This is a genomic window from Bacillus sp. FSL K6-1218, assembly GCF_038006445.1.
Taxonomy (GTDB): domain Bacteria; phylum Bacillota; class Bacilli; order Bacillales; family Bacillaceae_G; genus Bacillus_A; species Bacillus_A thuringiensis_S.
This window is the reverse complement of sequence record NZ_JBBOVE010000002.1, coordinates 115,344-451,256: the sequence shown is the minus strand read 5'-3', so window position 1 is coordinate 451,256 and position 335,913 is coordinate 115,344. Positions and strand designations below refer to the sequence as shown.

Sequence of the window (335,913 nt, the reverse complement as noted above, 5' to 3'; positions counted from 1 at the left end):
AATAAAGGGGAACGTCTTCATACATATTCCCTGAATTTCATCAATGATGAAAAAGACTTTGAGCAAGACTTCCTTCGTTTTGATCGTGATGAACCTTGGGTGAAACGTGTGGCTGAATATGTAGGAACAAAGCATCATTCTATAGAGTTAGGATCAGATAGTTTAATAGAGTATTTATTAACTCCAATGCGAGCGCGTGATCTACCTGGAGTTGGAGAACTAGAAACGTCTCTTTATTTGCTATTTAAGGAAATGAAAAAAGACGCAACAGTTGCACTTTCAGGCGAATCCGCAGATGAAGTATTCTCAGGATATCCATGGTTCCATCAAGAGAAGTTTCTAGATGCAGAGATATTCCCTTGGAGTGTTAATTTATGGTATAGTACAGAAATTTTATCAGAGGATTTTAAAGCGAAGATTAGCCCTGAAAAATATCAAAAACAAAAATTTGAAGATGCAGTTGCTGAGGTTCCCTTTTTAGAAGGTGAAAGTGATCTGCAGATGAAGCAACGTCAAATGTCTTACATGTTTATTACACGTTTCTTGCCATTTATGCTAGAACGAAAAGATCGCACAAGTATGATGAATGGCTTTGAAGTACGAGTTCCATTTTGCGATTACCGGCTTGTAGAATACTTATGGAATGTCCCATTTGAAATGAAAAGCATAGACAATATTGAAAAAGGTATTTTACGTCGAGCTTTTGAAAATGTACTTCCAGAAGATGTACGTTATCGCAAAAAAAGTGCATATCCAAGCACAAAGGATGCCTCTTATCTACAAGGTATTAGTGATTGGATGTTACATGTGTTGAACAATCCTGAATCACCTATATTGCCATTAATTAATGTAGAAAGAGTTCGTGCTATTGCAGAAGGAAAAGACGAAGTAATTTCAGGTAATGATGCCCGAGGTATAATAGATTATTTACTTCAAGTTAATGGTTGGCTTCAGGAATATAATATTAAATTAGTATGGTAGATGTAATTTTCAAATAAAGAAGATAGCTGAAACATTAATGACCTAAGTGAACCGCATTCCCAATGGATTAGATAGTTATCTAATCCATTGGGAATGCGGTTTTATACAAAATAATAATATGTTTATAAATGTAAAGCCTACGGGAACTTTTCCTGTGGGCTTTTTAAGTAGCTTTTACGAAATTATGAGTGTTTTTTATTTTGTATTTCAATAAGTTGATCTGGTATCATTTTTGTATAATATTCTTTTTCTGTTAGTTCAAATATAAATAATGCTTTTTTCCAGTTATAAACAACATCTTCTACATTGTGTTGTTTAATCTTTAATAAAAACCGACCTTTTAAATAGAATAGTTCACCTAATAGGTATAAAGTATTTAGATTAATTGCTAATTTGATGCCCTTATCAATGTATTTTATTGCCTCTTCATGTTGATATGTGAAGGCCAAAGATTTTGCTAAATTTAAAATGATTTTTAGTTTAATTTCTTTATCTCTAGGAAAATTTAACTTATTAAAATTAGTTAAACATCTTCTTAATATAGTAATACTTTTTTCATATTCTTTATTTTCTCCATGAAATATAGCCATTGTCTGCATAATATCTATTTCTCTTTCTGATAAAAAATCAGAATTGGTTAAAGTTAGTTTTAATGCATGATTTAAAAGAGTTAAAGCAGTTTTGGTTGATCTATTTACCTCAAATATAGCAATTGCTTCATGCCATATTAGAAATTGTTGCTCTTCTTTTGTTTGAAAATTATTTAAGTTTTTCTCTTTTTTTACTATTTCATAAAGTTCTTTATATTGTTTTTGTTTTAAGCAATCTTTTATTACATATTTTACATTTTCTACATATTTAATTTTTTTGTTTTGAGTTAGTGCAAATATATTATTTGGATCAATCCCAAGTCTTTCAGATAATTGATATAACAATATGCTAGATGGATAAATCACACCTTTTTCGATCTTGCTAATTTGGCTTTGTGAACATATTCCATGACATAATTCGGATTGTGATATATTTTTTTTAATTCTAAGTTCTTTAATGGTAATACCCAAATCGTAAAATTCCATTTTTCCACCTACTATTAAGCACTGTATTAGTATAAGAGTTTTCTCTAACTTTTAATGTAATGTAAAATTAATATAGTTGCAATTGTTATTTGTTTTAAAGGACTTACCGTTTCCAGAGGATGGTGAGGCTTTTATTATGTACAAAAAAAGACACCCTAAGATGCCTTCTTCCGACTTGAACCACGTTCATTTAGTATAAACTTATCATATTATCCCTTTGTTATACGTGTAAACACATCCTATAAAACAGAATCATCTATACACCAGATTGTTAGTTCACAAAGTACAAGAGATTTGAGATCAGTATTAGAGTGACGCCACACCTTCTATAATGATTGATATGTTACGCCTTTCAAAAGAATCTGCTTTATAGAATGTATCCACGTTTATTATTTTACTATATGTAATATTTATTTGGTGTAATTTTTTGCAGATATGTATAATTGCATAAAGTTTATAAAAAAATCAGAGTATAATTTGGATTGTGTAATAAAGATAAGGCCCACCTACGGAAATAGGTGGGTTTTTTGTTGGGTAATACTATCTCATTGCACACAAGGGAATTACTATTAAAACCATATCATATTTTTATAGCTCTTATATTGAGAAATAAAGAAAAGACACTCTAAGGTGCCTTTTCTAATAGTTTTTTAGCAGAAGCAACTGCATCCGATAATGATTAATAGTATAAAGAGTACAACGAGTAAAGCAAAGCCTCCAGCAAAACCGCAGCCTTCGCCGCAACTACCACCATATCCCATAATAATAGTTCCTCCTTTAGATAAGAGAAAAAGACTAGGGGCCATTCCATGTGTTTTAATAGGTTCACTTTACCTTATGTTTTTACGTATGAATTGAGCAGGCCCTTTTGAAAATAAAGGAAAGATAATTTAATGTGCTTCCCCTGAATGTTGTACACATTTTCTGAAAAATAAACTATTTAATTATATCGATAACGGGGTTATTTAATATAATGTATTAATCCTAACATAAGGGAGGATTAGCCATACAATTAGTTTGTTTTAAAGTAGTAAATGGACAATACTTTTTAGTTGTAGAAGGTATCGGAGATTCCTGCGCCAATTCCAGCGTTTGCTGCAGCTTTATTAATTGGTTTAGGAGTAATCCCGCTTTGTTCTTAATTTAAGGAATTCCAAACAGCTCTACCTTTCAATTGATAAACCCTTAAGCATATGAATGCTTGGGGGTTTTTATATTAAAAAAGAAAAGACGCCATAAGGCGTCCCCACAAATAGGTAGATAAGACTTTAGTTTTCCAATCTAAAGAAATTTTGTATCAGTTCTTTGAAAGTATATCATAATATCCAGTTGATTTATTATGCATTATTACATACTTCTCTCAAACCTTCTAGTTTTTATTTGATAAAATAGAATCCTAATATTACCAAAAAATAAATAAATATTTCTAAAAACCCTAAATATTTATAGGGATAACAAAAGTGATACATTTAAGGTGCAAATTATAAAAAATATAAAAGGAGGGTGAATAAAGCGGTATTTAAAAAAGACTATTATAAACGGTGAGCAGTTATACAGGTTATATGAACCTGAATCTTGTTAAAAAATGATACTCATTTGAGTGTACTTTCTGATTTGAACCACCTTGATTAAAATAATGAAGAATCATCATTCGTTTATTCTGATTTCTGGAAAAGTTTTAATAGATTCATGTTGAACAAACATACTTTTTAGAAAGAGGAGAGATTATTGATGGATAGTCAATTACTATATCAACAGCAAAAAAGAGAAAAGGCACTTGTGATTGGAGCTGGTATTGCAGGCTTACTTACTGCACGCGTGCTTTCCAGTTATTTTGAGACAGTGATAGTTGTTGAAAAAGATGAGTTACCTCAAAAACCATCTGAACGTCCAGGTACACCCCAAGACTTTCATCCTCATCGTGTATTACCACGTGGAGAAATAATTATGAACCGTTTCTTTCCTGGATATGTTGATGATTTATTAAATTTAGGGGCCCATAATGTCAAGAATGATAAAATGATTCGATTTTCTCCGTATGGGGCACTGGAACTAGTTATAGAACGAAAAGGTGCAGCAAGCAGTCGGGCATTGTTAGAATGGACAATCCGCCAACGTGTGCAAGAAATTCCTAATGTACATTTTTATTCAAAGCAAGTAGTCACAGGCCTTTTAGTTTCGTCTGATCACAAGCGTGTTATTGGAATTAATATTCAAGAACGGGACGAATTAAAAACAAAGCGAACTGTGTTAACCGATTTGGTAGTTGACACATGTGGTCGTCAATCTAAACTCAATAAATGGCTTACATCTATGGGCTATGATGTTCCAGAACCAGAACGTTTAAAGGTGAATTTCGGATATAGCACGAGATATTATAAAGTACCTTCACATATCAAAGAGAAATTGAGTGCAATTTCTGAAGGAGATCCTGCTAAAAACGTTGGTGCTGTAGGTTTATTATATATTGAAGATAACATAGCTCAAGCGCTACTATTTGTTGCTGGAGGTACGCATTATCCACCAACAAATTCAAAAGAATATGAAAATGAACTGGATTCTTTAGTTACCCCTATGATGAGGGAGTTAATTAAAGAGTTAGAACCAATTAGTGTCCCAAGGGGATTTAGAGCGCAGGAGTCCACTCGTCAACATTTTGAACAAATGGAAAATTGGCCATCTGGATTATTAGTGTTAGGTGATGCTTTTTGTAACTTTGATCCCATTTATGGACAGGGGATGACCGTAGCCGCCATTGAAGCTGAAATGTTAGATACTTGTTTAAAAGAACATTCTACTCATAAACCTGGATTCGAACGCAAGGTACTGCAATGTATGCAACAAGCTATTGAGCCGGCATGGTGGCTGAGTTCAATTGCAGATTTACGTTGGAAAGGTGTTGAACATGTAGGAGCCGTTCCACTAAAAGGTGTGGAATTTGCACAGAAATATTTTGATTTATATCTTAAACAAGCTGTAAAGCAAGCAAGGGAGGGTAAGTCTACCATGCTCCAAAAATATATAATGATGAATGGGCTAGTTCATTCGCCTCATGAAATCATTAACTCAGATATGTTAAGGGTGTTAATCAATAGAGATGAGTCTTCAGAAGAGAATGAACTTTTGAACGAACTTGGAGAAGTAGATAAGAAACCAATGCAAGAAAGAATATATGAATTAATCCCTTCCTGTACATTAGCTTTTGAGAATAGCATTCCAAATTTGTTCTCATCCATTTCAATTTCTAATGTCAAATGAGGAAAAGAAACATTGCTCTAATTAGGGCAATGTTTCTTTTATTAGATAAGCAGTATTTAATCAACTACTTTTTCAATTGTTGGCATTATAGCGATTGGTGGTAAAGAGTAAGTCCAAGCAGCAGCGTATACGTTTAATTTTTCACCTAATTTGTAGTTTTCACCATTGGATACAGGTACTCTTAAAATTTTATTTTGGGAAACTAGCTCCCACCAATTATTCTGATAATAAAGTGCTTCTTCTTTCGTAAAAGTATCAGCAACAATTAAGTAATTATCGTCTGCTGAAATAACATAGCCCGTGAAAGGTATTTGTATTCGTACCTGTTCCTCCTTAATTGGAGAAGTGTTATTGGCAGTATCCGCAGAAGCAGGTGTTATGCCAAAAGTAAATCCGCACCCTAATGTTAATGTTGTAATTACTGTTAATAATTTTTGTTTTTTTGAAAACATAATAGAAAGCCTCCTTAAATTTTATTACCACACCAACACCTTTCTATTCATTTAGATATAAAGCCTTTCTGCATTCAAATATTTAACAATTTTGTCATAAATGAAACAAAATTGTATGTGATATGTATTTTTTAGAGTGATTTATGATATAATTCACTAGGTAAAGTATTTTCGTGGTTCATCTCTATATAGTTTTTTACCCTACTTACTCTGTAAAATATTATTGGTGAAGAGAGAATGTTTTCTCTCTTCTTTTTTTATTTGACATTAATAATATCGTTAATAAAGGATGTTTAATATTTTTTAGGCTATTTTGTTGTTGGTAATTAGTTTTGGTACGTATAATAAAATATGGTTTGATTAAGAGATTTAGTCTTGACGTACAGAATTTGCAAAATGTTGGTGTTCCGTCTTTATTTACATCAAATGTTAAATGTATTCCAATTTTAAATGAATTCAACATAATATTTTGTATCTATAATCCCAAAGGAAACTTTACATGGAAATGAAATTTTTCCTGCAGAAGCAGCCTGCATACAAGAAATTACCCAAGATTCCAATTCTAAAGGCAAGCGGTATACTTGAATATTACCATCACTGTTTTTTACAGTTACAATCGGTGCATTTACTCTGGTTGTAGCAAAATCGTCCGTTGTTATCATTCTTACTGCATTATTAGTGTGAAAACCAGTGTTTATAACTTCATAAATCTGTCCATCTTTCTCTTTAATAACCATAGGTATATTTAAATAGGGATAGTTTTTAATATCATTATGAATAATTGCTCCTACTGCATTCTTTCTTATTTGAGCCTCTTGCATTCTTTTATGCTCCTTTATAATGATTTAAACATGTTTACGTAAATTTATTCTATTTAACATCTATTATATTAGAAAATTGTAGTTTCATCTTATTATAAAAAGCATCCGTACATATAACAGCGCTATTTGAAGGGTCAATATCAACAACGGTAATATAACTAGTGAGTAAATAACCATCCTCATAATATGTAATCATTATTTCTTCTTCAGATACTAAGGAACATAATAGCATGTTTTCAATTCGTTCTTTTTCCTCAGTTGTTAAGATCGGACGGGTTACTTTGTTTTGTTCCTTAATCATTTCACGTATCCCATCAAATTGAGATGTTAATGCAGCGAACGGAGTCCACTTGACCATTTTTCTTCCTTTTGGCATATTAGCGTTATTCATGATTTGTGTCCCCCTATTAGTGTATTTCTGTATCTAGCTGTGGCGCTATGCGTGTAGGAAATTCCCCGCAATATACTGTTCTTCCCAAACCTTGTGCGTATTTCATCCATTACTTTTGTTAATTTTACTTCTTGTTCTCGCTGCGTTATGTTATCAAAAAGAGAAATTTGTTCTTCTCCTTCTTGAAGGAGGTTTGTTAAGGATATGTTTATGCTGCGAATGGGCTCTCCGGTATATTGTTGATGTAAAAAGTATGTACAGATCTTATAAATATCCATTGTTAGGTTAGTTGGACGACTTAAAGTATGTGTTTTTCTAAAACCACCGTTATAACTCTTGCTATAACCAACAGAAAATTGAACAGTTTGAGCAAGTTTATTTTGTCTTCTAAGCCGATAACAAACTTCTTCAATATGTTCCAGTAGAATAATCGGAAATTCTTCTATTGTGTAATCGCGCATGAGTATTTGGCTTTTTCCAACAGAAGTTGTGGCAGGAACATATTTTTCTGAAATGCGACTAAAGTCAATTCCATGGCTATGTAAATGTAATTCTTCTCCAATTTTTCCGAAGTTCTGTTTTAAGTATTTAAGAGGATAATTTGCTAAATCTCCAATAGAGTGTATTCCCTTTCTATTTAATTTCTCTTCTGTTTTATAGGATATGCCCCAAAATTTATTTAGTGGACGTATGCTCCATAATTTTGTTGGGACATCTTCATATTTCCAATAAGCAATGCCATTTTTATTCTTCTTGGCTTCAATATCTAAAGCTATTTTGCTCATTAAAGGGTTAGGGCCAATTCCTATTGTGCATTCGATCCGTGTTTTTGCATATATTTCACGTTTAAATGTCAACGCAAATTCATAGGGATTGTTAGCAAACAAATGAATACTATCCGTAATATCCATGAAGAACTCGTCGATGGAATATTGGTGAAAATCCTCAATAGGAACGTACTGCAAAGCTAACTTTGTTATGTAATTAGAGCATTTAATGTATGTACCCATAATCGGATTTACAACAAGAATGTCTTTTCTGCGAGGAATCTCGTATAATCTTGCCATCTTCTTTACACCCAATGCTTGTAATGGTGGAGTGGCAGCTAGAACGATTGAACCATTTCTATTTACATCACCGACTACTGCCAATTTTGTATACATAGGATCTAACCCCATTTTGATGCAACTTACAGAAGCGTAAAAGCTACGTAAATCAACACATAAGATGATTCTATTCGGTAAGATAGAATAGTCATACACTTTTATTCCTCCCTAAATCAAAAGAACGTTTGTTCTCATTATATACGAACTTGTGTTCTTTTATAAAGAGGTTTTGTTTAAAAATAATTTTTTTCAGATAATCTCCTTGTGGGAGCAGCAGTTCTAACAACAATCAGTAATAGGGGGCGTGACATATGTCCATCAAGCTAAAATTTTAACATACCCAAAAAAAGAAAATTTTTATTTCTTTACACCAATTTATGAGAAATCATTTTTTCGTTTTTAGGATAATGAATTCCTTAACTTGATGGCAATGACCTCACATTAAAGTGTATGGGATATTTCTAATTATTAATATATTAAATTTAATAAATATAAAATTAAAGCATAGGTGTATGATAAACGTATGTAATATCCTTCATCCTGTCCATAAATGTGCCCTGGATTTATTAGTATTTTTTTGCTAAAACTATACTAAATAAAGGCTGCAATAAAATTAAAGGTAAAACAAACAGAATATTCGAAATTATATATATCAACTTATTTAAAGGTTAATCTAATGTAATACCATGATACCATGGTTTTATATTAGATATAGATAATTTTGGAAAAGGGGAAGATTCTATGAATGTTCAACTAGAAAATGAACAAATAACAAAATTATTAAACGACTGGTATCAATCCATGTTAAAACAACAATTAGTTAAAGCAAAACAATTAAAAGAGTATATAGACAATGAAATTAACAATGTCAAAGAAAATCAAAGCGTACTCTTATATTATTCTTTATTAGATTTTAGATACAAAGCATTAACAGATTGGATAAGTATTAACGAAAGCAGTTTTGATGAAATGGATAATTTCATAACTCCAGCAGATGACTTTCTAGCTTATTATTATCACTTCTTTAAAGCATTCCATTCTACTTTAACATCCAATTACACTGAAGCAAGTGAACACTATTAAAAAGCTAAAGAACTATTAATACACATTCCTGATCCAATAGAACATGCTGAATTTAATTATCGAATGGGATATTTTTATTATCAAATCTATAAACAAGTAATAGCTCTTGATTATATAAAATTAGCTAAAGAAGAATTTTTAAAACATGAAGGTTATGAAATAAATGTAGCACTATGTGACAATTTTATAGGTCTGTGTTGTATTGATTTAAAACATTTCGAATTAGCTGAGGAGTCATTTAATAAGGCACTAGACACATTCCAAAAAAATAACCATAAAAATTCTATCCTTATGGTAAGACATAATTTAGCTTGGTTATATTCAAAACAAAATTTATCTAAACTCGCGATTCGTCATGTATCTGAAGTAACAAAGAACAATCCAAACCATTTCAAAGCATTTTTCGTAGAAGCATATGAATACTATAAGATAAATGACCATAATTACAGCGATCAACTAATTCAAAAAGGATTAAAACTTAGTAACGATTTTAACAATCAAGAATTCCAACATCGTTTTAAAATTTTAAAAGCCCTCAACAATAATGTCCCTACATTAACTTTAGAAATATTTATTTCAGAAGGTATTACTTATTTCAAACAAGAAAAACTATGGGAATGCGTAAAAGAATATGCTGATATCTTAGCTCTAAAGTTTTATGAAGAAAATAACCATAACAAAGCAAGTCAATATTTTTACATGAGCAATACAGCTCAAAAAAATGAATTAGAAAAAGGAGCGTTAAAATAATGAAAAAAATCTATCTAACTATACTTGGAATATCTTTAATTAGTATCCTATCGTTAGGGCTAAACGACTCTTTTAAAAATCAAGCTGTAAATATAGGAGACGGTGGAGGTGCACCAGCAAGACCAGATTATTTATTACAAACACACGCTGACTTATAAGAAAAAAACACCTTCATTCTTGAAGGTGTTTTTTTATAATCTGATTTTTAAATAAATGAAAAACGGAATATATCAAAGTTCTCTAAACTAACAGCATATTACGATTATTAGAAAAACATTAAAAATTTTCATTTTTTGTTCTGTTATGGAGGTGAGGAGAAATTATACTTATAAGGGAGCTGTATTAGTTTGAAAAAAAATTTTAGGATTAGTTTTTGTCATAGTTATATTAGCTTTTGGAGTTTTTCAACCATACTCACTAAATTTAGAAAAAGTTTTTGCACAAGATAATACTAGTAACAATATTAATAATAATACCAAAGAAAAAAAGAACGATTGTGTACCTTGTAAAAAACCAGAAAATCTTTCGAAAAATGAAACAAATAAATTTGCTGACGAACAAATTTTGGACAAAGTAAAAAAACAATTAACTGATCTTAAACAAAACAAATTAAGTATTTATTCCACAGCAGATTTTGAATGGAAAGAAGCTGTTAAAGTCGATTATAAAGAGAATAAAACATCGGCTATCATAATTCCTTCAAAAGAAAACCCTAAATCTAATGATACAAAACAATATCTAACTGTAGGATTTAACGAATCTGAAAGTAAGTTTGCAGACCCTACATTTTTAGACCTAAATTCAAAAGATGGAAAACTTAATCAGATGAAATGATTCACTGATGGAAAAAGTGAATCAATCTTAAAAGAAAACAATGCAAAAGCAGGTTACTGGGAAGATGTTCAACGTTGTATTAAAAACAACTGGAAAACTATGCCTCAATGGGCTAAATGGGCTTGAGAAGGTGCATGTGGAGGATGTTTATTTGCTAGTCCATATGCATGTGGTGATTGTCTTGGATGTCTAGCTGGTTACGCAATTGGTTGCGCTGCTAGTCAAATATAAAAAGAAGGGTGTGATTCCTCAAATGGAAATGTCTAAAGGAATACTGTTTTATAGACTAACATTGATTATTGCTTGTTTCGCAGTAGTTGCCTTCACATATCCATCTGAATTCTCTAAATTCGCATTAATCGCAGGTATTGTTGGTATTTTTATTACACTAGATAAAATAATAGCAAAAGATAACAAAAAAAGAGTTTATCTCCTCGTATCATTACTCTTTATAATCGGATTTGCTATAACCTTCTACTACACATTCTTATAAAAATACTTCACAATAGGCGATACTTCAAAAAAAAGAATCCTGGTCTTTAAAGGATTCTTTTTTTTGCCCTCCTTCTCTTTTCCCCCCTTAACAAACCAGATTAGCTAGCCAAAACAGGATATGCGAAGGGTAGGGGGCAAAGCTGGGGCGTGGAAAGCCTTTTGACTATGTGTAATTATTTCACTGCCTCTTTTAATTCTTTTCCTGCTTTAAAAGCAGGTGCCTTTGAAGCCGCGATTTGCATTTCTTCACCTGTTTGTGGGTTACGTCCTGTACGTGCAGATCTTTCACGTACTTCAAATGTACCAAAACCAAGAATCTGTACTTTCTCTCCAGTTGCTAACGCATTTGTTATTGTATCTAATAATGCTTGTGTTGCTGCTGCAGCATCTTTTTGTGTAAGTTCAGCTTTTTCTGCTACTACTTTTGTTAATTCAGTTTTATTCATTTTCTGCACCTCTTAATATGTAATTAGGTGACTATTATAACGTGTGTGTATTCATGACGCAATTATACTGTACTTAGAAAAAGCCATAGCAAGAGCAAGAGGACAATGTCTGTGTAAAAGGCATAAGGAGGATATTAATTATCGCTTTAAACTCTGTTCATATTTCTTTACATCTTCCATGGTTTTAAATATTAACACATCAAAAACTCCTTTTTCATCCCCACATACGACAACAAAACCATCTGTTGCTTCCAGAACTCTACCGACGCCGCCATCTGTAAGTGAAATATTGGTGAGATGTTTTACGTTCAGTTTTTCTTCTTTTTGAATGTAAGTAGTTATGGGTGTTCCTACAGGAAATGCGTCTGTGATCTCTTTTGTTGTATATGTGCCATCATCTATTGATTGAGTTTTAGCTGTAATAGAATCAGTTTGAGTGGCACATCCTGTTGAACATATTAAAAGAATTCCAGTAATAATACTTACACAAGCTGTTTTTACCATTCACAAAATCCTCCTATAACTGTTCGTATTTTCAACCCATTTAGGGTAACAAATTATATATACGAAGTTTGTTGGTTTATGTGAGTCGTAAATTAACAAAGATACAGGTATTTTGCCAGAATATGTTTCAAACAAAAGAAAAGACACCCAAAGGTGCCTTACTGCGACTGGAACCATCGTAATATGGTATTGGGTGCCAACCCGAGTATTATTTTGCCACATTAAGTAATTTTGGTTGTTGAGAAATATAATTAAAATCTATATGTTGTTTACTTTTGCTTCGGTAGCTTTTTTGTAGTGGATTCTTCAATCTGTTCAGATTTAATTTTAATTTCAGGGGTTATTGCTATCTTGCTATCCGGTTGCACATAATAACGGTATTTGTTGCACCAGAACTAAAAAAGTAATTAAATGTAAAAAAGTTAAAAATTGAAACGTATATTATATTGAGAATTATAAATTAAAGGTGGCATCTGAAAGGGAATAGTTAAAAATGAAAACAATAAAGGGGAAGTTATCTTTTAGCATTGATATTATAGGTTGTATCCTTTGCATTATAATGTTTATTATAAGTCTTGTTAATTTTAGAACATGGGTACACCCATTTTTATTCCTTATCTTCGGACTAATTTTCTTCATTAATATAGTAAATACCCGTAAGAGAAAAGGGCGTAATTCAAATTAAAATAAAATTGTATCTGTATAACCAAAAAACGCTATTCTTTTTGTAGAGATATACAGAGAGGATGGCATTTTTTATAAATTTTTTGTTTCAAGATGAACTTCAATGATTTGCTAAGGGATTATATCAATATTTTCCTCCTTCACTTTTAGAACAGCTTGCTAGAGGGGGAGATTTTGTTTAAAGAAAGGGAGTTTTTGCGATGTTACCTAATTATATAAAAATAGCTCATGAGATAGCCAAAAAAGCCCATGCTGGACAAGTAGATAAAGCGGGTGGGGATTATATCAAACACCCTGAGGCAGTTGCTAGTTTTGTAAATACGGCTGAAGAGAAGGCTATTGCTTATTTGCATGATGTTCTGGAAGATACTGAGATAACAGCTGCTGATTTATTAAATGCTGGTATACCTCATAACGTAGTTGAGGCAGTGCAGGTACTGACAAAAGAGAAATACACACCTTATTTTGAGTATCTGAGCAGAGTGAAAGAAAATTCTCTTGCCCGTACAGTTAAACTGGCAGACTTAAAACATAATTCTGATCGCTCAAGACTTGCTAGGATAACAGATAAAGACCTAAAACGATTGGAGAAGTACCGTAAAGCGATTCAGTTTTTAGGGGAATAAAAGAAACAGTAACTTCTTTAGTTGCCATTTCCTAGAATACTAGTCGTTGGAAGAGACAACTTCTTGCAAATATTCAATGTTCCTCATATGATATTTTTAATAAAATGTAAAAAATAGTACGCAATATGTTAAAGATTATATGCGAAATGTTAAAAATAGGATAAAATGTTTATAGGAGGTGGAGGTAGTTGTTAAACAACCGGATAGTTGTTTGTCGTGCCGAAAAAGGTTGGACACAGCAAGATTTAGGAGAGAGAGTAGGTGCTAGTCGACAGACTATCGCTTCTATGGAAAGGAATAAATATAATCCCTCTTTAATTCTTGCATTTAAAATAGCTCAAGCTTTTGGAAAACCATTAGAGGAAGTTTTTGAATTTAAGGAGGAATAAACAAATGGAATCTATAAAGTATGCTGTAATTATTATTATAGTTTTATCATGCTTAAGTGAATTATATATGTTTAAATTTCAAAAAAGCCAAGAAGCAAGAGATGAGAGAGGTTTAGAAATTCAGTATAAAACTACTAATTTTTTATATAATACTCTTTATCTGGGAATAGTTATATTATTTCTCCTTAACATACTTCAATATATTACAGCAGAACAATTTGTGAATATCCTCTTATATTTCTTTATTTCTTTAGGGATAATAAAAGTTGCTTATTCATATTGGAGAAGGAGCTATTAAATATAAAAAGAAATACTAAAAATAAGGTTCATATTTTTAATATACTTGTTCCTGAATTAATAATAGATTAATTTCTGTGGAGGTATTAGTACTTGATATTAAGAGAAATTGGCCGAAGCTTACTAATATAATTATAGATACGCCTATGTACTTAAAGAATAAATACAGAGTTTTTATAGGCATGGAAAAATTGCAGTTTCAATTGAAACTGCAATTTTTAATTCATCCTTTCCATTATAGGGGAGGGGATTTGAAGTGTGCTAAGATAAAGTCATTTTAGTAAACTCGCTTCATTTTAAAATAAGTTTGAATGAAGGGGATAATTTGCTAAATTCACTATGTTGTTCATTTCCTTCTTGGTTCATAATTGCTTGATAAGATGAAAATCCTTTATACGTTTTTCTTTTCCATTGCCATAAGCCATTACTTTGATCGAATTCACCATAGTAATGATTGTAATCCAGCTTGTTCCCAGTGTTTTTATTAAAACTATTGCTAATAAAAATACGGCTATTACTTGCATAGATTTGGTTATTGGTAATTACATTGTTCCGAGTATCGTAATTTAATTCGATTTGGCCACTCTCTTGATCTTTTGTATCATTTTTATAAATTACATTCTTCGTAATTGTGTTATTTTCTGCATATCCTTGCTGACTATCATATCCACCAATTGCAATGCCACTCATGATATTATTGGATATTGTATTGTCTCTAACAGTAATTTGGCTTGCGCTTTTTCCTGCATGTTCGCTGGCTACTTCAATACCGAGATCATTTTCATAGCTTTGATTTTGCTCAATGATAATTTCCTTCCCACCATCCACGTAAATACCATCAGCTGAATATTCATTATAACTAGTATTATTGATGGATGAATTGTGATGGACAATGTTATTACGAACAACTCCATTCCGTGCTTGATCTAAAGCAGCTACTGGAGATACGCCTTCATGTCCAATAAGAACAATTCCAATGTTGTTGTTATCATGTACTTTGTTATTGGTAACTTCAAAGGAATCTACATTTCCATTCACAGCAATGGCTTCACTCAATCCTAATTTCAAATTTGTTACTTCGTTATTATCGATGACAATATGATTTAAATTATTTTGAGCACTAGATGAAGTACCGTATACAGCAATACCGTGTGCATTTCCATCCTTAACATTTGCTTCAATGTGGTGAATATAATTATTTCTAATATCAATGTAACTTCCTGTTCCAGTGATATAAATACCAATAGGGGTTTCGTTAACTTTCGTTGACTTTAAGTTACGAAATTCTAATCCTTTTACTTGAATATAGTTTTTGTCTTCTATTGTAAATAACCCATCATCTTCTAACTTGACTTTAGAACCATCAAGAATGACTTTTTCATCTTGGTAATTTTGAAAAGTAATGGGTGCTCCTAAGGTACCAGAATGAGCGACACGAACTTTTTGGTTATAAACTCCGCCTCTTATGTAGATTGTACTTCCTTCTTTTGCGACATTAGCAGCTTTTTGAATGGTAGCGAAAGGTTGATCTAATGTGCCGGGATTGAGGTCATTTCCTGTTGGAGATACATAGTAATTTGTAACAGAAATTACATTGCTATTGGATTGTGCAAAGGTAGAGGTAGGGAGTGTGAAAATTAACATACTGAAAGAAAGGATAAAGATAAAAAGCGATTTTTTTAATGAGAGAAATATTGTTTGATATTTCATCATGATCCTCCTTCTTTATTAAGCATTCCTTCTCAACTATATAATTCAAACTGACGATTTATATCTTGTACTAATAAAAAAAGACCCAGTAATGTATTCTGGATTAAGAAAAACCAACTCCTATGGTCTACGTATTCTATCTGAAACTAAATTTTTAATAATTCATGGTTTTTCGTATAAAATCAAATCAAATATACGTGCACTTAAAGAAATATGGATATTAAAATCGGTAGACGAGGGAATGAGGGATACTGATACTAATTTTAACGAATTTCCCGAAAGAATTCTCCTTTCTCAAGCGTGTGAAGGGCGTAGCCCAACGGTAGGTGGGAGATGAATTTCGGTTTGGCGTAGCCAAAAGGTTTTCCTTTTTATTTTGCCTCTGATATAATCAGTCTTATAAATGATAAAGGCTGGTATATAAATGAAATTAGATAGTAATAACCATTCAGTATTCTTGTTGTATTATCACCTTGTGTTAGTCGTGAAATACAGAAGAAATGTGTTTGATGATGATATGTCAGACTATGCAAAAGATATGTTTGTTCGACTATCTGAAAACTATAACATCACATTAGTTGAATGGAATTATGATGTAGACCATGTTCATATTTTGTTCAAGGCACACCCTAATACAGAAATGACAAAATTCATCAATGCTTATAAAAGTGCAAGTTCTCGACTTATTAAAAGAGACTTTCCACAAGTGAAAAAGAAACTTTGGAAAGAGATGTTTTGGTCAAGAAGTTTTTGCTTGCTAACTACTGGTGGTTCGCCAATAGACGTAGTAAAAACATATATTGAAAATCAAAGTGAAAAGTGAGGTGAAATGATATGACAAAGCAGAATAAAGCATATAAATTTCGTTTGTACCCAACAGAAGACCAAGCACATCTTATGCGTAAAACCTTTGGTTGTGTACGTTTCGTGTATAACAGAATGTTAGTTGAACGGAAAGAAGCGTATGAAAAACATAAAGATGATAAGGATCAACTAAAGAAACAAAAGCTTCCCACTCCTGCGAAATACAAAGCAGAATTTGAGTGGTTAAAAGAAGTTGATTCATTAGCTTTGGCAAATGCTCAACTAAACTTGCAAACTGCCTATAAAAATTTCTTTCGTGGTCAAAATGACTTCCCAACATTCAAAAGCAAAAAAGACAGAAAGTCTTATACAACGAATGTAGTGAACGGAAATATTATGTTACTTAACGGTCATATCAAATTGCCAAAACTGAAAATGGTACGTATTAAACAGCATAGAGAAATACCACAAGGCCATATAATCAAGTCATGTACGATTTCTATGACACCTACTGGTAAATACTATGTGTCCATTTTGACTGAATACGAAAAAGAGATTGTACAAAAAGAAGTAGAAACAGTTGTTGGATTAGACTTTGCGTTGGATCAATTATACGTCAGTTCTGAGGATGAGAGAGCCAATTATCCTAAGTTCTATCGTGAAATGTTAGACCGATTAGCAAATGCTCAACGAGTATTATCAAGACGTACAAAAGGTTCAGGGCGTTGGAATAAACAACGTATACGTGTAGCTAAGCTGCATGAAAAAGTAGCAAACCAACGTAAGAACTTCCTTCACCATAAGTCTAAAGAGTTAGCTACTCATTTTGATGTTGTAGCTATTGAAGATCTAAATATGAAAGGAATATCGCAAGCACTTCATTTTGGAAAAGGCGTCGCTGATAATGCTTGGGGTATGTTCACTTCTTTTTTAGCTTATAAACTAAATGAACAAGGCAAACAGCTTGTGAAAATAGACAAATGGTTTCCTTCCACAAAAACATGTAGCAGTTGTGGAAATGTGAAAAATATGTCATTGTCTGAGCGAGTCTATTCTTGTATATGCGGTGTAAATCTCGATAGAGATTATAACGCAGCTATCAATATCAAAAATGAAGCAATACGCCTATTAGCGTTAGCATAGATAGCAATAAAATAACCCTTGGAACAAGGGAGTTAGCTCGGCTGTCTTAGGACGAATTCGTTAGCTACCAAAAGTAACGACTAACCGAGAAGCCCCCACTTCAAACAGTCCGTTAGGACGTTAAGTGGCGGGTAGTTCACGTTAGGTCACAATCATAATTCTAATGAATATATTGAGAATGGCTATAAGATTAGTGATTTATGTTATCGTCATCATTTTCAAATTTTAAAAGCAGTACATAACTATGCACCACAAGAAGAATTAGAAAAGGTGGTCATGGAAGGTATTTCGTATTTTGAAAGAGAAGAATTATATGATTGGGTAAAAGAATATGCGTATCTTTTAGGTAATATATTCTATGGTTCAGAAAATCACGAAAAAGCCAGCAAGTATTTACACATCGCTTTAGATGCAGACAAAAAGAGTATAGAAAGAAGGGCGCTAAAATGAAAAAAGCAATCTTATTAATGATGATGTTATCTGCTGTTTTTACTTTTGGTCTTACTAATGTAAAAGACGTATCACAAAATGAAACTATTGAAGTGTTTATGGATCATGGAGAGCATATTTAATTATCTAAAAAAAGAGGGAGCTGTGAGCACCCTCTTTTTTAATTATGACCATATTAATTTAGAAATAACATAAGTAGCAGTAAGAATGAAAAATATAAGGGATAATGTTCCAAAGTACAAAATACGGTCTGATTTACATTCATAAATACCAAACCATACATTCTTCTTTACACCCAATGCTTTTAAGGGGGGAGTTGCGGCTAGAACGATTGAACCGCTTCTATTTACATCACCGACTACTGCTAATTTTGTATGCATAGGGTCTAATCCCATTTTGATGCAACTTACTGAAGCGTAAAAACTTCATAGAACTACACATGAGATGATTTTATTAGTTAGGATTGAATAGTCATACACTGTGATTGTCCCTCATAAAAGAGCGTATGTTCTTTTATGAAGGGGGATTTTAAATATATAGAAATTAACCTGGAGAATAAATTATACTTTAAGTTGAATAAGGAATATTTATTAAATAAAATAGTATAATTTATAATTTCAGGGGCAGGTAATAAGGAAGAGAAATTGGTATATCTAGTAGAGGAGGGTGTTATATGTATAACTGTAATCAATGTGGAACAGAAATGATTATGCAATTACAAGACAGATATAGAGAATTTTGCCCAAGATGTGAAGGTCTTAAACCAAGTAGCTTAGTATACTATAATTTATATGAATTGCTAGATTATATGGAAGCAAATAATTATATGAATAAAGAAAATATGCTACATAACTTTTTAAAATGGGAGTTTGAGTTAACGAATGGAAATCTGTTTAAGTTATATTTAAACTTAGATAGATATGATCAACCTGATGATGAGGACCTTATAAAACAATTAGAGGTTTATATGAAGGGGATTCGATTAAAATTAAATGTTAAATATGAGGATGACTATATCTGGATTCGGGTTAATTAGAAGAGATTCTATATGTGTTCAGTTTTATATAAAAAAATAGTAAGGGATAGAGAGGAGATTAATAGTAATGCAAGATTTACAAGAGGCAGTAATAAAATTTCGAGATGAGAGAAATTGGGGTCAGTTTCATAATGCTAAAGATTTAGCCATTTCATTAAACTTAGAAGCATCAGAATTGCTTGAGGTTTTTCAATGGAAGTCAAGTGAAGAAGCAACAGAAACGAAAATGCAAGAAATGAAGGAAGAAATAGCTGATGTAATGATTTATTTGCTTATGTTAAGTGATAAATTAAATATTGATTTAGAAGAGGCAGTTCATGCTAAATTACGCAAGAATGCAGAGAAATATCCAGTAGAAAAGGCGTTTGGAAAAAATAAAAAATATAACGAACTGTAAAACGATAATCGTTTTACAGTTTTTTTAATCATTATTATTAAGAGAGATTGTAATTGAGCGGTATACAAAATTCAACAAGCTCAAATATTTTTAACTTAAAAAGTGATATAGTTCAAATATTGGTAAGTCCGAACTTATATAGGCGTTTCACTGTGCATTTAAATAATAAAAATAAAAAAATTATGAGTAAACAGTTTAGCTTACGCCAACTAATATTCATTTCCTACCTATGTGCCGGTGCCGTCAAACCTTGAAGTTAAATAAGGAGGGAGTCTTCTCTCGGAAAAATATATAACAAAAATTAGTATAGAATTAAAAGTAAATGTATTAAGAGGATAAGAATGTAATTCTTTACTTTACAAAAAAACTGCCTTCAAATTCTTAGGTAAGTCTAGGAATTTGGAGGCAGTTTTTTTGTGCTCATTACAGTAGAGCTACACCAATTATAATCACCATTCTTTTAATTTATATCATTACGAAGGTGAATGGGTAAGAACTTCGCTAAATATGTCCCTGTTCTTTTAATTTGTATAATTACGGAGGTGAAACAGAAAAGAACTCCGCTGAATTTTTATCTCTATCGGCATTTTATTTAGCCGAGCGTACCCGAAAAATAACACCAATTTTTACTGATTTTACTAGTTGCTTTTTATTATAAATCTTTAAGAAAGCAATAATAATATTACTTAATTTAACAACTATTATATCGAAACATATGGTATGAAAATATACAAATAAATTAATGTTAAATTTTAGATTTTCAAAGTTTATATTCTATATAGGTGTTGGTGCTACCATGTCCCTGTTTTTAGATTATGCAGGAAATAAAAATGGATAAATTAAGTGGCGAGTAGTTCACCCTTACTTCTCTGCTATATAATTCAAACTGACAACTTATATAATGACTAATAAAAAAAGACCCAAGAATGTACTGTGGGTTAAGAGGCATGAACTTAAGGTTTTACTCTATCCATAAAGAAAAAAAGACTCTTGAGAGAAAAGAGGGAGAAATGAAAACTTTAAATCTTAAAAAATAATAGCGGGAATCATTTCAATTCCCGCTATTACGTTTATCGTTACACCGAAGCAATTAGGATTTGAAATAGATAACCATGAATACGTTCAGTCTTGGTATTTACATGCTGATAAAAAGAAAAAATTGAGAGTATATGATGTATCACTAGAAAGTAAGGTTATGACAATTAAGGAACTCAATAAAATTCTTCAAATAAATTGAGAGTGAAAATAAAAAAGTATCGATACATTCTTTTAATATTTGTTTAAGATGCATTGATAAACATTGAGGATGTTACTATAACTTAGTATAGAAATGAAGGTCTATACTAAGTTATAGAATTAATAAAGTATTAAAACTTAATAATTTAAAAAGAACACTGAAAGAAAGTTGTATTCACTCAGTGTTTTTTCTCTTTGTTATTTTTCTTAAGAGGTATATTAAAAGGATATAAAATGGTGTTATATAAATTAGGATATTGCAACGTTAAAGTGGAGCAAAAATATAGTATATCTTAGAAGGGAGTATTATTTTGGATTTTAATAATTATAAAAAGCCTACTGTAGTTTCTTTACTTTGCGGAGCTGGGGGAATGGATTATGGTTTTCAGCAAGCTGGTTTTGAAATTCTTTTAGGAATCGATATTGATAAAGATAGCTGTGAAACTCATAGGAATTGGTCAGGGGCAAAAGTAGCAAATATAGATATAACAAGAGTAGAAGTCGATCAAATTCCTGATTCTGATGTAATAATAGGCGGGTTTCCTGTACAGGGTACGTGTTTAGTGAAAAATTGGTTTAAGGATATGAATAATAGTGTTAATTTATTAAATATATTATTTAATATTATTGGAAAAAAAGACCAAAGGCTTTTTTACTTGAAAGTATTCCGACGCAATTAACTGTTAATAAAGGTGAAAGTTTTAAGGACATATTAAATATGTTTCAAGATATTGGATATGATGTGACTTATGAGATAATGAATTCAAAGAATTATGGAATTGCTCAAAATAAGATAAGGTTAATTATGGTAGGTATTAGAAAAGATTTGTGTATAAAATATGAATTTCCATTAAAAAATGAATGCACATATACTGTTAAAGAAGTTTTGGAAGATATAGTAATTGAGGATAAGGAAGAAAGAAAATTAATTGAACATGAAAAATTAAATAAGCACAAGAAGCATTATACAATTATTGATTTAGATAAAGTATCGCCTTCACTTATTAGCTCCTCAAATATATTAATAAGCAATGGTAACGGAGGTCATGTCTCCATATTATGGGAAGAAGCTGCCGTAATACAATCGTTTTCTAAAGAAATAATATTTATGGGCTCAAGAAGATCAAAAATGAGACAAATATTGAATGCTTTCCCACCTAAATTAGCATTTGTACTTGCAGAGAGGTTAAGGGATGCTCTTAATAATAAGGAAATTACGGAGTATAGTGAGAAGAAAAGTATAGTCAGTAATAGCAGCTCCATGTCATTTGTTCATAGTAATATAGTGGTTAATACTCAAGTTTCTAAAAATATCAAGCAACTAAGTTTAAATTTATCTGAGGAGAAAAACATAGTTAATAAAAACATTCGCATATCATCTGCTAATAGTAATGCAGGGGCTACTAGTAGAGTTCCTAAAAGTACAAAAGAATTATGCTTAACACCATCTGTTAAGAAAATGGTAGTTAATGAGAATGAATTAATTATTAAAATTGAACAAATCACTCCAGGAAAAGAACACGCAAATGATTACCATAATTGGGTTTATGAATCTTTAAAATATATCTTTGATAAAGAACTAAGAAGAGGACGTCAAGAAGAATCAATTAATGAGGGGAGAAAAAGTATTGATATTGTTTTTGATAATAAGGAAAGTGAAGGTTTTTTTTGGGAATTAAATTCATTGCATCATATAAGATGTGCAAAAATTCTTGTTGAATGTAAAAACTATACGAGTGATCTAAAGAACCCAGAATTTGATCAATTAATTGGCCGATTTCATAAAAACTATAGTGAATTTGGCATTTTAACATGCAGATCAATTAAGGATGAGAAACAAAACCTAGCAAGGTGTAAAGATGTAATAAACAGTGGTAAAGGTTATGTTTTAACCCTTTGTGATGCTGATATATTAGCTCTTTTAAGGTTGAGAGACGAAAAAAGATATGAAGATATAAGTGATTATATGAGAGCATTATATGATAAAATTTTTCGCTAAAATACTATGGTGACTTTTAATTAATGGTGTTCTTTCCTAAAAGAAGGAATATATGCTACCTCTTGAATGTAAAATGGTTTTATATATTCCTTTTAATTATCGGTATTCTACGAGTTAAAGTATTTCTTTTAGGTGTTTATACTACATAATTACTGTGGTAAATGTAGATGATTCACATAGAGACTTCATTAAATATCATATGAAGAAAAAATATAACCAATTAGATATTGAGGAAGCAATTGCTAGTATTGAGCAGGCGTATGATTCTTTAAAGCATTATAATGATTTTTTAAATAAAGAGAACGGGAAAAATTTTATGAATGCTTATAAAGTTAGTAATGAACATTTTGTAGAACATTTAGAGACAATGTAAAATATTATATATGAGTACACAGTATCTATCCTGGAATTGATTGATAGAAATGTGAAAAAGATGAAATTAACACAAAATGAGAAGGATTTGTTGATTGGCTAAAATATACCATAGATAATTCTGATGAAATTAATTTATTTACACTAAATTTTGATTTGTTACTGGAGACTGTTTTATTAATTTATTATAGATTAGAGCAATTTGCAGATTTTCATTACAAGGGAAAAAATGGGGTTTGATAGTGAACGAATATAAATTTTATTATGGCCCTGATCGTAGTAGAGAATTTCATCCTGAAAACTACCTTAACAATATTCGTTTACATCATTTGCATGGTTCATTATCTTCTTTTAAAGACCTGAATGACGGTCGATTGTTCAAGATTACCACTGAAAGTTTGAGAGAAAACGATGTTTATAAGCAAATTTTTGATATGAATATAATCCCTTCAATTGTCACTGGGGGTGGCAAGATTTTAAAAGTGCAACAAGAACCTTTCAGTTTTTATTATAATGAATTTAAAAAGAAAATGGTAATAGAAGAGGAAATGGGTGATGAACTTTATATAACAGAGAGGTATAAAAATTCAAGAAAAAGAGATTGAAAGCAACTAAGAATATGTATTATAGATTTTGCGAATAATCAGCAAGCCAAAAAAGAATTTGTAGATAGAGTTAATAAAGCGTTAGGTATTACTGCTAGGTTTGAATTTAAATATAATGATGAAAGAATTCTTTTTGGCGGGGCTAATGCCGCAGCAGATTTAATAGTATCTCATTCATAAGAGGCCTTAATTGGATTTTTTTACTTTTTAAAAAATTAAAAAATTAATAGAAAGAAAAAATCTAAGGATTACATTGGAATAAAAAAGATGAATTTATTATTGTGATTTAGAAGTGGAGAGTGAAGGAATAATGCAATTAGCGTTTATATGGACTGAAGATTTTGGTTATATTTCAAAACAAGGATTTAATTTTGATGGGAATTTTGAGTTTTTGTATAATCCAGATTTAAAAATTTTACATATAAAAGAAAATGAAAATTACATAGATGATTTTTTTGACGATACAAAAAAGATTAGTGATGTAACAGGTATTGTAGGTGAAAATGGAGCAGGAAAAACAACAGTTTTAAATCTAATTAAAAACATTTTTTCTCAAGGAGGTATTTTTACTAATCAGAAGTATATTATAGCATTCACAAAAAAACAAAATAATACTAAAAAAATCTATGTTTTTTATCATGATTCATTATTGAAAAAAATAGAGGATTTATGTTTTAAGGATTCAGTAGAAATCATAAAAGACAGTTATAATCTTGAAAAAGATAACTTTGGACATATTAAAAGATTAGAATTGCCTACAGTACCATGCATTTTTTTTAGTAACGTATTTGACACAGGTCTTGAACAAAGTGTTTTATTACAATTTGAAAAACAACTATTTAATGTATCAACAAATTATTTAATGAAAACAGATAAACATAATTGGAACTTTGATGAAGATCTTGATATGGTTGACGCAATCGATTTACATAGGGCATCCAATGTATTTAGACAGGCAAAATTTATATCAGAATCAAAATTTAATAAATTAGGTTTTAGATACCCTGATGCTTTAGTCTTTGGTTATCCATTAATAGAAATATTTGAAAATAAATCGGGAATTCCGGAAGAATTTAGAAATATCTTAAATCAGCTTATAGGAAAAAATGAAAAACATGAAAATGAGAAAAAAAGGAATTTAAGTAAGTTTTTATATAATATGATAAATAGTTATTTTAACCAATTTCCTGATGATTTAGATTTTGAAGGGGAATTTATAGAGCCAATGAGTCTGAAACAAAAAAAGGGTTATTTTCAAAAGGATAGTATAGATGGAATAATTAAAGTACTAAAAGATTGGAAACATGTTTTGAAGGAATATCGTTATAGACCCTTCGATTCAGAATATATGGATGGAGGATTAAGTGAAGAATGGCTTTTAGAAGTCCAATCATTAGTTAATCTTATTAATTTACTAGTTAATGAAGAAAATATATACATATATCATAACCAACTTTGTTTGAAATTAGGAGAAGGGTATGATGTGTTAAAAAAATTTATGAAAGATTATATTATTTCCTCTGGTATGCATCCCTATATAACATTAAATTGGAATTTACAATTAAGTTCAGGACAAAAGGCTATGTTAGACACGTTTTCTAGATTTTATAGTGTTGCTATTGAAATAAATAATTTAGCAGACAAGAACATCTTAATCTTGATAGATGAAGGCGAATTATATTTTCACCCTCAATGGCAGAAAAGCCTTTTAAAAGATTTACTAGATTTCTTTAAAACGATTTACCATAAGGATATTCAAGTTATCTTGACATCTAACTCCCCCTTTATAGTATCAGATTTGCCTAAACATAATATTGTTTTTATAGGGAAAAAGGCTGGAGGAAATAGCATGATTGATGCCTTAGTTAATAAAAAGCAGACTTTTGCAGCAAATATACATACATTACTATCAGATTCCTTTTTTTTAGAAGGTGAATTGATTGGAGATTTTGCAAAAGAAAAGATAAATTGGCTTATAAATATATTAAGTGGCGATATTGAAAATATAAGGAGAAATGAAAAGAAAATCCGTAAACTAATTAATCTTATAGGAGAACCTATTATCAAAAACAAACTAATGAGCATGTTAGAAGACCAGCTAAAAATAAATTTAATACATGTAGATAATGAGATAGATAATTTGAAAAAAAGAATAATGCAGCTAGAAAATATACTGTTGTTAGGTGATCTAGATGATTAAAATAAAATCAGAATCCTTAAATATGCTTGTAAAAAGGCACTATGAATATGTTTGTAGTAAATTTTTGTATAAACTATGCAATATAGTAACTGGTGGACCTCTCACAAAGGAACAGAAAATTTTTTTTGAATATCTGTATAATAATAGAAAAGATATTGTAACAGCAAAACCTAAAAAACTTTATGATATTACTATTGCTTGTGAAGACACATTATTAAGAATGAATACTAATGAGAGGGAAGATACTTACACTAGATTAAATGAAATTTTTGATTATGAATCATTTTCAAAAGAAGAGCTGAGAGAATTTGGTTATACTTTTGTTAAAATGTTAAAAGAAGTAAAATATCTTATTAATAATACTACATTAAGAAATATTGAGAGGGAAATAGGGTCAAGTACCTCATTGGAGCAATTGTCATTTTTAAAAAATAAGATAATAAATTTATTAAAGCAATTTAGGAATGAGAATAAACTTTTGGATGCCTTATTGATAAATAAAGCAAGTGAGATTATGGGAGAGGTTATTCATTATGAAATTTCAACGTTAACTGATTTGAAAAGTAAAATGAAAGAAATAATCGAAAATTCTGATCGTTGGATTTTGGAAAAAAAGAAGGAAAAATTGTTTGATATTCGAGAAGGATGGGGACCATATCAATTGGTAATGGAATTAGATTTAAATGTTTGCCCATACTGTAATAGACAATATATTTCAGCATACTATTCTAAAAATGGAAAGACGCGAGGCGATTTAGATCATTTTTTCCCTAAAAAGAAATATCCTTACTTAGCATTATCTTTTTATAATCTTATCCCAAGCTGTAAAGTTTGTAATTCGAGTTTGAAAAATGATAAAGATTTTACTTATGTAAAAAATATTCACCCATATGAAGAGGGATTTGAAGATAGATATTTGTTTACAATAAGAGCAAGAGAAAAAGAAATGGGTAAACTTAAAAGCAAGACGAATATAACACGAATGCAGTCCCTTGGAAAAGAGTATGATTTAGATTTTTTATATGGTAATTCTAAAAAATTTGATATTGCTTTTAAAGAAGGGCCTACAGCTAGTGAAGAATTTATTAGGAAAGCGGAGTGTAATGCTGAAATATTTAAACTTAGAGAATTATATTCTCTTCACAAAGATTGCATTCAAGACATTATAAAAAAGTCAATAATATATAATGAATCAAGAATAAGTAGTTTAATGGATGAATTTGGGGGTAAATTATTTGATTCTGAAGAAGAAATTTTGAATTTAATATTGGGAGCTTATGTTCAAGTTGATAATATGGATAAGAGGCCATTTTCTAAATTTATAAGAGATATTTCTCGTGAATTAGGTCTAAATATTTTAGATTAGTATAATTAAGTGGGAAGTTCATTTAGAAATCATATCGCGAGAAAGTGAAGTTATCAATTGAGTAAAATAAATTATACAAGTAATAGTTATATTTTAGAACTTAGTTGAAGTTTATTTTTTAATAGATGTGCATCTACATAAATAAGCATAAACGGCTACTTTTAAGCACTGATTGTGTTGTTATATGGACAGATTAAACTATTAAATGTCGGTAATATTAGAGACATAGCATATAAACCACATTTTTAAAGCTGTTCTTTTATGCTATTGACTCAGTCTATTATGGCTTGGAACTTAAACTTCACCATTCCAAAATAAGAAAATATATACCTTATTAATATCTCTCAGGAGTTACATATCAGGTATTATATCGTCTTTCATATGACTCTTGTAACTGAAATGCGAGCTAGGCTTGCGCTGGAAAGCTGTTGATTTAGAAAGAGCCATTTAAATATTAGCTAAACGTTAAATCATGATGGGAAGACGTTCTTGCTTGGAAGAAAAACAAAAGCAAGTTTACGGCAGCTACTTTTACCTGCATCATTAGTAGCAAGGCTAATGATGCGTAGTGCAGTTGTACTAAAAGAGAAGCTGAGTCAAGGTTAGGATTACCAATACGATGTACAATCCATGATGAAAAATTAAATACAAGTAAACGAATCACGCTCGTCACTGTGCGTGGTTTTGTTATGTGTAATAGTAAAGGGCTAGAAAATATATAACTCGTGAAGTTGATGTATCTATTGTAATGTAGTAATAGAATATAAAGGGGAACTAAATGAAGATTTTATTAAAAAAATTTTAATTGACCCTTTTTCTCAAAAATCTAAGAAATTATATCCTCAATTAGAGTTTTATTATAAAACGGCTGTATTAGCATTTTATGATGAAAAGTATTTAAATGGAAGGTAAGGAAGCAGGGGCTTTCACGGGAACATTTAGCACAGGTACGTAAAGAGAATATAATGAATTTAAGAAATCCATGGATTGAATTGGATATTATAGATTAAATTTATGTACATTATAATCAATCATGGGAAAAGTATAAAATGCTAATTACCCATATTAAATGTAAACTAGATCAACTTAATAAATCACTTGAAATGATGATAGACTATAATTATTTAACTGAAAGTGTGAGGCACTTTATTTTGTGTTCATTAGAAATTAGAGTTTGTCCATACTGTAATAGGCAATATATTACTACCTATAATAAAGATAACAATCTTCGTTCTACTAGTGATCTGGATCATTTCTATCCAAAAGCTGTATTTCAATTATATTCTTTAACATTATTTAACTATATCCCAGCTTGCTCCATATGTAATAGTAGATTTAAGAAGGCTAGAAAACTTAAAATTTTATACTTATATGAAAAAGTTATTGAAGATCCAGTTACTTTTAAAGTTAAACCAACTACTACATATAATATTAATTCGTTAATTGGTAATACTGATGATTTTGATTTAGTGTTAGAGGTAAATGATAACTGTGCAAACAATGATGAGATACAAGGGCATATTGAGATGTTTAGTTTAGAAGAAGTATATCAATCACATAAAGATTTCGTACAGGAACTCTTATATAAAAGAATAGCATATTCTTCAGCTTATAAAGGGATGACTGAAAAGTTAGTGAAAACAGAGCTTTCAGAAGAAGAATTTAATCTATTTTTATTTGGTATTACGGGAGATGACAAAGATTTGTTGAACAAGCCTTTGTCTACGTAAATAATTGAAGGGAATTTATAAATTATTCGTGTTTAAATAGAATAATATGAAAATAAGTTAAGGTTCTGGAAAAGAAGTGTGATTGCAGATGCTCCATCCAATTGTATATTTAAATCATAAGCTATAGTATTTAATGAAGAAAATTTGTAACTTTATTATTTTTACTATCATCACTTACAGCAATACCATGTAGTTATTAAAAAGATTTGAACAAACTGTAAATCCTAAATGAACTAGTGGATAGCTATTAATATTCTAATGTATTGTTAGAAAATAATAGAAGCAAGATAAATGTTATCATTTGACGAAAAGTATAGGGATAGAGGCAATATTTTAATAGTTTTGTATGTAAAAAAAGAATGCAGTATATCTGCATTCTTTTTTTACATATTAATAAACACTTAGTGATAAATTAATGGTAGGCTAACGTATACAATAAAAGCTTTTTTGCATCTCATACTGTCTAAAAATAAAGTTTTGGCTACAATTAAAAGTTAAATATTAATCAGTACCTTTTTTTATTTCTAATAACCTAGTTCTTAGTTTTTCATCATGTGCATATAAATGAAGATCGTTTGTACCTCGTTTTAGCAAGATATTAAGCGAATTTAAAATGATTTCTTCTTTATTTTGAAGCAGTTGGATTACTTCCTAATTCTTTAAATGCTTTAGTGTCTTTATATTTATCGCTTAATATTAATAATTTATTATTATTCTCATCAAAAGAGATAGATGGATCCAAGATAGCATCCACATAGTTTAAATCAAATCCTTGTACTGTATAAATTGTACCTACCTCATTAATTGAAGTTCCATAAGGAGAAGCTTTCTCTCGCTGCGCCCATGCTATGGAAGAGCTCGTGGGAGCGAGATTCCATGGTAGATCCAATTCACCAGTTGTAACATGATACTTTTTACCATCTTTTTTATGTTCAAAATCAAATGTGGAAACAACTTTGGAAAGTCTCCATTTAGTATTTTTTTGTTTTATTTTTGTATGCATATCAGAAGCATTTTCAACGATATCAAAATCATAAGAATTGAAGACACTTGGTATAGACATAATTGTCTTTTGAACTAAATTATCTAACCATGATACCAAATCTTCACTTGTTTTGTTAACTATCTTTTGTATACGACTTTATGTACCTTTATTATACATATTATTAGTCACTTACTAAATTTAAAGTATATCATTGGTTTTATATAGGATTATAGTATAATAAAGGTTAATTGGTAGTATTTATCAAAATTTAGTTTAAAAAAGGAAAGAAGTGGCTAAATGGTGAATAGACAAACCTCAGTATTAGATAAGGCTATTGAATTTGATGCTACACACAGCTGGAATGGATTTAGTTACCAAGGGAAGGTAGGGGTAATTGCAGTACTTGACTTTATTATTGATATTTTGGAAGTAAAGGGATCGATAGAAGGCTATAGCTTGGAATTTGAGTATATGGAGGATTTTTCTATAAAATATAATGATAATTATATTCAAATACATCAGGTTAAAACTTATGGAATAGAGCCATTATCAAAATATAAAGATGCAATTTGGATTTTGCTAGGCAAATCAATATATGAAGAGAATGACTTACATATAAAAAAAGCTTTCCTACATATAGCTCAACCTATAATTAATCATCGAGTCAATATTACGAAAACAGAAGAAATAAAAACAAGGTTAATGGCTGCCGGTAATCCATCATCTTCTAAGTCTGAAAAATATGCCAGCCCTTTAGAGTTATACCAATATGTAGAAAAAAAAGGAAAGTTCGAGGATGCATTTAAAAAACTTGAAATATATAACTATACAAAAGATAAAAAGCACTGTTCCTTAGAAGAAGTTGAAGAAGTTGTTAGACAACGTATTTGTAAATATTACTCTACGGTAGGAAAAAAGGAAGAGTTGGTAGAAAAAGGATTATTAGATAGGTATATTGAATGTGCATATTTGGCTTTAATAGGTCTAATAGATAATCATGTTAATCAGAGACATCAAGATAGACAGGCAAATAGTGATGAAAAAAAGAAGATTTTATTTTCAGATATATTATCAATTTTAGATGGGGAATACAGTACTTTACCTGAAAAATACCATATATATTATTTGAGGAATAAATTAATTACAGATTTCAATAATTACTACATAGAAATAAAGAATTTCATTTTGGAACAGAGAAAGAGTATAACAGAAGCTAGCATGTTGGATGAAATGGATCGGAATGAAGAAATATTAGAGAACATATTATCCTTTTTTCAGAATGTACATACGAACGTAGATGATGACTCTTTATTACAGATGTGTTATAAAATAAATCCACATATAACAAAAGAAATAGGAGAAGAGCTATTTTCTATGGATGAATATGTGAATACTGAGTTTTTAAGGTACCCATTTTTTGAGTCATTACTACATCTGTATATGCATATGGATGAAGACAGGCTGAATGTTAAAATAGATGGAGACTTTTATCTCGTTTCAACTATAAATAATACCATGCCTGAACCAAAATCCACAGATTCACCATTTGTAAAAAGTAGAATGAATGCACAGAGAGAAGCTACTATTAGCCGATTTGCCGTAGGTATACTTGAAAATAAGAAAGTGTATAATGAACTATTTAATATAGATAGTATAATTACTGCAAATATAAATGGAAAAGCTTTGAATGAATATATAAATGAAGTAAAAATTTATAAAGGTGATTTAGAGAAAGAAGAGGTTGAAAAAAATAAACATCATATCATGAGGATAAAGGATATTAAATTTGTAGATATAACAGCCTGTAATGAAAGGATAGATAAGCAAAATGGAAGATAAGCAAACAATGGATACTATATTAAAGCAAATTTTTAATGAATTAGGTTTTACATGTAGTAATTTTTCAAAAGTAGTATTAAACGAAGAGGATCCTACATCGGAACAATTTGATAAAGATATGTTATTAAAGAATAGTGTTTTTGCAAAAAATAATTTTCACAAAAGTTATTATTTAATATTATTTATTGAAAGTAACGAGGATCTAGAGAGGGTTTTTGAATTAGAGAATCATTATTTTTATTTAGTTAAAGAATTTTTCAATGAACCCGAGGTGGATCGAAATACTTCTATGGTAATTTGTTTAGAGGGCGAATCTATTCGAAAGGATTTGAATTTGAAAATAGAAGAAAGCCCTTACTATTTTAAGAAATATATATTTACATACCAAAAAGATCAGCTGACAAACTTATTGTCAATTTACTTAGAGAAAATGAAGGAAATAGGATATAAAAAAACTTTAGATAACATTATAAGTGATAAGGAGCTTTTTAGAGAATTTAAAGAATATCCAAATAAATCTTGTATTTATGGATTTGTATCCCAACTATTTATTAAGTTTCCAGTTTTGAATATAGAAATATCTGAAGGAAACAGCTCCCTTCAGAGCTTAAGTCACCATATTGATGAATGCTTACAATCACAAGATTTATACAGGTTAAAGGAAATATTATTAGAAGGGAGTCTAGATAGCGAAAATATAGAGGAACTTAGTAAGTTCATAGATGACTTTTTAGATGGGAAGAGTGATATTTAATGGGAACTTTTAAAATAAGTAAAATATATATTAATAATTTTAAGTTGTTTAATGCTTTTCCACAGCCAATTAACCTTAGTCATATAGATTTGCTTATATTAGATGGTCCAAACGGCTTTGGAAAAACAAGCATATTTGATGTGATTGAGTTGGTGTTAACCAATCAAATAAGAAGAATAGGAAAAGCAGACTCTAGGGTTAGATTTAAGGATATTCTTTTTAGGAATGATAGCTCTAAAGATTGTATAATAAAAGTGGAATTTGAGAATAGCGAGGACAATATCAAATTCACAATAGCCAAGATTATTAAGGCAAATAAGCTTACTAATAAAAATTCACCACGAGATTTTAGTGTGTTTGATACACATATACTAGAAAATTTTGACGATGAAATGGATAAATCTAATATAGTTGAGGATACTGAAGAACTTCAGTTGGTTTTACAAAAAAAGTTTCAAAATGTTGATATTCAAAATATATTCAATCTTGTTTATTATGTTGAACAAGAAGATAATAAATTTTTCCTTAAAATGTCAGAGATGCAAAGGTTATCGACTATATCTCAGTTGTTTAATACCGATAAAGAAAGTGCTGAATTAGATCGGTTTTTGAAGTCTAGAGACAACTTAAAAAAACATGTGGATTCATTAAAGAAACAAATTAATATTTATAAGTTGAAAATTGGAGAATTAAAGAAAATAAACGTAGGTGAGTATACAGCAAGTGGAGAGCAATCAAAGATTGAATATAAGCCATTATTAAAACATATGGGGAAGTTGGAAGAGTGGGATAAGAAAAACCCTATGATGAATGAAAATAGTATAAAAGAACGTTATTTATATGAATTAGAGGAACTAAGAAAATTTATTGTTTTTTATGATGAATTCAAAATTCAAAAAGAAAATCTCAAAGCAGAGATTTTTGTGAAAAATAAGGTTCTAATGAGAGATGTCATTATTCTAGATGGTTTAATAGAACGCTATGATGAAATTAATGAATATTATAATCAGCAAGTTAAAGTGTATAAAGAATTAAAAGAAATAAACAAGGATACATTTCAAGATAAATGGGATTCAATTGACTTTGCTAGAATTCACCATTTATTAGATGATTTTGAATTAGATATACTTGATATTGATAAATTAAATACTATTACAGAAAGGTTAAAGGAATTGGAGCAGCTAAAACAAAATACAAATTCTGTTTCAGAAACTCTGAGGAATTTAATGACGTTAAGAGAACGCATAATACAAAAATTTGATCAGGTTACTCATGAGGACGATATAATTGATGATTCGGACTGTCCTTTATGTGGAAGTCCTTGGGAAGATAGAGCGGATATTTTAGCGGCATTTAAGAAACAAAAAGAAAGTTTAGAAGGTTGTCTTGATGAATCGTCTAAGATAATAAAAGAAGCAATAGATAGTCTTTATGACAATTATGTTAGAAAAATCATTGAAGCAACAATTGCCTTTTTCGAAAGTGGTGATAAAAGAATAATAAGTTCAAGGTTCTTCAATCAATATTTATCTAGTTACGAGAGAAATAGTAGTGAAGCAGAACAATATAGTAAATGGCTTTTAAGCCATAATATTAATGTTAGTTCAATTGTGGGTCGAACATTAACTGAATTAAATGAAGAACAGCTATCTAGATACGAAAGTGCCTTAGAAAGTAAAGTAAAAGAGTTATTTATAAAAGTAAATGATGAAGTAATACAAAAAGTAGAAACTTTTGAAATGATGTTTCAACGGATTTTTAAATCCGAAGAAGTTTTAGTAAAAGAAATTAAAGAAGATGATATTAAAAATAAAATGCAATATATCTCATTGATTTTTTATGCAAAAAACTTTGAAGAAGTAACACGAACTGAAATGAAATTACAAGGCATAGAGGATAAATATAAAAAAATATGTCTTGTGTATAAGCAGGTAAATGATATTATCAATATTTATCGTAGAAAAATACCTGAATATTGGAAGGAAATAATGAAAGAGACGGAAATGGTATTTTATATATATACAGGTAAAATACTCCAAAGCCATCAAAGAGGATTAGGGTTATTTATGAAAGAAAGTGAAGCGAAAATTATTCGCTTTATAACACATCCAGATTATGATCATGACATAGTAAACTTTATGAGTTCAGGACAATTAGTAGCTGTAATTCTTTCATTTACATTAGCTCTTAATAAAGTTTATGGAAATCAAGGATTATCTATGTTGTTAATTGATGATCCACTTCAAACTATGGATGATTTAAATATATCCTCATTTGTAGAATTGTTAAGAAACGACTTTAAAGACAAGCAAATTGTATTATCTACTCATGAAGAGCATGCAGTAAGGTATATTAATTATAAATTTGATAATTATAAATTAAAAGTTAAATCGTTAAATATGAAAGATGGAATTCTTTAAATTAATTGTAGAAAGGATAGTATTTATTGAAATTAATTCTTGTTACAAAAAGTAGATAAATGATTTAGTTAACAAACCATTTGGTACAATTGTTATTTCAAATGGTTTTTTATTTTAGAGTGGTTTGATTGCTAGAAATATTATTATTGTTTCTAAAGTTATAAGTACATTTAAATTTACGTAAATCAACAATATCTAAATGTATTTCTCGTTATAAAACTTAAAATTTTATATAAATAAATCTTATAAATCTAATATAATGTTAATATGTAAGATTATATTGATTTTATAGAAAGGAAATATCGGAAAATGAGTGACAATCAAAATAATTTAAAACTAGAAAATTCTTAATTGAACAAAATGAAGTCATAAAAAACTTAAAGCAAGATGAATTTAGTAAAATGGAGGATGAATTATGGTAATCTCAATTCCAGCACTAAAAGGATTTTTATTAGAAGAAGCGTTAGCTAAATTATTAGAAAATTGCGGTTATACCTTGATTACTAAAGATGTATTAAAAACACCAAACTTATATCCTGAATTCGTTTTAAAAGGAAACGGTTTAAATATTAAAGGGCGAGGTGGAACACATCAGGCAGATGTTTTAGGGCAATTTGATGTTTCTATTCCATTTAATTATCCAATTAGATTATTTTTAGAAGCTAAATTTAGAGAAAGTAGAACGGGTATTGATGTTGTAAGGGCCGGAATAGGAATATTAACAGATTTGAATGCCAATTATCAAACTATCGATTTAAATGGAGACGAATTATTAGTTCAACGTTTTAATTACCAGTATACAATTTTTTCAACAAGTGGATTTTCGGAAAATGCTATTAAATTAGCGATTGCTTATAAGCTTACTTTAGTTGATTTAAGTGGAGAGGAATATCGGGATTTATTAATGGTAATAGATCGAGTAGCACATGACTTAAGAAATTTACTATTATATGAAGGATATTCATTATCAGAAATAAGAGAATTTATCCGCTCCAAACTGTTTGGTTTAGACTTAGAAAATTTTAATAATAATATTCCGCATTTAGATTTAGTCTTAAGACCGTTTTTTACTGAGATGAATAATTATGGGGATTTATACTTAGCGTCTATTAATTCTCCATTCTCAATATTATTGAAGCCTGTTAATCCACGAAGATTTAGAAGCTTGTTAGAACGATATCAAAAGTCGACATTTAATGTATATATTTTTTGGCGTGAAGATGAACCTAATTTATGGCATGTTTCATTAGAACGATGGGATAATTTAACATTTACATTTTATTTACCAAAATTGTTAAGGGATTATATATTTGAAAATCCTAATAGACCTGATATTTTAACGAATGCATTACATGCTAAGGAACGCTTCTTGGGAAATATTGTTTTTTATATGAGAAGTGTAGAGAGATTTATAATGTTTAAATATAGAATTCGACAATATTAATTAACGAGTTAGTTTATAAAAAGGGATTAAGAATATAAAATTGAAGATCCTATTTAAATAAAAACTTCTTAGTAAAAAGAGTAAAACTACTTTTAAAAATGCATATGCTTTATCGGAAAGATGTTATATGTAGACTGTTATTACGGTAATGAAATATGATGGTTGATAGATTTATAACGAGTATTAGTGGACTGTTATATTTGAAAATCTATGTGAAAGATGATGAATTAATTAAGTTTCACATAACAACTCTACAGGAATTCGTATTTATATACTATCGAAAATTAACCATAATGTATAAATGTTATATTGCAAGTATCAAGAAAAGTATCTTTTATATCCAATAATGATATGAATTTAAAATATTAGTATTAAAAAGTACAATGGATAATTTTGTGATGAATTTAAGTGTTAATTTGTATTCAAAGATAAAAAAATTTGAGGATATTTAAATAATCCTCACTCGAAGATAATAAATGGTGTTTTAATAAGGTATTACTTAAATATCTAATCACAAAAATTTTTCTTTTATCTATAAAAAGCATTTTGGATTTATTTATAGAAGTTTTATATCTTTAAAAGAAAAATATTTGCCCGTATCTTAAATATATCTACTACTATCACCGAATATTATTAATATGTTCTAGTGAGACAGTCTAACAAAAGTAAATAATATATATTATTTAACAATACTGTTTACTAATTTTATAGTAAAAGGCATTATGTTTAATTATAAGATTTACTCATAGAAGCTAACAAGTTACATCAAAAATAATACGATATTTATTGTGATGTGTGTTCAAGTTAAATAAAAATAATTTCCAGGAAATATTTTACTGTTAGATTGAAGATTATTAAAATTGAGAGTAAGATAATGATAAGATTTGTTATATTATGTAATTAAATTAATAGTTTCTGGAGGATATTATGAACGGGCATGAACCAGTTGATTTTTACGAAGAAATTAGACTATACAAAGATAGAATAAGAATTTTCCTTATTCTATATCTCTTTTCAGAAGAAATCTCTGATCAAAATGAAACCTGTAAGAGGGTATTTAAAAGTGAAGTTAGGATTCAAAAAATTGATTTTTTACTACGTAATCCAGATTATTTTGCATATGAGCTTATTCTATTTGCTAAGGACGGTAAAATTGATAAAGATGAATGTCAAAACATTGTTAAAAATATTTTTTATTCAAGAGAACCAAGTATACGGCGACTTGAAATGGAAAGATTTTTCTTTGGTGCGTATGAGGATATTGATGATGTAATTAGTTTTTTGAAGAGCATAGATTTTATTGATTTTAAAAGCCGGAGAAGTATGGATTTAAAAACAATTGATAAACACTACTATATCACAAATTTTGCCTGTGATAAATTTGAAAATACCATTAAGGAGTTATCTTCTTTACAATGGTACATAGTTAGGTGTGAATTAATAAAAAAGTACTTTGGAGACCTATCAGGTACTCAACTTAAAGTAATGCAGTATCAAATTGATGAATATAGAAATACATCTTATAAAGAGCATATTACCGATATTCAAAATGATGTAAAAGAACTCTATTTAGATATGTTTGGAGAGGAATTGTGATGTTTGATTATAAACAATTTTCGGATAGTTTGTATATGGAATTTAAGGAAACCTTCACCTTAGATGAAGTTGATGAATTGTTGAAGGATTTAGAAGAGCATAAAAAAGATACTCCTATTTCTACAGGAAAGAGATTGACTTTAATTAAAATACGTATTAATGGACAAAAGAGTAATGGTGAAAAAATTGATTTTAATCTTCCATTGTACAACGGTGTAAATATTTTAGTTGCAGATAATTTTAAGGGGAAATCCAGTTTATTTAAAATGATACAACTTGCACTTACTGGAAACAATAAATTGAAACCCGATATAAAAAAATGGATTAATTCAATTATCTTAGCTTTTAAAATCAACGATAAAGCTTATACGACAATTATAACTTTTAAAAATTCTCGTATGAAGGGTGCACTATATAGTGGAATAATCGACGAGGTTGAAGATATTAATTTAAAAAAGTTAGATTCTATATTTGAAGCAGTGGGAGCAGATGACTACGAAGAATTTATTCAAGGATTTTTCTTTAATCAGTTTTCATACTATTCTTTGAAATGGACTCAAAAAAATTCCAAAAAAGACAAAAATGAATTGATAGAAGCAAAAACTAGTTGGAAAACATATTTTAAGTCTATATATCTTGAATCGAAAGATAGTACAAGTCTTGTATATGGTAATCAGGGGAAAAAGGTATTTCAGATGTTATTAGGACTTGAGTTGACGTATGCAATTAATCAACTTTCAGTTAAAAGAGATTTTTTGCAATTTAATATTGCTAAACAGGATTATATAAATCAAATAAATACTAATCAAAGTGAAAAGGATTATTTAAAAAGAAGAAAAAGTGAAATTGAAGAGGAATTAGCAACTCTTAATGTCTCTGTAACAAGAATAGGAACTATAAATAAACTATATGAAGAGTATGATGAAAAAATAAAAGAAATTAATGATGTAAATGCTTGGAATATTAAAAATCGCACATATTTTAATGAAAAGTTTAAGGAAAAAATTATGATTGAATCTGAAATTAGTTCATATATTAATGAAATGAATAGATTGAGAAAAGAGACTAATAAGACCGATAGAGCTATTAGTGACATGGAAGAGTATATTGAAGTTGGTATGTTATTTTCAAATCTCGATATTAAACATTGTCCTAACTGTAATCATAGAGTTTCTAAATCTCCTAATTATAATGAAAAAACTTGTTTACTATGTCGTACATCAGTTAGAGATTCTAACAGCACGATAGATAAAGAAATGTACTATCAAAAGCTCAGTGCCTTAAAAGTAGCAAAACAAAAGCTCACCGAAGAAAAAGAGCTTATTCAACATAAAATGAACCAACTTAAGGAAAATGGTGAGAAGGTTAGCTTAATATTAACAGAATTAAAGGGTAAATTAGCAAATCCAAAAGATACTTTAAATTTAAAAGAAAGAATATTAGAAATTGAATCCAGCATTAATAAAGAAAAAGAAAAGATAAATCCAAAGAATGACAAAAAAGCTGATTTAATTTCTGCAAAAGCTATAATTGAGTATCGTCTATCGAAATTAGACAAAAATCCACTTACTGATGTACTTGATAAGGAAAAAAAGAAAATTGATTTACTTAATCAAGCTATTGTTAACCTTAACTTGTTACGATATGAAAATAGTAAAAAAATACTTAATCACCTTTCAGAAATAATGATAGATGAACTTCATCATTTTGGTTTAACATCTATTACAAAAATTAAAATTAATAAGAACTTTGATATTCATTATAAGCAAAATGGGGAATATATTACATTTGATGGTATAGCAGAGGGGGAACAATTAAGGGCGAAAATAGCACTTTATCTTAGTATTATTCAATTGGATATTGTATACAACTTTGGAAGGCATACATGCTTTCTCATTATAGATAGCCCTAATAAAGAAGAAGGAGATTCAAAGTATCTCAACGGATTAACTGAAGTACTTAAGGATATTGATAATAGATATGGAGAGAAATTGCAAATAATTATTGGAACAGCAGAAAGAGGTCTGGAGCATATTGTAAAGAATGAAAAAGTAGTTAATAAAGGAGGCTATGTGTTTTAATGGTGAAACCAATAGGAATAGAAAACTTTGAAGATTGGAAAATAGGAGAGAAGTTCTATTTCTTTGATGTGAAGTGTAATGAAATTTTAATGAATATTGATAGTAAAAAAGCACAAGTTTTTTTAAAAGGTATTATTTTAAATAACGAAGAAAACTCGAATATTAGAAAAAAAGCCCTTGAAAATTTTATTAATCTAGTGTTACTTCAAAAAATCAAGAAACGATTTGCATTAAACTTATTATTAGATGAATGGATAAAAATAGAAGATGAGTTTTTGGAGGTAATTAGACTAAAAAAATTATTATTATTCTATGAGGATGAATCAGAAGAAATAGAAGAATTATATCTTAGCCTAATCAATCATAAGGATATTGAAATTAAGTGTGAGAGCCTATTTCAGCTAGGCATAGCTAATTTTCTTAAAGCAAATGTTCATCAAGATAAAGATGAATATTTGAAGAATTTAAAAATGAGTCTGTACTACTTGGAGGAGGCAAGTCACTGTGGAGAAAATAGAGTAGATGCAAAATTTTTTAGCAATATCGTAACAATGCTAATTGATATCATTCAAGATAGCTATGGAGGTTTCCAACAAAACATAAATAAAATTGCTAAATTACTATGGGAACAACGAATTTTTTCCTTCAAAGAAAGTGTTTCTTCATTACAAATAGGTTTTTATCGTACATTAAATTCGTTTGGGAAAATTAGAATTATGGATCCAACTGGTTGGTTAGACTTTCGAAGAGAATTTAATAACCTATGTTATTATTTTTATCAAATCAAAAATCAAGAAGTGTACAACGAAATATTTGAAAGCTCGATGTTAAAAAATGTATCAGACAACTTAATTAGAAGGTCTATTGAACCTCTTTTTTCAATAAACTTTAGAGCTGAAATTTGCAAAATTGAGAAACTATTAACTGAGGTTGATGGTTTTTCAGAAGAGTATGAGTTACTTGTCTATTTGAAAAAACTTGCAAATGACTCCCACGTTAAAGAACAGGCAGAAAGGAATATGATTTATAATAAAGTTATTAATGCCTTTCCTAACATTGAGAAATCAAGAATCGATAATGAATTTAAAAAGATAAAGGATGTAAATAATACTCAAGACATTATATCTCTTTTTGAGTTGTTTTCTGAGTACTCATACGATAATCTTTTGGATACCATTATAAGTGCTTGTATTAATTTACAAGGTAATCGGATATATAGAGATAAAACAGAAAATGAAAGAAATACTTTTTTAGTTTCATGTTTAGATATGGCAGGATTCTTTAATAAGGATCAGACATTGTGGGGTAAATCCAAGGAAGGAAAATCATCTGGGGAAATAGATATTTTTATTAAACAGAAGAAAGGGCAACCTTTCTCAATTATTGAAGCTTTAAATTTAGATTCACTGAAAAAGGATTATTTAGAACTTCATCTAAAGAAGATATTTGGATATGATACTATTGGATTGAAGTACAACTTTATTGTAGTATATTCTACCTCTAAAAATTTCTCTGAATTTTGGAATAGGTATATTGCTCATATAAAAAAATATAAATATCCACATTCGTTGAAAGAATATCAAGAAGTAAGTGGTTATGATTATACAAATATAAGAATCGGGAAAACAATACATATTAGGAATAATAAGGAAGTTAATCTGTACCATATAGTGATAGACTTAAGCTTATAACAAAAATTTAATAGATTAGATAAAGCTTTACTATAGATAGTGGTTAATTAATAGTGCATCCATTGTATTTTAAAATTGGAACTTTGTATTAAATTCCTAATGCATGTATTCAATAAGAAATAATTTCCAAAGTATATATGAATATAGGGTAGTTTACAGTAAATGGATATCCATTATTTTAGCAGTGATAACTTTATCGCTGTTTTTTTATTATAGATTTAAAAAAGGGGAAAAATGGTAGGTAGAATAGTAAAGAAATATCGTAATACAAAAACAAGATTAGGCTCGTTAACAATTGATTTACCATAAGAAATGGTTATAGTCTAAAAAAATCGGTTATTTATAAAGAAAGAGAAAAAGTCGTTATTATAAGAATTTAAATCTAATGGCATATGCGAAATTTAGTACACTTACTTATAAAAGTAATGTTCAGAGTGTCTTTAAATTTATCTTTAAAAAGCAGAAAGTCCTAAAATCCTTTTTCGCGATATGAAACGGATATATGCTACATTATATAAACCTTAAAGATGAGAAGTTTAAACTTATAGAACTTGTGAAATAATCATGGTATGTGGTGTATTTCATTTTGGTTGGAATGGAAAGCAAGTCAAAAGACTTAAAGATAGTTATTGAAGATATTATTCAAGTAGAATCTCCTACAACCTAATAAAGCTATGGGTTTAATATTAATAGTCTTATGGGTATAGATAGAACAAAAAATATTGGAGCAGTTAACAGAAGGTATTTCAAAAGACAGTATTGCTGTGATAAATAATCGGAAGAAAAAGAGTGTTAAATTGGATAGACAAGGGTTATCAGTTATAGAAAAAAGATTGATTGACTTGAAAGAAATTAATAAGAATATTTTATTTTGGACGAAGATGAATTTATAGAGAGAAGATCTTATTACGCTTAGCTAAAGGAATCTATTAAAAGGATAAGAAAAGTTTTAATTCGTAAACTGGAAATCATGTATTAGTTGGATAATGACCCGAAAAGGTCCTTTCATATAAACATCCAAGATAACAGCAAGAAACTATTAAAGTGCTAGGAAACAGTATTTTGTCAGCTGAAGGGAATCTATAAATTAAATTAGCATTGGATAAATTAATGATTTTTAATAAATAGATTTTATTAATTGTAATAGCATGGCCTTCTGATTCTTAAAATATAATCATTTATAGTTTATAATAGGCGTGAGGGATTTATATATATCCATATAGATAAAAATCATGAGTTGTTTATTATTTTTTGTATTTACTGTTAAAGATATGCCTAATTGATAATTTATAAATGGACGTGTCATCATAAATATATCAAAACCGATGGCTGGAGCATAATAATGATTTTTTTGAACAAATCGTAACTTTTTTATCATTTTTTTATTTTGTTTAGATATTCCACCATACAGTTTTCTTCTTGTTATTTATTATATGATATTTAAGATGGGAAGTAATCCAAGTTGGGTATGTAACGTAGATGTTAAATTTTAAAATTATTATTACGTGATGACTAAAGTTAAATATTAATTGTTTAATTGAGGAGGGTTTGCCGATGGAATCAACCGATTTTTTGGATGATGAATTAAAACATGCACTTAGACCATTTCAGCTGCAGGGACTAAACTGTATTAATGATTACATTAATAGTAATTCTGATAAGCAAGCATTAATAAAGATGCCCATGGGAACAGGAAAAACAGCAATAATCGCTGTAGCTGCAGCTTATTATCCTAAAATTCAAAGTTGTTTAGTAGTGACTGCTTCAGCAGCGGTAAGAGATCAGTTATTGGAAGATATAAGAACTAGGGTATGGGAAAATTTAAAACTTACATTTTCGCCAATAAAGTCTGTATTTAAATTGTTACCTTCTACCATAGATCAAATCGATAGTCATAATTATCCTGTCATTTATGTATGTACTGTTCAATCACTACTAAAAATAAAGGGGAAGCAAGATGGTAAATATGATTTATTAAAAGAAAAAGTTAATCTAATAATGTTTGATGAAGGGCATAAGGAGCCTGCCGAGAAATGGCAATCTGCAATTAGAGGTTTAGAAAAGAAGGTAGTTTTATTTACAGCAACTCCAGTGCGCAATGATAATAACCAATTTTCTATTGATAATCGTTTTGTATACGTGTATCCATATCCAGTTGCGGTTCAGCAAGGGTATGTAAGAAGGGTTAATTTTACCCAAATAAAAAATGAAGATATAAGAGAATATCAAAAAATTGATTTATTTGCATATAAGATAAAAAATGTATATGAGGATTATATTCAACAATACAAATGTTCATCTCAAGAGGTGAAGATGATTATTAGGTGTGATAATGAAGAGGATATAAAATCATTGGTAGTAAAATTAAATAGCCGTGGGATTTTAACGAAAGGGGTCCACGATAATTTTTCAAATTTTAGTTGTGAAACACTTCTTAATAATGTACCTCAAGATTTAAGAGACAATGTAACTCAATGTTGGGTACATCAAAATAAGTTTATTGAGGGGATAGATAGTTATAAATTCTGTTTATTAGGTATATATGAGTCTTTTTATGATCATCGTTCACTGGTTCAGCAAATAGGTAGAATTATTCGTAAGAAAAATTTAGAAGACACTCGAGAAGCAAATGTGATTATCTGGGAGAAACAAAATTATCAATTAGACTGGTGGAATTCATATTTAGAGTATGAGAAAGCAATAGGAAAAGATAATACAAAAATAGAGTTTGAATATCCTGATTTTTTGTCGGAAATACTTAAAATTAATCCACCAGCTTTATACTTAGAGAGGCAGTATTTTAAACAATATTCATTTGAAAAAGATCTCGAGAAGTTATTAAAATTACAGAAATATCAACTTCCTAGAAAAACAAATATATATGAAAATAAGTCAGGGATATATGATATTAAGGTTAATTATTCTAAAACTGTGGATATAATAAATTCAGAGTTACGAGATAAAGGTAACTATGTCATAGATAAAATTAACTTAGATGAAATACATACAACTTGCTTCATTTACTCATATTATAATAATAGTCCTTATTTGGTTAAAGAAAGTTTTATCGAGCCTAAAATAGGGATATTATTGTTTAAAATTATAGATAATATATTATTCTTTTATGATACTAGTGATTTTGTTCCGCAAATAGTAAAAAAAGAATGGAGAAGAATATCTGGTCAAAAACTAAAAAATCTATTTGATAATGATACATCCTTTTCGTCAGCTACTATCCAAAATGGAAGTATAAAATTTAATTATTTTAATAGGATGGTATTGCATTCTGAGGATCTTTCACGTATGGTTCCTAATATTTCAGATCAATATAATTTTTTAACTACAGTTCAAGGAAAAAGAAAAAACAAAAAAGGGGAGCCTTCTTTAAGGAGGTATGTTGGATTCTCGAATGCTAGAATTAGTCAGGACTCTGCGATGATTCGTTTAAATCAATATATTAAGTGGTTAGATGAATTATATAATCTAATAGAAAAAGAAACAGCAGAGAGTGACTTTTTTGCAAGATATGCCCCAGTTACTGATATTCCGATTGAAACTAAACCTGTAAGTATATTATTACACATCGATGAGGCTAATTTATTACGAGGTTTAAGTGGTTCAAATGTAGAACTACCTAGCAATTTTTATGAAATTTCTAATGACGGGATATTTTATTTGAAATACAAACAAAATAGTTACGAGATAAAAATAAATTTTGATAAATTAGCTGGGGAATACTATTTAAAGTTAATTAATCCAGAGGTTGAGTTGGATTTGTATTATGGGAAGCATGAATTGCTTGAGTGGTTGAATCTTAATCAATCATTTCAACTTTTGCTAAATCAGAATGAATATCGTTATTATAAAGGTAATTTTTATAAAATTGGTATACCTGATAATTATATGGGTTTATCAGAACTTCTTGATGAGAATATTGTTCAACTCCCTGCTAAAGAAAAGATAAAAGAGAAAGGAAAGTACTATAGAGATGGTGCCCCACAAATAAAAAAAAATATTTGGGATGAAGATTCATTATTTTATTTAGTGGCAAAGCAGGGGGAGAATGTAAAAAATGACTCGCAATTTAAAAAAATACTTAGAAACTCTGAATATATAATTTGTACAGATTTACAAAGTGAAATAGCTGATTTTATCACTTTAAGTGAGTCAACTAATACAGTTTGTTTTATTCACTGTAAAGCAGGAGATAGTCAACTTTCAGCTTCTGCATTTCAAGAAGTCTGCGGTCAAATTACTAAAAATCTTGATTATGTACATATGGCAAGTAATAGGTTACCAGCGGATGTTGAGCGATGGAATGGTGAATGGCGTCATAAATCTTACCAAGCCGTGGTTAATCGGCGAATAATAAACAGTGATAATCTTTCTGCCAAAGAAATATGGGATAAATTAAAACAAGTGCAAACAAATCCAAATGCAAGTACATATGTAGTTGCATTGGTAGGAGATGCTTTTACAAAAGAAAATTATGATCGTGAGAGTAAAAAAAATTGGGGAAAGCAAAAGCCTGAAAAAATTCAAATTGATTATCTTTTATTGGAAACTGCTGTCGCAGTCCAACATGCTCAAGCTAAATTTATGGTGGCGTATACAAAAAAGAAAAGATAGAGAATAAAGTTTTAGTTAATTATAGTATATTTAGGTGTTTTATAGTTAGTAAATTTATTTATAAATATACGGTGGTTTTCCTTAAGTATCATTTTATTAATTATTCAATCTTGAATAAATATATAACAATTGTTATATATTTTCTAGTAGATTAGTTATATTTAATAAGCTGGAGAATAAAATAGATTTAAATTTAGATTGGGTAAGAACTTTGAAAAGAAGTGTTACTTAAATTCTATAATTTTGACAATCTCGGTTTAACCTTTTGTGCAGTAGTTAAAAAAGAGGAGTTTTCCGTGAAAGTGAAAAGAAGTCAAGTTTGAAACGATTAAATTTTAACGACGGATTCTCCTTTGCTAAGGGTTCGTCGTTTTTTATTTATGAAAGAAGTTAAGTGTAATAAAAAATTGGGGCAGATTTATAGTTTTGTGTTAGGACTCAGTAGTCATACTAGAAGGAATATTTATCTACGAAAAAATCTATACATTAGGTTAGAAGAATTAGACATTAGTAAAAAAAGATAGTAAAAAGAATACCGTCGTTTTTAATGGTTAGCTTTTTTATTATTTATTGATTAATAGAATTTAAAACACTTATATTAAAAATTAAACTGTTATTCGCTGAAGAGAACGTGCTAGGACGATAGCTCACAAGTAGTTTAATAGTATTTTCATATTCTTGATAATAATTTTGAAAAACCTTATTCGTTTACTTATTTGAAAAATTTAATAGGATTTTATTATACTTTTATCTGTTGGTATTAAAATCAAAAGTTTTTTAATACTAATATTTTATTTGGCGGGACAATCATAATGAGCTTGAAGAGTTTGAATATCAGCATACAGTAGTACTTTATCTGAAAGTCACTCGTTTTCATTAATTTATGCGAAAGATTACACATACAAATAATCACTCATGTAAGGAAACTCAAAATATAGGTATAGTAATTATAAGTAATGATATTGAGGTAATTTTAAGTCCTCCTTATTTAAGAAGGGCTTAAAATTAACAGGTAAAATAATTATTTGTTATTCGGATACACATATTTTGAAAAGTATATTTTAATAATTAAAAATGTTTACTTATGCCTTGTAACCATTTTAATTGTTTTTTTTTATTCCATGGAGGAAAAGGTAAAGGATGTCTAAAATGATAAAATGTTTCTCCTTGTAATCCCAAATGGGGCTGGTTATTAGGTAAGGATTCTAAACAGTTTTTTACAAGTTGTTTGAAAACTGAGCATTGGTTAACAGCACTAATTCCCCATGCCTTTAATATAATTGATTTATCATCTAGGTTAGTAAATATCCTTAATAATTCAGTCTCTCTATCCTTATAGAAAAGGCTATGGATAGGGTGTAATTGATTTATCTCTTTTATCTCTCTTAAAAAGTTATTACTTAACGGATTTCTTAGATCTGAAATATTAATCACCTTCACGTAATTATAACCCATATTATACATTATCCTCATAATTTGATATTGAGTAGCATCAGGAACTGTTTCGACATTTGGTGTTTTGGGAATTTCATTGATAGCCTCACCTTGTGTATAGCAGGGAATCTCATATTGTTTGTCCAAAGGTAATGAATTACCTGGATTCATCATGATTACTAATAACTGAGGATTTTCATTAATACTATGTTCTTCAAAGTATGATTTATCATAAATACGCAGGTCATTTCTGCATTGAATTATTTTATTTTCATTCAATTTAATGTTATAAAAGCTACCAAAGACTTTATATTTATTCCATAATTCATCTTTTTCTAACCATTTGAAATCCATAATACGCTCCTATTTAATTATGTTTTTTTATAAATGTATTTACTTAAATTAATAGAATTTGCCGAAAGTATTATATTTGTATTATTTATAGAAAATGAAAATAAACAAGTGAGAATTAAATCCTAAGCAAAATTGATTTGAATTTTAAAGCCATACCCGTGGTCTGAATCGGAACTCCCCATCTTGCTAAGATAGAGAGATGGGGAGTTATCAATCACCTTTATTTAGTATAAATTCCCAAAAAGATTTTAATTCCTTACGTTTTGGATAAGGGGCATTTTTAATGTCTTCAAACCATTTCTCTAATTCCTGATTATTGGACTCACTATTATTTTTTTCAATAAATCCTATTTCTTCTAATAAAGATTTAGTACTTATATTCATGGCTTTTGAAATCTTTTCTATTACTAAGAGTGTTGGTTCTACAGGTTTTCCAGTTCTGGAATCTACGCCTTTTTCAAGTTTGTCTATATAAGTATGACTAACATCACATTTTTGAGCAAACTCGCGTAAGGATAGTTTATTTGTTAAACGATAATTTTTTATAATTTCACCAAGAGTTTTCTTCATATATAATCCTCCTAGTACAATTGTAAACAATAATTTACAAAAAGAAACTAAAATAGAGAAAAAACATGTAAAACATTGTTGACGATAAAGTAAACTATGGTTTACAATAGTTGTGTAATCATATGAATACATAAGTGGAGAGGAGTAGAGCAATGAATAAGATAGCTGAATTAAGGAAAGAAAAACTAATATCCCAAGAAAAGTTAGCGGCACAAGTTGGTTTATCGCGTACTTATATTTCTGAGATAGAGAATAATAAAAAACAACCTAACGTTAAGTTAGCTATAAAAATAGCAAAGGTTTTAGGAACAAGCGTGGAATCTATTTTTGCCCCTTATTGTAAACTATAGTTTACAATAAGGGGGATAGAGAATTTGATTACCATATATAGCAGTTCCATCATAATTCAGATAGTCCAATTAATAGCAAAAAATAGAATAGAGGAAGTGTTCAATATGAATATGAAAACATTTGAAATGCGTGAAAAACGATTAGCAGAACTATTGGGTGCAAAAGTATTATGGGAATTTATAAGTGCAGTAACAGAGGAGATAGAAAAACAGGAATTAGAGTCTACACCAGGTTTACTAGAAGATCTATTCATACATGTGAAAGAAACCATTCAAATTCAAAATATGAATCAACGTATAACAAAATCCCCTGTAAAAACAGAGGCTGATCGTATAAATAAAGATACATTATTTATGGAAGCATATGTAGAATTAATTAATCATAAGTTTATTATTTCTGAATTAGCTGTAGAGCTTTCATCTGTTCTAAAAGAATTAAATTGTTTTGTTCAATCATCTTTGCCATAGCTTCAAAATAAGCTTGACTCTCAAGAACCTCAACCTGCTTCTCTTTAGGGAGTGATTGAAGTATTCTTTACACTCATATATATTATTGCCGGAGTCTTGGATTAATTTATTATATAGTATGGGTAGGAAATGGATTCGATAGTTTACAATGAATTATATTTTGCCATTTGCTGGCGTCTGATACAAATAAGACAGTAATTTTCGGAAGTAGTGTGATGTCGTTGTATATAGTGTGGGAAAATTTAAACAATCGATTTCGTCAATAATGATGAGATCAATCCTAAATTCATCTGCTTTTTTAAATGAATTTGTCCAACTATTTTCATAATTATCTCTTATTGCTAGATAACCATCTTTAGACATTTGAAGGCTGAAGCATGTATGAATAATCATGTCATATAACATTATTTGTTTAGCGATTTAATTTTAAAATTTAAAAGAAAGCTAAAATTTGTTGAAGGGAAGCCATTAACTAATTATAAGTTATAAATTTGAATAGTTGCTACAGTGATATAATCCCATATGGTATAATTTTCTATAAAAATATTGGAAAGGGTTTAAGCGATGGGACAATTTCAAAGTAATTTTCAAACGGCAGAACAAATCGCAACGCAAATGAGGAATGCTTCTGATATTATCCAAAGTGCGATAAATCGTTCTATAACGAAGGCGAATCGTACTACGCTAACTGTTAATTCCAAAGCACAAGAAGCAAATCAGCAAGCTTTAGATTTAACGAAACAATTTTGTGCCGCCTTTCAACAGGCAGTCGATAATATTCATTCGGTAGCTAACGAATTTGAGAGAATGGATAACGAACTTCAAAATACTTTTCGCTAATGTGACCACCTTCGTAAAGGTAAAACGATAGGAGGAAAAAGATGAGTCAAGATATTGAAAACCAAATCAAACAATTAAATCAAAAGTTACGAAGTGTATTTGAAGAACAGGACCGAAATCAATCCGCGATTCAAACTCAAGAGCAAGCAGAAGAGGACTTTTATGAATGGAAAAATCGGAATCGTCGTTTGTTTAACCGAATTTTAGAAAATTGGCATGGAGATAGAGAATTATCTCATTTTTTTACAAATATCTGTCAAGAAGCACAACACATTGAGCGGAAACTTACATTTGAATTCGAAAACAAAAAAGAAGTGTTACTTAAAGAAAGACGAGATCTTAGTGATTTAGAAAATGATATTTCCTATCAGCAACAACAATTAGCAAGGGGGGGCAATGCATGAGTTTAAATATGTATTTGGGAGAAGTACAGAACCAGACTCAAAGCATGAATGCTGTATGTATGGCTACCATTCAAGGGATGGAACAAGCCATTCAGTCGATTGACGCTTTTGCAGGTGATACTGTTTTACAAGGTCAAACTTACGAAAGTGCAAGAACATTCTTTGTCCAAACCTTTCGCCCCTTGGCTCAAGGAATTATTTTTTTATGTGAAGAGTTAATTCGTCAGAATAATGCTTTTCCCAATGATTTCGAATCACAGGTAGCTTCAACTGATGTTATTGAACAAGAGTTGCTAGAACAAATTCGAGAAATTGACCGAATGAAAGCAAGTATGGAAGCCATCAGTCAAGCTATGCCACTCCCTGGTATGGAAGCTATGGCGAATCTTTTTACTGTCATGAGGCAAAAACTGCAAAAAAAGCTAGATCATCTACATGAATTTAATCAAATATCTAGTAATAACTATAGTACAGCAATTCAATTAGCTGCTAGCATTGCTACAGGCCTTGCAGAAGTACAGAGTGGAAAAGGATTTAGTTCTGCAAGCGGCACATTTAGTACGAGAGAATTAAACATGGAATGGCTAACACCTATTCAAGAAATTATGTATGAACAAGCTATTCAAGATCAAATCAAAGAAATGGATTTAATAGAAAAACAAGTGGCTTTAAAGGCTCAGGAAGATAATAGATCATGGTATGAAAAAACAGCTATTGGTGCTTGGGAGTATTTGAATGGTGTTATCGAATTTTTTCAAGGTGCTGGCAGTGCAGCAGCGGAAAACTTTATTGGACTTAAAACGCCTGATAATGATAAATTAGAAAGCAAGATAACTTATCAAGCTGGAAGGCTTACTGGAAATGCTTTATCGATGGTAGGATCTGTTATAGAAATTTTTGAAGGTATTTCACTTATAGGTGGCTCTAATTTCTTAACCATCGTGGCGGAAATAGGAACCGGTGGATTGGCATCACCAATTGTTCTTCCATTAAATGGAGTTGCTACAGTAGCTGGTGTTGGTGTGGTTGGACATGGTGGATTTGTTTTACATAAATCAATTCAAAATGCTAAGGATACTCTTCAAAAATTCCAGTCTTCTTCAAATGGATCTGCTAGTACTATAAAAAAATCGTCACCTAAAAAAGTTAAAAGTTTAAGAGAACAATATTTAGGAAAGACACCTGGAAAGAAATCAAGAACGGGCCGTGAAGTAATAGAAAAAATGAAAAATGAAAATCCACCAAGAATTAGGACAACACGTGCCGGTAAAATGCAATTTAAGGCAAGTGATGGAGTGTGGTATGATCTTAATAAATCAGATATGGCTCATCTAACCGATGCTGTCTCGTGGTGGAATCGTATTGGTAGGCATTATGGAGCAAAGTCTAAGGAAGTTAGAAAATGGATGCTAGATTCTGTTAATTATGAATTGGATCATTTTAGTTTAAATAGATCAGCAGGCGCTAAATTAGGTGAGAGATATTTGCCACCAACTAAAAAATAATTGGAGGTAAAGGGAATTGGAACTAGAACTAGATGACAAAATATACAATCAAATTGTACAACTATGTGAAGAGGGAGATATTCTATTTGAAGTAGAACAATTTGATCAAGCACTGGAGAAATATTTAGTGGCTTTAGATATGGTGCCAGCACCAAAGACGAATTGGGAAGCAAGTACTTGGTTATATACAGTAATAGGCGACACTTATCTTATTAAAGATGACTATGAAATGGCTAAAAGTAATTTTTATAATGCTTTAAACTGTCCAGACGGTATTTCGAATCCATTGATTTTATTGAGACTTGGAGAGAGCTTGTTCGAATGTGGAGAACTTGAAAAAGCTAAGGAATATTTATTAAAAGCATACATGCTAGAAGGTTACAAGATATTTTTTGAAGAAGATGATAAATATTTTGACTTGATTAAAGACATTATTTAAGGAGGAGCAATATGGCTATATTACAATCACCTTTAAAAGAGAAATTCGAAAGTCTCGTTAATCAGAGTAATGATGAATTTGATAAAGGTAATCATAATGAGTCTATTACATTATTAGAAGAGGCTTGGAGTGTATTGCCTAATCCGAAAGGTATTTATAATGAAAGTTATGATTTAGTGAATGATATTATTGATACTTGTTTTATTGTAAAGGATTTTAAGACAGCAAAAAAATGGTCAGATAAAATGTTTTTAACCGGATTTATGCGTATTGATACAGGGGAAAAAGAATTTATTTCAGGAAAAGTTGCGTATGAATTGGGTGATTTAGAAATCGCAAAAGAGTTTTTCAACTTTGCTAACAAAAAATCAGAAGGAAGATGTTTTGAAGATGAGGATGTTAAGTATCTTAAATTCTTCAAAAGTTAAGAGTGTAGGCTAGGTGGTAGATAGCTAAATATTTTCTGTATGACGAAGATGAAGAATAATTGAAATATAGGCGTGAACCTCGGTTCACGTCTTTTTTGCGTTTTTTTTCAGTTTCTCCGTTACAAAATCGACTTAGGGTCGGATTTATACATTGGAAAAAGAATTCAATAACAATCGGAGGTAGTTACTATTGAAAAATCAATATCGTTAACTGTAAGTGACAGCGCTTCGTTGATACGCAAGAATGTGTCTATAAGAGATTCATAATAACGTAATCTTGAAAATCGCTATAGCCTCGTTTATTTTGAGTATCAAGTAAACGTCGTAATTCATCAACTGTAAGTACTGCAATTTCCTCTTGTGGTTCGTTTACGTTTTTTATTTGCTTCATAGGATTACGCTCAATCAATTTAGGAGCGAGAGGGTCGCCTGGCGGAAGTAAGGGTCACCCGGAAGAGTCACTCGAACTACATACGTAGGGTCTTGCGGTATATGCGGGTCTCCAGGCCGAAACACCCTTACGCTAAACAATTGCCGAGGTGGAATCGTAAATGTTACCGGACCAACAAACGGGGCTACTTCTTCGGGCTCGCAATAGATGCAACCATCGTCGCCGTTGCGCGTAGTAGCGTCTGACCCGTTACCGTTATTGTCAGCGTTAATTAGTTCACCAAAAAGATATCCATATGAAGGGTATATGTCGCCATCGCAAGTATCTTGGTAATTTTGTACCGCTATAGTTACGGTTTGTGGTTCGTCGGTTTGATTAAGCGCGGACAATTGGATGAAATAGGTGTCTGCATTACGGAATAAAGGGCCGGATGTGAACGTATGATAGCGTGAATGGCAGTTACATTCGCAGTTGCATTTCTGGTGGTGGTTATGTTTCGTTCGATAGCAATTTTTAGACCGATCGTAAAAGTAGTTTGACATATTATTACGTACCTCCTTTTAGTACATGCTATGCGGAGGGGGGAGGATTGGGTCATGCGGCAGTGGATTTAAGAGGAAAGATCAATAGAGGTGAATAAGAAAACCGCCTATTACGGGCGGTCGCATTTTTAAATAGCTCGATTTCTTTTTATTTTTGCCTTTATGTATTTTATATCTTTAATAGTCTTATGAATCATCATAGGTATTAGAATGATCATTATAATACAATAGAATACATTCCAAGCGGTACCAATATATGTATCGTTTAGTCCTTTTATATTTAGCCAGTAATCCACTACCATCCCACCGAATAAAAGTGATAAACATAACGTGCTGGCATCTTTTTCTTTATTCCCAAGAAACATAATGAAAAACATGAAAAAGAGAGCAATAGGTGTATTGATATCATCAAAAATCATCATAGCACTCGCCACCTTTTATTGATACTAATTACATTCTATTATACGCAGGAGATTCCCAGTATTCTGTAACGACTTTAGGTATATTTTTATAATCAAAGTGATCGAATGTAATTTTATTAAAGTCATCACGAGTTATTTTTATTTTCATAAACGGATCACTAGATTTATTGTCATCTGTATCAGTCAGTTCATTCACTTTAATTAATATATTAGAATATAATTATAACAAATGAAAGGATATTATGGGAGTGTGAATTGTTTTTTTATGGACAAATTTGTAAGGGATAATGCGAGATAACAAAATTTTATACTTCGAATAGCTTGAATTTAGACCTCCTATCTGTCCACATGGTTCCCGACGTCAGAAAAATTCCATCAAAAAGCTGGCCTTATTCAGCATTCTCCTTATCTTCTATTATAGTCACGAATAATTCCCTAATATCGTTTTTTTAAAATAACCCGAGACTTTAGCTAGTGTTTCAATATTGACTCTTTTAATATTTTCTTTGCACATTTCATTTACTGTAGAAGGATTTATTACCTTTAGTAATTCAACCAGATTGTTTTGAGTGGATCGTATTCTCTGTTAATACATTTTGTAATTTAAATTTTATTTTTCTCAATAACTTTGGTGACCAAATTACTGCATAAAAATAACGCTCTATTCGTTGATAGAACGCCATTTCATTGTATCCGTATGACCCCAGAGAGGATCAAATTCATGCCCTTCACCCATATGAAGGTTTAGTTTATTACTTTTCTTCCTGCATTATAAAATTCCAAAAACGTTTTAATTCTTCACGCTTTTGGGATGGAGCAAGCTTTATATCATTTAACCATTGATCTAGTTCTGTATCATTTCTTTTCCCCTCGTCATAAAAATCTCTCCCTAGAAGAAAATCAGTAGATACTTTAAAGTAATCTGCTATTCGTATCAAGGTATTGTAATCAGGTTGACGTTCGTTACGTTCATACATACCAATTGTACTCTCACTTAGTTGAAGCGATTGAGCAAGTTCTTTTTGCGTAATTCCTTTTTGTTTTCTTAAATCACGAATTATATTTCCAAACGTTTTCATTCTATCACCTGATAATATATTAACACAATGTGTGTTAATATATTAAAATTTTTAAAAATTGATAATTAATATCTATTGACAACACATTTCGTGCGGTTTATATTTTAAATAACAACACGAAATGTGGTTTTAGGGGGAGAATGTATGAATTATGAAAGAGTAGCTGAAAATTTAATTAATCTAAGAAATGGAAGATCTAGAGAAGAGGTGGCAAAAGCAGTGGGAATCAGTATTAGTACATTGCAGATGTATGAAAATGGCCAGAGAATCCCACGAGATAATATAAAAATAAAATTAGCGAAATTCTATGGTGTTACAGTCCAAACAATTTTTTTTGATTCCGAACAACACGAAGTGTGTTGAACAATATTAGATTTTTAAGATTATGTAGTTATTTTGTAGAAATGTAAGTTTAGAAAGTGTTTTAGGCAATTTTACATAAGAACATAATATTTTTATCATTATATATAAATTATAGGAGTGTATTTGCATGAACATGAAAACATTTGAAATGCGTGAAAAAAGATTAGCAGAACTATTAGGTGCAAAAGTACTATGGGAATTTATTAGTGCTGTAACAGAAGAAATTGAAAAGCAAGAACTAGAATCTACACCAGGATTATTAGAAGATCTATTCATACATGTAAAAGAAACTATCCAAATTCAAAATATGAATCAACGCAGAACAAAAGCCCCTGTACAAACAGAGGCTGATGGTATAAATAAAGATACATTATTTATGGAAGCGTATGTAGAATTAATTAATCATAAGTTTGTTATTTCTGAATTAGCTGTAGAGCTTTCATCTGTTCTAAAAGAATTAAATTGTTTTGTTCAATCATCTTTGCCACAGCTTCAAAGTAAGCTTGATTCTCCAGAAGCTCAATCTGCTTCTCTAATTAGGGAGTGACTGAAGTATTTCTTTTATATCTTTACACTCGTATATATTATTCCTTGAGCCTTCATTATATAGTAAAAGAACAATTTAAAAATATGTTGAGATTATAAAATGGTGCCCAGAAAGGATTGCTCATTTTATGCTTCTACAGTTCATACAATAAATTGATGAATTTCTAAAAGCGGAACCATATTTGGAAATTTAGGCTGATGGTGAGTGAAGTAAAGGTGCTTGGTGTTGTGAAAAATTAGGTAGTTTAAAAGGGGATTTTTTATGAAGAATGAACGAGTAGTAACTTGTAATAAAAAAGGAAGTATTGCAGTCGTTACAATTCAAAATCCACCAGTCAACACTTTAAGTTTAGAAGTAGTTCAACAATTAGTAGATGTATTAGAGAAAATAGAAATTGATAATGATATTTCAGTTGTAATTATAACTGGAAGTGGAGAAAAGGCCTTTGTAGCAGGAGGGAATATAAAAGAATTTCCAGATTGGATGGGCAAAGGTGAAAAATATGCCGAGATGAAATCATTAGAATTGCAACAACCACTTAATCAACTAGAGAATCTGTCTAAACCGACTATAGCTGCTGTTAATGGGTTAGCACTAGGTGGTGGATGCGAATTAGCACTTGCTTGTGACTTAAGGATAATAGAGGAACAGTCTTTAATTGGATTACCGGAAATTACGTTAGGTTTATTTCCTGGGGCTGGAGGAACCCAACGCTTACCTAGATTAATTGGAGAAGGGAAAGCAAAAGAGATGATGTTCACAGGGAAATCGATTACAGCTAAAGAAGCAAAAGAAATAGGCTTGGTTAACTACATTACCCCTCGAGGAGAGGCGTTAAATAAAGCAAAAGAGATTGCAAGGGAAATAAGTAAATTTTCTCTTCCAGCTCTCGCCTATATGAAGTTGGCAATTCGCGAAGGGGCAGCGGTACCTTTACAAGAAGGGCTTGAGATTGAAGCGCGTTACTTTGGAAAAGTATTTCAAACAGAGGATGTGAAGGAGGGGGTAAAGGCATTTATTGAAAAAAGAATGCCGCATTTTACAAATAAATAGAATGGGACGAAAAAAGTTATCCAGGTTTATTCTACACTATGTCAACATAGATGCTGTTTTTAAAGCTATTTGTTTTTCGCAATACCTTTCAGATCTAGTTCGTCTAATAAATAGATTTGTAGTAGCATGTCTATTTCAAAAGTGAAAATAAATAAAAAGGCGGAGGAATAGAATGGAAAATGGTACAAATGAAAAGGAAATAAATCAAACGCCTTTAGTAAGTGTATTAATTCCTACGTATAATCGTCCACACTATTTTGAAAAAGCTTTATGTAGTGTATTAGAACAAACGTATCCTAATATAGAAATTATAATAGGGGATGATAGTACAAACGACGAAACAGAGAAAGTGTTACAAAAGTACTTGTATGATTATTCAAATATTATTTATATAAAAAATAAGTCAACTCTTGGACAATTTGAGAACTCACGTATGTTATTTCATAAAGCGAAAGGTCAGTATATAAACTTCTTAATGGATGATGATTTATTTCATGTAAATAAAATTGAAAAAATGATGAAATACTTTTTAAATGACCTAGATAATGAAATTAAGCTTGTAACATCCCATCGCCAAGTAATGGATGCAGAAGGAAACCTATTGCCAGATGTTTATTCAACGATGCGTTTATTTTATACAGATACGATTATAGATGGGTCACAATTAGGAAAAATGGTGATTATGAATCAAAAGAATTATATAGGAGAACCGACAACGGTTTTATTTCGTAAAAGTGATTTAACAGAACCGTATGGTGTATTTGATAAAAGGCGGTATCTTTGCAACGTAGATGTAGCTTCATGGTTATCCTTACTGAGTAAAGGGAAAGCAGTATATATAGCGGAGACACTCAGTTACTTTCGATTACATTCAAATCAGCAGTTAAATGAATCTAATAAAATGATGGATGGTTTAGAGGATTTTTCTCATAGTATTATTATAGCTGGAGAAAAATATGGTTTCTTATCCTCCGAAGAGGAGTTAGACAGAGCTATTACAAATTTTCTAGACTATGCAAGAAGAATTGTTCCATCATCCATATTATATTCATTGGACTACTATCAACAAATCAAGCTAAAGAAAATAAATATTGAAAAGAAAAAACAGCGTATGAATATCAACTCGCACCTCCCAAAAGTCAGTATACTAATTCCTGCCTACAATAGACCTCATTATTTAGAATTAGCCCTCAAAAGTGCTTTGAATCAAACCTATGAAAATATTGAAATTATAATTTCTGACGATAGTACAAATGATGAAGTAAAAACAATGATCCAGCCATACTTAAAAGAACATGAATGTATAACATATGTTAAAAATGAAAATCCATTGGTGGCTGAAAATTTTAATCAATGTATAGAGCTTGCTACTGGTGAATATATAAATTTTTTATTAGATGATGATTTATTTCATCTTGAAAAGATTGAGAGAATGATGAAATACTTTTTTGAATTAGAAAACATTGCATTTGTGACGTCGTACCGTGAACTGATTGATGAGAATGGAGAGGTATTACCCCCCTCAACATTGAATATGAAAATTGCCATAGAAACTACAATTTTTGAAGGGGAAACACTAGGGAATTATATGTTGAAAAACTTGAAAAACGTAGTTGGAGAACCGACAACGGTTTTGTTTAATCGCAATTTTTTTGGAGGGAAATTTGGTTATTTTAAGGGGAAAGCGTATTCTTCTATTAATGACATTGCAACTTGGTTAGATATGATGAGGAAAGGAAAAGTAGTTTATATAGAGGAACCTCTTAGCTACTTTAGACAACATAGTGGACAAAATCAAAAACAAATGTACTTTATATTAATGACAATTGAAGAATGGATTGAATTAATTACAGATGCACATAATAGTGGATTTTTAAATACTGAACAAGATTATAAAGAGAGCTTATCTTATTGTTTGGAGAATGCGGGATTTATACTTAAGGATGCAGTAAGAAGTGGAGAACTAGATCAAATTTATAATGAAAAAATAAAAAGCGGGTTAATTAAACTAGTTACTCATATATTTGAGAAAAATATTTGTTATTGCCAATATTGCAATCAAGAATTTAAAAGTTTTTCTCCTTGGCCAGCACATTATGATTTTCTAAAATATGAATTTGAGATGTGGAATAAAGATACAGGTATCTGTCCAGTTTGCTATTCGATGGATCGTGACAGGTTGTATCGTGCGTACATTGAAACAGAAACGGATTTGTTAAGTAGGAATTATACTATGCTTCATATTGCACCTGAAGTGAAGGTAAGAGGATGGCTTAACCAGTTTAAAAACATTACTTATATATGTGGGGATTTAGAACCAAAGGATTCTTTAATGGAGGAAATTGATATTACGAGAATTGCATACGAAAATAATACCTTTGATGTTATTTTATGTAGTCATGTATTAGAACACGTGCCTGACGATGAAAAAGCAATGCGAGAATTATATAGGGTACTAAAGCCAAATGGGTGGGGAATTATTCAAGTGCCAATCGTAATGAATGTAGATTTTATTATAGAGGATAAATCTATTGTAACGCCATTATTGAGAAAAATAGCCTTTGGTCAAGAAGATCATGTTAGGATTTATAATCGATCGGGATTTATTCAACGATTAACAGATGCGGGCTTTAAGGTGGAATTGTATAACATAGCTCAGAAACAAGGAATAGAAATTGCTAGGAAATTCGGATTATCTGAAACGGATATGCTCTATATTGTCCGAAAATGATAGAAAGGAATAGATGCATATGGAGAATATTCCTTTTTTACGTGCGTCAATTGTACCTGCAAAAGAGTACCTAGATGAATTAGAGCGAATTGATATATCCCACATATACACAAATTATGGGCCTATAAATCAACGTTTTGAAGAAACAATTATGTCGGAATTTTTTCAGAACAGGGGAGCAGTTACAACAGTAGCAAACGCAACGCTAGGGTTAATGGCGGCAATTCAATTTAAGAAAAGAAAAAAAGGAAAGTATGCTCTTATGCCTAGTTTTACATTCCCTGCTACTCCATTGGCAGCTATTTGGTGTGGCTTGGAGCCTTATTTTATTGATATTTCATTAGATGATTGGTGTATGGATAAAACGGTACTTTTGGATAAGATTGATGAATTAAAAGAAGAGGTTGCAGTTGTTGTTCCATATGCAACATTCGGATCATGGATGGACTTGAAAGACTATGAAGAATTAGAGAAAAAGGGCGTTCCGGTTGTTGTAGATGCGGCACCAGGGTTTGGATTAATGCATGAGGGTATACATTACGGTCAGAATTTTAATGGTATGATTGTATATAGCTTTCATGCAACAAAGCCTTTCGGAATTGGTGAAGGTGGTATGATATATAGCCATAATGAGGAAGAGATAAATCAAATTAAAAGAATAGGGAATTTTGGATTTGATCATAATCGTGAATGTACGATGATGGGGTTTAACTGTAAAATGACTGAATATGCAGCAGCTATTGGGATTACAACGATAAATAAATGGAATCAAAAAATGCAAGAACGAACTCGTATCTCTGAATGGTATAAACAGTTATTACAAAGTACGGGATTAATAAAAAAAGGCTGGCAAGTTCAAAAGACAAAAGCAGTTATTCATCAATTTATGCCTATTCTCTGTTCAGAAAAAATTAACAATATGCAGATAATAGAAGAGTTGAAAAAGCAAAAGATAGAAGCTAGATCATATTTTTCACCATCTTGTCATCAACAAGATTTTTTTAAAAAATATAAGTCTACAGATTTAACAAATACAAATAAAATAGAAAAACGAATAATTAGTCTACCTTTATGGGAAGGAATGACAAAAGAAATCGTAGAGAAAATTATACTGTGTTTAATACAGAAGGTGGTGTCCACAGATGAATAGTTTTTATAGTCAAGAAGAGTTGAGCGGAATTGGCTTTCTATCTGTCGGGGAAAATGTATTAATAAGTAAAAAAACCAGCATATATAATCCAGGTACTATATCTGTTGGAAATAATGTAAGAATCGATGACTTTTGCATTTTAAGTGGCAAAATTACAATTGGAAGTTATTCGCATATAGCGGCATATACAGCGTTATTTGGAGGAGAAATGGGGATTGAAATGCATGATTTTGCAAATATTTCATCAAAAACAATTGTATATGCAGCAATTGATGATTTTAGCGGAAATACATTAATGGGACCGACTGTTCCACAACAATATAAAAATGTGAAAGCTGGAAAAGTTATTTTAAAAAAGCATGCCATTGTTGGTGCGCATTCTATTATCTTTCCAAATGTAGTAATAGGAGAAGGAGCGGCAGTTGGTGCGATGAGTATGGTAAAAGAAAGTTTAGATGATTGGTATATGTATGTTGGGGTGCCTGTAAGAAAAATAAAAGCTCGTAAAAGAAAGATAGTAGAATTAGAAAATGAATTTTTAAAAAACATCAATTCATGAGTCTTTAAAAGATTTCGCTGCAAATTATCTCAAAGAAATAAACAAAGACATGTGTGTATGAGTGGATATTATGCGATTACTAGTAGGTGGCAAAAAGTTATAGAACTTTGCGGATAAAATTGTGATTTAAACCATAAATTTGCCGTTTCGGTAAGGTTATGGTTCTTTTTGTTTGTGGAAGAAAACTTATTATAGAGAGCACTACATGTTCATCACCACTAAGAAAGCCTTAAAATAGACATGAATTCTAAAAAAATGATACTACATAATAGTTACAAAATACCTTTGGATCGCTCCTGCTTTATATAAAAATAGCAACATACAATTGTTTATAATCTCCATTGCAAAGCAATAGGATAAGCTATAGAATTTAAAAGTATTTAAATGCCGGATATTGTTTAAATCATTTTAACTAATATTTAAGAGGAGAATACAATGAATAAAATAAAAAAGTTACTTAAACGTAAAACGACTTGGATAATTTTTATTCTTTTCGTACTTGTTTATGTAAATAACAGTTCTTTTTTTGCAAAGAGGGACGAGGGAAAACCTCTTCTTCTTGCTCATCGAGGACTTTCGCAAACATTTAGCATGGAGGGAATTGAGGGGGATACGTGTACAGCAGAACGTATACATGAACCTGAACATTCTTATTTAGAAAATACAATTCCATCTATGGAAGCGGCATTTAAAGCTGGAGCTGACCTAGTAGAGTTTGATGTTCAACCAACTAAAGATAATAATTTTGTCATTTTTCATGATTGGACTCTGGATTGCCGTACTAATGGTAAAGGTGTTACAAGAGATTTTACAACAAAAGAATTACAAGCACTTGATATTGGTTACGGGTATACAGCTGACGGAGGAAAAACATTCCCGTTTCGTGGAAAAGGGATTAATCTTATGCCAACACTTGATGAAGTGCTTAACCATTTTCCAGATCGTTCTTTTCTTATTCATATTAAAAGTGATGATGAAAATGAAGGAATCCAATTGGCTACTTACCTCAAGAAACTACCAGCGAAACGCCTTGCTCAACTAACAGTATATGGTGGTGATAAGCCGATTGCTGCGATAAGAGAGCACATTCCTATTTTACGAACGATGTCAAAAGCAACCATGAAAAAGGATCTTCTTACTTATATGGCGTTAGGGTGGACTGGTTACATACCTTCAAGCATGAAGCATGGAGAGTTACATATACCAGATAAAGTAGCTCCTTTGCTTTGGGGGTGGCCTAATCGTTTTCTTAATCGAATGGAAAAAGCAGATACTCGAATTATCGTTGTAGGAGGAAATGGGCTTGGATTTTCAAGTGGATTTGACTCATCTGAAGATATAAAACGCCTTCCAGATGATTATACAGGTGGAATTTGGACAAATCGCATTGATAAAATAGCACCTCTATTTAGAAAATAAGGGATGACATTAAAAGCGGATTTTTTTCATGTATTTGGCCATTTATATTCTAAAACAAGATCTATTGAAAGTATTGAAGTTTGATCTACTGAAAAAACCTCTGATTTCATATATATTATGGAAATCAGAGGTTTTTTAATGAATGTAACTTATTTAATTTATATCATTATTTATGGAAGCATATGTAGAGTTAATCAATCATAAGTTTGTTATTTCTGAATTAGCTGTAGAGCTTTCATCTGTTCTAAAAGAATTAAATTGTTTTGTTCAATCATCTTTGCCACAGCTTCAAAGTGAGCTTGATTCTCAAGAACCTCAATCTGCTTCTCTTTAGGGAGTGATTGAAGTATTTCTTTTATTTCTTTACACTCGTATATGTTATTCTTCGAGTCTTCGATTAATTTATTACGACGATTGGTGTATTCAAGTGCACCTAAAGTCGCTAATGCGCGAGGATCTAATCCTAGAATTTCCATGTATTCCTCTCCTTTCCTCTACAATAATTCGATAGGGGGAAGGAGATTCCTTTAATGAATTGCTAGAGTTGTTATATAGTATATAACATGCTATTTATTAGTGAGAATGTTATTTAGCAGGAATACAATAGAATTAGACTTAAAAGAGCTTCTTAAAAGGATGAGAAGAAAAGGGAACCCAGTAAGTCTCACTCTTTTTCTTTAAATACTCTACATATGGAATGGTTATTTACTTGTATAATGAATTTTAAATTGGGTTTCTTGAGGAAGATTAGGTAGACATAAGGAATAGGGTATGATTTGATGGATAAACAAAATTAAAGAGAGTTGTAATGGAAGAATTATAGAAAATATTCAGGAGTTATTAGGTAATATGCTTCAAAGTGTTCAAGAGATGGAAACCGTATATAAATCATTACTTAAAAAGTAAAAACTTAGTCTTTGAATACAGAGAAAGGACTAAGTTATTTGTATTGATGAAATATTGAGTGTATAAGGTTAAATTAAGTAGGGTACTGAAACCTGAGTATCCCTTAAATGTTAATAAGCATTAAATTTTATATTGCAATACTCCCTGGCGATGCTCCAACCGTTACTACTGTATTTACTGTATAATCAACGGAATTAAGGATCGTAACTGTGTTTTGTTCTGGCTGGGCAATATAGATGAATTCCCCATTAGGTGTAAAGGCAGCGTCTGCTGGTCCATTGATAGAAATTGTTCCTGTAGATAGTCTTTGTGCTGTATCAATAATATTGATTTCATTGTTTGTTTTGTCTCCTAACAATGCTACAGGTTGATTAGGTGAGAGAGAAAGAAACGAGTTGTAATAGGCCCCAGTAAGAATATCTCCAATCTTTTGGAAAGTAGACAAGTCAATCACTGTAAGAGTGGTCCCAGACGCTACCATTTCTTCTGTAACATAGGCGAATCCATCAAATAAACTGATCTCAATAATGTTTGGATAATCGTTTGAAGTAGGACGTTCTTCTACGATATCTCCTGTATTTAAATCAACTTTTATAATACTCCAAGCGTTAGCATTTACGATGTAAGCGTATTGTCCATTTGGATCAATGGCTATACTTGAAAACCCACTTACTCCGATTGAGATCGTATTAGAGATCGTTTGAGTTAGAATGTTAATTGTAGTAATATCCGTTGATTCAGTTGAAATATTTAGTATATATGCAAACTGATCGTCTGGAGAAAATGCAATATCAATCGGTTTATTTATTGAGAGAGTAGAGGTAATGGCAAGGGTTTCATTTGTAATTATAGAAACACGGTTATCATAAAAGTGCGAAACTAACGTATACGTTTTATTGGGGTTAACAGCAACCTTAATTGGCTGATAAGGGAGGTTAATTATTTGCTGAACAGTCTGTGTTGCTGTATTAATTACTGAAAGAGTATTATCATCTTGATTTGCTGTAAAAGCATAAATAGAAGGATTTGGTGGCACTGGTAAAAGGGAAAGGGTGCCACTTAAGATAAATGTATTATCATCTTGTGGCGTGATTGTTAAACTTTTAAGTTTAAAGCCCCTAAAATCAAAGCAGCAATTAGAATCCGTTGTATAATAAACAATCTGATTGATGGAGAATTTGTGCCATTTAGAAAAAGCTGCAGCTCCTTGTCCATATTGATTTTGAACAGGGGAAATACTAACAAGCATAGAAAGTACGCCATATATGCGAACACTGTGTACAGGATAGGAACCATCTGGTAAATCAGTTTGAAGTAGACAAGGGTTTGGTGTTTGTAGCGTACATGGTTCAAATGCGCATTTTAAGCGGTTTGTATTCCAGGTGACGGCACCAGTATAATTGGTATCATTAATTATATATCCTTCAGGTGCTGTAATTGAAACCTCAAAATCTACATATTGATTGCACGTACCTTGGCAAGATAACATGGATTTCACTTCCTTCATTAAAAATTATGTGTTATTTCTTTTGGTATATAAAGTTGAGTACATACCGTATTAAAAAAATATTTTTAGAGCTGATGCCTTTTTATGAAATAAATTTGTTTAAAAGGAATCTACTTGTTGATACTACATACAAATAGGTAGCAATGCTCTATATTATGTTTTCTATTTCTTAATGCTTGTACAAATTGTGGTTATTTTAATCGTTAGAAAGTCTGATTCAATAAAATAATGGTAAAACCTATTGAAGTAAATAGAAGGCTAATCTAGATATGTTAGGTCTAATGATAGGACATACGATAAAGTACTATTAAATTCGAGGAAGTTAAAGTATGAAAGGTGACACTTATGTTAACTTGAATATCTATTACTAATATACTCTATATAAAAAAGCAGCTGCACAAAAGTACAGCTAGTTTTCTTCACAAATTTATATAGCTTTAATGACAAATTGAGATTGAGGTATATATAGTAATTGAGCTGTTAAGGAAGTTGTTGTATTAGCAAATGGGTATGCTTCCTTATAAAGAAAATTACTATACACTATTTCATTCATTTCATAGGTCGTACACAGTTTTTTTAGGATTTTTTGAGAAATTTTATTGGTACAAGCAGCAATAAAATCAAAATCTCTTTTACTTATTTCTTGAATGGCATGTGAAAGCAGGGTAGTGACTATACCACTTCCCATCCAATCTGGATGACAAGCGCCCATATCTAGATAGACCAATTTTTCTTTATCTAAATGAGAAAACTCAATAGATTCTGTCTCTAATGTATCTAAAAGGTGAAAAATAGGTTCCATTTGCGGGCATAGTTCAATCGCTTTCTCTGTATCTATTAGTGGCTGGGTTAATTTTTTTGTTAAAAGAACTCCAACAATTTGAAAATTTTCTATTGCTACAAATGACATAGCTTGAGATACAGCTTGTTTCATCATTTCTTCGCACATTTTGTGAAAAGGAGCAAAAGGAATTTGTAAACTGCTTACAAGAGGTTCATTATTCACAAAAGAATGTGCAAGTAAATGTGCCGCATCTTTCACGTGATGTGTATCAAGTAGCTCTATATTCATATGTTTTTCCTCTTTCCTGATATAGTGAATAGTAATTAAAAGGATTAATAATTTTATTTAATTAAGTTTAACTATTAAAGCGCTAACAAAAATGGTTATTAAACATATGAATAAATCTGTTTAGTAGCAATCGAAATATGTTCATAAAGAAATTCTACGATCTCATCTATACATTCAACAGTTGTATATGGAGAGATAGAAAAGAATTTTAATGTAGAAATCGAATTTCTATCACAACTGTTTATTACATCTACTTCACAAGAACGAGTTGTATCACCAAAAAATACTTGATCGCGATTTTTTCCTAGGTAATTAAATAGTTCTATATTTAATCGGTTTGTATCCTCAATCTCTTCTTTTGTTGCAAGGCCTATTCGTTCTTTTTCCCAATTTTCTTGGCCATCTCCATTCATATAGAAACGGAAAGTTGTAATTGGTCCATATGTAAAATCATTTGTGATTGCGACTTGAGGCAGGGCCTTGCGCAACTTCTCTCTAAATAATAGATTTACACGAATATAATTTGCTAGTAATTTTTGATATCCTTCAACACCAAAGGCTAAAAGATTGATATACATCGGAATAGCGCTACCAGCTCGTGAACATTCTAAGGTATAGCCTGTATGATAACTCCCATATGATCTATTACCAAGATAAGGTGTATCATCTTGTTCAATGTCCATCAGTTGTAAATCAGTATGATTTTTTACGATTAAAATACTTGAAGCATAAGGTGTTTGTCCTAATTTATGAAAATCAAAACATACACTGTCTGCAAGGGACATATATTGCATTTTATCTTGTACGTATTGTAAGGCATTTTTCACATTAGGTTCAAATGAGAGTGAATTTTCTTCAAAACTATAATTATTAAAGAAACTATAGAATCCGCCCATTGCAGAATCAGCATGGATATAAATAGGTTTTAATTTATATTTTTTCTGTATTGCTTCAGCGCTCTCTTTAATTTTTCTTATATCATCAATAGTAAATGTGTCTGTTGATCCCATAGTAGCTAGAATATAAAGGGGGATACCGCCATTGTTAATAACCTGTATCATTTTAGCCTCTAAGTCTTCTATATCCATAGAACTTGTATAAGGATCAGTTTTCACTTTTATTAAGTGATTTGACCCAATGCCAGTTGCTTCAGCTGACTTTAATAAACTATAATGTGCATTTTCAGAAGCAAAGCAATATACATTTTGTGGAGCACCATGTTCTTTTGCTGATGGGAATTGTTTAGAAATTGCTAAACGCAAGCTAGAAAACACGCATCCTTGTCCACCCCATGTTGTATAGCCGCCGCTATTATGTGGATTATAACCTATCAGTTTTGAAAGCATGGATACAACTTTTACTTCTGCTTCTGCTGCCCCTGGACCATATACATCCCAAACACCATTACCATTTAAAAGGGCCATGGTTAATACACCTAATATTGAAGGTATACTTGGTAGTGGTACAGCGTTAGACAAGTAATATTTATTTGGATACGGATGTCCATTCATAAATTGGTTTAGCTCTTCTATAACCTCAGACATAGTGATTCCAGCTAGTGGAATATGACTTTGGTGAATTAAGCCATTGTAGTATCCTTCTGATTTTTCCTCACATTTACCTAAAGTAGCTCGCTCTTCATTTTTTAATTGGTCAAGATTTTTAATCATTTTCTGCATAGATTCTAATAAAAGTTGTTGTTTTTCTTCATTTCCGTCAACGCTCGGAAATAGTTTTAAAATATCTTGCATGCAGTCACTTCTCCTTGTGAAAAACTGGATTTTTATTTTACTTGGTTAAACATAAGGGTATAATAATTTGTAATTGCCCTTTTGAATACTTAGAAATGAGGAGCTATTTAGAAAAAAATGTAATTCCATAGAAGATTATATGAATTATGGAATTTAAAGTAAAGAAAAATTTTTTGATTTATTTTAAAAAAAGTAATTGTGAGATAATGAAGTTTCTAAAAATATTTCTGAATTAATTGTTTATTCGGTTTGCATGTTGCCTTAGCATGTATTCAACTAGTGTAGTAGATATTTTAATATAATGTAGAACGTATTATAAGGTAGTTGAATAAAAGGGTTCAACTACCTTATAAACTGTAGATATTGTTGGGAAAAGATAAAAAAATAGGGCGAAAGTGCTAAAGATATGTTCTAGTGGAGAAGAAATAGTAGTATGGATTTGGTAGAAAAATCAGCATAATTTTTTATGGAAGAATAATTATTTGATCAAAGTTGTTTAATGAATTCAATTTCATTATCTAATAATAATGGGCGAATTAAATGTGAAGAGTTTTCTTCAACCTGAGTAGAATTTTTTGCACCAGGAATAGCAACTGAAACGGCAGGGTGACTTAAAACATAACGTAAAGCAACTTGCGCTAAACTTCGATTTAATCGTACAAGTGAACGTAATTTCTCTACTTTGTTTATGCTATCTTTAAACCACTTTTCTTTTGGCCAATCTTTTCTTAAATCATCGTCTGGAAATTGAGTTTCATGATTAAATTTCCCAGTTAAAATTCCCATCTTAAGTGGACCTCTTATCACAGCACCTAAATTATGTTTTTCAATATAAGGAAGGATGTCTTTTTCAGGTTCTTTATTCAGAATACTATAATCTAATTGTACAACATCTAAATCATCATTCTGATTAAAATGTTTAATATAATCTAAATCATTAGTAGAAACGCCAACAGCTCTTACTTTGCCAGATTTTTTTAAGGTGTGGAAAGCTTGGAGAAAGGCTTCTGTTTCTTCAGGTTTATCCCACCAAATATGACAAAAGTACACATCTATATAGTCCGTTTTAAGCCGCAGTAAACTAGCCTCAAACGCATCAATGATCTTTTGAGGATCTCCATAAACGGCTGGTTGATTTTGGTCATAATGATGACCAATTAATCCACCTTTTGTAGAAAGAATTATATCCTGTCTGCGATTATTTATAGCTTTTGCAACGAGTGTTTCACTATGACCTAATCCATAAACATCAGCAGTGTCAATAAAATTGACCCCTAGGTCAATTGCTTTCTCAATTGCATCAATGGATTCATTATCTTTTACTGCACCCCATTCATCTCCACCAATTGCCCAAGAACCGAATCCTATCTCTGAAACTATTAACCCCGTGTTACCTAATAATCTATATTCCATTATGTACGGACTCCTCCTTTACAGTTTATATTATTAGAAATATATATAGTGACCACTTGGAATATTCTTGAATTTATTTTCGCAGAATAAATTAGGCAATATACTTTAATAAATATATGTAAGAATACTGTATAAAAAGAAATTAGAATTATTAGTGAAATGGTTTTTTATGCTTAAATTGAATAAAAGTATGAACTATTACAGTATAAATATGAATTTTATTCATAATTTTAATAACTATGCAATAAGTGAAATAAATGTTGAATTTAGTCGGAAAATATATATTTACAAATCGTAGAATCTGTACATATAGTTATAAATGTAAATATTATCCGTTTTGAAATATTTATAAAAGGAGAAATTCATATGAAAGAAATACAAAAGCAATATGAAATTGTAGAAGAATTGGATGCAACAGTAGGGCAAGAAGCATTATGGATAGCGCATCAAATGGAATTAGAAAAAGGAATGAACAATGAACCTACTATTATAAAGCTAAAAGGAAATCTTCAAATAGAGACCTTGAAGAAAGCGCTTACTTTAATGGTGCAATCTTATCCGGCGCTGCGTACACTATTTATGAAAAAGGACGAAAAAATTAAACAATTAATTCGAAAGAGTATAGATTTTGATATACCAATTAAGGATTTAACTGCTTTTAAAAATAAAGAACAAAAATCTATTTTAAAAAAATTCTTAGAATCTAGAGTGAATGAGAAGTTTAATTTAGAAGAAGGCCCTTTGTTTAAATTCCACATCATTAAATTAAGTGAAGATGAATTTATTTTGCATATGATTTTTCATCACATTATTTATGATGGATGTAGTTTAGGAATTTTTGTCCGACAATTATCTAATACGTATTGTGAATTACTTCAAGAAAATACGGGTTTAGTATTAGAATCTCCTTATAAGAGCCTTGTAGAATTTGAGGAAGGTTTTATTGACAGCGCAATATATAGAGAAGGATCATCCTATTGGCAAGATTATTTACAAGGTGAATTACCTCCTACGGAGTTTCCTACTACTGTAAATAAAAGGAATGAACAGAGATATACGAACAAAAATATAAGCAAGAGTATAGATTCCGCACTCTTTTATCAAATACAATGTTTTGCTAAAAGTAATAACATAAGTGTCTATCGGGTTATGTTAAGTACGTATTGTATCTTGCTTCATCAAATGACAAATGCTGAAGAAATTATTGTAGGTATTCCGATTAATACTAGACCACATACGGAAGAAAGGAATGCTTTTGGCTATTTTGTTAATACATTACCTATACGTATAACAATAGAAAAAGGGGATACATTTAGGCGGATACTTAACAAGGTGAACAAATTTGTTCATTTAGCTATTAAATATAAACATAATCCGTATACACATATCGTAAAAGATTTAAATCTAAATAAAAATACACACCATAATATGATATATGCAACGGCATTTAATACGGTAAGGGTGCCTCAATTGAAAATTCCTGATATTGAGTCCGTAGTTTTAACAGATTGTAAAAGAGTAAATCCTTTTAACATGACCTGGAGAATAATGAGATATGAAGGGGATACAGGGAATAAAATTGAGGTTGACTATAACTCCGCCTTATATAAGCCAGAGAGTATTAATGATTTAGTTGAAAGATATATATTTTTGTTACAAAAACTAATGAAGCAGGTGAACGAACCTATCCATTCATTGGATTTACTTTTAAAAAAGGATCATCGTTTATACAAAGATTTAAACTCGAATACTCTTGCATATCCTAATTCAAAAACACTAGATCAATTAATCGATCTACAAGCATTAAAATCACCAAATCAAATAGCGATTTCTATGGGAGATAGATCGATTACCTATTATGACTTGCAGCAAAGGTCAAATCAAATAGCGAATTATTTACGTGAAAATGATATAAAAAAGGGACAGCGTGTAAGCGTTACTATGGTGAGAGAAATCGATACAATTGTGTGGATTCTAGGCATCCTAAAATCAGGTGGAGTTTATGTACCAATCGATCCAAAGTTTCCTGAAAAAAGAATAGAATACATCTTAAAAGATAGCGAAAGTCAAATGATTATTACAAAGAAAGAATACAAGGGATTGATTGAAAGTTTTGCGATTCATACAATTTATCTAGAGGATTTTCATTACGCTAATTCTATAGATAATATTGCACCTACACATACCATAGAAGATGCAGCTTATATTATCTACACTTCAGGTTCAACAGGTTTACCAAAAGGAGTAGTTGTGCCACATAAAGGAGTAATTAATTTATCATATTCATTAATGAATCAATTTAATTTAGACAAAAATGATGTGTTTTTACAATTTGCAACGATGATTTTTGATGCCTCTATTATGGAAATGTTTCCGATTTTGTTATGCGGAGGGAGAATACATTTAATCTCTGAAATCGAAAAACGTTCAGCAGAGGAATTTATAAATGTAATTCAAAAGAATGGTATTACATATGTTCTTTTACCAACAGCATTTTTTAAATTAATAGCTGATATGCCAAAAGAAATGTTGCTTAAATTAAATTCTATAAAATGTGTATTTGTGGGAGGGGAAACCTTACCTGCTGAATCAGTTCATAAATGGCAAAGTAAATTAGGGTTAAAGATTCCGGTTCTTAACGCATATGGTCCTACTGAAACTACTGTTTGTGCAACCATTTATAAAGTAAATCATGAGATACAAAAAGAAACTTCTAATATTCCAATAGGTAAACCAATCGCTAATAGTGAAGTTTTCGTGGTTAGTCCGTTTAATACGTTATGTCCGTCAGGTGTAGTAGGTGAGTTATTCATTGGCGGTGATGGAGTTGCCAACGGATATTTAAATCAAAAGGAAAAAACAGAAGAGGCTTTTATTTCTTTCAATAAATCCTATAATCATGATAAGAAGATGTATTGTACTGGGGATTTAGTTCGTCTTTTACCAAATGGAAATTTAGAATTTATCGGAAGGAAAGATAATCAAGTAAAAATACGTGGATATCGCATTGAGCTTGATGAAATCGAAGGAACATTATTTAAACACCCAGAGGTAAAAGATGCAGTAGTAGTAACTTATCAAAATGACAAAATTGCTAGCTTTTATGTATCAAAAGACAATACAGAGATAAAACAAGAGAACTTAAAAACATTCTTAAGTGAAAGATTACCAGATTTTATGATGTCAAATTATATATTTCATCTTAAAACATTTCCATTATCACCAAGTGGTAAGGTTGATAGAAAAAAATTAGAATTACAAATCCCATCTTTACTTGAAAATATGCAAAATCAATATATACCACCAATAAGTGGCACAGAAAAAAGGTTGGCAAAAACATGGTCAGAGATTTTAAATTTAGGGAAATATAGAATCAGTAGAGATGACGACTTTTTTAAACTTGGGGGACATTCATTAATTGCTGTGCAAGTGTTAAATCAAGTTCAAAAAGAGTTTCATCTAAAAATTGAAATTAGAGATATTTTTGAGCATACAACTATTGCTAGTCTATCTGCTTACATCGATAAATTAATGGATGTAAATCATGATAGGGAAGAACAGAAGATACAAATATTAAAAGTTACAGATAAGGAAAGTTATCAGTTATCAAGTGCTCAAAAAAGAATCTGGTTTTTAAATAAATATAACGCCATTAATAGAGTATATGATACACCGCTACACATATATATTGAGCCGAGTTTGAAAAAAGATATCTTACAAGACACCATAAGATTTTTAGTTGAACGACACGAGATGCTGCGAACAGTGTTTATTGAAAGAAATGGGGAGCCTAGACAAGTCATCTTAAACTCAATAGCGATTGACCTGATTCACGATGAGATTGAACACATGTCTAAAAAAGAACAACAAGAATATATACGTACAACAATAAATCAAACGGATCGTACTCCATTTGATTTAGAAAAGGGCCCTCTTTTTAGGATTAGGATTTTTAATCTGAATAAGAGAAAGTCTTATTTATATATCAATTTACATCACATTATTACAGATGAGTGGAGTGTAAGAAATTTATTAGATGAATTAATGAAGGTATATAGTGCCTTTGCTAAACGTAGAAATCCTGAGTTGCCAACTATCTCTAATCGATATGTAGATTATGCTGAGTGGGAACAGGAGCAGTTAAAATTAGGGCGGTGGGATACCGAAAAATCTTATTGGATGGCCGAACTTGCAGCGCCTCTTCCTATACTAAATCTTCCTTTAGATTTTAGTAAGAATCGTCAAAGTACAAATAGAGGTACAGTATTTGAAATGAAGTTAGATAATAAAATGAAAGAGTCTTTGAAACAAGTATGTGAACAAGAGAATGTTTCGATGTATATGCTATTTTTGGCAGCATATATTCAATTGTTACATTATCTAACGAATCAAAAAGATATTATTGTAGGTACACCGGTTGTTGGAAGGAATTATCAAGAATTTGAACAAATACAAGGATTTTTTGTAAATACTTTAGCGATTAGAACACAATTAAATGATGTGAAAAATTTAAAACAGCTATTACAAGTAGTGAGAGAAAAATGTTTGAATTCTTTCCAAAACCAATCATACCCATTTGATAAAGTAATTGAGCAAATAAATCCGGATAGAAGCTTTGGAAATAACCCAATCTTTTCTACTATGTTTAGTTACCAGAAAGATATTTTGCAACAACATGATGCGTACAAGCTTCAATTGTTACCTAATAAACAAGATGTTAGTAAGTTTGACATTTCTTTAGCTGTTGAAGAAGGATTGGATTATCTAGGGATTTCATTTGAGTATGATCTTACCCTTTTCAAGGAAAAGTCAATTAATAGATTTACTCAAAATTTACTTAATATACTGGACGCATTTATTCATCAACGAACAGTAGCATATGAAAATCTTTCATTCCTATCACAGGAAGAAGAATCTCTATATAAAAAGGTAAATCAGACAGAAAGACCATATCTTTATTTTCAAAATATACAGGAGCAATTCTATAAGCAAGTAGAAAGACAATCAAATCGGATTGCTATAGCGACTGAAACGGAATCTTTAACATATAGACAATTAAATATCAGCTCTAATCAAGTAGCTCAACATTTACTCGAAAAAGGTATAAAAAGAGGTGATAAGGTAGCCATATTTTTAGATAGAAGCATGAATAGTATCGTTTCTATGCTTGGAATATTAAAAGCCGGTGCTGCCTATATACCAATCGATGTAAAATACCCTGAGGATAGAATAAATTATATAGTTTGTGACAGTGAGGCATGTAGAATTATAACGAGTAACAAATACAAAAGTCATTTGAATTTAAGTGATTATAAGGTTTCAATAATAGAGGATATATATCGTACGACTATAAATGGTGATGTGAAAATTTTAAATAAACCAGATGACTTGGCATATGTAATTTATACTTCAGGATCAACAGGAAAACCAAAAGGTACATTATTAACGCATAAAGGAGTATTAAATTTAGTTGAATGGAGAAATGAAGTATTTGAGATTTCTCCAAATGATAAAGTAACACAGTTTTATTCCCATAGTTTTGATTCTTCTGTATCGGAAATTTTTTCTACCTTGTTAAATGGGGCGGAACTATATTTATTAAGTAATGAACAGCGCTATTCAACTGTCGCATATGCTCAAGCCATTCAAGAAACACAAGCAACTATTTCTGACATACCAACAGTATTTTTCAATGAATTATCGTCTTCATTAACTAAACTGGATAGCGAAAAGATACGTTCTTTAAGATTTATAATAATGGGAGGGGAAGCTGCATCAACAAATGCCATTAAAAGTTGGCAAAATACTTTTAAAAACCAAGTACAGCTGGTAAATGAGTATGGCCCTACTGAAGCAACAGTCTCAGCAATGTATTATTTCATACCAGTATTAGAAGGCGAAAATAATCTTTTAGGAAGCATACCGATTGGTATTCCAATTTCTAATACAAAGGTTCATATATTGAATTCATATATGCAACATTGTCCGGTAGGGAGCATGGGTGAATTATATATTGAAAGTTTAGGATTGGCCCAAGGGTATTGGAAGCAGGAAGAGAAAACAAAACAGGCATTTATTTCAAACCCATTTTCAGAAGACAATAGTAAAAGATTATATCGAACAGGTGATTTAGCAAGATGGTTACCAAATGGAAATATAGAATTTATGGGAAGAAAAGATAAGCAGGTAAAAATTAGAGGGCACAGAATTGAATTAGGAGAAATAGAAGATGCAATGTTACAACTTGAGGGGATGAGTCAGGCTGTGGTAACACAAACGAAAGATGGAATGTTACTGCAAGCTTATTATAAAACAGTGGACGGTATAGGGATAGAGAAAAATAAACTAGCTTTACATTTATCAAATGTATTGCCAGAATATATGATTCCTAAATATTACTCTCATGTGTTAGAAATACCTATAACGGCGAATGGGAAAATTGATTTTGAAAGACTACCAGAAATAGAGTTTGATTATGAGCAAAATGATGAGTGTAAACTTAAACCTCAAACTAAAGTGCAAAAAAACATTGCAAAGGTATGGTCTGAAGTTCTAAACGTAAAATCTATAGGGTTAAAAGATGATTTCTTTAATTTGGGTGGACATTCTTTAAAAGTTATGCCGGCATTAGTCAAATTAAAACCGTTATATCCTAACTTGAAAATTCAAGATTTCTTTAAGTATAGAACAATAAAAAAATTAGCCTCTCATATTGAAGAGATGGAAGATATGTCGTCCAAGAAAGAGAAAAATATGAATGTAGCATGTATGGAAAATGAAACGAAAACGACTTCTGTTTATGAAAGAACTAATTTAGAAGAATGTGAGTTAGATATGGTGAATTATCCAAAAACAGTTTTCCTTACAGGGGCAACAGGATATTTAGGAGCACATATTTTAGAAAGATTATTACAGTTGCCAACTACGACTATTTACTGTTTAGTAAGAAAAAATGAGGATCAAGTAATTGGTGCAAAGTTAAAAGAAAGAATGGAGTTTTATTTTGGTAAAGAAATCCTCCAAAAGTTGAAGGAGAGAGTAGAATTAATTGAAGGAGATTTATCCTTGATGAATCTAGGTCTAGATTCAAAGCAATTGGACCATTTAAAGAATAGGGTAGAGTCAATCATACATTGTGGTGGAGAAGTTAGACACTATGGAGAACGTGAGCATTTTCAAAAGGTAAATGTTCAGTCTACAAAATACTTGTTGGAATTAGCTAAGAACACAAATGCACGTTTTCATTATATATCGACTTTAAGTGTAGTAGGTCAGGCTGAAAGCGATCCAAAAGAATTTGAATTCTTTGAGTCTAATTTTGATAGGGGGCAAAATTTAGATAATCTGTACCTAGAAAGTAAGTTTCAAGGCGAGAAAATGGTCAGAGAAGCAATGGAAAAAGGAGTTCGTGCCACAATATACCGTGTGGGGAATTTAGTGGGTAACTCTAAAACAGGTAAATTTCAATACAATATTAATGAAAACGCATTTTATAGATTATTAAAAGGGATATGCCTATCTAGCATAGCTCCTGACGTCAATACGTATGTAGATTTAACGCCTGTAGACTATGGAAGTTTAGCTATTACTGAATTATCTTATAAGGCCAATACAGTAAATAAAACCATGCATATCTGTAATCCAAATCAGCTTAAATGGAATCAATTTATTAATAGTTTACAAGCTTTTGGATACGATATCCTGTTAATGAAACAAGAGAAGTATATAGAGAAGTTTTTTAATACAAATTTAACTACTGATGAACAGAAAGCTTTAGAGCTCATAATGCCTTTATTAGAATCTGTAGAAGAGCTATCAGTAGCTATACCATCTTGTTTATACACGCAAAGATATTTGAAGAATATACATTGTTTAGAGCCAAATCAAGAATATATCAATTTGTTATTAAATTATGCTATGAGTATCGAGTTTTTACCAATCATTAAAGAACCAATATTGCTATAGAATATACAATCGATTTTGAACAGATTGGTTTATAAATATGAAGTTTTGAATATTTGTTTACTTTCGCTTGTTTTTTGGAAAAGTAAAAAGAACTTGTAGTTTTATCTACAAGTTCTTTTCGATTAAAAGGTTTATACATTTAGTTGGTTGGATAATATTTCAATTCTTCATATTACTAACAGAAGAAATTAACCAAGACAAATAATTCTTTTCAATAAGAGAAAAAATACAATTTTATATTAAGACCAAATCCATCTATCATCAGTTAATGCTTGAGAATCATTAACTTTTTCAATCTCATCTGTTATCGACCACTCATTACTTCTTTCAGCGTTCGCCATATGAACTTTAACCTTTTCACCTACATTAAATTTCTGCCCGTGTGTCAAATAAACTGTAACATTACGTTTACTTCCGTCATTTCCAGTATATTGAACAATTACATAATCATATTCTTCTATTCCAGATTTAAACTTATCTACTTTTGTAACATGTCCTATTTCATATTCATATGCAAAAACATGTTTTAAATAACTTCCCTGGTGTAATGTATCAGTACCTTGAACCTTTTCAATTGACTCTGCAACCATATAGTCCGTAAAATTACGCATCATTGCACCAGTAGCTTTTACTTGATCACCAACTTTTACATTTGGTGTAGAGTTTAAATAGATACTAATAGGTTCTGAATACTTTGTTGACTCAACAGAGATAACATTATCAGTAACCTCAACTACACGCCCTTCAATTGTTGATAAATTTGACTCGATAGAAGCTGCACTTGCTTTTGTTACTTCTAATCCTGGTAGATTTGTGCCTGCAAGAGCTGCAATTCCTAATGCACCAGCTAAAATGATTTTTTTCATACCTTATAACATCTCCATTCCGGTTGTAGTTAAATGCGCAGTTAGGTTTAATTCGTAAATAACTTTCGTATATCACCTAACATGTAATCATTATAGTTACAATAAGAATGATTATCAACTACAATTGAAATGTAATTTTGCATAATAATAAATCTTGATTTAATAATTTATCATTCAAATGGAAAGTAAGATGTGTATGTGTGAAATTGTTACCGTAGAGCAAAAAGGAACTGTCGTGCGAAATGGGGAAAGAAAAATGCTAGGCGTAAATGGTCAACATATAAAATTCCTAATTAAACAGTGGAAAATTATAACCGTGAAAAAATTATACACGGTTATATTATCTTTTCGAGAGGATATTAAGGAGAAGGGTAAGAAAATTGAAGGATTAAGAGCTAAATAAAAGCCACTTAATACATCTAAAAAGACGAGATAGGCCATCACGACTGTCTATTTCTATTTTTTATTACAAATTAATCCGCTGAATCCACCTATTTTTTTGAGCTCTAAAAGCTGGGGAAACAAATTTTAACATACCGACTCGAAAACTTCGACTCTTAGAAAACGTCTATAAAATGATTGTAAAATAAATAAAGAAGGATAAATAGATTTTCTCAATAGTAAAAACATTTACAAAATAGTAAAATATAGGTATGTAATTTCATAATAAACACAAAAATAAAGAGGGGATGAGGAAAATGAATTTAAAACAATTAGGGATTATATTATTAGGAACCGTAACACTTGTGTTTAGTAGTACAAATTTTGTGGACGCTGCTAGAAAACAGAAAGAATTTAGAGATACGGAGCCAAATAATACTCTTGAAACAGCCAATAGACTAGATTTGGGGTATGATTGTGTGGTTTATGGCAATTTAAATTTAAACGATAAAGACGGTATAGATATCTTTAGATTTTCCCCAAGTGATACTATGAAAGTTGAAGTTACTTTGCAAGGAATGCATGATGATAATGATTTTGATCTATTTGTACGAAATTCGAAAGGTAAAATAATAAAAAAATCTTTGAACCTTTCTAATGATATGGAAAAAATTGTTTTTGAAGCGGAAGAATGGGAAGACTATTATATTGAAGTAAGTTCATCGGTAAGAGGGAATGAAGATAATAACTTTGATTATATTTTAGTAGCAGAAAAATATTAAAACTAGTAAATTTAGAGGCCATCCAAATGGGTGGTTTCTTGTTTTTTCAAGAGATATATGCGTAAAGCCAGTTGGGGTTATTTTTTCGGAGTATTATTTTTACTTAGTGGCTTATCAAACGAAGTATGACTTTGAATTGTAATAGTAAATGAATTAATTGATTAACCTATAAAAACGTAGGAATTAAATATTTCTACGTTTTTTTGTACATAACATTTAAATAAACAGCTTGTTTTTTGAAAAAGTTGAAAGATGTTATTTATATTGGCGTGGATATTTATTACAATGTACTCTATAGAAAAAAGTAGCTGCAAGTGCAACTACTTTTTCACAAAAACATTATTATTCAAATAAAACCTTTAGCGTAAACTTGCGCTTAATGGTACTTGAGAATAAACTGTGAAATTGTTACCATAAGTACCGTGTCTTGAAAATGAGGAAGAAATTGAACTGTTCCAACTTTTGTAGCTAGCCCCAGATGTATCTGCTCTTAGAAGTACATTTGAAAAGCTAGCTTGGCTAAAGGAGTTACGTCCAGTATCTTCAACCCCCTGAACCATTTTTACTGGTTCATATTGAGAAAATGAGCCATATACAGGCTGATTAGCATATCTAGGGTTTCCATTTACATACATAGTAACCGTACCATTTCCGTTATTAACTATTTTAAGATTTACTCGATCACCATCTTTAATTGACGCATCAAACTGTGTGTTCCAATACTTACTGTTTTGACCTGATTCATTATATCCTGAATTTAGAAATACTTTATATCCACTTGGTGTTTTGGAAATACCACCCTCAACTTTAGATGCCCCAATACCTAAATACCAATTCACATACCCATCTTTAACAACAACTGATTTTGGTAGATTTATATCAGCTGCAATTCCGGTATAGGTACTATTTGTAACACTTTTTACAGCGCCTTCTGTAGCTGCAAAACTAGTATTTGAAAACATTGATAGAGAAATTAGAAGTGAACCAACTAGATACATCATTTTTTTCTTACTTTTTCTTAATATTGGATTCATTTTAGACTCCCCTTATTTTATATTCTTAAATTGTATGGAAAGTTGGCCAACTAACTACAACTTACAAACTAAAGATATATCAGGTTTCATTTGATGTATATATTTTCCTGTTATAAGTCATCGAAATGTCAAATGAATTTGATTTTTCATATTTATCAATATAGGTGGAGTTGACAGATTAAAGTGGTATGTCTATTTAAATGTAAGCAGATTTTGTTAAAAATACTATTAAAACCTATAAATATGTTGTGGATAATATGTACTACGGTTCATTTAGGAGAGAAAAATATGGAATGAATATAGTGGGATTTTTTAAAGAGTATATCTGAAATGTTTAGAAATAGATTAAAAACAAAGGAAATAAAAGAATCGTTTTTCTTAAGGAATTCATTGAAACAGTCCGTAGATGAAGGGGAATATATGATTTATAAGACATGGATTTCCTATATAAAAGAAGAAAGGGGATCCAGCTATGGGAATTACAAATACAAGATCAAAGTTAGATAATGCAGCTATTGAAGGGGCTATAGAGGCATTAAAAGGTCAAAATGAATGTTTACGTATGGAAATAGATTATTTAAAAAAGTTAAAGGTTTTAGTTGAAAAAGAGAAGGAATTCCAGAACAAGACAAAGCAAAAGTAATTTATCTTATGAAATTTGAAAGTATGAAACATATTAAGATAGTATTAGATAATTATCTAGGTCATTACAATCGCAAAAGAATCAAAGTACAGTTAAAAGGAATGAGTCCAGTACAATACCGGACTCACATTCAGATGGTCGCTTAATTTTTGTTTAACTCTTTGGGGCCAGTTCATCATAGGTGATTGAATAATGTTGGCTTGCTAAGCTTAGTGATTGTTATTCTTTAACTGATCTTAAATTACGTTAGTTTAAGTATTGAGAGTAAAAGAATAGGAATAGAAAAATTAATGTTTTGCTAAATAATCTATTAAAGAAACTTAAAGGAATAACAAGTTCTCCTATTGTAAGGATTTTAAGTTTATCCTTATTTAGTCCTTTTATTAATTCTTTTAATGTTTGGAAATTTATTTTATTAACGAAAGACCAACTTGGCACAGCTTTTGTATCTGAACCTATTTTGAAAATGATATGAATACTATGTGCATGAAAACCGCTTATTATTAAAATAAGCATAAATCCTAAAATAATGAACCAAGTCATTTTTCAACACCTCCTTTGAGTATCTAATATTAAGATATTAAAACCGTTGAGAAAGTGTGCTGTTGTCCATGAAAAATATTGAGAATTTGTTGAGGGAATATTGAAAATGTTGCAATGCGATTGATTGTAGGGGAGTTAGAGTTAATAATGCTTGTCAGATTATATGCGTGAAAAAAGGAAATAGGAAAGAGAACAGTTGCGTAGACTGTTCTCTTAAGGAGCGGAAGTGCTGAACATTTTCAATGACAATGATTCAAGCCTTCCGTTAATAGTATGTGCATATATTTATCATTTTAGCCAAGAAGATTTCTTCCTCAAGGAGTGTGTGAAGGGCAACAGCCCAGGAGTAGGTGGGAGCTGAATTGGCTTCGAACAAGGGATGGCAGGAAGCCATCTTAATTGTTCGACATATAGAAAGTGTTACTTTACTATCTATCGAATGTACGTTTGGTTTATAATAGTTATATACCGAAATGGAGGTGAATGAAATGATGATTAATAAAGCCTATAAGTTTCGTATCTATCCAAATCAAGCACAAGCAATTCTAATCAACAAAACGATTGGTTGTTCCCGCTTTGTATTCAATCATTTCCTATCCTTATGGGATCACGCATACAAAGAGACAGGACAAGGCTTGACCTATGGTACATGCTCTGCCAAACTCCCTGCCATGAAGAAAGATTTTGTTTGGCTCAAAGAAGTGGATAGTATTGCGATTCAGTCGTCTGTTCGCAACCTTGCGGATGCTTATACGCGCTTTTTCAAAAAATAAAACAGCGCCCCGCGCTTTAAATCTAAGAAGAACAACGTACAATCTTATACCACAAAACAAACAAATGAAAATATTGCCGTTGTAGGGAACAAAATAAAGTTGCCGAAACTAGGCCTTGTTCGATGTGCCAAAAGTCGTGAAGTAGAGGGACGTATTGTAAGTGCCACTGTTAGACGAAACCCTTCTGGCAGATATTTTGTGTCACTATTAGTTGAAACAGAAGTACAAGAACTTCCGAAAACACATTCTTACATTGGAATAGATGTAGGACTAAAAGATTTCGCTATTTTGTCAGATGGAACACCCTATAAAAATCCGAAGTTTTTCCGATCATTAGAAGATAAGTTGGCGAAAGCACAGCGTGTTCTTTCTAGAAGAATGAAAGGATCTTCTCGTTGGAATAAACAACGAGTCAAGGTAGCTAGAATTCATGAATACATATCAAATGCTAGAAAAGATTACTTGGACAAAATCTCAACCGAAATCATCAAAAACCACGATGTTATCGGTATAGAGGATTTGCAAGTATCGAATATGTTAAAGAATCATAAGTTAGCAAAAGCAATTAGTGAGGTATCATGGTCACAATTTCGAACTATGTTGGAATATAAAGCAAAATGGTATGGCAAACAAGTCATTGTCGTATCGAAAACATTTGCTTCCAGCCAATTATGTTCTTGTTGTGGATATCAAAATAAAGACGTTAAAAATTTAAACCTACGTGAATGGGACTGTCCTTCTTGTCGTATACACCATGATAGGGATATTAACGCAAGTATCAATATAAAGAATGAAGCGATAAGGCTTCTAACCGCAAGGACTGCGGGGTTAGCCTAATCAATTAGAGTTCGATAGATCTCTTTACTTAGGAATCCCTCACTTCTAAACAAAGTGAAAGTGGGGGTAGTTCAAAATTCATACAAGAAAGGCAGCTATAAAAAATAGCCGCCTTGCCTCAGGGAGAATTCAAGAAAATTAGAGATTCATTAAGGATACAGATTGGCTATTACCAATTTATTTATATTATTAGCAGGGGTTCAATAAATTATTCATAAGTTAAGATCTTACTTCATTGTAGGATGAGTGACATGCAAAGTAAAAAGAGCACTTTTTAAGGTGTGTATTAGGACTTGAAAGAGGCATCAATGAAATGTAGAAGGAGATATCTCTATACAACATATGGAGGTACTATGGAAGGGTGACGATAAAAAATAAAGGAGATAATTCTTTTTAGCGACTTAAGATGTAGTCAATTGTATTACATAATTTCATGAGTAATATTGTAGTGTCTTGCATGTGGATATTAAATGTCTAATAATCAAATTAGTCAAATACTTTTTTACCGGTGCTTTATCAAGGTTGATTAGCTCGTAAGTATGAAGCGTTACGCTATAAGATAGAAATACTTACAAATTTTAAAAGAATTCCATTTGTGTACCAAGAAGCAAAATATATTTATGATAAAATATAGAAAAAGATGATTAAGAAGGGACAATCAAAGTGAAACCAACAATTTATGATGTTGCGGAAAAAGCAGGTGTATCAATAGCAACTGTATCCAAGGTAATTAATCAAACTGGTCGTATTAGTGAAAAAACAATAAACAAAGTAAATCAGGTAATGGATGAATTAGATTACCAGCCTAGTAGTGTAGCAGCAGCGTTAACAGGTAAAAAAACATATACAATTGGGGTACTTGTCCCAGATATCTCAAACCCATTTTTTGCAGAAGTAGCAAGAGCTTTTGAAAATAGTGCACGAGAATCAGGGTATACACTCATTTTATGTAGTACAGACCATCAAACAAAACGTGAGCATGAATACATTGATTTATTATTTAAAAAGCAAGTAGATGGCATTATTATTGCGACGGAGCTAAATGATTATAAACTTGTTAAAAAAATTGTGAATCGAGATTTGCCACTTGTATTATTCACTGTAGATCATCCTTCCATCACGACTCATGTTGTGACAACTGATGATATGAGGGGAGGCTATCTAGCTGGAAGTTATCTAACGCAGAAAGGCCATACATCTTTAACGATTATGATGGAGAAGGATAGAAAAAGTAGCTTAGGGAGATTGACCGGTTTCAAACAAGCTCTTATGGATTCAGGGATTTCGTTAGATGATGATGCTATTATTAGTTGCTATTCGACAGTGGAAGATAGTAAACGTGCAAGTAAGGAATTACTTCATTTGCCTAACAGGCCTACAGCTGTTTTTGCTTGTACAGATTTGATTGCTATATGCCTTATGAATGAAGCAAGAAAACAAGGGCTTTCAATTCCAGAGGATTTATCAATTATCGGATTTGATAATACAATCTATGCTGAGATTGCAGATCCAGGGTTAACAACAATTGAACAGCCAATTAAACAAATGGCAGCCTGTACGTTTGAACAACTGTTAAAAACAATGGAAATGAAGGAGCATGCTAAGCAAAAAATTACAATTATTCCTCAGTTAGTAGAGCGATCTTCAGTAAAGGATATTACATGATATCTTTTTTAATAGCCTATTTGAATGTAACAAAAAGAAGGTCATCTTAACCATATACAGCTATGATGACCTTCTTTTATATTTAGGAGTTATACAGAGAATTGCTCACCGCTTTTCGTATTTAAATCCTGCTTCATTTCATTTTCCTTTGGAATAGTAAGGAAATGAGTTAAAAATGCACCAAAGAAATACAAACCAGCAAAGATCCACATCACGCCGCCAACACCTAATGGACCGATGAAGGCAGTTACTACTAATGGCCCAACGAATGCTGATAATCCTGAACCTAAATTTAAGACAGACATTGCAGCTCCTTTATTTTCAGGAGATAAAGATGGTACTAATGCTGTAAGAGGTACATAACCGGCAAGTGTCGCTCCATAGCAACAGGCAACAAATAATATAGCCCAATAATTATGTCCTACCATTTGTGGTACATAATAGAGTGCAAGGGTTACAATTCCGCAACCGACTCCTCCGAACCATTTAATTGTATTTACCCAACCAAACTTGTCTCCAACAATACCAAAAATAATATTAAACACCATATTTACAAAGAATAGAGTACCCCAAATTTGAAGCCATTCAGTCATCGTAAAATTATATTTCATCATATAGGTAGGTAGGAAAACAACAAATCCAAACTGAGCGGCCGAGTTTATAATTTTTACAATACCGCCTATACCAACTTTAGGATTTTCAAATGCGATAGTAATGCCTTTTAGTAATTCGCTTGATTTGTTAGCGCTTACGGTTTGTGCTTTAAATCTGTCCTTATTTACAACAATTGAGAACAATCCCCCGACGACAACAAAAATTAAAGCGCTCCATAGAGTAGCAATTTCTCCGATTTTCGGAACCATATAGCTAGAATAAAAGGCTCCTATCACACTAAGCCCTAGCTGGAATACGAACCAGAACCAGCCAACTGCTCTTGAAAGCATTTGCTGAGGAGTGCTGTAAGATACCCAAACTAGGAAAGAATAAGCAAATAAGGGGTAACCAAATCCTCGTAGTGCGTAGCAAATTAAAATTACTGGATAATTCATATGTTGAATTCCTATACCTATGAACCCGATTGAACCTAAAATGAATGATACTAAACCAAACGTCATGACTTTTCTTGGTCCCCACATTTGTACAAATACCCCCGAAAACCAAGAAGAAGCAGATACAGTAATTCCGTAAATAGTAAACAAGAAAGCAGCGTGTTCTAGCGTTAATCCTTTTTCAACGAGATAAGGGGATAACCATCCCTGTTCTAACCCGTCCCCAATCATAAAAACGATAATTCCTATGTATCCCCAAGTTAAATTAGAAGGGATGCCAATCTTGTCCATAAATGTTTTGTTTGAACTAATAGCGTTCATTCTCCCACCACCGATAAGTTTTTTTGGTTAAGCGCTTAATTCTTTTTGATAAAAAAAGTATACGCTTACATTATGGGGTCGTCAATTAAATTTTTTGACAATTTACAACTTTCTTTTATAGAAGCATTCTATTTACTTATTGGAGATTCAAATAATGGTGAGTATGAAAAGAAAGAAATACCTTATAGATGGGGGATCACTATTTAAAGGGCTTGATTTTCTTTGTTATATCAGTATTTTAAAAGAATATATTTGTAGCTTTTTAGAGTATTTATATCTAATTATTAATTTTATTTTTATGTAATACGTAAATTGAGGGAATTTAAAATTCGGATGAAAAGATAAGTGTTCAAAAAAATAAAAATGTTTTCAATTTAAAATCAAGTGTGTATAATGAAGAAAAATAGGGGAAGCGCTTAACTAATTTGATACGCTAAACCCTATAGACTTTCATTTCGTTTCTTAAATTTTAATATAGAGGGAGAAATCATATGAACGTTTTAAAAATTGGGATTATTGGTGCTGGACGAATTGGGAAACTACATGTTGATAATTTGCAGCTTATGCCACAAGTGAAAATTAAAGCGGTTTCAGATGTAGTAATTAGTCATCTAGAAAAGTGGGCTCAAGATAAAGGGATTTCTACTCTGACTACAAATTATCAGGATTTATTAGCAGATCCAGAAATTGATGCTGTCTGTATTTGTTCACCAACAAATACACATGCGCAAATTATTAAAGAAGCAGCTCTTGCGAAAAAACATATTTTCTGTGAAAAACCTGTTAGTTTCTCAGTAGAAGAGACATTAGAAGCATTAGAAGTGGTAAAAGAACAGGGAGTATCTCTTCAAGTAGGATTTAATCGTCGTTTTGATCCGAACTTCAGGAAAGTTTATGATCTGATTCAACAAGGTGAAGTGGGGCAGCCGCATATCTTAAAAATTACGTCACGCGATCCACAACCGCCAAGTATAGAATATGTTCGCTCTTCAGGCGGATTGTTTATGGATATGATGATTCATGATTTTGATATGGCTCGCTATGTGATGAATAGTGAAGTCGTTGAAGTATTTGCATATGGAACAACATTAATTGATCCATCCATTCAGGAAGTAAATGATGTGGATACAGCAATTGTCACATTAAAATTTGCAAATGGAGCTTTAGGAGTAATTGATAATAGCCGCCAAGCTGTTTATGGATATGACCAGCGTGTTGAAGTGTTTGGTGAAAAGGGCGCGGTTGCTGCGGATAATTGCTGCCCGACAACAGTTCAAGTGTCAAAAACAGAAGGTATTGTAAAAGATAAGCCGCTTTATTTCTTCTTAGAGCGCTACACGCAAGCTTACATTGAGGAAGTAACACAATTTACAAAGTCAATTATAGAAGGACAAGCTGTTATTTGCAGTGGTAATGATGGATTACAAGCAGAGCGAATTGCGAATGCTGCGAAGGAATCCTTACTAACAGGAAAACCTGTACAAATTGAACATAAACAGCCTGCATTAAATCAATAAAGAGAGCGCTTACTTCTAGATAGATAAAGAGTAATGAATAGTAGGTTTTTGAACTACTCACCACTTAACGTCCTTACGGACTGTTTGAAGTGGGAGATTCCTGCGAACACCGATGTATCCAACAGTTATCTTAGCAGGCGCCGCCCGTAGTCCCTACGGTGAAAACATAAGCATCTTGTACGTTGACTCACCACGTTTCCTACTTTAGCTTGGTTTTCGCAACTTCAGCAAACGTGGGGCGAAAGAACGTTGAAGATTTTACGGTTGCAACGTTTTTCTGCAACCAACCTCATATCTTCAGTTTTCAAAGAGCAATCTGTACAAGTATATAGTAGCAAACATGTTGGCTTATGCCAACCGACATTCATCTCCCACCTAAAATTGGTGTTTTGCACCTTCACATTTTTGAGGGAGGAGTCTTTTGTCGGAAAACGATAAAGCATGGGAGGTAGTAATAATGAATCCACTTATTTTTAAAGAAGATTGTCCATTAGACCTAATTGCAGTTGGACGTTTATGCGTTGATTTAAATGCCAATGAAACACAACGTCCTATGGAAGAAACAAGAACGTTTACTAAATATGTGGGAGGATCTCCTGCGAATATTGCGATTGGTGCGGCTCGTCTAGGCTTACAAACGGGATTTATCGGTAAAGTGTCCGATGATCAAATGGGCCGCTTTATTACTGGGTACCTAAAGGATAATCATATTAATACAGATCAGATACGTATCGATTGTACAGGTGCAGTGACAGGTCTAGCATTTACAGAAATTAAAAGCCCTGAAGATTGCAGTATTTTAATGTACCGCGACAATGTCGCAGATTTAAACCTTGATCCAACAGAGGTATCAGAGGACTATATTAAACAATCAAAAGCACTCTTAATTTCAGGAACAGCTTTAGCGAAAAGTCCTTCTCGCGAGGCGGTATTTTTAGCATTAGAATATGCGCGTAAGTATGATGTAGTTGTATTTTTTGATGTAGATTACCGCCCTTATACATGGCAGTCAGAAGCTGAAACGGCTGTGTATTACAACCTAGCGGCTGAAAAATCTGATGTCATTATTGGAACGCGTGAAGAATTCGATATGATGGAAAAACTATTAAACTACGAACAATCTAATGACCAAGTTACGGCTGAAAGATGGTTTTCTCATCATGCCAAAATCGTCGTAATTAAGCACGGCGGGGATGGTTCAATCGCTTATACGAGAGACGGTCAATCTCACCGCGGCGGTATCTTTAAAACAAAGGTGTTAAAGACGTTTGGCGCTGGCGACTCGTATGCTGCTGCGTTTATTTATGGCCTAATGCAAGGGCTTGAGATTCCTCAAGCGATGCGATTAGGTGGCGCTTCTGCTTCAATCGTTATTTCGAAACATAGCTGTTCTGATGCAATGCCAACAAGGGCAGAGATTTCTGCATTCATGGAAACGGCTGAGGAATTGGTATAGAAACATCATTAATCAATAATCAAGTAAAGGCGTATCCTATTGGACGCTTCTACATTACATAAAAGGGAGAGAATAAATATGACAGTACAAACAGCACAAATTGTAAAAAACTACATTGGTGGCGAATGGGTAGAATCCATTTCAACTAAGATGGAAGCTGTTTATAATCCTGCAACAGGAGAAGTAATCGCTCAAGTACCACTTTCAACAAAAGTAGATGTTGAACAAGCTGTATTAGCAGCAAATGAAGCTTTCAAATCTTGGTCTAAAACTGCAGTACCAAAGCGCGCTCGTATTCTATTTAAATATCAACAATTACTAGTAGATAACTGGGAAGAGTTAGCGAAACTTATTACGATTGAAAACGGAAAAAGCTATAACGAGGCTTACGGTGAAGTTCTTCGTGGTATTGAGTGTGTGGAGTTTGCAGCGGGTGCTCCGACATTAATGATGGGAAAACAGCTACCGGATATTGCAACAGGTATTGAGTCTGGTATGTATCGTTATCCAATTGGTGTTATAGGTGGCATTACACCTTTTAACTTCCCAATGATGGTTCCATGCTGGATGTTCCCACTTGCAATTGCTTGTGGCAATACATTTGTATTAAAACCTTCAGAGCGTACACCACTTCTAGCAGCAAGATTAGCAGTATTAGCTGAAGAAGCGGGCTTACCAAAAGGTGTATTAAATATCGTAAATGGCGCTCACGATGTAGTAAACGGTCTATTGGAACATAAATTAGTGAAGGCAATTTCGTTTGTAGGTTCTCAACCTGTAGCAGAATATGTATACAAAAAAGGAACAGAAAACTTAAAACGCGTACAAGCATTAGCAGGTGCGAAGAACCATTCCATTGTATTAAATGATGCGAATCTTGAACTAGCAACAAAGCAAATTATTAGTGCTGCATTCGGTTCAGCTGGTGAGCGTTGTATGGCTGCTTCTGTTGTAACAGTAGAAGAAGAAATTGCAGATCAATTAGTTAATAGATTAGTAGAAGAAGCAAACAAAATTGTCATCGGTAATGGTCTTGATGAAGATGTGTTTTTAGGACCAGTTATTCGTGATAACCATAAAGAGCGCACAATTGGTTACATCGATTCAGGGGTAGAACAGGGCGCTACGTTAGTTCGTGATGGACGCGAAGATGCAGCTGTAAAAGGAGCTGGTTACTTCGTTGGTCCAACAATTTTTGACCATGTTACAAAAGAAATGAAAATCTGGCAAGATGAGATTTTTGCTCCTGTTTTATCTATTGTTCGTGTGAAATCATTGGATGAAGCAATTGAAATTGCCAATGAGTCTCGTTTTGCAAATGGAGCTTGCATTTATACAGATAGCGGGGCAAGTGTACGCCAATTCCGTGAAACAATTGAATCAGGCATGTTAGGTGTGAATGTTGGGGTTCCGGCGCCGATGGCATTCTTCCCGTTCTCTGGTTGGAAAGACTCTTTCTATGGTGATCTTCATGCGAACGGTACTGATGGCGTTGAGTTTTATACAAGAAAGAAAATGCTTACATCTCGTTGGGAAAAGTAATTATTAAGAGAGAAGTAGACTCTTTCTAGTTGTTTGTGAGCGAAAGTAAAGCAAGTAGTAAAACATAAGAAGGAAGTATTAGGAGTCTATCAAATTCCTAATACTCCTTTTTCATATGCAGAATGACTGTTAGAGATAGAAAGGAGCAAATAACATGCAAACTGTTAGAATGACGACGGCGCAAGCGTTGGTGAAATTTTTGAACGAGCAGTATGTAGAATTTGATGGAAAGCAACAAAAGTTCATTAAGGGAATCTTTACAATTTTTGGTCATGGAAATGTAGTAGGCCTAGGTCAAGCTTTAGAAGAAGACGCAGGGGAGTTAGAAGTATACCAAGGGAGAAATGAACAAGGAATGGCAAATGCTGCGATGGCTTTTGCAAAACAAAAACATAGAAAACAAATTATTGCATGTACTTCTTCTGTTGGTCCTGGATCAGCAAATATGATTACCTCTGCAGCAACAGCATCAGCAAATAATATTCCCGTTTTACTACTTCCAGGTGATGTATTTGCAACGAGGCAACCTGATCCTGTTCTTCAACAAATTGAACAAACGCATGACTTATCTATTTCTACAAATGATGCTTTCCGTGCAGTAAGTAAGTACTGGGACAGAATAAATCGTCCTGAACAATTGATGACAGCTATGATTCAAGCCATGCGTGTTTTAACGAATCCAGCAGATACAGGGGCTGTAACGATTTGTTTACCACAAGATGTCCAAGGGGAAGCATGGGATTTTCCAAGTTACTTCTTCCAAAAGCGTGTTCACCGTATTGAACGTCGTCTACCTATAAAAGCCAGCTTAGCGGATGCAGTGAAAATGATTAAGAGAAAGAAAAAGCCAGTTATGATTTGCGGTGGTGGTGTAAGATACGCAGAAGCGGCAGAAGAGTTAAAACAGTTTGCTGAAACATTCCACATTCCATTTGGAGAAACACAAGCTGGAAAAAGTGCAATTGAAAGTAATCATCCATATAATCTAGGCGGCATTGGGGTAACAGGAAATATAGCAGCTAATACAATTGCAAAGGAAGCGGATCTTGTTATTGGAATCGGGACGAGATTTACGGATTTTACAACGGCATCTAAACAATTATTTCAAAATGAGGAAGTTGAGTTTTTAAACATCAATATTTCAGAATTCCATGCGAATAAGCTGGATGCATTAAAGATTATAGCAGATGCGAAAGAAGCGCTTCTTGCTCTAATAGATGAACTGCAAGTAATTGATTATCGATCTAGTTATACAGTAGAAATTGAAGAGGCAAAAGAGTCTTGGGAAACAGAATTATCACGTCTACATAATATTCGCTTTACAGGTCAAGATTTCACACCAGAAGTAGAAGGCCATTTTGATGGAAAGTTAAATGAGTATGTAGACGCACTTGGTACACAATTAACACAGACTGCAGTCATTGGACAAATCAATACATTACTTGATGAAGATGCAATTATTGTTGGTGCGGCAGGAAGTCTTCCGGGTGATTTACAAAAAATGTGGGCAGCAAGTAAACCTAATACATATCACATGGAGTATGGATACTCTTGCATGGGCTATGAAGTTGCAGGTGCACTTGGTGCAAAGTTAGCTGAACCATTGAAGGAAGTATATGCAATGGTAGGGGATGGCAGTTACCAAATGCTTCATTCTGAGCTTGTCACAAGTCTTCAAGAAAACAAAAAAATTAACGTCTTATTGTTTGATAACTCCGGATTTGGTTGTATTAATAACTTACAAATGGGCAATGGAATGGGGAGCTTTGGAACAGAGTTTCGCTACCGAAACCAGCAAACTCGTAAATTAGACGGGGCAATTATGAAAATTGATTTTGCAGCTAGCGCAGCTGGATATGGTGTGAAAACATATCATGTTACATCACTAGAACAATTACAGGAAGCGCTTATAGATGCGAAAAAACAAACAGTTTCTACATTAATTGATATTAAAGTATTACCAAAAACAATGACAAATGGATACGAGTCATGGTGGCATGTGGGTGTTGCAGAAGTATCTAAAAGTCAAAGTGTACAAGCTGCGTACGAGAGTAAAGTAAGTAACTTGCAACAGGCAAGGTCTTATTAGATTAGGACACAAAGAGAGCTTTTTATCTACATGCATATTGATTAGGAAGCTCTCTATTTAATGACCAGTTAAGAGAATTTGGCGAAATTCTATTACATTTTGTAAAGAGGAGAGACAAGGGGATGTTCAAAGAAAATACAATTAAGCTTGGAATTGCACCAATTGCTTGGACAAATGATGATATGCCGGAGCTAGGGGCAGAAAATACATTTGAACAATGTATTAGTGAGATGGCACTAGCTGGATTTAATGGAAGTGAAGTGGGGAATAAATATCCGAGAAATACTGTTGTATTAAAAAAATCTTTGGAATTACGAAACTTGGAGATTGCTAGTGCATGGTTTAGTACATTCTTGACAACGAAGCCGCTTGAAGAGACGGTACAAGAATTTATTAAGCATAGGGATTTTTTGCATGACATGGGTGCAAAGGTTATCGTTGTTTCAGAGCAAGGGCATAGTATTCAAGGTTTAATGGACGTACCGTTATTTCAAAATAAGCCAGTTTTTACAGACGAAGAGTGGGATAAGCTTGTAGATGGGTTACATCACCTCGGTAAATTAGCTCAGGAAAAGGGGCTACATATTGTTTACCATCATCATATGGGCACGGGGGTTCAAACAACGGCAGAAATTGAAAAGTTAATGGATATAACAGATCCAAATCTGGTATCTCTGCTTTTTGATACAGGTCATCTTGTCTTTTCAGGAGAAGAGCCGCTTTATATTTTGAAAAAATATTTACCTCGTATTAAACATGTACATTTAAAAGATATTCGTGAGGAAGTAGTAGATGCTGTAAAGGAAAACGAATTAAGCTTCTTACAGGCAGTGAAGAATGGTGCATTTACAGTTCCCGGGGATGGCGTAATTGTATTTGATGAAGTGTTTAATATTCTTGCAAACTCTGATTATAAAGGGTGGTTTGTGGTAGAAGCAGAGCAAGACCCAGCTTTAGCGAATCCTTTTGAATACGCATTAAAAGCCCGGAAATTTATACAAGAAAAAGCAGGTCTTTAGTTTCAGCATTTTGAGACTATATCTAAGTTAATGATTCGGCAATCAACATGTCCTCTTACAAATGGAGTAAAAAGACGAGACGTTTGTTTTCTATTTATAAATAATATTGAAACAGGTGAATGTGTAATGCCATTAGTGCAAATGAAGGATATTTTAATTAAGGCAAATCAAGAGAATTATGGGGTCGGAGCTTTCAGTGTTGCTAATATGGAAATGGTAATGGGAGCTATCAAAGCTGCAGAAGAGTTAAGTTCACCGCTTATTCTACAAATTGCGGAAGTTCGTTTGAATCATTCGCCAATTCATCTGATTGGTCCTTTGATGGTAGCTGCGGCGAAAAAAGCGACTGTCCCAGTAGCAGTTCACTTTGATCACGGTATAACATTTGAAACAATTAAAGAGACGTTAGAAATTGGTTTTAGTTCGGTTATGTTTGATGGCTCTCACTTCCCATTAGAGGAGAATATCCAAAGGACAAAAGAAATTGTAGCGCTTGCGGAACAGTATGGAGCGACAGTAGAAGCTGAGATTGGCAGAGTAGGTGGTAGTGAGGACGGGTCAGAAGATATTGAAATGTTGCTGACAAGCACTACAGAAGCAAAACGATTTGCAGAAGAAACAGACGTAGATGCGTTAGCTGTTGCGATTGGAAATGCGCATGGTATGTACAATGGAAATCCTGATTTACGATTAGACCGCCTACAAGAAATTAATGAGGTAGTCCATATTCCACTCGTATTACATGGTGGATCTGGCATTAGTCCAGAGGATTTCAAGCAATGTATTCAACATGGTGTTCGTAAAATTAATGTAGCAACAGCCACATTTCAGAATGTAATTACCGTGGTAAATACTGCTGCCCTAAATACTCCTTATTCAGACTACTTTACGCATCATCAAGATGTAATTGAGGCTGCATACGAAAACGTTAAAAGTCATATGCAAATATTCGGAAGTGAAAACAGAGCATAATCAGAAAAGCTTTCTTCATTAATAATTAAAAGAAATGCGGAATTTAGTTAGCTGACAAAAGTAGAAAATGATAGAGTAACCATTAAATAAAAGGAGGAGAAAGCCATGTTAGGAAAATTAGGTGAATTAAATGAGGGGTATAATGTATTAACAGAAATGAACGGTCAAGGTAGTGATATGTTAATGGATATAGGCATATATAAGATGTCTAATGGGAAAGAAGAGTTGCTATTTGATAATAAGAATGAAACGGCAGTTCTTTTACTAGAAGGGGCAATACGTTTAGAATGGGAAGGGATGGAACAAGTTCTTCAAAGACAATCTGTATTTGAAGAAAACCCTTGGTGCTTACATGTGGCTAAAAATGTGAAGGTTACAATTACTGCTCTTTTAGATAGTGAAGTGCTCGTTCAAAAAACCGATAATAATCAAGAATTTGCGTCCAAGTTATATACTCCAAATGAGTGTCAAAGTGTTGTAGCCGGAGATGGAGTATGGGAGGGAACAGCGCAGCGTGTTATTCGTACAATTTTTGACTATAACAATGCAGCGTATTCTAATATGGTAGTAGGAGAGGTTATTTCTTATCCAGGGCGATGGTCCAGTTATCCACCACACCACCATGATCAGCCAGAGGTATATTATTATCGCTTTAACAAACCCCAGGGATTTGGATGTGCAATGGTTGGTGAGGATGCTTATCGCGTTGTACATAATAGCTTTATTACAATTCCTGGTGGGTTAGACCATCCACAAGCAACGGCGCCTGGATATGCAATGTATTTTTGCTGGATGATTCGACACCTTGAGAATAACCCATGGGATGATCGTATCATGGAGGAAGAACATAAGTGGTTATTAGAACCAAATGCGAAAATTTGGCCGGAAAAAGAATAAATGAAAATAAAGGTTCTGGGCAAAAACGATGTTACTTGCAATTGTTTTTGCTAAGAACCACTAATTTTTTGTAAATGTAGGCAGGCTCTTATGTGAGGTAACGTAAGAGCCTGTTTGCATGTTCTACCTTTTTTTATGTACAATAGTAATAAGAGATGATATAGACAGGGAGAGGAAATCCATGTCCACTAAATTAGTAAATTTACGCATTGATTTTGCTTTTAAACAGCTATTTGGAACAAAAGGAAATGAGGAAATTTTAATGGGTTTCCTAAATGCAATTTTAGAAGAATCTTTAGATGCACCTATTACTTCGCTACAATTAGATGATCCACATCTCCATAAATCTTATGAAGATGATAAGTTATCGATTTTAGACCTATTAGCAACACTGGATAATGGGGCGCAAGTAAATATCGAAATCCAGCTTCGAAATACACATGATATGGTGAAGCGCTCCTTATATTACTGGAGTAAACTTTATACTTCCCAAATGCAAGAAGGAATGCCATATCGTTCACTTCGGAAAACAATTACCATTAACTTACTAGACTTTATTTTATTTTCTCAGGATGATGAATTTCATACCATCGGACAATTATGGAATACAAAATTACAGCAACTCTTAAGTGACGACATTGAAATCCATTTTGTAGAGATACCGAAATTAGTAAAACAATGGCGTGAAGAAAAAGTAAACCCATGGGAAAATACATTTGTTCGTTGGATGTTATTATTACCAGCACATGAAGATGAACATTTAACTCAAACATTGGAGGAGATTGCGATGAATCAAGATCCAATTTTACAAAAGGCAATAAATAAATGGGAAAATATGAGCCATGATTCTTCTTTCCGAACAGCATATGAAGCTCGAGAGAAATTACTTCTAGATGAACAAGCTAAGTTAGCTCATGCAGAACAAGAGGGCATGGAAAAAGGCATTGAGCAAGGTAAGATGCAGATGATTCGAGGAATGCATGAAATTGGTGTACCACTTGAAACTATTGCAAAAGCAAGTAAGTTGAGTGTGGAAGAAATAGAACGTATCTTAAAGCTAAAATAAATGTATATGAGTATACAGAACTCATGAGTAGAAAAAATAGACTTTCATTATCATAGCACGTTTAATGGGAAAGCATTGCTGAAGATTTCAGCAGTGCTTTTTCTATATCATTTAAGGAAATTATTCTTTTGTTACAAAGTCAATTTCTTTTTTACGATTTAAAAATATTTTAACTTTGTAATAAAGGACCCTAAATCATAACCTGTTTTTATTATAGCTATAGCTGAAATCACAGTTAATGGATATTTAATATATGGATTGTTGAGGAATTCCATTATGTTTTTCATATTCTAAACCTCCATGGCATTATTTATATCATTAAATTTATTATCTCTAATATAATGGTTAGTAGTCAATATAATGTAAAGAAAGATACTAAATCAGCGGAGAACTAAACAAAATAATGGATAACAAAACAATTATTTGAAATTTTCAAATAGTTAATCTTTTTATTTTAAACAAGGTCAAAATATGGTTGAGAATTGGTAGTGTTATTCTGATTTTATATTGAATTTCATAAAGAAATAAAGTAGTAATTATTTTGACTATTTTATAATGTTTTAAATATGAAATGTATCCGATATATTATCTTTTTCTTCCTCAACGATTCCAATATATCCTAATTAAATTTGTGGTGTACTATGATTAAGTATCTCTTGTAACATAGCTACATCTTTTGTTTATAGAACCAATAGCCGAAGGTTTTGCGCATGGTGTGGGTACTAATGGATTCTACGTTGGCAAAATCTCCAGATTTTTGCAATTGTTTTTGCTCAGAACCACTAATTTTTTGTCAATTTAGGCAGGCTCTTATGTGAGATAACATAAGGGCCTATTTGCATGCTTTACCTTTTATATCAATGATTTCGGTGTGAGACATTTTTATATACTCCTTTTTGGTCAAACTTGCGTAACTCATTAATTTATAATAAAGAAAAATCCTCACAATGGGGCTTTTTTCTTTGTTACTTGTATTTTTTATCCTTAATCATTCTGGTAAGAACTAGCACCTATATTACCTTGTTATATAACAAATGATAGGTATGGTTAGATTTCACTCCCCTTAATAAAGTCGTGTTTTCTAAAATCTCTTATAAATGAAAAAGTGAGGATGAAAACAGAAGAGTGAATATTTAAAATATGAACTCGAAGCTTGAAAAAATTTTAAAAGTTTTAGCACACTACGAAAAAAGGAGGAGTTCTTTACATGAAACATGTTAAGGCTTTTGCAGTAAAATTTGTATCAAATCTTATCCTTTTGTCCGTCATTCTCGGTTTCTTTTTTAACATGCAATTTAGAAACATCTTTTTAATAACACTTGTTTTGTGTGCTGCAGCGTATTTAATTGGTGATTTACTGAAATTACCGAGAACAAATAATACCGTGGCAACAATTATTGATTTTGGTTTGGCATTTGTCGTCATCTGGTTGATGAGTGAGAACCTAACATACGGGGATGATGAGCTGATTATGTCTCTCATCGCTGCTATTGGTGTTGCATTATTTGAATACATGTTCCATCGTTACTTGTCCAAAAATATTCTGCCTGACAGATTAACAAGACAACGATCAGCAAACACACTACAATACCAAACAGAAGCTTCAAAAGAACTGACGCCAGTCCTTTCAGACGTAATGACAGATACTACAAACGAAATAATGAGTGATGAGGAACTTATCAAGCGAGGACTTCTGAAAGATACTGGTAATGGACTATCTGAGGCAGACCCAGAAAATCAACCTGAACAAACTCCGAAATATCTAGGAGACGATGACTATTCAGAAGAACTGACGCCAGTCCTTTCAGACGTAATGACAGATACTACAAACGAAATAATGAGTGATGAGGACCTTATCAAGCAAGGTTTGCTAGAAGATACTGGTAATAGACTATCTGAGGCAGACCCAGAAAATCAACCTGAACAAACTCCGAAATATCTAGGAGACGATGACTATTCAGAAGAACTGACGTCAGTCCTTTCAGACGTAATGACAGATACTACAAATCAAATAATGAGTGATGAGGACCTTATCAAGCAAGGTTTGCTGGAAGATACTGATAATAGACTATCTGAGGCAGACCCAGAAAATCAACCTGAACAAACCCCGAAATATCTAGGAGGCGATCACTAATGGCATGTAAAATTTCAGAGCTCGGCGCTGTTATAGCAGCAGAAATTGGCAGTACCGAAACGCCAGCTGATTCAAATAAAACAAAATACGGAAAGTGGTACGGACAAGACGGTCAACCGTGGTGTGATATGTTTCAAGCATGGTGTGCAAATCAAGTAGGGGCTACGGATATATGCGGTAAGTTTGCTTACACTCCGTATCATGCTAGTTTTTTTAAGAACAAAGGCGCGTGGTACACAAACCCGCAAAAAGGTGATTATGCATTCTTCCATAATGGCAAGCGCATTTGCCATATCGGATGGGTAGAGAAAGTTATTGATAGTGACACCGTACAAACTATCGAGGGTAACACAGGAAGTGGTTCGAACGCTGATGGTGGACAAGTACAACGTCGTAAGCGTTCCATTAGCGGAACTCCAAAGTGGAAAATCGTTGGCTTTGGACGTCCTGAATATTTAGATGAGGTTAGTACGGGGGATTCTGGTAATGCCGCACCTAAAGTACGAAAGCATATAGTTCAAGAAGGTGAGACCCTGTTTTTAATAGGAAAGCAATATGGTGTCAATGAGGAGGAGATGAAAAAAGCAAACCCTGGTATTGACGCAAAGAATCTAGAAATTGGGTCTACGGTCAATATCCCCATTGATGCAAGAGAACCTAGTAACGATTCTGCTAGCGCGTTCTTGTATAGGGTTCATCACTACGGTAACCGTAATGACACCATCGAGGCAATAGCAAGAAAATTTAAAATAAAACAAGCTACGATTAAAGATGCGAATCCAGGAATAAATAATAAACCTAGCGAAGGAACTATAATCGTTATACCTACCGCAAGCATACCAATATCATCTGAACATGTTGTAATAACTTCAATCCATCATAAAGTTTGGAATTTCTTTATAAATGAAGGTTTTTCAGCTACAGCAACTGCTGGTATTATGGGTAACTTACAACAAGAGTCTAGAATGAAACCAACAACGTATCAAGACCGTGGTGGACCTGGACGAGGTATTGGTCAGTGGGAAACTCCAGGACGTTGGGATAAATTAAAGAGTAGTGCCCATGGTCGGGAATGGGATTTACAGTTTCAACTTGAATACATTTTGAAAGATTTAAAAGGAGAGACAGGTTGGGTAGGTGCGACATTTTTGAATGCCTTTGGTGGTTACGAAAGCTTAAAGAAAATGAGCATTTATCAAGCAGTAATTGCTTTTGAGTGTTCATTTGAACTTGCAGGTGACCCTGGATTTCTTGATCGCTTTGCTTTTGCTAATTCTATTTACCGGAGTTTGGCAAGTAATGTAGGGGAATAAGAGCATGAAGGAAATCAGCATTGGTAGTCTTGTTCTTAAATTAGATTAAAAGTTATATCTGTAAAATAATTTTTAATTAGATAACAGCGAACATTACAAATATTATGTCCTGTACTTGGTTGGCAAATTTAGCCGCATGAAACCGAATACGAAAACGAAAATAATCTTCTGAAAAAACTAAACTTTCTGTTTGTTTATGGATTGAATTGAACTACTTAACGCTTAACACCTTGCTGGACTGTTTAAAGTGTTAGTAGTTCAATTCTCTATCAATATCATACAACAGTGATTTATTTTATATTAGACCCAAACCTAATCTTGGGAGATATCCGACTTTTCCACTGTTCAAAATTTGTACTTGATTATATAATAAAGCACCACCCCATGGTCCCTCTTCATCGATTGCACTAGGGATATTCCATCGTAACGAGATTACTTCCGTACCCTTATACACAGGAACAGAAGCCGATTCAAATTTAGGTTCCGTAACAAGCTATAAGTTTTCGGTAATAATATGGAGTCTTTTCGTAAATTGTTTCACCAATTTTGTTCGGTACAAGGCCAAATGAGCTAATTCTATTACCTTAGAATCTTCATCTTTTAAAGATTTTTCTAACGCTAGACGCGTACTGTCTCCTGTTGTGATTCTTCCAAGACTTACTACGGCAAAATACCGTATAGTCGCGCATTTATGTTTTAATAATCGAATTAGATAGGGTACTGCATTTTCACCAAGAGATTCCCATAGATAGGATCAACCTAATTGATAATTAAACGCAACATGATTATCGGTATATTCGTAATTATCTGGATTCCAACGAGAAAAAAGTACATCAGTACCCCTTCTAATTGATAATATTAGACTACATAACCTAACTGTATAACTATTTCTTCAAAATTATTTAAGTGGAAAAACATAATGATGTACATACTATTTTCTCAATAAGTGTTTGCATGTCTATTTATATAATTCATTGTACAATTCGTCATGGCAGCGGGGAAGCTGATAAAGTCGTATCATTTATTGCTATTAAAGTTGGGAATTGAAAGAGAACTTTCAACGTAATGAAGTTCATATTGATAAAAAAATTAATATTGCATACAAGTAAATTTGTAAAAATGATAAGATTATAGATTAAACAGTATACTATAGGAAAATAAGAGAATTATAAAAAATATACAATAATAACAGTGAGAAAGGAGACATAATTATGGCGTATGGTGACATACCAGATGTAGTCCGTCAGCGTTTGGCATCAAATCGTGTAAGAATGTATCATGGTCTTTGGCACTTCGTTAGAAACGAAAATGAATGGAATAATATGGACCCTGCTGTTCGTGAGATGCTTATTGAACAAGGTTGGAAAGCTCCACGTTTTGAGAATCAACCCGGTTCAGGTATCGATTTCTTGTATATGCATAGACAAATGATTGCGATGGTTAATGCCTGGGGAGCTGAAGGTAACACTCCAGATGGAGGACATGGAGGACATGGGCATCATAGCAATAAAAAAGATGTTGTAATTCCATGGCTAGATATACCTTGGGATCACAATGATTTAGTTTGGCCTATGCCCCTGGTAACTAATCCTAATCCCGATATTTTTGGAACCACAAAGGAGCAAGAAACTACTAATAAGGCTCTACAACGCGTAAATGAGAGATATGCTAACCGTACTTGGCTAAGAACGGTATCACTAGATAGTTTTGGTACTGAATTAGAAGGTGGAATTCATGGTTGGATGCATATGCACTGGAGTACTGAACCACCTGAAAATCCTAACAATCTTGACGTATCTAATGATTGGCTTGGTTCTCCTTTTTCTAGCCACATTAATAAACATTTCTGGAAGCTCCACGGCTGGATTGATAATCAAATTACAGCATGAGAAGACGCGAACGGGGTAGAGGCCGATTTAACGCAAGGATGGGACGGCCCTCCCGATTATGTTAATGGGGAGCCACACAGTGCGTCTCCAGAATTATTCTCTCTTCTTAATTTTGCGGAACGGAAACCCTTGTTAATGCCTTGGAAGGGCCTTTTGATTGAGAATTAAGATTTATTTTAATAAATAACATCTTAACTACTTGCTGGGAGTACTACACCAACAATAACTGTAGAATTAAAATAAAGTCGGGTGTATCTAAAGAAAGAAATAAATACACAGAGTATAATTATGAATTACAAGAGTTTGACGAAAAAGGTAATGAAAAAGCAGTGAAATTTAATGGATTTAAAGAACTTCGTAAAGAAGCATTCTTACGCGTTTTCCATTCTGATAAAAAAGGTGTAACAGATTGGGAAGAGGGAAGAATGACGAGCTTCTGCGAAAGTAAAAGAAAAGTTACACGTGAAATAATCTATTTATAACGGTAGAGTTTCCTATATGAAGGGTTCTCCTCTTTTTTGCTTATTTACGCCAAGAAACCTAGAAGAAATAGTATGTAGTCAAGTTCTGAATAGTGGCGTTTTAGTACCTATTTTATATAATTTAACTTCTCTAATGTTCTATAGGTTGTACGTCTTTAGTTTCTTTTAAGTTATCCGCAATTGCCTCAATCTCTTTGAAATCAATGTTTTGAATGTAACATATTTTTTAGTTACCCCTAGCATAACAAGCTTTTTATACAATCCTAGTAAAATAAGCGAAACGAATGTAACTTTTCATGTAGTTTGTTGCATTGGATAAAATAAGAAAACCCACCTTAGATTGAAGTGAACCCCGAAAACGGGACACCAATCAAAACACCTAAACCACTTGTTCCCTAAATTCTTTAGGGGATAGGTGGTTTAATTTTTCTTGAATTCGCACACAATTGTAGTAATGAATGTATTCTAGCACAATCTTTCGCACAGTTGTGTTGGATACTTTTGTTATCTTTTGTGAATAGAAAGCTTCACTTTTTAAATGACCAAAGAAGCTTTCCATGACGGCATTATCATGGCAATTTCCTCTCCGGGACATGCTGGTGATCATGCCGTTTTCTTTGGCATACGCTTGAAATTCTTTTGCTGTATAAATACTTCCTTGATCCGAGTGAAGAAGGACATCTTTTACTTTTCGCCCTCTCATTGCTTGTTTCAATGTTTTCATCGCTAATGTCAGTGTTTGTGATTCGCTGATGACACAACTAATAATTTCACGATTAAAGGCATCCATGATCGTTGATAAATACAAGGTACGCTCTCCAAATAAGAGATACGTCACATCCGTAAACCACTTTTCATTTGGTTTGGATGCATCGAATTGGCGCTCCAATCGATGAGGGGCTACCATTGGTTCCGCACCATTGATATATTTCTTTTTCTTTCGACGCACTTTTGAAAGAATATGATTTTGTCTCATGATTCGTAATACTTTTTTATGATTGACACACAGTCCCATTTTTCGAAGAGTAGCGGTCACTCTTCGATATCCATACCGGAATTTATGCCTAAGACAGACGTCCTTTACTCTTTCTTCTATATCATCTTTCAGATCTTCCGTTCGTTGTAACCAACGATAAAATGTAGAACGGGGTAATTCTAATACGTTACACAAGTCTTTTACCGTTATTTTTGTTTGTACATTTCTCCATAAAGTAACTACAGTTTCTGGTTTCAGCCCCTTTCGATTTCCAGATACTTTCCCCATACAAGTAATTTTGTTTTTAGATGTTTATTTTCTAAACGTAGCTGTTCTAATTCACTGAGCTCTTTTGGTCCTTTTCCATAAGAATATTGTTTTCCTACAGGTTGTTGAAAACGATACGTTTGATCTGTACGATACCATTTCATCCATGTCTTAATTTGGGAAACATTTTTAATTCCGAGTTTCTCCATAATTGCACGATTTGAATAACCGTCTTTCTTCATTTCAATGACTTTCCACTTTGTTTCTTCTGGGTAATGAACTCTTGTCTTCAAACGAAAAACACCTCCAATGAATTTGCATACTTAGTATGCGAATTCAGGAGGTGTTTTTTCATGTACCACTATTCGGGTTCACTCCAGATAAGATGGGTTTTTTAATTTTTGTTCTAAGTTTGTTTGTTACAACCACTCGCATCTAATTCGACAGTGATAATCATCCACTCCCAATCTTCTACATTCTATATAACAAGAATCATTTTCCCAGGGAGGCCGAGTTACTAGTATTGAGTAAGGGTTATATTCATAGAGTGCTGTAGGTGTTTGTGAGGTCTGCATTGAGTATGGAATGGACAAGTAGCTAGGTCTTGGTGGGTATTTAGGGGCACAATGCATGTCACATTCATAAGAAGGGTATGAATAAGGTGGATTTTCGCATTTTTTCATACATTCATAATATTCAGGTGGATATTCATGTTGATATTGACGATAATACAAAGACAATCACTCCTTATCTTAAACTTAGTTTTTATAATACTATATTTGATTGTATACCTTTTAGCTGATTGTCTATTTATAATTGGGTGAGTGCCAGAGTAAGCGACCTCAAACCTTTCTTACATAGCCATATACTTACGAGATATTGAAGCAAATGAAACCATACCAATACATGATCTATTATGAAAAATGCAAAAGAAACGTATTCCATTTGCTGTATTATATGATAAATATGGCGGTACAGCTGGTTAGGTAACAATTGAAGAAATTTTAGGTGATATCCGTGATGAATATTATGGAGATGAGCTTTCACCGATTCAGCAAATGATTAAAGAACATGTTGTTGTAGAAGGTAAAGTACTTATTAGTGAATTAAATGATTTACTAGGATTACATATGAATGATAGTGATGTTGATACAATTGATTTGAGCATGATGTGGAAAAATTAAAGCAGCTCTACACTCTTCTGCTAAGTTTTAGGGGGGGCTAAATAAGTTTGCTTAACCAACATATCACTTGTGTAAAAAGGAACACGTACAATAAAACCCCGATTAAGTCCGGTAACGGAGGATCGGGGTTTTGAATTAATATTTATCATCAATGGACTGCATCTATGTTTAAGCCTGGCTCCCTATGACTGTTTTCAACGCATCGACCGAGGGCTGGAAATAATATTCTCCACCTGTAGGAATAACAAACTCCTTCATGATATCCATCGATTTGTTCGTCGTATACGTGAAAGTGCGGCCCCTATTTCCATCACCATTTTGTCCAATAATTGGGTCCTCTCCGGGTGGCGGGCAAATATCGACTGAGTTAGTACATTTAGAGCCAACAGGCAATTCTGGTGAATTGGCCCATCCCTTGGTCAGAAACTCAAATTGAAAATCGATTCTGGTCTGATAACACAAAAACATCAATCCCCGGTTACCATTTTCCATATCGTTATATGGAGGCATTGAAAGGTTCACGTTTAGTGGGCTGCCAAAAGGAATCCCGCGTCTGAGTATTCGTCGGGTCAGGCTGGAAAATTCACTTACTATATCTGTAATCGAGTCCCTTGGGTTAACCTTTCGGATATGTGCCGATATAGGGCACCGTCTGCCAAAAGAATCTTCTTTCGCTTGTGGGAAAGGGTCAGCGTAATTCAAGTTGGGGCTCAATTTTATATTGGGAGTATCAGATTCATATAAGAAATGGTTGTTTGCGTGATTATCTTCAGCTAACTCCTGGTTATCTGTTTCAGGAGAACGCATAAGCGGTGCCCCGCTTGGCCAACGCCCTACCATTTTCGTTCCCATAAGTGTCGGGCACATATTTAACTCTTGGGCCTTCTCTAATACAAATTCCCAAAAGCCTGCTACATCCTGGCGAAGTCTACGCACAACCAGAAAGGAACCGTTTTTTGCCCAAACAGGCACACCATATTTTATAGGCAAGTCTTCGTTCTCTACGGGAACTGGATCTAGAGATTGATCGTTTTGGCTGGGATATCCGAAAACGAACTCCCCTGGCCATACTAATTTTTCACCCGGCTCTGCATTAGTGAGAAATGCTTTATCTGATGGGTCAATCCAACGTTTGGTGAGCATATCTCCTGATGCAGTGGAGAAACGTCCCCTTACGGCTGGTTGTGAAATCCCGTCCCGAAAACCGAAATGTTCATGCCCTGGCAGGTCGTTACGATTTCTCCCAGCTTCTTCATAAACTAATTTCAAGCCGCTTTCGATGGTTGAATTCTTCTTTATCTCCTGCACCTTTTTATCGAGCTCCAACTCCGAGTCACTGGCAATAATGAGAAGAATCTCTGGGGAATTAGCGTCGCCTCCAATCACCCAGTTTTTAGGGTTCCCTTCCGAAGTTTGGTCCCTAGGGTCTCCAAGCTTTCCCGAACGCTTTTTCATTCCAAGTGCAAAAGGTCCATTTTTTGAAAAGTCCTTAAGTGATTCTTCCGAAACCAGTTTTTTTAGTCCAGCATATGAAAAGGCAATATTCATCCAAGTAGCAATTAAGCCAGTTGGTTCCGATCCTCTCCTGGCCCACATCATTTGATACAAACGATTGAACGTCACAACCTCTTGTGTGGTGGAAATCTGTGAACTGATGGACTGAATCCATTGTTTCGCCAAATTAGGGTCAACAATTTCGAAAAAGAGAAATTGCTGAAAGTCTTTGTTGAATCCACCCAAGATATTACCTTGAATCTGATTTACATGCAATAAAGGTTCTTGCTCTAGAGGGGCTACATTATTTTTATTGAGCTCTTCGTTTTCAAAGGGTGCCATAGCAACTTTCCTCCTTTTTACCTGATGACGCGCGTTGGTAATATTTCATTGTCTCCAGCGACAAGACCTGCGGGTCTAACCGCATCATCCGATGAACCAGGACATGTAAGCAACGGGTTTTGTATAGAATGATGCTTACTGGCTACTCCAGTCAATTTCATGGTAATACTTTCAGCAATTTGTCCACCAAATTCGATAGGGCGGCCATCGATTGTCATATCACCTACTTTGAAATTTGCAGATGCAGGAACTTCATATACGGCTCGTAAAACCTGTCCTTTCTGACCGCGCAAAATGGTCCAGTACTGAGCGGGATCACTACCATCAGGCGCTTCAAAACCGCTTGTATCTAAGTCGGAAATATAGAGACCTACGGGATCTTGCAGTGTAATCATCAATCCTTGCTGAGCCAATTTATTTACCTGAAATCCGATAGTCGGATCGCTGAATCGTTGAGCTTCACCGAAACGGGAGCAATTGATTAGAGCAGTTGGCTCATTAATCATTTCCCCATGAGCGTCCTTACGCAAAATTGTTGCGCGAGCTGCAATGTTAATTTCAGCAGATAAAGTGTTGTTTGGTTGGATTAGATGCATCGCGCCATGCGTGGTATTCCACTTGTTGTTAGGGTTATAGGTTCCATCTGGATTCAGGAGATCCGTCAAGCTTACGTCCTTGCTAATGTATTTTTGATACATTGCCAAGAGTACGTCTTTACTACCCTGAGCGCCTGCCGTTCTAGGACCACTATATCTTGTAGGATACCCATCCGCTAATGATTGCCAATACTCAGGTCCCTCACAAGTAAAGGTGACTCGTAACACTTTATTTTCTTGGTCTCTTTCTGTATGCCACTCGCAATACTCATCATGTTGCCGAATTCCATTAGGATTCAATTTTTCTGCCGCTGGCAGATATAAATCTGGATTGTTGTGATTACGGATTTGAATCACTCGTGGAAAGGCGTTCCAAGTAATGTCAAGCGTTTGCATGTCCGATGAAGTTTCAGTGATAGACGGATTATAGAATTGGGGTATACCTCCTAATGCCGCCAATTCCTGTTGAACGTCCTGGATGTTACTATTGAAAAAATCGGAGATGATTTCATGCCAAGCCTCAACCTGATTAGGGATAGAGTCAAAGTCCTTTAAGTTACCTGGAGAATGAAAACGTCTTACAATTGTCATTATGATTATTCCTCTCTTAATTGATTTTTATTGGTAAATAGTAGACGGATTTAAACATCTGATTCTGCTCAGATTCAGACGAAACTATTACATTAACAATTAGGATCCAGATTTTCACTACACCAGCATCCTCGAATGAGAAAGTTATTTTTCAGCTTTATGAATTTGATAAAGTCTTTCTGTTCCTGCAATAATATCTAGTGACAGGACATTCTTAATAAGGTTTGGAGAATTTGAAGGAAACATAATCGCTCATGGAACATTGGAATGAGCTAAACCTAATATATGTCCCATTTCGCGCAATGCAACAGTTCTACATCAAATGCGTTCGGAGAAGTCCCAATACTTCAAGTGTGCTCACTATTATCAAAACCTCCCAAAATATTATTGGAGTAGTGTCTTCTCACGACTTGAAGGCAATTCGTATCGCGTTCCCCATTTTTTAGAAATATCTTTCGTTTCAATATCAAATGCATAGGCTATCCGTTTCTCGTTCCAGGGACATAGTGCTGAAAAGTCTATTGCTGTAACCGCTAGTATATCGGGTACTCCGCATGTGGACTTTGTCATTAGCTCACGAGTCCGCTCAGTAAACGTCTTAGTTTCTGCTAATCCATAAAACCTTTGAAACTCGAAAATATTCTCAGATATTTAAAATTCTAATGCCTGAGAATCGTAGAGGTTTTTCCAAAGATAGCCCAAATAGCAGGGGAAGTCCTGAACATTTTTAAGATTCTTGCCACTCCTCCTCTATTTGTGGGTATCACTCTACCGTTTTGAGAAAAGGGCTTTTTAATTGGCGCATTTTCATTAGTCAAATTGAGAGGGTTTGAATGGTTTATCATTTTAAAAAATCTCCAACCCAAAGTGTAGTATTAACTATTATTTAGGTTTTTATTACAGAAAGAATTAAATCTATGTGACCACTAAAAGATTAAAAACCCATCCATTTAAATTGGATAATAATCGATATAATCGTTAGAGTATAGTTTTTACTTTGATATGCATAAATATCGTAAATAATAGGAGAATCTAAACGGTTTGGCAAATTTGCTTTAACTAAAAAAATCGATGGGGTAATCAACATGTTTACAGATTATAAATGCTACATAGAGATTTATTCCTAGGCTTTTTGCAGCAGGAAGAAAAAATAATCTACATAAAATTTGTAGAGAGGGAGGCTTTTCTATAATGGGTTCAAATGAAGGATTTGATCCTATTTTGTAAGGAGAAGAGTTTCCTATTTCATTTCCGTGTTTACGTGAAGATATAAGTCAAATTGCATTAGAAGGAGCCGAAATTTATGCATTTACACATTTTTTATTTGTTATGAATAAAGAACGGAAATTTGCGTTTTATGGAGTAAATAATACCGGTGTGAAAAAAATATACAGTTGGATAGATGTGATAACGAGCACCTAGATGAGAGGCTTAAGAATAAAAATCAGGTAGGAGACTGGTTATATGCAGGAGGCCAGGCGGACTTGTGGGATAGGGGTTACCTTGTTAGAAGAGAGGATGTAGACTGTGGAAACCTAGATGAAGCAGAGAAAACAAATTGTAATTCATTTTGCTTTGCAAATATTACTCCTCATCATAAGGAATTTCAGCATACAAAATGGGGCGATATAGAAAATTGTATTATTTAGTAAAAGCAAGAGTAGAAACAAGAAATTTTTAATTTTTATACTCCCTATCTTTTCAGTAAATGATAGGGAGTACTGTGGATACCAAAAACCTTTAGGTTGTGGAATTAAGATACCAGCTGGTTTTTGGAAAGTAGGTTTTTATATTAATCTTCATTCAGTAGCATTCAAAATAATGCAGGATGATTACTGGATAGATAACCTGGAGGAGGAAAGTCGGTCTTCTACAAAATATCACTAGTTAGAAAGAATGGATGTAGTAACAATATACCAAGTTCCTTTAACAACTATAAATGCAGTTACAGGAATAATATTTGATGAACATTTTTATGAGACGAATCCTCCACGTTATCATGCTAACATTAATACTAAAAGAGCCAACATTGTTACTCCTAAAGCACACATAATTCGAAAGAAAACAGATTTAATATTAGAGTAGTTTGAAAATAACAATCATTAATTTTTCTAATCTATAGTTGATATTTTTTCCATTAATCACTGTTGTAAAAAGGGGAAAAGACTTTTGATAAATATAAAAACGTAGAAATAATTAATTTCTACGTTTTTATTTGTACGTAAATTATTTGTTTGTTTGTTGTTCGTATGTTTCACGTCGATTTTTAATTTTTTGTAATACACTATCTAGAACATTACGCTCAGCCAATGTTTGATAAAGGTCATTCTGTACTTCTGCAGCTTCTTTGTTTTCGTCTTGACTACTTAGGAATTCACTGAATGTTACCATATATTCATTATAATCCTTATGAGAAAGTGTTTTAGCTGCTATCTGTTTGTGCTCAGTTAAAGCAGAAGTAAACTGTTTACGTGCCTCGTCTGGTTGGGCAGGTATTATTTTGATTGCACCTCTTTTATTTGAGTCTTCTGTAAAGTTAAGGAATTTATAATCAAATGCCAATGGTTTAGCAAGAGCTATATGAGCGTGAAGGGCAACTGAATGATCACGAAGTTTTTCGGTTACCTCACGAAGGATGTTGTTCCCTTTTTCAAGAAAATGACTACCGTCAAATGTAAGTATACGGCCAACTTCTTCAGAGAAAAAGTCTTGAGCAAGAAATTCCTGATCGTATCCAGAAGGTGGAAAAACACGAAGTCTTAAGTTGTTTGATACGATATTATTGCCGTTTATTTGCAAGGATACTTGAATATTATAGTATCCTGGTTCGTCAATTAGCCAGCCATTTTTTCCTACAGAAGCGAAAACGGTTTCGTAAAATGATTCTCCAGGCATAATTACTTTATTCTCTAGCTTCCAACAATATTGAGCATAAGGTAGTAACTGACGTCCTTGTTTTCCTTGTTTTTTTACAATTACAGACATTCCACTTAAATCGGATAAAATATGTTTTTTTGTTAACTGAGGTTCACCAGAGGTATTGGTTAATTTAATTTCAAAAACTACAGGCTCTAAGAATTGAAACACAGGTGTTTTACGGTTAACTCTCAACTCAAGATTAAAAGATGGGTTAATAGAATCGTTAGATTGCTCAAAACCATGATTTATTCCAAAGTTAACATTACCCATTTGTACGAAATGCTCAGGTGCATGGCGCATAAACAATAGTTCTTGATCACTAAAACGATACTCAAATTCTTTAAAGAACTTCTGTATGTTACCATCGTGGTTACCATCAAAATCGTCAGGATAATTCATAAAACTTAAAGCTTTTGGTTCTGGAATAAGAGGACGCCCCAATGGTTCCCAAGGATTACCTAGGTGTTTTTGCCAAGAATGCATAAGGTTAAAAGCGTGCCCCATTTCATGACAAGCAGTCCAAAAACGATTTCGTTGTATCCAAGCTTCAGGGTTTGGATCACCTTGAGGTGGATTAGAGATAAAAGAATTATTAAAGATTGCCGTCCCTTGACGATGATTTGGACCTATACTATCAAACATAATACCGCCAAGACCATGGCCTCTTTCAGCTTCCGAATTTGCAAAGAATGTCCACATGGACCACTGTGGCTTATTATCAAAGTGTGACCAATAAACTTGCATGGCATCATGTAATTCTTGATTACTCCATTTTCTGTTTGTTCCTGCATGGTCTCGCGTAACGATATTATTACCTTCAGATAACTTTACATCAAATCCAGTTCGTTTAAAAACTTCCGTAATTGACAAAGTTTCATCCGGCAAAAATGCTGGCTTGTCTGGATGGGAGTGTGTTCGATAAGTTGTGACAGGAGTTGTACCTTCTTCTGCATCAAATTCAAATTCCACAGAGTGGAAGTAAGGAGATTGAAATCGGAAAGTTCTAGTTCTGTCCGTTTCCCCCCCAATTAGAAACGTGACTTCTGCGGTATGCTGCACAGAAAATGAACCGCGTGTTACCTGTATTTTTACATTTGTGTAAGGAAATGATTGTACTCCGTCAAGGAATTTATTTCGAATATTGCCTGTCCAAGTATTTGGTCCATTATTTGTTAATTTGGCAATCCAGTGAATTGGAGATGAAAGATTTGAAATAATAGTGCCACTAGCTACCATCTGAGGATAGCGTCCATCTACATCGAGGCGAAGTTCCTCGCGAATTTGCTGTGCATTCCATGCATATAAACCGCTGATTGGTGGAGCAATAGCGGTATTTGAGGCTTCTTCTCCTAAATTAGAAGGGTTAACTTTTGATAACAATTGCTCTGGTTCAATAGAGTTGTTAGATTCCATGTTCATTACCTCCATAACTATTAATATTTGTACTTTTTCCTAAATCTCAAGAGTGATAAAACATGAGAAGAATCAGCTGAAATAAATAAACTATTTATACTGCCTTTCCAAACATAATGCTTATGTTATAGAAAATGATATTTTTTATAACAGTAAATTTATTCCTATCTTGATAAAGAGGCCTGCTATGCTTATTAGGTTTAAAACATAACAATATAATTACATTGTTGTTAAATGTAATAACGATTAACATCGTAATCTCACATTTTAAATGAAGTTTTATATATGTATATATTAATTATTTAGATGGGTATAAACATTAAAAGTAGGTGATTATATATGTTGATAGTTCTTATCAACCAGTATTGGAGGAAAAATGATGCCGGATACAAAACTGTATATTATTCGCCATGGTAGGGCGGAAGGAAATAAAATAAATTCACCATTACATTCTGATGGGGAAATTCAAGCAAAAAGATTATCGGATTTTTTATTACAAAGAAACATCACAAACGTTAACCAGTTAATTTCCAGTCCTTTTTTGCGTGCTAAACAAACAGCAAAAGTTATTTCCGAAAAATTACATTTAGAGTGTTCAATTGAAGATAGGTTAAGAGAAATAGATTTAGATGAGATAAATGATAATGAACATTTAGCAGAAAAGATAAAAGAACAATTTGAAGATTTTAGCTTAAAACTCATAGGAAAAGAGTCTAACCAGGATGTTATGGATCGATTAGGTACGTTGAAAGACGATTTATTACTAAGAGGGGGAACCTTTCTTTTAGTTACACATAGTGTTGCAATGACACTGTTACTTCGTCATTTTGACAGTAGCAGATTTGGATTTGAGCAATGGGGAAAATTAACACATCCAGATGTTTATTTGGTAACTTTAACAAATAATAATATTAATATAGAAGATATTTGGAATTGAACATGCGTATAAAAACAAATCTACTTTTAACCACAATATTATGTCGCGAAATAGATGAAGAATTCTCGGCAATTATAGAACAGTGCGTACAGCTGAGTGGTTATAATTTAGATATTCGTTATCCTTATTTTTAAGCAAAAAGTATATATTAATAAATTATAGTGGAGGGGTTTTATGTCTCGACAATTAATTGTAATAGCTAAAAAAGATGTTAGTTTAGATCGATTAAAAGAAGAATCTATTTCTTCTAGTGATAGCAGAAATGATTCTTTGATGAGCATGTTAGCATCAGAAGAAGTTCAAATACAACCGCTTTTTAATGTAGAACAGATACAACCAGCGAGTACATTTTCATTAGGGAGTGACGAGGAAACGCCTGATTTGTCCAAATATTACAGAGTTAGTGCACCTGATGAGAAATTAGAAGAGATTGTTGAGCAATTACGGAATTCTAATATGGTAGAGGATGCTTATATTAAACCTGCTCCGGAACTTGCAAGAATAGCTGCAGAACCAATGCCAGATGTTGCTCCCCCAGCTACGCCAGATTTTAGTATTAGACAAGGATATCTAGATGCAGCTCCTGTTGGAGTTGATGCGCGACACGCTTGGAGGTTTCCTGGTGGAAAAGGTAATGGAGTAAAGATAGTAGACATTGAAGGTGCATGGAAATTTTCGCATGAGGATTTGAGAGAAAATCAAGGTGGGGTTATCGGAGGAACTCCTAGTTCGGAAATAGCCTGGAGAAATCATGGAACAGCAGTAATTGGTGAAATTAGTGGTGATGAAAATGCGTTGGGTATTACAGGAATTAGTCCAAATGCAAAAATACATGCAATTTCTATTTTTGGACAAGGACAAACTTCATCTACTGCAATTGTACAAGCTACAAATGCTTTAAATCCTGGAGATATTATTCTTATTGAACTACATGGACCTGGTCCACGATTTAATTTCCAGGATAGACTTGATCAAAAAGGATATATTGCTATTGAATGGTGGCAGGATGATTTTGATGCGATTCGTTTAGCAACAGCTAAAGGAATTATTGTGGTAGAAGCTGCAGGAAATGGAGCAGAGAATTTAGATGATACCATATACGAAAATCGATTTAATCGTACCCATAGAGATTCAGGTGCTATCTTAGTAGGAGCTGGAGCACCACCCCCAGGTACACATGGTAGAAATCATGGTGCTGACCGTTCTAGGCTTGATTTTTCAAATTATGGATCTATAGTTGATACGCAAGGTTGGGGAAGAGAAGTAACTACAACTGGTGGTTTTCGAAAATCTGAAGGAGATTTACAAGGTGGAGGGAATGAAGACGTTTGGTATACAGATCAATTCAGTGGAACGTCTAGTGCTTCACCGATTATAGTAGGAACAGTTGCTTGTCTTCAAGGAATTGTAAAAGCTCGCGGACAAGCTGCACTTAAACCTTCACGCATAAGAGAGTTACTTAGAAACTCTGGTTCTCCACAACAAGATGAATCAACAAGACCTAGAACACAGCGTATTGGGAAACGACCAGACTTAAAACAATTGATTGATATGTTGTAATCGGAATATTTCAACGATAAAGAACTAATATCTCTATTTTAATTAAATAAGATATCAGTTCTTTATTATTACTTTAACAAGTAATTACGTAGGTGGGAGATGAATTGGCATCAGGCAAGGAATGGCAGGAAGCCCTCTTAATCGTTCGAATTGAAGTGAATGGTTTGGAATATATTTTTGTGGGAGGGACATAATACTTGTGATAAATCTTGTTTGGAGGTCAAATAATGAAAAATCTAGATGGTACAAAGAAAAATTTAGTCACAGGTAAACCAGATATAAGTAATCTTAAAAATTGTATTGAAGATGTTAGAAAAGCAGCATTAACCAATGTTAATGGACCAGAGGATCCAACTAATTACCATGAACTACGTGGGAGATTAGAAACTTTACGAGATAAGTTGCCTCCTTTGTACCGTGATACAATGTATAAACCTTTTATCAAAACACTCGATGAATTGGGACAAGAAGGGTTTACTAGGATATTATTGAGGGACCCAAAAAGAGAAAAAAAAGCAGGTTTAATGCTAGACATTGCTCAGGCCATTCTTCAGCATGGCGAAGGGTATAAACCTAATGCTACAGGGGCTTTTCAAGAATTAGTAAGTGATCTTTATGATGGTTTTTTGAGCTTAGAAGATAGAGCAGGAGTTAAACCACCAGATTTGAGTATTATTCCGCCACTTGTTAAATGGGGAAATCCAAAGGCTGGCCCATATACTTGGCCAGTAGATGCAACTTCTATTTTTGGGGTGGAGGTAGCTGTTGTTAATCTCCCGCCAGTTAATGCGACACAAGGTCTTTTGGCTTGGTCAAGTATAGGACATGAAACAGGCGGTCATGACATATTACATGCTGATACTGGATTACTGGCTGAGTTAGCTGAAAGTGTAAGAACAGAGTTGGAGGAACAAAATTTTGGACATGATTTATCTGAATATTGGGCTTCCCGTATTGATGAAACTGCGTCTGATGTTTTAGGTATATTGAATTTAGGTCCTGCGGCAGCGATAGGTTTAGTCGGTTATTTTCGTGGTTTAAATGCGGCCTTTACAAGACAAGCTATCCTTAGAAATGAGGGACCTGATCAAGATCCTCATCCAGCTGATATATTAAGAGGGTATTTAGGAGCGTATGCTGTAGGGTTGCTTGAATTTGATCAAGCGAAAGAATGGGAGAAGATAATTGAAACTGAAGTAGATAAAGATCTCTCAGAGATTCAACTAGAGGGAATAGCAATAAGTAATGATGAGGCTAAGAAATCAGCTCAAATTGTTGCTTCTACTATAGTGAAGAGAAAATTAATTAGTCTGGAAAATCATAGTTTAAATCAGATTCAAAACTGGAAAAATAAAGATGAGTTAATTGTTGCTCAGTTACGCTCTTCATTAAATACATTGGGTTCGTTGCCTGAAGAATACAAATCAGGAATTTATGCGGCTCATATAGTTGCTGCTGCTGTTACAGCCGCTATTGCTAAAGATGGAGATGTTGCTGTGATTTTTGATAGGATGATTACGTCGTTAAAAGCAATGCATGATTCTAATCCTTCTTGGGGACCTTTATTTGTGTTACACCCTGGAGATATTGTACGACACTTACTTTATCGTAATTAACGTCAATACGTAATATATTGGTGAATCATACCCCAGATAGTGCAAACATCAAATAAATTGCCTATCTGGGGTTTTTATATGGATTTGTATCTTATCCTTCGCTAAAACAATGTAAAAGATAAATAGAAAATAAGTTATCTTTTTTATAATGAAAGTCACTAGAAACAACTAGTAAAGAATCTACACAGATTTCTTTTCAGAATAACTTTTGCATATAATTGGAAAGGGCAAATTAAAATTATGCCTAATTCGTTGGTAGAAAGTCTATGAACAGTCTGAAAAAGAACACCTCTTCGAAGAACTGCATGGGAAAGGACGTACAAGTCGTCCTCATTCTAATTTAATTGTTATTTGGAAAAAACTAAAGAAAGCGGAAATTCATATTGTATTTAGGGAAAAGGATCTCCAATTTTAAAAAGTTAGAGGAAATCGAAAAGGAGGTATTGAAAAAGAAACGCTAATCACATTATGAAAATATATACCGGTAATACAAAAAATATCGATTTAATTCTCAATAAAAAGCTATTATTTCTGTATACGAAATTGTGGATGAAATAGGTATTTATAGTAGTTTCATAAAAGTGAGGCTCGTTAAAATGAATGCATTAAGTGATAAAAAAGAATGTAAATGAACTTGAAAAATCATTTGAAGAAACAATAAAAATGTGATACGCAATTCATTAAACTGGCATTAAATTATTTGGAAACAAGAAGGGAGTCAAAATAAATTAAATATCAAGCGTACTAATCATGCACGAATATAACTTAATGACGGAGGAATTCTTTAGGAATCAACATGAATGTATGGAAAAAGTCATATAAGAATATACGATATGTAAAAATCTAGGGGGAAACGATGGCGGAAATTGCAAGAGTGATTAGGGGACATACTTTATATGTAGTTAAGTTGTTAGATTCAAACAATCGATGTCATAAAGAGGACACTGTTTAGATAAGCTTGAATAAAGTCTTTTTCAGCTATATGAGAGATAAATTCGCATATAAAATCGTTAAGCATTCCTGTACATTCAAATTAGAATTGAATTTATAAAGGTACATATAGTCACTATTGTTATTAAAAGATATAAAAAGAGAGGACTCCGGTATAATATTGGAGCCATCTCTTCCATATTTAATTTTTAAAAAGCTCTTATTATGTTGTCAATTTTATTGAGATAGTTCAAATGTATAAGGTGAATATTTGTCTTTGCGATTAAAAAAATTTATAGTTTGAAGTTTTATACATAATAAAAATGCTATATGGCAGAATAACCATACAAGGTTTTTTGAGTTAGAAAACTTTTTTGTTTTACATAGTATTTTATTTGGAACGAATCCCTTATAAATAAAGCTAAATGATTCTTATTTATAAATAGGGAAAAAAGTTCGCATAGATCTTTTACCAAAAGAATATAGTGCCAAATCGTATTCTTGATTATTTATCTCAATAGTATTATGTTCACTAAGAGTATCGGCAAAACGTGCAACTCCTAAAGCTAATAATCCTTCTGGGCTAAGGCCTATAAAAAAACCACCCTTTTTCTTAAAGAGTAAAACGTTATTAATATGATCATCTGAAGCTTCTAATGTATAACCAAAAGTAATAACATCAGGAACGGTATTCTTATCTTTTGGTCCTAAATAGACTATTTTATCATTTGACCCAGTTTGATCTTCAAGATAATATTTATACCAGAAGTGATATCCATTTAGGCTACTACCTTCTTTCTTTTCTTCTCCAATAAACACATGTTCAAATCCACTTAGGCTAATACCAGAACCACTATCGAACTGTAGAAACCAAATGTTATGCAAATAAGTATACCACTGCTCGTCAGATAAATTTGTACCCTTCCTAGACTCAACAAAAGTCCTACAAATCTTCATAGGTTCAGATTGTATAGCATGTTTTAATAATGCATCTACTTCTTGTTGTTCTTCAACCGTATTGTCTTCTCTTAAATGTGGATCTAAGTAGAAATTATTAAATAATTTTTCGACCAAATCATATGAATTTTTCTTATTTTCAGGGATAACTACCTCTTTTAATAACATATGATTTTGTTTTTCTTCTTTCCCCCTAACCTTAGTAGGTTCAACTAGAACGAATCCTTTTTGAATATCTACATCTTCTTTATTGAAAGTGGCTTTGATGCCATTTCCACGCATATCTGCATCCCATATTTCTTGATAAATGTTTGACATTCATTCATCTCTCCTTATAATTATTGAATTGTTCATTCAAGATATATAGTTTGTTAATTCCTTTTTTTTATACTAAGTATAAAAAAAGGAATTAATTCTAAACGTATTAATAGTAACTACAGAAGGAATAGGATGGATTTGAGTTAATATTTGGATGAGAAAAGTTGAATCTAAGCTACTTCTTTACCCTGATTTTCAATTACTTGTGGGGCATCTATATCCTACAATATATTGAAATAGTGCTAAAGTTGCTTGTCTAATATGGCATATTGTGTGAAAGATTCTGTTAAAAAGTTTTTTTAAAGATAGAGAGTTAGGATGGGGGATAGATGAATTCTATACAATTGTAAGCAATCTCTGTAATTTATTGTAAGTTTAAAAAGAAGTTTGGCCGCAAGAGTTACGGGGCAAGGATGAGGTATAAAATGTACCGGTTAAGGGGTGATTCTTAAATAACTCTTAGATTTAAACGACTTTATATTTATATTTTTGAGTACACTGAAATAATGCTTATTGAACTGAATGGCAGGGTAATAAAATCCTTTTAGAGAAATATGGTTTAATAAATTATTACTAAAAAGGAAGGATGATCTTATATGATAAGAATTAATAGTAAAAAACAGGGGATTGATAATGGTATGTTTAGTTTGTATAAATGCCTAATACAATAAAGTGTTAAGTATTTAATACACGTTAAATAAGGACTGGATGAGGGTTATAATGAAAAGAAAAAGAACCCTATAGGGTTCTTTTTCAAGGCATATTAACAGTAAGGAGAATCATGAAATGCTACTTCAAATCTTTATTAGGGGAAAGATTTTGAATAAGCTTAACATACATCTATTTTTACATATATGTAATATATAGTAAATTGATAATGTTTAGACTTTCTATTACCAATATTCAATTAAGATAGTTAACACTATGTGTATAGTGTTAACTGGCATTTAGTATAGTATACATTTAGAAAACTGATATTAGATTTCATTTGTTAAAAAAGCTAATAGCTATATTATTTCAAATTCTAACTAACATTTAAACGATTTATTTGAAATTGGTTGTGTATTAACTCTTAAAAGCCAATAAAAGTAAATAAAATAAACAAAGACCCTGTAAAAATACAGGGTTAAGGGAACGCATAGTTTCTTAGAATCATAATAGCATATATTTTTTGTATAACTGCATGAGGATTTTGACAAAATTAAGAACAAGACAGAAAATCTGTAAGAAAGCAAATATAGTGCTGGAAATGTGATTTGAAATTAAGCTATTGGTATATTGAAGTAGATGAAAACTCTTGAGTACCATGATTAAATTTCCTTTAAATATGAGGTTTATATTAGAGGGATAATTGGATCTTACTGAAAAGGAAAAATGTTTTTTAGATTAAAAGAAGAAAAGAAACCTTCTTGGTGTCTTTTCTTTAGGTAAACAGTTCATATATTGCTGAATTAGATACGAAATCATAATTCGACTATGAAGTAAATCTTAACATAATCTGAACTGATAAAATATGTTATATTACATTTTTAGTTTTTAATTATTTTATTGAATACATATTAGCTACGGAAATAAAAAGGGCATGCAGTCGTATCTGCAGCCCTTTTTAGGAGGAATTCAAGACACCAGAAGGACACGTATTGGTAAACAGGTTCAAAAATAGTATATGTGAAAAGAAAATGTCCTATACCAAAAGTAGACAGGACCTTATCTTTTTTACATTTTCAAAAATGAAATTCCGTCCTTTTTGAAATCATTACAGCACACATTTGGTTTGTAATGAAATTAGAAGAAGGATACATGAAAATGGCAGACAACTATTTTGTTGCCTGCCGGTGCCAGTGGGTTGAATGAGTTAGTCAATGCAATAAATTACTATCCCATTACCAGAAGAGTGAAGCCGCTAGTCTAAATGGCTTATACATAGTTTTCCGAATAAAGAAAAAAATTATGAGTGAAAATTTTGTTTGCTCTATATGAAAAGATAAATAGATATTCATCAGACAAGGATAATTTAGCATACCTTGAATAGGGTGTAGGAACGAATTAAAGAAAAGGATATTTGTTTAGGAGGGGACTGACTCAGGAGTGGGACTTTCGGACAGGATTTGGAGAGCGGTGGTTGCCTTTGGTATTGCGACTAATAGCGTTGCTTGTATAATGGCAGTATACATTCAAAAATATGAGCTAATGATAGATCATCTTACAAATATTTTATTTTTAATAATTATCTCTTTAACGTTTATAAAGATGAAAATTAACAAATGGGTGGCTTTAGGGTTTACATTGGTTGTGATAGAGAAAGGTGTTAAGGCGGGATATGATTTCTACACACATGATTATTATGGTGTCAGTTGGAGTTTAGCTATCATTGTCTATTGCATATACGAGATGAATAAGTATCATATTGAAATAAATGAATAGCCGCAACCATAACGTGTTAGTAGGCGGAATTTTTTTAAAAATACTATAAAAAAGACACTACAAGAGTGTCTTTTTTTTGAAAATACTCTATAATTAACTTTGGGGAAGGTAATGTTAGAGTATTTGTTTAGCATTATTTTTATATTTGATAAACCATGAAATCGAAAGATTTTGTGGTTTATTTTATGAACAATAGATATTACAGTATTGGCAGTAAGCTACTGATCATTATAAGCATTAAGAGAGAAGGGATTAAAAGTCTAACATCGAATAACGGTTCCGGAATATAGTGTTGCGAAATGATCTCCCATATCCCAAACGGTACTTGCCTGTATATAGCCCTTAAAGCCTTCTGAAGAATAATAAATCTCTTTTGGTATACTTTCTTTAGTTTGGAAATGTGCTTTAGAGTACTTTACATAATGGTTTTTAATAACTTTTGATTCGGGAACAATAGTGTTTTTTTGTTCCAATGTTGGCCTAGCACTAGAAGGTGGTATGAATTTTACAGTGTCTTGGTAATTAGAATCTAAGGTGTCAGCTTGTACACTGTGCGACGAAACAAAGGTACTTAAGCTACTTCCCGCGATTAAAGTTGTAAATGCTAACTTTGAGAATTTTGTTAATCTACTCATTCTATATTCTCCTTTTTATTATTTTGTAAGGTATCTCCTTACACCTCACAGTCTATATCCACTACAAAAGGGTGTACATACATATTGATAGACAAAATTCTACAAAATACGTCATGTTTTTGGGGTTGTGTATAATAATCCAATGTTTAAGAATTTATCAGAAGTAAAAAAGTAGGTCTTATATAAAAGAGAATGAATAATTTATACAGGGAATGTATATAAAATTATTGTTTAAATATTCTAAAACGAGTTGATAAAGATGTGGAATTGTTTTTTAGAAAATAAATGATTCAAAATTTAAAATTTGGAAGTTTAATTAAGGAAATACAAGCAGAAGTACATGAGACTGTAAAAGCTATGAATGAAGTAGGAGTAGAAGTACAGTCGGGAATTAAGGTTGCGAATGATATAAAACAATGTTTTTATGAGATTTCAAAATCTGCAAATGATATTGTATCAAAAGTGCATGGTATGGTAGAACTATCAAATAAAATGACAACTGATGCAATGAAAGTCGATACATCGATTGATCAAATAGCTATGGCTGTAAAAGAGAATTCTTCAAGTATGCAAACGATAGCTGGTTCATCTCAGGAACAACATGCTTCTATGGAAGAGATAAATTCTTCAGCAATACAATTAGCACAGATTGCGGAAGAACTTCAAGAGTTAATTGGTGGATTTAAGATTTAAGTTGAGATTCTAGAAGAGGATGCTAGAACTTTGTTACAGAGTGGAAATGAAAAATCTTATAACATAGTAAATAAGTATAATATGTACTCTCTATATGTATTGAACAGGCAGATAAGCCATTTTAAAAACCCTCCATTTGGAGGGTTTTTAAATACATTTACATTAAATTTGTTGTGGTGCACCATCATAATCGTTAACACTATATGAAGGAGCAGGATAATGTCCATGAGTAGCAAGCTGATCTGTATTAGAAAGCTGAGAAATACCCAACGTTAACACCCCAATGAAAGCAATGCCAGATAATAATAAGCTAATTTTTTTCATTATTTTAACACTCCTTTTTCAATTAATTTTCGTCTTGCTTGATAACAAATATGGAAATAGTCACTTACCTTTTGGTGGTTCTCTAATTGTCTACATTTTGTGGCAAATAATTCAGCGTATTCGACAACATATTCCCATAGCTCTTCTTTCTCAAAGTATAAGATTCCTTCTTGTATGATTTTTTCTAATTCTTCCAATGGAATGTTTTCATTTAATCTTTTTAAAATAAAGAAGTGATATATATACTCTTTGTTATGGATTTCTCTGCAGATTTTTAATCCCTTAACAATCAGTTTGCTAGCCGTCGATTGTTCTCCTAATTTATAATGTTCCTTAGCTTGTAGGAAGATAGCCTTGAAGTGTGTAGGGATTTTCTCTGTTACTTCTGAAAGGTGACGAATCGCTAAAGTAGACATACTTTGATCAGAATACAGCCACCCCATAGTACTTTTTACGTATAACAAGGAATCTTCTTCCTTATTTTTTTGTAGTAAATCAATTGCACATTGTAGATATTCTTCAGCTTGTTCGTACTGTTTTAAATAGATGCAGCAACCACCTAACAAACTATTACAAAAGGCTGATTTTACTTCATAACCATCATACTTTGAAAATATTGCTCTCGATTTATTTGCGTATTCGATAGAAGCGAGCATGTTATAGGTATGGTGATAAAAAGTAGCAATTCTATAGTAGAATTCAGCGTGTTCAATTTCATCTGGTATGTCTACTAATATCTTTTCAGCCAGTTTATAATGTTCCTCTGCCTCAGTATAATTTGATATAAAAGTGGAGTGAATGGATTTAAAAAAATGATAATAGAAGCGTAGGAAATGGTCTGTAGGCATATCATAGTCGCTGATGGCATCAAAGCTATTTTGTTGAATACCAAGGCTATCTGTTAAGACAGTGTAACGAAATTCAAGTAGTGAGTAATATAGTAATAAATTTTGATCTTGATGCTCTTGATTCGGTTCAATGCTTAACTGATTAATTTTTTCATCAATTTTCTTTTTTAGATTAGTAGCTTTTATAACTTGTTGAGATAGCATAGATCGATACCAGTCGTTCAATAGAGAGGTTAACTGCTCATTTCCTTTTACTGAGACACTCATAATATACGCCCCCATCTTATAGAAATATCCTAATCCAATTTAATTGTAACTATCATAGCAAAATAGAAGAAAAAATGGTATGATTTTACAACTTTTTCAAGAAAATTCAGAAAATAATCAATTATTGTCGAATGTACTTATAATTTAAATTATCTGCTCGGTATAAGTCATCAATCCAATGTGAAATAATACACAAAAATGTTGATATGTATTTATTGTAGCTAGGTACATAGAACTAAAACTAAGATATTCTTATGAACTTAAAAAGCCGAAATTCCTTAACTTGGGAATTCTTCACTTCTAAACGGTGTAGTTCAATTGTGACGTACCTCACACCATCAATTCATTAATAAATTTACAATTAGAATATCAATTGTTGGGAGGGTTAATCTTGATTAAGCGTGATTTTCATAAAAATTCTCTTATTTTAATATAGGAGTTAACAAGAGCGTGTCGATTAAAGTGTCTGCATTGTCGTGCAGAAGCACAGTATCATTGTCATCTTATTGAGCTAACATTTGAAGAAGGAAAAAAATTAATTGATGATATATATGAAATGGACAATCCAATGCTTTATTTACGGGGGAGGGAGATTCATAAATGTGTCCAGATGTATATGATTTTTCAGAATATGCAGTAAAAAAGAATAGGAGGAAGGACACCTTCATGATGCAATACATATTACGCTAGGTAATCTATTTGAGAAGATAGATTCTATACCGAAAGATTGTCCAATAGTTTTACAATGTCGAACTGGTTTGCGTTCCGCTATAGCAGCTAGCATCTTACAAAAAGCTGGTATAAAGGAAGTAGTTAATTTAAAAGGCGGATTTCTTGAGTGGAAAAAGTTTGGATTACCATACGAGAATGAATTTTTATCTAGTAATTCATTAAATTAGATATTTATCTTATTAATAAATTATTTATGTTATTACAATTATAATAAACATTGGGTAATAAAACCAGTCTTGTAGTATATTGTATATCTTATTAATATTTATATATTCTTGTTAAATATTATAGGATTGGGTGATGATATTGATGAAAACAATTAAATCTATAACATGTATGTCAGTTTTATTATTCATTTTTACATTATTTTTACCAAAAAATTTAGCATTCGCAGAAGAGATGGATAAGGTTTGGGATCCAGAGAAAGGGACTATTTCTGGTTATATCTGGTTTGATGAAAATGAGGATGGTTGGATTGATCCTGAGGAACAAACAATTGCACCAGAAATAGGTGAAATAAAGTTATATTTAGTTAATGAAAATGAAGAAATAGTTGAGGAAAAAATAGTTTCTAGATTACAAAATGGGCAAGCTCATTACTATTTTGAGGTAGAAGAAGGCAAATATAAAATACGAGCTGAGTTTACTGAAAAGGGAAAATATCAGCTTACTAGGGATGGAGGAGATTCATTTTTCAATTCTACAACAAACGAAACAAGATATTATCAAATTATGAAGTCATATAATATAGATAGTATACAGTTGGGATATAAAAAAGCATCTTAAGCCTATCTAAAGTAAGGAAAAAAGCTAAAGATGATAGTAATGAGATTGGATTTCAATTTTAAGTGGGGCAAGCGCCCCTCTTTTTTTATGTAGCGAATTTGTTGATTTTGGACGTTTAGATCGTGAACAGAGCTTTAATGTTTTATCTTCGATCGACCATTGTAATAGAATCTTGTACGATTACAGCATCAGAACTTTGTGTTCTCCAGTTCTTTAAATTAGAGACTTGTACTTTATTTCATCATTAGATTAATCTCACAGAACGAGAAAATGTAATGTGCTCTTATTTGAGATTATTATTAATAATTTCATGTACCGTAATTAATATTAATAATCTCAAAAACTACAACTAGGAGAATAAGTTAAAGAATCTCTTTATTAGATAAAAGAAGAGAAAGACGATACCGAAAAAAGTTTAAAAAGGTGCATTTTTGCTGGATAACAAGTGTTCAGATTTTCAAAAACCTGTTTAGTATAGTAGAGCCTTTACTATAAATGAAGAAGCCCTAGAGCTTCTTGTGTTCGTAAATCTCACACGGTTTTATAAATAGAAAAGAACGTATTCAAGATAACACATGAATGTTTCATAAATGTATCAAAAAAGTGAACAAAATATTTGAGGTAGTCAGCGCAATTAACTAACGGCTTGTTGAAAAAAGAAATCCTGCAGAAAATATTACAGGGCTGGATAAGATTGAGTTATGTCGTACTCAAAAGGGATTTTAACGTGAATTTAAAGATGAATAAATTGGTAAATTTGTCTAGGTTTTTCAAGAGCTATTATTTTAGCAAAAACGCTATTTAGAATGTAATTTTAAGAGCATTTCGGGAAGTGTTCTTCTAAAACAACTATTTACTCTAAAAAGAAAGGATGCAATATATCATTTGAACTACGGCTTTTTCTAAACGATGTGAAAGCGAGGGTAGTTCATTGGATTAGTATTTCTCAATAACAACAGCTATACATTCCATTTACATTTATTGTATGTAAGGCGTATGCTAGATTTAGTTGTAATAAATGGAAGGGAGCTGTATTTTTGAACAGAAAAGTTTTTACTTCAGTTTTACTATCGTCACTTTTGTTTTTAGGAGTAACTGGTTCAGGGGGAGTAGAGGCTTCTATGATTACACAAATAAAGTATAAACAAGGAGGGGCGAAGTACATATATACAAATGCACCTGAAGATGTATACGATAATCCAAATATGGGATCAAACTTTGAGGCTGGTAAGTATGCTTACTACACAAATGAAAGAATATTAGAAGCAAATCAAGCGTATAGTGCTGAATTTTTTAATCGAAATTATACTGGAGGTAAATTGAAATTTGGATATGCTATACACAATGAAGGTCACCAACCGCAAACTATAAGAATTAAAAATAGTGCTGTAAATGCAGCATATCCGGTTAGTTCTGATGGTTCATGGGATATAATGGGCATTACATCTAGTACTATAGTTCAATATGGAAATAGTAACAATGATCAAGTTATTACTATCCCAGCAGATGGACATGTATTTATATTAGAAAAAGATGTAGAAGATACTTTTGCAGTTAATGGAAAAATTAAGTTTATTCCGAACGTAAAATTAACCCTACGTCAATTTGTTTCAAAGAAAAAACCAGATGGACAGTTCTCTAGCCCATCAGAAATTTTTGATCCTATAAAAACAACACAGGTTAAAAATTATAATAAAACTACTTCAACTGCTAATTATAATTACGATGAAAGGTATGCTGTTATTGATAATGTAACAACAAGTACCTTTTATGTAGGTTCAAAGACAAGTAAAGCCTATCCTCAACCTCGTGTTGGTATTAATGAATACGAAGCACCTATATGGTATCTAGAAAATTCTAACCCGACGCTTGAAGGAAACTATGGAATTGTTTATGATTTTCAATTTAAAAATGCGGCAGGAAAGAAAATTAGAATTAAGCCTGAAATTATATCAGAAAATGATAAGTCAACCGATCCAGAGAAATTCCCGCCACTAGCATTTTTTTCACAAGTAACGTACTGGACTTCAGGAACTTGGAAAAGTACAACCAAATTAACTAAACCTGATCAATATCATTATATAACTATTCCAGCAGATCAACATGTGAAATTTATATTACCAGGTGGTAATAATGGCAATAACCTTTTTGAAATTATAGAATAATGTTTTGGAAGTTAGAATTAAATAAATAGACAGAGTCATATTGTTGATGCCAATTCAAATGAAAATGTAAGAGAATAAAGAATCGTCAGTTGCTTTTTAAAAGCGCTGACGATTTTTTGTATAGCCTCATAGCTAGACTTAATTATTAAAAGCTAAATAAATTTCTATATAGTGTAAAATTAAAGAAATTAAATAGGAATTTGGGACTATATTTGTTTTAAAGGGATTGAGGTGGATCTAATTTCATTGAATCTATCATAACTTTAATATGTTTCGAATTACCTTTAACAGATAGTTTCACTTTTTCAATTTCAAATGTTTTTGAAAAATCTTCATTTCCTATTGAACCAATTAACTGATCTAATTCATTAGTCCATGTAATGTTAGTAGCTTGAATCATTGCCTTAATCGTAGGTATATCTGCGTAGCCAGTATACATAATTCCATCAATTACTTTTCCGTTTTCTCCTAACATGACACTTACCCATTTCATATCTTGATCTGATTTATCTACTTCTTTAGGGTAATAAAACCTATATGTATTGGATTTCTTTTCTAGTTCAAGATTAAATGGAAGAATTTCAATACCTTGTTTAGATACAGTACTCTTAATGTTATTATAGTTTTTTAAATATTCTTCTGCTGTCATATGTTTAAGTGCAACTTTTTCTTTTACATCCACTGGTTCTTTTTCGGGTGCTTCTATTTTGTTGAGAGTATCTTTGTGTTCTATATCTGTGCAACCTAAAAGGCTAGCCGCTATCAGGAAGGTTCCGAGTATAAGTATTTTCTTTGGCATAAAAATCTCTCCTTAAGTGATATAGGAAAAATGCCGAAAGAGTTGATATCCTTAACAATTTCGGCATTTTTCAAGTTTGGATACTTAAATTTTTTTATAACGAAATAGAATCATTTATATGATCTAATTGATTTAAGAAAGAACATTACAATTAGTCCTGAAATAAATAATAAGACCCCATTTATTAATAAGATTAATGGTGAACCATAAATGTCAGCGAAAAATGAGGAAATTGCTAAAGCGACTGGTGATGCAATACTCGTAAGAGAACCGAGTGTTCCAAAAGTCCTTCCCTGTAACTCAGGATCTACCTCAACTTTAATAATCACATTGACAAGCAATGTACAAAATGAAAAAAGTATTCCTAAGAGGAGAATTAATGGTACTGCATAAAGAACAGATGGAGCAAAAGATAGCCCTACAAAGATTGGAGCTAGTAAAACCATACTAAGAATTATCCACCAACCCCGTCGATGTAACTTATTATCAAAAAAGATAATAATGCCTGCGCCTATCATATAACCTATTGGAATGCTAGATTCAATTATCCCAAATTCAATCGGATTTGCCTTCCACACTTTTACAGACATTACTTGAATAAGCATTAATGAAGCAGTGAAAAATGTGATTAAAGTAGGCGAGAGTATAATAACAGATTTAGCAAAAGGGTTCTGCCATATATACTTGAAGCCTGCAACAAGGTCCTCCTGAAATGAATTTTTGATTCCTGTTTTTTTTGTAGAATTAGGAAACTTTCCACTTAATAACACTAAAATAGCGGATAACATAAAAGTAACTGCGTCAACTGAGATAGCAATGCTACCACCAAATGCTGCAACTACAACTCCTCCTATTGCTAGCCCCGAAATACGAGATACGTTATCTGCTACATTTAATACTCCAGTAGCTTGTTGAACTTTGTCTTTTCCTACAATATCAACTAAGGAAGCATGGAAGGCAGGAGACTGAAATAATCCTGCACAAGAAGTAAGAGCGGTTAAGATAATAATAAGAATAAAGGGGGTACCGGGTATTGCAATACAAAATGCGATACTTAGTATTAAAAGACTTCTTATTATATCTGTTATCCACATTAGTTTTCTACGATCTACCCTATCTGCAACAGTACCTGCAATGGAAGAAAACAACATGCTCATGACCATATGAGTTATGGCAATTGTAGACATTAATTTGGCACTTCCTGTTGCTTGCAGTACCCAAAGGTTTAAAGCAATACTGTGAAATGAATTTCCAAACATTGATAAGGTATAACCTGTAAATACAAAAGTAAATGTACGATTTTTCCATAATGTCTTTTTTGAAGAAACAGCAAGAGCGGAATCTAATTCGACCTGTTGTTGCATAGTATTGTCACCTCACAAATTTAAGTATCTCATTTATAAAAATTTGTTTGCAAACTAATAATGGTGAACTTTAGTAATCAAGTTAATTAGATGATTAATGAAATGGAATCTAATTGCAAAAGAGTTATATTAATATAAAAAATTGTTATTTTGAGGTAAAAACGATAGATATGAAATGGATTTAAGTACATAAATATTTGAAAAATAAAACGTAATATAAATTAAACATAGAAATCTTAGAATGTAAGTCGATTTAAATTTTTATGAAATTAAATTACTAGAAAATATCTACTAATGGCATTATCAAATTTGTAGAAGTAAATCTTTAATTTATAGAGAAAATTTTAATTAGCATTTAGAGAGGAACATTTTAACTGTACAATATTGTTTTAATTTTTATATAAGATTTTTAAAAATAAAATATTTCTCCAGATTATTTTGAAATTTCTTTACAGCTTTTCCCTAGGTTTTTAATATTTGTAAGATTGGAAGCTATATTTATATTTTATAGTTTATTTTGGAATATAAGATTGGTATTAGTAGTATAAATAGTATTTTTATTAATAATCTAGTATTTACTTTTAATACTCCTCTCTGCATAAAGTTTTACCAAATATTTTCAGGTGAATATTACCAAATAAAAAATGTTTTGTCTATGTATTTTATTGGGGCTATATTTTGCAAGCATAATTCTATGTAAGAATTTTCTATATTTACCCTCCCTATATAATGACATTTTTTCCCTTACTTCGACATAAATCAAATGGTACAGTTTATAGGACAAATATAGAACCCACTTGTAGACATTATTTTGTATGAAAAATTGAATCGAAACATGAGTTACTAGTTAGGAGGCGAAATATATTTTAACTATTTTTCAAATAGTACTTAAGGTAGAGTGCTAAACGTTTGAAAATAGCTTGTAAATGCTTCTATGGAATGGAGGTTGTCATTTGAAAGAAAAAGATAAGCTTCAGGTGAATAGGAACAACGTTAATTTTTCTAAAGATATAATATATCAAATTGTAACGGACAGATTTCATAACGGATGCCCATCATATAATCCCAAAGGGGAATTATATGATGAATCTAGGAAAAATAAAAAGAAATACTTTGGTGGAGATTGGATAGGGATTATTGAAAAATTAAATACAAATTATTTTACTAAACTAGGTGTGACGTCATTATGGATATCTCAACCGGTAGAAAATATCTTTACTCCAATAAATGATTTGGTAGGAAGTACTTCATATCATGGCTATTGGGCTCGTGATTTTAAAAGAACAAATCCTTTTTTTGGGACATTTGAAGACTTTCAAACCTTAATAACAACCGCTCATGCAAAAGATATAAAAATTATTATGGATTTTGCACCTAATCACACTTCGCCTGCATTACATGATGATGCGACCTATGCTGAAAATGGTAGATTATATGATAATGGATTGTTACTTGGTGGATATGATAATGATTACAATCATTATTTTCATCATAATGGTGGGACGGATTTTGAAGAATATGAAGACGGAGTTTATCGTAATTTATTTGATCTTGCAGATCTAAATCACCAAAATATAGCTATTGATTTGTATTTTAAAGAAGCTATTAAATTATGGCTAGACCAAGGGATAGATGGTATACGAGTTGACGCAGTAAAACACATGTCATATGGCTGGCAAAAAAGTTGGCTAAATTCAATCTATAATTATAGACCAGTATTTATTTTTGGTGAATGGTATATCAATCCGAATGAGTATGACCATAGAAATATTCATTTTGCAAATAATAGTGGTATGAGTTTATTAGATTTTAGTTTTGCTCATAAAGTACGTGAAGTTTTTCGAGATGGAATGGATTCCATGCGTGGGTTACACAAAATGATTGAAGAAACATATCAAATTTATAATGATGTAAATAATCTTGTTACTTTTATTGATAATCATGATATGGACCGTTTTCACATTAATGGACAAAGTAAACGTAGAATAGAACAATCATTAGCATTCTTGTTAACTTCAAGGGGAATACCTTCTGTATACTATGGGACAGAGCAGTATATGGTTGGAAATGGAGATCCGAACAATCGTGGTCAAATGGAATCTTTTGATGTGAATACAGATAACTTTAAGATAATACAATCTTTATCTTCGCTTCGTAGTTTAAATTATGCACTTCCATATGGAAATACCAAAGAAAGATATATAACGGATGATATTTATGTATATGAAAGGTACTTTGGAAGTGATGTGGTATTAATAGCGTTGAATCGAAATTTAACAGAAGGATATGAAATAAAAGATGTTAAAACAATTCTTCCTTCTAGAAAGTATAAGGACATACTAGATGGCCTTTTAGATGGTGAAGCAATTAGAGTTGAAAATAATAATATAGATTCATTATGGCTTGGACCTGGGTCAGTACATGTTTGGCACCATAAAGGAGTAAATAGTATACCTTTAATAGGGACTGTGGGACATAAAATGACAACAGTTGGTCAAATAATTTGTATTGAAGGATGTGGTTTTACTTCTAAAAAAGGATTAGTATTATTTGAGGAAAAAGAGGCGGAAGTTGTTTCATGGTCACATACTAGTATAAAAGTAAAAGTTCCAGCAGTGAACGATGGTAAATATGAAATTACTGTTGTAACAGATACAGGAACTAGGAGTAATATCTATAAACATGTAGAGGTCTTAAATACAAAGCAAGTTTGTATTCGATTTGTTATTGAAAATGGATACGAAATACCAGATTGTGATGTTTTTATAATGGGTAACACATATTCATTAGGAAATATGAATCCTTGCAAAGCGGTAGGGCCATTTTTCAATCAAATAATGTTTCAATTTCCTACGGGTTATTTTGATATAAGTGTTCCGGCTGATACCTTGCTAGAATTTAAATTTATTAGAAAGATCAATAACACACTATTGATTGAAGGCGGAGAGAATCATAAGTATCTGACCCCGAGTTTTGGAACTGGAGAAGTGGTTGTAAAGTGGCAAACTGCAGAAAAAACTATCTTGGTGGAGTCTTAACTATTTAGGTCTACTTTTTTTTACAATTGTAATTAAAATCGGGGGAATTTCATTCTGGTAGCTAAAACAAAAGCTTTTACTGAAAAATTCTCTTAAAAGTTAATAAAGGGTACGTTTTTAAGCTAAGAAATTTGAAGAGAACTGTAATAATGAAAGTGAAAAATAGAAAATTGGAGGTTACTATGGAACGAGCTTCTAAAGTGATTACGACTGAAAATTTTTATTCTGAAATACTTGAGAATAGTAGAAAACTATTTATATATTTACCACCTGGTTATGAAAGCAATTCGTACCAAAAGTATCCTGTATTATATATGCATGCTGGGCAGCGCTTGTTTGAACCAGTAATAAAAAATGATGAATCATGGAATGTCCACAAGACGACTGATATGCTAATTTATGAAGGGAAAATTCAAGAGATAATAATAGTAGGTATAGCACATAAAAGAATCATCGAAAATAATGAGTTTTGTCATTTCATTTCACCAGATAAACATATAGAATGCTCTGGGTTATTATATGAAAAATTTATAATCAATGAGGTGAAACCTTACATTGATGAAAATTTTAGAACATTGACTAGTGCTGAAAATACAGCTCTAATAGGGTCATCAGCAGGTGGTTTATCAACTTATAATATTGGTTTCCGCAATCCTGAAGTGTTTGGGAAAATTGGGATGTTATCCCCATTCTTTGTGAAAGTTGAAGATGATCATTCGGAATTAAAATTATATGAAATGTATGAAGGGAAAAAAGACTTAAAAATATGGATGGATATAGGTAGTGCGGAAGGTTTTTTCTTGGTAAAACATGTGAGAGATATTGCAGAAACTTTATTGGAAAATGGTTACAAATATAGAGATGATTTAATTTTTTATCAGGATCCAAATGGTGCACATTTTGAAAAAGACTGGGGAGAACGTATGCATCTACCATTAATATATTTTTTTGGAGATATTGGCAATATAGTTAATGTTACATTAGATGGGCGAGATGTAGTTGGATTAACTGGAATGAAAGTGAAAATTAATCCAATTGTTACGTACGATAGTGGTTTTGAAATGAGTGTTTTAGATGGTGTGTTTGTAGTCGATAAACCAGACGTGCTAGAGGTTATGGGGGATGGAACAATTATACCTAAGAAAATAGGAGAAGCCGAAGTTACCTTTGTAACACAAGGTGTAAAAGGGATACCTAAAAAATATAAGGTAATAGAAACATTATCAGAATTTGTAGATGTTTCTGTAACAGTCGAAGTACCTGAAAATACACCAGTTGGTGAACGAATTTATATGAGTGTAGGCATGATACTAGATAGAATAGAAAAAAATCGTTTTGCAGGTAATTTTAAAGTACCAAGGGACCTTGCATGCAGGTTTAAGTTTTCAAGAGGCTTTAGGCTCTTTGAAGTGGATAAATTAGGACAACCTATTCCACATAGAAAATTTAAAGCTACTAAGGACTTACAGTTGAATTATACTGTTGAGAACTGGATAGGGCTGTAAAAAAATAAATATGGGGTGAGTGCTGTAGTGAAAATGAAAGAATTAATTCCAACTTTTGATGTCCCTTATTATTATTCATGCTATATACCAATTCTTCACGATAAATTAAAAAGTATGGGTAGCATTAGTTACATGAGTTTAATAGCCAATGAAGAGTTATATAGTATACCAGCATATCGTATGGATACTATCACATCGGTACCTTCTGTAGCTAGATATACACAGTTGTTAGAATATAATCAAACATTTCGTATGGAGAAACATGTATATTCTAATTTTGAAAAGGGGCTTCAATATATAAAAGAATGTTTGAATCGTCAAGAAGTATTTATTACCTTAGGAAGCACCTTTTTTCTACCATATAGTAATGATTATTTGAACCCCAAATTTATAAAAAGTCATATAGATGTCCATACGGATAAATATGTTACAGACCATTACCTCGCAATTAACAAACTTACAGAAGATAGAGTATTTGTTCAAGATCCAGTTCCTAATAAATTTATGGGTGAGATATCAATGGAGGAGTTTCATTCTTTTTGGAAAGGAGGAAAAGCTATACCTGAATTGGCTCAAGCAAAAGGTATAGAAAGAATTTCATCTTACTCATCAATTGATGTGATTATACAGGAAAAAATAAGCATGGAAAACCTTAAAGATATTTTTTTGAGAACACTAAAAAAAATATCAAGTGAGTATGTTCGAGGTTTAGTTATGCAAAAAAACAATAAGATATATTATTTTGGTAAGATTGCAGCCCTTGAACTTAAAGAAAATATAAATGAAGATTTTCATAAACAAAGAAATATGTTTCCTTTGTATTTGAAATGTTTATTTGATATGAGATGGAGTAGATATTTTTTATATGACTTACTTATAGACATGAACGTGTTATTTAAAGATAAATTTATTCATATTACTAGTGAGTTAATGGATATAAAACAATCATGGGAAAGACTGTATAAGATTGCACATATTAAATTATTAAAAAAAGATAGTAACTTAAGTGATCTCGAATCTTTTAATTTGATAATGATGAATATTATTAATAGAGAGTGTGTCTTACATGAGAATATTTTATTTCTTCTGCAACATAATTATAGTCTTCAGTCTTAATAGGGAAAAGATAATTGAGAGAAGTAGAGTAAGGCTACAACGTATACTTACAAACTTTATCAGTAGAAGAATAAGTGTATTTAGTGTTCATGTTATATACTACTACAATTGCCGGAAGGAAATCTTCATAGTAAAAAGATGATTTATAAAAAGGAGTGTATTTACTTGGAAGATACAAATAAAGAAAAGATTATTCAAATTGTATTTTGCTGTGTTGAAGAAGTGAATGAAAATCTTGAAAATAAAATTAATCTTGAAAAAGGCTTGAAAGCACATCTTTATGATTGGGAGGGGTATTTAGATTCGTTAGGGCTAGTATCTCTATTGGTAAGTATTGAACAAGGCTTAGAAGATGAATTGGGTTTATCAGTTGATTTGGTGAATTTAGATACAATGTCACAACATAATAGCCCATTTAAAACAATAGAAGCATTAGTTGCGTATATTTTAGAATGCCAGGAACAATTAAAATCACTAACATAACAAAATATTAAAGGAGAAAATTTAAAAGGAGGTTAGGTATGCATATTGACTTTTTATTTGAAAGATTTGAAATGAATAAAGAATGCGAAGCTATTGTTTGGGAGGATAAAACTTACACATATGAGTGGTTTCTAAATCAAATAAAGATTTATACAAGGGAGTTAAATGAACATAGAAAGATGGATTATACAATAGTCTCTTTGGAAGCGGATTATTCTCCATACTCTATAGCAATGTTTTTAGCGCTTATTGAATTAGGGTGTACTGTAGTACCGATCCTAAATTCATTGGTTGACAGTAAGAAGAAAGAATACTATGAAATAGTTGAATTAGAAAAGGTGATTAAAGTTGAAAGCGCAAGCTTTGAAATAATCAATATACAAAGAGATTACATTCAAAATGAATTATTATTACAACTGAAAAAGTTAAAACATCCAGGATTAGTATTGTTTTCATCTGGTACAACCGGACGTAGTAAAGCAATTGTACATGATTTTACATTACTTCAAAAGAAGTACAGTGTCGCAAGGAGTGCAAAACGTGTTATACCATTTATGTTATTTGATCATATTGGAGGGGTTAATACTCTCTTCCAAATTATTTCTAGCTTAGGATGTTTGGTAATTATTGATGATCGTACCCCTAATCGAGTATGTAACATGATTGAGAAACATCAGGTACAAGCTTTACCTGCATCACCAACTTTTATAAATTTACTTATACTGAGCGAGGTTTATAAAAAGTATAATTTAAATAGTTTGCAGACTATTTCTTATGGATCAGAAGTTATGCCTGAGGCTACACTAAGTAAAATAAACGAAATATTCCCTCATGTTAAAATTACACAAATGTATGGGTTATCAGAATATGGGGTTTTATATTCGAAATCTAAATCGAATGACTCTTTGTGGATCAAACTAAGTGATGAGAATATTGAGTCAAGAATTGTGGATGGAATGTTGCAGATCAAATCAATGTCTACAATGATTGGTTATATTAATGCTCCAAGTCCATTTACCAAGGATGGCTGGCTTATGACAGGAGATATGGTGGAAGTAGATGGAGATTATATTAAAATTTTAGGAAGAAAATCAGAGATTATAAATATTGGCGGAGAAAAAGTATTTCCAGCTGAAGTTGAAAACGTAATACAGCTAATGGATGGAGTAGAAGAGGTTGCTGTTGTTGGTGAAAAAAATGCAATCACAGGACAAATGGTTAAGGCTGTGGTTAAATTAAATACAAATGAAAGTGTAAGTGAATTTAGAAAGCGATTAAGAGAGTTCTGTAAAGATAAACTACCATTATATAAGATTCCACAGAAAGTGGTATTAACAACTGAGAAAATGCATACAGAGCGTTTTAAAAAAGACAAGAAGGTATTTATGTAACTAAAAGTTGAAGTCCTTTTTATACAATAATTTAAAAGTAAATTATAAATCCCTTATATTTTGAAAAAACTTTTTCAAAATATAAGGGATTCTTTTTATTTTTTTCGGATCTAAATTGAGGAATTCATATAAATAAGCTTCTTCGCAAAATAAGAATTTACGTGTTGAGGAGAAACTTTATGTTTATAGAGTTTGTTGTTGTTTATTATTACGATTCGATAGGAATTTATCTAATGAAATAGATTGGCTGTTATTTACTACAAAAAATAAAGAAACAGCCAATAATAATAAATCAAATTCATACCCTCCTATAAATCCTTGATCAAATTTCACAGTAATAATGGCTCCGGCCATAAGTAAAGAAAATAAGGTTGAAATAATTCGTGTACCAAGCCCCAGAATAACTAAAATTCCACCCACTAGTTCAAGAATTGCTACTGGATATGCAAGCCAATCAAATATTCCTAGGCTGTTGAAGAAATTTTCTGTATTATAGATGCCATCTTGAAATTTTATGAGTCCATGAGCAAAAAAAGTAAACCCTAATACTAATCTAATAATGAAAAAACTTAACTCATTTTTGTTTGACAATTGATTTTCCTCCATTCAATGATTTTGAAGTACTATTAGCCATAGATTTTTTCCTTTCTTTATTCTAATGATCTATATATGATACAGAATCAAAAAACAGTATATTTTTTTGTTTTATAACTTTACTACTTGATCACTTTTTGTTTATAGGAATAAGGTTCTATCCCTTTAATATGTATTTCAATATCCTGAAGTACAGTATTGTTAATGGATCCTTCAATCATTCCAAATGTTTTATTTAGGATGTGACCGGCACTTTTAAACCCAACATAATGTCCACGAACCATACGTGGAAAACATGCACCAAACATACCTTGTACTGTTATAATTGATTGGAAATGGAGAACCTCAGTAATTAATGTTCCTATCATCGCTATTTTCATTTTAGTATTTGGAGGTACTTTAATAGAATGTTCAATTGAAGGAGAGGTATGAATTGATTTTGAAGTGCTTTCGCCTACAAAAGTTGAAATATTAAATTCATTACCCGATTGAAATTTACCTGCGATAATAAGATCTGATTTTAAAGTTAAACCTGTAATAGATTTCGAAGTCCAAGATTGTATATTGGCCCATTGTTCTTTTATTGTCACTACAATCTCTTTTTCTTCATTATTAGGATTACATACAAATTGTTCCTTTAGGGTTATTTCATCTATTGAAGGTTTTTCAAGATCTCGAAATATAAAGGGGCCCAGCATTTTATAACAAGCGTGATTATAACGTTCAGTAATAGCAGGCTTATTATGAATTGGAAACGTCTCATTATTTACTGCAATTTCATCAGGAAGTATTCCATAAAGATCTTTAAACGCATCCATTATGGAATCTGTAGTTGAATCTAATGATTCTAGATCTGAAAAAGATAATTTTTCTTGTATAATCATACTAATGCTCCTTACCTATTTGTGTATTTTATTTATTTGTTTGATCGTGGTTAAAAGACAATTAAAATATGAAGAAGAGGTAAACTAATAGTTTGACAGATAGAATAATTAATAACTTTTGAGAATAAATTCCATTTTATGCTGTGGGATTCCTTTCAATTAATACTCGTTAGAAATTTATAAATATTTGATTGAATTTTAGGAAAATAGAGGTTTTTATTGAAAATCAAACTAAGGATAAAGTTATGGAACGGATCAATAAACAGATTATTAAGGATGGAAAATAACGGATGAATAGTAGAGAGATGAATACGAACGAAAGAAAATCTTGTGAATCATAAAGAATTTAAGAGCTAGAGGTATAGAGATAACATCACAGATAAGGTTGAAGAAACGTACAAAAGGTTATATCAACTCTAACTAAATGATAAAAGCCCTGCAGGGGATGCAGGGCAAGACTAAGGGTATTGAAGAATTGTCGATTCTAAAAGTAAAGGACTTCTTGGAATGTTATAAGTTTAACACGAGATATATTAAAACGATATATAAAGATGTTACAGAAATGTGAATATGAAAATCATGAAAAAGTTGATAATCCATAGAAGCTATAAGGGATTATGTTTGTAAAGGTGTCTTTATATAGTTAATAGGACCGGATTTTGTTTGTTTTAAGATCTGGGAATCCAGTAGAATGCACTGCCTAATAGACAGGTTCCTGGGTATTACGAGGCGTGAAAGCATCAAAAAATCCCGTACAGAAGCACAGGCCGGTTGATACACATATCAGTAACTGATTTAAAAAGTCTATCAATAAGACTATTCAATATTAATATATAGTATATATTAATCACCCAACAGAAGTGCTTTTTTACTTCTTTTATAGAATTTACATATTAAACATATATTTATACGCATTGCATTGTTACTACACGCTAAGAAATAGTAATAAAAAGACAGTACTGATGAAACTGTATAAAAATAAAAAGAATCCTAATAGGGGGAATTCTTTATGGAAGTTGAGCATGACAAAGCTCCTTGGATATATAGGACATTTTAATATATTGTTGGTCTATTTAAAAAGAAAAACATAACTTGGTACATTGGATTAAAGGATATCTATATAATAGGTAGAATCTAATTATTTGGTTCACATTTTAATTCAAGGGGTACAAATTCGATGCGGCGTGAGAAGGATTTGTTGAAACAATGGAAGGCGGATTTGCAAGCTATTCAAGAAGAGAAAAGGCTGAAGAAGAAGGCAAAGAAAAAGAATAAGAATAAGAGATATAGCATTCCGGGTAATACAGCTGACTTCATGGATGGTAAGAATACTTATCGTAAAGATAATGGAGTATGGAAGCAAAGAAATAAATAATGTGCAGATAAATAAGTTTGATCAAGTTTATAGCAATTATCGGGGGCGCTTCCTTGATCTGGGAGGCGTCCTGTTTGTTGTTAATATTACAAAACAAACGAACACAAAATTAAGATGCGCTAACGAGAAGGGATAGATCTTGCTAAACAACATGGCGTATAATGGAACACGCTTTAGAGCTGCTTGCTAATAAGATTTTAATAATAGAAACATACTATATGTACTTAGAATTAAAGGTAAAAAGGAAATAAAAACATACTACAAAAACTACATAATGATGAATATCCGTATGACTGGAAACTGGATTATAGAGAATTGGGATGAGTTTCGTAGAGAAGGTGAAGCGAAAATAGGAACTAGTTTAATAGAGTAAATGCACGAGTAGGAGTTGCTGGTACATTACGCCGGTAGTCTTCATATAGCATGGAATTTCATGTACTGATTACTATAGGAAAGTATTCTGTATGCAAATTAAATCATGCTTTTACAGATGCAAAAAAAGGAGCTGTTAGTAAGGCTAACTGCTCCAGATCAAGGAATCTCCAAGGGGAAAGACTAAGGACTTTAAATGAGTTTTGGCTAATGCCTATCCCTATTATTGACGGAATAATAAGTTTTATTCAATTATAACGAAAGTAATGTGTAAGTATGTTACAAGAATAGTCCAATACCTATCCATGTAACTCCTAATATAGACAATGATTCGATAATAATTAAACGTTTAGCCTCATTTTGTTTTGGCGTAGTTAGCTTCCTAATTAGGGAGAATAGCCCACTTATTCCGCACAAAGTAAGAGCTAATAGTAGTAAAGTACTTGTCATTCTAATCACTCCTAGTATTTGGATATTCTTATTGTATACGAAGCTAGAGACGATAAAAATAGTAATGTTATCGTCTCTTTTCTATGAAGTATGTAAAGTGTGACGTGAATCTTCAATGGATAGAGGTCGTGTAAGATAACTTTCAGTATTAGAAGTATGAATATTGGGTGAAAGGAATGCAGACTGTTGAAAATATAAAAAACGTATAGTACAATAAGGGTGTAAGCCAGATTATAACGAACAAGAAGTCGGGTGGTTCTGATTCTCGTTCTATTGATAGGTCGTAAGCTTTTTGAAAAGTCTTGGTTTGGTCACCAAGGCTTTTTTCGTACGCAGACAGGAATAAAAGCACTGCATGTCGCAATACTATATAGAGTAGTAAGCTGGGTTTCAACGTCTTTGCACTTCAAAATGATGTTGCATTGGTCGTGTGCAATAAAAGTATGGTCAGTACTTCACCTTGAAACCCAATCATAACTACAAATGGGCTTTGTGTCGCTATTTATAGCGGCACTTTTTTATTTAAGAAGATGTCTTACATATTCAGTTATACCCTTACCTACTTCACTTTTTATGAAAAAGTAATGCACATTTCGAAGGAAACTGAATGCTGTAACGATTGTACCAAAAGAAAAAAGACGTTTACGTTTCTTCTCTCTCTCTGAACGTTTTCGGGCGGTTCTAGTATTCTCCACGTTCTATTGTCACCTCCTCTTAAAAAGAGAAGGGCAAAGACGGCACGTATTTAGTGTACAGTGTTTGACAAATCTCTACAAGAACTTATTTTCTGGTATGGAACATTCGAATATGTAAGATCAATTTCGAGTAAGATGTTTGAAGAAACGTACAAAGGTTATATCTACCGATTCTCTTTTAGGGGTACGGAAACGATTCAGGGAATGAGGGGCCACTATGGGATTAAATTACAATTTAAAAATTTATACAAAAACTGAAAGTAAACTTTTACCCATTAGTTTACATTAAGTTCTTCACAAACATTGAATTCAAGCTGAACCCTCTAATATCCTCAAAATACGTAACGAAAGTATACATTCAAAACGCTATACATAAATAGGTGTAGAACCCAATGAACAAAAACAAATCTAATTGATACTCACCCCATCCTAACATCCTAAGTGGAAAATTGGAGAAATAAGTGAAGTCAAGTTTTCGAAATGGTAGAACTGAAGAGGAATATACTTTATAAGGTAATAAAAGAATATGAAAGTACATTAAAAAGAATCAGTCGTAATCTGATTCTTTTTTTAGTGGAATTCTATATTAGCTCCGCATTAGCTGTTCACTTCACATATCTCTCAAATATAAAAATAATACTGATTCTTAAACGTATAATTTTCTATCCTTAAAATGGTAATTTCTAACAGTATCTATATGAGGTACGTAAAGTTCAATGGAACACTCCAGGAATTAAACCGACAAATATATTTCTCAATTCTAGATTAGGAGTTAGTAAATTATACTTAATGGGTATTAAAATAACGAAATTAAGAGGTGATGAGTTACTTATTGCTCTTGCATTGTATTTTACTATATAAAGTTTGAAGTTCGAAATATTAATTGTTTTGCTACGTATAGCAGACGTATTACCAATAATGCGAATTAATTTTATATAATTGAGAGGGTGTATTGTAATGGTAAAACGAGATATCTCTCCAAGAGATCTTGGAGGTAAAGAAGATTCCCCATTTTTACTTTCTAAAGAGGAATGGATTACGATTCAAAAATATACAGGAGATGGCGCATATGTACCTGTGAATGAAGCCGAAATGCGTAAAGTTTTAGCACTTTCATCTTCAGACGAGATGCCCGATTTTAATGAATTATATTCGGTTTATACAAATGTTAAAAATCACTGTCAAAACTGGACAGATAACACATATAGAGAAGTTCTTGGAGTTGCTAATGAAATTGTAAATTATGCGAGGAGAGCAAAAGTTTACTACAAACCATTACTCGATTATTTACCAGCTATTATAGATGGCGATACTGAGGCTTTAGAAATGTTTAAGAAAATTTGTGAGAGGCTAGCAAGGGAAGCAGCCGAATTTCGTGATCATGCCGGTGCATTGGCAACGATGATTGGAACATTTGCAACTGATACGGCAAATGATTATCAGAGTTTAATAGTGGTTAAGGACAAATATGATAAAAAATATGGTGAACATAGTGAAGAAGTAAAACAACTTAGAGCTTCGGTAGAGCGATTACGGGAAGACTTAGAGGAGTATATGGATGAGTATGAGGACTATCAATCTCAATCATGGTTATCTCTGTTACTTGGTCCTATTTTTGGATTTGTATTAAAAGGGATTCTCGACAGTACAAAAGGTAAAGCATTAAAAGCTCGAATTGATGCTACAAAACAACAAATTGAAGAATCTGATAAAATAATTCAAAGAAATGTTTATCTGATGTCTTTACTTGATAAAACTGATACAGGCACGGATAAAATCCAAGAGCAAATGGCTGCTGCGCTACCTATAATACAGAAAATTCACGGTATTTGGAATTCTCTTCATAGTGATCTTGATGAACTTTCCAAAATTGTGATGGAAGATATTCATGATGATCCAGAATTTGCTGATCTTGGAGTTGAATTGGCTATTATGCAGTGGGAAGCTGTTGGAAAACAAGCGGATGACTTCCGAGTTAATGCAGATGTTGGGTTTGTTGTTGAACAATACACAGCTTAAGTATGAAATCATAATGTCACCTATAATATAAACTGCTCTAATATAGGAATAAATGAAATAAATACAGTTCGGTCTATAAATCTAGAGACAAAAGAAGAATAAGAAGGATAAATTTTCATTTATTCCATACATTCTTTTTTTTGTCTCTCATTTTATAAATGGAGGAATTCATGATGGCTCGTAGTATTGATTATAAAGCTTTGTATGAGGAATTATTAACAAATCAACAAATTCCAGGAACATCTTACTTAAATGCAACAAGAACAAAATACGAAATTCGAGATTTATTCGTAGACTTAGGTGAAGTATATAAGTCTATTGAGGACGGTGAATTAGCACCAAGAATGATTTCAATCTTTGCGGATGTTGTTCGAATTCCTGACAAATTTAGTTGTACTTTACAAGATATACAACTAGTTATTAGAGCAAGAAGAGTGGAAATACAATCAGAAGGGACCGCAGAGATTTTACTAGATTATAAAAATGGAAGCAAGTTAGCTCAGTTTACAATATATGGTGTTGAACTTTCTGGAGTGTTACATGCAACTCCAATCTATAATCAAAGTTCTCCACCTCCGTATTCTATAGAACTGAAAAATAAAGGCGTAAGATTATCCGATAAGGATGGGGTATTTACTGCAGAAGAAATTACATACGTAGTACCTACGCCTCAACTTCCAAAGCTTTTTACTTCTGTTTTCCAAATAGCATGTCTATTTTTTGAATCCAGACCGGATATAGCAGCCAATCAGTTAAATTGGTTAAAGATATTTACTACCCAATATGACGGACTAACTTCATTGTGTGTACAAAGCACTTCATTGTTGGCTATTTTAACTGCTAATCGTGGTGATAATACGTTTGTTCCCCTTTTAGATAAAGAACTCTACAGAGATGAAATTAATGCTTTTTTGGGAGCTGCACAGCAATTTGAGGCACAATATTATCGTTACTTAGATAAAAATTTATCAATTGATGATCGTAAAAATGCAGCCTTGCTCATGCTAAAGCATGAACAAGATACCTTATTATTTAAAGAAACATTAATTAATCAAGCAAAAAATAATTTAAAAAATTCTCGAGATGCAATTGAGACATCTTTACGCCAATTTGAGAAACAGCAACATGTCTTAACATTATCTAGAATTGAGTTTGAGTATGGACTTAAGAAATATGAATATGAACAACAGCTGAGATTAGCTTTCAAAATGGTAAGTACTGTACTAAATTTCGCACAATCTATGGGTTCTATAATTGCTTCAGGAGGAGCTTCTTTCCCCGGAGAAATAATAGGGATAATTAATGCTTTAAAGGAAATTATAGAAGCTGGTGGTGAACTATCAGCATTAGCTCAAGCGTTAAAAGAAAGTATGGAGAAACTAAATGAACTTGTAGAATTAATTAATAAGGTATATGCATTAGCAGAAGATATATCAGAGGCATCAGGAGATATGCAATTCCCAGATGATCTATTTGAAAAAATTAAAAATACTGAGTGGGATATTCCCCAAGAAGATTTAACTGGTAAAGCAACTTGGGACATATTTAAGCTAAAGACAGCTGCAGCTTTAGACGATGCAATTAAGAAAGAAATTGAAGGTGCTAGGGCATATCTACTAGAATTAGATATTTTAGCTGTATATGGACAAACACTTGCTTCAAATCAAGTAGCTGTCATTCGTTGCGGTCAAGAACTATTCCGTCTATTAATTGAAAAACATATCCATCAAGCTGACCTTACAAGATTAGAAGAGTATATTAGAAATCTAGAGGGACAAGAATCTGAAAATGAAGAAATGGAACAAAAGTTGTATCAACGTTATATAGACATGAAGCAAATTTTATTTGTGGCATTAGCAAATTACAAACACGCTTATAAATATTGGGCTCTCCGAGACTCAGACGTAAACCCAAATATCCTAAAAGATGTATCCGAACTAAAAGTGGATGTGGCAACAATACAAACAGATTGTATGCAGGCCTTAAAACAATTTAATCCACCTCCTCAACTCTTTCAAAATAGAATAGTGGAAATTACAGATTCAAAAATTCTAGAGTCATTGAAGGAACAAAGAGAAGCTTCGTGGGAAATCAACTTAAACAATTCCCTTTTTGAAAATGAGTATCGTGTTCGCCTCAAATTAATGCGAATTTGGTTAGATGGAATTGCCGCTACTTCTAAAGTACAAATACGGATTACGAATTCAGGACACTATTATGATAATTATATGGAGAAAAAATTTCAATTTAATTCGGAATCCTTTAATCGAGGATTTAGTTATCAAGGAGCTACAATTATTACTGATGGAATCATTGCGGACGAATTTGCTTACGATTACTTTATTCCAAACCCTTACACAACTTGGACAATTAAAGTTCAGGATGGTCCAGATCTCTCCAATGTGACAAAAATTAGAATGGAGTTAGCAGGTTCTCTTGTTACTAATTATAAGAAAAATAATCCAGTTTAAATGATTTAATAAAATCTGTTTTAAAAAAAATGAGTGAATACAACTAACAATTATCTAGAGAGGTGTTCATATGAACCAGTTAGCCTTTTCTCCACGAGAATTAGGAGGGAAAAATTCTCCTTTTCTCCTTACAATAGAAGAATGGCGTTCATTCGCTAATTATTTAAACAAATGGATCTCAGCACCGACTAGTATCGATCAAGTGAAGGAAAGAATATATCTCATACTCGACGGAAAAGTAAAAAGTAATTGGGATAGACTCATCACAACTTCTACTTTTCGTAGATTAGTTGAAGAAGCCATTGCAACTAAGTTAAACGTTATAGAAAAATGTAGGTTCTGGGACAATGGAGGGCATAAAGATATACTTATCATTGCTCAAAATATTGTTGCCTTTGCGGATTTAATTTCTATTAAATATCATAATGATCTTAATCAAGTAATATCGGAAGCACAAACTGGTAAATTATCCCCCAATACAAAATCTAAATTCATAAATATATGTAAAGATCTATCTAGTCACGCACAAACATATTATCAACAGTCTCAATCTATGGAAACATCCCTTTCCGAATTTTATTCAGAGATTCAAAAATACGAAGAAACAGTACAAACTTGGTCATACCTTATGTCACAGTTACCACTGCAAAACTCAAATGATTTTGTTGTCGCACAAAACACGGTTGTCTATTTAGTAGCTCCAGTCATGAGTTTGGTTCAGTATAAAGAGTCCGTGTGCACTGTTATTCGAAAAGTCCATAGAATATGGAGTGCTATATCTTATGATTTAAAAGAACTAGCTGATAATATTGAGGATATCGAAAATTTGGAGGAGTTCATTGCTGCTTTAGAGCTAGAATTGGCCTTTGAAGATTGGAATGCAATTCGGGATGAAGCGGAAAATTTTTATAAAAATGCAGAGAAATTTTCTTAAAGAAAATTAGCTATACAAAACAGGAACCCGTCATGGATTCCTGTTTTTCAATTTACAAAATAGAAAAACGCGGATTCACCAATTCTAATTATAAAAAAACATGAACTTAGTTTTACTTTTTAGGTCGGCTGGGTACGGAAACAATTAGAGGGATAAACTTCCAGAGTGGCCCCTCATTCCCTGAATCGTTTCCTTACCCCTTTTACTAGATAAATAGTATCAGTAGATATACGATTTTTTTCATGTTGTAATTAAGATAAGTTAATGAAATATTATGATGAAATTTAGTGTGATAAAGGGATTAAGTGAGCGGAGGGAATTGGATGGTTCATAATATAATACATACTAGATTCAAACTACGAGAAATCGAAGAAAATGATTAGAAGGATATATATACACATCACAGTCCATTGTGTGCCGATACAAAGTATGAGGCCCTAATTCGGAAACGGGAAGAATTTGTAAACCAAGTTCTTCAAGATGCAAGTAAGGTCCCGAGAAGTCGATTTTTTTTTGCATTGGTTGAATTTGTTTCACATTAAAATGTTATATATAGGATAAGTTCTATAAGCAACCATTTAATAAATATTAATATGTATAGCTGAATCTACCCGAAACTAAAAGATATTAATACTGATGAAAGGTAAGGGATATGATACCTTTATAAAAGGGTGGGAAAATAAACACTTATATCTTCGCACGAAATACCAATTTTACGAATAATAAGGTTTGTAGATAAAAATCTAATACAGTATTTAGGGATTTCAGCTCATTAGCATGAATGTTCGTATATAGGTGCGTGTCCATATGATTCATATTTTATATAGAAATGATCAAATACTAAATTACTCATTACAAATTTTCATAGTAAATTACATTTAAATTTATAAAAGTTTTTCTTATGTTGATCTATTTAACTCTTTATAATCATGATTAAATTAAGCAATTCGTATTTTATAACCACTGTTAAAAATTTTTCGTGTATTCATTTTGTATGAATTTATACATGAAAATTGTTTTATTTTGCACACCTGTGAATGTGATTTTTGTACTAATTTTTATAGCTTAATACAAATTTATCACGTGCTTATCTATAATTTTATTAGAATGACTACACTATCCTTATTTAATTTCGAGTATATTTTAGCATCCCATAATTTAATTATGTAAATAAGTCTGTGTAAAAATTGAATTTAACGCGAACTTGTGTTCGCTTAACTTTTCTGTTATAGTATATATGAGGTGATTTTTATGGATTACAGCAAGCAACGTCAAAAATCCGTACATCGTAAAAAATTATACGAGAATCTTAATGAAATGCCCTTTTACATAGAAGAATTTGTGGAATACAAAGAATTGCATGATGCCTCTCCCTCTACCCTGCTGAATTATGTATATGATTTTAGAGTCTTCTTTAATTGGTTATTATCTGAACAAATTATTGAATTAAAACCTATTAAAGACATATCCTTCTCTGATTTGGAGAATTTAAAGAAAAAAGATGTTGAGAACTTCATGAGGTTTCTAAAACTACAACAAAATATGCAAAATTCCTCTGTTAACAGAAAAATTTCGGCCTTAAAATCTTTATTTAAGTACCTTACTTCCCTATCAGAGAATGAAGATGGAGAATGTTATTTTTATAGAAATGTAATGGCTAAAATTGAAATACATAAAGATAAAGAAACATTAAATGCCCGTGCAAAGCGTATGAGATCTAAAATATTTCATAATGATGATGATCAAGAGTTTTTAAATTACGTTAAGTATAAACATGAAAAATCTTTAACAAAACATCAATTATTCTATTTCCTAAGGGATAAGGATCGTGATGTAGCTATCCTTTCCCTTTTTCTTGGTAGCGGTATTCGTGTAAGTGAATTGGCCGATCTTCGTATGGAAGATATAAACTTAAAAGAAAGATTAATTGATGTAATTCGAAAAGGAAACAAAGAAGATTCTGTATGGATTACACCAATAGCACTGAATGATTTAGAAAAGTATATGGAAATTAGAGATAACAAATACGCTCCAGGAAAAGAATTAAAAAGTGTATTTTTATCAAAGTATAAACATACTGCACAGCCTCTTTCGGTTAGGGCTATCCAAGATATTGTAGAAAAATATACTAAAGCATACGGAAAAAGAATGTCTCCTCATAAATTAAGACATACATTAGCAAATAAATTATATATGGAAGAAAAAGACTCATTACAAGTGATGCAGCAACTTGGGCATACAAGTCAAGATACAGCTTTGCTATATACACAACTTGGGGAAACAACTATTAAAGATAGTTTAGGCAGAATAGGAAAGAATAAATAATAAAAGTTCAGCAATTTTGCATTGCTGAACTTTTATTATTTTCCAGACACACATACTTAAACGACGTTTATTATTCGCTTTAAATTTTATTTTATTATGTAAAAATTATATAATTTGAATTCTACTATAAAATGAAAAATGACTCCACTTCCTGTGTCCTGAGAGGCCAAGGCAGTGGAGTCCTCTGACATCGTGCTATTAAGAGAGCGGGCAAACTCCAGGTTGTAACCATTCCAACAGCTAAGATGGTTAATAACGTGCGAAAGCAACAAGAACTGACCGAATGAGTTATGCATGTCCCTATCTAACGAATTTTTGAATTCCATTTCATTTTTTCCAATAAATTGAAATTCACTCGTCTACCGGATTATGCACCAAGTCATAATAGAGAGAAACTACACGCTTAATGCCGTCACATATTTGTTCAGCTGCACTTCGTGCTGCTTTGTCGTCAGAGGGATAGCATGTATAACCACCACCGAAGTAAGGTTAGTTATTACCTAATCGTGTGCAAACAACGTTGAAGTTTACTTCAGGATTTCTGCTTCACCCTATTAAATCAGAGTTTTCATTACTTTCTAAATCTAGAATCTTGGAGCCGTTTTGACTCAATGAAACTATTTTAATTAATCTTTGTTCAAAATGTTTTCTAGTTATTAGTCATTTCTTGTGGATTTACAAAACATCTTTAATCAAACCTTACTTCGAAGCCGCTAAATCCTAAGTACTTCCACCTACCAGTACATAACCGATATTTCGCCTTGCCTTTCACTATAATAAACACGAACACGTAATATATAAGATTTTCCCCTATTTAATTCGACATTTATATTTGCATTATGATCTTCACCACTATCATCATCACCTGCAACATAAAATACTTCATCAATACCTTCTTCAAATAAAACGATGACAGAATCGGATGCACCAAAAGTAGCTATATTATATTTTCTTATTTCGTTTGGCTTAATAATGAAATCCTTCTGTTCTCCATGATTTAATGAAAGTTTATTGCTTACTAATAGTGGGAGTTCTTCTAAGTCAGCATTATCCATTGGTGGATAAAACGTTCTGACCCACAACTTATCTCTCTCTGAAAAACCACCTGCCGGTGTTATCCCATTTTGATATTGCACTGGTTTTTTAATTAATCCAGCCTTAAACGGATAGTGCATAATAGAATTGGGATCCCATTTAGAGCCTTGTACGGTATCTGGATCTATTTTTCTGATTATATTATGATAAGTTTTTTCTCTATTCCACTTATTAGGAGGTTTAGCTAAGGCAGCATATACAGCTTCTTCATCCCATTCAATACCCGCTTTTGGGTTCTGATGTTCATGAGGAAACCCTAGAGTATGTCCAATTTCATGAATGGCTGTATCTATTTCCGAAGGATTGCGTGTTAAATCCCATCCAAAATTCATTGTTCTTTCATCTTTGCTTAATTCCAGATCAATAATATCTCTTCCAATGTACGACCAAGCACCATCACCTCTCATAAAACCTATTCTTATTTCGGCCTCCTCTCTTGTTGCTACTTCTTTAAATTTCATACCTATCCCCAAAGATATCCATTGCTTAAAAGCATTTCTGACAACGTTCTTTTCCTCTTCATTTGTAGTCCATGTTTTCCATTCTCTTTGTCCATTGTTTAGGATTACATATTTACCATCTGTTTCTTTGTCAAAGAAATAATAATGTAACACAGTACCATTTACCCATTTTTTTTCATTTGTTATTAAAAGTTCTCTTCGATCGTTATTTACATCTGCTTTAAATTCCCTTTCAGGAACTATCGGCAGTGCACAATAGTTTTTATCTTTATTTACTTCATCCATTTAATAACCTCCATGTGTAGTTATAAATTGTTATTTTAATTTTTATTGTTTCGCTTTTTTATAATAATATACTTGATTTTTGTTAGATTTGTAGGTATTCTTCATATCTTACCAAGCTAACAAGAATCCATGGACGACGATGTGCAGACTATAATTATTTCGATAAGAACTCTAAACAATTGACAGCTTATTTTCATACCAATTAATTTTCTCTTCAGGTTCTAATTAGTGTAGTTCTAAAAAAACATAGACTTTCTTGTAGAATATACAAGATGAATTCCTCCTTCAAAGCTTTTCGTTGTATAGTCACTTCAAAAAATCTAAATTTAGGGGTGAATTTTTTATGCTTTTAGAGTTCTTATAGCTTTTGGAGCGGAAAACATGTAAAAAGCTCAAATAGATATAGAAAAACCGGTATCAATTATTAAAGCCGGTTTTTCTACGCCCTCTATTCAACATTTTTATTTTTCATTTTATTCTTTCTTTTTCTAACACTTTAAAACTACCTAAGTATAGAAACAGTCGATCAAAGGTGATTAGATAAAGTCCAATAAATATAAATCCTGTTAAAGATATAAGAAGAAATGGTAACAGATTTATTAAGAACCATATAGAAAGAATTCTATGCGAAAAAAATTTTAATCCTTTATATACAATAAGCAAGATTATTAAAAGGAGAATTATTAATAATATTTGACCTTTTGATATTGATTCATTTGCCCAATAAATAAACCTTGAGCTGAAAGTACTTATGATAGTTCCACATATAAGTACAACCAATAAAATAGTTATAAGTTTTACCAGCAAATTCATTCTAATAGCCTTAAAAGATCGTTTGCTTGCAGTTTCAAGGAGACTTTTATAATAAGAATCAATAACAGGTGATGAAATCCATGAATCAACCTTAAAGAATTGATATCTTTCCTCTTTTAATGCAGTATTTGTAACAAAACTTTTTATGTTTACTTTATCCAATTCATATTGACTTATTCTATAGCCGTTAAGCATTAGAGAAAAAGCTTCTACTTCTGAAAAAGAGTCCAAATCTGTTCTAATACCAGAAAGGAGGTTTTGAACATCTGTATTGACCCCGAAAGTCTCGCAAGGTTCTTCCGTGTTATAAAGTTTCGATTCTTCTTTAAGATCGTGTGTTTCATCAAAGTAGGAAACTTCCTTTACGGGTAATCCTTTCTTTAAATGTAATAGGGCAACATTATCTGAATGTTCCTTAATTATATTGGACAATTGCTGCTCTCGTAGGTTGTCCGATAGTATACTATTTGAACGTTTGATTACATTGGATATCTGTACATTAGGCTCCCTTTCATCTTTTAATTGTGCTGATGCATCACTTAATATAAAATGTGTGCAATTTAAGCGTTTATCTACTAATCCTCTAATTCCTTGATTATCGTGGACACCGCCATCAACTAATTGTAATCGTACCTTCTCATCATAAAGATCACTAATAGCAAGAGGAGCAAAAATTCCAGGTACACAAGCTGAAGCGGCAACGGCTAAACCCAATTCAAAATCTTCGTGTTTGTATATGTCTTCATATGATGTTATTTTTTTTAATCGAAAGTTTTTATCAAATTTTTTTCTAAATTGGTCAATCTGTGTTTCGCCCATATCCGAAGCACTAAAACACCAGTTATGACCATTATTTAAGAGGGTTGCATTAATAAGAAGTATTGGTACTTTTGCACTTCTATTTTTATTATCCCTAAGTGGGTGAAAAGAATTACTCTCACAGCAGGGTTTGATAATTAGCTCCTTCATTTTTATAGGATGGGTGTTATTTATATCAAGAACTTTTCTGTATAAAAATTTATCATAAAGCTCTCCAATATGATCACTTCGTGAGTAATTAGGAAGAATCATTTTTATATTTTTTACTGGATTAAGAAAGGTTCTTAAACGCAAATTCTTTTGGACTGCTTTTAGAAAATCAACTTCAATTTTTGCAACAATCTTCTGATAGTCTTCATCTTTAATTTCAACATCTCTCTTTTCCTCCAGTAGTTTTTTTAAATGAAGATAATAAAGCGCGCCAATAATAGAGCCACCTGAAACCGTAGAAATTAATTCAACCGAACGAAGCAATCCCAAATCAGCCAACCTTGCCAGTACTCCGATATGATAGAAAGATGCTCTAAATCCTCCACCAGAAAGGGCAAGTCCTAATTTTTTATTATTTTCCTCTTTCATAACCAAAGTCTCCTTTTTTGTTTTATAAAACTTCGAAATTAATAACTAAAATTTATGTTTTCTTTTTTTTATAATTTTTATGCTATGAACAATGAATGACTCCAGACTTGCCCGTATCATCCCTTCAGATCACAGTTTGTTATTTTTATACAAATAATAAAACTCTCTAAGTTTTTCTTACATATTCTACATAACTCTTTTTTGAAGTAAATATTTTTAAATCATATAGATTTATTTGAGTCCCTTTAAAAGCTTAGAAAATGTCGTATTTGTTTCGTTGTTAATAAATACAAAACACTAGGCGGGATTTTATAAAACCTTAAGGAGAATACAATGATAGAAAATCAATATTTGAGAGATCAAAAAAATCGTTAATTTCAAATTAGGAAAAAAGAACCAATGAAGTAAAATCAAAAAAGTTTACCTGAATTCCCATGCAAGCTGCACGATCTCCAGGGGTCTGTTGCAAAGTATCGTTGCATCTAATTAGACGAGGGATTTATGACTTACATTCTTAAATTATATAAACCTGAATTAAATAGATTGTTATTGGGAATAATTTCTATTTGTAATGAATTGACCCTATAGGTCCTAGTCTGACCAATTTCTTTTGTCAATACATTTAAAGAATTATTACTGCTGTAAAAGCCGTCTCCAATAGAAGGTAATTTAATTAGGGAGGTTGAATCAAATGGCTCTAAATGAACCTATTATTGAAATCGACGACATTCAAGGTAATAGTTTGGCTGATTTTAGCAAAGATTTTCAGAACTTGCTTTTTTTAAAATTACCCAGCCTGATACTGCAAAAAAGTGGATAAGGGACCTAGCACCACAAATTTCTTCTCTAAATGAAGTACTGCAGTTCAACAATTTATTCAAGTCGCTACGTGTTCGATTGAATGGTGACGACCCACATGGGCTAGCCGCAACATGGGTTAATAGAGCCTTTACCTTCGAGGGATTGAAGAAATTGATTCCAGAGGAAGCAGAGAAATTTAATAAAGACTCCGCATTCGTGAATGGTATGGCTGCAAGTTCGAAAATGTTTGGCGATAGATTAGATCATCAAAACTGGGTGATTGGCGGTCCGACAAATCTACCAGATTTCTTATTAATCGTGGCTAGTGATACAGAAGATTTCCTTATTCAACGTATATATAGTATAAAAGAGAGCTCGAAAGTAAACGGTGGTCTGGAATTGATACACGAAGAGAATGGAAGAACACTTATGGACACGAACAAGCCAGGTCATGAGCACTTTGGCTATAAGGACGGCATATCTAGAGATACGCGGGCTTAAATCAGACAAGCCGGAGGACTTCCTCACTGCACGTTTGATTGATCCAAATGATGAGCGTGCGCAGAAGTTTTCCAAGCTGGGAGCACCGCTTATATGGCCTGGCCAGTTCTTATTGGGCACGCACAACGGCTCTTTTTTGGTATTTCGACGTTTGCAGCAAGATGTAGCGGCCTTTAATCAATTCGTAGAGAATATAGCGGCAGAAGCTCTGACCTGCTAGCTACTAAACTAATCGGCCGTTGGAAAAGCGGTGCGCCTTTGATTAGAGCAAAGGAAGAAGATAATCCGTCTATCAGCAATGATGAGTTTACAAGCAACCACCTTTCCTATGTAAATCCCGAACCTGCAATTAAATTGACATAGGCCGTAGGTAATCAAGAAATTCCGGGTGTGGAAGGAGATTCCGAAGGGAAAATATGCCCATTTGCAGCGCATATACGTAAGCTCCATCCACGTGATGTTCATTCTACCGAGTTTAATCTAACAAAGATGCTTCTTCGTAGAGGCATTCCTTATGGGAAATCCTTTGAGCTGGCACCAGACGAGGAAAGAGGGTTATTATTAATGACCTACCAAGCAAGTATTAAAGATCAGTTTGAATTCATGCAGCAGGCTTGGGCTAATAATATCAAATTTCCATCAGAAGGGGCTGGCGAAGATTCTATTTTGGGGCAAAAAGACAATGATGGTGAAAAACATACATTCAAATTACCAGAAAAGGATAAGAGCATAAACTTCATGCAGGAATGGGTAACGACGACAGGAGGCGCGTACTTTTTTCAGCCATCTACCAAAGCCCTTATGGATAATTTGACAAAATAAATCCATATTATGAAAACAAATAAAAATCAAGAAAGGGTGGGAAATAATGTCTTTAATTGAACAAGTGAGACAAATATGTAATAGACTTGCAGAACATGGCTGGAGAGATTTATTTCTTCAACATGGATTGGATATTGCAGCTGATGATTTAAAAACAGAACTTCTTAAAGAGCTTCCTAATATAAATCGACAGCTAAAGGGATTTGAGGATTTTGCATTAGAGGGCAAGCGAGGAATCGAGCCAGGGCAACCAGCAAGAAGTCTTTTTTATCATGCCTTAGCTTCTCCAAATGTCATTGTTGGCGCAAACAACTTAGAATTAACTACGTTCCCTACTTTAGCAGAAATTGAAACTGTTGAAAATTATGTCTACGGTATTAATCCTCCATCCATTTCCGAATTGTATTCTCGTATAAGCGATAATTCAGGTAATCTAGAATTAGGAATCGTAGTTTTTGCATCTGAATATCGTCCTGCTCCAGATACTGTTCATCGAAAGCATGCTGATATGTGTTTTTCAAGAAGTGGCATAGCAAGAATTGGTACGATGCAACCGTTTTTCGATCCGCAACAAAGAGGATTCTTACCTATTACTGAAGAGGATTCAGATTTTACTTTTCGAGTTCTCCCAGCTCGTTATTCGGCTTATTTATCTGTTAAACGTATGGGAAATGAAAATGAATTTGGTCCGTTACGTTTCAGAAACGAGAATACAGTCTTTCCCTTCGAAGACGTTGAAAAAAACAAAAGTGATAAAGAGAGAACATTTTGGGTGCCTTTACATAAACTTTTTAGCGGTTCAGAATGTCTTTGTCATGATAATGGAGAGCCAATTGATATTCAACTGAGTCTTAAAGCACATCACGTTAATGAAAAGGCAAAACGAATTTATCAAACTTTGAGTAAGCTTCCAAATGATATTGGAAAGTCCTACTTAAAAGATCATCTCGATAAGCCTCCTTTTAGCTTTCAGGATGGAATAGCGGAATTCTCAGATGACAGGTCAGTTGGAAGTAATATACTTGTACCTATTCCTCACTCTAGATTGGTTGAGGAAGCTCAATATGATGATGGAAAGCCTCTTACCTTAAATGTGCCAAAAAGTAATACGCAAGATGTTGAGAATGGTATATATATTAATACTTTTTCTTCTAGTTTATTAATACACATGAAGAAAAATGATGATATATTTGGTCGCCCTGCTCCTGAATATGTTTATGTACGGCACAGATTGGAGGGGAAACCAAATCTTAATGATGAAAAGGATATGATGAGTATCATTAAAGAAGGTGGATATGATGCAGTACTGTATAAAGATTACACTGGTGATGGGTGGATAGAAGCTAAAGGTGCAGAACTCATTGATCCGAAATCGGGAAAGCAAATTGCTCATTATGCAGCATACTCTATGGTAACTGCCCCAGATTTCTTCTTAAATAGTGACCAACGTGAACTTATGGATTGGTACGACCAACAATCTGAAAGACTTAGAGAACTTACTTGGGAAATACCTCCTTTTACATTGTCTGATAATCGAATAGCTGTTAATCTTGAATTAAAAAGTGATAATAACACAAATTCAGCTATCTTTAATGAGAATGACGATACGATGACGGCTATTATTTCCTTGCCTTATCAGAAGGCTCCTGAAATAACAAAACTTGACGTTCCAGTGGGAACACGGCACTCTTATCTACCTGATGCAGCTTCTGGAACATATGCACCCGGTTGGGATGTAAGTTTCGATCGAACGGAAAATGGAAAACAATTTCTTGCGGCTTATGGTCTTGGAAGCCCGTTTCCAGAAGATGCTAAACTATGTGCTGCTTTGAGTACTTTCTGGCCTGCAGTTGCTCCAGATGCTGCCCGAACGTTTGAAAGTACAGAATTAGAATTTAAAACCTGGTGGCCAACAGTTAGTCCACTTACAGATGAAGAAGTAGGTATAAAGGGAAATATACCTTGGGATGGTGTTAAGGGACCTCAAACTAAAGAGGATAATGTGGTTGAATATCCTGCAATGGAGTATGTAGACTATGTTCAGAATGCTCTAGATAATAAATTCTCCTTGTCACTTACTGGTCGAACTGATTTACAAGAGTATAAGGAAAGATTACTTAGCATGGCGTTTGTTTACTATACATTAGGTGGAAATAAAACAGACTGGAGTGTCTTATCATTTCAAAAAATCTCTTCCCCTATCGATAATGAAGAATTAAAGACTGCTTATAGAGAAGCTGAAAATAAACTTTTGGGTAGTGTATATAGATTTGAAATGATAAAAAAAGGAAATAAAGAAAAGGTAGCAACAGATCACAGGAAAGTTTCAGTTAAAATAGAAGAACGAACAATTATTTTTGTTGGTATAACTGATGTAACAATAGTTCCAAATAAAAAGAACAAAGCTAATATTTTATTTAAAAAAATGAATGATGAACCAGATGGAAATTGGGAATATAGAAATGTCGAACTCTAATTTAGATGTAATCATTATTGGTAGTGGACCTGCTGGCACAGCTACAGCCATTACTTGTGCTCAGAGGGGCTTGAAGGTAATTATGATTGAAGGAGAGCAGTTTCCTCGCGATCGTCCTGGGGAAACACTTCACCCTGGAATTGAACCTCTTTTACAGCAATTGGGTGTCACAAAAGAGTTTGATAAAGCAGGATTCCTAAGACATGAGGGAAATTGGGTGCAATGGGAGGGAAAGCGCCACTTTGTCACATTCGGTTCGGACGAGTCTGGGAAATGGCTGGGTTTTCAAGCTTGGCGCGCCGATTTTGACGCAATTCTACTGCATCAAGCTATTTCGCTAGGTGTTGACGTACGTCAACCTTGTCGTGCTTTACGCCCGATTGTTACTCATAACCGTGTTTCAGGAGTAGTAACTTCTGATGGGGAGCTTCAATCTTCATTTCTAATAGATGCGACAGGTAGGCGACAATGGCTAGCGCAGAAATTGAATTTGAAAATCAATACCTACTCTCCTCGCCTTATTGCCCGATTCGGTTATGTTACAGGGACATGTCCCGCGCGAGATGCATCGCCAGCTATTGTAGCACACGACAATGGATGGTATTGGACTGCCAGAGTGCGTCCAAATGTGTACCAATGGACGGAATTATCTTTTGACAATGTAGCATTGAAAAGGAATTGGATTCCTGAAGAATTCCAAGGGCTGAAACCTATGGGTAAACCGAATGGCGCTGATGTTACATGGCGAGCAATTAGTCAACCTGGAGGAGCTGGATACTTTTTAGTTGGAGACGCTGCAGCTGTACTAGACCCCGCTTCTTCCCACGGTGTCCTCAAAGCAATCATGTCAGGGATGATGGCGGCACATTCAATTGCGCAAGTCATGAATGCGGGGCAAAAAGAGGACACTATAATTCTTGGATACTGCAAATGGATCCGTAATTGGTTTGAGCATGATGTGGAAAAATTAAAGCAGCTTTATGCCCTTCTTCCAAGTTTTAAGGGATTCTGAATGAGTTTGCTTATCGAACAGATTACTTGCGTAAAAAAGACCATGTAAAATAAAACCCCGTTCAAGTCCGGTAACGGAGGATCGGGGTTTTGATTTAATTCTTATCGCCATCGGACTGCATTTATTTTGTTAGACCGAACAGTTGATGAATGAAATCCACTTGATTTTTGATAGACTTGTTGGTCTTCCCGCATCAAATAGACAACTGTAAAAAAGACTATATAATTTGAAAAAGTTAAAGTTGATGATGGAATCATTAGAGATACATTCCGATTATTGGTAAGTGACTATGATAGTTCCATGGTGAAGCGATTATAAAGATGAAGAAACTCTTCTTAGATTGGAAGAGTTTCTTCATCTTTATGACATCTTAATAGCTTCATCAACTGCTCTAGAAGCATCAACTAGACCAAACCCTGTTGCAAGATCGGGACCTTGATGAGCAGGATTCTTTTGTTGCGATTGACCTTTTGTTACATCTCTTGCAGTCTTTTTTAATATATCCCGTATTTGGAAATGACTAAGTCGGCTATTCGCTTGTTTTAATAATGCACATACACCAGCTATTTGTGGTGCAGCAGCTGATGTACCACTAAAAGCTGCCCATCCATCAATTGGTGAAGTCTCATCACCATTAGGATGTTTTTGTCCGGAGGCATAAGCGAATTTATCATACCAATCTCCTGGTTCTACTGGAAGCATTATATAATCTGCCATAGGAGGAAGGCCAGACAGACCACATATATCAGGAACTAGACGGTTCTTATATGGTGTAAATGTACTTTTATAACCACTCACAAATTCAGTTGCCTCCATAGATCCATTTCTATCAACAAAAACTCCTCCTACAGAAATAACATCTGGATGCATGCCAGGAAAAGGTTCACCTCCATTACCGCTTGCAAATACAACAGTAATACCTTTATGGACTGCATTGGCTATTGCTGCTGCTAATGTTAATTGGGAAGCTGTCAATTGATTTGGTGGAGTAGGTAGCCCCCAGCTACAGGTAATAATGTCAGGATTTTGTGCTACTGCTAATTCAAAAGCACCTTTTGTATTAAATTTGTTCATTTTTACCATTGTAAAATCTATATCCGGTGCTAATGAAAATACATTAGCAGCTTCGCCCGTTCCATGACCTCTTTCATCATGAATTGGATCTGTCGTCTCAGGTCCAAGAATAACTGGATTTATATGATATTGTCTTTTATTGAAAAAGGGATGTCTAAAGAAACCAGTATCAACCATTACAATCTTTATGCCTTTTCCTGTTATTCCTTTTTGGTGTGCTCGCTCTGCTAAAAGAAGCTTAGCTAAATCTTCGGGTGGCTTTAAATGATAATAATCTTTTTGTGGTGGATTAGGAGTTAATCCACCCGGTGTATTTACTGAAGTATCTTCTAAGGCTGCACTAGCAGGAGAATGTAAAAAAGCTTTTTCGCTAATTGCGATTCCTTCTAAAACATCTGCGAACTCACTATTACTTGTATCAATTAACCCCTGTATGTTTGAGTTTGTTGAATCAAGAATTGTTGTTGATGTTTTCCCTGGTATACCCTGTACTTCAAGTTCCTTCATAACAATTTTAGTATGAAAAACATTTTCGAAAACTTTAGGAGAAGCTGCGATTGAAATAGATGTTTGTCCCACATACAGTACTTGGAATCCATTCGCTCTTAATTTTTCTACAGATTTATGAATCATGTTGTCTTTAGAGTAAAACTGCTCAACTGTTTTACTTGTAATACTTTTAGTTGTAGTAAATATTGATTCACCACCAATGGAATGCACAGAAGCTTCTGCATACAAAATAGTTGGTAAATCTGAGTTAGCATTAATTTTCATGATAAACTACCTCTTTCTATTTTTAGAGATGAATTAATTTGGTGCTTTTAAACATCGCATTGTATAAGAGCGATTTGTTTCTCAAAGAGTTCAAACCAATTTCCTGTATACCATTTAAATTTCATTGGAAAATTCTTAACCGGATAATCTTCTGTAAATTCATTCATTAGATGATTGCCCTCTTATTGATATTTGAAGCTACTGTTCTTTTCTAAGTAACGACTTCGCCTATTTAATAATCTCCATGTGTAGATATCAATTATTGTTTTCATTTTATTGTTTCGCTGTTTTATAATAATATACTGGATTCTTGTTAGCTTGGTAGGTACTCCTCATACCCTACTAAGCTAACAAGAATTCATGGACAACGATATGAATCCTCAAACTGGATATGGTTTTATAGAATTTGGATAAGGATATTAAACAAACAATAAAATATATTTTAAATTTTTTATCTTAAATAGAATTGAAGTTAATATTTTTAAGTTATGACATTAGTTACACTATAATTTTTTCTACTTCTATTTTCTCAAAAGAAAATAAGAGTAAGGAAAATCCTTACTCTTATTTTTACTCTACTGGATTTTCAAAATCTGCAACAATACCACTTAGAGTTGCTCCGTTACTTCGTGCATTAGGTCCCATACCAAATTTGCTGAATGTTTGCCAAAAGCAATTAGTTGTTATTTTAAAGTCGTTTTCACTAAGTTGATTAGTTGTCTGTAAATGACGTAGCGCTTTTAACATATTATCTCTTGCATTTAGGAAACTAGGATTGGATTGAGAAAGTTTCAAACTATCCATTACTATTCTCCATGTTAAGTTATACCCTTTATCTTTACCAAATTTTTCAACAATTCTTCGATTTAGATACATTAATGTGGCACACCAAATTTCACCAATGTTGTGTACCTCATCATAGCGGCCTGTTCCAAGTTTACCAAAATGATCCGGAAAATGATCATCATACTTGAATTCCCTAATTCCTTCATCGTTATTTAATACCCAAGATCCAGTAACTACTTTCTCTGTATCGCTACTGAAATTTTGAATTGTAAGAGCAAAATAATCACTCCAGGCTTCACCCATTCCTTTACTTTGTGGCAAATCCAATGAACTACGATCCAATGGCCCCCCAACTAATCTATTGGTTACACCGTGAGTATACTCATGGAACACTACATCAGCATCAAAGGCAGTATGACGATTACTTGAAGCAACCAAACCCATCCTCATTATTGGACTTTGGCCATCTACAGGAGTACTCATATTTGCTGTACCAAACACAGGCCCGCTATATGCACGTGCCTTTACACGATCTCCTTCCAATCCTAAACCTGAAAAATTAACTTTTTGAAAATTCCCTTCACTCTCCGTAAAGCCAAGTAGATAGAAAAAATCATGCAAATAGCTACAATAATAGAAGATATTTAGCAACTTCTGATCATTGCCAGTAGCATTTGGAGGGTTAAATGTAAGCATACCATTAACAAGCACACCATTCAGTTCAGTTCCTGGAGAACATGATTGGGAAGTGGAAGAATTTGAGTCACAAAATACTGCTTCCGTACTATTACCTATAGTTTTCCCAGTTTCTTCTACCCAATCATTTGGGAAATCATTCGGTAATTCTACGACTGATTTAACAGGATAATCCGTAAGTGGTCTAGGAAAAGAAATCATTTTTCTATCTTCACCACCATTAAATTCAAAAACACTGCCTTGTGCTTTCATATGAGAACTTTTGCTCTTACAAAGTAATATTTCACCGGATTGCTTTTCGTTTGCAGCTATAATAATTTCATACTGTTCGAGTGTTTCTTTTAAGGTAATGACAATTTTCCATGCTAAATGTAGTTCCACCTGATTTTGAGGGAAAATTACGAGATGTGCAGGAATATTTTCTTCAAATACTCCTTTGTCTAGCACTGTATATTGTGCAGGAGTCGGAAATGCTACTAATATTTTCGGTGTATAATTAGTAGTATCAATGCTTGTTTTTGGAATTGGTTGTCCCCATTCGTCAACTTCATTATCGTTCGAGAAGTGATTTTTATTAATATAATTATTAACTGCAATCATCGCTGATTCAACACCTACTGCAGGAATAATATTAATCTCCTCGTTGATATTTAAATTATCTCCAACAATATCTTCAAGTGTGCCATCGGCTGTAAAATGACAAGTCCTAGACATTTGATATACTGGTATACCTCGATATACTTGGTGTAAGTGAACGATGGAGGTGTTAGCGCTTGTTTTTATTACATTTGGATCTGGAACAAACTCTATCCCCTGCGACATTGACTCTCCAGAAAATCCTAAAGCTGAATAGTTACTTGTTATGGCTTCCAGCGCCCGATTAATTAATGATGATTCATTTTGGCTCCATGTATTAGTATTCAATACTATCAAAGAAGGGCTACCAGTTACCGGATTTATTGTTTCCTCCCTCTCACTAAATGAATCATGACTACTACTATAATCGTAATTCCTTGTATCAATTTCTCGTAACATGTTCTTATCTCTCCTTTGTGTGAATTCCAGTTATTAGTTTACCTATACAAAAGAATAATATTTAGTTTTATCACAGATTTCTTATTGTTAATTTATGTATATAAAAATCGCGAATTCTCTCTAATATATCTATAAAAATACAATGAGTATAAAATTAAAATGTTAGGATACTTTATAATTAATAATGTTTAAAGAAAGAGTGGGATAATTTTGTCAGCAAATATACAATCGATTATTATGTGGCTGGATTAATCATGTGGAACGCTTCGGATAACTAAAGAAAATAAGCTAGTTGGTATAGAATTTTTCCAGAAACCGTTTGAAAAATTAAAATTTTCAAAGGTTATGGAGTTAAAACTATCTTGTTTTTACCTAATTTAATTTCTGAATCTACAGATACAATTATGGAATGTATTCCAGAATTTGATGAGATTGTAATTTGTAAAAATGATAAATGGTGCTTACTTACAATTTTGACTAATGAAATCATAGAGAAGATAATTTTGCAAAGGCTGAGGGTTCAAAGATTGACTATTGATTTAATGCGAGAAAATCCTATATTTTTAGAAATAGATGAATGGGTTGAAGAAGAAATAGGAGCTTTAAAAAAGAAGTATAACGTATTATCAATTGAAGATAGAACAATATATTGAGATTTTTATTTTAAAATGGGAGCTGAATACAATGCAAAATGATAGAGCGTTATTTTCAATATGGCATATAATACCTGGTCGTTTAGAATTTCCAATTGATCGATATCATATGACATTTTCTGATGTTTGGAGTTATGTGAATTTTTTAGAAAAATACGGAATGAGCCTTGGAAATAAACAAATATATTTTTTGTACAGTGTAGATTTTAAGTTTCATTCAGTTCCAACAGATTAAAGAGATTCTGACCCTATTTATAATGAACAAATTTTTCTTACATTGAAAAAAAAAGAAGATGATTGAGAAAGAGTTGGACAATACCCCACTCTTTCTTTAATTGATAACTTTATTGACAGTATGAGAATCCTATCCAAAGATATACCATCACAACAGATTCTATTAAAAGTTAAAAGTAGAGTATATCTCTTTTTGACTATTATACTAACTAACCACATGATTTTTGGCTATCCCCTCAACTAGGAAGTACTACAAGCAGATTTGAATACTTTATATTAATAACTTCATCCTGCAGATTTAATGGAACAAATCTTTTTATCAGAAGTGAATTATCATGTATCACATTTGCTTTCAGGTTGGTAATCATCTTTTAAAAGTATCCATAATACTGTATGCGTATGTGTAGCTGATACTATAAAAAATAAATTCATCTAATTATTGTTTTGATTTTTAGAGAGAAAACATTGATATAAGTAATCCTTTTAACTATTATAGTCTTGGTTATATTTATACTATAGATGTTTACAAATAAGTATAAAATTTCTATTTTGACAAGTTTTAATTACTTCATTTCTACCTATTATTACTACTTTGGTTTAATTTATAAACTTTCTGGTAAATTTGCACTACATATATGATTCAAACTATTATGTATGGTTTAGCTTATATCACTCATTTACTAATAAACACGTTTTAACCTCACTAAAAAGTCACTTAATAGTGACTTTTTAGTAGCATGTTTTTTTGCATTGGATAAGAAGTAATTGCTTTTATTCAAAACTATTTTCACTTGACATTTTCTTTAATTGTTCAAAATTTATTATTCCGATGAATTCATACCCTTGTCCTTGACCTTTTGGTTTTAAAATTACAATATCTAAAAAACCAAGCCCCTGATTCGGCCTTGATTGATCAAAAGAATAGTCATGGCCAACAAAAACTCTATTCAAATTGGAATCAGGTATCGTCTCAAACTTTTCAATCAATTTTTCTTTTATTCTTTTTGTTTCTCCTACCGGATTCTCAATACGTAACGAACTAATTTTCACAAGTTCTTCCAATACTTCGCATTGTTCTCCAAAAGCGAGTTTCCCAGTATCTTTAGTACGGCAATAAGAACTTGTAAATACAGGGTATTGAATAAGTAATTTCTGTTTTCTGAAAATTTCTCCAATTTCTGTTGATTGGTTAATTCCATTTTCAGTTAAATTTTGCTGCTCTATGCACTCTGGACGCCCCTGTTTATCCCCCAGTCCTTCATCTTTTTCTCCATGTCTTAAGTAAAGGTTATATCCACCCGCTTGAATATCCTTGTACAACGAGTCTAATGTACGAATATTATCATTCTCTTTACTAAACATTTTTCAGTCCTCTTTTCAGTTTTTTGATTTCATATTTACTATTTCCAGCTAAATTGTATTTATACAGAAAAAATAATATATCAATAGATGTTCTTATTGTTAAATATCTTTAAAATATAAGCCACTTACCAAAAATATTTTAATAATCGTTTAAATCTTTCACTCTAAATTTTGTCTATACTCAGGATATATTTGATTTTTCTCTTAAATATATTTTGATATTATGTGCATTTATTCATTATCCAATCTGTTTTAGAAATATTTCTTTCATCAATAGCTTTTATATCGATACTAAACTCGTCTATTATTTCCTGTTTCAATTTATATTTTTCATTTAATACTCGATGAATATTGAGAATAAATTTGATTTGCACTTTTTTCATTAACATAGTATCAGTCACCTTATCTAATCATTATGAAATAGTATCATTTTAAAAAATTCTAATACAAAAGATGCTATTAAACATTACCTTTTAAATCTAATAATCCATGACCTTCCCCATATTTACTATAACCAATTGATTTAGTGTGTTTTATTAACTCCGTAAATAACTCAGGCTCAGTAAGCTTTTTATTAAATTTCTTCTCATGATGTTTTAAGAGTAGTGCTGCTGCTCCTGCAACATGAGGTGTTGCCATAGAAGTTCCTCTTAATACAGCGTATCCTTTATCATTTGTATAAGTAGATAAAATTTCTTCTCCTGGTGCTACTAAATCAACTTCATCATTAGTGTTAGTAAATTGAGATAGTTTTTTGTACATATTCACTGCCCCTACGCATACTACCTCAGGATAATATGCTGGATACCCAACTTCTTTTGTATGTTCATTACCATCCCCTTTATTACCGGCTGCACATATAACTAAAATATCATTTAGAACGGCTTTTTTTATACATTTGTGTAGTTCTAAATCCTCTTCTTTACCACTTAAAGACATCGAGATAATTCGGACACGCTCTTGATTTGGGCCTCTCCATTTAATACACTCATTAATCGCCTTAATAATATTTGGATAATCCGCTCTAAATTTTGAATCTCCTGGCCCCACCTCTTCTACACGCTTCAATACTTTACATATTAATAGCTTTGCCTCTGGTGCTACTCCAACCACACCACTCCCGTTAATAGTAGCTGCAATTGTCCCAGCTACATGAGTACCATGTCCTAAAATATCAGCTACGTTTTTCAAATTTTTTATATCTGTTAATTCTTGGTGAGTATCACTTGTAAAATCTGCTCCTCCTATAATTCTTTCTTTTAAGTCAGGATGGTTTATATCACAACCACTATCAAGAACTGCTATAACAATACCTCTTCCCCTATCACTCTCTTCCCAAAATTCTGGTGCTCCTATCATCTTCACACCAAATGGTATTTCGTAAGTATTTTTAACCATTGACTGAACTTCAAATGGAATTAAGCTCATTTGCTTCATAATTAACCTCCTTTTAAAATTAATAACCTTTATGCTATTTAGAAAAACTCATAAAAAATTTCTATTTTTATTATAAAAAGACCTTATATAACAATGATTAGATAATAAGCAAACAGGTTTCATTCTTTTATAGATTCTCTAACTTCAAGAAATTTTATACGAGAAGGGTCTAGTTGAATCAATTAAACATATACAAATCCCTTAAAATTTATTGTATAAAATAAGGGTTCCCTTTAACTTAAATTTTAAAGATACAAGTTATACTATGTGTTAAAATTCTATGATTGGAGTTAGTATTCAAGGATTACACTTACTGGCCTGTGATCGCTTGGTCGATTTTCTCGGAAAATACCATGATTTACGGTATGGTTATCATACTCGACATGGTGAATAGCGCCAGAATTAGGCACCCTTCTAAGTCCACTAGTAACTGAAAGACCAGGGGAAAGTAAGATATGATCTAGAAGTATATGCTTATTATCTTCACCTGTAACGAAATCATCAAAAACAGCACTATAGCGGTTTGAATTTTTCACATCGTGTTGAGCATGGTGAAACATCATCTCAGGTTCAAATGCAGATCCTACTAATACATCAACAGTATTATGTGATAAATAGTTCTTTTCAAAATAATCCATACCTGGTCCATCATTTAGGTCTCCAAGAATAATTATTTTTTCTGCTAAATTAGATAGCAAAACTTTATCAATATAATCTCTAACTCTCATTGACTCTGCGGAATTTCGCCTCCGGTTTTTAAGAGCTGCTTTAACATATTCTTGTCGAGTTGCTAGATTACTCCACAAATCTTTTCCTTGATTTACAAAATTGGACTTTGTGTGAAGTACTATAATTTGTAAATAATCCCCACCAATTTGAGCATCTATAACGAGTGGTAAACGAGTAAACTGGTATGGTTCCAAATGTTCATCACCATCAACATCTGCCATCCATTCTTCAATTAAGTTTGAAATATTAGTACTAGGTGTTAGTTTTAAAGAATCAACGGCATTTGGCTTATAAAGTACTGCCGTTTTTTGTTGCTGTCCTGAATCGTTAAGGATAAACTTGTAAATTGGCGTTCCATGCTCAGAGAGGTATTCTTGTATAAAGAGGGCCAATTCTTCAGGACGACTAGGCCCTTCCTGTATAGCTAGAATATCTGGATTAATTTCCTTTATAGTATCTGCTGCACGCCTAGCGGTTTCTTTGGTATTACTTGTATGTCCTTCTCTAGTAAAGTTTTCTCTAAAGGCAACAATATCTCCATCATTTGTGAACCAATCATTCATCCATTCAATATTAAAACTAACAACTTTAATTATGGGCATTTTTAAGTCTCCTTTTTAATTTGAATATCAATTATTGTTTAACTTTTTATTCATACTTTATACCTTTCCCTTTCATATACGTATAATTTCAAGGTATGAAAGAGCTTTGGGTATGAAATTAAGAATTGATGATATACAAAACTCAGCAAAAGGTGAATATTATTAAAGCCTTGTTCCAAAACCTACTACAAAAACTCTAACAATTATTTTTTAAAGCCTACTTAACTTAGAGTGATTAATATACATAAATTTTTATATTAAACATAACTAATATTAAATAAAAAATTTATTCACAATCAGTTAGATAATTACAACCTTTAACATGTTCAGTAAAATGACCTGTTTTAATATCTGTACACCATAATCGAGATTAAAATACTAAAAATACAGCTTCCCTTTTAAACTCCATACTTTTCTAATGGCATATATTAAGCAAGTCTTTTTTAGAATTATTCACTCGCTATTATTAGTCATTGCTATTTAAAATACACTAGAAATAACTTGCTAAACAAACAAAGTAATACTCCCAATATTTTAAATTCTTTCTTAAAAAGATAATGTATAAAGAGATTGTACAAACACAAATAATAAGTTTGTTTTTAAGAAAAAATAAAAAGGAGAATTGTTAGATGCAAAAGTTTAATACAATATTAAGCAAGTCCAATTTAATATTTATGATTTTACTTATAGCCCTATCTGGGTGCGGTGCGAATGAAACAAAGCAATCTGAACTTAAAAAAGAAAATATGAGTAATAATAATTATAAAGTAAGAAATGTCCCATTATCTTATGAAAATGAGGGGAACACAAATAATAATTCCCGTCTCAATGCAACAGCACATGACTACTATGAAAGCATAACGACTCAATCAGGGAAAGAACTAAAAGCTTCTTTACATGAAATAATAAAGAAACAGAATGTTTTAACATATGATGATACTCGAAGCGCTTTAAAAGAAATCGATCAAGACCCGAACAATCCAGATAATGTTTTACTGTTTTATAAAGGTGGTTCCATGAACAAAAATAGTTTTTGTGGTAATGAACCTTGTTGGAATCGCGAACATGTTTGGGCCCAATCCCATTTTGACGATAATAGAACAATTAGAACAGACTTACACAATATAAGACCAGAAGATAAATGGGTAAATGCTAGAAGAGGTAATTTAGATTTTGATTGGGATGATGGTCATGTGAATAATCCAAATGCATCTTGTAAGGGCACAGATTTAGGAGCAGCGCAAAAAGCACCTGATACTTGCGTTGACGGGGATTCGTGGGAACCACGAGATGAGATTAAGGGAGATATTGCAAGAACGCTGTTTTATATGGATGTTCGTTATGAAGGGGAAGGTGGACCAGATTTAGAATTAGTAAATGATGTAGACACAGATAATCCAAATCACGGGAAACTATCAACTCTACTACAATGGCACCAACAAGATCCAGTTGATGATATGGAAAGAAAAAGAAATAATGTGGTTTTTGAAAAATTCCAACACAATCGTAATCCTTTTATCGATCATCCAGAATATGTAGAAAGAATTTGGGACTAATTAAATGTGATTCCAATCAAATAACGTAAAAGCAAGGGAAAAGTTTTATTCCCTTGCTTTTGTATTTGACTTAAACCCGATGTAATTGTGGAATTAATAAAAATTAGCTTATACCCTAATTAAGCATACAAAAAATGGATCACTAATGGATGTTCCTTGTCATTATACATTTGAAATATTCGTATCAAATTTATCTAATGTTTTAGGATTTACTTTTTCCCCATCTATTGACATCTTTATTTTTTGTTTTGGATTTGCTGTTACTACCCAAGCATTCGGTAAATAACGATCTTCATGTGATAATGTAGAAGGTGAATTTATAACCTTTCCTCCTAAATATAGAGTAGCAGAAGAACCACCATCCATAGCCATTGCATTTACTGCTCCTTTTTCATATAGAATATCTTGACACTCTTTTAGCGTGGCCCCTATGCTATGTGTTTGCCTACCGTCTATTACCAGAAACATTATTGTGCCATCTTCTTTTTGAGCCATAATACTTCGTGGAGCAGAACCCCAACCACCGTCTCCTTCTGTAATCATTTTTTCTCCATTCACAATTAGCTGTGGCATAAATCCAGCTGCAGAAACGATTTTTTTATCCAGGAGTTGTTGTGTAGAATAATTTCCTGTTATCATTTGTCCAAACTGTGTTAAACCTGTAATAATTGTAGGGGTATGTCTATCCATATTTGTATCAATAGCTTTCCCGTTTTCTATCACAATTCCAGTAGCAACATTTCCTCCACCCCTTCCTGTTTCATCAGCAAATCCACTTGCATTCACAGCAACAAATGCATCATTACGTTTTGCCATTACACTAATTTTTTCTCCCCTGTTAGCGCCCTGTGTTCCTTGGTGGCTAACAAGTTTAACATTGAAAGGATTACTAATAGTGACTAACTTTCCTTCGAATAGAAAGCGACTATCTTTATTACTTTTAATTGTTTCTACATCAATTTCTAATGGCTGACTTTTTAATTCTTCTAATCTTTTTCCTACTATTTTTTTATAAATATGCTCATCACTGTTTGACCATTTCGGATGATTAATTCTATCTTGCAGTTTATCTAGTTCCTTTTGGGATAGGAGTGTATATTTCGCATATTGTGGATGCTGAGAAGTTAGTATACTCCCAGCGATTGTTATACGAAGCTCTCGGCCATAGCTAGTACCAAATAATATTCCTATGCCAATAATCATTAAAATAGAAAATAGAAGCAAGATTCTTTTGAAGATTTTTCTTTGATGTTTCATAGTTTTATCCTCCAGCATTCATTACATTCAATAAATCCATTAAAATATTATTTATCTAAAAACAAAAGTGTTTGATTTTCTCATTACTAAATTTCCCACTATATTTTAGTAATCAAGGCAAAATACTTATTCCACATTTGTTTTTTTCAGTGTATATTTACAAATTTAATAACGCTTTTGCAACCATGAAATAAATTACTAATCCTGTTCCGTCAACAAATGTTGTAATAAATGGACCTGAAACAACTGCAGGATCCAGTTTTAATTTTCTTAGAATTAAAGGTAAAACAGCTGCAACAAGAGAGGCCCAAATAACAATAAATAATAAAGTGATTGCTACAACTTGTGCAACTTCTGTTCCAACACCTAACATATAAGCACGAGTGAGTCCAGCTACCGCAAGTGCAAGTCCAAGAAGCATACCAATTGCAAGTTCCTTTTTCATTACACGGAAAATGTCTTTAAATTTCACCTCTCCAATACCAATTGCACGAGTAATTGTTGCTACAACCTGTGTTCCTGTATTCCCTCCAGTACCTACTAATAATGGAACAAAGAAAGCAAGGGCAACTACAGTTTCAATTTCGTCTTCAAAATACTTTAATACTGTACCTGTATATGCCTCAGCAACAAAAAGAAGTAATAACCATGGTAGACGTTTTAAGAAAATACTCCAAATGCTAGCTTCAAAGTAAGATTGATTTAATGGTTCACTTCCGCCTAACTTTTGAATATCTTCTGTAGCTTCTGCTTCCATAACATTCATTACGTCATCAAATGTTATAATACCAATCATTTTATTATTTGCTGTTGTGACAGGTATTGCTGCTAAATTATAATTCAGTAGCTTTTTTACAACTTCTTGCTGATCAATTTCAGCTTGTACTGAAATTACCTCTTGAATCATGATAGTAGATAATATCTCTTCATCTGGTGCTAGTAATAACTCATGTATGGAAACGATTCCCTTAAGATAACCGTGATTATCAAGAACATAACTATAAGATATTGATTCTACATTTTTAGAATGTTCCCTAATGTACCTCAATGTCATTTTTACTGACCAATTTCCTCTAACTGCAACAAAATCACTTGTTACAAGACTTCCCGCCGTTTCAGGTTTGAAAGTCATCAATTTTTTCACGTTATGTTTTGTAATTTTATCTAGATACGCCATTAATTTAGCCTGTTTTTCCGGATGAACCGCTAGAAGTAAATCTACTAATTCATCAATCGGTTGTAAATTTAGCAACTTTTTGGCTTTATTTTCAGATAAGTGAATTAAGATATTATATTTTTCTTCTGCACTCATATATTGAAGAATTTTAGAGCTTTTTAATACAGGTATTGTATTTAGCAATATGACTTGATCTTCAATTGAAAACTGTTTTACTTCTTGTGCAATATCATACGATGGATGACGTAAAACTTTCTCTGTATCCAAGTTATTTTTGGTTATAAGTAATTCCTTTAATAATTTCTTCATGTTAACTCCTCCTCATATTGCTAAGGGAGACTCTAGAGTTTCATGAGTGGTTTTGTTTTATTTTATCTGTCTTAAATTTTTTATTAAAGCAATAATAGTTACATTGCAATCAATTCATTAGTTAGAATTACCTCCTTTTTGAATATAGACAAGATAAAAATAAATAAAATTAAACAGAAAAACCTTTACTCAAAAAGGAGTAAAGGTTTTTTCACAATACAAATAAATGATTATTAAGACCGCCCTGCCAAAATCACAGAGGTGTCTTTCTATCAAATCGTATACCACTCCCTCGTTGAGTTTTAGCACTGTATAGCATAGGTTTTTATAACCAGCTACATTAAGAAGGGCCTTAATCCGACCGTTCCTGTTGACCCATTGGCGTCTCTCGACATTTTTGGGCAGCAGCGTTTCTCTATACAGGAGCCTCACCTAACAAAGTTTATTGAATTACTTCAAAATTTAAACCAGAATTTAATATTTGTCAACTGACTTTCAATTCCATTCATAAAAAAATCTACTATAGAAAATGAAATTATATTTTATTATAAATTTAAAATTCCCCTTAAAAAACATCGAATTCAAATAGATTTAATTCGAAGAAACGTTATAAAATATATGAAACTAATTGTTTTTAATCAAATTCCAACTTTATAACAAAAGATGACTAATTAGTCATTCTGTATATCAAAAGAACATTCTTAAAAAAATCTTCTTTTATAATTAAAATCTTCTTTACTGTTTATCAAATTTATGTGGTTAAACTACTTAATCAAACGATAAACTACAAGTCAAAAATATGTACTTATACGAAATGATTACATACATTTTCTCATATCATTTCTCAAAGGACTATAAAGCAATAAAACAAATAAAATTAACAATACGGTTGCTTGACAAGCAAAAAAAATATATTTATGCTTGCTACACGAAACAAACACATAAAATTTATATTGCTTAACCTGTTAGGTGAGGCTCCTATGCAAACACAGGCTATTGCCCAAAAATGTCGAAAGACGCCAATGGGTAGAACAGGAATTGTCGGATTAAGGCTCTTCTTAAGATAGCTAAGTAATGAATTTTCATTACTTTACGTTGTATAGTGCCAAAGCTCTACTAGGGGGAAAAAAGCCTTATTTAGTCATGCCATTTTGAATCCCTCTAGTTACATACTAGGGGGATTTTTGCGTAAAAAAACAGGGAGTAAGCGATAGAATCTTCCTAAACAAAAGGCATATTTAGTAATTGACGAGAACAAGATTCTATTCATTAGCAAATGCAATATTATGTTTTGTTTTAAATCAGGAGGATATTAAAATGAAAAAAATATTAAAACTGGATTATCTATTGCTCCTCCCTCTATTCATAACATGTACTTTAGGTATTATCATGATGTATAGTGCGAGTTCCATTATCGCTGTCCAGCATTACGGTTATAACAGTAGACACTTTATTGATTCGCAATTAACAAAGCTAATTTTAGGAACAATAGGCTTAATAGTTTGTGCCATACTCCCATATGAAATATGGAAAAAACGAATAGTCTCAATCTTTATTATGGTTGGAGGGATTTTTTTATTAATTATGGTTTTATGGAAAGGAAAAGTGGTAAATAATGCTCAATCATGGATCTTTGGAATACAGCCAGCTGAATTTCTTAAATTAGGAACAATACTCGTAACAGCCCGTTTTTTTGCATTACGACAAGAACAAGTTAAAAATAGCTGGAGTGGTAGCGGAAAACTTTTATTTTTTTTAGCTACAATTTTTTTTCTTATCTTTAAACAACCAAATTTAGGATCAGCACTTTTAATATTAGGTATAGGTTTTAGCATATTTCTTTGCTCAGGAATAAATATAAATCTACTAATCAAAAGAACTGCCATCGGTTCTATTTTGTGGTTACCTATTTTATATTTTTTAATTCAATATAGTTTGTCAGAAGTTCAAAAGACACGTATTACTACGATTTTCAATCCCTTTGTTGATGCACAAGGAAATGGATACCAGCTTGTAAATTCTTTTATTGCCATTGGCTCTGGAGGAATCACTGGTCGTGGATTTGGAAATAGCATACAAAAAACAGGTTATCTTCCGGAACCACATACTGATTTTATAATGGCAATAGTTTCTGAAGAACTAGGATTTATTGGTGTATTTATTATATTGGCTGGAGTCTTGACTATAGTACTTCGCTCCTTAAAAATTGCACAATTATGTGTAGATCCATTCGGCAGTTTTATAGCAATTGGTATAGGATGTATGATCGGTATGCAATCTGTAGTAAATTTAGGTGGTATTACAGGACTATTTCCTCTCACAGGTACCCCATTTCCATTTGTAAGTTTTGGTGGAAGTTCTTTAATGGTCAATTTAATAGCAATGGGAATATTAATTAATATTTCAATTTTAAATAAAATCAAGTTCTATAATCATAATATATAATTTTTGTATTTTAATTTAAAAATTTTTAAAATTTGACCTCATTAATTAATCTATATTTAAAGAATTTCTAATTATTTTTTAACTGTATAAATATTAATATTTATGTTCATTTTAATACGAAAAAAGGCAGGCATAAATATATGCTTGCCTTCCGTTTTCAAAATCAATTAAACCAAAAACAAAGTGAGGTTAACCAAATCTAGATACTGTCTTCTACGCCCTATTTTTTACTTTTCTAAAAAAATTTCTGCTATTTCATTAGCATATTTTTTAGATTCAAATCCATCATAGTTACTTAGTACTACAACAGACAAATATTCTTTTAGAAACCGCATGAAGTGTGAACGATAACCTGCCCAGCTACCTGAATGTTCGAAGTATCGATAGTTAAAACCTTCTGCAAGCCTTAGCCCAAAAGCATAATCTACATTATCAATAATCGTCTCCCCAGTTGGAGAAATTTCCGGACCTATTTCGCTCATTTTTTAACAAATTCTTTTCCACCAACGGTACCTATATTTAAATTCTCTCCCCACTTTACTAAGTCTTCAACTGTTGAATGAACTGCCCCATCTCCTGTATGTTCCCAAGGGCTTTCATAGATTTTATATGCTTCTTTTTCATTCTTCGAATATGCACTAGTAATTGGTATAGTAGTTGGGTGGTAATCTAAAATTGTTGTGTCTCTCATATTTAAAGGGGCAAACATACGATCCTTTGTAAACTGACGTAGAGACTTGCCGCTTACCTTCTCTACCACTTGTGACAATAAAAAATATCCTGTATTAATGCCGTACCGATTAATAAATTAAATTATAAAAATAATTTGTTATACCTCCATGTACCCTAGCTGATATTATGTATAAGGAAATTATTAGTTAATTAAAGATACATATATTAGGAGGTACATAAGCCATGTTAGAGGTAATTACGGCATTTTTCTTACTAATTCTCCATTCCATTGTTTATCTCTTTTCAAGTGGAGAAACGAAGCAAATAGCAAAAAAACATATAAAAGAAATTCTTAATAGTCCGGATGGAGTAATAATATTAATCGTTGCTGCGGCACTTTTAATCGGGGGATATATTTATATTTTTATGGTTTCAGTTTATGACTATAAACTAAAATTATATCCAAGTATATGAAACAATGATTCACCTAGGTAGTATGCATATTATGGTGGAGAATGGGACACAGGTGGTCTTTTTGGAGAAGCCAAATATGTTTATAATAAAACTGATGAATTGGATAATAAATAGTATATAAAGGCCTTATCTTTTCTATAGGAAGATAAGGCTTTTTTATGCATAAAGAAAAGACAACCAAAGGTGCCTTCCTCCGACTTGAACCACTTTAATTTTAATAATATGTATTGGACGCCAATCCAAATAGTATTTTACTACGTTAAGTTGTTTTGTTACTTGCTACACATATTTACTTTTTCTTGATACTTAATAACATGCTCTTTTGTTGCTGGATTCTGTTCGCCATTCTTTAATTGTTCAAGAACATTTTTCGCTTCATCACAACTCATTTTTTCTCGTTCTTTATCCTCAAATGATTGAGCTCTCCTTTTTGCATAATCTAAACTTTCTTCTTCCTCACGTGCTTCTTTCTCTGTTTTCTTTTGATTTACTTCTCTTTGTTTTTTCACTTGTACTTCTTGCTGTTTCTCGGCTTGTTTCTGCTTTTGACGTTGTTGTTCTTTGTTCGCTTTTTCTTCAGCTTGACGTTGTGCTTCGGCCTCTTGACGTTGCTGCTCTTCTTGCTTTGCTTTTTCTTCTTCAGCCTGTCGTTGCGCCTCAGCTTCTTGACGTTGCTGCTCTTCTTGTTTAGCCTTTTCTTCAGCTTTCTGATCCTTAACAGCTTCTTTTTTTGCTTTTTCTTCAACTTTAGAGTCATTAGAGGTACTTGCTGCTTTGTTAGTTGAGCATGCTGCTAATCCCATAATTAAAACGCAACTTGTGAGTGCAGTTAATAGTTTATTGTTCATAATATGTGTCCCCCAGTATCTAAAATATAAGATTGCCTGAATTATAATAAAAACTAATAATCTTTATATTTTTATATTATGTCGAAAGGAAATAAAAAAGAGAGTACAGTCTCTCCTTTTTATCTATTAGTAAAAAATAATCACTGAGTACGTCTGTTAGCTTTCATGAGATTGTTTAAATGATACGGAGTCTTTCGGTACTATCCAATTTTTGTGATAACCTAATTTAACCCCGTATATCCAGAAAATTTTTAAAATCTTAGTTTCTAAGTTATGTAATAAAAACCGTAAAGATTAGAAATCCTTACGGTTTTTGCTTGAATTATTTACATGCTTATTCAAATCTATATAGTTATTTTAAACCACTTTATTTTTTTAAATTTAACTTCATTAGATTTATTTAATTGTTGCTTCCACTTTTATTTGCTCTTTTTGAGTTTTGTTATCTATAGCAATATATATCTTTTCAATTTTATAAACTGTATTTCTTGGCAATAATAATTCGTATTGACCTGGATACGCAGTCAAGTCATCTGAATTCATATAAGCACCATGAGCCCCAGAGCCTACCTTAAATTCTGTCATAACTGGTCTTGTTTTCGCATATCCAGCATCAATAAGTATAGAAGTGCTTATATATCCAAATTCTGTTGTTGTTTTTCCTTGGAATTTTTTTGTATTTCCTTGAACTTCTCTCTGTCAACCTTGCCGTTTTTTATTATGGAATTATCATACTCCTTTCCAAAAATCCATGCATCATCCCCTCGATACACTTTTATATTGTCAATCACTTTTGCCTCTTTTCTATTCAATGCTTTATCTAAGGATTCAATTTTTTTCTTCATTGTAGGATCAGAATCCAATTTACCTGCATGTGTTCTCAAAAATTCATTATACGGTCTTGCATTTTTTGTATAATCTCTTATGGCAGATTTCTCTTCTTTACTCCACTTACTAAATTTTTTTTTCCCCCAAGCATCAGCTTCTTCTTTGTTTGTACATAGCTTATATTTGTCTACAGTATTACAGTCCTTGGTCTTTGACGGTATATTTCCTATATGTTTTGATGTAGATCGAAACATCACATTATCGTTTGGCTCAGTCATCGCAAATGTAGATGTAGTACCACTAAATACAGTTAAACCTAATGATAGAATAGTAGCTATAGCTAGACTTTGTTTTTTCATGTTAAAACTCCTTTTTTGAATATTGGAAGTTAACATACTAATGAAACAAACTTATTTATTGAACATTAATTTTTAATTTGTTTGTACTAAATCTAAGAGTCCTTAATTATTGCCTATTTAATTTTTCATTTTAAATTCTGCTAAAATATAAAAAACTCCATAATAGGAAATTTTCCTTTCCTAAAACTATGTTTATATAGATTCGTAGTGTTATTATAATTATGAATTTTTACAGATGAGTAACATAGTTATAAAAGACAAAATATCAATATAAATTGGATTCAAAGAATTAACAATCTCATAAGAACTCGTGTCTTAATTGTTATTCCTGCGATTTTGCCGGACTATTTATTGTATATAAAGTGAAGTACGCATTGTATTAAACGGGAAATTAATAGAGGTTTTTTGATATTCAAATGTACCCTGTTGATGTCCAGATGCATCCCACTTGTAATACCAACCAACAATTGGGTTGCCGCCAATCACACTTGATCCAATACTCTTTACTGCTGAACCGTTCATTTTTGCAATTGGATTTTGTCCATATCCAATTTCTTTTGTGTAAATATATAGGTAACTTCCCCCATGATTTCTTGTCGTACTAAAGCTATTAGGATTGATTGCCTCTACCCCGCCCTGCTCAGACTCTACTTGTACAACGTTTAATGAAGATAATGGTGCTGCAGGACCAGCAAATGCCTCTGTTGCCATTCCTAAACTTACAAATGTAGTGATTGCTAACGATGAAATCCCTAATGCTACTCTTTTAAACATAATAACATCCCTTCCATCCATTTTTTGTATATCATTACAAACATACCCCGACTTCCTATATATGTAAATCATTTAGAACTTTAGAAATATAAGATAGAATATTCTAGCGTATATTTCTAAAGCCTTATCAACACAAGAAATAGATTTCTCGCCTCTTTACGTAGGCTTTATAACAAGCCTGTCAATTTGTTCATTTTTTGCTACTCTATGTATTAGATTATCAAATTAATAATTTTTTATTTAAAAAGTACCCTTAAGCCTATTTATATACATATAAATAGGTTTAAGGAATGGAATTTGGTTTAAATGTACATAGGATAAATCAATCTACAATGTATTCAACTGGGGGTACAGTAAAAAATACTCAAAGCTCCCCTTCTACTCAAGGGAAAGAAGCTACTAACGAAAGAAGTGAAACAACTTAGTGTCAAATTTACTGAAATGGATCTACGAAAAATGCTAAAAGATAAAGGTTTCCCCTTATGGATTATTATGGAGACGCTAAACAAGTTCCGTGCTGATAAGGAGAAGAAATCAAGCCAAACTAACAGCAACTCTCCTTTTAAAATTTTAAATACAGTATGTCAAATACTATATGGAAAATAAAAATTATCAAAGAGATTAATAATCTACTTTACGATTCCCCCCCAAACAAGTTAAAAAGCTATTATAAACAAACTTCAATAAAAAATACCGCTCCACTCTTTTTTATAACTCGTTTTTTTGAGTTAATCATGATGATTGAAGATGATTCCTTTTGTACATACCAGCTGCTGCCAAATAAATGAATATCGCTTGTCTAAAACCACCTCTGACTAATCATTCATATAATAAGTCTAGAAACTTTTGAAACGCTTCTTTGTAACAGCTCATCTTATTAAATTCTGACCTAATATTCATGTTACTTTCATTAATAAAAACAATTAACATCAAAATCCTATTAAAGTTATACTAATGATAGAGGTGAGTTTATGAAAAATGATCCAAATAATAAAAAAACTGTCCCATTATGCCCGAAAAATAAATTACCAAAAATTACAAACGAGCAGTGGCATGCTATTATATATAATGATTCTTCTTATGACAATAAATTTTATTATGGTGTAAAAACGACAGGTATTTTTTGTCGTCCCTCATGCAAATCTAAAATTCCTAAAAGAGATAATGTGAATATTTTTAAAAATGCACAAGAAGCATTATCTCAAAATTTTCGTCCTTGTAAACGTTGTAAACCAACTGCATTAAATTTACCTAATGAAGAATGGATAAAACATATTACAGATTACATTGATAAAAACTTTGATGAACTTTTGACATTAGAAAGGTTGGCCACTATATGTCATGGAAGTCCATTCCATTTACAACGTACCTTTAAAAAAATTAAAGGATTAACTCCTATGGAATATATTCAACAAATCAGAACTTCAAAGGCAAAATATTATCTTGAGCAAACCAATTATTCAATAATAGAAATTGGACTTACAGTAGGTATACAAAATACAGCATATTTTTCTACATTATTCAAAAAGAAAACTGGATACACACCTAATGAATATAGAAAATTACACCAAAAATGAAAATCATTAATTTTGACTTTAAATACAGTTCACTAAAAAATTCGATAAGAACATTCATTTTATGTCAAAAAAATTTCTTGAATTTTTATTTGCAACTACAGAATCTTTACTCACTTTTCAAAAATCGACTTTCACTCGTAATTCCATAATTACAAAGCTTTGTCGATAAATATTTTGTAGAATTTTCTAAAAAATGAACAAATTTTGGATATAAATGATAGAATTTTTAAAAAAAGGTATTTTTCACTCGTATTATCTCTGGTATCTTAGCAAGTTTCATTAACAGATATATTAGTATGCAGACGATGATAACTAAATATATTGAAGATGGAGGTCGTTGATTATGATTAATAACAATGCACTTTTAACTCTTGATGTTAACTTACAATTAGATATTCAGAAAGAGACTATTATTAAGAACGGTTTACAATTATCCCTCTCAAGGATTCAATTTAAGTTGTTATTTTATTTGGTATGTAATAAGAAAGTTCCTATATCCAGTGAAGAATTAATACAATATGCTTGGGGCACAAATGATTATATTACTAAAGACGAATTGTATGTATATATATGTAGGCTCAGGAAAAGGATCGAAGATGATTTTAAAAATCCTAAATTACTTTTATCTATTCGCAGAGTTGGCTACATGTACTACCCGCCCCAGTTTGTAGAATTGAATAGCAAAATTTAAAAAGAATTTTTTATATTAATCATGTTACCCTTTTATAAAAGGAGTGATTTTATGGGAAATAAATCAATTACACTGTATCAAGCAATTGCTCTGTACATCGCTGCAATTTTGGGTTCAGGGGTATTATTTTTATCAGCAAGTACTGCTAATATAGCTGGACCTGCATCAATCATTTCGTGGATATTTATAATTATTTTAAGCTTCCCTCTTGCATATACCTTTGCTTGCTTATCACGATCTTATCCTGATGCAGGTGGTGCAGCTACTTTTGTAAGAATGGCTTATGGAAATCATATGGGTAATTTAATAGGTTGGTTTTATTTCTTCTGTGCTGCAGTAGGACAAATCATAGTCTCTCTAACTGGTGCTTTTTATGTAGGAATCGCTTTTAACTTATCCAATGGGATAATTACTTGTTTAGCATTATTTATCTTATTAATGGGTTCAATTTCTAACTATTTCGGTGTACAAACAAGTGGTAAATTATCTTTGATTTTGAGCTCATTATTAATTGTTTTATTGTTAGTAACAATATACTCTTCTTTCGATAAGTTTGAGTATTCTAACTTTAAACCATTTGCACCTAATGGGATAATTTCAATTGGTACAGCTATGACAATGTGTTTATGGTCTTTCTTTGGCTGGGAAGCAATATGTAACCTTGCAGATAAGTTTGTAAAGCCAGAAAAAGATATTATTAAAGGGACGATTATTAGTGCAGGGATTATAGGCATATTATTTATTTTATTAAGCTTAATCACTATTGGCACTAAGACATATGGTAACCTTGAAAGCAACCTCTCTCCCTTAGCACTATTAATGCAAGATTCAATAGGAATCGGTGCGAAATATTTAACTGCTATATTAGCTTTTATTATTTGCTTAGGTACCGTCAACGCATTTATTGCTAGCATAACACAACTAGGTTTTGCTTTAAGCCGTGATAAAGCATTTCCAAATTATTTTTCTGAAATAAATCAACGTACTCAAACGCCCACTCGTGTAGTAGTATTTATTTTCGTCTTTGCATCTATAGGTGTGATAACAATAAGTACATTAAAAATATCTTATGTGGATCTGTTATTTATCCCAAATTCATTAGGCTTAATGGTATATATTTTTTCATCAGCAGCTGGCATTAAACTTTTTAAAAAAGGTACACTACAAAAAAAAGCTGCTTTAATATCTTTAATTTTATGTCTGTCATTAATCCCTTTCTTTGGTATATACTTCTTTGTACCATTAATAGTGGTAATTCTTTATTTTATGTATATAAATTACATGCGAAAATTGACTAGTATAAATCAAAATTATTAGTTCTATTACACCATTTACTTTTTATACACTTTACACAATAAAGAACTCTTTTACTTCTTATAAAAGTAAAAGAGTTCTTTATTTGGATAAAATAAGTTTATCTATAAAAGTATAGTTTGTTTTTATTTCTATTTACTACGGAAGCGGTTTGAAGCTTATCTATAGTTTGTTGTTGTTTCACATTTTTTTCTGCAAGCATGCATTTCTGCTCATATAAAGGTAATAAATAAGTTTGAATAATTTTCTCTGCTGCAACTAATGAAGAATTGGATACATCTATAACACTTTTTATTTCTTTAACTATCTGCTTATTAATCATTTAACACCTCACTACATCCATATTGAACTTTTTACAAAAGTATTCATACATATATATTCTTCGTACCTTCAGCCGTATAATTGTGCTCAATAAGTTCGCGATGCAGTAATTGTAGAGTCTTAAATAGAAAGCTTGTTGAAATTTTTATTGATATTACATTTTCTTTTGGAATCACTTGTAATATGGGTATTAGATCTGATTCCAATGTCTTCTTAATTGCCTCCACTATATGATAATGATTACCATCAAAAATACCTAATATATTTACATTCACTGTTTTTCTACTTTTATTATTGTATTGAATAGCAAAGACATTGTTTTTCCTCATATTATCTTGTGTACAAGTTGAAATTTTTGTACCTATATGCTTATTTAAAGTCATCCGGACATTGATAGGTATCCCTTTCCTCTCTGCCCATTTTATTGATTCTGCATTTATAATTTTAGCCCCAAACCTAGCCATTAGATAAGCATTTTTATATGAAATCTGTGGTATAACCATAGCTTCATTTATAATAGCTGGATCTGTAGTCATAATTCCTTCTACATCAGTAAAAATGTCTATTTCATGTGCATCTAATGTATATCCTAAAGCTGTTGCGGTTGTATCACTTCCACCACGAGACAGTATTGTTACTTCCTTTTCTGGTGTGTGTCCCTGAAACCCTGCAATTACTGGAATATAACCTTTTTTTACATTTTCTAAAAGACAAGATGTATGGATTTTTGTTATAGAGCTATTAATGTATTTTTTAGAGGATGTTTGAATTCCTGCTCGTGTGCCTGTTAAAGCTATAGATTTTATACCTGCACTATTCAACATACTACTAATTACGACACTTGAAATTATTTCTCCACAAGATAACAATAAAGCTTGATCATGTTCATTTATATTCACGCTATTGCTTCTTAAAAATTCTAACAATGTATCAGTTGAATAAGGATCTCCTATTCTTCCTATTGCGGAGACAATGATGACTGGGTTAAAGCCTTGTTCAATGGTTTCTTTAATTAGAGAAACTATATATTCCCTTTTTCTAAAGGTATTTATGGAGGTTCCTCCAAATTTCATGATTCGTATGTTCATTATCCCACCCACTTAAAAGTAATATTAATTTGTTTATTGCATTACTTTTTTTGTTTCACAGAACCAATTTTTTACGACGTTTATATTAGTGTTATCAAATTTTATTTTTTCGATATTTTCCCAATTAAGATTTTGATTGGAAGCTACATCTACTCCTAGCGCTTCCTTAAGGGTCATCGAAAAACTTGGAAGTATAGGTTGGGCAAAATAAATTAATGCTTGAATCATATACCCTAAAGAGGTTAATCTTTGTAAATAAATTTTCATATTTATATCTTTTACAGGAATTACTTGCGTATCTAAATAATCCTTACATATTTGTAAATATTCGTGTAATACTTGGCTAGCCTGCCGTAGGCTAAAGTGATTAATATCATAAAAAGATTCTAGAGATTTTTTTGCCCAACTCACAGTTGCTTTTGCTTTGAGGTCAATGTAATCATTAAATAGGCTTAAATCCATGGAAGTTTCCTTTATAATTTCAATAAAGGTACTAATTGTATTAAACCAAGTATCTTCCAATTCATCTTTTCTAATTTGATTGAAATCTTTTAATGAGAAGTTTGTTTGGGTGTGTTCTGGATTTGTACGACAAACATAATAGCGTAAAGAGTCTGCTGGTACTTCCTTTAATAAATCACTGCCCCATATTGCATGATCTCTACTTGTCGAGAATTTTGCGTGCTCTAATAAATAAAACTCATTGGTAATGATGTGCTCAGGTAATAAATATCCTTCGTCTATTGCAAAACATGTTGCTACATGCAAAACTGCATTAAAGAAACTATTGTCATAACCAAGAAATTGTACAAGTGTTACATTATTTTCACACAAGTTCTCCACTGAAAAATTACTACCATTTAATTGTAACCATTTATTTGTAGTTACTATATGTCCTGGATACATTTCAAACCAGACATTAATACACTGGTTTGTATATCCCTTAATTGGTACTGGTATACCCCATTTAGTGGGATAAGTTACAGGATAATCACGAATAGGTCTTGAAACAATCCAATTGCATAATTCCTTGAGATGAGGCCTCCAACTAACTCTTGAATTATAATATTCTACCAGCTGATCTCGGTAATTTTCTAATGGAAAAAACAGCCCTTTGTAACTGCTAATTGTTGGTGTTTCCCCACACAGACCACAAACCGGATTAATAAGCTCAATTGGATCATTAATTCTACCACAGGCTTCACAGAGGTTTCCTGACGCATTTTCATTACAATATGGACATTCACCCTTTATAAAAGATTCAAATAAATACTGATCGCAATTATTACAAAAGTGTATTTCTTTTTGCTTTTCGACAAAAACCCCTTTATTGTATAATTTCTTAAAAAAGCTTTGAACGAAATTAATATGCTCTTGATTGTTTAAAGAATTGGAAAAAATGTTGAGATTTATAGATGCGGCACCTAAAGTATCTTGTACTTTTTTCGTATAATATTCTACTAATTTTTCAGGAGTCCACCCTTTTCTTTTAGCTGTTGTTGCTATATAAGTTTGATGATCATCTCCACTCGTTGAGTAAATTACATTATTTCCTTTCATTTTTTGAAATCTACTAAACACATCTGCTGCTAAATATGGTCCAGATAAATGTCCAATGTGTAAATCCCCATTAGTCGTAGGGGGAGTTGCTGTTACAATAAAAGTTTTCATTTATAATCCCTCACTTTTTTTTGTTAAAAACTAAAAAGCCATATAAATTATTGACAAAAATGAAAATAAGCATCTTATTCTATTAATTATCGCGCCTCTAGTAGTGCCCCCCACCAAATACATAAAAACTCTAAAGATGTGTCACCTATATTTTTTATTGTATGAGTTGAAAATGGCTCAAAATATATAATATCTCCTTTTTCGACTACCTTTTCTTGTCCATCAACATTAATTATTCCTTTACCGCTAAGAACTATAAAGGTTTCCTCTTCATCATGATGATGTGGGTTAGTTTGCTCCCCTGGTTCTACTATTGCCCAAGCTGAACCAAAAGGTTGTTGTTTTGTAACATTCCATGGAAATAATCTGCGAAATTGTGAATTATATTCATTTGTAAAACTATCCTTAGACACAGGTTGGTAGTCAATCAATCTCTCGTTCTGCACACGCTTTAATGCTCTGCCCAAATATAAATCAACAAAGTCTTCCTTATAATTTTTCAATAGTCCATTTTTAACTATTTCTAGATATTCTTTAGATGGAAGTGCAGGGGAGGCATGATTTTCAAGTTGTAGTGTATAGACTGAAATAGAACCATTATCTATTTTTGCTATATTTTCTTTTAAGATATACCCATATCCATTTTTTATAAGGTCATCTATTTGTTCCATTTCTATTTGATACGCTACACCATAGACTCCTCCACCTTGTTGTGGGATAATTGTGGATGTTCCCCCTTTAAAATCCTCATGGTAACCTGTAAAAGTATAGATGTAATTTTCTAAAACAGCTTTTTTGTAATTTTTATATCCACCAATATCTTTAACCATTTGTTCAGGATTCGTACTAATACCATATGCAAAAAACCAAGGCATTTTAAAAACTCCCTTCTTTTAATGTAACAGGAATAAATTCAGATGATTTTATTTGATAAACATCCCATGGAAAATTTTCCAAATCTCCTCTATCATCTAATTGTATATTACCTAACAAAGTACAATTTGTTCTCAATAAAGAACGGATTGTACTAATACATTCTTTTATTCCATTTCTTTGTAAAATTGGTAATGTACTCAATAATAGACTTGTTGCTACATAACTAGTTATGGAATAAGCTCCTACTTGAGTGCCACTTATATTCTTATAATTTTCAGAAAAATTGTCGTAATAACTATCATTCATATTTCTTCCTGTTGAAACTACATATAAATTTTCATTATTATTTTTTAGTTCTTTAGCAAATTCATCTATAAAACAGTCATCTCCCAAAATTATTATCCCTCTATAGTCTACCTCTTTTAGTTTCCGTAGAAATTCTAGAGCACTCTGATAGATACCAGCAAAAAATATGATGTTAGATCTTTTTATATTTAATTCATTAAAATTTATTTGTACATCCCATTTTTGCTTTAGTATTGTGCAACCCTTTTTCTTAGCTAAATACTTCTCAACTTGATTCGATAAAGAGCGCCCATGAATAATATCTTCCCAAATTATTGAAACATACTTATTTGTACCATTAAAATCTAAAATAAAATCCGCAATTTTTTCTGCTAAATAATTATCTTTTCCACAAATCCGTAGAACATTATTGTATTCTTTCTCAGTTAGGGAAGGTTCTGTAGAAGCTGGCGCTAAATATAAAATATCATTTACATCATATATAGGTGCTGCTCTTAGAGCTTCTGTACTACTTAAATGGCCAATTACAGCTTGTACCCCCTTATTGACTAAGCGCTCAGCTGCTGGTATATCATTAATCCCTAAAATACTATCATCTTCCCAGAACAATTCTATCTTGTGTGATGGATTATCTTTTATCCAGTCATGTATAGACAAGAGACTACCAAAACATAATTCATAAGTATGGAAACCTTTATTTCCACTTAATCCGAGTCGGAAAGACGGTAGGTTTTTATCCTGTTCAGGTAAAATTAACAATTCATAGAAATTAGATTCATTATTATGAATTACCATTTATTCATAGACTCTCCTTGCTTCCATGTATTTAGATTGATCTCGACGTATTAAATCAGGATTATACCCATTTGTAACTGATACATAGTAAGCCATTAATTGAAGGGGAATTATTCCAACCAAAGCGCTAGTCAACTCATCACAATATGGCAATTTTATTACTCTAGTTTTATCTGTTTCTATAAAATCTTGTGAAGTAAAGATTACTATTTTACTATTAACCTTTTCTGCTGCTCTTATTAAATCATTAATTCTATTAATAACACGTAAAGGTGGTGATATAATAGTGAGTACGGTATTTGAATTACACATAGGTAAATACCCATGTAGTACTTGTTCTATATCTATGCCAATTGCAGGTGAATAGCTAGTTTCTACAAATTTTAATGCGGCCTCTCTTGCTAAAGATTCGCCTACTCCAGTTCCTGCAAAAATCCAATTGTTAGCAGGCTGTAGTTCCCTCGATAAGATTGAAACTTTTTTATCAATTGACAAAATTGTTTCCTCAACCAACTGAGAGATTTTTTCGAATTCCTGTTTAATGTTAGATGATATATTTTTTACTCCATAGTATTTAGATAACTCATAAAACAAACTTAATATCGCCCCTATACTTACTGTATAACTAATTGTATGAGCTAACGACTTTTCAAAAGGATATCCATTACTTATTACATAATCCGCCTTTTGTGCAGCACTGCTTTCTGGGAATCCTGTAATTAAAATAGTTTTTGCTTTTACGGCCCGAACATTTTCTAATGCTTTTAAAACCATTGTTGTTTCACCAGAATGTGATACCGCTATGACCACATCTTCTGAACTTATATTCCATGGATGATGAATTAATTCAAACGCAGGAACAGAACGAATCAGATTTACATCTTTAAAAATCATTCGGGAAATATATTCACTTGTCAAGGCTACGTGATACGAAGTTCCACAACCTGTAATAAATACTCTCCTACAATATTTTATTTGATTGACTATTTCTATGATTTGCTCATTATCAATAAAACAGTTATTAAGATTGTTCAAATAACTTACCTGTTCACAAATTTCTTCGTACATATAATAAGGATGCGCTTGTCGAATATTTTGCATTACATACCTCCTCATACTAAAGAACATAATTACATATAATCATACCTATATTTTCCTTTTATTAGTTTACTCTCAAAAAAACGTTCCAATTGATAAGGTTGTATTTCTGGTTGTTTTTCTTTTGTTAGTATTTCCTTCGCAACAGCCTCACCAACTGCAGGAGCAATTTTAAAACCACCTCCACTAAAACCTACAGCTAAGTATACATTCTCTATCTGGGGACACTTCCCTATAATAGGGTGCTTATCAGGTGTATAACCATCAAAACTTACTCGCCCTCCTATAGGAAAGAAATTTTCTAAAAAAGGTAGACGTTTCTTTATTTTATTTTGTGTATAAACTATATTTTTTAAAGTTGGAACACTATTTTTATTATTTGGATCTACATCCCATTGATTATGAAACATTCCAATTAATATTTCTTTCTCTGAAATCGGTCGAAAATAAGTACCAATAGTATCGTCAATATGAGTTAATAATTTTGTTGGAACTTTGGAATCTACTCTTGATAAAAAACAAATGCCAATTTGTTTTGATCGTAACGGTAGGTTTATGTTGTATTTCTCTAATATTTCAGTTGCCCACACATTATTGGCGATTATTATATTATCTGCATATAAGCTTCCAATGTTAGTTTCTACACCAATCGCTTTTTCTTTTTGGATAATCAATTTGTTTATACGGACTCCTTCTCTCAATAACACTCCATTTTCCGATGCTTTGCTTATAAAACACTGAGTAGTTTTTATTGGATCTGCGTAACCACTATGTGGTTCAAATGCTACTAATCCTATTCCTTCAATAGAAGATTCAGGTTGTATTTCCTTATATTCTTCTGGAGACAACAGTTTAATAGGTACGCCTATTTCACTTATCATACTTACATTGTGTGTAATTTCGTTTTTAAATTCAGGGCTAACAATCATTGCAAAACCAGTTTTATTAAAACCGCAATCTCCACCTATATTTTCATTCCATTTAGAATAAATTTGTAAACTTTTCCAAGCTAGTTTAGTTTGAAATGAGTTTGTATGATGCATTCTCAGAAGGCCACCGGATTTACTGGTAGCCCCTATTCCTGGTGGTCGTGATTGTTCACATAGAGTTATTTTCCCACCATGATTTTGAGATAAATAATATGCAATACTTGCTCCAATTATGCCTCCACCTACTATCAAGATATCACTATGACTATTCATTTTTTTCTTCCTTATATTGTAATAATGCGGAAGAAAATATTGATACAGCATCTTGTACGTGTAACTTATTTATGATTAATGGAGGAATCCAACGAATAACATGATCCTGTGTTCCGCATGTCAAGAGTATTAATCCCCTCTCAACACATAACTCACGAATCCTTTTAGCTGTTTTTGAATCTGGAAGACCTTCTTGATCTAGAAACTCACATGCTATCATAAGACCAAGTCCTCGTACATCCGAAATAAACGGATAAATGTCCTGAAGACCTTTTAAATAATTAAGTAAAATCTCACCTGTTTTTTCTGAATTTTCAACTAACTCTTCTTCTTTTAAGACATTGATAGTCTCTATTGCAGCTGCAGCTGCTAATATATTTCCACCATATGTCCCACCATGTGAACCTGCTATCCATCTACTCATTAACTGTTTTGAAGCAGCAATTCCACTTAGAGGTAAACCTGATGCCAAACCTTTTGCAATCACTAAAATATCTGGTGTAACTTCAAAGTGCTCCATTGCAAATAACTTCCCTGTTCTTCCAAATCCAGTTTGAATTTCATCAAAAATTAATAGAATTTCATATTTGTCACAAATTTCTCGTAAACCTTGAATAAAAGACTTTGGCGGAATAACATATCCACCTTCTCCTAATATTGGTTCTATAATCATTGCAGCAGTTTCCTCTGGAGAAGTTTGAGTTAATAAAATATGTTCTAATTCCTTTAAACATCGTTTTGTTAATTCATCTGAGTCATAATTATTTCCAATTTCATAAGGAAATGGACTAACAATAACCCCAGACATTAATGGTTGATAAAATTTCCTATAAATGCTTTTTGCTGTAGTAACAGCCATTGCTCCTACAGTCCGCCCATGATATCCGCCTTGGAAACAAATAATATTAGTTTTTTTTGTCGCATGACGAGCTAACTTTATTGCACTTTCTACCGCTTCACTACCACTATTACTAAAGAAAAAGCAGTTTAACTCACTAGGAAGTAAATCGCAAAGTTTATGAGATAATTTTGTGATAGGTGTATTATATAAAATAGTAGCTTGTGCATGTAGCATTTTTTCAGCTTGATGTTTTATAGCATTTACAATTCTTGGATGACAATGTCCAGTATTGGTAACACCTATACCTGAAGTAAAGTCTAAAAATTCTTTTCCATTTATATCATATATATATGGACCTTTTGCATAATCAACATGTATTTGAGTAAAATGTGGCCATACTGGTGATAGATGTTCAAAATTATTTAGTAAAGAGGCTTCCATCACTTATTCTACCTCCTGTAATATTCGAGTATTTTTTAATTGTGATTGTATACTTTCTTGGATTTTCCCAGCTTTTACAGCCATCATACTAAAGGAGGCTGCATCACTTATTCCATGCGTTCTTTCGGTTAAACCATTTACATAAATCTTAGGTATAAATTTCTCGGAAGTCTTAACTTCATAATTTTGACTAATAATTAAATCCTCATCTTCATCCAATTCAATATAGTTACTTAATGGTTGTAATCCACTTGGGAATTTTTCTTCATAAAATCCAGTACATAAGATTATATAATCCACATCAAGTTTTAACTTTTCTTGTGTGTACATATCAGTTACATCCAGTTTAAATGATTTATCTTTTTCAGCTATAGTAGTTAACTCCGAATTATTAATAACTTGAATTCTATTTATTCCCTGAATACCTTCTTCGTAAATTTTCCAATATAAAGATCGACTTACATCAGCATCCACCGCAGAATAGTTTGTGTGTTTTATTTTTTCAAACAAATGTTTTTTCTTTTGTTTCGGTACAGAATAGAAATAATCAGCAAAATAAGGGAAATATACTTCATTACTAAAGTGACCTAAATCATAAAGTCGAAATCCCATACCACGATGAATAGAGGTTATTTTTGATTGTGGGAATCGATGTGCAAGATCTAATACAATTTCAATAGCATTTTGTCCTGACCCAATTACAGCGAATGTAGGTTGTTTTTCTCGAACTGTTTTAATATGACTTTTATAGCCACTTGAGTGAAATACTCTCGGGCCAATAAATTCTTTACAAATTTCAGGAATGTTTTTTCTTCTACCTGTACTTAAAACTATATTTCGAGCTTTAAATTTTTTTATAGCCCCAGTATTTAAATCCTGTGTGGAAACTTGGACCATTTCTACCGCTTTAGTTTCTGATGATACAATTGGCTCAACATTTAAAAATTTATGTCTATAAAGGGTATTTTCTGATACTTGATCTGCAACCCACTTTACGTAATCCGACCATTCAATTCTTCCAGGATTACTTGAAAATTGGCCAAACGTAAATAATCTATCTTTTTCCTTTAAATACATTGGAAAAGTATACCTACTCCTTGGATTACGAGGTGTAGCCAAGTCTCTGAGGTAGTGATGTTGAATATCTGTTCCCGGTAGTAACATTTCCGGCATCCAAGTAGAATCCTTGGCTTGCTCTACAAATAAACATTTTAAATTTAAATAATCAGAAGGATTTCCCTCTTCAAAATCCTTCATGGCAACAGATAGCGCAATACCTGCCGGCCCAAATCCTATTCCAATAACATCGTAAATTTCTTCATTTAGAAAATTCATTTAAATATACCTCCTATTAATTTAATAAAGAATTTTATATTTTGTTTATTCCCTCCTCTCATCCTTATACTATCAAATAGCTATCGAAATAAACCTTTCACTCTATTAAGGTTTATTTCGTATACAAAGCTAATAAATTCTCATTAAAAACTTATAGAAATTCAAATTTATTAATTTAATTTAACATTTAAACACTTTTTCATATTCCACAAATAGTTTTTTTTGGTATATTATAGTTGTGTAGTGCAGATAATTAATTAGGAGGGTGAATGATATGTTTTATAATCGAGTGATTACCATGGCTTTACCTTCTCTGAATGCTATTTCATATTTAGAGGTGTACCAATTAGACCAAAAATATTTAGATAAGGTTTTAACTTTATCACAGGAATTTCAAAAATCTCTAAATATTGAGGATTTTAGCTTTGATTTTCAAAAAGCTATCGAGATTACAGATTATTACGACAATACTTTTGTAACAAATAGTATAAATCATACTATAAAAAAAGAAGGGGTTAGTGTTGGCAAAATGATTGACACTATCTATTTCACTATTAACAACCTCCTTGAATTATCAGAACATAATAATATTTTTCGTTCTAGGGTGTTAAATACTATAACTAACGCTTTTTTAAACCTTTCACATCAAGAAAAAGAATCTTACTTTTTCTATTATCAAAAAGATAACAATCAAACTAGTTATCGTTACCATATTTTTTTAGCAATTCAGGAAAATAACGAAAATCTTTTCTTGAAAATAGTTCCAATTTCAATTGATGTAACAATAAATTCCAATATTGAGGAAATAAGAATTTTAAACACCCATGACATTAGAGATTTTACTGTTAATATAAAAGCAATAAACTTAGTGTTTTATGATATAGATAATCCAAATTTATTAAAAGATTTTAATAGAAGTTAAACTTAAAATTTATAAACTGAGCGTACTAGACTCTTTTTATTTCAGAACTACTGACATTTTTATCCTCATTTAAAAAGTACCTAGATTTATATCTAGGTACTTTTTAATTTTATGGAATTAATTAGTCTGTATCTTTTTATAGAGAAACAAAAACAAGACGGTTCTTTTGAAACCGTCTTCTTAAAATAATAATACCATCTAACATATAGCTAGTTATTTAATGTTTTCTTTTATTAGATAATTTGATTAAACAATTTATATTTCTATCATTCCTCTCTTCTTTCTTATTCATCTGAAATAATATTTTTATCCCACCATATTTATAAATAAACAATACTTTTTATATTTAATTCTTTATTTTATCTAGTTACTCAAAAAAAAGATCTCAGGTTTGTTTGTATCGGATTTTAAACGCATCCCCAATACAAAATCATACCCAACAACTTTAAAGTCTATTTTAAGTTGTTAAGGTATTTAAAGAGAAATCGAATATTTTAAACCGATTTTGTTAAATAATTTCTATATACTATATGCTAATCTCTTAATTTTTCACCTTTGATTTCTTCTAAGCTCTTTTTATACACCTTTTCTTTTGTAATATGCTTCATTTTTAATTATATTACAACAATTACTTTTACAGGTTGTCCATTTCATATAGCTGTAGCAATTAGAATATTTAGTTTTAAAATGTAACATTAATTAATCTATATTCAAATAATTTCTAATTAATTTTTTAACTGTATGAATATTAACATCTATATTCATTTTAATACCTAAAAAGGCAGGCATAAATTTATGCTTGCCTTCCGTTCTCAAAATTAATTACACCTAAAACAACGTGGGATAAAGCAAATCTAAATACTGACTTCTACCCTCTATTTTTTACTTTTCTAAAACAATTTCTGCTATTTCATTAGCATGTTTTTTAGAATCAAATCCATCATAGTTACTTAGAACTACAACGGTCAAATATTCTTGTGGAAACCGCATGAAGTGTGAACGATAACCCGCCCAACTTCCTGAATGTTCCAAGTACCGACAGTTAAAACCTTCAGCAAGCCTTAGTCCAAAAGCATAATCTTCATTGTCAATAATCGTCTTCCCAGTTGGGGAAATTTTCGGACCTATTTCGCTCATTCTTTTAACAAGTTCTTTTCCACCAACGGTACCTGTAGTTAAATTCTCCCCCCACTTTACCAGGTCTTCAACTGTTGCATGAACTGCCCCATCCCCTGTGTGTTCCCAAGGGCTTTCATAGATTTTATATGTTCCTTGCTCATTCTTCGAATACCCACTAGTAATTGGTATAGTAGTTGGGTAGTAATCTATAATTGTTGTGTCTCTCATATTTAAAGGGTCAAAAATACGATCCTTTGTAAACTGACGTAGAGACTTGCCGCTTACCTTCTCTACCACTTGTGATAATAAAAAATATCCTGTATTGCTATACTCAAATTTTGTACCAGCTGCGAACCTTGCAATTTGATGACTATTAAGGTGGTTTAGCGATTCTTCCACAGTTAATGAATCAGTAAATTTAATATTTGCTGATTCAGCTAATGCCATATAATCAACTAGTCCACCAGTATGATGAATTAGATGTTTCAATGTTACAGGTTCAGCATATGTTCCTATAAAAGGGACGAACCTTACAATTGAATCATCTAAACTCAATCTTCCCTCTTGTTCTAAGAGTAATATAGAAAATGCAGTGAATTGTTTAGAAACTGAGGCAATATTAAAAATATTTTTTGTGGTTATAGGTAAATTTTTCTCTATAGAAGCTAAGCCAACCGTACCTTTATAAGTTACCCCGCTATCAAAACTAGCAATATATGCAAAGCCAGGAGCTTTTGGTGAAAACTTGTTAAATAATTGTTTAATCAATGTATGTGTCTTTTCATTATATGAATTATTCATCTCAATCTCATACCCCTTCCATTAAATAATTCAAAATAGATTACCCTATTATCTTTCTCATATTGAATTCAATTAACCTTCATATCGAATGTTTGATATGGGGAAAATCTCAAGTTATCTCATTTTAGTTTCTAAGGAAACTAAAATAGAGTATAATTATATTTGCACAATAGATATCATTTACAAATCCATTGTGCAAATTCTTGTATTAGCTCTTAATTAAATAAAAAAATGGAGGGCATGACATGGAAAATTATTATGATGTAGCGGTAGTTGGCGGTGGTCCGGTTGGACTTATGACAGCATGTGAATTAGCTATTCAAGGTGTAAAAGTTGTCGTTGTAGAGAGAAGATTAAATCGGATAAGAAATTCTAGAGCACTCACACTTCACCCCCGCTCCTTAGAATTAATGGCTATGAGAGGTATTGAAAATCGATTTTTATCTAGAGGGAAGAAATCAGATACAAGCCATTTTGCTGCCCTAGATACAAGATTAAACTTTAAAAATTTAGATACTGATTTTCCATATACGCTTTTTATTCCCCAATCTATTACAGAAGAAATATTAGAAGAGCGTGCGTTAGAATTAGGTGTAGATATTAAACGTGGTCATACATTAAAAGATATAAAACAGTATGAAACATTCGTACAACTAGAAATAGAACAAGCAGAAACGATAAATAAAATAGAAGTTCCATATGTAGTAGGCGCTGATGGCGCAAGAAGTGTAGTTCGTGAGTCATCACATATACCTTTTAATGGAACAGATACAACAACTACTGCTATATTAGGCGATGTCATTTTAGAAGATGTACCAGATAACCCATTTTTTTCTACATCTAATATAAATGGGATAATAATAATGGTACCTATTGCACCTAATGTATTTCGTTTTGCAATTGTAGATCCTAAGAATCAGACAATACCTGTTCATGTTGCTGTCACAGAAAAAGAGCTTATAGATAGTATTTATAGTATTACAGGTGAACATATTCAAATTAAAAGCTCAATATGGCTTTCTCGTTTTGGAAATGCAACCAAACTAGCAAATACTTATCAACATAAGCGTGTATTCTTGGCAGGTGATGCAGCGCATATTCATTTCCCTGCAGGAGGACAAGGTTTGAATATAGGTTTACAAGACGCTTTTAATTTAGGATGGAAATTGGGACTCGCTATAAAACAAAAAAAATATGAAAGCCTATTAGAAAGTTATCATTTTGAACGACATGCTGTGGGAAAACAATTTTTCAAGGAAGTACAAGCACAAGAACAATTAATGATAAACTTTTCAAATGCAGGTATAGAATTAAGAGAGTTATTCTCGCATTTACTCACATACCCAGAGGTGAATAAAGATTTAGCTGAAAGAGTAAGTGGCTTAGGGGTTATATATTCCTCTATGCATATGAAAGAAAAGCATCCATTGATAGGGAAAAGATGTACAAATCTTACTATTTCTTCGCAAAATAAGAAAACTTATAAACTCTTTGAATTGATGCAAGATGGTAAATATATTTTATTAATACATCCTTCTTATAAAGAAGAAATAGATAAAATGAACATTGATTCGCACACAAAGGTGGTTGTAGGAGAAATACAGGATTATCAATTTAAAAATATTGATGTCATTTTAATTCGCCCCGATGGTCACATAGCTTACATTGAGTATGATGAAAGAAAAGACTGTACAGATTTGAAAATAAAATTGAATAATTTTTAAAAACTACTATTTATGTAATGTTCTTATAGCAGTTAGCTTTTTATTATTAAGTATGTTCTCATCAAAATGATGAATCCCTAACTATTAGCTCAGCTCTTTCTATCTAGAAGGGTATTTTGTACTTTTACTTAAAATTCCTTGAAAACAATTTGAGCATAGATTTTCCCCATTAAAAAAGGAGAGATTATAATCTCTCCTTCTAATCCATACAATATATAATTAGCGAGTGAATCGACCGACAAGTTGTTCCTCAGCCATTGCTATTAGACGTTTTGTAATTTCACCACCAACAGTCCGTTTGGACGAGTGGTTGCGTCTGCACCAAGTTGTACATCAAACTCTTATGCGATTTTATATTTCATTTGATCAATTACACTTTCAGTACCACGAACTAATAATTCGTTACGGCTTCCACTATTCTTACGTATACTCGTCAAATTTTATGTCCATACTGTTTAGAGACAGTAGTCCACGCCATTCGGATTGACCTCCAGCACATGATAAATTTATAACCGTTCCTATAATTAGGAGCGGTCTTATTTCATTTCCTATAATTCTAATGATAAGAAATCATTATTTGTTCCCTTTCGATAGCTATCTATAGTCACCTTTAGAGGGAAACATATCAATTTATTAGGAGAATACCTTTTTAATATGGATAATATAGTATCATTAGATTCTTTAAAGCCACTAAAACTCTCTTAACGTTTTTAAAAATGAGGGAAGCGTCTTAAAAATGGGCATAGCGTTGTAAACCCGCATTATTCTGATGGTACCCCATCGCTTTCAAACAAAAATTTATAGTTGCGAACGAATTAGCAATTATACAAATTTCATCACCTATTACAAATCTAATTAGTTTTGATAATATATCTTTTGTTTACGCTGAAATGGATAAGTTTTAATTTCATATGTATCTAAATTTTCATTAAATAGATGTATGGCTATAATTTGTCTACAATCATAGGTATGATAATAATATATACCAGACTCCATACACATTGCACTTGTATAAATGGTATTATCTATTGTACCTTCTTCCGTTATCACTCCACCTTTTGGAAGCTCACAATTTGATAAGATATGAAAAACGGCCGATACCCCTTCCTCTTCGTTATCTACCCCTTGAATATTTTGTTTGCTATACGCCGCCCGAACAAACCTTGATGGTGGAGTGAAATCCCCAGGGAGTCCCATCGAACCTGAACCTTGTCCAAAAGCACTTAAGGGTACATCACCCCATTGGGTTGGGGCATATGGCTGCGATTTAAGACCAACATATTGTCTTAAATTTTGTAAATGCCAGTTAAACTCAGGACTATTGGTCATTACCCCTAGCGGATTATCATACATTTTTAGCCCCTCAATTGTCGGCTCTAATACAATGCATTCTCCCCATTTATCCGCTAAAATCCAATGTAGAGGTGGGATAACTCCTAAAACAGATAGTGGTACATCTAAAAAGGAAATACTATCTACAGATTTCTTTAATTCTTCGACAGAATTGAATTGTGTGAGACTCCATGCCACAAAATCAAATGGAGCCAGATTTGTTTTATTGTCATCTATGCTGTTACTATAAGTAGCGAATCCTGGAAAATAAAGTGTTGCACATGTCATACCTGATTCATTTACTCCATCTGCCAGAATGATCCTTCCTTGATCGTTAATCCCCATTCCTACAACAGCTTGTTTCGCCTTGATAGTTTCACCAGTTATATTGTTCCATTGATAACGTCGAGGAACAATTATTACTTCTTGATTGAAATCTAATGCAAAATCCATTGTTCTTGCAAAAAGGTGCTGACCGCTTTTTGTCTGTAATGTCAAACTAGTACACATATAGAACACCCCATTTTATGGTTTTATATTCACCCTATAAAATTTCTATAAATCTGTAAATTTAAAACTTATTTACTTTTTAAAAGTATAATTTTCAATCTATGCTCGGGAATAGAATTTACATTACAATCTAGAAAATAATCCTAAGCTAAAATATCCCCCTTGAGTAAACAGCATTCTTTTCATAATTTCACTCTGCAACTTATTTACCTATAATTCTACTTGTTCTTCTGGCTTCTTTCTATGAAAATCAAAAATGAAATTATAATTATCACTATCTTTGCAATAATTTTTTGATAGTCTGATGTCAATAGTTCTAATTGATAAATAAAGTTAGTTCTGATACAACCTGTATCAAAACTAAACCATTTACTTTATATGAATAACTTCACTTTTCACAGGGAGAGATTTCAATCCATATACAGAACTAACACTTGAGATAGGAACGGGAAGATTATGGTCAATAAACGAAAATGATTTATATTTTTTCATTATTTCCGTCAATACAATTTTAGCTTCTAATCTAGCTAGGGGAGCACCTAAGCAAAAGTGGATTCCATGACCAAATGCAAGATGAGGATTTCGACTACGATGTATGTTAAAACTATCGGCATCTTTAAAATGAAGAGAGTCTCGATTAGCTGATCCAATCCAACCTGAGATAATTTGATCTACTTGTAGAGTTTGGCCTCTTATTTGAATCTCTTTTTTTACTTTGCGTACAATTCTTTGAGCTGGTGAACGATACCGCAATACTTCTTCAATTGCTTTTGGAACAAGGGATACATCCTGTTGTATTTGCTTGTAAACATCTGGATTTTCTATCAAACAATATAATAAGTTTCCAAGCAAGTTAGTTGTTGTTTCATTTCCTGCTACCAATAGTAATTTACAAAATGATACTACTTCCTTGCCCGAAATGTTTTTGTCTGCTTCACTTTGAACTAATAAAGAAATAATGTCATTTGAATCCTTTTTGGATTTTCCTCGATTGATTTGTATGATTTCTTCAAAAAATTCCTCTAATTCATTTTCTGCTTGTAAACGTATATGAAAAAATTCTTTCAAATAATCCGGATCATCATGATTGGGTGAACTTACTATAATATCCGACCACTTCTTGAATCTGTCCATATCATTAACAGAAACACCTAACATTTCAGCAATTACTATGACCGGTAAAGGATAAAATAACTCTTGGACAATATCAAAATTATCACGATTAGATAATTGAATAAGAATATCATTTGTGATTTGCTGAATTCTCGACTCCCATACCTTTAATGATTTAGGAGTGAACGAACGATTTACAATAGACCGGATTTGCGTATGTTTTGGCGGATCCATCCCAAGGATACTTTGTGGAAAGGGAGACTTTTTCTTCTCCGGCATAATGTTAGAAAAAAATTCTTTATCCTCTAGGACTCTTTTTACATCTTCGTACAAAAAAACATTCCACATGTCAGCCTGAGAATTAAAATAAATGGGTTCTTTTTCTCGCATCTCTTTATACCATTCAAATGGTTCATATGGGTCTCCTAAAGCCTGTTTTCCTAACAGCTTATTTGTAGGAATCATAAAGATTGATTGATAAGGTGTTTTCATATATAACAATCTCCCCTCAAAAAAATTTTCATTACACCTAATTACATTCACCGAATATTATTCAATATAATGAAAATTATACAACAATAACCGAATTTTCAAAATTCTTTTTCGATTTCGAGATATCAGTTAATATATAGTTAAGGGGGAATAAGGATTGCATAACAAAAATTTAACCAAAAGAAAACAACAAGCTCTACAAACACAAAACAATATATTTCTTGTATTTTTAAATTTAACGAAAAAAAAAGAAATTAAAAATATAACTATTGAAGATATTTGTAAAAAGGCAAATATATCTGTTGGCACTTTTTATCATCATTTTTCTTCCAAAGAAGATATTTATCAAAAGTTATTTCAACAAATTGAAGAAAACCTAAATGTAGAATTGAAAAGTATAACTCAACATACGACAATACAAAAAACTATTTTGACTTTCTTCCAATGTATAGCTAAATATACTACTAAATTAGAGTTACATATAAATCTCCTTAACGATTTCAACAAAAAAATATTTGCATATGAACCTTCATTAATTTACAAAACTCTAAATGATCTTGTTAATAAAGGAAAATTGGAAAAAGAATTAACAAATGATATAAGTGTAGAAGACATAACAACGTATCTTTTTACAGTTGCTAGAGGGATTATATTAGACTGGTGTCTTTTAGGTGGCAAGTACTCATTAGAGCAGCGAATGGATACTTATATGAAATTAACCTTGAAATCCTTAAAACCCTAAATTTTAATCAAACGCTACGCTTTCTTTTCCAAATTTGTGCGTCTAGTTAAATTTTATCATTTGGAGTTATTTGAACATCGGAATCAAAAGAAAAAGTATAATAGAATATATTAAGCCAAAATCATTTTCTTATTTTCCCCTCTCCGTTTAAATCGTGACATATTTTAGATATTGATGTCATTGGATTAAAGTAATAATTACTTAAAAAATTAATAAATATAAACCCTCCACAACAAGGAGGGCTTAGTATTCTATATAAATAATCTTTAAATGGTAGACTTAATATTTTATTGTATTGGTCCTAATAATCCCATAATTTCTTCAGCTTTTTGGTTTTCGATGCTATAGTAAATTTCTAACCCCTGACGATTTCCTCTTAGAACCTTCCCTCTCATTTTAGATAAGTGTTGGGAAACTGTTGATTGTGGAATGTTTAAAATTTCGGTCATTTGGGTTACATTTAGTGTTTTATGTTTAGAAAGCTCATTGATCAGTTTTAAACGCATTGGGTGTGCCATAAGTTTTAAAAGCTCTACATCCTCTTCTAAAATCGTGTTCTCTACATGCTGATTCGCAAATCTTGTCATAGTATCCGCTCTCCCTTATTTGTTTTCTTCTAATGTAGTGTAACTTCCGTATTACATAATATTAGTATGTTTGAATGTTTATTATTAAAAAACGATACTTAAAGTATACAACTGTAGTTTGTGCTAGTAGTGGAGTTAATGTGTGGTTTGTATGAAGTTTTCGTTTGCTATTCTAGTCTGCTTAAGCTAGTATAAAAGTTATGCATACAATTAAAAAGACAAACTCTCCAAGATGAGGAGTTTGTCCAAAACCATGATCTCTTTAGTTCAACAATATAGAATTCAGTTCCGATAAGAATTTTTATTTTTTCCATATCCCACGTTTTTTGCATCAGTACTAACAATAGTGGATTAGAATAATGACTTAATACTTGCTAGGACAGTAAGGATACCTATAATAATGACAAATACATTGCTCGCTTTCCCTTTGTATTTAGCAAGTACTGGTACTTTATGGATCGCATACATTGGTAATATACATAAGATAGCAGCGACTAACGGACCGCTAAGGGCATCAATGATTCCAAGAATACTTGGATTTGTATAAGCAACATACCAACATGTTAGTACAACAAAAATAAGAATCATTGTCTTAACTGTTTTTTCTCCTATATCTTTCCCATGTTTTTTACCGGACTTGATAATCATGTCTCGCATTACCTCATACGCTCCTATATAATGGCCAAGGAAAGACTTTGTAATAGCCACAAACGCAATGATAGGAGCTGCAATAGTGATTACTGGCGAATTAAGCTCATTAGCAAGGTATGATAGGATTGACAAGTTCTGTTCTTTTGCCACCTTAAGATCATCTGGTGTCAAACTTAAAGTACTGCTCCAAACAAAGAACATAACAACAGCGAATGTCATGATATAACAAACTTTTTGTATTTGAGCACACTTGGCATCAGTAGCGTCTATTCCATAACTAGCTCTCTGCTTCACAACAAATGATGAAATCATAGGTGAATGATTAAATGAGAATACGACGATTGGAAGTATCATCCATATCGTTCCTGAATATCCTGTTCCTGTTGAGGCAGTAGAAACACTTGAAAAACTAAGCATTGACGTATTCCACTGTGGAATCAAAGATACTGCGATAAAAAGTAGAGAAGCTATAAAAGGATACACTAGCATGCTCATGATCTTTACAGTTATATCTTGACCAAAATTTAGTATAGCGATAAGACCGAGTACTAAGACAAGCGATAAAATGGCCCTTGGAGGCTCCGGCATGTGCAATTGATGCACGATAAAACTACTAGCGGTATTTGTAAGTGCGACCGAGTACATCAGCACGATTGTATAAATGGAGACGAAATATACAATGTTAAAAATGATACTTGCCTTATTTCCAAAATACTCTCTTATAGTACCTGTAATCCCCTCATCGGCAGAGTTCGAAGCATAAATCATTTTAGCAAGCGCCCTATGTGAATAATACATAACAGGATAGGCAAGTATGGTAATTAACAGCAATGATAATAAACCACCTGAACCTGCATTAATCGGTAAAAAGAGTACCCCTGCTCCAATTGCTGTTCCAAAAAGGCTCAATGCCCAAGTAGTATCCTGTTTATGCCACTTTGTAGGATCTAGATATTTCTCATTTTTTACTGCAGTATTATCAGCTTGAAATTCTATGTTTTTTGCAGTATTCCCATTCATATAATAATTCCTCCTCGTGTCCTATTCATAATTCTCTATTTAAGGTATAGGAATATAGACCTTTCTTGAAAAATGAATTGCTTATATAGTGCACCACAACTAATATCCCTCTTCTAAATTAATCAAAATCAAAAAATTAGCGAAGCATCAACCTGAAGGGTTTGTTACCATTTACAAAATATTTTAATTAAATAGTAATATATTTTATTGATAATTCCCCCAACATACAGACATCCTTAGGCGAACAATAGAGTACATATTGTTAAATATTTCACAATGCATTCGATAGCTGTTTATTGATTTAATTGTTTCTCCCCAAAGATTTTATTTTTAATGGCAATCCCTGTAGGTGTAGCCGCAATTCCGCCCAACCCTGTCTCTCTTAACTCACGAGGCATCTGTCTTCCAACCCTATACATTGCTTCAATAACTTCGTCAGCATTGATGATATTGTTTACGCCGGCTAATGCGATGTCTGCTGCTGCTAAAGCATTTGTCGCTCCAATAGCGTTTCGCTTTACACAAGGAATTTCTACCAAACCAGCGACCGGATCACAAACTAAACCGAGTAAATTTTGTAACGCGATTGAAAAAGATTCAGAAGATTGCTGTGGCGTTCCACCGGCTGCTTCTACCGCTGCTGCAGCCGCCATCGCTGAGGCACTGCCTATTTCAGCTTGACATCCTCCATACGCTCCTGAAATACAAGCGTTGTTTGCGACTATTGTTCCAAATAATGCTGAAGTGAATAGAAAATGAATCATCTCTTCATGACTTAACTGCAACGAATCTCTAATACTAAATAGGACCCCTGGGATTGTCCCACTCGCACCAGCTGTTGGAGTTGCACAAATTGCCCCTAATGCAGCATTTACTTCATTAACACCGATAGCATTTTGTATTCCTAACACCATCAAATCTCCAGAAAGAGTTTTCCTATTTTTCCTATAGTTTTTAATTTTAACAGCATCACCTCCAGTTAAACCGGTCGGAGAAAATACCCCTTCGCCCTCGATACTTTTATTTATAGCATTTTCCATAGTCGCTAAATTTCTTTCCATTTTACTCCAAACTTCTTCATAAGAAGTTTTAGTTTGTTCGATTTCCTGTTCAATTGCTAATTCATAAATTGGCTTTTGGTTTTTATTAGCTGCATCTACAATTTCTTTTATGGCCAAATACATATTTTTTCACTCCTTAATATAACTAAAGCATAATGAGATTAGCTTTATTTCTTAATTTTCCTAATTCCTTCTGAACATTACCAGGTAATAACGAATCCAAAGCGAATGCATATAAATATTTTTCGTTTTTTTCTAAACTATGAAAGTTGTTAATTTCCACATCATATTCTTTAAAGATCCTGCGTAAGACAAATTCAAAATCAGCTCTTTCAGAAATCGCAATAATAACTGGCAATGGCCCCTGTAGATCGAAACTAAAACCGTCAATTTCAACATGCTTCACTTCAATTAATCCACCGCCGACCGAAATACCCATCGTTCTAATACTCCGACTTTCATCCTCTAAATATACATCTGCCGTATTTGGGTGACCAGCAGGACTATCGCCCGCTTTTTCAATAAAAATAATGTCAATTCCTTTACATTCTGCTATTTTAATAGCATCTGGCACTTTGCTGTCATCAGCAGCAAATCCTAATATTCCAGCAATAATTGCAAAGTCAGTTCCATGTCCTTTATGGGTTTCAGCAAATGATTCATAATATCTTACCACGACTTTTTTTGGAAGACCTTGAAATAATTTATTGGCAATTGTTCCAATAGCCAAAGCACCTGCAGTATGTGAACTTGAAGGACCTATCATTACCGGTCCAATCACATCAAAACAACTTTTGTATTTAATAACCTTTTTTTCTGTAATAGATGCTACATTCATATTTATAAAGCACCTCCATAATTTTTAATTGCAGTTAAATCTAGGTTATTACAATGATTAATTGAAAATAAGATCATTTGATAGCGCTTTCTTTTTTGTCGAATAAATTTCCTCTCGGATCACAAAAATTTCGTAGTATAATCATATCAGTGTCTAATTTTAGAAGGTTACTTGCAAGGTCTTTAGAATTTTTTCACAAAACTAGCTTTAATATTTTCTCTAGAGAGCAATAAATTATCTTTCGACGCCCTCATTATAACTTGTATATTTATGAGTTTAATCTTTTTTTATTTTTAGAATAATTGAACAAACAGAATATTGAATAGGTAATAGATTACACTTATAATGTATCAATTGTGTCCTTTGTTTGAAGCTGTATTAGTTAGTATAAAAGCAAAAATAATACAGAATTCCTTTCATTAACACATTGAGTATATTGGAAAGCCATTATAAAGATACTTATATCGTCCATTGTCGAAACATCTTATTTTAGGTATATAATCTGTTGTAATAAATAATTATTGTAAATGGAAATTAATAAGTTTATGATATATAAAATCATATCAGCATAAAAATTATAAATAACGTATAAACATTCATTTTTTAGAAAAAAACAACTTTTCTTCATAAGCCTTTAAGTACTAATTTTGCACTATTCACTAGTATAAAAAAGGATGTTATCTCTTCTCTATAGATTATATATATTTTATTCAAAAATCCTAATGCATTAGATATTTAGAATTGCTTTCAAAATAAATTGCAATATTACATACTGTTTTAATAGTTAAAAGTATCGTTACAATTTAACCACTTTATATATTAATCCCTGATTCATTGAATTCTCTCCTAGCCCATCTATTCTAGGTAAACTAAGGGGATTATACAAAGCGAAATATCATCAACATAAATTTATATAAGTAATGCAAGAAAAGATACATGCAAAAACACCTTTCATTAATAGTGAATGAAAGGTGTTTTTGCATCTTAAAATATCGTATATCATTTCAATTATTTTAAAATTATTATATAAAGATCTCCCTGATTTATTGTTCCAAATTGTCTTTTGATTTACTATTTAATTTTTTGTTCTGTAATAATAAATCTTGAGAGTAATTCTGTTAATGCTTCTACCTTTTCTTTCATATTGTTCGACTGTATTGAAATTTCTTTGATCGAATCTGATTGTGATTGAATTGATTGTACTGTTTGAGTTGTTTCTCTTTCTACTTTTGCTGCAGTATCAGATACTAGTGAAAGAGACGCATTTACTTCTTCTGTGCCAGCAGACATCTCTTCTGTTGCTGCAGAGACTTCTTGAATTTGACTTGTAATTTTATCAATATCTCTCATAATAGATGAGAATGTTTGATCCGCTTTGTAGGCCGCTTCTTTTCCTTCTGCTGCTTTTTGTTCTCCTTTTTGCATGACATGAACTGTATCTTGAGTATCTTGTTGAATAGATTTGATTAAATGATTAATTTCATTCGCGGACTCTTTAGACTTTTCGGCCAAATCCCTCACTTCTGCTGCAACCACTGCAAACCCTTTCCCATTCTCTCCAGCACGTGCCGCTTCAATAGCAGCATTTAGAGCAAGAAGATTAGTTTGCTCGGCAATATTAGTAATTGCATCCAAAGCTGTATCAATCTGTTGTGTACGTGTAACAAGTCTATCTATTACTTTTGATGTTTCCTCGACAACATCATGAACACTATTCATTTGAAGAATAGAATGTTTTATCACTTCACTACCTTTATGTATTTGTTCCGTGGTTGTTACTGCTACCTCAGCAACTACTGCTGAAGATTCAGCTACTGTTTGCACACCAATTGTTATTTCTTCCATTGACGATGAACTCTCTTGAATACTAGTTACCTGTCCTGCTATTTTTTCTTTTACTTCAGTAATAGTCTGAACAACCTCATTTGAAATATTAGATGCTCGCTTTGTATCTTGTAAAACCCCCTCCGTAGAAGAAATCACCTCTTGTGTTGTCGTCTTAACATTCGCAATTAATTGTTGTAGGTTATCTAACATACTATTAAAAGACTGTACAATGATTCCTAACTCATTATTTGCTTTATAAGAAGTACGTATTGTTAAATCACCTGCGGCTACTTTTTCCATATCATTTTGTAATAAAATAAGTGGTTTTCGTATAGTAAGTTTAATAATATATCCAATAAATATAACTATGACAATTGCTAAAATTGAAATAACCACAAACATTATCATTGTATTTTGAGCACTGCTATTGTTAACTTTTTGTAACTGGTCTGCATTATTACTATTATATATAATTAGTTCACGAGTTGACTGAATTGTTTTTTGCATATTAGGTTCAATTTCTTTTAGATAATAGGCATAAGCTTCCTCATTATTAGATTTCCCTAATTCTTGTGCTTTTTCCATCTGAGTTCTTAATTCATTAAATGCTTCATGAAATGTGTTATATAGTTCTTTTTCTTTATTAGAGATAATTTTAGCTTCATACTGCTTTAATAACTGATCGTTTTCCTTACGCATCCCATCCATTTCTTTTATCAAATCGTTCATTCTTTTCTCATCTTTGGATAGCATTATTTCCATAAAGTTCATATTAACATGGTAAAAGTTAGATTCTATGGTTCCTATCCACTCGATTGATTTTAAGTCATCTTCATACATATTAGAAGAAGCACTTTTTCCTCTTTCTAGACCCCATCCGCCTATTAGGGATAATACTATACAGGAGATACAAGATATAAGTATTAATATGTTTAGTTTTGTACCAACCTTACTGTTTGCTAAAAATTCCAATTAAAACTCTCCATTCTTATATATAGTTCAGGTAATATATTGTATACTAAGAATCTAAAATATACGATATTAATTTTTAAAATATAAAAAAATGTATAATTCTGAAAAGTATTATACATCAAAATGTTTAAATTTGTAAAATTTTATCATTAACATAATACTCTTTTGTATATGTATAATGATTTTCTATGTGTCTTTTTAAGGGTACTGCCACATCACTAGTACCTAACAAAAATAAACTACCCTACAATAATAAAATTAAGCAACTTGTACGAAATTTTATTGTTCTGGAGTAATTCTAAATTCTTAAGTTGATCGCCATGTGGTGCTACCCTTATTAGAAATTAAACATCTTTATTACGGCTATACGGAAGACAGTTTCAGGTCTTTTCATCTGATAATTATTCCTTTCTAATTCAAAATAAATATCTCGTAATTTCTCCACCTACAGAACTACTTACATGTGAGAATTCCTCTAACCCAAATGTCTCCTAATTCACTAGCTGTCTCTATACTTATATACCAACTAACAGGTGAAATTATAATTTTATATACTTACCAATAATTATCCATTTATATTTCCACATGAATAAAACCCTATTTAATTATATAAAAAATACATAATTAAATAGGGTTTTGATTGTTTCAAATTCACACTAACAGATCTACAATGAGGTACCTACATTATTTTCTCGTTTCATGTGCTTTTCTAAATAAATCTTTGTTGTTTGAATGTTTTCATGCCCCAATGTTTGCATTAAATGATATAAATCTGCATTTCCTTGTTCAACTGCCATGATTGCGAATGCATGACGGAATGTATGTGCCGTTACAGGATTTTCACGATACTGTAGAAACTCTAAGTTTGTCTTTTTTATCATATCTGTTACTTGATTCGATAGTGTTTTAGAGTTATAAGTACTTCCTCTTTGATTTTTAAATAACGGACTCTCATCCCCTTTTTCCAATACCGTTTGACATCCCCTTCTCCGCCTCATTTCACAAATACACTGGTATAAGTGTTCCGAAATGAAAAGTTCACTTACTTTATCTCCTTTTCCAGTGACTTTTAACCAGTACTTTCCGTCATAATGTAAATCTTTCACTCTCGCGGTGCACAATTCTTGAATTCTTGCACCAGTACTTGCCAGAGCAAGTAAAATTGTATAGTTTACTACATGTCCTCTTTCTTTATAAAACCCTAAAATTTTCATAACCTCATCATAGGATAAGTCCCGATTTGGCCGATCCTGCTCATTTACATTTGCGCGCTGCAGTTCTTCATGAAGAGGCTTTTCAATGTAAGAAAATACATGAAGATGTTTTAGAAAAGAACGAATGAGCACTGTTTTCTTTGCAAGTGTTGCGACTGCATATGTGTCACCATTCCTACCGTTCTCTACCCGTTTCAGCCAAGAATTGTATTTACGAATATGCCAAGGTTGCAATGTTTTCAATAAAGAGTCATTTTTCTGTACCTCTTCCCCATTCAATTCAAATTCTTCTGCATGCTGCACCATGCACTGACAAAATGACAAGATTTCAGACACATAACTCTTTTTCGTATCCTCTTTTCTATTCTTCTTCTCATCCATATCTTTTTGTAAATGTACGAAATGATAAATAACTTCCAGGTCACTTAAATACGTATATTTACTCTTTCCCTCTTTTTCTGCAACCTCCATCTTCTCTTCCAATTTATCCACATGACCATCGTTATACAGAAATGGAACGACATTTCTTATATTCTCTACATATGTATCTATATATTCACTTTGTTTATTTATAATAGATAAATTTTCTTTTTAATTTTTATTATCCATATTTCAAATTTACCTCTCCTATTGAAGATTATAATAATAATTCTCTATATTACCTATAATTATTATTTTATTTTACTTCTATTAATTATACAAATGATAATTCATTTTTCTTCTGTAAGAACTCTACATTCTTCTCTATTTACTTATACTTATATTTTTTTATAATTTATTAGTAAATATATATTATTTACTAGTTAACTTCTTAACTTTGATAGTGATTTTATAATAAAAACAGCTATAAAAATTTATTAATATATAAAATAGATTAAAAAGATTTTCAAACTATAAAAATGAATAAGATGTTTAATAAAATCTATTTCTTATTTTAAATATAAATCAGATTCTGATATGATATATACATACCTAAAATATTAGTAAACGATAGTTATGGAGGTGTCCTTTCATGACACAAGATTTATTATTCATTACAAAACCTACTGTAACGACAAAAGAAGCAGCCGACTTATTAGGAGTGACGGTACAAACAATTTTAAAAAAAGAAAAAGATGGATTAATAGAATGTGTATATAAAGATAACTGGAAGCAATTCGGTAGTAAGATTTTCTATTTAGAGGATATTGAACGTTTAAAAAATAAAAATGAGGTTAAAGGCCTTAGCACGAAAGAAGTAGCTGAAATTCTTAATGTTGCACCATCTACTATCTTTACATATATCAAATCTGGAAAATTACCCGCAACAATGGTGAAAAAAAGAGGAAAACAAGTATATCTTATCGATGAGGAAGAGCTAGAGATTTTTATACTTGATTATGAAAAAAACAAAACAAAAGAGCGAAAAACATTCATTACGAAAATTCAAAATGCAGATATATACTTATATCAATTATTAACGCATCAACATAACGGAAAAGCAGCTAGGGTAATAGAGATCAATGGAGCAGACGGGAAAATTCTTACTGAGGACGAAGAAATTTTTTCTCTATCCACTTATAAGGAACATGATTACACCTTTGAACCCTTCATTAAAAAAGCGGTAATTACAAAACGAGGGTATTTATCTTTTTCATTTAAAAAACCTCAATTATTTAATTCCATTACTTATAATTTAATAAACTTATTTTATAAGGAGCTAGGTGTCACAAATATGCGATTGAGTATTTTATCAGATACTATCAGATTAGAAATTAAACCTTTCGTATTACAAGTAGATCCATTGCAGTTTCAAGAGGAAATTAGGTACTTACATTCTCATATGAAATCTGGCACGATCCTTCCACATGTAGAAGGTATTTACTTTAAAAGTAATGTAGAGCCATTAACTTTTCATGCAGATCATGAATTCAAGCAAAAAGTAGTTGAAATGGCAGCGGAAGCTGGTATGAGACAGGAAGAATTCTTATTACAAGCTGTAAAATCTTATATGACAAATTTTAAAAAACACTAAATCTACTACTTATTAAAAGAAGCGTAGAAATAAAATCTATCTACGCTTTTAAAATTGTTAAATTTAATTATCCTATATAAGTATCTTCAAACACTTTTTGTTTTTAAGGTACTAAATCGTTGGTCTGTACAAAATGATAGTAAAATTCAAATTTTAAAAAGTATCTCCCGTTACTCCTATTGGCATTTAAATTAGAGAACAGTTGATAAAGTAGGGGCAATTAAACTTGAATTTACTGTAGAGCCTTATAAAAATCCACTCACTTTTGACGTTTGTTACCTTCCAAAATATTTGTTATTCCCAATAAATACAACAGCGTGAAAATATCATAAATATAAAGTTGCACCTATCCAAGTTTGTAAATTTAAGAAATTAAACCGAGAAATTTGTAAAATCTTTTTTATTTCCAGAATTGACTTATTGAAATTATAAGAACATAAAACGATTAATACTTTTTAGAACACTCAAATAGTCACTTAACTTAAACTATTGTACAAAGACATGAAAATGGATACTTTTTAGACAAGAAAGTGGGTACTTCTAATTCTATCATTGTTTTAGGACAAGAAAGTGGATACTTTTTTATAAAGGAATTACTTTAGTTATATATATCTACGTACATCTTTACTATAATTTTTAATAGCAAATCTGTTAATCAAAAGGTACAGTTGCGTATAACGATTCTTTCTAACATAAAAACACATCACCATTTAATAGTGATGTGTTTTTATTAATGATAAAAGGCTATTGTGTTGTAATCTACTTTTGCTGGTAAATATTAGTTCAAAGCTTGCTCCTTTTAATTTTTTAGAAGCAGATTAGTCTATTATCTATTTCCTTTATAAGGTTCTCCATGTAATTAAAACGACCATTTGGAAAATAGAATTCAATTTTACCATGCCTCTCTAGAGGGATTTTAGCAAGGTACATTGGTATATCTGGATTTGGATAAAGAAGCTTAAACTCCTTCGGGTGGTGCATTATTTCCAACCATTTGATATAACGTTCAAGTAATAAATAAGATGTAATTCTATTTACGACATAACTTATAGCACTAATATTATACCTTAATAAATTAAACTCCCATTCTTCAGTACTGGGATTTCGTTGGAAAGTATTTAATATTTCTTTTAAATGCAGGATAAAAGGTCCCTTGGGGAAAACACTAAATTTATTATTTAAACATCTAAAATCATACACGTTTGAGATTTGAGCTTGATTTATAATCCCTGGATATAGTCTTCTCCCTTCACATTCAGATTTCCATAACATGAATGCATAGGCATGTAGACAAGTAGGACCATCTTCATATGCATCATCAAATTTTTTCACACATTTTCTATGCATATTGATCACTTTATTTAGGATATATCTACTAATCGCTTTGTATATTACTCTAGTTTGTTTGTAAATCTCTAAGAAAATACTATCGATGTGGTACATTTCCTTTGATTTAAAGTTACTAGTACGATGAGGGGAAATTTCGTTGTAATTTTTTCTTAAATGATACTGATTATCTCTAATTTTAAAAATATTATCATTAGAGTAGATATTTATGACTTTAGAGTTGTCTATATTTTTTTCTGTAAAAGCAGCTATTAATAGTTCGGGAATTTTTACTAAATGTTGACTCATGTTTTTCTTATCAAATTTGGAATAGTTGTTATAGTTATAAAACGGATAACTTAATTGATATGTACTAATTAAATCTTTAGGCAACATCTTCCATGTGTTAACTGTTTTACTTTGAACGCTTAAATCATTTTTCCATGTAGAAAAAATGACTCTTATATTTTTAGAGCCTAAAAAATGTTGCCCGCAAATACAATTATATGCATCTATATTCCCTTTATTTATGCAGTATTCTGGCATAGTTTTTTTACATTTTGGACATATGCCAATTAATTTCTTATTGGGATGGAATAAACAATGGTCGAAAAACTTAATTTGATGAAAAATACTGTGGTAACCTGTATTTAGACAAACCGAACAATAATTTATATGTTGGTGAAAATTGTTATCTATTTTATTTTTGTTAATAGATAGCGGATGCAGTGCTTGTTCTAATATATAATCATTATAGCGTTTTAAATTAATTCCTAGGATTTTTTCACTTACTTCATAGTCAATACCGCGCAAATGAATTAATTCACGATGGCGCCTCCCCGTATTTGAAATACCTTTTAATTTCCGTACATCATCGTTTGCTATTAAATTTAATACGGTATTACCATCAACAGCATTAGCATATTTAAACTTTTCTATTATTCCCCATGGGGATTCATATTTTTGAATCCAATCAGCAGACCAAGTAAATTTAAAGTCCATATTGTTTCCTCCATGTTAAGTTGATACTACTTTGTATCTTAATAAGATGTTTGATATAACTCTGATTGAATATATCCCGAGTTCTTAATAGCCTCTTCCCATTGAACTTTTTCTATTCTCGCTAAATCTAAGCCGTTACTTCCAAACTTTTTTAACGCATATTCTATCGTTAAAGTTATATACTGCATTGGAATTTCTACTTTTTGCGATAATCCATGCTCCCTTCTTAAATCAATAAAGACTTGATATAATTCTTCAGCAGAATGATGCAATCTATACCCCCTTATGAAAGAGTCAGTAAAAAAGTACCTTGTAAACGACCATTTGCTATTAATAGGATATTCACAATAGTCATCGTATCCTGTTAAACAAATCTTCAAATCTGTAAGGGTTTTCATTCCTTTAAATTGATATTCTTGACTCATAAAACGACCAACTATTTGAAATTTCTCTCCACTTATAAATGCAGATCTTTGATAGACTAATTCCTTTTGACCTACTAGAATCGTTGTTAAAGTTATGCCATATTGTTCTAATTCATTGAATAAATCCATTAACCAATCATAGTGCATTTCCACTAACCTTTGTGCATCATCTATAAAAAAAACAACCTTATTTATACTAGATGAGTCGGCTCGTTCAACAAGAAATCTTAAAAGTCTCATTCTCTTTACATTTGCCTTACCTTGTATAGCACTTGAATGACCAACAGCGAGTAACAAATCTTCGAAGAAAGAATTCTCATTAGGTTGTTTATATCTACGACAACGAACATGATAAATTGGCATGTTTTTTCCAAAGTCTTGTGGTAAACAATTCATTAAGTAAGTAATAGCCCTTGTTTTACCCAACCTTGGGCGACCATAGATTATAGCGCCAGGCATGCGGTTTTCTATCCACTGAAGCACTGTTTGATACATTCTATCTATCTCATTTGTTGAAATTAAATATTTACCTGTTTCAACTGGATGTGTACCTTTAGGAATAAAAGGCCTTAGGGTGTCACTATTAACTTGCCCGTACTCTGATTTTTCCATCCTATTGATACCTCCAATTTAGAGAATGATAGTCTTTTTTAGGATTCGTTTATCTACTTGTTGTTCGTCATTATTCTGTTTCTTATGTTGTTCTAGTTTGTTTTGCTGTAAGTTGTCGATATTTTTGGTGTCATTCTCTATGGTCTTTGTAGGGTATCGTTTATCTCTGCTCTTTTGGTCTTTGTTGAGGCTGGCTAGTTTATTTCTACTAGTTTTATTTTTTAAGGACTCTCTTTCAAGATATTTTTGATAAACACTAATGGGGTCTTCATATTGGTTAAAATGTATCATTTTATTATTTTTAAGTTTATTTATTGCTTTTCTAGTTCTCAGATTATGAGGACTAACTCCCCATTTGCCAATAGCAGTTAAATTTCCTAACTCACTTCCGTCTGCCAAAAATGCTTTTATTACTCGTAAATCATCTGTATTGATAAGTAACTCAAGTAATTTATTAATTAATTGGGGTGAACGAAGTAATACTTCATTGGAATATTTTACTCCTTCGTAATAAACAAATGGCCTTCTACCCTCTTTGTCATGCCCCTTCACTTTCCTAGTTACTATTAAAGAAAAAAAGTTCATTTCATTTCTCCTTTCTTTAGATAATTGGGTTATAGTCATACCTCTATCTATCCTTTGTTGGAAAACTTCTAATGGACTTAGATTATTATTTCCTTCATGAGGTGTGCCGTTATATTCTGCGATTAATACATCTGTTAATTCCTCTAGATGTTCAGCAGAAATGCGATATTTAACAGCACTCTCTTCTGGGTTCTTCCTCTTTGGATCTTTTGAATGACTTCCAGTTGTCGAAGGTAGTCGGTGAAATCCGTTTTGTTCCAAACTTCTAAAAAAACGTTCAATTATTGGTCTACGAATAGGGACTGCAACAGGTCCAGCGTTAATGGAACAACCTATTAAATCTACAAGCTTATTTTGTACATTTTTTGCTAGATTTGCTTTTGCATTGTCATAACAAAATTCATCCCATATACCATAGCTTGCTTCTGGGATAGCATTAGAAACAAAGTTTGCTATTGGAGAATATTTTAAGCCATCAATGGTTAATTTTTTGGGGTTCCAAGGGATAATTGCATTTCGAATACACATTAGAACATCATCTGAGGAATATTCTTTATTTAAACAAAGGTGATATCCCAACACAGTTCTCGTAGCAACATCAATAATGGCGAGAAGCCAAATACGATTCATCACTTCTACTATCTCATCACCTTCTGGTGTTTTGAAAATTATGGCTATAGATGCATCAATTCTATGACCATCAAATTCAACACGTTCAAGGGGCCTTATAGTCATAGGATTATTTTTGTTTCCAATTCCGGTATTTTTTTCAATCATGAATGCTTGATCTCCATTCCTTTTTGCAACGTCAATAAAATGAGATTTAGACAAGGATTTTACAAATCGCTCCAGTGACTTTTTTGCTAAGGTTTTTGTGTTAAGTGGATACTCATTTGTTTTTATTCCCAAATGTCGACACTCATTAACAAATTTCTTATGCAAATGTTTGATATTAATAATTGGATCATTTACTTTATATTTGCTATTTCTATTAAAATACGAATTTATTATCATTTCTCTTAGCGACGGATACGTATCGAGCAATAAACTAAAAGCACCAGAGAAATTTTCCTTTGCCGTATCAGCCATCGGAAATGAGTTCCTATGGTAATTTTTTAATCTTTTATAAGGAATTAGGGCTCTATAACCCATTATCATTTCGAATTCGTCCTTTTCTAAACATCTTTTTACAAATCTATAGATGTGTCTCCTGCCAAATCCAAATTGTAGTTCTATATCTGATATTTTTGTTTCTGTTGTCATGAATAAGTCGACTGCCTGTTTTCTATTTAAAAAAATAGTTTTCTCTTCTTCGTCTAGGTTTTCGCATAATACTTGGGGCCAATTAGAAATATCTAAAAATTGTGCTTCTACATTTAAATTTTCTAAAAACCTTTTAGACATTAAGCCACACCTCCGTATTTAACCCATAATATTGTTGCGATATGTTTGAATACACTTCACCATTTAAAATCATTTGTCCAATTGAAAGGAATAATCTGTTTTGAGGGAGTTTTGTTTCTTGAATTAAAAAAGTTAGTGGTATTTTTGCTGTAGCACCTTTGAGGATTTTCATTATTAGATACCTATCGGTATCTAATTGTTGTTTTTGCTGCTTTTGTCCTTTTACAAGTATTTTTAAGTTTGAAAGTAGCATTCTATTTGTTCGGATATGTTCTTCTGTTTTTAAACGGTGCTGGAATCTATGTTCATTACACCAGTGTTTTTGAATAGCAATTTGATTAATTACTGTTTGTTTTGTTAAATCTGATGCATATTTAATTTCTATGAATTCCTCTTGGCCAGTATTATATTTCACCCACATATCAACAATAGAGGTCATTAATTTTCCATTTATATGTGCATTCATTAGTAAAGGTTGTTCACAAAAATCTATAATTGTTGGGTTTGATTCGATAATTAACCAATGTTCGTATTCTAAATCACTAAATAAAAAAACTTCTCGTTGCAGCTTAGAACTATACGAGATCCATCTATTATTTCCAAATTTCTTATTAGCGCTTGTAAATATTGGTTTATACATAAAAGCCTTCCCCCACTAAAATTCCAAATTTCAAAAATGTAAATTGGTTAGAAAGCTCCTTTCGCTCCTGATTTAGATAGAAGATATAAAAAATCCATTTTGAACAAGCTTTTTCAAAATGGATTTACTCTTGTTGTGTAATAAAATTGTTTAGATGGACAAAGTATATTGGTATTTGGGACTCATTCTATTATTGTATTGATATAAACATACTTCACCCCAAATATTAGGGTTAATTCCTCTTCCTATTTCTATAGCAAGACCAGTTGGACCTGCATAGAATAAATGGATTTTTTTATAGTCATTTTGTTGTAATAGTTTCTCTATGTCATCTTTTATTTTTGCTTGGATATTTACAACATCTTCTTTATACAGTACCTTTTTTAATCCAGGTTCATCTATTTCAAAAGAGATAACATCAAATTCTTTATTTAATACTTCTTCAACTGTCTTATTTTTAACTATACCACTTATTGATACGAGTACAGCTAGTTCATCGGACTCTTTAATATCTTTGTTAGTTCTAGAATTATCAGAACAAGAACCTGTATTAAGAATGGACTTCAAAACAAAACTATACTTAAAGCGATATTATCAATATATATAAGAAAAACGCCTACTATTGATGTTTTTCTTATCTCATGTATTTAGAGAACTAAGGTTTAGTTATGTATTTTTTGTATAATGTTTTATTGTTAGAAGGAGATGATATAAGAGGAAAAGTATCGTTTTCCACAATCATTTAGACCAACTTGATAATATTTATTAATTCCGCGTTCTTTAAAGTTACATTCATAGATTAGTTCGAAGATGAATTCATCTTCACTCTCTTTTAAACATACATTGATAGCATCCTCTTTAGTTCCATCAAATCTCATTGTCCGGGGTATTCCCCCCTGAATTAAAATCCATATATTTTCATACTAGTTTAGGATAATTGAAGCTTAATTCCGATTCATTTAATTTGATACTATCTCCTTTAGTTTACTATTTTTTCGAAATATCCACAGCTATATTTCGCGCAATTATCACGAAGAAGATATTCTATAGTTTGTCTAGGATGCTTAAATGAATATCTACCTCCCGCTTTTTTACTACAAAGAAAACAATGTCGTAGTTTAAATGAATTACCTAAAGTTAGTTAAATTAAATTCTTAGAGATGGTTTGATTCAATAATTAATAAAATAATCGAAAAATATTGAATTTATCATCCTGCAATTATAGAATGTTTATAAAGGAGTGAAAAATATGAGTAAAATATTAACTATCAGTGGAGAAAGAGAAACGTATGAAGTAATGCTTTCATTCTCTATTTTATGGGAAAATGCCTTAGGAATAGCTGCTTACACTTATCCCGAAATTCATCCTAGGTTGTCTAAATCTTCATCGTATTGGAGTGAATTAGAAAAAAGTTTACCAGATAATCTAAAAAAAGAACTTGATTTAGTACAAAAATACAACACGTGGTATGCACAACTCCAATTACTTCATAAATTTGATTTTAAAAAAATTGATGAGGTTGTTTTTGAAGTAACAAATTTAAAAATGGATGAATTGCTCTTTATATGTCTTCCATATTTAGGTGTCGAAAATGAGGAAAAAAGATATAAAGCTGCATTTGAAAAGGATAGTAACTCAATATCAGACCTATACCAAGCCACTCAAGGGCACAAGTTTTTTTCTTCTTATTTACAATACCTTTTTAATGTAAAAGACGAGGATTTAAAAAAACACTTAGTTACGACTATAACTGGATGGTACGAGAATGTACTAAAATTGCATGAAGAACATATAGAATCAATACTTGCTCAAGAGCATAATGAAAAAACTCGTTATCAATCGAAATATGAATCCGAGGAATTTGTAAAATATGTTACCGGTGAAGAATATCATCCTGAACCAAACATTCAAAAAGTATTGTTGATTCCTCAACTTATGTACAAACCTTTGAATATTGGTATGACACTCCGAGGTACAAAGGTCATTTATTATGCAGTTTCGGATGGAAATAAATTTCTAAAAGACGATAGAGATGCTCCGCCCTCTTTCTTAGTTCATACTTATAAAGCGTTAGGGGATGAATCGCGTCTTCGTATTGTTAAACACCTTACTAAAAAAGATTGCACATTGCAGGAACTTACAGAAAAACTCTCTATTCCAAAATCTACTCTTCATCATCATTTGTCCATACTTAAATTATCAAGTTTAGTTTCAATTCAATCATCAAAATATTGTCTCAACAAAAATGAAATTGATTCTATAAATGAAAGTCTAATGACTTATATTGAGGAGGTATGATTGATGAAAGAACAATCAAATAAAATTCATAAAAATTTTTCTTATATATCTCTTTTGGTTGGACAAACTGTATCAGAATTTGGCGGTGCCATTGGAGCACTTTGTAACTCTTTGTTCTTATATGAGATTACAGGATCAAAAGCAGCTATGGGGATACTTTGGTTAACATATTTTATCCCTTCATTAATACTTCAATTCTTTATTGGCCCATTTATAGATCGTATAAGTAGAAAACAGATCATGTTTGTTTCCCAATTTCTAAGAGGAATCGTCTTTATGCTTCCCTTTTCTTTAATGCTCTTTGATCAAGCGCACCCATGGAGTTTATTTATTATTCAATTGACACTAGGAATGATACAGCCACTGTATGTACCTGCTAGCTTAGCGATACTCCCTACTCTAATATCTAAACAACAATTAACCCAAGCGAATGCTTTCTTAGATGGTGTACTAAGATTAATGGGATTTTTAGCTCCACCTCTTGGAGGTCTTTTAATTTCTATTATTGGAATAAAATGGACATACCTTTTAGTTGGCTGTTTGTTCTTTTTAAGCGCAGTGAGTTTAATGAAACTTAATGAAAAGCCAGTAAAGAACTTTACTTCCAAAGAACCTTGGTTAAAACTTATTGCTAAAGGTTACATTTACTTTTTTTCTAATAAACAATTATTATGGTTAGGTATTCTAACCGCATTTGTCCAATTTGCAGTAGGTGCCACTATAGTTATTAATGTTCCATATATAATAGATGAATTAAACGGAAATTCATTTATTTACGGACTATTTATGGCTGGATATCCGTTAGGTTATTTCTTTGGCTCAATGTTAGTTTCTAAATTCCAAAAATTCGCACAAAAAAATTATGTTATGCTTCTCGGTTTGCTTATGGGAGGTGCTTCCTTTGTATTATTAGGGGTTATACATTTCTATCCCTTGGCTATTGTTGTAGAAATCTTATCAGGTTTATTTTTCCCATTCTTTGGCGCACAAAGTGTAGCATTATACCAAAAAACAGTCCCAAATGAATTAGTAGGACAAGTATTTTCCGTTCGACTGCTTATCATTCGATCAACTATGCCATTAGGAATCTTATTTGCTGGACAATTAGGAGACATCATTGGTGTAAGATATATATATATCATTGTCGGAGGTCTAATTTGCTTGGTAGCTAGCATAACATTAGTTTTTCCATACTTCAGATTTTTGGGTAATCAAACTCTTATTAACTCAAACAACACATTAGAAAAATAAACATAAGTTATAAGTTTTCTAGGATGTATACAAAATAATCTAGCTAAGTTTTTATTATTAGAGGAAACATACAATAAGACCAAAAAGAAATTTCTTTTTGGTCTTATTCCTCTGATTTTCATCAAAATTTTATCAAATATCCCTTTAGAGTATTCTTAAAATCAACGAATTAATTCCTCATTTCTATTATAACTAAAAGATATCCTGAATTATCTATTTAAAAGGCTTTTTTCTGGGCTTTCTTCATTAAATTTCAATACAGCGCGAAACCTAATATGTCCATTCTCTAATCGGTTCAGTGCTTTTTGAAAATCCCTATAAGAGAATTCTTCTATGATTGGTTTAATGTTGTGTAGCGCAGCAAATTCTAGACTTTCGCTCAACAGGTGCCTCGGACCATGAACTGATCCCATAATTCTTTTTCGACCAGCAATTAATTCCTCTGTTGAAATATTGAAATCCCCTGCTTCTCCCTGTACAACTAGAGTACCCTCGGGTGCTAATGCACTAATTGCCTGACTCATATGTACTGACGATATGGTAGGTGCCAAGATAATATCTGCGCCTCCTAAGTTCAATACTTTGCCTACCCAGTCGGTACTTTCAACATTAATTACATAATGAGCACCTAATTTTTTCGAAAATTCAACCTTGTCATCTCCACGTGTTAAAGCAATTACACGGCAGCCAAAAGCTTTTGCAAATTGTATACCTAAATGACCAAGACCTCCAATACCTAAAACAGCTACTGTTTTCCCTGCGGAAGCCCCGGCATGAACTAAACCACCATAAACAGTATACCCAGCACAAAATAAAGGCGCTGCTTGTGTAAAATTTATCTCTTTAGGAATTCGAACAACATAACGAGCAGGGGCTTTTAAATATTCAGCGCAACCTCCTGAAACAGTAACCCCTGTTGCTTTCCTATCCGTACAAAATTCAACTTTCCCCTGTATACAGTGTGAACATTCTCCACACCCGCTCTGATCCCAAGGAAGTCCAACTCTATCCCCTATTTTTAACCCAATTACGCGTTTGCCAACTGCTACTATGACTCCTGCTGGTTCATGACCTGGAATAATTGGAAATTCGTTCCCCCATTCCCCTCTTGACATATGAATGTCACTATAACACAAACCACTTGCCTTAATCTTAATTAGTACTTCTTCATCGAGTATATTCGGTGTTGGAACGTCTCTTATTTCCCAATTTGAATTTGCTTCAGGAATTACAAGTGCTTTCATATTAAACTCCTTTTTATATCATAGATATATTTATATTTGTTTTAAAAATCACTTTTTCTAAAATTCATTCAACTTGTGTATCTTATAAAGTAGAATCAGCATTTTTCAGTAGCTTTGACTTCTTTGATACTAGTTGAAAATATTTGCATACATAAATTATGCAACTCATTGTCATCCATTGAAAATCCGTAACTATTTATATACTTAGTACGAATTTTTGCAACCCTTTGCTGTAACAGTTTAACTGACACTCGTTCACGTATTGTATCATCTATAATAGTAGCAAGCTCGAGCACATCTTCTAACTGTGCACCGTGACGCGTTATCTCATTAACTCCAAGTCGTAAAGCTTGTTTCCCCTGGAATCCTGGCAAAGTATTATTTACGTTAACTCGTATCCCCACTTTGTAAAGTCTTTCACTAGCTTCATAAGAGGAAACTCCTGTAATATCCGTACTCATCCATACTTGATGTCCAACAGTGTAACCGTGTTCTTTTCCCTTAACATCGTATCCAAGACGATGTAATTCACTAGCCAGGATCTTTGCATTTCCAACGATTCTCTGTGCATAATCAAAACCACCGCAATCCCTAAATTCTAGCAAAGAGATAGCTAAACTTGCCACTGTTCCAAAATGATGACTGCTTACCATATAAGATTGCACTTCTTTAACCTTTTGTTCTATTTCTATATTATTTGTAAAAAATATAGCCTTTTGAGGGCCCGGAAAGGTTTTATGGGTAGATCCTCCAAAGGAATCAGCTCCAAGTGCTAGAGGATTTTTCATTACATTTCCAAAAATTAAGCCCAGCCAATGACTTACATCCACATGAACGATTGTTTTTGGAGATACCTGCTTTACTGTTTCAACCAATCTCTCTATATCAATTGGAAAGAGACAGTTAGATTGATCCACATATACAAGGTGAATATTTTTTTCCTTTAATTCACTTTCTAAACAATTAAAGTCAATATTATGTTCATCCAACGCAGGTATAAATTCAACGTTCAGGCCTATACTTTCTCCAAGATCTTTAGTTGCAAAATGCCCACCCTGTTCTGGTGAAACAGCTAAAATGTTTGCTCCAATGCCACCACCCAGTGCCTTTAATACAATTAAGCTACAATTTAAGCCTGATAATGGACGAAGATTCACATACTTTGCTTGGCCTAGTTCTTGTAGTAATGGGATTGCCACTTCTGTTTCAATCTCATGGACTTCTTGGGCCCCTCGAAAAAACCATTCATCGGATTTTTGTTTGACATTAAAAAAATATCGATTATAGATGTCTAACATTAGTGGTAACCTAGAAAGGGGTGTTGCTTCATTTTCACTAGGTATTAAATTAATTGTTTTATATTTATTACTCTCTTGTTCTAGTAACATGTCAAGAATTTCATAGATATTCATGGATGTCCCCCATCTGCCAATTTAATAAATGATCTGAAGATTTAAAGATACATTTTAATTAAAATTGACATTGATAATTTCTCTATTTTATTTAGCCAATATCTAAAGAAATAATTCTTTATGACAGTTTGGTTTTGAGTTTCTATTCACATAATATTCTTTTATCCTGAACAATTGATATTTTTGATTTTTCTAAATATAAACTTTACATTTAGATTGCATTTGCATTAATGAACGTTAAATTATCTCCTATTGATGATTTGTTTAACAATTTAAAACATAGCAATTTCTCAATTTCCAGATATATTTGAAAAACTAAAATGTTTTTAATAAGCGCTTTACATAAATTTATAATCTGCTACTTATTTTTAATCTGACTTAAATTCACCTCCATTTTGTATTCTCAACAAACCAACGCTGTGCTTTAAGTATATTATCTTGTAACTCAATTTCTGAATTTGCTACTATCATCATATTTGCAATGGAATCAACACAATGTTTGGATCCATCGTAAAGCATTCCAGGCTTCCCGGTAACTTGATAATTAACCACAAAATCAAAAGGTATTTCTGATGGCACGGATACCAATTCACCAACTTGAGTTTTACATAGAATCCACCCACCTAGTTGAGACAAAGATGGATTTATCTCAACAGGAAGATCACATTGCAGACGTAAAACAGAACGATTTAAATTCACTCCTAGACTACGTTCAATGGTATTATTTACAAGTGCTCTTCCAGTTCGACTTGCTATTTCACAGATAAGTAATTCACCAGTAGGCTTTTCAAATACTTCAAGGTGAAAAGTAAAGAGTTTAGGGGATGGCAATAATTCAATTACCTTATGGGTAAGACTTATTAATCGCTCAAAAACTGGATTATCTCTTCCTAACATATAACTCGAATGAAAATCTGTATTCAACCATTTCCTATTAAGTGTGTGGTAAGTAGATGGCCAACAAAATTTAATTTCCCCATCACTTACTAAACCATCAATATGATATAGTTTTCCCTCTATATATTTTTCAGCCAACATATTAGGTTGAAATTGATTTGTTAACCATTCTTCTAATTCAGTAGAATCACGAATCATTGAAATCCCAATTGTAGCAACAGAGTCGCGAGGTTTTACAATAACTGGAAATCCGTACTCTTCTATAAATAGTAATAGGTCTAAAGGCGAGTTTACTAATGTAAACTCTGGAACAGGAATTCCTTCTTCTTGTATGTATTTTTTCATAATTAACTTATCTCGATAAGGAACTGTATTTTCTATACTTTGACCGTCAATTCCAAACAGTTCACGCAGTTGGGCTGCTCGGATTAAATCTAATTCATCAATAGCAATTACTTGTTTGAAAGGTTGTTTCTCGTTTAATAACATAGCTATTCTTTCAATATTCCCATTTTGGCTATAATTCCCAAAAGGGAGAACTGCTGAATAGTGTTTGTGATTGAATGTATCTATGTAATCTTCATTTGTAAATAATACGATATGATCTTTTATTTCTGGAAGCCATTCATGGTATGGCTCTTCTTCTGGTGAATAACTTAAAATAAGATGTTTCATAATTAGGTACTCCTTTTAAATTATTTTTGATTTTTAAACTCATTAGAGTTCGAGAAGGATATTAATTAAGTTACTATCTAATTTTAATATTTTTAATATTAAAAAGGTTTCACCAATTATGTTTTTATAGTATCATATTATTTGTAAAATTAATACATATTTTTACTTATTTAGATAATATATTCACTTTATATAATGTGTTGTCTGAAAATATCGTTTTTAAACAAATATGAAGATTTAAGTTTCTTTAGACGGGATATGCTTAAAAATTAAAAGTGGAGATTTTATGATTCATAACTAATGAATCTATCAAATAAATTATTGACTCTCAGAAAAACTATAGACAACATTGAAACAGTTAGAACTAGTTAAGATTTGTGCAATATATTTAGAAATTTCATTTTCTGAAAGGAGGAAATTGAATGCAAAAGAATTCCAGAAATATTATTTTATCAGAAATGCAAAAAGGTGCAGTTCAAGAAGCAAAAAAATGGTTTAAAAGCAGTAGTAATCAATATTGGAAGCTTACAGGTTATGCTGGAACAGGAAAAACAACTGTGGTTGAATACTTAATCAATGATTTGAAAATTAACTTAAACGAAGTTGCATTCGTAGCTCCAACCGGAAAAGCAGCACTTGTAATTACTCAAAAAGCAAACGGAAAATATGAAGCCTTTACCATTCATAAACTTATCTACACTATAGATCCTATAGCGGGGTTTATATTAAAAAGACAAAGTGATTTAAATCATATAAAACTTATTATTGTTGATGAATCTAGTATGATTGCTAAAGATTTAATAGAAGATCTTCTAAGTTTTGGAATTAAAACCTTATTTTTAGGTGATAAAGGACAATTAGATCCAATTGGCGAAAAAACAGATTTATTAGATAATCCTGATTATGAGTTAACTGAGATTCATAGACAAGCAAAGGATAATGCAATTATTTACTTATCCTTTTTAGCGAGGGAAGGAAAAAAAATTCAATTTGGTCCATATGGTAAAGATGTTTATGTTTTTAAAAAAAGTGATTTAGATTCATCTAAATTAATTGAATTATCAATGAGAGCAGATCAAGTTATATGTGGCTATAATTCAACAAGAAAGAATATTAATAAACTATTACGAAATCGATTAGGTAGAACATCTCCATTTCCAGAAATCGGAGATAAAATGATTTGTTTGAGGAATAATTGGAGTGAAAAAATAAAGGACATTTCCCTAGTTAATGGGATGACGGGATTCATTACCGAGAAAGAGGATAATATTCCTAGATCCTCTAAGATAACGAAAGATTGTATGAGGGTTAGCTTTCAACCTGATTTTACAGAAGAAAAATTTGAGAATTTACTGTTACTTAACGATGAATTTTTGTCTAAAAAAGTATTTTTAGATAGGGATGAAGCGAATTTGTATAATTCATTTGACTATGGATACGCAATTACTTGTCATAAGAGTCAAGGATCACAATATAATCGTGTATTATTAAAAAGTGAAATATTACCTTCCAGTAATTATTCAAGGTGGTTATATACAGGTATAACACGTGCAGTTGAAAAACTAATTTTGATATTATAAGTTCAAAATATTAGTGTTTAAATTTATAAAAATAGTTCCTGAAATTTCAGGAGATAATTAACGAAAATATAGGGGGCCATCACTTTACAATATTATAGATTGATGAAAAGCCCCCTATACCTGTCAACAAGTCAATCTTATAAAGAAATTGATAGTCAACCAAAAATCATTATGTCTATGTGAAGTATTTAAATTTAAAATATATTTATAGAAAAATCTAATGGTATCAATGAATTAAAATCAATATGAAAACTCTACGGTTCTCATATTTCTATTATCCAATTAAAAGCATCTTTTTCTTTGCCTATTTGAATTCCAGTAATTGTATTGTAAATTTTTAACGATAATTCACCAATTTCTCCATTATTAATAATTATTTGTTTTCCTTCCCATTTTAGCTCACCAATTGGTGTAATAATTGCAGCTGTCCCTGTACCAAAAACTTCTTCAACTTCCCCAGCAAGGTATGCAGCATATATTTCCTGAATAGTAATCCGTCTTTCATGCACTGATATACCCCAATGTTTTAATAAATGTATTATAGAATCACGTGTAACACCATCTAAAATACTGTCATTTAAAAGGGGGGTTATAATCTCACCATTAATTTTAAAAAATATATTCATGCTGCCTACTTCTTCTACATATTTCTTTTCAATTGCATCTAGCCAAAGTACTTGATCGTAACCTAACAAATTGGCCTTTGATTGTGCTTTCAAACTAGCAGCATAGTTACCAGCCGTTTTTGCAAACCCTATTCCCCCATGAGCAGCACGTACATATTGATTTTCAACATAAATTTTTATTGGTTTCATTTGATTCCCAAAATAAGATTCCACTGGTGATAAAATAATTATCAATTTATAGGTGTTGGATGACCTTACACCTAAACCAATATCTGTTGCTATAATAAACGGTCTAATATATAAAGATGATCCTTCTTTCTTTGGTATCCAATCTTTTTCAATATTTACTAGTTTAATTATTGATTGAAGTAGTAAATGTTCATCAACTGTTGGAATGTTTAATCGCTCATTAGAAATATTAAACCTTGTTATGTTTCTTTCAGGTCTAAATAGATTAAGTTTACCCGTTTTTGTTTGAAACGCCTTCAAACCTTCAAAAACTGATTGAGCATAGTGAAATACTACAGTTCCTGGATCGAGCATTAAAGGAGTATATTTGGTAATTTGTGCATCATACCAACCTTTTTCGTTACTGTAATTCATTATAAACATATAATCCGTAAAGTATTTCCCAAATTTCAATGTATCCGGATTTGGCTTTTCTTTTTTAATATTCGTTTCATAAAATTCAATTTTATATTGCATAAAGGTTACCTCACCTGAGATTAATTTTAGTATAAGAAAGGATTCTTCATATGAAAGGTTACGATCATCCGGCTATTTAACACATGTGTTAAATAGCCGGATGAATAAACTGTCAATAAAACTATGGATAAACTGCAACAAAAATCTACATACAAACTCACTAAGAAATCTAATTATATACTTAAAGGATATGTGCAATACGTAAGCACCATTTAATGTGAACCACAATCTAATAAAATTCATAATTAAGAGTAGGGTATTTCCAAAAATAGAAATACCCTACTCTCTTATTGATTACGTTCGGCACAATTCTATAGCCTAGTTAATTTTTATTTCAAACACTCTGAGTACTATATTTGTTGATATTCTCTATAATCATGTTTACATAATATTTAACTGATCCTTCAGAATCGATAGTGATCCCCATCGTTTCATGACCCGGCCAAATAGAAATCGCTGAGTTAACTTCAATTACAACTGGTCCATCTTCGCCTTCTACTAAATCAATTGGTGCATAATCAAGTCCAAGAACTTCCACAGCTTTTAATGCTATACTCTCTAATTCTTTTGTTAATTCATATTTTCTTAAAAGCTTACCTTCATTTATATCTTTTTTACGCCAAGTATTAGGAAGAGCATCATTAGCACTGATGGAAACCACTTTTCCTGCAACTACATTAATTCGAATATCATGACCTGGATTTTGAACGTATTGTTGAGCACAGATTACTGGATGTTTTTGTAACATATTCCATATAGGTGTTTCTTGGAATATACTTAATACCTCGGTTTCCTCATCACCATAACGTCGCTCATCAAGTATTAAGCGGGTAAGATCTACTGAAGCATTCCCAGCTAATGGTTTAAGAATAATATCTTTCCACTCTTTTAATGCAGTTTCAATTTGATTCATAGAGGTAACCAAACGTGTTTCTGGTACACGTATCCCAGCAGACTTCAGAATATTAGCTGCATATACCTTATTACTAGAACTTCTGACGGCTTTTGGTCTATTTAAAATGCGGACACCTTTAGTTTCCAAAAGTTCTAACCAGTCAAATAGATAAAGTCTATCTCCTTGGATATGACGGGTGCGGACTCGCGAGATAAACATCGCTACAGTAGGTAACTTCATTTCTTTTCCTTGATACATAAAAGAAGAATCTGTAATCTCTACTTCATCCCAATCATACACATCTGCTGTATATCCCAATTCCCTTATTTTTTCTACCAACATTTGTTCAGCCCAACCAAACGGCTTTTTACTAAAATAAATGAAATCCATGATAATACTCCTCCATTCCGATTTTAACTACTATTAATTTAACGAATATTTTCGAGGGGACTATTATTAACGTACCCTATAAACAAAAAATAAAAATAAATAATATTTTTCAAAATGATTAAGGATAACCATTTATTAGTTTTCTATTTTAGCGATTATTTATATTTTCAGGGTCTAGATCATGATTGAACAACCTATTTTTAGCCATTTTGTTCCATTCGGTATCCTTCATCCCATAATTAACATATGGATCTATACTAATTCCGCCCCTTGGAAGAAATTTGCCCCAAACTTCAATATATTTTGGATCTAAAATTTTTCTAAGATCTTTCATTATGATATTTATACAATCTTCATGGAAATCCCCATGGTTTCGGAAACTGAAAAGATAAAGTTTCAGCGATTTACTTTCGACTAACTTTTCATTTGGAATATAACTGATATAAAGTGTTGCAAAATCTGGTTGCCCAGTTTTAGGACATAAGCTAGTAAATTCTGGACAATTAAATTTCACAACATAATCCTGATCTGGATGAAGATTTTCAAAAGTTTCTAAGACTGAAGGATCATATTCATAATTATACTGAGTGTTATTAGATCCAAGAAGAGTAACATTATTGTCACTATCAATATTTCTCATTAGAGAACCTCCTATAATTAATTATTTTGAAGTAATTTTAAAACCTTTAAATATTCTTTTTCACTATCCTCAAAGACGCCTCGCATAGCAGTTGTTAATGTTGTTGTTCCTGGTTTCTGAACGCCTCTCATGGTCATACACATATGTTCCGCTTTAATTACAACCATTACTCCAGAAGGATTCAAGCTATTTTGAATTGTATCCGCTAATTGTCTCGTCAATCTCTCCTGTACTTGTAATCTTTTAGAAAATCCATCTACAAGTCTTGCTAATTTGCTTAAGCCAACTACATAGTTATTTGGATAATAAGCAATATGTGCTACACCAAAAAAAGGGACCATATGATGTTCACAGTGAGAATAGAATGGAATATCTTTAACTAAAACCAATTCATGATGATTTTCTCGAAAAACCTTATTAAGATGTATAGCGGGGTCTTCTTTATATCCCTGAAATACTTCATCATACATTTTTAATACTCGCATAGGAGTTTCTTTTAATCCTTCTCTGTTACAATCTTCTCCTATATACTTGAGCAAGTCTTTTATATTACTTTCTAAATCCAATTTTAATAAATCCGTCATGTTAGCTTCTCCTCATATCTCACATACGCTTCATTAGTTTCTTGAACTTCTAACCATTTAATTTTAGGTTTGTTCGTTTTGGTAACACATAAGTCTTTAATGCTCTTAAAAAAAACTTCGGCAACCATTTCTGTAGAAGGGGCAAAGCCTCCGGCATTGGGATTAAATTCATTAAATTCATTTAAAAATTGATGGTCATATTTTTTCTCAATTAAATGTTTGACATCCCTAAAATCAATTAACATTTGATTATCATCTAATTGATTTCCTTCAATGCAAAAAGTAATTTTATAGTTATGTCCATGTATTCTCTCGCACTTTCCGGCATTAGGAATGCTGTGTGCACAAGATATCCAGAAATGTTTTACTAAGGTATATAATTTCCCCATTTATATCACTTCCTAAGAAAAATATTTTTATAACAGTAGAATGATTAAGAATGAGTCCTTTCTTTATATTTTATTGGATCATTGATATTATTTTCACTAAACCCTTTCAATCTAAGACGACAACTATCACACTCTCCGCAAGCATATTGCTCACCTAAGTAACATGAAGTTGTTATTTCATATGGAACTGCTAAATTCGTACCTATTTCTACAATCTGGCCTTTTGTTAAGTTAATCAGAGGCGTTTTAATTTGAATTTTTTTATCCGTCATACCTACTTTCGTGGCTAAATTAGCTGTTGTATTCATAGAATCAATAAATTCTGGACGACAATCTGGATATCCACTGTAATCCATAGCATTAACTCCAGTATAGATAACTTCAGCTCCTATCACTTCTGCATACGCCACAGCCAGTGATAAAAAAATTAGATTTCTAGCAGGAACATAGGTTACAGGAATCTCTTCAGTTAGACCTTCCACAGGTACTTGAATATTATCATCAGTTAGAGCACTGCCTCCTATTTGATTTAGAAAATCCATATTTACTATTTTATGAACTTTTGAATTATAATGCTTTGCAATTAAAGTAGAATATTTCACTTCTATATAATGCCGTTGTCCATAGTTAAAAGTAAGAGGATGTAGTTCGTACCCCTCATTATGAGCTATGCCCATACAAGTGGCACTATCTAAACCACCACTCAAAATAATAACTGCTTTTTTATTCATTATTTTCCCTCCTAATTTAGACACCTCTTTGATCTGGATGCCAAATAATTTTGTGTAGCTGTAAATTTAATTTCACATTAGTTAATTCATTTTCTAGTATTAATCCAACTAGCTTTTGAGGTGGCATGGATTCCCATACTGGACTAAATAAAGGTGTACCATTTTTATACCATTTATCTAATACATTTTTTGCAAAATGAAAATCTTCATTGCTAGCAATTACAAATTTAATTTCATCCCTATCTTCAAGTAGTAGAAAATTATCATGAATCATTTTATTATTCTCACCACTATCAGGGAGTTTGTAATCTATAACAAAGCGAACTTTTTTATTAACAAGCATATTATTGTTACGGAGTTGGTGAAATGGTTCCAAGTCGATAGCACCATTTGTTTCAATATGAATATCTTCTAAATAATCAATTTTTGATAGCTCCTCAATTAACTGTAATGATTTGTTTTTATGTATTAAAGGTTCGCCACCAGTCAAACAAAGATGTTTATTTGAAAATTTAACTACAGACTGAACGATTTCTGGTATTGTAGCTAAATATTGTGGTTTCATCGGGGCATAACTATATGTCGTGTCACACCACTTACATCTTAAATTACAATTAAATACCCTTACAAAAGTAGTTGGATATCCGGCTTTTAGTCCCTCTCCCTCAACTGTAGAAAATACTTCAACCATAGGTATTTTCTCTTCTAAAACATTTTTGCGATGAAGATCTGTAATCAATTTATATGCCCCTTTTCAAAATTATTGGCTTTATGATTTGTTAAATCTTCTAATACACTTTTTAATGTATCTATACAAAAATCAATCTCTTCGTACTTAATTATTAATGGTGGAGTTAAACATAATACATTAACTTGATGACCACCGTTTAATAAAATCATTCCTTTTTGAAGACTTCTTCGCATAACTTCCCAGCATAATTCTGCATCAGGTTCTTTTGTTTTTTTATTTTTCACAAATTCAATTCCTATCATTAAACCTTTTCCTCTAATCTCACCAACATTTTGATGGTTACCAATTAACTCTATTAATCTATTTTTAAAATACTGGCCTTTTTCATTACTTTGTTCAATAAGAGAATTTTTTTGAATATAATTAATTGAAGAAGTAGCAAGTACTGACCCAACGGGGTTTCCTTGAAATGTACTTGTATGTACAGATTCTCCCTCGAATTTTTTCCATACATCCATAACGCTTGCTTTTCCAACACATGCAGAAATAGGATATCCTGATGACAAACCTTTCCCGATAGTCACAATATCTGGCTCTATTCCCGCGTGTTCAAACCCAAACCATTTACCAGTTCTACCAAAACCACTAAGAATTTCATCAACTATTAAAAGAATGCCATTTCTATCGCATATCTCTCTTAATCCTTTTAAGAATGCTGGAGGAGCCTGTACTACCCCACCTCTTCCTTGGAAAGATTCAATTATAATCGCTCCTATATCATCCGAACCAGAAGCAGTGTTTTCTATAGTTTGTTCAACGTTTTTAAGACAATCCATTACACAGTCATTGTTATTTTTACTAAATGGACAACGATAACAATAAGGATATGGAAGAAAAGTAGTTGAACGAGGGATTTCATTAGAAAAAGGAGCTCTAAAGTGATGCCTTGCAGTAACTTCTAAGCTTTTTGCTCCCATTCCATGATAAGCACCGTAAAAAGACAAAAAACCACGTTTTCCCGTATATAAAGTAGCAGTTTTTAATGCGGCATCAACCGCATCAGAACCATTAACAGAAACTATAGCTTTTGAGTTTTTAATTGGAACAATTTCTAAAACCTTTTCTAAAAACTCAATCTTACGTTTATTAGCATGAAAATCTCCCATCCCCTGAAGCATTACATTTAACTGCTCCTTTGCCGCGTCTACAACTTCCTGATTTGTATGACCAACGTTCGCAACATTTAATCCAGATGCGTAATCAAGATATTTATTTCCATCTACATCAAACACATTCATACCAGAAGTTTTTTCCCATATAATAGATAGACTTGAGTCGTTAAGCGTCAAAGAAGGTGCTTCCATATCTAGGAGCCTATTTAGATATAGTTTTGAATTAGGCCCAGGGATAGGTGTTGTAATTTTTGGTAAACTATTAATTCTATTCATATAAATTCCTCCACTTTTAAAATTCGATTATCCAGATTATAAACAGAACAACTAGGTGTATTTCACCTCCTTAAATACCGAAATATTTAATTCTTTTCTCTTTAAGATGCTAATTAAATCAATATAACAATTCCAAATAATTATATAAAATATATTTTTTGGAAAATAAAATTGCAAAAATAACTCTAGAATATTATAATTATTTAGAACATTGAGCATATTACATATGTAAATTATAGTAATAATGTAAATAAATAGTCAATGTTTTTTTGTTTTCACTTAATCTTGTAATAAAGTTACATTAATCATCAGCAGGTTCATTATTTGTTATTCATAATTTGGTATCTAGGAGGATTTTATGACTAATTTAGACATTAAGGACACTACATTTATAAGCGAATTAGAAATATTGAAAGAAAAATTCACAGATTTATACAGTTGTATTGATCTCGAAAAAATTCCTGTTTCTATGCAATTAATTAAAGAAATAGAATCTGAATTTACTGATTTCGAATCAGCCGATACAGGGGGAAGAGGTGAGGTATATAGAATAGCCCAAAAAAATATAACTGTTCGTTCAGAAGGAATAAAAAATATATTTTCTTTACTGAGCCCGAATGAAAAAATTGAAAATCTATCATCTGATATGAAATTACTTGACGCATTGGGTGGAGATGGATTATTAACAAAAGTTGTTTCAAATATTATAGATTCTAAGAACCTTCCCCAAATATTAACTACTGATATTTCTGCAGATATGATAAATGCTGCAAAAAAACATAATATCCCAGCTTTACGTCTGGCTGCCCAATACTTAGCGATAAAAGATTATAGTTTGGACGGAGTAATATTTGCTTATGGTACACACCACATACCAGTTCTTCAAAGATTAGAAGCATGTAAAGAAGCGTATAGGGTTTTGAAAAAGGGAGGGAAATTTATCTTACATGATTTCGAATCATGTTCACCAGCTGCTAATTGGTTTCAAGAAGTCGTTCACAAATATTCCTTAACTGGACATGATTTTTCGCATTTTGATTACAATGAAATTAAATCCTATCTGTATAAAAGTGGATTTGAAAGTTTTAAGATTGAATATATGTATGATCCGTTTATATTTACAGGAAATTCAATGGCGGATGTAAAATTTCAGTTTACAGATTATCTACATAATATGTACGGATTATATAAGTTAGACTCACAGTTTGGGGAACAAGAAGTACATGATGTTATTTACCAATTAGCTAACAAATACTTTGTTTACGATTATCAACAATTAGGGGTATCTCAATCTTTCGGAAAGAAAACAGTAAAAATAAATCAAATAGGCCAAAGATGGCAATTAGAAATGCCTCGCGTAGCTATTGTTGGTAGTGGTATAAAATAATATTATTATGCTAAATATAATCAAAAAAGTCCCAAGATTGTATTGATAGATACTTTTATATAGTTCACTGTTATAATTTCAAAAAAATTAAAGAATATGTTAAGAGAGGTTGAGCTATGGATACTATTATAGTTGCAGCACCAGTAAATTATTATAATTACATTTTTGAATTATCTAAATTGTGTAGTGAAGTCATTTGGATAGGACCTAACGTGAATTCTGTAAATACTAATGCTAATATTATTTGTATTGAAGAAGATCCTAGAAACTTTAAGGCATTAAAAAATGCTATACATGAGCTTTTGGAAAATATAGACGTTAATCAAATTGAAACCCCTTATGAATTCTATATAGAAAACGTAGCTCGAATTAGGGAGGAGTTTGAATTTCCTGGATTGAAAACTGCAGATATTATTCCTTTAAGAAATAAGCATGAAATGAAAAAAAAATTTATGGAAAATAATGTCCCGTGTGCTAAACATATGCTAATTAACAATCCAGAAAAAATAAATGAAATTATAAATAATGGAAATTATCCGTATATATTTAAACCTTTAAATAACGCTGGATGTCGAGGGATAATCAAAGTTAATAACGAACATGAAGCAAGAATAGCATACAATGATTTTTTTAATAACCAACAACTGTTTCAGGCGGAAGAGTATATAGAAATTATTGTTGAAGGTAGCTATGATGTTATCGTGGAAGATGGAAAGGTGATTTTTGGTACTATAACCGAATATGAACCAACAATTATAGATACAGTCCTAAATCCACATGGACATAGAGTATATTTAAAAAATGATTTGCCTGAAAATATAGATTGTGAAATTAGGAATTTAGGAGCAAAGGCTATTGCAGCTCTTAACATTCAACATTCTTTTGCACATATTGAGTATTTTATTGATGAAAATAACAGAGTACTCATCAACGAAGTGGGTGCAAGGATACCAGGTGCTAATATCCCGTTATTAATAAATTATTCTCAAGATTTTTCAACGGAAAAAATATGGGCTCATCATTTATTAAAAATGCCTATCAGTGTGTCATATAATAGATTTTGGCAAGCTGGCATTATATTTTTAACTGCTGAAAATGTTGATTTTATCAACAAAATTAATGGATGGGATTCTTTATATAATAAATATAAAGATGAGATAATGGAATATAGCTTTCCGCAAGTTGGAGATTCAGTGAAAAAAAGCAGAGTAAATGTTAATGATACAGAGGGCTATGTCATTGTAAAAAGCGAGGATTCAGAAAAAATGAAGAGTATTTTAGATGATATTGTTTGTAATTTAAGTTTTACATAAAAATACAATTAAAAAAGCGATACGAACTCTATATTATTTTCTAAATTCGAACAAAAGTTGATACACTTCAATAAAAAGATATTAACATAATAGGAGTCCCTCACTTATTTAATAAAAGTATATGGGGGACTTAAAAGTATTAATTTCCTGGTATATTTCTAACATCATATATTTGTAAATTCTTAATCAAAGTGAGTCTGAGAAAACTATTTTCGTAGACATTTCAATTAATTGAAGTATGGAGTGGCCGCTGTCAAGTAGACAAGATTTAAAAAGCACAGATAAGAAACTTGAGTTCTCTATTTATATGGACTCAGGTTATTTAATTTCTTTTGAAACCTTTGATGATTATAAAAGGGTATATATTTGCGCACGACAAACATAACCTCATCAGCTGTACGGAAAGAGCATAAATGAAAACACTCTGACTTAAGGTGACTGAAAAAACTCTCTATATAAGCATTGTCCCAACAGTTTCCCTTTCTAGACATACTCACCTTCATCTGACATTTATTAAGTAGTTAGTTGATTGTATTGACGGGATGTATACTGGAACCCACTAATCACTATGCAGGAGAACTCCTTTCACATTCCGTTTTTTCCTTACCCTTTTCAATGTGTCTAACACTAATTTCAGATCATTTCTATGGCTGATATTATAAGGAACAATTTCATTATTGTACAGATCTTTAATAGCGGATAGATACAATCTCTACCCAATAAAAATCAAATAGGTAATATCTGTTACCCATTTTTTGTTCGGTTTTGAAACCTGGAACTTCCTGTTCAAATGATTATTTGAAATCATATAAGCTTCTTTATTCCCGTAATACAGTCTTTTCCTTCTACTCGCTTTATCTTGTTGGCTTCCGTATCTTCGATTTGATTCTCGTCTTTCTACATTTTCCCTCTAGTCCTTTAATACCTTCAGCTTCAAAGCGTCTCACCCAACGTCTTACGACAGAGTGTTCAATTCCTAATATTTTAGCGCTCGTTTTGTATGAAACTCCTTCGTTAAGATATAAATTTACGGCACTTTTTTAATGCCTATATTGTAAGTTACCCTAAAGTTGCCCATAAAAAATCCCCTCCATAGTAAACAAATCAATGTGATTTCTTTTTACTGTCTACTATGAGGAGATCATATCAGATAATACGGTAATAAATAGATTAATATTAAATGTAAAGTTCTGAAATTAGGTTTAAATCCCTCCTCTTTGTACATGTACAAGGGCAAGAAAGTCTTATTTTCAATTTTTTTAGATGAAATATCATCCTTATTGTTAATTGTTAAACGTATTTTGATCTGGTGCTTAGTATATCGATATTGTATTTCTATTCAGAAAGTAACCACTTTGGTATCTCTATTTTAAAAGGTATCCACTTTCATGTCTCAATATGAGGACAAGAAAGTGGATACTACATGAACTCCTTTTGTTGGCAGTTCAATATTTCACGCTATAAAATTAGTTCCCACTTTCATGTCTTTCTACAATAAGATAAGTAGTTTAAGGTTTCTTGTCCCTAGTTCAAAAAGCTTAGACTTTCATGTCACATTATTGAGACCTGAAAGTACCTACAAAATTTATGATAATGGCTATTTATCAACGAATATTTATGAGATTTTAGTATAGAGATTTATGTCTTTCTACACCGTAATAATAATAAAAGTAAAAGAACCACCCAGACGTCTGCCAAACGTAAGAAAGGTGGTTCAAAGAAAAAATAATTAAAATTTTCAATATACCACCTAAAGGCAGCGGTTACAAATTAGACGGGATTTTGCCAGCATCTCTTCTTTTATTATTATGCACATAGTTAGTGAGTTAAAACCTTTAATAAAAAGTTTATCTCCTTGGAGAACAAGATCGTCTTGTTTGGTATTTTTTATAGATTGATATAGCATAAGACTTTCTTATTTTGGTGTACTTTTTTCAATTACTTCTTTCTTCTTTACAATACATTTAATCTATTAAGATTTAAAAATTATACAACAAAAGAGTGAAACAGTTTAGAATCAATCTTTTCACCTACCTCTTAACTTCATACCATTTATAATTGAGTTCTTCACCAAAATTACTTGTGACAATCCCTTTAACAGATGAATGTTACAAGTAAGAACGGCCCATTCAATATTTTCCATTCAAATATGATAGAATGAAAATATATCCAAAACGGAGGGGAAACAAATGAACTCAAACACAAAACAGTTTATTTATGATATCCGGAAAAGAAAGAACAATTATATAGAAAATGCTTTAATAGCAATACAACACCCTAAAAAAGAGCAATCTGAACAAGTCATTCAAAATATAGTAGAGAAGATGGATATGATGATTAGTCTAGTTACTACGTACATGAGGATTGAATCTGGATCTACGGAAGAATTAAAAGAACTCCAAAAAGAAATTATCCATGCTCAAGCATATATTCAAAAACGGAAATTTGAAGAAACACAGAGATAAAACCCTGTGTTTTTACTTAGTGGACTATGACATTAATTTTTTATAAATTTGATTATTGTTTTGGCATAATCCATACAATTTGTTGAATGCGTACAATATATGGCGCCGTATCTTCAATAAGCAAATGATCTGGTTTCACATCTTTTAACTTTCCTCTTACATTACCTCTTACGGTTTCAATAACCACATGTTTACCAATTACTGATTGTAATGTCTGATATACGTAGGGATTAGGTGTACTTACCATATGTTGTTCACTCAAGTCATTTCCTTTTGAATAACTCATTCTATAAGACTCCTTTCTAATTTACATTCTTTCTCCTAATATATGATATAAATCTTATAAATATGCTAGAAGGATAATTCATTATAGGAACGGAAATAACATTTTAATAGGGTACGTTTTCTATTTCTACATTGCTCAAAAAATGATTTATATAAAGTTACTTTTGCCAGTTAACAGGAGATGATAAAGGGATATTTTGAATGTAAATCTAGTTTGTTCCTTTTAGGATATGTATGATTTTAAATACGCCCTTTATTAGAATAATACTCATACTTTTTTTGAGATTCCTTCGTAATACGTGCATTAAGTAAAATTGCTAACAATAAAAACACTCCATATTTTCCTCCTGTAGCTCCTATGATAATTACACTACTACAAACAAGTATAATTAATAGGATAAACGAAACTGAATAAATACGGTCATAATTCTTTGACATCTTTTCGTATTTTATGCGTTCTTTCCTTGCATCCATCTAAATTCCTCCTTTAAATTATCCATTTCACTATCAAATAAATTTCGTCCTAAAAAAGGAAACAATATATCGTTATATAAATTAGTTTGTTTTTTTATCAACTAATTTATATAACGTAAAAAGAAACCCTACCAATATTAAGCTTTCTACCATGATAATCCCAACCCTCTCCTTCCTTTTAACCCCAACACCTTAAATAAAAGTAGCAGCAAACAAAAAGGATCCTCCCTTCTCTTAAAGGCTGATCCTTTTCTTCTTGCATGAAACTATTTTTAGCTATTCTTGATTAATTAGAATAACAGCTGGTCCATCTACACGAATTCCACCAACTTCGATTTTTTCATACGGCTCAACTGTAATAGAGATGATCCCTTCTCGCTCCTTTAATTCATTACTTAATTCTTTTGTTAACATTTTTTTCATGTGTGCACTCCTTCTTATTGCTTAATTTTCTATTTGTATGTAAATAAAATTTAAAATGGTTTCCTGGTCTGGAAACCATTTTTTGTAGTTGACCATATAGTGTTACCAGTTCGTTTATCAATTTTACGTAAAGAGGATAAACAATTACTATACACTGGCTCATTAGATGTAAGAAACTCTTAAAGATAGCGGTTAAATTAATTGTTTTTTCTTCTAAAAATAATGACTTAGATAGTATATTACCTAAAACAATGAAAGCCCTACCTCTCTTTCATCCTTACGGCTCCTTGTCCGTGCCAGTGTGAATCAGGATTGCAAAAATCAAGTGACTATTTAATCGAGTTATTTGATGAAACTTCGAACGTTCGTAAAAGAAATTTTAAAATAAAAATGGATTAGATTGAAGTAATAACAAAAGAGGTTCCTACTCTAAAAGTGAGTTGAAGAAATTGAATATCTTTGAAATGATTTGCTTTTAATACTCATCATATTCCCGAAAAATTCAGGATGTTTTCGGAGATATAATTCATTATTTATAATGAACCTTAACAGAAACTTTTTATTTGATTTTCAGTGATTCCTTTAATTAATTCTAGTTCACTGACCAAAAATCTATATGCATCATCCAACAATTTTTTTTCGCTTGTATTCAGTGCTTTTTCTTTCTTCATACGCATTAAATCCCGTACAACTTCAGCACCTTTTTGTATTTCACCCGTTTTTATTTTGTCCGTGTTCACTTTATGCCTTTGTTTCCACGGCAGTAATTTACAGGATTCTTCATGCTGAAAAATGTGTATAATGTGCTTTAATGCAAGTATATCAGTAACTGGGCGTATATTCGAATTCAATATTTTACCCGTAGGAATCATGACTTGCATCTTACTGATCGACATTTTTATGACAAAATACTGTTGTTTTTTTCCTGAGAATTCTTTTTCTACTATGGCTTCAATTATACCTGCTCCGTGCATTGGATAAACAATGTTATCGCCAATTTGAAACATATAATCCACCTCCATATGTGGTAACCTTCTCAAGCTTAACACATATGTTGTTTTTTATCAAATATTTTATAATATCATGAAATTATTTTTGTTGTCAATTGTTTTTTCTTTAAAAATTAAATTAAGTAAAACTAGCACAAAAACCATAGGGATTGTGTAAGATTTCTAATAAAAGGAAGGGGAATTTCCCCTCGCCTATTCTGAAACCTCTACTCATTAACGTAGATCCGTTTTCCCTTGAAAACGACCAAATCGATCCCTTATTTTTTTCAACCTTGTGTGGTACTCCAAAATCTCAATTCTTGCTTTTTCTGCTAGAGGGGCAATTGGTCGTAAGTCTTTTAACCCCCAATACTCAACCACTACATCAAGTACTTGATCAAAATATTGTAGTGGTCCATAGTTTGCTTCTTTTGCAATCACAGCCATTCTATTTTCAAAATCAGGCATGACGGCACCTGGCATTTGAAAATTCCTAATCACATTGGCAATATGGTAGCAATAATTTGGTTCCAGTTCTAAATGAATTCGAATAACGTCTCGATAAAACGCATAATGAAGTGTTTCATCTTTTGCAAGACGGCGTAATAATGTAGCAAGATCTGAATCATGCTTACTTGCAACCTTAGCAACATTATTGTAAAACACCATCGTTGCAAGTTCTTGTAGCGTCGTATACGTCATGGCTTCGATTGGTGTATGAAAATCAGGCTCAAATCCACCCTCAACGACTGACTTTCTTAATTCATGTATTCGCTTAGGATTCACACTTCGAGTGAGTAGTAAATATGTCTCCAATAAATTCGAATGTTGATCCTCTTCTGAGGTCCAAGTATGAATGAAGTCTGTAATAACAGAAAGGGATCCTTTAAAAGTCGAAGATAAATACGTTGTAAACCATGGCAAATTCACTTCTGTTAATAAAGCTGTTTCAATGGCCGTAATTACACCAGAAGGAAGAGTAACTTGACTTTCATCCCAAGGAACTCTTTTAAAGTCCATTCCCTTATCCCATGGTAAAAACTCATGATAACCCCAGTCTATCTTCTGCGCTCTTATTTTATGTTGTTCATACAGTTCTTTTAAACTTGGTTCTAATCGAAAATCTAAATCATTCGTTAGCATATGAGTGCCCCCTTTTCTTACCATGGATATTCATCCTATTTTTATCCTTAAAAATTTTCTACAAATAAATATTACTTTCCTTTTTTTAAGTTAAACATAATAAATTTGTAACAAAATTTTTTAAGAGCACTATGTTTTCATATGATTTCTTCATATAAAAAGGGATCCTGAGGGTAACATTCATGGATGATGATACTCGTCATGTTGTAAATCTTGTTGATTGTAAAAAGATGCATGCCTATAAAGAATCGTTTTATAATAAGTATTGATAGTATTTTATACAAACCATCAACCTATTTAGATGTAAAATCCAATATATTAGATTAAGCATTTGAAAAACAAATACAGTTGATGAGATAGCCTTAAACTACAATTCCCAACAACATCAATGTACATTGGCTATGATGAGTTAGACCAAATTTTGTGAAATAGCATACAACACAAAAGGAAGAGGCGATAAACATGCAGTCAACGGAAGCGCATATGAGGGAAAAACAACGTAGAGAAAAAATAGAAATTATATTTAGTCACAGGGTAAAAGGAGAGAGTTATTTTCATGGCTCTTCCTATCAATGGAAAAACATTGTATATCAAAATTATAATAGAATACAACAAAAAGAGTTGGAAGTTGAACAACTCATTTCGAAAATGGAAAAAGCAGGGGTTCGTTTTACGCAACACCGTTCACTCATACACTATCCCGTCATTGATTTTGTAAAATATATAGCTAAGATTTATAATGAACCTCTCGAAATACAATAATCATATTTAAAGGAAACCTTTATAAAGAAATAGTGAGCTTAATGTTTTTTCTTCACCTTGACATTTATTACAAAAAATGTTATTATTAAAATGAATTATTTTTGTTCGGTGTAAAGGATTTGTAACTTTTCACCTTTATAATCACTGAGAGCAAGGATAGTATTACATTATGTGTGTTTACACACTAGAAGGCAATACAAATGGAAAAAGGTAATGTAAAATGGTTTAATGGCGAAAAAGGCTTCGGATTCATCGAACGTGAAGGTGGAGACGATGTATTCGTTCATTTCTCAGCGATTCAAGGCGAAGGTTATAAAACTTTAGAAGAAGGTCAAGCAGTGACTTTTGATTTGGAGCAAGGTCAACGTGGACCTCAAGCTTCAAACGTACGTAAAGCTTCTTAGTTTTACAAAGCAGGGAAGGCAGGCTCTTTTATGGGAGTCTGCTTTTCTTTTTTTCTGTGAAACTATTTTGAGAAGTCAGCTCATTTTTTGTTTTTGGGGTGTTTACATTCCTTAAATTGATGGCCATGGGGTACCACCACGTCGTTATCAAGCCAAAAAATAGATCACCCCCAAAAACAAAAAATATAATTTTATAGTTATTTATGAGGAATTGACCTTTTATAAACTGTGGCAACAGAAGGATGTCATAAAACTAGGATTTGATATTGTAGCATTTCACTTGTGAAAAGTATAACATGATTAACTAAGAATAGATGTGTCAATCCTTGGAAGATTAGCTATAACTTGATTTTTTGAGTATATATAATAGTTAGTGGGCTATAGAATTCATCCTATATCACTATTAATAATTAGCGTTTTTTAATAATAAAAAAGGATGTCTAAAAAAATTCTATTTTTTAGACATCCTTTTTATCTATTTTATTAATAATCCTGTAGGAGTAACTTGATATGTTTTTTTCTTGCCTACAAATTCTTGTTTACTATTCTCAAGATTAGTAAGTGTGGCACGGGTCTTTTCCTTTTGTGCTTCTCCCTCTATATGAGTAAACTCGATATAATCCCCTACCTTAACTGGAACGGTTTGGCTTTCAGCATTTTGTTGTCTATTTCCTACAATTTCTTTATTGTACAATATATTGCCCGATGAGTTTTGAACTTTAATGCTTGCATACGTACTAGTAAAATAGGAATGGGGGATACCCGCTTCTAATTTAATCTGCATTTTTTCTGTTGCTCTGTTATATTCTATTTTCGCGATTTCCCGATCATTATATCCCTTTAATGACCAAGCGAATTGATTTCCATCTAAAACCGTTGTTTCTGGCATTTTCTCTACTTTCTTCAAGCCTTCTTTTGTAACTTGATACCTCGCTGTCTTTCCAATGGTTTCATTTTTGTTATTTTCAAGGTTAGTTAAAGTTGCTCGCGTTTTTTCCTTTGTTGCTTCTCCTTCTATATGGGTAAATTCAATGTAATCCCCTACCTTGACGGGCACAGTTTGGCTTTCAGCATTTTGTTGTTTATTTCCCACGATTTCCTTATTGTACAGAACGTTGCCAGAAGAATTCTGGACCTTAATACTCGCATACGTACTAGCAAAATAGGAATGTGGTACACCTGCTTCTAGTTTTACCTTCATCTCTTCTACCGTTTTATCATAATCTACTTTTGCAATTTCTCTATCACTATATCCTTTTAATGACCACGCAAACTTGTTTCCTTCTAAAATTGTTGCTTCTGGCATTTTTTCTACTTTCTTCAGGCCTTCCTTTGTAACTTCGTATATGGCTTTTTTTCCAAAGCTCTCTTGTTTACTATTATCTACATTTGTAAGAGTAGCCCTATGTACACCTTCTAGATGTGTTAACTCTATATAATCGCCTACTTTGACTGGAACTTTTTGCGATTCAGCATTTTGCTGTTTGTTTCCATAAATCTCTTTGTTATAGACCACTTTACCTGATGTGTTTTGCACTTTAATACTTGCATATGTACTATCAAAGTAGTTATGTGGTACACCTGCTTTTAGATCTATTTGCATTTCTTCTGTTGATTTATTTAAATTTACTTTTGCGAATTCAAAATCTCCAATCCCTTTCAGCGACCATGCAAACTGGTTTCCTTCTAAAATATTATTTTCATTAGGCATATCTGGTTTAATTGGATTAGAATCCGTCCCCTTCCAAATCTCTGCTGTTAAAATTGGATATCCTAATGCAGCTACTTTTTGAATGGTATCATTATTTGGACGTAATCCCCACTTCTCAAAGAAAGGAATCAAATTTTGTTTGGCTACTTTTGATGCTGAAATCATAAATAATTGTTTTTTATTTTCATCAGTTTGTGGAAGTTCACTTGAAGGCATATCTCTATACAATTGATGCAATTTAGGATAGAAATCCTCTCCATACGCTAACTGTAGTTGCCAAAGCATAACAAGCTTTACAAAAACATCGCTAATTTCATCATAATTTTTATTCACTTGTTCTAGATATTGAAATGCTTTTGGATAAATTCCACTTTTCTCTAAGTTGGATGGTTGATTAAATGCTTTTTCTACAGAAAGGCTGTATATATTATTTTGTACTTCTGTCATATTATAAAACTTCCAGGGTGATTGTTGTCTCAAATGTCCTGCCTCATGCCAAGGGCCCCAGCCATCTGTTATAAATTTATTAATATCTAACACGTATTGGATTGCATCTCCTACATATGCGGTTCGATAAGAAGTTGCATACATATAATAATCAGGAGAATGATTTTCTTCTACGTAATGAACATAATGTTTATCTACTTGTTCTTCAGATAATCCAGCTACTTTGTCTTGAATTCGAGTAGCTTCATCCATCTTTTTTAAGAGTTGTACAGGATCTGTATTAGAACCCAACAAATATTTCTTAACACGTGCAGGGCTGGCCGTAATTAATACACGTTCGCCTTTTAACTCCACTGCATGTGCATTAGGATATTGGTCCAGCATGTTTATTAAATCTTGTTTCGTATGCTTTCCTAGTTCAAAGAAAGGCGTAGTCGTTCCACCTGTTGTGATTGTTGTTCGAATGGTACCACCTTGTTGTTTATTATAAAAATAAATCATCCCCCCATTTGGAGATTGGATTGTGTTTATACCAGGTTTTAATGTAAATAATTTTATCTTAGAATCTTCTCTCCAAGAAGCATCATACGAATACGTTCCAATATATACCTGAATATCTTGATTACCTTCTACATTAATCGTTATTTGTTCATTTGGCTTTGCATATAAACCAGTTGGTTCATATGGACTAAATGCCATATTTTTTCTTTCCTGTTGTTTTAGTACCTCAACATCCCCTTTTCCTGGGACTGTAAATGTTCTATTTTCTGATTTAACTGACTTTTCACTTTGCAGTGATGGCGATAAATTTTTTTGCTGCTGCATTTCCTCTGCAAAGACATCTGATGAAGAAGCCATTCCAGAAGCAATTATAGTTAATGTTGCAGTAGCTACTAGTATTCTTTTGGTTTTATAATTTGATTTATTCCCCATAGTATCTCCCTCTCATTTCCTTGATCAATTTAATAGTTTTGGTTTCTTTAGCATGTACTTACGTGCAAAAACAGTTTATGACCTTGTATTTATTACTTTTTTACATAGTCCTCCCTTATTCTATTTATAATTATATTTTGATATTATTTTATGACACATATTAATACAACTTTATAAAGTATCAATCAATAATGAGCTTTTATGTTTTGATTTGGTATTCCTAACTACCTTATAAATCAAATAAATTACATAAAGGTATTCATTTTGTGTGAATAATACCTTAAATCAAATTATTTTCAGATTAATAATTCACAAAAAATTAATATTATGTAAAATCCTATCAAGGAAATAAATACAAACTGATTCGTCATGTATACATTGAAATCACTCAGGCATTTACTATCATCCGAATACTTCATTCATTTTTTCTATTTTAAGTTTAAGTTTTTAAGTTATTAGGAGATGAAAAAGCGAATCTATTTTGAAAATAGATTCGCTTTTTTTACGTATAACATAAACTTTCAAGTTTTTTTGATTGAATTTTTTATAAAAAGAAAAGGTACATCCCAAAAGAGAAGAATCCTACTTGTTCAAACATGTAGATTGTGATAACCTTTGTCTCTGATATATCTCATTTATAGTTTGTTTAATTGACTATGTCTTTTAGAATACTTGAACTACCCCCACTTTCACTTCGTTTAGAAGTGAGGGATTCCTAAGTAAAGAGTTCTATTGAACTCTAATTGATTAGGCTAACCCCGCAGTCCTTGCGGTTAGAAGCCTTATCGCTTCATTCTTTAGATTGATACTTGCGTTAATATCCCTATCATGGTGTGTACGACAAGAAGGACAGTCCCATTCACGTAGGTTTAGATTTTTAACGTCTTTATTTTGATATCCACAACAAGAACATAATTGGCTGGAAGCAAATGTTTTCGATACGACAATGACTTGTTTGCCATACCATTTTGCTTTGTATTCTAACATTGATCGAAATTGCAACCAAGATACCTCACTAATTGCTTTTGCTAACTTATAATTCTTTAACATATTCGATACTTGCAAATCCTCTATACCGATAACATCGTGGTTTTTGATGATTTCAGTTGAAATTTTGTCCAAGTAATCTTTTCTAGTATTTGATATGTATTCATGAATTCTAGCTACCTTTACTCGTTGTTTATTCCAGCGAGAAGATCCTTTCATTCTTCTAGGAAGAACACGCTGTGCTTTCGCCAACTTATCTTCTAATGATCGGAAAAATTTCGAATTTTCATAGTGTGTTCCATCTGACAAAATAGCGAAATCTTTTAGTCCTACATCTATTCCAATGTAAGAATGTGTTTTCGGAAGTTCTTGTACTTCTGTTTCAACTAATAGTGACACAAAATATCTACCAGAAGGGTTCTGTCTAACTGTAGCATTTACAATACGCCCCTCTACTTCGCGACTTTTGGCAAATCGAACAAGGCCTAGTTTCGGCAACTTTATTTTGTTCCCTACAACGGCAATATTTTCATTTGTTTGTTTTGTGGTATAAGATTGTACGTTGTTCTTCTTAGATTTAAAGCGCGTATAAGCATCCGCAAGGTTGCGAACAGACGACTGAATCGCAATACTATCCACTTCTTTTAGCCAAACAAGCTCTTTCTTCATGGCAGGTAGTTTGGCAGAGCATATACCATAGGTCAAGCCTTTTCCTGTCTCTTTGTATGCGTGATCCCATAAGGATAGGAAATGATTGAATACAAAGCGAGAACACCCAATCGTTTTGTTGATTAGAATTGCTTGTGCTTGATTTGGATAGATACGAAACTTATAGGCTTTATTAATCATTATTTGATTCACCTCCATTTCGGTATATGACTATTATATACCAAACGTACATTCGATAGGTAGTGGAGTAATACTTTCTATATGTCGAACAATTAAGATGGCTTCCTGCCATCCCTTGTTCGAAGCCAATTCATCTCCCACCTACTCACTGGACTGTGACCCTTCACGCTCCTTGAGGAAGGAGTCTTCTTGGCTAAAATGATAAAAACGCAATCCTTTCTGTATATTTCTACAAAAAGGATTGCGTTTTTTAATTATATGATTACATATTATCCATTATTAGCTGGAGCCTCTCCTGTATTCCCATCATTACTTGGTGACGGTAGCGTTCCATGGTCATCCTCATTGTTTGGTGGTGTTGTATTCCCTTGGTCACTGCCACTTTTTGGCGGCGTTGTATTTCCTTGGCTATTACCATTGTTTGGTGGTGTTGTATTCCCTTGGTCACTACCACTTTTTGGCTCACTTTGCTTTTGCTCTTCTTGTTTCTTTTGCTTTTCTTTTTGCTTATTTTCACTCGGCTGTTCAGTCGTATTTTCTATTTTCGTATTTGGAGAAGAATCACGCTTCTCACCTTTAATACGTAATTCGCTACCTTCTTGAACTACACTGTTCGGCATTTTAAATTGTGACTTATCTGTAGCAAACTTACTCATCATTTCTTTAAAAATCAATTGAGCTATTTTCGTATTTTTACTACTAATATAATCATCTTTACTATCCTTTGTATATCCGGTCCATACTGCCATCGTATATTGTGGTGTATAACCAGCAAACCAACTATCACGAGTTGCACTTTCTGGTAGATTATATTGTGCTATTTGTTCTAAAGAATAGTTTGTTGTACCTGTTTTACCCGCTATATCTAAAGAACCTATATTAGCTGTTGTACCTAATCCAGATGAAACAAAAGTACGAAGCATATCAGTAATCATATATGCTGTAGAATCCTTCATAACTCGTTTTGGCTTTTGCTCAAAACTTTTTGATTTACCATCTGAATAAATGACTTTCTTAACAAAATGTGGCCTCGTATACTTACCATCATTACCAAATGCCGCATAAGCACCTGCAATTTCAGTCGGTGACGCTTCATTTGTACCAATCGCTGTTGATTCGGTCGGTGCTACATTAAATGTAATACCTAGCTTTTCAGAGAAAACTTTTGATTTATTAATCCCTACTTCTTTTGCAGTTTTTATTGCCGGGATATTTCGGGACGTTTTCAATGCATCACGCATTGTAATTGGTCCTAAATGCTTTCTATCAGCATTTCTAACTTCTTGTCCCGTTGAGTACTTAAATGGAGAGTCATCAATTTGATGGTAAGTAGCCCATTTTAAATATTCAATTGCAGGAGCGTAATCAAAAATTGGTTTCATCGTTGAACCTGCTGAGCGATTTAATTCAATTGCAATATTATGTCCTTTAAAAACAGCTTTATTTTCACCACGTCCACTACCAATTGCACGTACTTCTCCTGTTTTCGTATCCATAAATGTGAAAGCCCCTTGGAATTTCTCATTTGGATAATTAATAATATCTTTATTTAAAAGTTTGTCCGCAAAATCCTGTGCCTTTGGATCTAATGTTGTATAAATTTCTAAACCGTCAGATCCTATATTAACATCTGGCAACTCTTTTTCAACTTCTTTCACAACCGCATCCATAAAAGCTGGATAGGGCATTTCTTTTTGTTCAGTTGCTTTCTTAAGTCCTTCTGTTACTGGAACTTTTGATGCTTCTTCCATTTCTTTTTTTGTAATATAACCATGTCGATTCATTAATTTAAGTACAACATTTCTTCTTTCTGTTGCTTTTTTGATATTTTGTTCTTTCGTTGGATCATAGTTATTAGGAGCTTTCATTAAACCAGCAAGCATTGCAACTTCTGGTAGTGTTAAATCTTTTAATTCCTTACCATAGTAATTTTGTACTGCTGTTGCGATTCCGTATGAACGGTTACCTAAGTAAACTTTATTTAAATACATTTCTAAAATTTCATGTTTTGAATACTGTTGTTCTAGCTTATATGCTAAGTATATTTCTTGCGCCTTTCTCTTTGACGTTTTTTCCATCGATAAGAAGTAATTTTTAATAACTTGCTGTGTAATCGTACTTCCACCTTGAGAACCGTAATCCCCCTTTAGGCTGACTAAGGCTGCACGTGCAGTACCTTTATAGTCTACGCCACTGTGCTCGTAAAAACGTGCATCTTCCGTTGCTAAAAACGCATTTTCTACTAACTTAGGAATCTGATCATACATAATATTCGTTCGTTTTTCTTTTCCATATTCATATATCAATTTCCCATCTTTATCATAAATTTTTGAGGATAACGGATTAACAAGTTTTGCTTTCTCAAGTTTTGGAGCATCTTTGATCATAACGAAAAAGGTAGCAACCCCTGCGACTAACCCCACAATACCAAGTAATAAACAACTAACTAAAAACTTACGAAAAAAAGATGTTTTACCTTTTGCATTTTGTTTCTTAGCAGAAGGCTGTTTTTTCTTTTTAACTTGTCGTCTCTCCTCTCGAGAACGATAATTTTCTGACATGCTACTTTCTCCTGCCTTTCAATTCTCCTGTTGATTTACTTAAAATTATTGAAGTTACTTTAAGAAATATATTCATATTTAAAAAGTGTACTAAATAGACAATTTAAGTAATAAATTTGTTCCACTTTAAGACGAAGAAGAAATTTGAGCTTATCTGATAACGAAACAGAAACGGTAATAGTGGCACAACAAAAAAATGGAATTTCATAGAAAATCTATTTTTAGCTTAATGGGCATGTGGCGATAACCCACATCCATCAACTTAAGGATTTAGACTATTCTTGAAGTTAAAAGCACGTTACTATTCTCTTATGTTAATGAGTAAGGGTGACGTGCTTTTTATAAATATTCATCAAAAACAAGAGTTGTCTTTATTTGCTGAAGAGTTATATCGATATATGTCTCCTACTACACTTAATCAATTAGCCATAGAAGCAGGCGGAATGAAACGAAAACGCAAGTGCCATGGGCACCATTTTTTATCTTTGTGTGTATGGTTAAATCAACAAATCGCTACTACCTCTCTTACTCAACTTTGTAGTCAATTAGAAACTTCAATAGAAGTTTTATTAAGTTCCTCAGAGCTAAGTAAAGTGCCTGTCGCTGCATGAAGCCTACTACATAATCGAACCAAGGAATCACTTGCCACCCGTTGACTAATCCAAATGCAAATAGCAGCTAATTCTGATCCAGAAAACTTAAGTTTTCGCTTAATAAATCCTATTTCTCTTGCAAGTTCTTCTAAGAATACAGGTGTAACATATCGTTGTAATTCTTCTGCAAATGGTAATAATTTATCTTAAATCGAGAGATTCATAAGAAAACATTATCCTTTCTAATTTAGCTTGTTTAGAAAGGATAATGTTTTTTGATATTGGAGGGTATTAAAATCTCCTGAGTTGATGGTTATGTATGGTGACCCCATAGCCAAAGAAGTAAGAAGATATTTAGAAGTGCATTAAATTTTGAGGAAGTACTTGTGAACCGTATCATAAATAAATCAGGTTTTGTATGTTCGATCTTTAAATAATACCCGAGAAGGAGTGGCTTGCAGTTATAGTAATACTCTATTTTTTGTATTTCTATAATAGATAATTTTTTTAAAAAACAGAATTATCTTGACAGTTATTAAATGGATTGATAAGGTTATAAAAAAATATTTCTTATCCAGAGAGGTGGAGGGACTGGCCTTATGAAACCTCAGCAACAGGTCTGCTTAAGTAGACACTGTGCTAATTCCAGCGGGTGATAATCCTGATAGATGAGAGCTTCCGTTTTTATTTGTCAGTAGCGCCCTCTTTTTTAGAGTGCGTTTTTGTTTTTTCTGGATAGTAACTAAAGGAGAGTAGAAATGGAGAACAGAAATGGGCGAGAATTTCAAAGGAAAATGCAAGCACGTCATTTAGTCATGCTATCACTTGGTGGGGTGATTGGAACTGGCTTATTCTTAAGCTCGGGTTACACTATTCAACAAGCTGGACCGTTTGGAACAATTCTATCCTATCTGATTGGTGCGCTAGTGGTTTATCTAGTTATGCTATGTTTAGGCGAGCTTTCCGTACATATGCCTGAAACGGGCGCATTTCATAGTTATGCAGTTAAATACATTGGACCGGGTACAGGGTATACAGTAGCCTGGTTGTATTGGTTAACTTGGACTGTGGCTTTAGGTTCTGAATTTACAGCCGCAGGATTACTTATGAAGCGATGGTTTCCATCGGTTAATATTTGGGTATGGAGTGCTCTTTTTGCCATTTTGATCTTTGTATTAAATATCCTGACTGTTAAATTTTTCGCCGAATCCGAATTTTGGTTTTCATCGATAAAGGTTATAGCTATTGCGATTTTTATTGTTTTAGGAGTAGCGGCAATGCTAGGGTTTCTTCCAATGACTCATTCAAAAGCAGCACCATTCTTTTCTAATTTTACAAGTGGAGGTTTATTTCCTCATGGTGCTACGGCCATTATGATGACCATGCTTGCGGTTAATTTTTCTTTTTCGGGAACAGAATTAATAGGCATTGCAGCTGGAGAAACAGCGAACCCGGAAAAAATGATACCGATGGCCATTCGAACTACTCTGTGGAGATTGATCATCTTTTTTGTAGGCACGATTGTTGTTTTATCTGCGTTATTGCCTATTTCCGATGCAGGGGTATTAGAGAGCCCTTTTGTTGCAGTTCTAGAACGAATTGGGGTGCCATATTCAGCTGACATAATGAATTTCGTTATCTTAACAGCCATTTTATCTGCGGCAAACTCAGGCCTTTATGCCTCTTCTAGAATGCTTTGGTCGCTTGCTAATAAGAATACGATATCCCCGATTTTTGGGAAAATGACGAAGCAAGGTGTTCCAATCAACGCCGTCATTTTCAGCATGGTGGGTGGAGCTTTGGCTTTGCTCTCAAGTATTGTGGCACCAGATACTGTCTATATCGTACTTGTTTCCATTTCCGGTCTAGCAGTAGTTATAGTTTGGATGAGTATTAGTGCTTCCCAGTTCCTATTTCGCAGACAATTTTTGAAAGAAGGAAATTCTGAAAAGGACTTGATTTATCGCACACCACTATATCCATTAGTACCAATTGCTTCTTTTAGCCTTTGTCTGGCATCGTGTATTGGAATTGCATTCGATCCAACACAGAGAATTGCCTTATATTGCGGCATACTGTTTATTTTGTTTTGCTATGGAAGTTATTATCTAACAAAAAATCTAAAAAAGAGGAGTGTAGATTATGTCGAACAAAATCAACCCAATTGATGCTATTTTATCCCAACATTCCATTATGCTTCTTGACGGAGCATTAGCTACTGAATTGGAGGGGCATGGATGTAATTTGGACGATCCCCTTTGGTCGGCACGTGTGTTATTAGAAAAACCGGAACTAATTTATCAGGTTCATTCGGACTATTTTCGTGCTGGAGCGGACTGTGCCATAACAGCAAGCTATCAAGCTACTATTAGTGGTTTTTCCGCGCGTGGAATACAAGAACAGGAAGCTTTGGAATTAATTAAGAAAACGGTGTTACTTGCAAGAAGGGCAAGAGATGATTTTTGGAAGGAAAATATTCAATCGAATAGGCCTAAACCATTGGTTGTTGCATCAGTTGGGCCGTACGGGGCTTACCTTGCAGATGGTTCAGAGTATGTAGGTAACTATGGTGTGACAGATAAAACATTAGCAGACTTTCACCGTTCGAGAATGTCTGCGTTAATCGAAGCAGGTGCAGATTTATTGGCATTTGAAACGATCCCTTGCCTGCAAGAAGCAAGAGTATTAGATACATTATTGCGTGAGTTTCCAGAAACATATGCTTGGCTTTCCTTTTCGCTAAAAAATGAGAAAGAGATTAGTGAAGGTATGAAACTAGTGGAGTGTGCACGAGTTTTTGAGAAAAGTGAACAAATTGTAGCGATAGGCATCAATTGTGCGCCAGTAACCGTTGTGACTGGTGCAATCCAAGATTTGAGGGCAAACACCAAAAAACCGATTATTGTTTATCCAAACTCTGGTGAAACTTATAATCCAGAAACAAAAGCATGGCATGGTCATGAACAATGTAACGCGTTGGATATTCAAGCTGAAGAGTGGTACCAAGCAGGTGCACGTTTAATAGGTGGATGCTGCAGAACGACACCTTATCACATTGAGGAGATATCGAACAAGTGGCGTTCTTCCGAGTTTTTCTATTCGAACGAAGCAAAACAGTAATGTAATGGATGATAATCTAACTTTGTGTGTATTTTCATGATTTTACTTGTTCAGGAATCTACAGTTACATCTAGTGGCACAAAAAGTCTTTTCAGAGACACAAATGTGGATAGTAGCCTCGGGAATCCAGTGGACTTTTGGGTACCTTAGGTATGGAAAGGAATCAGGGAAAATAAGAACCGCTAGTTTAATAGATATGGTAGACAACATGCTGAATCTTTTAATGAAGATGTAGTTAATCCATTTGAAGGTGAAGGGGACCATTTATTCGTAATTAAAGTTAACGAAGAGGTTAATTTAGTTATTCAAAAAATAGTTCAATAACTATATGAAAATTTGTTGTGGTAAAAATCTTTGTTGTAGTAGTAAATGTGGTCATATTGTTTTAAAAAAGGATAGATGTAAACAGGTATACTCTCCTGTTCATCTATCCTTTCCTTTTTACCTTATACAATGTGTGACATTATATTCAATCGCATAAATATAGGATTTCATTACTATTCCCTTGACTTTTAATAAAACGGTAGGGTTTATTTGGTATGCGTAATATTAAGAGTATGCTTCTATTTTAGGAATGCTTTACCCCACAAAATGAAAGTACACTTTGTTTCCATTCTTAAGTTAATGGGCATCACCACATGTCTATCAAGCTAATATTTTAAAGTGTCTACGAAATAAAAAATTTCTTCGTTTTGAGGAACTACCAAATTCTTAAGTTGATAGATGTGGGGTCTCACCACATCTATCAATCTAAGAAATCAATTACCCCCAAAACGAATTGAATTCACATAAATAACTGTAGAAAAGTAAAAATTCCGTTTAGAGGGTACTTCAAGACCTTAGCATGATGGGCATGTATAGTGCCCCCTAATAAATCACCATGTTCTGCTTCCGTCACATTTTCATACCAATCCTCATGCCCTTCATAATATTTCTTCATACATTCAGGTCTCTGTTTATTTCTTAAAAAGCTTTGCAACAAAACCCAATTTACGTTATTTCTTTGCGGAAATAGGTTGAAACCAACTATCCCTATCATTTAAGTGAACTTCAAAAACATATATAGGCTGTGAGAAACCTTTTGTATCAGTATAGTAATCTATATTATATTTTGTGATGAATAATGTATCACCTTCTTTGAAAGATCCTATAGAATCAAATTCTCCTTGTTTTAGTTTTTGAAATGCTTCCTTTGGAGAAAGAATTTCAACATCTCGAACATGTGATTTTTTTGTACCGTAATATTTGTAAACAGGCATTTTTTTCCCTTCGTCTTTTAACACTATTGATGTTTTTATAGTAACTTGAGACATATCATTTTTTGTAATGGGATCAATAGGCATATTTCCAAATTCCTTCATTTGATACGAAATCATTATTCCGATTGCGACGAAACTTACTGTAATGGGAAGGTATAAATATTTGAGTATTTTTGTATCTGTTTCATTTTTTTTCAAAAATATAAGAACTATGTTTAACACAGAATATCCTAACATCATGCCTAAAGTATTATGAAGTAAATCTGCTAGTTCCATGCTTCCTCGTTGCAGTGTAAATTCAAGAATTTCAATCAATAAACTTGCTATAATTGAGATGATTAACATCCATTTTGTTTTTTGAAAAACCTTACTAAATAAAGGGAATAAAATTCCTAAAGGAAAAAGCATACCTATATTCACAATGATATGGAAAAAGGAAGTAAATGAAAATGTATTCCATGCTTTTTTATAAACACTAAGTACATCAAAATCAATGGTTCTTGCAAAGGCCATATCATCTGAACGACCAAATGAAGTAGCTGATAATGCAAGGGAATAGTATCCTGTTATTAAAACAAACAATATAATTTGTTTTACAGTTAGTTTTTTTTCTCTTTTATATATCTTTTTGTATACTACAAAATAACTAAAAATAAATACAAATAGTAACAAGAGTGTGAGTAGTATCGTAGGAATCGCATAACTAGCGATTATATTGAAAATAATGTTCATTTTACACCTCTGTTTTTATGAATATAATTTTGTACATATGCATTTTATATATTGATTACTAATACAACAATCGAGCTTTGGATCTTCAAAGGCTCGCAAAAGATGTAGGATATACTCGTTAGGGAAGTAACTTTAAACAAGGCTGAATAAGATAAAATCGTCATGTCGTTCAAAAATACGAGCTGAATTTACATAAATAAATGTCAAGAGATAGAATTTTTGTTTTTGGGGTTCCTGAAAATATTAGCTTGATGGGCATAGGGTACAGCCCAGTAATTGATAAATCGCCTTTCTTGTTTTTCTCTCTATTTTTTTGTTGCTTACATTAGAAATGCTAAACTGCATAATGACTCATATTAAACTTATAAATAGACTTGTTAGTAACTTTTCATACTAATTATTCCTTTCTTCATGCTGTAATACTTAATAGACAACCTAAACAATAAAGTTGTTCCACATTTACAAAAAAAATAATTAAATATAAGATAAAATAGGCTACATAAGGGAGGGTTATATGTTACATACAAAAAGATGGAGAATTTTTGCGGTTCTTTCTATTCTAGGTTTGATTTTACTAATTTTATTAAAAATCAACTTCATCTCAATTACTATCGCAACTTCTTCAGCTGAAAGAGGAAAGATTTTTGATCAAAATGGTGTAATACTAGCTATAAATAAGAAAATTAAGTCTCTATATTGCACTTCTAATGATGAAAAGCTATCGAAACAAGACACATCAAACACATTAGCTTTTTTTAATCAATTTTCAAGCGAGTTTCAACATGATATTTCTACAAAGAACATAAACTCTCAATTACAACAATCTTGTAAAAAGCAGACTATGAATGATATACCGTTATACTCTGATATAACTGAGAATGAACTTACATTCATAAACAAAAACAAACCCAATAATGTAATAATTAAAGAGGAATGGATTCGATATTATCCTAAACACCAAATTGGTTCGCAGGTAATTGGGTATGTAGAAAATGACCTTAATTCAAAGCATATGGCTGTTGGAAAAAGTGGGATTGAGCTGCAATATGAAAATGATTTAAAAGGAAAACCAGGAAAAACTCTTATTTTTAAGATTGGTAATAAAAAGTTCTTATGGAACATTCAAAACGTACAAAAAGGAAAAGATGTCCAGCTAGCCTTAGACTCTAAATTGCAACAAAAAACAGAGGAAGCATTAAGATCTCAAATTAAGAAAATACCTGATGCTAAAGCTGGTTATGCTGTAGTGAGCGATGTAAAAACTGGCGCAATTTTAACTATGGCCACCTCCACAGTATTTAATCCAAATACACATATATCATCTAAAAATGAAAACTTTAAATCACTTTCGCAAAATAAAACAATTCAAAAATTAAAGTATGGTGAATCTTATGTAAATATGTCCTCTACTATAAAGCCGCTTACTATTTTAATTGGATTAAACGAAAAGCTTTTTCAACCTGAAGATACTTATTTAGATAAGGGTACTTTTCAGTATGATAATCAAAATAACATTTCGAATGCACCTGGAACACCAACAGGTGAGATTACACCAAGGCAAGCTATCATTAATTCATCTAACACATTTATGACAGCAAAAGTAGCTCTGCCCTTATTCAACCAAAATAATGGGAATATAGAAAAAGTGGCACATATATGGACAGATTATTTAATGCAATTCGGCCTACGTTCTAAAACCGGGATTGATTTACCCTTTGAAGAAGACGGACAATATGAATTCCATCCATCTAATACGTTTGAAAAGGGAATCTCCGCTTTATTAAATGCCTCTTGGGGAGAAAATGAAGTGCATACACCTCTTCAACTCGCTCAATATGCAGCAACTTTGGCAAGCAAAGGTGATAAATATAAACCTAAAATTGTAAGTGCTATTATTGGTCAGGACGGTAAGGACACAAAAAAGTTTAAACCAATTTTAGAAAGTTCAAACCGTTATCCTATGGAATTTTGGAGTGTCGTGCAAGGTGGAATGAGTCAGAATATAGAGGAGATTAAAAATTTACCCTTTCATGTCGCAGGTAAAACGGGTAGTACAGGTTCTCCGAATGAGCAAGAAAGAATGATAAATCATTCTCTTTTCATTTCATGTGCTCCTACCGAAGATCCACAAATCGCCATTTCTGTCGTTATTCCTGGTAGTAATTCAGAAAAAAACATCGCTGCTCTCGTTACAGCAGAAGTTTTAGATTTCTGGCATACACTTCAATAAGAAAATAAAAACAAAGAGGAAGGTTCATTAAAGTGAACCTTCCTCTTTTACCATATAGAATCTATATTTGTTATTTTCCATATACCTTCATTATTCTTTTCAAACATAAATGAATATTTAATATCAGTTAAAACATACTCTTTTTGTACATACCCAGTATTACCGTTAAATGTCGATATTTTTATATATTCATCATTCTGCACTTTTTCTGGAATCCAAGCTTTTACAATTTCATTAGATACTTCATGTAAAATTTGTGATTCTCGTTTTGGTTCAGCTAAAATTTTCGTTTTATTTCCAGTAACAGTTACATATATATAATGGTCTCGCTTTGCTTGGTTACTTTCTGTCATTCCACTTGGTACTTTATATACTTGCTTTGTATCATTTGCAAACTCTCCCCCCATTGTAAGAGCGACTTGCAACTCATGAAACATATCTTCATCAAACTTCAATTCATCCTTCTTATAACTCTTCCCTTTAAATAGAACTTCATCATTTAATGCTCTATACAAATCATTTTCATTTTTTGAATTTGTACTTTGATATAAATCATTTATAAATTGTTTCAATGATGGATCTTGAGCAGATTCATCTTTTGTTTTCGGCTCAATTTGAGTACTACTTTGTACCGGTGATTTATTATCATCAAGCCAAGGTTGTTGAACAATGAAAAATAACATTGTACAAACCAAAACAACTACAATAGGCAATGCTTTTTTTCGAAATGGTCTCTTATATGTTACAGAATCTACTTCACTATTTTGATATACCGATTGCTTTATTTTATCAATATATTCTTCTTCATCTTTCCGATGCTCCATTGGTCCTTTTTTCAATTTACTATACCAGTCAGGATTTTTTTTACTGTTCATCACTTCTACCCTCCCCTATTAGTTTTGAAACTTTACTTCTCGCTCTACTTAATCTAGATTTGACTGTTCCAATTGACACACCTAATGTTTCAGCCATTTCTTCATAAGATAATTCATATTTTGCGTCTAATATTAGTATTTCACGGTGTTTTTTAGGTAGTTTTAATACAACATCCCACACTTCATTTAGTTCCTCTTGTTTAAAAAACTGTTGTTCTGCCGAAGAAGACTGCTTGTCGTCACTAAAAAATCCCACTAAAGATATCCTTTTAAAATAAGCGGATTTTAAATAGTTTATTGCTGTATTTCTTGTGATTTTTAATATCCACGTTTTAATAGATGAATCCTTTCGAAACGAATGCCAATGTTTAAAAACCTTTATAAAGACATCTTGTGTGATATCATCTGATAAGTGTGGATCTTTCGTAATAATAAATGAATAATTCCATACATCTTGCCAATAGTTTTTAATAACATAGTCGAACTCGTCATGATTACATTTTCCAATAAACTTCTGTTCCATTTCCACACCTCAAACTTATTTGAATAAACATAAAACTGCCCTCACTTTTAATATGGTTTCAATATATAGACATGATACAAGTTTCATTTGTTCCATAGCGCTTTTTTCTATATAGCTACGCTTTCTGTATTTGAATATATTGTCGTTCTTCTGTCTCTTTCTTTATTTTCTCTTGACGTTACGTAGCTCTTCTTGCTCCCTTTGTATTTTGGTTCTGGTGCAAAAGCAAAGTAAAAGAGAATAAAACATATATATTCCTAACGGAATCGTATTCTATGTTACAAGTCCATCTACTATATTATTCAAGTAATTTTGTTGTCTAAGTTGCTTACTATCAGGTATGCCTTTTTCTTTTTTCAACTACTCAATTGCTATAGAATAAGCCGGATTCTTATCGACTGTTATTACAAGTGGCTTTGAAACATGAAAAGGCCGCAGCGCTTTCCTAAAAAAGCGCTTTGCAGCCTTTTGATCTCTTGTTTTGTTTAGACAAAAATCGATTGTGTTTCCTTTCGAATCAACAGTACGTTACAGGTACATCCATTGCCCTTTAACTTTAAGAAAATTCCGGATTCAAACTTTCTATTTTGAGTACGTTTAATTTATAGAAAACAGATAACAACATAATTTTCTCAATAAGTAATATTCTTATTTCAATACAAAATTCTTACAATTGATGCTATACCTGTATTAAGGGGAGCGTTTTAGTTAATTAGGGAGAAAAATTGTAAAAATGATATGGGAGGAACAAAAAATGTCATTGAAAAAGAAATTAGGTGTTGGAGTGGTTTCAGCCGCTCTTGGTATGTCTTTAATTGGTGGGGGAACATATGCATATTTTAGCGATCAAGTTGTGACAAATAATACATTTGCTGCAGGTACATTGGATTTAGCTATGCAACCAACTACTTCACTTAACTTAGAAAATTTAAAACCTGGGGACAAAATATTAAAAAAATTCAATTTAAAAAATAGTGGTTCATTAGATATTAAAGATATCATGATGAAAATAGACTATACTGTAAACGACTTAAAACAAAATAATACTACAGAAGATTTCGGTAAACATATTAAAGTACAATTTCTTTGGGATTGGGATCCTGCAAAAAGCCCTGCATACGAGACAACCCTTGCAGAACTAAAATCACAAAGTTCAGAGATTGTCTCCCAAAAAGTATTTCATTCTAAGTGGACTGAAACAGGGGGGTTAAAACCTGGGAAAATGGATTGGTTTTGGATAAAGTTTATATTTGAGGATAACGGAACAGATCAAAACGTTTTCCAAGGGGATAGTATTGCGCTAAAAATGGAGTTCCAAGCCAATCAAACAGAGGGAAAAGAAAGATAATATTACAAAATTATTGTTGTAAAAATGTAAAACTGAGCTTGTAATTTTTTATAATTTGTAAAATTGACCATCAAATATCCATATAAAAAACCAGTGATATCAGTACATGTATATAATATCGCTGGTTTTTTTGAGTATAACATTTTATATGTTTTGTAAAACTATTTTTCTTTCGGAAGTACAATTCTTTTATACAATTGAACTGTAATCAAGTAGTAAATTAAGTAAATCACTACGAAAATGACAAGTGGCAACCAAATTCGAAAATACGGATCAATCAAAAGTGGACCGAACATGTTCATACCAACTAATATATGAGCAATACCCACAATTGCCGGTACTAAGAATATGAACAATAACTCTTTATAAATCGATTGTGTTAATAACTCCTGGCGGACACCAATTTTACGAAGCATTTGATAACGTTTGCTATCTTTCGATGCGCCAGATAGAATTTTAAACATTAGGCAACTTGCCATCATTGCTAAGAACGCAATTCCAACGAAGAAGCCCATAAACATGAATCCACTGGCCATACCATGACTCTGATTATACATTTGATACGTACTACCTAATTCTTCCGCTTTCACATTTTTATATTTCGCTACCTGTAATTCATCAAGTTTTTTCCATTCTTTTAAGTGTGCTCCAAAATCATCTGTTTTCCCAATAAACACAGTATTTTCTTTATTCTTCATACTATCGTATAAGTTTTGGCCTATAATTTTTATTTCATGATCAGGATACATATAAGTTGGCTGGATTATGAAGAAAGCTTCTTTCCATTGTTTTGTTTTCGTATCATCGTTATACAGTTTATACAGTTGTTTTGGCAATGTAAATGCATCCTTAGGAAATTCCTCTGAAACTTTCATCTTCTTCCTATTTTCACTATCTTGTGCTAAAGGACGATTTTTCTCTACATCTTCTTTTATATAATACACATATTGATCATCTACTTTGTAGCGATATTCAAACTTCTCTTGAAATAAGATGCCACTCAAAATTTTCTTCTCTTCCGCTGTTGGATTATGAATGACTGAATCGTAAATTTTTTCTTTATCAATCGTCTTTAGAACGTTATTTTTAAATGCCATACCACACGCAATTCCACCAGCGCCAAGAGCCACTAGGATTGCTACCGTTGCAAGCACCCGTGTTAGACTATTAATTCGGAAATTCAATTGTGCAAAAGTAAAAGCATTCAGCCCTTTTTCACGACGTTTTTTATTACTCTTTATCTTGTTAAGCATAACTGGGAGAAGTGATCCAAATAACATGTAAGTACCGACTGTTGCTGTGATTAATCCAATACCCATGAATCTAGGTACGGTTAATAGCTCTTTTTCCTGTAAATGTGCTATATGGATCAGTGATGCATACCCAATACCTAGCAAAATCAGACCAAGGAATGTAACTACACCTGTCATTTTTCTTTTTACAGCGATACGCTCTGTTTTTGTATCTGCATGTACAAGTTGTAATACAGAAATACGAGATAATTTCATACTATTCATGATTGCTGATACTATAAATAGTGTAAAGAAAAAGAGGCAAGTAACAATCATAGATGGAATATATAATGCTTTATAATCTTCACCAGAGAATTCCAACTGCTTCATTAATAACTGACCAATACCTTCTGCAAGCCCTACACCAACTGCGATTCCGATTGCAAGAGATGCGGCACCTATTACGATTGTTTCGATAAACATAAGTAAGGTAACTTTATACTTTTTTGCCCCTAACATCATGTACATACCAAATTCTTTTTGGCGAAGAGATAATAAGAAGGAATTTGCATATAAAATATAGAAAAACGTTACAATCGCTAATAAAAAGGAACCGATTTGGAATGCAATTGCAACCGTATCAGCATGTGGATTGGATTCAAGGAACGCTTTATTTAGTGATAACGTTTGAAACATATAAAAAGTTGAAATAGAGACAATCAGACCAATAAGTAAAACAATGTAATCTTGCAACTTACTTTTTAGACCTGACATAGAAAGCTTAAATAACATGATTGAACTTCCTTCCTTACGCTTTTTGTGTGCCTAAGTTTGCAAGCACGTCTAAAATTTCTTTATAGAATTCTTCACGGGTACCACCACGATGAATTTCTTTATATAACTCACCATCTTGAATGAATAAAATACGCTGACAGTAACTTGCGCTGTAAGGATCATGTGTAACCATCATAATGGATACACCTTGCTTTTTATTTAAGCTTGTCATGGCCTCAAGTAAACTCGTTGCATTTTTAGAATCTAGAGCTCCAGTCGGCTCGTCCCCCAAAATAATTGCTGGTTCATGAACTAACGCACGTGCTGCTGCGGAACGTTGCTTTTGTCCACCAGATACTTCAGAAGGATACTTTTGAAGTATCGCTGTAATACCTAACATATCAGCTACTTTTTCTACTTTCTGTCCAATATTTCGTGATGAAACACCTTGAAGGGAAAGTGGAAGAGTGATGTTTTCGTAAATAGATAAGTTCTCCAATAAGTTAAAGTCTTGGAAAATGAATCCTAACTTTTGTGAACGGAAATCAGAAAGCTCACCTTGTTTCATTTTCGTAATATCTGTTCCTGCAATTTCAACAACGCCGTCCGTTGCTTTATCTAACGTTGAAATTACATTTAATAATGTCGTTTTACCAGAACCAGATGGTCCCATAATTCCGACAAACTCACCCTCTTGGATTGAGAATGAAACACCTTTTAACGCATGTGATTGGTTCTCACCTTTTTTACCGTACACTTTTTGGACGTTTTTCACGTCTACAACTGGTTGTATCATATATATCCTCCTACGTTTTTTTCATTTCTTTAAAATAAGTTTCTATTCATATTTGCCACTAACAAAATAGTCATGTTGCATCTACTTTTTTCATAAGGCTGTTACGATGTATCCAATTGAAAGCCGTAAAGAAAATTTTATTTTTAATTTCTCCACTTACCTCATTGCTTTGAATACATACATGATAAACTATGAAAATTAGGAAACACCCTGTAAAATCCTTAAGAATTCTTAAGTTTTATAAAAAAAGACTTATGGAACCTGTAATTCCATAAGCCAATCTATTTGATCGGATGTTCAACAATAAAGGATATCCAACCTTCTTTATATTCTGCATGTATATTACCATGATGAAGTTCAACAATTCTTTTTGAGATAGCAAGCCCCAGACCATTTCCCTGGTCATCTTTTCTTGCCTTGTCCCCCCTGAAAAACCTTTCAAACAATTTATTTGGATCGCTAACAGGCGGTCTCTCGACTTTATTTGACACTTTCAAAATTGCTTTGTTACCTACTAATTCAAGACATACGGATAATTCGGAAGGTTTTATGCTGTACTTTATCGCATTCATAAACAGATTTTCATATACACGTACCATTTTTTCTACATCCATGAAAATAGGTATTGTTTCTTCCGTTATTGATTTTTGAACGATTAAACTCTTCTTTTCAAATATAGGAATGTATTCTCCAACTATTTGCTCCAACAAACCTGATAAATCAACTTCATTAAAGTTTAACTTAGCATCGATGCCTGATAAACGAGTATATTCAAACAGTTCATCAATTAAATATTTCAATCTCTTTGATTTTAAATAAGTGGTTTCAAGGTATTCCTGTAATTGTGTTTCACTATCGTATTGTCCTCTTTTTAATAAATCTATATAACCAATAATAGATGTCAACGGTGTGCGTAAGTCATGAGATACGTTAGTTATGAGTTCATTTTTCGTACGTTCTAATCGTCTTTCTTGTTCAAATGTATTTTCCAATTCCTTAGACATATAGTTGATATTTTGGGCAAGTTGGGTCAATTCGTCCTTCCCCTTAATCCCAATTGTCAAACCCAGTTTTTCATTGGCAATATCATTTACATTATCCGAAATGAGCTTCAAATATACTATTTTCTTTCGAACCAATATCAAAAAAAGTATGATAAAGGTAAAGATTGCGAACGCGAATAAGAAAAACAATGCCAAATTGGCTTCAAACATACCAAATTCTTCGTGTTTAACAAATAATGGATCTATGACGTATACCAAAATGAGGATTGTTAAACCAAATGAAATAAAAAAACTAACTGCAACAGCACAAAGAAGTTTTATAATGATCTTATTTCTAAACCTAACATTCTTCATATTTTATATCCAATTCCCCACACAGTTTTAATATAAATGGGATGTTTAGAATCCTCTTCTATTTTGTCTCTTATTTTTGTAATATGCACCATGACGGTATTGTCTGATTTATAAAAAACCTCTTCCCAAACTGCTTCATATATTTTTGCTACACTCAGGACAATCCCTTTATTGCGGGCAAGTAGTTCGAGAATAGCAAACTCTTTTGGAGTTAACCTTGTTTCTTTTCCTCTTATCCATACTTGACGTGTATCTGTATTCACGGTTAAGTCACCAATTTCTAGAATGCTTTTATTATGTTCTATTGATGAATTGTATTTTTTAAACCTTCTTAATTGGGATTTTACCCTAGCGATTAATTCCAATGGGTTAAACGGTTTTGATAAATAATCGTCTGCACCAGAGGCTAGACCCTGAATTTTGTCTATATCCTCAGATTTTGCAGATAGCATGATGATAGGTATATTGCGGTCTTCCCTAATCTTCATACACGCTTCAATACCATCCATATTTGGCATCATAATATCTAAAATAATCAAATCAAACTCCTTTTCTTCTAACAGTTGTAAAGCTTCCATAGCATCTTCTACCTTTTGAGTTTTCAGACCTTCATTTTCCAAATAAACAGAGATAAGATTTCTAATTTCTTTATCATCATCGACAATAAGAATTTTTGACTCCATAGGATTCCTCCATATTTTTTCTCGTATTAAACAGCTAAAGACATAAGCAGGTGAGACATTTTTATCTTCTCTTTATTGTAAACTTGCAAACGGAAGATAAGAAATAACATAATAGATATAAGTAATATCGTTCCCCTAATATATTGTTCAATATTTACTGCTGAACCATATATAATTAATACGTTCTCTTTTTCTTTAAATTTTGCTTTTAGTAAAAAAATAAAATTTCTTATTATTTTTCACTAATAAAATAATTGTCTTGTGATTTCTTCTTTTAATTAATTTTTCTGTGAATACACCTGTACTCAGTCCATATTTGACAATATAATTTACTTTCTTCAAATCAATTCCTTCAATTATTTTGTCTCTAAGAAACCTTGAACTTGGACTGGCTGCACCAATTGATTTTTAGTGAATTATATACAGAAATAAGAAAGCGAATTGTTTTCATACCTAATCATCCCACAGGTTTGAACTCATAATCATACTCTAGAGTCCAAACCTTAAGAAAAAGGGGCAAAAGTTCTTAAGAATTCTTAAGCTTTCTACAGCATTTTGTCATAAGAATATTTGACGACTCTTGAAATGTTAGCGGGATCCCCAATAAAACTTACTATTCGTCAATCCGAAGAACAAAAAGAACTTGTAGGAATCTCTACAAGTTCTTTTTTAGATAATGTAAAAAGTTAAAACAAACTATCTCATAATTTGAATCGGAGCAAACACTATAACCATGGGTTAATTTTATTATATACCGAATCCTAATATATTCCCTTTTTATATTTGAAAATTATGCGAATTAGGAAAATGAGTTTTACGTTATAACTAACTATAATTCTTGAATATATGTAAATGGAATTGTCTTATCTTTTTTTTATTTATGTGATAAAGAAATTAGGTATAGAAAGATTATACAAACGTTTATTTATAATATTTTAGCGATGAAACAATGTTTGAGATATGGAATGAGTTACGGAGGCCAATGGTCCGCTTTGTTAAATTCCACGTTAATTATATGAATTTTATATAACAAAGAAAAAGTACCGCTCAATTATATTTTCTATTATCGGTACAGCTTTAGGTAAACTATTTTGCTTTCATGTGTGTATGTATATTTAGTTTTGGTCTTGTCCGAGAGAAAACTCACAGCTTTACTGTGTCACGGAAGTATAAAAGCCTGGGAGAAACTGTTTAACAGTTTTCTCTTAGGCTTTTTTTGTTTTTTTTGGTAAGAATAAAATTGGAGGTGTCTTTTAGATGAGTAAAGACTGGATTAAAGTATTTATTGCTGCTTTCTTTGAAATTTTTTGGGTTATTGGTTTAAAAAATGCTGATGACTTTTGGACTTGGACGGGGACTATCATTGCTATATTTTTAAGCTTTTATTTAATGATCATGGCAGGAAGAAAACTTCCCGTGGGAACTGTTTATGCTGTTTTTGTTGGGTTAGGTACAGCTGGAACTGTCTTTTCTGAAATCCTGTTCTTTGGTGAACCATTTAAAGTGGGAAAAGTACTCTTGATTTTATTTTTATTAGCTGGAGTAATTGGCTTGAAATTAGTTACAGATGACAGAGTTCAGAAAGGTGATGATTCCTAATGGCATGGATTTCTTTAATCTTAGCAGGGCTTTTTGAAATGTTTGGTGTTGCTATGATAAATAAACTGCATAAAGATCGAAATTGGCAATCATTAGCTTTGTTAATTCTCGGATTTGGATTAAGTTTTATATTTCTTGCTTACGCAATGGAAACACTACCTATGGGAACAGCTTATGCAATTTGGACTGGAATTGGTGCGTCTGGAGGTGCAATTTTAGGCATGATTTTTTATGGAGAATCAAAAGACTGGAGAAGACTTGTCTTTATAGGTATGGTTTTAGGTGCTGCAATAGGTCTAAAACTCGTTTCATAAATGCTTTTTTAGATTGTACTATGAGGGGGCACCATATCATTGCGGGAAAATTGTACGTTTAGACACATTTTAGACACAGAAAAACAAGGGTGTAAATTTAGATGATGGTTATAATTTCAAAAGTGGAACTGATTTTTTTATTATGACTAAAAAATCAGTTCCACTTATTTGTGTCTTTAAGAATAATGATTTTTTCAAAGATGATTAATATGTTCTATACTTTTATTCTATATAAAATTAATTATTTACTTTTCAATGATATTTACAAAATTGACGGCGCTCTTTTCCTCAGTACCCAAAGCCGCATTCACTTTATTTATTTCCTTTGTTAATTCTGGTGCTTTCCCCTGAGAGGATAAATTAAGATTCCCAAAAGATTTATTAAAAGATAGAAATTGTCTTGTTTTTTCTTTCCCATTTATTTCTTTAAATACTGTATCATCTACAATTAATAGAATTTCATTGGATTCACCACGATATGGAGATAGCCATACATCCCCTTTGTATTGAACATTCATTTTTTTCTCATCAAATGTTAGTTCCTTCAAGTCTTTATATTCTTTATTTGCAAATAAGATAGTTTCATCTTTTTTTATTTTTGGTAACGAATCAATAGGGACTGAAGAGGTGAGCCCCTTATTATTATCTCTTTCACGTATAAGTCCTTTTTTGTCCATTTTTTCAGCAGTTGTTCTGCTTATAAATAATAAATTACTAGGAGCATCCTTAAACTCTGTCGGAAGCTTTACGTTGAGCTTGTTATTATCTATGGTCCCTTCTTTTATTTGATATAGGTCTTGTGATGTTGTTATATCTTTGTACAAGTCTATTATAGAGTTTCTTGTTTGTTCGTTTATCTCCCCTACTTCTATTGAAATTCCATTTGCTGGGGAGTTTTTTGTACCAAATAATGAACATGCTCCTAACATGGTACTCAAAATACCAGCTACTATTAATAATCCAAGTCTTTTTTTCATCCTATATTCTCCTTTCTTAAATTAAAAGATTGTTTTATACATTTTTTTCAAATATTGAGCACGAACAAAGTAAAAGTATATAATTTGCATAACTAAGAAACAAATCAATACCATAACGGAACTACCTAAGACTGAAAAATTGGCTAACTTTTGTAAGGCCATAAAAGCAACCGCACTATGTGTAATTGCTATTGCAATTGGTAAAAAGAATAACAATGCAAGTTGACGTGTCACAATTTTCTTTAATTCCGGTTTGCTTAAACCAACTTTTGCTATCATTTTATATTGCTGCTGATTTCGTTCTAAGTCTGTGTATAATCGGAAATATAAAAAGCTTGCAGCAAACGTAAAGAAAACAATGCCTATTAATACACTCATGATAGATGCAAGTCCAAAACTTTGCTTCATCACTATCCATGTAAGAATTAAAGTCGAAAATGTATATTTTTCGTTGTCTACTATATCCTCAATTTTACTTGTATTATCTTTCTGAAAAGCAGCTACAATATTTTCCGCAACTTTTTTTGTTTTCTCCCAATCTTTCACAATAAAACCATTAATAGTGGTTTCAAAATAGTAATTCTCTGGATCCGCTATCATTTGATTATATACAGCGTCTGGTACAATAATTATCGTTTTGATTGTATCTTGTAGTTCTTTCGGAGTAACTATTTTATTTACATGCATATCTTTTTTTATATCCCTATACAACAATTGAAAGTTATTTTGATTAGATTTTGTATTAGCAACTTTTTTTGAAGGTATGACAAGACTATCATTTTCATCTTTTAAGCTTTCTTTTTCAAAACCAAATGCCTTAGCTAACTTATTATAATCACTTAATTTTATAACGGTTGATAATATATTATTATTATAGAGAGTATCTCGAATTTGTTTTGTTGAATAAGTCACCTGTTTGAAATTAAACTCACCATCATGGAGTTCGCTTTCTATTTTTTTTAAATGTTCTTTTTCTAAATGGTTATTATTATTAGACTGATAAATAAATGCAAAAGGGCTTTCCGATTCAGCCATGGATGAGTTGCCTAATCCCATACAAGTCCCCACTGCAGTGAAGGCAACTGTAGAAATAATAGTGACCATAAAAAACATTTTTGCATTATCTTTTAATTGATACACTAAATCTGAGATGGTGAGTATGTTTGTTTTCTTAAAGAAAATATTTTCCCTTTTCTTTAATGCACGTAACACATACACACTGAGCTGGGTAAATAAGAAGTACGTTCCAAGTACAACAAAGCTCACCCCTGCCGCCATCATGAAAAATACATAATTCGCACCCTTGTACTGAATTGCGTTAACACTATGGAAAACAGTCGTATATCCTAGTCCAATGCAAATAAGTGCAAATAAAGATAGCCCAAATGATGCTTTTGGTTCGGGCTTTGGCTTTTCTTCTGCTTTTATTAATTCTACTAGTATCTCTACATTTACTAGTCGAGAAGTGAAAAGTGAAATAAATAAAAATAGTAAGAAGAAAGCTCCAAATGTTATTCCAATTGCTTTAAGAGGTAGGTAAAATGGGAGTCCTTTATCAATCATTAACAGATTGTTACTCATAATTAAGATAAACTTAGAGAACGCCATTCCAATTGTAATTCCTGTTAAAATAGAAGTGATACCAATTATTATATTTTCAATAAATACTAATTTGTTCAATTGTGAACGTGACATCCCATGTAGCATTAGAATTCCAAAATCTTTTTTTCTTGTTTTTAAAAATGCACTTACAGAATATAGGATAAAAAAGAATGAGAAGAAAAATATTAACCCTTGCGATATCTGTAATCCTGACTTTGCAAATGTATTGATTGTTACACTGGCAGCAAGATCGCCTTGTAAATTAGGATGAAACGCAAGTAATGCATAAGTAAAGAAAATCATAATAGCAAAGGTACTACTTAAAAAATGAGCCAAATATGTTCGTTTACTTCGAATGACGTTATTAAATGCGAATTGTCGAAAAGTCATGTGCATTTCCTCCTAATAATGCTAAAACCTCTAGAATTTTTTCATAGAATACTTTGCGATTATCTCCACAATAAATCTCATTGTATAACTGTCCATCTTTAATAAACACAATTCGATCACAATAACTTGCAGCCATTGCATCATGTGTCACTAGCATCATCGTTGTGCTATTTTCTTTATTAAGCCTTGTCAATAATTCCATCACATCACTAGCAGATTTTGAATCCAGATTTCCTGTAGGCTCATCCGCAAGTAATAATTTCGGATTATGAATAGTAGCTCGTGCGATTGCTGTTCTTTGTGCCTGTCCACCTGAAATTTCATACGTACGTTTATCTAATATTTCAGTTATCCCTAGTTTTTTAGCAATAGTTTCAATTTTCCCTTCCATTTCTCTAGGGCTTACACCATCAAGTGTAAGTGGAAGAACAATATTTTCTTTCACTGTCAATGTATTAAGGAGATTAAATGATTGAAAAACAAACCCTAATTCACGTCTTCGAAATAAAGACAACTGATCTGAAGATAACAGATATGGGTTTTCTCCATGAATTAATACTTCTCCTGATGTTGGAGCATCTATAGTAGATACCATATTTAATAGCGTTGTTTTACCACTCCCAGATGGTCCCATAATTCCTACAAATTCACCTTTGTTTATTTTTAAATCAATATGGGATAATGCTGTATAAGAAATTTCCCCAGGATAAACCTTCCCTAAATCTGAAACATGTAGTATCTCCACAAGTATTTCACCTTCCATTTCTCTTTTCGATACATGAAGTGTAACTTATATATAGTATGTCTCATATCGATTTCCCTAACATTTATCTAACAAGTTTGTAAGATTTAAAAGAAAAACCGATGAAAGGTATACCTTTCATCGGTTAACGAGATGCATACGGGAATATGATTCTAACTTTTGTCCCCTTACCTACCTCAGATTCTAGCTCAATCTTATGATCTAATTTTTCACATACTTCTTTAACAAGATATAATCCCATTCCCGTAGACTCTTTAAATTTCCTACCATTTTCTCCAGTATAAAATGGATTGAAAACACGTGGTAAATCAGTAGTAGGAATACCAACTCCATAATCTTTTACTTCCAAAATAATTGCTCGTCCTTTTGAATACGCCGATACAATTACTTTTTCTTTCTTACTTGATGAATATTTAATTGCATTTTCCAGTAATTGATTGAGTATAAATCGAAACCATTTCTTATCTGTTTCTACAATAAGATTCGGATCTATTTTTACCTCTGGATACACATAACTACGTATAAATAAGCGTCTGTTTTCATGAATAACAGAATCAATCATTCCTAATAACTGCAAACTGTCTACATGAAAATCCTGTTCAAATGTTTCTAAACGAGCAACATATAAGACCATTTCCAGTCCTTTTTTGATTCTTTCCGTTTCTTCATTAATACTGTCAAATAATGAGTCTTCTTCATCTTGTGTAATTAACTCAATAACAGAAATAGGTGTTTTCATTTGATGAACCCATTGATTCATAAAAGTCATTTGTTCTTGTTGTTTTCGTTCCCATTTTTTTAATTGGTTTTGATAATATTGGTATTGAGTTTGTAGTAATGTTTCTAAGGCCATTGATAAAGGAGCCAAATCGCTATCTTTTATTGAATCATTTAAAGTTTCCATTGGTGTTGATAAACGTTTGTAGAATGAACGATGACTATAATAACGATATATTAAATAACCCATTAATAAAAAAACACCCAAAAATACAGAATATAATGCTGTCAAAATATGCGGATAACCATCAAACCAATATATAAAAAGAATGATAAGCAATTGGGCAAATGTATAACAAATGAGTGGGATATGTTCTTGTAAAAATAATTTCATTATTCCTTTCCTTCCTTCTCCCAAGTAGCATGTAAACGATATCCAGCACCACGAACTGTCTCCAGTGCATTTTCAATACCTAAATCTTGCAGTTTCCTTCTAATTCTACCTATATTTACACTCAATGTATTTTCATCTATATATGAACTATCCCATAGTTGTTCTAAAATCACTTCACGTTTTACAAGGAGCGGAGACTTTGTTATTAATATTTCTAATAAAGTTGTTTCTTTTCTAGTAAGTAAAATTGTCTTATCATTTAGTTGAAGTTCCATTCTTTCTGGGAACAGGATTAACCCTGATTGCTCAACTATTCGTTCTTTTACTTTAGGAGCATATTCACCATATGCCCTTCTGAGCTGGCTACGGATTTTAGACATAACAACTTCATAATAAAAAGGTTTCGTAATGTAATCGTCACCACCATTTTCTAAAGCCATAACTTGATCCATCTCTCCACTCCTTGCCGATAAAAATACAATTGGACAAGTAGAAATAGCTCGTATTTTGCGACACCAATAATAACCGTCAAAATTAGGTAAATTTACATCTAATAGCACTATATCTGGTTTTATCTCTTGAAATATATCTAAGACATTTTCGAAGTCCTCTATAATAACACTTTGATATCCATATTTTTTAATATGCGTTCCTAGTAATTCAGCAATTTTCATATCATCTTCTACAATCATGATTGTATTCATAACGTACTCTCCTTTAATTTAAGCGCAATTTCTAAAGTTCATTTGTTATTTAATATTTTACTTATGTAAAAAAGATGATATCTTACCTCTCCCCTTAAATGCAATAAGTATCCAATAAACCTTATATTTATTGTTACTTAATTAATAATTTCAATAGGGATTGTTTCTATCTTTTTTCTTTACTTAAGTAGACTCTTTTTAAAATACACAAAAAGACCGTCACAGTATTGTGACGGATAAACGGGAAAATATTAATAACTAATTACAATTTTATTTATTAATTTATAATAGTGATACCGCCACTTGATCATTTTCATGATTAGTTCGTTTTACTTTTAATACTCTCAGTTGCTTTTTTAAATAGTTTCATTACCTGTTCTGCTTTGTTATTTGCCTGTTCCAACTTACTATCATTTTGTTCTTCTAATGCTTCTGAAAGTAATTGCAGAGCATCCCAGTAATTATCCATTGCCTGTTTTATCTTTTCTTGTTCAACTTCTAACCCTTTAGGTGCCTCAAGGTATTTCATATCTCTTACGTGTGTTTTTGCCATATCCAAACTCAGTTGGATTTCACTTTTCTTTGACTCATCATCCTTTACATCTGAATGTCCTATATCTTGTATCAGTCTGATAACTTCATCCATCTTATTTGTATTTCCTACGATGTCTGCTTTGTATTTATCAACGTCTGAACCACTAACTTTGTCATTTAAATCATCCTTACGATGCCCCTCTTTCGCGTGTTTCTGATTCTCTTCCTTTACCTTTTGCTCTACATCAGGGTATTTTTCGTTTATCTCATTAAATACTGTCTCCCATTTAGAAGCACCATCATCTATCCCAAACATACCGTTTTGTATGATTTCTTTTGCTTTATCCTTATCATATTTACCATCATACTGTCTAACTGCATCTTCTACTTTTATTAGGTGTTTTCTAATCTCTTCTACCCCTTCTTGTATTAAGAATTGGTAATCTTCATACTTTTTAGGTGGCTTGATTTTTTCAAAACGGTTTATATCCAAACTGATGTGACTAATTAAGGAATCTATCTCACCTATGTAGACACCCTCTTCTGTAAATAATTTATCAGTTTTCTTTTCTAGTTTTTTTAAATGATACTGGAATTCTAAGTGTAGTTCAGTCAAACGATAAGGGTAATCTTTTTCAGATACCTTTACCTTCTTTTCACCTTCTGTGTCTGATACATTTGATTTACTTTCTTTACTACGTGATTCGTCTTCCTTACCTCCCTTTTCATACTCAATTCTAGACAATGCGTTTCTTAGTTGGTTTTCAATGTGTTCATCACTATAGTGCAATTTCTTTAGGTCAGATACCATTTTATCTGCATCATAATACTTATCTACTTTTCTATACTCTGACTGTGTAAGTCCATATGTATTTAATGTACAACCTACTAGCATGAAACTAACAATTAACCCTGCTAATGCAATACCTTTGAAGGATCTATTCATATTCATTTACCCCTTTATATTTTCGTATTCTTTCTCCATCGATAGACAGTCCATTATGAAAGTTTTCATTATAAATATTGTTTGCTATTATTGTTTTACTTTCCTTACTATCTGTTTCGGCCCTAACCCTACTCATTTACCGTTTCAGTATTAGGCTTCAATTCGGATTAGCATTGCAAAAAAGGACATACCTATTCTTATAATCGTTGGCCATATATCCTTTTATTATTTTATAGTGAAATAAATAATGAATCAAAGTGATTTTGTGAAAATTATACAAAAATCCCTTAAATTATCGTTTGCCCAACAGTAGATAATCTAGGTAAAGAAAAAATACTAGAGAATATAGTAATCTAGTAGTCTCTAGTATCTTTTCATAGTATTTTAACGACTATGCAATATGGAGGGATAAAAAAAGGACCTCTTACGGAAAGATAAGAGGCCATCAAGAAGATAAAAATGTTGTATTTGAAACACGCGAGTTTCTACTTTACACTATAACATAATATATATATATAAAATATATAGATTACCATACTTATTCAAACTAATAAGGTTACGATAAATACATTATGTAAATTATCAATTTTTGACCCTTTTGGATAAAAATGAACTTTCAAATTCATGTAATCATTCCAGATTCCACACAAGATCCTGAGGTAATGGGACTGCTTGTGGAAAGTAAAACAATGCTAAGAGAAATGCAGTAAACGAACAAGCAATATGTGTATTCGAATACAAGATGTGATATAGAAAGAAGGGGTTCTTCGCTACATTGAAGGAGTTTTTTAAGTTTCTGAATATTATTATTGTTAAAAATTATTATATATATTATTATAAATAATGGTATATCAGTAAATTTTAGTATTACATCTTTTCAACTTATGAACTATGATACTTGGAGGCGTTGTTATGCATAAAAAATGGAAAATCGGGCTAATGAGTACCCTTCTTGCCTGTACAACCTTTACATCTGTTGCATTTGCAGCAGAAAAACCAGTTGATCAACCCAAATGGGAGGAATGGTTAAACGGACATGCAAAATTATTAAATGAACCAACTTCCCAAACAACGGAGGATTTATCATTTCTTAAAGAGGCCGTACAGGACAAGCGCATTGTTGTACTTGGTGAAAGTACGCATGGTGCAAAGGAAATGAATCAATCCAAAATACGTATGATTAAGTACTTACATGAGGAAATGGGATATGATGTGATTGCATTTGAAACAGGGCTTGGGGAAGCAGCAGCTGTTCAACAAAATTTTGATAACTTAACCGCTACGGAAGCGATGAAACAATCTTTATACCCTGTATGGCAAACTAAGGAACTTGAACAATTATTTACCTATATGAAAGAACAAAAAGAAAAAGGAAAGCCACTCACATTAGCTGGTTTTGATATGAATTTATTTTATAAATCTTCATTCCGCTCCTATGCAAAAGAATGGTTGCAAAAAGTAAGTCCTGAATTGGCGAGTGAATTTGATTCAGCAGTATCAGAGTTAATTGAACTAAATAAGTATTACGATAAAAAGAAAACATATCCCTATGATCAATTTAAAATGGAAATACAGCCCGTAATTAACAAATTGGAAAAGGTTAGAACATTTATTCAGAATCATAAATCTGAATTGACTCAAGTTGCCCCCCATGCTACGTATGATGTAAACTTTCTAGAGAAATCAGTTAATATACGGATTGATGCGATTAAAACACATTTAGATGCAGATATGAAAGTCAGAGGTGGTATCTCCTCACCTAACCTGACAGACTATTCTTTTTATATCCGAGATCAAAAAATGGCACAAAACTTAGCGTGGCTCACTGAAATGCAATATAAAAACAAAAAAATTATTGTGTGGGGGCATAATTATCATATTCGAAAACAAAATTCAAAAATGATATTAGACTTTACGAAGGTGCAGCAATACAATTATGTTGGCCCAAATATAATGGATTATCTTCCGCAGCGTATTAAAGACCAAATGTACACGATTGGCATATTTGCGTATAGTGGAAGCAGTTGGGATGATGGAAATAAAGAAGTTATTCCTGTACATAACGAACATGACGAACAAAGCGTTGAAAAAATCATTAGCACGGTGGGAAGTCCCCATGTTTTTGTTAACTTAAGAGGAGAAAGTAACCGACCAGAAACTTCATGGATGTTTACTCCTACTGCAGCAAGTTATTGGGGAGATAAAGAAAATGAAGAAATCATGATTCCGACAGAACAATATGATGGCATTCTATGGTTAGAAAAGACGACGCCTTCTGTACTGAAGTAAAAAATAAGAGCCTCCGATAAATTAATGAAGTGCACCCCAATTGTTAGACACAGCCTAACAATTGGAGGTGCATTTTTTATGGCTAAATTTTCTTCAAAAGAAAAAATCCAAGCGGTGAAACGATATTTAGATGGTACAGAAAGTGGAAAAACAATTGCTAAATCTATAGGAGTTAACCCTAGCGTACTTCGTGAGTGGATTAGACGATATGAGTCTTCAGGTGAAAAGGCCTTTGAAAAGTGCTATACATTCTACCCAGCCCAGTATAAACTAGATGTACTTTATTATATGAATGAACACGGGACATCTATCAGAGAAACAGCGGCACTTTTCAATATACCGTCTTATGAAACACTTCGGAAATGGAAAATAGCTTATGAAACAGGAGGATTGGATGCCCTACAATCAAAGAAAAAGGGGCGTCCAACCATGAAAGATAAAAAAATAAAACCAGTAGATGAAGGATCAATCGAAGCCTTACAAGCGGAAAATGAGCGTTTACGTATGGAAAATGCATATTTAAAAAAGTTGAATGCCTTAGTTCAAAACAAAGAAAAATCACCAAACAAGACAAAGCGCAAGTAATCTACGAGTTAAGGCATGAATTTCCTATCAAGGAGTTACTTCAACTCGCAAACATTCCACGTAGTACGTACTATTACTGGATGAAACGTTTTAATCGTCCTGATCCAAATGCGGAGGTAAAAGAACGGATTCAAGCTATTTATAATGAACACGATGGGTGTTATGGTTATCGTCGTATTCGTGATGAACTTATGAATCGTGGACACAAAGTAAATCATAAAAAAGTGTATCGCCTTATGAAAGAATTAGGGTTAAAATGTCTGGTTCGTATGAAAAAATATCGCTCTTACAAAGGGACAGTTGGGAAAATTGCGCCAAATATTTTAAATCGCAACTTCCAAGCTGAAAAACCAAATGAAAAGTGGGTTACAGATATTACGGAGTTTAAGTTATTTGGGGAGAAGTTATACCTATCACCAATGTTGGATTTATTTAATGGTGAAATTATCACGTATACAATTGGTTCAAGACCGACCTATTCCCTTGTTTCAACGATGTTGGAACAAGCTCTTTATTGTGTAACCGATCCGGATAAACTCCTCATTCACTCTGATCAAGGTTGGCACTATCAAATGAAACAATACCGTCATTCTCTTAAGAATTGTGGCATAACTCAAAGTATGTCTCGCAAAGGAAACTGTTATGACAATGCCGTTATTGAAAATTTCTTCGGTATCATGAAATCGGAATTTCTGTATCGAAAAGAATTTGAAAGTATAACACATTTCAAACAAGAATTAGCAAAGTATATAGAATACTATAATCATAAAAGAATTAAGGCAAAATTAAAGGGTATGAGCCCAGTACAATACCGGGCTCATACCCTAGAGGCTGCCTAATGAAACGACCTGTCTAACTTTCGGGGTTCACTTCATTAATGGGGGGCTCTTTTCTATTCATATTCCTTTATTCAATTACCGGATAATTTGTTAAACAACATCGACTCCTCACATCTCCCATTGTTCAAATTCAGGTTCCTTCTTATCTTAACAGTCATTATGTATACTGAAACCATATATTATACCAGTGCCGTACGTCTCACATGATTCGGATTTAGGCTCATTTGTCATTGACTTCACTTCCTATTTCATCTTATTATTCCTACCTTCTCTTTCCTCATCATTGTATATAGATTCTTCTGTACAAGAGAAAAAAGAGGCATTCTACACAAGTATGATACCTGCTATAGAATGCCTCTTTTTTCACAAATTTTTATTACGATTAAACTTTCACAATGTTACTTACTGCTAGGAGTTTACGCTTCTTTTAATCTTTCAAATGTAGACATATTAGTTCCCATCTTTGGCACAAATACTTAATGTCGTTACCTTTAGCGCCTGCTTCTCTTGGTGAGACATAAATAAGTAATCCTGTAATGTTCCTTTAAAGACCTGAACCCCGTTCGAGTATGCGATAACAGTTTTATCAAAATTTAACGATGTAAGTGTAGACATTAAGTTTTTCACTTTATTTGTTCACTCCTATTTTCCATTCAGATTTTGTAATGGTTCCGTCAAAGTTGTATGTAATCTCTAATTGGTCATAACCACTCTTATAGATATGCCTCGTACTCGTTCCATTCGGCTCAGTAGCATCTGTCCAAGGTAGGTTACTATCATCTATCTCACGAAATTTTACACCCTCCTTAGCTACTTGTAACATGTCCTTACTAGCCCATCTCGAAAGCTTCGGTTTAATTAGTTCTTTGTATGTCTCCTGCGCTTCTGAACTTCCAAGAGAATTGAGATTCGCATATGCTTTCTTTTCTCGGGTTGCATATTGCTCCTCTTTGAGTGTTTCCTCTTCAGATTTCTCTGGCTCCGTATCTTGAATTGGCGTCTCTTCCACTTTCTCAACAGGTTTTTCTTCAGCGATATCAACTTCTGCAGGTTTTTCCTTAGGTGGATTCTCAATCGCATCTAGTTTAGTCGTCAACTTAATGTAATTAGTTTCTAGTTCATCATACTCTTTGGCTAATTTCTCTGACTTTTCTCGATAAAGTTCTACTTGTGACGATAATCTATCGTTTTTTTGGTTATAACAAGATGTCAGCCCGAAGAATAGGAAAACTACTGTCCCATACTTTGCAACTGTCTTTCCTTTAATAGATTGTACTTTCTCAGCAAATGTAGATTTCTCTGATTTCATAATAGATAGTCTCCCTCACAAGTTACTCATCTATCTATTTATAATGATTTAGTTACATATAATTTCACCTGACTAGACATCAGATGTCCAGTTGACTCCCCTAGATTATTAGTCATTTTTATTTAAGAATTTAATTTATTGATATATGCATATTTTGCAACTGTTTAATCACTACAACGTATTTCTACTTAATAAGGTCTCACCACACAAAAATCAACTTAAGGTTTTAAATTATCCCCATAATGAAAATTTTCTACATCGCTAGCTTTATTTAAACCATGTTAGTTAATTTAAAGAAAACTAGAAAAGAACTTATACGCTTCTATTCTAGATATACTACTTAATAAGATAATTCTTTTGGATCCTCTGGCGGCTGATACCTGTTCTACATGTTTTAGCAATTTTTCACCTATTCCATTACCTTTAAAATCTTCATTTACAATCACATACTTTAGAACGGTATATGGTCTAAATTGATATCGAGGATCAAGACAAAAAGTCATAAATATGAAAAATAACAAAATTATAAATATCATTACTTATGTACCCTACTATATACATACTATTAATTAACCAATAATTGTCTTATAGATAATATCAGCTAAAGCACATGAAAGTATAACAAAACATTAATATAAAATATTTTATTAATTGTTATCCCATCACTATAGGATAGCTCAATTCAGATCAAATCAACTTTGATTGCTTTTTCTTTTATGGATTTTCTAGAAAAAATTTGAAATATAATACATTAAATTATATTATTATGTGTGTACATTTTTTAATTCTGAAAATTAAGAAATCAATAAGGGGGAAACAACAATGAAATTAGGAAAAATAGCATTAATTGGAGCGTTAACATTTAGTTGGTTTACTGCAGTAGAAATGAGTAAGCCTACCTCACAAGCAGCTGCAGCTTACTCAGATCCACTTAATGATGATTGGGGATTTAAAACCATTATGGATTTACAGAATTCAGAGGAAAGTACCTATCAACCTGATTGGAAGATTGGGAATTTAATAACTGGTGATACATTTTACTTAACACAGCACTTTGGTAGGGAACATTTTGGTGCACAAATGAAAATTTTTAAAGTCCACACAAATGATACCCTTGAACGGTTCCAAACAATAGAACCAGAGTTTATTCCTGGAACAGAAATTTGGCAAACCCCTATCACAGATAGCTATACAAGCGGTACTTATGTCGCTGCAATTAAATATCGTGGTGAATTCACGTATTCAAATCAATTTACAATCAATTAAGAATGTAAACACATTAGAAACAGGCACTTGAAAGAGGTTTTTTATAATTTCTCAATAACTGAAACTGCTTAACGTGGTAAAATAATAATTGGATTGGCATCCAATACCATATTACGAGGGTTCAAATCGCAAGAAGGCACCTTTAGGTGCCTTTTTTCTACCTAATAGTTGTTATCATTGCTTCCTTATCTATTTTTAGGGATCCAAACCAGAAGATATGAAACCTAAGTATTCTCAAAAAGATATTGCTAAAGTTACTGATAAATACTTTAATGTAGCTATTTCACCGAGATTGCAAATTCCGATTTCGGTGCCCCAGCGAATACAATCGTTCCGTTCTTCGGCAGTTTCACCTTGTTACTGCCACTCACGATGGTAAAGTTGACGCAAACTCCCTTCTCATCATACACCGCAAACGAACCTTTTGACGGCAACTTCACGGTAATCATTTTCTCTGCTGCCGCTTGCGGGATTGTAAACCATTTCGCATGCCCATTTTCTCCCAACGTAACTTTGGATGATTGGCCTATATCAATCGGTTTTACATTAGATTCACTTACGTATAACAACCCAGCCATCTCCATATATTCATTTCCACCTTCTGTATAGAAGTTCGTTTCCGTCGTATCACGGCCATTCATCACGGGAATTTGGAGTTGATGCATTGCGGTATTCGGACCTGTAATTTTTCTACCACCCCAATAGCCTGCTGGGCCTTCCTTGCGAGTAATTTGTGTAGTAAGCAGTTTCGGTTGAACGAGATATTGAATAGAGCTAAATTTCTCGTTTACAAGATAGAATTTAACGCCTTCCCTCTTTGCCCATGCAGCAGCGGTTTTCTTCGAGAGCACGTTGTCTTCTAGTTTCTCAGCTAAATAGTGGGTCATCACATTTTGCCCTAAACCTGGATGCGATTTATATGCGCTCTCCTTCAAATAAGTTCTTCCATTCCTCTCGGTTACGAAATTGAGCTTAGAAGTACCCTTCTCATTAATAAAGCTTCCATCAGCTGTATATACATATTTTTCTTCTCCACTAGATGGTAAGGATAGTTCTCCGTTCTTCGTAATTTCAATTTTAAAATGTGTTTCGCTATTGCCATAAAATCCTGCTTTCTTTGCTACACCTTGAGGCATTCTGACTTTGACCGGCTTGCCAAAGGATTTATTCGGCTTGATGTCCTTAATAGTACCTTTTTCTTTAAGCGTGGCGAGCAGCAATTCAGTTGCCATTAATTGATTTGTAGAGCTGCGGCCACCAGATGACAATACAGCCGCTGCTATTTTCTGTTCCGGAAGCACCACGAGTATAGCATGTTGCAGCGCCGTATCGCCGCCCTTAGCCAAAGCTTTGATCCCATATTCACTGAATGGGTATAGTTTCACACTATCCCAGCCAAGACCATAGTTAAAAATATTCTCTCCAGTCCCCGGCCACATTCCTTTTTTATATTCCTCTTGCTCCATCGCCTTAACTACCTTATCAGAGAGAATTCCTTTTCCCTGTCTCATAAATAGTTGTGAGAATCGTACCATATCTTCTGCCGTAGAAGATATGCCTCCCGTACCAATTACATTCACAGATTCAATTGGAAGTTGTCCTTGATATGCCGGAAAATATAGTCCAGCCCGATTTTCGTCTCTCCATTTGTCCTGCGGCGTTTTCGTATGATTCATCTTTAAAGGTCCTGTAAAGCTTTGATGTAGAAATTCGGTAAAGCCCATACCACTAACTCTTTCCACCAAAATTTCGGCTAACGTAAAGCCATCGTTACAGTATACCGAGAAAGCACCAGGGTCCGCCTTCAAGTTCTGATTGGATAATTGCTGCAACAAGACATCATGGGCATAGGTATCATTATCGTTAAATAAAAATGCAGTACCTAACGTAGAACCTTGTAAGCCAGAAGAGTGATTCAATAACATTCGGGGTGTAATGCGCTTGTACCGACTGTCTTTCATCTTAAAATCAGGAATATAACGAGCAACAGGAGCATCCAAATCAACTTTTCCTTGGTCGACCAATTTCATTACAGCCGCTGTTGCATACATTTTACTGACTGAACCAATCCCATATAGAGTATCTTTGGTTAGCTGCTGTCTCACTTCCATATCGTTCTTTCCAGTCTGACCCGACAAAATAAGTTTTCCATTATCAATTAGCGCATACTGCACGCTATTTGCTCCATGGGAATTTGTAAGTAGCTCCGCCTTTTCTGCTGCAATCTTCTTCAGTTCCTGACTAGCTAATTCTTCGCCAGTTACAACTGTAGTCTTACTTTCAGAAAATGCTTTTGCTCCTGTTGGTAGAATCATAGTTACCGCTAATGCAGTGGCTAACACACCAGTTAGCTTATTTTTCACCATGTAATTACCTCCTTAAATTAGTGATCGTTTTCATCATTTATCGTTTTCCAACAGAAGACTCCTTCCTCAAAAATATGAGGGTGTGAAACACCAATTTTAGGTGGGAGATGAATGTCGGTTGGCATAAGCCAACATGTTTGCTATCATTTACTTGTACAGATTGCTCTTCGAAAACTGAAGATATGATAAAACTTATCCGTTTTCCCTTTTGTCCTACTTGCTAAATTCAGCGAGTAAAATATTTTTAAAAGGATCAGGGGTATCCGCTTTAAGGCTGTTCAAATTGACGGCCAATGTATGCTTGCCTCCAAGTGTGCCCCCAGCAAAAGTTAAAAACCCCGGAATAGTTCCTCCATGTCCCCATATCGATACACCATTTGGAAGCTTCATTTTGAAAATTCCAAGCCCGGAATCGCCAAGTTCATCTGTTTCTGTAGGAACTGTTGTAAGCATTTGCTTTAGTTGCTGTTCTTTCAGTAATTTGCCCCCAAGTAAATAAGAAAAGAATTTGTTTAAATCATCAGCTGTAGAAATCATATCTCCGGCCGAGCTCCCCATACTTGGATTATAATAAGTAACATCTTTTGGCTCACTTGCTCCGTCTAATTGGATATATCCACGGGCATGTTTGGTTCCTGGAATCACGCTTGAATTTCCGGGTAAGAATGTATTCGATAATTCAAGTGGTTCAATAATTCGATTTTCAATCTCTTCCGCATAGCTGTTCCCAGTTATTTTTTCAATAAGAATCCCTAGTAATACGTACCCTGTATTTGAATACGACCAACTCTTTCCTGGAGCAAAATCTGGAGGCATGGATATTCCCATCTTTACTAATCCTTCAGCAGTATAAGATTTTTTTGTATCCATCATATTAAAATCCTTTGACCTTGTGTAATTAGCGATACCACTTGTGTGGTTCAATAATTGCCGGATAGTAATCTGTTTATCATCATATCCATTTCCTTGAATGACACCAGGCAACCATTTTTCAATAGAATCGTCTAGATTTAGGCGGTTTTCTCCTGCTAATTGAAGTACAACTGTTGCAGTGAACGTCTTTGTGACGCTGCCAATTCGAAAACGAAAATCTGTTTTCATTGGTTTCTTGTTACTCAGATCAGCTACACCAGCCGCATAACTCCATGTTTTTCCACCCTCAGAAGTTTTAGCAAGTATCCCTGGATATCCAAGTTTCAATGTATTCCGCATTGCCTCTTTGACGGAATTTCGATCTCTTTGGTGGCTTGTTTGTAACGAACTAGATACATTTTGAATGGACTCCGCTTTTACACTTGAGATTGGATTTGTATAAAACAGGGAACCCCCAGTTGTTAAAATGGCTAAACCTGTACATGTAATTTGACAGTGCTTTTTCATCAAAATATTCCTCTCCCCTATTCATATTGTATAAATGGTTTTTTACTGTTTTCAAACTAATCACATAGCTTTCATCTTAACTAATGACAAAAGGGCGATATTGAATTTGTAATCATTCTTATACCCACTATTTCACAAACGACTTTCTGACCTAAAAAATAGCCTATCTTTTTTTTCAGATGTATGTTAACTTTTGTAATCTTTCTTTCATACAAGTCTTATTAATTGATTTGTTTTCTTATATAAATATACGGTATTTATTCCTCCTCTCACTCTTCTTTACATTTTAATCATACACAATGAAAATCTCTTTTTTCTTACCTCTTCCTTACAAATTCCTTACGTTCAAAATCGCTTCTATTCCTCATGAATAATTAACTTTTAAACTCTTTCTAATATTCGAAACCACTATTTGTAATCCAATCCATATTTTATTGATACCAATGCAGTTACAGGTATGATAAAATTCATTTGAAACATTGCTTTTGGGAATGCAATTGCTATTATAATCGCAATTTATTTTCTACAAACTGGATTGGGTCTCAATCCAACTTGCGGTTTTATTCCGCAGTCCTTAACAAATTGTTAAGGACCTTTTTTGTTTATCCTTTGGTTTCGTAAAAATTCACAAGCAAGTTATTAAAATGGACATCCATACTAGTCTAATTACTATTGTTAACTGCATTTTATCAGTCTGAGCAGCAAAGTGAGTTGCTTCCGCTCTCGTTATAACTGCTTGGAGATTGTATTTTTCTGTTGCATCACCTATAACAATATCTGTTTTTTTATTACATCGATATTAGGGATAGTTCAGTGATTTTGTGAATTATAAAATATTAATTTTCTGATGAATACATTTTCTTTTTTAATACTATCACGCAGGAATTGTCCCCCTAGCTTTTGCTAGGACTTTTCTATACATATTATTAATTGCATCAAGATTATAAGCACGTTATAATTTTCACCTAATTACATATAAAAAGGTGCAGAAAATGAATAAGATAGAATTAACAAAATTAGTATTAGAAAAATCAGAACTTACATAAAAAGATGCAGCTGCAGCGACACAAGCTGTGTTAGATGCGATAACAAATGCACTAGCTACTCAAGAGAGAGTACAGATCCTTGGATTTTGTACATTTGAAGTGCGTGAATGATCTGCACGTACAGGACGTAACCCACAAACTGGTGAAGAGATGCAAATCGCTCCTTCAAAGGCACCTGCTTTTAAAGCTGGAAAAGAACTAAAGGAAGCAGTGAGATAATTATATATAGTGAAACAGGATCTGATATATGGATATCAGATCCTGTTTATTATGTAATCAATTCTAATTTATACGTTTAATTATTATTTATCTATTAATCATTTCACGGTGAGAATTAATAATAAATTCTGCTGCATATCCTCTGCACACGTGGTCTAGAGCATACATTTTTATATTTTGGTGCAAAATGAAAAGTTTCCTCTAATTCAATATTCTCTTTTTTACTTTCAAATTAAAATATTCCAAAGTAATTCTCATTAAACTGCAATTATAAATATAGGGTTCTACTTATATTTGTGATTTATATAAATAATCTGATTTATTAACTTATCTATATCTTGACTTAAACTTAGCACCTGCTGATGTCTAAATCCATATTTATCTACAAGTTTAATTAATTCTACTTTCTTGTCTTCAATTAGTTTTTGTAAGTTTCTCATCTCCATATCTATTAGAACTCCTTTTTTACGATTTAGCAGTTAAATTATAGTATAGATATAAAAATAAAGAAACTGGAACTTTTGGAAATTGAAAGAAATTTAGACGTGTCTATAATATAATAAAATTATATATATGCATAAATGCATTTAAATTCTTCCATGGTAATGTTATAATAGAATTAACCAAGAAGCATCCAACAAATTATGATTAATCACTACATTTTCTTTCAGAACTAGTCAACATATAAAAAGACACTATGTATAGTATAGTGTCTTTTTATATACTCTATAATATTAATTAAACATAAATATGTTTATGCAAATTAAATTACTAAAAAACTTTAACAAAGGGTTGTACCACATCCCTATGTAGCTAAGAAAAGAAAAATACACAAAAGGATATATCTTACTATATATGATGGAAACGACATATCCTTTTGTTAAAATCCTACTCTTATCGATTTCTGTTATCATTAAGTTTTAATTAAACTTAATACCACACTCTAATCGATCACTGTTATCCTTAGGATTTAATGTAATTGGCTTTACAATGTACTCCATTATATTCACCTCCTTTCACTGAAAGTATATTTCAACTCTCTTATTAACTAGATTGTTTAATAACCTCAGTTTCCGGTACTTTTTGTTTATCAATAGGATTTTTTATGTAATATCTATATAATCTATCTTTGATATTATATTTTAATTGATCACATTCAAAATCTTGTTTTTCTAAACTCAGTTCAGGGCACCTTCCTTTACATAGAGGCATAATATTGCATGTTTTGCATTTGTTTGGCAATTCCCAATTCATCCATTTTGTTAAGGTTTGTAACGAAGTAATGCCTTCTGCTAAATTCCCTACTCTTAATTTTTTATTTCCAACTTCATGCCAGCACTTAAATAAATCGCCGTAGGCATCCACAACAAAAGAGTTATTATCTACAGCCTGACAAACCCAACCACCACGATTTTTAGGATAAAGATTTCCCATATTGAAGCCAATCTTATCCGCGTATTCAATCAAATCTGTCTCCCATTTTGCAAACTCCCTTGTTACTAGACAGGATTCACTAATCGATTGACAAACGTCATTGTATGCCCCTACTGGAGCAAAATACACGGAAACTTTGTTGTTTAATCCTTGATTCATTAGAATAGGAAAAAGCTTATAAACATCTGCAACGTTTTCTTTTGAAACATTTACACGAATTCCGACTTGTATAATATCTTGTATTTCTTTAATATTATTTAAAATTTTATTGAAAGAACCTTGCTTATTTCTTAAGATTCTAGTCACATCATGCGTCTCTGGGCCACCATCCAATGTGATTTGTACATATTTAACGTTATTTTCTTGAACCAAATGTTCTGCAATTTTGCTATTAAGTAAATATCCATTTGAAACCATTTTAGCTCTAAATTGAATATTTTTTTCTTTGCATATTGCTAATATATACTTTGACATTCTATCTATAAGATCTTTTTTTAATAATGGTTCGCCACCATACCACGTAACAGAAAATTCAGTCTTATTCCTTAAGTTATTTTGAATGAAATTTTTCAAATCTTCTTCTTTTTGTCCCTCAATATATTCATCTACATGATTCTCATAACAATATGGACATCGAAAATTGCATTGTAATGTAGTTGCTATAGTTAAACCTAAATATTCACTTCCAAAACGACTTTTATTAGTTAAATAATGATAAACCCCGTATTCATCTAAAGAATTTTCTACTATAAAACCAGCCCTAGTCAATTCTTCTAAATGTAAATTAGGAATCTCATTATATTTTTTTCGGCTAATTTTTTTTATAGTATCCGTATACTCATCAGAAATTTTAACAAACGCCCCTGTATGGCTATTATATAGAAAATTAATATTATCTCTTTTGAAAGGTACATTAAATTGTGATACCTTATACAAAATTATTCCTCCATTCTATTCGTATCCATATTACTAAAATGATGCAATTACTTATGTCTTGTAATATTAATTTATTGTTAAAATCTATTTTTCACTAATAACTTAACACAGGTGTAGTAGCAAATGAATTGAGAATATATATACTGAATGTTTAGTATAGATATATAAACCTATTATGATAGTGTAAATATTGCATTTCTATTGGATTATGTTGCAAAATTTTTAAAAACTGCAATTGAAGAAGTTGATCCGAAAAAGAAAGAAATTTGTAACTCGAACTACAAGTGAACTCTTTTGAACAAACCAATAGTATAGTAACAGAAGTTATTCAAAAGATAGGAGATAAAAAATTAAATAGATCAATTACTTAACTACAATGACCCAACTGGACATCCATGGTATACCTCTAATGTCCTACTGTTCTAATCCTACTACAATTATGATTACAGATTTTCGTAAGAAAGCATTAGCAGTGATAATTCGAAAGCATCCTTTAATTTTGATTGAAGATAATATACATGCATTTTTGACCACGGGTATTATTTTTGATTATCAACAACCTATGTCCAATATACTTCTAGAACAAATTGTTTAGGTTTGTGAAACTTCAAATTGCATTTGTTCCGGCTTAAGAGTTGCTTATACGGTCTTCGGAGAGTCACTACGCAAGGATATTTTACAAGATATTTTTGATATCAATGTTAAAACGTCTTCAGTCGATACGGAGGTTATAACAAAGATAATCCTTTCGGGGAAGGCTGATGATATAGTTGAACAAAAGAAGCACCTAGCCCAATCTGCAAATGAAGTCTATTCAAAATATTTTCTTGGTATGATGCCTGTTGGACACCCTCTGAGCTTTTATCGTTGGCTCCCTATTCTGACTCAATTTGATGCGTTAAGATTAAAAACTGATTTAAAAAAGCTTGGTTGTTTGAATTTTTCATTCTAACCGCTTTATTAGTGGACAGACTACCCCAAATAAGTATTTACGGATTGCTCTTTCTTCTACAAACTCATTAGATGCATAAAAAATGGGATTAAAAATATTAAAACAATATCTCTATTAACAAGATACTGTACAATTATTTGAGATATGTAATGTAAACAACGTATGTATCCATCTACGTATTTCCAACTAGCGCAGATGGTATTTTTGTTAGTTCGGATACTCGACTGCCTTACTTTACACCTACTTTTTTCATTTGTATTGTAGCAGCTAAAACACCAGAACCCAACCTTATCGTATCACTAACTACCGTTAGCTTTGTTTATCATAGCCTAATTTGCGCAAGAAACAGACATGAAAATATTTTCGTTTTTTAGAAAGGCATTATGTATGTTTCTCTAAGTAGAATTTAAATATATAGAAAAATAGATTTAAATTCACTAAAATGAAGGAGATATGAAAGATTGCTGATATATTTCCAATTGTAAAAGTAGTGTTAGTAAAATTATATTGGTTCAAATCAAAGAAAAAGACACCTATACAATATAGATGTCTTTTTCTTTGATTTTATGTATTAAGAGGAATGGTCTTACTTAACTAATTGCTGTTGGATTTCCTTAATTAACAGTTTAGCCCCTTCAGGACTAAGAACGATTTGAGCATTTGCTAATGATATATTTTTTTCTGAAATATCACCAGTTATTGCACAAGCATCATTAGATTTGTATTTTTGTAAAATGATTTTTTCATCTTCTACAAATATTTCTATAGGATCTTTTTCTACAATTCCTAATGTTCTTCTTAACTCTTTCGGAAGAACAATTCGCCCTAATTCATCTACTCTTCGTGTAACACCTGTTGCTTTCATCTCATCCACCCTTTTTATTTTTTATAAATTTTCATATTTCTAGCTATTAATCTCCTATGAACAAGCAGATTACATTATGTTTGCTTGGTATCATCTGCATTTAATAGTACAATTATATATCTAAAAAGGGTTTACTAGTAGTAATTTGACTGATTGTATTGAAAATAGCCTTTATGTAGAAATAAGTAGACTATCTAGATTAGGTAATTTTTGTTGTATAAAATTAAACTGTAAAAATATAAATTGTGTGATGAACACATTTTTCTTTCTTACTACCATACAGAAATTGTCCCCCTAGCTCTTGCTAGGGATTTTTCTATGTATATATTATTAATTGCATCATAAAAATACACACGTTGTAATAGTTACTTAATTACATATGAAGATGTGCTAAAAATGAATTAGACAGAATTAACAAAAGTAGTAGCCGAAAAAATAGAACTTACACAAAAAGAGGTAGTTGCAGCAACACAGGCTGTATTAGATACGATAATAAATGTGTTAGCTAATAAAGAAAAAGTACAGATACTAGGATTCGGTACATTTGAAGTGTGTGAAAGATTTGCACGTGCAGGACGTAACCCATAAACAGGTGAAGAAATGCAAATCGCTGCTTCAAAAGAACCTACATTTGAATCTGGAAAAGAATTAAATGAGACAGTGAAATAAATGCACATAGTGAAAAGGATTTGATATTTTTATCACCCTTTTTTAATAGCCTTTTTGTTCATAAAACAAAAAAGTATCAACCAAAACATATATTAGATGATACCCCTTCGTTTATAGACATATTATTTCTTAGTACACATTATGCAAAATTTATAGAAATAATTTAGATTTTCAAATAATGTAACCAACTTGTGTCACGATAAACATTTTCTATCAAAAAAAAACTGCATAAATGCAAGTCAAATATAAATTATGGACTTTCTCTATATAAAGTCACAGAAAAAATTTCATATCAATTATGCGTCTATGCGTCTGGTGACGGAAATCTTGCAGCTTCAAAATGCGTACTATTTTCTACATTAGAAATAACTCCAGCTACACTACTTTGTGCAAAAATCTCAACTATATCCCCTGCATTTAACTGAATGATTGATGAAACAGCAACAACATTAGCAAAGTTTATTGGACCAAAAAAATCATTATCTATTGCAATTGCCGGATTGCCATTAACTCGAATTTCTACCCGCGCTCTATAGTTTGTGTTTAGATTATTGGGAATGAACGCAATAGTCCCCATAACAGAATAAACACCTCTTGTCTTTGGAATAAAAATTGATGTAGCTGGATTATACTCATTCGCTAAATCAAATTGTTCATTTTGGAATAAGACCTTAACAAATGTATTTGCTGGTAAATTTTGATTAACTGTGCTCACAGCTCTAAAAGCAGATGCTCTTACAAGATTATATTGGTTATCATCAGAACAACACTTTACTTTTACATTAACCCAAGGTTTCTCCTCATGCTTTTTATTACATTTTTCATAACCCTTACTGCTTCTATGACAATCGTGATATTTCTTTTTATAATCCTTACAATGATTACAGTAGTAATAAGACATACTAAATTCCTCCTTTTAATTTATTACTACATGCTATGTAAGATAGATTAGTAAAGTTTGGACAATCTATTACTATTTTTAATGAGATTAAAAATAGTAATATCAAAAAGTAGGTCAGTGAAACAATATAACATGTAAAGCAGAAAAACTTCATTTGAACCTATCTATATCAACACTACAAAATGCTAGAATTCCATTTCTGTTACTTTAAAACCAAGTTCATGTTATTCCCAAATCCATAGTTATCAGCTCAATTTCATATTTTCCTCTGATAAAATGGATCACGTTTCATCATTAGCCATTGTATACAAATGAATCTTTTACCGTATCATTCTTCCAATGCTTCACCTTAATAATTTTCAGCTAATCTTCTGTTTAGAATGTATCTCATAATTTTTATTGTCACCTTACATAAAAAAAGAACAATGCCCCCAAATTAAGCTTGTTCTTCTTGATTTTTCATCCGAATGCACAATACTTTATAGTTTTTCAGCTCCTTCACCACAAGTCTACGCATCTTCTTTTCAACGATGTTCTCAAAAATAACAACTGATCCATATACGGTTCTCCACCATTCGATATCCTTACTTAAATAGTTCTCCCTTTTCTAGGTCATATTATATTTATACATCTAGATTGTCATCTTTAGAATAAGTAGTTAGCTTTTGTTAGCTGTCCTTTTATAAGACTCTTGTTATACTTAAGATTCTTATAATGCAGAAATTCCTTTCTTATAAATTAAGCTCGTCACTTAAATTATAAGGCTGAGATTATATCCTATCAATTTTTTTCAGACTATTTCATATTCCATTTCTGAAAAAAGTGCTCGGCTTTACTGAAAGTGTGTGTAAAAAGAACCACCTTTTTATTTATGGCAAAATAAACTTGCTCAAACCGTACACTTTTCTGTTGGTTATAGCAAGAGTTATAACGGTGGTATTAGAAAAACACATACTTTAAGTCGTCCAACTAACTTAACAATGGATATTTATAAGATTTGTACATACTTTTTACATCAACAATTCACTGGCGAACCGATCCGCAGCGAGAACAAGAAGTAAAACTAACAAAAGTAATGGATGAAATACGCACACGGTTTGGGAAGAACAGCATATTGCGGGGGATTTCCTACACGCATAGCGCCCACAGCACGATACAGAAACACACTAATAGGGGGACACAAATCATGAACAACGCTAATATGCCAAAAGGAAGAAAAATGATCAAATGGACTCCGTTCGCAGCAATGCCTGAACAGTTTGCTGGTATTCGTGAAATCATCAAGGAGAAAAACAAAGTAACTCGGCCGATCTTAACAGATGACGAAAAAGAATTGATTGAGAACATGTTATTATGTTCCTTATTATCTGAAGAAGAAATACTAATTACATACTACGAAGACGGTTATTTACTCTCTAGTTATATGACTGTTGTTGATATTGATCCATCAAATAGTGCTGTTATATGTACTGATGCTTTTTACAACAAGATAAAACTGCAATTTTCTAATATAATAGGTGTAAAATAGAACAAATTAACGTTATCAAGTTAGGTTCATTTAAGGGAGTGTAAAAATGCAAGAGAATCAATTAACAAAGAACACAGCAGGAGTAGTTATTCATAATGATGTTAAAAAATACCCCTTTCTAAATATACCTATGATCATTAATGAGGAAGACGGAATGGTTTATGAGGTATTAAACGCTGGTTTTCACACTAATGATGCAGTAGCGATGATAACAACGGATGATTTTGCTACAACCAGAGTAAATGCACCGATTATAACCGTAAAAAACAATGATGGTAGTATTCAAGTATACCGCTTACCTTTAGAACTAGAACATTGGGTACTTTCTTGTATGCGTGCTGCTTCAGTAGAAAAAAATCCCTTTCCATGTAAAGTTGCTTTCGGTATCATTGACACTAAATTTTATGTAGAATTGGTTATTTTCCTTCTACCACTTATGTATTTTATTTTATTTTATATAGATCCGAATGAATAATCTCTGCATTCACATTGAATTTTCCAAGCACCACTCTTACTACTTCTACAAACCAAGGGGCTGCATCAGGTGAAACATATACTTTTTCAATTAATTCATCGAGATTGATCCTTATATTTTTACCTATTATACTTTCATCCTGAAATTGCTCATCATAGGCATCAATCACTGGCGCATAAACTAATCTCACTTCTTTTTCATGACTAAAAGACATCCTCTTGGTGAAAAAAGGCTCAATAAAGCTATTATTTAAGTTTTTATATTTGGCAGGATCTATATAATTCACCTTTCCAATGAAAATTTCTTCTTCACATGCATCCAAACTTTTTTTAAGTCTATTAAAAGTAGTTTGGATTGCTATTCCCTCTTCATTCTTTAAATATAAATCCCACATTGCTGCGGATTCATACTCATTCAAGTGCCAACAATTCACAAAAACATTCTTTTTATCTCTCTCAGAACGATCATATACACTTTTCAATACTTGTTCCACTATACTTCTTGAATGTTTTTTGAAGTTCTCACTATTATGATTGTCTATAAGTTCCTCTATTGTATTATAGGCATCCTCCTCACTATATCCATATATCTTCCCTTCATATACATCTTTGAATTGATCAGAGCTAGGGAAATATAATGTACTAGTGGATAGCAAACTAACTAATTTTGTGAAATCCATATAACGCCATAATTTAGCATCATCATTTATATCTGAATTAATATCTTCATCTTTTACAAACAAAAAAGCACTCCCTCTCTTTTCTCTCTATAAAATAACATAAAAAAATTAAATCTATTATACTCTAGAAACATAGCGCTATGCCCATCAAAATCATTTCAACATATTTCTTCTATTATATAAGACATCAATCTTCTGTAATATTTTTAGGGAACAGTACACTCATTGCTTCAACTGTTAAAATCCAATCTCCCCTTTGTTTATCTTCAGGTTTATAGTATTTCATTTTCCCCTCTTCAATTAATCTACCCACTAAACCCTCCTTTTTAGCTCTTCTTAATTTCATCCGCAGCGCATCTTGTGTTATTCCCCACCGGTCACATGCTTCTCTTGATGTCATAATTTCATTTAGCATAAATAACATCCCTACCACCTCCAGTTACTTATAAGTAACACTTAATCTAAGTATACGTTACTTGTAAGTAACATACAAACTAAAATAAAGAACCCTTTTAATAAGAGAGTTTATGTGATAAGAACCATAATCTTGCCATTTCGGCAAGGTTATGGTTCTTTTGGTTTGTGGCAAACTTATGGTTCAAAAATAGGGCATATCTAATTCTTTGTATGAAATTCACTTGAAATTTTTAATGACCATTTTTATCTTGATAAATCTTGATATTCCATGTAGGATAAAAAGCTATAGTATATTTTATTATAAAAATAGAGGTGAATCAGTATGTATTTGGCTCCATTATTTGAAAACGATGTACCAGTATCACTTTTCCGCTCTTAATAGAGAGAAAGTGATTACATCTCTCCGTTAGGGGCTTTATAGACCTAAACAAAAAGCGGAGGGTACAAAAAATGAAAAATACCTTATTAGGTTCGTTATATTTAATTTTAGCTTCCAGTATTTGGGGTGGCATGTATGTTGTTGTTAAAGTTTTGGTATCGGTCATTCCACCATTGGAACTTGTATGGCTACGTTATTTATTAGCTATTGTTGCACTTCTTATTATTGGATTTGTAACAAAACAAAAATGGCGCATTGAAAAGCGTTATTTTTTAATAATCATAGCAATTGGAGTTATTGGTTATGCTATTTCGATTGTTACTCAAGAAACGGGTACAATGCTATCTTCAGCACAGATGGGAGCCGTTATAACTTCTTCAACACCAGCGTTTATGGTGTTGTTTGCGTGGTTACTCCTAAAAGAACGATTGACTTTTAAAAAGGGTATATCTGTTTGTTTAGCGACAATTGGAGTAATTATTATCGTCGGAATTGGTGACTTGAATACGTCAAGTATGCTTGGTGGTATTTCTCTTCTTATTGCAGCTTTAACATGGGCACTTATGTCTGTTCTTGTAAAACGTTTGCCAAGTGATTATTCACAAATTGTGGTAACCACTTATTCCACCTTGGTAGCTCTTATTGTGTTAACTCCTTTTGTTTTACCAAGGTTACATGCAATTGATGTCTCTCAACTAACTCGTCCAACTATTTGGGGAGGACTCTTATATTTAGGTATTATCTCAACAGCCGTTGCGTTTTTACTTTGGAATCGAGGATTACAAATGCTTAATGCTTCAAGTGGGGGATTATTTTTCTTCTTTCAACCTGTTGTTGGAACATTACTTGGATGGCTTATTCTTGGAGAAAAGATCGGTGTAACGTTTTGGGTAGGTTCTATCTTAATTCTGATAGGAGTTCTATTAGTTATTAGAGAGAAACAAGATTAATTAAAGATTACTTCGTTAATAAATCATTGTGTGTAAAATGATAATTTTTTAGGAGGAATAAATATGGCAACTTTTGATCATTTCCAAAAATTAGACATGCGTGTGGGAGAGATTATCCGTGCAGAAGAATTTCCTAAGGCGAGAAAACCAGCATATAAGCTTTGGGTTGATTTTGGTGATGAAATAGGAATTAAACAAAGCAGTGCGCAAATAACTGATTGTTATGAGCTATCCGATCTTATTGGTAAACAAGTATTAGGTGTAGTGAATTTCCCACCAATAAGGGTTGCTGGTTTTAGTTCGGAAGTATTAGTGATGGGTGTTTATTCAGAACAAGGTGTTGTACTGATAGAACCTCAACAAAAAGTAAAAAAAGGAGACCAATTGGGATAAATAACTGTCACATTTATGTGTGGTTAACATGACGTCTCGGTAAATAACAAATAAAATGGACAAACTCGTACCTACTTGAGTTTGTCCATTTTGTTCTTTTAATTTGCTTATAAATGGAGATTGATTTAAACTCCTTTAGATTCCTTAATTAAAAGAGAAAAATATCATTCCTTTATTTTAAAGTCGAAGTTACTATTATTTTTTAGGCAAGCTTATGGGTTAATAATTAATCCTCGGCAAAGTTATGCTTCTTTTAGCGGCAACTTTATGGGGAAAGTCACACCTAGAGATAAATTTACTGTTATTACTGCAAATTCTTATGGCTCTATTTTGTTTGCGGCAAACTTATAGGTAAAGTCACACATATGAAAATCAAGTAATCAAACGCCTAGTCGCTTTTATAAAATCAGAATATTCAGTTTTTTATTTTTCAACAACAACAACGCCTTGAAAATCCGTTAACATGGTAAGATTATGGAAATATATACTAATAGAATGAGGGGATTAAATATGAATGTGCAAACTGTCTCCAAAGGAGAAATAACAAATCTACTAAACAATTGGTATCAATCCATCATTTCACAACATGTACTAAAATCTACAAATTACAAGAAAGAAATTGATAGTAAGATCCATCAAATCGAAGAAGATCAAAATATACTTATCTATTATTCATTACTAGATTTCAGATATAAGTTACTTACCCATGACGTTAATAACTATAAAGATAGTTTAGAAAAGATAAATCGTATACCTGATCAAGCAGATGTCTTCCTGAAATACTATCATTGTTTTTTTAAAGCAATTTATTCAATCAACATGGGAGATTATACTTCTGCTAAAGAACAATACGAAGAAGCTGAAACATTATTAAAAGATATTCCAGATGAACTCGAAATAGCTGAATTTAATTATATGTTTGGTTCTTTCCACTATCATATTTATCAGCCACTACCAGCAATCAAATATGCTACAAAGGCAAAGGAATTATTTTCAAAGCATGCAGGTTATGAAATCAAAGTTGCAGCTTGTAATAACACACTAGGACTTGCTTGCACTTCCCTCGGCCAGTATGAAAGTGCAGAAGAACATTTCCTTGCAGCTTTAAGTACATTCAACAAACACGACGAGGATAAACTATCAGCAAAAGTGAAACATAATTTAGGGTTATTGTATGCAGATCAAAACCTTTCCGAACTAGCAATTAAATACCTAAATAGCTCACTTGTAAATAACCAAAAAACATTGTTCTTATTAGCGCAGGAATATTTCAAATTAAATAATCAAAATGCTGTCAGATTACATATTGAAAACGGGTTAAAAATCGCAAATGAAGAGTATACTCATCATTTCAATATTCTAAAAGGATTAAATGACAATATAAGTACAAATGAATTGGAAGACATCATTTTGGCAGGAATTTGTTATTTTAAGAAAGAAGAGTTATGGAAATACGTAAAAGATTATTCCGCTATTTTAGGCAATAAGTTTTACGAATTAAAATCATATGAAAAAGCTAGTACGTATCTACATATGACGAACGAAGCTGATAAAAAGGCTTCAGAGAAAGGAGCTTTAAAATAATGAAAAAATCTCTATTGATTTTTGCTATTGTCACAGGTTTTTTATCTTTCAGCTTCAGTAACACTACAAATTTACAATCTGTATCAAAAGAAAAAGTAGATTTTGTTCAATATGCACATGGTGAAACTATTTAAGAAAATGAAGTACTAAAAAGTTATGTCATTACCCCTTTACAATGCATAACACAAATAATTATTAACAAAATAAAAAGAACCCTACTATCAAGGGTTCTTTTTATTTTCGCTTATTAGAAAACAAGTTTCCCAACCGCCTTTATTGATTAATTTTAGTAAGTAGCAATCCTATATGTTCCGTATTATCCAGTTCTAATCACCTATTTTCTCAATATGTATGTTTAATAAATGTGTTAAAATTATACAATAATCCAGTTTTAACATCTGAGAGGAAAGGTGATGGATATGAATAAAAATTATTTATGGATAGCAATAATTCTAAGCTTTCTAATTGTCGCTCCATTTAGTTGGTATTTCGGTACTCCCTCCTTATTTGTAGCATTAATAAGAATGATTACTGAATTCGCCCTTTACTTTATAGGAATATTATCAGTACTGTATTTTATACAATATTTAAGACAAAGATCCGAACACGAAAAGCAAATCATTGAACTCTTACAGAAAATCACCGAGAAGCAAACAAAGAATAACTTATAGTTAGAAAGTAACAAAAAGAGAACCCTTTCAGAGTTCTCTTTTCTTTTATACTAAATCTCTTATATATTTGAATCCTCCCAGGCACTACCACCTGCTACTCGAATATATAGCCATTGGTGTGTATCCCCACCTCTTGAATCAGTGTATTTAAATGAAATTCCGCCGTAAGCTTCATAACCTGGCTTTTGCCATTGTCTAAATACTCCCCAATCCTCTTTCGTATATCCTCCACCAGGAGCTTTTATATCCCAACCATAAACTCTATCGAGTTTATCGTATGCTCCTTGATGATGGCAATAATCAGCATAGTAGTAAACAGTGAAAGCAGAATATGCGTTTCGATATACTTTAGCTCCTTGCACACAAGCATACCCTGAACCCCTTTGCCAGCTACCGCCTGTGATGCTACCTTGTGGTCCGGTTATTCCTTTTAACTGTTCAGCTTTAATAGGATGAACTTCATTTCCCTTTTCATCAAAAAATTTCGCTTGACTATAATCGATTCCAGTTTCTTCTTTTGATCCGTCAGGATAAGTCGTTAAGGTAGTTGACTCATTTATTATCTCTTTTTTCCTAATGCTTTCTTTTCAGGATTAATATTATCTAACTTCTCTCCGACATTCACCTTTTCTATTAAATTTTTTTGAACTTTTGGATCGCTGTAATTTTCTTTAATACTTTGGATTTGCCCCTCTTTTTGAGCCAATTCAATTTTTTCACTATCTTTCTTAACCTCTGTTGTACTTGCAAATGACGAAGGTGCAAATGTACCAATAGTTAAAGATAACGTGAATATTCCTGCTGCAATTTCACTCCCTAATTTCATATTTCTTCCTCCCCATCCCTATTTTTATTAAAAAACCAAATACTACCATAAACATATACCTTTTTACTTTATTTGGGAACTCGCGTGGATTTGATAAATAATATTCAAAATTTTAAGTTAATTATAAGAGTTTATTTTTTGGTAGTTTACTATTATTTAACTAAAGAAAACTTTCCCGAAAGGTACAACTTTTAAAACATGTTTAATGTTCATTTAGTGAAAACGAGTTTTACAAATGTATGAAAATAGCAAACACCCTTCTAGCCACTTTATATTTTTCTACATATACCAAAGCACCTAAACATAAAAAAAATCTCTCAGGCAATCCGAGAGATTTTTTAAAATCATCATTTTTATATTTTATCAAAACTACAAGAACAACCAATCTTGTTAATTCACATTACTTCTAATTACCCATTCTATTTCTGCTAATTCTTGTTTTAGAGTATTTTGAGTGTGTGGTTTGGTGAAATGAACATTAAGAGCTTCTTCATTTTCCCAAATCTCCCACAGCATTAATTTTCGTTCTGAGGGTTCAAGAGGGTACACATGAAATTGAATACATCCTTCTTCTTTAATAGTTTCTTTTTCAAGTTTTTTGAACTCCTCTATTATTTCATTAAGGTCTTTATCACTAATAATTTTCAAGCATGCAGTTATGTAATGCATCAGATTGACCTCTTTCCATTCCTAAATTTTAGTCGGTATCAAAAAATATATTCAATTAATATTTTATAATTCCTTGTTTTTAGATGTGAGGTGATGGCTGGGTGAAGCAAGCCGAGGAGCTAGCCCTTCTAATTTCCCTTTCCTTAGACCTAAAACATGAAAGTAAACTTTTTAATATTAGTTTACATTCAGTTCCTTTTAAATATTTACTTCTCGCCGAAATCCTTGATATCCTCAAAATCAACAAGAAAATTATACATTTAAAACACTATAAATAAAAAGGTCAAAAATCCATGAACAAAAAATTACATTGGAATCAACAAAGAAGAAAAAGATAACGCTCTAGATATATTTTGTATTTAATTATGGACAAATGCATTCTGTCCAGCAGCGACCTGCCACGTTCCGAGTTCTTTGACCATCACATAAATAGCAAGACTGCCTTGCCCGTTTTCTATTATTGTCCCTTCAGAGGTTGTCGGGTATTGCCTAATATGTGTAATTGCTACATCCGAACGCACAAAGTTAATGCTTTCAACTGTATAGGAAGCATATGAGTTGCGAAGTGGTCCTGCCAAGATAATCTTGTGCACTTCATTGATTTGCTTCCAACCTGATAGCCGTTCACCAAGTACATTTACCCATGTAGCGTCTGAAGTGAAGTGACGATCTAATTCATCCGCATCATGTTGATTAAATGCAACCTCAATCTCAGTGATCGTTTGTTGAATGGCGTCAATTTCTTCCTGCTGATTCTCTTTTAAACCGTGAACTTTAGACTTGTTAGACATATTCTTTTCTCCTCCTATGTTAGTTTGATATCTATAGTTTATTCAAGTAAAGTTATCATAACATCCAACAATAGTAGTATCTTTCTAAAGAGGAATTCATACCACGGTAAGATGGTAAGACATATTTTGTATACCCTTACTTATATTTATCTGCAAATTCCCCTTGTATATTATATACATGTCATATTTACATAACTTCACTTATCGGTAGTCCATGTATTTAAAAATGAAGCGCCTCAAAAAGAACATGTAGTAATTTCTACATGTTCTTTTTTTCTTATTAACCGACCAAGGTTATATTGTACATGTTCATAGCATTGTATGTTGAATTTCAATTGTAAGTTCTAATCTAAACTTTTTATCATTAGTTTACATTCAAAATATGAAAAATAAAGAGATTAGAACATCTAAAAACCTAGATCTATGCTAGCTTTTTTACATAGTTTTCTTTAGAAGAAATCACTATATCTAAAAACCTATAAAAATTCCCTCAAAAGATTTAAAGGGACTTTTATAACCTTTCCCTTAACTTCATAGTTATAGCCTACAACCTATGCAATTCTATTTTTCGCTTTTATCTAAGTCGCGTAATAACAAGATGTGCTGAAACAGACTCTGTTCCTCCAGCCAGAGGAGTAATGGTTAATGCTGTGGATTCGCTAGCAGGATTTCGTACAGTAAGTATTGAATTGATGACGGATGTTTGCACAAGAGCCATTCCTACTATCTGAGAAGTACCCGTTGCTCGACCAACTACCGTATAAGCTAATTCAACAGCTCCTGCTCCCGAATTAAGAGTTAAAACTAGTTGACCCGCTTCGGTCACACTCACCTGAAACAAGACCTGATAACTACCGATTGCAGACAAATTAAATGTATCAGCACCAGTACGCGCAATCCCCGCCCCACTAAAAGGTCCGTCTCTTGGAAAATCTACGTCTCCACCGACTGCAACTGTTGCAGCATTATCAGGGGGCATCAACGCGTAAAAATCCGCAAAATCTAATACCGCTCCTGTTGCTCCCGTTGGACCTATGTCTCCTGATGGTCCCGTTACTCCTGTCGAACCTGTTGCTCCCGTTGGGCCTATGTCTCCTGATGGTCCCGTTACTCCTGTCGAACCTGTTGCTCCTGTTGGGCCTATGTCTCCTGATGGTCCCGTCGCTCCCGTCGAACCTGTTGCTCCCGTTGGACCTATGTCTCCTGGTGGTCCCGTTACTCCTGTCGAACCTGTTGCTCCCGTTGGGCCTATGTCTCCTGATGGTCCCGTCGCTCCCGTCGCTCCTGTCAAACCTGTTGCTCCCGTTGCTCCTGTCGAACCTGTTGCTCCCGTTGGACCTATGTCTCCTGATGGTCCCGTCGCTCCTGTCGAACCTGTTGCTCCCGTTGGGCCTATGTCTCCTGATGGTCCCGTCGCTCCTGTCGAACCTGTTGCTCCCGTTGGACCTATGTCTCCTGATGGTCCCGTTGCTCCTGTCGAACCTGTTGCTCCCGTTGGACCTATGTCTCCTGATGGTCCCGTCGCTCCTGTCGAACCTGTTGCTCCCGTTGGACCTATGTCTCCTGATGGTCCCGTTGCTCCTGTCGAACCTGTTGCTCCCGTTGGACCTATGTCTCCTGATGGTCCCGTTGCTCCTGTCGAACCTGTTGCTCCCGTTGGACCTATGTCTCCTGATGGTCCCGTTGCTCCTGTCGAACCTGTTGCTCCCGTCGCTCCTGTCGAACCTGTTGCTCCCGTTGGACCTATGTCTCCTGATGGTCCCGTTACTCCTGTCGAACCTGTTGCTCCCGTTGGACCTATGTCTCCTGATGGTCCCGTTGCTCCTGTCGAACCTGTTGCTCCCGTTGGACCTATGTCTCCTGATGGTCCCGTTGCTCCTGTCGAACCTGTTGCTCCCGTTGGACCTATGTCTCCTGATGGTCCCGTCGCTCCTGTCGAACCTGTTGCTCCCGTTGGACCTATGTCTCCTGATGGTCCCGTCGCTCCTGTCGAACCTGTTGCTCCCGTTGGACCTATGTCTCCTGATGGTCCCGTTACTCCTGTCGAACCTGTTGCTCCCGTTGGACCTATGTCTCCTGATGGTCCCGTTGCTCCTGTCGAACCTGTTGCTCCCGTTGGGCCTATGTCTCCTGATGGTCCCGTCGCTCCTGTCGAACCTGTTGCTCCCGTTGGACCTATGTCTCCTGATGGTCCCGTTGCTCCTGTCGAACCTGTTGCTCCCGTTGGGCCTATGTCTCCTGATGGTCCCGTCGCTCCTGTCGAACCTGTTGCTCCCGTTGGACCCGTTGGACCTCGTGGACCACCTGATGGTCCTGTTGCTCCTGTTGGTCCTGTTATTCCTGTTGGACCAATTTCAGGTAAAGGGAAACAACATTGAAACGGTATACATCTATTCTTTTTAAATTTGCTCATAGTTCTCACCTACCTTATAGAAAAAACAAATTTTCTAAATACCTACACCACAACATATGAACCTTCCAAATGTAAGTATAAGGAAAACACCTATGAAACCCACAATAGAATCATATAGTTAAGCCCAATTTCACATTTTCAAATATAAACGGTACTTTTAAAAAAATATATTCACTCCAAAACATTTTTCATATGTTCTTTTTTAATAAAAATGAAAGTAAACTTTTACCCAGAAGTTTACTTTCAATCTCAGGGTTACCGTTAACAAAGCTCGAATATCCTACGCTAAAAAATCATCATAAATTAAGCCTCCTTAGAGATGACATTTTAGTAGCAGTCAAAAACAAAAGTCTTGAAATAAGCCATGTAGGACAATCTATTGTAAACTTTCTCAATATTATATTTTAAATCTTCTAATTATAATTATATTAGTTCTCTTTTTAGAGGCTATATATTTGTACAACTCTTACTAATTACTTAATCACTATAAGGAGGAATAATAATATGTTGAAAAAACATACAATATGTTTGAAATTTTGCCATCACGATACAGTAGTCGAATTTGAAATGGGTGATAATGATTCTCGATGGGGTTCTTTTGAACTTTATATTGATACATATGCAGAGGATGCGCAGGAGGCTAGAAGAAACATACTTGAGCATATAGAACATTATATTGATAAAAACAAATTTAGTAAGTGGTTAGATACCCATTTGCATTTTGGTAAGAGCAATATATTTCTAACGATGACAACAAATCGATTTGATGAAGAGCAGTCTTTATGGGATGTAGAGTTGAAAATTGATGGTTCTATTGTAACTAAGCAAGTATCAGCATATTCAGAGTATGACGCAATAACAAGTTTTGGAATAGCAAGACTAGCTAACTCAGTTGAAATCATCCTTATTAAACCAAGTACTCAATACATAATTAAGACTGAAGATAATACTAAGGGAGATTACAACTTTGCGGTGACTTTTAATATTAATAATCAAGATAATGAAACGTGTCAGGTTAATTACTTTTCAAGTGTAGTTCCAACAGAAGAAGAATTACAATCTATTCAGGGAAACGCACTATCGGCAATAATAGAACCAAGTTGGCAGAACGTAAAAGTAGTTGAAACAAAGATCCATGAGTCTTCTTATGATGTTGTACTTAAATCGAATGAAACTGAGAAGACTTATCAAATTCGAACTCCAAAGACAAAAGAATTTGCCTGTATGTTGGGTATTAGCGAGTTAGCAAAAGAAAACAATCCAAATATGGATTATACAAAGTTAGAATTTTTGGATGTAAATAAGATGGATGATAGCCAATAAAAATGTGAAATATGGTCAAGAATCCTTATTGTTTAAAGGGTTCTTTTTTTGATCTTAAATAAACGTTTTTTTATATAAAAGGGATATTTTCTTTGTTCATTTTTCATAAGTTAATTTATTTATCAATTACATTTCCTACCATTTAAATATAAAATAAACTAGCAAAGCTGAATTTTTTATATTCTCAAATTGAATGGGAGGCATTTGATATGGTATCGAAAGGAAAACAATCTAATATCGTCAATCCGAAAGTAGATTCTATTGCTGTTGAAGGAGAATCTATTACGATTGGACGACTGATGGGATATTATTACAACGATGAAAACTTTACAAAAGAGGCATTAATCGATTCATCCACATATGGTCATTTTCGATTAGCATCAGAGCACTATGAAGAGTTATTAACGGAAGAAGAACAGGTATTTAAATCGATTCGATGGATTGGGTACATACGTCCAGACCAAACAGAGGACTATACGTTTTCTACTTCTAATGACAAAAATAGTGTGATTTGGGTTGATGGAGAGATCGTCAACAATTTAGCCAATCATATGGTAAAAGATCAGTTCTACCGAATCCGAATTGATTACCGTCCAGAAAACGTAAAGGAAACAGAGTTTCATTTATACTGGTCTCATCCCGATACAAAAGAAACAATTCAGGTCCCTGTAGAAAATCTATATCTTCCTAACTTATCGGTCGCTTCTTTAGAGAAGGATGAGCACCGTTGTAACGCTATTCCCAATTTATTTGACCCAAATCAAAGCAAAGATATACAGAAAGATCAAGATGGAGATAATATCACTGATAGTATGGAAAAAAACGGATACACCGTAAAGGGCGGACTTGCTGTAGCATGGAAGGATGAGTATAAGGACAAAGGATATACAAGATATGTATCGAATCCTCATAAGCTCAGTACAGCAGGAGATATATATTCAGATTTCCAAAAAGCATCTGGGTTGCTAGATGGTGCCCTTCTTAGGAAAGGCATCAGGAACCCATTAGTTGCAGCCTGGCCCGTGGTAGGGGTTCGCATGGAAAAACTGATTTTATCCGAAAGTAAACAAATGTCAAATTCAGAAGATCATACGATGACGCATGATCATACGTATTCGAATACAGAAGGTGTTACCATAAACGCCGGGTTTGCTGATGGGGGATTTACCGGTGGAACTTCCGTTAACTATTCTCATACAGATTCTGTATCGAATGGAACCTCTGATACAACAGGGGATACTGTGAGCTGGGATACGGCGCATGCGGCGTATGTGGATTTGAATATTCGTTATTTTAATACAGGTACCACAACGTGCTTTAATATTGCACCTACAACAAATTTTGTCTTAGTTGATGATACATTAGCTACCATTAAAGCGCAGACCAATAACATGTGTGATCAGTTACAAGCAGGTGGTTATTATCCTACACTGGATAGCCATCCCATCGCTTTAACGACATGGGATCAGTTTAATGGGAATCCCATTAGTATCAACAAAGGTCAATTAGTGAGTATTCAAGCGGGCAACGCAGTCCAACTAGAAACACCTCAAGTATCTGGCGTATTCGCTACAATCAATGATGCTGGAATCATTGTACCAAGTGATGTGAACTTCTCAGCCTATAAAGGGTCAATAGAGAGCCATACAGCTTCTGTGATTATATCAACCGGAACATACGCGGCTGAAAGCAGGATTGCCACAAAAGATGCGGACGATCCTGAAGATTTAACACCAGAGAGCACATTGGGAGAGGCGCTTCATTTTGCGTTTGGGAGCCTTGTACAAAACAAAGATGGCAAGCCCATAGCTGATGATGACAATGAGATGTATTTCGTAGACGATACTGACAAGGTATGGCCATTGTGGGAAGAGGCTGTCGGGCTGTTTTATGATGACAAGACACAAAAGGCAATCCAAGACCAATTTGATGCGGGTATAACATCTATTTATAACGTTACCTTAAGGCAAGGCATGAATATTACCATCAAAATTGCCGATAGGTATCATGATGGAACCACCTATGGTAATGATTCAATATCTTGGAACGGGGCAGATCTAGTGAGTCATGGATTAAGCACGAGGGGGACTGTAACAGGGATTGTAGAAAAACCATTGGATGCCTACACCAGCTATATACTTAAATTAAATATGAAGAATCAGGCGAAGATAAGTATAGGAGACCAATCCATTGACGTTAACATCTCTGAAGAAGATGCCTGGGGCTGGGTGCAAATTCCTTTTAAAGTTCTTGGCGAACCAGAAGATTTCAACACCATTACTATCCAAGCTTTAGATGGTTGTAGAACTCACTTCGCAGACATCAGCATTATAAAATTAGATTTAGAATACGAGCCAATTTCTAAACAAATCTTAGAGGCTCATTCCTTCCATGATTGGATTATGGGTCCTCCAATTGCCGGTACAAAGACTTATCTTGGACTTCATTTTAGTATAAGTGATCCAAGGGTATTGAATGCTTTCACGAAATATCATTTTTCATATGTGAATACTCAACAAGAATGGGATTGTGGAGTGAAACCTAGACATAATTTAGATAATGATGGGCTATTAAAATGGAACCTTGCGGACTATACGGATATGTCATTGGATGCAGGTTTTACTTATATTATAAAAGCAGTATTAGATACTGGAGAAGAAATAGAAGTTCTCAACAAAGTCTTGCCTGCATGATAGAAAAATAGAATGATTGGAAGCGAAATATACTTTCAAATGAAATGGATTTAAGTCACAAGTCAAATGAATCTAGAAAAAATGCTATCTGTATTGAGATGTAAAAGAAAATGATGTGATACGCACTCTTTTCTGTATGCAAATTACATGTATCTATATGTATAAATGATGTTTGTAAGCATCCCCTACCTGTACGTTTCTTTTATATGGAAAACTACTTTCCACAAGTGGGTCATCGATACAGGAGTCGGGATGCTTATTTTATAGAATTCCAATTGGTAGGAGGAATACCATGAACAAAGATGCTGAGATAATGAATTTAAAAACTGAAGATTTCGAAGGGAACACAGACGAGGCAAAGAAATGGGCTGAGGAACAGTTTAAAGACTGGAAAAATTCTTTAACAGAGGAACAGAAAGCAATCCTTGCGGATTCGGATAGAGTTCATGATTTAAATGTAAACCTTCAAAAATATCATAACACCCCAGACAAACTAAGCAAGGCAGATCAACGAGCGATAGAAGAACTCGATACATCTTTAAGAGAAGCAAGTGCGAGAATACCAGAACCTATGTATGTCTATAAAAATATGAGTGCTGAAGAGGTTGGATTTCCTGAAGGGTATTTTTATACAGATAATCCAAAGACAATTGACGAAAAGAAAGCGGAAAACTTTTCTGTCTTGTTTAAGTATGGTGCCATTAATGATTTTATGAAGATAGATCTTAGTACACACGTTGATAACTCATCCCCTATCCTATTTCATTTCGTATGTCCAAATGGGACGTCTATGGGTTATCTAAATGAGGATCAAATAATCTTAAATCGAAACCAAGGCCTTGAAGTAACAGGTATGTCTATCATTACTATGGACGGCCGAGAATTGATTCGTATAGATGGAAAACTAATTTCAAAAGATGAAATATTAAAAGAAGTAAAACAAGTGCAAAATGATGTGAATAATAAGTTTAAAGAATTAGTAAAAACTGATGCACAATTAGTAGATTTACAAGTAGATGGCTTGTATGCATCTATTGTTGTAACGAGAGTAGAAAATTTGATTAAACAAGTTAGCAGTAGAATACCAAATGATCAGTTAATTCTTTGTTTCAGAAAAATGACTGCAGATGGTGCGTTGCTGTTAACTGATAGTAGTCTTATGAATTTTGGTGCACCGAATGACCGTGTCCTGGGATTTTATAATCCGAATAAAGGATATGTAGCTATAGACATTAGTCATTTTGGGCACACGGACGAGATCGTTCCTTTAATAGATACAGTCATGCATGAACTTGGGCATGCATTTGATGACCTTCTTTTTGCAAAAGATGGAACTTTGGCATCTGAAAGTGTAGCATTTAAAGCAATCTATGAAGCTGAAAAAAATAACATTACAGATGATATCTATATTCCGGTCTATATAAAATATATTACAAGTACTTCTAAAGAATTCTTCGCGGCAATTTTTGCTTGCCTGTATTCGCCAGATCCTAGAATCGTGGAATTAATTGAAAAAGAAGCGCCCGAAGCATGCGCATTTATCCGAAATTTAATGGAGATGTCGCTACAAGCTAGTAATCATGTAAGATTTAGAAACGCTAAGTCCTTATATGACTAGACATATAAAACGTTTTGGGGGTTATGTAATTGATTTACAGAAAACCCCTCAGCCAATAGAATAAACGATCCCTATATAAGCTCAATAGGTCATAGGTGGGAATAAAAGTAAGCCTATGACCTATTTTTACACGTATCTCGGCTGTACCCCATTATTGTTATTTCCTGTTGCAGAATCCTTATTATAAGGATTCCTTTTTTGTATCAAAAATTTACAAATAAAAAAAGATAAGATCGGCGAATACGATCTTATCTTAAGCATAAGGGAAAAACAAGTGACACAAACCATCTTAATTTTTATGATATTATATTTTTTGTTAATTTTCGATATAAAATCCATATTTAACATCTATATCAATATTGAGAAATTTATTACAAAATTATCTATAAACGATTCAAAATCCGAAAGTAAACTTTTATCCAAAAGTTTACTTTCGATTCATTGCAAATACTGAATTTCTTCTATTTCTTTATATTTCTAAGAAAACGCCAACAAAAGTATACATTCAAAACACCTATTTTATTAGATTTATAAAGTTGTACAGAGATAATAAAGTTGTTTAAAAAACGCCGGTCATGTTATTCAACAATTCGGCCAGATTGTTGAATAACAGTTATATAGAAAACTGTTATTATATGTTAAAGTTTATAATAAATTGTGGAGATTGCTACTTAAAGTTAATATGCAGGTTAATTAAAAAACATTCTCTTAAAAGGGGGAGTGTTTATTACTTTCGAACATAAAGAAGTGAATATTGAACATGAAAAAATAAATGACAAACTTGCTCTGAATAAGTAGAGTATTGCACAAGTTTCCCATAGGCAACAGTCTGGTTTTTCACTACAAAAAATCAGTAAAATAAGAGAAGGAAGTGAAAGATTTGAACAAACAAAAAGCGGTAGAAATAGCAAGAAAGTATGGTTTGGAAGTTAAAGAGGAGTCCATCATATTCAACGAGTCTGGTTTAGATTTTCTGGTTGCTTATGCAGAAGACGATAAAGGCGAAGAATGGGTGCTAAGGCTTCCGAGACGGGACGATGTGATGCCGAGGACGATAGTGGAGAAGAAAGCACTGGATCTTGTAAACAAATATGCCATTTTTCAGGTTCCAGTCTGGTCGGTTTATAAAGACGATCTAATAGCTTATAAAAAGTTAACCGGAGTGCCAGCAGGTACGATTGATCCGGAGATTCAAAACTATTTGTGGGAGATGGATTATGAAAATGTACCTGAACAATTTCACCAGACATTAGCCAAAGCGTTGGCTTCGCTACACACAGTTCCGAAAGCAGAGGCTCTTAAAGTAGGCCTGTTTGTCCAGACAGCAGAAGAGGCAAGAAAATCGATGATTGAGCGTATGGAAAAGGTTAAAGCGAAGTTTGGCGTAGGCGAATCCTTATGGAACCGCTGGCAGGCCTGGGTAAAAAATGAGGAATTGTGGCCTCAGAGAACAGGTCTGATTCATGGGGATGTTCATGCTGGCCACATGATGATTGATAAAGATACTAACGTAACCGGTTTTATCGACTGGACCGAAGCAAAAGTAACGGATGTATCAAATGACTTTGTTTTCCAGTACCGGGCATTCGGGGAGGCAGCCCTGGAGAAACTGATCAACTATTACCGGCAAGCAGGCGGGATTTACTGGCCTGCCATGAAAGAGCACGTCATTGAACTTAATGCGGCATACCCTGTTGCGATAGCTGAGTTTGCGATTATCTCAGGCTTGGAAGAATATGAGCAGATGGCGAAAGAAACATTGGAAGTGAATGACCGCTAGCATTAAGAAAAAAATAAAAAAAGTTCTTCTTAGCGTACAATTTTCTCGAAATGATATGGAATGTAATTTCAGTGAAAATTGATATAAATAGAAAAGAAGCTAACGAAAACATTAAGGAATTAACTACCGTAGCTAATGAGTGTGTTGATGCGTTAGAACGATTAGAAAAGGAACTAGGAAGATTCTTTGTTTCTCCCACCCTCTTTAGAGCCGTCACTTCGGCGATGGCTTTTTGTTCATTTGAATAAAAGGTTAATTATGTTTTCTGCTGAATGGATAGATTGGGAAGGTGGAGAAATTATGCAATATGAAGAGATGTTGAAAGAATTAGCGGTAGGGGAAATATATACCGAAAAACAAATTTCTAATTTGTTATGCAATAATAGAAAAGATTTAACTATTTTATGCGACTCTGTAACAAAGTTCGGTGAATCTGAAACTGAAAGATTTAAAGTGATGGGTAAATACGAAATATATGTTCATAATAATCAAGGTTACTCTTATCATGCACCATCAAAAAAGACATTAGTTTATATTATAGAAAAGATTTAAAAGCATCCAAAACGGGTGTTTTTTCTTTGTTATATAGAAATTACACATTAATTGACAAAATGGACATTTGATGAGGTTATAACATGTATATAGGAATTACTGTATTAGGCGCTGTTGTGATCGGTTTAGCGTATTATTTGTTATAAAGGGTAACAAAATAAACAAAAATAGAAATAGTTAACAAATGTCTGTTTTTATAGTTTATAGGTGAACATAACTATACGTTTATATTGCATTTGTAAATTATTATCGAATATAAGTATATGACTTTCTGTAAGAATCCTACATTCTTCTCTATATACCTATGTTTATATTTTTTTATAATTTATTATGATATAGATATTGATTTAAAGCGTTTTATTCAAAGTATTCAATTGAGATTTTTTAGGTGTTTAAGATGGTTATTTATTATCCTTTTCTAAATTCACAAAATTTTCAAATATAAAAGGCGCATATTTTAATATTCATTGTATAATAAAATCAACCCGTGGTTATAGTGTTTGCTCCGATACAAATTATGAGATAGTTTGTTTTAACTTTTTTACATTATCTAAAAAAGAACTTGTAGTGATTTCTACAAGTTCTTTTTACTTTATTCTTATAGTGCCCTACTCAAATCTGAAATCGGACATGGATTTTAAATAATTTTAACACTTTTATAAAAAACTAAAATATTATAATGACAAATCATAAATAATATTTGATAGGTATGTTTCTACACATCAATTACTTGACCTGTTTACGTTTATTATGATTCATCATTTTCTTTAAATTCATTTTTTCCTTCATTAATAAAACCCTTTTTCCCTTTTAGAAATACGTATTTTATGTATTTGTTAAACTTTTCAGGCGGTGTATTTTCTATGAGAATAATTTGATGATGCGCACTTAGTTCAATCAAAATTTTATAAAATTCTTCGTATACTTCTGGGTCATTTATCAAGTTTTTTTCTTCGATTTCAACTGGACCTTCCACAGGCTCTTGAATATGTTGAGGACCTGAAATCCCATTAGACCCTTTGTTTTTCTGTTCATCCTTTTTTAGTGTACCTACATACTTACTAATTGAATCTAATAACAAAAGTCCTGGGTGCCCAGAAGCATATCCTTCAGTTTTACTTTTTAAGATTGCTCCTAAATACGATAACTGCATACACTCCAAGAGGCCACCGCTTTCATGAGCGTAAACACTTGCACCTTCATAGTATGGAATATACTGGTCAGGATGAATAAAGGTCTCATCATTTGTATCATACTTCAATCTTGTCATAAAATCTTTGTATTCATTGTTTAAAAAGTCAAAAATCTTTTTTTGATCCTGATCACTTATTTGTAGTGCTGCGATTTCGCCTTCTAAACGTGTTACAGTAGCTTCAAAGCCGGTAATATCATTTTGTTTTTCTTCAATTTTTCGATGGATTCTTATTCCTTCTTTAACTATTTCATGATCTTTAACCAGTCGATTTATCAAGCTATTTATACTATCAATTTGGGACAAGAAAGGAACATCTGTCTCCTTCGCAAATTCTGCAATGGCTTCGTTGAAAATAGCTTGCTTTCTCGATAATCTTGCTATTTTTAATTCTATTTCCTCAACATTCTTCAGCTCATCATTAATTAGATTAGTAACCAATTTTATTTTGTTGGTAATTTCCTTTTTTACCTTTCTTAACATTTTCTCTGTATTCGTATTTTGAGGTAACTCCTCATACGAATGAGTTGAAACAGTTGAATTACAAAGAGGACATTCAATATTTTGGTCTGGAATTACTAACTTGTAGTTTATTTCTAGTGTTGCATCTATTTCCTCTTCTTCAACCTTATATTCTTCCACTAATAATTGTTTGGATTTTATAGATATCTGTAGTTGTCTTTTTTGCCGTTGGTATTCAACTATTTGATTGGTGATTTCCTCTAAATCATTTTTTAGTTTTATATACGTTTCATTTTCATTATTGCTATTCAATTTGCTATTTTCTATAATTGTTTTCTTTGTTTGTTTCTGTATATCGATATTCTTCTTAATTTTCTCTGATTTAGCAGATAAAACATTAAAATCTTCAGCATCCTTGTCTTTTAAATATGAATTTAATCCTGATATTACTTTATGTGCATCTTCAATTTTATTTTGTGCTTCTACCAATTCTAATTTTAGCGCATCTTTATCAGATTCTACCAAGTTAAACATTAATTTAAAAGCATGAGGATTTTTACTACTTTTAGAAAAAGTTTTATTATCTAAAAAATCGTTCGTTCCAAGAGCATGTTGATTTATGTACACAAATCTGAAAATATCACGAAAAGATATGGATTCTAGTATCTTTTGAGTACTATGTTTTTGGTGTTTAATTATTTTATATTCATTGATATTTAATTTTGTCATAAGGAAGTGCATTGCTTCACTTCTATTGACCGTTTTTGGCGTATATCCATCTATATCCTCAAAGATACAGAAATATATGCTAATATTACTGTGTTTCTTTTTTAACAATCGACTGAATGTAAAGGTTTCATTACCAATTTCTAATTCAAGAAAAACCTGATCACAATTTGTATTTAACTCTTTTTGAACTTTTAAATCGATTTTTTCACTCTTACCTAAACAGTAGTCAATTAAGCTAAGAATTAAAGACTTACCCGAAGTCTTTTCTCCACTTATAATGGTAAAATCCTTATTAAAACAGACAGTTCTCCTATATGAGACCCCTTGAACAATTAATTTATTAATAAGTATACTACTCACTGTCATAACCCCTTTATTACTTGCATATTACTAGCTGAAAATTTGACCGTTTTAAAAGCGTCTGTGTACTCTTTCTTTAAATTAGAGAAAAATATTGAATCCATTTCTTCGAAGATTAACTTTCCTAGTGGATTCAGTTGAACAGTTATGTCGTCTAACTTTTTAGTCAGGTCGCCTTGCAGATTTATAAGCTGTAAATATGACATATTCAGAAGAAGTCCATTAATTTTAGTCTCGAAGCGAAAATATAAATTGGGAGATGGCCTGAAATTTTTATTATTCTCTTCATCATTCTCAAATAACTTGATTAAATCAAAATTGACTAGGCTGTAATAAAACATGATTTCCGATACCTTTCTGCGCTTTTTACTCTCCAACATAAAAGCATACATTAGGGAAAGTATCTTCATCAAATCTAACTTTTCGTTATTAAATAACAGTTCAATTGAGGGAGGAACCGATATATTTTGATTAGTTATGTTGCTCATCTAACCGCTCCTTTCCCCACCAAACATCTATAGTTTCATCCTCAGCCAAAAGATGAATTAAACCTTTGTTTTCATTTTCATCTGACTCATTCTCTTTAAAAAATATAGCGAATCTTCCAAAATCAAATTCTTCTAAACTTTCATGGACAACTGTTAAAAATTGATCGCTGTTACCATGCTTTTTGTATGTATCAACATACCTTTTTTTATATTTCAGGAACACTTTCCCTAATACAGCATCAATAACTTCTAAAGAAATACCGGTTTGTTTTAGTGCTCGTATGTATTGTTCTGATGCTACATAAAATATTGAACTTAATTCAATAAGATCCTCATCAATATCCTCTATTCTTAGCTTTTTGTAGAATAAGTTCCCTTTTACATTCTTTTTAAAATCTGCTAATTTTGCTCCCAACACAACAGAATCAGTAGTTGTGCCATTTTGACCATCAGAGTCTGCAGTTTTATTTTTCGACTGTGGTTCAGATATTTGATTCAGTATCTTTCTTATCTCAACTACATGTGTAGAACCTTGAGTTTCATATGGAATAGTAATTAAACCATATTCCTCTCGTAATTCTTTCATTCTGTCTTGAGTAGGATTTGCTAGAAGAATATAATGTGTTCCATTAAGATATTTTTTGTAATCTTTAATTAAATCACTTACAAACTTATCATCAAAAGAAAAGCCCATAAATAAAAATTTTTTACTACTTGTAATTGCTTTCAATAAATCTCCATACTTTTCATTACTGTAAAGTGATTCATAGCTACTTCTACTAATAACAATCGAGCCCATATTAGATGTAAATCCATGAAGGTGACAAATTCGCTTTTCATCATACAAATCTTGAGAGCTAAAATCTAAATCTTTAAGTAGAATTGGAAGATTCTCTCCTTTTATATGTTCATATAAAAGGTTGTCATAGTTCGTTGTTAAATGTAGTTTAAAGTTCAGCTTAGCTAAATCAAGGTAATTATGTAGCTTGGCATCTTCTACATTTTTTTTATTCTCTCTGATTAATTTTGTAATTTTCTTTTGAATATCTTGATCTACTAAAGTTGCGTATTTCTTTATCTCATCAATTGCCCCCCAATAATCATTACTGTCCAAATGCCAATCAACAACACTTCGGAGCATTGTCTCAATTTTCCCCTTAGCATATTCATCAGTGATATCCTTTATTAAATCTCCCCATGTAGGTATATTGAAAGGTACTGATAATCCTGCTCCGATAAAAGGAACTATTTTATTTTCATGATACGCTTCTTTAAGTTGCTCTAAGCTACCACTCATTTGATCTCCTCTTTCTATACTTAAATCAGACTTTTATCCTGGAAATATTTTTTCTACATATATTTACATTAATTTTACCAAATATTATCATTGTCATCTATAGAATCTGTTGTTTCACATCAACAATGTCCGAAATATTATCCTTATTCAAAAGTATTATTAGTAACCTACAAAAAATGATTTATTTAGAAATAGAACAGCCTTAGGCTGATGGTGTCATATTTTCAGGGAATTTTCATATAAAAGTTGTCATGTTACAAAACCATAGACTAGGGCTATAACAAAAATTCATTTCAAACTCGAATAAGAAGAGACAAGTGTCAATTATTCCAAAAGGTACACCTTTTGGAACTGTATGAAACTATATAAAAACAGTATTCCAAAACATCATATTTACACTTTTGGAACATTCCATAATTAATATATACCTTTTGGTTCATTTTTGATATAATCGTAGACAAATAGATTGGAAAAAGATTGTTTTTTAGGAAGGTTGTAATTATTATGACTAGCAAGAAGTTTGGATATGTTCGTGTTTCAAGTAAAGATCAAAATGAGGAACGCCAAATTGTTAACATGAAAAACATTGGAATTGACGAACGGGATATTTTTATCGATAAAAAAACAGGAAGTAATATGGATAGAGAAAAATATCAAATAATGAAACACATGGTTCGCACCGGTGACACAATTGTCTTTGATTCATTAACAAGGCTTGGGAGAAGCATGAATGATATTTTAGAAGAGTTTAGATATTACGAGGAAAATAAGATAAATTTAGAATTTCTAAAAGAACCATTTATCAACGTAACTTATAACGGAAACGCCACAAATGATATTATTCAAAGCGCTGTACGAAAAGCAACTGCAACAATCTTATCAGCTTTTGCTGAAAAAGAACGTCTAGATATCAAACAACGACAAGCTGAAGGGATCGCTTTAGCACAAGCTCAAGGAAAACATTTAGGTAGACCGCAGACGGAAATTACACAAGAATTTAAGGAGGCTTATAAAGAATGGAAAGAGGGGAAAATTACAGCTAGAAGTGCCATGAAAAAAGCCAGCATCCCATCGACCACATTTTATCGACTCGTTAAGAGGTATGAGAGCGAAAAATAAGGTAGATAACGTTTATAATAGAAAAAACTAAGTTGAAATTCACTCGAAATAAGGATTTTAAATAACATTAAAAGTAGAGGAGACTGTACTCATGCAAGAAATCCAAAACACAATACAAGGCTTCTCCTCTTATTTATTAAGTAAAGGAAGAAAACCCTCTACGATTAAGCGATATATTTACGATATCGAGAGCTACATTCAATGGCTGCATCAATCCGAACGATTCTCTAAAGAAATTAGCTGGGAATCTCTATGTAAAAAAGATTTTGAAGCATTCTTTACTTACTTAATAGAAGAACGTCAATACTCTGACAAGACGGTCCATCGTATTTACATCGTTCTTAATAAGCTATACGAATATTTAGATTTATCTAGTCCCATTGAAAGTGTCATTCACATATCTCCACCTAATCGTGCATTACGTACTGAAGATTTTATTTCTCTACAGGAAGAGAAACGTCTAAAGCAAGTATCTGCATCATTTGAAGGATTGACAGAAAAACAAAGAACTACCCGTCCTATGATTTTAGAGCGAAATCTTTCTATTATAATCTTGCTCCTAGACTACGGATTATCTCTACATGAGCTTGTCGCTTTACGAATGAAACATGTGCATTTTGAAAACAATACATTATCTATTCCTGAAGATACAAAAATCAATCGTACAATCAAGTTAAAAGAAGAGGATAAACTACACTTATATCATTACTATAAAACTATTCCCGAACCAGTACGCCCTAGATATCACAGCGATGACCCACTCTTTGTTGCTTTTCATTTTAGACTCGGTACTTACCTTTGGAGTTATGGCGATGATGCACCAAAATTTCTAACGGAAATCTCCGTTCAAAAAATGATTCGTTTAGAAGTAAGGCGGGCAAATTTGAGGAAAGGGATTTCTGCACAACATTTTCGAAATACCTTTATTTTAAAGATGATCCAGCAACAATACACAGCTGAACATATTGTAAAGCAAGTAGGATTTAAAACTCACGTATCCTTAAAAAGATACAATACATACTACTACAGACACTAACCAGAACAAGGGTTAAAAAACTACACTTGTTATATAAATTTTATATACCTACAGGTTTTTGAGGTAAGTTGGAGTTGTTAAGATGAAGAAAAACAAGGAGTCATATTTCATACACGAATATACCTTACGAGACAAGACTACTAAATCAATAAAAATTGAATCGTGGCGTTCATTGAAGGAAGAAATGAAGGTTTATCAAGACCTAAATTGTAAAAAGTCATAAAGAATAAAGTGCGATACATATTAGACATGACCAATATGTATCGCACTTTTACTTCATATTGGGGTCCCGCCACATCGCTATCAAGCTAAAATTTTATAGTACCCCCAGAACAAAATTTTGAGTTAACCCTTAACAAGAGCTCATTTTTTCATTTTTTGGGGTGATTTGTTGTCTTTATGCCTATCGAGCTAAGATAAATTTGTATCTACCTATCAATGACCTTGAGATAACGTTCAAAATACGTTTTTTAAAATTCAATTTAAGATTGTTTGTATAGTATATTCACTTTTTTATCACAAACCGTCTTTTTAAAAATCATCTATCTCTTTCACAATGTTTAAATTAAAATTGCGAGTTAATTTGCTATAAATTTATACAAAGATTCTCATATTTATTTTTTTGTAACGGGTTTGTATATATAATACAAACTTAAAAAAGATAGAAAAATAAAATTCTATGATAGAATAAAAATAAATTTTGACTATTTTGTTATATAATGTGAAAAAATCCCTTGAGGAAACGATGTAATCAATATTATGATAAGTTGAAGTGGTAGTTGTAGATGATAGGAATAAATGTCAATCTCCTATTATTGCAAAAGAACTAGAAGTATTCAATTAAACAAAAGTAGGAATTTATCATAAACTTTAAGACTTAATACAACTAGTTACTCAAATACTTATCCAAATCGTTGAGACATCTTTATTTCTAGGTACAGTTGACTCTAAAGAATAGAAAGGTATTTTCAATGAAAACAAACAAAATCCTAAAAAATGCATCTTATTTATTTGTAGGTAACATTATCGTCCGCTTTGTACTTGCTGTTGCTACCATTTTGTTCGCCAGATATTTTTCAAAAGACGACTATAGTATGTTAATCGTTGCATTAGCTGTTTCAGCAGTTGTTTGTTATTTTACAGATGCCGGTTTAACACATACCTTTATGCGTGAAGGGACAAGGCAAGAGGCTAATATTAGCATACTCATAAGTAGTTATTTACGAGTGAGATTAGTATTAGCCGTTGTAATTTCTATTTCCTTCATCATTTTTGCACAATTTTTCTATACGGATCCTTATTTACGTTCTACAGTGTATTTAGTCGTACTGCCGACAATGTTTGGTGCAACCTTACAAGGAGTTGGAATGGCTTATTTCCAAGTAACGGAACGTATGCAATTTACAGCTGTTATTTCTGTTCTGCAAGGATTGACAGCTGCAGCCGCTCTTCTATTAGGAATAGCCTTTAAGTGGAATATAATGCTAGTTGCAGCTATGTATGGAGCATCTAGTCTTATTACAGGACTTATAGCATTTATAATGGTTATTCGTTATACAACCATCCATAAAGGGTGGGACAATAAAATTTTAAATCAGCTGCTTGTTTTCACAATAAACGGTATTATCATTATGTTGCTACCTCAATTAGGACCGATTATATTGGAAAAAGTCGCTTCACGAAGCGATATTGCCGATTTTGGAGTGGCTTCACGAATACCGTCAGTACTTTATCAAATACCAGGTGTTGTGGCAGCAGCATTTTATCCAAAGCTATTTGCATTTGGAAATGAAAAAAAACTTGATGAGCATAGGAAACTATCACATTTTGAATTAAAACTTATGTCTTTCTTAGGAATGGGAATTGCTATTCCATTTATTGCTGATCCAAGATTTTGGATTGTAACCTTATTAGGTGAAAAATATGCATCAGCAGGTGGTGCTCTGGCTATTTTAGCCTTTATGGTCATTTTACAATCCATCAACTATCCACTTGCTGATAATTTAACAACAATTGGACAACAATGGAAACGAACAACAACAATGGCAATTGGCCTAATTGTTGCTATTATTAGTTATATAGTATTAGGAAGCAAATTCGGAATGATAGGTACTGCGGTAGCATCTATATTAACAGAAGGAACCTTATTACTAGGATTTACTTTATTTGTTCATAAAGGTTTCCAATTACTGTTTAAAGGAATCATATTCAATGTCTTAGCATTTGCAATTAGTTACGGTATCTATGGTACCGTATTAATCAATTTACCATCGCTAGTAGCTTTAATACTTACTGGCTTAATATTTGGGATTATTGGTCTTACAATCGATCCGCAAATACGCCAATTAATTGTAAGGTTTTTAAATAAAAAATTACTTCGTAACAAGATTTTTCAAACACATCAATAAAATCCTTAAGAGGTAGCACCACGCGCCTATCTACCTAAGATAAATTTGTTATATGAATTTATCGATTTCTGATGAACTAGAATTGTTTTCTAAAGAATTACAACGACATATGTCACCACATGCTTTAGAGAAATTAGCTAGGGAAATAGGTTTTGTTCAACGAAGAAGTAAATATCGTGCACAAGATTTAGTAGCTCTGTGTGTTTGCATAAGCTTAGCTTGACAGCGATGTGGTGCTACCCCATATAACAGATTTAAGCCATCTAATTTTACTGCGTGTATATAAGTAATGTTTTCTTTAACATAAATCCTTGGTTCCCTAACCCATGTCCATATATCACTCTGTAATACAGATAAAACTGCCTTACCAAAAGGCGAAACTTGTCCTTTATCAGTATAAGAGGGGAACTCCCTAAAGAAATAGATATCTTTCATCCCTTTTAAATCAATATCGAAATAATACTTATTAATAAATTCTTGATTCGGTGCTTCTTGCTTTGCCAGAACAGTAGAAGTAGTGATACAAAATAAAACGCTGAAAATAATACATAAAAATTTTTTCAAATAAGGTCACCTACCTTTTCTTGGTAGGTATTTTTCCCCACAAAACTAAATACAACACTATAATTTATTTGAGCTTGTTATTAAACGGTTCTTCTTCGTTAACCGAAGAAAGAAAGGAACATGGTTCCCTCAAATCTTTCTATAAACTTCTGCATAAGCAACCTTCAATTGCTCACGCAGTTGTTTTTTCTCTTCTTCTAACCTCTTAATCTTACGTTTCAAAGAGGCGATAACTGCATCTGCATCTTTATTGTTTTCATCTATTTCACGCTTGATTTGTTTTGGTGTAGGAGCTTCCGCTTGTTGCTGGCGCAGGCTCTCAATCCGTTCACGCAGCTCACGGTTGTTGTATAGCGTCGCTTTTGCTACGCCAGCCTCGCTTGCCACACTATTAAAATTGATAGGACCATTGGCTCGCACGAGCCTTTGGATGGCTTTATCCACCTTTTGCGAAGTAGTCGCTTTTCTTGATGCATGAATTGCTTTTAAATGTTCTTTACGATCGTAGTTAGCCATTTTCTACACCCTGCTTTCGCTTTATTCGTTCCATTCTGCCGAAGATAACATTCCCTTCCTGGAGCTTGCTTAAAATCTCTTCATAACGCTTCAAATTTCTAGAACCTTTCTCCACAATGTCTTCACGTCCATGCTGTTTTGCTAATTCCATATTTCTAGAGGTTCTTTTGATATGATCCTCATATTTTCCGATATCGAAATCGGAAAAGCCAATGGCTAGGTCCTTACAAGGGGTACCTCCCTTACCACACGTTAAACAAGGCGCCTCCTCCATATAAGGACAATCGCCACTTAAACGAGCGTGACACGTTCCATAGTTATTTTCCATCGCGTTTAATTTATGATTTTGCCAAAGAGCTTGCAGGATGTCCTCTGGGATATCTTCGCCTGCCTTAATTTCTTGCACCTTACCATTTGAATTGAAACGGTGTAGACTTTTATTTCTAAAGGCTGCTTCAAATGACTTTCTCTTTGTGTCATCCAACAGTTTGGCATACCGCAAGGTCATTTCAGGTGAGGCATGCGCCATTAGTTCCTGTACAGTTAGTATATCTGCGCCGCCATTTAACATTTTGACAGCATAGGTGTGGCGAAATTGATGAGTTTTGAAGTGAAAGAGTTTTCCATTCTCATCTACAATATTCTTTTGTTTTGCTAGTGTATTTAATTGTTCTCGAATCCATCGTTGATAATAAGGCCTACCTTTCCGTACACCTCGGTAACGAACAAAAATAAACCCTTCGGGGTTATTCTCTTGGTTGCTATTCTCTTGGGATTGTTGAATAAGAACCGCGAGGATATTTGCTAAATCGTCGTCAATTGGGATTCTATGTCCTTGCACATATGTCTTCTCAATATCCGTGACAATAGAGTAGTTACTGTTAATTCGCTCCAAACAATTCGAGGTTAAACCTAATACATCCGAAATGCGAAGCCCTGTTTTAAAAGCCACCCATACCACTGGAATGACCTCTTTGTGTAAGTCATCGATGTGCGCGAAAAGTTGCTCCAATACAAATTCAGGAATGTAATCAATTTGATCAATCGATTTCTTTTTTAACTTTGGCTTGTCCTCTGGAAAGAGTAACAATCGTACAGGAGTTTCAGGAGCGATATCGTATTCATATCGCTGGATGTCTTCCAAGCACTTTCCCGTGTAGGTCAGTGCATGTGATATATAGCGTTCAGGGTTCGCATTTTTTTGGGTCAAATTATTTCTTGCGTATTCATGTAACCATTGAATATACAGTCCCATATGCGATCGCTTCAATCCTTTTAAACTTGTCCATGTAGGTTCTAAGGAAAATATAAATGACAAGAACCTTGGTAAATATATTAAATATATTGAAGCTGTATCCCATGAAAAATGATTCTTACTAAGTAAGCGTTGTTTGAAATACTTTTTAAAATACTGGCGCATTTCCACTTGTTCAATTTTGGTGAAATCAAGATAATAATTAGTCTGGGTCTTGTTATAGTTAATTCCATATTTGCCATGTAACACCCGCACATCCCATCGATCTTTCTCCCATTCTTCACGCGTATCAGTCAGCGTGAGAAATTTCGAGGAAAGAAAAAATTCTTTCTTTCTGATAGACCTATTCTAGTCAACAAAGTTGAAGAAGCTGATTATGTACTCCCTATTTCGCCTAATATCTGTATAGGTGCAACCCCTTTTGAAGGTGAGCCTTCTCCATACAACCAAATTATATATTTGTCGGATGATGATGTTAACAGAATTAACAAGAATATTATAGAAAATACAGAAAAAATGTTGATTATTCAAAGTGATACAGATCTAGAGTTTGTGAAAGAGTGTAAATTTATTCAATCGGCTATGAAAAAGTAACATAGCGCTATGTTGTCACTTTACCCAAAAGAATTGTGTTATAATATTTACTGAACATATGAATAGGATAACGACTACCTGCTGTTGGCAAGTAGAAATTTATCTAATAAAAAGATCACCTGTTTCCAAGACAAGTGATCTTTTTATATACCATTAGGCTTTATAAAAAGTGTTCTCCAGCTACTAAAAACATGATGTAGCTTTAGAATAAAGTTTGATTAAAAGTCACTGTTGTAGCTTTGAAATAAAGTTTGTTCAAAAATACCTCGCAATCCAAAGTTTTACGATAAATAAAAAGAATCCATTTTGAAAAAGATTGATCAAAATGGATTCTTCCCCAGCAGATTTAAGTTTGGTTTTTATAAAAAAGTTTGATCATTTCTACCTATGTTGTTCAAAAATCGCGCCCGTTTGTGAAATTGGCAAAGGCAGTCTAATTATCGAATAGCCCTCTTCCTCTCAGATTTGCGGAAACAGGCTCCTTTCCTATTTCACGTGCCCATATAGATAACTGGCCAATATGGTGGATTTCGTGGACAATGACATGACGTATAATCTCTCCGTGTGTACATTCAATGACTCGGCGCCTGATTGGTGCGTCTCTAGAGCTAATCGGTTCTTCATTGAAATCAGTTTCTGAAAGTTTCCGAGAATCCATTTCATTTGTCCAAGATGTCACAAATGGCTTCACTTTCTCATGGTATTGAGCTGAAAGATTTTTCACTTTTTGTAAGCTAGCATAATCCTCAAACACTGGCTCCTCAGGCACTGGTTCACCTCGCAAACCTAAGATCCACATATATTCCACATCTACAATGTGAAATAGGGTATGTAGTATACTGCCGAACCCACCGACCCGTTTCTTTAATAGTTCTTCATCTGGTATGTCTTCGCACAATGTAAACCAATCATCACGAACTTGCCAGTTATATTGAAACAGTTTCAACATCACAACAACCTCTATCTTTTATAGATTTAAGATTTAAGATTTAATTTTCACCAAAAGACTTCAAAATCCTTTTTTAAATAATAACTCTAAAAAACCTGTTAAAATCCTCCACAAACTGGCCTTTTAGTTGAGTAACTTTATTGCTACTCAACGGTTCCTTAATCCGCCTTTCAGCTCAGATCTTCTTTTCACTTTTCACTATAAAAACACCCCTTTAGATAAACAGATCCAAAGGGGCAAAACATCGCGTCTTTTTTATAAACAGTTAATCTTTATTTCAAATCAATAACTGTAAACTCTTAATTTCACTGCGTATAAAAAGCTATCGTTTTGAATAAAGATTGATCAAAACGATAGCTTTCTTTTATTTTTAAGAATTGTTTTTATAAAAAATTTTGATTAATTTAATGCTTTTTATATCACTAATGCACCTGTTTGTTTAAATATTATTTAAAAATTTCTTTATTTATAGTGCTATATTCCGATTAAATAAATCATTAATAACATGTTTTATGTTGTCTCCTGGTATGCCTAAATCGTTTAATACCATAGTGTAATTAAGCCACTCTAAAGCTAATAAATCAAGAATTACCAATGAATTCAGTTCTTTATCCATATTACCATGTGCATAGTTGTTCCTTTGTTTTGCAATTCGTTCAGCCATATCTTCATAGGTAGGTTTTTCTAGGTTATGTATACTGTATAAGCCTTTAATAAATAATTCTAGAACATTATCGAATTTATTAAAAGCCCAATTGATTTTTTCCTCTAGAGTCATATCACTATTTAATACAAATTTTTTATAGTTTTTAAAGAACTTTTTCTGTTTCCCAGTGTTTATTTCTACCTTTTCATCTAAGAAGGTTAAAAGCTCTTCTTTTTGAACTCTGTATTTATCTTCACTATTTTTACTTTCATCTTTAAAGGATAATTTAAATTGCCATTCAAACCCTGCTGTGATCATTATAAAACGTGACGCTGTAATTCTCCTTCTATCAATTGAGTTTTCAGGTATATGGGTGAGATAGATTTTATTTTGTACAAGCATGTTAAATAAATTCCCGATATTCTCTTCTATTAGTGGAAATTGAATGATTCTATTACGGATGATTTTTTCTGATTCTTCAAAAATTTCATCTTTATTTATAAAGACTTGTCCTATCTTATCGTATAGACCTGTTTCGTCAGCTCTTTTTTTAAGATAAAGTGAATCAACGGATATATTTCTTCTATACGAGATAAAAGCTAGGAAATCATTTAAAATACTTATTAAATGATATAATTTTTCGTAATCATCGGTCTCTTCAAACTCCAAGTTTAAAGAAGTAAACAAGTGAATAGGTGAAGTATCCATATTTTTAATATTGCGTGTAATGTTTAAATTTCCATTTACTGTTGTACTGTTAAATGTAAAGCTGAACTTTTTTTCTAATGATTCAAACGGTTTAATATCGACAGTCGTTTGACCTGTTTTTTCATTATAGTTGTAGTCATATGCATTTCGAACATTATAAAACCAATTCAGTTCTTCTGCGTTTATTTGAAGTGCATCGAATGGTGATTCATCTTTATTAAAAATAATATACCAAAAAACCTTGCACCCATAGGATTTCAATCCTCTTTTTCTCACGTTACTTACATGGAAGATTATTTCCTTGCCATTAAAATCTTTCCCACGTAAAACATTGGTTTCATCCTTTTTAGGATTAATACCAAATAATTCTTTAAAATCTTCCTCAAACACTTTATCTCGATTTTCAATTTCCTCGATTTCAAGTGTAAAATCTTTCAGTTTAAATAAACATTTTTTGTTATTATGATTTATAAATCCTGATATCATTTGTTTCACCCCCCCTTGTATTATTAAGCCTACCAAAATAATTTCCGTTAAAGCAATAATATCGCAACATTATTCAAAACATCGCGACTTTATTTCAAATCAACAACTAAAAGATGAAATGAGTGACCTGATCATAAAAGACAGTGCCATCTTTCAAATTCAAATGCTAAAAGTAGATTCAAAAAAGAGTAACATAGCACTATGCCATGCTACTCTTTTTTATTTTAATAATATAGCGTGATTTTTCTACACTTAAATGCAACTAGTTCCGCAAACAAAAAATAATTTACTATTTCAAAAAACAAGAAACCTTAAGGATTAAACTGACGAAAGATGCTCTTTTTTGATAAGGAAAATCCTTATCTAAGGCTATAATAATAAGGTTTTTAAAGCATCCATCATAGCATAGCGTTGTTTCTTTCAGAACTATAGCCCAAATTCCAAAACAAAATAAAATAGTTGCATCATATCATAGCGATTTTCCTTATGGAACTATAGCTGTGTAGACAATGATAATGCAGGTAGAGCCATCATAGCATAGCGGTTTTCCTTTTGGAACTATAGCCTCTTCAAACGCCCAAATTACTTTTTTGGAATCATAGCATAGCAATGTTTCTTAGTGAATTATAGTTATCCATATGCCATAACTTGATAGGGTTCAATCATAGCATAGCGATGTTTCTCATGGAACTTTAGCTTGTATTTACTTATTGAATCAATAATGTTTACCATAGCATATTAATATTTCTTTTGGAACTATAGCCCCAACGATCGTCCCCATTCTTCCCTGAACACCATAGCATAGCGATTTCTCTTATGGAACTATAGCCACTTCTTCAGGCGTCTGATTCGTCGCCTCGATCATAGCATTGCGTTGTTTCTCTTAGAACTATAGCTTGAGAAAATTCGTTAGGACGTGGTTTATAATCATAGCATAGTGATATTCTCTACGGAATGATAGCATTAATATTAACAAGTTAAGATATGTTCCTCTTAATTAATTCATATCACTATTATTCCCAATCTCATTATTTTTATAATTATTCGTTTATCTAGGTATAAAGTTTATTTTACGGGTCAATAATGAAACCATAAGGATCATATCATAGCGATGTTTCTTAAGTTACTATAGTAAGGGCAATGACCCGTGGCGTTTGGGGATCGCCTTATCCTGGTATGGATATTCTCCCCATGTGAAAAGCACCTAAGCATAGCGCTATGGTGCTTTTATTTTGTAAAACATGAAGGAGGTTATGAAATTGAAATATGTATTAGGGTTGGATATTGGAATCGCATCATGTGGTTGGGCAGTAATAAATCAAGAAAAACATAGAATTGAAGATTTAGGGGTTCGTATTTTTGATAAAGCTGAGAATCCCAAAGATGGAAAATCTTTAGCTACACCTAGACGTGACGCACGCTCTACCAGAAGAACCCTACGCCGTAAAAAACATAGAATGCAACGGATAAAGATACTTTTAGTAAAGCACGGCTTACTATCCAAGACCGAAATCGACCATCTATATGAAAGTGCTACTGAGATCGATGTTTGGTACTTACGTTTAAATGCTCTAGAGCGCAGATTAAATCCAAAAGAGTTTGCTAGAGTTCTTATTCACCTTGCTAAAAGAAGAGGATTTAAATCTAATAGAAAAGAAACAACTCTCTCGGAAAACGGACAAATCTTAGAAAATATTTCAGAGAACCTGCAGATTATGGAGCAAAAAAATTATAGAACTGTTGGAGAAATGATTCTAAAAGATAAAAGATTTGAAAATCATAAAAGAAACAAAGATGGTACTTATATCGGGACTGTTACTCGGCAACAACTTCAAGAAGAAATACAAATGATATTCAATGCACAACGTTTGTACAAAAACAATCATGCAACAGAGAAATTTGAAAGTAGCTACTTAGAAATCTGGGCATCTCAACGTCCCTATGCTTCTAAAGATCAAATTGAAAAAATGATTGGTTACTGTACCTTAGAGCCAAAAGAAAAAAGAGTGCCTAAAGCTTCTTGGTCATTTCAATATTTTGTAGCGCTACAAACCATAAACAACCTCCGACTGATCAGTAAAGACAGGATAGAAGAACTCTCTTTTGAAGAAAAGAAACGAATTATGAATCTAGCACTCGAAAAATCAATTGTTAAATACATTGATATCCGAAAATTACTATCTGTTCCTAATGAATTTCAATTTAATAGCCTTTCATATTCAGCTGATATAGTAGATACAACGGTGGAAAATAAAAAATGTATAGAACTCAAAGAATATCACTCTATTAACAAGGTATATAAACAAATTTACGGACAGAACGCTCTAAATTTATTACCTAAAGATTACGATACAATTGCATACGGACTTACTATCTTTAAAGATGATAAAGATATCCTAGAATATTTACAAAATAAATACGTAAATGCAAAAGGAAAACCTATAAGTAATTTAGCTAACAAGACCTACGATGATACATTTATTCAGGTATTATTGACTCTGAATTTCTCAAAAATGGGACATTTATCATTTAAAGCTTTAAAAAATATTATTCCTTTTTTAGAAGAAGGTCTATCCTACGATAAAGCATGTGAGAAGGCAGGATACAACTTTAAGGGAACATCCTACACAAAAAAAACAAAGTACCTACCTGTTATCCCTCAGAATACAAATCCTGTTGTACATCGTGCTCTTTCACAAACAAGAAAAGTTATAAATGCCATTATAAAAAAATATGGTTCTCCAAACGCAATCCATATTGAAACTGCAAGAGAATTATCGAAAACATTCCAAGAAAGAAAAGAAATAGATAGTATGTACCAGGATAACTCTAAAAAGAATGAACACGCCATTTGTAAGTTAAAAGAATTGGGGAATATTAAACCCTCAGGAATAAATATTGTGAAATTTAAGCTTTGGAACGAGCAAGATGGTAGATGTATGTATTCTGGAAAATATATTGAACCACATCGCTTATTTGAAGAAGGTTATACGGAAGTAGATCATATACTCCCTTACAGCCGTAGCTTAGATGACAGCTATAACAATAAAGTATTAACGCTAGGAACAGAAAATCAGCGTAAAGGAAACAAAACTCCTTATGAATACATGAGGAATAATTCAATTTGGGATGAATTTGAAACAAGAGTACAGTCAAATAAAAAAATCAACAAAAAGAAACAACAAAAATTACTTTTACAAAACTTTTCACATGCGAGAGAACAAGAATTTATCGAACGCAATCTCAATGATACCCGTTATGCCACAATATATCTATCATCCCTTATTCAACAACACCTCATATTCTCTGAAAGCTCTCGTGAGAAAAAAGTTCATACAGTTAGTGGAATTATAACATCTCATTTGCGTAGTAGATGGGGATTTAACAAAGATCGGAAAGAGGGGCATATCCATCATGCTTTAGATGCGGTAATCGTTGCTGTCACATCCGATCACATGATTCAAAGAGTAACAAAATATTATAAGTTAAAAGAGTTAAATAGAAATATTCAAGCCAAACGGATGCAGTTTCCTGAACCTTGGGAAGGATTTCGTTTAGAGTTAGAAGCAAGAGTTTCTCCAAATACCCAGCAATATTTAAAGGGTATTCGTTTTAAAAATTACGCCGATGTCGATCTATCCGAAATCAAACCTATCTTTGTTTCAAGAATGCCTAAGCGCTCTATTACTGGTGAATTACATCAAGAAACAATCCGGAAATTCCTTGGTTATAACGAAAAGGGGAAAGTGCTAACCGCGACAAAAACAAAATTAGAAGATATTCCTTTTGATGCTAATGGTGATTTTCCCATGTTTGGAAAAGAAACTGATTTATATACGTATAATGCCATAAAAGAACGTTATTTAAGTCATAAAAAAGATAAACGCAAATCATTCCAAGAACCTTTATACAAACCCACAAAATCAGGAGGAATTGGACCACTTATAAAATCTATTAAAATAATGGATACAAGAACCATTGTTAATCCTGTTAATCAAGGTAAAGGTGTCGTGTATAATAGTAAAATTGCTCGTACTGATGTATTCAAAAAGGGTGAGAAGTACTATTTAATTCCCATTTACACAATTGATCTTATGAAAAATATCTTACCTCAAAAAGCAATTACAGCAGGAAAAGGATATGAGGATTGGACAACTATTGATCCTAGCTTTACTTTTTTGTTTAGTCTTTTTCCCAATGATCTAATCCAAATTGTCCCCTCAAAAAACAAAACAATTAAAGCTAGAACAACTGTATCGAAAAAAGAGGTATTACTACCCTCACTCACAGGATATTTTAAAGGTGTTCATAGTGGAACTGCTGGGATTACTGTTGAAACGCATGATGGCAGTATTATAGCAAATGTAGGCTCCAAGCAGTTACTATCATTTGAGAAATACCAGGTAGATGTACTTGGACATTACACAAAAATTAAGAAGGAAAAACGTATTGGAATGGCAATATAGAATGGTAACAAAAAACGCAGCTTGCTAATATAGAATTTTGAATAGGGAAACATATGCAAACAAAGAAGATATTATCTCTGCTTAACTTACTTTATTTTAAAAAGAAAAAAATCGCATTCTAAACAAATGAAACCTCTCCTTTTTCAAATTAAAAAACCTTGTCTAATCCTCTAGTGACAAGGTTTTTCAGCATCTACCAGAAAATAACGATTTTTCTTATGGAACTATAGCGGTGGTGATTATGGCCAAAGGTAAGGTACAACCATAGCATAGCGATTTTTCTCATGGAACTTTAGCTTGGAAAACTCCATACTGGCAAAAACATTACCATAGCATGGCGATGTTTCTTATGGAACTATAGCAGGAGACTCGGTTTTCTGACTAGGAGTCAGACCATAGCATAGCGATGTTTCTTACGGAACTATAGCCTCGGTGTATATCGAAGGACAAAGGAATAGACCATACCATAGCGATGTTTCTTATGGAACTATAGCAACACGTTTTGAAACACAATCTTGATCATATCATAGCAATGTTTTTTATGGAGCTACAGCTGGCTTTTGTGGTCTGTGGTCTCTTTTTCACCATAGCATAGCGATGTTTCTTATGAAACTATAGCGTTAAATTACCATTTGGTCCAATGGATTTAATCATACCATAGCGACATTTCTTATGGAACTATAGCCGGTTTCAACTCCTTTTAAGGCATTTCTCAACCATAGCATAGCGATATTTCTTATGGAACTATAGCCTCTTAACGAATCCAGTAGCAGCAGAACATACCATAGCATAGCGATATTTCTCATGGAACTATAGCCCAATCCATCATGCATGGGTGGTAGTTGAACCATAGCATAGCGATGTTTCTTATGGAACTATAGCGTTAATACATACTCTTAATCCTTATAATTCACCATAGCATAGCGATGCTTCTTATGGAACTACAGCTCGTCGCCCATAAACAAACTTATTTTCATATCACCTTATACTAATATTATATATTACAATGGCCTTATATATATTTTTAACAAAAATATATATCCCAAACCTAAAAGACTAAATATAACTTATAAATTTACTTATCAAATAGCCTCCAGCAAGGAAATTGTACACTTACTCTTACTTTAAAATCAGTAAGTTTTATTAGTACATTTACATAAATAATCCCTTCGCCTATACACAAAAGAATTATGTTATAATAACTACTGAACATATGAATAGGATAACAACTACCTGCTGTTGGCAAGTAGAAATTTATCTAATAAAAAGATCACCTGTTTCCAAGACAAGTGATCTTTTTGTATACATTTCCTGTACTTTTTTGAGATTCCATTTGCCAATACTACCCATAAAACTTTATAAAAAGTGTTCTCCTGCCACTAAAAACATGATTAACCAAAAACACACTATCATAAGACATACAGTCCTACATTTCCCTACAAAGGACTCAACTTTTTCTACTATATATTTCATGTTAGTTCATTTCCTTTTCCTCTTAATTAGCATATTCAACCCAACATTTTTCTTTATTAAAACGTACTTCTTTGCTATATGGATTTCCTGAATTAGCACTTTTTAATTTAACTTTAATTACCTGGCCAGATAAGAGCTTTGCCGCTTCATTTTTTGTTATATTTTTTTTACCCAATTTCTCTAGTCCATTTTTCCATAAAGCTACTTTGCATCCATCTTTATACCCACTACATGAGAATGACTTAGTATTTTCATAGATTGGCTTTCTACATTTCGGACATTTTGCAATAACCTCTCTAGCTGTAGCTGCTTTTACTGCACCTTGTACATTCTTGATGTTTGCCCTAATTTCAGCGGCTATACGACCAATTAAGCTCTCTAAATCATCATAAAACTCCTGCTCTGTTTTCTCATTTCGTTCTATTTGAGCTAAAGAAGTTTCAAATTCTGCTGTTAATTCCGCACTATATAAGCAGAATGACGGTGGCATCATCATAATAACTGTTCTACCTAATCTTGTTGAGATCAAGTGCTTTCCTTTTTCTTCAATAAAATTCCGTTTTTTTAATGTCTCAAGAATTTGTGCCCTGGTTGCTGGAGTACCTACACCTTCTGCTGCTTTTAATATCGCTTTACTTTCTTTACTTTCAACATACTTCCCAGCCTTCTCCATGTCTTCAAGTATTGTACCTTCACTATACCTAGCTGGTGGCTTAGTTTCTTTCTCTTTTAAAGAGTAATCTCCAATAATATCTAATGTAGTTTTTTGTAATACACTTTCTTGGACTTCTTTATTTTCTAAAACTAACCAACCTTGTTCTCTCAACACTTTCTCGGTTGATTTAAATGTTTCTGGGCCATCTTGAAAAGATGCTGTTACTTTCTCAAAAACTGCTGGAGGGTAAAATGCACTTACAAAACGCAAGAAAATTTCATCATATAACTTTCTTTCATCTGCAACTAGACTACTAGGTTTTTCAGTGGTAATAATAACGGCTTCATGATCCGATACTTTGCTTGGATCTACAAACGTTTGTTCAATTTTCCATCCATTGTCGATAATAGATTTAACCCATTCATTTGATGAATGACACGCTAATAGTCCCGGTAACTCTTCGTCATTTGCCAGATATTCGCTGCTAGTACGTGGATACGATACAAATTTTTGATCATATAGTTTTTGTAATACTTCTAATGTTTTTGATGCACTCCATCCTACTTTTTTGTTCATATATACCTGTAGAGACGTTAAACTAAAGAGCTTACGAGGTTTTTCCTTTACCCGTTCCGATTTAACAGAGTATCCTGTACGATTTCCCAACATATCTAATCTAGCTTGTGCATCCTCTTGTGTCAGCTGCTCGTCCTTTTCTAATACCATTTCAAATAGCTTTGTTGAATCCTTTTCTGAATTCATTACTGGAGCAACAATGGTAAAGTGTTTTACCTTTTTAAAGTTTTCAATTATATAGTCCCTTTTTACAATCATAGCCAATGTAGGTGTTTGTACACGTCCAAGAGATAAGACAGAAGGGCTTTTACTTAATTTCGTAAGCAATTGCGTTGCATTTAAACCAATTAACATGTCACTCTCTTCACGAAGCTTACCAGCAAGAACTAGACCAGCATATTCACTATTATCTTTTGCTTCTTGAAAAGCTTTTTTAATACCACTCTCCG

The 335,913-nt window shown here is 32.4% G+C and carries 266 protein-coding genes, 23 pseudogenes and 3 riboswitches (1 of these 292 cut by a window edge); of the genes and pseudogenes, 145 read left to right on the top strand and 144 right to left on the bottom strand.

The features are described 5' to 3' along the window. Positions 1 to 981: asparagine synthetase B family protein (locus MHI26_RS30260; protein WP_340994809.1), on the top strand; the 981-nt coding region annotated here is incomplete at its 5' end. A 182-nt stretch (positions 982 to 1,163) separates the two neighbouring features. Here the strand turns inward: MHI26_RS30260 and MHI26_RS30255 are convergent. Next, positions 1,164 to 2,057, bottom strand: coding sequence for a helix-turn-helix domain-containing protein (locus MHI26_RS30255; protein WP_097888979.1), 894 nt, complete (start codon positions 2,055 to 2,057; stop codon positions 1,164 to 1,166). Positions 2,058 to 2,707: 650 nt separating this feature from the next. Next, complete coding sequence (locus MHI26_RS30250; protein WP_000540371.1) at positions 2,708 to 2,818, bottom strand: YjcZ family sporulation protein; 111 nt, start codon at positions 2,816 to 2,818, stop codon at positions 2,708 to 2,710. Positions 2,819 to 3,788: 970 nt separating this feature from the next. Between MHI26_RS30250 and MHI26_RS30245 the strand changes: the two genes are divergently transcribed. Beyond that, entirely contained in the window at positions 3,789 to 5,315 is a 1,527-nt protein-coding gene (locus tag MHI26_RS30245) for an NAD(P)/FAD-dependent oxidoreductase (protein ID WP_061667261.1), read from the top strand. A 56-nt stretch (positions 5,316 to 5,371) separates the two neighbouring features. Here the strand turns inward: MHI26_RS30245 and MHI26_RS30240 are convergent, their stop codons facing one another. The 4 genes from MHI26_RS30240 to MHI26_RS30225 form a co-directional block, all read right to left on the bottom strand. Next, the gene (locus MHI26_RS30240; RefSeq protein WP_061667260.1) at positions 5,372 to 5,767 is read right to left on the bottom strand and encodes a DUF3221 domain-containing protein; all 396 of its coding nucleotides are present in this window, start codon (positions 5,765 to 5,767) and stop codon (positions 5,372 to 5,374) included. Between the two features lie 446 nt (positions 5,768 to 6,213). Further along, positions 6,214 to 6,588 (bottom strand): hypothetical protein, encoded by a 375-nt coding sequence (locus MHI26_RS30235; RefSeq protein ID WP_001154606.1) that lies wholly within the window; start codon positions 6,586 to 6,588, stop codon positions 6,214 to 6,216. Between the two features lie 49 nt (positions 6,589 to 6,637). Next, positions 6,638 to 6,979 (bottom strand): YolD-like family protein, encoded by a 342-nt coding sequence (locus tag MHI26_RS30230; RefSeq protein WP_001057820.1) that lies wholly within the window; start codon positions 6,977 to 6,979, stop codon positions 6,638 to 6,640. Then, positions 6,976 to 8,241: a Y-family DNA polymerase gene (locus MHI26_RS30225; protein WP_000272584.1), complete on the bottom strand. Its 1,266-nt coding sequence runs from the start codon at positions 8,239 to 8,241 to the stop codon at positions 6,976 to 6,978. Before MHI26_RS30225 ends, MHI26_RS30230 begins: the two co-directional genes overlap by 4 nt. Before the next feature lie 585 nt (positions 8,242 to 8,826). Between MHI26_RS30225 and MHI26_RS30220 the strand changes: the two are divergent. From MHI26_RS30220 to MHI26_RS30205, 4 genes and pseudogenes are all read left to right on the top strand, one after another. Next, positions 8,827 to 9,918: pseudogene (locus MHI26_RS30220) on the top strand (response regulator aspartate phosphatase). After that, positions 9,918 to 10,076, top strand: coding sequence for a Phr family secreted Rap phosphatase inhibitor (locus MHI26_RS30215; protein WP_000725639.1), 159 nt, complete (start codon positions 9,918 to 9,920; stop codon positions 10,074 to 10,076). The pseudogene MHI26_RS30220 and the gene MHI26_RS30215 overlap by 1 nt, the downstream one beginning before the upstream one ends. Before the next feature lie 406 nt (positions 10,077 to 10,482). After that, entirely contained in the window at positions 10,483 to 10,752 is a 270-nt protein-coding gene (locus MHI26_RS30210; RefSeq protein WP_225988089.1) for a hypothetical protein, read from the top strand. Between the two features lie 253 nt (positions 10,753 to 11,005). Beyond that, the gene (locus MHI26_RS30205; protein ID WP_002182105.1) at positions 11,006 to 11,245 is read left to right on the top strand and encodes a hypothetical protein; all 240 of its coding nucleotides are present in this window, start codon (positions 11,006 to 11,008) and stop codon (positions 11,243 to 11,245) included. A gap of 175 nt (positions 11,246 to 11,420) precedes the next feature. On the opposite strand, the gene MHI26_RS30200 is transcribed toward MHI26_RS30205, so the two are convergent. Together MHI26_RS30200 and MHI26_RS30195 are read right to left on the bottom strand one after the other, a co-directional pair. After that, positions 11,421 to 11,693 carry an HU family DNA-binding protein gene (locus tag MHI26_RS30200; protein WP_001043943.1) on the bottom strand — a complete coding sequence of 91 codons (273 nt, stop codon included), beginning with the start codon at positions 11,691 to 11,693 and terminating at the stop codon, positions 11,421 to 11,423. Positions 11,694 to 11,831: 138 nt separating this feature from the next. Continuing rightward, positions 11,832 to 12,197 carry a hypothetical protein gene (locus MHI26_RS30195; protein ID WP_061667259.1) on the bottom strand — a complete coding sequence of 122 codons (366 nt, stop codon included), beginning with the start codon at positions 12,195 to 12,197 and terminating at the stop codon, positions 11,832 to 11,834. An 884-nt stretch (positions 12,198 to 13,081) separates the two neighbouring features. On the opposite strand from MHI26_RS30195, the gene MHI26_RS30190 reads away from it, so the two are divergent. The 3 genes from MHI26_RS30190 to MHI26_RS30180 all read left to right on the top strand — a co-directional run bounded on the left by MHI26_RS30190 (position 13,082) and on the right by MHI26_RS30180 (position 14,194). Next, complete coding sequence (locus tag MHI26_RS30190) at positions 13,082 to 13,507, top strand: HD domain-containing protein (protein ID WP_061667258.1); 426 nt, start codon at positions 13,082 to 13,084, stop codon at positions 13,505 to 13,507. Positions 13,508 to 13,695: 188 nt separating this feature from the next. After that, positions 13,696 to 13,896 carry a helix-turn-helix transcriptional regulator gene (locus MHI26_RS30185; protein ID WP_000933886.1) on the top strand — a complete coding sequence of 67 codons (201 nt, stop codon included), beginning with the start codon at positions 13,696 to 13,698 and terminating at the stop codon, positions 13,894 to 13,896. Between the two features lie 4 nt (positions 13,897 to 13,900). Beyond that, the gene (locus MHI26_RS30180; protein ID WP_061663387.1) at positions 13,901 to 14,194 is read left to right on the top strand and encodes a hypothetical protein; all 294 of its coding nucleotides are present in this window, start codon (positions 13,901 to 13,903) and stop codon (positions 14,192 to 14,194) included. 290 nt (positions 14,195 to 14,484) lie between these two features. On the opposite strand, the gene MHI26_RS30175 is transcribed toward MHI26_RS30180, so the two are convergent. Further along, positions 14,485 to 15,903 (bottom strand): right-handed parallel beta-helix repeat-containing protein, encoded by a 1,419-nt coding sequence (locus MHI26_RS30175; RefSeq protein WP_061667257.1) that lies wholly within the window; start codon positions 15,901 to 15,903, stop codon positions 14,485 to 14,487. A 424-nt stretch (positions 15,904 to 16,327) separates the two neighbouring features. Here MHI26_RS30175 and tnpA point away from each other — a divergent pair, with 424 nt between their 5' ends. The 4 genes and pseudogenes from tnpA (at position 16,328) to MHI26_RS30155 (ending at position 18,422) form a co-directional block, all read left to right on the top strand. Continuing rightward, positions 16,328 to 16,726, top strand: coding sequence for an IS200/IS605 family transposase (gene tnpA, locus MHI26_RS30170; protein ID WP_061667255.1), 399 nt, complete (start codon positions 16,328 to 16,330; stop codon positions 16,724 to 16,726). A gap of 11 nt (positions 16,727 to 16,737) precedes the next feature. Continuing rightward, positions 16,738 to 17,850, top strand: coding sequence for an RNA-guided endonuclease TnpB family protein (locus tag MHI26_RS30165; protein ID WP_061667254.1), 1,113 nt, complete (start codon positions 16,738 to 16,740; stop codon positions 17,848 to 17,850). 135 nt (positions 17,851 to 17,985) lie between these two features. After that, positions 17,986 to 18,300: pseudogene (locus tag MHI26_RS30160) on the top strand (hypothetical protein); the annotation flags it as partial. Then, complete coding sequence (locus tag MHI26_RS30155; protein WP_000709205.1) at positions 18,297 to 18,422, top strand: hypothetical protein; 126 nt, start codon at positions 18,297 to 18,299, stop codon at positions 18,420 to 18,422. The pseudogene MHI26_RS30160 and the gene MHI26_RS30155, both read left to right, overlap by 4 nt. Before the next feature lie 162 nt (positions 18,423 to 18,584). Here MHI26_RS30155 and MHI26_RS30150 read toward each other — a convergent pair. Beyond that, positions 18,585 to 18,779, bottom strand: a pseudogene (locus MHI26_RS30150) (DNA repair protein); the annotation flags it as partial. A 194-nt stretch (positions 18,780 to 18,973) separates the two neighbouring features. On the opposite strand from MHI26_RS30150, the gene MHI26_RS30145 reads away from it, so the two are divergent. The 9 genes from MHI26_RS30145 (at position 18,974) to MHI26_RS30105 (ending at position 29,241) form a co-directional block, all read left to right on the top strand. Next, positions 18,974 to 19,336 carry a hypothetical protein gene (locus MHI26_RS30145; protein WP_061667253.1) on the top strand — a complete coding sequence of 121 codons (363 nt, stop codon included), beginning with the start codon at positions 18,974 to 18,976 and terminating at the stop codon, positions 19,334 to 19,336. A 67-nt stretch (positions 19,337 to 19,403) separates the two neighbouring features. Next, the gene (locus tag MHI26_RS30140) at positions 19,404 to 19,733 is read left to right on the top strand and encodes a nucleotide pyrophosphohydrolase (protein ID WP_048565551.1); all 330 of its coding nucleotides are present in this window, start codon (positions 19,404 to 19,406) and stop codon (positions 19,731 to 19,733) included. A gap of 1,547 nt (positions 19,734 to 21,280) precedes the next feature. After that, positions 21,281 to 21,649 carry a DNA cytosine methyltransferase gene (locus MHI26_RS30135; RefSeq protein ID WP_061667252.1) on the top strand — a complete coding sequence of 123 codons (369 nt, stop codon included), beginning with the start codon at positions 21,281 to 21,283 and terminating at the stop codon, positions 21,647 to 21,649. Then, the gene (locus tag MHI26_RS30130; RefSeq protein WP_340809281.1) at positions 21,634 to 22,968 is read left to right on the top strand and encodes a DNA cytosine methyltransferase; all 1,335 of its coding nucleotides are present in this window, start codon (positions 21,634 to 21,636) and stop codon (positions 22,966 to 22,968) included. Before MHI26_RS30135 ends, MHI26_RS30130 begins: the two co-directional genes overlap by 16 nt. Positions 22,969 to 23,167: 199 nt before the next feature. After that, on the top strand, positions 23,168 to 23,341 hold the full coding sequence (locus tag MHI26_RS30125) for a hypothetical protein (protein ID WP_176521564.1): 174 nt from the start codon (positions 23,168 to 23,170) through the stop codon (positions 23,339 to 23,341). A 241-nt stretch (positions 23,342 to 23,582) separates the two neighbouring features. Next, positions 23,583 to 23,945: a hypothetical protein gene (locus MHI26_RS30120; RefSeq protein WP_061667249.1), complete on the top strand. Its 363-nt coding sequence runs from the start codon at positions 23,583 to 23,585 to the stop codon at positions 23,943 to 23,945. A gap of 292 nt (positions 23,946 to 24,237) precedes the next feature. Next, positions 24,238 to 26,145, top strand: a complete 1,908-nt coding sequence (locus tag MHI26_RS30115) for an AAA family ATPase (RefSeq protein WP_340994803.1) — start codon at positions 24,238 to 24,240, stop codon at positions 26,143 to 26,145. After that, entirely contained in the window at positions 26,138 to 27,511 is a 1,374-nt protein-coding gene (locus MHI26_RS30110; protein WP_061667248.1) for an HNH endonuclease, read from the top strand. Before MHI26_RS30115 ends, MHI26_RS30110 begins: the two co-directional genes overlap by 8 nt. 1,151 nt (positions 27,512 to 28,662) lie before the next feature. Then, on the top strand, positions 28,663 to 29,241 hold the full coding sequence (locus tag MHI26_RS30105) for a hypothetical protein (RefSeq protein ID WP_340809232.1): 579 nt from the start codon (positions 28,663 to 28,665) through the stop codon (positions 29,239 to 29,241). Between the two features lie 625 nt (positions 29,242 to 29,866). On the opposite strand, the gene MHI26_RS30100 is transcribed toward MHI26_RS30105, so the two are convergent. Then, a complete protein-coding gene (locus MHI26_RS30100; RefSeq protein WP_340994801.1) occupies positions 29,867 to 30,343 on the bottom strand; it encodes a DNA/RNA helicase domain-containing protein in 477 nt (158 codons plus the stop codon). A gap of 180 nt (positions 30,344 to 30,523) precedes the next feature. Between MHI26_RS30100 and MHI26_RS30095 the strand changes: the two genes are divergently transcribed. The 9 genes from MHI26_RS30095 to MHI26_RS30055 all read left to right on the top strand — a co-directional run bounded on the left by MHI26_RS30095 (position 30,524) and on the right by MHI26_RS30055 (position 46,680). Beyond that, positions 30,524 to 32,065 carry an ABC-three component system protein gene (locus MHI26_RS30095; RefSeq protein ID WP_061667247.1) on the top strand — a complete coding sequence of 514 codons (1,542 nt, stop codon included), beginning with the start codon at positions 30,524 to 30,526 and terminating at the stop codon, positions 32,063 to 32,065. Continuing rightward, positions 32,055 to 32,819: an ABC-three component system middle component 1 gene (locus tag MHI26_RS30090; protein ID WP_061667246.1), complete on the top strand. Its 765-nt coding sequence runs from the start codon at positions 32,055 to 32,057 to the stop codon at positions 32,817 to 32,819. The genes MHI26_RS30095 and MHI26_RS30090 overlap by 11 nt, the downstream gene beginning before the upstream one ends. Continuing rightward, complete coding sequence (locus MHI26_RS30085; protein ID WP_061667245.1) at positions 32,819 to 35,239, top strand: AAA family ATPase; 2,421 nt, start codon at positions 32,819 to 32,821, stop codon at positions 35,237 to 35,239. The genes MHI26_RS30090 and MHI26_RS30085 overlap by 1 nt, the downstream gene beginning before the upstream one ends. Positions 35,240 to 35,654: 415 nt before the next feature. Next, a complete protein-coding gene (locus MHI26_RS30080; RefSeq protein WP_061667244.1) occupies positions 35,655 to 36,683 on the top strand; it encodes a hypothetical protein in 1,029 nt (342 codons plus the stop codon). A gap of 927 nt (positions 36,684 to 37,610) precedes the next feature. Next, complete coding sequence (locus tag MHI26_RS30075; RefSeq protein WP_061667263.1) at positions 37,611 to 38,279, top strand: hypothetical protein; 669 nt, start codon at positions 37,611 to 37,613, stop codon at positions 38,277 to 38,279. Next, positions 38,279 to 40,360, top strand: coding sequence for a hypothetical protein (locus tag MHI26_RS30070; protein ID WP_061667264.1), 2,082 nt, complete (start codon positions 38,279 to 38,281; stop codon positions 40,358 to 40,360). The genes MHI26_RS30075 and MHI26_RS30070 overlap by 1 nt, the downstream gene beginning before the upstream one ends. Then, a complete protein-coding gene (locus MHI26_RS30065; RefSeq protein ID WP_061667265.1) occupies positions 40,360 to 42,051 on the top strand; it encodes a hypothetical protein in 1,692 nt (563 codons plus the stop codon). Before MHI26_RS30070 ends, MHI26_RS30065 begins: the two co-directional genes overlap by 1 nt. A gap of 722 nt (positions 42,052 to 42,773) precedes the next feature. Further along, positions 42,774 to 42,944 (top strand): hypothetical protein, encoded by a 171-nt coding sequence (locus tag MHI26_RS30060; protein ID WP_340809231.1) that lies wholly within the window; start codon positions 42,774 to 42,776, stop codon positions 42,942 to 42,944. Between the two features lie 661 nt (positions 42,945 to 43,605). After that, positions 43,606 to 46,680 (top strand): DEAD/DEAH box helicase, encoded by a 3,075-nt coding sequence (locus tag MHI26_RS30055; RefSeq protein WP_061667267.1) that lies wholly within the window; start codon positions 43,606 to 43,608, stop codon positions 46,678 to 46,680. Between the two features lie 1,068 nt (positions 46,681 to 47,748). Here MHI26_RS30055 and MHI26_RS30050 read toward each other — a convergent pair. Both MHI26_RS30050 and MHI26_RS30045 read right to left on the bottom strand, forming a co-directional pair. Next, positions 47,749 to 48,468 carry a hypothetical protein gene (locus tag MHI26_RS30050; RefSeq protein WP_061667268.1) on the bottom strand — a complete coding sequence of 240 codons (720 nt, stop codon included), beginning with the start codon at positions 48,466 to 48,468 and terminating at the stop codon, positions 47,749 to 47,751. Positions 48,469 to 48,678: 210 nt separating this feature from the next. Beyond that, the gene (locus MHI26_RS30045; RefSeq protein ID WP_061667269.1) at positions 48,679 to 49,038 is read right to left on the bottom strand and encodes a helix-turn-helix domain-containing protein; all 360 of its coding nucleotides are present in this window, start codon (positions 49,036 to 49,038) and stop codon (positions 48,679 to 48,681) included. 152 nt (positions 49,039 to 49,190) lie between these two features. On the opposite strand from MHI26_RS30045, the gene MHI26_RS30040 reads away from it, so the two are divergent. Continuing rightward, entirely contained in the window at positions 49,191 to 49,388 is a 198-nt protein-coding gene (locus MHI26_RS30040) for a helix-turn-helix transcriptional regulator (protein ID WP_061667270.1), read from the top strand. 105 nt (positions 49,389 to 49,493) lie between these two features. Next, the gene (locus MHI26_RS30035; protein ID WP_061667271.1) at positions 49,494 to 49,856 is read left to right on the top strand and encodes a hypothetical protein; all 363 of its coding nucleotides are present in this window, start codon (positions 49,494 to 49,496) and stop codon (positions 49,854 to 49,856) included. On the opposite strand, the pseudogene MHI26_RS30030 reads toward MHI26_RS30035, so the two are convergent. Continuing rightward, a pseudogene (locus MHI26_RS30030) lies at positions 49,780 to 49,967 on the bottom strand (hypothetical protein); the annotation flags it as partial. The gene MHI26_RS30035 and the pseudogene MHI26_RS30030 overlap by 77 nt on opposite strands. A 453-nt stretch (positions 49,968 to 50,420) precedes the next feature. Between MHI26_RS30030 and MHI26_RS30025 the strand changes: the two are divergent. From MHI26_RS30025 to MHI26_RS30005, 5 genes are read left to right on the top strand one after another with little or no spacing between them, the layout of a single operon-like run. After that, entirely contained in the window at positions 50,421 to 50,696 is a 276-nt protein-coding gene (locus MHI26_RS30025) for a TIGR04197 family type VII secretion effector (RefSeq protein WP_061667272.1), read from the top strand. A 41-nt stretch (positions 50,697 to 50,737) separates the two neighbouring features. Further along, positions 50,738 to 51,100, top strand: a complete 363-nt coding sequence (locus tag MHI26_RS30020; RefSeq protein WP_061667273.1) for a DUF3958 family protein — start codon at positions 50,738 to 50,740, stop codon at positions 51,098 to 51,100. After that, the gene (locus tag MHI26_RS30015; RefSeq protein WP_061667274.1) at positions 51,097 to 52,605 is read left to right on the top strand and encodes a T7SS effector LXG polymorphic toxin; all 1,509 of its coding nucleotides are present in this window, start codon (positions 51,097 to 51,099) and stop codon (positions 52,603 to 52,605) included. Before MHI26_RS30020 ends, MHI26_RS30015 begins: the two co-directional genes overlap by 4 nt. A 16-nt stretch (positions 52,606 to 52,621) precedes the next feature. Further along, positions 52,622 to 53,044 carry a tetratricopeptide repeat protein gene (locus tag MHI26_RS30010; protein WP_061667276.1) on the top strand — a complete coding sequence of 141 codons (423 nt, stop codon included), beginning with the start codon at positions 52,622 to 52,624 and terminating at the stop codon, positions 53,042 to 53,044. An 11-nt stretch (positions 53,045 to 53,055) separates the two neighbouring features. Next, the gene (locus tag MHI26_RS30005) at positions 53,056 to 53,472 is read left to right on the top strand and encodes a hypothetical protein (RefSeq protein WP_000996351.1); all 417 of its coding nucleotides are present in this window, start codon (positions 53,056 to 53,058) and stop codon (positions 53,470 to 53,472) included. 250 nt (positions 53,473 to 53,722) lie between these two features. Here MHI26_RS30005 and MHI26_RS30000 read toward each other — a convergent pair whose 3' ends face one another. After that, on the bottom strand, positions 53,723 to 53,863 hold the full coding sequence (locus MHI26_RS30000; RefSeq protein WP_179879755.1) for a hypothetical protein: 141 nt from the start codon (positions 53,861 to 53,863) through the stop codon (positions 53,723 to 53,725). Between the two features lie 207 nt (positions 53,864 to 54,070). On the opposite strand from MHI26_RS30000, the gene MHI26_RS29995 reads away from it, so the two are divergent. Then, positions 54,071 to 54,196: a hypothetical protein gene (locus MHI26_RS29995; RefSeq protein WP_340994795.1), complete on the top strand. Its 126-nt coding sequence runs from the start codon at positions 54,071 to 54,073 to the stop codon at positions 54,194 to 54,196. 337 nt (positions 54,197 to 54,533) lie between these two features. On the opposite strand, the gene MHI26_RS29990 is transcribed toward MHI26_RS29995, so the two are convergent. The 4 genes from MHI26_RS29990 to MHI26_RS29975 all read right to left on the bottom strand — a co-directional run bounded on the left by MHI26_RS29990 (position 54,534) and on the right by MHI26_RS29975 (position 55,906). Then, entirely contained in the window at positions 54,534 to 54,827 is a 294-nt protein-coding gene (locus MHI26_RS29990; protein WP_098601196.1) for a hypothetical protein, read from the bottom strand. A gap of 28 nt (positions 54,828 to 54,855) precedes the next feature. Further along, a complete protein-coding gene (locus MHI26_RS29985; protein WP_340994793.1) occupies positions 54,856 to 55,023 on the bottom strand; it encodes a hypothetical protein in 168 nt (55 codons plus the stop codon). Positions 55,024 to 55,378: 355 nt separating this feature from the next. Further along, positions 55,379 to 55,510 (bottom strand): hypothetical protein, encoded by a 132-nt coding sequence (locus tag MHI26_RS29980; RefSeq protein WP_340994791.1) that lies wholly within the window; start codon positions 55,508 to 55,510, stop codon positions 55,379 to 55,381. A gap of 69 nt (positions 55,511 to 55,579) precedes the next feature. Next, a complete protein-coding gene (locus MHI26_RS29975) occupies positions 55,580 to 55,906 on the bottom strand; it encodes a helix-turn-helix domain-containing protein (protein WP_061667278.1) in 327 nt (108 codons plus the stop codon). A gap of 144 nt (positions 55,907 to 56,050) precedes the next feature. Between MHI26_RS29975 and MHI26_RS29970 the strand changes: the two genes are divergently transcribed. The 7 genes from MHI26_RS29970 (at position 56,051) to MHI26_RS29940 (ending at position 63,728) form a co-directional block, all read left to right on the top strand. Next, entirely contained in the window at positions 56,051 to 56,269 is a 219-nt protein-coding gene (locus MHI26_RS29970) for a helix-turn-helix transcriptional regulator (RefSeq protein WP_061667279.1), read from the top strand. Positions 56,270 to 56,396: 127 nt separating this feature from the next. Beyond that, the gene (locus MHI26_RS29965) at positions 56,397 to 56,816 is read left to right on the top strand and encodes a hypothetical protein (protein WP_061667280.1); all 420 of its coding nucleotides are present in this window, start codon (positions 56,397 to 56,399) and stop codon (positions 56,814 to 56,816) included. A 261-nt stretch (positions 56,817 to 57,077) separates the two neighbouring features. After that, entirely contained in the window at positions 57,078 to 57,869 is a 792-nt protein-coding gene (locus MHI26_RS29960; RefSeq protein ID WP_061667281.1) for an enoyl-CoA hydratase, read from the top strand. 172 nt (positions 57,870 to 58,041) lie between these two features. Continuing rightward, a complete protein-coding gene (locus tag MHI26_RS29955; RefSeq protein ID WP_061667282.1) occupies positions 58,042 to 60,600 on the top strand; it encodes a glycosyltransferase in 2,559 nt (852 codons plus the stop codon). Between the two features lie 19 nt (positions 60,601 to 60,619). Next, positions 60,620 to 61,750 carry an aminotransferase class I/II-fold pyridoxal phosphate-dependent enzyme gene (locus MHI26_RS29950; protein ID WP_061667284.1) on the top strand — a complete coding sequence of 377 codons (1,131 nt, stop codon included), beginning with the start codon at positions 60,620 to 60,622 and terminating at the stop codon, positions 61,748 to 61,750. After that, the gene (locus tag MHI26_RS29945; protein WP_061667285.1) at positions 61,743 to 62,309 is read left to right on the top strand and encodes an acyltransferase; all 567 of its coding nucleotides are present in this window, start codon (positions 61,743 to 61,745) and stop codon (positions 62,307 to 62,309) included. Before MHI26_RS29950 ends, MHI26_RS29945 begins: the two co-directional genes overlap by 8 nt. A gap of 435 nt (positions 62,310 to 62,744) precedes the next feature. After that, entirely contained in the window at positions 62,745 to 63,728 is a 984-nt protein-coding gene (locus tag MHI26_RS29940; protein WP_061667287.1) for a glycerophosphodiester phosphodiesterase family protein, read from the top strand. A gap of 209 nt (positions 63,729 to 63,937) precedes the next feature. On the opposite strand, the gene MHI26_RS29935 is transcribed toward MHI26_RS29940, so the two are convergent. The 5 genes from MHI26_RS29935 to MHI26_RS29915 form a co-directional block, all read right to left on the bottom strand. After that, entirely contained in the window at positions 63,938 to 64,204 is a 267-nt protein-coding gene (locus tag MHI26_RS29935; protein ID WP_061667289.1) for a hypothetical protein, read from the bottom strand. Between the two features lie 557 nt (positions 64,205 to 64,761). Beyond that, positions 64,762 to 66,123, bottom strand: coding sequence for a YncE family protein (locus MHI26_RS29930; RefSeq protein WP_061667291.1), 1,362 nt, complete (start codon positions 66,121 to 66,123; stop codon positions 64,762 to 64,764). 445 nt (positions 66,124 to 66,568) lie between these two features. Continuing rightward, the gene (locus MHI26_RS29925; protein WP_061667292.1) at positions 66,569 to 67,213 is read right to left on the bottom strand and encodes a hypothetical protein; all 645 of its coding nucleotides are present in this window, start codon (positions 67,211 to 67,213) and stop codon (positions 66,569 to 66,571) included. A 98-nt stretch (positions 67,214 to 67,311) separates the two neighbouring features. Continuing rightward, positions 67,312 to 68,964 (bottom strand): pyridoxal phosphate-dependent decarboxylase family protein, encoded by a 1,653-nt coding sequence (locus MHI26_RS29920; protein WP_061667294.1) that lies wholly within the window; start codon positions 68,962 to 68,964, stop codon positions 67,312 to 67,314. Between the two features lie 486 nt (positions 68,965 to 69,450). After that, on the bottom strand, positions 69,451 to 70,377 hold the full coding sequence (locus tag MHI26_RS29915) for an aldo/keto reductase (RefSeq protein ID WP_061667295.1): 927 nt from the start codon (positions 70,375 to 70,377) through the stop codon (positions 69,451 to 69,453). A gap of 366 nt (positions 70,378 to 70,743) precedes the next feature. Between MHI26_RS29915 and MHI26_RS29910 the strand changes: the two genes are divergently transcribed. Further along, positions 70,744 to 78,342 carry a non-ribosomal peptide synthetase gene (locus MHI26_RS29910; RefSeq protein ID WP_061667948.1) on the top strand — a complete coding sequence of 2,533 codons (7,599 nt, stop codon included), beginning with the start codon at positions 70,744 to 70,746 and terminating at the stop codon, positions 78,340 to 78,342. A gap of 239 nt (positions 78,343 to 78,581) precedes the next feature. On the opposite strand, the gene MHI26_RS29905 is transcribed toward MHI26_RS29910, so the two are convergent. Further along, the gene (locus MHI26_RS29905) at positions 78,582 to 79,208 is read right to left on the bottom strand and encodes an ATP F0F1 synthase subunit alpha (RefSeq protein ID WP_061667946.1); all 627 of its coding nucleotides are present in this window, start codon (positions 79,206 to 79,208) and stop codon (positions 78,582 to 78,584) included. 178 nt (positions 79,209 to 79,386) lie between these two features. On the opposite strand from MHI26_RS29905, the gene MHI26_RS29900 reads away from it, so the two are divergent. Further along, complete coding sequence (locus MHI26_RS29900; protein ID WP_255287689.1) at positions 79,387 to 79,611, top strand: hypothetical protein; 225 nt, start codon at positions 79,387 to 79,389, stop codon at positions 79,609 to 79,611. A 295-nt stretch (positions 79,612 to 79,906) separates the two neighbouring features. Then, the gene (locus MHI26_RS29895; protein WP_001050004.1) at positions 79,907 to 80,371 is read left to right on the top strand and encodes a hypothetical protein; all 465 of its coding nucleotides are present in this window, start codon (positions 79,907 to 79,909) and stop codon (positions 80,369 to 80,371) included. 359 nt (positions 80,372 to 80,730) lie between these two features. Here MHI26_RS29895 and MHI26_RS29890 read toward each other — a convergent pair whose 3' ends face one another. Beyond that, entirely contained in the window at positions 80,731 to 81,405 is a 675-nt protein-coding gene (locus tag MHI26_RS29890; protein ID WP_061667947.1) for a hypothetical protein, read from the bottom strand. 472 nt (positions 81,406 to 81,877) lie between these two features. Here MHI26_RS29890 and MHI26_RS29885 point away from each other — a divergent pair, with 472 nt between their 5' ends. Together MHI26_RS29885 and MHI26_RS31670 are read left to right on the top strand one after the other, a co-directional pair. Further along, positions 81,878 to 82,048, top strand: coding sequence for a hypothetical protein (locus MHI26_RS29885; RefSeq protein ID WP_176519910.1), 171 nt, complete (start codon positions 81,878 to 81,880; stop codon positions 82,046 to 82,048). Between the two features lie 8 nt (positions 82,049 to 82,056). Beyond that, entirely contained in the window at positions 82,057 to 82,194 is a 138-nt protein-coding gene (locus tag MHI26_RS31670) for an IS3 family transposase (RefSeq protein ID WP_097888878.1), read from the top strand. Between the two features lie 100 nt (positions 82,195 to 82,294). On the opposite strand, the gene MHI26_RS29880 is transcribed toward MHI26_RS31670, so the two are convergent. Then, positions 82,295 to 82,591, bottom strand: coding sequence for a hypothetical protein (locus tag MHI26_RS29880; RefSeq protein WP_000219733.1), 297 nt, complete (start codon positions 82,589 to 82,591; stop codon positions 82,295 to 82,297). 488 nt (positions 82,592 to 83,079) lie between these two features. On the opposite strand from MHI26_RS29880, the pseudogene tnpB (MHI26_RS29875) reads away from it, so the two are divergent. Together tnpB (MHI26_RS29875) and MHI26_RS29870 are read left to right on the top strand one after the other, a co-directional pair. Continuing rightward, positions 83,080 to 84,201 (top strand): annotated as a pseudogene (tnpB, locus tag MHI26_RS29875) (IS200/IS605 family element RNA-guided endonuclease TnpB). Positions 84,202 to 84,864: 663 nt separating this feature from the next. Continuing rightward, positions 84,865 to 85,866 carry a LacI family DNA-binding transcriptional regulator gene (locus tag MHI26_RS29870; protein ID WP_048565530.1) on the top strand — a complete coding sequence of 334 codons (1,002 nt, stop codon included), beginning with the start codon at positions 84,865 to 84,867 and terminating at the stop codon, positions 85,864 to 85,866. Positions 85,867 to 85,955: 89 nt separating this feature from the next. Here MHI26_RS29870 and MHI26_RS29865 read toward each other — a convergent pair whose 3' ends face one another. Next, a complete protein-coding gene (locus MHI26_RS29865) occupies positions 85,956 to 87,236 on the bottom strand; it encodes an MFS transporter (RefSeq protein WP_061667161.1) in 1,281 nt (426 codons plus the stop codon). A 491-nt stretch (positions 87,237 to 87,727) separates the two neighbouring features. Between MHI26_RS29865 and iolG the strand changes: the two genes are divergently transcribed. The 8 genes from iolG to MHI26_RS29825 all read left to right on the top strand — a co-directional run bounded on the left by iolG (position 87,728) and on the right by MHI26_RS29825 (position 97,794). Then, on the top strand, positions 87,728 to 88,753 hold the full coding sequence (gene iolG / locus MHI26_RS29860) for an inositol 2-dehydrogenase (protein ID WP_061667162.1): 1,026 nt from the start codon (positions 87,728 to 87,730) through the stop codon (positions 88,751 to 88,753). A 457-nt stretch (positions 88,754 to 89,210) separates the two neighbouring features. Continuing rightward, positions 89,211 to 90,209 (top strand): 5-dehydro-2-deoxygluconokinase, encoded by a 999-nt coding sequence (iolC, locus tag MHI26_RS29855; RefSeq protein ID WP_061667163.1) that lies wholly within the window; start codon positions 89,211 to 89,213, stop codon positions 90,207 to 90,209. 78 nt (positions 90,210 to 90,287) lie between these two features. Next, the gene (locus MHI26_RS29850) at positions 90,288 to 91,751 is read left to right on the top strand and encodes a CoA-acylating methylmalonate-semialdehyde dehydrogenase (RefSeq protein ID WP_061667164.1); all 1,464 of its coding nucleotides are present in this window, start codon (positions 90,288 to 90,290) and stop codon (positions 91,749 to 91,751) included. Between the two features lie 154 nt (positions 91,752 to 91,905). Beyond that, positions 91,906 to 93,840 carry a 3D-(3,5/4)-trihydroxycyclohexane-1,2-dione acylhydrolase (decyclizing) gene (gene iolD, locus MHI26_RS29845; RefSeq protein ID WP_061667165.1) on the top strand — a complete coding sequence of 645 codons (1,935 nt, stop codon included), beginning with the start codon at positions 91,906 to 91,908 and terminating at the stop codon, positions 93,838 to 93,840. A 122-nt stretch (positions 93,841 to 93,962) separates the two neighbouring features. Then, positions 93,963 to 94,859 (top strand): myo-inosose-2 dehydratase, encoded by an 897-nt coding sequence (gene iolE / locus MHI26_RS29840; RefSeq protein WP_061667166.1) that lies wholly within the window; start codon positions 93,963 to 93,965, stop codon positions 94,857 to 94,859. A gap of 126 nt (positions 94,860 to 94,985) precedes the next feature. Next, complete coding sequence (locus MHI26_RS29835) at positions 94,986 to 95,831, top strand: class II fructose-bisphosphate aldolase (protein WP_061667167.1); 846 nt, start codon at positions 94,986 to 94,988, stop codon at positions 95,829 to 95,831. A gap of 105 nt (positions 95,832 to 95,936) precedes the next feature. After that, positions 95,937 to 96,728 carry a 5-deoxy-glucuronate isomerase gene (locus MHI26_RS29830; RefSeq protein ID WP_061667168.1) on the top strand — a complete coding sequence of 264 codons (792 nt, stop codon included), beginning with the start codon at positions 95,937 to 95,939 and terminating at the stop codon, positions 96,726 to 96,728. 181 nt (positions 96,729 to 96,909) lie between these two features. Beyond that, complete coding sequence (locus MHI26_RS29825; RefSeq protein ID WP_061667169.1) at positions 96,910 to 97,794, top strand: Rpn family recombination-promoting nuclease/putative transposase; 885 nt, start codon at positions 96,910 to 96,912, stop codon at positions 97,792 to 97,794. Positions 97,795 to 98,354: 560 nt separating this feature from the next. On the opposite strand, the pseudogene MHI26_RS29820 reads toward MHI26_RS29825, so the two are convergent. After that, positions 98,355 to 98,563 (bottom strand): annotated as a pseudogene (locus MHI26_RS29820) (tyrosine-type recombinase/integrase); the annotation flags it as partial. A gap of 438 nt (positions 98,564 to 99,001) precedes the next feature. Here MHI26_RS29820 and MHI26_RS29815 point away from each other — a divergent pair. The 4 genes from MHI26_RS29815 to MHI26_RS29800 all read left to right on the top strand — a co-directional run bounded on the left by MHI26_RS29815 (position 99,002) and on the right by MHI26_RS29800 (position 103,612). Continuing rightward, the gene (locus MHI26_RS29815; RefSeq protein ID WP_061667170.1) at positions 99,002 to 99,928 is read left to right on the top strand and encodes a YndM family protein; all 927 of its coding nucleotides are present in this window, start codon (positions 99,002 to 99,004) and stop codon (positions 99,926 to 99,928) included. Continuing rightward, positions 99,928 to 101,241 (top strand): phage tail tip lysozyme, encoded by a 1,314-nt coding sequence (locus MHI26_RS29810; protein WP_061667171.1) that lies wholly within the window; start codon positions 99,928 to 99,930, stop codon positions 101,239 to 101,241. The genes MHI26_RS29815 and MHI26_RS29810 overlap by 1 nt, the downstream gene beginning before the upstream one ends. A gap of 1,211 nt (positions 101,242 to 102,452) precedes the next feature. Then, a complete protein-coding gene (locus MHI26_RS29805; RefSeq protein ID WP_061667172.1) occupies positions 102,453 to 103,130 on the top strand; it encodes a hypothetical protein in 678 nt (225 codons plus the stop codon). A gap of 173 nt (positions 103,131 to 103,303) precedes the next feature. Then, positions 103,304 to 103,612, top strand: coding sequence for a YxeA family protein (locus MHI26_RS29800; RefSeq protein ID WP_192797700.1), 309 nt, complete (start codon positions 103,304 to 103,306; stop codon positions 103,610 to 103,612). Positions 103,613 to 103,991: 379 nt separating this feature from the next. Here MHI26_RS29800 and MHI26_RS29795 read toward each other — a convergent pair. After that, positions 103,992 to 105,148, bottom strand: a protein-coding gene (locus MHI26_RS29795) for an IS3-like element ISBt2 family transposase (protein WP_097821174.1) whose coding sequence is annotated in 2 segments (ribosomal slippage) — positions 103,992 to 104,896 and positions 104,896 to 105,148 — 1,158 coding nt in all. Because the reading frame shifts where the segments join, the coding sequence is not laid out codon by codon here. A gap of 552 nt (positions 105,149 to 105,700) precedes the next feature. On the opposite strand from MHI26_RS29795, the pseudogene MHI26_RS29790 reads away from it, so the two are divergent. Beyond that, positions 105,701 to 106,036: pseudogene (locus MHI26_RS29790) on the top strand (hypothetical protein); the annotation flags it as partial. 171 nt (positions 106,037 to 106,207) lie between these two features. Here MHI26_RS29790 and MHI26_RS29785 read toward each other — a convergent pair. The 3 genes from MHI26_RS29785 to MHI26_RS29775 form a co-directional block, all read right to left on the bottom strand. After that, entirely contained in the window at positions 106,208 to 107,875 is a 1,668-nt protein-coding gene (locus MHI26_RS29785; protein WP_061667174.1) for a Dyp-type peroxidase, read from the bottom strand. Between the two features lie 17 nt (positions 107,876 to 107,892). Beyond that, positions 107,893 to 109,062 (bottom strand): hypothetical protein, encoded by a 1,170-nt coding sequence (locus MHI26_RS29780; protein ID WP_061667175.1) that lies wholly within the window; start codon positions 109,060 to 109,062, stop codon positions 107,893 to 107,895. Between the two features lie 384 nt (positions 109,063 to 109,446). Next, the gene (locus MHI26_RS29775) at positions 109,447 to 109,632 is read right to left on the bottom strand and encodes a hypothetical protein (protein ID WP_142308569.1); all 186 of its coding nucleotides are present in this window, start codon (positions 109,630 to 109,632) and stop codon (positions 109,447 to 109,449) included. Between the two features lie 824 nt (positions 109,633 to 110,456). Between MHI26_RS29775 and MHI26_RS31665 the strand changes: the two genes are divergently transcribed. Further along, on the top strand, positions 110,457 to 110,711 hold the full coding sequence (locus tag MHI26_RS31665; RefSeq protein WP_061667177.1) for a DNA/RNA non-specific endonuclease: 255 nt from the start codon (positions 110,457 to 110,459) through the stop codon (positions 110,709 to 110,711). Positions 110,712 to 110,958: 247 nt separating this feature from the next. After that, the gene (locus MHI26_RS29770; protein WP_190322703.1) at positions 110,959 to 111,147 is read left to right on the top strand and encodes a hypothetical protein; all 189 of its coding nucleotides are present in this window, start codon (positions 110,959 to 110,961) and stop codon (positions 111,145 to 111,147) included. Between the two features lie 141 nt (positions 111,148 to 111,288). Here MHI26_RS29770 and MHI26_RS29765 read toward each other — a convergent pair whose 3' ends face one another. Then, positions 111,289 to 113,394 carry a hypothetical protein gene (locus MHI26_RS29765; RefSeq protein ID WP_061667178.1) on the bottom strand — a complete coding sequence of 702 codons (2,106 nt, stop codon included), beginning with the start codon at positions 113,392 to 113,394 and terminating at the stop codon, positions 111,289 to 111,291. Between the two features lie 379 nt (positions 113,395 to 113,773). Between MHI26_RS29765 and MHI26_RS29760 the strand changes: the two genes are divergently transcribed. From MHI26_RS29760 to MHI26_RS29750, 3 genes are all read left to right on the top strand, one after another. Further along, positions 113,774 to 114,331 (top strand): histidine phosphatase family protein, encoded by a 558-nt coding sequence (locus tag MHI26_RS29760; RefSeq protein ID WP_061667179.1) that lies wholly within the window; start codon positions 113,774 to 113,776, stop codon positions 114,329 to 114,331. A 174-nt stretch (positions 114,332 to 114,505) separates the two neighbouring features. After that, positions 114,506 to 115,891 carry a S8 family peptidase gene (locus MHI26_RS29755; protein ID WP_061667180.1) on the top strand — a complete coding sequence of 462 codons (1,386 nt, stop codon included), beginning with the start codon at positions 114,506 to 114,508 and terminating at the stop codon, positions 115,889 to 115,891. A 227-nt stretch (positions 115,892 to 116,118) separates the two neighbouring features. Then, positions 116,119 to 117,507 carry a hypothetical protein gene (locus MHI26_RS29750; RefSeq protein ID WP_061667181.1) on the top strand — a complete coding sequence of 463 codons (1,389 nt, stop codon included), beginning with the start codon at positions 116,119 to 116,121 and terminating at the stop codon, positions 117,505 to 117,507. Between the two features lie 1,362 nt (positions 117,508 to 118,869). Here MHI26_RS29750 and MHI26_RS29745 read toward each other — a convergent pair. Further along, positions 118,870 to 119,712: a hypothetical protein gene (locus MHI26_RS29745; RefSeq protein WP_061667182.1), complete on the bottom strand. Its 843-nt coding sequence runs from the start codon at positions 119,710 to 119,712 to the stop codon at positions 118,870 to 118,872. A 2,088-nt stretch (positions 119,713 to 121,800) separates the two neighbouring features. Here MHI26_RS29745 and MHI26_RS29740 point away from each other — a divergent pair. Continuing rightward, on the top strand, positions 121,801 to 122,136 hold the full coding sequence (locus tag MHI26_RS29740; RefSeq protein ID WP_061667183.1) for a hypothetical protein: 336 nt from the start codon (positions 121,801 to 121,803) through the stop codon (positions 122,134 to 122,136). A gap of 260 nt (positions 122,137 to 122,396) precedes the next feature. Here the strand turns inward: MHI26_RS29740 and MHI26_RS29735 are convergent, their stop codons facing one another. Then, a complete protein-coding gene (locus MHI26_RS29735; protein ID WP_098438271.1) occupies positions 122,397 to 122,771 on the bottom strand; it encodes a hypothetical protein in 375 nt (124 codons plus the stop codon). Positions 122,772 to 123,065: 294 nt separating this feature from the next. Between MHI26_RS29735 and MHI26_RS29730 the strand changes: the two are divergent. Then, positions 123,066 to 123,464 (top strand): annotated as a pseudogene (locus tag MHI26_RS29730) (chemotaxis protein); the annotation flags it as partial. Positions 123,465 to 123,626: 162 nt separating this feature from the next. Here MHI26_RS29730 and MHI26_RS29725 read toward each other — a convergent pair. Beyond that, positions 123,627 to 123,788: a hypothetical protein gene (locus MHI26_RS29725; protein ID WP_061666035.1), complete on the bottom strand. Its 162-nt coding sequence runs from the start codon at positions 123,786 to 123,788 to the stop codon at positions 123,627 to 123,629. Next, the gene (locus MHI26_RS29720) at positions 123,788 to 124,903 is read right to left on the bottom strand and encodes a response regulator aspartate phosphatase (protein ID WP_340809276.1); all 1,116 of its coding nucleotides are present in this window, start codon (positions 124,901 to 124,903) and stop codon (positions 123,788 to 123,790) included. Before MHI26_RS29720 ends, MHI26_RS29725 begins: the two co-directional genes overlap by 1 nt. A gap of 376 nt (positions 124,904 to 125,279) precedes the next feature. Here MHI26_RS29720 and MHI26_RS29715 point away from each other — a divergent pair. From MHI26_RS29715 to MHI26_RS29700, 4 genes and pseudogenes are all read left to right on the top strand, one after another. After that, positions 125,280 to 125,557, top strand: a pseudogene (locus MHI26_RS29715) (radical SAM/SPASM domain-containing protein); the annotation flags it as partial. Next, positions 125,554 to 125,802 (top strand): annotated as a pseudogene (locus MHI26_RS29710) (rhodanese-like domain-containing protein); the annotation flags it as partial. The pseudogenes MHI26_RS29715 and MHI26_RS29710, both read left to right, overlap by 4 nt. 142 nt (positions 125,803 to 125,944) lie before the next feature. Then, complete coding sequence (locus MHI26_RS29705; RefSeq protein ID WP_061668085.1) at positions 125,945 to 126,421, top strand: SdrD B-like domain-containing protein; 477 nt, start codon at positions 125,945 to 125,947, stop codon at positions 126,419 to 126,421. 1,037 nt (positions 126,422 to 127,458) lie between these two features. After that, a complete protein-coding gene (locus tag MHI26_RS29700) occupies positions 127,459 to 128,586 on the top strand; it encodes a hypothetical protein (RefSeq protein WP_061668084.1) in 1,128 nt (375 codons plus the stop codon). Between the two features lie 217 nt (positions 128,587 to 128,803). On the opposite strand, the gene MHI26_RS29695 is transcribed toward MHI26_RS29700, so the two are convergent. Then, a complete protein-coding gene (locus MHI26_RS29695) occupies positions 128,804 to 129,385 on the bottom strand; it encodes a hypothetical protein (protein ID WP_061668083.1) in 582 nt (193 codons plus the stop codon). A gap of 110 nt (positions 129,386 to 129,495) precedes the next feature. Continuing rightward, complete coding sequence (locus tag MHI26_RS29690) at positions 129,496 to 130,749, bottom strand: MFS transporter (RefSeq protein ID WP_061668082.1); 1,254 nt, start codon at positions 130,747 to 130,749, stop codon at positions 129,496 to 129,498. Between the two features lie 953 nt (positions 130,750 to 131,702). Here MHI26_RS29690 and MHI26_RS29685 point away from each other — a divergent pair. The 5 genes from MHI26_RS29685 (at position 131,703) to MHI26_RS29665 (ending at position 138,282) form a co-directional block, all read left to right on the top strand. Next, on the top strand, positions 131,703 to 133,787 hold the full coding sequence (locus MHI26_RS29685; RefSeq protein ID WP_061667042.1) for an alpha-amylase family glycosyl hydrolase: 2,085 nt from the start codon (positions 131,703 to 131,705) through the stop codon (positions 133,785 to 133,787). Positions 133,788 to 133,969: 182 nt separating this feature from the next. Beyond that, positions 133,970 to 135,292, top strand: coding sequence for an alpha/beta hydrolase (locus tag MHI26_RS29680; RefSeq protein ID WP_061667041.1), 1,323 nt, complete (start codon positions 133,970 to 133,972; stop codon positions 135,290 to 135,292). Between the two features lie 27 nt (positions 135,293 to 135,319). Continuing rightward, the gene (locus MHI26_RS29675; protein WP_061667040.1) at positions 135,320 to 136,408 is read left to right on the top strand and encodes a hypothetical protein; all 1,089 of its coding nucleotides are present in this window, start codon (positions 135,320 to 135,322) and stop codon (positions 136,406 to 136,408) included. Positions 136,409 to 136,573: 165 nt separating this feature from the next. Further along, positions 136,574 to 136,891, top strand: coding sequence for a hypothetical protein (locus tag MHI26_RS29670; protein WP_061667039.1), 318 nt, complete (start codon positions 136,574 to 136,576; stop codon positions 136,889 to 136,891). 38 nt (positions 136,892 to 136,929) lie between these two features. Next, positions 136,930 to 138,282 (top strand): ANL family adenylate-forming protein, encoded by a 1,353-nt coding sequence (locus tag MHI26_RS29665; RefSeq protein ID WP_061667038.1) that lies wholly within the window; start codon positions 136,930 to 136,932, stop codon positions 138,280 to 138,282. A gap of 183 nt (positions 138,283 to 138,465) precedes the next feature. Here the strand turns inward: MHI26_RS29665 and MHI26_RS29660 are convergent, their stop codons facing one another. Both MHI26_RS29660 and MHI26_RS29655 read right to left on the bottom strand, forming a co-directional pair. Continuing rightward, entirely contained in the window at positions 138,466 to 138,888 is a 423-nt protein-coding gene (locus MHI26_RS29660; protein WP_061667037.1) for a DoxX family protein, read from the bottom strand. 110 nt (positions 138,889 to 138,998) lie between these two features. Continuing rightward, positions 138,999 to 139,760 carry a hypothetical protein gene (locus tag MHI26_RS29655; RefSeq protein WP_061667036.1) on the bottom strand — a complete coding sequence of 254 codons (762 nt, stop codon included), beginning with the start codon at positions 139,758 to 139,760 and terminating at the stop codon, positions 138,999 to 139,001. A 1,177-nt stretch (positions 139,761 to 140,937) separates the two neighbouring features. Here MHI26_RS29655 and MHI26_RS29650 point away from each other — a divergent pair. Beyond that, positions 140,938 to 141,135: a hypothetical protein gene (locus tag MHI26_RS29650; RefSeq protein ID WP_061667035.1), complete on the top strand. Its 198-nt coding sequence runs from the start codon at positions 140,938 to 140,940 to the stop codon at positions 141,133 to 141,135. A gap of 651 nt (positions 141,136 to 141,786) precedes the next feature. Here MHI26_RS29650 and MHI26_RS29645 read toward each other — a convergent pair. Together MHI26_RS29645 and MHI26_RS29640 are read right to left on the bottom strand one after the other, a co-directional pair. Further along, on the bottom strand, positions 141,787 to 141,957 hold the full coding sequence (locus tag MHI26_RS29645; RefSeq protein ID WP_176520912.1) for a hypothetical protein: 171 nt from the start codon (positions 141,955 to 141,957) through the stop codon (positions 141,787 to 141,789). Positions 141,958 to 142,475: 518 nt separating this feature from the next. Beyond that, positions 142,476 to 142,652, bottom strand: a complete 177-nt coding sequence (locus MHI26_RS29640; RefSeq protein ID WP_176520913.1) for a hypothetical protein — start codon at positions 142,650 to 142,652, stop codon at positions 142,476 to 142,478. Between the two features lie 939 nt (positions 142,653 to 143,591). On the opposite strand from MHI26_RS29640, the gene MHI26_RS29635 reads away from it, so the two are divergent. The 4 genes from MHI26_RS29635 to xerS all read left to right on the top strand — a co-directional run bounded on the left by MHI26_RS29635 (position 143,592) and on the right by xerS (position 150,401). Further along, the gene (locus MHI26_RS29635) at positions 143,592 to 144,671 is read left to right on the top strand and encodes an alpha-xenorhabdolysin family binary toxin subunit A (RefSeq protein ID WP_255259165.1); all 1,080 of its coding nucleotides are present in this window, start codon (positions 143,592 to 143,594) and stop codon (positions 144,669 to 144,671) included. A 173-nt stretch (positions 144,672 to 144,844) separates the two neighbouring features. Then, complete coding sequence (locus MHI26_RS29630) at positions 144,845 to 147,142, top strand: hypothetical protein (RefSeq protein WP_097888222.1); 2,298 nt, start codon at positions 144,845 to 144,847, stop codon at positions 147,140 to 147,142. Positions 147,143 to 147,212: 70 nt separating this feature from the next. Then, the gene (locus MHI26_RS29625) at positions 147,213 to 148,076 is read left to right on the top strand and encodes a hypothetical protein (protein WP_001072414.1); all 864 of its coding nucleotides are present in this window, start codon (positions 147,213 to 147,215) and stop codon (positions 148,074 to 148,076) included. Positions 148,077 to 149,327: 1,251 nt separating this feature from the next. Continuing rightward, positions 149,328 to 150,401, top strand: coding sequence for a tyrosine recombinase XerS (gene xerS / locus MHI26_RS29620; protein ID WP_061667032.1), 1,074 nt, complete (start codon positions 149,328 to 149,330; stop codon positions 150,399 to 150,401). A 734-nt stretch (positions 150,402 to 151,135) separates the two neighbouring features. On the opposite strand, the gene MHI26_RS29615 is transcribed toward xerS, so the two are convergent. Together MHI26_RS29615 and MHI26_RS29610 are read right to left on the bottom strand one after the other, a co-directional pair. Beyond that, complete coding sequence (locus MHI26_RS29615; protein ID WP_061667031.1) at positions 151,136 to 152,242, bottom strand: M12 family metallopeptidase; 1,107 nt, start codon at positions 152,240 to 152,242, stop codon at positions 151,136 to 151,138. 468 nt (positions 152,243 to 152,710) lie between these two features. Further along, entirely contained in the window at positions 152,711 to 154,453 is a 1,743-nt protein-coding gene (locus MHI26_RS29610) for a patatin-like phospholipase family protein (protein WP_061667030.1), read from the bottom strand. Between the two features lie 691 nt (positions 154,454 to 155,144). Between MHI26_RS29610 and MHI26_RS29605 the strand changes: the two genes are divergently transcribed. The 5 genes from MHI26_RS29605 (at position 155,145) to MHI26_RS29585 (ending at position 160,065) form a co-directional block, all read left to right on the top strand. Then, positions 155,145 to 155,273, top strand: coding sequence for a hypothetical protein (locus tag MHI26_RS29605; RefSeq protein ID WP_257130866.1), 129 nt, complete (start codon positions 155,145 to 155,147; stop codon positions 155,271 to 155,273). Further along, complete coding sequence (locus MHI26_RS29600; RefSeq protein WP_340809290.1) at positions 155,240 to 155,755, top strand: hypothetical protein; 516 nt, start codon at positions 155,240 to 155,242, stop codon at positions 155,753 to 155,755. The genes MHI26_RS29605 and MHI26_RS29600 overlap by 34 nt, the downstream gene beginning before the upstream one ends. A 390-nt stretch (positions 155,756 to 156,145) precedes the next feature. Beyond that, positions 156,146 to 156,577 carry a Dyp-type peroxidase domain-containing protein gene (locus MHI26_RS29595; RefSeq protein ID WP_061667027.1) on the top strand — a complete coding sequence of 144 codons (432 nt, stop codon included), beginning with the start codon at positions 156,146 to 156,148 and terminating at the stop codon, positions 156,575 to 156,577. 46 nt (positions 156,578 to 156,623) lie between these two features. Beyond that, entirely contained in the window at positions 156,624 to 159,053 is a 2,430-nt protein-coding gene (locus tag MHI26_RS29590; protein WP_179863967.1) for a hypothetical protein, read from the top strand. After that, a complete protein-coding gene (locus MHI26_RS29585; protein ID WP_340994771.1) occupies positions 159,007 to 160,065 on the top strand; it encodes an NAD(P)/FAD-dependent oxidoreductase in 1,059 nt (352 codons plus the stop codon). Before MHI26_RS29590 ends, MHI26_RS29585 begins: the two co-directional genes overlap by 47 nt. Positions 160,066 to 160,425: 360 nt before the next feature. Here MHI26_RS29585 and MHI26_RS29580 read toward each other — a convergent pair whose 3' ends face one another. Both MHI26_RS29580 and MHI26_RS29575 read right to left on the bottom strand, forming a co-directional pair. After that, entirely contained in the window at positions 160,426 to 161,913 is a 1,488-nt protein-coding gene (locus MHI26_RS29580) for a S8 family serine peptidase (protein ID WP_061667025.1), read from the bottom strand. Positions 161,914 to 162,483: 570 nt separating this feature from the next. Then, complete coding sequence (locus MHI26_RS29575) at positions 162,484 to 164,430, bottom strand: M36 family metallopeptidase (protein ID WP_061667024.1); 1,947 nt, start codon at positions 164,428 to 164,430, stop codon at positions 162,484 to 162,486. A 404-nt stretch (positions 164,431 to 164,834) separates the two neighbouring features. On the opposite strand from MHI26_RS29575, the gene MHI26_RS29570 reads away from it, so the two are divergent. Beyond that, positions 164,835 to 165,083 (top strand): hypothetical protein, encoded by a 249-nt coding sequence (locus MHI26_RS29570; protein ID WP_340994769.1) that lies wholly within the window; start codon positions 164,835 to 164,837, stop codon positions 165,081 to 165,083. A 31-nt stretch (positions 165,084 to 165,114) separates the two neighbouring features. Then, entirely contained in the window at positions 165,115 to 165,318 is a 204-nt protein-coding gene (locus MHI26_RS29565) for a hypothetical protein (RefSeq protein WP_142308530.1), read from the top strand. A 770-nt stretch (positions 165,319 to 166,088) separates the two neighbouring features. Here MHI26_RS29565 and MHI26_RS29560 read toward each other — a convergent pair. From MHI26_RS29560 to MHI26_RS29545, 4 genes are all read right to left on the bottom strand, one after another. Then, positions 166,089 to 166,679, bottom strand: coding sequence for a histidine phosphatase family protein (locus MHI26_RS29560; RefSeq protein ID WP_061667021.1), 591 nt, complete (start codon positions 166,677 to 166,679; stop codon positions 166,089 to 166,091). A gap of 221 nt (positions 166,680 to 166,900) precedes the next feature. Next, positions 166,901 to 167,068: a hypothetical protein gene (locus tag MHI26_RS29555; RefSeq protein WP_179194450.1), complete on the bottom strand. Its 168-nt coding sequence runs from the start codon at positions 167,066 to 167,068 to the stop codon at positions 166,901 to 166,903. Positions 167,069 to 167,138: 70 nt separating this feature from the next. Continuing rightward, positions 167,139 to 168,116, bottom strand: coding sequence for a S8 family peptidase (locus tag MHI26_RS29550; protein ID WP_061667020.1), 978 nt, complete (start codon positions 168,114 to 168,116; stop codon positions 167,139 to 167,141). 290 nt (positions 168,117 to 168,406) lie between these two features. Continuing rightward, entirely contained in the window at positions 168,407 to 169,447 is a 1,041-nt protein-coding gene (locus MHI26_RS29545; RefSeq protein ID WP_061667019.1) for an endonuclease/exonuclease/phosphatase family protein, read from the bottom strand. A 629-nt stretch (positions 169,448 to 170,076) separates the two neighbouring features. Between MHI26_RS29545 and MHI26_RS29540 the strand changes: the two genes are divergently transcribed. Beyond that, complete coding sequence (locus tag MHI26_RS29540) at positions 170,077 to 171,003, top strand: endonuclease I family protein (protein ID WP_061667018.1); 927 nt, start codon at positions 170,077 to 170,079, stop codon at positions 171,001 to 171,003. A gap of 162 nt (positions 171,004 to 171,165) precedes the next feature. Here the strand turns inward: MHI26_RS29540 and MHI26_RS29535 are convergent, their stop codons facing one another. Both MHI26_RS29535 and mgtE read right to left on the bottom strand, forming a co-directional pair. Beyond that, positions 171,166 to 172,260, bottom strand: a complete 1,095-nt coding sequence (locus tag MHI26_RS29535; protein WP_061667017.1) for a phosphodiester glycosidase family protein — start codon at positions 172,258 to 172,260, stop codon at positions 171,166 to 171,168. 157 nt (positions 172,261 to 172,417) lie between these two features. Further along, positions 172,418 to 173,746, bottom strand: a complete 1,329-nt coding sequence (mgtE, locus tag MHI26_RS29530) for a magnesium transporter (RefSeq protein WP_061667016.1) — start codon at positions 173,744 to 173,746, stop codon at positions 172,418 to 172,420. Between the two features lie 281 nt (positions 173,747 to 174,027). Further along, positions 174,028 to 174,193, bottom strand: a riboswitch (M-box (ykoK) riboswitch). A gap of 507 nt (positions 174,194 to 174,700) precedes the next feature. Then, positions 174,701 to 174,877, top strand: a riboswitch (M-box (ykoK) riboswitch). A 186-nt stretch (positions 174,878 to 175,063) separates the two neighbouring features. Between mgtE and MHI26_RS29525 the strand changes: the two genes are divergently transcribed. Further along, positions 175,064 to 176,191 (top strand): FtsW/RodA/SpoVE family cell cycle protein, encoded by a 1,128-nt coding sequence (locus tag MHI26_RS29525; RefSeq protein WP_061667015.1) that lies wholly within the window; start codon positions 175,064 to 175,066, stop codon positions 176,189 to 176,191. Between the two features lie 227 nt (positions 176,192 to 176,418). Here MHI26_RS29525 and MHI26_RS29520 read toward each other — a convergent pair. Then, a pseudogene (locus MHI26_RS29520) lies at positions 176,419 to 176,978 on the bottom strand (serine hydrolase domain-containing protein); the annotation flags it as partial. A 128-nt stretch (positions 176,979 to 177,106) separates the two neighbouring features. Between MHI26_RS29520 and MHI26_RS29515 the strand changes: the two are divergent. Continuing rightward, positions 177,107 to 177,337, top strand: a complete 231-nt coding sequence (locus MHI26_RS29515) for a hypothetical protein (RefSeq protein ID WP_061667014.1) — start codon at positions 177,107 to 177,109, stop codon at positions 177,335 to 177,337. A 272-nt stretch (positions 177,338 to 177,609) separates the two neighbouring features. Here MHI26_RS29515 and MHI26_RS29510 read toward each other — a convergent pair whose 3' ends face one another. From MHI26_RS29510 to MHI26_RS29500, 3 genes and pseudogenes are all read right to left on the bottom strand, one after another. After that, positions 177,610 to 178,185, bottom strand: coding sequence for a hypothetical protein (locus MHI26_RS29510; protein ID WP_061667242.1), 576 nt, complete (start codon positions 178,183 to 178,185; stop codon positions 177,610 to 177,612). 396 nt (positions 178,186 to 178,581) lie between these two features. Further along, positions 178,582 to 179,267 (bottom strand): annotated as a pseudogene (locus MHI26_RS29505) (ADP-ribosyltransferase). Positions 179,268 to 179,720: 453 nt separating this feature from the next. Further along, entirely contained in the window at positions 179,721 to 180,146 is a 426-nt protein-coding gene (locus MHI26_RS29500) for a DUF4879 domain-containing protein (RefSeq protein WP_061667241.1), read from the bottom strand. 441 nt (positions 180,147 to 180,587) lie between these two features. Between MHI26_RS29500 and MHI26_RS29495 the strand changes: the two genes are divergently transcribed. The 4 genes from MHI26_RS29495 (at position 180,588) to MHI26_RS29480 (ending at position 183,731) form a co-directional block, all read left to right on the top strand. After that, positions 180,588 to 180,752: a DUF3914 domain-containing protein gene (locus tag MHI26_RS29495; RefSeq protein ID WP_340809289.1), complete on the top strand. Its 165-nt coding sequence runs from the start codon at positions 180,588 to 180,590 to the stop codon at positions 180,750 to 180,752. Positions 180,753 to 181,117: 365 nt separating this feature from the next. After that, positions 181,118 to 181,723 carry a bifunctional transcriptional activator/DNA repair enzyme AdaA gene (locus MHI26_RS29490; RefSeq protein WP_061667240.1) on the top strand — a complete coding sequence of 202 codons (606 nt, stop codon included), beginning with the start codon at positions 181,118 to 181,120 and terminating at the stop codon, positions 181,721 to 181,723. 343 nt (positions 181,724 to 182,066) lie between these two features. Then, complete coding sequence (locus MHI26_RS29485) at positions 182,067 to 182,414, top strand: winged helix-turn-helix domain-containing protein (protein ID WP_050426822.1); 348 nt, start codon at positions 182,067 to 182,069, stop codon at positions 182,412 to 182,414. Positions 182,415 to 182,465: 51 nt separating this feature from the next. Beyond that, complete coding sequence (locus tag MHI26_RS29480) at positions 182,466 to 183,731, top strand: APC family permease (protein ID WP_061667239.1); 1,266 nt, start codon at positions 182,466 to 182,468, stop codon at positions 183,729 to 183,731. A gap of 97 nt (positions 183,732 to 183,828) precedes the next feature. On the opposite strand, the gene MHI26_RS29475 is transcribed toward MHI26_RS29480, so the two are convergent. The 9 genes from MHI26_RS29475 to MHI26_RS29435 form a co-directional block, all read right to left on the bottom strand. Continuing rightward, positions 183,829 to 184,050, bottom strand: coding sequence for a hypothetical protein (locus MHI26_RS29475; protein ID WP_061667238.1), 222 nt, complete (start codon positions 184,048 to 184,050; stop codon positions 183,829 to 183,831). Between the two features lie 43 nt (positions 184,051 to 184,093). Continuing rightward, positions 184,094 to 185,122, bottom strand: coding sequence for an amino acid kinase family protein (locus MHI26_RS29470; protein ID WP_340994762.1), 1,029 nt, complete (start codon positions 185,120 to 185,122; stop codon positions 184,094 to 184,096). A gap of 48 nt (positions 185,123 to 185,170) precedes the next feature. Next, positions 185,171 to 186,808 (bottom strand): methionine--tRNA ligase, encoded by a 1,638-nt coding sequence (locus tag MHI26_RS29465; RefSeq protein ID WP_061667236.1) that lies wholly within the window; start codon positions 186,806 to 186,808, stop codon positions 185,171 to 185,173. Positions 186,809 to 186,894: 86 nt separating this feature from the next. Then, a complete protein-coding gene (locus MHI26_RS29460) occupies positions 186,895 to 187,683 on the bottom strand; it encodes a cupin domain-containing protein (protein ID WP_061667235.1) in 789 nt (262 codons plus the stop codon). Position 187,684: 1 nt separating this feature from the next. Then, positions 187,685 to 188,785 carry a branched-chain amino acid ABC transporter substrate-binding protein gene (locus MHI26_RS29455; RefSeq protein WP_061667234.1) on the bottom strand — a complete coding sequence of 367 codons (1,101 nt, stop codon included), beginning with the start codon at positions 188,783 to 188,785 and terminating at the stop codon, positions 187,685 to 187,687. After that, the gene (locus tag MHI26_RS29450) at positions 188,786 to 189,886 is read right to left on the bottom strand and encodes an SIS domain-containing protein (protein WP_061667233.1); all 1,101 of its coding nucleotides are present in this window, start codon (positions 189,884 to 189,886) and stop codon (positions 188,786 to 188,788) included. It lies immediately after the preceding gene. Between the two features lie 29 nt (positions 189,887 to 189,915). Next, positions 189,916 to 191,085: an NAD(P)/FAD-dependent oxidoreductase gene (locus MHI26_RS29445; RefSeq protein ID WP_061667232.1), complete on the bottom strand. Its 1,170-nt coding sequence runs from the start codon at positions 191,083 to 191,085 to the stop codon at positions 189,916 to 189,918. Then, positions 191,078 to 192,367 (bottom strand): aspartate aminotransferase family protein, encoded by a 1,290-nt coding sequence (locus MHI26_RS29440; protein ID WP_061667243.1) that lies wholly within the window; start codon positions 192,365 to 192,367, stop codon positions 191,078 to 191,080. Before MHI26_RS29440 ends, MHI26_RS29445 begins: the two co-directional genes overlap by 8 nt. A 3-nt stretch (positions 192,368 to 192,370) precedes the next feature. Next, on the bottom strand, positions 192,371 to 193,702 hold the full coding sequence (locus MHI26_RS29435; RefSeq protein WP_061667231.1) for a SidA/IucD/PvdA family monooxygenase: 1,332 nt from the start codon (positions 193,700 to 193,702) through the stop codon (positions 192,371 to 192,373). Between the two features lie 274 nt (positions 193,703 to 193,976). On the opposite strand from MHI26_RS29435, the gene MHI26_RS29430 reads away from it, so the two are divergent. Next, positions 193,977 to 194,624 (top strand): hypothetical protein, encoded by a 648-nt coding sequence (locus MHI26_RS29430; RefSeq protein WP_061667230.1) that lies wholly within the window; start codon positions 193,977 to 193,979, stop codon positions 194,622 to 194,624. Between the two features lie 882 nt (positions 194,625 to 195,506). On the opposite strand, the gene MHI26_RS29425 is transcribed toward MHI26_RS29430, so the two are convergent. Continuing rightward, positions 195,507 to 196,544, bottom strand: a complete 1,038-nt coding sequence (locus tag MHI26_RS29425) for a serine hydrolase domain-containing protein (protein ID WP_061667229.1) — start codon at positions 196,542 to 196,544, stop codon at positions 195,507 to 195,509. Positions 196,545 to 196,789: 245 nt separating this feature from the next. Between MHI26_RS29425 and MHI26_RS29420 the strand changes: the two genes are divergently transcribed. Further along, a complete protein-coding gene (locus tag MHI26_RS29420; RefSeq protein WP_061667228.1) occupies positions 196,790 to 198,268 on the top strand; it encodes an FAD-dependent oxidoreductase in 1,479 nt (492 codons plus the stop codon). A gap of 219 nt (positions 198,269 to 198,487) precedes the next feature. Here MHI26_RS29420 and MHI26_RS29415 read toward each other — a convergent pair. The 3 genes and pseudogenes from MHI26_RS29415 to MHI26_RS29405 form a co-directional block, all read right to left on the bottom strand. Continuing rightward, positions 198,488 to 198,696 (bottom strand): annotated as a pseudogene (locus MHI26_RS29415) (small, acid-soluble spore protein, alpha/beta type). A 427-nt stretch (positions 198,697 to 199,123) separates the two neighbouring features. After that, positions 199,124 to 200,110, bottom strand: coding sequence for a choloylglycine hydrolase family protein (locus MHI26_RS29410; RefSeq protein ID WP_061667227.1), 987 nt, complete (start codon positions 200,108 to 200,110; stop codon positions 199,124 to 199,126). 369 nt (positions 200,111 to 200,479) lie between these two features. Next, positions 200,480 to 201,715 (bottom strand): cytochrome P450, encoded by a 1,236-nt coding sequence (locus tag MHI26_RS29405; protein ID WP_061667226.1) that lies wholly within the window; start codon positions 201,713 to 201,715, stop codon positions 200,480 to 200,482. A gap of 157 nt (positions 201,716 to 201,872) precedes the next feature. Between MHI26_RS29405 and MHI26_RS29400 the strand changes: the two genes are divergently transcribed. Continuing rightward, the gene (locus MHI26_RS29400) at positions 201,873 to 202,457 is read left to right on the top strand and encodes a TetR/AcrR family transcriptional regulator (RefSeq protein WP_061667225.1); all 585 of its coding nucleotides are present in this window, start codon (positions 201,873 to 201,875) and stop codon (positions 202,455 to 202,457) included. A gap of 287 nt (positions 202,458 to 202,744) precedes the next feature. Here MHI26_RS29400 and MHI26_RS29395 read toward each other — a convergent pair whose 3' ends face one another. The 6 genes from MHI26_RS29395 to MHI26_RS29370 all read right to left on the bottom strand — a co-directional run bounded on the left by MHI26_RS29395 (position 202,745) and on the right by MHI26_RS29370 (position 211,203). Next, positions 202,745 to 203,044 carry an ArsR/SmtB family transcription factor gene (locus MHI26_RS29395; protein ID WP_000196515.1) on the bottom strand — a complete coding sequence of 100 codons (300 nt, stop codon included), beginning with the start codon at positions 203,042 to 203,044 and terminating at the stop codon, positions 202,745 to 202,747. 351 nt (positions 203,045 to 203,395) lie between these two features. Then, entirely contained in the window at positions 203,396 to 204,715 is a 1,320-nt protein-coding gene (locus MHI26_RS29390) for an aromatic amino acid transport family protein (RefSeq protein WP_061667224.1), read from the bottom strand. Positions 204,716 to 205,008: 293 nt separating this feature from the next. Continuing rightward, the gene (gene sdaAA, locus MHI26_RS29385; protein ID WP_061667223.1) at positions 205,009 to 205,899 is read right to left on the bottom strand and encodes an L-serine ammonia-lyase, iron-sulfur-dependent, subunit alpha; all 891 of its coding nucleotides are present in this window, start codon (positions 205,897 to 205,899) and stop codon (positions 205,009 to 205,011) included. Positions 205,900 to 205,921: 22 nt separating this feature from the next. After that, a complete protein-coding gene (gene sdaAB, locus MHI26_RS29380; protein WP_061667222.1) occupies positions 205,922 to 206,620 on the bottom strand; it encodes an L-serine ammonia-lyase, iron-sulfur-dependent subunit beta in 699 nt (232 codons plus the stop codon). A 1,065-nt stretch (positions 206,621 to 207,685) separates the two neighbouring features. Then, positions 207,686 to 209,413, bottom strand: coding sequence for a methyl-accepting chemotaxis protein (locus MHI26_RS29375; RefSeq protein WP_061667221.1), 1,728 nt, complete (start codon positions 209,411 to 209,413; stop codon positions 207,686 to 207,688). 665 nt (positions 209,414 to 210,078) lie between these two features. Next, entirely contained in the window at positions 210,079 to 211,203 is a 1,125-nt protein-coding gene (locus tag MHI26_RS29370) for a tyrosine-type recombinase/integrase (protein WP_225988068.1), read from the bottom strand. A gap of 436 nt (positions 211,204 to 211,639) precedes the next feature. Here MHI26_RS29370 and MHI26_RS29365 point away from each other — a divergent pair, with 436 nt between their 5' ends. After that, on the top strand, positions 211,640 to 212,641 hold the full coding sequence (locus MHI26_RS29365) for a helix-turn-helix domain-containing protein (RefSeq protein ID WP_061667365.1): 1,002 nt from the start codon (positions 211,640 to 211,642) through the stop codon (positions 212,639 to 212,641). 807 nt (positions 212,642 to 213,448) lie between these two features. On the opposite strand, the gene MHI26_RS29360 is transcribed toward MHI26_RS29365, so the two are convergent. The 6 genes from MHI26_RS29360 to MHI26_RS29335 all read right to left on the bottom strand — a co-directional run bounded on the left by MHI26_RS29360 (position 213,449) and on the right by MHI26_RS29335 (position 219,513). Continuing rightward, the gene (locus tag MHI26_RS29360; RefSeq protein ID WP_061667366.1) at positions 213,449 to 214,969 is read right to left on the bottom strand and encodes a hypothetical protein; all 1,521 of its coding nucleotides are present in this window, start codon (positions 214,967 to 214,969) and stop codon (positions 213,449 to 213,451) included. Positions 214,970 to 215,007: 38 nt separating this feature from the next. Continuing rightward, positions 215,008 to 216,006, bottom strand: coding sequence for an ATP-binding protein (locus MHI26_RS29355; RefSeq protein WP_061667368.1), 999 nt, complete (start codon positions 216,004 to 216,006; stop codon positions 215,008 to 215,010). Between the two features lie 18 nt (positions 216,007 to 216,024). Next, a complete protein-coding gene (locus tag MHI26_RS29350) occupies positions 216,025 to 217,995 on the bottom strand; it encodes a hypothetical protein (protein WP_061667370.1) in 1,971 nt (656 codons plus the stop codon). After that, a complete protein-coding gene (locus tag MHI26_RS29345; protein WP_061667372.1) occupies positions 217,988 to 218,635 on the bottom strand; it encodes a TnsA endonuclease N-terminal domain-containing protein in 648 nt (215 codons plus the stop codon). Before MHI26_RS29345 ends, MHI26_RS29350 begins: the two co-directional genes overlap by 8 nt. Before the next feature lie 150 nt (positions 218,636 to 218,785). Then, on the bottom strand, positions 218,786 to 219,202 hold the full coding sequence (locus tag MHI26_RS29340; RefSeq protein WP_061667374.1) for an SAVED domain-containing protein: 417 nt from the start codon (positions 219,200 to 219,202) through the stop codon (positions 218,786 to 218,788). A gap of 128 nt (positions 219,203 to 219,330) precedes the next feature. After that, positions 219,331 to 219,513, bottom strand: coding sequence for a hypothetical protein (locus tag MHI26_RS29335; protein ID WP_061667375.1), 183 nt, complete (start codon positions 219,511 to 219,513; stop codon positions 219,331 to 219,333). A gap of 371 nt (positions 219,514 to 219,884) precedes the next feature. Between MHI26_RS29335 and MHI26_RS29330 the strand changes: the two genes are divergently transcribed. Then, positions 219,885 to 220,934 (top strand): ArsR/SmtB family transcription factor, encoded by a 1,050-nt coding sequence (locus MHI26_RS29330; RefSeq protein ID WP_061667377.1) that lies wholly within the window; start codon positions 219,885 to 219,887, stop codon positions 220,932 to 220,934. Positions 220,935 to 220,937: 3 nt separating this feature from the next. Beyond that, entirely contained in the window at positions 220,938 to 222,185 is a 1,248-nt protein-coding gene (locus MHI26_RS29325) for an MFS transporter (RefSeq protein ID WP_061667378.1), read from the top strand. A gap of 209 nt (positions 222,186 to 222,394) precedes the next feature. On the opposite strand, the gene MHI26_RS29320 is transcribed toward MHI26_RS29325, so the two are convergent. From MHI26_RS29320 to MHI26_RS29310, 3 genes are all read right to left on the bottom strand, one after another. Further along, positions 222,395 to 223,429, bottom strand: coding sequence for an alcohol dehydrogenase catalytic domain-containing protein (locus MHI26_RS29320; RefSeq protein ID WP_061667380.1), 1,035 nt, complete (start codon positions 223,427 to 223,429; stop codon positions 222,395 to 222,397). A gap of 95 nt (positions 223,430 to 223,524) precedes the next feature. Continuing rightward, positions 223,525 to 224,841, bottom strand: a complete 1,317-nt coding sequence (locus MHI26_RS29315; protein ID WP_061667382.1) for an aminotransferase class V-fold PLP-dependent enzyme — start codon at positions 224,839 to 224,841, stop codon at positions 223,525 to 223,527. Between the two features lie 384 nt (positions 224,842 to 225,225). Next, a complete protein-coding gene (locus MHI26_RS29310; RefSeq protein ID WP_061667384.1) occupies positions 225,226 to 226,413 on the bottom strand; it encodes an ATP-grasp domain-containing protein in 1,188 nt (395 codons plus the stop codon). Positions 226,414 to 226,835: 422 nt separating this feature from the next. On the opposite strand from MHI26_RS29310, the gene MHI26_RS29305 reads away from it, so the two are divergent. Next, on the top strand, positions 226,836 to 227,993 hold the full coding sequence (locus tag MHI26_RS29305; RefSeq protein WP_061667386.1) for an ATP-dependent DNA helicase: 1,158 nt from the start codon (positions 226,836 to 226,838) through the stop codon (positions 227,991 to 227,993). 263 nt (positions 227,994 to 228,256) lie between these two features. Here MHI26_RS29305 and MHI26_RS29300 read toward each other — a convergent pair whose 3' ends face one another. From MHI26_RS29300 to MHI26_RS29265, 8 genes are all read right to left on the bottom strand, one after another. Further along, entirely contained in the window at positions 228,257 to 229,324 is a 1,068-nt protein-coding gene (locus MHI26_RS29300) for a branched-chain amino acid aminotransferase (protein WP_061667387.1), read from the bottom strand. A 334-nt stretch (positions 229,325 to 229,658) separates the two neighbouring features. Then, a complete protein-coding gene (locus tag MHI26_RS29295) occupies positions 229,659 to 230,609 on the bottom strand; it encodes an ATP-grasp domain-containing protein (RefSeq protein WP_061667388.1) in 951 nt (316 codons plus the stop codon). 148 nt (positions 230,610 to 230,757) lie between these two features. After that, positions 230,758 to 231,249, bottom strand: coding sequence for a preQ(1) synthase (queF, locus tag MHI26_RS29290; protein WP_061667389.1), 492 nt, complete (start codon positions 231,247 to 231,249; stop codon positions 230,758 to 230,760). A gap of 17 nt (positions 231,250 to 231,266) precedes the next feature. Further along, positions 231,267 to 231,833 (bottom strand): GTP cyclohydrolase I FolE, encoded by a 567-nt coding sequence (gene folE / locus MHI26_RS29285; protein WP_061667390.1) that lies wholly within the window; start codon positions 231,831 to 231,833, stop codon positions 231,267 to 231,269. Beyond that, a complete protein-coding gene (locus MHI26_RS29280; protein ID WP_061667391.1) occupies positions 231,830 to 232,222 on the bottom strand; it encodes a 6-pyruvoyl trahydropterin synthase family protein in 393 nt (130 codons plus the stop codon). Before MHI26_RS29280 ends, folE begins: the two co-directional genes overlap by 4 nt. A gap of 44 nt (positions 232,223 to 232,266) precedes the next feature. Further along, positions 232,267 to 232,953, bottom strand: a complete 687-nt coding sequence (gene queC, locus MHI26_RS29275; RefSeq protein WP_061667392.1) for a 7-cyano-7-deazaguanine synthase QueC — start codon at positions 232,951 to 232,953, stop codon at positions 232,267 to 232,269. Between the two features lie 16 nt (positions 232,954 to 232,969). Next, the gene (locus MHI26_RS29270) at positions 232,970 to 233,692 is read right to left on the bottom strand and encodes a 7-carboxy-7-deazaguanine synthase QueE (RefSeq protein WP_061667393.1); all 723 of its coding nucleotides are present in this window, start codon (positions 233,690 to 233,692) and stop codon (positions 232,970 to 232,972) included. After that, on the bottom strand, positions 233,689 to 235,092 hold the full coding sequence (locus tag MHI26_RS29265) for an aspartate aminotransferase family protein (protein WP_061667394.1): 1,404 nt from the start codon (positions 235,090 to 235,092) through the stop codon (positions 233,689 to 233,691). The genes MHI26_RS29270 and MHI26_RS29265 overlap by 4 nt, the downstream gene beginning before the upstream one ends. A gap of 358 nt (positions 235,093 to 235,450) precedes the next feature. Here MHI26_RS29265 and MHI26_RS29260 point away from each other — a divergent pair, with 358 nt between their 5' ends. Together MHI26_RS29260 and MHI26_RS29255 are read left to right on the top strand one after the other, a co-directional pair. After that, on the top strand, positions 235,451 to 236,479 hold the full coding sequence (locus tag MHI26_RS29260) for a class I SAM-dependent methyltransferase (RefSeq protein ID WP_061667395.1): 1,029 nt from the start codon (positions 235,451 to 235,453) through the stop codon (positions 236,477 to 236,479). A 116-nt stretch (positions 236,480 to 236,595) separates the two neighbouring features. After that, positions 236,596 to 237,792: an ATP-grasp domain-containing protein gene (locus tag MHI26_RS29255; protein ID WP_061667396.1), complete on the top strand. Its 1,197-nt coding sequence runs from the start codon at positions 236,596 to 236,598 to the stop codon at positions 237,790 to 237,792. Between the two features lie 299 nt (positions 237,793 to 238,091). Here the strand turns inward: MHI26_RS29255 and MHI26_RS31660 are convergent, their stop codons facing one another. Both MHI26_RS31660 and MHI26_RS29250 read right to left on the bottom strand, forming a co-directional pair. Continuing rightward, positions 238,092 to 238,283 carry an IS3 family transposase gene (locus MHI26_RS31660; RefSeq protein WP_176520923.1) on the bottom strand — a complete coding sequence of 64 codons (192 nt, stop codon included), beginning with the start codon at positions 238,281 to 238,283 and terminating at the stop codon, positions 238,092 to 238,094. Positions 238,284 to 238,646: 363 nt separating this feature from the next. After that, on the bottom strand, positions 238,647 to 238,775 hold the full coding sequence (locus MHI26_RS29250; protein WP_225988094.1) for a hypothetical protein: 129 nt from the start codon (positions 238,773 to 238,775) through the stop codon (positions 238,647 to 238,649). A 1,206-nt stretch (positions 238,776 to 239,981) separates the two neighbouring features. Between MHI26_RS29250 and MHI26_RS29245 the strand changes: the two genes are divergently transcribed. After that, on the top strand, positions 239,982 to 240,257 hold the full coding sequence (locus MHI26_RS29245; RefSeq protein ID WP_061667397.1) for a hypothetical protein: 276 nt from the start codon (positions 239,982 to 239,984) through the stop codon (positions 240,255 to 240,257). 52 nt (positions 240,258 to 240,309) lie between these two features. Here MHI26_RS29245 and MHI26_RS29240 read toward each other — a convergent pair whose 3' ends face one another. From MHI26_RS29240 to MHI26_RS29220, 5 genes are all read right to left on the bottom strand, one after another. Continuing rightward, positions 240,310 to 240,543 (bottom strand): YuzF family protein, encoded by a 234-nt coding sequence (locus MHI26_RS29240; protein WP_000122389.1) that lies wholly within the window; start codon positions 240,541 to 240,543, stop codon positions 240,310 to 240,312. A 239-nt stretch (positions 240,544 to 240,782) separates the two neighbouring features. Continuing rightward, on the bottom strand, positions 240,783 to 241,016 hold the full coding sequence (locus MHI26_RS29235; protein WP_061667398.1) for a hypothetical protein: 234 nt from the start codon (positions 241,014 to 241,016) through the stop codon (positions 240,783 to 240,785). 276 nt (positions 241,017 to 241,292) lie between these two features. Further along, positions 241,293 to 241,439 (bottom strand): BC1881 family protein, encoded by a 147-nt coding sequence (locus MHI26_RS29230; protein ID WP_097888235.1) that lies wholly within the window; start codon positions 241,437 to 241,439, stop codon positions 241,293 to 241,295. A gap of 545 nt (positions 241,440 to 241,984) precedes the next feature. Continuing rightward, entirely contained in the window at positions 241,985 to 242,446 is a 462-nt protein-coding gene (locus MHI26_RS29225; RefSeq protein WP_061665751.1) for a CarD family transcriptional regulator, read from the bottom strand. A gap of 216 nt (positions 242,447 to 242,662) precedes the next feature. Continuing rightward, a complete protein-coding gene (locus MHI26_RS29220) occupies positions 242,663 to 243,571 on the bottom strand; it encodes an acyl-ACP desaturase (protein WP_061665750.1) in 909 nt (302 codons plus the stop codon). 462 nt (positions 243,572 to 244,033) lie between these two features. Between MHI26_RS29220 and MHI26_RS29215 the strand changes: the two genes are divergently transcribed. Both MHI26_RS29215 and MHI26_RS29210 read left to right on the top strand, forming a co-directional pair. Further along, the gene (locus MHI26_RS29215) at positions 244,034 to 244,333 is read left to right on the top strand and encodes a hypothetical protein (protein WP_001192003.1); all 300 of its coding nucleotides are present in this window, start codon (positions 244,034 to 244,036) and stop codon (positions 244,331 to 244,333) included. 200 nt (positions 244,334 to 244,533) lie between these two features. Next, the gene (locus MHI26_RS29210) at positions 244,534 to 244,737 is read left to right on the top strand and encodes a cold-shock protein (protein ID WP_000410775.1); all 204 of its coding nucleotides are present in this window, start codon (positions 244,534 to 244,536) and stop codon (positions 244,735 to 244,737) included. A 475-nt stretch (positions 244,738 to 245,212) separates the two neighbouring features. On the opposite strand, the gene MHI26_RS29205 is transcribed toward MHI26_RS29210, so the two are convergent. From MHI26_RS29205 to MHI26_RS29195, 3 genes are all read right to left on the bottom strand, one after another. Further along, positions 245,213 to 247,828 (bottom strand): putative mucin/carbohydrate-binding domain-containing protein, encoded by a 2,616-nt coding sequence (locus MHI26_RS29205; RefSeq protein ID WP_340809266.1) that lies wholly within the window; start codon positions 247,826 to 247,828, stop codon positions 245,213 to 245,215. A 747-nt stretch (positions 247,829 to 248,575) separates the two neighbouring features. Then, positions 248,576 to 249,664, bottom strand: a complete 1,089-nt coding sequence (gene tnpB, locus MHI26_RS29200; RefSeq protein WP_151547598.1) for an IS200/IS605 family element RNA-guided endonuclease TnpB — start codon at positions 249,662 to 249,664, stop codon at positions 248,576 to 248,578. 269 nt (positions 249,665 to 249,933) lie between these two features. Next, positions 249,934 to 252,225: a transglycosylase domain-containing protein gene (locus MHI26_RS29195; protein WP_061668046.1), complete on the bottom strand. Its 2,292-nt coding sequence runs from the start codon at positions 252,223 to 252,225 to the stop codon at positions 249,934 to 249,936. 341 nt (positions 252,226 to 252,566) lie between these two features. Here MHI26_RS29195 and MHI26_RS29190 point away from each other — a divergent pair. Continuing rightward, a pseudogene (locus MHI26_RS29190) lies at positions 252,567 to 252,818 on the top strand (IS4 family transposase); the annotation flags it as partial. Here the strand turns inward: MHI26_RS29190 and MHI26_RS29185 are convergent. Further along, positions 252,791 to 253,042: pseudogene (locus MHI26_RS29185) on the bottom strand (IS4 family transposase); the annotation flags it as partial. The pseudogenes MHI26_RS29190 and MHI26_RS29185 overlap by 28 nt on opposite strands. 343 nt (positions 253,043 to 253,385) lie before the next feature. Further along, positions 253,386 to 253,493, top strand: a riboswitch (SAM riboswitch). 83 nt (positions 253,494 to 253,576) lie between these two features. On the opposite strand from MHI26_RS29185, the gene mmuP reads away from it, so the two are divergent. Both mmuP and mmuM read left to right on the top strand, forming a co-directional pair. Beyond that, positions 253,577 to 254,986 carry an S-methylmethionine permease gene (gene mmuP / locus MHI26_RS29180; protein ID WP_061668048.1) on the top strand — a complete coding sequence of 470 codons (1,410 nt, stop codon included), beginning with the start codon at positions 253,577 to 253,579 and terminating at the stop codon, positions 254,984 to 254,986. Beyond that, the gene (mmuM, locus tag MHI26_RS29175) at positions 254,961 to 255,938 is read left to right on the top strand and encodes a homocysteine S-methyltransferase (RefSeq protein WP_061668049.1); all 978 of its coding nucleotides are present in this window, start codon (positions 254,961 to 254,963) and stop codon (positions 255,936 to 255,938) included. The genes mmuP and mmuM overlap by 26 nt, the downstream gene beginning before the upstream one ends. A gap of 995 nt (positions 255,939 to 256,933) precedes the next feature. On the opposite strand, the gene MHI26_RS29170 is transcribed toward mmuM, so the two are convergent. After that, positions 256,934 to 257,929 carry a VanZ family protein gene (locus MHI26_RS29170; protein ID WP_061668050.1) on the bottom strand — a complete coding sequence of 332 codons (996 nt, stop codon included), beginning with the start codon at positions 257,927 to 257,929 and terminating at the stop codon, positions 256,934 to 256,936. Positions 257,930 to 258,443: 514 nt separating this feature from the next. On the opposite strand from MHI26_RS29170, the gene MHI26_RS29165 reads away from it, so the two are divergent. Next, positions 258,444 to 260,159 carry a peptidoglycan D,D-transpeptidase FtsI family protein gene (locus MHI26_RS29165; protein ID WP_061668091.1) on the top strand — a complete coding sequence of 572 codons (1,716 nt, stop codon included), beginning with the start codon at positions 258,444 to 258,446 and terminating at the stop codon, positions 260,157 to 260,159. 47 nt (positions 260,160 to 260,206) lie between these two features. Here the strand turns inward: MHI26_RS29165 and MHI26_RS29160 are convergent, their stop codons facing one another. The 3 genes and pseudogenes from MHI26_RS29160 to MHI26_RS29150 all read right to left on the bottom strand — a co-directional run. Beyond that, positions 260,207 to 261,034 carry an SH3 domain-containing protein gene (locus MHI26_RS29160; RefSeq protein WP_061668090.1) on the bottom strand — a complete coding sequence of 276 codons (828 nt, stop codon included), beginning with the start codon at positions 261,032 to 261,034 and terminating at the stop codon, positions 260,207 to 260,209. After that, positions 261,024 to 261,557: an RNA polymerase sigma factor gene (locus MHI26_RS29155; RefSeq protein ID WP_061668089.1), complete on the bottom strand. Its 534-nt coding sequence runs from the start codon at positions 261,555 to 261,557 to the stop codon at positions 261,024 to 261,026. Before MHI26_RS29155 ends, MHI26_RS29160 begins: the two co-directional genes overlap by 11 nt. Before the next feature lie 288 nt (positions 261,558 to 261,845). Next, positions 261,846 to 262,121 (bottom strand): annotated as a pseudogene (locus MHI26_RS29150) (DDE-type integrase/transposase/recombinase); the annotation flags it as partial. A 190-nt stretch (positions 262,122 to 262,311) separates the two neighbouring features. Between MHI26_RS29150 and MHI26_RS29145 the strand changes: the two are divergent. After that, a complete protein-coding gene (locus MHI26_RS29145) occupies positions 262,312 to 262,905 on the top strand; it encodes a TasA family protein (RefSeq protein ID WP_061668088.1) in 594 nt (197 codons plus the stop codon). Positions 262,906 to 263,066: 161 nt separating this feature from the next. Here MHI26_RS29145 and MHI26_RS29140 read toward each other — a convergent pair whose 3' ends face one another. The 4 genes from MHI26_RS29140 to MHI26_RS29125 all read right to left on the bottom strand — a co-directional run bounded on the left by MHI26_RS29140 (position 263,067) and on the right by MHI26_RS29125 (position 267,748). Then, complete coding sequence (locus MHI26_RS29140) at positions 263,067 to 264,929, bottom strand: FtsX-like permease family protein (protein WP_061668087.1); 1,863 nt, start codon at positions 264,927 to 264,929, stop codon at positions 263,067 to 263,069. A gap of 16 nt (positions 264,930 to 264,945) precedes the next feature. After that, positions 264,946 to 265,707 carry an ABC transporter ATP-binding protein gene (locus tag MHI26_RS29135; RefSeq protein ID WP_097888817.1) on the bottom strand — a complete coding sequence of 254 codons (762 nt, stop codon included), beginning with the start codon at positions 265,705 to 265,707 and terminating at the stop codon, positions 264,946 to 264,948. Between the two features lie 281 nt (positions 265,708 to 265,988). Further along, positions 265,989 to 267,065, bottom strand: coding sequence for a sensor histidine kinase (locus MHI26_RS29130; protein ID WP_061667879.1), 1,077 nt, complete (start codon positions 267,063 to 267,065; stop codon positions 265,989 to 265,991). After that, a complete protein-coding gene (locus MHI26_RS29125; RefSeq protein WP_000444090.1) occupies positions 267,062 to 267,748 on the bottom strand; it encodes a response regulator transcription factor in 687 nt (228 codons plus the stop codon). Before MHI26_RS29125 ends, MHI26_RS29130 begins: the two co-directional genes overlap by 4 nt. A 1,257-nt stretch (positions 267,749 to 269,005) precedes the next feature. On the opposite strand from MHI26_RS29125, the gene MHI26_RS29120 reads away from it, so the two are divergent. Both MHI26_RS29120 and MHI26_RS29115 read left to right on the top strand, forming a co-directional pair. Further along, complete coding sequence (locus tag MHI26_RS29120) at positions 269,006 to 269,347, top strand: DMT family transporter (protein WP_061667878.1); 342 nt, start codon at positions 269,006 to 269,008, stop codon at positions 269,345 to 269,347. Further along, a complete protein-coding gene (locus MHI26_RS29115; protein ID WP_000312327.1) occupies positions 269,347 to 269,661 on the top strand; it encodes a DMT family transporter in 315 nt (104 codons plus the stop codon). Before MHI26_RS29120 ends, MHI26_RS29115 begins: the two co-directional genes overlap by 1 nt. Positions 269,662 to 269,906: 245 nt before the next feature. Here MHI26_RS29115 and MHI26_RS29110 read toward each other — a convergent pair whose 3' ends face one another. The 6 genes from MHI26_RS29110 to MHI26_RS29085 form a co-directional block, all read right to left on the bottom strand. After that, a complete protein-coding gene (locus tag MHI26_RS29110; RefSeq protein ID WP_061667877.1) occupies positions 269,907 to 270,638 on the bottom strand; it encodes a lipoprotein BA_5634 family protein in 732 nt (243 codons plus the stop codon). A 21-nt stretch (positions 270,639 to 270,659) separates the two neighbouring features. Then, positions 270,660 to 272,630 carry an FtsX-like permease family protein gene (locus tag MHI26_RS29105; protein WP_061667876.1) on the bottom strand — a complete coding sequence of 657 codons (1,971 nt, stop codon included), beginning with the start codon at positions 272,628 to 272,630 and terminating at the stop codon, positions 270,660 to 270,662. After that, positions 272,605 to 273,375 (bottom strand): ABC transporter ATP-binding protein, encoded by a 771-nt coding sequence (locus MHI26_RS29100; protein ID WP_061667880.1) that lies wholly within the window; start codon positions 273,373 to 273,375, stop codon positions 272,605 to 272,607. The genes MHI26_RS29105 and MHI26_RS29100 overlap by 26 nt, the downstream gene beginning before the upstream one ends. A 142-nt stretch (positions 273,376 to 273,517) precedes the next feature. Then, positions 273,518 to 274,504 (bottom strand): sensor histidine kinase, encoded by a 987-nt coding sequence (locus MHI26_RS29095; RefSeq protein WP_061667875.1) that lies wholly within the window; start codon positions 274,502 to 274,504, stop codon positions 273,518 to 273,520. Beyond that, positions 274,504 to 275,208, bottom strand: a complete 705-nt coding sequence (locus tag MHI26_RS29090; RefSeq protein ID WP_061667874.1) for a response regulator transcription factor — start codon at positions 275,206 to 275,208, stop codon at positions 274,504 to 274,506. The genes MHI26_RS29095 and MHI26_RS29090 overlap by 1 nt, the downstream gene beginning before the upstream one ends. Before the next feature lie 319 nt (positions 275,209 to 275,527). Continuing rightward, positions 275,528 to 276,694, bottom strand: a complete 1,167-nt coding sequence (locus MHI26_RS29085) for a DUF7018 domain-containing (lipo)protein (RefSeq protein WP_061667873.1) — start codon at positions 276,692 to 276,694, stop codon at positions 275,528 to 275,530. Positions 276,695 to 277,600: 906 nt separating this feature from the next. On the opposite strand from MHI26_RS29085, the gene MHI26_RS29080 reads away from it, so the two are divergent. Beyond that, positions 277,601 to 278,977 (top strand): erythromycin esterase family protein, encoded by a 1,377-nt coding sequence (locus MHI26_RS29080; protein ID WP_061667872.1) that lies wholly within the window; start codon positions 277,601 to 277,603, stop codon positions 278,975 to 278,977. A 78-nt stretch (positions 278,978 to 279,055) separates the two neighbouring features. Beyond that, positions 279,056 to 280,401, top strand: a protein-coding gene (locus MHI26_RS29075; protein ID WP_098316879.1) for an IS3-like element ISBth10 family transposase whose coding sequence is annotated in 2 segments (ribosomal slippage) — positions 279,056 to 279,497 and positions 279,497 to 280,401 — 1,347 coding nt in all. Because the reading frame shifts where the segments join, the coding sequence is not laid out codon by codon here. 450 nt (positions 280,402 to 280,851) lie between these two features. Here the strand turns inward: MHI26_RS29075 and MHI26_RS29070 are convergent. The 3 genes and pseudogenes from MHI26_RS29070 to MHI26_RS29060 all read right to left on the bottom strand — a co-directional run. Then, positions 280,852 to 281,028: a hypothetical protein gene (locus MHI26_RS29070; protein ID WP_153600683.1), complete on the bottom strand. Its 177-nt coding sequence runs from the start codon at positions 281,026 to 281,028 to the stop codon at positions 280,852 to 280,854. A gap of 1 nt (position 281,029) precedes the next feature. Next, entirely contained in the window at positions 281,030 to 281,710 is a 681-nt protein-coding gene (locus MHI26_RS29065; protein WP_061665950.1) for a hypothetical protein, read from the bottom strand. Between the two features lie 290 nt (positions 281,711 to 282,000). Next, positions 282,001 to 282,219 (bottom strand): annotated as a pseudogene (locus MHI26_RS29060) (GNAT family N-acetyltransferase); the annotation flags it as partial. A gap of 313 nt (positions 282,220 to 282,532) precedes the next feature. On the opposite strand from MHI26_RS29060, the gene MHI26_RS29055 reads away from it, so the two are divergent. Then, positions 282,533 to 282,976 carry a DUF5065 family protein gene (locus tag MHI26_RS29055; RefSeq protein ID WP_098291765.1) on the top strand — a complete coding sequence of 148 codons (444 nt, stop codon included), beginning with the start codon at positions 282,533 to 282,535 and terminating at the stop codon, positions 282,974 to 282,976. 278 nt (positions 282,977 to 283,254) lie between these two features. Here MHI26_RS29055 and MHI26_RS29050 read toward each other — a convergent pair whose 3' ends face one another. Together MHI26_RS29050 and MHI26_RS29045 are read right to left on the bottom strand one after the other, a co-directional pair. After that, positions 283,255 to 285,339, bottom strand: coding sequence for a serine hydrolase domain-containing protein (locus MHI26_RS29050; RefSeq protein ID WP_061667320.1), 2,085 nt, complete (start codon positions 285,337 to 285,339; stop codon positions 283,255 to 283,257). 216 nt (positions 285,340 to 285,555) lie between these two features. Then, a complete protein-coding gene (locus MHI26_RS29045) occupies positions 285,556 to 286,722 on the bottom strand; it encodes a serine hydrolase domain-containing protein (RefSeq protein ID WP_061667303.1) in 1,167 nt (388 codons plus the stop codon). A 992-nt stretch (positions 286,723 to 287,714) separates the two neighbouring features. Here MHI26_RS29045 and MHI26_RS29040 point away from each other — a divergent pair. Continuing rightward, positions 287,715 to 287,987: pseudogene (locus tag MHI26_RS29040) on the top strand (HU family DNA-binding protein). 284 nt (positions 287,988 to 288,271) lie between these two features. On the opposite strand, the gene MHI26_RS29035 reads toward MHI26_RS29040, so the two are convergent. Both MHI26_RS29035 and MHI26_RS29030 read right to left on the bottom strand, forming a co-directional pair. Beyond that, complete coding sequence (locus tag MHI26_RS29035) at positions 288,272 to 288,433, bottom strand: aspartyl-phosphate phosphatase Spo0E family protein (RefSeq protein ID WP_061667301.1); 162 nt, start codon at positions 288,431 to 288,433, stop codon at positions 288,272 to 288,274. Positions 288,434 to 289,031: 598 nt separating this feature from the next. Then, entirely contained in the window at positions 289,032 to 290,357 is a 1,326-nt protein-coding gene (locus MHI26_RS29030; RefSeq protein WP_061667299.1) for a radical SAM/SPASM domain-containing protein, read from the bottom strand. 376 nt (positions 290,358 to 290,733) lie between these two features. Here MHI26_RS29030 and MHI26_RS29025 point away from each other — a divergent pair, with 376 nt between their 5' ends. Beyond that, positions 290,734 to 290,952: a hypothetical protein gene (locus tag MHI26_RS29025; RefSeq protein WP_340994741.1), complete on the top strand. Its 219-nt coding sequence runs from the start codon at positions 290,734 to 290,736 to the stop codon at positions 290,950 to 290,952. 943 nt (positions 290,953 to 291,895) lie between these two features. Here the strand turns inward: MHI26_RS29025 and MHI26_RS29020 are convergent. Next, positions 291,896 to 292,174, bottom strand: a complete 279-nt coding sequence (locus MHI26_RS29020; RefSeq protein ID WP_061667298.1) for an AbrB/MazE/SpoVT family DNA-binding domain-containing protein — start codon at positions 292,172 to 292,174, stop codon at positions 291,896 to 291,898. Positions 292,175 to 292,609: 435 nt separating this feature from the next. Between MHI26_RS29020 and MHI26_RS29015 the strand changes: the two are divergent. Beyond that, a pseudogene (locus MHI26_RS29015) lies at positions 292,610 to 292,843 on the top strand (HU family DNA-binding protein). Positions 292,844 to 293,147: 304 nt separating this feature from the next. Here MHI26_RS29015 and MHI26_RS29010 read toward each other — a convergent pair. Beyond that, positions 293,148 to 293,744 (bottom strand): ABC transporter permease, encoded by a 597-nt coding sequence (locus tag MHI26_RS29010; RefSeq protein ID WP_061667297.1) that lies wholly within the window; start codon positions 293,742 to 293,744, stop codon positions 293,148 to 293,150. An 875-nt stretch (positions 293,745 to 294,619) separates the two neighbouring features. Between MHI26_RS29010 and MHI26_RS29005 the strand changes: the two are divergent. From MHI26_RS29005 to MHI26_RS28995, 3 genes and pseudogenes are all read left to right on the top strand, one after another. Beyond that, a pseudogene (locus MHI26_RS29005) lies at positions 294,620 to 294,934 on the top strand (DinB/UmuC family translesion DNA polymerase); the annotation flags it as partial. Beyond that, entirely contained in the window at positions 294,931 to 295,272 is a 342-nt protein-coding gene (locus tag MHI26_RS29000; protein ID WP_061667988.1) for a YolD-like family protein, read from the top strand. The pseudogene MHI26_RS29005 and the gene MHI26_RS29000, both read left to right, overlap by 4 nt. Positions 295,273 to 295,318: 46 nt before the next feature. Then, positions 295,319 to 295,747, top strand: coding sequence for a hypothetical protein (locus MHI26_RS28995; RefSeq protein WP_061667987.1), 429 nt, complete (start codon positions 295,319 to 295,321; stop codon positions 295,745 to 295,747). Here the strand turns inward: MHI26_RS28995 and MHI26_RS28990 are convergent. Both MHI26_RS28990 and MHI26_RS28985 read right to left on the bottom strand, forming a co-directional pair. Continuing rightward, positions 295,716 to 296,489: a DUF2971 domain-containing protein gene (locus tag MHI26_RS28990; protein ID WP_061667986.1), complete on the bottom strand. Its 774-nt coding sequence runs from the start codon at positions 296,487 to 296,489 to the stop codon at positions 295,716 to 295,718. The two genes, MHI26_RS28995 and MHI26_RS28990, sit on opposite strands and share 32 nt — an antisense overlap. A gap of 124 nt (positions 296,490 to 296,613) precedes the next feature. Continuing rightward, positions 296,614 to 296,850: a helix-turn-helix domain-containing protein gene (locus MHI26_RS28985; RefSeq protein WP_061667985.1), complete on the bottom strand. Its 237-nt coding sequence runs from the start codon at positions 296,848 to 296,850 to the stop codon at positions 296,614 to 296,616. Between the two features lie 443 nt (positions 296,851 to 297,293). On the opposite strand from MHI26_RS28985, the gene MHI26_RS28980 reads away from it, so the two are divergent. From MHI26_RS28980 to MHI26_RS28965, 4 genes are all read left to right on the top strand, one after another. Next, positions 297,294 to 298,172, top strand: a complete 879-nt coding sequence (locus tag MHI26_RS28980; RefSeq protein ID WP_061667984.1) for a DMT family transporter — start codon at positions 297,294 to 297,296, stop codon at positions 298,170 to 298,172. A gap of 63 nt (positions 298,173 to 298,235) precedes the next feature. Continuing rightward, complete coding sequence (locus tag MHI26_RS28975; protein ID WP_061667983.1) at positions 298,236 to 298,565, top strand: tRNA-binding protein; 330 nt, start codon at positions 298,236 to 298,238, stop codon at positions 298,563 to 298,565. A 510-nt stretch (positions 298,566 to 299,075) separates the two neighbouring features. After that, entirely contained in the window at positions 299,076 to 300,149 is a 1,074-nt protein-coding gene (locus tag MHI26_RS28970) for a Rap family tetratricopeptide repeat protein (protein WP_061667982.1), read from the top strand. Continuing rightward, positions 300,149 to 300,283: a hypothetical protein gene (locus tag MHI26_RS28965; protein ID WP_000749282.1), complete on the top strand. Its 135-nt coding sequence runs from the start codon at positions 300,149 to 300,151 to the stop codon at positions 300,281 to 300,283. The genes MHI26_RS28970 and MHI26_RS28965 overlap by 1 nt, the downstream gene beginning before the upstream one ends. A 596-nt stretch (positions 300,284 to 300,879) precedes the next feature. Here the strand turns inward: MHI26_RS28965 and MHI26_RS28960 are convergent. The 5 genes from MHI26_RS28960 to MHI26_RS28940 all read right to left on the bottom strand — a co-directional run bounded on the left by MHI26_RS28960 (position 300,880) and on the right by MHI26_RS28940 (position 305,519). Beyond that, positions 300,880 to 301,182, bottom strand: coding sequence for a hypothetical protein (locus tag MHI26_RS28960; RefSeq protein ID WP_340809264.1), 303 nt, complete (start codon positions 301,180 to 301,182; stop codon positions 300,880 to 300,882). Between the two features lie 197 nt (positions 301,183 to 301,379). Next, on the bottom strand, positions 301,380 to 301,646 hold the full coding sequence (locus MHI26_RS28955; RefSeq protein ID WP_340809263.1) for a hypothetical protein: 267 nt from the start codon (positions 301,644 to 301,646) through the stop codon (positions 301,380 to 301,382). A 390-nt stretch (positions 301,647 to 302,036) separates the two neighbouring features. After that, complete coding sequence (locus MHI26_RS28950; RefSeq protein WP_002169788.1) at positions 302,037 to 302,315, bottom strand: putative quinol monooxygenase; 279 nt, start codon at positions 302,313 to 302,315, stop codon at positions 302,037 to 302,039. A gap of 359 nt (positions 302,316 to 302,674) precedes the next feature. Continuing rightward, entirely contained in the window at positions 302,675 to 303,106 is a 432-nt protein-coding gene (locus tag MHI26_RS28945) for an SgcJ/EcaC family oxidoreductase (protein ID WP_061667981.1), read from the bottom strand. A gap of 574 nt (positions 303,107 to 303,680) precedes the next feature. Then, complete coding sequence (locus tag MHI26_RS28940; protein ID WP_340809260.1) at positions 303,681 to 305,519, bottom strand: hypothetical protein; 1,839 nt, start codon at positions 305,517 to 305,519, stop codon at positions 303,681 to 303,683. Positions 305,520 to 306,023: 504 nt separating this feature from the next. Between MHI26_RS28940 and MHI26_RS28935 the strand changes: the two genes are divergently transcribed. The 6 genes from MHI26_RS28935 (at position 306,024) to MHI26_RS28910 (ending at position 313,485) form a co-directional block, all read left to right on the top strand. Next, positions 306,024 to 306,842, top strand: a complete 819-nt coding sequence (locus MHI26_RS28935; protein WP_061667855.1) for a hypothetical protein — start codon at positions 306,024 to 306,026, stop codon at positions 306,840 to 306,842. A gap of 209 nt (positions 306,843 to 307,051) precedes the next feature. Next, positions 307,052 to 309,535, top strand: a complete 2,484-nt coding sequence (locus MHI26_RS28930) for a binary toxin-like calcium binding domain-containing protein (protein ID WP_061667854.1) — start codon at positions 307,052 to 307,054, stop codon at positions 309,533 to 309,535. A 292-nt stretch (positions 309,536 to 309,827) separates the two neighbouring features. Further along, a complete protein-coding gene (locus MHI26_RS28925; RefSeq protein WP_061667853.1) occupies positions 309,828 to 311,153 on the top strand; it encodes an ADP-ribosyltransferase in 1,326 nt (441 codons plus the stop codon). A gap of 880 nt (positions 311,154 to 312,033) precedes the next feature. Next, positions 312,034 to 312,933 carry a macrolide 2'-phosphotransferase MphM gene (gene mphM / locus MHI26_RS28920; RefSeq protein ID WP_061667852.1) on the top strand — a complete coding sequence of 300 codons (900 nt, stop codon included), beginning with the start codon at positions 312,034 to 312,036 and terminating at the stop codon, positions 312,931 to 312,933. A 50-nt stretch (positions 312,934 to 312,983) separates the two neighbouring features. Further along, positions 312,984 to 313,181 carry a hypothetical protein gene (locus MHI26_RS28915; protein ID WP_340994735.1) on the top strand — a complete coding sequence of 66 codons (198 nt, stop codon included), beginning with the start codon at positions 312,984 to 312,986 and terminating at the stop codon, positions 313,179 to 313,181. 52 nt (positions 313,182 to 313,233) lie between these two features. Continuing rightward, positions 313,234 to 313,485: a hypothetical protein gene (locus MHI26_RS28910; protein WP_002169363.1), complete on the top strand. Its 252-nt coding sequence runs from the start codon at positions 313,234 to 313,236 to the stop codon at positions 313,483 to 313,485. Between the two features lie 748 nt (positions 313,486 to 314,233). On the opposite strand, the gene MHI26_RS28905 is transcribed toward MHI26_RS28910, so the two are convergent. From MHI26_RS28905 to MHI26_RS28895, 3 genes are read right to left on the bottom strand one after another with little or no spacing between them, the layout of a single operon-like run. Beyond that, on the bottom strand, positions 314,234 to 316,234 hold the full coding sequence (locus tag MHI26_RS28905) for a hypothetical protein (RefSeq protein ID WP_340809255.1): 2,001 nt from the start codon (positions 316,232 to 316,234) through the stop codon (positions 314,234 to 314,236). Further along, complete coding sequence (locus MHI26_RS28900) at positions 316,231 to 316,716, bottom strand: hypothetical protein (RefSeq protein WP_061667850.1); 486 nt, start codon at positions 316,714 to 316,716, stop codon at positions 316,231 to 316,233. The genes MHI26_RS28905 and MHI26_RS28900 overlap by 4 nt, the downstream gene beginning before the upstream one ends. After that, positions 316,700 to 318,013, bottom strand: a complete 1,314-nt coding sequence (locus tag MHI26_RS28895; RefSeq protein WP_061667849.1) for an SIR2 family protein — start codon at positions 318,011 to 318,013, stop codon at positions 316,700 to 316,702. Before MHI26_RS28895 ends, MHI26_RS28900 begins: the two co-directional genes overlap by 17 nt. A gap of 504 nt (positions 318,014 to 318,517) precedes the next feature. On the opposite strand from MHI26_RS28895, the gene MHI26_RS28890 reads away from it, so the two are divergent. The 4 genes and pseudogenes from MHI26_RS28890 to MHI26_RS28875 form a co-directional block, all read left to right on the top strand. Beyond that, on the top strand, positions 318,518 to 319,132 hold the full coding sequence (locus tag MHI26_RS28890; RefSeq protein ID WP_061667848.1) for a recombinase family protein: 615 nt from the start codon (positions 318,518 to 318,520) through the stop codon (positions 319,130 to 319,132). A 91-nt stretch (positions 319,133 to 319,223) separates the two neighbouring features. After that, positions 319,224 to 320,184, top strand: a pseudogene (locus MHI26_RS28885) (tyrosine-type recombinase/integrase). 955 nt (positions 320,185 to 321,139) lie between these two features. Beyond that, entirely contained in the window at positions 321,140 to 322,576 is a 1,437-nt protein-coding gene (locus tag MHI26_RS28880) for an oligosaccharide flippase family protein (RefSeq protein ID WP_048516986.1), read from the top strand. A 52-nt stretch (positions 322,577 to 322,628) separates the two neighbouring features. After that, positions 322,629 to 322,790: pseudogene (locus MHI26_RS28875) on the top strand (IS4 family transposase); the annotation flags it as partial. Here the strand turns inward: MHI26_RS28875 and MHI26_RS28870 are convergent. From MHI26_RS28870 to MHI26_RS28860, 3 genes are all read right to left on the bottom strand, one after another. Further along, entirely contained in the window at positions 322,733 to 323,140 is a 408-nt protein-coding gene (locus MHI26_RS28870) for a hypothetical protein (protein WP_340809292.1), read from the bottom strand. The pseudogene MHI26_RS28875 and the gene MHI26_RS28870 sit on opposite strands and share 58 nt — an antisense overlap. 129 nt (positions 323,141 to 323,269) lie before the next feature. Continuing rightward, positions 323,270 to 323,656 carry a DUF6262 family protein gene (locus MHI26_RS28865; protein WP_061667839.1) on the bottom strand — a complete coding sequence of 129 codons (387 nt, stop codon included), beginning with the start codon at positions 323,654 to 323,656 and terminating at the stop codon, positions 323,270 to 323,272. Next, positions 323,649 to 325,160: a tyrosine-type recombinase/integrase gene (locus tag MHI26_RS28860; RefSeq protein WP_445290636.1), complete on the bottom strand. Its 1,512-nt coding sequence runs from the start codon at positions 325,158 to 325,160 to the stop codon at positions 323,649 to 323,651. The genes MHI26_RS28865 and MHI26_RS28860 overlap by 8 nt, the downstream gene beginning before the upstream one ends. A 54-nt stretch (positions 325,161 to 325,214) precedes the next feature. Here MHI26_RS28860 and MHI26_RS28855 point away from each other — a divergent pair. Further along, positions 325,215 to 325,505, top strand: a pseudogene (locus MHI26_RS28855) (DUF4238 domain-containing protein); the annotation flags it as partial. A gap of 433 nt (positions 325,506 to 325,938) precedes the next feature. Here the strand turns inward: MHI26_RS28855 and MHI26_RS28850 are convergent. Together MHI26_RS28850 and MHI26_RS28845 are read right to left on the bottom strand one after the other, a co-directional pair. Next, a complete protein-coding gene (locus MHI26_RS28850; RefSeq protein WP_061667840.1) occupies positions 325,939 to 326,454 on the bottom strand; it encodes a DinB family protein in 516 nt (171 codons plus the stop codon). Between the two features lie 466 nt (positions 326,455 to 326,920). Next, positions 326,921 to 328,294: a HEPN domain-containing protein gene (locus MHI26_RS28845; protein ID WP_061665900.1), complete on the bottom strand. Its 1,374-nt coding sequence runs from the start codon at positions 328,292 to 328,294 to the stop codon at positions 326,921 to 326,923. 1,259 nt (positions 328,295 to 329,553) lie between these two features. Here MHI26_RS28845 and cas9 point away from each other — a divergent pair. Further along, on the top strand, positions 329,554 to 332,760 hold the full coding sequence (cas9, locus tag MHI26_RS28840; protein ID WP_340809253.1) for a type II CRISPR RNA-guided endonuclease Cas9: 3,207 nt from the start codon (positions 329,554 to 329,556) through the stop codon (positions 332,758 to 332,760). A gap of 1,495 nt (positions 332,761 to 334,255) precedes the next feature. On the opposite strand, the gene MHI26_RS28835 is transcribed toward cas9, so the two are convergent. Further along, positions 334,256 to 335,913 carry the 3' portion of a DNA topoisomerase gene (locus tag MHI26_RS28835; RefSeq protein WP_340809252.1) on the bottom strand. It continues 415 nt past the right edge of the window, so the window shows 1,658 of its 2,073 coding nt (coding positions 416-2,073); its start codon lies off the right edge, out of view — the gene reads right to left on this strand; it ends in the stop codon at positions 334,256 to 334,258.

Excerpts from the sequence above, each read along its gene's own strand:
- MHI26_RS30255 (WP_097888979.1), bottom strand. The coding sequence starts at position 2,057 with ATGGAATTTTACGATTTGGGTATTACCATTAAAGAACTTAGAATTAAA.
- MHI26_RS30250 (WP_000540371.1), bottom strand. The coding sequence starts at position 2,818 with ATGGGATATGGTGGTAGTTGCGGCGAAGGCTGCGGTTTTGCTGGAGGC.
- MHI26_RS30245 (WP_061667261.1), top strand. The coding sequence starts at position 3,789 with ATGGATAGTCAATTACTATATCAACAGCAAAAAAGAGAAAAGGCACTT.
- MHI26_RS30240 (WP_061667260.1), bottom strand. The coding sequence starts at position 5,767 with ATGTTTTCAAAAAAACAAAAATTATTAACAGTAATTACAACATTAACA.
- MHI26_RS30235 (WP_001154606.1), bottom strand. The coding sequence starts at position 6,588 with ATGCAAGAGGCTCAAATAAGAAAGAATGCAGTAGGAGCAATTATTCAT.
- MHI26_RS30230 (WP_001057820.1), bottom strand. The coding sequence starts at position 6,979 with ATGAATAACGCTAATATGCCAAAAGGAAGAAAAATGGTCAAGTGGACT.
- MHI26_RS30215 (WP_000725639.1), top strand. The coding sequence starts at position 9,918 with ATGAAAAAAATCTATCTAACTATACTTGGAATATCTTTAATTAGTATC.
- MHI26_RS30205 (WP_002182105.1), top strand. The coding sequence starts at position 11,006 with ATGGAAATGTCTAAAGGAATACTGTTTTATAGACTAACATTGATTATT.
- MHI26_RS30200 (WP_001043943.1), bottom strand. The coding sequence starts at position 11,693 with ATGAATAAAACTGAATTAACAAAAGTAGTAGCAGAAAAAGCTGAACTT.
- MHI26_RS30195 (WP_061667259.1), bottom strand. The coding sequence starts at position 12,197 with ATGGTAAAAACAGCTTGTGTAAGTATTATTACTGGAATTCTTTTAATA.
- MHI26_RS30190 (WP_061667258.1), top strand. The coding sequence starts at position 13,082 with ATGTTACCTAATTATATAAAAATAGCTCATGAGATAGCCAAAAAAGCC.
- MHI26_RS30180 (WP_061663387.1), top strand. The coding sequence starts at position 13,901 with ATGGAATCTATAAAGTATGCTGTAATTATTATTATAGTTTTATCATGC.
- MHI26_RS30175 (WP_061667257.1), bottom strand. The coding sequence starts at position 15,903 with ATGAAATATCAAACAATATTTCTCTCATTAAAAAAATCGCTTTTTATC.
- tnpA (WP_061667255.1), top strand. The coding sequence starts at position 16,328 with ATGAAATTAGATAGTAATAACCATTCAGTATTCTTGTTGTATTATCAC.
- MHI26_RS30165 (WP_061667254.1), top strand. The coding sequence starts at position 16,738 with ATGACAAAGCAGAATAAAGCATATAAATTTCGTTTGTACCCAACAGAA.
- MHI26_RS30155 (WP_000709205.1), top strand. The coding sequence starts at position 18,297 with ATGAAAAAAGCAATCTTATTAATGATGATGTTATCTGCTGTTTTTACT.
- MHI26_RS30145 (WP_061667253.1), top strand. The coding sequence starts at position 18,974 with ATGTATAACTGTAATCAATGTGGAACAGAAATGATTATGCAATTACAA.
- MHI26_RS30140 (WP_048565551.1), top strand. The coding sequence starts at position 19,404 with ATGCAAGATTTACAAGAGGCAGTAATAAAATTTCGAGATGAGAGAAAT.
- MHI26_RS30125 (WP_176521564.1), top strand. The coding sequence starts at position 23,168 with ATGAAGAAAAAATATAACCAATTAGATATTGAGGAAGCAATTGCTAGT.
- MHI26_RS30110 (WP_061667248.1), top strand. The coding sequence starts at position 26,138 with ATGATTAAAATAAAATCAGAATCCTTAAATATGCTTGTAAAAAGGCAC.
- MHI26_RS30095 (WP_061667247.1), top strand. The coding sequence starts at position 30,524 with ATGGTGAATAGACAAACCTCAGTATTAGATAAGGCTATTGAATTTGAT.
- MHI26_RS30090 (WP_061667246.1), top strand. The coding sequence starts at position 32,055 with ATGGAAGATAAGCAAACAATGGATACTATATTAAAGCAAATTTTTAAT.
- MHI26_RS30085 (WP_061667245.1), top strand. The coding sequence starts at position 32,819 with ATGGGAACTTTTAAAATAAGTAAAATATATATTAATAATTTTAAGTTG.
- MHI26_RS30080 (WP_061667244.1), top strand. The coding sequence starts at position 35,655 with ATGGTAATCTCAATTCCAGCACTAAAAGGATTTTTATTAGAAGAAGCG.
- MHI26_RS30075 (WP_061667263.1), top strand. The coding sequence starts at position 37,611 with ATGAACGGGCATGAACCAGTTGATTTTTACGAAGAAATTAGACTATAC.
- MHI26_RS30070 (WP_061667264.1), top strand. The coding sequence starts at position 38,279 with ATGTTTGATTATAAACAATTTTCGGATAGTTTGTATATGGAATTTAAG.
- MHI26_RS30065 (WP_061667265.1), top strand. The coding sequence starts at position 40,360 with ATGGTGAAACCAATAGGAATAGAAAACTTTGAAGATTGGAAAATAGGA.
- MHI26_RS30055 (WP_061667267.1), top strand. The coding sequence starts at position 43,606 with ATGGAATCAACCGATTTTTTGGATGATGAATTAAAACATGCACTTAGA.
- MHI26_RS30050 (WP_061667268.1), bottom strand. The coding sequence starts at position 48,468 with ATGGATTTCAAATGGTTAGAAAAAGATGAATTATGGAATAAATATAAA.
- MHI26_RS30045 (WP_061667269.1), bottom strand. The coding sequence starts at position 49,038 with ATGAAGAAAACTCTTGGTGAAATTATAAAAAATTATCGTTTAACAAAT.
- MHI26_RS30040 (WP_061667270.1), top strand. The coding sequence starts at position 49,191 with ATGAATAAGATAGCTGAATTAAGGAAAGAAAAACTAATATCCCAAGAA.
- MHI26_RS30035 (WP_061667271.1), top strand. The coding sequence starts at position 49,494 with ATGAATATGAAAACATTTGAAATGCGTGAAAAACGATTAGCAGAACTA.
- MHI26_RS30025 (WP_061667272.1), top strand. The coding sequence starts at position 50,421 with ATGGGACAATTTCAAAGTAATTTTCAAACGGCAGAACAAATCGCAACG.
- MHI26_RS30020 (WP_061667273.1), top strand. The coding sequence starts at position 50,738 with ATGAGTCAAGATATTGAAAACCAAATCAAACAATTAAATCAAAAGTTA.
- MHI26_RS30015 (WP_061667274.1), top strand. The coding sequence starts at position 51,097 with ATGAGTTTAAATATGTATTTGGGAGAAGTACAGAACCAGACTCAAAGC.
- MHI26_RS30005 (WP_000996351.1), top strand. The coding sequence starts at position 53,056 with ATGGCTATATTACAATCACCTTTAAAAGAGAAATTCGAAAGTCTCGTT.
- MHI26_RS30000 (WP_179879755.1), bottom strand. The coding sequence starts at position 53,863 with ATGAAGCAAATAAAAAACGTAAACGAACCACAAGAGGAAATTGCAGTA.
- MHI26_RS29995 (WP_340994795.1), top strand. The coding sequence starts at position 54,071 with ATGCAACCATCGTCGCCGTTGCGCGTAGTAGCGTCTGACCCGTTACCG.
- MHI26_RS29990 (WP_098601196.1), bottom strand. The coding sequence starts at position 54,827 with ATGATGATTTTTGATGATATCAATACACCTATTGCTCTCTTTTTCATG.
- MHI26_RS29980 (WP_340994791.1), bottom strand. The coding sequence starts at position 55,510 with ATGGCGTTCTATCAACGAATAGAGCGTTATTTTTATGCAGTAATTTGG.
- MHI26_RS29975 (WP_061667278.1), bottom strand. The coding sequence starts at position 55,906 with ATGAAAACGTTTGGAAATATAATTCGTGATTTAAGAAAACAAAAAGGA.
- MHI26_RS29970 (WP_061667279.1), top strand. The coding sequence starts at position 56,051 with ATGAATTATGAAAGAGTAGCTGAAAATTTAATTAATCTAAGAAATGGA.
- MHI26_RS29965 (WP_061667280.1), top strand. The coding sequence starts at position 56,397 with ATGAACATGAAAACATTTGAAATGCGTGAAAAAAGATTAGCAGAACTA.
- MHI26_RS29960 (WP_061667281.1), top strand. The coding sequence starts at position 57,078 with ATGAAGAATGAACGAGTAGTAACTTGTAATAAAAAAGGAAGTATTGCA.
- MHI26_RS29955 (WP_061667282.1), top strand. The coding sequence starts at position 58,042 with ATGGAAAATGGTACAAATGAAAAGGAAATAAATCAAACGCCTTTAGTA.
- MHI26_RS29950 (WP_061667284.1), top strand. The coding sequence starts at position 60,620 with ATGGAGAATATTCCTTTTTTACGTGCGTCAATTGTACCTGCAAAAGAG.
- MHI26_RS29945 (WP_061667285.1), top strand. The coding sequence starts at position 61,743 with ATGAATAGTTTTTATAGTCAAGAAGAGTTGAGCGGAATTGGCTTTCTA.
- MHI26_RS29940 (WP_061667287.1), top strand. The coding sequence starts at position 62,745 with ATGAATAAAATAAAAAAGTTACTTAAACGTAAAACGACTTGGATAATT.
- MHI26_RS29935 (WP_061667289.1), bottom strand. The coding sequence starts at position 64,204 with ATGGAAATTCTAGGATTAGATCCTCGCGCATTAGCGACTTTAGGTGCA.
- MHI26_RS29930 (WP_061667291.1), bottom strand. The coding sequence starts at position 66,123 with ATGTTATCTTGCCAAGGTACGTGCAATCAATATGTAGATTTTGAGGTT.
- MHI26_RS29925 (WP_061667292.1), bottom strand. The coding sequence starts at position 67,213 with ATGAATATAGAGCTACTTGATACACATCACGTGAAAGATGCGGCACAT.
- MHI26_RS29920 (WP_061667294.1), bottom strand. The coding sequence starts at position 68,964 with ATGCAAGATATTTTAAAACTATTTCCGAGCGTTGACGGAAATGAAGAA.
- MHI26_RS29915 (WP_061667295.1), bottom strand. The coding sequence starts at position 70,377 with ATGGAATATAGATTATTAGGTAACACGGGGTTAATAGTTTCAGAGATA.
- MHI26_RS29910 (WP_061667948.1), top strand. The coding sequence starts at position 70,744 with ATGAAAGAAATACAAAAGCAATATGAAATTGTAGAAGAATTGGATGCA.
- MHI26_RS29905 (WP_061667946.1), bottom strand. The coding sequence starts at position 79,208 with ATGAAAAAAATCATTTTAGCTGGTGCATTAGGAATTGCAGCTCTTGCA.
- MHI26_RS29900 (WP_255287689.1), top strand. The coding sequence starts at position 79,387 with ATGGAAAGTAAGATGTGTATGTGTGAAATTGTTACCGTAGAGCAAAAA.
- MHI26_RS29895 (WP_001050004.1), top strand. The coding sequence starts at position 79,907 with ATGAATTTAAAACAATTAGGGATTATATTATTAGGAACCGTAACACTT.
- MHI26_RS29890 (WP_061667947.1), bottom strand. The coding sequence starts at position 81,405 with ATGAATCCAATATTAAGAAAAAGTAAGAAAAAAATGATGTATCTAGTT.
- MHI26_RS29885 (WP_176519910.1), top strand. The coding sequence starts at position 81,878 with ATGGGAATTACAAATACAAGATCAAAGTTAGATAATGCAGCTATTGAA.
- MHI26_RS31670 (WP_097888878.1), top strand. The coding sequence starts at position 82,057 with ATGAAATTTGAAAGTATGAAACATATTAAGATAGTATTAGATAATTAT.
- MHI26_RS29880 (WP_000219733.1), bottom strand. The coding sequence starts at position 82,591 with ATGACTTGGTTCATTATTTTAGGATTTATGCTTATTTTAATAATAAGC.
- MHI26_RS29865 (WP_061667161.1), bottom strand. The coding sequence starts at position 87,236 with ATGAACGCTATTAGTTCAAACAAAACATTTATGGACAAGATTGGCATC.
- iolG (WP_061667162.1), top strand. The coding sequence starts at position 87,728 with ATGAACGTTTTAAAAATTGGGATTATTGGTGCTGGACGAATTGGGAAA.
- iolC (WP_061667163.1), top strand. The coding sequence starts at position 89,211 with ATGAATCCACTTATTTTTAAAGAAGATTGTCCATTAGACCTAATTGCA.
- MHI26_RS29850 (WP_061667164.1), top strand. The coding sequence starts at position 90,288 with ATGACAGTACAAACAGCACAAATTGTAAAAAACTACATTGGTGGCGAA.
- iolD (WP_061667165.1), top strand. The coding sequence starts at position 91,906 with ATGCAAACTGTTAGAATGACGACGGCGCAAGCGTTGGTGAAATTTTTG.
- iolE (WP_061667166.1), top strand. The coding sequence starts at position 93,963 with ATGTTCAAAGAAAATACAATTAAGCTTGGAATTGCACCAATTGCTTGG.
- MHI26_RS29835 (WP_061667167.1), top strand. The coding sequence starts at position 94,986 with ATGCCATTAGTGCAAATGAAGGATATTTTAATTAAGGCAAATCAAGAG.
- MHI26_RS29830 (WP_061667168.1), top strand. The coding sequence starts at position 95,937 with ATGTTAGGAAAATTAGGTGAATTAAATGAGGGGTATAATGTATTAACA.
- MHI26_RS29825 (WP_061667169.1), top strand. The coding sequence starts at position 96,910 with ATGTCCACTAAATTAGTAAATTTACGCATTGATTTTGCTTTTAAACAG.
- MHI26_RS29815 (WP_061667170.1), top strand. The coding sequence starts at position 99,002 with ATGAAACATGTTAAGGCTTTTGCAGTAAAATTTGTATCAAATCTTATC.
- MHI26_RS29810 (WP_061667171.1), top strand. The coding sequence starts at position 99,928 with ATGGCATGTAAAATTTCAGAGCTCGGCGCTGTTATAGCAGCAGAAATT.
- MHI26_RS29805 (WP_061667172.1), top strand. The coding sequence starts at position 102,453 with ATGGCGTATGGTGACATACCAGATGTAGTCCGTCAGCGTTTGGCATCA.
- MHI26_RS29785 (WP_061667174.1), bottom strand. The coding sequence starts at position 107,875 with ATGGCACCCTTTGAAAACGAAGAGCTCAATAAAAATAATGTAGCCCCT.
- MHI26_RS29780 (WP_061667175.1), bottom strand. The coding sequence starts at position 109,062 with ATGACAATTGTAAGACGTTTTCATTCTCCAGGTAACTTAAAGGACTTT.
- MHI26_RS29775 (WP_142308569.1), bottom strand. The coding sequence starts at position 109,632 with ATGACAAAGTCCACATGCGGAGTACCCGATATACTAGCGGTTACAGCA.
- MHI26_RS29770 (WP_190322703.1), top strand. The coding sequence starts at position 110,959 with ATGGATGTAGTAACAATATACCAAGTTCCTTTAACAACTATAAATGCA.
- MHI26_RS29765 (WP_061667178.1), bottom strand. The coding sequence starts at position 113,394 with ATGGAATCTAACAACTCTATTGAACCAGAGCAATTGTTATCAAAAGTT.
- MHI26_RS29760 (WP_061667179.1), top strand. The coding sequence starts at position 113,774 with ATGCCGGATACAAAACTGTATATTATTCGCCATGGTAGGGCGGAAGGA.
- MHI26_RS29755 (WP_061667180.1), top strand. The coding sequence starts at position 114,506 with ATGTCTCGACAATTAATTGTAATAGCTAAAAAAGATGTTAGTTTAGAT.
- MHI26_RS29750 (WP_061667181.1), top strand. The coding sequence starts at position 116,119 with ATGAAAAATCTAGATGGTACAAAGAAAAATTTAGTCACAGGTAAACCA.
- MHI26_RS29745 (WP_061667182.1), bottom strand. The coding sequence starts at position 119,712 with ATGTCAAACATTTATCAAGAAATATGGGATGCAGATATGCGTGGAAAT.
- MHI26_RS29735 (WP_098438271.1), bottom strand. The coding sequence starts at position 122,771 with ATGAGTAGATTAACAAAATTCTCAAAGTTAGCATTTACAACTTTAATC.
- MHI26_RS29725 (WP_061666035.1), bottom strand. The coding sequence starts at position 123,788 with ATGAAAAAAATTAGCTTATTATTATCTGGCATTGCTTTCATTGGGGTG.
- MHI26_RS29720 (WP_340809276.1), bottom strand. The coding sequence starts at position 124,903 with ATGAGTGTCTCAGTAAAAGGAAATGAGCAGTTAACCTCTCTATTGAAC.
- MHI26_RS29705 (WP_061668085.1), top strand. The coding sequence starts at position 125,945 with ATGAAAACAATTAAATCTATAACATGTATGTCAGTTTTATTATTCATT.
- MHI26_RS29695 (WP_061668083.1), bottom strand. The coding sequence starts at position 129,385 with ATGCCAAAGAAAATACTTATACTCGGAACCTTCCTGATAGCGGCTAGC.
- MHI26_RS29690 (WP_061668082.1), bottom strand. The coding sequence starts at position 130,749 with ATGCAACAACAGGTCGAATTAGATTCCGCTCTTGCTGTTTCTTCAAAA.
- MHI26_RS29680 (WP_061667041.1), top strand. The coding sequence starts at position 133,970 with ATGGAACGAGCTTCTAAAGTGATTACGACTGAAAATTTTTATTCTGAA.
- MHI26_RS29665 (WP_061667038.1), top strand. The coding sequence starts at position 136,930 with ATGCATATTGACTTTTTATTTGAAAGATTTGAAATGAATAAAGAATGC.
- MHI26_RS29660 (WP_061667037.1), bottom strand. The coding sequence starts at position 138,888 with ATGGAGGAAAATCAATTGTCAAACAAAAATGAGTTAAGTTTTTTCATT.
- MHI26_RS29655 (WP_061667036.1), bottom strand. The coding sequence starts at position 139,760 with ATGATTATACAAGAAAAATTATCTTTTTCAGATCTAGAATCATTAGAT.
- MHI26_RS29650 (WP_061667035.1), top strand. The coding sequence starts at position 140,938 with ATGCGGCGTGAGAAGGATTTGTTGAAACAATGGAAGGCGGATTTGCAA.
- MHI26_RS29645 (WP_176520912.1), bottom strand. The coding sequence starts at position 141,957 with ATGACAAGTACTTTACTACTATTAGCTCTTACTTTGTGCGGAATAAGT.
- MHI26_RS29630 (WP_097888222.1), top strand. The coding sequence starts at position 144,845 with ATGGCTCGTAGTATTGATTATAAAGCTTTGTATGAGGAATTATTAACA.
- MHI26_RS29625 (WP_001072414.1), top strand. The coding sequence starts at position 147,213 with ATGAACCAGTTAGCCTTTTCTCCACGAGAATTAGGAGGGAAAAATTCT.
- xerS (WP_061667032.1), top strand. The coding sequence starts at position 149,328 with ATGGATTACAGCAAGCAACGTCAAAAATCCGTACATCGTAAAAAATTA.
- MHI26_RS29615 (WP_061667031.1), bottom strand. The coding sequence starts at position 152,242 with ATGGATGAAGTAAATAAAGATAAAAACTATTGTGCACTGCCGATAGTT.
- MHI26_RS29610 (WP_061667030.1), bottom strand. The coding sequence starts at position 154,453 with ATGAAAGAGGAAAATAATAAAAAATTAGGACTTGCCCTTTCTGGTGGA.
- MHI26_RS29605 (WP_257130866.1), top strand. The coding sequence starts at position 155,145 with ATGGCTCTAAATGAACCTATTATTGAAATCGACGACATTCAAGGTAAT.
- MHI26_RS29590 (WP_179863967.1), top strand. The coding sequence starts at position 156,624 with ATGTCTTTAATTGAACAAGTGAGACAAATATGTAATAGACTTGCAGAA.
- MHI26_RS29585 (WP_340994771.1), top strand. The coding sequence starts at position 159,007 with ATGATGAACCAGATGGAAATTGGGAATATAGAAATGTCGAACTCTAAT.
- MHI26_RS29580 (WP_061667025.1), bottom strand. The coding sequence starts at position 161,913 with ATGAAAATTAATGCTAACTCAGATTTACCAACTATTTTGTATGCAGAA.
- MHI26_RS29575 (WP_061667024.1), bottom strand. The coding sequence starts at position 164,430 with ATGTTACGAGAAATTGATACAAGGAATTACGATTATAGTAGTAGTCAT.
- MHI26_RS29570 (WP_340994769.1), top strand. The coding sequence starts at position 164,835 with ATGGAATGTATTCCAGAATTTGATGAGATTGTAATTTGTAAAAATGAT.
- MHI26_RS29565 (WP_142308530.1), top strand. The coding sequence starts at position 165,115 with ATGCAAAATGATAGAGCGTTATTTTCAATATGGCATATAATACCTGGT.
- MHI26_RS29560 (WP_061667021.1), bottom strand. The coding sequence starts at position 166,679 with ATGTTTAGTAAAGAGAATGATAATATTCGTACATTAGACTCGTTGTAC.
- MHI26_RS29555 (WP_179194450.1), bottom strand. The coding sequence starts at position 167,068 with ATGTTAATGAAAAAAGTGCAAATCAAATTTATTCTCAATATTCATCGA.
- MHI26_RS29550 (WP_061667020.1), bottom strand. The coding sequence starts at position 168,116 with ATGAAGCAAATGAGCTTAATTCCATTTGAAGTTCAGTCAATGGTTAAA.
- MHI26_RS29545 (WP_061667019.1), bottom strand. The coding sequence starts at position 169,447 with ATGCCCATAATTAAAGTTGTTAGTTTTAATATTGAATGGATGAATGAT.
- MHI26_RS29540 (WP_061667018.1), top strand. The coding sequence starts at position 170,077 with ATGCAAAAGTTTAATACAATATTAAGCAAGTCCAATTTAATATTTATG.
- MHI26_RS29535 (WP_061667017.1), bottom strand. The coding sequence starts at position 172,260 with ATGAAACATCAAAGAAAAATCTTCAAAAGAATCTTGCTTCTATTTTCT.
- mgtE (WP_061667016.1), bottom strand. The coding sequence starts at position 173,746 with ATGAAGAAATTATTAAAGGAATTACTTATAACCAAAAATAACTTGGAT.
- MHI26_RS29525 (WP_061667015.1), top strand. The coding sequence starts at position 175,064 with ATGAAAAAAATATTAAAACTGGATTATCTATTGCTCCTCCCTCTATTC.
- MHI26_RS29515 (WP_061667014.1), top strand. The coding sequence starts at position 177,107 with ATGTTAGAGGTAATTACGGCATTTTTCTTACTAATTCTCCATTCCATT.
- MHI26_RS29510 (WP_061667242.1), bottom strand. The coding sequence starts at position 178,185 with ATGAACAATAAACTATTAACTGCACTCACAAGTTGCGTTTTAATTATG.
- MHI26_RS29500 (WP_061667241.1), bottom strand. The coding sequence starts at position 180,146 with ATGTTTAAAAGAGTAGCATTAGGGATTTCATCGTTAGCAATCACTACA.
- MHI26_RS29495 (WP_340809289.1), top strand. The coding sequence starts at position 180,588 with ATGGATCTACGAAAAATGCTAAAAGATAAAGGTTTCCCCTTATGGATT.
- MHI26_RS29490 (WP_061667240.1), top strand. The coding sequence starts at position 181,118 with ATGAAAAATGATCCAAATAATAAAAAAACTGTCCCATTATGCCCGAAA.
- MHI26_RS29485 (WP_050426822.1), top strand. The coding sequence starts at position 182,067 with ATGATTAATAACAATGCACTTTTAACTCTTGATGTTAACTTACAATTA.
- MHI26_RS29480 (WP_061667239.1), top strand. The coding sequence starts at position 182,466 with ATGGGAAATAAATCAATTACACTGTATCAAGCAATTGCTCTGTACATC.
- MHI26_RS29475 (WP_061667238.1), bottom strand. The coding sequence starts at position 184,050 with ATGATTAATAAGCAGATAGTTAAAGAAATAAAAAGTGTTATAGATGTA.
- MHI26_RS29470 (WP_340994762.1), bottom strand. The coding sequence starts at position 185,122 with ATGAAATTTGGAGGAACCTCCATAAATACCTTTAGAAAAAGGGAATAT.
- MHI26_RS29465 (WP_061667236.1), bottom strand. The coding sequence starts at position 186,808 with ATGAAAACTTTTATTGTAACAGCAACTCCCCCTACGACTAATGGGGAT.
- MHI26_RS29460 (WP_061667235.1), bottom strand. The coding sequence starts at position 187,683 with ATGCCTTGGTTTTTTGCATATGGTATTAGTACGAATCCTGAACAAATG.
- MHI26_RS29455 (WP_061667234.1), bottom strand. The coding sequence starts at position 188,785 with ATGGTAATTCATAATAATGAATCTAATTTCTATGAATTGTTAATTTTA.
- MHI26_RS29450 (WP_061667233.1), bottom strand. The coding sequence starts at position 189,886 with ATGCAAAATATTCGACAAGCGCATCCTTATTATATGTACGAAGAAATT.
- MHI26_RS29445 (WP_061667232.1), bottom strand. The coding sequence starts at position 191,085 with ATGAATAGTCATAGTGATATCTTGATAGTAGGTGGAGGCATAATTGGA.
- MHI26_RS29440 (WP_061667243.1), bottom strand. The coding sequence starts at position 192,367 with ATGGAAGCCTCTTTACTAAATAATTTTGAACATCTATCACCAGTATGG.
- MHI26_RS29435 (WP_061667231.1), bottom strand. The coding sequence starts at position 193,702 with ATGAATTTTCTAAATGAAGAAATTTACGATGTTATTGGAATAGGATTT.
- MHI26_RS29430 (WP_061667230.1), top strand. The coding sequence starts at position 193,977 with ATGTTTTATAATCGAGTGATTACCATGGCTTTACCTTCTCTGAATGCT.
- MHI26_RS29425 (WP_061667229.1), bottom strand. The coding sequence starts at position 196,544 with ATGAATAATTCATATAATGAAAAGACACATACATTGATTAAACAATTA.
- MHI26_RS29420 (WP_061667228.1), top strand. The coding sequence starts at position 196,790 with ATGGAAAATTATTATGATGTAGCGGTAGTTGGCGGTGGTCCGGTTGGA.
- MHI26_RS29410 (WP_061667227.1), bottom strand. The coding sequence starts at position 200,110 with ATGTGTACTAGTTTGACATTACAGACAAAAAGCGGTCAGCACCTTTTT.
- MHI26_RS29405 (WP_061667226.1), bottom strand. The coding sequence starts at position 201,715 with ATGAAAACACCTTATCAATCAATCTTTATGATTCCTACAAATAAGCTG.
- MHI26_RS29395 (WP_000196515.1), bottom strand. The coding sequence starts at position 203,044 with ATGACAAGATTTGCGAATCAGCATGTAGAGAACACGATTTTAGAAGAG.
- MHI26_RS29390 (WP_061667224.1), bottom strand. The coding sequence starts at position 204,715 with ATGAATGGGAATACTGCAAAAAACATAGAATTTCAAGCTGATAATACT.
- sdaAA (WP_061667223.1), bottom strand. The coding sequence starts at position 205,899 with ATGTATTTGGCCATAAAAGAAATTGTAGATGCAGCTAATAAAAACCAA.
- MHI26_RS29365 (WP_061667365.1), top strand. The coding sequence starts at position 211,640 with ATGACACAAGATTTATTATTCATTACAAAACCTACTGTAACGACAAAA.
- MHI26_RS29360 (WP_061667366.1), bottom strand. The coding sequence starts at position 214,969 with ATGGACTTTAAATTTACTTGGTCTGCTGATTGGATTCAAAAATATGAA.
- MHI26_RS29355 (WP_061667368.1), bottom strand. The coding sequence starts at position 216,006 with ATGGAAAAATCAGAGTACGGGCAAGTTAATAGTGACACCCTAAGGCCT.
- MHI26_RS29350 (WP_061667370.1), bottom strand. The coding sequence starts at position 217,995 with ATGTCTAAAAGGTTTTTAGAAAATTTAAATGTAGAAGCACAATTTTTA.
- MHI26_RS29345 (WP_061667372.1), bottom strand. The coding sequence starts at position 218,635 with ATGTATAAACCAATATTTACAAGCGCTAATAAGAAATTTGGAAATAAT.
- MHI26_RS29335 (WP_061667375.1), bottom strand. The coding sequence starts at position 219,513 with ATGAGATTTGATGGAACTAAAGAGGATGCTATCAATGTATGTTTAAAA.
- MHI26_RS29330 (WP_061667377.1), top strand. The coding sequence starts at position 219,885 with ATGAGTAAAATATTAACTATCAGTGGAGAAAGAGAAACGTATGAAGTA.
- MHI26_RS29325 (WP_061667378.1), top strand. The coding sequence starts at position 220,938 with ATGAAAGAACAATCAAATAAAATTCATAAAAATTTTTCTTATATATCT.
- MHI26_RS29320 (WP_061667380.1), bottom strand. The coding sequence starts at position 223,429 with ATGAAAGCACTTGTAATTCCTGAAGCAAATTCAAATTGGGAAATAAGA.
- MHI26_RS29315 (WP_061667382.1), bottom strand. The coding sequence starts at position 224,841 with ATGAATATCTATGAAATTCTTGACATGTTACTAGAACAAGAGAGTAAT.
- MHI26_RS29310 (WP_061667384.1), bottom strand. The coding sequence starts at position 226,413 with ATGAAACATCTTATTTTAAGTTATTCACCAGAAGAAGAGCCATACCAT.
- MHI26_RS29305 (WP_061667386.1), top strand. The coding sequence starts at position 226,836 with ATGCAAAAGAATTCCAGAAATATTATTTTATCAGAAATGCAAAAAGGT.
- MHI26_RS29300 (WP_061667387.1), bottom strand. The coding sequence starts at position 229,324 with ATGCAATATAAAATTGAATTTTATGAAACGAATATTAAAAAAGAAAAG.
- MHI26_RS29295 (WP_061667388.1), bottom strand. The coding sequence starts at position 230,609 with ATGGATTTCATTTATTTTAGTAAAAAGCCGTTTGGTTGGGCTGAACAA.
- queF (WP_061667389.1), bottom strand. The coding sequence starts at position 231,249 with ATGAGAAATATTGATAGTGACAATAATGTTACTCTTCTTGGATCTAAT.
- folE (WP_061667390.1), bottom strand. The coding sequence starts at position 231,833 with ATGACGGATTTATTAAAATTGGATTTAGAAAGTAATATAAAAGACTTG.
- MHI26_RS29280 (WP_061667391.1), bottom strand. The coding sequence starts at position 232,222 with ATGGGGAAATTATATACCTTAGTAAAACATTTCTGGATATCTTGTGCA.
- queC (WP_061667392.1), bottom strand. The coding sequence starts at position 232,953 with ATGAATAAAAAAGCAGTTATTATTTTGAGTGGTGGTTTAGATAGTGCC.
- MHI26_RS29265 (WP_061667394.1), bottom strand. The coding sequence starts at position 235,092 with ATGAATAGAATTAATAGTTTACCAAAAATTACAACACCTATCCCTGGG.
- MHI26_RS29260 (WP_061667395.1), top strand. The coding sequence starts at position 235,451 with ATGACTAATTTAGACATTAAGGACACTACATTTATAAGCGAATTAGAA.
- MHI26_RS29255 (WP_061667396.1), top strand. The coding sequence starts at position 236,596 with ATGGATACTATTATAGTTGCAGCACCAGTAAATTATTATAATTACATT.
- MHI26_RS31660 (WP_176520923.1), bottom strand. The coding sequence starts at position 238,283 with ATGTCTAGAAAGGGAAACTGTTGGGACAATGCTTATATAGAGAGTTTT.
- MHI26_RS29245 (WP_061667397.1), top strand. The coding sequence starts at position 239,982 with ATGAACTCAAACACAAAACAGTTTATTTATGATATCCGGAAAAGAAAG.
- MHI26_RS29240 (WP_000122389.1), bottom strand. The coding sequence starts at position 240,543 with ATGAGTTATTCAAAAGGAAATGACTTGAGTGAACAACATATGGTAAGT.
- MHI26_RS29235 (WP_061667398.1), bottom strand. The coding sequence starts at position 241,016 with ATGGATGCAAGGAAAGAACGCATAAAATACGAAAAGATGTCAAAGAAT.
- MHI26_RS29230 (WP_097888235.1), bottom strand. The coding sequence starts at position 241,439 with ATGAAAAAAATGTTAACAAAAGAATTAAGTAATGAATTAAAGGAGCGA.
- MHI26_RS29225 (WP_061665751.1), bottom strand. The coding sequence starts at position 242,446 with ATGTTTCAAATTGGCGATAACATTGTTTATCCAATGCACGGAGCAGGT.
- MHI26_RS29220 (WP_061665750.1), bottom strand. The coding sequence starts at position 243,571 with ATGCTAACGAATGATTTAGATTTTCGATTAGAACCAAGTTTAAAAGAA.
- MHI26_RS29215 (WP_001192003.1), top strand. The coding sequence starts at position 244,034 with ATGCAGTCAACGGAAGCGCATATGAGGGAAAAACAACGTAGAGAAAAA.
- MHI26_RS29210 (WP_000410775.1), top strand. The coding sequence starts at position 244,534 with ATGGAAAAAGGTAATGTAAAATGGTTTAATGGCGAAAAAGGCTTCGGA.
- MHI26_RS29205 (WP_340809266.1), bottom strand. The coding sequence starts at position 247,828 with ATGGGGAATAAATCAAATTATAAAACCAAAAGAATACTAGTAGCTACT.
- tnpB (WP_151547598.1), bottom strand. The coding sequence starts at position 249,664 with ATGATTAATAAAGCCTATAAGTTTCGTATCTATCCAAATCAAGCACAA.
- MHI26_RS29195 (WP_061668046.1), bottom strand. The coding sequence starts at position 252,225 with ATGTCAGAAAATTATCGTTCTCGAGAGGAGAGACGACAAGTTAAAAAG.
- mmuP (WP_061668048.1), top strand. The coding sequence starts at position 253,577 with ATGGAGAACAGAAATGGGCGAGAATTTCAAAGGAAAATGCAAGCACGT.
- mmuM (WP_061668049.1), top strand. The coding sequence starts at position 254,961 with ATGTCGAACAAAATCAACCCAATTGATGCTATTTTATCCCAACATTCC.
- MHI26_RS29170 (WP_061668050.1), bottom strand. The coding sequence starts at position 257,929 with ATGAACATTATTTTCAATATAATCGCTAGTTATGCGATTCCTACGATA.
- MHI26_RS29165 (WP_061668091.1), top strand. The coding sequence starts at position 258,444 with ATGTTACATACAAAAAGATGGAGAATTTTTGCGGTTCTTTCTATTCTA.
- MHI26_RS29160 (WP_061668090.1), bottom strand. The coding sequence starts at position 261,034 with ATGAACAGTAAAAAAAATCCTGACTGGTATAGTAAATTGAAAAAAGGA.
- MHI26_RS29155 (WP_061668089.1), bottom strand. The coding sequence starts at position 261,557 with ATGGAACAGAAGTTTATTGGAAAATGTAATCATGACGAGTTCGACTAT.
- MHI26_RS29145 (WP_061668088.1), top strand. The coding sequence starts at position 262,312 with ATGTCATTGAAAAAGAAATTAGGTGTTGGAGTGGTTTCAGCCGCTCTT.
- MHI26_RS29140 (WP_061668087.1), bottom strand. The coding sequence starts at position 264,929 with ATGTTATTTAAGCTTTCTATGTCAGGTCTAAAAAGTAAGTTGCAAGAT.
- MHI26_RS29135 (WP_097888817.1), bottom strand. The coding sequence starts at position 265,707 with ATGATACAACCAGTTGTAGACGTGAAAAACGTCCAAAAAGTGTACGGT.
- MHI26_RS29130 (WP_061667879.1), bottom strand. The coding sequence starts at position 267,065 with ATGAAGAATGTTAGGTTTAGAAATAAGATCATTATAAAACTTCTTTGT.
- MHI26_RS29125 (WP_000444090.1), bottom strand. The coding sequence starts at position 267,748 with ATGGAGTCAAAAATTCTTATTGTCGATGATGATAAAGAAATTAGAAAT.
- MHI26_RS29120 (WP_061667878.1), top strand. The coding sequence starts at position 269,006 with ATGAGTAAAGACTGGATTAAAGTATTTATTGCTGCTTTCTTTGAAATT.
- MHI26_RS29115 (WP_000312327.1), top strand. The coding sequence starts at position 269,347 with ATGGCATGGATTTCTTTAATCTTAGCAGGGCTTTTTGAAATGTTTGGT.
- MHI26_RS29110 (WP_061667877.1), bottom strand. The coding sequence starts at position 270,638 with ATGAAAAAAAGACTTGGATTATTAATAGTAGCTGGTATTTTGAGTACC.
- MHI26_RS29105 (WP_061667876.1), bottom strand. The coding sequence starts at position 272,630 with ATGACTTTTCGACAATTCGCATTTAATAACGTCATTCGAAGTAAACGA.
- MHI26_RS29095 (WP_061667875.1), bottom strand. The coding sequence starts at position 274,504 with ATGAAATTATTTTTACAAGAACATATCCCACTCATTTGTTATACATTT.
- MHI26_RS29090 (WP_061667874.1), bottom strand. The coding sequence starts at position 275,208 with ATGAATACAATCATGATTGTAGAAGATGATATGAAAATTGCTGAATTA.
- MHI26_RS29085 (WP_061667873.1), bottom strand. The coding sequence starts at position 276,694 with ATGAATATGAATAGATCCTTCAAAGGTATTGCATTAGCAGGGTTAATT.
- MHI26_RS29080 (WP_061667872.1), top strand. The coding sequence starts at position 277,601 with ATGCATAAAAAATGGAAAATCGGGCTAATGAGTACCCTTCTTGCCTGT.
- MHI26_RS29065 (WP_061665950.1), bottom strand. The coding sequence starts at position 281,710 with ATGAAATCAGAGAAATCTACATTTGCTGAGAAAGTACAATCTATTAAA.
- MHI26_RS29055 (WP_098291765.1), top strand. The coding sequence starts at position 282,533 with ATGAAATTAGGAAAAATAGCATTAATTGGAGCGTTAACATTTAGTTGG.
- MHI26_RS29045 (WP_061667303.1), bottom strand. The coding sequence starts at position 286,722 with ATGAAAAAGCACTGTCAAATTACATGTACAGGTTTAGCCATTTTAACA.
- MHI26_RS29035 (WP_061667301.1), bottom strand. The coding sequence starts at position 288,433 with ATGGAGATGAGAAACTTACAAAAACTAATTGAAGACAAGAAAGTAGAA.
- MHI26_RS29025 (WP_340994741.1), top strand. The coding sequence starts at position 290,734 with ATGACCCAACTGGACATCCATGGTATACCTCTAATGTCCTACTGTTCT.
- MHI26_RS29020 (WP_061667298.1), bottom strand. The coding sequence starts at position 292,174 with ATGAAAGCAACAGGTGTTACACGAAGAGTAGATGAATTAGGGCGAATT.
- MHI26_RS29010 (WP_061667297.1), bottom strand. The coding sequence starts at position 293,744 with ATGTCTTATTACTACTGTAATCATTGTAAGGATTATAAAAAGAAATAT.
- MHI26_RS29000 (WP_061667988.1), top strand. The coding sequence starts at position 294,931 with ATGAACAACGCTAATATGCCAAAAGGAAGAAAAATGATCAAATGGACT.
- MHI26_RS28995 (WP_061667987.1), top strand. The coding sequence starts at position 295,319 with ATGCAAGAGAATCAATTAACAAAGAACACAGCAGGAGTAGTTATTCAT.
- MHI26_RS28985 (WP_061667985.1), bottom strand. The coding sequence starts at position 296,850 with ATGTTATTTATGCTAAATGAAATTATGACATCAAGAGAAGCATGTGAC.
- MHI26_RS28980 (WP_061667984.1), top strand. The coding sequence starts at position 297,294 with ATGAAAAATACCTTATTAGGTTCGTTATATTTAATTTTAGCTTCCAGT.
- MHI26_RS28975 (WP_061667983.1), top strand. The coding sequence starts at position 298,236 with ATGGCAACTTTTGATCATTTCCAAAAATTAGACATGCGTGTGGGAGAG.
- MHI26_RS28970 (WP_061667982.1), top strand. The coding sequence starts at position 299,076 with ATGAATGTGCAAACTGTCTCCAAAGGAGAAATAACAAATCTACTAAAC.
- MHI26_RS28965 (WP_000749282.1), top strand. The coding sequence starts at position 300,149 with ATGAAAAAATCTCTATTGATTTTTGCTATTGTCACAGGTTTTTTATCT.
- MHI26_RS28955 (WP_340809263.1), bottom strand. The coding sequence starts at position 301,646 with ATGAAATTAGGGAGTGAAATTGCAGCAGGAATATTCACGTTATCTTTA.
- MHI26_RS28950 (WP_002169788.1), bottom strand. The coding sequence starts at position 302,315 with ATGCATTACATAACTGCATGCTTGAAAATTATTAGTGATAAAGACCTT.
- MHI26_RS28945 (WP_061667981.1), bottom strand. The coding sequence starts at position 303,106 with ATGTCTAACAAGTCTAAAGTTCACGGTTTAAAAGAGAATCAGCAGGAA.
- MHI26_RS28940 (WP_340809260.1), bottom strand. The coding sequence starts at position 305,519 with ATGAGCAAATTTAAAAAGAATAGATGTATACCGTTTCAATGTTGTTTC.
- MHI26_RS28935 (WP_061667855.1), top strand. The coding sequence starts at position 306,024 with ATGTTGAAAAAACATACAATATGTTTGAAATTTTGCCATCACGATACA.
- MHI26_RS28930 (WP_061667854.1), top strand. The coding sequence starts at position 307,052 with ATGGTATCGAAAGGAAAACAATCTAATATCGTCAATCCGAAAGTAGAT.
- MHI26_RS28925 (WP_061667853.1), top strand. The coding sequence starts at position 309,828 with ATGAACAAAGATGCTGAGATAATGAATTTAAAAACTGAAGATTTCGAA.
- MHI26_RS28915 (WP_340994735.1), top strand. The coding sequence starts at position 312,984 with ATGATATGGAATGTAATTTCAGTGAAAATTGATATAAATAGAAAAGAA.
- MHI26_RS28910 (WP_002169363.1), top strand. The coding sequence starts at position 313,234 with ATGCAATATGAAGAGATGTTGAAAGAATTAGCGGTAGGGGAAATATAT.
- MHI26_RS28905 (WP_340809255.1), bottom strand. The coding sequence starts at position 316,234 with ATGACAGTGAGTAGTATACTTATTAATAAATTAATTGTTCAAGGGGTC.
- MHI26_RS28900 (WP_061667850.1), bottom strand. The coding sequence starts at position 316,716 with ATGAGCAACATAACTAATCAAAATATATCGGTTCCTCCCTCAATTGAA.
- MHI26_RS28895 (WP_061667849.1), bottom strand. The coding sequence starts at position 318,013 with ATGAGTGGTAGCTTAGAGCAACTTAAAGAAGCGTATCATGAAAATAAA.
- MHI26_RS28890 (WP_061667848.1), top strand. The coding sequence starts at position 318,518 with ATGACTAGCAAGAAGTTTGGATATGTTCGTGTTTCAAGTAAAGATCAA.
- MHI26_RS28880 (WP_048516986.1), top strand. The coding sequence starts at position 321,140 with ATGAAAACAAACAAAATCCTAAAAAATGCATCTTATTTATTTGTAGGT.
- MHI26_RS28865 (WP_061667839.1), bottom strand. The coding sequence starts at position 323,656 with ATGGCTAACTACGATCGTAAAGAACATTTAAAAGCAATTCATGCATCA.
- MHI26_RS28850 (WP_061667840.1), bottom strand. The coding sequence starts at position 326,454 with ATGTTGAAACTGTTTCAATATAACTGGCAAGTTCGTGATGATTGGTTT.
- MHI26_RS28845 (WP_061665900.1), bottom strand. The coding sequence starts at position 328,294 with ATGATATCAGGATTTATAAATCATAATAACAAAAAATGTTTATTTAAA.